Genomic DNA, 365,852 nt, shown 5'->3' with positions numbered 1-365,852 from the left:
CTTGGGAAGCGGAACGGAACCCTCAACGGAACCACATGTCAGCAACGCCAGGACAGGATGAAGTGCCATGCCCGAGACAATGAACGCGGTAGTCGTTTCCGCACACGGAGGCCCGGAAAACCTTGAATTCAGGCAGGTGGCACGCCCGGAACCCCAGGCGGGCCAGGTCCTGGTGAAGCTGTCCGTGGCGGGGGTGAACTACCTCGATGTCGCCCAGCGCTCCGGGGCCACGCCGCTTCGGGCCCCGTTCCGCGCGGGCGTCGAGGGCGTCGGAACCATTGCCTCCCTCGGGCCCGGCGTGGCACACCTGGCCACGGGGCAGCGCGTGGGCTGGCTCGCCGGTGGCCAGGGCAGCTTCTCCGAATTCGCGGTCATCGAGGCGGACAAAGCGGTGGAGATCCCCGAGAGCATCGACGATTCCACCGCCGTGGCGGCCCTGATGCAGGGTTTCACCGCCCACTACTTGTCCCACGACACCTATGCCCTGGGTCCGGGGGACACCGTGCTCATCCACGCGGCCGCCGGGGGAGTGGGGCAGTGGCTTACGCAGCTGGCCAAGCTGAGGGGCGCCTGGGTCGTCGGAACGGTTTCCTCCCCGGCCAAGGAAGACGCGGCACGGGCCAATGGCGCCGACCACGTCATCGGCTACGAGGGATTCGCCGAGAATGTCCGCGGGCTCACCGGAGGGGAAGGTGCCTCGGTCGTCTACGACGGGGTCGGCCAGGCGACCTTCGCCGAAAGCCTGCGCGCCCTGCGGGTGCGCGGCACGCTGGTGGCGATCGGCGCGGCCAGCGGCCCGATTCCGCCCCTCGACGTGAACTCGCTGGCCGGCCTGGGCTCCCTCGCCGTGACCCGGCCGACGGTACTCCACCATGTGCGCACGGCGGAGGAGATCTCCCGCCGCGCCTCCGAGATCTTCGGCTGGATCGCTTCGGGGGTCATCAGCGTCCCGCCCGTGACGCACTACGACATCACGCAGGCCGTCCAGGCCTTCACCGCGCTCGAGTCACGCCGGACCACCGGCAAGGTCGTGCTGGTGCATTCGCCACATTGAAGTGCCCCGACCAGTGGCAGGGGGATTTGCGGCGAGCGGCCCATGGCGCTCCGCGCGTCCTCGCGGGTTAGGGATGGGGACAACTCTGGGGATATTCAATCCACTGGCTAACGGCGGGTGGGTGGTGCCGCCTTTCGGCCGCACCACCCACCTGCCGTTTCCTTCTACCGCTTAGACACCTGCGGAGACGTGCTTGACGAATCGCTGGACGCGATCGCAGCCATCCGGTCCGAAAATGTGCTCCGGTGATCCGGCATCGACGACATTTCCCTCTTCCATGAAGACAACCCAGTCGGCTACGTCGCGGGCCAGTTTCATCTCGTGGGTGACAATGACCATGGTCATTCCATCATTTGCGAGTCCCGCGATGACGTCCAGGACCTCTGCCACCAACTCGGGATCAAGTGCGCTCGTTGGCTCGTCAAACAGCATGACCGATGGCTTCATCGCGAGCGCCCTGGCGATGGCCACACGCTGCTGCTGACCGCCCGAGAGCTGGTGCGGGTACTTGGAACCATGTTGCCCCATGCCGACGCGCTTCAAGAGGTCACGCCCGTAGTTGTCTGCTTCCTCCTGCGTCATCAGTTTGCCTTGGACGGGCGCCAAGGTCACATTTTGCAGCACGCTCAGATGCGGGAACAAATTGAATCGCTGGAAGACCATACCGATATTTGATCTTTGTTTTGCCATGGCGGTATCGCCCAACGGAAGCCTTCGGCCGTCGTTCTCCACCCGGTAGCCGATGGTTTCGCCGTTGACCACAATTTGGCCGCCATCGTGGGGTTCCAGATGGTTTAGCGTACGCACAAGCGTCGTCTTTCCCGAGCCGGACGGGCCAATGACCACCACCACTTCTCCACGGTGAACATCGAGATCCACTCCCTTGAGAACCTGATTCTCACCGAAGGTCTTCGTCACGGATTCGGCGCGAACCACCTTGTCTCCGGTATGGGGGTGACGATCGCGGATTCGCATCGTGTGCTCTTCGATCTCGGCCGGGCCACCTTCCAACTTGGTGTGGCGGCGGGTCACGTCCAGCTTGCGTTCAAGTGCGGCGCGCATCAGGTCGAAGACGGTCACGAGCAAGACGTAGTAAGCGGCGACTGCGGTCAGGGTCTCCAGCACCAGGAAGTTCTGGGTGAAGAGACGCTGTCCAACCAACAGGATCTCTGGAAGGGAAATGACACTCGCGAGTGACGTCAGCTTCAAGATGGAAATGAACTCGTTGCCCAAGGTGGGCAGTGCAATCCTGAATGCCTGCGGCAGCACGATCCGCCGCTGGAACTGTCCGTACTTAAGCCCCAAGGCCTTGGCTGCTTCGCGCTGGTCGAGTCCCACCGATAGCAATCCACCGCGGTGAATCTCTGCCATGTAGGCAGCCTCATGGAGGACCATGGCGATCAAGGCTGCATTGAAGGATGAACCCAAGATGACCTGCGAAGCCGGGAAGACCTGCGGAATGTTGTAGGCAAAGACAAGCAAGACAAGTAACGGCAGGCTTCGGAATAGCCAGATGTAGAGCCCCGCGACGACATTGAGAGCCTTCTTGCGGGATTCTCGCATGAGGGCTAACCCGATACCGGCGACATTTGCGATTACCCAGGACAATACTGCCAGGGCAACAACGACGCCGGCTCCCTTCCAGAGGTCGGGATCCAGAAACAATGAGAAGGTATATCCCCAATCAAATACCACTGTGATCGCCTACTTCCGGTTCAATGACTCTTTGAGGACCTCGGGGTCAACTGGCTCGAGGTTGTAGGAAGCAAGGAGCTTGTCGTAACTTCCATCGGCCTTCATGGCGTCGATGGCAGCGGACACGGCCTCTTGCATTTCTGCATTTCCCTTGCTTACCCCAATGCCCACCGCGATGGGATAGATCAGCTCCTGGCTGGTCAGTTCCAGGCGATTGCGGGATTTCTCGACTGCAATCTTGGCCACCGCGCCGTCTGTCATCTGGGCATCGACCTGATTGGCCAGGAGTGCTTGGGTTGCTTCGGGGTCGGTGGGGAACTCTTTGACGGTGATGGCGCCCTTGCCGTTTTCCTTACACTTTTCACTTTCTTCATTCGGCATGATGCTTGCGATGACAGTGGCTGTCACGACCCCAACGGTTTTTCCGCACAGATCCTGGGCAGTCAAGTATTTCTCTCCGTCAACGCGACTGATAATCGAGTTGCCCGTCTGGAAGTAGGGAACGAAGTCGACTTCCTTGGCACGTGCCGCAGAAATATAGAGCGTCGACGCGATCACGTCGTAACGGTTGGACTTGATGCCCGCAACGATCTGGGCGAAGCGGGTGTCCGTGTACTGCGCCTTGAGACCCAGATTTCCGGCAACAGCGTTCATGAATTCAACGTCAAATCCGGCCGGCTTGCCGTCCTTGAGCATGTCGTATGGCGGGTATGTCAGGTCTACACCTACATTGAGGACGCCCGCAGCATTGGTGGAGACCTTGGCTTCCGCGGCTTCTTCCGACGTGGAACTGGCGTTGCCGGTACCGCCGCATCCAGTCAACATGAGAGATGCGATGGCTGCGCACCCGACTAGGGTCTTGCGAATGTTCTTGCCCATGATGTTCTCCTAGATATGAGTTATGGCGCCGATTGGTGCTAGGCGCTCTGGTTGCACCAGTCGGCAACCGCCGCGGCGTAGATTTCGATGATTTCTTCGTATTTCGCCAGTTCTACCCATTCGTCTGCCCAGGAGTAGGGAGGCGTTCCAGGACCAATGTTCACGGATGGAATACCGGCTTGGTGGAGCGGAACCATGTCGGTCCAGAACGGAATGCCCTCGAAGACTGGCTTGGTCCCGATGCTCTGCATGGCACTGGCTACGGTCCGCGCGATGGGACTGTCCTTGTCGATTTCATATGGCAGTCGAGGCCCCGAGAGCCAATGCTCACTGAATTCGACCGTGGCATCAATTCGAGGATCGGTTTCGGCGAGCTTTAAGATCATGCTTTCAGCCTGATCGCGCACGTCATATGGATCCTGACTTGGAAGTAAGCGGATGTCGCAGGTCATTTCACACCTGTCCGGAACCTGATTATGCTTGGTTCCTCCTCTGACAGTGCCAATGTTGAGTTTGGGGCCGCCAGGGAGTTCGGGATGGGGCACATATGGCATTTCGGATTCAAACTGCCTCATGCCCGCAAGGACTGGTTCCATGGTTTCAATGGCGTTGAGTCCAAGTTCCTTGGCCGACGTATGGGCTTGCTTTCCATGCGTCGTGACCTTCAAGTAGGCGGCGCCCCTGTGAACCGTGCCGATGGTGTTGTCAGTCGGTTCGCCGCAGATTCCTGCGTCAGCCGTGAATCCGGCTTCAAGTAGGGATCGGGTACCCACCCCGCCCTCAAAGTGACAAGAAACGCCCTGGAAAACAACGTCGCCCTTGGGTCTCTGCCCGGATGCGGCGATTCGGCGCATGACCGCGAGCCCCGCAGTCGTTGCGGCCTTCATATCGGCGATGCCTGCTCCATAAATGCGGCCACCTTCGATGGTCCCCGCGAACGGGTCCTTGGTCCAGTCCGGTGACGCTTCGTAGGTGTCGATGTGTCCGTTGAGTAGGAGGGACTTGCCGCCGCCCGTTCCCCGGATTCGTCCGCCAACGGAGTAGCGTCCGGGCATCGACTCGACGAGTTCAACTTCATCGACGCCCCACTCCTGCATCTGCTGAGCCATGTACTCGGCCAGCGGCGTTTCATTGCCCCATGTTGAGTCGATGGAAAGTACATCCTGAAGCAGCTGAATGTCAGCGCTGAGCTCTGTCATTGGTTCTCCTTAGTGCTGGTCTCTCGGTGCCTCACCGATTGCAGACCCTGACGTTGAGAAAACTATGCAACACTTTCCATGTGCTGTATATCACATGAATTTGAAGGAAGGTATCGAAAAAAGCGATGGCAGATATAACACTGAAGCAGCTCGAGTACCTGTTGGCGGCGGCGGAGGCCGGCAGCGTTACGGGTGCCGCGGCAAAGCTCTATCTCAGCCAATCGGCCGTCTCGACCGCGCTTGCCGACCTTGAGCAATCGCTGGGTGCGCAGTTGTTTGTGCGCCACCCCCGCGGGATGAGTCTCACCGCGGTCGGGCAGGAAGTCGTGGCCGACAGTCGGCGGATCATCATGGGTGTTGAGGAGATGCATGAATCGGCGCGAACGAGCGTTGAATCGGTTGCCGGCAAGTTGCGCGTTGGATGTTATTCCTCCTTGGCGCCGGTACTTCTGCCAATGGTCATCGATGAGTTCCTTCGCCGTCACCCCAGGGTCGAGCTTTCCTTTCTGGAGGGAAACCAGCAGACGCTGGCGGATTCACTGGCCAGCGGGGCGTTGGACCTAATTATTGTTTATGACTACCAACTGCATGAACTTAGGCAATCCGGGGCTTTTGCCATGACCAGGGTCTACGCTTCCAAGCCGTATGTCATCTTGCCTGTCGATCACCCGCTGGCCGAGCGCCGGCGGGTTTCACTTCGCGAGTTGGCTCCCGAACCCATGATCCTCTTTGATCTTGCTCCGGGCGGGGAGTATTTTCTTTCTTTCTTTCAGCTTGAGGGGTTGGAGCCGACGGTGCGCTTTCAAACGACAAGCTTCGAAATGGTCCGCGCACTCGTTGCTCGTGGACTTGGGTATTCGATCTTGAGCCAGCGAACGGCTATTTCCATGAGCTATGAAGGGCTGCAGGTTGCCACGCGGGAAATCGCAGCCGACATTCCGCCCCTTGGCATCGCCACAGTCCATTTGGCCAGGGCGAAGCCGACGCTTCGGGTCCGTGCGTTTATGGAGCAGGTTGAAAACAGCCTTGCGCAGTTTGCCGCCATGCATAACCCGGGTTAAAGAGGTATCAATTTATTAGATGGATAGCTACTAAATAATCTGCTTGTTCAATTGCGACTTGGCTCACAGACTGATCTTGTGAACAATTCAGACCGACTCAACTTCGGTCGATCCAAGGAGGTTGAACCAATGTCTACGTCAGTCAAGCCATCTTTCACCGTTGGCCTCAAGAACGATCCGGAGGCACTGCGGAACGCGTTCATCGAGGCAATGGGTCGAGCCGCCACCGGTGTGACGATTGTTGGCACGGACGGCGCCAGCGGCAGGTTTGCTCAGACAGTCAGTGCCATGTGTTCGGTGACGGCCGATCCGACCACCCTTCTGGTGTGCGTCAATCGGAAGAGTCCGCTCAACGAAGCGATCGTCAAGCACGGGGTTTTCTCGGTGTCGTTGCTGGGCCGACAGCACGACCATGTTGCCGACACGTTCGCCGGTCGCCCCTGGCCCGGCAAGGAACGCTGGGACTTTACTTGCGGTGAGTGGACTCCATTGCCGTCTGGTAGCCCCACACTCGTGGATGCGTTGGCTTCATTTGATTGCACGCTTCGCCAAGTCGTCGAGTGCGGCACGCATTACGTCTACTTCGGAAACGTCACTGCAGTTGGCGGCCAACAGGGCGAACCGCTGACCTATCACGCCCGAACCTATGGCAAGCCGGAGCCGGTCGAACCCTCGGTTTTTCCTGACTACCCAGGATCCGGCCCCGCACGCTAGAGCGCTAGCAGTATCCAACTAATTTTCCTGCAAGAAAGGTGAGGCAGATGCTTCGTACTGGTGAAGAGTACCGCGATTCCATTCGGGACGGACGGAAGGTTTACGTCAACGGCGAGAAAGTCGAGGACGTGACCACGCATCCAATGTTCAAGCCGATCGTCGATCAGCGTGCCATGATTTTCGATCTCGCACATCAAGAATCAACCCAGCCGACCATGACGTATGTCGACGAGACGAGCGGCGAGCTCAACGCCATCGGCAACCGTCTTCCGCGGACACAGGAAGATTGGTGGGACAAGCGACGTGCTGTGGACCTAACCCAGCGCGAGGCAGGAGGCGTCGTTACGCGGGTTGGCGACGAGACCATCGGTGAAATGTGGTCGCTGTTCGACGGACAAGACGTGCTTAACGAAGTGGATCCACGTTTCTCGGACAATATCCGGCGGCACATCCAGCAGACCATCACGGCTGACACCTTCCACATCTCGGCGAACACAGATCCCAAGGGCGACCGCTCGAAAGCGCCTCAGGACCAAGACCCCGACATGTTGCTGCATGTGGTCCGCGAAACTGACAACGGCATCGTTGTTCGGGGCGCCAAGTATGAAACTGCCGCGGCGTATGCCAACCAAGCATTCACGAAGCCCACGATTGCCAACTGGGGCAACGACAAGTTGTCCAATTACGCCGTTGGGTTCGTCGCCAACCTTTCAAGCCCGGGACTGAAGTTCATTTCCCGCACCGGGTTTGCGGGTCGTGCGCCGGCAAGGGACTACCCGCTGTCCAACAGGGTGGACGAAGTGGAGTCGCTGGTCATCTTCGACGACGTGGAAATTCCCTGGGAAGACGTCCTCTTCTACAGGCACACGCGCGCCGCAGCCTTTATCCGGTCTACGCTCCACCGCTACAGCGCCTTCCCGTTCGTGCAGCGCACGCAGCACCTCGCTGATCTCATGATTGGCGCGGCCCTCTGGAACATTAAACAGACAGGGCTTGAAAAGCAGCCTGCTGTCCAGGAAAAGTTGGCCCAACTGGCCTGTTACCGGGAGAACATCAACGCACACCTGACTGCATCGATCGCCATGGCGGAAACGAGTCCAGGCGGGCTACTCATGCCGAACCAGTCGTTGCTCTACACCGGCCGGGTGACCGCCTTGTCGCAGCTTCCGGCGATGATGCACATTGCCCGCGAGCTATGCGGCGGCCAAATCTGTATCACTCCCGATGCCGCTTCGTTCGAGCACCCGGAAACCAAGGACTGGCTGGAAAAGTACTACAACGTTAACGAAAACTGGATTGCCGAGGACCGACGTAAGCTACTGGCCTTCGCTCGAGACCTGCTCAATAGCGACTACGCCGGGCACCGACTGACCTTCCAGCTATTTGCCCAGTCTCCACCCTTCGCCCAGCTCGGTGCCATTTACCGAAACTTCGACTTCGAGGGCCCACTGGATCTCGTTCGCAAGGCCGCAGATCTTTCAGACCGGATCACCGCGGATCAGGACGCCGCCAAGATCGCTAGCCGAGTGTGATTTGGCGAGACAGCAGAAAGGAACACTGAGATGACATTTTCATTGGTTGCCCGTGACCCCCTTACCGGAGCATTCGGGATGGTTGTCACCTCGTCCAGCCCGTCGGTGGCCGCCCGGTGCGTCCACCTGAGAGCAGGCGTGGGAGGCGTAGCGTCCCAGAACGTGACAGACCCGGGGCTCGGAGACCTGATCCTCAATGCCCTAGCCGCCGGCTCCAGTGCCCAGGAGGCACTCGATCGGGTGACGCTCGGCACGGAGCATATTGCCTATCGTCAGGTTGCAGTCGTGGGTTCCGATGGCAACACCGCTTCCTTTTCCGGTGAGGGAACGCTCGGCACCAATCGGGTGGTCGCGCGGGATGGAGCGGTAGCGGCTGGCAACCTGCTTTCCGACGAGGGAGTGCCGGCTGCCATCATGGCGGCCTATCAGAACTCGGCTGCCGAGGCATTCGAACGACGTTTACTTGATGGGCTGGTTGCCGGTGTCAACGCTGGTGGTGAGGAAGGCCCGGTGCATTCCGCGGGCCTTGTGGTTGTTGATGAACACACCTGGGCTTCTACGGATTTGCGCGTTGACTGGGACGACGAGGACCCGATCGGGGCGCTGGAGGAGCTCTGGGAACGCTGGGCACCCGAGAAGGAGGCATATCGATCTCGTGCGTTGAATCCATCGCTTGCCCCTTCCTACGGGGTTCCGGGCGACTTGTAGAAAACCAAGGTGGGTCCCGAGCCGGCGCTTGGGACCCGCCCCCCCATTTCCGGCACCGTCCGGGAATCCTGAGCAATGAGGAAGAAGGAAAAAAGTGCATGACCATGTGGTGCGCCGCGTTGGAGAGATACAGCGCGATCTGGTCAATCTCTCGGTAAAGATACATTCCAACCCGGAGCTAGGCTGGCACGAATTCAAGGCTGCCGAATGGACCGCGCTTTTCCTAGAACGACATGGGTTCACTGTGGAACGCGAGTATCTGGGGTTTCCCACCGCCTTGCGGGCAGTGTTTGGAACGGGGCGGCACCGCATCGGGCTCTGCGCTGAATATGACGCCTTGCCTGAACTAGGCCATGCCTGCGGACACAACCTGATTACGGCTATCTCGTGTGGGGCGGCCGTCGCGCTGGCGGATCTTGCCGATCGCCATGACTTGACGGTCGAAGTATATGGAACTCCTGCGGAGGAAGGGGGCGGCGGAAAAATTGAGTTGCTCAAGCGTGGAGCATTCCAAGGTCTGAGTCTGGCGATGATGGCGCATCCGGGGCCGGTGGATTCCGCTGAGGCCAAGCCCTTCGCCGTTGGCCATCACCATATTTCCTACCGAGGGAAGTCTGCTCATGCAGCTGCCTATCCCGAACAAGGCGTGAACGCGAACGACGCCTTCGTCATTGCCCAAGTGGCACTCGGACTATTGAGACAACAGCTCCCAGGGACAACGAAGGTCCATGGCATCCAAACGCGCGGTGGGCAGGCTCCGAACGCAATTCCGGAACACACTGAGGGACGTTGGTACGTTCGTGCCGAGACTCTTACCGAATTGATGGGCGCAGAGGACCGGGTGCGCCGTTGCTTCGAGGCTGGTGCACTGGCGACGGGGGCCGAACTGGAAATGACTCCGGAATCAGAACCGTACTCGGAGTTCCGCACGGACGATCGCGCGCTGGAACTTTATGTACGGCACGCGAAAAATCTTGGTCGGCGATTTGATGCCCCGCCCGAGCACGCAACGATGAGCCGGGCTTCAACGGACATGGGCAACGTGTCCCAGATCGTTCCCGCTATCCATCCCTACATAGGCCTACATTGCTACCCCGATTCCAATCACCAGCTGGAATTTGCCAAGCACTGTGTTGGCTCAGCGGCAGAACGCGCCATTCACGACGGGGCCGCAGCCTTGGCACTAACGGCCTTGGACTTCGTCGGCATTCAACTTCGGTCTGAGAGGAACCAATACGTTGGGAAATAACGAGCGAGTCCTGCCCGTCACGAGGCAGGAACACGATTCAATGGGTGACGTCGAGTTACCGGCCTGGGCCTACTACGGCATCAGTACCGAGCGTGCCCGGCAAAATTTTCCGATCAGTGGCCGTACCGTCGGCGACTTCCGTCATTTGGTATGGGCCTTTGGCGCCGTCAAGGCTGCCGCCGCCCGGGCCAACGAATCCACGGGATTGCTGACCCCCAGGCAGGCCGCTGCGATCCAGGCCGCAGCGGCCGAAGTCATGGACGGCGCATTTGATGACCAGTTTGTCGTCGACCGCATTCAAGGAGGTGCGGGAACGAGCACGAATATGAACGCCAACGAAGTCATCGCGAATAGGGCGCTGGAATTGCTCGGTCACGAGAAGGGTGAATACCAACACCTTGACCCGATTGATCACGTCAACCGCAGCCAAAGCACCAACGATGCCTATCCGACGGCCGTAAAGATTGCCATGCGGCGCGCGCTTGATGATCTGCTGGAGGAGCACAGCAAGCTTGTAACGGCTTTCGCCTCGAAATCGTCGCAATTTGCCGACATCCTAAAAATCGGCCGCACTCAATTGCAGGACGCAGTGCCGATGACCCTCGGCCAGGAATTTGGGGCATTTGCCGAAACCCTACGTGAAGACAATGACAGAATGTGCGAAATGCGCGTTCACCTGGCAGAGGTGAACCTGGGTGCCACCGCCATCGGAACGGGAATAACCGCATCGCTCGACTACAGGCAACGCGTCGTTCCGGAACTTGCAAAGATCACGGGGCTGCCCTTGGTTGCCGCGGCGAATCTCGTGGAAGCGACATCGGATACCGGTGTGTTCCTGCTCCTCTCGGGCATGGTCAAGCGTGCAGCAGTCAAGCTGTCAAAGATCTGCAACGACCTGCGCTTGCTGTCCTCCGGTCCCCAAGCGGGATTCGGCGAGATTCAGTTACCCGCCGTGCAGGCAGGGTCCTCCATCATGCCAGGCAAGGTGAACCCGGTGATCCCGGAAATGGTCAATCAGGTGGCCTTCCGCATCATCGGTTCCGATGTGACAGTGACCATGGCAGTGGAAGCTGGGCAGCTCCAACTCAATGCCTTTGAACCGGTCATGGCGGACGCGCTGCTGGAATCGATGCAGTGGTTGAGTCAGGCGTGCAAGACCTTGCGGGAACGCTGTGTCGTGGGTATCGAAGCGAATGAAGACTTTCTCAAGCAACGAGTGGCAGGATCCCTCGCCGTTATTACCGGCCTGACCCCGTTGCTGGGGTATGCAATGTCTGCCGACTTGGCGAAGGAAGCCTTGCACGGACAAAAAAGTCTCACCGAGCTGATCCTTGAACGTGGGCTGTTGGCCGAAAGCGAATTGACCGCTGCCATCTCACCGGCAAATCTATCGGGGGTAAGCGCGGGGCACGCGATTTAGCGGGGGCACCGCATATGTCCTCCGGACCAGACCCGAGGATGTAACCGGGATCTTAATGCGCGGTTCACCTCCTCGTGGCCGCAGCGTTGTCCGGGGAGGGCAGCGTGGTGGGTGTCCGTCCCCGACACCGAAGGAACCCCCACCATGAAGTTTCGCACCCTCACGCTTGGCACCCTGGCCGCCTGCATGCTCGCCGGTCTGGCAAGCCCCGCCGTTGCCGCCCCGGCCGCCGAGCAGGAAACCGCATCGCCCATCCTGATTGGCCACCGGGGTGCCGCTGGTGTCGCACCGGAGAACACCCTGGCCGCGGTCAAGGCCGGCAGCCAGTCGGGTGCCGACTTCGTCGAGATCGACATCCAGCTCTCCAGCGACGGCGTCCCGTTCATCTTCCACGACGAGACCGCGGCCCGCACGACCAACGTCGCCGACGTCTTCCCGGACCGCGTCAACGACCCGATCACGTCCTTCACCTGGAACGAGCTGCAGCAGCTCGACGCCGGCTCATACTTCTCGGCCGACTTCGCCGGCGAGAAGATCCCGCACTTCGATGCGGTGGCCGACGTGCTCACCGGGGAAACCGGCGTCTTCATCGAGATCAAGTCCCCGTCCAAGTCCCCGGGCGTCGAGCAGGTCGTCGCCGAGGCGCTGGCCACCGACCCCGAGTGGAGCGCACTGGAGAAGGCCGGCAAGATCGAGGTCCTGGGCTTCGACGCCACCTCCAACAAGACCTTCGCCGCCCTGGCCCCGGAGGTCCCGCTGCAGCAGCTGACCGGCACCGTCCCGAGCGCGGAAATCCTGGCCGACTACGCCACGTACGCCGATTCCTTCGGCACCAGCTACCGCACCCTCGACGCCGCCGGTGCCGCACGGGTCAAGGACGCCGGGCTGGGACTCGGCGTCTACACGGTGAACTCCACGCAGGCCGCGGATGCCGCCCTGGAACTGGGCGTCGAGCGCATCACCGGCGACTTCCCGCAGCAGGTCGACCGCCACCTGGACGGCAAGAAGGTGTTCCCTTCCAACAACGGCATCGTCGTCTCCGGTGCTGTCAACGACGTCCCGGGCAACGACCTGCAGCCGGAAACCGGCGAGCACGTCATCCTCGCCAACGAGGGCAACCGCACCATCGACGTCAGCGGCTACGTGCTGCGCGATGCCGCCAACAACATCCTGCGCGTCGGTACGGGCTTCAAGCTCACGCCGGGCGCCGAGCTGCGGGTGTTCTCGGGACCGGGAACCAACAGCGCCGAGGCGTTCTACCTGGGCGGCGATACCGCGGTCCTGAACAACGGCGGCGACTCGATCGGCCTCTGGGATTCCAAGGGCCGGTTGCTGGACACCTTCGCCAACTAGTACCGGCTTTCCCGCAAGCCGCCCCCTGGACGGCAGTGCCCACCCCAATCGCTCTACGGGTGGGCAATGCCTTGTGCGTTGCCTAGGGTTCGCGGATGTCACGCCGGATCGGGTGGTCCGTCGGGACCTGCACCAGCACGATCCTGGTGCCGTCGGGGTCGCGGATCCACCCCTCGATCAGTCCCCACGGCTCGGTCCGCGCCTCCCGGTCGATTCCGACGCCGAGGTCCGCCAGCCGCTCCAGTTCCGCGGCAACGTCGCGGACCTGCACCCACAGCACCAGGGTGGAGGCGGTGTCCGCCCCGCGGGTGCCCGAGACCTCGAGCAGGCCGTTGCCCAGGAAGAACACCACCCCACGGTGCCCGGCGGGCCCGAACTCGCGGGCCACCGCCAGGCCCAGCACCTCGCGGTAGAAGCCCTGGGTCGCGGGCAGGTCCACGGGCCGCAGCAGCACCCGGCTTGAGAGGATCTCCATGGACCCCAATCTACCTGCGGCCGGGGTCCCTAGCGCCAGGGAACCTCGTTGATGAGTGCCTGCCCCTCGGCCACGTAGCCGGCCATCTCGGCCGGCGGCACCATGGACCCGCCGGTCGACCAGACCACGTGCGTGGCGTTGGCCAGCGCCGCGTCGTCCAGGCCGAAGGCCTCCAGGTATGCGGGGTCCTGAAGCATCCGCCAGGGGCCGGCGAAGCCTGCCGCGGCGGAGGGCTCCACGGCGATGCCCTCGGTGTCGTGCAGCAGGCCGACGAACGCCTTCATGCGCTCGTCGGTCACCGTCACGTAGCCGTCGATCAGCTGCTGCAGGTGCTCGCCGACCAGGCGGGAGGGACGGCCCACGGCCAGTCCGTCCGCGGCGGTGAGCCCGTCCAGCCCGATGTCAGCCACGGAAATTCCATCGTGCAGCCCGGTGCGCACACCCAGGGACATGCAGGGGGCGTGGGTCGGTTCGGCAAACACGCAGTGCACCGCGTCGCCGAAGGCCGCCTTGAGCCCGAACGTCACGCCGCCCGGACCTCCTCCCACCCCGCAGGGCAGGTGAACGATCAACGGGTGCTGCGCATCGACGGTGACCTGCAGGGCGGCCAACTGCCCGGCCAGCCGGGCGCCGGCCACCGAGTAGCCGGCGAAGAGGCTCAGCGAGGCCTCGTCGTCCACGAACCACACGCTCGGCTCCTCTTCGGCGGTGCGGCGCCCCGCAGCCACGGCGTCGGAGAAGTTGCCCGCGTGCTCCACGACGGTGACCCCGCGGGCGCGCAGCAGCTCCTTTTTCCAGGTACGGGCATCCATGGACATGTGCACCGTGGTGTTGAACCCGAGCTCGGAGGCGACGATGCCGATGGACAGGCCCAGGTTGCCGGTGGAGCCCACGGCGATCCCGTGGGCGGAGAGCACCTCTCGCACCTCGGGGGCATCAAGCACCCGGGCGTCGTCGCTAGGGGACATCAGCCCCGCCTTGATGGCGATGCGCTCGGCGACCTCGAGCACTTCGTGGATGCCGCCGCGTGCCTTGATCGAGCCGCTGACCGGCAGGGAATCGTCGCGCTTGAGCCACAGCTTGCCCGGCAGCTCGCGGCCGAGGCGGCTGCCCAGTTCCGCCTGCATGGCGGGGATGCCGACCAGCGGGGATTCGAGGATGCCGTGCGTGGCGCGGGTGTCGGGGAAATGCTCGGCGAACCAGGGCGCGAAGCGGCCGAAGCGTGCCCGGGCGTCCTCGATGATCGCCGGGTCGATGCCCGAGGCCTCGATCCCCGCAACGGTGGCGGTCGGCGTGGCTGCGAACCAGGCGGTTTCCTCGGCCCGGGCCAGTGCCGCGACGACGGGGTCGGTGAGGAGTTGCTCGAGGTCGTGGTTCTGGCTCATCGGGGCGGTGTTCTCCATGGTTGCAGGGTGGTTAGATACCCAATGTAGGGCACCGCCCTCTTACCGGCGAGTTGGTGCCCTACATGGATTTAGTGCGATGCGGTCGGTTCGAAGGCCGGCCCCAGGGCACCAAGCCTCACGCCCCGGCGCAGGTTTCGCCAGGGCAAGGCAGCGGGATCTGCGGGGAACGGGCCGGGGGCAAGCGCAACGAGTATGCGACCTGCCATCTCCGTGTAGTCACCACGGAAATGCACGGAGCTCTTGACCACCAGGATGTTCTGCTCCTCGGGGTGGATGCCCGCTGCTCGGAATTGGTTGCGGTCCATGACCTGGGCCTTGTGGTTGTTGACCACGACGCTCACGTTTCCCTTGCGTAGCAGGGCAGACGGACCGACAGCCAGATCGTTTCCATTCATCATGGGGCCGTCGAAATGCACCTTGCCGTCGGTGATTTCTGAGACCTCGAAGGTTTCGGTGAGCGGCCCGTCCCCGGGCGATGCAGAACCGGGGAATGTCACCGTGACGCAATTCCCCCGTCCGGCCGCAATTGCTGCACGCACGATCTCCGGGTCCCACATGGCCGCCAATGCGCTGCCCGGTGCATCCCTGCTGAGCAATTCACGCAGCAGGCCCGTTGTCGTCGCGTCCCCACCTGCTCCCGGATTGTCCTGCGTATCGGCTATGACGACTGGACTTGCGCCTGCTGTGACCGACCACAGCGCTTCGTCCAGGGCCTGCTCGGTGGGGAATGCCTCGAGACTGAATTCGGGTTCAAGGTCGCGGAGAGTGGCGGTGATTTGTTCCACGGCGTGGCCCAGTTCCTCCTCGTCGACGCCATAGCCAAAGACGCATGGCTGGCATTCCTCGACGTCCGAAGCGGGGAATGCCATGGCGATCGACAGCACTGCGTCCGCACCTGCAACAGAATCGAGCATTTCATAGGCAGTGCGCGCGGGACCCGACATGGTGCTGCCGGAGATGGTCGGGATCAGGAAGTCGATGTGCCGCACGCTCATCGCCAGACTCTCGCCCGCGATGAGCCGCCGCAGCAGGGCCGCGGCGGACCTGCCGGTGTCAGCCATGTCGATGTGCGGGTAGGTTCTGTAAGCAACCATGGCATCCGCGGTGTGCAGCATCAAGTCGCTGACGTTGGCGTGCAGGTCCAGGCTCACAACGATGGGGACCTCGGCCCCGACCACCTCGCGCACCCGACGCAGGATCTCCCCGTCCCCGTCCGGATGGTTCTCGGAGACCATCGCGCCGTGGAGATCCAGGTACACAGCGTCGGGCTTCTGCATCGCGCAGGATTCAGTGATCATGGTCGTGACGCGTTCGAAAGCCGCGGAGTCAACGGGACCCGACGGAGAGGCCGCACACCAGATGACCGGAAGCAGCTCCCACGCGGGATCGGCCTCGAGAACGAAACCGCCAAGGGGAATATTGACCGAGGCGAGGTTCAATACCTCCGGACCGCGGTGCATCCGGGGAAACCCTTCCCCGTTCTCGAAATTCTCCCAACGCGCAGCTGACCGGGCAAAGGTGTTGGTTTCATGCAGGAACCCTGCGACGAGTACGCGGCTCACGGAGCGACCTCAATCTTGCGGTTGCGAAGGACTGTGGGCAGGAAAAGCAAGGCCGCGACGGACATGAACAGCAGGCCGACCATGGTCAGCAAGCCACCTTGGGTGCTGCCGGTTGCCTCGCGCACAAAGCCCATGATCGTCGGCGCGACGAAGCCGCCCAGAATGCCGATCGTGTTGATGAAGGCGATGCCGCCAACGGCGGCCGTGCCGCCGAAGTGGTGGGACGGGACCGCCCAGAAGACGGTGTACGCGCCCCACACTGCGCAGACGGCGATGCACAGCGCGACGAACGACAGGACGAAATTCGACGCGGTGAAAGCTGCGACCGTCAGCCCTGCAGCTGCAACCAGTGAAGGAACCACTGCATGCCATTTGCGTTCCTGGTGGCGGTCGGAGCTGCGTGACAGCAAGATCATTGCCGGAATCGTCAGGATGTAGGGGATGGCGGTGAGCATTCCGATGACGAAAGTGCTTTGGACCCCGTTGTCCTTGAGGATCGTCGGCAGCCAGAAGCTGACGGCGTAGATGCCGCACATAATGCCAAAGTATGCGGCGGCCATGACGTACACGCTGGGCTCGCGCAGCGCGTCGATGAACTTGTGTGTTGTCTGCCCTGCTGCAGTCTCATCGATGGCCTTGGCCACAACGGACTTTTCCTGGTCGGTAAGCCAGTGGGCGTCGGCAGGTCGATCAGCCATTGACTTCCAGAAGATATAGCCCAGTAGAACGCAGGGGAGACCCTGGATCACGAACATCCATTGCCAACCGGCGAGGCCGCCGAGATTGTCCGTGGCAGCAATAATGGCTGCGGAAACGCCCGAGCCAAGGATGGAGCCTATTGGTCCGGCGAGCATGTAGATGCCCATGACTGCTGCCATGCGTCGCGCCGGGTACCAGTACGTCAAATAGAGGATGATGCCTGGAGCGAAGCCGGCCTCGAAGATTCCGAGCAAGATGCGCAGGATGTAGAAGCTGGTTTCGTCGCGCACGAACATCATGGACGAGGACGTCAGGCCCCACAGGATCATGATCCTGGTGATCGTGCGGCGGGCTCCGACCTTGTGCATCAGCAGATTGCTCGGGATCTCCAAGCAGGCGTAGGCCAAGAAGAACAAGCCTGCACCGATGCCGAAGACCGCCTCGGTCAGGAGGGGAACGTCTTCCTGCATGTGCAATTTCGCGAAACCGATATTTACCCTGTCGAGGTAAGCGAAGGTGTAGCAGAGCAGCAGGATCGGCAAGAGGCGCCGGTTGACTTTTCGAAAGACGGATTGTTCGCTGACGGAGGCCAAGTGGCCGTTGTTGACGCGGTTTGACGTGGTCGACATGTTCCACCCCTTTCTGAGGTGATACCAAGCGTAGGATGTTGATCACATGAACGCTTAGATCGATGGAAACTAGTCAAGATTGCTCGATCGATGTTGAATTCAACATGATGTCAAGAATGGAATGACGGATGGATTCGTTGGAAGTGCACGCGACGGATCTTGAGATCGTTGATGCCTTGCAGATTTCCCCGCGGGCGACTTGGGCCTCCGTGGGACGCGCCATCGGCGTTTCCGAAGTCACGGTTGCCCGGCGTTGGAAGAGTCTTGAATCGCGGCGGCTCGCATGGATAGGTGTCGCCCTCCACCCGGCCGTGTCATATGGTTCCTTCATCGAGATCCGGTGTGAAGGCAAAAAGATGGATGCCATCGCCACTTCACTCGGGAGGCACCCCGACGTCATTACCGTCGGATACACGACCGGTGACTACAACCTGTATTGCCTCACCATTGCCACATCCTTGGACGGTGTCTTACGTTGCGTACACGGTGGGCTTCCGGAACTGTTTGATGCCAACCAGATTCGGATCAGCCTCTATCGTCAGATGACCGGCGGCGTTGATTGGCGTCAGGGCATCCTTTCGGCTTCCGACGAAAGACAGTTGCACGGCGACAGCAAATCAAGATCCCAGGAATCCCGGCCAGTCCTGACTGAGCGAGACCGTGACCTGTTTCTGTTGTTGGGCAGGGATGGACGAAGCTCGCCGACTGAGCTGGCTCGCGAACTCGGCGTTTCGCCCGGTGCGGTTGCTCGTCGGTTGGAACAGCTCCAAGCCGGCAACCAGATTGTTTTCAGGTGCGATGTTGCACGCCCCGATTTTGACCTGCCCCTGAACATGATCCTGTTGATGAAGGCACCGGCGTTGCATGCTGAACGGACATCGCTGTTGATAGGACATTGGCGGGAAACACGTTTCTGCGCTTCCGTCGTTGGAAGCGCGAACATTATCCTGATCGTTGGCCTCCACGATCTGGTGGATGCGGAAGGCATTCTCAGGCGGCTCTCCCTGGAACATCCGGATGTCGAGGTGGTCGACCAACGGGTGGCGACCCGCATGACCAAGGTCTACGGGCGGCTACTGGACGAAGTTGGGCGGTCCAAGGGCATCGTGCCGGTTGATCCATGGTTTCGTTCGCTTAAGGGTTAGCGAATAGGCCGAGACGGCAGCGTGTTCGGATGGCCCGCGGATCGTTCAAACACCACGCGGGCGAGCGCTATCGATCAGATCGCCCGGTTTTACCGAGTACGGCGCGCGCATGGCGCAGCAGCGGCTCGTCCACCATCTGCCCCTCGAAGGTGAAGACGCCGGGGGCCTGCTCTGCCGCCGCGAGGATGCGCGTGGCCCGTTCGAGCTCCTCGGCGGACGGCGCGAAGGCCTGGCGGATGACGGGCATCTGGCTCGGGTGGATCGAGGCCTTGGCCCCGAAGCCCGAGGCCGCAGCGTCAACCGATTCGCCGAGCAACCCAGCAAGATCGGGAATGTCGATGTAGACCGAGTCGACGGCCACCTTGCCGTAGGCTCCGGCGGCCAGCAGCACCTGGGACCGGGCATGGCGTGCCACGTCCCGGTAGGTGCCCGAGGCCTTGCGGGAGGAGGAACCGCCCAGGGAGGCGACGAGGTCCTCGGCGCCCCACATCAGGGCCACGACGTTGGGCGCGGCGGCAATCTGCGGGGCGTTGATGATGCCCAAGGCCGTTTCGCACAGGGCCACCACGGCATAATCAGCGAGCTTGGCGAGGTCAGCGGCACCTTCGGTCTTGGCCAGCATGATGGTGCGGTACGCGGTCTGCCCGATGGCTGCCATGTCCTCGGCGAAGTCCGGAGTATTGACTGGGTTAACCCGCACGATGGTGCGTTGCGGGTCCAGCGGGTTTCCGACGAGCGCGCGGCGTGCCTCGGCACGCCGGTCAGCCGCGACGGCATCCTCCAGGTCCAGGATCACCGCGTCGGCGCGTTCCAGGGCCTTGGCATAGCGGTCGGGCCGGTCCGCGGGGCAGAACAGGATGGATGGGCCCATGGTGAAGGTGCTCATGACTGGACTGCCTCCGTGTCGTAGGTAAGGGTTGCGACAACCTGGTTGGCCTTCACGAGGTCTCCCACGCGCAGGCGGCCGATGCTGACCGTGCCGGATCCGGGGGAGAGCATCGGATGCTCCATCTTCATGGCCTCGATGGTCACCAGGATTTCCCCGGCTTCCACCCACTGCCCGTCGCTGACACCCACGGCGATGACGGTGCCGGGCATGGGGGAGCGGACGTCCGGGGAGGCCTCGCCGGGCACATGTGTCCGATTGGCAAGTTCCCGGCGCAGCAGTTCCTGCCGGTCAAGGATCCGCAGCGAGGTTACCCAGCCGTCGTGGCTGAGCCAGAGTGTCGAGTCGTCGCCGAACGCTGTGGCCAGGGGCTGCCGCACGCCGTTGACGGCAACGGATCCTCCCGGAAGCCGGGTGACCCCGTAGTCCCGACCCTCGAGGGTGAAGGTGCGGCCGGTGTCCGTGGGAATGGAGGACAGCGTGAAGATCCTGCCATCCACCTCGAGGGTGGTGGCCAGCGCGGCCGGTGTCCCGAGGCGCCAGGAGTCCCCGGCCCGCCAGGTGCCGCCGCGGGCCGGGTGGCGCCCCACCTCGAGCGCCGCGGCCAGGACCAGCTCGGTTGCCCCGACGGAGCGGAAGGCCATGTCCGGCATCTTTCGCTCGATCAGCGTGGTGTCCAGGGTGCCGGTGCGAACGTCGGGATCGGCCAGCAGCAGGCGCAGGTATTCGATGTTGGTCAGCACGCCCAGGATGACGGTGTCGGCCAGGGCCCTGTCCAGGCGGGCCAAGGCGGTGTCCCGGTTGCTGCCCCAGGCGATGACCTTGGCCAGCATCGGATCGTAGTGCGGCGAGACCTCCAGGCCCTCGTCCAGCGAGGAATCAACGCGCACGTGGGCGCCTGCCGGTTCGAGGACCCGCAGCAGCCTGCCGGTGGAGGGCATGAAATCGTGGGCGGGGTCCTCCGCATAGACGCGGGCCTCGATGGCGTGGCCGTGCAGGGAGACCTGGTCCTGGGTGAAGCCCAACGGTTCACCGGCGGCGATGCGCACCTGCGCCTCGACCAGGTCGATGCGCTCGCCGTCAATGCGGACCACCTCCTCGGTGACCGGGTGCTCGACCTGCAGCCGGGTGTTCATTTCCATGAAGAAGAACTCGCCGGGCGCCTCGTCGGAGACCAGGAACTCCACGGTGCCTGCGCCCACGTAGTTCACCGACCTGGCGGCTGCCACGGCGGCGGCACCGATCTCGGCGCGGATGCGCTCGCCGTCATCGAGGTTCTCCAGCAGCGGGGCGGGTGCCTCCTCGATGACCTTCTGGTGCCGGCGCTGCAGGGAGCACTCGCGCTCGCCCAGGTGCACGGTGTTGCCCTGGGTGTCGGCCAGGATCTGCACCTCGATGTGCCGGGGCGCGCGCACCAGTCGCTCGAGGAAGAGCGTGTCGTCGCCGAAGGAACCCAGCGCGGTGCGCCTGGCACTGGCCAGGGCCGCGGGCAGCTTCTGGGCCGAGTCGACGGCGACCATGCCCTTGCCCCCGCCGCCAGCCGAGGGCTTGATCAGCACCGGGAAGCCGATCGACTCGGCCGCGTCGATGAGTTCCTCGTCGCTGAGCTCGGGCTCGGCAATGCCGGGGGTGACCGGGACGTCGTGGGCCGAGACGTGGTTCTTGGACCGGATCTTGTCGCCCATCAGCAGCAGCGCGTCAACGCCCGGTCCGATGAACGCGATTCCCGCATCCTTGCACGCCCGGGCGAACTCAACGTTCTCGGAGAGGAAGCCGTAGCCGGGATGCACGGCCTGGGCGCCGGAGACCCTGCAGGCCGCAATGATGGACGCGATGTCGAGGTAGCTTTCGGCGGCCGGGGCGGCCCCGACGCGGAGCGCGATATCGGCCTCGCGCACGTGCCGGGCGCCTGCGTCCGCATCCGAGTAGACGGCAACGGACCTGATGCCCAGGCGCTTGAGCGTGCGGATCACGCGCACGGCGATTTCCCCGCGGTTGGCCACCAGCACGGTGTCAAAGAGTTCGGTGGTCATGGTGCATCACATCCTGAAAAGGCCGAAGGAAGTCTCCGGAAGCGGTTGGGTGGCGCAGACATCCAGGGCCATCCCCAGCACCCGGCGGGTGTCGAGCGGGTCGATGACCCCGTCGTCCCAGAGCCGGGCCGTGGAGTAGTAGGGGTTGCCCTGGGATTCGTACTGCTCCTTGATCGGGGCCTTGAAGCTCTCCTCGTCCTCGGGGCTCCACGTGGAACCGGCGGCCTCGAGGGCGTCCCGCTTGACGGTGGCCAGCACGGAGGATGCCTGGTTCCCGCCCATCACCGAGATCCGCGCGGCCGGCCACATCCACAGGAAGCGCGGGGAGTAGGCCCGGCCGCACATGGAGTAGTTGCCCGCGCCGAATGACCCGCCGATGATCACCGTCAGCTTGGGGACCCTGGCGGTCGCCACGGCGGTGACCATCTTCGCCCCGTGCTTGGCGATGCCGCCGGCCTCGTAGTCCCGGCCCACCATGAACCCGGAGAGGTTCTGCAGGAACACCAGCGGCACGCCGCGTTGGTCGCAGAGCTCGATGAAGTGGGCGCCCTTGAGCGCGGATTCCGAGAAGAGCACGCCGTTGTTGGCGATGATCCCCACCTTGTGGCCGTGGATGCGGGCAAAGCCGGTGACCAGCGTGGTGCCGTAGTTGGCCTTGAACTCGTGGAACGCGCTGCCGTCGGCAACCCGTGAGATGACCTCGCGGACGTCGTAGGAGGCGTTCACGTCGGTGGGCACTGCCCCGTAGATCTCGGCGGGATCCTCGCAGGGGTCGGCAACGTCGCCGATGAGGTCCCAGACGGGATCGGGGGTCGGCGGCAGGGTGTCGATGATGTCGCGAACGATGGACAGGGCGTGGGCATCGTTTTCGGCCAGGTGGTCGACCACCCCGGAGGTCGAGGCGTGCAGGTCTCCGCCGCCGAGTTCCTCCGCGGTGACGATTTCGCCGATGGCCGCCTTCACCAGGGGAGGGCCGCCCAGGAAGATGGTTCCCTGGTTGCGGACAATGACCGTCTCGTCGCTCATGGCCGGGACGTAGGCACCTCCCGCCGTGCAGGATCCGAGCACTGCGGCAATCTGCGGGATCTTGGCCGCCGAGAGATTGGCCTGGTTGTAGAAGATGCGCCCGAAGTGGTCGCGGTCGGGGAAGACCTCGTCCTGCATGGGCAGGAACGCGCCGCCCGAATCGACCAGGTACACGCAGGGCAACCCGTTTTCCAGCGCGATTTCCTGGGCACGCAGGTGCTTCTTCACGGTCATGGGGAAGTAGGTGCCACCCTTCACGGTGGCGTCGTTGCACACCACCATCACGTACCGGCCGTGGACCATGCCGATGCCGGTGATCAGCCCGGCGCCGGGGCAGTCGCCGCCGTACATGTCCTCGGCGGCCAGCGGGGCAATCTCCAGGAAGGGCGAACCCTCGTCCAGCAGTGCATCCACCCGGTCGCGGGGCAGCAGCTTGCCGCGGTCCACGTGCCGCTGGCGCGTCTTCTCGGATCCGCCGCGGGCGGCCGTGGCGAGGCGCTCGCGCAGTTCGCCGACCAGCCGCGTCTGTTCGGCGGCATTCTCCAAGAAGGCGGGGCTGGCGGTGTCGATCGTGCTGGGCAGGGCTTCCATTGATCCTCTTTCGAAGCGGAAAACGTTGGGGGTGCTGTGTCAGCGGGCTGTGGCCAGGGGTGCGCCCGGAGGTTCGCTGGCCAGATGCATCGGAGGGCGGATGAAATCGATCCCCGAGAGCATCGCCGAGTCGGCTGAAAGGATCTTGCAGGCCATGGCCACGAAGTTGCGCTGGACCTCGGCAAGAGTCAGCCGTCCGTCGGGCCGGTACCAGTGGGCCACGCCGGTTCCCATTTCCATCAGGGCCAGGCGCGCCATGGTGGCGTCGTCCGCGGAGAAGTCGCCGACGCGGATTCCGCGCTCGACGACCTGGGCGAAAAGCGATTCGTAGTCGTCGCGGAGCTTCTGCATCGCGCTTCGGTTCTCGGGCGACAGTGCGCGCATCTCGTATTCGGCCACCCGGGCCGTCAGCGGATTGGTAGCGGTGAAGCCGACGTGTGCGGAGACCAGCGCCGCCAATTGGACGGTTGGCTCTGCGCTAATGCGAAGGGCCGCCGAGCCTGAGGCAATCATGGCGTCGAGGCATCCGCGCATGACCTGCACCAGCAGTTCTTCCTTGCTGCCGGTGTAGTGGTAGATCGTGGCGGAGTTGATGCCCGCGGCCGCTCCCAGCTCGCGGATGCCGGTGGCGGCGAAGCCCTGCCGGGCAAAGAGCATGACGGCGGACTGCTGGACCTTGCCGATGTTCACTATGGACTCCGTTGTCGAACGTGCGCCTTGGCCAATCAATTGATTGGTTCCACGATTCAAGCAAACCCTGTGATGACGCTCACTGTCAATCACTTGATTGATTCTGCAGTGAGTGAATGAGTGAAGTTATGACGAGAGTTCGAGCAGCGTAGTCACGCGCCTCATTGTCGGACATCTCCGCGTAAACCTCTGGAGTTATATAATCCTTGTGTTGTATCGTTGGGTATGGAGTGGGTCATTGACACTGAACTCATCGCAGACTGGCTCATGGGACTGGATGATTCTTCCTATGGCCAAGTCGTTGCTGCCCTTGAACTGCTGGGCGAGAGAGGGCCACATTTGGGTAGGCCTTTGGTTGACTCCATCGTCGGATCGGAACATGGCAACATGAAAGAGTTGCGACCGGGCTCGAAAGGACGGACGGAGCTGAGACTGCTCTTTGCATTTGATACCCGGCGTCGGGCTATCTTTTTAGTGGCTGGCGACAAGTCCGGGGATTGGGCTGGTTGGTACAAGAAGAATCTCCCCATTGCTGATGAACGATTATCGCGGCACCTTGAGCACGAAGACGGACGGTGAGGAAAATGGCGAAGAACCTAGAGGAACTGTTAAGAAAACGCCCCGTGGATCGGGCCGTTGTGGAGGCCCACAAGCATCGAATGTTGGAAGAAATCCGTGCTTTTAAGCTTCGGGAAATGCGCGAAGCTGCCGATTTAACCCAAAGCGAAGTTGCGACTCTTTTGCAGGTTAGCCAGAATCGGGTTTCTCGTATCGAACACGGCGACATTGAGCGAACGCAAGTGGATACATTGCGCAAATACGTCGAAGCAATCGGTGGACGCTTGCGCATTGAAGTTGAATTGGGTGACGAACGCCTGGAGATTGCATAGGCGGAAGGTTGTTCCGAGTCGCTGGCGCAGGTGTGAACCTCGACCCACACCAAGTGAACCGTGCGACGTCGCACGCTTGGTCAGAGCAATTGCCCGCCGCGCTTGCGCGCCTGCAGCACCATGGTGGTCTGCAGATCCGTCATCGACTTGCTCCAGGAAGAATCCGACAGGAAGTCGTAGAGCTGTGCGGGGGTCGCGACGGTGATGTCAGCGACCAGCTGGCAATCGCCTGCCACCGCGGCGGCGTAGCGGACTTCCGGGCGCTTGGCCAGGGCGGTGCCGAGTGCCTCGACCTGGTGCGGAGCGGTGTGTATCCACAGCAGCGCCTCGGTGTTCAAGCCCAGCGCCTCCGGCTCGACCAGGGTGCGGATCGCCAGGTGGGAGTTGCGGATCAGCCAGTCGATGCGCCGGGACACCGTGGACTCGGAGAGCCTGACCTGTCTCGCGATCGCCTCCACGCTGGCGCGGCCGTCGCGCTGCAGGGCCTGGATGATCAACTCGTCGTTCTCGGTGAGCCTGGCCGTTGCTTCGCGGACGACTTGCTGTCGGGTGTCGTCTCTGGTCAGCTCCGTGTGCAGCGCGAGTTCCTCCGCGGCGGTGAGCACCCCGATGCGCCACCCCCGGATGGTGCGGAAGTACTTCAGGACCGGATAGGTCGAGCAGGTGATCAGCCCAGGGGTCGAGGGCACCTGCAAGGTGAGCAGCTCATTCAAGGCGTTCGCCTCGCAGATGACCTCGGCGACCACGTCTCCGACCCCCGTCACCATGTAGCTGAAGGTGGTGTCGGGACGCTGGGCCAGCGATTCGCAGGCGAGCCTGGCCGTTCCCGGGGTGCAGGCCAGGCGCATGATGACCGCCGACTCGCGCGTGCGTAGGGCCGCAACGGAGATGACCTTGGAGGCGAGAAGCTCCGCGCCCTGCCGCGCCACGGTGCGCTCATGTTCGTCGAGCACCTGGGCGATCTTGCGCCAGGTGGCGCGGCCGTCCACCTGGAGTGCACCGATGATGCGTTGCTGCAGTGAGCTGAGCTCGCCTTGGGCCATGGGGTCCCCTTCGAGTGGAAGTTGGCCGGCCGCGGGTCGGCCAATGACTGGCACTTGGCAACGCGCCCTGGCAACAGCGTATCCAATGCACTGCCCGCGGCGGACACCCGTGCGGGGCCTGGCAGCCGGCATTGGGCGCCGTCACCGGATTTCTTGTCCCTTCAATCCTGCGGCAATCCACTCCGGCGCCCGCTCGGCGTAGCGCGTGCGCTGCTCGAAGTCCCGGGCGTAGGCCAACAGAGCCACGTCCTTGTAGTGGTTGGCAGTCATCTGCAGGCCCACGGGCAAACCGTCGGCGGTGAACCCGGCGGGCATGGAAAGCGCCGGCAACGAGGTGCCGGAGATGAGACACGCTGAGCGCATCCAGTCGAGGTAGGTGGTGGCGGGCGTGCCGGCGATGGTTTGCGGGTAGCGCCACGTCGCATCGAAGGGCAGGACCTGGGCGGCGGGACTGAGAAAGAGGTCGAAGCGGGCGAAGAATGCCTGGACGGCGATTTCCAGGCGGGTGCGCGCGGCCGTGGTGGCAATCAGGTCCTCGGCGTCCAGCGCCCAGCCCTTCTCGACATTCCAGATCACCTCGGGCTTGATCAGTTCACGTTTGCTGCGCACCAGGTCGCCGAGGTCAGTGGCAAAGTCGTAGGCGCGGGTGTTGCCGAAGACGAGATCGGCATCGCGAAGGTCGATGCTGACCTCCTCCACGTGGGCGCCTGCCTGTTCGAACACGGCGATCTGCGCATCCAAAACGGCCAGGACCTCCGGCTCGACGGGGACGCCCAGTCCGAAGTCCCTGCTGTAGCCGATGCGGATTCCGCGCAGTGCATTCGGCGGGAGATTCGCGAAGTCACGGCCGGTCAGCGTGTTTGGAGTCAACACCTTGTCGCTGTCACCGGCAGTGGCCTCCATGAACAGGGCAATGTCGTCGACGGTGCGGGCCATCGGGCCACTGCGTGCCAGCCATGCCCACGAATTGGTGGCAGACGGCATGGGGATCACGCCGTAGGAAGGGCGGAAACCCACCACGTTGCAAAAGGATGCGGGAATCCGCAGCGAGCCGCCCATGTCGGAGCCCTCGCCCAGCGGCTGGATGCGGGCGGCGATGGCAGCGGCAACGCCCCCCGAGGATCCGCCGGCGCTCAGCGCAGTGTCGTAGGGATTGGTGGTCGTTCCAAAGACCTCGTTGAAGGTGTGCGAGCCGGCCCCGAACTCGGGAACGTTGGTCTTGCCCGTGCGGATCGCGCCGGCCGCGGCCAGCCGTGCGATTTGCAGGTCGTCGGTCTGCGGGACGTTGTCCTTCAGGGCCGGCGATCCCTGGGTGGTGAGCAGGCCCGCGGTGTTGAACGTGTCCTTGTGCGTCATCGGCAGGCCGTGGAGCAGCCCGGTGGGCTTGCCCTGCGCGGTTGCCTCATCGGCCTTCGCGGCGAGTTCGCGGGCCCGCTCGAAATCGGTGGTGACAACGGCGTTGATGGGGCCGTTGACTCTCTGGATCTGGTCGATGTGGCTCTCGAGTGCTTCCCTGGCCGACAGGTCGCGGCGCTTGATTGCTTCGGTCATCTCCCGGGCGCCCATGTCTTGAATCGCGTTCACGTCATCCACGTCCTCTTGGTTGCTCGGCCCTGCGCCGAGATTGCTGATGACCACAGTCTGTCCGCGCCTCACGCCGCGTGAATAGTGTGGACGGGAAATTGGTCCATGATGCAGGAAAACGACAAATCCTTGACCAAATCCTTCATTGGTTGCCAGGAACCCGTTGACAGCGCAATCTGGAACAAAAGAGACGTGGCTCACAGTTTAGCCCGGAGTGTGGCTGGCAGCGGCGGCGTCGACGAGACCAAAGGAGAAATGCGATGCCGCATATCCGACCCCTCATGGCAAACCCGACATCCACGGATATCTGGGCCGTGGCGAACACCCCGATCCTGTGGATTTGCGCGCTGGGCGTCTTCGCCGTGATCTTCGTGCAGACCTTCCTCTACATCAAGGCCGCCCGCCGCGCGGCGCCGCACATTGGCATGCCGACCCGCGAGCTGAAGGAGTCCTTCAGGGCCGGGGCAGTGGCCTCGATCGGCCCCTCGCTGGCAGTGGTGCTGGTGGCCATCGCCCTTTTGGCGCTGTTCGGGACGCCGGCGGTGCTGGTCCGCATCGGGCTCATCGGTTCCGCCTCGACGGAAACCGCCTCCGCATCCCTGGCGGCGATTTCCATGGGCACCGTGCTCGGCGGGCCCGAATACACGCAGCAGGTCTTCGCCGTCGCGTTCATGGCCATGTCCCTGTCGGGAGGCATGTGGATGCTCTCCACCCTGGTGCTGACGCCCGTGCTCAAGCGCGGCGGCAAGAAACTGGCGAAGGCCAACCCGGCGGTCATGGCGCTGATTCCGGCCGCCGCATTGCTCGGCGCCTTTTCGATGCTGGCCATCGCCGAGCTGCCCAAGTCCAATGTCCACGCAGTCACATTGATGATTTCCGCGGCAACCATGTGCCTGTGCCTCTTCCTGGCCAAGCTACTCAACGCCCGGTGGCTGAAGGAATGGGCGCTGGGCTTCGCCATCATGGTTGCCATCGCCGCCGCCTACCTGATGCACACGGCCTAGACCCCCATTTCCTGCGAGCAAGAAAGTAGAAAAACCATGACCACCCCCGTCGCCACACACGCCGATGCCTCCATGGCCCGTTTCGAATCCGAGACCACGCGCTACGGATCCCTGACCATGATCGCCGGCCTGGTGTTCTCGCTGCTCGGACCCATCTACCTGGTCTTCTTCTCGGGCCTGGAAATCACCGGACCCATGGTCTGGATCGCCTTCGTCGCGGTCGCCGCCACCTTCGGGGTCTTCTGGTTCGTCGAGCCGCTGACCTACTTCCCGATCCTGGGATCGGCCGCGATGTACCAGGCCTTCATGATCGGGAACATCTCCAACAAACTGCTCCCCGCCGCCATCGTTGCCCAGTCCAGCATCAACGCCAGGCCCGGAACCCGGCGCGGCGACCTGGCCGCCGTGATGGCCATCGGCGGCGCCGCCACCGTCCACCTGACCAGCCTGCTCGTCTTTGTCGGGCTGCTCGGGACGTGGCTGGTCTCGATGGTCCCCGCCAGCATGATCGAGGTCGCCCGCGTCTACATCCTGCCCGCGCTCATGGGTGCCGTACTCGTGCAGGCGATCGTGAGCATGAAGCGCCTGCGGCCCACCGTCATCGCCGTAGCCCTGGCCCTGCTGTTCCAATTTGTCATCGTGCCCGCAGCACCCAAGACGGCACTCTTCGCCACCGCGCTCGTCGTGGTGCTCTCGATCATCCTGTCCTGGGTGCTGCGCGACCGAAAAGAAGTCCATGTCGCCACCGAGGTCGACTGACCCAACCCTCCGCCGGCCTCCGCCACCTGCGGCACCGGACACCGAACGAAAGGAAACACGCACATCATGACCGCACCCACCCTGGACCTCGCAGGCATCGCCACCGACTGGATGCACGAGCAGTACCTGCACCTGCACCGGCATCCCGAACTCTCCATGCAGGAGCACGAAACCGCCGCCTACATCGAGGCACGCCTCGCCGAACTCGGCATCGAGAACTTCCGCTGCGGCGGCACGGGCGTGGTAGGAATCCTGCGCAACGGCCCGGGCAAGACCGTGGCCTTCCGCGCCGACACCGACGGGCTGCCGATCAAGGAGGACACCGGGGCCGACTACGCCTCGACGGCGACCTCGCATTTGCCCGACGGCACCGAGGTCCCGGTCATGCACGGCTGCGGCCACGACACCCACATCGCGGTGCTGCTGGCCGCGGCGCGATTCCTTGCGGAAAACAAGCCGGCGTGGCACGGGACCCTCGTGCTGGTGTTCCAGCCCGGGGAGGAAACCGGTGCCGGGGCCCGGGCCATGGTCCAGGACGGACTCTGGGAGCGGGCGCCGCGGCCCGACGTCGTGCTCGGACAGCACGTCTTTCCCTACGCGGCCGGATCCGTGCACATTTCCTCCGGCACCGCGATGGCCCTGGCCGACGCCCTGAAGGTGACCCTGCGCGGGAAGCAGTCCCACGGCTCACAGCCGCAGGACTCCATCGACCCGATCCTGCTCGGCGCCCACATCATTGCCAGATTGCAGGGGATCGTTTCCCGGGAGCTGGCACCGACAACGCCGGCGGTGGTGACGGCCGGGACGTTCCACGCGGGCCTGAAGGAAAACATCATTCCCGACCGGGCGGAGTTCACGCTCAATGTCAGGACGCTGACTCCCGAGGTTCGCGCCACGGTGCTGGAGGCGATCACCCGGATTATCAACGCGGAAGCCCAGGCCTCCAACGCGCCCGCACCCCAGATCGAGCACATCTACGACTTCCCTCGCTGCTACAACGATCCCGCACAGACGCAGTCGGTCATAGCGTCGTTGCGCGCCGAGCTGGGGGAGGAGCAAGTGGTCTTGGCCCCGCCGGTCATGGGCAGCGAGGACGTGGGCTGGCTCGGGGACTCCATCGACGTGCCCACCGTCTACTGGTTCTTCGGGGGATTCCCCGCCGGGCAGGAACATCCGCCGGTGAACCACTCGCCGTACTTCCTGCCCGCGATGGAGCCGACCCTTTCGGCCGGGGTCCGTGCGGCGGTGGCAGCGATCTCGGGCTACCTGGCCTAGAAACCAGGCGCGTGTGGAAGGCGACGAGTCCGCCTGAACCATGGTCCAAACAAGAGCGCTCCCACACCTTGAGGAGATGTGGGAGCGCCCGTGCTCGTGTTCGGCCGAATGGGGCCCGGGGGAGTTGGCTTTACAGCGCCCGCAGGATCACTGCGCTGCCCTGTCCGCCGCCGCCGCAGATGCCGGTGGCGCCCACGGATCCGGCGCCGAGCTCGGCCAATTGGCGGGCCAGCGTGCCGACGATCCGGGTGCCCGAGGCGCCGATGGGGTGGCCCAGGGAAATGGCTCCGCCCTTGGTGTTCACGATGTTCCCGTCGATCCCGAGCTTTGCCACCGACTGGACGCCAACGGCGGCAAATGCCTCGTTGATCTCCACGGCCTTCAGGTCGGCGGCGGAGATCCCGGTGCCTTCAAGCGCGGCCAGGATGGCGTTGGCCGGCTGTTCGTGCAGCAGCACGTCAGGTCCTGCGACCAGCGCGTGGGAAACGACCTCGGCAATCGGCGTGATTCCCAGGCGCTCGGCGGCGGCCTTGCTGACCAATACGATCGCCGCTGCTCCGTCGGTGATCTGTGAGGCACTGCCCGCGGTGATGGTGCCGTCCTTGCTGAAGGAAGGACGGAGCTTGGATAACGACTCGGCCGTGGTGTCCGCGCGGATTCCGTCGTCGGCGGAGATGACAACATCGCCGCGGCGCGAGGAAATGGTGAAGGGCGCGATCTCTGCGGCGTGGAAGTCGGCTGCCGCGGCGGCCCGCTGGTGCGAACGGGCGGAGAACTCGTCTTGTGCTTCACGGCTGATGCCATGCTTGCTGTTGCCGTCTTCGGTAGAGGCGCCCATGGAACGTTGTTCGAAGGCGTCGGTGAGTCCGTCGTGTTCCATGGTGTCAAGGACTTCGAGGGCACCGTACTTCGTGCCGGCGCGTGCGCGCTGCGCGTGGGGTGCCAGCGACATGGATTCCTGGCCGATGGCAACCACCACGTCGGCCTCGCCGGCGTCGATCATGCGCGCCCCGGCCACGACGGCCTCGGTGCCCGAGAGGCAGACGGCGTTCAGTGTCATGGCCGGCACGCTGTAGCCGATGCCGGCTCCCACGGCCGACTGGCGTGCGGGGTTCTGTCCGGCGCCGCCCTGCAGGACCTGGCCGGCGAAGACCCGCTGGACCTCGGAGGGGTCGATGCCGGCGCGTTCCAGGGCTGCTGCAGCGGCGTGGGAGCCAAGGGCCGTGCCCGGAATTGCGGCCAGTGCCCCGTTGAATCGGGCGAACGGGGTGCGGGCGTACCCGGCGATCAATGCGCTCATGCTGCTTCTTCTTCCTCAAGGTCAATGGTGAATGGTGCGCCGGTGGACTCGCGCAGGGACTCGACGGTGATGCCCGGCGCCACGGCGCGCAGCACCAGGGCGGAATCGAGAACGTCGAACACCGCGCGGTCGGTGATGATCCTGTCCACCACGCCGACCCCGGTCAGCGGCAGGTCGCAGGTCTCGACGATCTTCGGGGTGCCGTCCTTGGCCACGTGGTCGGTGATCACGATGACGCGCGGGGTGCCGGCGACCAGGTCCATGGCCCCGCCCATGCCCTTGACGAGCTTGCCGGGGATGGTCCAGTTGGCCAGGTCGCCGTTGGCGGCCACCTGCAGGGCGCCGAGGATCGCGGTTGCCACGTGGCCGCCGCGGATCATCCCGAAGGAGGTGGCCGAGTCGAAGTAGCTGCCGCCGGGCAACAGGGTGACGGTCTGCTTGCCGGCGTTGATCAAGTCGGCGTCCTCTTCGCCCTCGTAGGGGAAGGGGCCCATGCCCAGCAGTCCGTTCTCGGACTGCAGGGTGACGTTCACGCCCTCGGGCAGGTTGTTGGCCACCAGGGTCGGGATGCCGATGCCCAGGTTCACGTACTGGCCGTCGGTCAGTTCGCTTGCGGCAATCGCCGCCATTTCATCGCGTGTCCACATGCCGTTTATGCCTCCTGGCGGACGCGCACGGTCCGCTGTTCGATGTCCTTGACGCCGTCGGTGGCGACGACGTGCTGCACGAAGATGCCCGGGGTGTCCACGAGGGACGGATCCAGGTAGTCCTCGTGGATGAGCTCCGCCTCGGCGAAGGTCACACGCCCGGCCGCGGCGACCAACGGGTTGAAGTTCCGTGCGGTCATGCGGTAACGCAGGTTGCCTTCCGGGTCGGCCTCGAAGGCGCGGACCAGGGAAATGTCCGCGACGATGCCGCGTTCCAGGATCGCGGCGCGGCCGTCGAATTCCATGGTTTCCTTGCCCTCGGCGACCGGGGTGCCCACGCCGGTGGGGGTGTAGAAGGCGGGGATGCCCGCGCCGCCGGCCCGCAGGCGCTCGGCCAGCGTGCCCTGCGGGACGAACTCGACCTCGAGCTCGCCGTCCAGGAATTGCTGGGCGAAGAGCTTGTTCTCGCCCACGTAGGAGGCCAGGACCTTGGCGACCTGCTTGTTTTCCAGCAGCAGGCCCAGTCCCTTGCCGTCCACGCCCATGTTGTTCGAGACGATGGTCAGCCCGGTGGCGCCCGAGTCGCGCAGGGCGGTGATGAGCCGGCTCGGGATTCCGCTGAGGCCGAATCCGCCGACCGCGATGGTCATTCCATCGCGCACGGTTGCGGCCAACGCCGCAGCGGCGTCGCCGATGACTTTCGTTGCCATGGTTCTCCTTGTGTCGTCCACGATGTGGAGTGCTTCAATGTCCTGCTCTGACCGTACTGATCGGGCGTTATCCCGGTCAATGGATCGGGCCAATGTGACCTGGATTGCTCGATGGGTGGTTAGTTGGGTGAATCTCGACCATAATATGGACATGAATTCCTCGTTCCCCGGTGCCCAGGTGGTGGGCCGCATGGCGGCAGTGCTGCGTGCCGTGAGCACCGCGATGCCCCGGGGCATCTCCACGGCGGAGGTCGCCCGAGGCACCGGACTGGCGCGCCCGACCGCGCACCGGCTGCTCGCGGCGCTTACGGCCGAGGGGTTTTGCGACCACGACAACCGGGAGGGGTTGTGGCTGCTGGGCCCGGAGATGTACCTGATGGGGACCGTTGCGGCCGAGCGCTACGACATCACCGAGATCGCCCGCGACCACGTTGCCGCCCTGGCCGATGCGACGGGTGAAAGCGCGTTTCTCTCGGTGCGGCGGGGTGATGAGACCGTCTGCCTGTTGCGGGCCGACGGGGCATTCCCGATCCGCTCCTTCGTGCTCTACGAGGGCAAGCGCTTCCCGCTCGGCGTGGCCTCGGCGGGGCTGGCGATCCTGTCGTTCCTGCCCGAAAAGGCGATCGAGCGCTATCTGGAAGGCCGGGACCTGGTTGCGGAACATGGAAGCGACCACGCCCCCGAGCCGTTGCGCCGACGCATTGCCGAGACGCGGGAGCGCGGTTGGGCGGAGAACCCGGCGCTGATCGTGGAGGGAAGCTGGGGGATGGGTGCCGCGGTCTTCGACGCCGCGGGCCAGCCCGCCTGGGCGCTGAGCCTGACCGGAGTCGAATCGCGGTTCTCGCCCGAGCGGCGCCCCGAGATGGGCCGGCTGCTGATGCACCACGCGCACGAGTTGACCAAGAAATTGCGTGGAGAGCAGGCGCTGCCAACTCGCTGAGTATGGAAGTCTAAAGCTGTCCGGCGGAAGCGAGAAGCTGACGGGCAATCTGCCCGCCGGCGGCGCGCATGCGCATCTCGTCGGTGGCCACCACGACCTGGGCGAAGGCGTCCCGCGGAGCATCCTCGGTGACAGAACCGACCACGGCGTAGACGGGAATGCTCGCGCATCGGGCCATGATGACCGAAATGATCTTGCCCTGAAGGGTCTGGGAGTCCAGGCGACCCTCGCCCACGATCACCGCATCTGCCTTCGCGACTTCGTGTTCGAAGCCGATCGCGTCGAGCACGAAGTCCGCGCCGGAGCGCAGCTCGGCACCGAAGTTCGCCCAGAGCCCGCCGCTGAATCCACCGGCCGCTCCTGTCGCCGGAACGCCGCGGGGGTCCCGCGGCAGCGTGGTCGCCAACTCGTGCAACCGCGCGGTCAAGACCGGGACTTCCTGTGGGGTGGCGCCCTTTTGCGGGCCGAAGACCACCGCGGCGTCCTCGAAGGGCGTGGTGACATCGCTGAGCACCACAACCCCCGCCCCGCGCAGCCCGCCGTGTTCGGTGATCGCCGCGCACGCACCCGCCCCGCCGTCGGTGGTCGCCGACCCGCCCGCTGCCACCACAAGGCGCCGGGCACCGCGCCTCACCGCATCAATCATGAGCAGGCCGGTGCCGTAGGTGTCGGCGGTGAGCGCATTGCGTCCACCCGGAGCCGGCAGGGTGATTCCGCTGGCCGCGGCCAGGTTGATGTAGGCGGTGCCATCGACGCCCAGGGAATAGGCGGCACGAACGGGATCCCGCCACGGCCCCACGGAGTCGGCGTGGATCTGCTCGGCACCGAGCGCGGCACCGAGGATTTCCTCGGTGCCTTCCCCGCCATCTGCCACCGGCAGCTCCAAGACCTCCGCGCCCGCGGACCTGGCTCCGCCGGCGATCGCCGCGGCGACCTGGGCGGCGGTATAGGTGCCCTTGAAGCTGTCGGGGGCAATCAGGATTTTCATGGTGTCTTTCCTAGAATCCGACGTTTTCGCGACCCTTGAGCGCCAGCATTTCGCGGGCCTCGTCGGGGGTGGCAACCTCGAAGTTCAGAGCCTCGAGGATGGTGCGGATGCGGGTGACCTGTTCGGCGTTGGAGGCGGCCAGCTGGCCGGGGCCGATCCACAGCGAGTCCTCCAGGCCCACGCGGACGTGGGAGCCCATGGCCGCCCCGATGGTGGCCAGCGGCATTTGGCTCTTGCCCGCGCCCAGGATCGACCACTCGTACGAGTCCCCGAAGAGCCGGTCGGCGGTGCGGCGCATGTGCATCAGGTCTTCGGGGTGCGCCCCGATGCCGCCGAGCAGCCCGAAGACCGACTGGACGAAGAGCGGGCCCCGGGCCAGCCCGCGTGCCTGGAAGTGCGCGAGATTGTTCAGGTGAGAGATGTCGTAGCACTCGAATTCAAAGCGGGTGTCGTTCGCGTTGCCGATCTCCAGGATCTTCTGGATGTCGGCGAAGGTGTTTTTGAAGACCAGGTCCCGGGATTTTTCCAGGCCCTCGCGCTCCCACTCCTGTCCGAATTCCTTGAAGCGCTCCAGCATCGGGTAGAGGCCGAAGTTCATCGAGCCCATGTTCAGCGAGGCGAGCTCCGGGGCGAACTCGATCACCGGGCGCATGCGTTCCTCCACGCTCATGTGCGGGGAGCCGCCGGTGGTGATGTTGATGATCGCGTCGGTGTTGGCCTTGAGCTTGGCCAGGATGGGTTCGAAGTGGGCGGGATCCTGTGACGGGCGCCCGTCCTTCGGGTCCCGGGCGTGCATGTGCACGATCGAGGCCCCGGCCTCGGCGGCACCGATCGCGGCATCGGCGATCTCATCGGCCGTGACGGGCAGGTGCGGGGACATGGTGGGGGTGTGGATCGCGCCGGTGACGGCGGAGGTGATGATGACCTTGCGTGTACTTGCCATGATGATGGGTCCAGATCCTTAGTAGAGCTTTTCGGTGTTGCCGTCAACGGCCATGGCCTGGCCGTTGACGCTGCGGGCCAGGGAGCTGGCCAGGAAGACTGCCATGTCGGCGATGTCGCCGGCCTCGACCAGTCGGTTCAGCGAGGACTGGCGGTGGTAGAGGTCGGAGACCTCCTGAAGCGGGCGGCCGAGCATCGCGGCCTTGGCCTCGATGACGGCTTCGATGCGCGGTCCGTTGACGGCGCCGGGGCAGATGGCGTTGACGCGGATGCGTTCGTCGCCCAGCTCGATGGCCAGGGTCTTGGTCAGCCCGATGACCGCCCACTTGGATGCCGAGTAGGCGCTGCGCCCGGCCATGCCCAGGCGCCCGGCGGCCGAGGAGAGGTTGACGATCGAGGCGTCGCTGCCCTCCCGCAGCAGCGGGAGCAGGTGCTTGATGCAGTAGAACTGTCCGTGCACGTTCACCTCGAAGGTGGACTTCCACGCCGCGGATTCCAGCGTTTCGATGGGTCCGGTGGGCCCGGCGATTCCGGCGTTGTTGACCAGCACGTCCAGCCCGCCCAATTCGGTGCGGACCACTGCGGCGAGCTCGATGACCTGGGATTCGTCGGACACGTCGCTTACCGCCGCGGCGAAGCCGGCCGCCCGGGCCGCCTCGACGGCCTCCGTGTTGATGTCGGTGACGAATACTGCAGCGCCGAGTTCCTTGAATGCGGTGGCGATGGCCAGGCCGATGCCGGCGGCTCCCGCGGTGACCAGCACCCTGCGGTCGGTGTAGTCGAATCTGTTGTTGTCCATGGTGGTGCTTTTCTTCCTGGTTGCGGAGGGAATCTAGTGGGCGGCGACGGAGGACTTGGCCGGGTCCTCGGTGCCGCGCTTGAGCTTGCGGGTCAGCAGTGCGCCGATGGCGCACATGGCGACGATGAACCAGAGGCCCGAGAGCTTGCTACCGGTGGCCTCCTCCATGAAGCCCATGACGTACGGGCCGAGGAACCCGCCGAAGAGGCCCACGGTGTTCACGAAGGCGATGCCGCCGGCCAGCGCGGCGCCGGAGAGGCGCGTTGCCGGGTAGGTGAAGAGGATCGGCTGCAGGGCGAAGAAGTTGAACGCGGCCAGGCAGAAGCCGAGCATGCCCAGGATCGGTCCGCCGATGGCGCCCAGGGTGAAGCCGGCGACAATGCCGACCATCGTGGAAGTGGCGATCAGCCGGGAGCGGGACGCGTTGGTGGCCAGGCGCGGCAGCAGCAGGGCGCCGGCGGCGGAGAAGATCCACGGGATGGAAGTCAGCAGGCCGATCTGGATGGTGTTCAGCGTGCCGTAGGTGCCGATGATCGAGGGAAGGAAGAAGCTCAGAGCGTAGACCGCGATCTGGTGCGTGAAGTAGATGGCCACGACCAGCAGGATCTGCTTGTCCTTCAGGACGTGGCGCAGCTTCGAGTTTCCGGAGGCCTTGGCGCCGGCAGTTTCTTCGGCCAAGATGCGGGCCTCGAGGTCCTCGGCTTCCTCGCGGGTGAGGAACTTGGATTCGGTGGGCTTGTTGGGCAGGGCCTTCCAGACGACGAAGGCCAGGAAGCAGGCGGGGATGCCCTCGATGATGAACATCCACTGCCAACCGTGCAGGCCGCCGAGTCCGTCAAGGGTCAGCAGCACGCCGCCCAGCGGGGCGCCGACGATGTTGGCGATGGAGACGCCGAGCAGGAACATGCCGTTTGCCTTGGCGCGGTCCTTGACCACGAACCACTGCGTGATGAAGTAGATGACGCCGGGGAACAGCCCGGCCTCGGCGATGCCCAGCAGCATGCGCAGGATGTAGAAGGACCATTCGCCCTGCACGAAGGCCATGCAGGCCGAGAGGATGCCCCAGGTGATCATGATGCGCATGATCCAGAAGCGGGCACCGACCTTGTGCATGATCAGGTTCGAGGGGATCTCGGAGAGCGCATAGGTCAGGAAGAACAGCCCGGCGCCGATGCCGTAGGCCGTGGCCGAGATGCCGAGGTCGATCTCCATCCGGTCCTTGGCCATGCCGATGTTCGTCCGGTCGATGAATGCCATGACGTACGCGGCAATCAGCAGCGGCATGATGCGCCGGAAAATGATCTTGTTGACGACTTCGGGTGACCGCATGGTGGTCGTCCTTGCTGTTGTAGGCATCTCAATGACTTTCTGGATCGGGCATGGCGGGGGAAGGCGGCGCGGGCGCGCCAGGGGGAGTGATGGAGTATTGGGAGAGGGGAAGGGTTACTTGGCGCCGGTGTCCGGAGGGCAGCCGCAGGTCCGGCCGATGTGCAGCCGGTGGGCGCACACCGAGTGCTTGTAGGTGCCGCGCGGGCGGGTGATCTGGTCAAGGAGAAGTTCGAAGGAACGCTCGGCCATTTCCTTGACCGGTTGGACGATCGTGGTCAGGCCGATGAGCAGGGAGCGGCTGCGCGGAAGCCCGTCGCTGCCGACCACCGCCACGTCCTCGGGGATGCGCAGCCCCAGGGAGAGCGCGTGTTCCATGACGCCGATGGCGATCTCGTCCGAACCGCACACGATGGCCCGTGGCGGGTTGGGTGAGCCGAGCAGCTTTTCGGCCGCGACCCTTCCGCCGTCGGAATTGAGCCTGGTGCTGATCTTCCGGTCCCCGGTGATCGCCACGCCCGCGGCGCTCGCCGTCCGCACGAAGGCTTGTTCCCGGGCCAGCGAGGCGGTGGAGAAGCGGGGGCCGATGACCGTGGCGATTTCCGTGTAGCCGTGGTCCAGGATGTGGCCCATGAGGTCGGACGCGGCGGCATCGTCGTCGATTCCCACGAAGTCGCCGGGTAGGTGGTCCGAGCGCCGGGAGAGGCACACGTACGGGATGCGCTTCTGGCGCAGGGTCCGCAGCGCCCGGGAGTCCTCGCGCAGCGCGGCGGCGATGATGACCCCGTCCACGTTTCGGGCCGCCAGGGTTCCGGCGACCTGGGCGAGCGATTCGGGATCGTCCTGGGTGGTGGCGACGAAGACCTCGAAGCCCTCGGCGGCGGTGGCGTTGATGATGTGCTGCGCCCACCCGGTGTACATCTGGTTGACGATATTCGGAAGGATCAGGCCGACCACCCGGGTCAGCAGCGGATCGCGGCCGGCCGAATTGCCGGAGGGACGGAACCCCATTTCGTTGGCGATCTTCACGACGTGCCGCCGGGTTTCCATCGAGGCCCCGGGCCGCCCGTTCATGATGTAGCTGACCGTGGCCGTGGAAACTCCTGATGCGCGGGCCACCGCTGCGGCGGAGACCCGGGTGGGTCGGTCCGTCGGGGTGTCGGTATTGCTCGGCATCTTTGCCTCCTTCGCGGTGTCGTTTCCACGGCCGGTAAATCGACGGCGTGTGATCACCATTACAGACCACGGTTAGTCGTTAAGCAACGTTAAGTGAAAGGGATCAACGGCAGGAAGCCTCCGTCGCAGAAAGCAGGCCGGATTCGAAGGGCGGTTGAGTAGGCCCGGGACCTGATGGGCACGAAACTTGCTGAATGTTGCTTACCGCTTCTCGCGCCCGTAGCCTTCAGCCGGGCGAACCGGGAGCCCGTGGCCTTCGCTGGGGTGCGCAGGGACTGCGTGGGAACGATCCATTCTGGCCGTCCGAAACCCTACCAAAGCATCGGTCCCCGGTTCTAGGCTTGGAGCATGTCGCAGGAAGATCAGTCCTCCGCGGACATCGAAACGACGGACAGGCAACAAACAGCCACCCCACCGGCGCCCACGGCATCGGGGCACCGCACGTTCATGCACGTGCTGGTCAATACCGCCCTGGCCAATGTGATCACCAGCTTCCTGTGGTTCGCACTGACCTTCTGGGTGTACCTGGAAACCCGGTCGGTGCTGGCCACCGGACTCATCGGCGGGGCCTACATGCTGCTGGTCGCGTTCTTTGGCCTGCTCTTCGGAGTGCTGGTGGACAGGTACCGCAAGCACGCGGTGATGGTTGGATCCACGCTATTCACCGTCGCCTGCTTCGGGCTGGCCGCCGCCATGTTCATGCTGGTGCCAGAAGCGGAGCTGCTCAGCCTGACCGGCATCTGGTTCTGGCTCTTCGCCCTCGTGGTGCTCATCGGCGCCGTGGTCGAACAGCTGCGCAACATCGCGCTGTCCACCACCGTGACCCTGCTGGTTCCGGCGGATCGCAGGGCGAATGCCAACGGCCTGGTGGGCACGGTGCAGGGCCTGGCGTTCATGATCACCAGTGTCTTCAGCGGCCTGTCCATCGGCATGCTGGGCATGGGCGGAACCATCATCATTGCGCTGGTGGCCTGCGGCGCGGTGCTGGCACACCTGCTGTTCCTGCGGATCCCGGAGCCCAAGATCGTTCGCGCGCAGGATCGCGAGAGCTTCTCCGAATTGCGTGCGGGGATCGCGGCGGTCCGCGCGACCCAGGGGCTTTTCGCACTGATCCTGTTCACCACCTTCAACAACCTGACCGGCGGGGTGTTCATGGCGCTCATGGACCCCTACGGCCTGACGATCTTCCCGGTGGAGATTTGGGGCGTGGTGCTCGGGGTGACCGCCACCGGCTTCCTGATCGGCGGCGGGCTGGTGGCCAAGTTCGGACTGGGCAAAAACCCGATCCGCACCATGCTGATCCTGGTCGCGTTCAGCGGCGTGCTCGGTGCCACCTTCACGATCCGCGAGTGGTGGTGGCTCTACGCCCTGGGCATCTGGGTCTACATGATGCTCATCCCGGCGGTCGAGGCAGCCGAGCAGACAGTGATCCAGAAGGTGGTGCCCTACAAGGTCCAGGGCCGGGTCTTCGGCTTCGCCATGACCTTCGAGTCGGCGGCCGCGCCGATCACCGCGTTCATGATCGCCCCGCTGGCCGAGTTCTGGATCATCCCCTACATGGCCTCGGAGCCGGGAAGGCAAGGCTGGGGCTGGTTGCTGGGGGAGGGGGACGCCCGCGGCATCGCATTGGTGTTCGTGGTGACAGGGGTCGCGTCGATCTTCCTGGGGCTCGCGGCACTGACCACGCGGTCGTACCGGCGGCTGTCGGTTGCCTACGCGACGGCGCCGGAGAGCGCACCGGTCGAGGACGGTGAGCCTGGAGCGGCGTCCGCCGCCGACGACGGGCGCTGAAATCCAGGACGCTACGTGGCCGCGTGCCCCGCGCCGAGGCTGCGCTCGATCCGGCGGTCCGGGACCAGCCAGAGCACGGCGACAGCCACGAAGAACGCGACGCCCAGGTAGCCCCAGACATTGTCGTGCTCGCCGCCCAGCAGGGCGGCAAAGATCCCGAGGGTGTAGAGCACCAGGGACGCCTTGCCCTTGCGGTCCCGTCCCATGGCGCGCTCGAGCGTCGAGTCGGCGCCTTGCCCGCGGATGATCACGCGCTGCAGGACGAGGTAGGCGGCGGCCGCCGCCAACAGGTTGATGCCGTAGGTGACGACGGGCGTCTTGGCCAGGGCACTTTCATCCATCCAGGCGGTGCTGAACGGCAGGAGGGAAAGCCAGAAGAGCAGGTGGAGGTTGGCCCAGAGGACCCCGCCGGTGATCTTCTCGGTGACCTGGAACATGTGATGGTGGTTATTCCAGTAGATGCCGATGTAGACGAAGCTCAGTAGGTAGGTCAGCAGGCTGGAGCCGATGACCGGGAGGAGCGAGGCAAGGTCGTGGCCCTCGGGGACCTTGAGTTCCAGGACCATGATCGTGATGATGATGGCCAAGACGCCATCGCTGAATGCTTCCAAGCGACTGGTGGGCATGCTCGGCCGCCTCCTTTCCCAAACACCTGCTCCTGCGTGAAATTGCTGGTCACGATACTTTCACACCGGTAGGGCCAATGCGTGGTTTTCACCTGCAACATTCCTCGAGGCGTCGGGCAGTGTGCGGCGACGGGAGCCGCTCAGCGGCGCAACCGCAGCGCGCCCGATGTCCGCCGTGCCCGGGCGTACTGTCGTGCCGCGGATCTGGCGATGTCTTCCTCCCGCTTGAGAATCTTCTCGCACGCGCGCCGGGTTACCTCCGGCAGGGCAGGGTCGGCGGCCAGGGATTCGAGGAAGGCGCGGGTCATCACGCTGTCCTGGTGGTTGCCCAGGATCTTCTGCAGCCGGCGGGACCGGCGGGCCAGGGCGGCGGCCCGTTTCGGGTGGATCCCGGCGGCGGATTCCGCGGCGTGCAGCAGCCGCTTGGTGTCCTTGCGCAGCCGGTGCAGCGCCACATCGCGGTCGTGTCCGGGTTCGGTGCGCAGCATGGCCCGATAGGCGCGGTCAACGATCCTGGCCTGGTCGTTGACCGATGCCGCGACCTCGGTGCCGGCGGGGCGGCGGGCCGGTTCGGCGGCCGGGGGATCGTCCCGGAAACGCCCGAGGCCCTCCAGCAGCCGGCGGTAGCGCCTGGACTTCAAGGCCTTGACCACCCGCCGGCGTCCGGCGTCGCTGGCATCGCCGAGCGCGCGTTCGAGGGATTCCGCGAGAACCTCGGTCCGCCATTTCGCGGGCAGTTCCGCGAGGCGGTCATCGAGTCGTTCGCGCACGACCTCGGCATCCCGGGAACGGCCCAGGGCCTTGGCCAGCCATTTCAGTTCGTGGCCCAGGCTCCGGCGTCGGCTTGCCTCGAAGAGATGCCCGTAGATGTCCAGGGCGGAACGCAGCCGCCGCGTCGCGGCACGCATGTCGTGGACGGCCCCGGGGCTCCCGGAACGGACCCCGGGTTCCTGGGTGCCCAGTTCGGCGATTTGCCCGTCCATGTAGGCGATGGCCACCGACAGCACCGTGGCCGTCTTGCCGGCCGCCGGGGAGCGCGAGGTGCCCGGGCGCCGAAGCAGGTTCCCGTGCCCGCGGATCTTGGCCATGGAGTGCCTCCTCTCCCGCATCGCCTCCATCGCGATTCTAGGTGCCGGAGGTGAACGTGGACAGGGACTGCCCCGGGACCGCGACGCCGCAGCGGGAGGCGAAGACTTGAGGAGCAGGTCGCCTGCCCGTGGACGGGAATTAACCCTCCGGCCACGTGGGTGGACTTGAATCAAGGGTGCCACTGGAATTCCCAGTTGGGGAAACACGACAACCACTTGAGGATTCAGCCTGCATGTCCCGTTCGATGGAAGCCGCCACCGCGGTGCCGAACCTGCGCCGGGTCCCCTCCGCCGGCGACGGTCGGCTGTTTCGGTCGGCTGCCCCCAGCGGACTGGAACGCGCGGGCATCCGGGAGCTGGATGCCCTCGGCGTGCGGACCGTCGTGGATTTGCGCGAGTCCTTCGAGGTCGCCGAGCGCCGGGGCTACGTCCCGGCGGGCGCCGTGCATGTTTCGGTGCCGCTGTACCTCGGCCCGCTGCCCGTGGCCACCGCCATCAAGGACGTCTACTGCCACCTGATCGCCGACCGCGGCACGGAAATCACCAAGGCGGTGGGAGCCATCGCCGCGGGTCTTCCGGAGGGGGTACTGGTGCACTGCGCCGCGGGCAAGGACCGCACCGGCCTGGTGGTGGCCCTGGTCTTGGAGGTTGCCGGCGTGCCGCGCCAGATCCTGCTTGACGACTATGCGCGCAGCGCCAGGGACCTGCCGGCAAGCTACCGCGAGCGGGTGAACCGGGAGCTGGCCTGCGCACTGGGGGACAGCGCGGAATTGCAGGCGGCGTTGCACCTGCACCTGGACAGCCCGGCCGCGGTCCTGGACGACGCGCTGGACATGGTCGAGGCGCGCTACGGTTCGGCCGCCTGCTATCTGCTGGCCCACGGGCTGGATCCGGCGGACCTGACGGTCATCCGCGAGGAATTGGCGGGCCCCGGTGCCGCGGAGGAAGCCGGGCCGGACGTTTGAGTGCCCGCGGCGCCACCCTGGTGCAACTGACAGACACCCACCTGCTGGCAGGTGGCGCCCTGCTGCGGGGGCGAATCGACACCTGGGCCCGGACCACCGCGGCCCTCGGTGCGGCGGCCCGGTTTTCCCCCGACGCGGTGCTGGTCACCGGGGATGTTTCGGACCGCGGCGCCCCGGTCTACGCGCGTGCGGCCGAGCTGTTTGGGCAGGCGGAAAGGGAACTGGGCTGCCCGGTCATCGTGGTGCCGGGCAACCACGATCCGGCGGGCGCGGTGGGCGCGGCGTTCAACCGCAGGCGCCTGGCCAGCGGCCCGAACCCGGCGGACACTGTGCACCTGGTGGCCGGCCTGCGCATCATCGGGCTGGAGACCCACGGTTTCCGCGAGGCCGCCGGCCGGCTCAGCGACCGGCAGCTGCTCTGGCTGCGGGCGGTGCTTCAGGCACCGGCACCGCGCGGGACGGTGCTGGCCATGCACCACCCGCCGATCGAGTCCCTGTTGCCGGAACTGGCCGGCCGCGGCCTGGCCCGCCCCGGGGAACTTGCGGCGGTGCTTGCCGGCAGCGATGTCCGCGGCATCCTCTGCGGCCACTACCACCTGCCGGGCACCGGAAGCCTGGGAACCATTCCGGTGTGGGTTTCCCCGGCGGTGTCCTACAACCACAACCTCTTCGCCCCCGAAGGCCCGAAGCCGGGCACGGACCCCAGCTGGTTCAGCGTCATCAAGGTCGGTGCCGGGCAATTCTCCGCCACCCCGGTGCAGGTGCCGGTGCCCGCCGCGGCCCCCGCCCGCGAGGTGCCGGTTCCCGCCCGCCAACCGGCGCTGCTCTGATGATCCGTTCCGTTCGACAACTACCACTCGCAAGCCGCACCACGGGTGTGCGGCACCCAAAGGAGAAGAAATGAAGAACCGCCTCACAGCACTCGCACCGTTGATGTTGATCCCGGTACTGGGACTGACAGCCTGCGCGGGTTCCGGAACCCCCGCCGATGCCGCTGCCACTAAGACCCTCACCGTCTACACCTCGGAGCCGCAGGCCAAGATCGACCAGGTCGTGGAGGCCTTCGAGAAGGCCAACGCGGGCGTCGAGGTCAAGGTGTTCCGGGCGGCCACCGGGGAACTGAAGACGCGCATCGCCACCGAGAAGCAGGCGGGAAAGATCACCGCTGACGTCATCCTGGCGGCCGACGTCCCGACCTTCGAGTCCTACGCCGCCGACGGCTCGCTGGCGAAGCTGGACATCGAGAACGGCGCGGACCTGGACAAGAAATTCGTCGACGCCGAAGGCCACTGGGTGGGCACCCGCATCATCCCCACCATCATTGCCTACAACACCGGCGCCGTCAGCGAGGCGCCGGCCAGCTGGGCCTCGCTGACCGAGGACAGCTACAAGGGCAAGATCGCGATGCCGAACCCGGACGTCTCGGGTGCCGCGGCCTTCAACACCGCGGTGTGGCTGCAGGAACCGAAACTGGGCAAGGGCTGGATGGAAAAGCTCGTGGCCAACGACCCCACGGTCCTGGAAAGCAACGGGCCGGTCGGCCAGGCCGTGGCCGAGGGCAGCTCGGAGGTCGGGATCGTGGTCGACTACGTGGCCCGCGAGCTCGCCGCCAAGGGCTCACCCATCGCCGTGGGCTACCCGAGTGACGGCGTCCCCTACGTCTCGCAGCCGGCAGGCGTCTTTGCCGATTCCGCCAACCAGGAAGTCGCCAACGACTTTGTTGACTTCCTGATTTCGAAGGAAGGCCAGGAATTGGCGGTCTCGCAGTCCTACCTGCCGGTCCGCGGGGATGCCGGCGTGCCTGCAGGTGCCCCGGCCCTTAGTGAGATCAACCTGCTGGATCCGGACCAGGTGAAGATCGCCGACGGCCAGAAGGCGGCGGTTGACTTCTTCAACTCGCTGCTGAAGTAAAGGACCCCATGGCGTTCCACACCATCGAAAAGACGGTCCCGGAGCAGGGACGGGAGCTCGCCCTCGGCGTGCCCGTTCCGGGTTCCGGCCGGCGCGACCGGAACTTGCCGTTCCGGAGACCAGGCCGCGCCGGGGGCGGCCTGGGCATGTTGCGCACGGTGGTGTGGGTCGCCATGGCCTTCCTGGTGGGGCTGCCACTGGCGGCCCTGGTGCTTCAAGGAATCCAACCCGAGGCCCGAGTGGTCTTCGGGGACCCCGCCGTGACGAGTGCCGCGCTGAACTCGGTGGCCAGCGCCACCGGCTCGGCGGTGCTGGCCACCGTTGTCGGCGCATTCCTGGCCGTGGTGCTCGAGCGCGGCAACGTCCCTTCCAAGGGCATGCTGCGCTGGCTGGTGTTGTTGCCCTTCTTGATCCCGCCGTTCATTGGAGCCATGGCGTGGATGGCGCTGCTCGGTGCCAACGGCCCGGTGAACAAGTCGCTGCAGTCACTGGGGATCGACGCCAAGGCCAGCATCTTCGGCGGCTGGGGAGTCGTCTTCCTGCTGGCGGTGCATTCCTACCCCGTGGCCTACCTGGTCATCGCCGCCGCCCTGCGGCGGATCCCGGGGAACCTGGAGGAAGCGGCGCGCATCTCCGGGGCGGGCACCGGCCGGGTGCTCGGCACCGTGACGCTTCCGCTGCTGAGCCCCGGGCTGCTCGCGGCATTCGTGCTCACCCTGGTGGCCAACCTTTCCGACTTCGGTATCCCGGCACTGATCGGGCTGCCGGAACGCTATACGACCCTGACCACCCTGGTGTATCGTTACCTGGCCTCCAGCACCACCAGCAACCCGCTGCCCGCGGTCTCGGCGATCGGCCTGGTGCTTTTGGCGCTCGCCGTGCTCACGGTGCTGGCCCAGCGCAGGCTGCCCACCGGCACGCAACTGGGCTCCGGTCCCGCCGGCATGGAGCTGGAATTGGGCCGCGCCCGTATTCCTGTTGCGGTGCTGTTGTGGCTGTGGACCGCCATCATTTGTTTGGTGCCGTTGCTGGCCTTGGCCAGCCAGGCACTGTTGCCGGCCCCGGGGGTCGCCTTGACGTGGGAGAACCTGACCCTGGACAACATCATTCGCGCATCGACTTCACCCGGTGCGGTCTCCGGGATCGGCAACTCGATCATGCTGGCCGGGGGAGCGGCGTTGTGCTGCACGGTCCTGGGATTGGGCATCGCGCTGTTGTTGACCCGCGACAAACACCGCAGCAATCCGGCGCTCGATGTGGCGGCAACCCTGCCCCAGGCATTGCCGGGGTTGGTGATTGCCGTGGGGTGGCTGCTCATTGCCCCCATGCTGGGAATCTTCAACACCTCGTGGGTGATCCTGGGCGCCTATGTCATGGCATTTCTCGCGCTCGTGGTCCAGGCCGTGCGCGCACCGATGGCCTCCGTGTCCTCCACGCTCGAGGAGGCGGCCCGCTCCGCCGGCGCGACTCCGTTGCGCGCCCTGCTCGATGTCACCGCCCGGCTGGCGGTCCCGGCCGCGGTGACCGGCGGGGTGGTGGTGCTGCTGACCGCGGTGCGGGAACTGACCATCTCCATCCTGCTGGTGGCACCGGGAAGCCAGACCCTGGGCGTGGCCATCTTCAACCTGCAGCAGTCGGGCGACTACGGCGGGGCTTCGGCCCTGGCCCTGCTGGTTGCCCTGGTGGGAATCCTCGGGCTCTCTGCCACCGCCGCGCTGGCCAATCGCCGTGCCGACAAATAGAAACTGTGTGAAAGGAGCTTCCCGTGGCAACCATTGAACTGACCAATCTGGGCCATGTCTACGGCAACGGGCACGTGGGCCTGGACGGAATCGAACTGGACGTGCGCGACGGCGAGTTCCTGGCCTTGCTCGGCCCCTCCGGTTCGGGCAAGACGACCCTCCTGCGCACCATTGCCGGTTTCCTGCGTCCCTCGGCGGGGAACCTCGCCATCGGCGGACGCAGCGTTGCAGGCGACGGAGTGTGGGTGCCACCCGAGAAGCGGGAGCTGGGCATGGTCTTCCAGGACCACGCCATCTGGCCGCACCTGAACGTCGCAGGCAACGTGGGTTATCCGCTGAAGCTGGAGGGTGTGCCGCGGATACAGATCGCCAGGCGCGTGGCCGCGGTGTTGGACCAGGTTGGCCTTTCCGAGTACGCCAAGCGGAAGCCTGCGGCGCTCTCCGGCGGCCAGCGCCAGCGCGTGGCGTTGGCTCGGGCGATCGTGGCCAAACCGCAGGCGCTGCTGCTTGACGAGGCGCTCTCCGCACTGGACGAACCCCTGCGGGCAAGGCTCCGGCTGGAGCTGCGGGCCCTGACCCGTGAGGAGGGGCTGACCGCGGTACACGTGACACACGACCGCGCCGAGGCCCTGGGCCTGGCCGACCGGGTGGCGGTGCTGAACCGCGGGAAGATCCAACAGGTCGGCACACCCCGGGAACTGCTGGAGAATCCCGTGAACTCCTTTGTCGCTTCCTTCGTCTCGGATGCGACGCTCTTCCCGGGCACCGTGGTCGACGGTCATTTTCATGCCGACCATCCCGGGCTGAGGTTCCGGATCGGAAGCGGCACGCACGGGAACCCTGCCATACGGGTGATCGGGGAACGGGCGTTGGCAGTCGCGCGCCCGCGGCGTGCGGTCGTGGCGGTGGCGCCCACGGGGGTGCGGCTGGAACCGGCGGCCCGGAAGGCGCCACTGGATATCCAGTTGGCGCGGGTCACCTCGGCGCTCTACGGCAGACATGGATATGAAACCAGCCTGGACTGGGCAGGCACCGGGTTGCGCGTGTTGGTGGATGGCTGGGTGCCCAAGGAGGGGGAGCTGGTCCGTCCGGTGGTCGAGACGGCACATGTGTTCTGCGGGGAGTCCGGTGGCGGCGAGGGGCGGGCGGCATGATCCGGTGCAACTGGGCCCTGGTGCGCCACGGTGAAACCGAATGGAACCGCACGGGCCGGTTGCAGGGGCGGTCCGACATCCCGCTGAACGACACCGGCCGGGCGCAGGCCCTGGCCGCGGCCGAGGAACTTGCGGCTCGGGGTCCCTGGGATCTGGTGGTCAGTTCGACCTTGGGCCGGGCACGTGAAACCGCGCGGATCATTGCCAAGCGGCTGGGTGCCGGTGCCGTGGTGGAGGTTCCGGCACTGGTGGAGCGCGATTACGGCCCGGCGGAGGGCGCAACCGTCGGGGGCATCGACGAGCAGGCGAAAAATGACCTGATGGCGGGCGGGGAAAGCACGGAATCGGTGGTGCTGCGAGGCACCGCGACCCTTGCATGGCTGGCGGCCTCCCACCGTGGGCGGCGTCTGGTCATCGTCAGCCACGGGACACTTATTCGGCTGGTGCTCTCTGCAATCCACGGACGTGATTTCCCGCGGGTGGAAAACGGTGAGGTCATCGAACTTCAGGGTGGCTTCGCGACTGCAACGGTGGGTTCGGATCGAGGGCAAGAGACCGAGGTGGGACCGGAACCACGACAGTCCCTGTCCCACCCCCATCGCTAACTCGTGTGTGCCACGACTTCGATTTCCAGCATCGACGCATCCCTGAAGCGGGTCACTTCCACCGACGTCCGCGGCGGAATCGGGTGACCGTCCAGAAACGCATAATAGATGGAGTTGAATTCCGGCAGGTTGTCGATATCGGACAGGTAGGCGTTGACCTTGACCAGCCTGCCGAGCCCCGAACCTGCCGACTCGAGGGTTGCGGAGATCTTCTCCAGCACCAGCTTCACCTGGTCCGAGAAGGCGGCCGGGACAGCGCCGTCGGGGAGCCGGGGCAGGTGGCCCCCGGTCCACACGACTTCACCCACGCGTGCGAACATGGGCGGAACCGGCGCGCCGGAACTCACTTGGCCTGCCATTCGCGGGCCTGCTTGATGACCGCCTTCGCGTCGAAGTCGTTGTACTTCTCGACAAGGTCGTAGTTGAACATCTTGTCCAAGGCGAAGTCGGAGGCCGAACCGGTGAGGATTCCGCCCTCAAGCCCGTCGTCGATCAGGCGCTGCATATCCTTCTCGGTCTGCTCACCGTAGCGTCCGGCGGATCCGACCTGTGCGGTGGTCTTCATGCGCAAGGCCAACTGGCCGGTGGCCATCTTCAGGTTTGCCGCCTCATCGCCCTGGGTCGGCTTGCTGGCGGGGAACTTTTCCCAGTGCATCTTCACCGCGGCCTCCGGGTTTTCCTGGGAGAAGACCAGGGCCTTGAAGAACGCGGTCCACAGTCCCGCCACCATGTCGGGCTTTTCGGAGACGTCCTTGGCTCGGCACACCAGCGAGGAGGTCCCGGTCATCGAGTCGGCCTCGGAGGCCACATCCACCACCGGCTCGCCGAGCAGCGACTCGATGACCATGTTGGGGCCGTCGAATCCCGAGTACGCCTGGATGTCGTTGTTCTTGAAGGCCTGAGCCGTCTGGGCGCCGTAGCCCACGGACAGGAACTGGTCCTTGCTGGGCTCCACACCGTCGTACCGCATGCCGATGCTGGCGATGTCGGTGGCAATCGAGGTCAGCGAGGAAACGCCGATGCTCTTGCCCGCCAGGTCGCCGGAGGTCTTGATGCCCAGCGATTCGGGGGCGATGACGCGGAAGATGTTGCCAGTGGTGGTTCCGACGATGACCAGGTTCGGGTCGTCCTCGATGGCGGAGAGCGCATTGTAGGTCGAGGCGTAGGTGCAGAAGGAGTTGCCGGAGGCCACCGACTGGATTGCCGCCAAGGCGGATTCGACCGGCTGCATCTCCACCTCGAGGCCCGCCTCCTTGAAGTAGCCCATGGATCCGGGGACCGTGGCGTAGCTGGCAGAGGTGGCGCTCAGCGACTGGTCCGCCACGGCGAAGGTGACACGGCTCAGTCCGTCGGCCTCCGAGGAGGAGCCCGCGCAACCGGTGAGTCCGATGGCCAGGGCGAGCGCGGCCGAGGACGCTGCGAGATTCTTGATTTTCATGAGTGGTCCTTTCCTACTGCTTGTAGTTCTTGAAAACGCGGTTGAGGATGGCCATGACAACCCAGATCATGGCGCCGAAGACACCGAGCACGATCAGCAACGCATAGGTCGTCGCGACGCTGCCGGTCTGGGTCGCCGACTGGATGGCAAAGCCCAGGCCCTGCCGGGCGGAGACGAACTCCGCGACGATGGTGCCGATCAGGGACAGCACCAGGGCCGTGTTCAGGGCCGGGAGGATGTAGCTGATGGCATTGGGGATCCGGAGCTTGAAGAGCACCTGCCAGGTGTTGGCCCGCATCGACTTGAACAGGTTGAGCTGGTCCACGTTGATGTTGGTGAGGCCGACCATGGCGTTGACCAATACCGGGAAGAAGGCCATGAGCGCCGCCAGCACGACCTTGGGCAGCAATCCATAACCGAAGGACGCAATGATCAACGGGGCGATGGCGACCTTGGGGAAGGTCTGGATGATGACCAGGAACGGGTAGATGGCCTTCTGCAGCGACTCGGAGAAGACGAAGATGAAGCTGACCAAGAGCGCGGCCGCCGTCGCCACGAAAAACCCGATGAGCGTGACGTAGGCGGTGGCACCCAGGTTCTTCCATACCGCCCCGGTGGCGAACATGTCCTTCAGCGCCTTGCCGACCTCGTCGGGCGGGGCGACAACCAGCGGGGACACCCATTCCTTGTCCGTGGCGACGTTCCATAGGATGAACCCGCCGACCAGCAAGACAATGGCGATGACGCCCGCGCGGAACGACGTTGATTTCAGGGTGAGCGCCAGCCTGCACGGCAACTCGTCGGGCGACGTCGTGGTGACGGCCCCGGGCCTGTCGATCTGCTGTGTCTTCTCGAGGATGCTCATGATGCCTTCCGTTTCTGTTCCACGTCGTGGCCGGACTTGGCCTCTTCGAGGCTGAGCCGCACCGTGCGGATGAGATCGTAGAACTCTTGGCTGTTGCGGATGTCCCGGTGGCGGGGCCGCGCAAGCGGCACATCGATCACCTCGTGGACCGCGCCGGGACGCGCCTTCATGACCACGATCTGGTCGGAGAGGAACACGGCCTCGGAGATGCTGTGCGTGACGAAGACCAGGGTCTTGGGTTCGCGGGCCCAGAGGGAGAGCAACTCGTCGTTGAGGTCCTCCCGGGTGAACTCGTCCAGCGCGCCGAAGGGCTCGTCCATCAACAGCAGGTTGGGCCGGGAGATCAGGGACCTGGCGATGGCGGCGCGTTGTTCCATGCCGCCGGAGAGCTCGCGGGGGTAGTGTCCGGAGAAGTCTTCCAGGCCCATGACCTTGAGTAGCTGCTGGGCGCGGTCCCTGACCCCGGAATCGATCCGCTTGCCGGAGATCTGGATCGGCAGCAGCAGGTTGTCCATGACGCTGCGCCAGGGCAGCAGGGTGGGCTTCTGGAAGGCGACGCTGACGCCGTCCTGCGGCCCGGCCAGGGTCTTGCCGTCGATCACCACCCGACCGGAGGTGGCGGTTTCCAGTCCCGCCATGATCTTGAGCAGCGTGGACTTCCCGCACCCGCTGGGGCCGATGAGCGAGATGAACTTCCCTGCCTCGAACTCCAGGGAGGTCTCCGCCAGCGCATGGATCGTCTTGCCCGCGCGGTGGTAGCGCTTGGTGACGGACTGGATGGAGATGCTGGTGGCCTGGGTGGCCGGCAATTCCGAGAGTGCAGCAGACATTACATGACCTCCTTGTAGTAGCGGTTCCAGTTTCCCCAGAGGATGTCGGCGGTTTCCCCTTCGCTGAATCCCACGCGCCGCAGGGCGGGACCGAACACGTGGAAATCACCGGGCCCCCGGTACCACTCGGTCTTGGTGGCGGTGGCGAGTCCCGGGCCGACGCTTGCGCCTTGTTGCGTGCGGAAACTCCAGCGCCCCTTGCGCATCCACGCCAGGTAAGCGGCGTCGCCGCCCTGGTTGTCGTCGGTACCGATGCCGATGTTCTCGGCACCGATCAACTCTGCGGTCCTGGCCACCATGGTTGCCCACTCGTCGGGGGATCCGTTGTAGCCGCGGGTGATGTTGTGATAGGTAGTCAGCCCGACCATGCCGCCGCGTGCCGCAAGTTCCTTCAGGATGTATGCGGGCTTGTTGCGGGGGTGGTCAACCAGGTCCGAGCAATTGGCGTGCGTCACCGCGACGGGCCTTGAGGAGGCCTGGATGGCCTCGAAGGAGGTGCGGTTTCCGACGTGCGAGAGGTCAACGACCATGCCGACGCGGTTCATTTCCCCCACGACCTCCTCGCCGAACCGGGTCAGTCCCGCGTCCTCGGGGTCGTAGCAGCTGCCGCCGATGTCGTTCTGGATGTTGTAGGTCAGTTGGGCCACGCGCACTCCCATCCTGTGGAACATCTCGACGTAGCCGAGGCGTCCCTGGAGGAATGCGCTGTTCTGGAATCCCAGGATGATGGCCACGCGGCCCTGGGCGGCGATGGCCTCGATTTCGGCCGGCGAGGTGCCGAGCCCGGCCAGGTCGGCGTTGTCGGCGATGAGCCGGTGCCAGGTGACCAGCGAATCCATGGATTCGGTGGCGTCCTCCCAGAAGCCGCAGGTCACCGTGGCACAGCGAACGCCGCCGTCGACCAGGTCCTGCAGGCCCGCCCGGTCCAGGCGCGAACAGATCAAGCTATCCAAGTACATGCCGTTTCCTTACTTGATCGCCAGGCGGCGAGCGGTGGGTGAAGGGGTGTTGCCGGTGTGGAACCGGGAGATCTCGGTGACGTGGCTCAGGGCCAGCGTCGAGGCGTTGTAGATGGGCCACCAGAGAGCAGGGGCGACGGTGATTCCCTCCACCAGGTCGCCGTGGCTGGAAGGCCGGGTTCCCTGGATGGCACCCCGGGCAAGAAAGGTCGCCGAGTTTTCGCCCTCGACGATCTGCACTTCAACGCCGCGGCGTGCCAGGCGGTGCACGACCCCGGCGAGGAAGCGGGGGCTGGCGACATTGACCACCGAGAGCGTCACGCTCCGGGAGTGGGCCAGCAGGGATTCGATGGCGTTGCCCACGATGGAGCCGATGACAAGTGAATGCTGGTGGCGGGCATCGATCCGGTGGCCTCCGTTGGAGGTGTCCACGCCGAGCCCGTCGGGGTGTACCGGGTGCGGGGAGGCGATGACCTCCATCAGTCCGGCCACGGCCTCGGCCTTGAGCAGCACCACGACGTCGAGAAAGTTGTTGCGGGCCGCTGCCCAGGCCCCGTTGGGCACTCCCCGGTGCTGGAACACCCGCTCGCTGATGAGCGTGAGCTCGCGGCGCTTGAGCAGCAGCGGTTCGTCGCCGATTTCCTCCAGGTCGACCATGTCGTGATGGTCCTGGGCCGGGTTCATGGGATTCACCACTGGCTCATTCCGTTCTGTTGGTTCAGGATTTGCTGATTGATGGATTCCGCCCGGTCGACAAGTGCCGCCTCGACGGCGTCCGCATCATTGCGTGTTGCGGGCATGATGACGCTGAGCGCACCGACGCAATGTCCGCGCAGGAACACCGGGCTGGCCACGGCGATGATCTCGTCCCCAAGCCAGCGCGAGTGGACCCGCGAGGCGCCGCGGGTCTTGACCCGGTGCACGATTTGCCGCAGCTCCTCCTCGTTGCTGTCGATCGCTGAGGATTCGATGAGTCCTGGCGCGTGGGCGAGGAACACCTGCCCGGAGGCCGAGGTGCGCAGCGAGAAGCGCGACTCGAGCCCGCTCCGTATCTGGATGGCGCGGTCGGGTTCGACGCGGTCGATGACGATCGGGCTTTCCTTGTCGAGGACCGCGTAGGACACCGCCGCATTCACGATCTGCACCAGGTCGTTCATTTCGGCCAGCAGCAGCGAGCGGATCCGGCCGTGCGGAGAGGCGTTCCTGGCCACCACGGCGGCGTGGAAACCCACCGAGTATTTTTGGTTCTCGCCCTGGACCAGCCAGTCCGCTGCCACCCCGGTGGTCAGGTATTGGTGGGTGACGTTGCGCGACCAGCCGAGCACCCGCGCCAGCTCGGAAACCCCCACGCCGTTCTTGTAGTCGGCCACTGCGTCGATGACCTGAAGCATCTTTACTCCGGTGCTCAGCAGGTTGGTGCCGCCGGTCGCTGTCTTTTCGATGGTCATTATTTATCGCTCCATTGGACTGCGTCGATGACGGGCAGGGCATAGGTGTCGTGGCGCGGTGCCCAGTACCAGTCCGCGGCTTCCGGGCCGCCCAGTTCGTCGCGGTAGGGGGCGCCGTCGAAGATGACTCCGCGCAGGATGCGCTCGAGCCTGTCCACCGTCTTGTCCAGTCCAAACGCGAAGCCGTTGAGGAGGTGGATGAGGTGGACGGGCACCAAATAGTCGTCCTTGATGTCCATGCGCGGGATGGCGTAGGGGAGATCGGCCAGGTTCTGCACGTGGGCGACGATCTGCTCGAGCGTCGGGTCGGCGACCAGCAGGGCGCCGACGGTCTCAAAACCGGCGTCCCTGTCGATCCGGCCCAGCAGGCGCTGGATCTCGCGTGGAATGTCGAACGCAAGGTCGACGGTGCCCTCGGGGACCTCGCTCGCCGGGCCGCACCGCGGTTCCTCCGAATCCCTGGACTTGTACCAAACCCGGTTGGCTTCGTGGTCTGCGGCGAGCTGGAGATCCAGCGCCCAATCGAAGTGCTTCTCGATGTCCAGTCGCAGGGCGTCGATGGCCTGCGCGCCGTTGGCCAGCAAGCTCTCGTCAACAGCGTCGGCGAACAGGAATCCGTCGGTTGCCGTCGGATCCAGTTCCAGCATGATGGCGTGGATGGTCTCGATGGTCTCGGGGAGGAATATCCCGTTCATCGATTCCTCAAGTACGCGCAGGGGACGTGGGGAGCCGCTGGTGCGCGCGGCATCGATGAGGCGCTTGGCCGATCGGAGATCCGAGGAGATCTGTGGCCCGTTGGGGAGGGTGACATACCGCCCCACGTCTTGCTGGCGGTAGAGGATGGATCGGTTGACCAGGGTGTCGAGGCGTTCCCAGGCCGGGTCGTCGGCTGTGAGCGGCAGATCCAGCGCATGGGCAAGGGCCTTTTCGTACTGGCCAATGAGGGTGCCGATCAACTGGGGACGGTTGAAGGCAAAGAGCACCAGGCCCAGGGCCGAGCCATTTCCGATCGCGATGCCGCGGCGGATGGCCGGTGACAGGGTGGCGGCTCCATGGTTGTCGAGCCTGGCCAGGTGCTGGACCAGGTCGATGGAGAGCTCGCGCATCAGGTACGCGGAGAGCATTTGGGCGTGATAAGGGGCGCCGAGCGGATGCCCGGGACCGAGCTCCCGGAAATCCCGGGTGCCGAAGGTGCCGTTGCCGTCAAGGCCGGTGTTGCGCAAGAGGTAGCCGACCTCGGCGACGAGTTCCGTCTCAGGTTGGCTTCCTGCTGCCAGGCGCTCGCGCACGTGTTCGAAGAGGCGCACGCTTTGGTTGGCGCGGAACCAGGTGAGGGTCCCCGCCGGTGCCCGGCCGGCGTACAGCTTGGGCAGCTCGCGCCGGTTCTGTTCGATCCGCGCCGAATCCGGTTCGCCGTCCATGAGGCTGCCGAGCATGTCCCAGCTCGATCCGATGATCCTAGAGGTCCGATTGACGGAACGTGGTTCGGACACGAATCCCACGAAGGACATGGTTCCCGAGGGGGTTTTGATTCGGTACACCATGGTGCCGTTTCCGGATGCGTCGACATCGGTGCTCAGCAGCTCAATGTCCCAGCTCTCACGCACCATCTTGGCCACGAAGCTGCGCGCAGCGCTGAGCCTGTTCGGTTGGAGGGCGCCGAGCCAGCGTGGGTGCATGATCTGCTGTGGTGGTCTCGGGGGTGATGCGACGGTACTCATGAACGTCCTTGTGTGTAGGTCCAATTGCGGTGGCTGTCCTGCATGTAAGGACTCGATCCTCTGGAAAGCGACAAGAATCTAGCATTGTGATTTGGATCGCACAAGGGTTTATTTTGAATCGCGTGTGTGTGACGCGAAATCGCTGGACCGGGAGGTCTTCGCCCCGCCGCCCGGTGACTTGCAGGATTGCGGGGGAGCCGTGGCTCCAATGCCCGGTCCATGAAATTGCCGGGGTTGTCGATGTGGGTACTGGGGGCCGTACCTGCCTGGGTCCTGGCCCCGGGCCGGAATACGGTTCCACCATGCCGGGAACGGTTTCACGTGGACGTGTCGGCCGCGCACGCTAGTCTTGCACCCATGACCAACCACCAGATCACGCTCGGAGCCATCAACTTAGAGGCCGCGAACCCAGTCGCCCTCGCGAAGTTCTGGGCGGCTGTCACCGGTGCAGAAACCTCTGCCGGCGGCGACAGCGTCTACCTGCCGCCAAACGGCCCCGGAGGATTCGGGATGTTCTTCCAGCCGGAAAGCGAGCCACGGGCCAAACGCCAGGTGGCCCACTGGGACCTCACTGTCCCGTGGGGTTCCCGGGCGGCGGAGGTCGAACGCCTGATCGGGTTCGGCGCCACGCACCAGTGGGATGTCCTGGAGGAATTCCCCCACGTCCAGTGGACAACTCTCGCCGATCCGGAAGGCAACCTGTTCTGCATCGCGGAGCACCCGCCCGTGGACCAGCAGCGCGTATAGCTCCCGCGAGCCTCGCCTCAAAGCCGCTCCCAATAGTTGCCTGGATTTGGTTTCCATTGGCACGAGTTGCAGCAGACATGAGCCGATTGAAAATGTCTCGGCGTTCCTTGCAGATCGGCCCGATTGTTCTGGTTCCCGGCCGTCCCATGCCAGGCGGCTTAGGATTTCTGCCGTCGACCAGCTCGTTTGGCAAAATCGTCGAGGGCTTCCAAAATTTCGTCGGTGCGCCAGAACGGTCCAAGCTTGTGCTCGGCCTTTGATATCAGGATTCCAGCATCAACCAGGGCTTTCAGCGGTGGATAGACGTTGGGTTGCTTCACTCCGAGTTCCGAGGCTGCCGTGGCCGAGTCGATCACCGGGCGCTGGGCAACAAGATCCAGGATCCGCCAAGCGTTGCTGTTCCTGCGCGCGGTGAGCCGGCCCTTCCACGACTCCTGGATGGCCTCGATCTGCTCGACAAGCTGACGTGTGTTGGACACGGCACTGAGTGCGGCGTTCGCGAACGCCCGGACGATCGGGGTGACATCTCCAGCTCGGTACGCAGTGAGCGCCTGGTGGTAGCCCTCGATGTCGGCCAGCAGTCCGGCTGACACGGGGATGGCCACATTTCTGGTTACGCCACGGAACCGGAGGATTGACTGGGCGAGGGCTCGTCCTGTGCGGCCATTGCCGTCGGTGAACGGGTGGATCGTCTCGAACTGTGCGTGGACGACCGCCACCGAGACGAGCGTGGGGACATCAAAACGGGAGGCGAAGGCGACAACATCGTCGACTAGGCCAGGCACTCTGGTGTGGTGCGGGGCGACGAAGTCGGCGCCGACGGGGGTGTCGCTTCGAGTACCGATCCACACCGGTTCATCGCGCCATTGTCCGGCAGGGTGGATGCCTTGGTTTTCCATGAGCACGCCGTGCATCTGAAGGATGGAATCTGGCGAGATTTTCTCTGCCAGTTGCAGTGCGGCCGTCATTGCCCTGGTGTTGGCGGCGATCAATTCGGCGTTGCGGCTCGTCTTGAGTCCGAGCTCGGCGCCAAATATGGCTAGGGCGCTGGCGGTCAAGTTCTCAATTTGGGAGGACGACGCCGATTCGGATCGCAGCAGTATAGGCGCGAATTTGGCTACTTTGTGTCCAAGCTCCGCGTCAAGCCTGGTTAGCTCGTTAGTGGCTTGTTCGGCCAGCTGGAGCGCCTCGACGTCGGGTGCCGGGGTTTGATCGGCAATCATGAGAGGTACTGCCGACTCGTAGGGGCTGAACCGGGATTGTTGGTATATGCCGTGGCCAGCCGTGGCCGGCATCCAGATTTGCGGTTCCATTGTGATGCTGGGCCAATGGCCCGCACCCCGGGACTGGGAGGTATCAGTACTCATAAAGTGGCCATCCTAATTTTATGACTTGAACCAGTTAGTCATAATAGTTGCGCATGATCTTCTGAGTAACCACTACAGGAGCCGGAAGTCCGGCCCCGCGCCGAGCGCCAGGTGGCGCACTGGGACCTCACCGTCCCGTGGGGTCCCCGGGCGGCGGAGGTCGAACGCCTGATCGCGCTCGGCGCCACGTACCGGTGGGATGTCCTGGAAGAAATTTCGCACGTCCAGTGGACCACCCTCGCCGATCCGGAAGGCAACCTGTTCTGCGTGGCCGAGCACCCGCCGGCAAATGGGCAACGCTCCTGATTTCCGCGTGACACCGGGCCGGGAATGGTCCTGAAACTCCTTTTCGGGGGCCGCGATCGGTTGAACCAGTGTCTGATTGGGGTAGCCGATCCTCGCTCTGGTAAACGGATCCCGGGTGGTGCCGGCACATACCGGGCGGAAGCCGGAAAAGGGTGTTCCGCCTCACCTGTGCGGGGTGGCAGGAATACCGTTGCCGCGGGGCAGGTTGCAACAGGCAACCCACCCCAACGTTTGGAGCACTGCCGCATGGACCTGTTTTCCCCGCTCACCCTCGGTGACCTCGAACTGCCCAACCGCCTCGTGATGGCGCCGCTGACCCGCTCCCGATCCCGCGTGGACGGCGTGCCGAACGATGACGTCGTCGAGTATTACCGCCAGCGCGCCTCGATGGGGCTGATTGTGTCCGAAGGCGTCTACCCCAGCGTGACCGGGCAGGGGTTCGTCCGCCAGCCGGGCCTTGCCACCGAGGAGCAAATCGCCGGGTGGAAGCGCGTCACCGACGCGGTGCACGCCGAGGGCGGGCTCATCGTCGCGCAGGTGATGCACGCCGGCCGGGTCACGCACACCGAGACCACCGGGCAGGAACAAATCGTGGCCCCGAGCGCCATCGCGGTGGACGGCGTTTCCCGGACCTACACCGGCAAGCACGCTTACCCCGTCCCGCACGCGTTGGAGACCGGCGAGCTGCCGGGCATCATTGAGGAGTTCGTGGCCGGATCCCGCAATGCAATCGCCGCGGGGTTCGACGGCGTGGAACTTCACGGTGCCAACGGCTACCTGCTGCACGAGTTCCTCGCGCCCAGCTCCAACACCCGCACCGATGCCTACGGCGGATCGCCGGAAAACCGGGCACGCTTCGTCATCGAGGTCGTCACCGCCGTGGCCAACGCCATCGGTGCGGGCCGGACGGGCCTGCGCATTTCCCCCGAGCACAACGTCCAGAGCGCGGTGGAGAGCGATCCGGCAGATGTCGCCGCCACCTATGCGGCCCTCATCGACGGGATTGCACCCCTGGGTCTTGCCGCGCTGAGCATCCTGCACGCAGATCCCGCCGGCGAACTGGTCCAGGACCTGCGCTCGCGGTTCGGCGGGCCTGTCCTGCTGAACACCGGCTTCCAGACCGTCACCACCTACGACGACGCGGCCGCGGTGGCCGCCAACGGCTGGGGCGACGCCGTGGTGGTCGGACGCCCGGCGATCGCCAACCCCGACCTGGTGCGCCGCTGGCAGGAGGGCCTGCCGCTGAACGAACCCGACGCCTCCACCTTCTACACCGAGGGCGCTGCCGGCTACACCGACTACCCGTTCTGGGAGAACTAACCGACATGTAGCGCCGGGCCCGCGGTGCACGGCCCCGGCGACTCCGAGTAGCCGGGGCTGCCTGTCCCGGGATTCGGGGAAACTGGCGAAGATGCGAAAAAACATGAGGGGTGAACGAAATAAAACTCGTCCACCCCTCATGACATTATCTGGACTTCTTTAGGCGACCTCGACCAGGGATTCGTCGTTGAGGTCCTTGCCTCTCGTTTCGGGCGAGGCGATTGCTGCGACGAGCACAAGGGCGCAAAGCACCATCAAGTAGATATCGAAGATTCGTGGAGTGCCTTGGGAATACAACCACGTCTGCAAATAAGGTGCTGTGCCGCCCGCCAGCGCTCCGGCGATGGAATAGGGAAGGCCCATGCCCACTGCCCGCACGTGCGTGGGGAATTGCTCCGGGAAGGTCGCCGGCATGATCGCCGTTGGCGCAGATATCAGCACCATGCCGATGCCCATGTAGAAGGCAAGTCGCCAAACTTCCGGCCCGCCGTTGAGAACCAGCGTCAGGGGAATGATGAGCACGATGGCGCCGACAGCGAAGAAGTACCAATTGAATTTGCGTCCGACTCGGTCCGAGAGCCAGCCCCAGAACACCAAGCAGGCCATGAAGAACACGTTTGCGCCCGTGCTGATCCACAACACGTGTGTCGGATCCATTTTCAGCGGGCCCATGGCAAAGGCGGGAGCCATGATCGACCAGACGTAGAACATCACGGTGCCACCGGCGGCCAAACCAACGATCCGCAGGCAGGCGCGACGATGGCGCCAGATCTCCCGACCCAAGCCGCGCGTACGGGGCGCAACCAGCCCAGCAGCCTTGGCCTTCGCTGCGGCCTCCACCTTGGCGCGGAACATCGGTGTTTCATCCAGCCTGCGGCGAAGATACAGGGCATATACACCCAGCAATCCACCGAGAATGAAGGGCACTCGCCAGGCCCACTCGCGCACGGCATCGGTGCCCAGCGTCGAGGAAAGGATCGCGCCGAGCAAAGTGGCCGCGATGACACCTAGGGTGACGAAGACGAACACCGAGGATGACCACAAGCCGCGCGATTGCCGCGGGGCCATTTCCGTGACGTAGGTGAAGGAAGAGACCACTTCACCGCCGTGTCCGAGTCCTTGAAGCATGCGACCTACGAGCAAGAAAACCGCCGCGGCGGCGCCGATCATTTGGTAGTTGGGCGAAATGCCTATGAGCAGGCTGCCGCCGGCTGTGATCAGCATTGACACGGACATGGCTTGGCGGCGCCCATATTTATCGGCGAACCATCCGAAGAACAACCCGCCCAGCGGCCTCATGAAGAAGCCCGCGCCAAAGATGGCGAGCGTGCCCAGCAGGGCGGTGACAGGGTCCTTGGCGTGAAAGAACTGTCCGGCGAAGTATGCGGCAAAAATGGAATATGCGGTCCAGTCGTACCACTCGAGGGCATTTCCCACACCCACGCCCAGGATGATCTTGCGTTTTTCCTTGCGGTCCATGGCGGAACCGGGCAAGACCGGTAGTGCTGTATCAATTGTTGATTCACTCATGATGGAAACCTTTGCGAGTAGGTGTCGAAGGCGAACTAGTGACTCCGTGGAAAGGCCACGACCTTTTACTTGCACCGCTTGAGCGGGGGCATGATTTACCCCGTGCCGCGCGCATCATCGGCCTTGCGACCGTCATGGAATATTGGCGATCGTCATGGGGATGCCAGAATGTCGGAGGGGTATGATCACGCGGCGAGTTGCCGGAAAGCGGAGTCGTGGAACACCAGAGGGCTGGTCTCCTTGTTGACATGCAGGGCGTGAATCTCCAGTAGCACCACGTCGTGGTCCCCGGCGGGATGTTCGTCGAAAATGCTGCATTCAAACCACAATGAGGCATTGGGCAACAGCAGCGCGCCGGACTCCAGGCGGTGCACCTCCACGTCGGTGAATCTGGCGTTCTTGTCGCGGTTGGCCAGCTGTCGGCAAAGTGCGCCTTGGTCCTGCCCCAAAATGGAAACACCCACGCGGGTTGCCGTTCGCAAGATTGGCCATGTCCCGGAGGACTTCTGAACGGCGAACATCACCAAGGCCGGCTCAAGTGAAACGCCGACGGTGAACGACGAGGCGACGAGCGCGTGGGCGACCCCGTCGACCTCGGCCGTCATCGCGGCAACCCCCGACGGGAAATGGGCAAAGGTCTCGCGAAGGACCTGCGAGTCCAGGGACTGGGGTGTCAAGATCATTTTCTGCTCCTTGGCTGGTTCTTCCATCGGCGCAGGGGCCCGGTGGAACTTCCTGTGAGCAGTAGCCTGCCAGATGAAATCGATCCTGTATAGCCCTTTTTGAACGCTCGTCTAGATTTCAGCAATATGACGGGCCTCACAAACCCTTGTTGCGTAATCGTGGCGACCGTAGTAGCTTCGGTCACATCGTTCGGTGCCAGTGCGCCACCCGCCATGAAGGAGCAGAAGATGACACAACTAACCCAGCAGCAGACCAGTCGCCTGAGCGTTGTCCGGCAGACCGAGCGCGAAAACCTGTGGTTCCTCGGCGACTTGATCCAGCCGATCATTACAAGCGAAATGACGGATGGGCGATTCATGATGGCGCTGACCCACTCAAAACTTGCCTCGGAACCGCCGCTCCACGAACACGTCGGCGAGGACGAGATCTTTTACATCCTTGAGGGAACAGTGACGTTTTGGGCCGCCGAGGCGGACGGGCTGACGCTGGGCCCTGGCGACTGCATCCTGATGCCCAAGGACGTCCCGCACACCTTTCAGGCGAGCCCCGATGTCGAAGCCAAGTGGTTGGTCATGTCGGCACCTGGCGGACTGGAGAAATTCTTCCGTGCCGTTGCCATCCCGGCGGATTACGCGGGTCCCCAGCGGGGCTGGGAAATGGATGAAGAAACCGAGCAGCGCCTCCAGAACGCTTGCGACGATTTCAATATCACTCTCCTGGCCGAGCCGGGCGCAGTGACGGGAACGAATATCTGATGGGGCACTCGTCCGGCCAGCAACTGACCGTGGTGCGGAAGTTCTGGGATGCCCAGGCAGTTGGAGACGAGCAGTCCGCGCGTTCGGTGCTAGCCGATGGCATCGAGTGGACTGTCGTGGGCCAGCACTCCGTTCTGGCACGAACGTATCGAGGGGTGGAGGAATTCTTCGATGAACTGATCGGAACGCTCGCGGCGACGTTCGTGCCGGGCAGTGCGGTCATGGACATCCGGGGCATGTACCTCGATGTAGAGCAATCTGTGGTGGTCACGCACCTTCGGGAAACCGCAGTTACCCGTGACGGGCTGTCCTTTGACAACGACATTGTCACCATCATGACCGTCGCCGACGGTCGGATTACCCAATGCCAGGAATTCATGGATCTCCATGAGGTCCGCCGAGCGTTCGATGAGGAAACCCGACGCGCGCCCATGTCAACATTCAACGTACAAGGTTAGGCAGAGCAATGATTGAAGTAGCGGAAAACTTTTCAAGCGAAACCGCCCGGCCGGTCGCGACTTGCGCGCCCCCATCGGAGATCACTGCGGACATGGTCAAACGTGTCCACGAGATCGGTCCGTTGCTGCGCAAGAATGCGGTGGTCGCCGATGCACAGCGAGTGATGTCCGACGAATCCATCGAGGCCTTGGATTCCATCGGGGCCATGCGGATCTCTGCAATGCAGCGCTACGGAGGGTATGAGGGCGGTGCCTCGATGCTTCTTGAGGTGGCGCGAACCATCGGCTTCTACGATCCCGCGGCCGCGTGGTGCACGGTGATCTCCAATGGCTCGGTCATGCTCGCCAACCGCTATTCCGACGAGGTTCTCGACGAAGTGTTCGCCGACGGTCCGGTGCGCATGGCCTCGATCTTCGCCAGCCCCCAAGGCACCGCGACTCCCGAATCCGGGGGCTGGCGGGTCAGCGGCGAATGGCCTTTCGCGTCGAACTCCTCGCACTCCGAATGGGCCATTGGAATTCTGTTCATCGAGGATGGCACCAGCGAGACTCCGCAGGTTGGTTTTGCGCTCATGCGTCGGGGCGAATACGAGGTCAGGGACACCTGGCGCACCATTGGCATGCGGGGCTCCGGGTCGAACACCATGCACACCAAGGACCTGTGGGTGCCGCACGGCAGGGTTATCACCTTCACCCAACTGATGGGCGATGCAACTGAAAAGGACGCCCAGGCAACATTTGCCCGACGACTCACCCCGCACCTGACCATGTCGACCACCATCCAAGCTGCCTCGCTGGGCGCTGCACAGGCTGCACTGGAACACGTGACCGAGAAAGCGCAAACCCGGGGCATCACTTACACCCACTACAAGCGCCAAATCGATTCGGGTGCCTTCGTCCAGAAATTGGGCCAGGCCAGCATGAAGATCGACTCGGCACTACTGCTGCTTCAGCGCTCAGCAGTCGACATCGATGCGGCTGCAGCGGGAACGACCCCCATCCCGTTGGCGAACCGCGCCAGGCACCGGGGCGGCATCGGGCACGCGGGCCACGAGCTGGTGGATGCTGTCAACGATCTCTGCTGGCTCCACGGCACCGCTGCCTTTGCCGAGAACAGTCTGCTGGGACGGATGTGGCGGGACATCAACACGGGCACCCGGCATGCCTCGATTACCGCGCACATGGGATATGAACTCCATGGCAACGGTCTGACCGAAACCGACTACATCTCCACCAAGCTCTAGGGCGCGGCAAGGATGGGAACCTCGACGTCGCCGACCCTCGATGGACTGCGTGCGAAGACCAATGAAGCGGGCATTCGTGCCGTGCTCGGAGTCCGCTACGCGCAGCTCTCCAACAACGAGCGGTTTGCCGCCCCGGTGGCAGCGAATGGACAACTGGAAGTTGAAAGACTTGCCGGGGTTCCCGTCTTTCCCCAGCTCCCTAGTCGCTTAGCCGCCGCGATGGGCTCGGGCAGGAGGAACCCGCAGGCCGAGGACGCCTTCTTCCTGAACGTCTGGGCACCCGAGAATGCCGTGGGATTGCCCGTTCTGGTCTTCGTCCATGGCGGGGCTTGGATGAGCGGCGGCGGATCCAATGAGTGGTACGACGGCTCATTGCTCGCGGCCGAGGGGATGGTGGTCGTGACGGTGAACTACCGCATCGGCCCCTTGGCTCACCTGGCGACACCCGGAACACCGGATCTTCCGATGCAGGATCTGTTGTTGGCCCTTGCATGGGTCAGGAAAAACATCAATTCATTCGGCGGGAACCCGGACGAAGTCACCTTGGCCGGGCAATCTGCCGGCGCTTGGTACGTGCATCTACTCAGCATGGATCCGACCGCGACGGGACTCGTGCGGCGTGTTGCCCTGCTGAGCATGGCGACCCGCGAGCCATGGAGCAGGAAAAGACTGGGTACCGTGAGGGGCACTGCGGCAAGGCGGCTGCATCCCCAGACCCTCGAGAGTGCCGAGGTGGAGGATTTGCTCAAGGCAGGCGCCGGCGCGCTGCGGGAAACCGCAGGGTCTCGTCCGCTGGGTCACGCGGCATCCGGCTATCTCCCCAGCAGATCCGAGAATATCCCGGAGGATTTCCTGCGAGCCCGGTGGTGCGCGCAGAACATCCACGTGAACGACGTCCTGCTAAGTTTCACGGCACAGGAAACGGGGATGTTCTTCTTTGAATCGCCGGAGGAAAGGTCCGTGACCCATGAAGCCGTCGACGCGTGGGCGGCAACACTGGATGAATCGGATTTTCCGCCTGGCACGGTCATCCGGGGCCGATCCCAGGAACCATACGAGCGGCTCGTGGAAGTCTCGTCGTGGATTCAGTTCCAGCGGTTCCCGACGGAGTTGGCATCAGGGTACAAAGAACGGGGGCTCAATTCCAAACTAGTGCGCCTCTCGATGAAGAGCCCTCAATCCGGTGTATTGAGCGGCCATTGCTTCGACCTGCCGTATTGGTTTGGGACCTTTGATGCGTGGGCGGATGCGCCGATGCTTCAAGGCGTTGACCCCAATCAATTCGCTATTGAGTCCGTGAGATTGCGCCGCCTTTTGGCGCGTTTTGTGCAGGGCCGCCAGAATGCGTAGTGCCGTGGATAATGCGCTGTGCGTGCCATCCGGCTAATGGGCTAAGTAGGGCTCGAAGGTCAAGGAAAAGGGAACGTGCCGCGCCGCCTTTCCACGTCTTGGGCAAGGCTTCAAGGGGAAGCCCTGGATCGAGGTAGGGCAAGGTCCGCCAGTCGGTCACCATCCGGATAAAGTCGCCGAATGCTTCCCGGGAGCCCTCCTCCGTTTGCTGGACAGGTTTGCCCCAGCGGTCGAGCAGCGGCGAATACTTGTCAATGAATTCCTGGTAGTGCGCCTCCAAGGTATCCAGATCCCACCATTGGGCAACCTTGGCACGAAGTTCCTCCGGGCCAACATGGTTGGCGTGGAAAAAGTCGACAAATTGCAACAGGTCGTTGTCCTGGAGGTATTCGAGGGCCTCATCATAGACGTGACCGGGCGCAACGCAGAGGCCCGCACTAACCATGCCAAATCCCATGCGGGAGAGTCCACTGCGAATCTTGTGTCGCTGGCCGCGCTGCGTCTCCGGAACCGAAAAAGAGACCAACAACCAAGGGTCGGAAGCTCGGGCAGGGTGAGGTGAAAAGATCCGCTCGTCTCCAACGCGCATGTGCTCTTCCAACATGGCGGAAAGCGCATAGCCGGCCTCTCCATTGATCCGTTCGCTGGTGAGCACTTCCCGTTTCTTAAGCCGGGAGATAGAAGAACGAACGCTGGCCGGCTCGGCGCCCAGATCCTGTAAAAGGTGCACTATTGCGGCCACCGCGATCGGTACACCTGCCGGGCGGGCATATAGGCCAAACACTGTCAGGATGTGGCGATGATGGGCAGCCTGACCACTTTCGCCGGTCAGACGACCTGCGATGATTTCCTCTATTGCACGCATGCATTGAGCGTATCAATCAGGGGGCCGCCACAAGACGCCCACTTGCGACATGAAGCCACCTGCACGGGACGGAAAGCGGGACGTTACGTTCGGGCGACCGCCCAGGGGAACCTACGTTCAGTCCCAGGAGTCCTTAAATCCCGGCGGCAGGCAGCTGGTGATTTCCGGGCCGTGCGAGTTCAGCAGCGCGACCAGATCGGAAATCCGCTCCTCGGTCATGTAGACGCTGGGTGCCGAGACGGAGATTGAGGCGATTGGTTCTCCGCTCAGGTCGGGGATCGGGATGGCCACGCAGATGATGCCGAGTTCGTTTTCCTGGTTGTCCAGGGAGTAGCCGCGCTCGCGGATCGCCGTTAATTCCTTGTCGAAGTCCTCCACGTTCTTGATGGAGTGCTCGGTGATCGTGGCGGAGGGGTCGAAGCGGGCCAGCGCCTCCTCGCGAGGGCGCAGGGCGAGCAGCATCTTGCCCATGGCAGTGTTCTGGGCGCGCAGCCGGCCGCCTGGCCGCGAGGCCATTTCGATGCCCCGACTGCCGCGGGCCTTGGCGAGGTAGAGGACGTCGTCCGCCTCGAGGATGCCCAGGTGAGTGGTGTCGCGGGTGGCCTCGGCGATCTCCGCCAGCCGGGATTGGATTTCCTCGGGAAGGTTCAGGCTGCGCTGGGTCTGGGCGCCGAGTTCCATGAGCTTGAGGCCGAGCCGGTAGCGGTTGTCCGCCCCCAGGGAGAGGTACCGCCCGGCAACCAGGGAGGTTAGCATTCGGTGGGTCGAGGAGCGGCTCAGGCCGGCCGCGGCGGCGATGTCATCGAGGCGATCGACGCCGGCCGCCACGTGGTCCAGCAGCTCGAGGCCGCGCTCGAGGGTCTTGGCTCCGGTCGGTTTTTCCATGCCATCAGTCTTGCATGACTTCGCCTGCCACCTGCGTCAACGCAGGAACGTGTGACGGGGGTTGCATTCGCGGGTGTGATGTGGCTTATAGTTGGATTATTGAAAGTGGGACGCCATCCCTATAATAGGTATGGCAAGAATCTTTGGATTGGTGACTATGAACGAGAACAACGGTGTTCCCGCCGGCGGAACAGTGACGGCCGGCGCGCAGCCCGCCGCCACGACGCCGCGGCATGACCAGAAGAACGTCCGACGCGCCGCCTGGGCGGGCCTGGTCGGCACGGCACTTGAACAGTACGACTTCGTGATCTACGGAACCGCGTCGGCGATCATCTTCAACACGATCTTCTTCCCCAACGTCAGCCCGGCTGTGGGCATCATCGCCTCCTTCGGCGCCTATGCCGTCGGCTTCGGCGCACGCCCGCTCGGCGGGTTGTTCTTCTCCCGCTACGGCGACCGCCTGGGACGCAAGTGGGTGCTGGTCTGCACGCTGATGCTCATGGGCGTCGCCACCTTCGCGATCGGCCTGCTGCCGACATACGCCCAGGCAGGTGTCTGGGCGCCGATCCTGCTGGTGGCCTGCCGCTTCCTGCAGGGCTTCGGCGCGGGTGCCGAACAGGCCGGCGGCGTGGTGCTGCTGACCGAGCTCGCCGCTAAGGGCAAGCGCGGCCGCTTCGCTTCGCTGGTCTTCGTCGGTGCCGCCGCGGGTACCGCCATGGGCGCCGTCGTCTGGATGCTGGTGCAGCTCATGCCGCGCGAGGCCCTGCTGTCCTATGGCTGGCGCCTGGTCTTCTTCTCCTCGATCTTCGTCACCATCGCCGCCTGGCTGATCCGCCGCAATCTCAAGGAATCCCCGGTCATGGCGGAGCTCAAGGCCGAGGTCGGCATGGCCGAACGCCAGAAGACCCCCGCCGCCGACGTATTCAAGAACGGCCGCCGCGGCCTGTTCAGCGTCTTCTTCATGAACGTGGGCGCCAACGCCCACTCCTACATCTTCCAGACCTTCATGGGTTCCTACCTGATCACCTACCTCGCGGTGGATTCCACCTTCATCCCGAAGGTGCTGTTCATCGGCGCCATGTTCGCCTGCGTCTCGGCCTGGGTCGCCGGCAACCTCTCGGACAAGTTCGGCCGCCGCCCGCTCTACCTGGGCATCACCGGGTTCCTGCTGCTCTTCCCGTTCCCCGCCTTTATGCTGCTGAACACCGGCAACCTCTTCTGGATCGGCGTGGTCATCGTGCTCGGCTTCATCTTCGCAGCGCAGGGCACCGTCGGTGTGCAGGCAGCCTACTTCCCGGAGCTCTTCGGCTCCCGCTACCGCTACGCCGGCGTGGCCCTGGGACGCGAGTTCTCATCGGTCTTCGGCGGCGGCATCGCCCCGCTGATCTGCTCCGCCCTGGTCACCTGGGCCTCGGGTTCCTGGATCCCCGTGGCCATCTACATGATGTTGATGATGGCCATCACCTTCATCGCCGCACTCAAGGCCCCCGAAACCCGGGACCGCGACCTACTCACGGAAGAAGACGCCCACAAATGAGCATCCGCATCTTGATCACCGACTGCAACCACGACTCGATCGCCGTCGAGCAGGAAGTCGCCGCCGCGGCTGGCGTGGAACTGGTCCTGGCCCAGTGCCACACCGAGGACGAGGTCATCGCCGCGGCCGCCGACTTCGATGGGCTCGTGGTGCAGTACGCACCGATCACCGCACGCGTCATGGACGCCCTGCCCAGGCTCAAGGCCATCGGCCGCTATGGCGTGGGAGTCGACACCCTGGACGTGGAGGTCGCCACAGCACGCGGGATCGTGGTCTCCAACGTCCCTGACTACGGCACCGAGGACGTCTCTGACCACGCAATCTGCCTGGCCGCCACCCTGGCCCGCGGGATCACCCGCCTGGACCGCGAGCTGCGCGCCGGCCCCTTCTCCCTGGAGTCGGTCAAGCCGCTGCGCCGCATCCGCGGCCGCGTCTTCGGCGTGATCGGGCTGGGCCTGATCGGCACCGCCACCGGGCGCAAGGCCAAGGGCCTGGGCTACAAGGTCATCGGCTCGGACCCTGCCCGCGAGGTCGGCACCACCACCGAAGAGGGCATCGAGGTGCTCACCATGGACCAGGTCCTCGAGCAGGCAGATGTCATCTCCCTGCACGTGCCGCTGAATCCGCACACCCATCACCTGGTCAACGACGACTTCCTGGCCCAGGCCAAGGACGGCGCGGTGCTCATCAACACCTGCCGCGGCGGGGTCGTCGAATCCGCCGCCGTGGTCCGCGCCCTGCGGTCCGGCAAGCTCTACGGTGCCGGCCTGGACGTCTTCGAGGAAGAACCGCTTCCGATGGATTCGGACCTGCTCACCGAGCCAAACGCGGTCCTCACCCCGCACGCGGCCTGGTACTCCGAGGAGTCCTACACCGAACTGAAGTCACGCGCCCTGGGCAACGTCATCGACGTGTGCCAGGGCAAGGAACCACGCAACATCTACAACCCGGCAGCACTCGCTGTTGCCCGCTAGGAGCTCTACCGTGTCCACCCACACGACCCAGACCGGGGGAGTCTTCGACATCTCCGGTCGCACCGCAGTGATCACGGGAGCCTCCCGCGGCATCGGACTGCACATCGCCTCAGGTCTCATGCGCCAGGGCGCCAACGTGATCACCCTGCAGCGCGGCGAGCTGGCACCCGAACTCGAGCAGCTGGCCAAGGAAACCGGGCGCAGCGCACACGCGATCGCCGTGGATTTGGGCGACGAGGCCTCGGTCGCCCAGGCCGCCACGCAGGCACTGGCCCTGGGCCAGGTGGACATCCTGGTGAACAACGCAGGAACCCAGATCCGCCACGACGCGGTCGAGTTCCCGCTGGCGGACTTCGACACCGTGATGAACGTGAACACCCGCGCGGTGTTCCAGCTCTGCCAGCTCTTTGGCGCGCCGATGCTGGAACGCGGGAACGGCAAGATCATCAATCTGGCCTCGATGCTCACTTTCCAGGGCGGCCTCCGGGTTCCTGCCTACGCGGCTTCCAAGGGTGCGGTGGCGCAGCTGACCAAGGCCCTGTGTAACGAATGGGCAGGACGCGGAGTGAACGTGAACGCGGTGGCCCCCGGCTACATCGCCACCGACATGAACGAGGCGCTGCTGGCTGATGAGGCACGCAACGAACAGATCCTGGTGCGCATCCCGGCAGGGCGCTGGGGCAACCCGGATGACCTGGCCGGAGCCGTACTCTTCCTGGCCAGCGGCGCGGCCGACTACATCCACGGCACGGTCCTTCCGGTGGACGGCGGGTGGCTGTCACGATGAGCACCGAAATCAATCGCCCGGCCCCCGGCGCGCTGCTGCGCGAAACCCCGATCGTGGCGGTCCTTAGGGCCAAGCATGCCAGCGAATACGCCCCGGTCATCGACGCGCTGGTGGCAGGAGGGATAACCAGCATCGAGCTGACGCTGAGCACCGCCGGCGTCTTTGAGGAACTGCCCGCGCTGCGCGCCCGCTACGGAACCGCGGCCGACGTCGGGGTCGGCACAATCACCACGGTTGAAGAGGCCGAGGCAGCCATTGCCGGAGGCGCCGGATTCATTGTCACGCCGATCACCGACACCAAGATCGTTGCCGCCGCAGTGGCAGCGGGCATCCCGGTCTACCCGGGCGGCATGACCCCCACCGAGCTGTTCGCCGGCTGGAAGGCCGGGGCCACCGCGGTAAAGATCTTCCCCGCCTCACAGGTGGGCCCCGGGTTCCTCAAAGACCTGCGCGGTCCCTTCCCGGATATCCAGGCGGTCCCCTCCGGAGGCGTCGGCGTTGCCGAGGCCATTGAATGGATCCGTGCCGGGGCGCTCGCTGTCAGCGTGGGCGGCCCGCTGCTCGGAGACGCGTTCAAGGGCGGGAACCTGGACGATCTCACGGCACGGGCCAAGGCTCTGGTCGCAGCCGTCACGACAGCCCGGGACGAGGCCAAAGCATGAGTCAGGACAAACACACCGACGTGGTGACCCTGGGGGAGACCATGGCGTTGATGCGCGGCACCAGTGCCGGCCCGCTGGCCCACGCCTCCACACTGGGCCTGGGCGTGGGCGGCTCCGAGTCGAACTTCGCCATCGCGCTGCGCCGCCTGGGAACCGCCGTTTCCTGGATCGGACGTCTAGGAGCGGACAGCCTGGGCGACCTGGTGCAGCGCGAAATCCGCGCCGAGGACGTGAACACCGTGGTGGTCCGCGACGAGTCGGCCCCCACGGGCCTGATGATCAAGGAACGCCGCACCGAAACCCACCAAAAGGTCTGGTACTACCGCGCAGGATCCGCAGGTTCGAAGTTATGCGCAGACGACCTTCCGGAATCGTTGATCTCGAACGCCAAGCTGCTACACCTGACCGGGATCACCCCGGCGCTTTCAGCCGAGGCCGCCGACGCGGTGGACGCTGCCATCGAGATCGCCCACGCCGCTGGCGTACTGGTCTCCTTCGACCTGAACTACCGGGCGGCACTTTGGAGTGAGGAAGAGGCCGGGGTGGCCTACCGAGCCATCCTGCCCAAGATCGACGTGGTCTTTGCCGGAGACGAGGAAGCAGCCATTGCCGTGGGTCCAAGCGACGATCCCATGGAGTTGGCCCGCCGGATCGCCGAGCTGGGCCCGCGCCAGGTCATCATCAAGCTGGGGGACGCGGGAGCCGTGGCGCTGATCGACGGCAACGAATTCCGTCGGGAGGCGATCAAGGTGCCGGTGGTTGACACCGTCGGCGCAGGGGATGCGTTCGTCGCCGGTTACATCGCAGAACTGCTGAATGGCCTGGATCCGCTCCAGCGGCTGGAAACCGCGGTGCGCACCGGGGCCTTTGCCTGCATGGTCCCCGGCGACTGGGAAGGCATGCCGCGCCGCGACGAGCTCGGGATGCTCGAGCAGAGCGAACCAGTGGCCCGCTAGAAATGGCCCGCGCCTTCGCGGGCTTGCACGACCAGAGAGAAAAGTATCCAAGGAGTTGTAGTGAAGGCAGTAGTGGTGCACGGACCCAAGGACCTGCGCGTCGATGAATTGCAGAAATCCCCGGTTGGCCCCGGGGAGGTGGCGGTGGATATCGCCTACGGCGGGATCTGCGGGTCCGACCTGCACTACTGGCAACACGGACGCAATGGTTCCTTCGAGGTGAAGGAGCCGCTGGTGCTGGGCCATGAGGTGGTGGGACGGGTGCGCGAGCTGGGGGAGGGCGTCACCGGTTGGAGCGTCGGGGATGCCGTGGCGATCCACCCGGCCAACCCCTGCCCGGAGCCCGGGGCCAAACCAGCGGGCATGCATCTGATCCAGGGCGGCACCTATCTGGGTAGCGCCAGCACCACGCCGCACACCCAGGGAGGGTTGGTCGAGGTGCTGCACGTCCAGTCGCAGCAGCTGCGCCGATTGCCCAAGGGGCTGGACCTGCGCACCGCCGCATTGGCCGAACCGCTGGCCATTGCTTTGCACGGGATCGATCGGGCTGTGGGCCGCATTGAGGGTGCGCGTTGTTTCGTCAGCGGTGCGGGGCCGATCGGCCTGCTGGCTGCGGCAGTGCTGAAGGTGCGCGGTGCAGCATCGGTAGCGATCTCGGACCTGCAGTCCCGCGCGCTGGATGTGGCCAGCTCCATGGGCGTTGACGAGACCTTCAATATCCGGGAGGGGGAAGGTCCGGAATCGCTCGGCTATGACGTGAGCGTGGAGGCGGCCGGAGCCGCAGCGAGCTTGCAGACGGTGCTGGATGCGACCCGTCGTGGCGGAACAGTTGTGCAGCTGGGGATCCTCCCCCGTGACGCAGTGTCGATCTCGCTCTCGGAACTCGGGCTGCGCGAGCTGACGGTGTTTGGCTCACAGCGTTTCGAGACCGAGCTGGACGAGGCAGTGGAATTGTTGGCCGAGCACCCGTTCCTGGCGCAGGTCATCAGCCACGACTATCTGATCAACGAGGCAGAGGAGGCCTTCGCCATGGCGCTGGACTCTGCCGCGTCCTCGAAGGTTTTGATCGAGGTGGGTGCGCTCGAGGCATGAAAGCGGCGGAGGCGCCTCGTTCGCACAGGTGCACCCGGCCGCCAATGATCCCTGTAACGACGGGGCTTTCTGAAACAGTGCGCCTAACGATGGAGATGCCATATCACCGACAACGATTCAGCGGATTCTGCAATAGGACAATTTCGAGATTCCATATGTGCGATTATCGGCGGTGGGAAGGGAACATTCCGTTCGCGTAGGCCCCGTTCCGCGCGAGATCGAACGTGAGTTTTCTACGAATTCTTCACGATGTCGATGCGGTGGTCCCCATATTGCCAGCCGTCCTTCGGATTCATGGCGAACCCCTCAACGTAGACAGCTCCGTCTCCGACCCGGCTGGCTTCGAAAGCGAATTGCACGGCTCGCGCCAGTGCTCGGGCATCAGTGACATTCTCGTCACTAAACTCAATGGCAATTTTTCTCTGCGGCATGGACCAAACCTATCCGAAGTGGAGATCAATGGCGTTTGTACTGAACTGTTGCGTAGCATCTCCTTCGACATACCTATGGCAACGTGTTGTGCTGGTGATCCCCCAATAGCAATGCCACCGAGGACCGCGGAGGTGCTTGACGCTTGGTCTACCCCGCCATGGAACCAGGAACCTTGAGAGGAACCGCCTTGCCGGACCTACCGAGCATGCGCACGTCCGATGGTCCGGAGTTCTCCCGAGACGAACGGTAGACTGACCGGAAAAGACCACATGGGACGGTTGATCCGTCCCAAAATCTTGGGGGAACACAAATTTGATATTCGCACCTTCACGCTGGGCAAAGACCGTACTTGTTGCTGTCTCCGCCATGGCCCTCGTCCTTGGCCTAAGCGCTCCCGCCGCTGCTGTTCCCATAGCGGTGGCGAAAGTTTCCGCTGAAGTGGGAACCAACGCGGACAGTCAGATGCAGTTCAACGGAAACCCGGATCCGGAGGGTTTTTTCTGCCCTGACCAGGAAGTGACAGCAGCCGAGCTCGGGGAGTACTGGCAGTGGACGCCGACGGCCGCGCCACAACTCGTCTACCAGTGGTACCGCGACGACACCCCGATCGACGGGGAAAGAAAAGAAGCGTATTGGATCAAGGGTGAGGATCTGGGGCACCGTTTATGGGTGGAGGTCATTGCGCAGCCGTTGTTCTCAAACACCGGGGCAGTGACGACCGCCGTTGCGGGTACCAAGAAAGAGGTCAAACCCTGCGCCGCCTACCCCGTCGCCCCCGGCCTTGCAAGCGTGGGGGGAAGCGCTGTCGTCGGAGGCACAGTGGGGTTGTACTACGACATTGCTCCGGACGTCCACGTCCGCTATTACTGGACCCGTGTGGCAGACGGGAAGCTCATCTCCACCGCACCCAGATTGCGTCTTGGCTTGGAACATTACGGCCAGAATCTCGTTCTGCGCACCGTTTTTAGCAAGGAAGGTGCGTGGACGGTCGAGAGAATCCACGACGCGTTCTTTGTCAGCCCCGGCGACCTGGTGGTCAAGTCCGAGCCCTCGATCATGGGATCCCTGCGCACTGGCGCGATGCTCACTGTAAAGGACGGCACATACAACGTTGGCGGGGTCCACCTGGACCATTTCCAGTGGCACCGGAATGGGCAACCGATCAAGGGCGCCACCGGCAGGTCATACACCTTGACCTCGGCTGATGCCGGCAAGCGGATGTACGTGACGATGGAGGCGTATGCGGAGGGCTACGGCGACGTCACGACTTGGGGTGGCGAGACAACGGAGGTTTCCGGCGGCACTTTGACGGCCAAGAGCAAGCCGACCATCACCGGGACCGCCAGCGCGGGGTCGACAGTCGCAGTGACGAAGGGGTCGTGGAACTTTGCCCCGACGTCGTACTCGTACCAGTGGTACCGCAACGGCAAGGCCATCAAGGGAGCCACGAAAACCACATACAAGCTGACCACCACGGACCTTGCCCGGAAGATCACGGCCAAGGTGACCGCCAAGCGGTATGGCTACAAAGCGGGGTCAGCCACCACCGCCGCGCGGACCGTGTCCAGTGCGGCGATCAAGCCAGTGGGAAAGCCGAAGATCAGCGGGACCATCCGCCGGGGCTCGACCGTCACGGCGACCAAGGGGTCGTGGAACATCACCCCCACGTCGTACTCCTACCAGTGGTACCGCAGCGGCAAGGCGATCAAGGGAGCGACGAAACCCAAGTATAAAATCTCCACCCCGGATGTCGGCCGGAAGATCACGGCGAAGGTGACCGCCAAGCGGCACGGTTTCAAGACCGGATCATCCACCACCGCCGCGCGGACTGCGGCCGGCACGGCCTTCAAATCAGTGGGCAAGCCGAAAATCAGCGGTACAAGGAAGGTCGGCCACACGCTCACCGCCAAGCCCGGAATCGCCTCGCCACAGGCCACGTCCTACTCATACCAGTGGTACCGCGACGGCAAGGCAATCAAGGGGGCCACCAAGAAGGCCTACAAGCTTCGGTCGGCCGACGAGGGGAGCGACATGACCGTGAAGGCAACCGCAAAACGTGCCCACTATTCGAGCACCCCACGCACCAGCCCAGCCGCTGTCGTGGCATGGCGACCTGCCCCCGATTCCGGCGGATCCGGTGGGCATTCCTCCGGCAAGGCCCCAAACCGCTGCTACTACCCTGGCGGACGGAGCTACTACTACTGCTAGCGTCGGCGAGGACGGACGTCGGCAGTAGCGTGCGACCGTTCTGGGCCAAAAAAGCTCCGTCGGTTGTGGCCCATGCTCTTGGGCCACAACCGACGGAAGGGGTTATCGTATGAAGCGCTTCATTTCCTCGGCGACGGCCGTGACGGCCGGGACGACGACGCTGTTGCCGAACTGGCGGTAGGCCTGGGTGTCGGAGACCGGGATTTCGTAGGTCTCGGGGAATCCCATGAGGCGTGCGCATTCCCGGGGGGTCAGTCGACGGGGGCGTTCGCCGATGCCGCGGGAGACCAGGATCTCCGAGCCGTCCTTGTGGTACCGGGCCGAGAGGGTGCGTGCCACGGATTCGGGCCCGACCAGCCCGTAGCCGAAGCCGTTTCCTGCCGCACGGTGCTTGGCGGCATAGTTCTTCAGGTAGACCCAGAGGTTCGGGGTCAGGATGTACTTCTCGCTGACCGTTGCCAGCTCACCTTCGGTGAAGGGTGCCTCGGCGATTTCCGATCCGTCTTCGGGGTGCAGGATTGAGACCATGGTCGGGTTGACGAGTTTTGGCGTGCCGTCGGCGTGGCGCTGCTTGGCGAGGTTGTCGAAGGAGAACCCATGCTTTCCTTCGAACACGGAGGGGTCCTTGAACCCGACGATGATGATGCGCTGGCGCCCTTGGGGAACGTAGGAGGCCCCGTTGACGATCTTGAACGCGATGCTGTATCCGAGCTCGTCCTCGAGGGTTTCCTTGATGACTTTGAAGGTGCGTCCCTTGTCGTGGGAGAGAAGGTTCTTCACGTTCTCGAGCATGAACGCCTGGGGCTGTTTTTCCTCGATGATGCGGGCGACGTCGAAGAACAGCGTGCCTTGGGTGGCGTCGGCGAATCCATGTTCGCGACCCAAGGAGTTCTTCTTGGAGACCCCGGCGATGGAGAACGGCTGGCAGGGGAATCCGGCCAGCAGCACGTCGTGGTCGGGGATGGTCTTGGCGTCGACCTTGGTGATGTCCCCGGCGAAGACGTGGCCGTTGTCTTCCGCGTGGAGTCCGTCCACGAAGCCTGGCAGATCGTGGCCGAAGTTCCGCGCGTAAGTCTGCTGCGCGAACTTGTTCCATTCGGAAGTGAAGACGCATTCGCCGCCGATGGATTCAAACGCCAAGCGGATCCCGCCGATGCCGGCGAACAGGTCCACGAAGCGGAAGGAGGGCTTGTCGGTCGGGGCCGGGACGGTGGCCTCGGACTGGTGCTTCTTGATGTCCTCGAGCGCGGCACGCAGGTAGGGCGGGCACTCGGACTCGCCGGCTTCCCAGCGGGCCACGGTCTTCGGCGAGACCTCCAGCAGGGAGGCGAGCTTTGCCTGGCTGTGGGTCTTGCGCAGGTCCTGCAGCAGGGTGCGGGGGGTGGTGGCCTGTTCGGCCGGTGCCAGCGTCACGAAACGCTCCGTTCATGGGGAAAAAGTATGGTCAAACTGTCTACAAATATTCCCCATGGTTGGCATGCGCGCAAATCGCCGCGCCGCACCCAAACTGGGTTGTGAATCACTAAGGTTTCTCCCTCCGCAATCTACTTCATGGTCGCGAACATCTGAAAGTATCAGTGGACTGGGGGACCATTTGTACATCAAAAGATATGGCAAGACTCCGACAGTTTGACAGGGCGGCGCACGTTATGTGGAATGTTCTTCCGTTGCACCAGTGCAATGTAGTGGTAGCGCTTCTGTAAGCAACGGATATCACCTCTGTGAAGTCCGTCTGGATGGTGCTGGATAGCATCTACGCCCCGGGTAGGTTCCCCTGCGCCGGCACCTCGCCAACCGCCATGCGATCTACCGCTGTCTGGATGGGCCAGCTAGGCGGCACCTCTTGCAGCTCATGGGGAAGGTGCAGCGGCCCCGCCGCCAGAGCAAGGGCGGTCCGGGCCTGTACACCGCCGTCCGGGCGGCTCTGAATCTGGGGCACACCAAATGCCGTCGAACGTTGCCTTGGTGGCCTGCAGTGCGCACGGGCAAGCAGTTTGGTCCGGCAGTGGCCTTGGGCGTCCGTTGTTGTGCCGCGCCCTCGCGGTTCGCGGGAGCAGGTGGCGCTCTCTGAGCCGCTGGGCGGCACGAGCTTTGGCGCCAACGTGGCGCGGGTCCGTGCGCCACGCCTCAGGCCGGCGGCCTGACTAGCGGTTGCTCGTGCCGGGCGCAGTCGCATGGCCCGCTCCCAGCCCTGGACCTTGCTCTTGGCCAATGCCCATTCAGGTGTTTTGCGTTGCCCACGTATAGGCTACGACTTTGTGACAGACGCGTTACCACAAGCCCCGTTTATCCACGCACATACCTGCACGGAGTGGAACGCCACATGCCATAGATTAATTTCCATTTAGGCCTCAGTAGGACGAACTTGCCAAACTAGGCTTGCATCTTTGATCTCGTGGCAATGCACTTTTGTCCGGCGTCATTCTTTCTTTTCTTCCTTGCGAGATGACTTCTGCTTGTCCCTAGAGGAGTGTGGACTGATTTAGGCCGGAGTTGTCTCGATTCGTTGTCATCTCGACAAAATCAGCCACATCCATAAGCCAATTTTTTTGGGCGGTATTATAGGGGCCGTGCAAGGCGCGCGGCACCACAAGCTGCACGCGATGGTCGCGCATCTCGTCGGTCTGTCCGGCGCTGATAGGGCTTTCCAATGTCAGCAGATGTTTGTCCTCAACCCGCTTGGCTTCGCTGAGAACTTGCCGCCAGCGGTCCTTACAAGTGGTCTTGACCCCGAGCACCGTTAGCTCCGGAGTCGGATAGTCTAGGTCACGGTATTCGTCGATGCCCGGAAACACAAAATCTGGGCGTGCCCTGTTTTCCGTGACGGGATTGAATGCGTACCGGACATCCAAGGCGTTGAAGAGCGCGATGAGCTGGTTCTCGAGCCCTTTGCCGGCACGGCTCTTTCGCCGGTTATGGAGGGACAAGGAAACCTCGATGAAACTGTCCACATCCACGCGCCCGTCCGTGTAGATGGCGTCTAACTTCTCTTGGGCCAGATGCCGCTCCAGAGTACGGAAGAGCATCTCTTCCTGTTCCACCCACGCCATTAGGACACCGTCGGGATCATCGGCAGGGAGGAGCCCAGGCAGGGTGGATCGGGTGAAGGCACCGAATTCGGCCGTGGTCGGAAACCGCGGCCCGAACTTGGCCAAGATTCGGTCCAGCCAAGCATCATTTCGGGGTTCCACAGCGATACCCAGCATGTCCAGCAGGTACATGGCCGGCAGCCCCAGTGCGTTCTGCACGCCCGACAGTTCTGGGCGAACGGAGAAACCCGGGTGTTCATGAACTGCGGTCCCGAAGAGCCAGTCCAATTGGGCAGCGATGCTCGATTCGGTCGGCACTACAATGAACAGGACCTCACCATTTTTCTGTCGGGCGATGAAGACCACGTCGCCGGGTTGCGCCATTTTCATGGCATTGATCGCGGCGGGGTAGTAGAGCCGGTACTCGGGGGCCCGAGGCTTGCCCTCCCGTGCGTTGTAGAACGTCAAGTGTCCGTCTTCGACCTCCGGTTCGTCCATTTCATCTGTCAGCCACAAAAACCGGGTGGTCAAACGTACCTTGCCGACGGGGACGCCGAACAAGTCGACCAAGGACCTGACTCCGTCGAGTTCGTGCTGGTTCGAACCACTGCCGACCGTCTCAACGGAGCTTAGGACTTTAGCTGCTACGCCGTCAAAATGATCCGCCAGATATCCCAGCTCCATGCCTACATCCTCAATTCGAACCATTCCCACAGCTTGCAATAAATGTACCTTTGACCACCCACGAAATTTTTAGGAAACGTCACTACGCGTTGCCCTTCCGTGGCAGTCGGTTCTGCCGCTCCGAAAAAACAACTGCCTTCTTTGGTCGACCCTAGACTGTTGCTAACAGTAGGTCATGGATCAATGCGACGTAAAAGCCGCCACAACAAACAGTGATAGATTACGCCGTATTATGCGCTAGCAACGTTGAGATCTTTCGTTTTTCGGGGGGGGGGGGGGTAGCCAATGTTCATCGCGACGACTCGAACGGGAGGGCAAACGAAAAGCTCCTGTCAGGGACGCCTCGTGCCAGCACAGCAAAGTCGCGGGTCTTTTACTGCGCCAGATTGCTGAGGATCTGAATGGTGGGCTCTAAGAATGCGCATGCCACGCGTTGCAGGGTCAAGTAATTCGCAGGGCGGAGCCGCAGATATGTCGTTTTGGGGACTTCTCGGTGGGCAACGGCACTCCTTTGCCCACCGCGACTCAGGCTTAGGGTTCGAAGTCGGAAAATCCATAGGAGTTGGCAGTAGCGACAAATTTCAAGAGTCTCGCCGCTTGGGGGTCAGAAGGGACCTTCCTACCTCCAGCCACCATCATCTTCAAGATACCGTGGTCGGCAGGAGCCCCCAGCTGCCTCTCGGTCGCGAACACTTCGAGCGCTTGCCAGCTCTCCTGCGCAATCTCATAGAGGCGGGTCAGAGCGCGCAGCTGGTCATTGAGCTTTTCAGTCTCGACTGCTGCCACCTTGCGCTCCTTGGCCCGGTAGGGGTCCACCATCCACGCCGACAGCTCTGGTGGAACCTCGAGGGGGAGGGCCTTGACCCGCACCCAGCAGGATTCCTTCTTTGCCCATTCGGTGACGTTCTGTACTTCCCGTGTGGGTGAGGTAAGGACCCCTTTCACCCCAACGGCTATTTGTAGGGCAAATTCCAGCACCACAGGATCAACTACTTGCCGGGTCCAGATGTCGGCAAAGTTCATCGTGCCCAACCGGTGGTTGGTCTGCACGATGTGAGCAAGCCGAGCCACGGTGTAGGTCACGATATTTGCAAGGTAGCCTGCTTCGTACCAATCGGCGGCCTGCACAGCTCTGCGAATCGCGTTGAAAAGAATGCTCCGGGCCACGATGTCCTTGAAGTATTCGACATTGATCGACTCCGGGCCGTCCTTTTTGTTCCAAGCGTCGGTAACTACGGACGCATAGGCACTGAAGTTCTTTTGTGCACCGGAACTGACCGTGGAGGGACGCTGCATCCACGACATTTCGTATTTTGCCAAGTCGGTCTTGGTGAGCACCTGGAGGCGAGGGAAGCTCTTCTCAAACCGCAGGGACTCGGATTTCGACAGTCGGTTCTTTTCGGTGAAGTACTGTCCCTTGGTTCGTTCGTAGAACCACTTAGTCTGGTACGTTTGCCCAGCGACTGCCGGGACAAGCGTCCTGCGGGCGAGTTCCTCAAGCCGCACATGAAACGGTGCGTTGGAGAAAAAGTCAGAGGTGCTGACAGCGTTCTGGCTATTTGCGTAGCGGGAGATATCGGGGACCAAGCGTGATGCGCTCTCGGCGTCAACGACGACAAGCTTCATGGGGACATTGACCAAATCCCAGTCCTTGAGTTTCGCCTTCTCCTTGGCCACGTAAAATAGGGACGCCGTGGTTTGTCCACCATTGACGATTTGCAGGTCCGTGATCGTTCGGATGCTCCGCCCATCGTGGGACAATTCGACGTTGGCCGCGGTCGCCGTGATGCCGTTATTGAATGCGAGGAAGCGGTCTGGCTCTCGATAAACCGTCTGTCGGATGCCTTTGTTGACCTTCCCTCTGTTCGACAAGTACGAGCGGACATTCGATTCCAAGAGACGGCTTCCATGGGCCTCGTAAAGGTCTGCAAGAAGTTGGCCGGGCAAGGCTGCAAGATAGATGGAGGAATCGGCGCTCCCCCGTACTTCTAGGGCCTCTACTCCCGTGGGTACCCATTTGGTGAGGTCTATGACGAGCTCTTCGCGCCCCATGGTCGATGCCGCGAGTGCCTCGAGTCGCCGAATGTCCCACACATGAAACTCCACTGGGACGCCGAGGAGCTCATCGGTATCCAGCGCCTTTGCCCGTCCGCCCAGGACACCGTTGGTGAAATAAAAGAGCTTGTACTTGGACGCATTGTTTCCTCGCAGTTCCAAGTCATAGGCCAGTTGGTAAGCCTGGCTGCTTTCCTCGCGACCTTGGCGGAACTGGCCCGACGTTGACTCCTTGAGGAAGTTGAACAGGGCGTTCAGAGCCCCCGTGATCTCCGCCTGCCGGACAGCTCGCGGCTCAGCAGTTTCAAAATAATCCGAGACAACCAGGGCGATGCTTTCGTCACTGTTCGACAGGTCATAACCGTCTACCCTGAGATTGCGATTTCGGCTCCCGGTGCCTTCGAAGTAGGCGACTTGCAGATCCTCCATGTCACCTGCCTCCGCCAGATGCTCGCCCACGACCGCGGTGAACGTCTCGACTTGGAAGTCTCCTTCCACCTCAGCCTTCGTGCCGACCTCTGACTGAAATTCCGAATAGAAATCCACACTCATGCCAGTTCCCCCACAGGCTGCAGCTGCGGCAGCTCACAGCGAAACTCATCAAGCTTCTGCAGATCAAGCGAATAGGTGACGCGCGAAATGGCATCGGGAAGTTGTTCCGAAACAATGCGGGGGAACGCGTCCGTGACGGAGTAGAAAACACTCTCGCCCGCCAAGAACCAGTAGCTGTCATACACGGGATCGCTGGGATCAAACCCCAGTTCCCCGAAAGCCAGGTCCAGAGCGTCATTTCCCACTGCAGAAAGCTTGGTCCGGGTTTCCGCGACCAGTTCCGGTAGCGTCCGATAGCCATGGTCTGCTCCAGCAGCCTCGGAAACGACCACCACGGCCAGGGTCAAGTTATCAGCCCCGAGCTGATCTTCGCTGCTGATCCTTATCGACTGGAAGCCGGCAGTTCGACTCTTGACCTCGAAGGCGGCTGTTTGGAAGTTGTAGTCTTGGCTCGCCTCAAAGGGACCTGTCCATGCCAATACGGCGGTATCCGCCGGAATCTGTGGGGAAAGAACCTCGAAACCAAAATGCAGTTCCCCGAAGAGACCGCGCATTTCGTTTCTGCTAAGTTGCTGTCGCCAGCCACGTCGAAGTAGCCGTGTCCAGTGTTCTATGGAGTCTTCCACGGCTTGAAGGCCCGACGGTTCAGTGGCCGTCGAACTGACTTCCCTATACATCAGTGAGCAGAAGAGCTGGAAGGGCTCGCTCAAGGATTTGTCCCTCAAGATGAAGGTCTGGGTCCATAGCCCGTCGGATCTCCGCCCCTCTCGCACGCCGATTGCGAGCGAGACCGATCGCTCCGGCGGCTGGATACTGCTCATATAGCCGAACGTCAGGTTCCCTGCTTCGTCTGCACCGTAGTACATCCGAATGCTCAAGCTGGCGTCGACTTCCCAGTTTCCCTGTCCGGACTTGGAGACACGCTCGCTCCACAATTGGGTGCTAAACATTGGTCTTCTCCTTCGAATCTTCGCCTTCGAGGGCCGCATATTGGGCCTTCCATGCCCGGGCAGCCACCGAGTTGTGAAGGTAGGTCGCCACCCCGTCCCGGCCAGCCTCGGTGTCAAGCTTCTTCGTCCTAGGCAGGGCGAGCTTCACTGCCACGACACTTGTCACGTCCTCGATCTTGTCTTCCCTCGTAGCTTTTTTTGGAGGTGATGGCAGCTTAATTGTTTGGACCGGCTGGAGGGCATAGATCATCAATGCAGGACGGTCCATGTACTGGTAGTAGAATTCTTCATTTGAAGGCAACTTGCCATCGGCAGATTTTATCTCGTCAAGCTTCTTTTCCGAGAGCACGTATCGAAGGTCTTGGCTACCTGCAAGGCGCGAGCTGTTTCCACTAACCGCAAAGTACCCGTCTCGGGGCTGCAAGGCTCGCTTGACCAACCGCGGCATTTCTAGGCCGGAGGGAAGCAACCATCTTTCGTTGCCTTTTTGGCCGGCGATGAAAACCACGTCCCAATGGGTGTAGGTGTCTGACGAACTTCCTCGAACCAGGGCTGCCAAAGCCTCGCTGTCAAAGAGACGCTCGGCAGCTGAGAACTTGTACTCGTCCAAGAAGCTGGCGATGTGCTTCTTGTCAACGCCCCGAATGACAGTTGTTGACTCAGAGATTGCGGCATCCGATAATTCATCCATCGCGGCCGCGAGCTGGGCAGTTGCCCGCTCATTTGCTTGCAGCGTTTCCACGTCCGTGGGCACCTTGGTTGTTTCCAACCTGTAGTTGGTGAGGTCGATCGTGCTGGGCGCACTGGTCGCGCTCCGGGACTTGTTTCGAGCGGTAATAAGGAGCGATTCCGGATGCTGCTGGACGGCAAGTCCGAAATCCAAGGGGGTGAGCCCTTGTTCGGACATCGTCTTGATTTGCCGTTTGAGCTGCCGGACTGCCTGTTCCACGAATCGATAGTCGCCTCTTTTTTCACTGGGTATCCAGAGCCTGACCAGGTCGAAGTAGCCATCTCGGTAGCCGAACCAGCGTGCCATCTGCATCAGGGTGTCCGCGGCCATGGGACTGCGGTAAAAATAGCTGGTAAGGAGATTATTGAGAGTCAACCCACGGCTGAGCAAATCGCCACCGATGGCAATCTGCCGGGAAGGAGCCCCAGCCTCAAACGCTTCGTCTTCTCCGAACCGATTTGGCTTGGAGTTATAGACCTTGACACGGATGGGCGATGCCGAATTAGGCAGGACGGCAAGGACCTCTTCCCAAGTCGAGCCGCATGCGGAAAATTCCTCCTCAAAGACGCTTTTCAGTTTTGCCAGTGATTGTCCATGCTGTCCGCTGACCTCGATGCCACCGAAGGCCTCCAAGGCATCTTGAATTCTGGCTAGATACTCCTGAACCAAATCCGCTAGACGATTCTGAACTTCAGTAAATTTCGAGACGTTGATAATCATCGAGCGGGCGTCTTTGGCCCGACCCCGCAGGTCGAATACCGCGTTTGCCAAGACATAAGTGTCGATCGCGTCTTCGAGTGATTCAGGGAGCTGCTCAATTTCCCGGTCCTTCGCATGCTTCAGCGGGATTGTGGACTCACAATCGCTGTTGTCATGCAGCCTGTCGACGACAGGCTCGTCATGAGTGCCAAACGTTCGCTTGAGTCCTACATAATTTTTTGGGGCCTTCAGTGCATGTATGTAGTCTTCGGGGAACAAGTCTTTGGTCTCCAAGGTTTCGGCTTCCGGCCCCACGGAGGTCTTGCCTTTCTTTGGCTTTTTTCCAACGTCCCCATAACCCTCATGGTTGATGAAAATGTTGGCAAAAGGAGTGGCTGTAACCGCCAGGTACGAGGAACGCCCGTAACGGGAGAGAATGCGCCGAATGGCTGAATTGATCTTGGTGGGATCACTGCCGTCCACCGAAGTGTCGACGGAGGCATAGTCCGATTCATCGTCAATGATCAGTGCTGCGGCATCGACAATGCCGGCTCCGTCTGCTTGGTTCTTTGACCACTGGTCGACGGCATCCAAGACAAAGCTGTTCTTCTTGACGACAAATATGTAGGGATGTTCCGAATCCTTGGTCACCAAGGCAAGATTGTGGCCTTCGTTCTTGAGCTGCAAGTAGTCATAGAACGGGGTTGTCATGCCATTGGCATGCAGTGTCTTGTCGAGAAGGCCGATCCCCATTCGGTTGGACGTCGAAGCACTAGAGTTGACCTTTTTGAGCAATTTCGAGCCATCGCGACCGATGAAGTCAGAGTCCACTCGTTCTTGGGTTTGTTTCCGCAGGTACTCGGTGTTGCCGGCTAGAACGATGATGACTTTGTAGCCCGCGTCGGCCGCTTTGTTTGCTACTGCCAAAAAGGTTTGGGTCTTGCCGGATTGGACGTCTCCAATGGTTAATCCCTTCCGGATCCAGGTGCTTTCCTCGCGGGGGTTGCCGGCCAGATCGAGAATCCGGTTGGTGGCGTCGTCAAGATCATTCACGATTTGGGGAGATCTTCCTTGGTGCCTCAGGAGCCTCTTATAGGCGCTCCAGCGGCGCCACTTCACGTTCCCCTCGCTGAGTGCCTTTTCCAGCCATTCCTCGTGCTCTGCCTCCACGGTGCCGCCATCATCCGGCTCGGAGGTGCCGAGATCGATGATGCCCCATTCTTCGCAGAGGGTCCTGACGACCACCTCAAATTGTGCTGCTGTTGCTGTCGGAGCAAAAGGCTTGAGGGTCTGCACGGATTGACGGATATCATCCTCCGTCAAGTCGGAGTGGTCGCCTTCGACATCCACGATGTTGTGCCGAGCGGTCACCATCCGCCGGATCACGTCGAGTTCATTTGCGACATTCGTCAGATCAAGCAATGGCATCGTAGGCACTCCTCAGTAGTTCTTCTGCCCTGTCAGCGCCCGAAAACGGCTCCGACAAGATGTATGTTTCGACAAATTGATCTCGCTGCAGCCCCAGTCGATGAGCGGCGCTGGCGAGACTCCTCGCGGTGACGAGCATGTCCTCTTCATTCGCCCGAGGTCCAGCAAACTTCTGGTCTTGGCCAAGCCGGCTATACACATCGTCAACCGGGAAACCGCGTTCAGCCGTTGCCAAGAGTTCTTCCAGTAATGATTTGGCATGCGGAAGATCCTGCAGCGCTTTTTTGAGGGACGCCACCATGGGATGGTGCCTATTGAGCTCGTAGTGGAATTCTCCGCGCTCATCAATGTGGTTCCACAGGCGGACTACTTCCGTCGGGCCAAGATTTCGTCCCTTGTAGGTAAAGACCCTCCGGCTGGGAGCAACGATGCGATCGGCGATACGCTTGAGCTGCTCCCGGACGGGCGGCGGGGGCATGGCTTGGGCCTTCTTGATATCGAGGGCCCATAAATGATCCAAGCTGTTGGGGATATCGACACGGACCCGCGCCAGTTTTCCCAGTTCTTGCTTGGGAACGATCCTGAACCAAGTCCCCCAGATGACCAAGCGCTTCTCGCGGTAGACGTAGAACCCTTGGCTGTCGCGAAAGGAGCCACCAATCTGCGCTGTAGCAATCTCTTTTTCAGTGAGCTTATTTCGGTGGGGGAGGGTGAAAGCTCGCACCGTCACTGTTTCACCGTCTATGGAGAGAGGCTGGACCGGGCTTGGCATGGTGGCTGTATTGGCTTCAAGCATGGGGTCAGCCCCGATGACCTCGCGGCCATTGACCGAGATGCCCAACGGTCGCCCGGTATCGCCCGAGATGAAACGGTGGAACACCAGTCCGATGTGTTCCTTGGCGCGCGCCAATTCCTCGGCGAGATCCAATTCAGAACGGCCTGTGTCAGGTAGAAGTCTGTCCAGTTTGCGCCAGAGGACCAGCGTGCCTGATTCTTGCGCGTTCAGGAGCCCAATACAAGGAAGGTTTTCGATTTCCGCGGGGGAGAGCTCGAGCAACGACCAAGATTGCGTCTCGGCCAAGACATCAAGGTCCCATTCATATGCCACCACCGATTCGCCCTGTTTTTTTGAGGCTACGGTCAGGGAGCGACATTGGGACAGCGATGCCGTCTTGAGACCGAGCCCAAACCGTCCTAGGTCGTTCCCCCCACGAGCAGTGGTAGGGGACGTCCCGGCCAGCCTCATTGCGTGGGTCGCCGTTTTTGCGCTCATGCCCAGCCCATCATCGAGGATGGCCACGAATGATTCCTCGCCTGGCGGTGCCACAATCTGGATCTGGCTGGCGTCTGCGGAGATGGAATTGTCGATAATATCGGCAAGTGCGGTAGGAAACGTATAACCCACAGCTCGAATGGATTCCATGAGCTGCGGATCGGGAGCCAATTCGATGGCAGTGCTCATGCCATCTCCGCCATGCGAACAGGAAATTCAAGCACGCGCTCGAAGCCGCCATATCGGCAACCAGATGCCTGCATTGGGTGCCGCACAGGCCCGTGACGTGTCACCATTCGTTGAAATATCCCCCCAGAGACAGAAGTTGAACTTGAAGGGACAACTTCCTGCTTTTATCCATACGATACCCGCGGGTTGAGACAATTTGAGTACTCAGGCCACTTCGTGACATTGTGTCTCCTGCCAAAGGGGCTCTCGGACTTTGAGCGTGGCGTCATCAAATAAGTAGGGCCCGTGGCCCTACGGAATTATGGGTGTTGACTAAGACATTCATAATTCCAAGGACCACGAGCCGTGTTAAATACTACGGGCGCAGGCGATGCTGCGTCGACCCTGTTCAATCTTGATGACTATGCGGTGCTGGGCGTTGAGGGATCCGGTGATTCCCGCTCGGTGCTGGTGGAGCCCCGGAATCCCGAGGCGCCGTGCCCTGCGTGCGGGGTGTTCTCCCGGCGGATCCAGGCCCGGCCCGTGCACCGGGTCAAGGACGTGGCCTGCGGCGGCAAGGGCCTGGAGGTGCTGGTCAGGAAACGGCGCCTGGTCTGCCAGGAGGCCGCCTGCCCGAAGCGGACGTTCGTGCAGGTCACCGATCAGGTTCCCTTGCGCTCCAGGCTGACCACGAGGTTGGTCGGGGAAATCGTCGAGGACGCCATCCACGAGCTGCGCGCGGTCAGCGGCATCGCCAAGACCCACGGCGTCTCCTGGCCCACGGTCATGCGCAAGTTGTTGGTGACCGAGCAGATCGTCCTGGACGTGGACCAGCGCCTGGTGCGCCGGCTTGGCGTGGACGAGCACCGCTTCCGCCGGGTCCGTTTTGTGCTGGGAACCACGGGAAAAATGATGCGGGTCGAGCCGTGGTCGATCGTGTTCACCGACCTGGACACCGGCACGATCCTTGACATCGTGGACGGGCGCCGTGGCAAGGCCGTGACCAGCTGGATGTCCCAGCGCCCCGAACAGTGGAAACGGAACATCGAGTACGTGGCCATGGACATGTCCGCGGAATTCCGCAAGGCCATCCGCGAATCCCTCCCAGCGGCCCGGATCTCGGTTGACCATTTCCACATCATCCAGCGTGCCAACCAGATGATCACCGCGGTGCGCAGGCGCCGCTCCCACGACGTCAACGGCCGCCGCGGAAAGATGACCGACCCGGCCTACAAATACCGCAAGTTGCTGACCTGCAACATCGAGAAGCTCTCCAACAAGCAGACGGAGCGGCTCAAGGAAGTCCTGGCATCGGATGTCGAACTCGGGGTCGTCTATGCCATCAAGGAACACGTCCGGGAACTGCTGAAAACACGTGACCGGGAATCATTCGCAGCCGCCTGGGCGAAGCTCGAAGCTTCCGTCAAGGCCACCTGCTGAATAGCCTCGGGAGGTAGTGCCGTTCCGGCTTGTTGGTAGATTCGTTCCGGATACATGGTAGTGCTCTAGGGCTTTTCGTGATCGTCTGTTTTGGTCTCCGCGCAACACGGCGCGGCGACCAGATCAGAGGAGAAAAACCTTGGTGGATTATCAAGCCATCATGTCCCTGGTATTCAAGGGCCGAACCTACATGGAGATCACCGCGTCGGTCGGGTGCTCGCATCGTGACGTCTCGGCCGTGAAGAGGGCCATCGCCACCGCCGGCATCACCGCCGACCGCTTTGCGTCGATGACCGCGACGGACATCGAGCAGCTCTTCCCGGACGGGCGCAAGGCCGTCTCCCAGGACTACGCGGACCCGCATTTCGCGCAGGTCGTCGAGGAGATGAAGCACAACCGGTTCTTCACGTTGCAGCAGGGCTGGGTCAAATACCTCGGCTCACCCAGCGAGAAGAAGAAGTACGGCTACTCGCAATACTGCGAACTGTTCAACCGGTTCGCCGCCGCCACCGACGTCGTGGCCACGCTGCAGCACGAACCGGGCAAGACCATGTTCGTGGACTGGGTCGGCCCGACCCTGCCGGTGGTGGACACCGTGACCGGGGATATCGGCAAGGCTTATTTTTTCGTCGCTTCGCTGCCGTACTCCGGGCTGGTGTTCTGCCAGGCGTTCGGCAACATGAAGCAGGAGGCCTGGAACCAGGCGCACGTGAACGCGCTGGCGTTCATCGGCGGGGTGCCGCAGCTGATCGTCCCGGACAACGCCCGCACCGCCACGCACAAGCGCACCCGGGCGGACAACGAGGTGGTGGTGACCAAGTCCTACCGCCAGCTCGCCGAGCATTACCAGACGGCAATCGTGCCGGCCAGATCGAATCGCCCGACCGACAAGGCGCACGTCGAGCGAATGGTGCAGGCCGTGGAAAGCCGCGTCATGGGCTATCTTGCCTCGGAGACCTGGACCTCGTTCGAGGAGCTCAACGACGCGGTGCGGGAGCGGCTGCTGGATCTCAACGAACGGTTGCGCCGGGTCAACGGGACCACCCGGCGGGAAGTCTTCGACGCGGAGGAGGCGGCATTGCTCCAGCCCCTGCCGGACCAGCCGTTTGAGTCGGTGGAATACAAGCAGTTGAAGGTCGGGCGGAACTATCACGTCACCAGCGACTACCAGCACTACTCGGTGCCGTACGCGTTGGCAGGGAAGATCCTGTCGGTCCGGATCACCGCAACCACCGTGAGCATCTTCGACGGGCAGGCCAAGGTTTGCGAGCACCCGCGCAAGCTCGGGCGCCGGGGCCAATACTCCACCGAGTTGTCCCATGCGCCCAAGCACCACCAGCAGGTCCAGGGATTGTGGTCCAGGGAGTGGTTCCTGAACCGCGCCCGGAATTACGGGCCGGCCACCGTGCAAGTCATCACCCAGATCCTGGACCGCAACCAGGTCGAGGCCCAGGCCTACCTGCCGTGCCGCAACATCCTCTCGGAGCTCGGCGGAAAGAAGGCCTCGCTGGAGGAAGCCTGCCAGGAACTGCTGAACATCAACGGGCATGCCACCTACACCTCGCTCAAGCGGGTGATGGCGACGCTGGCCGCCGCCAAGGACCAACCTGGCGCGGCCGTCCCGGCGGCGCAGAACGTGAAGAACCTGAAGGAAATCCAGAACCTTCCCGGAGTGTTCGTCCGCGATGCCGACCACTACAAGGGGCGGGGTGGCACCGATGCTTAACAGCGAGGATCACCAGAAGATCAAGGACCTGCGGCTCACCGTGTTTGCCGAGAAGTTCCTGGAACTGGCCGGCGACGAAGCCAACGACAAGCTGCTGCCGGAGGAGGTGTTCATGCAGGCGGTGAACCATTCCCTGGATGCCCGCCGGTCGAACAAGGTCGACCGGCTCATCAAGCAGGCACGCTTTCCCCTGCCCGGAGCGTCGATTGCCGAGCTGCACTACCTTCCGGGGCGGAAGATCGACGAGGCGCGGATGAAACGCTACGCCACGCACCAGTGGCGGGAGGATCCGACGAACCTGTTGATCATCTCCCCGTCCGGCGGGGGCAAGACCTACATTGCCTGCGCGATCGGCATTGCCGCCTGCCACAGCGAGCATTCGGTGTTTTACACGCGAATGGACGTGCTGGCCCGAAAGCTGCTCATCGCCCGGGCGGACAGCAAGGTCCACGATGCCCTGCTGGAAAAGCTGCGGGAAGCGGACCTGCTGATCATCGACGACTTCCTGACCGTCGGCATCGACCAGAACATCGCCAGCGACCTGTTCGGGGTGCTGGCCGACCGGGAACACCGGCTGCCCACCGTGATCGTCAGCCAGACCGATCCCACCTACTGGGTGCAGGTGTTGCCCGACCGCGTGGCCGGGGATTCGATCGTGAACCGGCTGGCGAACAACACCAGGTGGCTCGTGCTGGGAGACACCGACATGCGCAAGCTCAAGCATGAGAAGGCCCGGGACTCCGCCGGTTTCTGGGAATAGGTTGCAGTCCGTTCCTGAACAGCTGACTCCCGAGCCTTCACCCTAAATGGTATTGGCCAAGAGCCCCTCGACGGCTCTTGGCCAATACGACAAAAGCCGGACGCACTACCACTTCGCCGGAAATCCACTACCGCCTGCCCGGAGGGGACACTACCAGGTCGTCGGAACAGCACTACCAAGAGGCGCTATTTCGCAGCCACCGGCATGCACGAGGCCAAGTCCCTGTTCCGGACCTTCACCGCTTGGAAAACGGAACTGGAAACCTTCTGCCTCACCCGGCTCACCAATGCCCGCAGCGAGGCCGCCAACCTCACCGCCAAGAACATCAAGCGGATCGGCCGAGGATACGTCAACCACCACAACTACCGATGGCGGATATTGTTGTACACGGCACGCCTCCGGCCGTGCTGAACACCCAGTCACCACGCTTAAAGTCGGAGAGCCCACATAGGTCCGCTTCGGGCAGGCGGCCTCCTGGCAGACCAGGCGCCGTTTCCTGACCAGGACCTCCAGGCCCTTGCCGCCGCAGGCCACGTCCTTGACCCGGTGCACGGGCCGGGCCTGGATCCGCCGGGAGAACACCCCGCATGCAGGGCACGGCGCCTCGGGATTGCGGGGCTCCACCAGCACCGAGCGGGAATCACCGGATCCCTCAACGCCCAGCACCGCATAGTCATCAAGATTGAACAGGGTCGACGCAGCATCGCCTGCGCCCGTAGTATTTAACACGGCTCGTGGTCCTTGGAATTATGAATGTCTTAGTCAACACCCATAATTCCGTAGGGCTGCGGGCCCTACTTATTTGATGACGCCACGCTCAAAGTCCGAGAGCCCGGTAAGTGCGGGAAAACTCGGACATTGTTGAATCTTCGATGGAGCAGTCACTTGAAGCAGGAATATTCGATGTAGATATCTCTATCTTCCCAATTCCGAGTATACTTTCGTCCGGTATGTACCGGTCGGGTTGGAACCCTCATGAAAAGCTTGCGTAAGGCGCATCAAAAATTCCACAAATTTCTAGAGACAAGGGGAAAAATTCTAGTTGACCTATTGAAAATCGCACCGATGTCGAAGCTGCAGCTGGTCGTCTGAGATTCCCACAGCTCACCTCTCATCCCCATGCGACGGCTTGCTAAGCAATCTCGTTGGTATGCCCTTCCCGCGCGCGTTTTATATTTGTGAGATCAGGATAACCTTCAAGGACTACTAGACAATCAATTTCTCGCTATTCAATCCGTTCATACGCCTTTGATCTATCCATTCAGAACTTAGCCTATTCCAGGCATCAGCCCGCCTTCGATCAAAATCCAAGATATCTTCGATCTTCAATTCATCAGGCTTTGTACTCGCGACGTGAACCATCAGTCCGTCCTCAATGGCATGCCACTCTGCCAGAGCTTCTTCAGCGAGCACCCACCGAGACCGCCAATTGAAGAATCCTTCTAGACTGGAGCTCACAGCCACAAGTGAGGATGCAACAAGGCCGATATTCGAGACTAGGCTTCTTTCAGCTAATCCAAGCATTATTGTCGCAAGGACTGATAAGGCCAAGGTGGAGACTTGCAGCGTAACGGACCATTGACTCCATTGACGCCGAGAGGATCGTGCATAGTCTTTTGCTTCACGTATAGTCACCCTCACGTACATCGCCAGACTCAGTGGATCGATTCCTGCCAGCATCTCATGTGTAGGGTCGCTTGCTTTCGCTCGAATACTTGATTTTTTCTTAAGTAAGCACATTTAGCATCACACCAATCGTATGTTTTCGTTAACTACTCAAAAAATCGCGCAAAGCAGATTTAGTTTTCCATTGGATATTCGCGAGATCTGGGTACATGGATTCGTAGGATATCCCCTCGTTGGCCAAGAGCTCTCGAAGGGTTGCCTTCCATGCTGCGGGAATCCTTATGGTCCAGGCTATTGCTGGCCACCTCTCAATCGAGTGTTTTATTTTTCTCGATTCAAATTGGTTCAAATTTATTTTTGGAAAATTGATAAGAAACATGCTTATTTGTTGGCGTTCCGATGCGCGCAGTTGCTTGTCGTGCCACATGTTCAGCCCCATGTAGGTTCTGTGAAGCCCGCCGACTAGGAATCTCCCGCGTTGGGCAATCATTCTCGCATCGAGTGGTCGATCCTCGACCATTAGTAATGAGCGCGACCATTTGGCTGTTGCCGAAGATTCTCCTCTAACGTCGCCGCTCCATGGAAGGTCGTTGCGGTCTGAGAGCTTCACTTGTTCCTTGCTTCTCAACCAAATCAAGAATAATCGACCATCGATGGCGTCATTGTCTTCAACTGCAAAATAGAGTGCTTCTAGAGGCTTCACGGATACGTCCAAAAGGCGAGTCGGAGCCGCGTGATGCTGAAGGATCATCAAGATCTCGCCGGGAGATACCTCTTTCCTTAGTCCATGCTTCTGCGCCTCCTCTAAGATGGCTTTCTCCATTCGTCCAAGGGCGCTTTCCGTTAGAATCTTCGTTGATTCGGATTGGGCAAACCTATGTAGAGATGCTGATAGTCCGTGGCCATGATTCGATTGACCTCGAAAGACAAGGGGTTTCGGTGTCGTATGCGTGCGGAGTGAGCTTGCCGATTCCGCATCCAACTTTGCGAAGCTTTGCTCTTCCATCATGAGGTCCCAAAAGTCATGGACTGATTGCTCTTGGAGTTTTAAATTTGGATTGATCTCTCGATTGCTAAAATATTCCCCTGGGAGCTCGGCTCCGTAGCGATTTTCGAGATTATTGATTCCCATGGGTTCCTCAGCGTTCTCTTTTTTTAACGAACCGGATCTAGCGCCCGGACGCCTACTTTGTGGCGCAAATTATCCGATTAGCGTATCGGATGTTTTGATGGTGAGTTCGCGCGGGCCGCAACCCTATTGACCTTGGTGTGCTCTGGATCGACGGCGAAGTTGAGGATCGCGCTATATCTGTGCGGTACGAGGCTTGGCTGGCTGCCATTCCGGCTCGCGTGGAATAGGCCGAACCGTTACGATTTACTTGAAATGTCAAGTAAATCGTGTACTGTTGAATGATAGAAGAGCGTCACCGGCCGGTACTGTCGTCCGCTACGACGGTGCATTACGTCCCACGGTTCCGCTGGGCACCAAGGCCGGACTCCGGCTCCCGAATCACACAACCCAAGGAGTCAATCCTCGAATGACCACCACACTGCGCGACGTACGCTCCACCGGCTGGACCACCATCGAGGCGCCTGAGGCCGTCGTGCTCTTCCTGCACGGCTTCGGCTCCAACGAACAGGACCTCAGCGGACTGGCCCCGGCCCTCGGCCTCGACCTTCCCTGGGCCTCACTGCGTGCGCCGCTCGAACTGGGCAACGGCGGCGCGGCATGGTTTGAGATCACCACGCCCGGTGCCCCGGATGCGGCACCGGTCGAGGCGGCAACCGTCGCTATTTGGGCCTGGATCGATCAAAACGTCGACCCGGCCACCCGCATCATTCCCGTCGGGTTCTCCCAGGGCGGGCTCATGGCCAGCCAACTGCTGCGCACCCGCCCCGAGCGTGTGATCGCCCCGGTGATCCTCGGTGGATTCGTCCTCGGTGCGACCCAGCCTGGCGACGAGGACCTGCGCGAAAACCTTCCGGCCGTCTTCTGGGGCCGCGGCTCTGAGGATCGGGTCATTGCCCCGGTGGCGATCGCCCGCACCACCGAATTCCTTCCGGCCCACTCCGCTCTCGTTGAGAAGGTCTACCCGGGATTGGCACACGGCATCAACGCAGCCGAGCTCGACGACGTGCGCGACTTCATCACCGCCCACATCGGCGCCGAGGTTGTCTCCGGAGCATGAGTGCCGCCAGCCCGTTCGAGATCGGGATCTTCACCTTCGGCGAGCTCACCCGCGATGCGGCCGGCAAGCCGATCGACGCCGCCACGCGCATGCGCGACATTCTCGAATGGGCCCGGGTGGCCGACGAGGCCGGACTCGATGTCTTTGGCGTGGGGGAGCACCATCGCGAGGACTTCGCTGTCTCCTCCCCGCCGGTCGTGCTTGCGGCCGCCGCCGCGCAAACGAAGAACATCCGCCTGACCAGCACCGTCACGGTGCTCTCCAGTGCCGACCCGGTCCGTGTCTTCGAAGACTTCGCGACACTGGATTTGATCAGCTCCGGACGGGCCGAGCTCACTGCGGGGCGCGGTGCTTACCTGGAGTCGTTCCCGCTCTTCGGCCAGGACCTGCAGCGCTACGACGAGTACTTCGATGACCGGCTCGAGCTACTGCTCAAGATCCGCGACGAAAACCCCGTCACCTGGAATGGCAGCACCCGCCCGCCGCTGCGCGGTGCGGGCATCTGGCCGCGCCCGGTCCAGGGCTCCCTGCCGATCTGGGCCGCCGTCGGAGGGACACCCGCCTCAGCCGTGCGCGCGGGAAAGCTGGGAATGCCGCTGTACCTGGCCATCCTCGGCGACCCGCCGCGCTTCGCGCCGCTGGCCGAACTGTACTGCCGCTCCGCGACGGCCGCAGGCCGGGAACCCGGGCAGATCGGGGTGACCTCGCACTTCTACGTCGAGGAGACCTCGCAGGGAGCGAAAGACACGTTCTTCCCGCACTACAGCTCCTACATCGGGCAGAACATGCCGCGGGCCGGCCGCCTGGACCGGGCAGCCTTCGAGTCCTGGGCGTCGCCGCGCGGTGCCCTCTTCGCCGGCAGCCCGGCGGAGATCGTGGAGAAGATCCTGTGGGAGCACGAGATCCTGGGACACACCCGCTTCCTGGCCCAGGTCGGGCTCGGCGGCCTGTCCCAGGCACAGACGCTGCGCTCCATCGAGCTGCTGGCCACCGAAGTGCTGCCCGCCGTGCGGGCGGCCCTGAAAAACTAGCCTCCACGAAGAAGGCCGGCCCGCGATCGCGGGCCGGCCTTCTTGGTGTCTAGTCCACGCGCGAGGGATCCAGTTCGTCGGGGACGCTTTCGGGTTCCGCCTCAACGGCCTTCCGCGAGCCCGGCAGCAGGAACAGGCTGGCGGCGGCGAGGAAGCAGAGAACTGCGGCGGTGATCCAGGCGATCAGGTAGCTACCCGAGAGGTCGCGGCCGATCCCCGCGGTGAGCGCGCCCACGCCAGCGCCGACCATGTGGAAGGCAAAGACCCAGCCAAAGACCACAGCAGCCCGCACCGGGCCGAAGTATTGCCGGCACAGCACCACCGTGGGCGGCACGGTTGCCACCCAGTCCAGCCCGTAGAAGAGGATGAAGATCCACAGCACCGGTTCCACCGTGGGGCCGAGAAGCGAGTGGACTGTCAGCAGCGATGCCCCGCGCAGGCCGTAGTAGAAGACCAGCAACAGCCACGGGCGGACCCGGTCGGTCAGCCAGCCCGAGGCGATGGTGCCGATGATGTCGAAGACGCCGATCAATGCCAGGAGCCCGGAGGCGGTGGTCGCCGGCATGCCGTGGTCGTGGGATGCGGGAATGAAGTGGGTCTGGATCAGCCCGTTGGTCGACCAGCCGCAAATCCAGAACGTGAACGCCAGGATCCAGAATGCCCGGAACCTCATCGCATGGCGGAGCACCCCCAAGGTCTCGGCCATGGCGTTGCCGGCGGGGCGGGCCTTGGCCGTTGCCGTCGTGGCCTCCGCATCATCGGCGGCACCGTAGGGCGTGGTCTTCGCCTCGGCCGGGCTGTTGGCGAACGGCCAGAACAGCAGGGGAACGATGGCCAGCGCAAAGCCCGCCACCAGCAGTGAGGCGGTGCGCCAGCCGTGGAGTCCGGTGAGATGCACGATGGTGGGGAGGAAGATCAGCTGGCCGCAGGCGTTGGCCGCGGAGAAGATTCCCATCACCAGTCCGCGCCGCGCGGCGAACCAGCGGTTCGCCACCACCGCACCGAACACCAGGGCAATGGCACCTGTGCCGATTCCCACCAGTCCGCCCCACAGGAGCCAGAGCTGCCACACCTCGGAAACGAAGACCGCGAGCCCGGCGCCGGCCGAGACCAAGCCCAGGGCCAGGGCGGCAACGAAGCGCATCGAGAACCGTTCGAGCAGCGTCGCCGCGAACGGCGCCACCAGGCCGTAGACCACGAGGTTGATGGTCACCGCGGTGGAAAGCTGGGAGCGCGTCCAGCCGAATTCGGCTTCCAGCGGTTCAAAGAACGCCCCGGTGGTGGAGCGGAAGGCGGCGGCCGCAATCAGGGCAAGAACCGTCACCGCAGCCACGAGCCAGGCCCGGTGGATTCGAGGTGTTTTGCTCCGCGCCACGTCGGGAGAAGGGCCGGCGGGTGGCATAGGCAGTGTCAAGGGCTTAGCTCTCTCGGTGGGGTCATCGGTCAAACCACAATTTCATACTTTGGACGGGTGGCCGAAAAGTGTCACGAGGCCCTATGCGCCCGGAAGTCACCTGAACGACAGAGTGCTGGGATCGGGCGAACCCGATCCCAGCCCTTTTCGGTGGTGGCTGTTGCTATGGCGCCTCGACGGGGTCCAGGTCGCCAATGTGCCCTTCGGCATTGGCATCCAGTACGCGCTCGACAAACGCTGCGAATTCGCTCATGTAGTGGCCGAGGAATTCCGCAGTCCCACTGTCGGACACGTTGCCCTCGGCATCAAAGATTTCCGGCTTGAAGGCGATGTAACCCTCGGGGGAGTTCAGTTGCGGGGCGTCCAGGAAGCTGAGCACGCTGCGCATGTTCGACTGCATGACTGCTGTGCCGATGGCACCGACCGATGCGCCGATGATGCCGCTGGGCTTGCGGGCGAAGGAGTTGGCACCCCACGGGCGTGAACCCCAGTCGATGGCGTTCTTCAGTGCGCCGGGGATTGAACGGTTGTATTCGGGGGAGACGAACAGCAGGCCATCCGAGGACTCGACTGACTGCTTGAATGCGGTGCCCTCGGGAGGGTAGTTGGCATCGAAATCGTAGTTGTACAACGGGAGATCCTTGATGGAGATCTCGGTGAATTGAAGGTTGTCCGGGGCCAGCTTGATCAACGCCTTGGAAAGGGTGCGGTTGATGGAGTTGGTGGACAAGGAACCGACGAAATAACCAATGTTGTAGTTAGTCATGGGGACAGTCCAACACGGAGGCCGCAGAGCCGTCCATAGTTAGTTGGCAAATATCCGGTGAACGCGCATGCCTGCTGCATGTGTGCCTGGCCCGGGCGCTGGTGCCAGACAACTTGGCAGCATTCACCGATTCGCGGAATCGAATGGCCGCCGTCCGTCCGACCCTTGGATCAGATGCTCCGCGACCCGTTCGCGGAGCACAAGCAGGAATCTTTCACCGCGTCGCATGACGCCCGGCACCTAGCTTCCGGCGCCAGCGTCGCCGCACCCCTGTCGCAGCGCCGTTGAGTTCCAGGGTGCGCAGCGCCACGCCGACGGAATCACGCAGCCCGCCCTTTCTGGAGAAAATTCGCCCGGCGGCTCCAACCCGCACCTTCCTGTCGAATCGGGTGACGGCGCCGGGTTCGAGTTTGCAGGTGAACTCCAAGTCATCATGAACATCCAGGTTCCCCAAATCCAGTTGCTCGCTCACCGCCGGCCAGATTTCGCGGCGGAACGCCATGTTGGACCCCCAGAGCGGCACGCGGGCGACGGCTCCGCCGATACCCATGAAATATGCCGAAGCATAGAAGAACGAGGCCATCGCACCCATGAAGCCCGGCAGATCATAGAAACGCCCCGGACCTGTCAACGCATCCAGTTCGCCGCTACGCGTGAAATGCTCGTCGATCCGGCGCACCCAGTCGCTCGGCGGCCGCGTATCGGCGTCGCAACGGATGATGACCTCGCCCGTCGCCGCCTCGTAGCCCGCAGCGGCAGCCGCCAGGATTCCGGGCAGAGGTTGGTGGATCACCCTTGCGCCCGCGGCTTGGGCCCAGAACACGGAATCGTCGGTTGATCCGTTGTCGACGACGATGATTTCGTCCGGCGACTTTGATTGCCGGGCCAGCAGGTCAAGGAGTACTCGCAGGTGCTGAGCATCGTTTAGTACCGGGACCACCACGCTGAGCGTACTCATGATGGCCTGCTAAAACGGGTCGAGCGATGGAACCAGAATGCGGCCATCAGCGACCCCAGGGAACCAGCAACCAAATCCCCGAGCGTGTCTTCATAGCCGACTCCGACTTCCGGGTTGATGAAGGTGTGGCCCGCCCATTCGCCGATTTCCCAGAGCACGGCGAGCAGGACTCCCAATCCCGTCACGACCACCAAGAATCCTGTTGCCTGGCGCCGGTTTGAGGCATCCGGCAACATCGCATGGTGGACCAGCATGTTGGCGAGCGTCTTGGTCAAGGCCGCCAGCATCAGCAAGTGGACTACGAGATCCAGCCATTCGACTTCCCTGTAGGTGCCCAGCACGCTGAATGCCCCACCAAGAAGCAACACGATCTGGCCCGCGAGATCCTCACTCCGGGACGAGGAGTAGTAGCGCAATGCCCACGTCCCGCCGGACACCAGCAGCATCGTCAGTGCCGAGAGCGGACCCGAAACGATCCACGCCGCGGGAATGGCCAACAGGGCAACCAACCGCAAGGCATCACCGAGGTGTGGAACGAAGACTTGCTCGTACGCGCTCGCCGGTTCCTTGAGAAGCGGCAGGGAAACCCGCGGGTTAGTGGCTGCGGGCAACCTGCTCACAATGGTTCCTCCGGTGGACTGGCTTCGTGATGGCGTTGCCCGTGAGTTCGGCGATCTTCCTTCATTTGCGCCTCAAAGAGGTGACGACGACCCTCGACGAGCTGCTGGCGAATCTCTTCCTCCAGTGTCTTGAAATCTTTGTAGTACCCATCGTCGTATTCCTCCATGACCTGGAAGGTCCATCGTCCTTCCAAGACATTGCGCCCCACCATGGTGTCCTGCAATTTGCGGGCGATATCTTCGTACCCTGCATCCTTGAACATGTCCACGGCTTCGCCCAGGGCCAGGTCTGCCCTGCCTGTCAGACGATGAAACCGATACAGACTTCCACGGGCATCTTCCACGACTTCGAGCGCTTCGGAGAGTTTTCCCAATGCATCGATGGTTTCCTTCGACGTGTTCGGTGGCACCGTATGCCCGGAACTTGGATTTTCACGATCATGACTCATTGAAGGTCCCTTCTCCGATGGTTTCGCTACGTGGCGAGCGTAAACCACCACGTAGTAAAAGTCAGCCAATCGCACAGGGAGATGCCCGCCGGCCGTGGGTCACTTCCTGCGGCGTGCCGGGGGAGCTCCCTGCTTCAGGCAGACTTACCGCCTTGCTGCCGGTGACTTTACGCGAGCGGAAGCGATTTGAAGGGTGCCGCACTCTGGACGCGATCGAAGGTGTTGCTTGGTGGTCGTCCCTTCTTGAAAAGGTTGATGTTCTGCGCGATTTCAGTCGCGCGACGCACGAAGGTCTGGAGGGCGTGGCCGGAATGGTGAGGGGTGGAAATGACGTTCGGGAGGGCCGCGAAGCGGCCAACAGTCTCGGGTGCCTCCGTGCCGTTGGGTGCGTCCCACCAAACGTCCAAGGCCGCACCTCCGATGGTTCCCTCACGAAGCGCCGCGTACAGTGCCTCTTCGGCAATGATCGGTCCGCGAGAAACATTGATCAGCAGGGCGTCGCTGCGCATCCGTGCGAATTGCTCGGTTCCCATCAACCCGCGGGTTTCCTCGGTGAGCGGCAGACAAAGGACGACCACGTCACTCGCCGCCAGAAGTTCGGGGAGGTCCTCCATGGCCTTGACCCACTGGAGATTGGTTCCTGGTGCTTCCGCCGCTTCGGGATTCCGGCGCACGGCAACGGCTCTCATTCCCAGCCCGGTGCACATGCGCACGGCTTCGGTTCCGATCCCGCCGAGTCCCACGAAGCCAATCGTGAGTTCATCCAGGGTCCGGTGCAGGGGAGTGCCAGGTTCGGTGGCCACCGAGCGCCAGGATCCGGAACGCATTTGGTCGGTCACGGACAGCAACCGCCGCTGGTGTGCAAGCACCGCCATCAGGATGTGTTCGGCGATTGAGCGTTCATGGTGGGAGGTCCGGGCGATCACCGTCTCGATGGGGAGGTCGGCGACGGCGACGCGGTCTGCGCCGGCGCCGGTGATGTGCACGAATCCGGCGGTGCAGGCGGAAGCATCACGGGCACTGAGCTTGGCGCACACCAGCACCTCGGCACGGGCGATGGCCGCGGACTGTGCTTCGGAGGAAAGGTCGGCAACGAAGTCCCAGTCGTTCCCGGGGGCGGTTTCCTGCAGCAGGTCCGCGAATCTGGAGATGATGGGGTCGGTGACGACGATACGAATGGGCTTCACCAGCGCGGGGTGGTGAGCTGGAAATCCGGGTGGATGCTCTGCACGTAGGTGGTGTCGTCGCGTTTGGTGAGCCCGCAATCCAGATATTGCTGGTGCATCCGGGCCAGCGCTTCCTCGTCGAGTTCCACTCCGAGTCCAGGTCGGGTGGGAACTCGCACCGAGCCGCCTTCGATCTTCAAGGCTCCGGGAACAATGACATCATCGCTGGCCAACTTCCAGGGCCAATGGGTGTCGCAGGCGTAGTCGATGTTCCTGGTGGCGGCGGCCAGCTGGATCATCGCGGCAAAGCTGATGCCAAGGTGCGAGTTCGAGTGCATGGACAGGCCGAGCTTGAAGGTCTCGGCGATGCCGGCCAAGGCCTGCGAGCGCCTCAGGCCTCCCCAGAAGTGGTGGTCCGAGAGGACGACGTCCACGGCGCCGGCGGCGATGGCCGGGGGCACGTCGTTGAAGGACACCACGCACATGTTGGTCGCGATGGGTAGGTTCACTGCGGTGCGGACCGCCGCATTGTCAGCAATGGACAGGCATGGGTCCTCGAGATATTCCAACACCGGCTCGAGCCGCCGCCCAACCTTGATCGCGGTCTCAACGGTCCACACGCCGTTGGGGTCGATGCGCAGCGGCATCTCGGGGAACGCCTCACGCAAGGCCTCGATCGTGGCCGCCTCGATCTCCGGTTCGAAGACCCCGCCCTTGAGCTTCAGGGCGGTGAAGCCGTAGTCGCTGACCATCTTGCGGGCCTGGGCCACGATTCCCGCCGGGTCCAGCGCCTCGCCCCAGACATCGGGTGCATGGCCCGGGTGTCCGGCCCATTTGTAGAAGAGGTAGCCGCTGAATGCGACCTCGTCCCGCACCGCTCCGCCCAACAACATGCTGACCGGTACTCCAAGTGCCTTGCCCTGGATGTCGAGGCAGGCCACATCGAAGGCCGAGAGGACCCTGTCTTCCAGGGATGTGGTGGTGACCATGCCGCCGGTGCCATGCCCGCCGAGACCCGAGTCCTCGCGCAGGGATTCGGTGACCAGGGCCGAAACCTGGTTGATGTTGAAGGCGTCCGCGCCCACCAGCATGGAGGCTGCCCGGTTCAACCGTGCCACGTGGGCTTCGTCGCCGTAGGTTTCCCCCAGGCCGTAGAGACCCTCCTCGGTGCGGATGACCACGATGGCCCTCAACGCGAAGGGCTCGTGCACGCCCACGGAGTTCAGCAGCGGGGGATCGGAGAACGCCACGGGAGTCACGCTGATCTCGGTGATGATGGAACTGTTTGAGGCAGTGGCCTCGGGATTGAGTGTTGCGAGCGAGAAGTCTGGTCCAGATTCCGACATGTGGGGCTCCGTATCATTGGTGTGGCTAGACTCACCCTAGGTGCTTGCAAAGATGCGTGTCCAAGCCAAATAAGAGAACCAATCATTCAAGGAGTGAATCGATGTTTTCGCTGATCCAGCTCGAGTCATTCGTGGCGGTGGCCGAGGAATTGCACTTCGGTGCCGCGGCGGAGCGGCTGAACATGACCCAGCCTCCGCTGAGTCGACAGATCCAACTCCTTGAACGCGAGCTCCAGGCCCAGCTCTTCATTCGCAACTCCCGCCGGGTGGAGCTCACCGCAGCGGGCAGGGTGTTGTTGCCCAATGCCAGGCGAATCCTCGACTTGAGCTCGAAGACCAGCTTGGAGGTGTCCCGGGTGGCCACGGGTGACGCGGGGACCGTGGTCATCGGGTACACGGCCGTAGCCGGCCAGGCAGTGCTTCCTGACCTGTTGAGCCAGGCCTCCAAACACCTGCCGCATGTCACCCTGGTGCTGCGTGAGGCCGTCTCCGTTGAGCAGCTGGAGGCGCTGAGCAAGGGCTCGATCGATATCGGGCTCCTGCGTCCGATTGTCACCCGCCCCGGTGTGGTCACCCAGCTCGTCAAGAAGGATCGTTTGGTGGTGGCGCTGCCGGAGGGCCACGACCTGGCCACGGGGAAGGGAGTGTTCATCAAGGAACTCGTTGGCCTGCCACTCATGATGTATTCCACGGGGGAGGCCCGGTACTTCTATGACCTGGTGCTCCGGCTTTTCGACTCGGTCGGCGCCCGGCCGAACATTGCCCAGATTGCCAGCCAGATTCCGGCATTGTTGGCGTTGGTGGCTGCGGGTCTGGGCGTCACGCTGGTACCGGCAACCGCCATGGAGTTCGCCCCGCGCGGCGTGGTCTTTGAGGAAATCACCGGGGCCAACGGGCTGTCGAACCTCAACCATTCGGATATGTACCTGGCGTGGGACGAGTCGTCCACCAACCCGGCGGCGGACATGCTGCGCAAGATCTTCCTCGATTCGCTCACTCCGGAATCCGGGGAACCCGACGAATCGACGGGACCGAAGGAATCATCTTGAGCCCGCACTGGGAGCGACCGGCGTTCCTCGTCCGTCAGCGGTTTGCAAGATACGTGCGCACCACGCTGTAGCTGGTCCGCGCGATTAGCTCCACGGCATCTTCGCTCAGTTCCTTCAGGGTGGCCGGACCCGGGGCAATCGAATGGGCTGCCAGGATGCCGGCGTTGGCCAACTCCTCGGGACTGAGCTGAACGCTGCCGGCAATCACGATCACGTCCGTCTCCGGGCGGCTGGCCAGCCGCACCCCGTTGACCACCTTGCCGTGCAGAGACTGGGAATCCAGGCGACCTTCGCCGGTGAGCACCAGGTCGGAGCTTCCCAGGATCTCTCGGGCATTCAGGATCTGGGCCACGAGCTCCCAGCCCGGGACTAGTTCCACCTCGCAGAACCCCGCCAGCGAGGCGGCCAAACCCCCTGCCGCACCCATGCCCGGAACCTCGCCGAGCTCACGGCCGGTGGCCTCGCCAATGACAGTGGCCAGGCGCCGAAGACCGGCATCCAGGATTTCGATGTCCTGCGGGCTTGCACCCTTTTGGGGTCCGAACACCGCTGCCGCGCCGCGCTCGCCGACCAACGGGTTGGTGACGTCGCAGGCAATTTTCCAGGACACGGCGAGTGCACGCGGATCGATTCCGGAAGCGTCGATGGAGGCCAGGTCCAGCAGCGATCCGCCGCCCGGAGGCAGCTCGGTGCCCTCCGAATCCAGGAAGCGGGCGCCCAGGGCGTTGAGCAATCCGGTGCCGCCGTCGGTGGTGGCCGATCCGCCGATGCACAACACGATGTCCGTGGCGCCGGCGTCGAGGGCCTGGTTGACCAGTGCGCCGATGCCGAAGGTGGTGGCATCCAGCGGTCGTAGCGGGACGTCGCTGACGGCAGGCAGGCCGTTGGCCTCGGCCGCCTCGATGATGGCGGTGGCACCGTCGGGTGACAGGCCGTAGCGGGCGGTGACCGCGCGTCCGAGGGCGTCGGTGGTGGCGACGGTCCGGGCCTCGGTGGCCCATGCATCGAGGATGGCATCGAGGGTCCCTTCGCCGCCGTCAGCGAAGGGCAGCGTCCTGATCGAGACCGAGCGCCCGGAGGCCTGTGCCGCCGCCCGGGCGCCGCGGGCCATTGCCTGGGCGACGGGCCCGGCCGAGGCGCTGCCCTTAAAGGAATCGGGGACTATCGCGATAGACAGCGCTGGAAGGTGTTTCTTTTCGTCGTGAGTCATGGGGCGGGCCTTTGGTCTTGGGGGAGTGATCCAGTCATGGCGTCATGTCCGCGGCCGGAGGCGGGAGATGCGGCAGCCTTGCGGTTCGCGGGCGCAGGTGCCGAACGTGCCGATGCTACTGCCCGCCCAGTCCCGCGCGCTGCGGTGCGCCCAGCAAAAGCCGGTCCACCAGATACCTTTCGAGAACTTCCGCGTCGGGGGCGAATCCAAGGCCCGGTGTATCCGGAAGCTCCACGGTTGCCCGGGCGGCATGCAGTGGGTGCAGGTGCTCGTCCCAGATGAGCAGCGGGGCCTCCAGTTGGACCTCGCCGGTCATGGCGGCAATGAACTGGGCGGTGGCCACCTGTGCCGGTCCGTAGTAGAAGCAATGGGGAACCACCACGGCCGCGTCGGTGCGGGGCAACAGGTAACGCAGCATGGAGCTGAATCCGCCGATCTTGCCGATGCTCGGTTGGGCCACGGATAGGGCACCGGCGGCCAGTGCGGCATCAAGGGCCTCGGCTCCGGAGGCGTTTTCGCCACCGGCCAGCTCAATGCCCCGGGCGTTGAGGCGGCGATGGCCCTCGACGTCGTCCGGCGGCCACAGTGGTTCCTCCAGCCAGCGCAGATTCAACGGCAGGAACGAGTCGATGGCGTCCGCCGCGTCCGTTTCATTCCACCGGCAGTTGACGTCCACCATCAGCGGGGCGTCGGCTCCCGCCTGGGTGCGGGCCGCGGCAATGGCCGGGTAGCTGGATTCGTGCAGCTTGAAGGCCTCGAAGCCCAGCTGTTGTGCGCGGGAAATCTGCCGGGCCACCTCTGCCGGATCTTCCCCGTAATGCACCAGGCTCGCGTAGGCGCCGACGCTGTTCCGGGCCGCGGGGTTGAGCAATTTCCGCAACGGCTTTCCGGCGATCTGCGCCTTGATGTCCCACAGCGCGATGTCGAGCGCGGAAATGGCATAGAGGACCGGGCCGGTGCGGCCGAAGGCATGGAAGGCACGTTGCGCCTGGTCGTTGAGCGCTTCCGGATCCACGGGCTTGTTCAGGTAGAACGGGGCGACGAGCGATTCGAGGGCGGCCCAGGTGACGTCGTTGACCTTGTGCCCGAAGGCCTCTCCCCAGCCAATCAACCCTTCACTGGTGCTGACCCTGACCATGAGCGATTCCATGGACGTGAAGGTGTGCGACGAGGCATTGAATTCGTCAACGCTCTCGTCTCCGGGCTCCGCGCTGCGGGCCGCGTTGAAGGGCATGCGCACCCGGAGCAGCTCCACCGACTCAATGAATTGTTCCGGTCGTGGATCTGTCTCTGGCATGGGGAAGGCTCCAAGTGAAGGATGGGTTTTGCGGGGCAGATTGCCGGGCGGAGATGGGTGCATCCCACACCACCCGAATATAGGGTCGGGCCCCACTGCTGTCTAGGACCAAATGTGGATGGGTTGATGCCATAAAGGCATGGGCGACAATCCGGGCCCCGGATTGCTTTGTCCAGTAGGGGCAAAAGCGGGTTCGGGGCGGCCCCGCGGGCCGGAAAGGTGAATGTTCGCCCCGGGAATTCACCCTAGGGTGTTTGACGTCACATCGTGCTGCGTTTAGTGTTGATGCAACCCCGGAAACCGCTTTCCCAAATCAGGAGGCCGTGCATGTCGAACGTCCATCTTCCGCTCTGCAGGGCCGCTGTTCCTGCCCGCGGCACCAAAACAAAGGCAGGTTCATGAGTGCGCTCGGAGAACTCTCCCGGCTGAAGACGAGTCCCGGCCGGGGCAAGACCAAGATCAAGATCAAGCACAAGGACAACAAGGCCGCCTACTGGTTCCTGTTGCCCTGGTTGGTCGGGCTGGTGGCCATCACCATCGGACCCATGTTCATGTCGCTGTACCTCTCCTTCACCGACTACAACCTGCTGCAGGCCCCGGTGTGGAGCGGCTTCGAGAACATCGTGCGGATGATGGAGGACGCCCGGCTCCACAACTCGCTGAAGGTCACCTTCATCTACGTGCTGGTGGGCGTTCCGCTCCAGCTGGCGCTGGCCCTGGGCGTGGCAATGCTGCTGGACCGGGGGATGCGCGGCCTGGCCATCTACCGCTCGATCTTCTACCTGCCCTCGCTGCTCGGATCCTCCGTGGCCATCGCCGTGCTGTGGAAGCAGATCTTCGGCACCAGCGGCCTGGTCAACCAGTTCCTGGCCATGGTCGGGATCCAGGGACCGGGCTGGATCTCTGACCCCAACACCGCGTTGGGCACCCTGATCCTGCTCAACGTGTGGACCTTCGGCTCGCCCATGATCATCTTCCTGGCCGCCCTGCGCCAGGTGCCGGTGATGTACTACGAGGCCTCGTCGATCGACGGCGCGTCCAAGTTCCGCCAGTTCATCACGATCACGCTGCCGATGATCAGCCCGATCATCTTCTTCAACCTGGTCCTCCAGGTCATCGGGGCCTTCCAGTCCTTCACCCAGGCCTTCATCGTCTCCGGCGGCAAGGGCGGGCCCTCCGACTCCACCATGTTCTTCACGCTCTACCTCTACCAGCAGGGCTTCGGACGATTCGACATGGGCTACGCCTCGGCCATTGCCTGGCTGCTCGTGGTCATTGTCGGCGCGTTCACGGCCATCAACTTCCTAGCTTCAAAGTATTGGGTGTTCTACGATGACTGAGCAAATCAAATCCCCGGTCACCGATGACCGGAAGGCGGCCACCGGCACGGACGAGGAATTCGAACTGATCGCAGCCCAAGCCGCGCTGGATGAGGAACGGCTGCCGCGCGAACAGCGCAACCGGCTGCGCGCCCTGCGGCGCCGGGAGCGCAAGGCCAAGTGGTCGGTGGCCAGGTCGCTGCTCAAGCACCTGATGATCATCGCCGTTGCGGCGGTGATGATCTACCCGCTGCTGTGGATGGTGGTCAGCTCGCTGCGCCCCACCGACGTGATCTTCCGCGAACCCGGCCTGTTCCTGCAGACCTTCCAGTGGGAGAACTACGCCGAGGGCTGGACCGCGCTCTCGCACCCCTTCGGGCACTTCATGCTCAACTCCGCGATCGTGGTGCTCGGCTCCATCATCGGCAACCTGGTCTCCTGCTCCATGGCCGCCTACGCCTTTGCCCGGCTCGAATTCAGGTTCAAGGGCCTGTTCTTCGCGATCATGCTGATGACCATCATGCTGCCGATCCACGTGATCATCGTGCCGCAGTACATCATGTTCTCCCAGCTCGGCTGGGTGAACACCTTCCTGCCGCTGATCGTGCCCAAGCTCTTGGCCACCGACGCCTTCTTCATCTTCCTGATGGTGCAGTTCATCCGCGGCATCCCGCGGGACATCGACGAGGCGGCACGCATCGACGGCGCCGGCCACCCGCGGATCTTCCTGCAGGTCATCCTGCCGCTGATGGTCCCGGCGCTGGCCACCACCACCATCTTCACCTTCATCTGGACCTGGAGCGACTTCTTCTCTTCGCTGATCTACCTAACCGACCCCGACATGTTCACCGTCCCGGTGGCGTTGCGCGCCTTCGTCGACGCCACCAGCGAATCGAACTGGGGAGCGCTCTTCGCGATGTCGATCGTGACCTTGCTGCCGGTGTTCATCGCCTTCGTCCTGGGCCAGAAGTTCCTGGTCAAGGGCATCGCCACCACGGGCATGAAATAACCGCCCACACCCATGAACCACCGAGTGAACCACTGAGGAAAGGCCAGCACGTGCAATTCGAGGACACCAGCCAGGCACGATTCCGCTACGGAATCGTCGGCACCGGCAACCGGTGCGAGATGTACATCCACGCGATCCTGGGCGAGCACGCCGACGTGGCGGAACTCGTCGGCCTGTGCGACACCAACCCCGGGCGCCTGGAATACTTCGAGGACCTCATCGAGCAGAGCTACGGCGAAAAGGTCGAGGGCTTTGCCCCGGAGGACCTGACGGAGTTCATCCGGGAGAAGAACATCGACCGGCTGATCGTGACCAGCCCCGACTTCACCCACGCCCAGGTCATCTGCACCGCACTTGAGGCAGGCGCCGACGTCGTGGTGGAAAAACCGCTGACGATCAATGCCGAGGACGCCCGCCGCATCACCGACACCGTGCGGGAAACCGGGCGCAGCGTGATCGTGACGTTCAACTACCGCTATTCCCCGCGGAACACCGCGCTGAAGAAGGCGCTGTTGGAGGGACGGATCGGGACGGTCACCTCGGTGGACTTCACCTGGATGCTGGACACCGTCCACGGGGCCGACTACTTCCGGCGCTGGCACCGGCAGAAGGCGAACTCCGGCGGCCTGCTCATCCACAAGTCCAGCCACCACTTCGACCTGGTCAACTGGTGGCTGGACGATGCGCCCGAGCGCGTCTACGCAGCGGGCTCCCTGGCCTTCTACGGACCGGGGAACGCCGAGGCGCGCGGGCAGCACCGCGAGCACGGGCGGGGGACCTTCGACGGCTCGGAGGCCGACCCGTTCGCCCTTGACCTGCGCAGCGACCCGAGGCTGAAGGGCCTCTACCTGGACAACGAGCACCTCGACGGATACCGGCGCGACCAGGACGTGTTCAGCGGCGAGATCGACATCGAGGACAACCTGGCACTCACGGTGACCTATGGCCGCGGGGCGCTGCTGTCCTATTCGCTCAACGCCCACAGCCCCTGGGAGGGCTACCGGGTCTGCATCAACGGCACCGAGGGGCGGCTCGAGCTGGACGTGGTCGAGCGCGCCGCGGTGCTCCCGGCTGTAGGAGGATCCCCGGTTGACCCCTCGGTCTCGGTGGACGGCCAGGACTCGCTGGTGCGCCGCCGCGGGGAGCAGCTGGTGCTGCAGCGGCACTGGGAGGCAGCCCAGGAGCTGGAAATCGTCAACGGCGAGGGAGGCCACGGCGGCGGGGACAAGCTCCTGCTCGCCGACATCTTCCGCGGTGCCGTCCAGGACGAGTACGCCCGTCCCGCGGGCCTGGGCGACGGGGTCGCTGCCATTGCCGTGGGCATCGCCGGCAACGAGTCCCTGCGCCTCGGATTACCAATCCAGGTGGCGGACCTCGGGCTGGAGCTGGACATGGCGGACGTCGCGCACGCGGTTCCGGCCGGGCGGTAGGCTGACGGACATGGGAAATACCGAACACATTCTGGTCACCGGCGGCTCGGGACGACTCGGACGCAGCGTTGTCCAAGGGCTGCTTGCAGCCGGCCACGCCGTCACCTCCGTAGACCAACGCCTGCCCGAGGCCCCGGAGCCCGGGGCAAACTACCTCTCGGTCGACCTGATGGACACCGAGCAGACCCTCGAGGCCTTCGCCTCGGTCCGCCCGGATGCAGTGATCTCCCTGGCCGCGATCGCCGTGCCGTTCAGTGCCCCGGAGGCGGTGATCCTGAAGACCAACGCGACCATCGCCCACAACGTAGCATCCGCCGCGCTGGAGGCGGGGTGCACCAGGATCGTGCTGGCCTCCAGCCCCACCGTCATTGGCTACGGGGCGCCCGCCGGCTGGCTGCCCGAACGCTTCCCGCTGGACGAGGACACCCCGACCCTGCCGTGGAACGCCTACGGGCTCTCCAAGCTGGTGGCCGAACAGGTCGCCGCGATGTTTGCCGCGGCCCGCGGCAACGAGGCACGGTTCGCCTCCTTCCGTCCCTGCTACGTGATTGCCCCCGAGGAATGGGAGGGCGCTCCCACCCAGCAGGGCCACACCGTCACCGAACGGCTTCAGGACCCGGACCTCGCTGCACCCTCGCTGTTCAACTACGTCGATGCGCGGGATGTCACAGACTTCCTGTTGCTGCTGCTGGGGAAGATGGACAAGATCGAGAACGGCTCGACCTTCTTCGTCGGCGCCGCGGACGCGCTGGCCACGCGCCCGTTGAGCGAGCTGGTGCCGCGCTATGTTCGGGGCAGCGAGGAGAAGGCCGCGGTGTTGTCGGGAACCTCCCCGGCGTTCAGCATCGAGCGTGCCCGCACAGTCCTGGGCTGGGAGCCCAAGCGCAGCTGGCGCACCGAACTGGTCAACCAGCCCGAACCGGTGCACGGAGCCTGAGAACCGGGAACGACAGGTAGGCACGTGGCTGCCGCCCCCAGCGGGCGGTGGCCACGTGCCTTTCCTTTGTGCGGGACGGAGGTGCCGTCCTGCCGGTCTGCAAGGCAGAGGGGTCTACTGGTAGCGAAAAATCATGCCAAGCGGTTCAGCACTGACCGGAACGTTTGTCCAATGAACTGAACCAGTCCCGTATGGCGGAGCTCTGCGGGAGTGTCGACTCCGACTTGGTGGGCATCAAGACTGAGGTCCTCAGGATTCGGCAAGCAACCGGCCCTGCTGGGGGCGGTCTATCCGATTTAGTGCGTTGAGAACTGCTGAAACCGAGGGCATCCAAGTGTTCATGACCCGTGGCGGGTGGCTATTTGTAAACCTCGCGGCGGTGTGCCACGCGGACCACGGTGACGATGAGAATATCGTCAACAACGTCGTAGAGTACCCGGTAGTCTCCAACGCGAATCCGCCAGGCATTGGTTTCGCCGGCCAGTTTCTTGCATCCTGCAGGGCGGGGTTCCCGCTCAAGATCGGCAATGCCGGACAGGATGCGCCTTCGGATACCAGGGTCAAGCTTTCTGAGTTCCTTGGCTGCCGCGGTGGTAAATACAACGCGGTAAGAACTCACGCGTCCAGCTCAGCACGCAGTTCGTTCAAGCTGATGCGCCCGCCGTCGTCAGCCGACTTGGCTGCTCGGTATTCGGCGACGTCACGAAGCATTTCCAGGTGCTCCAGCAGCTCAAAATCCTCGGGTCCAATGAGCACAGCCGCCGGCTTGCCATTCTTGGTGATCTGCACACGTTCACGTCCATAGCTGGCACGGCCTACGGCATCGGCGAGTCCATCGCGAAGTTCTCGAATCGTGACGGATGAGGTGATCGAGTTCATGTAACCACAATAGCACTTGTGTACACATTCAACACAAAGTATCTTTCGTGCAAGGCAGCGCTCGTCCAGGGGTACTGGTATTTCGCAAGGCAGGCCGTCTGCGGGACGAAAAATGACAGGCTCTCGAAGGGGATCATGTTGACTGCCGAGGCAGAACCGTCCGCATTCCCATGGACTTTCTTCACCGCTGCTGCCGGTTAGCGGACCCGAGTTGTTGCGCCCCCGGGCAAGGGCGCAACAGCATTCAGCCGTGGTTCCTTGTTAATGCACCAGGACAGCAGGCCGCGGGCGTCCGGCAACGTTCACGGTCGGCCAGCGCTCGTCGATGCTGAGCACCTCGAGACCGTTTTCGACCAGCAGCATGGTGTCCTCGACCTTCACGCCAGGTGCCGAGGGATTCCAGGCAAAGGCCTGCCCGGCGACGATCACGTCCTCAATTCCCGGGACCAGGCGCGGGTCGCGTCCCGCGTATCCGGTGGGTCCTCCCTGGTGGTGGCGTGTCCATTCGTCAGCGGCGAAGCCGTGGCGCGGATATGCCTGTTGGATGACAGGCAGCAATGACTCCAGACTGATGCCGGGTCGGGTGGCGGCGAGGATGTCCGCCTCGACCGCAAGGATCGCCTCCTCGTCGCCACGCTGTCTGGCGGTGCTCGGGGTGAAGGAGACCCAGCGGGTCACGTTTGCTATCAATCCCGCGCGTCGGGCGCACAGCACCGCCATCATCCGATTGCCCACCGGGGAACCGGTCGGCAACGGATGCCTGAAGCCCAGGCGCTGCTCGCCGGCGACCAGGACCACCAGCGGGTCGCTGCCATCGCCCACGATCCGCGCGGCGAGGCGTGCCGCGATCTCGCGCTCGGAGTCGTGCGGGGTTGCGGTCAGGAGCACGTCGGTCAGGATGCGTGCGGTGTCCGCGGCCAGTCGCCGATAGCGTTCCTGTTCCACCTCCAGCAGGGCGGCGCGTGCGGCTCGCAGTTCCAGTGCGACAGCATCCTCGGCCAAGACCTGGACGAAGCCGCGTTCCCTCGCTGCGCGTGCGCCGTACTCGGAAAGCGACGCGTGCCAGGGCACGGACAGGATCTCCAGCCCCGGCGGGACCTCCTCGGCAACCAGGCGTTCGGCCTCGTTCTCGAACACGACCAGGGCCGCCCCGTGCCAGTGGACGAGCACTTGGACCACGGGGGCTCCGGCCAGCGAGACGTGGCTGCGCGTCCCGGCCAGGAACCAGCCCAGCGCGGCGGGGGAGTCCAGCACCAGGGCGTCGGCGCCGCGTGCCTCGAGGATGGCTAGCACCCGTTGGTGCTTCGCGCCGAGCTCGGGATCGGCGAATGCCGCAGTGCTCATGCGGGGATCCCTGCCTCGGCCAGCAGGCCAACGACCTGCTCGGCCCCGAGGCGGCCGTCGGCGACGATGACCCGCACCGAGCGGGACACGGGATTCTCCCGCGTGGTGGCCAGCGGCTGTTCCCAGGCCAGCGAGCGGCCGATGCCCGGGTAGCCGGCACAGCGCACGAACCACGGGTCCTCGTCGGTGGCGTGGAAGACCAGGGTGGCCTCGGATCCGCCGAAGTCGGCGGTGAACGCGAGCCACGGGGCAATGCTTCCGTGGACCGCCTCCTCGCCGCTCGCCTCGGCGGTGAAGATCTCCGCGTTCGCGACGGCGGGCAGGCGCCAGAAGAAGCCGCCGTAGCCACCCGCCACGCGGCCATTGGAGCCGGGGCTGCCCAGCTTCACCGCCGCGGCGCCGTGGGGCGTGAGGGTGAAGTCGTAGCCCAGCTCCCAGCTTCCGTTCGCACCCGCGGTGACGGTGATGGTGCGTTCCTCATCCAGGATGGTGCTTCCGTCCGGCCCGATCCACGCCAGGGTGTCCTTGCGCCGCGATTCGTCCCCGGTGGAGGAGAGCAGCTCGATGCGGCCGTGGTCCTTGCGCCACACGTAGCGGCCCGCCTCGCGGGTGTAGGTGCGGCCGCCCCAGAAGTTCACGCCGTCCACGTCCTGGATGGCCACGCCGACCCCGAGGTGCCAGGTGTGGTCGAGCGGCTGCTGGTCGGTGAGCACCGTGTTGGCCAGGGTGCGCACCGGGTGCAGGAAGGGGCGAGGGGAGTTGGTGGGGGACAGCTCGGTGCCCAGGCGCACGCCGGCCACTTCGCGGCCTGCCACGCGCAGCGGTTCCCCGGTCGGTGCCGGGGCGGCCCAGGGCGCACCGAGGGAGGAGAACGTGGCGGGGGACTTGATGGCCCGCTCGGCCAGCTCCTCGATGCCCGGAACCACCACGTGTTGCGCGGGGCCCTCGCCCACGAGGCGCAGGTGCTCGGCGGCGATCGGGGCGGGATCTTCCGCGGTGCGCACGGCCTCGAGCACCCGCATGAACGAACCGGTGCGCTCCAAGGGACTGAGCAACGCGGCGGCTTCGGTGCCGCGGGAATCGATCAGGTTCTTGAGCAGGTCGGTGCGGCCGAATGTCTGCACACTGGTCTCGCCGTCCTGCGGGGTGATGGCCAGTTCGTCGCGGGTGTAGTGGAAGATCGCCTGCCCGTTGGTCCCGGAGATCGTGATGAACGGATCGCGCTGCTCGGCGGCCGTGGTGGCCAACACGGCGGTGATCGGTGTCCCGCCCGCTGTCGTCACGCTGAGGGTCGAGGTGTCGTCGGCCTCGATGTCGTTGGCATGGAACAGCTCGGTGTGCAGCTCTGCAATGTCGCCGGTTTCCTGCGCCCCGGCGATGTGCAGGGCGGTCATGACGGCGTGGGCAAGGGGATTGGTGATGACCCCGTCGACCACCTGGACCCCGTCGAGCACCCGCTTGCCGGCCCAGGGGGAACGGGAATAGTAGGCGGCGTCGCGCTGCCACATGCCCGTCGCGCCCACGGCGCGCAGCTCACCGATGGTGCCGGAGTCCAGCAGCTCGGCGATGGCCGGGAGTGCATGGGAACCCAGGGACTGGAAGCCGACCTGGATGCGGGTCCCTGCATCCTTCGAGGCCTGCAGGAGCTCTTCGAATTGGGCCAGAGTGGCGGTCGGCGGCTTCTCCAGCAGCAGGTCCGCACCCATGGACACGGCGATCATTCCCTGCTCGAAGTGGGTGTCGATGGGGGTTGACAGCACCACGATGTCGACGGGCTCACCGGCCTCCGCGGCCTGGGCCAGCGAGCTGTACATGGCAACGCCGTCACCCAGCGGCTGCTCGCCCTCCCGGTGGCTCCGGTCCACCGCGCTGGAAAGCACCGCGTGGCCGCCGGCCTCCAGCGCGCGGATGTTCTCCAGGTGGCGCAGGCCGAAGCCGCGAATGCCGACCAGGCAGATTCGTGCGGGTGGGGTGCTCATGCTCGCTCCTTCAGTTCTGTCGCGGAGCCAGGCCGCGACGCTCGGCAATGCGGCGGGCACCGGCCGGTGGTGGCCGGTGCCCGCCAGGGGGGTGCTACACCAGCGAGCCGGCCCCTTGCAGGGACGGCAGGACCAGCTTCGCGTAGCGTTCCTTCATCGTTTGAAGGGTGATCGCGGCGTCCTGGTTGTTGATGTCCTCATTGAAGATCTCCACCTCGACCGGCCCGGTGTACCCGGCCTGGGCGACGGCGCGGGAAATGGAGGCAAAATCGACGTAGCCATCGCCCATCATGCCACGGGATTTCAGGGCATCGTTGGCAATGGGCAGGTTGAAGTCACACACCTGGTAGCCGGCCAGCCTGCCCTCGGTCCCGGCGCGGGCAATGGCCCGGGACAGGGACGGATCCCACCAGACGTGGAACGTGTCAACGACGACGCCCACAGCGGAGGTAGGGTGCGGGGCGGCCAGGTCAAGCGCCTGGTCCAGCGTGGAGAGCACGGCCCTGTCGGCGGCGTACATCGGGTGCAGGGCCTCGAGCACCAGGCGGACCCGGTGCTCGGCGGCGTAGGGAACCAGGTCGGCCAGCCGGTCAGCGACCCTGCCGCGGGCCGCGGCGACGTCCTTGTCGTCCCGGTCGCCGGTTCCGCCCAGGACGTGGGCGGCTGCCGGGAGCCCGCCGACGACCATGATCAATTCGCCGGTGCCCAGGGCCGCGGCCTCTTCGATGGCCCGGCGGTTTTCCGCCAGGGCCGCGGCCTGGCCGGCGGCGTCGGAGGCGGTGAGGAATCCGCCGCGGCACAGCGAGGAGACGCTGAGTCCCGCAGCGGAAACCGCCTTGGCTGCTGCCTCCGCGCCGTCCACCAGCAGGTGCCGCCAGAGCCCGATGTGGCTCAGACCGGCCTCGGCGGTGTGGCGGATTGCCTCATCGAGGGTCAGGTTCGGGGTGGTGCCGGTGTTCAGGGACAGTTCGAAGCTCAATTGAATCCTCCGGTGGTGAGCAGGGCGCCCATGCGGCGTGCGGCCAGGTCCGGGTCGCGCAGCAGCCCGGCCTCGTCCGCCAGGGCAAAGGTCTTGGCCAGGTGCGGGAGCGAGCGCCCGGAGTGCAGGCCGCCGACCAGCTGGAAGCCGGACTGGTGGCCGTTGAGCCAGGCCAGGAACGCGATGCCCGTCTTGTAGTAGAAGGTCGGGGCACTGAAGATGTGCCGGCCCAGGTCCTGGGTGGAGGCAAGGATCTGGTATCCGCGCTCCGGATCCCAGGCGTCGAAGGCCTGCAGCGCGGTGGAGGCCGCGGGGTAGATGGCGGCAAAGATCCCCAGCAGGGCATCGGAATGCCGCTGTCCGTCGCCGCGGATCAGCTCCGGGTAATTGAAGTCGTCGCCCGTGTAGAGGCGCACCCCGGCCGGCAGGGACGCGCGCAATTGGGTTTCGTGCCCGGCATCGAGCAGGGACACCTTGACCCCGTCGACCTTGCCCGGGTTGGAATTGATAAGTTCCAGGAAGGTCGCGGTGGCGACCGCGACGTCGGTGGAACCCCAGTAGCCTTCCAGCGCCGGATCGAACATGGTGCCCAGCCAGTGCAGGATGACCGGCCGGGAGGACTGCTCGAGCAGCTCGGTGTAGATACGCAGGTAGTCCTCGGCGTTGCGGGCCACCCGGGCCAGGGCGCGGGAGCACATGATAATGGTCTTGGCGCCGGCGGCCTCGACGACCTCGAGCTGTTCGAGGTAGGCGGCCTTCACGGCGTCCAGTCCCGCAGCGCCTGGCTGCAGGGAATCGGGCTGCAGTTGGTCGGTGCCCACGCCGCAGGAGATCAGGTCCCGCACGCTCTTGCCGCGCAAGGCGGCGGGTGCGGCGTGCACCACGGAGGCCGCTTCCGCGCTCGAGCGCGCGATCAGTTCCTGGGTGGCTGCCCAGTCCAGGCCCATGCCGCGCTGGGCGGTGTCCATGGCGTCGGCGACACCCAGTCCCCAGGACCAGAGCTCGTGGCGGTAGCCCAGGGTTGCCTCCCAGTCCAGCGCCGCCGGCGATCCCGGGGTGTTCTCGGCCGCCATCTGCGGGACCACGTGGGCCGCCGCGTAGACGTTGCGCGAGGTGATCGGGGCCGTCGGGTGGGTCCATGCCCCGGGTGCGTTCATGGTGTGTTCGCGCAGTGTGCCGTCGGTTCCCGGCAGCAGGAGGGTGGTGCTGGTTGTCAGGCTCACAGCACGACCTCCGGGATGTCGATGGTGCGGCGTTCGGCGGCCGACTGCAGGCCGAGTTCTGCCAGCTGGACGCCGCGTGCGGCCGAGAGCAGGCCGAAGCGGTGTTCGCGGCCGTTGACCACGTCGCCCAGGAATTCCTCCCACTGGCGCTTGAAGCCGTTGTCGAGTTCGTCGTTGGCCGGGACCTCGAGCCACTGGTCGCGGAAGGACTCGGTGACCGGAAGGTCGGGGTTCCACACGGGCTTGGGGGTGTGGGCGCGCTGCTGGGCCACGCACTTGTTCAGGCCCGCGACGGCGGAGCCGTGGGTGCCGTCGATCTGGAACTCGACGAGCTCGTCGCGGTACACGCGCACCGCCCAGGAGGAGTTGATCTGGGCAACGACCGGATCGCCGGCAGGGGTTTCGAGTTCGAAGATGCCGTAGGCGGCGTCGTCCGCGGTGGCGGTGTATTCCTCGTTGCGCTCGTCCCAGCGTGCCGGGATGTGGGTGGCGGTCTTCGAGGTGACCGACTTGACCTTGCCGATGATGCCCTCGAGCACGTAGTTCCAGTGGCAGTACATGTCGGTGGTCATCGAGCCGCCGTCGGCCAGGCGGTAGTTCCAGCTGGGGCGCTGGGCGGACTGGATGTCGCCCTCGAAGACCCAGTAGCCGAATTCCCCGCGCAGCGAGAGGATCCTTCCGAAGAATCCCTCCTCGACCAGGCGGCGCAGCTTGACCAGTCCCGGGAGGTAGAGCTTGTCGTGCACCACGCCCGCGGTGATGCCCTTGGCCTTGGCGATCCTGGCCAGCTCGATGGCCTCGTCGAGGGTCTCGGCGGTGGGCTTCTCGGTGAAGATGTGCTTGCCGGCGTTGATGGCCTTGGTCAGCGTTTCGGCGCGCAGGGAGGTCATGGATGCGTCGAACACGATGTCGACGGTGGGGTCGTTGATGACCTCGTCGAGGTCGGTGGTCCAGTGCTCGATCTTGTGGATGCGGGCAAGTTCCCGGATCTTGTCCTCGTTGCGGCCGACCAGGATGGGCTGGACGGTGACCCTGCGCCCGTCGGCCAGGGTGATGCCGCCCTGGTCGCGGATGGGAAGGATCGAGCGCAGGAGGTGCTGGCGGTATCCCATGCGACCGGTGATACCGTTCATGGCGATGCGAAGTACTTGTGTTTCCGGCATGGTCTTCTGACTCCTGGAATCGGGTCGGTAAATCTCGGGAAAGTAAGTGGGAATGCGCTTTCCAAGATATATTCGTTTGGATCGACGTGTCAACTGTCACAATGGCTTGAGGGTTTCGGCGTGGCGCCGGAATCGATGAAAGGTGGTTTTCCAGATGGTCGTACGGCTGGCAGATGTGGCCCGGGAGGCAGGGGTCTCTCCGGCGACCGCGTCCCGGGTGCTCAACGGCTCCTCGCGGAGTCCGGCTGAGGCAATCGCGGAGAAGGTCCGCGGCGCCGCCGAGCGACTGGGCTACTTCCCCAATGCCCAGGCGCAGGCGCTGGCCCGCTCCTCGGCGGGGCTGGTCGGGCTGATCGTGCACGACATCGCCGACCCGTATTTCTCCTCCATCGCCCACGGGGTCCAGCACGGGCTGAAGGGCTCGGGGCTGCGCGTCATGCTCTCGAGCACCGACAGGGACGGCGAGACCGAAATGGAGGCCGTGCGCGCCTTCATGTCCTACCGCACGGAGGGCATCGTGCTGGCCGGATCGCGCACCGTTGACGGCGACGAACACCTTGCCGCGGCGGTGGAGACGTACCGGAAGAACGGCGGCAGGGTGGTCATGATCGGCCAGCCGCTGCCCGGAACGCTGGGCCTGCGCGTGGACAACCGCGGGTCCGCCGCCGAGCTGGTGCGCCAGTTGGTGGCACTGGGCCACCGGCGCTTCGTCATCCTGTCCGGGGACATGAACCTGGTGACGGTGGGGGACCGGCATGCCGGCATCTTGGAGGGCCTGGCGGAGGCCGGGCTTGAGCCGCTCGCCGTGCTGCCGGGCATCTTCACGCGCGACGGCGGGCTGGAGGCCATGACCGAATACCTCGAGTCCGCGAAGGGCGAGGTGGCCCGGGGGCAGGTCTGCGTCCTGGCCGCCAACGACGTGATGGCCCTGGGTGCCCTGACCGCGGTGCGGCGCGCCGGCCTGCGCGTGCCGCAGGATGTGGCGGTGGCCGGGTTCGATGACATTGCCACGCTGGAGGACATGGTTCCCTCGGTCACCACCGTGCGCCTGCCGCTGGATGCGATGGGGGAGCAGGCGGCCAGGATGCTCCTGGGCGAGGAGGGCGAGGAGGCCACCCAGGTGGTTGAGGGGGTGCCGGTCCTGCGCGAAAGCACCGCATTTTGCCAGTGAGTTCGTTGATTGCCCTTTGGGTATCAATGGATGCGCAATTGACAAGATGAAGATCGCCGGACCACTTGACGGGTGATTCCAATCACACATACGGTGTTGGAAACCGCTTTCCCAATGGCGGATGACCGTGCTCCACACCCAAGACTGAGGATTCGATGATGAGATTCGCTCGACTGGCCAAATTTACGGCGGTGGCTTCCATTGCCGCGCTTGCGTTGACCGGATGCGGCGGCAGCGGAAGCGCCGCCGACGCCAACGGAGATGTGACCTTGCGCTTTTCCTGGTGGGGGTCGGAGTCGCGGTCCGCGGCCACCCAGAAGATCATCGAGGCATTCGAAGCCAAGAACCCTGGCATCAAGATCCAGGGCGAGTACGGCGACTGGGGCGGCTACTGGGACAAGCTGGCCACCCAGGTCGCCTCCAACGATGCACCCGATATCATCCAGATGGACGACAAGTACCTGCGCGAATACGCGGACCGCGGAGCGCTGCTGGACCTCTCCGACATCGACGTTTCCAAGTTCGACGAGGCGGCGATCGCCAACGGCACCACCGAGGACGGCGTCGTCGGCATCACCACCGGCATCAACGCGATGGCCATGATGGCCAACCCGACGCTCTTCAAGGAAGCCGGCGTCGAGCTGCCCGATGACAAGACCTGGACCTGGGACGACTACAGCGACATCTCGGCCAAGATCACCAAGGGGACCGAGGCGTTCGGAGCCACCGGCCCCAACGAGCCCGCGGGGTTCCAGTTCTGGCTGCGCCAGGACGGAAAGTCGCTGACCACCGCCGAGGGCACCCTCGGATTCGAGCCGGCGGATGCCGCCTCGTACTTCGAGATGCTCAAGGGGCTCATGGAGGCCGAGGCCATTCCGAGCGCCTCGGGCATCGCCGAGGACCAGAGCCCGGGCCCCGACAGGTCGCTGACCGGCACCAACGGGGCGGCCATGGGTATGTGGTGGACCAACCAGCTGGCAGCCCTTTCCGGTGCCTCCGGCGAGGACCTCGTGCCCCTGCGCATGCCGGGCCGCAGCGGGGAAGCCGGCGGATCGCAGACCTTCTTCAAATCATCGATGTTCATGTCCGCCACCAAGGGCACCAAGCACCCCGAAGAGGTCAAGAAGTTCATCGACTTCATGGTGAACTCCCCGGAGGCCGGCCTGCTCAACCTGGCCGACCGCGGACTGCCCTCCAACCTCGAGGTCCGCAAGGCAGTGGTGGACAAGCTGGAGGGCCCGGACGCCCTCTCGGCCGAGTTCATCGCCGACATCGAGGACGAGGTCACCGCGGCCGAGCCGATTCCGCCGCGCGGATTCAGCGGGCTGCAGGACATCCTGTACCGCTACGGCCTCGAGGTGTTCTTCGGGCGCCTGGGCACCGACGATGCGGCACAGAAGATGTTTGAGGAAATGAAGGTCGAAATCGGCTAGCCCGGCCGATCCGGGAAACACGTGGTGGGGTGCGGCCGTGGGCCGGACCCCACCACTCCTGTTTAACGCAGGTGTTTCGGGGGTGCGCGACTTCCGGTGGCTCGGCTAATCCTCGGCAAGATCAGGGCGTGGCCGGAGTAGGTGGGGGAGCAGGGAGCGTAGATGCCGTCGCGTCGTGGGCAGCGCCCGTGATCAGCCCAGCAGGAGGGTGATCACCAGCGTCACCGGCAGGGCCAACAGGGTGCTGCAGAGCACCACCTCGCGGACCACGGTGGTCTCCAGCCTGAACTGCTGCGAAAAGAGCAGCACGTTCTGCGCCGTGGGAAGCGCGGCCATGATCACCACCCCGAGCAGCGCGGTGCCCTGCAGCCCGAACACGAAGGCGCCGACGACCCACGCCACCAGCGGCATGAAGGCCATCTTGAAGAAGGTGGCCAGGAAAACCTCGCCGCGCAGCGACTTCTCCGCCAGCGGACGCTGCCCGTAGAGCGACATGCCAAAGGCCATCAGCAGCAGCGGAATGGAGGCCTGGCCCAGCATGTCCAGCGGGATGTGGATGACCTGGGGCAGGTGCAAATTGAAGGCGGCGAAGAGCGCTCCGATGAACGTGGCGATGGTGACCGGGTTGGCGATGGAGCGCAGGATGGTCTTGCCCAAGGGTGTCTGGTGCTGCCGGTTTCCGGCGGCGCGGGCGGCCAGGGCGAAGAAGCACAGGTAGACCGGGGCGATCAGCAGCAGCTGGGCGATGAGGACCGAGACCACCGGGTTGGTGCTTCCCACCGCGTAGAGCGCCAGCGGGACGCCGATGTTTCCGGCGTTGACGTAGCTGGTGGACATGGCGGCACCGGGAAGCCGGGTCGCCGGCACCTTGAGGAAAAGCCTGGCGCACAGCGCGTAGAGTCCGCCGGTCAGCGCTGCGGTGATGAGCGCTATCGGGGTGAACACCCCGATCACGGAGCGCAGGTCGGTGTCGGCCAGCAGGGTGAACATCAGCGCGGGGTTGGTGATGTAGTAGATCAGCGGGGTCAGCCCGGTGGCGATGGATTCGCGCTTGCGCGGCAGGAACCGCGCGGTGGCCAGCCCGATGAAGATCAGGATCAGCACGATCGTGAAGCCCTGGAGCACTCCCTGCACATGGCCTCCCGAAACTGCGTTGAAAAAGCTGGCGCGATCCACGCCCGCGCTTAAGCATGGCAGGGACGCGGGGAACGTTCCGGAGAACGTTTCCCGCGTCCCTGCCTTTTATGTGGAGTTTTGCAAGATCGGCGTCAGCGGACCAGCGCCGGGGACTTCGCGTTGAATTCCCATCCGGGAATCAGGTACTGCATGGATGCCGCGTCGTCGCGCGAGCCCAGCCCGTGCTGCAGGTAGAGCTCGTGCGCCTCGGCCAGCCGGGTGCGGTCCAGGGTGACGCCCAGGCCCGCACGCGCTGGGACCTTGATCTCGCCGTCGCGGATCAGCAGCGGCTCCTCGGTCAGTCCCTGCCCGTCCTGCCAGATCCAGTGGGTGTCCAGGGCCGTGATCGTACCCGGGGCGGCGGCACCGACCTGCGTGAACATGGCAAGCGAGATGTCGAAGTGGTTGTTCGAGTGCGAACCCCACGTCAGCCCGAACTCGTTGCAGAGCTGGGCCACGCGCACCGATCCCGCCATGGTCCAGAAGTGCGGGTCGGCCAGCGGGATGTCCACGGCGTTGGAGCGCACCGCGTGGGACATTTCGCGCCAGTCGGTGGCGATCATGTTGGTGGCCGTCTGCAGGCCGGTGGCCCGCCGGAACTCGGCCATCACCTCGCGCCCGGAGAACTTGCCCTCGGCGCCGCACGGGTCCTCGGCGTAGGCGACGACTCCGGCCATGCGCTTGCCCAGGCGGATGGCGTCCTTCAGCAGCCAGCCGCCGTTGGGATCCAGGGTGATGCGGGCCTCGGGGAAGCGCTGCTTCAGCGCGATGACCGCGTCGACCTCCGCGTCTCCTTCCTGCACCCCGCCCTTCAGCTTGAAGTCCTTGAACCCGTAGCGTTTTTGCGCGGCCTCGGCGAGACGGACGATGGCCGCAGGCGTCATGGCCTCTTCGCGGCGGACCCGCTCCCAGTCATCGGTGCCGTTGGGCTCGCGCAGGTAGGGCAGGTCGGTGTCATCCGGGTTGCCCACATAGAAGAGGTAGCCGAGCATTGGCACCGCATCGCGCTGCTGCCCGTCGCCCAGCAGCTCCGCGACCGGAACGCCGAGGAACTGGCCGTGAAGGTCCAGCAGCGCCGACTCGATGGCGGTGACGGCGTGCACCGTGGTGCGCAAATCGAAGGTCTGTGCCCCGCGGCCCCCGGCATCCCGGTCCGCGAATCGGGTGGCGACTTCGCGCAGCAGCGAGCGGTAGCGGGCCACCGGGGCGCCGATCAGCAGTTCGCCGGCCTCCTCGATGGTGCTGCGGATCGCCTCGCCGCCGGGCACCTCGCCCAGGCCGGTGCGGCCAGCGGAGTCGGTGATGATGGTGATGTTGCGGGTGAAGAACGGGCCGTGGGCGCCGGAGAGGTTCAGCAGCATCGAGTCGTGCCCGGCGACAGGGACGACCTCGATGGCTGCAATGGTGGGTTGCGTGGTGCTCATGCGTTGTCTCCCGCGGTCTTCAGGATGCCGTCGACGCGGCGGGTCAGCTTCCACGGGTTGCCCTGCCGCAGCGGGGCGGGAAGCAGCGAGTCGGGGATGTTCTGGTAGGCGACCGGGCGCAGGAAGCGCTCGATGGCCAGGGTGCCGACCGAGGTGGTGCGGGTATCGGAGGTTGCCGGGAACGGACCGCCGTGGACCATGGCATGCCCGACCTCGACCCCGGTGGGCCAGCCGTTGACCAGGATGCGTCCTGCCTTGCGTTCCAGGATGGGCAGCACCGCGGCGACCAGTTCGTGGTCGGCGTCGTTCAGTTGCAGGGTCGCGGTGAGCTGGCCCTCCAGCTTGGACAGGGCGCTGGCCAGGTCGACTGCGTTCTCGTAGCGGATGACCAGGGAGGCCGCGCCGAAGATCTCCTCGTGCAGCACCGGGTTCTCCAGCAGCTGCGCCACCCCGGTGGAGAAGATGGACGGGGCCGGGGCGTTTTCGCCTGTCCCCGGCTTGCCGCGGCCCAGGACCTCGACGCCGGGCTGGGCTCCCAGGTTGTGGACTCCCTGGACCCAGGAGTTGAAGATGCCTTCGGTGAGCATGGTCTGTCCGGCGGCGTTGGCCGTCTCGGTGCGCAGCGCCTCGGCGAACTTGTCGCCTTCTTCGCCTGCCGGGACAAAGACCAGTCCCGGTGCGGTGCAGAGCTGGCCGCTGGAACCGGTGACCGAACCCAGGTAGGCCCTGGCATGTCCTGCGGCATCCTCGGCCAGTGCCCCGGCGAAGAAGATGACCGGGTTGATGGAGCTCATCTCGGCGTAGACCGGGATCGGCTCCGGGCGTGCTGCGGCGGTGGCCATGAGCGCGGTGCCGCCGCCGCGGGAACCGGTGAAGCCCACGGCCTTGATGCGCGGGTCGGAGACCAGCGCCTGGCCGATGCTTGCACCCGGCCCGTAGACCAGGGAGAACACGCCCGGGTGCAGGTTCGCCTCCGTGATGGCCTGGGTGATGGCCCTGCCCACGATTTCGCTGGTGCCCGGGTGGGCGTTGTGGGCCTTGAAGACCACCGGGCAGCCGGCGGCCAGTGCCGAGGCGGTGTCCCCGCCGGCGGTGGAGAAGGCCAGAGGGAAGTTGGACGCACCGAACACCGCGACCGGACCCACCGGGATCTTGCGCTGGCGGATGTCCACCCGCGGCATCGGCGTGCGCTCCGGCAGGGCCGGGTCGATCCGCACCCCGTGGTGGTCGCCCGCCCGCACCACCTGGGCGAAGAGCCGCAGCTGGTTGCAGGTGCGACCGCGCTCGCCGACCAGCCGCGCCTCCGGAAGCCCGGTCTCCGCCATGGCGCGGGCCACCAGCTCCTCGCCCACGGCCTCGATGTTCGCGGCGATCGCCTCGAGGAAGGAGGCGTGGGTTTCCGGGTCAAGGGAACGGAAGGACTCGAAGGCGTCCTCGGCCGCGATTGTGGCCAGCGCCAGCTGGTCGGTGTCGATCAGCGAGTAGGCCGGGTCGAGGCCCTGGTTGGTGGCGGGGTTGAAGCCGCGCACCTCGCCGCCGTTTCCGTCGGTGTGGGCTCCGGCCAGGATGGACTGGCCGGTCAGTTGCTGGGTATCCGTGGACATTGCTGCTCCTGCGTCGGAAGTTGGGGTGTCGGTGAAGATGTCGGTGCGTCCTGCGGGGCCCGGCTAGACGGCCGCGGCGGCGGGCATCAGGCCCGCCTGCTTCAGCAGTGCGCCCAAATCGGCCAGGTCCGCCTCGGTGAGGTTCTGCAGCGGCGGGCGCACCGGGCCGGCGTCGCGGCCGATGGCCTTCAGGCCGCCCTTGACGATGGAGACGCCGTAGCCTGCCACGCGGTCGCGGATGTCCAGGTATGGCAGCACGAAGCGCTTGAGCTTTTCGGTCACGGCGGCGTGGTCCTGGTTGCGGACGTCCTGGTAGAAGTCCAGGGCGAACTCCGGAACGAAGTTGTACATGGCCGAGGAATAGGTGCTCATGCCCAGCTGCAGCAGCGGCAGGGCGAAGGTCTCGGCGGTGGGCAGGCCGCCGAGGTAGAAGAGGCGGTCGCCGTTCCTGGTGTAGACCCGGGTCAGGTGCTCGATGTCGCCGGTGGCGTCCTTGAACCCGATGAAGTTTTCGTGGGTGTCGGCCAGGCGTGCCACGGTGTCGGCCGAGTAGATGGCGTTGGCGCGGTTGTAGACGATGACGCCGGTGGAGGTGGCGGAGCAGACGGCCGAGGCGTGGTTGAACAGGCCCTCCTGGTCGCATTCGGTCAGGTACGGCGGCAGCAGCAGCACGCCCTGCGCGCCGGCGGCCTCGGAGTCCCGGGCGTTGAGGATGGCCTGCTTGGTGGAGCCTCCGGCCGAGCCGAGCACCGGAACGCGGTCGCCGGCTTCCTCGACGGCCATGCGCACCACGCGGGCCGATTCCTCGGGGGTGAGGGTGAAGCCCTCGCCGGTGCCGCCGGCGGCGAAGAGACCCGCCACGCCGAAGCTGGACTGCCAGTCGAGGTGGCTGCGGTAGCCGGCCTCGTCGATTTCCAGGTTCGCATCGAAGGCTGTCACCGGGAAGGAGAGCAGTCCGTCCTTGAGCTTGGCGGCAAGTTCGGCGGGGGTGTACGTGGCCATGGGGATACTCCTCAAGTCGGGGCGCCTCCACGATGGCGTGGATCAGTGGCGGGCGATGGTGTTGTTCGTTGACCCCAGCCTAGGGAGCACCATCGATGCATGTCCAAGCCCATATTTGTATTGTTTGATACCCGTCGGGTATCGCAGGATTCGTGGCCCCCGCCCGCCCCGCGAAAGCCATGGCCCTAGGCCTGCATCGAGCCGCGCACGATCTGTGCCAGTTTGGTCATCGCGGGATTCCGGGCATCGCGGTTCCAGATGGCATGCAGTTCCACCGCATCCTCCGCAATGTCCTCCAGCCGCAGGTAGCTCACGCCCTCGACGCCCAGCAGCTTGGCGCTTTCGGGCACAAAGGCGATGCCGCGCCCTGCCGCGACCAGCGTGATCATGGTCAGGACCTGGCTGACGGTGTGCACCACGTTCTGGTGCTCGATGTCGATCTGCCGCACCACCAGGTCATAGAAGTACCTGGCCTTCGTGGGGGAGTGCATGATTAAGGCCTCGCCCGCGAGGTCTTCGACAACGACCTCGCGCGGGAGCAGATCCAGCCGGTGCCCGGTGGGCACCGCAATGCAGAGCGACTCGGAGAAGAGCAGCTGAGATTCAAGCACCTTTTCGTCGAACGGCGGCCGGGCCAGGCCCAGGTCGATGTCCCCGTCGGCCAACCCGTTGACCTGTTCGCCCGTCACCATTTCGAAGAGCTCGAGGTGCACATTGGGCAGCTGCGTGGAGATCTCCGAAAGCAGGGGACCGAGCAGGCTGAAACCCGAGGCGGCGGTGAACCCGATGCGCAACTCGCCAAACTGCCCCGAGGCAATCCGCCGCGCGTTCAGCGGGGCGCGCTCGGCCGAAATCACCAGGCGCCGCGCGTCGACGAGGAACGCCTCCCCGGCCGCGGTGAGGCTGACCTTGCGGTTGTCGCGTTCGAGCAGCTCAACCCCGACGCTTCGTTCGAGTTTCTGGATTTGCCGGCTCAGCGGGGGTTGGGTCATATTCAGCCGTTCGGCGGCGCGCCCGAAATGCAGCTCCTCCGCGACGGCGACAAAACTTCGTGCTTGGTCCAAGGTGAACAATTGATACCTTTCGGGAATCACTCCATGCATAGATGGGGTTGGACAAGCATCATAACTATTTTCTAGGCTCAACCAGAAGTAGGCAACGTGTTGTGACTCACTCGCAGGTGGGGCCCGCCAGGCAACACGCATCGACAACCCAGGAGATCTCGCAATGAAGAAGCAATTCACACGACGTGCAATGCTGTCCCTGGCCGCGGCCACCGCGGCTCTTTCGCTGGCCGCCTGCGGCGGAAACGTCGGCGGCGGTGCCGCCGAGGGAGCGACCTTCCCCAGCGGCCCGGTGACCCTGACCGTCGGCCAGGCCCCGGGCGGTTCCACCGACCTGATCGCCCGAGCCGCCGCCGAAGGCATGGCGGAGAAGCTGGGCGTTGCCATGCCGGTCGTCAACAAGCCCGGCGCCAACGGCGCCCTGGCCACCGAGGAAGTGGCGGCCATGAAGGCCGACGGCCAAAACCTGATCCTGCTCAACGCCTCGTTGATCACCATCACCCCCTTGGCCGTCTCCGAGGCAGAGGCCGTTTCGCTGGAGGACCTGGACGTCATCGCCGGGCTGTCCCAGGACGACTACGTGATGGTTGCCAGCAAGGAATCGGGCGTCAAGTCGATCGAGGACCTGAAGAAGGGGGCTTCGAAGCTCTCCTTCGGCACCACCGGCGTGGGCACCGGTTCGCAGCTGGCCCAGGCGCTGCTGCTGGCGCAGGCCGAGATCGAGGGCACGACCGTTCCCTTCGACTCCGGCTCCCCGGCATTGACCGCGGTCATGGGCAACCAGGTCCAGGTCTCCACCATCCAGCTCGGCGAGGCCAAGCCGCAGATCGATGCCGGAACCGTGGTTCCGCTGGTGGTCTTCTCCTCCGAACGCAATGAATTCCTCCCGGACGTGCCGACCGCCATCGAGGCCGGCTACGACGTCCCGGTCTCGCAGTACCGCGCGATCGCCGCTCCCAAGGGCCTGAGCGCCGAGACCAAGACCGCACTCACCGACGCGGTCAAGGCAGCGGTCGCCAAGGACACCTACAAGTCCTTCAACGAATCCACCCTGCTGACCCCGAAGGAAATCACGGGCGAGGAAGTGGTGACCGAGTGGAACGAGCTGGCCGCCAAGTACAAGAAGCTGACCGAGGAGTACGACATCTCCCTGGCCTCGAAGTAGCCCCTCGCCCGTTCCGCATCCCGGCAGCCACCTGAGGTGGCGCCCGCCAGATCCAAAGGAAGCACGCCATGCGAGCAGACAAGCCGCCGCACCTCGAAGAAGCCCCGGCGCCGGACGAGGAAGAGATCCTGACGCCCGAGCAACTCGCGGAGGTCTGGGCAGCCGAGGCGCCCGAGCCCGCGGGGCCCGTGGCCAACCTGCTCTCCTCCCTGGTGGCGCTGGGCCTCGGCCTGGCGGGAATGCTGCTGTCGCTGAAGCTGGGATTGGGAACGCCGGCCGAACCGCGGCCGGGCATGTGGCCCTTCATCGTGAGCCTCGTCGTTGCCGTGCTGTCGGTGGTCCAGGTCGTCATCGGCCGCACCGGCGGCAAGGACGGGGAGAAGTTCTCCTCCTACTCCTGGTATGCGGCCATCGGCTTTGCCACGTTGATCGGCATGGTGCTGCTCATGCCGGTGGTGGGCTTCGAGATCCCCTCGCTGCTGCTCTGCTTCATCTGGATGAGGTGGCTCGGGGGCGAGCGCTGGCGCTCGGCAACCATGTACTCGATCCTGATTGTTGCCGCGTTCTACGCGATCTTCATTGCCGCACTCGGAACCACCATCCCCCGACTTTTCTAAGTCACAGACCTAAAGGTAAACGGCATGGATTTCTTCGGCCCGGTGTTGGACGGCTTTGGTGTTGTCCTGGACCCAACCAATCTTCTGTACTGCCTGCTCGGCGTCGCCATCGGCATGCTGATCGGCGTGCTGCCCGGCCTCGGCCCGGCGGCGACCATCGCCATCCTGCTTCCCCTGACCTACGGGGTGGAGCCGGTCACGGCGATCATCATGCTGGCGGGCATCTTCTACGGCGCCCAGTACGGCGGCACCATCACCTCGGTGCTGCTGCGCATTCCCGGCGAGGCAAGCTCCGTGGTCACAGTCTTTGACGGCTACGTGCTGGCCAAGCAGGGACGGGCGGGCACCGCCCTGGGCATCGCCGCCATCGGCTCCTTCGTCGGCGGCACCATCGGCATCATCGGGCTGACCTTCCTGGCTCCGCTGGTTGCAGGGTTCGCCCTGGACTTCGGTCCGCCCGAATACACCGCGCTGGCACTGCTGGGCATCCTGCTGGTGGCCACCATCTCCGGCGGCTCCAAGATCAAGGCCCTGATCGCCGCGGCCCTGGGCCTGTTCCTGGCCACGGTCGGCAGGGACATCTTCACCGGCGCCGAGCGCTTCACCTTCGGGAACCTGTCGCTGGCCGACGGCATCGACTTCGTGCCGATCGCCATGGGACTGTTCGGCGTGGGCGAGATCCTCTACAACCTGGAGGAGCGCCACCGCGCGGCGGCCGCCCCGGTCGCCGTGGCCAACGTCTGGCCCTCGCGCAAGGACCTGAAGCAGTCCTCGGGCGCCATCGGGCGCGGCTCGGTGCTGGGCTTCTTCCTGGGCATCCTGCCCGGCGGCGGGGCGACCATCGCCTCGCTGGCCGCCTATGCGGTGGAGAAGAAGCGCGCAAAGGATCCCTCGCGCTTCGGCAAGGGCGCCATCGAGGGCGTTGCCGGGCCGGAGTCTGCGAACAACGCGGCGGCCACCAGCTCCTTCATCCCGCTGCTCACCCTGGGCATCCCGGCCAACGCCACCATGGCAATCATCTTCGGGGCGCTGCTGATCCAGGGCGTGACCCCCGGCCCGCAGCTGATCACCGAGCAGCCCGAGCTGTTCTGGGGCGTGGTGAACTCCATGTACATCGGCAACATCCTGCTGCTGATCATGTCGATCCCGCTGGTGGGCCTGTTCGTGCGGATCCTGCGGATCCGCGCCGCGATCCTGGCGCCCATCACCGCGCTGATCACCATGCTGGGCGCCTACACGATCCGCAACTCGATGTTCGACGTCATGCTCGTGGTGCTCTTCGGGGCGGTCGGCTACCTGATGAAGAAGTTCGGCTTCGAACCCGGCCCGCTGGTGCTGGCATTCGTGCTCGGCAGCCTGCTCGAGTCCTCGCTGCGCCGCTCGTTGCTGGTGCTCGAGGGCGATCCGACCGGGTTCTTCAGCCGCCCGATCTCCGGCACCCTGCTGGTGATCTTCGTCTTCGTCGCGGTGTGGCCCATGGTCAAGACAGTGATCGAGAAGCGCAAGAAGGCAAACGCCCTCTTGTCCGAAACCAAGGTGAAGGAAAAGGTATGAGCATCCTAGTGGGATACGTTCCGACCAAGGTCGGCGAGGCGGCGGTGCGCGCCGCCATCCGCGAGGCAGGTCTTCGCAACGAGGAACTGCTGATCGTGAACTCCGTGCGCGAAGGCGCGCTGGTGGACAAGTCAGTGGCCAGCCCGGAGGATATCGAGCGCATCAGGCAGTCAACGGTGGATGCGGGCATCAAGGCCCGGATCCTGGAATCGGTGCACCGCGACGACCTGGCCGAGGAGATCCTTGACCTGGCCGAGAAGCACGACGTCTCGTTGATCGTGATCGGCCTGCGCCAGCGCTCCCAGGTCGGCAAGTTCATCATGGGCTCGCACGCCCAGCGCATCCTGCTCCAGGCCGAGCACCCGGTGCTCGCCGTGAAGGCCGACCAGGTCTAGAGATCCCTGCTTGGATCCGCGGGTCGGTCTCGTCATCCGTTTGGAGCCGTTGACCGGCCCGCTCTCTCGGCTTGATGCCGGATGGAGAGGCCGAGCTTGTCCTTCGTGGCGGTTGCCAGGCTGTGATCGTCACACCGGTCCCATGGTTCCACCTATGCTTCATCAGTGGTATCGAACCAGGCACGGCCGTGCAGGTAACGGACCGCATGCCCTCCTAGTCCTGCGGGTGCTAGATCGATCCGGTCCAGTACTCCGCCCAGAGGGCGCAGCGGTCGCTCCCACTCTGATTCATTTGTATGTGACTCGCGTTCTTCGACCAGGTCGTCCGCGCCGGGGTAGATTTCCGCCATGCCATTGGTGAAACGTGCAGGCAACCCAGTAAAGGCATTACCTGCATAGCCAATGAGCAATGTTCTGTCTGATTCCGCCTGCGTGGACATGGGCAACAGGGACTCTTCATCCCAGAGCCAGGTATTGGTGGCCTCGGAACGAAATTGTTCGACAGAAAGTGAATTGATCCGGTCGATCCCGTGAACCGGGCAGTAGGCGGATGCCAGAACACCGATGTCACCGTAAAGGTCCGCTTCATCGGGGTTTGCCCGTAATGATTCTTCGATACAAGAACACGAAGGCACCGAACTGGCACGGTTGAAGGGAACCGTCCCGGCGTCTTCGGAAAGCGAGGCCCACAGCCCTTGGACCGGACCGGCAACTATCGGAACATGCCACACCACGGTGCCTATGCGCCGTCTGGCTAGAAATCTCCAGCCGCAGCGATGCCATTGGACGAGTGCCAGAATACTCACGGTTGCAGCTGCCGTTCCCAGGCAATCGGGCAACGCCAGGTCTTCCAGTTCTTGATAGGTGCGTCCCACCGCAGCAGGCATAGCCATCATTGCGGCCAGCCAGCCGACGATGGCGAGCGCGCTCAAACCTGTTGCCCAAGACAGGCTGCGCCGCTTGAAGCGTCTCAAAGCCTCAATGGCACCTGACCCGAGCTCAATCGTCGTCCCCGTGTTTGATACCGACGCAAGAGTGCGGACTGCATGAATTTGCCGCAGAGTGAACCTCGCCTGGATAAGCCACCAAGTTGCCGCGGCTATCGTGCCTGCCCACCAAAAAGTGGCGCTTTCGCTTGTGTCGAGGGAATACGGTATGGCCGCATAGAGCAAAACGATGGGTGCCATCGCGACGGCCAAACGACCAAAAAGCCAGCCGGTGAATGAAACGATTAGGGCAACAAACGTCGCAGAAAGACCGTACATATCTAGGGCCTGGTAAGTGCCCTGCCAATATTCCGGTGGAAGATCTTCCCACCCCCGATCGGCGATGAAGGAGGCAACCGTAGTCACTAACACGATCAACCAAGCAACCACCGTTTGCCGCCGTGCGGGAGGGCACAACGGAAGGTCGGACCATTCCTTGGCATCGGGCTTGACCAACGAGTAGGTCTCGTTCATGTTGCAACCACGGCGATCATCCACTCATTCTCGCATTGGAACGCGGACAGGTCCTCCTCGTTTCGCCGGTCCCCACCGCACCCCGGCCTATGGTCAGCTGGCTGACATCGACGGATCTAAGTTGATTCTTTCAAGAGTGGTTGTGGAGTTAGACAGCTGATACCAACAGAATCGGTGAATCACCATTCCCTCGCCTCCCGGGTTCCAGAACGGCGGGCAAACGTGCCGCGGTCGACTCCGTGGTCCCGTCTCCGCGGATGAGAACGTTATGGTGCCTGATGCTGGGGGGAAGTCTGACGGTGCTGCCGCCTGCGCGTCTTGGCGGGTGCTGATCCTCTCAGAGGGTGGGTGGGGCAACCCCGGCCTCAATCTCGAGTCGATGCAGTGAGTTTGCCAAGTGCACGCGCATGGCCGCGGCGGCGGCCATGGCGTTGCCCGAGGCGATGGCGTTGCGGATGGTGAGGTGTTCCTCCGCGACTTGTTCCAGCCGTGGGACCAGCACCGAATCCGTGGAGTCCAGTCGCTGGCGCGGCATGGCGATCATGGCAGGGCCGAGGTGGCGCACCGCATCCAGGAAGTATGGGTTGCCGCTCCCGGCCGCCACGGCGGAGTGGAATTCGAAGTCGCAGCTCATGGAGCGCGAGGCGTTGGTACCGGCGTTCCGGAAGGCTTCCAATGCCGCGTCGAGGGCGGGCAGGGTCCCGGCGTTCGCCGTGACCGCGGCGGCGGCTGCCGCCTCTGATTCCAGGCCCATCCGGAACTCGAGCAAATGCCGGCGTTCGGCAAGGGTCCGCGGTACCCGGGCCTGCGCACCGGTTTCCGGTGGTGGCGGAGTCAGGGCAAAACTGCCGGCACCGCGGCGCGTGTGGACCAGTCCTTCGGCCTGCAGCCGGGTCAGCGCCTCGCGCACCACGGTGCGCGAGACGGCATGCTCGGCGATCAGGGCATTCTCGCTGGGGAGCTTGTCTCCCGGGGCGATTTCCCCGGAGCTGATCTGCCCGCGCAGGTGCTCAACCAGGCCGGTCGTCAGATTGGGTTTCATACTTCGAATGCTTTCACGAGCGCCGCGGCGGGGCGACTAGGCTCGGCCGAACTCGACGGTATCGGTCGTCCAGGCGCGGGCCTGGTCGCTGAAGGTGAAGCCGAGTCCCGGGCGGTTGGGGACCAGCATGCGCCCGTCCTTGGTCTCGAGGCGTTCGTTGAACAGCGGGTCCAGCCAGTCGAAGTGCTCCACCCAGGGCTCGCGCGGGTAAGCGGCGGCGAGGTGCAGGTGGATCTCCATGGCGAAGTGCGGTGCCAGGTCCAGGCCCGCCTGGTCCGCAAGCGTGGACAAGCGCAGGAACTGGGTGATGCCGCCGATGCGCGGGGCGTCGGGCTGGATGATGTCGCAGGCGCGGGTGGCAATGAGGCGTTCGTGCTCGGCCACGGAGGCCAGCATCTCGCCGGTGGCAATCGGGGTGTCCAGGGCTGCGGCGAGCGCCGCATGGCCCTCGGCGTCGTAGGCATCGAGGGGCTCCTCGATCCAGACCAGGTCGAACTCCTCGAGCTTGCGGCCCATGCGCAGCGCGGTGGCGCGATCCCACTGCTGGTTGGCGTCCACCATCATCGGCACGTTCGGGCCGATATGCTCGCGCACCGCGGCGACGCGGCGCAGGTCCTCGGAGGAATCCGGCAGGCCGACCTTGATCTTGATGCCGCCGATGCCCTCCTCGATGGACTGGCTGGCGCGGTCCTTGACCTCGGCGATGGAGGCGTTGAGGAAGCCCCCGGAGGTGTTGTAGGTGCGCACCGAGTCGCGGTGGGACCCGAGGAACTTGGCCAGCGGCAGGCCCGCGCGCTTGGACTTCAGGTCATAGAGGGCGATGTCGAGGGCGGCGAGCGCCTGGGTGGCGACGCCCGAGCGTCCCACCGAGGCGCCGGCCCACAGGAGCTTGGTGTAGAGCTTGGCAATGTCGTTGGGGTCCTCGCCGATCATGGTCTCGGCGACTTCCTTGGCGTGGGCGAACTGTGCCGGTCCGCCGGCGCGCTTCGAGTAGGAGAAGCCAAGGCCTTCGTGGCCCTGTTCGGTCTTGATCTCGGCGAAGAGGAAGACGACCTCGGTCATGGGCTTCTGGCGCCCGGTGAAGACCTTGGCGTCGGAGATCGGGGTGGCCAGGGGCAGCCGTGCGGTGGACAGCTTGACGTGGCGAATGGCATCGGGGGTGTAGCTCATGGCGGCTCTGTGCTCCTGGGGAGGGAATGGCGGGACTGTGCTGGTGAACACAACTTATCGTATAAGTTGAAAACTTATGGCACAAGTGGTTTCGGGGAAGTATTTCGGACCGCATTCACTCCGGATCCCCTCCACGCACGTAGGGAGAAAATGCCAGTGGCCCACCCGGAACACCGGGTGGGCCACACGTGGGAATGGGATGCCTATGAAACGGGAGTGACTAACTCTCCCGAGTGGATGTAGCTGCGCAGGTTGTCCAGTGTTAGCGCCGCCATGTCGGCGCGCGTCTCGTGCGTGCCGCTGCCCAGGTGGGGCAGCAGGACCACGTTGTCCAGGGCAAAGAGCTCCCCGGGAACGTGCGGCTCGTTGGCGAACACGTCCAGACCGGCGCCGGCGATGCCGCCGTTCTGCAGGGCCGAAACCAGGGCCCGCTCGTCCACGACGCTGCCGCGGGCAATGTTGATCAGGAAGCCATTCGTGCCAATCGCCTCCAGCACCGTCGCGTCGACGAGTCCGGCCGAGGCGGGGCCGCCGGCCGCCGCGACGATCAAGACGTCGGTGGCCTCGGCCAGGGCCGCGGCCGAGGGGTGGTACGTGTATGCGCTGCCGTTGACTTCCGAGCGGTTGTGATAGTGGATTTCGCAGCCGAAGGCTTCGAGCCGCTTGGCGATTGCCGCGCCGATGCGCCCCAGCCCCAGGATGCCCACGCGCTTGCCGCTGGCGCGGGTGGCAAGCGGGAAATTCGCGCCGCTGGCCCAGGTGCCGGCGCGCACGAAGCGCTCGGCGGCGCTCAGCGAGCGCAGGGTGTCAAGGTACAGGCCCAGGGCGGTGTCGGCGACGCAGTCGGTCAGGACGTCGGGGGTGTTGCTGATCGGGATGTTGCGTTCATTGGCCTGGGCGACATCGGTGGCGTCGTAGCCGACCCCGAAGTTCACTATGGCCTCGAGGCTTGGCAGGCGCTTCATGAGATCGGTGTCGACGCCGATTTTTCCAGAGCACACTGCGACGCGGATCGACTCGCCGTGTTCGGCGAGGAATTCCACTCGGCCGGCTCCGGGCTCGGGAAGCATCAGTGCGTCGTAGTCGTCAACGAGTGCCTTGGCGACCGTGGGGTTGACCGGGCCAACGCGCAAGATGGCGTTCCCGGTAATGGGGCTGGGGTCGCGCCGCGTGATGGCGCTGGTATCTGCTGACATACCTGAATCCTAGGGAGGCGCAAGCATGCGCGTCCAACACACAGAATGCATGGATCAATACCGTTGGGGCATTGGTTCCCCGTCAGCCGCGTGATGTAGCGGATGTCACAATGCGCATCGAATGCCGATCGGGACCAACCGTCCCGGAACCGCGAGTTCATGCGGAAGCAAGGCCTTGACGCGTCTCGGTTCCGCCGTCAAGGCTATGGGAACACGACCGGCAAATCCCGATGCATTGGTCGTTCGCACTCGTCCACTTCGCTCACCGCAGAGGAAACACCGATGTTTTTTTCCAGCAAGGCAACGACCCCCGTGACCCGCACCCGCCGACTTTCCATGGCCGTGGCCGCCGGAGCCCTTTTGGGCACCACGATCCTCTCCGGCTGCTCCGTGGCAAACTCCTCGGGGGCCGGCGGTTCCTCCTCAGCCGGTGCCCCTGCCGCCGGCGACACCCTGCGCGTGGTGCTGCAGCAGGAACCGCCCACGCTCGAGGCCTGCGAATCGAACCTCACCAGCACCGGCGTCGTAGTGCGCTCGACCATCACCGAGCCGCTGATTGAGCGCAATCCGACCTCCGGGGAGCTCGAGCCCAAGCTCGCCACCGAATGGACCAGCAAGGACGACACCACCTGGACGCTGAAGCTGCGCGAGGGAGTGAAGTTCCACGACGGATCGGAATTCACCGCCGAGGACGCCGCGGCAACCATTGACCGCGCCGTCAACGGCAAGCTCGGCTGCAACGTCGAGGGCTACGTCTTTGGCGACGACGACCTGAAGGTCAAGGTCGTTGACGACACGACCCTGACGGTCACCTCGCCGAAGGCCGACCCCATCCTGCCGCTGCGTCTCTCCTTCCTGGAGGTCGTGCCCGCCGAGACCTCCACCACCGAAAAGGTGCGCGAACCGATCGGCACCGGACCCTACAGGCTCGAGAAGTGGGAGGCCGGCCAGAGCATCAGCGCCTCGGCCTTCGCCGACTACTGGGGCGAGGCCCCCGCCTTCCCGAAGGCCAACTACCAGTGGAGGAGCGAGGGCAGCGTCCGCGCCGCCATGGTCACCTCCGGCGAGGCAGACATCGCCACCGGCCTGAGCCCGGAAGACAACATCGGGGACCTGGGCGTTGCCTACCCCAACAACGAAACCGTGGCCCTGCGCATGCACGCCGACAAGGCACCCTTCACCGACATCAAGGTCCGCCAGGCCGTAAACTACGCCATCGACAAGGAAGCCATCGTCGCTTCCCTCTACGGCGGACGCGACAAGGCGGCCGCCCAGCTGGTGCCCGAGGGCGTCGTGGGGCACAGCGAGTCCCTGCCGGTCTGGCCCTACGACCCGGAAAAGGCCAAGAGCCTGGTCGAAGAGGCCAAGGCAGCCGGCGTTGACACCTCCGCCCAGATCAGCCTGGTGGTGCGCTCGGCACAGTTCCCCAAGATCGAGGAGCTGGGCCAGGTCATCCAGGAGCAGCTGACCCAGGCCGGGCTGAACGTGAAGCTGAAGATGCTCGAGACCAGCCAGCACCTGACCTACCAGGTCCGCCCGTTCCCCACTGACGACGAGGGCGCCATCATGCTGATGACCCAGCACGGCAACCAGGCCGGCGACGCAGCCTTCACCGTCGACCAGTACATGACAACCAAGGGCGCCCAGTCGGCCTTCGGCACCCCGGAGCTCGACAAGCTCATTGCCACCGCCGATGCAGCCACGGGCGATGACCGCCAGGGCGCCTTCGAGAAGGTCTTCTCCTACCAGAACGACAACGTGGTGCAGTTCGCCCACATCGCCCACCAGACCGGCATGCTCGGTGTGGCCGCGACCGTGGACTACGAGCCGAACTCCTCCTCGGGCGACGAACTGCGCCTGGCCGAGGTCACCAAGGGCCAGTAGCCCGTCTCCCGGCCTTCGCAAGGCATTGGCAATAAAGAATTCGACGGAAAGCAACTTAGATCATGCTCACCTATTTGCGTAAACGGATTATCTCCTCCGCACTGCCGCTGGTGGTCGTGGTGGTGGGTGTCTTCGCCCTGGCCCGGATGACCGGAAACCCGGCAAGCCTCTACCTGCCACTGAACGCCACCGACGCCATGCGCGCGGACTTCATTGCCAAGAACGGCCTGGACCAGCCCGTACTGGTCCAAATGGCCGACTACTTCGGTGGTCTCTTGCGACTGGATTTCGGCACCTCGCTGCGTACAGGGGAGGATGCAGCGGCCATGGCGCTGCGCGCCTTCCCGGCAACGCTGCAACTTGCCGCGATGACCATGGTGATCGCCATCGTGTTGGCGATCATCGTGGGCTCCGCGGCGGCCCTGAAGCCCAACGGGGTGCTTGACCGCTTCGCCTCCTTCGTCTCCATGGCGGCGGCCTCGATTCCCGACTTCTGGCTGGCCATCGTGGGCATCTGGGTCTTCGCGATCTACCTGGGATGGCTGCCCACCTCCGGCGTCATGGGCGCCGCCGCCTGGGTGCTGCCCGTGGCAACACTGGTGATGCGGCCCTTCGGGGCGCTGGTCCAGGTCATCCGCGGCGCCATGGTCACCTCCCTCTCCGAGCCCTACATCAAGCTCGCCCGCTCCAAGGGCGCCACCGAATACCGCGTGGTCACCGGCCACGCCCTGCGCAACGCCGCGGCCCCGGCCCTGACGGTTGCGGGCGACCTCACCGTCGGGCTGATCAACGGAGCGGTGGTCGTCGAGACGATCTTCGGCTGGCCGGGGATCGGCAAGTTGATGATCGACTCGATCCTGCAGCGCGACTTCGCCGTCCTCCAGGCCTGCGTGCTGCTCACGGCCCTGGCGATCTTCGTGCTGAACATCGTGATCGATGTGGGCTACGCGCTGCTTGACCCGCGGGTCCGTCCCACCGCCGGGGCCAGGGCGCGGAGCAAGGCGCGGGCCATTGCCCCCGGACCCGACTCCACCACGCCCGGTGGGCCCGCCGTCCCTGCCGCCGCCGGCGCGAACGCCTAGGAAAGACCATGACACAGACATTGAACGCGCCCAAGCTGCGCGACCGCGGGCCCCGGCCCCAGAAGGCACGGCTCGGGGGTCCGAGCATGTTCCGGATGCTGCTGCGCGACAAGTTCGCCTCCGTGGGGGCCCTGGTCCTGGGCCTCGTGGTCCTGGTGGCCATCTTCGGCCCCGCGCTCATGGGCGAACTGGCCACCAAGCAAAACCTGATGTTCATGAACAAGGCGCCCTTTGACCCGGCCAACGGGTGGGCCTACGTGCTGGGCTCAGACTCCCTGGGCCGCTCGGTGCTCGCCCGCCTGGTCGTTGCCACCCGCACGACGCTCATGGTTGCGGTCCCCGCGGTCCTCGTCGCACTGCTCATCGGTTCCCTCTGGGGCGTCTGGGCCGGATACCACCGCGGGCGGCGCGAGAACATTTCGATGCGCATCGCCGACATCATCATGTCCTTCCCCTCGCTGCTGCTCGCGGTCGTGGTCCTTTACGTCTTCAGCCCCTCGGTGGCCAACATCGTGCTGATCCTGGCCGTGACCCGCATCCCGATCTACATGCGCACCGCGCGGGCCGAATCGGCCGAGCTGCAGTCGCGCACCTTCGTGGACGCCGCACGCACCTTCGGCACCAGGCCCAACTCCATCATCGCGACGCACGTGATCCCGGTGGTCACCCCGACGCTGCTGACCCTGGCCACGCTGGAATTCTGCTACGTCATGCTCGCCGAGTCCTCGCTGTCCTTCCTGGGCATCGGCATCCAGCCGCCGGACGTGAGCTGGGGGCTGATGGTGGCCCAGGGCCGCCAATACCTGCAGACCGCATGGTGGCTGTCGATCCTTCCGGGCCTGGCCATCGTCATCACCGCGATCGCCGCGAACCTGTTGGCGGCCTGGCTGCGCATCGCCACCGACCCGGCCCAGCGCTGGCGCCTGACCCTGGAACGTCCCGCCAAGAAGGCCCTGAAGACCGCAGCCAAGGAGGCAAAGTGATGATGGAAGTACTTGATCCCCAAACCAGCGAGGCGGCCACCGCCGAGGCCGTCCTGGCCGTCACCGGGCTCGACGTGGACATCCGCACCCCCACGGGCACCGTGCGCGTGGTGGGCAACGTTTCCTTCACCGCCTACCAGGGCCAGACCCTGGCGCTGCTGGGCGAATCCGGCTGCGGCAAGTCAATGACGGCCAAGGCCATCGCCGGCCTGCTTGACCCGGTGGCCTCCGTGGCCGGGGGAACCGTTCGGCTCGAGGGCAGGGACCTGAACGCGATGACCCCGCGCCAGCGCCGCGAGGTCGCCGGTCCCGGCCTGGGCATCGTCTTCCAGGACGCGCTGACCGCACTGAACCCCGTCTACACCGTGGGCGCGCAGCTCGGCGAGGCCTTTAGGATCCACCGCGGCATGAACAAGAAGCAGGCCCGCGCCCAGGCCATCGAGCTGATGCGCCGGGTCGGCATCCCGGAGCCCGAGGTGCGGGTTTCGGCCTACCCCCACCAGTTCTCCGGCGGCATGCGCCAGCGCATCCTCATCGCCATGGCCGTGGCGCTGGGCCCGCGGCTGCTGATCGCCGACGAGCCCACCACCGCACTGGATGTCACGGTGCAGGCGCAGATCATGGCGCTGCTGCGCCGGTTGCGCGAGGAGGAGGACATGGCGGTCGTGCTGATCACCCACGACCTGGCCGTGGTTGCCGAGGAGGCAGACGACGTGTGCATCATGTACGCGGGCAACGTTGTCGAAAGCGGGCCGGTGGCCACGGTGTTTTCCAGCCCCACCCACCCGTACACCAAGGGCCTGCTGGAGTCGGTGCCCACGCACGCGCGGCGCGGGGACGACCTGTCCTCGATCCCGGGCAGCCCGCCGGAGCTCAAGTCGATTCCCTCCGGATGTGTCTACCAGGACCGCTGCCCGATGGCGGCGGCGATCTGCCGCCAAGAGCGCCCCGAGCTGCGCCCCACCGGTGCGAACCAGTTCTCCGCCTGCCACTTCTCCGAATCCCTGCGCGCCGGTGCCACCGCGACTCCGGCCGCCGAATCCGTTGCCTCGCCGGAAACCGCGTCGACACTGCAGGAGGAAAACCGATGAGCACCAACGAGACCCAGGCACCCAGGCAAAACGTCCTCGAGGTCCAGGAGCTGAGCAAGTCCTTCACCGTCTCCGCCGGCGGCGGATCGCGCCAGCTCAAGGCGCTGGACGGGATCAGCCTGTCGGTGGGCAAGGGGGAGACCCTGGGCCTGGTGGGGGAGTCCGGCTGCGGCAAGTCCACGTTGGCCCGCACGCTGATGATGCTCGAGACGCCAGACTCCGGCACCGTGCGCTTTGACGGGCAGGACCCGTTCGCGCTCAAGGGCAAGGAGCTGCTGGCCTGGCGCCGGCGGGTGCAGATGGTCTTCCAGGACCCCTTCGCCTCGCTGAACGCGCGCATGAGCGCCGGGCAGATCATCTCCGAGCCCTTCGCCACCCACAAGGACCTGTACCGAGGTTCCGCCGCCCGCTCCAAGAGGCTCAACGAGCTGCTGGATTTGGTGGGGCTGCGCAGCACCGACGCGTACAAGACGCCGCAGGAGTTCTCCGGCGGCCAGCGCCAGCGCATCGGCATCGCCCGCGCCCTGGCCCTTGACCCGGATCTGCTCATCCTGGACGAGCCGGTCTCCGCACTGGACCTCTCGGTGCAGGCGCAGGTGCTGAACCTGCTCAACGAGCTGCAGCAGCAGCTGGGGGTCAGCTACATCTTCATCTCCCACGACCTCTCGGTGGTCCGCCACGTGACCGACCGGGTCGCGGTGATGTACCTGGGCAGGATCATCGAAACCGGAGTGACCGAGGACGTCTTTGACCGGCCGCTGCACCCGTACACCGCCGCATTGATGTCTGCATCGCCGAAGCTGGACCCGGCAATGCGCCCGGCCAAGCGGATCGTGCTGGCTGGCGAACTGCCCTCGCCGCTGGATCCGCCCAGCGGCTGCAGGTTCCGCACCCGCTGCTGGAAGGCCGAGGACATCTGCGCCTCGCGCCGGCCCGAGGCCGCGGGTCCGGCCGCGGACGGGTCGATCTCGCTGGGGATGCCCGCCATTGGACCGGCCGAGCGCGCCCACACGGCCGAATGCCACTTCCCGATCTCCAGCCCGGCCGAGGCGGGGCTGGTTCCCGCGGGCTGAGCCGCGCCGGCCGGCGCCGGTGCGGGACCGGGCCCTGCTTGTAGGCTGGGGGGAATCCTGCAAATGGCTTGACCCGGGACGGAAAAAACATGCCCACGTTTCATGAACTCCACCACGGCGATGCGCCGTTCTTGCTGCCCAACGCCTGGGATGTCGGCTCGGCACTGGCCTTTGCGGCGGCGGGCTATCCGGCCGTGGCAACCACCAGCTTCGGGATTGCCGCCAGCGCCGGAAATCCCGACGGCCACGGGGCCAGCAAGAGTGCAACCCTCGCGCTCGCGGCGCAGCTTGTCCGCTTGCCCCTCCACGTCACGACCGACATCGAGGACGGCTACTCCGACGAGCCGGCCGAGGTTGCCGAGTTCGTCGCCGAATTGGCGGCCCTGGGCGTGGCCGGCCTGAACATCGAGGACAGCCACGACGGACACCTCGTGGACCCGGAAACGGCCGCCGCGAAGATCTCTGCCATCAAGCGGCGCAGCCCCGGGATCTTCGTCAATGCCCGGGTCGACAACTTCTGGCTCGCCGAACAGGCCACGGTGGATGCCGCGCTGGAGCGGGCCCGGGCGTATGTCGCGGCCGGCGCCGACGGCATCTTCGTCCCCGGGCTGGGGGCCGAGGACGACATTCGCGGCATCACCGCCGGGATCCGCCTGCCGGTCAACGTGCTGGCACATCCCACGCTGGGCGTGGCCGAACTGGGGAAGCTGGGGGTGCGGCGCGTCAGCTCCGGATCCCTGCCGTATCGCGCGGCGGTGGACGCCGCCGTCGGGGCGGTCAATGCGCTGCGCGACGGCATGTCGGTCCCGGCCGCCACGCCGTATTGGGAATTGCAGGCACGCCTGGAGGCCTTCCGCCAGGACGCCGCCGGGTGAATCCCCGCGTGACCCCGCAGCATTTTTCGGTTGCCCCACGGTGACGCCGGCGGGTTTGCGGTCGGGCGCGTTTTAGCGGGCCGTCGTCCGCTCCGGGAGCGTGGCGTCGAGCAGGTCGCGGGTGCGCCGCGCGGCATCCGCGTCGCGGATGCCCAGCGTGGCCACCAGGTCGTCAAGGGCGTCGATTTGCCGCAGGTAGTCGGCGCCGAGTCGTTGGGACAGCGGGCGGGTGCCGAGCTCGTCGGCCATGCGCCAGGCCATGGCCAGGGCCCGCTCAAAGATGCGTTGGCCGGCCTCGGCGCCGTTGGCGGCCGAACCTGCACCGAGCACTGCCACGGTGTTGAGTCGCGAGTCATCCAGGCCCAGGGCCAGGGCTTCGAGCCGGCGCCGGATCCGCCGCACCCTGGAGGCGTTCCGGCCAAACTTGCCCAGGCGCATTGACACGCTGCCGGCATACATGAGCAGCTGCGCGAGTGTCACCAGCGCCAGGGCAAAGGCGGAGGCCAGCAACCAAAAGAGCAGGGTCTCGTTGACGTCCGGTTTCATGTAGCCGTTGCCCTGCAGTCCCCGGGACAGCCGCTCGATTTCGGTCGCCACGGTGCTGGCCCGGAACGAGGAGGCGTAGAAGCTGCCGTATTCCCACGTGCTGTCCCCGAGCCTGCTGATGTCACCGCTCCCGATGGCGCTGGTGATCGGCATGGGGCTGGTCGCGGTGTCATCGGCGAAGACCCACACGGGGATGATGGCCTTCCCGGGCAGCAGTTCGCCGGTGGCCGCGTCGACGAGCTCGGGCAGCTCGGACTTGACGCGCCACAGGGCGTCAACGAAGGCGACGGGGTCGAGGTCCTGGTCGGAGGGCCGGCCCTCGGGAACCCGGGTGTCGGCCATTTTCAGATACGCCCCGGCGTCGCGCACCGCGACGGTCACATCGAGTGCCTCGGTGAACTTGTCATCCAGATAGCGGCGGATGTCTGCCTCGGTCAGTCCCCGGGTGTCTCCGTCAAGGGTGAGGGACCGCAAGGTCTGGGTGCCCGTGAGGTTCCAGCGGGGGCGGTCCATGACGGACTCGGTCACCAGCGCCGCGGCAATGAGGGACACCAGCGCACTGACGATGCCCGCGGTGACACATACGGCCGGGCGGCCGGGTCGCCGGAGGCGCAATTTCCAGCGGTGGCGGGGTGCGGGCGGTTCCTGGCCGTCTGCCGTTCCGGGCAGCGGGTCGTGGAGCGCGCGGGCCGCGGCATTGGCGCTGTCCAGTATGTGGAGGATCCTCTGCGAGCCATGGGCCGGAAGCCCCAGTCCCACCCGCAGCGAGGAGTAGTCTTCCCCGGTGCGAGGGCGCGCCTTGACCCGGCCCCGGCGATGCCTGCGCAACGTCCGATTGACCGAGGTGGCGCTGCGTTCGAGTTCTTGTTCGGCCTTCTTCCACGCCTCCACGGCCGCCGTCGAACGATGGTTCTTGGCCCCCGTGCCCAGCAGGGCAGTGATGGCCTTTTCCAGGCGCCGGATGCGTTTGGACGCAACCGCGCCGGCCGGTGCCGCATCCAGCCGGGCCAGCAACTCGCGCGTGGCAAACGCCAGGGGCGCCGCCAGCTTGTCGAAGGTCCTTTCGCTTCCCTCCAAGCCGCCGAGCACCGAGCCGGCACCCATCAAGGCATCCGCGGAGGCCACCAGGCGCCGCGCCTTGGTTTCGAAGGCGGCCACCATCGCTGCGGTGCGCGGTTTCAGCGACGTCCTGGGGTTGTACACGGCATCGATCACCGCTTCCTCGCTTCGCGCCATGGCCAGCGACGATTCGCGGATCTGTCTCCACGTGGCGCCGAACGCGGGCGGCCTTTGGTCCGGATCGGTGCTCCGGTACGTCACCTCGAGGGCTTCGAGTTCCAGCACGACCCCGGCCAGTTGCAACTGTGCGGCCGCCAGCCGGCGATGGAGGGCTTCGCGGCGCCTGCGCCGGGGCAGCGAAAAACTGAAGGCGAGCACCGTCAGCAGCAGGCCGAGCGCGGTACCGGCGACCCAAAATTCGGGTGTGCGGATGCTGCCGCCATCCAGGACCTCGGCCGCCCGCTGCGCCGCGGCCGCAACCGCCGCCGGCCCATGCCCCAGGCCCACGTTGTTCATGTAGGCGTTGTGGATATCGAACCGGTTCGAGGTGTTCAGGTCGCGGTCCGCATCGGCGGGGTGGATGCCGGCCCCGTTGAAGCGTTCCCTGCGCTCGGAGTTCAGGGCGTCGTCGACGATGGCGGTGCTGATGATGACGTCGGCCCCCGGATCCACGCGTCCCTGCAGCTCGTCGTAGCTCAGCAGGCGGTGCGTGACCAGGATCTTGAGCGGTTTCCACGCAAGGATCGGCTCGGTGACGACGGCGTCGACGGTCTCCTGCGAGATGTTCAGCCGGTGTTCGCCCTGGACGACGATCTGGACCGGTGCCGTCGGACGGGCCGTGACGGCGTTGAATCCGGTTGCCGCGAAGACGAGGGTGCCGAGGCCCAGAAGGAGGGCAATCCAGGGGACGCCGAACGACGGCTTGCGTCGGGCTGTGATCAGTGGCTTGCTCATCGGCTCATTCGAAGGTCGAGGGGGCTTGGCCCCACGATTCTAACGTCTCTTGAATAACCATGGTGCCGTGGGTCGGCAGTGGGTAACATTGCGCGCTGGTCGTGCGGGGACGGCCAGCCGGGACACGGTGGGACCATAATGCAGTCATGAGCAAATCCTTCACGCTGGTACAGCTGCGCTACTTCGGGGCGGTGGCCCGGCTGGAGAACATGACAGCGGCGGCGACCGAGCTGAATGTCACCCAGTCCACGCTTTCCTCGGCCATCGCCCGGCTCGAAGAGGAGTTCGGCGCGTCCCTGTTCACCCGGCTCTCCAGCAAGGGGCTGCGGCTGACCCCGTCCGGGAAGCGCCTGTTGCTGGGATCCCAGGCCTTTCTGGAGGAGGCCGACCTGCTCTACCAAGCGGTCCTCGACGAGGGCGAAGCGCTCGCCGGGGAACTGGTGGTGGGCATGTACTCGCCATTGGCCCCGTTCAAGGCGCCCATAATCCTGCAGGAATTCGAGTCGGCGCACCCCAACGTGAAGGTCAGTTTCCACGAGGGGGACCAGGAGTCGCTGCGCCAGGCGCTGCTCGACGGGGTCTGCGAGTTGGCGCTGATGTACGACCAGGGGGTGGGCGCCGAGTTCGACCGGCGGGTCCTGGAGCGGATCCCGCCGCACGTTCTGGTCCCGGCCAACCACCCGCGGGCCGCCACCCCGAACACGCCTGTCAGCCTGCGGGACTTCGCCGACGAGCCGTTGATCCTGCTGGATGCCAAACACACCCGCGAGTACTACCTGGACATGTTCAGCCAGCTCGGAATCCGTCCATCCATCCGCCATGTGGTCTCCGGCTACGAGACGGTGCGCTCCTATGTGGCCCGCGGCCACGGATATTCGTTGCTGAACCAGCGGCTGACCAACGAACTCACCTATGCCGGCGGCTCCGTGGTTCCGCTGGACATCATCGAGGACCTGCCGCCGATCGAGATGTCGCTGGTCCGCCCCGTCGGAGCCAAACCGACCCGAAAATCGCTCGCGTTCGAGCAGGTCTGCATCGGGCTCTACGGGTCTGGCTCCGATCAGGCGGCCTCCGCCTGACCGAGTTCCAATCGATTCACTCGATGGACCTAACCGAAATAATCCGTTAGACCTATGTGATGGCGATCACCACAATGGTTCCAAGGGTAAACATCAAAAGCCGCCGCTTGAGCCAATGGGTCGAGCGGACCGCACACTCAGGAGCGTCGATGAAGACCGAGATCCATTCACAAGAGCCCCAGGCAGTGCTTCAACGAGAGCGCAAGGCCGCCAGCGGCATGCAAAAGCGGGTGCTCGCCGGCGGCAGCATCGGCCAGTTCATCGAGTTCTACGACTTCACCCTCTACGGTCTCTCCGCGGTGGTGCTCTCCCAGCTCTTCTTCCCCGGCACCAGTGCACTGGCCGGGCTCTTGGCCACCTTCGCAACCTTCGGCGTCGCCTTCCTGGTCCGCCCGCTGGGCGGACTTTTCTTCGGTGCCCTGGGAGACAAGATCGGGCGCCGCAAGGTCCTGTTCATTACGCTCCTGTCCATCGGCGCGGCCACCGCGATGATCGGCCTGCTGCCCACCCACGCGGCAATCGGCGCGGCGGCCCCCATCTTGCTCGTGCTCTGCCGCATGATCCAGGGGTTCTCCGCCGGCGGTGAATCGGTCGGGGCCCCGGCCTTCGTCTTCGAACACGCACCGATCAACAAGCGCGGCTTCTGGCTGAACATCACCCTGGCAGCCACCGCCCTGCCCTCGGTCTTCGGCGGCACGCTGATCCTGGTGCTCTCCAGCTCCATGTCCTCCGAATCATTCATGTCCTGGGGCTGGCGCATCCCGTTCCTCCTGGCCCTGCCCATGGCCTTCTTCGGCCTGTGGATCCGCGCCAAGACCGAGGAATCCGAGGCCTTCAAGGCCGTGCTGGCCAAGGAAAAATCCAAGGAATACAGCCCCATCCGCGAGGCCTTCGCCGAGAACAAGGTCCGCATGCTGCAGGTCATCTTCGTGATGGGACTGACCGCCATGGGCTTCTACTTCCTCTCCGGCTACTTCGTGTCCTACGTCCAGGTCACCGGAAACCTCAGCCGCGACCAGTCGCTGCTGGCCAACGCCACGGCCATGCTCTTCTACGCGCTGCTGCTGCCCGTCGGCGGAATCATCGGGGACCGCGTGGGCCGCAAGCCGATGTTGATTGCGGGCTCCGCGGCACTGGCACTGCTGTCCATCCCGTGCTTCATGCTCGTCACCTCGGGCTCGCTGCCGCTGGCCATTGCCGGCCAGCTGCTCTTCGTGGTCCCGATGTGCATCTACGGCGGAGGCTGCTACACGTTCTTCGTGGAAATCTTCACCACCCGCACGCGCTTCACCTCGGCCGCCATCAGCTACAACGTCGGCTACGCGATCTTCGGTGGATCCGCCCCCTTCGTCGGAACCTTCCTCGTTTCCCAGACCGGGCTGAGCGCCGCACCGGGCTACTACATGGCCGGTGCAGCGGTGATCGTGTTCCTGCTGTTGACCCTCACCAAGGTCCCGGAGACCCACCACCGCGTCGGCTGACCACTTCCCGACCCACCACGCGAACCACCGAACCACTGCAAGGAGCACCCACCCCCATGAGCGATGCAACATTCCTCACCGACTTCCACCACGTCGCCGCGATCGGTGCCACCGAGAACAACGGCGTCGAGCGCCAGGCCGCCACCGAGGCGGACAAATCCACCCGCGACTGGTTTGCCGGCTTCGCCCGGGAACGGAACTGGGAGGTGCGCGTCGACGGGATCGGGAACATGTTCGCCCTGATCGAGCTGGTCCCCGGGGCGCCGTACATCCTGCTCGGATCCCACCTGGATTCCCAGCCGCTGGGCGGACGCTTCGACGGGGCCTACGGGGTGCTGGCGGGCCTGCACGCCGCCGAACGCGTGGCCGAATCCCTGGCCGCGACGGGCACCACCCCGGTTTTCAACCTGGCCGTGGTCAACTGGTTCAACGAGGAGGGCGGGCGCTTTGCCCCCTCCATCATGGGTTCCTCGGTCTTCGCCGGGCTCATGGACCAGGAGAAGATGCTCGCGGTCAAGGACCTGGCCGGCACCACCGTCGCGCAGGCGCTGGAAGCCATCGGATACCTGGGCACCGACGAACGCCCGGACCTTGCCGGCTATGCGGAGATCCACATCGAGCAGGGCAGGATCCTCGAGCGCGAGGGCATCACCCTGGGAGCCGTCGACTACTCCTGGCACACCCAGAAACTCGACATCGAGGTGCTCGGCGAACAGTCGCACACCGGGGCCACGGCCATGGCCGACCGCCACGACGCACTGGTGGCCGCCTCCAAGGTGGTGCTGCTGGTCCACGACGTCACGCAGAAATTCGCCCCGGAGGCGCTGGTGTCCTCGGTCGGGCAGCTGACCCTGGAACCGAACTCCCCGATCGTGGTGGCCCGCCGGGTGCACCTGGTCGCCGACCTGCGTTCGGCAAGCCCGGAAATCGTCGCCGAGGCCAGGGCAAGCCTCTTGGCCGACATTGCGCAGATCGCCAAGGACCACGACATCCGCATCAACGTCAACGACTTCGACGTGCGCGGCATCCAGTACTACCCCGAGGACGGGCTGGAACTGACCGAGAAGGTCGCCGCGAACCTGGGGCTTTCGGTGCGCCGGATCCGCACCATGGCCGGGCACGATTCGGTGGCCATGAACCGCATCGTCCCCACCGTCATGATGTTCATTCCCTCGGTCGACGGGGTCAGCCACTGCGAACGCGAGTTCACCACCGACGCCGACATGGTGGCCGGGGTGAAGGCGCTGGAATCCGTGGCCTGGGAAATGGTCAACGGTGCGCTGGCGGCAAGGAACCCAACCGACCGCGAGCTCTCGAAGGCCGGTTCCTGATGACCTCCACGGCGGCAAATCCCAAGCCGGAGACCTCGCTGGCCCATCTTTCGGCCACCGACGCGCTGGCAGGATTCAGGTCGTTGGACCTCTCGCCCGTGGAGGTCCTCGAGGCCCAGATCCAGCGGATTGAGGAGCACAACGGGGACCGGGCGACCGGCATCAATGCCTTCACCGAGACGCTCTTCGACTCCGCCCGCGCGCAGGCACGCGTCGCGGCAGATGAATACGTGCGACTGGCGCGCGATGGCGGGGGAGCCCCCGCGCTGCTCGGGCTGAGCGTGGCCACCAAGGAAAAGCACGGGATCGCCGGGCTCAAGCTCGAACAGGGCCTGGCCGCCCACCGTGGACGCGTTGCCCCTGTCGACCACCCGGTGGTGGAACGGCTGAGAGCTGCGGGCGGGATCATCCACGCCCGCACCACGAGTCCCGAATTCAGCTGTGCCACCACCACGCATTCGCCCATGTGGGGGATCACCAGGAACCCGTGGAACAAACAGGCCACACCCGGGGGATCCTCCGGCGGCTCCGGGGCCGCGCTGGCCGCCGGGTTCACCACGCTTGCCACCGCCTCGGACATCGCCGGGTCCACCCGCATTCCGGCAGGGTTCACCGGAACCGTGGGCTACAAGGCACCCTATGGCCGGATCCCGGGGGCCGGCGCGCTGGCCGCCGACTGGTACCGCGGCGACGGGCCGATGGGCCGCACCGTTGCCGACACCGCGCTGCTGGCCGGCGTCATGTCCGGACGCCACCACACCGACCACGGCTCGTGGGGCGAAAACGGCATCAACCCGCTCGCCGCAGCTGACGTTGCGGGGTTGCGCATCGGGCTCTCGCTCACGCTGGGCAACTATCCCGTGGCCCCGGAGATCGTCGAAAACACTCTTAAGGTCGCCCGGGCACTGGAAGCCGCGGGAGCCGTTGTCGTGCCGGTTGACTTGCCTTGGACCACCGCGCGGATCACCGAAACGACCTTCGCCCACTTCGGGCACATCCTGGGCCCGGCCATGGCCACGGAAACCGCAGGGACGGAGTCGGAGCTGGCGGCCTACACGGCCCGGTTCATCAAGGACGCCGCGGCCGCCGCAAGCCGGCACACCCTGGTGGAATCCCTGGCCATGGACCAAGCGCTTCAGACGGAGCTGGCCGCGGCGATGGCAGGGCTGGATGCTCTGCTGTGCCCTACCTCGGCGGTGGCCTCGCTGGCCGCCGACGGGGACTACCTGGACGGGATCGAGACCGCAGAGGGGCACTTGGGCCACTATTGGGAGGCGCACCTGACCAGCCCGTTCAATGTCGCCAACCGCTGCCCGGTCGTTTCGGTTCCCAGCGGGCTGTCCCGCGAGTCGGTGCCCACCGGCGTGCAGGTCGTCGGCCACCCCTTCGACGAGGCCATGGCCTTCCGCATCGCCGCTGCCGTGGAGAACCTCGTCCCCGGACCCGGATTCCCGCTGCTGGGGTAGCCCCTACGCCTGCTCGGTTCCGAAGGCGTCGTCGGGATCGGGGTCTTCAATGGCCTTGATCCCGACCAGCCACCGGATGACAACTGCACGCATGGCCTCGTCCTTGAACCTGTACCAGGCTTCGCGTTCTTCCGGGAAGGTGCCCAGCACGTCCCTGAAATGTCGGAACGGCTTGCTGCGGATCAGTGTCTGCTCGAGTTTTGTGCGGGCCTCGCCCTCGGGCAGCGCGTAGGCGAAGTCCTCCATGTGGCGGAACGACTCGTAGGACTCGACGTGGTCGATCGAGGCAAAATTTCCCTCCTCGATGTCCGACTGGTCAAGGTCCTCCTCGAAGCCGGGCAGCACCACGTCCCCGGTATCCAGGTTCAGGTAGAACTCGGCGCCCATGGAACCGTCGTCCTGCATGGCCCAGGCGATCCGTTCCAGGGCGAGGTCCTCGAGCTTCAACATCATGCTTCCTTGCCGCGGTCGGTGCAGTGTCACCACCAGCCTTGCGCCAGCTGACCCATCGCGCAAGGCCATCCGGGCATGGGCGACGATTCCGCCGTTATGGTCCCCACTTCATCCTTGACCATCCCCGTGCCGCGGGGTTAGCTGAAAGCGGTGACCTTCGCGCCGTTGCGCCTTACGTGCGGATCACCACAGTTGTGCGGGATATGGAGCCCACGCTTCCACCGGGCACGTACCCTCCGTCATTCTCCAAGACCCGAAGGGAAAAACCATGAAGACGAGAGCAGCAGTGGCCATTGCCCCCGAATCCGACCTGGAAATTCGCGAAATCGACGTTGACGACCCGCGCGCCGACGAACTGCGGGTGAGGATGGTTGCCTCCGGGGTTTGCCATACCGATGCCATCATCCGCGACCAGTGGTACCCGGTTCCGCTGCCGGTGGTCCTGGGCCACGAGGGTGCCGGGATCGTCGAGGCCGTTGGCTCGGACGTGCAGGGATTCGCCGAGGGTGACAAGGTCGTCATCGGCCCGGCCTTCTGCGGTCGCTGCGAGCAATGCCTCGCCGGGCATCCAATGTATTGCGTGAACTTCTACGACCGGAACTTCGGAGTCCAGCGTCCGGATGGTTCGAAGTCCTTTTCCGACTCGCAGGGACCGATCGGATCGCACTTCTTCGGCCAGTCGTCCTTTGCCGAGCACACCAACGTGGTGGCCCACGGGGCGGTCAAGGTCCCCGATGGCGTGCCGCTGGAGATCCTTGGTCCCCTGGGCTGCGGCATCATGACCGGTTCCGGGGCCGTGCTCAATGTCCTGCAACCACAGCCCGGTTCCTCCATCGCGGTGTTCGGCACCGGAGCGGTGGGCATGGCCGGAATGCTGGCGGCCAAGGCCGCCGGCGCGACGACGATCATCATGGTGGACATCGTCCCCGAACGCCTGGACTTCGCCAAGGAGCTGGGAGCCACCCACACCGTGAACTCCAAGGAGACCGACCCGGTCGAGGCGATCAAGGAAATCACCGGTGGAGGCGCCAACTTCGCGCTGGACACCACCGGGGTGCCCCCGGTGTTCTCCCAGATGACCCAGGCCTTGGCCACCCGGGGCCACGGTGCCCTGGTCGGCGCCGCCAAGCTGGGGACCGAAGCGCCGTTCGCCATCGGCAACCTGCTGCTGACCGGGATCAAGGTTTCCATGGTCATCGAGGGCGACGCGGTGCCCAAGGAATTCATTCCCCGGCTGGTCAGCCTGCACGCCAGGGGCCTGTTCCCGTTCGACAAACTGATCAAGAAGTACCCGTTCGAGGACATCAACCGGGCCTTCGCCGATTCCGCGGACGGCTCGACGCTGAAGCCGGTCATCGTGTTCTAACGCCATCGGATCCGGAGTAATGGGTGGGCGGACATTTCGCGTGGCGCATGTCCGCCCACCGTTCCCGCGAGGCAACGGCTTCGGGCTCAGCCGCCCCAGGTGAAGCGCGGCCTTTCGCCTTCCAGGAACGCGCGCTGGCCGACGGCGAAGTCCTCGCTGGTCGGCAGCTTCGCCCATTCCTCGCGCCATAGCTCGTCCTCCGTATCGCTTCCGGAGACCATCGAATCGATCAGCGACTTCATGGTGTGGATCGAATATTGCGAGCGCGTGGCCATGCGGGAGACCAGTCCCTGGCTCAGGACCTCGAACTCGTCCTCCGGGACCACGTCCGTCAACAGCCCCCAGGCCGCCGCCTTGTCCGCCGGAATCAGGTCCGCGCTGAACAGCACGTATTTCGCCTTGTCCGCGCCCAGACGCTGAACCAGCCGTTCAATGCCGGAACGCGGATAGATGATGCCGAGCTTGGACGGGGTGACAGCAAGCCTGACGGAATCGGCAGCAATGCTCATGTCGCAGGCCGAGGCAATCTGCCAGCCGCCACCCATGCAGGTCCCGCGCACCAGCGCCACGGTCGGCTTGCGCGCCGCACCGATCGCGGCATCGGCGGCACTGAGGTGGTCGATTCTTTCCCCGTCCGGGCCCGCATCGAACAAGATGTGGTCAAGTTCGTTGATGGCGGCACCGGCCGAAAAGTCGTCTCCGCTGCCACGCAGCGTGATGACCTTGACCTGGGGGTCGGCATCGAGCCGGCGCACCTGTGCGGCAAGTTCGATGCACATGTCCCGGGTCAGGGCATTGCGCTGGTTCGGGTTCTCAATCACGATCTCGCCGATGTCGCCCTTGATTTCACTGGAGATGCGACCTGCCAGCGTTTGGGCCGCTGCCCCCGTGGTTGCGCTCATGCCGTCGCTCCGCTCGGGGCCAGGACGGCCGGCTCCCGCACGATGCCCTCTGCCATCAGTCGGTCGATTTGTTCGTTGTCGAGTCCCATGCCGGAGAGGATCTCGCGGCTGTGTTCGCCCAGGGCGGGCGGTGCCTGGCGCACCGGCGTGGGTGCCTGGTCGATGCTCACGGGTCCGCGCAGCACGCGCAACTCCGATCCGTCGGAGCGCCGGGTTTCGGCGATCAGTCCCAGCGCGCGGGCCTGGTCGCTGTTGACCGCCTGCAAATAGTCGAACACCGGACCGCTGGGGATCCCCACGCCGTTGAGCTCCTCGATCCATGCGGCGGCCGGGCGGGTCGACAGCTCCCGGGTGATCAGCTCGTTGAGCTCCTCGCGGTGCAACGCACGGTCCCGGCCGGTGGTGAATCGCGGCTCTTTGGGCAGGTCGGTTCGCCCGATGACCGAGCAGAACGCGGCCCACTGTGACTCGGTGGCAACAGCCACCACGATGTCGTCGCTGGCCGTGGCATAGGCACCGTATGGGGCAATGGTTGGATGGTTGTTTCCCTGGGGCTGCGGTGCTCGATCCAGCGTCAAGGCGGTCTGGCCCTGGAAGGCGGAGAGCCCCAGCGCGGTCTCGAAGAGCGAGGTGGAGACACTCTGTGCTGTCCCGCCCGTTGCCCGCGCATAGAGCGCGCTAACCAGCGCAAAGGCGGAAACCATGCCGGTGGTGATGTCGACGATCGGGATTCCCACGCGGTAGGTCTCCTCCGCGCTTCTGCCGGTGACCGAGGTCAGTCCGGAGGCGGCCTGGATGACCTGGTCCAGTCCGGCACGGTCCTTCCAGGGTCCGGCCGTGCCGTAGCCGGTAATGGAGGACACGATGAGCCGCGGATTGACGGCCCGCAGCCGTTCGGCCCCGAGTCCCATCTTTTCCATGGTTCCCGGCTTGAAATTCTCCACCAGTGCATCGGCGTCGGCCAGCAATCCGGTGAGCAGTTCCCGTCCGGCGTCGCTGTAGAGATCCAGCGAGATCGACTTCTTGTTTCGATTGGTGGAATCGAAATACAGGCTGTGGTCCCCGTCGAACGGCGGCCAGGCCCGCGAGGAGTCCCCGCCGGTGACGGTCTCGATCTTGATGACGTCCGCACCCAGGTCCGCGAGCAATGCGGTGCAGTAGGGGCCGGCCAGCGCGCGGCTGAGGTCGATGACGCGAATACCGCTCAAGGGAAGCAAGGTGTCCTCTTTCTGGGGAATTGAATCTGACATGGCTGCCTAGAACATGGTGGGAAGAACGAGGGTGCCCACCAGTCCCAGCGGGCCGATCACGACCATGGACATGCCCCACCTGGTCAAGAGCCTGTTGATGCGCGGGCGCTCGTCTTCCTCGACGGTGGCCACCAGCGTGGCCCCCACGGTGGAAAACGGGGAGACATCCACGATCGAGGAACAGACACCGAGCGCGGCGATCAGGGCCCAGCCTGCAATGTCGCCCGAGGCCACCAGCGGGATGGCCAGCGGCACCAGGGCCGCGAGCATTCCGGTGGTGGAGGCGAAGGCCGAGACCAGGCCGCCGATCAGGCAAATGACCAGGGCCGCGACAAGCGGGGCGCCGATTTGGCTGGCCGCCTCGCCCAGCAGCTCGACGGCTCCCATTTTCTGCAGCACGCCGACGAAGGTGATGATGCCGCCGACCATCAGGACGGTGGACCAGTCGATCTTGCCCACGGCGGTCTTGCCGGTCTTGGGGTCGACCAAGGTCATGACCGAAGCGAAGGCGAAACACAGGATGCCGATGTCCGGGTCCAGGCCGCACACGGCCAGGACGATGACGCTGGTGAGCAGTCCGAGCATGCACAGGACGGTGACCAGCTGGGTGCCGTTCATCCTGGGGCGCGCGGTCGGCGCGGCATCGGCCCGCTCGAGGGTCTGCAGGCCGCTGCGGGCCGCCTCGGCGCTGCGGCGCATCAGCCCCTCGCGCTCGAACGGGTGGGCCGGAAGCGGGCCGCGGCCCGCGAAACGCGGCGCGTCGGAGGGCTTGAGGGTCCCGGTTGCCCGCGACCTGAGCAGCGCGAAACCGCCGAACATGGCGTAGGCGGCGATCATCAACACGAGGTTGGCGCCGAGTGCGACGCCGAAGAGCAGCAGCGGGTTCAGCGGGATTCCGACCGAGTGGGCGGTCCCATAGGTCACGATGCCAAAGAGGCTGGTCGGGGCGAACCCGCCGGCGCTCAGGCCGCACCCGATGGCAAGTCCCATCAGCATCCGGTCGATCCCGTATTTCTTGGCGAGCGGCATGCCGATGGGTGTCAGGACGAGGCCCGCCAGCGGGGAGCCCATGGCCGAGATGCCGACGGACAGTGCAAAGAAGACGATGGGGAGAACAAAGGCGTTGTCGCCGACCTTCGCAATCGCGGATTCGATGATCTTGTCAACGGTCCCGTTCTCCTGGGCGATGGCGAAGAAATAGGTCACCCCCACGAGCAGCACCAGGATGGAGACGGGGAAGCCCCCGATCACCTGCTTCATTTCCAGGTCAGCCAGCCAAATGCCGACACCTGCGGCCGCGGCGAACATGATGACGCCGAGGTGGACCTTTCGAAGCGTGGCCACGGCAAAGATCCCCACGAAGATCAACAAGGCAATGATTTGAGAACTCACGCTCGTCCTTTCACTTGCACATCTTGCGGTTCACTGGTTGAACCGACGGTTCATTTTCGGAATTCGGATGTAAGCTATATCACAACAAGGCGTTGGTCAAGGGAAGGAACGGGTACATCCACGGTGAGTACGCAAAGCGTGAAGACGGCAATCCAGGTCATTGAGACAATCTCGCTGCACCAGCCCATCGGGCTTTCCGACATTGCCAAGCGGACCGGAGGGTCAAAGGCCACGGTCCTGCGCATGCTCGCGACACTCAAGGAGATGAATTGGGTGCAGCAAAGCGATACGCGGGACGCGGCCTGGTCGCTCTCGTTTCACGCGTATGCCGTGACCGCGCGTGCCGGTCTGGGCGTTGACCTGCGGGACATCGCCATCGGCCCGATGAACGGACTGCAACTGGACACCCGGGAAACGGTGCACCTGTGTGTCCCGGACGGAAAGTCGCTGGTTGTCATCGAGCGGCTGGACACCCCGCATGTGCTGCGCGCGTTCCTGGCGCTGGGAACCCCCATTCCCCTGCACGCGTCGGCAACGGGATTGGCCTTCCTGGGAGCCTCCACCGACGAGTTTGTCCGCGACGTCCTTGCAGGTCCGCTGGAGGGCGTCAGCGAGCAAACCGTCACCGACCCCGAGGGCGTGTGGAAACTGGTGCGGGAAACTCGGGAGCGCGGCTACGCCATCAACGAGGAGGGGTTGAGCAGCGGTATCACGTCGCTGGGGGCGCCCATCGTGAATTCCGCGGGAGTGCCGGTCGGCAGCGTATCGATTTCCGGGCCCTCGAGCCGCATCGAGCCCGCAAAGTATGAGGAGTACGGCACCGCCGTGGTGCGGACCGCTGGCGAAATCGGCGCGCTGTTGCGCGGTAGCCGCTAAGGACCCTGCACGCGCGCGATGCCGTCCAAAGTCCATATATATGCCTCCGGCCAGGCCTTCAGCAAGAAGACCTGGCCGGAGGATTGAAGGTCTACGCTACTTGCCGACCTTCGAGTACAGGGCGCGGACCGCTGCCTCGACGCCGGTGCTCAGCGTCGGTTCCATGACCGGGGCGAAGAAGGGCGAGTGGTTTGCCGGCGGGTGGCCGGCGGCCAGGGTCTTGGCGTCGTTGCCGCCGAAGAACCAGAACACCGAGGGCACGCCGATCGCCGCGGCGAGCGCACCGAAGTCCTCGCTGCCCATAACCGGCGAGCCCTGCAGGACGCGCTCCTCGCCGAACTCATCGCGGAATTCCTCGGCCAGCTTTTCGGTTTCGGCCGGGTCGTTGTAGAGCGGCGGGAAGTTGGAGATGTCCTCGATCAGTGGCTCGGATGCGCCGGAGGCCTCGGCCTCGGCGGCAATGATGCGCCGGATCGAGGTGAGGACGATGTCCCTGACCTCGGGCTCGAAGGTGCGCACGTTGATGGTGAACACGGCGCGGTCGGGGATGACGTTTTCCTTGAGCCCGGCGTGGAACGACCCGATGGTCAGCACGGCCGCGGACTGCGGGGCGACCTGGCGCGAGACAATGGTCTGCAGTCGCAGCACCATGGACGCGCCCAGCACGATCGGGTCAATGGAGTGCTCGGGCATCGAGCCGTGCGAGCCCTGGCCGAAGACGGTGACCTTGAAGGAGTCGGCGGTGGTCATAGCCGCTCCGCCCATCAGCGAGACGGTGCCGGTGAGCCCGTTCATCACGTGCTGGCCGAACATGATCTCCGGCTTCGGGGCCTTGTCCCAGAGCCCGTCCTCAACCATGGCGCGGGCGCCGGCGGCGGTTTCCTCGCCGGGCTGCAGCACGAAGACGATGGTCCCGGCCCAGGCGTCGGTGGCACCGGCGTAGAGCTCGGCAGTCTTCAGCGCGGTGGCCATGTGGGTGTCGTGGCCGCAGGCGTGCATGGTCGGAACCTCGGTGCCGTCATCCAGGAAACCAGTCGCGGTGCTGGCATAGTCGAGGCCGGTGTCCTCGAGCACCGGCAGCCCGTCGGTGTCGGCGCGCAGGCCGATGACCGGTCCCTCGCCGTTGCGCAGCACGCCGACCACGCCGGTGCCGCCGCAGCGGAACACCTCAAGCCCCAAATCATCGAGCCGCTTGGCCAGGTAGTCTGCGGTCTTGTGTTCCTGCATGGACAGCTCGGGGGTGGCATGCAAGTGCTTGTAGGTATCGCCCATTTCGGCCGCCGAAGCCGCGGACATTTTCAGGGACTGGGGAATCGTGGTGCTGGCCATGGGGCTGGGGGTTCCTTGCTTTGGGGTGGCGGCGGCACCGCAGGGTGCCGCCGCCGGTCAGTATTTTTACAGTGCGTGTTTCAGCGGGGTCGGTACGGTCGCCGGGGGTGCCGGTCAGTACACCGGACCCTCGGGGGTGGCGTCCACCGGGACGTCTTCCGGGGTGCCCAGGGTCTTGCGGTCGCGGAACACCCAGGCGAGGACGGCCGTGGCAATCACGGCAACGGCGGTGGAGAACAGTCCGAAGGGCTTGTAAAGCTGGGCGAAGAAGACCACGATGACCGAGACCACCAGCGCGATTACTGCCGAGCGCGGGGCCTTCTGGCTCACGATGGCCTGGACAACCACCGCGCCCATGACGGTCGGCAGGATGTAGAACTGAACTGTTTGGATGATGTCGACCGGGATCACGCTGACCAGCCACGTGCCCAGCAGGCCCACAAAGATGAACAGCGAGGCCAGGTGGACCGTGGCCGCGCCGCAAATGGCGGCGACCGAGGCCAGCTCGCCCTTGCGGGTGCCGGGCTTCACCCCGATGGTCGACTGGGCAATCATGGCCGCCGGCAGCAGCTTGTTGGAGATGTTGCCGATCATGAACGCCTGGTACATGGAGGAGGCGCCAAGGATCGGGAAGTAGGTCAACGGCTCGACAATCCAGATGACGCCGAAGACCGCGGCCAGGGCGGCGAAGGCCGTGATGATGCCGGAGAGTTCGATGTCGAGGCCGGCGAAGAAGACCAGGTAGGCAGGGGCGGCCAGGGAAAAGAACAGGCCAATGATCATGGTGATCCGGCCCCAGCGGGAAGTGGTCTTGTCAAAGGCGCCGAGCGCCTGGTGGATTTCTGTTGCATTGCTCATGATGTGCTCCTGGAAATCTTGGCGGCGGCTAGAGGCGGGTGGCGGCGTAGGTGATGGCCAAGGCCAGGATGATGGCAATGCCCAGCGCCCATTCCTTGATCCACGGCTTGTTGACCCGTTTGGCGACCACCATCAGGATGGTCATGATCGCGGCCGAGGAGACGAAGGCAACCACATGGAGCCACGACTTGGGCAGTTCGCCGATGCCCAGCACCATGAATGCGGCAACCATGGCAGCACCCGGGACGACCAGCATGATGGCCGGGTTGACCTTGCGCAACGCGGAATCGCCGCGCTTGAGCAACGGGGTGAGGATGAGGGTGGCGATCATCCACATGGCACCGCCGAGGCTCATGGCGGCCAAGGCCAGGCCGAAGACCGCCTGCGTGTATGTCGGGCCGCCGAGTTCCGCGCCCGCGGTTTTGGCGGCAATGGCGGCGGCGGCGGTTTCATAGGACACCGAACCGATCAGTCCGATGCGCACCAAGACAGCGGGGGTGCCGAAAATCGTCAGCAGTGCGACGGCGACAAGGACCACGGCAAGCGAGGGACCCAAAGCGGAAATGGCTCCGGCGCGGAAGCTTGTCTTCAGCTCGGCCTGGGACATCCCGATGTGAGGTGCGGCGACCCTGGCTGCCTTCATGTAGATGACGGACTGGACGATGATGACCAGGAATACACCGATGGCGCACGCCCAGAGGACCGGCGAATTGGCGAGGGCGAGGATGTCCGTGGAGTTGCTGTCCGCAACGGCGGGCAATATGGCAGGTATTTGCATGGGGGAGTTCTACCGTTCATCGAAGGGTTCAGTGCGGTGGGAGCGGGCCTCTGTTGTTGCCAGGTGCCACCGTGCCCGCTCTGTCCTGAACCTGAAAGTGAAACCGGTGCCCCATGGCACCGGCGTGCTTCGTCGGTGAACCACCTGTCCCGGCGGCTGCTCTCCAGAGTTTCCTCACGCGGCTGTTCTTGGTACCTGAGAGATTGCGGGTGCTTGCCCCTTCGGTGCCCGAGTGGTGTCCGGGACTCTCCAGCCGCGCGTGATCGGAAGACTATTCAGTTGTCGGCGGCTACTTGTCCGCTGGAAGCCAACAATACTTGACGTGGGTCACAGCGGCACTCTTTATTTCAGCCGACCGAACGGTCATGAATTTCTTTTTCCGATCCGGCAAGGAATGGCCTAGGGAGCGAGGGTGATTCCAGGTCGAAGTGAGGCTTTACAGCCACTTGGTTATTGTCTGTATTCCCATCCCTCCGTGCCAGTGGATAGCCTTGGGAAAACGGCAGGACTGCGCCCTTGGACCGAGCTGTTGGGCAGCGGGTGCCCGCTCCCGCTGCTGCCGCCCATCATCACGCCACACAGGAGTCCCGGAGGTTTCATCCATGTCAGCAAACAAGGACACCGTCAGGAAGTACATCGACGGATTCAACAAGTCGGACCACGCCCAGATCCTTTCCTGCCTTACCGAGGACATCGAATGGACGGTCTTCGGCCACTTTCGGCTCAGCGGCAAGGAAGCCTACAACGAGACGATCGAAAGCCCGGACTTCACTGGACCGCCGGTGCTGGACATCGTGCGCCTGGTCGAGGAAGACGACGTGGTGATGGCCGAACTGTCCGGCGAGGCACGCCGCGCCGACGGCGAGACCATGCGCATGAGCATGGCAGAGGTCTTCGTGATGCGCGATGCGTTGATCACCGAACGCCGTGCCTTCGTCATCGAGCTGACCGAGAACGACTACAAATAGGTGACGACGATTGACCTGCGCCTCGCGTAACGGGCCGCCGCTGCGCATCTGGGATAGGTTCTTAGGAGGGAAGCGGCACCCTTGATCGGGTTGCCCGGCGAGCAACGGGGACGGACAACTGGATGAGACTGCGTGAATACGTCGGTGCGGCACTGGACATCGTTTCGGGTGCACTGACTCCATTCATCGCCGACCACCTTGCCCGACAGAACCAAACCGCCGGCTGGACCGGTCTGCTGGACCGGCTCGAGAATGCACTGGGTGCCGAACAGCCCAGCATCCCCGCGGCATTGCCCGCGCAGTTGGGCAGGCTGATGACACCTCCCGGAGCAGCGGGGCACGTGATCACACTTTCGGCCGGGCAAGGGCAGCTGGCCGCCGGGCTGCGCGAAGTGGCCAACGACTGGGAATTGGGTGCCGGCTTTAATGCCGCTGCCGTCCAGCGGAGCCTGGCGACCTGTGCCCAATTCCTCCGGGCCCTGGACCTGGAACATCCGGCACGGCGCGTGGACGAGCTGGCCCTGGCCGCCGCGGATCACCTCGATGACCCGGAGGCCATGGAGGAACCCGCCTTCGATGCGGCGCCGGCGGGGAACGGTGGACGCGTCCGGATCGACATCGCGCACGGTCCTTCCATTAACTACGCCTCGGCCCACACCCATGCCCGCATCCTTGAACGCGTAGTACTCGAGAACCCCGGCCGGGAACCACGGTCGATACTGGTGACGGCCGTGGTGATGGCAGGCAACCTTCCGGTCTCCGCGGTGGCCGAGAGCCGCCTGGAATTGCCGCCCGGCGTCACGACCCTGCACGACCTGGATGTCGTGCTGGACCCGGCGGCCTTCGCCTCGATCGATACCCGCCGCCCGGGCAGGCTCATTGTCAGGGTGGCCGAGAACGGAAAACTTGTCGCCGAGGATTCGGGCGCGATCGAGCTGCTTCCGGCCGGTTACTGGCCGGGTGCGGGCACCCAGGCCAATGCCGAGCTTTTGGCCGCGTTCGTGCAGCCGCAGGATCCGCTGCTCACCGGAATTCTCGCCGAGGCCGGGGACCTGTTCCGTGCGCGCACCGGGGACGACTCGCTGGACGCCCGCCAGGGCGGCGCCCAGCGGGTCGACCAATCCGTCGAGTGCATCTTTGAGGTGATGTGCGCCCGTGGCATCCGGCTTGGCAATCCGCCCGCGGATTGGGACCTTGCCGATCTCGGGGGACAACACGTTCGCGCGGCCCAGGAGGTCCTCACCGGACGGCTCGGAACCGCCTTGGACACCACGCTGCTGTTCTCCGCGCTGCTCGAGCGCGTGGCCATCAACTCGGTCATCTGGCTGGTGCGCGGCCATGCGTTCCTGGCCTATTGGCGCATCCCGGACGGCGCGCTGCCCAGCAGCAGCCTCGATGCCGAGGGAGCCCGGTCGCTGGCGAACCTTGTCGACGCCGACCACCTGCGCATTGTGGAGACCACCGCGATCACCACCGACGGGCGCGCGCCCCTGGCTGAAGCCGCCGCCGAGACCAAGCTGGCCCACGCACAGCTTCCGTCGGCGGCCGCGTCGCTGCTCTACGCCATCGACATCCGGCAGGCGCGTCGCAGCGGCATCAGCCCGCTGCCGGCCCGCGGCATCTCGGAGTTCGGCAAGCCCGTCGTGGTCGAGTACCGGGCGGCAGCACCGGACACCCTCGAGCGTTTTTCCGGGAAAGGACCGAACGCCGCCAGGCTGCCCCGGCTCCCACCGGCCAGGCGGCGCCGCCGCGCATCGCCGCGTGGAAGAACGGGCTCCTGGATCTTTCCCTGCGCAACCGCCTGCTGAACTTCACCGAGCGTTCCCGGCTCCCGCTGGCGATCCCCGACTCCGTTCTCGCCGGGCTTGAGGACCTGGTCAACAACGGGCGGAGCATCGAGTTGCTGCCCGCCGACGAGATCGGCGCGCTCGAGAAGGAGAGATACACTTCGGGGCCTTTGCTTCCGGTCGAACGCCGGATCGAGCTGCTGCTGACCCGCGGCCGGGCCTACACGAAGCTCGATTCAGGACCCTACCTCACCCGGCTGCGCCGCCTGGCCAGCCAGGCCAAGCGGATCATAGACGAGAGCGGCGCCAACAACCTCTATTTGGCCCTGGGCTCACTGAACTGGTCGATGGACGGACGTGCCCTGCGCTCGCCGCTGTTCCTGGTGCCCGTCACCCTCCGCCCCGCGGGACGCGGCAAGCACTTCCGCCTGGAAATCGACGAGACCGGGGCCTCGGCCCCGAACTATTGCCTGAGCGAGAAGCTGCACGAGCAATTCAACCTGCGCATCCCCGGGTTCGAGGATCCGGTGCGCGTCGGCTCGGGAATCGACCTCGAATCCGCATTGGGCGCGCTGCGCGCCGCCCTGGCAGACGCCGACCTGCCCTTCCACGTGGAGGGAACGGTTGATTTGGCGATCCTGCAATTCGCCAAGTTCCGGATGTGGCGGGACCTGGACGAAAACTGGGAAACCTTCATGTCCGCGCCGCTGGTGCGTCACCTGGTGGACACCCCGACCAGCGAATTCACCGACCCCGCCGGGTCCGGCACCGGGCAGGACGTTGACCTGGACCAGCTCGCGGCCCGGCTCCCGGTCCCGGCGGATGCCTCCCAGCTGGAGGCGGTCGCCGCCGCGCACGCCGGGCACACCTTCGTCCTGGAGGGCCCGCCGGGCACCGGGAAGTCGCAAACCATCACCAACCTGCTGGCCCATGCCATGGCCAGGGGGCAGCGGGTGCTGTTCGTGGCCGAGAAGCGGGCGGCGCTCGAGGTGGTGAGCAAGCGGCTGAACGAGGTGGGCCTGGGCGAATTCGCCCTCGACCTGCATGACAAGGGATCCTCGCCAAACGCTGTGCGCGCCCAGATCAAGGCCTCCCTTGACCACCTGGTCTTCGCCGACACGGCGGGGATGGAACTGGCCTCCACCGACCTGTCCTCCTCCGTCCACCGATTGGCCGGGTATGCGCGGGACCTCCACGAGGAGAACCCCGCCGGCTACTCCGCCTATGCGGCGTACAACACCGCCCTGTCCATGGACCCGGCCATTGCCGCACTGCCCATCCCCGAACGCTTTGCCGCGCAGACAGACCCCGCCGCCGTTGACGAGGTACGCCAGGCGCTGGTGCGGCTTCCGGACACCGCGGGTCCGACCAGGCCGCGGGAAGAACATCCCTGGGGATTCATTGGCAGGCCGCTGGGTGGTGAACAGCAACAAGCCATACTCGATGCGGCGCAGGCCCTCGACCTGGCCCTGCACGGCGCCGGCACCCTGACGCGCGATCCGGGCGTGGCCGCCCTGGTGGATCGTGCCCCGGAACCCGAGGACCTGCGCTCCCTGGCCCGGCTGCTGGAAGCCGGGGTCCCGCTGCCGGTCCTCGAGGCCGCCGCGACGGAGGAGTGGCGCTCGCGCAGCGAGACGCTGCTGACCGAAGCCACCTCCCTGGTCCAGGACATGGCCTGGCTGCCGGAGGTCGTGGAGCCGTCGGTGCTTCAGATGGATCTTGCCCCGGTTCACGAGGCAGCCACCCTTGCCAACAGGTTCGGTTTCCTGGGGATCGGCCGGAAGAGGCGCCGCCTGCAGGTCATCGCCGAGCACTTCGGCCAGCGCTGGATCGGCGGCGAGGACACGGCGCAACATCTCGTGGCCAGCGTGGAGGGCATGATCGAGGCGCGGGCGCAGTGCGCCAAAATCGTCGCGGGCCTGGGCTCCCTGACCGGAATCACCCTGCCCGGGAACTGGAACCCCTTTGTCGACGGCGACATCGAATTGCTCGCGCAACAGCGGGAGAACCTGCTTCAGCTCTCTGACCTGTTCGCACATGCCGGAGGGGACCGGGAGTACGCGGCGTTGTTGCGCGAGGTCCTGGGACGAAACGCCCCCGCGGATCCGGTGCGTTCCGGGGAACTGGAACGGATCGCCGCAGCGTGGGACGCGCTGCGGAATTCAGTTCCGTCCGAATTGCGCGCCGGACACGCCTGGCCCGACACCGCCGGTTTCCTGGGCAGGTACCGGCGCACCGGCCAGGACCGGGGCACCGGGCGCACCGCCGAGCGCGGGCTCGAACGCTGGGTCACCTTTGTCGAGGCGCTTGAACCGCTGAAGTCCCACGGCCTCGGTGCGGCCTGGACGCAACTTGCCACCGGCTGGATCCCGGCCGAAGATGCGTTGCGCGGGTTCTTGCGCGGCACCGCCGAGTCGGCCCTGGCCGAACGGCTTGCCACCCACGGATTCGATGAATTCAGCACCGATGCCCAGGCGCGCGCCATCCAGCGATTCACCGACTCGTCGCGTCAGCTGCGCCGGCACGTGGCCAAGTCCCTGCCCGAGGCGATCACCCGCCAGCGTGCCCAGAAGCTGAAACAGGCCGAGAGCCGCGTTGGGGAGCTGGCCCGCCAGCTCGAACGCCGGCGCGGAGGGCTCAGCGTGCGCCAGCTCATGGACTCCTACGGCGACCTGGTCACCACCATCCTGCCCTGCGTGCTGGTCAGCCCCGACTCCGCCGCCCGGTTCTTCCCGCCGCGGGCCGGCGAGTTCGACATCGTGGTCTTCGACGAGGCCTCACAGATCCGCGTGGCCGACGCCATTGGCACCCTGGGCCGGGCCAGGTCCGCGGTCATCGTGGGGGATTCGAAGCAGATGCCGCCGAGCTCCTTCGCCGAGGTCTCGGTCGAGCCGGACGAGGATCCGGAATCGGGGCTGCCGGTGGCCGACGAGGAATCGATCCTGTCCGAGGCGGTCATGGCCCGGGTGGCCCGCCGCTGGCTGTCCTGGCACTACCGCAGCCAGGACGAATCGCTGATCGCCTTCAGCAACCGGCACTACTATGACGGCAAGCTCTCATCCTTCCCGTCCCCGCGCCACGGCGCCGCGCACGCGGGCCCCGACGGCTACGGCATTTCCCTGGTGCGGGTCGAGGGGACCTTCCACCGCACGGGGCCCGCCGAGGTGCTGCGCACCAACCCGGTGGAGGCCGGGCGCATCGTCGCGGAGATCAAGGAACGATTCGATGCCTCCCCGGTGTCCACGCCGTCCATCGGGGTGGTCACCTTCAACGCCCCGCAACGCGATTTGATCGAGGGCCTGCTGCGCGATGACCCGGACGAGCGCCTGGGTGCCGCGCTGGAAACGGACGACGAGGGATTGTTCGTGAAGAACCTGGAGAACGTGCAGGGAGACGAACGCGACGTGATCCTGTTTTCCACCGCCTTCAGCGCCAACGCACGCGGGCGGCTGCCGCTGAACTTCGGCCCGCTGAACAATGTCGGCGGCGAGCGCCGGCTGAACGTGGCCATCACCCGTGCCCGGCGCCAGGTCGTGGTGTTCTCCAGCTTCGACCCCGCTGACCTGCGGGCCGAGGACTCCTCGGCCCTGGGCATCAAGCACCTGCGCGCCTACCTTGACCTTGCCGCCGAGGGCACCCGCACGCTGGACAACGGGTCGGATTCGGCCGTGGCGCGGGACCGGCACCGCGAGCAGGTGGCGGCGGCGCTGGAGGAACGCGGCCACCTGGTGGCGACGAACGTGGGACTCTCGGACTTCAGGATCGATCTGACGGTTGCGGATCCCGCCCGACCGACCGAGCCGTTGCTGGCGATCCTGTTGGACAACGAGCCGTGGGCGCGGCGCCGGACCGTGGGGGACCGCGACGGCCTGCCGCAGGAAATCCTGCGCGGACTGCTGGGCTGGGAATCGGTCGCGCGAATCTGGCTTCCGGCCTGGCTGCAGGATGCCGGGGCTGTGCTGGACTCCCTTGATGCTGAGGTGGAAAAGGCGGGCAAGGCGCGTGCGGCGCGGGAAGCGGCTCCGGTCGCCACGCAATGCCCGGGCGAAGGCCCGGCATTGCGTGGCAGCCAGGACGGGGCGGCGGATGGGCGGCCGGAAGCCTATCCGGGCAAGGCCACCGCGTACAAGCCGTGGGACGTGCGCACGGTGGGGACACTCGGCGACCTTGACGAACTCAGGAGCGCGGCCGGCAAGAAGAAGGCAGCCGCGCTGCTGGGCGAGATCGCGGGGGCGGAATGGCCGATCCACGAAACACGGCTGGCGCGATTGGCCATCGGCGCCCACGAATCCGGCAGGGTGTCCGCGGCACGTGAAAAATCGATGTTGGCGGCTCTGCCGCGGAAGTCCTACACGGTTGATGCGGAGGGATTCATTTGGCCTTCCAGGCAGGAACCTGCCCGGTGGGTCGATTACCGCACGAATTTCGCGGCACATAATCTGGACATTGAGGACATCAGCCTCCGGGAAATCGCCAACGTGATGTGCGCCCGGGCGTCTCTGGCCGGGGAGTCCTGGGTCGACGAGCTCAAGCGCGAGGCCATGGGTGTCCTGGGATACGGACGCATGACGCAGAAGGTTTCATCGCGCCTGCAACAGGGGCTGGAACTGGCGGTCCGCGAACAGCGCCTGGAATCCGTTGCCGGCAGGATCCGCCTGGCTGGCTAAAACGCCGGTGAGGATGTGGCGGTACGGCACCGGGTGAGACGGCAAAGCACCCGGCGGCCATGGAGTTAGTGGCGGTTGCGAAACACCAGGGAATCCGCACACATCACAACGCATCCCGGTGGGGGCTTCAGCTCGAAGCCCCCACCGGGATGCGTTGTATATAGGTATTGGGAAGCAGCGAACCCTAGGCGTCGTGGTCCGTTTCCAGGATCGCGGCCAGGGTCTCGAGCACCGACTCGGCACCTTCGCCGTCGGCGCGCAGCACGACCTTGGTGCCGTGCTCGGCACCCAGGCCCATCAGCGAGAGGATGCTCGAGGCGTCCATCGCTTCATCGGCAGGCTCGCCCTCGCGGGCGATGGTGACCTCGAGGTCTTCGTTGCCGGCGGCCTCGGCGAAGATAGCTGCCGGACGGGCGTGCAGGCCGACGCGGCTGGCGATGGTTGCAATACGTTCTGCCATGGGGTTCTCCTTGGTGGTGTTTGGTTCAGTCGTTGATCCGGGACGGGCGGGGGTGTTTAGGCCGCGACGGGGGCTGCCTCTTCGACGGCAACCGCCTGCGGTGCGGCCTTGCGGACGAACTTCTTCAGCACGATCACCAGGATGGCCGAAACCAGCGTTCCAACGATCGTGGACACCAGGAACATCGGCCAGGTGTTGTTCATGGCGAAGAAGACGAAGATGCCGCCGTGCGGTGCCTGGGACAGGACGTGGAAGCCCATGATCATGGCGCCGGTGATGCCGCCGCCGACCATGGAGGCCGGGATGACGCGCAGCGGGTCCGAGGCGGCGAACGGAATCGCGCCCTCGGAGATGAAGGATGCGCCCAGCAGCCAGGCGGCCTTGCCGTTCTCGCGCTCGGCACCGGTGAAGAGCTTCGGCGAAATGACGGTGGCCAGGGCCATGGCCAGCGGAGGCACCATGCCGGCGGCCATGACGGCCGCCATGATCATCAGCGGGGCGGGGTTCTCGGCGATGGATGCGGCGCCCAGGCCGGCAACGGCGAAGGAGTAGGCGACCTTGTTCACCGGACCGCCCAGGTCCACGGCCATCATGAGTCCCAGGATCAGGCCCAGTGCCACGGCGGCGGTCCCGGTCATGCCCGAGAGCCAAGTGTTCAGTGCCTCGGTCAGCTTGGCGATGGGTCCGCCCAGCAGCAGGAACATCAGGCCGGAGGCGATGATCGAGCCCAGCAGCGGCACGATGACCACCGGCATCAGCCCGCGCAGCCAGCGCGGGACCTTCCACGAGGTGATCCAGCGGGCCGCCAGGCCGGCGAGCACGCCGCCGACGATGCCGCCGAGGAAGCCTGCGTCCATGAACACGGCAACGGCACCGGCGGTGAAGCCCGGGGCGATGCCCGGTCGGTCGGCGTAGGCGTAGGCGATGTAGCCCGCCAGCGCCGGGACCAGGAAGGCCATCGACAGGTTGCCGATCTTGAATGCCGCGGCGCCCAGGTAGGCCGCCAGGCCGGCATCGGGGAGGTTGAAGAGCGTGTTTTCGGCCAGGTAGGTGTCGGCGACCTCGGTGATCGCGTAGCCGCCGAGCAGGAAGCCGAGCGCCATGAGCAGGCCGCCGCCGGCGACGAACGGGATCATGTAGGACACGCCGGTGAGCAGGGCGCGCTTGAGCCCACGGCCGAAGGATTCCTTGGACGTGGACTCGCTCGTCTCCTCGGCGCCCGTGCCGGCCGGGACGCGGCGGGCCTTCGGGTCCTTCGAAGCGGCGATGGCATCGTTGATGAGTTTGGCCGGCTCGTCGATGCCGCGCTTGACCGGGACCTGGATCAGCGGCTTGCCGGCGAAGCGGGAGCGGTCGCGGACGTCCACGTCCACCGCGAAGATCACGGCGTCGGCGGCATCGATGACGGCCTTGGACAGCGGGGTGGAACCCGAGGAGCCCTGGGTTTCCACGGCGAACTCGACTCCGAGTTCCTCGGCGGTCTGGGCCAGGGAATCGGCTGCCATGTAGGTGTGGGCGATGCCGGTGGGGCAGGCGGTGACCGCGACGATGCGGGGCTTGCGTTCCGGGGCTGCTGCCTCGGCGGCCGGAGCCGCAGCTGGTGCCGCGGGTGCGCTCGAGGCAACGGCCGCAGCGGCGACCGCCGGATCATCGGAGAGCACTGCGGAAACCAGCTCCACGATTTCGTCTTCGCTGGTGGCGGCGCGCAAGGCAGCGGTGAAGGGCTTCTTCACCAGCGCGCGGGCCAGCTTGGAGAGCAGCTTCAGGTGCGTCTGGTCGGCGCCTTCCGGGGCGGCGATGAAGAAGACCAGGTCGGCCGGGCCGTCCTTGGCGCCGAAGTCCACTGCCGGGGCCAGCCGGGCCATGGCCAGGGTTGGCTCGAGCACCGCGGCGGAACGGCAATGCGGGATCGCGATTCCGCCGGGCACACCGGTGGCGGTCTTGGCCTCGCGGGTCTTGGCGTCGGCCGCCAGTGCGTAGGAGTCTGAGGTGCGGCCCTCGGCGGCGACCAGCGCGACCAGGTGCTCGATGACCTCGGTGGTGCTGGCGCCCAGATTGGCGTCGAGGCTGACAAGACCGCGATTAATGAGTTCGATCATGACATCGTCCTTGGGATCAGGGTCAGCTCTTCGACGCTCACGGCGTCGGGAGCCAGTTGGATGGGGGTGGGGATGGCGGAGCCCGGAAGGGATGCCGCGGCCGAGCCGTAGGCCACGGCGCAGGCCAGCCGCCCGGGGGCGGTTTCTCCTGCTTCATCTGCCAGCAGGTATCCGGCCAGGGCCGAATCTCCCGCGCCAACGGTGGAGCGCGGGGTGATCGGGGTGTGCGTGGCGTGCCAGGCGCCGTCGGCGTTGACCAGCACCGCGCCGTTGGCGCCAAGGGTGGCCAGCACGGTGCCGACCCCCCGGTCCAGCAGCGTCCGGGCCGCCGCGGCGGTGGCCGCGGGCGAATCCTCGAAGTCCTCGCCCGACCCCTGGCCGGCAAGCTCGGCCAGTTCCTCGGCATTGGGCTTGATGAGGTCCGGGAGCTGTTGCACATGCTCGGCGAACAACGCCCGAAGCGGTGCCTCGGAGGTGTCGACGGCGATCATCGGGGCCGCCTCGCCCAGGGCCTCGCGGACCGTGGCGACCAATTCCGCGTAGAAACCGGGTGCCGCGCCCGGCGGCAGCGAACCTGCCAGCACCAGCCACGAGGCGGAGCGGGAGGCGTCCACGACCACGCGCACGATCTCCGCGAGCACCGCGGTGTTCAGCACCGGGCCCTGTTCGTTGATCTTGGTGGTGGTGCCGTCCGGATCGGTGAGCGTGATGTTGGTGCGCAGCAGCGCCCCGATGTGCACCGAGCGGTGCTCCAGGTCATCTGCGACCAGCCGGCGCAGCAGCGGGTCGGTTTCCGCGCCGGGCAGCACCGCGAGGGTCTTGACGCCCGCGGATGCAACGGCGCGGGAGACGTTCACGCCCTTGCCGGCGGCCTGGGTGTGGCTGCCCAGGGAGCGCTGGACGCCGCCGTGGGCCAGCGGGGCACCGAGCTCGATGGTCGTGTCCAGCGCCGGATTCATGGTCAGGGTGACGATCATGCCAGCACCACCTCCACGTCGGCGGCCTCCAGGGCCGCGGCCAACTCTCCGGTCGGGGCGGCATCGGTGACCAGGGTGTCGATCGCATCGAGCTTTGCGAATTGCACGAGGGTGAGCCTTTCGAATTTGGAGGAGTCGGCGAGCACGATGACGCGTTGGGCGCTGGAGACCATGGCGGTCTTGACCGTGGCTTCCATGGGATCAGGGGTGCTCAGTCCGAAGTTCGAGTGCAGGGCGTTGGTGCCGATGAACGCAATGTCGGCGCTGAGACGGGAGAACTGGTCTACGGTTCCGGCCCCCGTGGCGGCGCTGGTCAGCCCGCGCACCCGGCCCCCGATGAGTTCCAGGGGGATCTGCGGGTTGGCCGCGATGCGGGCGGCGATCGGAAGCGCGTGGGTGATCACCAGGGCGGGGGTGTTGGCGGGGATCTGGGCGATCAGCCCGGCCAGGATCTCGGTGCTGGTTCCCGCGTCCAGCATGACCGAGACGCCGTCGCCTGGCAGCAGCAGGTGCGCCGCCCGGGCAATGCGGCCCTTGGCGTCGGCATGGATGGTGGTCCGCTCGCTGTGGCTTTCCTCCCGCGTGCTGGCGGCAAGCGTGGAAACCGCGCCGCCGTGGACCCGGCGCAGCGTGCCCTCGGACTCGAGCTGGGCCAAATCCCGTCGCACGGTCTCTCGGGTGATCTCGAAGCGTGCCGAAAGCTCGGCGACGGTGACCTTCCCGTTTCCGGCGATCATCTCGGTGATCAGGCGGTGCCGCTCTTCGGCAAACATTGCTTCCTCGCATCCAGTGACGTGCCACACATGAATCTGTGTTTGAATGACTTTATGCCCGTTTGTGTGGCAACGTCAAGTGGATTGCCGGGGAAGATTTGGTATTGCCTGTCTTTGTCTGCGCTTCGTAGCCAAGCGGGCGATCGGAGCGCGGGAGCGACCCCGGTGCCTAGGGGCGATAATCTCGTGCGGCAAGGTTGCCCTGAACGGTGCGAGATTCCACGTGCTAGGTATCAAATCCGTCTTCGCGGTGCGCTCCGCGCCGGGTCGCAACGACGGTGCCAAACGACATGCATGTCGTGGAGCAATCCCTCGACGATATTCGCGGGTATCGGGGCCACGCCGTTACATCCCCCTATCGATCAGCGGCCCTCCGGCCGATGATGGAGGGCCCAGGAAATTGATGAGGGCTTCAAGCGTGGACTTCGGGTCGCGCAGCTCGCACTCCCACAACACGATCGTCTCCCAACCCAGCGCTCGCAGGGCCGCAGTGTTTTGCTGGTCCCGTTCGTGGGTGCGGCTGCGCTTGTCCGCCCAGAACTGCGCGTTGGTCGCAGGCGCATGCTGCCCGGCGGGGCAATCGTGCAGGTGCCAGAAGCACCCATTGACAAACACGACCTGGCGACGAGCGGGAAAGACGATGTCCGGGGCGCCGGGGAGCCTGCCGCCGCGCAGCGGTGTCTCGGGATTCTCTCGCTTCAGCTTCTCGAGTGTTCCACGTGGAATGCGGCCGTGTAGCCGGTAACGGTATCCGGCGGCGTGGAGCAGCTTTCGCACGGATAGCTCGGGCTTCGTATCCTTTCCGCGGATCTTGCCCATGAGTTGCGAGCGCGCTTGTTCGGACATGCTGTCCATGTCTTGATTGTGCACCCGCTGCTCCTGAAAGGGCACGATCAGGCGTCAGCGGAAATTTTTTTCTTGCTGCCGCCGCCATCGTTGCCGCCGTTTTCCTTCACATTCCAAGGACGGTCTCCTTGGCCGTTGTGGATTCGCAACTTTGGCCAAACAGGAACCCGGACATGCCCTACATTCTGTTGCGCCAGCCCGAAGACGCATGGTTTTGGACAAAAGCTGTCAATTTCGACAGCTAACCTACTCGTGGGTATTCCTCGAATTTTGGGTTCGGTTTCCTTTCATAAATTTTTGGGGTCCAGAATATTCGGCCTCGAAAATGTTAGCCAAAAGTCTCTAGGCGCTGTTTGAAGCATGTGTTTGACTGTTCTCCTCCAGTGCCTCGGCACACACTTTTGAAGGTGGCAATGACGCCACCGGACAGGAAAAAACGTGCAAGTATCGTACGTAAGTCAGAATCCCAAGGGCCGATCCATGAGCAGGACGGTAGCCGCGCTTCTTCTCGCGGGCGCCCTGATCGGTGGAACAGCATCCACGGCAACCTCTGCCCCGCTGTCCGAAACCGATTCGGTCGACATGAAGAAGATCTCTTCGACTCAGGCCGAAGCGGCAATGAACTACTGGACACCCCAGCGAATGAAGGACGCCAAGCCCGCCGATAGCCTTACCCGCGGCAAATCGGCGTCGAACGCCCTGCTTGATATCGGTGAATCAACCAAGATCGCCGGGCGAAGCGCAAGCAAGGCAAAAACGACTGCAAGCAAACCGGTCAAGAACGTGGCCGAGACACCCGTGTCCCACATAGGAAAGGTGTTCTTCACCTTGGGTGGAGCGAACTACGTATGTTCCGGAAACGCCGTTGTCGCCGCAAACGAGGCGACCGTCTCGACCGCGGGCCACTGTGTCAACGAGGGGCCGGGCGCATTCGCAACGCGTTGGGTTTTTGTTCCTGCCTATGAAAACGGCAGCGCTCCCTATGGGTCTTTCGCGGCAACTGAGCTTGTCGCTCCGACGCAATGGACGCAAGGCGGGGACATCACCTACGACACGGCCTTCGCTGTGGTCTCGGACCAGAGCGGCGTGAGCCTGGCAGATCAGGTCGGTGCCTCCGGCGTCGCCTTCAACCAGGCCAGGGGACTGACCTACACCGCCTTTGGCTATCCGGCCGCACGGCCATTTGACGGGGAGACCCTGCAGTCATGCAGTGGAGCCGCGAGCGACGATCCGTACGGGCAGACGCAGTCGCAGGGAATTCCGTGCAACATGACCGGTGGTTCTTCCGGCGGGCCATGGTTCCTGGGTGGATCGGATGGGTTCCAGAACTCCGTGAACAGCTTCGGCTACGGAGGAATCCGCAATACGATGTTCGGCCCATACTGGGGCTCGGTCATTGAACAGGCATACCAGAGCGCACAAAACTAGTAGTCCAAACGGTGGGTGGAATGCCATGATGGCATTCCACCCACCGTCGTTTGAGGACGTGCAACATGGAACCCAGCGATAACACGAAAAACGAATCGCAGGGCATTGAACCTTCTGTCTCCAAGCTGAATGCGACGCCTGAAGAGCAATTGGCATATTTCACGGAGGAACGACGAAAAACTGCGGTGCCCCGGGAAATCGAATTGCCGGATCCGGAAAAATTGAACGACGAGGATTGACCTGGTTGGTGAATCCGCACGTGCAAATTCTCGAAATCCGTCGTTAAAGGTTTGAGCACCGGCCGGAAGATTCGGGGGACAAATCGTGTTTCCAACCGGTGCTCGCATCACTCGCACCTACATGAGGTAATACCGACTCTATGGTTCGAGCCTATGAATCTCTTGTGTCGGGCCATGGTGTTGGGTGTGAGAAGTCACCGCGAGCTGTTCACACGCCGGGTCAGTCCTCAACTCGCACGATGATTCGGCTGCCCCAGGGGTCGTTGGTGGCCAGAGACAGGTTGCCGAGCTCGTGCGGGATCTGGTTCGCGGTAAGGCGGGCGGCGATGGCGTCCAGTTCGGCATCATCGGCCACCTGGAGAGAGACGACGCGCAGGCCGAGGCTTTCCGGGCGTTTGCCCGCTCCGGATGAGGACCAGGTGTTGACGGCAAAGTGGTGGTGGTACCCATTGGCCGCCAGGAAAATGGCGCCTTCCGAACGGGCCGTCACGGCGAATCCGAGCCCGTCTTCGTAGAATTCCTCGGCCTGCCGCAGGTCGCCGCCGCGCAGGTGCACATGCCCCATCGACATAGTCGTGGCGCGGGCAGCGGGAGCACGGTTTCCAAGGTGCTCGGCGATGAAGGCATTCGGCTCCAGCGCCGCCGAACCCATCGTGACGAGTCCGTCGTTCCATTCCCAAGTGTCCTCGGGAGTATCAACATAGAGCTCGACGCCGTTTCCCTCGGGGTCGGCGAAGTAGAAGGCCTTGCTCACCTTGTGGTCGCTGGAACCTTGGAACGAGGCAGGCGCCTGTTTCGCGGTGCGCAGCACGGAAGCGGCCAGCTCGGCCTCGTCCGGGAAAAGGAATGCGGAGTGGTAGAGCCCGGCCTGAGTGTAGTCATCGGGCGCAGCATCGGGGGAATCGGCCGCGATCAGGCGGAAGAGCTCGGTGTCCTCGGTGCCCAGGACAACGTCATCCTCGTCGCTGCTGATGGTGGTGAGGCCCACTCTTTCGGTGTAGAAGCGGTGGAGCCCGTCGAGGTCGGACGTCACCAATTCGACGGGACCCATCCGCAGTCCGGGGCCCAGCGCGCTGGGCGAGGGGCCGTCTTCGGCCTCGGGGGTCGTGCCGCAGGCCGCGAGCACGAATGCAAGGGCCGCCAGGATCGCAGCGATCACCCACCGCGTGGGTCGAATGCGGTCGGCGCTGCGCGCTGCGGTGTTGCCCATGATGAAGTCCCCGTCGTTGTCGAAAAGAATTAAAGTTGACGATTCAACTAAATTCTAGCCCATGGGGTGAAGTCGTGGCTGGCCCGGCGTCCTGGACGATTAAGCGGCGACGCTATACGCCACGGGGCGGGGCTTCCGAAGCAGGAGTGCGAGCGCCACCAGTGAGAGGACTATGACCAATGCCGCATACCCGTTGACGAGGTTCTGCAGGCCGAGCGTGGGAATGAGCAGTCCCGCGACCAGCGTCGGCACACCGAACGCCATATAGGTGACCTGATAGAGCGACGCGAGTGTACCGCCGCGTTGAAGGGGCGGGAGCAATTCGAGCACCGAGAGAAGTCCACCCTGAAACCCCGCACCGAAGCCGATTCCGCCGATGGCGCTGGCGGCGAAGAAGAGCCACGCACTTTCCAGCGCCCCCGCTGCGGCAATTGCTGCAACCCCAAGGATGAGTGCAGATGCTCCGATGGCCATGACCTCGCTGTTGACCCTGAAGCTGAGCACCTGCATTTGGAGAGTAAGTGCAAGTCCACCGGAGGGAATTCGTTATGCGGCCGCGGAGAATCGGAGTCGACAGGGCGTTGTCCCAACGGCGAAGTCGCCGTTAAAGGTTTGAGCACCGGCCGGAAGATTCGGGGGAATGAATCGTTGATCCAGCCGGTGCTCGCATCACTCGCACCTTCATGAGGTAGTTATGACTCTATGGTCCGACCCTATGGATCCGATGTGCCTGGCCATGACGTTGGGTGTGAAGAACGTTGTCAGTCAATGCATTGTCGCCGGGTACATGAATTCTTGACACGCCCCGCGGCTTGCCGTCCTCAGCGGCGGTGAATCGACTTGTAGCTCAAATAGGCTGCCAGGCCCTCGGGACCGTATTCGGTGCCCAGCCCCGAGTCATTGCGGCCGCCGAAGGGCGCGGCATGGTTGGACGCGAAGAAGTTGATGCCGACGCTTCCGGTGTCCATGCGCTCTGCCGCGGCCTGCGCCGCCACGGTGTCGGCGCCAAAGACGATGCCGCCCAAGCCGAACTCGGTGTTGTTCGCCAGTGCAATGCCTTCATCGATTCCGTTGTAGCGCAGGATCGAGACCACGGGTCCGAAGATTTCCTCCCGGGAAATCCGCATCCCGGGCACCACGTCCGCAAACACGGTGGGGGCGACAAAATATCCGGCGTCCAGGTCCCCGCCCAGCCGGGCCTTGCTGCCGCCGGTGGTGGCGCGGGCTCCTTCGGCGCGACCCGACTCGATGTACTCGAGCACGGTCCGGTACTGGCTGGCGGTGGCTGACGGGCCAAACACCGTGGCCGGATCCAGCGGGTCCCCCTGGGGTGCGGCGGAAATGGTGGACGTGACCAGGTCCACGACCTCGTCGTAGCGTTGGGAAGGGGCCAGGATGCGCGTGGAAATGTAGCAGGTCTGCCCGGTGTTGCGCATGCAGGAACGAATGAGAGTGTCGCCCATGGCGCCCAGATCCGCATCCGGCAGCACCAACGCGCTGGACTTGCCTCCCAATTCGAGGGTGACCGGGCGCAGCAGCTCACCGCAGGCCGCGGCGATCTTGCGGCCCACCGGCGTGGAGCCGGTAAAGGCGACCTTGTTGATCTTGGGATGACGCACCAGCGCGTCTCCCAGGCGGCCGGACCCGGTGACCAGATTGGCCACGCCCGCCGGAACACCGGCGGCAGCCAACCCATCCATGATGATCCTGAAGGACAACGGCGTGGGGGAGGCCGGCTTCATCACCACGGTGCACCCGGCCAGCAGCGCGGGCGCCAGCTTGATGACCATCAGGTTGATCGGGAAGTTCCACGGGGCAATCAACCCGCAAACGCCCACAGGGTCCCGGCGCACCAGGGACTCGCCCAGGCCGTTGGGGAAGGGACGGACGTCCTCGGATTCCAGCAGCGAGGCCAGCGAGGCAAAGTATCGGAAGATGCTGGCGGCATTTGCCGCCGCGCCCTTGGTCTCGGAGACCGGCGAGCCATTTTCCAACGTGTTGGTCAGCGAAAGCTCGGTGGAGCGCGCCTCGATCTGATCGGCAACGCGCAGCAGCACGGCCGCCCGCTGGGAGGGCGACAGCCGCGGCCAGGGACCCGAGTCGAAGGCAGTTCGCGCCGCGTCCACCGCCTTCTCAAGGTCCTCGGTGGTGCCGTCGGCGACCGAACCCCACACCAACCCGGTGGCCGGGTCGGTGACGTCGTTTCGGGCGCTACCCGTTGAGGCAACCCACTGGCCGTCAATGAAATGGGTGTCAACGTAGCGGTAGGGCAGGGCCAGGGCCGCGCGCGCGGCAGCGGCGCCTGGCTGATGCTGGAGGTGTTGCTGTTGCGTGCTCATCGCAGCACCGCCGTCTGCAACAGGGCGCGGGAGCGGTCCAGGTCGGTGGTTGCCATGTCCACCGCGGCGTGGGTGATGAGCTCGGGGATGATCTCGGTCTCCAGCCGATCCGTGTACACGGCCGGGTTCTGCGAGAACCAGCCGGCGGCCAGCGCGATGCCGGCGTGGTCGAAGCGCCAGAGCCGGTCGGCGTCGCGCATCAGCGCGTCCTCCAGGGAGTGTGCCACCGGGCGGGTGTCGTGCCCGTCGATAATGGCGCAGACCGCCTCGATGAACCCGGGCTCGTAGCCCAGCGGGGGCAGCACGCGGCGGGCCACGTCGCAGCCCAGGCGTTCGTGCTCAAAGCGGATGCCGGCCTTGCGCCAGTCGCCGCGGAAGCCCTCGGAGATGATCTTGGTTTCATCCACGTGCGCCCACCCGGTGTCGTGCAACAGGGTGGCCACGAGCACCAGCTCGCGGTTCGCTTCCGGGTAGGCGTCGCACAGGCGGCGGGCGAAGGCCAGGGAAATTGGCAGGTGGATGTCGTTGCCGCGGGCACGGGACTCGGGAACCACCGCGGCCCAGAGCGGGAGCAGGTCCGCCTCGATCCCCGGGGTGAGGCAAATCGGGCTGGTGTCCACCTTCCCGGGGGCGGGAATGGGGCGTTGCGGATAGGCAGCGGCGAAGGCGGCGCCGGGATCGGTGTCGGTCAGGGTGTTCATGGCGCGTGCGGCTCCTTGCGTCAGGGCAGAGTAGGTGGGGGAGGGCGGCTAGGCGATGAGGGACTTGAGCATGGTGGCCGGATCGGCGGCCCGTTCCGGGTCGATGGACTTGCCGGCGGCCAGGGCCTGCTTGACGGCCATGAAATCCAGCGGGGCGTTGACGGCATCGGCGGCAATGATGCGCCCGCCGCGGTAGTAGAGGACGGTGAACTTCCCCTTGTCGGGGTCGCGGCGGATGACCGTGGATTCGAAGCCGGTGGACAGCCCGGCGATCTGCAGTTTCATGTCGGCCTGGTTGGACCAGAACCACGGGATGCCGGCGTATTCCTCGCTGCGTCCCATGAGCGAGTAGGCGGCGACCTTGGCGTGCTCAATGGCGTTGTTCACCGACTCGAGACGGATGCGCTCACCGGCCGGTGCGCCGGGAACGGGGTTGGGCATGTTGGCCACGTCGCCGACGACGATGGTGGTGCCGTCGGAGGCGAGCGCCCCGGCGTCCACGACGATGCCGTTGTTGATTTCCAGTCCCAGGGCCTCGCCGAGCTCGGTATTGGGGATGACCCCGATGCCGACCAGGACGATCTGGGCCGTGATCTCGGACCCGTCCTCGAGGCGCACCCCGCCCACGGCGCCGTTGCCGTCGTCGAGGATCTGCTCGATGCGCGCCCCGATGCGGATGTCCAGGCCGCGCTTGCGGTGTTCGGTGAGGAAGTACTCGCTGGTTTCGGTGCCCACAGCCCGGCCCACGAGGCGCTGCCCGTACTCCAGGACGGTGACGCGCTTGCCCATGGCGGCCAGTGAGCTGGCGGCCTCCAGGCCGATGAACCCGCCGCCGACCACGACCACGTCGGTGGTGGCGGGGGCAAGTTCCTTCAGCCGCAGCGCGTCGTCCGCATTGCGCAGGTAGACCACCCCGTCCAGCTCGGCGCCGGGGGCCTCGAGGTGCCGCGGTCGGGCGCCGACAGTCAAGGCCAGACGCTGATAGGGGTAGGTCGTGCCGGAGGTGCCGCGGGCGATTCCGCTGCCGTCGGTGTTTGAGTCCACGGACTCGATCCGCTCGCCCTTGATCAGGGTGATGTTGTGTTCGATCCAGTAGTCGTTGGTGCGGAAGATCAGGGATTCGGAACCGACCTTGTCCTGCAGGAATTCCTTGGACAGGGCCGGGCGCTGGTAGGGGCGGTGGTCCTCGTCGCCCAGCAGCGTGATGTGCTCGGTGTAGCCCAGGGCGCGCAGCGAGATGGCCAGCTGCACCCCGGACTGCGAAGCGCCGACGATCAGCAGGCCGGTGGCGGTTCCCGCCTCCGGTGCGTCGGCCCCGGCACGGGAGGGAACGGTGGCGGTGTCCATGTCCTAGACCTGCGTTTCGGGGGTGGTGACGTGGAGTTCCTGGTCCTCGCAGAGCCGTATCTGGCAGGAAAGCCGGGAGTTGTCCTCGCGGTCAACGGCGGTGCCGTAGAGCATCTCGTCCTCCATCTCGCCCATGGGTTCCAGGCTCGGCAGGTCGGTTTCGGCAACGAAGACGTGGCAGGTGGCGCAGGAGAGCGAACCGCCGCATTCGGCGACGATGGCGGTGACGCCGTTGCGCACCGCGGTCTCCATGACCGAGTCGCCGGTGTTGGCGTTGATGGTGGTGGTGGCACCGGCTGCATCGGTGAAGTGGACTGTAGGCATGAGGATCAATCGACCTTTCTAGATGAACTGGCGGCCACCGTCGACGACGAGCGTCTGACCGGTGATGAAGGAGGAATCGGGACCGGCGAGGAAGAGCGCGGCCCCCACGATGTCTTCGGGCTGGCTTGCCCGCTTGAGCGCACCGCGGTCGACCCCGTAGTTTTCGGCGTTGTCCATCAGCCCGTAACTGGCCTCCGTAAGGGTGAAGCCCGGGGCGATGGTGTTGACGGTGATTTCGCGCCGGCCCAGTTCCTTGGCCATGACCCGGCTCAGGGCGATGACCCCGCCCTTGGATGCCACGTAGTGGGCCCACTGCTCGGAACCGGAGTAGACGGTGGCCGAGGCCAGGTTGATGATGCGCGAGCCGGCTCCCAGGTGCGGGCTCAGCGCCCGGGCCATCATCCAGGGCCCCTTGAGGTTCACCGCCATGACCCGGTCCCATTCCTCGAAGTCGATGTCCTCGAAGGGCGAGCGGGTGACGGTGGCGTAGATGGCTGCATTGTTGATGAGCACCTGGACCTGGCCGCCGGCGAAGCCGGCAGCCTTTGCCGCGAGCGCGTCGGTGGAGGCGGGGCTGGTGACATCGACGGTGAAGGCCTCGGCCCGGCCGCCGGCGGCCCGGACCATTTCTGCTGTCTCCGCGGTTCCGGCAGGATCGATGTCCGCCGCGGCGACCGCATAGCCGCGCCGGGCGAATCCGAGGGCGAAGGCCCGGCCGAGGCCTCCGGCGGCGCCGGTGACCAACACCGTGCCCGGCGGGGTGTGTGCTTCGGTGCTCATTGTCTGTACCGGGGGCCTTTCACTGGGGCGAATGCTGTGGGGTGGGGAATCGGGGGTAGGTGGTGGGCGGGGCCTTGGGGTGCCCCGCCCACCTTTGGATGTCCGGAACCGCTATGGGGGGAAGCGGTCCTAGACGTGTGTGTGGGAGTGCGCCCCGGGGCCGGTGACCACGGGCGACTCCTCGAGGATTTCGACGGTGCCCTTGGTGCCGTCCACGCGCAGCATCTGGCCGGTGCGGATGGTGGTGGAGGCGCTGCCGGTTCCGGTGACGGCCGGCAGGCCGTACTCGCGGCAGACGATGGCAGCGTGGCTCATCATCCCGCCGATGTCGGTGACCGTGGCCTTGATCTTGCCGAAGATCGGGCCCCAGCTCGGGGCGGTGATCGGGGCGACCAGGATCTCGCCGGCCTGCACGTCCGAGAGGTCGTCCGCATGCATGACCACGCGGGCCACGCCCTCGACCAGGCCGGGGGAGGCGGCCATGCCCTTGAGTACGCCCGACTCGGAATCCTCGTCCCCGCCCAGCCACTGCTGGACCTGTTCGGTGGTGATGCCCCAGAGCATCCGGGTGAACGGTTCGGTGATGGCCGAGGGCGGGGTGTTCAGCGCCGGGGCCGGCCGGGCGGTCTTCAGTGCGTCGATGATGCCGCGGCGGCGTTCGATCTCCTGTGGCCACACCACGTTGCCGATCGGGTCGCCGGCGCCGATGCCCCAGGAAGTGACCAGGTCGAAGAGCACGTCGCGGACCTCGTTGCGGCCGAGGTAGAGCATGTCCTCGGGTTCGTTCCAGAGGCCCTGGGCATGCAGCATGCGGGACAGTTCGCGCACCTTGCGCCAGAACACGCCCATGGTCCAGTGCTCGATGTAGAAGTTGTGGTTTTCCACGTACGGGTAGGCGGTGGCGGCAAGGGTGCGCTTGGCGTCGAAGACCTCGCGGACCTCGGGATCAAGCAGGTCCCGGTACTCCTCGACGATGCGGTCCTTCTCGGCGATCAGCTTGTCGGTGGGGCGCAGGATGTTCGCCCCGCCCTGCAGGCGGTGGATGTAGTCGGCGATGAAGCCGAGCGGGATCTCCTGGTGTTCGATCCAGTACTTGTCGTGCCCGTAGAAGCCGTTGCCGATGGTGAAGTTGAACCACGGGTCCTTGGCCTCCTCCCAGCGAGCCAGCCAGCGCTCGCCGGAGGGGGAGTCCGCGATCGCTGCCAGCGTGGCTGCCGGGTCGTCGGTGTTGGAGAACGCGCCGGACAGGTCCAGTTCCACGGCCAGTGACGCGAGTTCCTTCAGTTCGTCGTCGGGCTTGAACAGTTCCATGTCCACGCCCTGGACCATGGTAGCGATCGACTGGTCGGGGATGTTGGGGAAGACCTCCTTGCAGAAGTTGAAGAAGTCCAGGTAGGCGATGTAGCCCAGGTTCAGGAACTCGAAGTGGTACTGCCAGTTCTGGTAGCAGAGCTGGATCAGCCGGTCGTAGTTCTCCAGCAGCACCTCCGAGCCGTCCTTGGCCTTGCCGGAAAGGATGTCCGCCATCGGAACCTGCTCGGGCAGGGCCTCGAAGCTGAGGGTTTCCATCTCGCTGATGGTGCCCTTGACCTTGACGTGCCAGGCCTTCAGCAGCTCTTCCCAATTGGCGAAGTAGTGGCCGATGCGGGCCTCGAAGTCAGGGACACGGGCGGCGATCTGCTCGCTGGGCACCGGAAGCGGGGACATGTAGAGGTAGCCGAGGTGGATGCGGAAGTCGATGCCGTTGGCGTTGGGGATCATCAGGTGTCGGGCGTTGTACTGGCCCAGGCACTTGACGGCGAATTCCCCGCCGATGGTCTCGAACGGCTTGAAGACGGTGGGCCAGTGCTGGGAATCGCAGAACCAGAACTTCTCGTCTTCCTCGGCCTTCAGTGCGTCCTGGAAGACCAAGTAGTACGGGTAGAGCTCCTCCCAGCCCTCGGCGCCCGGGGGAACCTGGAGATCGGAAGGCTTGGGAAAGGATTTCATGCTCATGGTGGTGGATGCCTTTCAAAAGATGCTGCTGCGGAGTTGGGGGAAAAGCGGCGAACGGTGGTGGGTGGAGCAACGCTAGGAAGCGGTGTTCATCAGCGCGGACGTGATCGAGGAGAAGTTGAAGCCCGAACCCAGCCCGAGGGCGGCGGCATAGCCGCCGCCGGTCGGCTTCACCGTGGACTTGGACGAGTGCACGGTCTCCGGGCGGGACTGGAGCAGGAGCAGGTTCTCGCCTTCGGGCAAATCGGCATCCAGCGCCCACTCGATGTCCTGCGGGCAGCCGTAGTGCTTCTCGGCGCGCTTGGCCAGCTGCGCCACCAGGGCCAGGTCCACATCCGAGAGGCAGCGCACCGCGCGGCGCTCGTCGCTGACCTCGACCTCCACCAGGGAGTTGGTGGCCGGGTCGGGAATGAGTTCGGCGTGCTTGGCCCCGATGTGCTCGGTGATGATGGCCAGGGTGACCTTGTCCAGCTGGATGTTGTCGGGTGTGACCGTGCCCGAGACGACCATTTCGCCGACCCCGTAAGAGGCGTCGATGGTGATCTTGGAGCGGTCCCCGTTGGTGGGGTCCAGGGTCATTGCCACGCCGGCTGCGGCGGAGTTGACCATCTTCTGCACGACGACCGCCATGGACAGTCCCTCGTCGGGGATGTTGTTCTTCAGCCGGTACAGGATGGCCCGAGAGGTGTAGAGCGAGGCCCAGCAGGCACGGATGTGCTCGGTGACCGCATCGTAGCCGTTGAGCCAGAGGTAGGTGTCCTGCTGCCCGGCGAAGGAGGCATCGGGCAGGTCCTCGGCGGTGGCCGAGGAACGCACCGCCAGCGGCACCTCCGCGGCGAAGTTCGCCTGCAAGGTGGCGTAGGCGTCCTGGGTGACTTGGCGCAGGGCGGTGGGCACCGGGCGCTGGGTGATCATGGAGCGGATCGTGGCGCTGGCGGCGTCCACCGCGCCCACGTCCTCCGGGTCGACGCCGGCCAGCAGGGCGTTGACTTCGGCGGTGATGCCGCCTTCCATGAAGGCGTCGAACGCCGCGGTGGTGACGACGAATCCGGGAGGCACCGGCATGCCTGCTGCCGTCATGGTGATGAGCGAGGCGCCCTTGCCGCCGAGGTTTTCCAGCTTCGGTTCGGCACCGCCGTCGAAGAATTCGATGAAGTCGTTGTTGCTCATGCCTGGGATTCCTTCCAGCTCACGTTGACGTATTCGGGGACGCGGAAGGACAGGTTCTTGCGGAACTCGATGCCCTCGCCGTCGATCAGCTCAAGGCCCGGGAGCCTGGCGGTCAGTTCCTCCAGGGCGATCTTGGCCTGCAGCTTGGCGAGCATGTTGCCCAGGCAATAGTGGATGCCGAAGCCGAAGGAGAGGTGTTCGCGGGCGTTGGTCCGGGTGATGTCGAAGGCTTCGGGGTCCGCGAAGCGGCCTTCGTCGCGGTTGGCCGCACCCATCAACAGCAACAGCTCGGCGCCTTCGGGGATCTTGACCCCGGCGACTTCGGTGTCCTTCAGGGCCTTGCGGCGCCAGCCGACGATGGATCCGGCGTAGCGCAGGACCTCGTCGATGGCAGCGGGGATGGCCTTGGGATTTTGGACCACTTGCTCCCAGGCCTCGCGGTGGGCCAGAAGCACGCGCACGCAATTGGAGATCAGCGTGGTGGTGGTTTCGTGGCCGGCGAAAAGCAGGGAGTAGAGCAGTGAGGCGATCTCGTGGTCGGTGATTTCCGCGCCCTCGGACTGGGCCTTGACCAGGTCGGCGGTGAGGTTGTCCCCGCCATGCTCGTGGGCGTGGGCCACGAGGCGCATGCACTCGGCCCAGTACTCCACGAGGTTGTGGGCGTGCGGGATTTGCTCCTCGTCGCTCAGGTCGCCCCAGGTCATGGCGGCCCGCGAATCGCTCCAGCGCTTGTAGGTGTCGACCTGGGAGACATCGGCGCCGATGAGGGTGAGGATGGTGATGGTCGGGATGGCGTAGGCCAGGTCCTTGACGATGTCGCCGGTGCCCGACTCGCGGGCAAGCATGGCCTCGATCGATTCGATGACGTTGGCGCGGATGGAGGGTTCCAGGGCCTTGAAGCGGCGCGGGGTGAAGGCTTTCTGGGCGATGGCCCGGATACGCGTGTGCTCCGGCGGGCGGCGGGCCGAGAGCCCGGAGTAGGTGGTGAAGCCGCCGTCGTTCATGATTTTGGTGGCCTGCGGGCCGCGCTTGCGCACCGGAGCCTGGGCGTTTTCCGAGGAGAAGGTTTCCCAGTCCTCAAAGACGGCCTTGACGTCGTCGTAGCGGGTGACCACATAGAGCCCGACACGTTCATCGAACATCACGGGTTGTTCGTTGCGGAGGTTCGTGTAGGAGGGAAACGGGTTTTCCATGGTGAACGGTTCAAAACCGTGGTGGTCGGCCGGTGCCGTGGCGCCGTGCCCCATAGGGCAAACCCCGGCTGCAACATTGCTGCTGGACATGGAACGGACTCCTTGAGGAAAGAAGATCGGGGTTGCGCTGACCGATTGTGGGCTGCGCAACATTCATTGCCTCAAGTGTTACCCATGACACACGCCAGGGGTGCTGAATGTTTCCCACTCAGTGGAAACTAGTTCAGGGCTGGGGTTCGGCGGGAGGCCGGGGGGCGCTTCCGGTGACGCTGCCCAGCAGGGTTTCCAGCGGAATATGTGCCGTGGCCGCCTCGATGCGCTGGGAAATGCCCCTGAGCACGGGCAGGTGCCGGGTCATGGTGCTGGCGTTGGCGGAGGGGACCACGAGTCCGATCGAGCAGCCCAGGCGGCCGGTGTGGAAGACCGGCACGGCAATGGAGCACGAGCCGATGATGACCTCCTCCTGGGTCGTGGCGTAGCCCTGCTCCCGAACCTGGGCGAGCTCGGCCCGCAGTCTGGTCGGGTTGACGTGGGTGTGGCCGGTGACGGTGGCCAGTGGGCGGTTGAGGTAAGCGTCGGCGACCCAGTCCTCGGAATACGCGAGGATCACCTTGCCCACCGCGGTGGCATGCAAGGGCAATCGGCCGCCGACACGTGAGGCGCGCGGAACCCGCTTGGAACCGTAGACCCGATCGATGTACAAGGCCATGTTGCCGTCCCGTACGGCAAGCTGGCTGGTTTCCCCGGTCAGGGAGAACATGTCCTGGACGAAGGGGCGGGCGGTGTCGCGCAATTGGCGCCCCGCATTCTGGGCGATGGCCCACAACCGCAAGCCAAGCTGGATCCCTCCGTTGGGTCCGCGGCTGAGCATGCCCCACTCGACCAGCTCGCCCACCAACCGGTGGGTGGTGCTCAGCGGCACGCCCGAGGCCTCGGCGATTTCGGTCAGGCTCAGAGCCCGGCGCGATGTTTCAAACACTTCCATGATGGCAAGGACCTTGGAAGTCACGGTGCTTCCGGGCACTCGGTTTCCACCTGCCATCTACGGTGTCCTTTCCATCTGCCGCGCCTATTTTGCTCGCACCTTTGAGTGTAGGCGAGGACCCTCGGAAGCGGCCGGCGGAGACGGAGACGGAGACATAGAGTCCTTAGTGCACCGCGTGAAGTTCCCGGCTCCGCGGCCAGAGGTTGGCCTGCTCCAGGGCGATGAGTCCGTTTGCCATGGTGATTGCCTCGGGAGTGAAAAGCTTGCCCAGCACCCGCGAGGCACACAGGCGCAGGGCCTGACCGCGGTGCAACCCGAACCAGTCCATGACGGTGTCCAGTCCGTGCGGGGACAGCCGCCACAACTTATCGGCGTCCTTGACGATTTCGTCGTCGGGGTTTAGCGCATGGGAGCGGGAGTCATGCCCATCGATGATTGCGGCGACCTGATTGATCACCACCGTATCCACGCGGAGGGAATCCAGGATCTCAGTTGCCAGTCGCGCGCCCTCCTTTTCGTGCTGCAACACCAGCTCCGGTCGTCCGCCGCCGGGGGCGATAGCGGCGAGGACGAGCCCGGGCTCCACCTGCGACCAGCCGATGTCGTGCAGCATCATCGCGGGCAACACCACGCCGGGATCGGCCTGAGGGCGCTGATGGAGGAGGGCGGCGGCCAGGGAAAGGGAATAGAGGGTATGTGCGTCGTTGTCGCGCACCGCCAGCAGATCCCGTGCCCGGCCCCAGATTTCGCCCAGCAACGGATGGGTCTCAAAGAGATCGGGCAGCGGCGGCGGAATGTACTCCGAGCTGTCGAGCCCAAAGTGGTTGGCCTGGGGGTGAATTTTAACCATGGGCACATGCTTGCACCAACGCACCGCAAACCCAAGGGGTGGTTTCCGGGCAGTGGAAACCTCCGGCAACAACCGGCCGGGATTGGGCCATGATGTGCTTTGCCCGCCGGCATTGCTGGATTAAATGGTTGAGCACCGGCCGGAAGATTATGGGGGATTCTTCCGACCGGTGCTCTCATCACTCGCACCTCCAAGAGGTAGATACGACTCTAGGGAATGATTCTGGACATTTCATGGACAACGGCATCGCGTTTCATGTGATTATCTGCGCGCGTGCCTACTGGGTATGGGAGAAATGCATGCTGCCGCGCCGGCCGACCAAGACCGCGGACAGGATGATGCCCAGGACCGCGAAGGCACAGGTCATCCACCAGGTGGAGGACCATCCGCCGGTGCCCATGGCCAGCCAGGCCACGATCATGGGGCCGGTGAAATTGCCGACGTTGTAGATCTGCTGCATCAATCCCATGGCAGCCGGGGCCGAACCTCCCTCGGGGGCCAGGTCCACCGCCATGCGCGTCATGGTTGCCGGGATCATGGCTCCGGAGAAGGAGAAGAACCCGACGCAGGCGACCTGCCAGGCCAGGCCGCCGGGAACCGGCGACCAGTCAATGGCGAAGGTCAGCAGGCTCGCTGCCGCCATCAACACGAAGGAAACGAACAACAAGGCGCGGGCCGGGGCGCCACGCTGGAGCAGTATGCCGGTGATGATGGCGCCGACCCCGTTGAGCCCGCCGACGATGGCCGACAAGACCCCTGCATGGGTGCCGCTCAGGCCGCTTTCCCCGTAGAGCGTGGGCAGGAAACCCACCACCGCCATCCACTGGACCGTGTAGCAACCGAAAACCACCCCTGCGAGCCACACCTTGGGCGATCGGGCGGTGATGCCGATGCGCCCGGCCGCGGCCTTGGCCCCTCCGGCGCCGGCGGGTTGGTCCCTCGGGACCAGGCGCAGCACCAGCGGGATCGGCACCAGGCTGACGGCCGCCATGACCCACCACCACATCTGCCAGGTGCCAACTTGCAGGAAGAAGGCGCTGGCGATCAATCCCACGAAGGTCGCGGTGCCCTGGTAGGCGCTCCAGCAGCCGACGGCCATGTTGACACGGCGAAACGGTGCATGGCGGCGGATCAGCCCGGGCCCCACCACGGTGGCCACAATGAACCCGACGCCCTCAATCGCCCGGGAGGCCAACAGGGTGTTCGCGCCGATCGACAAGGCGCCAAAGACCGAACCGGCGCTGAGGAAGAGCAACCCCAGGATCAGGGTCCGGCGCTCGCCGATGACCTCGGCCAGCAGCGACACCGCCAGGCCGCCGACCATGCCGGCCACCTGAACGACACCCAGCAACACCCCGGCGGCCAGCAGGGACAGACCCAGGTCCTCCTGGATCAGGGGAAGGGCCGCGGGAAGCTTCCAGATATGAAGCGCAGCGGTGATGCCCGCAACCACCACCACAATCCAGGCGGCATTGCCGCTGGCGGTGCGTCGGAGGCTGGGTTGGGTCATGGTCAATGGAAGAGGTCCTTCGTTGGGCAGTTGATCGGATTCTTCCATGGCGGTGATCCGGAACACGAAGATGTGTCGTCCGCGACCGGGTGCTGTACTGCCCGCGGCCCCCCGGATTCCGTCAAGACCTTGACCACCCGCCCGGCGTCCGATGGAATGGCAAGCAGGAATCCAGACCAGCGAAGGGTATTCGATCATGTCCCCGGAACCAGGCACCACGGCAGCAACCGGCAAACACACGACCAACGGGGTGCCGCACGGTTACACGGCACTGACTCCGTTCATCGTGGTTGACCCGGCACACGAGGCCATCGAGTTCTACCGCGACGTCTTCGGTGCCACGGTGCTCTCGGTGATGCCCGGCGCCCCGCGGGAGGATGGCAGCGCCACCATCGCCCATGCGGAACTCGATTTCGGCAATGGCTTCCTGCAGCTCTCGGACCCGCAGCCGGGCTACGGGCTGGTCGCGGCCGATGCACAGCACACCAACAATTCCATCGGCCTGTACGTCGAGGATGTCGATGCGGTCTTTGCCCGCGCCGTGGAGCGAGGCGCCACCGCGGTGGAACAGCTCGCGAATTTCGTCTCCGGCGACCGTTTTGCCACCCTGGCCGATCCATTCGGAAGGCGCTGGAACGTCATGACGAGGGTGGAGGACCTGTCCCGGGAGGAATCCGAACGCCGGGTCGCCACTTGGCTTGAATCGTTCAACGCCACGGGCACGGAATAGAGGTAATTCCCGCGTCAGCCGATGGAGCTGCCGGCCTGGACCTGCAGCATGTACGCGCCCGGGTTCATCCCGGTGACGGCCTTGAAATCCCGGGTGAAATGCGCCCGACTGGCATGGCCCGACGCAGGGGCCGGACGCACCCGTGCCCCGGTGCCTCCCGTTGCGGGAGTGGCCGGGGCACGGGTTCGTGGCGTGCGGGGCGCTACTGCACGTGGGCGCCGGAGGCGTTCTCCACCTTGTGTGCGGTGCGGCCCAAGAGGTGCGTGGGCACCTTGTAGGTTTCCTTGGCCGTCAGCGCGGAGACCGAGGCGATCAGCGCGATCACAACGGTGAAGAGGCTGATGACCACCCAGCCGCCGGGCTCCAGGCCGCCCAGGGCCGCGACGATGGACGGGGCGAAGCCAGCCATCAGGAAGCCGAGCTGGGTGCCGATGGCCAGGCCCGAGAAGCGGACCTGGGAGGAGAACATCTCCGCGTAGAAGGAAGGCCAGACGGCGTTGGTGGCCGCGTAGGCGCAGGAGAAGACCAGCAGCGAGAGCGCGAACTGCAACAGGGTGTTGCCGGTTTCCATCGAGCGCAGGTAGAAGGGCATGAATGCAGCCGAGCCCAGGGCACCGTAGATGAACACCGGCTTGCGTCCGATCTTGTCGGCGAGCTTGCCGAAGAGCGGCTGGGTGAACAGGGCACCGATGTTGCCGGCGACCACGAGCCACAGCGTGATTGATTCATCCATGTTGCCGATGGTCTTGCCGTAGGAGATGGCCAGCGTGCCATAGACGGTTGACACCGCGGCGATGAAGGCGCAGAAGACCACGCGCAGCACGTCGCGCCAGTGAAAACGGATCAGCACGCCCAGGGGCAGCTTGGCGATCTCGTTGTTCTTCTTGGCGTTCTCGAACTCCGGGGTCTCGTGCAGCGTGCGGCGGATGAAGAAGGTCACGAGCACGACCACCGCGGAGAGCCAGAACGGGATGCGCCAGCCAATGCCGTACTTGATCTCGTCGGGCATGGCCACCACGGGGATGAAGATCAGCGCGGCAAGGATCTGGCCGCCTTGGGTGCCGGTCAGCGTCCAGGAGGTGAAGAAGGAGCGGCGGTCATCGGGCGCGTGTTCCAGGGTCAGCGAGGATGCCCCGGCCTGCTCGCCCGCGGCGGAGAGTCCCTGCAGCAGGCGTGCGAACACCAGCAGGGCCGGGGCCCACCAGCCGATCTGGTCGAAGGTGGGCAGGCAGCCGATGGCGAAGGTTGCGGCGCCCATCAGCACCAGGGTGAACATCAGGACCTTTTGCCGCCCGATCCGGTCCCCGAAGTGGCCCAGGATGACCGCGCCGATGGGACGGGCGACATAGGCGAAGCCGAAGGTCGCCAGGGACATGACAGCGGCATTGGCGCCGGCGTCGGGGAAGAACACGTGCGGGAAGATCAGGGCTGCGGCGGCGCCGAAAATGAAGAAGTCGTAGTATTCGACGGCGCTGCCCATGAAGCTGGCCAGGGCGGCCTTGACCGGCGTCCTGCCCCCGGTGCCGGGCGCGTCCTGCGCCGGTGGTTGCGTCGTGTTTGGCATCGGGTACTCCTAGGTGTGACGGGAAAATTGAGGGGGAACTCAACGTGTCTGCGAGATCGTTGTGCGCATAGCGTACAGTTGTACGAATTGCGTACAACCATTAGAGTAGAGCTAAATCACACCCAAGACAATCTTCCCGCGAAAAATCTCAAGGACTGGAACACTCATGAGCACCACCACGCAGTCGTACCTTGTAGGCCTGATCGGGGACGGGGTCATGCCTTCGCTGACCCCGCCGATGCACGAGGCCGAGGCGGACGCCCACGGATTGCGCTACCTCTACCGGCCGATCGACCTGGCCGGGATCGGCAAGGACGCCAACGAGGTGGGCGACCTGTTGCGGGCAGGCGCCATGCTGGGATTCAACGCCTTCAACATCACCCACCCATGCAAGCAACTGGTGCTCGAACACCTGGATGAGATCAGCGACGAGGCCCGGGCCATCGGCGCGGTCAACACCGTCGTCATCCGCGACGGCAGGTTCCACGGCTACAACACCGACGCCTCGGGCTTCTCCTGGGCCCTGGCCAACGGCCTGCCCGGGGCGAGGCTGGACACCGTGCTGCAGCTGGGCGTTGGAGGAGCCGGCTCCGCGGTCGCCTACGCGCTGCTGGACTCCGGGACCAGGGAACTGCTGCTGGTGGATCCCGAGGCGGCCCGCGCCGCCGAGCGCGCGGCGACGCTTGCCATGCAGTTCCCGGACCGCACCATCCTGGCCTGCACCCCGGACCAGGTCCCGGCGCTGCTGGGGCGCGTGGACGGCGTGCTCAATGCCAGCCCCGTTGGCATGCACCACCACCCGGGGGTGCCCCTCGATGTCGACGGGCTCACGCCGGAGCACTGGGTGGCCGACGTGGTCTACCGCCCGGTGGACACCGAACTGATCCGCGCGGCCCGCGCCCTGGGCTGCCGCACCCTGGACGGCGGGCACATGGCCGTGGGCCAGGCCGTGGATGCCTTTTCCATCATCACCGGCACCACCCCCGACACCGCCCGGATGCGCAACCACCTGCTGGCGATGCTGGAGGCGGGACTCTAATGCGCACCTCCATCGCCACCGTCTGCATCTCCGGCACGCTCGAGCAGAAGATGCTCGCCTGCGCCAAGGCCGGCTTCGACGGCATCGAAATCTTCGAACAGGACCTCACCGTCTCGCCGATGTCCCCCGAGGAGGTCAGGGCCCTGGCCCGCCGCCTGGGCCTGACGCTGGATCTCTTCCAGCCCTTCCGCGACTTCGAGGGCGTGGACGCGCAGACGCTGGCCGCGAACCTCGCCCGGGCCGCGGCCAAGTTCCGGCTCATGAACCGCCTGGGCATCGACACCATGCTGCTGTGCTCCAACGTGGGCACCGCAACCATCGACGACGACGAACTCTTCGCCACGCAGATCCGCGCCCTGGCCGAACTCGCCGCCGAACACGGGGTGAAGATCGCCTACGAGGCGCTGGCCTGGGGCAAGTACGTGAACACCTACGCGCACTCCTGGCGCATCGTGGAAATGGTGGACCACCCCAACGTGGGGCTCTGCCTTGACTCCTTCCACATCCTCTCGCGCGGGGACGACCCGGCGGGCATCGCGGACATCCCGGCCCAGAAGATCTTCTTCGTGCAGCTGGCCGACGCCCCGGTGCTGTCCATGGACGTGCTGTCCTGGTCCCGCCACTACCGGGTGTTCCCCGGCGAGGGCGGCTTCGAGCTCGATGCCTTCATGGGCCACCTGGTGCGCTCGGGCTACGACGGGATCGTCTCGCTGGAGATCTTCAACGACGTCTTCCGCCAGTCCAACGTGGAGCGCACCGCGGTGGACGGGATGCGCTCGCTGATCTGGCTGCAGGACCGGACCGCGGCCCACCTGGGATCCGGTGCCGCCGGCTACCCGCTGGGCCTGGCCGCGCTGCCCGGGGCGCAGGAGCCCACCGGCTTCGACTACGCGGAGATCCGCACCGAGGACCCGGAGGTCGTCGCCGGGATGCTGGCCCAGCTGGGCTTCACCTTCCGCGGCCAGCACCGCCGCAAGCCGGTCACGCTCTGGAGCGCCGGGGACGCACGGATCATCATCAACACCCAGCGCAGCCGCGGCATCACCGCGGAGGTCTCCGGCTTCGGCATCCAGGTGCCCGACGCGGCCCTGGGCACCAAGCGCGCCACCGCGCTGAAGGCCCCGGCCGTCCCGCGCCACCACACCGTGGGCGAGCAGCCGCTGCACGGCTTCACCGCGCCCGACGCCACCGAGGTGTTCTTCGGGACCACCGCCGACGAGCCGGCCTGGGCCGCCGAGTTCGGCGACGGGACCAAGCCCGCAGATCCCGGGGGCATCACCGGGATCGACCACATCAACCTGGCCCAGCCCTGGCAGGCCTTCGACGAATCGGTCCTCTTCTACACCTCCACCCTCGACCTCACCGCCCGCCCGGGCACCGAGGTGCCCAGCCCCATGGGCCTGGTCCGTTCCCAGGTGCTGCGCACCGATGACGGCGCCGTGCGCCTGGCGCTGAACATCGTGCCGCACGGGTTGGAGGACACCCGCGAGAGCGCCCCGCGCTATCCCGAGCACATTGCGGTGCACACCGATGACATCATCTCCCTGGCCCGCCGCGCGGTGGCCGCCGGCATGGATTTTTTGGCCGTGCCGAACAACTATTATGAGGACCTGGCGGCACGCTTCGGCCTCGACGGGGAAACCCTGGCGCAATTGCAGGAATTGAACCTGCTCTACGACCGGGACGAGCGCGGCGAGTTCCTGCATTTCTACACCGAAACCGTGGGCTCGATGTTCCTGGAGGTCGTTGAGCGCCGCGGCGGCTACGACGGCTACGGGGCACCGAACGCACCGGTGCGCCTGGCCGCGCAATTCGAACGCAACCGCCTGATGGCGTACTAGGGAAGAACAAGGGGAAGTGGTGAGCCATGGCCGAGCAGCCTGACTACTATGTGAAGTCGGCGGAGAAGACGCTGGCGGTGTTGCTGGCGTTCGATGCCGCGCACCCGCTGCTGACGGTGACCCAGGTGGCCGAGGCCATTTCCGTCTCGCGTGCCGCGGCCCGCCGCTTCCTGCTCACCCTGGTGGACCTGGGGTACCTGGAGGCCGACGGGAACGCCTTCCGGCAGACCCCGCGGGTTCTGGACATCGGCGCCTCCTACCTTTCCGGGCTGACCCTGCCCCAGGTGGCCCGCCCGCACCTGCAGGCCCTGGCCGCCGAGCTCTCGGAGACCACGGCGCTGTGCGTGCTCGATGACCAGGACATCCTGTACGTGGAACGCGTCTCCGCGCCGCGCATGCATTCGATGAACGTGTCAATCGGCAACCGGCTCCCGGCCTGGGCCACCTCCATGGGCCGGGTGCTGGTCGCCGAGCTGCCGGCGGCGGCGCGCGAGGAGTTCCTCTCCAACGCCAGGCTCACCCACTACACCGCCAAGACCGTGGCGAGCATCGACGAGCTGCGCGCGGAGCTCGACACCGTGCGCGCCCAGGGCTGGTCGCTGGTCGCCCAGGAACTGGACGAGGGGCTGCGCGGGCTGGCGGTTCCCGTCTACCGGGGCGCGCAGCTGCTCGGTGCGCTGAACGTCTCGGTGCAGCCAGGACGCATCGGCTCCACCTCTATCACCGATGAGATGGTGCCGCTGATGCGCCGGGTCGCCCAGGACATCGCCGACGACTTCGGCGGGCGCACCGCGGCGGGAAACTGATTCCCCGGCCCTAGGGCGATTCCGTGAAGTCGATGCGCATAACCAGCCGGCGCGGGGTCGGGTGGCTGACCTCGCCGAATCCGGCCTCCTCGAAGATCGACCGGCTGCCCACGAACATCTCGCCCCACATGGGCTTCCTGCCCTCGGGCAGGAGCATCGGATAGCCCTCCACGGCGCGGGCCCCGCGCCCGCGGGCGAAGTCCACCGCCGCGGCGGCCATGGCCCGGCCGACGCCCAGGCGCCGGTACCCGGTGCGCGTGACGAAGCAGACCGCGGCCCAGATGTCGGGGTCCTCCTTGTCCTCCTCGCGCCCTGCCCAGGGGACCTTCGAGGCGAGCAGCCGCGGGTAGGCGGTGCGCGGCTCGATGGCGCACCAGCCGACCGGCTCCTCGTCGAGGTAGCCGACCAGCCCGCTCGTTTGGGCGGCCCGCGGTTTTCCGCATGCCGTCTGGGCGCGCAGCCGCTCGGCCCGTTCTTCGTCGGTGAGCGCGCCGAAGGCCTTGCCGGGATTCTGGAACCACTGGCAGCGGCAATGCCCGGGATCGCCGCGGGTGCCAAAGATCTTCTCCAGGTCCTCGCTGCTGGCCTGGTTTGCGGGCACCACGCGCAGGTCCGCGGTCTTCGTGGAGTCCTGGTGAGTTTCCATCTGCGCGCTCTCCCGCGATTGGTGGCATGGGCCTGCCGCGGTTCGGCCGGCTCCCTGCTTTCGAGACTGCCAGCGTCGCAATCCCGGGTCAAGGTCAGGGGCCGGACACGGAAAAGGGGATGGAAGGTCGTGCCCTTCCATCCCCTTGCCCAGGTCGTGCCCTCCGGGCTACTTGGCCTTCTTGGCCGCGCCCTTCTCGGTGCGGGCCTCAGCGTTGGACAACTCGCCCTCGCTGTTTTCCAGGTGCGAGCGCATGAACCACTGGAACTGCTCCAGTTCGCCGGTCTGGCCGATGAGGATGTCCTCGGTGATCGGGTCCAGCTTGCCGACCTCCTCGATGGTCTTGCGCATCGAGGTGATGACCCCGGTGTAGACCAGGTCAAGGGCGGCAAGGTGCTCGGTGGTGCTGGCCCGGCCGATCTCGTAGTCGTCCCAGCTGCGTGCCGCAACCAGGGCACCGGGCAAGCCGTTGGGGGCCACGCCCATGGTGGCCATGCGTTCGGCCAGGGCGTCGATCATGGCCCGGACCAACTCGATCTGCGGGTCAAGCATTTCGTGGACGCCGATGAAGTCGCGTCCCACCACATTCCAGTGCGCGTGCTTGAGGGTTAGCTGCAGGTCGTTGAATGCGTGGATCCGCATCTGCAGGGCGCCCGCGACCTTGTGGCCATTGGCCAGGCTCATTCCCGGAACCGTGAATCCTGCGTTGCTCGATGTCTTTGCTGCCATTGATGCCTCCTCGATAACTGACTGCTGGGCAGTCTTCCGTGGATATCCATGTGATGTAGCGGTACTTAGGAACGTATCACGCACCCGGAGCGAAACGCCCGGGGATTTCGCGAATAGAAAACAATGGTGGGTTAATTCCTGCGTCGCTGTCGTTCATTCCGCCGGGAGCTTCGAGCGCGGGGTGACGACCCGCGGCAGGACGAGCAACAGGAAGAGTGCGGCAGCCATCAGGATTCCGCCCACGAGCAGGCCCGCTTGCCAGCCGTGCAGGACCTGGACGACAAACCAGACGCACCCGGCCACCAGCACCCCCACGCCCACGACGACAAGCCTGGAAATGATGTGGCCTAGGTGGACGGTGGTGGCCTTCAGCTGCTGGCCGAAGAAATGGCGGTGCACGGCCACGGGGGTGACCAGCAGGAGGATCACCATGGCCGAGGCGACAAGCAACACCAAATAGAACCTCTCATCGGGCACCTCCAGGGTGTCGAAGCGGGATTGGAAGGGCAGGACCACCAGGAAGGCCGCGAGGATCTGCGCACCGGTCTGCATCACGCGCATCTCCTGAAGCAACTCATTCCATTTGCGGTGCAGCTCCTCGTCGCTGTCCTCGGACTTCTTGGCGGTGTCGGTGTGCTTGGCCATGGCGAACTCCTCTGCGGGGGGACGGTTTGTGAAAAACATTATGCGACGCATCGCGGCAGGGCATGGCAACACGACAGGTTCAGCCCCGAAACCGTGGCACGGCTGGAGATCGGGCGGGTGCCGGCCCTAGGGTGGGGAAGGTGAACAGCAATGGGCAGGACACCGAGTACACCCCGGCACCAAGCACGCACGACGGTTTCGTCCACGTGCGCGGCGCCAACGAGAACAACCTGCAGGACGTCGAGGTGCGCATCCCGCGCGACGCCATCGTGGCCTTCACCGGGGTGTCCGGCTCCGGGAAATCCTCGCTGGCCTTTGGCACGATCTTCGCCGAGGCACAGCGACGGTTCCTTGAATCCGTGGCACCCTATGCGCGCCGGCTCATCGCCCAGGGCCACACGCCGAGGGTCGAATTCATCTCCGGCCTGCCCCCGGCCGTGGCCCTGCAGCAGCGCCGCGGAACCGCCAGCTCCCGATCCACCGTGGGCACGCTGACCACGCTGTCGAACTCGGTGCGGATGCTGTACTCCCGGGCCGGGGACTACCCGGAGAATGCCCCGCGCCTGGACTCGGATTCCTTCTCGCCGAACACCGCGGTGGGAGCGTTCCCCGAATGCCACGGGCTGGGTGTTGCCCACAACGTCACCGCCGACTCCCTGGTTCCGGACCCGTCCCTGAGCATCCGCGAGGGCGCCATCGCCGCCTGGCCGGGTGCCTGGCAGGGCAAGAACCTGCGCGACATCACCACTCACCTGGGTTATGACGTGGATGTGCCCTTCAAGGACCTGCCCCGCACGGTGCGCGACTGGCTGTTGTTCACCGATGAACAGCCCGTGGTGGAGGTGGTGCCGCAGCGCGACAGGGTGGCAAAGCCCTACAAGGGCCGTTTCTGGAGCGCCCGGCGCTATGTGCTGCACACCGTGGCGGATTCCAAGTCCGAATCGATGCGCGCCAAGGCCCTGCAGTTCATGGAAACCGGTCCCTGCCCGGCCTGCTCGGGCACCGGCTTCCGCCCCGAGGCCCTGGCCGTGGGATTCGCCGGGCTGGATATCGCGGCCTTCAACGCGACCCCGCTCGATGCGCTGGCCGCGGTGCTGCGTCCGGTCGCCGGGAACCGGCCTGGTCCCGGCGGGGAGCCCGCCCTCGAGGTCGCGGCCTCGATCGCCGCTGACCTATTGGGGCGCATCGAGGTGCTGACCAGTCTGGGCCTGGGCTACCTGAGCCTGGACCGCGGGACCCCGACGCTGTCGCCCGGGGAAATGCAGCGCTTGCGCATCGCCACGCAGCTGCGCTCGGGCCTCTTCGGGGTCATCTACGTACTTGACGAGCCGTCCGCCGGCCTGCACCCGGCCGACGCCCGGCCGCTGCTGGAGGTGCTCGAGGCATTGAAGGCCGGCGGGAACTCCGTCTTCGTGGTGGAACACAACATGGAGGTGGTCTCCCGGGCCGACTGGATCGTTGACGTGGGTCCCGGCGCCGGTGCCGGGGGCGGCCGCGTGCTCTACAGCGGCCCGGTGGCCGGACTGTCGCAGGTGGAGGCATCGGTGACCCGGCGTTTCCTGGGGCCTGCCTCCGGAGCCGAGCCGGCGCGGACGCCGCGCACGGCCGGGCACTGGCTGGAACTGGACGGGATTTCCCTGCACAACCTGGCGGATCTTGATGCGCGCTTCCCGCTGGGCGTGCTCAGCGCCGTCACCGGGGTTTCCGGATCCGGCAAGTCCTCGCTGGTCAGCCAGGCATTGGCGCACGGGCTGGCGGATGTGCTGCGCGGCAGCGGCCCCCACGGAGCGGTCGGTGCCGCGGAGCCCGGGGACCTCGAGCCGGAAACCTCCGACTTCAGGGCAACGGTGCGCGAAGTGCGCGGAGCCGGGCGGATCGACAGGATCGTGGCGATGGACCAGAAACCCATCGGCCGCACTCCGCGCTCGAACCTTGCCACCTACACGGGCCTCTTCGACGCCGTGCGCAAGGCCTTTGCCGACACGCCGCTGGCCAGGCAGCGCGGCTACGGGGCCGGACGCTTTTCCTTCAACGTTGCCGGCGGGCGCTGCGAGAACTGCCTGGGCGAGGGCTACCTGGAAGTCGAGCTGCTTTTCCTGCCCGGCAGCTATGGGCCCTGCCCGGTGTGCCACGGTTCGCGCTACAACACCGAGACCCTCGAGGTTACCTACGAGGGCAGGAACATCGCCGAGGTCCTTGCCCTGGACGTGGATGCCGCCGCGGAATTCCTGGCCGGGATCCCCGCCGCCGCCCGGTCGCTGCAGACGCTGCGAGACGTGGGACTGGGTTACCTGTCCCTGGGCCAGCCTGCCCCCGAACTCTCCGGGGGCGAGGCCCAGCGCATCAAGCTGGCCACCGAGCTGCAGCGCGCCCGGCGCGGGCACACGCTCTACCTGCTGGACGAGCCCACGACCGGCCTGCACCCGGCGGACGTGCAATTGCTGCTGGGCCAGCTGCACCGGCTGGTCGAGGAGGAGAACACCGTGGTCGTGGTCGAACACCACATGGACGTGGTGGCAGCCGCCGACTGGGTCATTGACCTGGGCCCGGACGGCGGAAACGCCGGAGGGAAGATCGTCGCGACGGGGACCCCGGAACAGCTGGCGGTGCATCCGGGCTCCCGGACCGCGCCCTACCTGGCCAAGCGCCTGGGAATGGCGGCGTCGAACGCGCCGTAAGCGGCGAGCGCCGCACCGCGCGCTCGCCGGTTGGCCGCGGCGGCTCAGGCGGAGAAGCCCAGGTCTCGCCGGTGGTTCTGTCGCATCACGTGGCGGATGCGCCCCACGGTGCTGGGCGTGAGGACCTCATCGATGTGCTTCTGCAGTGCCCGCGCCTGCCGCCCGGGGTCGGCCGGGCAGCCACCCTTGCGCAGCTGCCGGGCCACGTGCGCCGCGAGCGCGTCCTGCGCGTAGGCGATGAAGGCCTGCGGGCGGGCGGCGCGGATCATGTCGAATGCCTCGATGGGGGAGTGGCCGCGGTCCAGCAGGATCGCGAACCCCATGGACGGGCCGCGGTTGATGCCCATGTGGCAGTGGGCCAGCACCTTTCCTCCGTTGCGCACCGCGAGGCGGGCGAAGCGGACCCCCTTGTCGAAGACCTCCGGTGCCACGACGTGGCCGGCGGCGTCGGTGGTGCCGACCGAGAGGTACGAGATTTGGGCGGCTTCCCAGATCTCGGTGTCGTCATCCTCGATGCGCAGGTCCACCACGTGGGTGATGCCGAGGTCGATGATCTCGAGCACCTGGGCGACCATGACGCTGTCGTTGCCATCCAGGTCCCCGCCCACGGCCAGGTCGTTGGTGACCCAGTTCAGGTTGGCGCGCATGTCACTGGCCCGTGTCCTTGCGCTGGCGCTCGGTGAAGACGGATTCGGCGAGGACCTCGTCCCAGTCCGCGCCGCGGCGGGTGGCCCCGCGGACCGCGGTGGTGAGCTGGCTATATGCCTCCATGGCCTCCGCGGCGGTTTCCCGGGTGTAGGTGATGGATCGCTCGCGGGCAATGCCCAGGCTCGCGCCGACCTCCACGGCGTCCTGGTCGCAACCCATGTAGGAGATCACCCACTTGTCGACCTTTTCCTGGGTCTGGATCAGCTCGCGGACGGCCCGGCGCGAGTACTTGCGCGAGGAGTTTTCCTCACCGTCGGTGGCGATGTTGAAGTGCACGACGCCCGGGCGCTTGTCCGACGGCATCGCGGCGATGCGCTGGCGGGTGTCGGAGATGGTCCGGGCAATGGCGTCGAACAATGCGGTGCCGCCGCGCGGTTCCAGCACGAAGGGAGGTACCTCGGCCAATGGCTTGTCGAGGTAGACGTCTTCATACTCGGTGTCGAACTGGTGCAGCGAGGCCGTGGCGCTGCCAGGTTCGGCCTTCTGCTCGGCAACGTAGGCGTTCAGGCCGCCCTCGATGTCGTGCTTGATGTCGTACATGGAGCCGGAGCGGTCAAGCAGGAAGACGAGCAGGGCGGTGTCTTTGTCGGACATGGCGAGTGCCTTTCGGGAAGTGGCGCGAGTTTTAGGTGGAGCGCCGGGGTTTGAAGGTCATGGGCCCGGTAGGCGCGGGGCGCCCGGTTTCCGAGTCGTAGCGGGCCCGCTCGATGGAGGAGCTTGACACCTTGCCGCCCGCGTCCGTGTAGCTGGAGAGCTGCGAGGTGCGGGCCAGCCGCGGGGGGACCGCGTTGGGAGAGAGCCCGGCGCGGACGGCCACCGAACGGATCGATGCGCCCTCGAGGGCGGCCTTGGCCATCTCCTCGTTCAACGCGGCATCGATCAGTTCGCGGACCTCTCCCAATCGTTCTACGGCCGCCAGCGGGTCGGAAGGGACATCCCCCAGGAGCTGGCGGGCTTCGTCGATCGGGGTGCGCTTCTTCTTGTTCATAAACTCATCATGCGCAGTTTATGAGCATGTGTCAATAGTGCAAACAAAACATTTTTGCCCATTCCCGAAATCGGCGGGGACCAAGGGCCTACAGGTGGGCAGCCGAAAAAATGGAAGAATCGTCGGTGTGGATATTGAACGTGGCCCCCAACGGCGCAGGGAGACGGCCGACCTGCAGTTCCGCGGCGAGAGCTGGGCGCTCTGGCTCGGCTTTGGCGGAACGGTCCTGGGCGTCCTCGTCGGGCTTGTCGCCTTCGCCGACTACCGTCCGGATCTGGCCGGCTACCGTTCGGTGGGCGTCCTCTCCTCGATCCTGGCGGCGCTGACCGCCTCGGCCGGAAGCATCATCGGCTACCTGAAGGTGCTGAGCAAGACCCAGGACTGGCTGCTGGACTTTCCCCTCTACCGGCAGGTCGTCAACGCCGGGGCCCTGGTGATCATCCACGCGGCAATCTCCGCCATGGCCGCGCTTGTCACCTTCCGGATCGTCCAGGACGCGTTCCTGGGGCTGACCGTTGACAGGTTTGCCGGCAGCCTCATGATCGGCATCACCGCCGGGATCGCCGGCTACGTCGCGCTGCTGTCCTCGGCGCGGGTCACGGCGCAAAGCCTCTCAACGCTGTTGGCCGCTTTCATGACCACCGGCGTGTTCATCAGCATGCTGGCCGCGGAAAATCCCTTCTGGTGGCGCTCCATGTTCTCCGCCCTGGGCACCCGCGACTCCGGGCTGATGTCCTTTTGGACGTTCAATCTCACCCTGGTCGTCTCCGGGCTGGTGCTCAGCACGCTGACGGCATTCATCGTGCGCGACGTGATCCGGATGGCGCGCATCCACGACAAGCTGGCCATCGCCCAGGGCAGGCCGCTGCCCCGGTTCATCCGTCCGCGCCCGGCCGTGGTGCGCACCTGCCTGCTGGGCCTGGGGGCGTGCGTGATCGGCATCGGGCTGATCCCGTTCAACGTCTCGGCGCCCGTGCACTCGGCCATCGTGCGCATCGCCGCCCTGTTCATCGTGGTGCTGCTGCTGGGCGCCGCGCTCTGGCTGCCGGGATTCCCCTGGGTCTTCCACCTGCTTTCCTTCGCCTGCTTCCTGGGGCTGGTGGGCGCCGCGCTGCTCTGGCAGCCGCTGGCCTACTACAACCTCACGGCCTTCGAGCTGGCGGTGGTGGGCATCGTCTTTGGCTGGTTGAGCGTGTTCATCCGCACCACCGACGCGGCGCTCGCCGTCAAGCGCAAGGAGCTGGCCGAGGTGCTCGCCGTCAACGGCCGGGCCTAGGAGTGTACCTGCTCGAAGTGGGCCACGAACATGTCCGGGCGCACCAACACCACCGACCCGTCGGGCAGGCGGCGCTTGGGGGCCGCGGCAAATTCATGCAGCGGCACCTCGTACTCGGCGGCCAGCTGCTCCCCGCGGTCCCGGCCCGCCGGGCCATAGATGTGCACCTGCCAGCAGGCGTCGTTGAGCACCTCGAAGTTGTCCGCGTGCTCGCCGGTGCGGTTGGGAACCCACGGCAGCCGGCGTCCCAGCACCTTCCCGCGGCGCCGGGTCCGGGCGAAGCCGGTTGCGAGGGTCGCGCGGTCCATCGCGCTGTCATCCATCCAGTAGTGGACGCGGATCTGCGAGAGGTACCCGAAGAAGCGGCGGCCGGCAGGGATCCTGCCCACCAAGCGCACCGCGGCGGGCCAGAGGACCGGCAGCACGCGCGTGCGCACCGTGCGGGCCAGCGGGGACCGGGAGGTGGCTAGTCCGAAGAGCCGGTCCGTGGTGGCCACCAGGCGCAGCGCCACCGGGCGGCGCTCGAGTTCGTAGCGCTGGAGATAGGTCTCGGGCATGCGCCCGGAAAAGACGTCGGCCAGCTTGCACACCAGGTTGTGCGCGTCCTGCAGCCCGGTGTTCATGCCCTGGGCGCCGACCGGGGAGTGGATGTGGGCGGCGTCCCCGGCCAGGAAGACCCGGCCGCGGGCGAAGTGCTGCGCAACCCGGTGGTGCACCCGGTAGGTGGTGAACCAGCTGGCCTCCTGGTACCTGACGCCGAATTCGCTGCGCAGGCTGGCCCGCGCGCGGCCCTCGTCGATTTCGGGTTTGTTCGAGGCGGGGTGCTGCGGCTCGTGCAGGATGCCCAGCAGCCGGCGGCGCTCGCCCCCGTTTTCGTCCTTGCCCATCGGGAAGCCGAGCATGAAGTTCTCATCCGAAAACCGGAGGTTGATTCCCGAGCCCATGCCGGTGACGCCCCGTGCGTCGAGCACGTAGAAGACCTCGTCGTCCGTTTTCCCCTCGAAGGCAATGCCCAGGGCCTCGCGGATGGGGGAGGAAGCGCCGTCCGCGGCGATCACGTAGCGCGCCGAGATGTGCACGGGCCCCTGCGGCCCGGTGCACTTCACGAGCGTCCGGTCCCCGGTGTCGGCGAAGGATTCGTAGCCGTGTTCCCACAGCACCGGGTTGCCCGCCTTGCGGAGGTATTCGGCCAGCAGCTCCTCGTTGGCGCTTTGCTCCAGCATGGTCAGCCCCGCGTAGTGCGTCTGGGCGTAGCCGAGCCGGTTGAGCTTGATGCTCTTGAAGCTGCGGGCGCCGATCCCCGGGCGCATCTCCCCGGTGGGCACCGCGCGTGCCTTGACCTCGTCGGCAAGCCCCAGCTGGCGGTAGATCTCCATGCTGCGCGCCTGCAGCGCCAAGGCGCGCGATTCGCGGGTCGGCCCGGATTTCAGGTCCACGACCTTCGAGTCGATTCCGAACTTCTCCAGCCATGCCCCGGCCATCAGGCCCGTGGGCCCGGCGCCGATGACCAAAACGTCTGTGTGCAATAGCGTCGCGTCCATGAAACCCACGCTACGCCCCAAGGCCGGGCAAAGCACTGGTGCCGGCGCCGTGGCGGGCAATCACCACATCGGGTCCGGGCGCATGCGTTCCTTCATGCGCGCGTGGGCGGCCAGCGCGTCGGCGCGCGAGGCCATGAGGTCCACAATCGGCCCGCCCGGGGACAGCGGGGCGAAGCCTGCAACGTAGGAGCCGCGCGGATCGAACTTCCGCGCCTGCAGCAGCGGGTTGAAGACCCTGAAGAACGGGGAGGCGTCGGCGCCGCACCCGGCGACCCACTGCCAATTGGCCGGGTTGGAGGCGGCGTCCGCGTCCACCAGCGTGTCCCAGAACCATTCCTCGCCCACCCGCCAGTGGATGCCCAGGTTCTTGACCAGGAAGCTCGCGGTGACCATGCGGACCCGGTTGTGCATCCACCCGGTCTCCCACAGCTGCCGCATGCCGGCGTCCACCAGGCCGAAGCCCGTCATCCCGGTGCGCCAGGCCTCGAGATGGCGCACGATCTCCGCGTCCTGCCCTCCGCTTGCCTCACCGGTGGGCGGCCAGGCCCACTCGAACGCGTCGAATTCCGCACGCAGGTTCGCCGTGGGCAGCTCCGGGTGGTGGTAGAGCAGGTTCCAGCAGAAGTCGCGCCACGCCAGTTGCCGCATCATGGCCCGCGCCCCCGCCGCCCGTTCGGGGTGTTCGGCCAGGGTGGAAGCCAGTGCCTCCCAGACCTCGACCGGACTCAGGTGTCCCCAGCGCAGGGCGGCCGACAGCCGCGAGGTGCCGTCGGTGTCGGGCCTGTCGCGGGTCTGTGCGTAGTCCCCGGCGATGTACTCCAGCACCGTGCCGAGGCGTTCGCGGGCAGCTGCCTCGCCGGGGACCCAGGTGGCCGCCAGCCCGTGCGACCAGTCCGGATGTACCGGCAGCAGGTCCCACGCGGCAAGCTCCTCCGCGGGCAGGGAGATCGCCGGGGCGTGTTGTGCGTCGGGCCGGGGCAGCGACCGGCGCAGCGGCAGGGCCTGCAGCGCGTTGTGGAACGGCGTGAACACCTTGAAGTTCGTGCCGCCTTGCGTTGCCACGGTCCATGGCTCGTGCAGCAGGGTGCCGGCATGGCTGTGGACATCGATTCCCGCGGCGGCCGCCAACGCCTTGGCTGCGGTGTCCACCGCGCGTTCGGGCCCGCCGTAGCGGCGGTTGAAGTGCAGCGCGTTGAAGGAACCGGTGGCCAGCAGCCCCGGGAGGATGTTCGTCGCGGCCCCGCGGTAGAGCAGCAGCGGCACTCCGAGACCCGCCAGGGAATCGCGCAGTTCGTTCAGCCCGTGGTGTAGCCACCACTTGGCCGCGCCGCCCAGCGGCCGGATCCCGGGGGACTGCTCGTCGAGGATGAACAGGGCAACGGCCGGCCCCGCGGCCATGGCCGCGGAGAGTGCCGGGTTGTCGGCGACGCGCAAGTCGTCGCGAAACCACATCAGGGAGGATGGTTCTTTCATGGTCCGGCCTTTCACGCTTTCGGGGTAGGAACAAGGGCCGGTCTAGCGGCCCAGGACATGCCAGATCAGCAGCATGGTGACGATGAAACCGGTGGCGTAGTTCAGCCAGAGGAAGCGCCGCCAGCCGGCGTTGGCCGCGGCGGAGTCCTCGTCCCGCAGCCGCGCGTACGGCAGCACGTTGGCCAGGTAGGGCAGCGCCAGCAACGCGGCCAGCGGACCGGGCCAGTCGGTGGTCAGCAGCAGAGCGCCGGCTCCGAGATAGGCGGCCGCGGCGCAGCGGACCGTCCTCCTGGCCCCCAGCACAGTGCCGATGGAGCCCAGGGATGCGGCGCGGTCGGGCACTATGTCCTGCACGGCGCCAAAGGCATGCGAGGCCATGCCCCAGAGGAAGAAGGCCACCAGGATCGCCACCAAGGCGTAGTCGAAGTGCGCCCCGGCCAGCACCAGGCCGTAGAGCGCGGGGGAGACGAAGTGCGTGCTGGAGGTCAAGGAATCAAGGAAGGGACGCTCCTTGAAGCGCAGTCCCGGGGCACTGTAGGCGAGGAGCGCCGCCATCGAGAGCAGCAGCACCAAGTTCGCCCGCCAGGAACCAACGATTCCCAGCACCGCCAGGAACGGCACGCAGGCCACCGCGCAGGCCACCAGGATTCCGCGGTGCCGGCTGCGGTCCACCACCGCACCCTCCGCCCCGCCCTTGCGCGGGTTCAGCAGGTCAGATTCGTGGTCGAAGACGTCGTTGATGCCGTACATGGCCAGGTTGTACGGGATGAGGAAGAAGAGCGTTCCCACCACCGCGATCCAGTCGATCCGCCCGGCGGCCAGCAGGTAGGCGGCGGCAAAGGGGTAGGCGGTGTTGACCCAGGAGACGGGCCTGGAGGTCACCGTCAGTTCGCGCAGCATCGCTAGCATTCCCTTCCGGTGCCGGGCAGCGTACCGGGCTCCGGCGTGCCGCCGGCGGGAGCGCCCCCGGCCAGCCACCACAGGGCCGGGACGACAAGCGCCGCGCAGAACGGGTAGCTGAAGTCCTCCAGCGGGGCCAGGCCCACGCGGATGCCCAGCAGGGCCTGGTTGTTGTAGTCGAAGAGGCCGGAGCCGATCATCACGTTGTCGAACACCGCGGTCAGCACCAGCAGCACCGCCAGGGTGAGCCCGGCCGCCGGGGCGATGTCGCGCAGCCTCACACGGCGCACGCGCAGTGCCACGGCGAAGAGCGCCAGGGAACCAAGCATGAAATACAGGGACAGGTGGGCGAAGCTCATGGTCGTTCCTCCAGGGTCGCCGCGGGCGTGGTGGGGCGGGCCGCCACGGCGCGCCGTGCCCGCAGGGCCAGGGCACCGGTGAACAGGACCATCGCGTTGTAGCAGAGGAAGAACAGGAAGAAGGCCTCTTCCAGCGGCAGTTGGGGACCGAGCATCACCCCTGTCATCAGGGCGGACTCGCGGTGCAGGAAGATTCCCAGGTCGATGGCGATCACGTCCCACAGCAGAAACATCGCGGTGCCGCCGGCCAGTGCCAGTGCGGCGGGCAGGGGCCGGGCGAAAACGAACAGCCGGTACCTGGCATCCAGGGCGGCCATGCAGGCGATCAGCGTCAGCAGGATCAGCAGGTAGGTCACTGGTGTGCCTCCCGGGCCGATGCGGTGCGCGGGGCCGGCCCAGCCCACGCCGGGTGGCCGGGGCCGATGGGTCCCTTGTCGGTGATCCCGTTGATTTTCTTGGCAATGATTTCGGCACTGATCAGACACATGGGGATGCCGATGCCCGGACGCACCGAGCTGCCCGCATAGTGCAGCCCGCTGACCTTCGAGCTGTGGTTCGAGGGGCGGAAAAAGGCCGACTGCCCCAGCGTGTGGGCCAGCCCCAGGGCTCCTCCCTGCCAGGCATTGACGTTCTGCGCGAAGTCGCCGGGGCCAAAGCTCTGGCGCACCACGACGCGCTCGCGCAGGTCCTCGATCCCGACCCAGGCGGCCAACTGGTCGAGCGCGGCATCCGCCACGGCTTCCACCTGATGCGATCCGGTGCCGTCCGGGCCGCCGGTGCCCCACGCGGGCAGGGCGGGGGCGGGAACCAAGATGAACAGGTTCTCGTGGTCCGCCGGCGCCACGGAGGGATCGGTCGCGCTGGGCATGCAGACATACAGGCTGGTTTCCTCCGCGAGGTCCTCCCCGCGGTGGATGCGCCCGAAGTTGTCGTCCCAATCGGAAGTGAACAGCAGATTATGGTGGCTGAGCTCCGGTAGCTTGCCGGCGATTCCCAGGCAAAGCAGCACGGCGCTGGGCCCCGGATCGCGCCGCCTCCAACTGGCTTCGGAGGAGGAGCGATGTTCCACCGGGAGCAGCTCGGTCTCCAGGTGGTGCAGGTCCGCGGCTCCCACCACGGTCTCCGCCTCCAGATGCCGTTCCGTGCCCTCCTGGATCCAGCGCACGCCCCGGGCACGGGCGTTCGCGCCGGTGCCGGAGACCTCGATTCCGGTGACCTCGGCCCCGGTGGTGATCTGCACCCCGGCATCGATGCAGAGCGAGGCCATGGCATCGACCAGCTGCGCGAAGCCGCCCATCGGGTACTTCACCCCCTGGGTCAGGTCCAGGTGGCTCATCAGGTGGTAGAGCGCCGGGGTGCGCTTGGGGCTCGAGCCCAGGAACACCGCGGGATAACCCAGGATCTGGCGCAGCCGCGGATCACTGAAGCGCTTGGCCACGAAGGAGTCCAAGGATCCGGCCAGCAGCGGCGCGAGCTTGGGCAGCAGCGGCAGCAGCCGGGGATCGAGCACGGACGAGGCGGAGGAGAGGTCGGCGTAGAGGAAGTGCTCCAGGGCCAGGTCGTGGCTCTCGGCGGCCTTTTCCAGGTAGCCGTCCAAGGCGGCGCCGGCACCGGGCTGCAGGGATTCAAAGGCTTCCCGGGCCCCGGACCCGGACGGCATGTCCAGTGGGGTGTAGTCGCCCTGGAACCAGGTGCGGTAGCCGGTCGGCAGGTCCACCAAGTCCAGCTCGCGGTCCGTGGAGGTTCCCATGAGCTCGAACCAATGTTCAATGACCTCGGGCATCAGGTACCAGGAAGGGCCGGTGTCGAAGCTGAATCCTCCGCGCCGAAACCGCCCGGCGCGGCCGCCGAGCTCGTGCTGCTTTTCCAGCAGGGTGACCCGGTGCCCGGAGGCGGCAAGCAGGCCGGCGGTGGCCAATCCGGAGAATCCTCCGCCGATGACAGCGACCCGGCGTTGGCCCGGCAGGGATGCATTTTTCATGGTTGTCCTTTGGTCGCCGGGGCGGTGGTGGCAATCGCGGGGCGCCCGCCCAGGACGGTGCGCAGCGCGATCAGGGTCTTGCGTCCGGGCGGCACCGAGATCCGCCGGGTCGTCAGCTCGGCGGCGGGGGTACGTTCGAGCCGGTGGTTCAGCTCGCTGAACAGCCCGTGGGCCATTGCCACGGCGCGGGCGGCGCGTGGGGCAAGGTGCGGGACGCCCAGCGCGGCTGCGTGAAGGTCCGCACGGATCTCCCGCACGAGGGCGTTTTTGTGTTCGTCGGAGAAAGCCAGTGGATCCAGCCCCGGGAAGTAGCTGCGGCCCAGCTCCGAGGTGTCGGCGGCCAGGTCGCGCAGGAAATTGACCTTCTGGAATGCCGCTCCCAGGTGCCGGGCGGCGGCCTCGGTTTCCGCCTCGTGCCCGGCCGGGGCGTCGGGCATGGAGCGGAACACGCGCAAGCACATGAGTCCCACGACTTCCGCCGATCCGTAGATGTAGCCCTTCAGGGTGGCCGCGTCGTGGCTGGCGACCTGCAGGTCGCTGCGCATTGAGGCGAAGAACGGGCGGGTCAGCTCGGTGTCGATGCCCTGGGACCGGGCGGTGCAGGCGAAGGCGTGCACGATCATGTTCGTGCTGTAGCCGCTGGCCAGCGCCGCCTCGGTTTCGGCCTCGAGTTGTTCCAGGGCCGCGGCGACCTCCCAGACCTCGAGGCCCGCCTCGCGGGCGACCCCGTCGACGACCTCGTCGGCCAGGCGTACCAGGGCGTAGATGTTGGAGATGTGTTCGCGGGCCGGGCTGCCCAGCAGGCGGCAGGCCAGCGAGAACGAGGTGGAATACCGGGTGATGACCACCCGGGCGCTGCTGCTGGCCGTGGCCGAATAGCGTTGCAGGGCGGTGGGCCCGCCGGTTCCGGTTATGGTGTGCGCGTTCATGTCCTAGGCACCCCGGTTCAGGATCAGGTCGGCGAAGCCCTCGAGCTCGGAGCTGACGCGGGCGGGCAGGTTGAGCGTGCGCGAGGCCGAGGTGGCGCCGGTGCACAGGTCCTGCGCCAGTTGCCGGGCGAAGCGCTCGGCACCGGTGGATTCCAGGGCCAAGCGCATGGCCGGAACGTCCGCGTCCCGGTCCCGGAAAAGCTGCAGGTCGTCAGTGAATCCGGGAGTGGCCGCGGCCATTGCCGTGAGGATGGTGCTTTTGCCTTCGCGCAGGTCCGATTCGATGGACTTCCCGGTCTGCTCAGGATCCCCGAAGGTCCCCAGGATGTCGTCGATGAGCTGGTAGGCGACGCCCAGCTGGCTGCCGATGTTGGCCAGGGCCGAGGCCCCGGCGGCATCGGCACCGGCCAGAAGCGCCCCGGTGTGCAGCGGCACCGAGAAGGAGTAGGCGGCGGTCTTGAGCTTCTCCATCCGCAGCACCTCGTGCACCTGGGCCGGAACAGGGTCCAGGGAGAAAAGCAGGTCCTCGAGCTCCCCGGCACCGGCATGGTGGATGGCCTGGTGGAAGGAATTTTCGATGGCCGCGGCCGCCGGCAGTGAATCCGCGGCGCGACGGGCGAGCCTGATCGCGGCCGCCAGCAGCAGGTCGCCGGCGATGATCGCCGCCGCGTGTCCGGCATGCTCGGCGTCCTGCGCGGACTTGCCCCGGTCCAGCGCATCGTCGCGGTACAGGGCCGAGAGGGTGGGGCGCCCGCGGCGGGTGAAATCGCGGTCAATGACATCGTCGTGCATCAGCAACGAGCAGTGGAGCAATTCGAAGGCGGAGCCCAACTGGATGACGCGTTCTAGGCCATCCCCGGACTCGGTTCCGTCCGCGGCGGGAGACGCGAAAGCCTGGTAGCCCAGCAAGACCAGCCGTGGTCGGGTGAGCTTGCCGCCCTCCAGCGCCAGCTCGATGCGGGACCAGAGCGTTTGGGTGGCCTTCGAATACTCGCCTGCAGCATCCCGGTGCTCCTGGATGACTGCGGCCAGGTGGCATCTGACCCGCTGCTGGAGCGCGTCGGATCCCATGGCAGCTCGTGGTCTGCAAGTCTGCGCGGGAATTTGGCTGGGCAGGCTCATGATCGTTCGTTCCGTTTCTTGGTGGCGGTGGGAGGAGTGAGGGCGTCGATCCGGGATTGCATGGCGGCGAGGATGTGTTCCAGATAGCGCACCACCGCGAGTTGTCCTTCGGGATCGAGCCCTAGGATGCCCAGTTCCGCATCGGCGAACAGTGGCCGCAGGGCCGTCATCGTTCGGGTCACGGCCTCGGGGCTGGGATGCAGCAGCAGGCTGCGCCGGTCGGTGGGGTGGGCCGAGCGGATCACGAACCCGCGCCCGCTCATCCGGTCGATCAGGGTGGTGGTGGCGGCGCTGGAGATGTTCAAATTCGCGGCCAGGTCACCGGGAGTCATCGGATGATCAAGCATCAGGTGCTGGAGGGCTTGGAAATCGGTCTCGTTGATTCCCAAGTGGCGGCACAGGGCATGTTCCAGGGCATCGTTTCTCCTGAGCACCGAGTGCAGCAGTGCGGAGGCCGCGTGTGGGCCCGACGTCTCGCCCGCGTGAACTTGGATCATAAATCCCTCGAATGGTTGATTACTAGCTTAGCTAGATACATCATGTGTTAACAAGATAGGGTTTGTCGAGTAGGGCTGATGAATTCCGTGCATATTTCCCCCACAGCAAAGGAGACCCATCCCATGCAATCGACACCACCGGCGTCCGCAACGAGCCGGATCATGTGCGCAGCGGCGGTATTTGCTGCCATCGCCGGCGCCTTCATCGGAAGCGGCGCGCTGGGAGGCACCCCGATTGCCGAGGCCGCCGACGGACGCCTCGGGGCCGATTCGACGCTGCTGGCCCCGGGCACCGGAGCGTTCTCGATCTGGAGCGTGGTCTACATCGGGTTGGTTATCTACGCTCTCTGGCAGCTGACACCCGGGGCGGCCCGCAGTGCCACGCAGCGACGCATCCGACCGTGGGCAGCCGGCTCCGCGATCCTCAACGCGCTGTGGATCGGCGTGGTGCAGCTCGGCTGGCTCGGCGCCAGCGTCGTGGTGATGCTGCTTCTGCTGGCGGTGTTGGCCAGGATCTTTGTGCTGATGAAGCCGCGGATCGAGAAGCGCACCGAGCGCTGGATCATGGCGTTGACCTTCGGCCCGTATCTGGGCTGGGTCAGTGTGGCAACAGTGGCCAACATCGCCGCCTGGCTCTCCGAGCTCGGCGTGGGTGCCGGGGCGACCTGGACCGTTGCGCTGGCCTGTGTCCTGGTGGGGGTCGCTGCCCTCATCGGAGCCCTGACGGTGGCGTATTCCGGGGGCCGCATCGCGGCCGCCCTGGCCATGGTGTGGGGCATTGCCTGGATCGGCGTGGGACGCAGCGACGGCGGACTGGAATCCGGCACCGTCGCGGCCGCCGCCTATTGCGCGGCCGGGGCCCTGCTGCTCTTCGCCCTCGTGTCCGCCGCAAGGCGACGGGTTCGCGGGGACGCACCGGCCGCGACGGGGGTGGCGAGATGAGCGTCATTGCCGTCACCGGGGCCACCGGCTACATCGGCGGGAGACTGGTTCCGCTGCTGCTGGAACAGGGCCACAGCGTGCGGGTGCTCACCCGCCGCAGCAACGCCCTGCGCGATGTTCCCTGGGGGTCGCGGGTACAGATCGTGGAGGGGGACCTGACCGATCCGCAGGCCGCTGCCCAATTGTGCGAGGGAGCCGCGGTCCTCTACTACCTGGTCCACTCGATGGGCGGCACCAGCAATTTTGCCCCCGTCGAGGAACGCTGTGCCAACACCATCGTGGAAGCGGCCAGGGCCGCAGGCCTCGGGCGTCTGGTCTATCTCTCGGGACTGCATCCCGAGGGCGAGCTGAGTCGCCACCTGGCCTCTCGGGTCAAGGTCGGGCGGATTCTGGAATCCAGCGGCATTCCCACCATTACGTTGCAGGCCGGGCTGATCATCGGCTCCGGGTCCGCAAGCTTCGAGATGGTCCGCCACCTCACCGACGTGCTTCCGGTGATGCCCGCCCCGCGATGGGTGCTGAACCGGGTCCAGCCCATCGCCGTGCGCGATGCCCTGCACTACCTGGGTGCATGCGCGGGCCTGCCGCCGGAGGTGTCCGGCACCTACGACATCGGCGGGCCGGAGGCGCACAGCTACGGGGATATGATGCGCCTGTACGCCGATGCCGCGGGCATCCGCCGCCCGGTCATCCTGGCGCTGCCGGTGCTGACCCCGTGGCTGGCGGCCCAATGGGTCAACCTTGTCACCCCGATCCCGCGCTCGCTGGCCATTCCGCTGGTCGAGTCCCTGCAGCACGACTGCGTGATGCGAAACCGCGACATCGATGCGGTCATCGACCGCCCCGCCGAGGGGCTGACCGGATACCGGCGCTCCGTCGAGCTGGCGCTGGCCAAGATGCGCGACGACACCGTGGAAACCACGTGGACGACCGCCCACGCCCTGGAAGCTCCCGCCGAGCCGCTGCCCTCGGATCCGCAATGGGCCGGGCACACCGTCTTCACCGATGTCCGGGAGCGGGAAACCAGCGCGAGTCCCGCTGCGTTGTTCCGGGTCATCGCGTCACTCGGCGGGGAAACCGGCTACTACTCGCTGCCCGGCGCGTGGGCGCTGCGCGGGATCCTGGACAAGCTCGCCGGGGGAGTGGGCCTGCGCCGCGGTCGGCGCAACCGCACCTCCCTCGCGTTGGGGGACGCGGTGGACTGGTGGCGCGTGGAAGAGCTGGTGCCGGATCGCCTGCTGCGCCTGCGCGCGGAAATGCGGGTCCCCGGGCGGGCATGGCTGGAGCTCTCGGTGGAACCGACCGAATCGGGGAGTCATTACAGGCAGCGTGCGGTGTTCTTCCCCGAGGGCTTGGCGGGCCGGCTGTACTGGCTGGCGATCCTGCCCTTCCACGGGGTGATTTTCTCCTCCATGGCCCGTCGCATCACCACTGCCGCCGAGGGGCTCGAGGCCAAGGACGAGGCCTAGTCTTCGGAGGGCTTGCGCTCGCCGACCGATCCGATGCTGTCCTCGAGGTCCATGGCCGTTTCGGCGAGGAACCGGATGACCACCTCGCGTTCGGCGGAGCTCAGCCGCGCGGCCGCGCCGAAGCGCGCGGCGTGGTGCCGACCGACCTGCTGGCGGGCGGCAAGATGCGTCTCGGGGGTCACGGTGATGCACAGGGATCGGCGGTCGGTGGGGTGTGCCGCGCGCACCACGTGGCCCGCCTTCTCCAGCCTGTCCACCATCTTGGTCACCGAAGCGGTGGTGATGCCCAGGTGCTTGGCCAGCATTCCCGGGGTCACCGCGGTGTCGGTGTTCTTGGCGGAGATCAGGAATCTGATAGCCCGCATGTCGGTCTCGTTCAGGTGCATGTAGCTTTGCGAGGCGCGGGAGATCTTGCGCTCAACGGCCCGCAGCCGACCCATTTCGGACATGATCCGATCGATCTGCAGCAGCGTTTCCTCGCTGAGCTGCGACCTGTCGATCAATTCGCTGCGGGGATCGCTCGAGGCAAGGTTGAAGATCGTGGGAAGTTCCTCGCGGTCCACTGGAATCCACTCCCTTTCCCTTGCGCAGGCTGATAAGTTCGACGTCCCCATGATACGACCCGGTCAGGCCACGGCCGGTATCGGCCGGGTTCTGCGACCGGGATGCTTTGCCTGGCCGTCTTAGTCGCCCCCTGTTAGCCCGGAGACCCGCGCGGCGGCCCCGGGGGGGTGCCCAATCTCACCGCCCACACTCTGGACATGCATGGGAGAATGGAATGGATGACTTCCCCCGAAAAAACCCCAGTGACCGTGCCTGCCACTACTGCGCCCGCCGCAGAGGACGCCGCGGCCCGCCGCGCCGCCCAGGCCGCGGCCCAGGGTGCCCAGCAAATGCGCATCTCCGAATCCCGTGCCAAGGCCGAGGGCCGTGCACAGGTGCGCCCCACCGCCGAGGGGTGGAAGCAGGCCATGGGCGAGGACGGCCGCCCGCAGCTCCAGTTCACCGCCAAGGCCCGCGTCAGCCAGCCCCCGGTGCACCTGGCCGACCTCACGCTGGCCGAGCGCGCCGCCAAGCTTAAGGAGATGGGCCTGCCCGGCTTCCGCGCCAAGCAGCTCTCGGTGCACTACTTCCAGCACTACACCACCGATCCCGAGCTGATGAGCGACCTGCCCAAGGACCGCCGCGCCGAGATCGCCGAGGTCATGTTCCCGAAGCTGCTCACCGAGGTGAAGCGACTGGCCACCGATGACGGCAAAACCATCAAGTTCCTCTGGCGTCTCTTCGACGGCTCGCTGGTCGAGTCGGTGCTGATGCGCTACAGCAACCGCATCACCCTGTGCATCTCCTCGCAGTGCGGCTGCGGCATGAACTGCCCGTTCTGCGCCACCGGCCAGGCCGGCCTGACCCGCAACATGTCCACCGCCGAGATCCTGGACCAGATCGTCCAGGCCAACCGCGTGATTGCCGAGGGCGGACTGGGCGGCCAGAAGCACCCGGAAGAGCGCGTGGGCAACATCGTCTTCATGGGCATGGGCGAACCGCTGGCCAACTACAAGCGCGTCATGAACGCCGTGCACCGCATGGTCGCCGAGGCCCCCGAGGGCCTGGGCATGAGCGCCCGCGGCATCACGGTCTCCACCGTGGGCCTGGTCCCTGCCATCAACAAGCTCTCCGAGGAGGGCGTGCCCGTCACCTTCGCGCTCTCGCTGCACGCGCCGGACGACGAGCTGCGCGACGAGATGATCCCGGTGAACTCGCGCTGGAAGGTCGACGAGGCACTGGATGCCGCGTTCAACTACTACGTGAAGACCGGTCGCCGCGTTTCCATTGAGTACGCGCTGATCAAGGACATGAACGACCACGGCTGGCGCGCGGACCTGTTGGCCCGCAAGCTCAACGCCCGTGGCCGCGGATGGGTGCACGTGAACCCGATCCCGCTGAACCCGACCCCGGGCTCGGTCTGGACCGCTTCCGAACCCGACGTCACCGCGGAGTTCATCGACCGCCTGGAGTCCGCCGGCGTGCCCACCACGCTGCGCGACACCCGCGGCAAGGAAATCGACGGCGCATGCGGCCAGCTCGCCGCGGCTGAGTAGGCTGTAACCACCACGTTGGGGCGCGATGCGCCATTGATGAGAAGAGTTCTTTGATGTCGTTGGCAGCACCGTTTTTCCTTGACAAGTCCGACACCGCCAGCTGGAAGGCCCTGAACGGCCTTTCGCTCAAGGTCAAGGAAGCAGCGGATGCCGCCGGACTGGGCACCCGGCTTATCGAACTGCTCAACGTGCGCATTTCCCAGATCAACGGCTGCTCGTTCTGCCTGGACATGCACTCGCGGATGGCGCTCGAGGCCGGCGAGACCGCCCAGCGACTGGCGGTGCTCTCCACCTGGCGGGAAACCTCGCTGTTCGACGACCTAGAGTCGGCCGCCCTGTCGGTAGCCGAGGCAGCCACCTCCCTGCCTGACTCGGAAACCCGGATTGCCGAGCTCGCGGCCTCCCGGCTGGTGCTTGATGACGCGCAGTTCTCCGCGGTCCAGTGGGCTGCCATCGCCATGAACGCCTTCAACCGCGTTTCCATCCTGTCCCAGCACCCGGTGCGCGCGAGCAAGAAGTAGCGGCGCCATGGCGAGGGGCACGAACACTTTCCGGGGCGCGAAGGCGCCCCCCGAGTCCGTGCTCTCCCGCTTCGCCCCCGAAGCCGTGTACCTGCTGGGCGGCGGGCGGGCGATCCTGATGCAGCTCGCGCTGCCCGGCGTTGGCCACGGCGTGGCCAGGCATTCGAATTTTGCATCCAACCCGTTGGGCCGGCTCAACGGCACCTTGACTTATATCTACGCCCTGAGCAACGGAACCGACGAACAGCGGGCCAAGGTTCGTGAAATCGTCCATGCAGCCCACGCACCGGTCAAGGCGGCCGCCACCAAGGACGGCTCGCACCCCGCGTACTCCGCGCGCGACCCGAAGCTGCAATTGTGGGTCGCGGCAACACTCTACGACTCCGCCATGCAGATCCAGCGCGCGGTGTTCCCGCCACTGGACGAGGTCACCGCCGAGGCGCTGTACCGGGACTACGCGCAGCTGGGTACCGAACTGGGCATGCCGGCGCACCTCTGGCCGGCCACCCGGGCGGAGTTCGCCGAATACTGGGCCCGGACCCTGGGACAAATGCGGGTCGATGCCCCGGTTCGCGCGGTGGCCCATGAGCTGCTGGCCGCCAAACATGCACCCTGGTGGATGCGCGCGGCCATGCCTCTGGTCCGGCTCATGTCCATCGGGCTGCTGCCCGAGCCGGTGCGCGCCCTGTTTGGCTTCGAATTCGGCGCGCGTCAACAACGGGGAGTGAATCTGGTGTTTCGCTGCGCTCGCATTTCGATGCGCATCCTGCCGCGGGCCATCCGGCACTTTCCCATGCGCTTCTACTTGCGCCGTTTGGGTAGCTGAACGGCCTGATTCGTTAGCCACCTGGCTGCCGGAATTGCCTTGTATTGGGGCTTGCGGCTATTCGTTAGGGGCATCCTTCCAATCTTGCCCGGCAATTGGCCATCCTTTCGCCAAACCCCCGCAACCGAACTGTATTGGCTCCCGGGCGCTGTTAGCTTGTGGAAGAGGAAGAGACTCCGCGTACGACTGTCCCACGCGCTTGATCCATCAGCGTTCCGGCAGCGACAAGGTATTTTTAGCAAGGGGGAGCTAATGGCTCAGAAGGACAAGAACCGCAAGATCCGGGCGATACTGGCCGGCGGATTGGTGCTGGGTGTCGGTGCAGCGGTAACACTTGCCGCATGGAACGACTCCGAGTTCGCGCAGGGCGTCTTCGGCGCCGGACACTTCAACATCCAGGGAAGCACCGACGGCACGACCTTCAGCGACCATGCCTCCGTCGGCGCGGCCGCTCCGCTTGGATTCTCGGCCGGCTTCGACAACCTCAGCCCCGCCGACACGGCCGCAGCACCCTTCGTGCTGCACGTGGACGCGGCCACCACAAACGACGCCACGGTCTCCGTTGACGCGGCCAGCGCCACGGGCACCGCAGCTGCCGAACTCACCTACGGGATCGTCCAGGTCGACTCGGTCGCGGCATGCACCCCCACAGCAACCGGCACGCAAACCATCGTCCCGTCCGGTACGGCCATGGACTCCGTCGCCGGCGCAAGCACGTTCACCCTGGCCAAGAGTACGGTTGACGGCGCCCCCGGCGCCGACGTGTTCCTGTGCGTGCAGGTAACCGCCGGCCCAACCATCGCCCAAGACACCACGGCCAACGGAACCTGGGCATTCCTCGGCAGCTCGACTTCCTAAAACCGCCGGATGCGAAACACCAAGACGACGGTTTCCAGGCGGCGTTTCACCCGTCTCAGAGCCGTCCTGGCCGGTGGCCTGGTGCTCGGAATCGGCACCACGGCGACGCTTGCCGCGTGGACCGATGAGGAACACGCCTCCGGATCCTTTCAGGCCGGCACCTTCTCGATCGTCGGCAGCACCAACGGCACCGAGTTCAGCGATCACCCGACCGCTCCGGGCGCCCCGCTTGTTTTCAGCGTGACACCGGACGCCATGGTGCCGGGCACGACGGTGTTCGCCCTGTACTCCGTGAAAACCGCGAATTCCAGCGTCGCCGGCTCCGTGCAATTGGCGGCGGACCCGGGAAACGGCACCGGGCTCGGGGAGTACCTGCGCTACGGCGTAAGCGGGGTCCCGGGAACGACCTGCAACGCCGCCACATTCGCGGCGGGCACCTCCGTCGTCTCCGCGGGTACCGTGCTGACCTCGGGGTCCGCCGCCAAGATCGCGCTGGGGGCCAAGGGGTCCTCCACCGTAAACTACTGCTTCGCCGTCACCCTGCCCACGACAGCACCCAACGCCGCCCAGGGAACGGTCCTCACCGGACGCTGGGCCTTCGCGGCGACGGCCGAGTAGCCGGGCCTGACATGGATAGGCGGATGCGGGGCGCGGGGAGGTTCCTGGGCGATGCCATGTTGAGCCTGGCGGCGTTCGGGGGATTTGTCTGTGTCTTGCTGGTCATTCTCGCCTTTGTATTCAATGTTTCCCTGATCATGTTCAAGACCGGTTCCATGGGCCCGACGATCCTTGCCGGGTCACTGGCAGTAGTGCGCGAGATACCCGCGACGGAGATCCGGGTCGGGGATGTCGTGACCGTTGAGCGCCTGGCGGCCCTCCCGATCACGCACCGCGTGACCTCCGTGGGCGACGGTCCGTCGGATGCAGAACGAGTCATCACGATGAAGGGGGACGCCAACGAGGCGGCGGACCCGGCCCCGTACACCGTCAGCGACGTCCGGATCGTCATGGGATCCGTGCCGAACCTGGCCTACGGCGTGGTGTGGCTGTCCAGTCCATGGGTGCTTGCCCTCCTGACCCTAGGCGCGTCGGCGTTGGTCACGTGGGCGTTCTGGCCGCGCGAAACCCGGGCAGAAGGTGATGCCGGTGAGGAAGATCAGATTCGCATTCCCGGACAACCCGGGACTGGCACGCATCCTGCGCTGGTCTTCCTCATCGCACCCCTGGCCCTTGGGTTTGCTGTGGCAGCCCCCTCCCAGGCCGCCACGGAGGAAATCGTAGCCAGTGGGCATCTGAGGTTGACCACGATCGGCGACCAAGCTGCAATGGCCCATCTGGTCCCCGGGGAACCCGTGCAATGGCAAGTCGGCGTTGCCGTCGAGGACTCGCCGCCGGGCGAAGTGCGCATCGAACTGCTTGGCAGCGGGAACGCGGGACTGGGACTGCACACGGCCATTCGCTCCTGTGACCGGCGATGGGTCGCGGGGACCTGCCCCGGGGACACCGACAAGCTGCAGGGCGCGACCCCGGTTGCCGTTGACGGGATCACGCGGCAGCTGACGACCATCTCCTCGGCGGAGCAGCGTTGGCTGCTGTTCGATCTCTGGCTGCCGGCGGGCGGCAGCCCGGATGCCGCGGGCGGGCCCGTCAACTTAGAGGTGCACGCCTCCGGATCCGACGATGGCCTCACGGCTTCACCCGGACCGGCCGGCCCGCTCGCCCCCACCGGAACCAACCCGCTGTTGGCCTTGTTAGCCGCCGTGGGCTCCGTTTGTCTCGGGCTTGCACTGGCCGGGGCGGCAAAAGTGTCAAGGACGTGGAAGCGATGAAAAATGCCGCGCCGCAAGACTTGAACACGCGAAGGCAACGCCGTAGCCGCAGGCGCCTTGGCGCTGCCGCGGCGATGTGTGCCGGGCTACTGGTTGCGTTGGTCCCGCCCGCTGCGACGACGGCCGCCTGGACGGATGCCGAACACTCCTCGGCAGGCTTCTCGGCGCTGGTGGTTCCGGCCCCGGTCATCGACAGTTGCACGGCGGAGAGTATTTTGGTCAATTTGAGTCTCAGACCCAGGGTCATTCTCACCTGGCACTATCCATCGGTCGGATACACCCGTGCCGGGGCGCAATACTGGTCTGGAACCAGTGTGGCCAACCTGGCCCAGGTGTCAGAAGGAAACGGGCTTTCGACGACAGGCGCGGATCCCGGCCCCTACACCAGCACGTTCCAGGGTGGCTTGCTGGCCGGGCTTCTCGGGGGAACGGCACACGTCGGAATATCTGCCGGGCACGCGTCCGGCTGGTCTTCGAAGATTTCGACCGCCCGTGCCACCTTCCCCCTGCTCGTGGGCTCGGGCTCCTGTGTGATCACCAACGCCTCATGAGGCTGGCCGATGAAGGAGATCTCGATGTAAACCGCGGGCCAGCCGCGGCATGGAATCACGGACGCAGCCGTGGGAAAATGAATCGCCCTGTGTCCAGGACGTCCGGCTTAGGCGCAGTTGCAGCGATCCGCCACGGCCACGTCGCCGAGTGCATCCTCGATGTGTTCACCGCAGCCCGCCCAGGTCGGCTTGGCACAGCTGTCGCAGGTGATCTTCTTGCACATGTGGTGGCTCCCTTGGAGAATTTTGAACGAACTCCCTAGGAATATTACCGTTGCCCGTGCGGTTGACCTATTTGCGGATCCGCTCGTGATCCGCGGCAATCAAACCTCCCGAAGGGATGAAGCACGCATGGCTTCCGTTGAACTCAACTCCGCAAATTTTGAATCCACCATTACCGAACCGGGCACCGTGTTCGTGGACTTCTGGGCCGCGTGGTGCGGCCCGTGCCGCAACTTCGCACCGGTGTTCGAGGCCGCCAGCGAGAAGTACCCGGACATCACCTTCGGCAAGATCGACACCGAGGCCGAGCAGCAGCTGGCCGCCGCCGCCAACATCACCTCCATCCCGACGTTGATGGCTTTCCGCGACGGAATCCTGGTCTTCTCCCAGCCCGGCGCACTGCCCGCCGAAGCGCTTGAAGATTTGATCGGCCAGGTCCAGGGACTGGACATGGAAGCAATCAAGAAGGATATCGCGGCAGGCTCCAAGGCGTAATTCCCCTGCACGCTAGCGGTTCGAAGGCCCCGCCGCCGGTGGGGCCTTCGCGCTTCCACGCTCCGGTTTGTGACAGGCTTGGTGAATCAGATCGGCACCAGTTACCGGAGGAAAAGTGCAGCCCAGATTGAAGGTCGCGGAGCGGGCGAAGGTTCCGGCGTTTGAGGTCATGAACATCCTCGACCGGGTCGCCCAGTTGCGGGCAGCGGGACGCAATGTCATTTCGCTGTGCGCCGGCGAACCCGGCGACGGGGCCCCGTCCGCGGTGTCCAAGCGGGCCGCCGAGATCCATGCGGCGGGAACGCCGCTGACCTACACGCCGGCACTGGGTATCCGGGAACTGCGGGAAGCCATCGCGGGACACTACAAGCGTTGGTACAACATCAGTGTCTCTGCGGACAACGTCGCCATCACCACCGGCAGCTCCGGTGCCTTCATGCTGACATTCCTTTCCGCGTTCAACACCGGAGACAAGGTGGCGTTGGCACGCCCCGGCTACCCCGCCTATGCCAATATCCTGCGCACGTTGGGCATCGATGTGATTGAACTGGATGCCGGGCAGGAATCGCGCTACCAACCCACCGTGCAATTGCTGGAAGCGGCATGGCGGGATCATGGACGGCTCGACGGCCTAATGCTGGCTTCGCCGGCGAACCCCACCGGCACCATGGTCTCCGGAAGCGAGCTCGCGGAGCTCGCCGGGTGGTGCAAGGAGCGCGGCGTCAGGTTGATCAGCGACGAAATCTACCATGGCATCGACTATCCGGAGCAGGGATCGGAAGCCCGACGCTCGGTCAGTGCCTGGGAATTGGACACCGACACCGTGGTGATCTCCAGCTTCTCCAAATACTGGGGCATGACCGGGTGGCGTTTGGGGTGGGCGCTGGTTCCCGATGACATGCTGCCCACCGTGGACGCATTGGCCGGCAATGTGGCGCTGTGCCCGCCGGCGCCCGCTCAGTATGCCGCGCTGGCCGCGTTTAGCGAGGATTCCTATGACGAAGCTGAGGCCAGGGTTGCCGAGTTTGCGAGAACCCGCGCCGCGGTGCTGGACTCGATGGGTCGGCTCGGCTGGGGCGAGAGCGCGCCGGCCGATGGTGCCTTCTATCTGTATGCAGACCTGGGCGACCAGCTCGGTTCCCATGAAAATGCCGCCGCGTATTGCGCCGCGTTGCTCGAAGCCGAGGGAGTGGCCATTGTTCCCGGCAACGACTTCGACCATGTCAATGGGCACAGTCACGTGCGTCTGAGCTTCGCGGCCGGATACGAGGCCGTCACAGCAGCCATTGAACGGATCGTGCACTTCCAGGTCAACGCCTGACATCCATGGGAAATCGCTTCTCCTCACAGCCTTTGGCTGCCGGGACGCTTTCGCGTATCCACAGGCTGGAGGCCCAAGGTCCCCTGGCCGGTATCCAGAACCCAAGCTGAAGACTCCATTCATACAAGGAGTCCACCATGGAGCAATACACCGTCTCGGAACTTGAGGACGCACTCAAGGTCGTCAAGCGGCTGCTGCCGCCACGCTACGAATGCCTGGCCTGCTACGTCAACCGCATGCTCGACCACGGGTGCAGCGGACTGAAATGGTGCACCACCTACCGGGACCTTCGTGCACCGCGGGCCACCTCGCTGGAGCGAAAATTTCCGGAGTTGGGAGGCTATTGCGATTGCGAGGTCATGGCCAACGTGTTCAGGATCAACGACGAGTTCTGGACACGGGGTGAAGACGGGAACGTCAACGAAAGCTACGTTCCTCCATGTCACAAAGTCCGCTTGGGCACCATCCGCCCCTGCGAATTGTGGCTGATGCGCAGCGGCGTCCAGTGGGGCGGGGGAGTCTTTCGTGCCGCAACCAAGGCATCGTAACCGGGTTTGAGCGGCGGACCCGGCGCTCCCGCCCGCTACGGCTTCAGATCGTCGGGCTGCTTGATCTTCAGGTGTTCGCCCGGGATGCGGTCGCGGTCGTAGGTGATCTCCGAGTAGCCGTGCGGGGCGGGGATGCCGTCCGGGCCCATGTTCACGAACACGATCTTCTCGATGGTCAGGATGGATTGGCGGGTGATCATGTTGCGGACTTCGGCACGCATGGTCAAGGAGGTGCGGCCAAAATGGGTGGCGGTCAGGCCCATTTCAATGAGGTCACCTTGCTGCGCCGAGGATACGAAGTTGATTTCGGACATGTACTTGGTGACAGCAAATCCGTTGCCCAACTGGACGATGGCGTAGATTGCCGCTTCCTCGTCGATCCAGCGCAACAGGCTTCCTCCGAAGAGTGTGCCATTGGCATTGAGGTCTTCGGGGCGGACCCATTTGCGGGTGTGGAATGTAATGTCGCCGGCGTTCATGGCACGAGTCTATGGTGTTTGCACGTGTCGGATCGCCGTTGGCGACCCAAACCATCGGGCTGTGTCGTTTCCGCTTGAAGGAGCCCAGCGGCCAGGGGACTAACCCAGGTGGTCCATGGCTTCGCAGGGGTTGGCTCCGGGCTGGGCGCGATGGATTGCCATGGAGAGCTTGGAAACCAAGCGTGCGAGTTGCGCGCTCTCGCTTGAATCGAGCTCGGTGAGCAGGGCTTGCTCGGCAGCCGCAACGCGGGCCTCGAGCCTTTTCAGCAGGGCTGCGCCCTGCTTCGTGGCAACGATCTTCCGGGCTCGCCGGTCAGTGGGGGCCGGCACGCGCTCAACCAGTCCGGCGGCCACGAGATCGTCGAGGAGATAGGTCAGCACCGTGCGGTCGATGCCGAGGTGCGCACCCAGGGCCTGTTGGTTCGCCGGGTCGTGGTGAACCACGGTGGAAAGCATTTGGTAGCCGCGTACTGAACAGGGCATCTCCTCCACTGCCTCGGCAAAGCGCGTTTGGTGTCCGCGCAGGATCATTCCCAGGTGCCAAGCGAGATCGCCGGGAATGAGCCCCGGCAGCGGCTTGTCCGGTGCGAGGGGTGAATGCTGTAGGGAGGCCATGGCACCCATCATACCCGAATCAACGGTGTTGCGCAGATGATCTGTTCGGAATATAGTCTGTAATACAACATAAGTTTTGGAAGGCGGGACGCATGGACATCGGCGAACAAGGGGAAGCGGCTTCCCGGGGGACCATTGGCATTCTGGGTGCCGGGCGTGTGGGCACGGCGATGGCCCGTCTGGCCATTGCCGCCGGATACCGGGTCAAGGTCGCCACCTCGAAGCCGGCGGCCGACAACGAGCTGATCATCGAGATCGTCACGCCGGGCGCGGTGGCCGTAGATGCGGGCGAGGCCGCGGCCTCGGACCTGGTGGTCGTCGCCATCCCGCTGCACAAGTACAGGTCCTTGGACGCTGGCGCCCTCGCCGGTCGTGTCGTCGTCGACGCCATGAACTATTGGGCCGCCACCGACGGCGACATTGCCGACTTCGAGAAGACCCACCTGTCCTCCAGCGAGGTCGTGTCCGCCTACCTCGTCGGATCGCGCGTCGTGAAGTCCTTCAACCACATCGGATACCACGAGATGGAACCGGATGCCGCCGAGCAGGGATCGCCGAACCGCCGGGCCCTGGCCGTTGCCGGCGATGACGAAGCCGCCAAGGCAATGGTGGCCGGGTTTATCGACACGCTGGGCTTCGACTCGGTGGACGCGGGCGACCTGGCCGCGGGAAAAGCGTTTGAACCCGGAACCGACATTTTCAACGGGCGCTTCAACGCGGCCGAACTGGCGCAGGCGCTGCAGCACAGCCTGGCCACGGCCTGACCACCGTCCGCCCACACAACGAACGAGGATTGACCACATGGAAATCGGTGCCTATAGCTTCGGCGACACCCAGCGCAATACCAACGGATCCCTGCAGCCAACCGGCGAGGCCATCCGCAACCTGTTCGAGGCAATCAAGCACGCGGATGCCGTCGGCCTGGACTACTTCGGCGTGGGGGAGCACCATACCACCAGCATGCCGGCGTCATCGCCCGGCGCCCTGATCGCCGCCGCGGCGGCAGCGACGAGCCGCATCAAGCTGGGCAGCGCCGCAAGCATCATCAGCACCGACGACCCGGTGCGGATCTTCCAGCAATTCGCCACGGCCGACGCGGTCTCCGGCTGCGGGCGGATCGAGATCACCGCCGGCCGCGGTTCCTCCGTGGAGACGTTCCCGCTCTTCGGCTATGACCTGGGCGAGTACGACGAGCTCTATGCGGAAAAGCTTGACTTGCTGATGGCCATCAACAATGCCGGCGGCAACCACGTCACCTGGTCGGGTACCAAGCGGCCGGCAATCGAGGACCTGGCCGTGGTGCCGCGTCCGCTCGGTGGCCACCTGCCGATCTGGGTCGCCACCGGCGGCAACGCAAGTTCTTCGGCCCGCGCCGGCCAGCTGGGACTGCCCGTGTCCTATGGCATCATCGGCGGGGAACCGCACCGCTTTGCCCCGCTGGCCGAGCTGTACCGGCGCGCCGGTGCCCAGGCCGGGCATCCGGCAGATTCGCTGAAGATCTCGGTGGCGGCATTGGGTCTGGTCGCCCCGACCAAGCAGGAAACGCTCGAGCGTTTCTATCCGGGCTGGTACAACCTCAACGTGGAAATGGGCCGGCTCAGGGGCTGGCCGGCACCGGACAAGCGCGCCTACGACGCGCAGGCGGAGGCCCCGGGCGCATACTATGTGGGTTCCCCCGACGAGGTGGCCGAGCGCATTGTCCACCTGCATGGCTACATGGGCCACATGCGGCACTTTCTCCAAACGGACATCGGCGGGCTTCCGCAGGAGCACCTGCTGGAGTCGATCACGCTGCTGGCCACCGAGGTCAAGCCGCGCGTCCAACGACTGCTCGCGCGGAAGTAGGGTCGCCACCCGCCGTTTCGACGAAGACCTTCGTTCGCTTGGGGCCTCGAGACTCGATGGGACCCAGGTGGGTGGACCCAGCCAGGTCAACCCACGTGAGGGTAGAACTTTGGAGCGTCTCTTTGCTTGGATTGGACCTGTGGTTCCAATCCCGTCGGGTAGGTCGACTTGGGAGTCATTGGGCGGGGGCTTGGGGGAGCCGAACCGGGACTGGGGAAGCGGTCCCGCCCGGTGCGTCAAGACGGTTGATTTCTCGCGGGGGTCTGGAGCACCTGCGTGTTGGCGTGGGGATCGGGGCACATCGAATACTTCGGCGCCAGCATGTTGTCGCCGAAGGCACAGGGGCTGACCCTGCGGAAGGACGTCGATGTGGTCCGTTGCCGAGGACGACCAATGGCGCGTTTGGGGCGGGGGCGCCGGGCTGCTTGGGGGTATCCGGCCCCCCGTTCCCCCCGTTCCCCTTGATGCGCGCGGGGTCGCCGGCCAACCGCAAGACTATTTGGTGCGCCGCTGTCCCATCGCGGCTTCCGCCGCCTGCTCGAGGGTGAGGCCGTCACCCGGATCCACCAATGACAGAAACAGTGACAACGCGGCGGTGCCCAACAGCGAAGTCCGTTTTTCGTGGTCAAGCAGTGATTCGTCCACGCCCGAAATCAATCGCAGGCCAAGGCCCTCGGCCATGGCCTGCAGGAGGATGTTGAAATCCTCCATGGTCACGCCCGGCCTGAAGGACAGGCCGAAATGGTCGAATACGCTGGTGTAGAGCGTCATCCACACCTGTGACAGATTGGTGTACATGCGTGCCAGCGCTTGTGCGGAGGCGGAATCCGCCTGGGCCGTGGCCACGGCCAGCAACTGAAAACGGAAGGCAGGCAGCTCCAGCACGAGTTTGAGGTCTTCGTAGGCGACGCGGTGAACCGCCTGCGGAAAATTGCCGTCCGTGGTCAACAAGTCCTTGGCGTGCTGCGAGAGCGCCACCTGGAGACTCCAGTGCTTGTCGGCCAGCGCGTAGGAAACGAAGTCGGCCAGAAAATCCCCGTGCGAAGTCCATCGGTGACGCATCATGTTTTCACTGAGGGGAAAGTCGTCGCCGCAATTCTTCCGGGCCTTGGCCAGTACCTTTCGGCGGGATAAATACGACATGACCGGACGGGCGTCTTCTTCGTCGGCATCCAGCAACTGTTCAGACAATGCCGGTGTGAAGAGCTCGGTCGTAAGGTCGAGTGCAGCGTCAAGAAAAGCGCGGGTTTCACGGCCGTTGGCCAGGCGCTTGCGCGTCATAGAGGTGCGTCCGGATATGTTCGTGACAATCTTGGCATCGTAGAGATCCAAGGTCTGGCCGGGATTCACCTCGTCGGGTCGGCGTAGTGGGTGTTTCTTTGGTGAGATCATAAGTTGCCTGACCGATGCAAGTTTAATGAAAGGGAATTTCCTAATTCCAACGTACCGCACGGATGGCTCTTCGACGACGCGGTTGTCGAAAAAATCGGAACCTGCTGCCGGTGCACCGGACAGGGACGCTTCGGGGGGGGCGCCCATCAGGGCCGGAAGTGGTGAATTGTTCCCCTGGCTGTTTTTCGGGCGCTGCACCTGGCGTACCCTCGAGGCGTGAGGGGCAACGGGGCGGTCGTTGAATACGGTAACAGTGCCCGGGCCGACCATGGTTGCCAGGGAGTGGTTCCGGGGAGGATTGCAGGCGATGCGCAAGCTCAATGTTTTGAACAACGTGACCCTGGATGGTGTCATGCAGGCGCCGGGGCGGCCCGATGAAGATACCCGCGGCGGATTCGCCCATGGCGGGTGGGCGGCGAAATACGGTGATCCCGTTCTGGGGGAATTCCTCGGCAGGGGCATGGCAACAGAAACCGAGCTCGTCTTGGGGCGGCGGACCTACGAAGACTTTGCCTCGTTCTGGCCTGGGCAGAAGGGGAACCCGTTTACCGAGAGATTGAACAACCTGACCAAACACGTTGCCTCCCGCACGCTCACCGAGCCGCTTGCCTGGGTCAATTCGCGGCTATTGGACCCCGATGCGGTGACGGCTGTCGCATCGCTGAAGGATGAGCCCGGACCCGACCTGTTGGTCATGGGCAGTGGAAGCCTGCTGCGGTCGTTGATCGCCGGCGGGCTGGTGGACGAGTACATCTTGTTGATCCACCCGCTGATCCTGGGTGCCGGTACCCGACTCTTTTCCGGTGACCTGCCCAGTGTCGGGCTGGAGCTGGTGGAGTCGCTCACCACAACGACGGGTGTCATCATTGCGGTGTATCGGTCGGGAGCACATGGTGCAGATCCGGCCTGAGGCATGGGCTTGTGCGGCGCTTCGGGAGGGTGATGACGTTAATGCCGCAGGGGCGCCATCCATGACCATGGATGGCGCCCCTGCGGTCGGTGAAGGTGCTTAGTTGCTCGACGCGAGCACGAAGGCGGAGTCGATGTTGATGGTGACCTTGTCGCCCACCAACACGCCGCCGGCCTCGAGGGCGGCGTTCCAGGTGATGCCGAATTCCTTGCGGGAGATCTGGGTGGTGGCGGAGAAGCCGGCGCGGGTGGCACCGAACGGGTCAACTGCCACGCCGCCGAACTCGACCTTGAAGGTCACCGGCTTGGTGGTGTCCTTGATGGTCAATTCACCCTGCAGCTCGAACTCTTCCGGGGAACCTGCAACGCCGGTGGACACGAAGGTCATTTCCGGGAACTGCTCAACGTTGAAGAAGTCGGCGCCCTTGACGTGGGCGTCGCGGTTGTTGTCGTTCGAGTCGAAGGACTCGGTCTTGACGACTGCTTCGACCTTGGACGAGGCGATCGAGTCGCCCACGGTCAGGGTTCCGGTGACGTCGGTGAATGCGCCGCGGACCTTGGAGATGCCTGCGTGGCGAACGGTGAAGCCAACTTCGCTGTGCGAGGTGTCGAGGGTCCAGGTGCCGGGAATGATTTCAATGCTCATGTGGAAAGCTCCTTGTGTTGGAAGCCGGCGCGTTCACCGGTTTGCATGCTTATGTATATAAATATGACACAGGGTGATTGACGTGTCAACTATTATTTTTGCTGTTGCAACACTTCTTAACCTGCCACGGGTTCCGCTCCGCGCGGCGGCGTTGCAATTAACGCCGGGTGAACATTCGCGCGGAACCATCCTCGCGGGCCCGCGGGGGAAGGTCCCGCGTGGGCGAGGTGGGTCGTTCCGGCCCGGGTCACCGCGGGCCGCGCCGGGGTTTGCGGGTTGCGTGGCGCCTTGGGTGCAGGGGGTGGCTCCTTGGATGGCTGGGCTGTCCCGTCGGGCGGACTTTTCGTGCTCCCGGGCGGCGCGGTCAAGGTCCGCGCGTGGTGGCCGATTCTGCTTGACTGCCAAGTCAAGGCTAGGCTGTCCATAGGATTGGGCGGGTGATCCGCATCACGATGACGTGCGAGCGGAAGTCAAGAGGCAGGCAGTATATGAACGACATTGTTTTAGAGGCATTGAATATTCTCGGTGACACCGACACCGATGACTCGGGCCCGGAGGCACGGGGACGCCGTGCCCATGCGCGCGTCCTGGCCATGATCGAGTTGGCACGCGAGAGCGGGCGAAGCCGCCGGGAACAGCGAATCGCCAACCTGCTTACGCTGGCCCAGCTAGACAAGAAGGACTCTTCCGATGCCCTGCGGGAGGCCCGGCGGCTGATGTCTCTCGGCGACGATGCGACAGACTGGGCGCTGAAAGCGGCCTAGTTGCCCGGGGTGGGCCGGTTCAGTCCACCTCGAGGTGCCGGACGGCCAGTGAACGTCGACGAATTCGTCTCCACTTCATTAGGGCGGCAACGGCTTCAAGTAACCGGTGCGCAACCTGCGCGGCATAGGCTGGCCCCGAGCCATATAGAGATTGCAACGAGAAAAGTGAGATCAAATGACCCAGATCGTTCCGGTTCGCCACCTCTTCGGCCCCGGCCCCTGCAACCCATACCCGGAGGCCACCGCGGCGCTCGGACTGCCGCTGCTGGGCCACCTGGATCCCTTGTTCATAGCCCGCATGGATCGCACCGCCGAGGGGCTGCGCACCCTGTGGGGGACTAAGAACACGCGAACGCTGCCTTTGAGCGCCACCGGCTCGGCCGGCATGGAGGCATCATTCGTCAATACCGTGAAGGCTGGCGACGTGGCCGTCATCGCCGTCAACGGACTCTTTGGTGAGCGCATGTGCGAGGTCGCTTCGCGGGCGGGTGCCGAGGTTGTTCGCGTTGACCACGACTACGGAACTCCGGTCGATGCCCAGCGCGTGGCCGATGCGCACCCGAACCCCACGGTTATTGCCGCAGTGCACGCCGAAACGAGCACCGGCGTCGTTTCAGACATTGCCGCACTCGGCGCCATCAAGAAGGATGCGCTGCTCATCGTCGACGCCGTCACTTCGATCGGCGGCATGCCTGTAATGGCCGACGAATGGGGAATCGACGTGGGTTACGCCGGAACGCAGAAGTGCATCGGGGTGGCCCCGGGCTTGGCGCCGTTCACGATTTCCGACCGCGCGTTCGAGCGACGCGTGCAGAAGCCGCAGTCCTGGTATCTGGATCTTGGATTGCTTGGCGGGTACGCCACCGGGTCGGCGGGCGGCGGACGCACCTATCACCACACCGCCCCGGTCGGGATGGTGGCTTCGCTTGAGGCCGGCATCGACAGGATCCTGGCCGAAGGGCTTGATGCGGTCACCATCCGCCACCAGGCCGCGGGCAAGGCCCTGCAGGACGGGCTCGAGGAGATGGGGCTGACCCTCTTCGCCGCCGAGGGCCACCGGCTGCCGCAGCTGACCACCGTGTACGTTCCGGAAGGCGTGGATTCGGCCAAGGTCCGGTCCTACCTGCTGGAGCGCTTCAACATCGAGATCGGCGGCGGCGTGGGCAAGTATGCCAGCACCGTGTGGCGCATCGGCCTGATGGGTCCGAATGCCAACCCGACCTCGGTTGCGCTGATCCTGACGGCGCTGAAGGAAGCCATTGCCAAGGCCTAATGCGCAAGCACCTGTCCGTCCGGCCGGGTGCGGAACGTAGGCCCGGTTCGGACGGTCCCATTTAGGTTCGCGGGCCCGCGGAAGTGCGGCGATTAGTCCAGGCCGAGCCGACGCACTGTATGCAGGATGTGGTTGGACATTTCGATACGTGCCATGGATGCGTCTCCGTGCGCCAGGGCTTGCACGATCCGTTCGTGGTCCGTGTGGCGCTCGGCCGTATGTGCGCTGAAGCTCCCCCCTTCGGGGAAGGTGTTCACAAGATAGTCGCTGAGGTCCCACATGCGCCTGGAGACGGAATCGATGACCCGGGAGGCCGCCATCTCCTGGATCCGCGTATGGAATCGCCGGTTCGCCAGCCGATAGAGGCGCCCCCGGATTTTCGGATCGGGCTCCTGGTCGAGGTCGGCGGTTTCCCGAAGCGCGGTGCGCAGCCCGGCGATCTGCTCCGGCGTGCAGCGAGTCGCCGCGGCCGCGGCCACGGCACCCTCGGACGCCGCGAAGACGCGGAAGAAATCGGCTACCTCCTCGATGCTGTAATCCATCGGCCGGCATCCGACCTGGGGCACGATTTCCACGATGCCGTCGGAGGCCAGAAGGCGGAAGGCTTCCATGACCGGCTGTTTTGAAACACCGTACTCTTGCCGCAGGGCCTCGATGCCGATGCGTTTCCCGGCCGGGAAGTCCCCTTCCACCAGGCGCGTCTTGAGCGCAGAGTAAACCCGCCCGGAGAGCCTGCCGGCCACTACCTCGTGCCCGGGCCCCTCGGTCATCAGCAAACCATTCATGCGTCCATCTTCCCACCCCTCGGGGCGTGCCGTCCCTCGGCACGCTTGTTGGTAACTGGCATGCTAGCCGCTTAGTCTGAATGTGATCCACCTAATACCTCATTGGGAGCTGCTTCACATGACAGAAAACTTCACGCACGGTGCCGGTGCGGCCGACAAACTCGACGCGGCCACCGGGACCGGGCACTTCGATACCGATGTCTTCATCGTCGGCACGGGCCCCATGGGAGCCACCACCGCCCTCGCCTTGGCGACGTATGGCGTGCGCACGATGATGGTTTCGCAGTGGTCCTGGCTGGCGAACACGCCACGGGCACACATCACCAACCAGCGGGCGGTGGAGATCCTGCGCGACCTGGAGCTCGAAAACGAGGTGACGAAGTATGCCGTGCCCTGGGACCAGATGGGCGACACGCTCTTCACCACCTCCCTGGTCGGACCCGAGATCGCCCGGCTTCAAACGTGGGGAAGCGGAGACCTCCGCTCCGGCGACTACCTGAAGAACAGCCCGTGCACCATGCTCGATGTTCCGCAGACCGTGATGGAGCCGCTACTGGTCAAGAATGCCGCCGAGCGCGGTGCCAAGGTTGCGTTTTCCACCCGGTACCTGGGGCACACCCAAGATGCCGACGGTGTCACCGTTCGCCTGCTTAACCGCATGTCGGACCAGGAGTACAGCATCCGCGCCCGCTACCTCGTCGGAGCCGACGGCGCCAAGAGCCAGGTTGCCGAGGAAACCGGCCTGGAATTGGTCGGGCACACGGCGCGTGCCGGCACCGCCTACGTGCGCTTCTCGGCCGATTTGTCGCGGCATGTGGCACACCGGCCCTCGATCCTGCACTGGATCATGAACCCGGCCGCCGATTTCGGTGAGATCGGCATGGGGCTGCTGCGCGCGGTCAGCCCCTGGGACGAGTGGATCGCCGGCTGGGGCTTCGACATCGCCGACGCCGAACCGGATCTCAGCGACGAACGCGTGGTGGCGCAGATCCGCACCCTGGTCGGCGATCCGGAACTGCAGATCGACCTGCGAGGATCCAGCACCTGGTACGTGAACCAGCAGTACGCGACCACCATGTCCAAGGGCCGCGTCTTCTGCGGCGGCGACGCCACCCACCGCCACCCGCCAAGCAGCGGGCTGGGATCGAATACCTGCATGCAGGACGCCTACAACCTTGCATGGAAGCTTGCCTTCGTGCTCAAGGGCCACGCCGGGGAGGGGCTGCTCGAATCCTACTCGGCGGAACGCGCACCGATTGGTGCCCAGATAGTGGCCCGCGCCAACCAGTCCCGGCTGGACTACGCGCCCTTCCGCGAGTGCTTTGACACCCGCGGCCCCAACGGGACCCGCGACATTCGCTACGGTTTGGAGCGGCTTAACGCTCCCACCGAGGAAGGCGAACGTCTTCGAGTGAAACTCCAAGCGGCACTCGAACTCAAGAATGACGAGTTCAATGCACTGGGGACCGAAACCAACCAGCGCTACACCAGCTCGGCGGTCGTGCCGGATCCGGCGGCGGGCGACGAGGTCCTTGGCGGGGATTCGGACCTGCACGCCCGTCCCACGACCCGGCCCGGAGCCAAGCTCCGCCATGCATGGCTTGTCGGCCGCGACGGGAAAAGGATTTCCACCTTGGACGTCGTCGGGCGCGGAAAATTCACGCTGCTCACCGGGATTTCCGGAACCGCATGGAAGCAGGCGGCGAGCGATCTTGAACTGCCGTGGCTCCGAACCGTGGTTGTCGGGGAACCCGGCGCGTCCGACCCGTACATGTATTGGGCCACCGTCCGCGAGGTCGCCGAGGCCGGCGCCATTCTGGTGCGCCCCGACGGAGTCGTTGCCTGGCGCCACATGGCACCCGTCCGTGACGCTGCCGAGGCCTTGATCTTGCTGCGCTCGGCATGTGAATCAGTCCTGTCCATCTCCTCATCGACCCTCCAGGAAGCATCATGAGCATCAGTCGCACCGCCCCCAAGCGCACGTCCCCCTTCAAGGTGGCGATGGCCAGCTTCATCGGAACCACCATCGAGTACTACGACTTCTTCATATACGGAACGGCCGCAGCCCTGGTCTTCCCCCAGTTGTTCTTCCCTGACGCCACCCCGCTGATGGGGACCCTGCTCTCCTTCGCAACCTTCGGAGTGGGATTCCTGGCCCGCCCGGTGGGCGGGATCATCTTCGGGCATTTCGGAGACCGGGTCGGTCGCAAGCAGATGCTGATCATTTCCCTGGTCGGCATGGGCTTGTGCACACTGCTCATGGGGATGCTTCCGGGATATGCGCAAATCGGCATCGCTGCACCGATCCTGCTCACCATCCTCCGCCTGGTCCAGGGCGTCATGGTCGGCGGCGAATGGGGCGGCGCCACACTCATGGCGGTCGAGCACGCGCCCAAGGGCAAGAAAGGTTTCTATGGAGCCTTCCCGCAGACCGGCGCCCCGGCCGGTACGGCCCTGGCCACGGTGGCCTTCCTCGCGGTGGCCCAAATGCCGGACGAAGCGTTCCTGTCTTGGGGATGGCGCCTGCCATTCCTGGCCAGTGCGGTGTTGGTCGTCGTCGGGCTTGTCATTCGGCTCAGTATTTCCGAGTCACCGGTATTCGCTGCGGCACGCGAGCAGCAGGAACTGGTCAAGGTGCCACTCGTCGAAGCCTTCAAGCGCCACCCGAAGGAAATCTTCCTCATCGCCGGTACCTACTTATCCCAAGGCGTGCTCGCCTACATCACCATGAGCTACCTGGTGAACTATGCCTCGAAAATTGTGGGGCTCGACCGAAGCATGGCCCTGCTGGGCGTGTTGATCGCCGCGTTGGTGGCCGTGGTTCTCTACCCGGTCTTCGGGGCACTCTCCGATACCTGGGGACGAAAGACCATGTACTTCATCGGGGCGGTGGCCATGTTGCTGTCCATCTGGCCGGCGTTCGCGATGATCAACACCGGCACGGTTGCCGGCTTCATCGCCGCAGTGGTCTTGATCTTCGGCATCGCAATGCCACCGGCGGCCGGAGTGACCGGTTCGCTATTCTCTATGGTGTTCAGTCGCGAGGTCCGCTACACCGGGGCCTCCGTCGGATACACGATTTCCCAGATAGCGGGCCCCGCATTTGCACCAACCATCGCCACTGCACTGTTCGCCGCCTATGGGACCTCGGATGCCATCGTGGTCTATCTGGTCATCGTTGCAGTGATTTCCTGCGTCTCCGTCGCCCTGCTCCCGGGAGGCTGGGGTCGCAAGGAAGCCGAACACAATAATCTGACCCAGGAGATCGTCGTCGAAACTAAGGTATAGACGGGCTGGATTTGGCGGCGGTCGGGGCCAGCGCGGTTCCGACCGCCGCATTTGGCCTCTGGAATGCGGGCGCCGGAGTCTCGCCTCTGTCGTGAATTTTTGGCGGTCTCGCCCTGATGCTCAGAGGGCACCGTCGACAAAGGTCCGGACGAAATTGAAAAAGATTCCAAGAGCCCTTGCCTCGTGTGCGAGGCCGCAGTAATCTACAACCAAATGGTTGTACATGTATTGAGTGAACTCGAGATCGATCGCATCTTCCAGGCCATGGCGGATGCAACCCGGCGCGACATCATCAAGCAGGCAATGCTCCGGGAGCAGTCGGTCTCCGATTTGGCGAAGCGCTATGACATGAGCTTCGCGGCCGTGCAGAAGCACGTGGCGGTGCTCGAGAGGGCATCGCTGATCACCAAGGAGCGACGCGGAAGGGAGCAAATCGTGCATGGGAACCCCGAATCCCTGCGCCGGGCTGCCCGGCTGCTGGAAGCCTACGAGGGCATCTGGCGGCAACGCGTCGGAAGGATCGGAGACATCCTCTCCGATGGACTCGAAGGAGCAAAACCATGAGCGTCATCAGCGTTCAAACCGACCCGGAAAACCTCACCCTGACGCTGGTTGCGGAGTTCGCGGCCAAGAAGGAACGCGTCTGGCAGGTGTGGGAGGATCCCCGCCAACTCGAGCGGTGGTGGGGTCCGCCGACCTGGCCCGCCACCTTCGTCCGCCACGAGTTCGTCGAGGGCGGTGACTGTAGGTACTACATGAGCGGACCCGACGGCGAGAAGGCCCGTGGCTGGTGGAAGATCCTGTCAGTCAACCAGCCCGACGGATTTGAGTTCCAGGACGGATTCGCAGGGGATGACGGGGAGCCGAGCGGTTTCCTGGGAACCACGACGTGCGTGGTGAAACTCGAGGAGCAGGACGGGAAGACCCGCATGACCTCGGTGTCCTCTTTCGAGAGTGCCGAGCAGCTCGAGGAAATGATCAAGATGGGCATGGAGGAGGGCATGCGCGAGGCCGCCGGGCAGATCGACGCGATCCTCGCGGAGACGTCGGTTAGATAGGTGTCGCAGCGACAGTGCATTGCATGAAACAGGGGACAGGGCCGATCGGGTCCTGTCCCCTGTTTCATGCCGGGCATGGGCGTCGCTCAGGTAGAAGGCTGGCCCACGCAGCTTGTCCGATCTATCGTTTAACGATATATTCAAATTGTTAATCGATATTAGGAGCCCTGATGGGAAAGCTTACCGTCCTCGCATTGCGCATCGTTCTCACCTTGGGTCTTGCCGGATCGCTGTTCGTCCAGGTAGTGATGGTCCCGCTGCTGGCCATCGACCTGAATGAGGCAGGCCCCGACGTCATTGCCGTTCGGACCCCGCTGATCGTGATCGTGCTGCTGGGCATTGTCACCGTCCAGGTCTCCATGGTCTGCGTGTGGCGGCTGCTGAGCATGGTGCGCAGGGGAACCGTCTTTTCCCACGGTGCCTTCCGCTATGTCGACATCGTGGTCGGTGCCGTCGGGGCGGCCGCATTGCTCACCTTCGCAATGGCCGTGGTCCTCGCGCCCGGGGAGCCCGTTGCCCCGGGGATTGTGCTGCTCCTCTGCGGCGGAGCACTGCTGGTCGGTGGCGTCGCCCTCATCGTCATTGTGTTGCGCATGCTGCTGGCCCAGGCACTGGACATGCGCGCCGAGCTGGATGAGGTCATTTGATGCCGATCATCGTGGACATCGACGTCATGCTGGCCAAGCGCAAGATGCCGGTCGGGATGCTCGCCGAAAAAATCGGCATCACCCCTGCCAACCTGGCGGTGCTCAAGAACGGACGGGCCAAGGCTGTGCGTTTTACGACGCTTGAAGCCTTGTGCGAGGTTCTCCAATGCCAGCCGGGGGACCTGCTGCGGTGGGAGCCGGAACCGTCCGCCACCGGTGGTTCCGCTTCGGGAGCCTGAGGGCACGGCGGTCCGCGCCGGGTGCGCCCGCCGGGCATCGCCAACGCTGCCGCACCGGCGTACGGTGGAGATACCGAGATGCTTGATGGGGATTGATGGCTGTGAAACCTGCTGTGCTCAAGAAATGGATACCCGCCGTGCTGGCACCGGCAGTCATTGCGGCCTTCGCCGTGGGTGCCTCGTTCTCCGCCAACGCACAGGTGGAGCTCGAGCCCAAGACGCCGCAGCAGGTCCTGCAGATGATAGCCGGATCCAGCGTCGTCGACTTCTCCGGCACCGCCCGGGCAACGCTGGACCTGGGGATCCCGCAGCTGCCGGATCCGGGAAGCTCCGGCATGATGCAGCAACCCGGGTCCCCGGGGTCCGAAGGCGACACCGACACCGACGGTGCCCCGGAAACGGCCGGCGCAAACCTGCTGGGAATGCTCTCGGCCCTGTCTGGAACCCACGAGGCCCGCGTCTACGTTGACGGACCGGAGAAGGCCCGGATCCAGGTCATGGATGGAATGGACGAACAGAACTTCATCCGCAACGGCTCCTCCCTGTGGCACTACGACTCGGCCGAGAACACCGCCGTCCACCTGGTCCTTCCCAAGGTGCCCCGGCATGCCGGGCCGCCACGGCACACGATGCAGCCGCCAACCCCCGGCGTGGTGGCGGACCGCCTCATCGAGGCGATGGGGCCGAACACCGAGATGAGCGTGCAGGACGACACCCGCGTGGCGGGCCGCGACGCCTACATCCTCGAATTGGTCCCGCGCAGCGACGGATCACTGATTGCCAAGGTGAGCATCGGGGTCGATGCCGCCACCGGCGCTCCACTGGAGGTCGTGGTGGACGCAGTGGGGCAAGAGGATCCGGCCATCGCCGTCGGATTCACGACCTTCACCCCCGAGACACCGGCTGCGGACCTCTTTGAATTCACTCCGCCGCCGGGGGCCGAGGTGACCGAGCACAAGATCGCGAAGAAGTTCCTCGACCACAAGCCCGACCACGGCCCGCGTGCCAAGGCCAAGGCCAACGGGCACAAGATCCCGAAGCCCTTCCTTGAGCACAAGACCGGAGCCAAGGACAAGAACGCAAAGCCCGGGCCCAAGAACCCGGCAGGTCATCCCGCGACGATCAACGGCACGGGCTGGGACACCGTGGTGGTGGTTCCCGCCAAGGAGGTCCCCAAGGACCTGGCCAACAACGAACTGCTGAACCAGCTGGCCACGCCTGTCGAGGGCGGGAAGCTGCTGCATACCTCACTGCTCAACATCCTGGTCACCGACGACGGACGCATGGTCATCGGCGCCGTGACTGTCGACAGGCTGCAGGCCGCGGCCAACAACCAATGACGGCCTTGCCGGAACCCGGAGACCTGGCCATCCACACGACGGGGCTGGGCAAGAGCTTCGGAAAGCGCCGCGCGGTCAACGACCTGGACCTGGCGGTGCCGCGCGGGTCGATCTTCGGATTCCTCGGACCCAACGGTTCGGGCAAGACCACCACTATCCGGATGCTGCTGGGCCTGGCGACCCCGGACAGCGGCAGCATCTCCCTGCTCTCCGAACCCATGCCCGCCGCGGCCTCCCGCGTGCTGCCAAGGGTGGGCTCGCTGATCGAGGGGCCGGCGTTCTACCCGTTCCTCTCCGGGCGCTCCAACCTGATCCGCCTTGACTCCGCCAACCACGAATCCGACGCGTCCACCCGCGGTCGCCGCGTGGACGCCGCCCTGGACAAAGTCGGGTTGGGCAAGGCGGCACGACTGGCGGTGCACGCCTACTCGCTGGGCATGAAGCAGCGGCTGGGGATCGCCAACGCGCTGGTCAATGAGCGCGAGTTGCTGGTCCTTGACGAGCCGACCAACGGGCTGGACCCGCAGGGAACCCGCGAGGTCAGGCACCTGATCCGGGTGCTGGCCACCGAAGGCACCACGGTCTTCGTCTCCAGCCACCTCCTCAGCGAGATCGAGCAGACCTGCAGCCATGTGGCGGTGATGAGCGTCGGAAACCTTGTCGCCCAGGGGACGCTTGAGGAATTGCGGGCCGATGGCCGACGCGTGGTTTCCCTGCGCACCCCCGACACCGGCGTGGCCCTGGCCGTGCTGGCCCGACTGGGCCTTGAGGCACGACAGGATCCGGTGCCCGGCGGGCAGGACGGGGTTCTTGACGCGGCGCTGGGCCCGGAGGCACCCGAGCCCGAGCGGCTGGTGGAGGAACTCGTTGCCGCCGGTGTGAGGGTGCGCGGCTTCACTGTCCAGGCGGCAAGCCTCGAAGAGCGGTTCGTGGCGCTGACGGGGGAGGGATTCGACCTTGTCCAGTAGCGGACTGCTGGCCAACGAAGTGGCGCTGCTTTTTCGGCGCCGCCGCACCTGGGCCATGCTCCTGGCACTGGGAGCCGTGCCGGTGCTCATCGCCGTCGCGGTGCGCCTGACCTCCGGCCCGCCCACCGGGCGAGGACCGGCGTTCCTGGACCGGGTGGCGGGAAACGGCTTGTTCGTGGCGATCACAGGGCTCCTGGTGTGCATCCCGCTCTTCCTGCCGCTGACCATCGCCGTGGTTTCCGGAGACACGATCGCCGGGGAGGCGGGGACCGGGACGCTGCGCTACCTCCTCACCGCGCCGGTCTCGCGCCCGCGCCTGCTGCTGGTCAAGTTCGCCGTGGCGGCGCTTTTCGCCCTGGCCGCCGCGGCCATGGTGGCCCTGTGCGGACTGGGCATCGGGGCGTTGCTCTTTCCCACGGGACCGGTGACCCTGCTGTCGGGAACAACCATCTCCGCGCCGGCCGCGGTGTTGCGCGTGGGGTTGGTGGCCCTCTATGTTGCGGTGTCGCTGCTGGGGCTGACCATGCTGGGCCTGTTCATCTCCACGCTGACCGACGTGCCCGTCGGCGCCATGGCAGCCACCGCGGTACTTGCGGTGACCGCGCAGATCCTGGGCCAGCTGCCGCAACTGGACTGGCTGCATCCGTGGCTGTTCACCCACCATTGGCTGGGCTTCGCCGACCTGTTGCGCGACCCGATCCGCTGGAGCGAATTCGGGCAGAATGCGCTGCTGCAGGGCGGGTACCTGCTGGTCTTCGGTGCCCTGGCCTACGGCCGGTTCGCCAGCAAGGACGTTCTCTCCTGACACTGGCGACCCGGCCTCGGGGACGCAACAATGGGGAAATGGACATTGTGGCCTGGTTGCTTGACTCCGATCCATCCATCCGCTGGCAGGTCCAGCGCGACCTGCTCGATGCCCCGGAGGCCGAGTCGGCAGCGGAACGGGACCGCGTTGCCCTCGAGGGCTTCGGCGCGCAGCTGCTGGCGCTCCAGGATGCGGGCGGGTACTGGGACAACGAGGAATACGGCGAGGACCAGAGCCGCAGGTCGGTCTTCTGGTCGCTGGCGCTGCTGCGCCGGCTGGGTGCCCGCCCCTCGGACCCGGATGTGCTCGCCGCGGTGGACAAGGTCCACGATTCGGTCACCTGGAAGTACTGGGACAATCTCCCCTATTTCCATGGCGAGGTCGAACCGTGCATCAACGGAGGGGTGCTAGCCCAGGCGGCGTACTTTGGGAAGCTCGGTGCGGGCAGCGAAAGGATTCTCGCACGCCTGCTGGGCGAGCAGTTGCCCGACGGCGGGTGGAACTGCGAGGCCCCCGAAAACTCCAAGGTTTCCTCCTTCGACACGACCCTCTGCGTGCTGGAGGGACTGCTCGAACATGAACGGGCTGTGGGGGAGGCTCCCGCCGCGCTCGCCGAGGCCCGGACACGCGGCGAGGAATACCTGCTCAAACGCTCGGGCTTCAAGCGGCTGGGCACCGGGGAGGTGGCCGAGGGCCGCTACCTGAACTTTTCCTTCCCGCCGTATTGGTTCTACGACGTGCTGCGTTCCCTGGACTATTTCCGGGACTCGGGAGGACCGGTCGACATGCGGCTGGAGCCGGCCGTTGAGGCGCTGCTGGCCAAGCGTGGCGAGGACGGACGCTGGGAATCCGGGGTCACCTGGCCCGGCCAGACGTATCTGGATGTCGATGTGCCGCAGGGCAAGCCGAGCCGCTGGAACACCCTGCGTGCGTTGCGGGTGCTGAGCTGGGCAGGCGTGGAGGCCGAAGACCTGATCCGGGACTAAGCTGCACGGGGCCGGAGAGGAGAAGTTCTCGAAGAGTTAATGCCCCGCCGGCCAAGTGTTGGTTTCGGTGCGGCAACGTGGGGAAAGTGCGGGTGTTGGGGTGCCCGGACCACGTCTGCCCCATCGCACCCAAGGACATCCACACCATGCCCAAAAAACCCTGGCTCGCCACCGCGGCCCTCTCACTTTCCCTCGTCCTGCTCGCCGGAGCCGGCATCCCCGGCGCGGCTCTGGCCGCCGGCGCCCCGGATCCGCAGGGCCCTCCCGTGCACGCGGCACCCGAGAAAGCCATCGACGGATACCCGCAAATCATCGAATCCGGCTCCTGGGACGCCGGGCACATCCAGGGCATCGCCATCGATGAAAAGGGCGGCTTTGTCTACCACTCGTTCACCAACATGCTGGTGAAGACCGACCTGTCCGGCCACGTCATTGGCACCGTCGAGGGCTTCACCGGGCACCTGGGTGACCTGGACTTCAACGCGCACGACGGCCGGGTCTACGGTTCGCTCGAGTACAAGGCGGCCGAGTCCTTCTACATTGCGATCTTCGACGTCGAGAAGATCACCGGGGTAGGCATGGATGCCGAGGACTCCGGCATCGTCACCGCCGTCCACCTGGAGGAAGTGGCCAAGGACTTCGCCGCCGACCTGGACGGGAACGGGGTCTTTGACGGCGACACCGCCAACACCGCCGACCACCGCTACGGTTCCAGCGGCATCGACGGCGTTTCCTTCGGCCCGGCCTTCGGTTCCGCCAACGGCAAGCAGCAACTGATGGTGGCCTATGGGGTCTACCGCAACCTCAATCGTGAGGACAACAACCACCAGGTCATCCTCCAATACGACGTATCCACGTGGGGTGAATTCGCCCGCCCGCTGACCCAGGACGATCCGCACGTCTCCGGCCCCGCCACCGTGGGTGCAAAGTACTTTATCCACACCGGCAACACCAACTTCGGGGTCCAGAACCTGGCCTACGACGAACACAGCAAGAACTGGTACCTCGGGGTCTACCGCGGCTCCAAGCCGGGATACCCGAACCGCACCCTCTACGTCGTGGATGGCACAGTGGCCCCTGCCAAGGGCGTTCTTGAGGGCCAGCCCGGAAACAAAACCGGGCTTCTGGTGCCGTTGCTTCAGGCCGGGATCCCGGACGAGGCCACCGGGATCTTCGGCTGGGAGTTCAAGTCCGATGTCGGCATCGAACCGGTCGGCCATGGCTACTTCTATGTTGCCCGCGACTTCGACGACTACTCCAGCGGGCACAAACAGGAAGCCGCGACGCTGGAGCTATATCGGTGGACCGGCTCCGGCAGCGCCGGATTCGAGCGGGTGGTCCGCTAACAAAGTCGGCCAAGACATCCGGAGGCGGGTCAGCGCAACTTGTGCTGTCCCGCCTCCGGCGCGTTAATGAACGGGGTTCACAATCGACGTGCCCCCGAGTGCATATATCTAGGTCAGTCGATGGTTGCGACGATTCAGGGCATCGTTCGCCAGGGTAAGAAATGACCAATTGGGAAATAGTGGCTATGGTTTGGCCTATTGGTTGGATTAGTTGAAGCTATGGGGAAATCATGACTTGGGGTAGAGAACCAGCGCCGTCAAACAGACGCACAAATAAGAGATGGATATGGTTGGGGATCGCCGTGCTGGCCCTCATCCTGCTGGCAACCTCCGGCGCTCTGCCGGGGCTGATGATTTTTGCAGGACTGATTGCCCTGGTCCTGGGCATCGTGGCGTTGATGGCCAACGGCATCAAATGGGCAAGGATCCCGAACCGGAAGATCGGCGCCGGCGTCGCCGGCGCGGCATTGATACTCACGTTTGCCGGAGGGGCGCTGAGCGGAACCGACGGAAACATGAGCCCGGAGGCTTTGGTCGAGGAGCCTGCGGTGGCCGAAACACTTCCGACCGATCTCGCGAGCCACGTCGGCAAGCCCTGTGAATTCGACTATCAGGTCATGACCCAGGGAGCCGCGAGCAATTACTGCGATGCGGATTCGGCAGGTGTCCTGGTCTGGGTCGACCAGGACACCCATGAGCGAGCCGAGGCCGATCTGGCACTGGCACGCGAAGCCGAAGCCAAGAAGGCCGCCGAAGCGAAAAAGCAGGCGGAAGAAGCCGCCGCTGCCAAGGCGAAGTCAGATGCCGACGCCAAGGAAGCGAAGGCGGTCGCCGCCGCGAAGGCGGAGAAGGCTGCCGAGGCCAAGGCCGCCAAGAAGGCTGCGGATGCCCAGACAGCAAAGGTCCGTGAACAGGAAGCCCGGGCCGCCCGGGTCGCCGAAGAAGCTCGCGAGGAGCAGCAGGCGGCCGAGACCAAGATGCAGACATTCACCGGCAGCACCTCTTACGCGAACTGCTCAGCGGTAAGGGCTGCGGGAGCGGCACCGATCTATAGGGGAGATCCGGGCTACAGCAAAAAACTTGACCGGGACGGCGATGGTGTCGCCTGTGAGTAGTAGCGCTAGATCGACACTCTTCGGTGCCGGGGCGAAGAAACCCCAGCTGCCCCGAAATGGGTTTGGATCTGCCGGCCCGCTGTCGGCCGTGCTGCTGGCACTGGGACTGGTCCTGACGTCCTGCGCGGGGACCGGCGCCGAAACGCCCGCCGTTGCCGCTCCCGTCATCTGGTCCGAGGCGCCCTCCGCCGAACCACTTGTGATTTGGTCGGAGGCGCCCGAGCCCACCCCAATCGTTGCCGAACCGGCGCCTGAACCTGCGTTGGAAGAAACACGTCCGACGGTCGAATCGTCGAAGTCTCCTTCGCCTGAATCCGCGGTCCCGACTGCACCTTCCGGGACGGGAAGTGGCGCGAAGGGCAAGCCGGGCACGACCCTGCACCAGCTCGCCGGCATTCCCGTCAAGGGGAGGGCGCCGAAGACGGGCTACGAGCGAAGCCTGTTCGGCAGCGGCTGGAAGGATCCGGACCGCAACGGCTGCGACGCCCGCAACGACATGCTGCGCCGGGACCTGGCCGGGATCGCCGTGAAACCGGGAACAAATGGCTGCGTTGTCACCAGCGGGGTCCTCTCCGACCCGTTCACCGGAAAGCGGATTGATTTTGTGCGTGGCCAGGGGACCAGCACCCAGGTCCAGATCGACCACGTGGTCGCCCTGTCCGATGCCTGGCAAAAAGGTGCGCAAAAGATGTCCGAGGAGCAGCGGGTGTCCTTTGCCAACGATCCACTGAACCTTCTGGCGGTCGACGGTCCGTCCAATGCCTCAAAAGGAGATTCGGATGCGGCAAGCTGGCTTCCGCCCAACAAGTCGTTCCGCTGCTCCTACGTTGCCCGTCAAACTGCTGTTAAAGCCAAGCACGGATTGTGGATGACCAAGGCCGAACATGAAGGCATCAAGCGGATCCTCACCACGCAGTGCCCGAACCAGACGGTCCCGGCCGGCTAAGGCACCGGGCGCCGGTCAGGGTCGGATTTCGCAGTCACCTGGCTTGAATTCCTCGGCCCGGGCTTAGTCGCATCCTCTGGCGGGAGACTGTTGCCAAGAGCCTGAACAGGTGCCACGGTTGGGGTATCCGAACCCTTTCCCGGGAGGCACGCCATGGGCAACAACCATCACGAGGACGAACGCTACAAGAAGTTCTACGACCGTCCGCCGCACGGCGAGGTGCCCAAGGACCCCCGGCTCAAGGAAGCCATGGAAGCCGGCACCGAGCCCGTCGAACACGGTGCGGCCGAGGGCACGGATTCAGATTCTTCCAAGCGTTGAGAAGAATGCTGATAACACCGTCGGTCCAGGAATCACCGGCCTGGCCATCGCCCATGACGAGAAGAACCGATGCTAAATGGCGGCATTCTGTCAGTCAGTGCGATACCCATCAACGGGCAGCAAAATGCTTGCTTGACCACTATTGAGGTCCCTGCGCCGGGTGTTTGACTGTCCGCCGGGGGATCGATTGGGCTGGCTGCAGGGGACGCCGGCAACACATTGGGCAAATGGAAGCCCCCGGCAATGTTCGGTTAACGCTTGGATGAGCCGGGGCTGACCGGCACAAACTCGACAATTTTGTTCCGGGCCACCGGCTTGCCCTTGTTGCGGTCAAAGCCCTTGGCATCCAGGGCGTTGGCCAGCCGGAACGCGGCGTTGGCGGCTTCACGCAGTTCATTCAGGCGCTGGCCCGTGAATTCTTCCTGTGTGCCGTCGGTAAAGATGACATTAACCCGTGCGCCCTTGGGGTAGATGGCACGCATGCGAACGTTGCCGTCTGCATCTTGCTTGAGAGTAATCATGTGGGACTCGCCTTCGTGAATGTGAAGGCCCATTCTTTCGCATTTCGGGCGTAAACGCATGCAACGCCGCGTTGGCGCGCGGATCCTCGGGGAAGCGATGCGGGCGGCGAAGGTGCTGGGCGGGTGCATGGCGATGTGGGATGAAAACCCGATGGCCTCGGTTCCACGTATTGACGCCGTCAGGTTGTCCCCGATACGGCGCCGCCGGTCCGGAAGGGAAACCTCGCCTCAGCAGCGGTAGCTGCTCCAGAAGCGGGATTCAGCCATGTCCCGGGCGGCCAGGCTGGCCCCGGTCAAGGGAGCGTCCTCGCCCAGGGAGCCGGACAACACCTCCAGGCCGGAATTGAGCAGCAGCGGTTGCAGGGCCACTTCGAGCAGCCGCATGAAGGCGGCGCTTTCGGCGATCGGGCCGCTGAGCACCACTGCCTGCGGATCGGTGATGGCGGCGATGTTGCTGATCTGCCGGGCAATGGCCTCGACAAAAAGTCGCGCGTTCTCCGGGGCGGGGGTGGAGGCAAGGAGGGTCAGGCACTCGGCGACGTCCAGCCGGTCCCTGCCCGGGGTCGCCACTCCGTATTCCAGCAACTGGCTGATCAAGGTTCGGCCTCCGGAGCGCAGGTAGCTCAGCTCGCCGGCAGCACCGTGTCGGCCGCGCTGCACGGTTCCGGACATCACCAAACCGGCGCCGATGCCAGGTCCCAGATAGACCAGGATGAGTTCGTCGATGCCGCGGGCGACGCCGATGCGCTGTTCTGCCAGGGTCGCCCAGTTGACGTCGTTGTCCATGCGGACGGGCCCGCCGCAGACTTCGCGCAACAGCGCGGCAACGTCGCCGCGCCCTTCCGGAAACGCCGAGGCCGGAAGCACCACGGCCCGCTGGGAAACAGGATCCACGGGATTTCCCTGCGAGGCGGTGGCGGCCAGGCACGGCGAGCCGGTGGCGGTGACCGCGGTGGTGACAAGTTCGCGCAGGGTTGCCTCGAATTCCGCCGGCGTCGTCGAATCGGGCAGGTCGCGGGCGGCGTCGTGGAGCAATTCGCCGCGCAGGTCGTGGGTTTGCACCCGGGTCCGCCCCGCAGCCGCAGCGAGCGAGAGCGTGTGTCCGTAGGCGGGATCCAGGTCATAGATCTCCGGTATCCGGCCCCGCTTTTTCGCCGGCGGCGTTTGGATTGTTCTCAGCAGGCCGGTTGCCGAGAGGCGCGTGGCCGCCTCCGACGCGGTGGGGCGCGAGAGCCCCGTGGACGAGGCGATGTCGGCGCGCGAGCTGGGGCCGTGGACCAGCAGGTGCTCCAGGAAACGTCGGTCGGTCGCGGCGGCCAGCGTCCGCGGCAGGGGCCCGGCGGCGGCTCCGGAGGGGGCTCCGGTGGTCATGGAATGGTCCTTTGGTTAGGCAGTCTTTCCAAATACTATCGCAGTGCCCTATGCTGGACATCACAATATTTAGGCTCCCTTACTAATTGAGTCTTACTAATGGATCCGAGGAGATTTCAACGTGGACCAATCTTATGGGCTGCCGCAGGCACAGCTGGACGCAACGGGCGGATTCGAGGGCACCGGTGCCTAAGGCGACGCGCGTAGCGGCCCCGGACCAGAACGACGGACGGGTGACTGCCAGGCTGGTGGGCATGGCATCGGCCGCCGCACTGGGTGGATTCCTCTTTGGCTACGACAGCGCGATCATCAACGGAACCGTTGACGCGGTGCGCGAGCAGTTCTCGCTGGGTTCGGGCCTGCTGGGCTTCACCGTTTCCTGCGCCCTGCTGGGTGCCGCACTGGGGGCCTGGTATGCCGGGGTGTGTTCGCAACGCTTCGGCCGGGTCCGCACGATGCTTGTCGCCAGTGCCCTGCTTTCGGTCAGCGCGGTCGGCTGCGGGTTCGCCTTCGGCGTGTGGGACCTGATCTGGTGGCGTTTTGTCGGCGGCATCGGCGTGGGCTTTGCCTCGGTGATTGCACCGGCATACATTGCCGAAATCGCACCCTCGAGGCAACGCGGCCGCCTGGCCACGTTGCAGCAACTCGCGCTGGTCAGCGGCATCTTCCTCGCGTTCCTGGCTTCAGCGATGATCGCCCGGCTGGCCGGTGGAGCGGCGCAAAGCGCGTGGCTGGGACTGGAAGCCTGGCGCTGGATGTTCCTGACCCTGCTGGTGCCATCGCTGGTCTACGGGATCCTGGCCTCGCGGCTGCCCGAGTCCCCGCGCTACCTCGTGGAGAAAAACGACGACGAGGGTGCCCGGCGGGTGCTCATCGGCGTGGTGGGAATGGAAGCGGGAGCGGCGACCGAAAGCAAGATCGCCGAGATCAAGTCGACGGTGAACCTCGAGAGGCGACAGCGCTTCACCGATCTCTTTGGCGGCAGGTTCGGATTCAAGACCCTGGTGTGGATCGGCATCCTGCTCTCGGTCTTCCAGCAGCTCGTGGGCATCAACGTGATCTTCTACTACTCCACCACGATGTGGAAGTCCGTCGGGTTCCAGGAATCCGACTCGTTCACGATCTCCGTGATCACCTCGGTCACCAACATCGTGGCAACCATTGTGGCGATCTCGCTCGTGGACAAGGTGGGCCGCAAGCTGCTGCTGCTGGTCGGCTCCGCCCTGATGACCCTGTCGCTGGGAACCATGGCGGTGGCCTTCGCCCAGGCAGTCACGCTCAACGGGGAGCTTAGCCTCCCGGGCTCCTGGGGCATGGTCGCGTTGGTGGCGGCGAACCTCTTCGTCGTCGGCTTCGGCGCCAGCTGGGGACCGGTGGTGTGGGTGCTGCTGGGGGAGATGTTCCCCAACAACATCCGGGCGCTGGCCCTGGGCATCGGAGCGGCGGCGCAGTGGCTGGCGAACTTCGCGGTCAGCACGACCTTCCCGACGCTCGCCGACCAGGGTCTGCAGGTTGCCTATGGCCTCTACGCGGGATTCGCGTTGCTCTCATTCATCTTCGTCTGGCGCCTGGTGCGCGAGACCAACGGTCGCCAGCTCGAGCACATGACGCTCTGATTCCCCGGAGCATCGCGGATCCTGGGGACCTCGCGGGAATCGCCCCATGCCCACTTGCCCGCCAGGGCAGGGGGCGTGGGGCGATGTCGTTGTCCCCGGGCACCGGCCGGCGGGGAAGTGCTACCCGTGCAGTTCGCGGTAGGCCGCGGCGGCGGCCGGGTGCAGCGGAACGTCGGCGGTGTTGATGAGGGAATTCGGGCTCAGGAACTGCACCCCGACGCTCGAGCGCGGAATCAGCTCGTCGGCGTGCCCCACCAGCAGGTCCACGGTGCGCCGCACCGTCTCGGCATCCAGGTCCATGCGGCACAGCAGCAGGTTGGCCACCCCGACCGTCCAGACCTCGTCGATCCCGGCATAGCTGTCGGCCGGTACCAACACCTTGTCGTAGAACGGGCCGTCGCGTTGGCGCAATCCCGGGAGCAGCGCCGAGAGATCCAGCAGCGCGAACCCGGAGGCCGCGTGGGCCTGGGCAATGGCGGCGGTGGGCACCCCGCCGGACCAGAAGAGCGCGTCCACCTCCCCGCCGGACAACGCGGCGACCCCGTCGTTGAGCCCCAGGGGCTTGACTGTCACGTGCCTGCCCCCGGCCGCGGGATTCGATTCCAGACCGGCGACCTCAAACAGCCGCGGGGTGATCAACGAGGTCCCGGAACCTGGCATGCCCACCGCCACGGTGCGCCCGGCGAGGTCATCCAGGGTCCTGATGCCGCCGTCGCGACGCACCACGGCGTGGACGTAGTTCTGGTAGACCTTGCCCAGCGCCGCGATCTGTCCGCGGTTCACCCCGGAGGTCCCGCCCTGGAGCGAAGCGGCGTCGGCCAGCGCGACGGCCAGGTCCGCCCGCCCGGAAACCAGTTGGGCGACGTTGTCCAGGCTGCCGCCGGTGGGGTTCACCGTGGCGGTGTCGGCCACTCGGTGCCGTTGCAGGGAGGCGGCCAGCAGGGTGGCGAACTCCAGGTAGAAACCGCCCGGTTCGCCGCCGGCAACGACGATGGAGGCGCGGCGGGAATCCGGGACGCAGGAGGCGAGCGCCGGGGCCAGCAGGGCAGCCGCGCCGGTGGCCAGGGCCGCGCGCAGCACCTGGCGCCGGGCCGGTAAAAGTGTGGGGGAAAAGTTGGTCATGCGGTGCCCTGCCCGGGGCCGGGTGCGGTGTCCACTGCGCCGAACTCGATGCGGGCGCGCAGCCCGTGGGGTTCGCGGGGCGAGAGCACCAGCCGCCCGCCGTTCGCGGTGGCAAGCTTGTCAACGATCGTCATGCCCATGCCGGTGCCGCGGATCGAGGAATGCTCGGGTGCACGCCAGAAGCGGGTGGTGGCAGCGGCCAGCTGCTCCGTGCCCAGGCCCGGGCCGGTGTCGGCGACCTCGAGGATCGTGCGCGACCCTTCGCGGCGCACCGAAGCGGTGATCTCCGCCCCCGGCGCGTACTTGACGGCGTTGTTCAGCAGCTCGCCGATCATTTGCGACAGTTCGATCCGGCTGCAGGAAAGTTCCGCTCCGGGGTCCTCGGCCGTGGCCAGGACCAGGCTTGACCCGGCAGCCAGGGCGGCGGGCCGCGCTCGGTCCACCTCTTCGGTGAGCACCACGAAGGCGTTGACCCTTCCGGATCCGGGGCCCTCGGGCACCTCGGCGGAAACACCGGCCGAGTCCTCGAGTGCCCGGTGTTCGGCCACGGCCAGCTTGAGCACCGAGTCCAGGATCTCCTCGACGCGCTCAAGTTCCGCGAGCACCCCGGCCCCGGCGGCCCGGGCCTTCTCCTCGCGCAATTCAAGGAGCAGCAGATCCACGCGCAGGCGCAGTGCCCCGATCGGGTTGCGCAGGTGGTGGGAGGTGTCTGCAATGAGCTGGCGCTGGGAGGCGATGAGTTCGCCCAGGGTGGTTGCCATGTCGGTGAAGGACCGGGAGAGTTCGCGCAGCTCCGGGGGGCCGGCCTCCGGCAGCGCGGGAGTGTGGCCCGTGTCCTTGAATTCCCGCACCGCCGCGCCGAGCCGCTGCACCGGGCGCAGCACCCAACCGGTGACCCGGCCCGCCAGCAGCAGCAATACCGCGGCCAGGGCGATGGCGGCGATGGCGGTGACCAGCCAGCGGTAGCGCAGCTTGTCGCGGGCGGCATCGAGATTGACCTCCATGACGGCCTCGCCGAGCACCTGGCTGGCGCTGCCGAAGGACCGGGAAATCACCTCGGTGCCCGTGCCGAAGGGCCTGACGGGATCCAGCGCGGTGTCGGAGAGGTTCAGCGAGGCCCGGGCCAGGGCATCGCGCACGTCGGCCCGTTCGGGGTCCAGGCCTCCGGAGACCAGGGTGTCCCGCTGCAGGCGCACCACCAGGCCCTCGTCGTAGAGGCCGGAGTAGGTGTCCATGTCCCGCTGCAGCACCGTGGTGTCCCCGTCGGTTGCCGCGTCGTAGGCCACCTGGGCGATCCGGTTCAGCGCGGCTACCCGGTTGATCTGCAGCTGCTGGGTCACCTCGCGGCCCGCGGACGTGAGGATCACGTTGGACACCAACAACACCACCAGCAGCACCAGCACGCTGAGCACGCCCAGGACGCGGAGCTTCACTGCGGGTCTGACTCGACGCGGTAGCCGACGCCGCGGACGTTGACGATGAAGCCGGGCAGCCCCAGCTTGGAGCGCAGCCCGGTCAGGTGCACGTCCAGCGAGCGGGAGGAGGCCAGGAAGGCGTCTCCCCACAGGGCATCGAGGATTTGCTCGCGGGTCACCACCGAGCCGGCGTTGCGGGCCAGCAGGGAGAGCAGGTCGAATTCGGTGGGGGTCAGGGCCAGCTCGGTCCCGGCGATCTCGGCCACGCGGCGGTCCAGGTCGATGGCCAACTCGCCGAGGCGGATGTGGGGGGTGCGGCGTCCGCCCGAAACCTTGGTCCGCCGGGTGACGGCCTCGATGCGGGCGAGCAGTTCCACGAGCTTGACCGGCTTGATCAGGTAGTCGTCGGCGCCCGAGCGCAGGCCCAGCACGACGGAGCGCTCGTCGTCGCGGGCGGTGAGGATCAGGATGGGCGAATCGGAGACCTGGCGCAGCTTGCGCAGCACCTCGAGTCCGTCCATGTCGGGCAATCCCAGATCCAGCAGGATCACGTCGAAGTCGCGGTGCCTGAGCAGGGCATCGGTGCCGCGGGCGACCCGGGTGGCGCCGTGTCCGGTGGACTTCACCGCGGCGGTGAGTGCCGCGGCCATGGAGTCGTCATCCTCTACGATGAGTACGTCCATGGCCCGGGTTCCTTGCTTCGTGGAGTGTGTCGTAAAAAAGTCGTGGTTTACGGGGGCAAATACGCGGTGCGCCCGTCTTGGAGAGTATCATTTCTTCGCGTTTCCCGCCCCCGCCCGCAGCCTTCCCGGGCGCCGCCGGGACGCGGGATGGACTCCTAAGGAAGTGTTAGGAATTCGCTTTCACGTTGGTTGTAACGTGTCTCACGATTACCTTGGTTGAGGCCCCGGTTGATTGTGGGAGCCACCAACGCAAGAGGAGGAACCCATGGGCCAAGCTGCCGTGGAGAACATGAAGAAGGCACCGCGATCCGGTGCCGGCACCAAAGATGCAAGCGAGGCGGCGGCAACCCGCAGGGCCGTCAGCAACATCCTCAAGGGCTCTGCCGGAAACCTCGTGGAGTGGTTTGACCTCTACGTTTACACGGTGTTTGCCGCGTACTTCCAGTCCCACTTCTTCAACTCGACCAACGAGCTGCAGGCGGGCCTCGAGGCCATGGCCGTCTTCGCCACCTCGTTCCTGATGCGTCCGGTGGGTGCCTGGTTCTTCGGCCGCTACGCCGACCGCCACGGCCGCAAGGCCGCGCTGACCCTCTCGGTCACCCTGATGAGCGGCGGTTCCTTCGCCATCGCGCTGTTGCCGACCCAGCAGGCCATTGGCATGTGGGCCATGGTCCTGCTGGTCTTCGTGCGCCTGCTGCAGGGCTTCTCGGTGGGTGGCGAGTACGGAACCAGCGCCACCTACATGTCCGAGGCCGCGACCTCCAGGCGCCGCGGGTTCTTCTCCTCCTTCCAGTACGTGACCCTGATCGGCGGCCAGATGATGGCCCTGCTGGTGCTGGTCATCCTGCAGAACACCATGAGCCACGAGACGCTCACCGCGTGGGGCTGGCGCATTCCGTTTGCCATTGGCGGCGTCGCGGCCCTCGTCGTGTTGTGGCTGCGCCGCACCATGGAGGAAACCGTCTCCGCCGAGCAGGTTGCCGCGGCCAACAAGCCAGGCGTTGCCGGCGAGGCCCAGCCGGGCACCATGAAGCTGCTCTTCACCCAGTACTGGAAGCCGCTGCTGGTCTGCATCGGCATCACCCTGGGCGGCACCGTTGCCTTCTACACCTACACAAACTTCATCCTGAAGTTCATGAACGACACCTCGGGCATCGAAAAGACCCAGACCTCGGTCATCAACTTCTGGGCGCTGTTCATCTTCATGCTGCTGCAGCCGGTCTACGGCATGATCTCCGACAAGGTCGGACGCAAGCCGCTGCTGCTCTGGTTCGGCATCACCGGCGTGCTGTTCACCTGGCCGCTGCTCTCGATGCTGTCCAAGACGCAGAACCCGGTCTTCGCCTTCCTGCTGATGATGGGCGGACTGGTCATCGTCGGCGGCTACACCTCGATCAACGCGCTGGTGAAGGCCGAGCTGTTCCCCGCCTCGATCCGCGCCCTGGGCGTGGGACTGGGCTACGCCATCGCGAACTCGCTCTTCGGCGGAACCGTCCCGCTGATCGGCGCTGCCCTGCAGAAGGCCGACCGCGTTGACCTGTTCTTCACCTACGTCACCGTGGCCATCGCGATCTCGCTGCTGGTCTACATCTTCGCGCTGAAGAACAAGAAGACCACGCACCTGGACAACGAGCAGGGCCACGCCTGGAACGGCAAGGCCGTCGAGGCCGACGGCCAGGGTGCCAAGGACCAGGACGGCGACAAGAAGGATCTCGTCGACGCCTAGTTCCACCGTTTCGCCGGGGTCGTCCCCGGAAAGGAAGCCACCCGTCATCACGCGTCCCAACGTGAAGGCGGGTGGCTTTCTGTGTGTGGCGCCGGGAGTGCCGGGGATTGGTTAGGCTGCTGACCCGGGGGAGGCCTGCGATGCCCGGATGGCACGGCGCAGGTCCTCCAGGTCCGGCTGGCCAGCGAAACCACTCGGGGTTCGGTAGACACGACATGACACCGCCGGTTCCGTCCCGGATTCAAAGAGGTCGGCGCCGTTGAGGCTGAAGCTCGGAGATCCGTGGAAATCGTGGAGGGCTGCCTCCTGATCCGTGCGGATTTCACGCACGAAGGCCGGAACCGCGATGCCCTCCAGTTCAAGCGCGGTGGCAAAGAGTTCCCGGGCGGATTCGGAATTCGGGCATCCGGGGATCACCTGCAAGATCGGTTCCACGTCTTGAGTATCGCGCGTTTGGGTCGCGGCCGTAAAGCGGGCAGGCGGCCCAAAGTCCGGTGGCCGTCCCTCGAGAACGGGGATGCGGCCACCGGGCGCCATGCGTTGGGTTCCTAGCCGTTGAAGGTGCCGGGGAACGGACCGGTGCGCCCGTCCCGTTCCAGCCCGTCGAGCGCTGCGACCTGGCCGGCGTCCAGATGGAACCCGAAAACGTCCAGGTTCGAGGCCATGCGCGAGGCGGTGACTGACTTCGGAATCACCACGTTGCCCTGCTGCAGGTGCCAGCGAAGGACGACCTGGGCCGGGGTGACCCCGTGGACCCGCGCGGCGGCCAACACGGAGGGGTCATCCAACACGGCCCCCTGGGCCAAGGGGCTCCAGGCCTCGGTCGCGATGCCGTGTGCGCGGTTCATGGCCGCGGTTTCCCGGTTTTGCAGGAAGGGATGCAGTTCCACCTGGTTAACGGCCGGAACCGTGCCGCCGAGCTCGAAGATGCGTTCGAGCTGTCCGGGGAGGAAATTAGAGACGCCAATGGACCGGGTCAGGCCCTCGGCGCGCAATTCCTCCATTGCCTGCCAGGACTCGAGGTAGGCATTGGTGTCGGTGCCCGGCCAGTGGATCAGGTAAAGGTCCACATGGTCCAGGCCGAGCCTCTCAAGGCTTGCGGACAAGGCGTCACGCGCAGACGCCCGGCCCAGGTCAGCCAGCCAGAGCTTGGTGGTCACGAAGAGTTCGTCGCGCTGGATGCCGGATTCGGCCAGTGCACGTCCCACTCCTGACTCATTGCCGTAAATGGCGGCGGTGTCGATGCTGCGGTATCCGGTTTCAAGGGCCGTGGCCACCGCCTCGGTGGTCTGGTCGTCCGGGACCTGGAAGACGCCGTATCCAAGTTGCGGCATGGTGGTGCCGTCGTTGAGGGTGACGGTCGGGATGGTGGTCGTTGAGCTGGTCATGGGAATACTCCTTGGATTGACGGGAAAGGTGTTGATGGTGGCGTGCCCGTCGTCCTAGACGGTGATCGGCACGGAAGCGGAAGTCCGCGACTTGGCGTATTCGCCGCCCCGGACGCGGGTGGCGATAAGCATGACCGCGAGTCCGGCAACGGTGATGGCGGCTCCGGCCCACAGAGGGGAGGTGTAGCCCAAGCCCGCGGCGATGGTCAGTCCGCCGGCCCATGCGCCCAGTGCGTTGCCCACGTTGAAGGCGGCGATGTTGGCCCCCGAGGCGAGGGTTGGTGCGTGGGCGGCATGGTTCATGATGCGCATTTGCAGGCCCGGGACGGTGGCGAAGCCGATTCCGCCCATGAGGACGAGCGCAATGATGGTGGCGACCTTGTTGTCGGCGGTGAGCGCGAAGGCCACCAGGACGACGGTGAGGATCGAAAGCACGGTGATCAGCGTTGCCGCCAGGTTGCGGTCGGCGGCCTTGCCACCGAGGATGTTGCCCGCGAAGAGGCCGAGGCCGAAGAGGACCAACAACCACGGGACCGAGCTGGCGGCAAAGCCGCTGACACCGGTGAGCGTGAAGGCGATGTAGGTGAAGGCGCCGAACATGCCGCCGTAGCCCAGGATGGTCACGATCATGGACAGCCAGACCTGGGGGCTGCGGAAAATGCCGAATTCGCCGAAGATTCCCTTGTTGCCCGACCGGGCAAGGTTTCCTGGAACCAGGAGCATGATGCCAACGAGGGCGACGACGCCGATGGCAGTAATGGCCCAGAAGGCGGAACGCCACCCGGTGGCCTGGCCCAGCAGGGTGCCGAAAGGCACGCCCAAGACGTTGGCGATGGTCAGGCCCGCAAACATGAATGAAATGGCGCCGGCCCGCTTGTTGTCTGCCACCAGGTCTGCGGCAACGACAGAGCCAATTCCGAAGAATGCTCCGTGGCAGAGGGCCGCAACGATCCTGCCGACCATGACGATTTCATAGGTGGGACCCGTGGCGCTGAGCAGGTTTCCGATAATGAACAGGAGCATCAGGAACAGCAATGACTTCTTGCGGTCCAGCCTGCTGAGCACCGCGGTGAAGATGATGGCGCCGATGGCCACGGCGAGTGCGTATCCGGAAATGAGGTAGCCGGCGACGGTTTCGGTAACGCCGAAATCTGCGGCAACCTCGGGCAGGAGGCCCATGATGACGAATTCCGTCAATCCGATTCCAAAGCCGCCGAGGGCGAGGGCGTAGAGAGCTACGGGCATGGTGAACCTTCGGTGTGTGAGGGTTGGAAGAAGATGCGAAGGGTGTCCCCGCATCAATCGTTGCGTATGCAACTAACTGCTAACGCAATGATTGCACACGCGTTATATCGGCGCAAGGTGATATGCTGAGGGGGACGAAAACACAAGGAGAATCACCCATGGGGATCAAGGACGACGCTGTACAGATCCGCGCGCAGGGATGGCGCACGCTCGCCGCACTGCACAACCTCATCGAGGGGGAGCTGGAGCGCGCGCTGCAGGCCAAGCACGGGCTGTCCGTTGTGGAATTCACCGTGCTTGACGCCCTGAGCCGGCAGGACGGTTGGCACATGCGCATGGCCCAGCTCGCCCGCGCCGCGGCCCTGTCCAGCAGTGCCACCACCCGGCTGGTGACCCGGCTCGAGGATCGCGCCCTGCTGACCCGCATCCTGTGCACGGATGACCGCCGCGGCATCTACACCGAACTGACAGCCGCGGGGGAGAAACTTCTGGCCGAGGCCCACCCGACGCACGACGCCGTGCTCCGCTCGGCACTGGAAAGTGCGGCGCGGGTGCCCGAACTCCAGGACCTGGTCACCGCGGTGGCTCCCGAGGGCGAAAACTAGCGATTCGTCCCACTATTCACGATGCCGCGACTCCACCGCGGGGCGCGTACGATGGGCGACCGGCCGTTCGCGGTGCCCCGGCCCCGCGCGGGATCAGTCAGTCGCCGGCGCCCAGGTAGCTGGGATCGTCCGCGTCCAGGGGGTCCGCATAGTTGACCTCAAGCCCGGCCGGCTCGGCGACGGCATAGGCAACCATTTTCTTGAGCACCGGAGGAATCCGATAGTGCGAATCGCGGAGCACCAGGCCCTCGTCGCACAACAAATCCAAAGTCATTTGCGCGATCATCAGGTCAAGTTGGTCGTCGCCGGCTGTTGCGTCAAGGGCGGTTTCCAGGTGCTCCACCGAGTACCCGTCCTCGGTCGCGGCGTCCAGGAGCATCGACGTCATGATGATGCCTTCAATGTCTTCGTTGGACAGATCTTCCGTGGTGCCCTGGTGGGCCTCGCGATCCCCATCGACGGCCGTGAACCGGAGATAAAGGCACAATGCGACATCGCGGATGATGTGCATCAGTAATTCTTCGCGATCGAGTCCGGTGGCTGCGGCCAACGGGCGGTGCATCGTTGCCCGGCGTGCGCCCAGCTCGATGATGCCTATTCGCACCAGCGCCTCCCAATACAGGTCCAGGCGTGGAACGTCCCGGGCCGTGGTCAACCGCAGTGGTTCGCCTTCACGGGCGGTGAACATCGTCGGATCCGTGTTCACGCCCACGGCCGCAACACCCAGGGCCGCGGCGGCACCTTGGATGTCCTTTCGCGTCAACACGCCCTTGGACGTAACGTCGCGTTTTTCGCCGAACCACTCCAGGAATGATTGGAGGCGACCTGACAAGGGCAGTGCGAGCAGGCTGTCTCGGGTTTGTTTGCGGGTCAGGGCGGGAACCTCAAGGACCCGGCCGTCGAAGGTCGCGTCGGACTGTTCGTCGATGATTTCCAGTATCGCTTCCTGGGCTGCCTCGAACTGGGCGTCGCTGCCACTCCAAAGGTCCGAGTCGTCCAGGAACAGCAGGTATCCCATGACCACGTGCAGGACGAAGTCGAGATCGTCGTCAGAGTCTTCGGTGAGATACCAGACCAAGGTCGCTACGGTGGGGGAGAGCTGCAAGGTAGTCGTGTCCGCGCCACCGCCAAGTCGCACGTAGTGCCCGAGGAATTCATGAAGAACCGGCAGCGGATCGCCAATGGCAGTCAGGGACGTGTTCGCGCGAACCCACTTCATGAAGCGTGCCGAGACGTCGTCCCCGGTGCTGCGGGCGCGGAACTCGTCAATGCTGACGATCTGTCCGGCGGCCGCGGACCGCGCGGGGTGTCCCTGCTTGGTCTTGTTGGATGTCGACGGCTTCTTCTTGGTCATGGGATCTCACAATCGATAAGGCGCAGTCGGACGACTCCCCATCACAGTACAACAGGCGCGCGCCCCGGGGCTTGGTGCATTGCCCGGATCGAGGCGACCGCTTGGGGCCACGTGTGAAGGGTGGCCGGGCCGACCGCGAATGGACTTCCCCCGGGCTCCGGCCCTCGCGCGGCCGGCAACAATGTCCGCTGAGCCCAAGCATGAACGGGGTCCCGAGGGTGACGATACGAGGATTTGATCGCCCGGACGTCGGAACCGCTGGCGGAGACGTAGCACGACGCGCGCTTCTGCGCCGAGGAGTTCGATTCCACTCCTTGCTCGGCCGCTTCTGCCGCAGGAGGGCACCCCTCGAGCGATATAGGTAAAACCGGTGAATTGGATCGATAAAAACAGTTTTACGTATGTGCCGTAAGGCTACATCCTTGTGTGAAGGACATCTCATTCTTCTCGCATAAGGAGCAGAACACGTGCAAGGCACTTCCCTGAAACCACACGTCGTCACGTTGGGGACGGCCGGCGGACCGCGCTGGTGGACCGGCGAAAACGCCGGCAAGCGCGCGGGCATCGCCACCGCCGTGGTCGTCGGCGACGCCGTGTACCTGGTGGACGCCGGGACCGGCGTCGGCAACCAGCTCATGAAGGCCGGGTTCAGCACCGCGAACCTGCGCGGCATCTTCCTGACCCACCTGCACTCCGACCACACCATCGACCTGGCGTCGCTGGCGATCTTCGGACTGTTCACCATCACCCCCGGCCAGGCACCGATCCACATCATCGGCCCCGGCGACCGCGGCGCCCTGCCGCCGGCCTCCCCGCGCGCCCAGGTCCCGCCGACCCCGCTGTACCCGGAAAATCCGACCCCGGGCACGGCGGACATGTTCAGCCACCTCATGCAGGCCTACGGCACCGACCTGAACGACCGTGTGATCGATGCCCTGCGTCCCTCCCCGCTGGACCACTTCATAGCTTCTGACATCGCGATCCCCGCGGGCACCGGATACCACCCGAATGGGAATCCGACGCCCGAGGACTTCGAGCCCTTCGAGATCTACCGGGACGAGCTGGTCACCGTGACAGCCACCCTGGTCAAGCACCCGCCGATCGCCCCGGCCTTCGCCTTCCGCTTCGACACCGCCGAAGGCTCCGTGACGATCTCCGGGGACACCGCGCCCTGCGACAACCTCGTGCGGCTCGCCCGCGACACCGACCTGCTGCTGCACGAGGCCATCGACTTCGACTGGGTACAGCGCAGCTACGGAAGCATCGGCACCGAGGCCGCCCAGGCCTCCATGGACCACCACCGGCTCTCGCACACCTCGGCCGCCCAGGCCATCGAGCTCGCCGAACGCGCCGGGGCCCGGACCCTGGCCCTGCACCACCTGGTGCCCGGGACCACGCCACTGTCCACGTGGCTCTCCCACTCCAAGGATTTCTCCGGAACCTTCCTGGTGCCCGAGGATCTCGATACCATTTCCTTTAGCCGCATTCGAACAGAAATGATGGTTGCACGATGAGCCACACCCAAACACCCGCCGGGAACTCCGCCGACATTGTCGTCCCGTCGCTGAACTCACCGCACATGCGCAGGATCCTGGCCTCCAGCTTCATCGGCAGCGCCATCGAGTTCTACGACTTCATTCTTTACGCAACCGCCGCCTCGCTGGTGTTCAACAAGGTCTTCTTCGTCAACCAGTCACCTGCCGTGGCCCTCTTCGCCTCCTTCGCCACGCTCGCGGTTGGCTACCTGGCCCGCCCGCTGGGCGGCATCATCTTCGGGCACTACGGGGACAAGCTCGGGCGCAAGGGCGTGCTGATCACGTCCATGGTGATGATGGGCGTCGCCTCGACCATCATCGGCCTGTTGCCGCCGACCGCGCAGGTCGGCATCATTGCCCCGATCGCACTGATCACCCTTCGCATCATCCAGGGACTGGCCGTGGGCGGGGAATGGGGCGGGGCCATGCTCATGGCCCTGGAACACGCGCCCAAGGAGCGCCGCGGTTTCGCGGCGAGCTTCGCGAACATGGGCGGCCCGGCCGGCGCGGTGCTGGCAACCCTGGCTGTCTCCGCGGTCTCCACGCTGCCCACCGAGCAATTCCTGGCCTGGGGCTGGCGCATCCCGTTCATCGCCAGCCTGGGTCTGGTCGCCATCGGCCTGGTCATCCGCCTGAAGGTCGCCGAGTCCCCGCTTTTCCTGGCCCTGGAGGGCAAGGCCGAGGAGCGCAAGATCCCGCTGCTGCAGGTGCTGACCAAGTACCCGAAGTCGGTGCTCATGGGCACGCTGGTGGGCATGAGCTCCTACACCGTGCAGGGCCTGATGACGGTCTGGGCCATCTCCTACGTCGTGGAGGAAGCCGGCATGGACCGCACCGCGGTGCTCAACATCAAGGCCGTGGGCGCCACCCTGACCATCGTCGCGGTGTGGTTTGCCGCCCGCTACTCGGACAAGCTGGGCCGCCGCCCGGTGATGATGTTCGGCATCCTGGCCGGCGCGGTGCTTGCCCTGCCGATCATGTGGATGCTGCAGCTCGGCGAGCTCTGGCTCTTCGCGATTGCGCTCTTCCTGGCCAACGGCGTCATCCAGGGCACCATCTTCGGCCCGTTCGGCGCCTTCACCGCGGAGCTGTTCCCCACCCGCATCCGCTACACCGGGGCCTCCCTGGTCTACCAGCTGTCCTCCACGCTGGGTGCCGGCTTCACCCCGATGATCGTCACCGGCCTGGTGCTGGCCGGCGGTGGCTCGCTCTGGCTCGCCGGGGCCGTGTGGGCAGCGGTCTTCATCATTGCCGCGCTGGCCATGCGCAGCATCAAGGAAGGCAAGGACGCGGACCTGGGCGCCGAGGAGATGTAGCACCAGCCGCCTCGCTCCGCCGTGCGGGGGCCGGAAGCGTCCGTTCAGGGCGCCTCCGGCCCCCGCTCGCGTTCGGCCCCGACCCGTTCGCAGAATTCGATGAAGGCGCGCAGCCGCAGGCTCGGACGCTCGGCGGCCGTGTAGGCGACGCAGATGTCGCTGTGCCCCACCTGCCCCTCGATCTCCAGCACTGCAAGCGGCAGCCCGTCGTAGCTCACATCCGCCGGCGGGCGCTGCACCAGCACCGTGTAGCCCAGCCCGCGGGCGACCATGCCGCGCACCGCCTCGAAGTTTGAGCTGCTCCAGGCGATCTTCGGGTCCAGGCCCGACATGCGCAGGTTGACCAGCTGGTTGTCGCGCACCGTGGGGATGTCCAGGGACACGAAGTCCTCGTCCGCCAGGTCGGCCAGCCGCACGGTCCCGTTCCCCGCGAGCCGGTGTCCGGCCGGAAGCAGCACGTAGGGGCGCCCGCTCATCACCGTGGTGTGCTGCACGTGGGGCAGCAGGTGGCGGGTGTGGGTGATCACCGCATCGAGGTAGCCCTCCAACAGGCGCTCCTGCAGCTCGGCGCCGTCGCCCTCGGTGATGCGCACCTCGAGCCCCGGATGCGGCTTGGTGAACTGCTCGCAGACCACCGGCAGCCAAAAGGCCGAAAGCCCCGAATACATCCCGATGTTCAGCGGCCCCACCAGGCCGCTCTGGCGCTCGCCGATCAGGCCCTGGACCTCTTCGGCGTGCCTGACCAGATCCTTGGCATCGCGCAGGAAGTGTGTTCCCACCGCGGTCAGCACGACGCCGCGGGCCCGGTGGCGCACCAGCAGCTGGGAGCCGACGATGCGCTCGAGTTCCCCGATGGACTGGGACATCGCTGCCTGCGAGATGTGGCAGGCCGCCGCGGCACCGGAGATCGTGCCGGCATCGGCCACGGCGATGAAGTACTGCAATTGCTTGAAGGTGTAGTTGACCACTTCTCCAGCGTAGGTGATGTGCGTGCGGTCACGAGGCGCCGGGCGTTGCGTTGCGGTCACCCGGCTGTGCCATGATTTCAGCATGGAGAACAAATCCTCGCCCGTCGAGTCGGTGGACCGCGCCCTGCTGTTGGTGCTTGCCATGCGCGATGACGGCCCGCTCTCGGTCAAGGCCGCGGCGCAGCTGTTGGACGTGGCACCCTCGACGGCTCACCGGCTGTTGACCGCTCTGGCTTTCCGCGGCTTCGCCGCCCAGGGCCACGACCGGACCTACCGGCAGGGGCCCGAGCTTTCCGGGAACGCCCCGCAGGCGATTTCCACCCAGAAGCTGCGCCAACACGCGCAGTCGGCACTGGTCCGGCTGCAGGGCACGGTGGGGGAGACGGTGCAGGTCATGGTCCTGAACGGAGGAAACATCCAGTTCGTCGAGGGCGTCGAGTCGGCGCGGACCCTGCGCGTGGCCAAGCGCGTCGGGGACATGATGCCGGCCTTCGTGTCCTCCGGCGGCAAGGCGATGCTGGCGCGGCTGACCAACGCCGAGCTGGAGGAGCTGTACCGTTCCGGGCTGCCGCCCTGGGCCACCGGCAAGACCACCACCGTGGCTTCGCTCAAGCGACTCATGACCAAGGTCCGCCGGGACGGCTACGGCACCAGTTTCGAGGAAACCGAGCAAGGCGTGGTGGGCCTGGGAGTCAGCATCAACGACGCCGACGGTCGCCCGGTTGCCGCGGTGACCACCGCAACTCCGAGCATCCGCTTCAATCGCTCCGCGATGCCGCAGCATATAGAGGCACTGCAGCTGGCCGCCACGGAGATCATGGAGAAACTGCGCGGAGGCTGAGGTCCCGCGTCGAACGGGGCTGGACACTCGGTGCCGCCGGCGCCTCCCCGCGGGGAGACGCCGGCGGCACCTGTCGATTAGGCGGCGGCCAGGATGCGGGAGACGGACTGCACCGTCTCGTCCAGGTCCTGCGGATTGACCAGCACGCCGGTGTCCAGCACGCCGCCGGATCCGCCCTGCACCAGGCGCTTGAGCGGGATTTCCATGCGCTTGCCGGTGCGCGTGCGCGGGATGCTGCGCACGAACAACACGTGGTCCGGGACGTGGCGCGGGGAGAGCTGGGTGCGCAGCGCGGTGCGGATCGAGCGCTCCAGTGCCACGGTGTCGGCGTCCTCCTCGGCCTCCACCAGCAGGACCAGCTGGCCCATCGCGCCACCCTGCTCAAAGTGCATCACCATGGCGTCGTTGACGCCGGGGTGGCCATCGAGCAGTGCATAGAACTCGGCGGTGCCCAGGCGCACGCCGCCGCGGTTCAGCGTGGCGTCCGAGCGGCCGGTGATGACCCAGGTGTCGCGTTCGGTGCGCACCAGCCAGTCGCCGTGGCGCCAGACGCCCTCAAAGACATCGAAGTAGCTGGCGTTGTAGCGCTCATTGTCCGGATCGTTCCAGAAGAACACCGGCATCGAGGGCATGGGCAGCGTGGCGACCAGCTCGCCGGGTTCCCCGTGCAACGAATTGCGGTCATGGTCCCAGGAATCCACGGCAACGCCCAGTGGGCGGCAGGCCATTTCCCCGGCATGGACGGCGGACAGCGGGCTGGCGCCCAGGAAGGCGGCGCAGATGTCGGTGCCGCCGGAGGTCGGCGCCATTACCAGATCGGGATTGATCGAGTCATACGCCCAGCCTGCAACGTCTGCGGCCAACGGGGAACCGGAGCACTGGATCTCGCGCAGCCGGCCCAGGTCCCACTTCTTTCCCGGTTCCACACCCGCGTGGGCGCAGGCGGCCAGGTAGGCCGATCCGGTGCCCATGTAGGTCGATTCGGTTTCGGCCATGACCGCCCACTGCGACCATTCGCCGTCAAGGGTCGGCCAGTTGGGGTCCCCGTCCTGCAGGACCACGGTGGCGCCCACCAGCAGCGAGGAGGCGCCCATGTTCCAGACCATCCACCCGGTGGTGGAGAACCAGTAGGCGGTGTCGGCCTCGGAGATGTCGAAGTGCAGGCCCATGGCCTTGTAGTGCTCCAGCAGCAGGCCGCCGTGGGAGTGCACGATGGCCTTGGGGGTGCCGGTGGTGCCGGAGGAAAAGAGCACCGTCATGGGGTGGTTGAAGGGCACCGGCTCAATGACGGCCGTGGCGCGTTCGGCGGTGAAGTCGGCCCAGGACAGGGCACCGGGTGCCGCGGTTTCGGTGTCCAGGTCTTCGTCGAGGTAGGGCAGCAGCACGGTGGGGATGCCCGGCAGCTCGGCGCGGACGGCTGCCAGGTCGTTGAGCTTGGAGATCGGCCTCTCGCCCCAGCGGTAGCCGTCGATGGAGATCAGCAGGCTTGGCTCGAGTTGGCCGATGCGGCCCAGGACGCCCTTGACCCCCATTTCCGGCGGGACGCAGCACCAGATGGCGCCCAGGCCGATGACGGCGAAGTAGGCGGCGAGGGTCTGCGGGATGTTGGGCAGGTATCCGGCGACCCGGTCCCCGGGCTTGATCCCCTGGCGAATCAGGCCCTGCTGGATGCGTTCGATTTCCTCGGTGAGCCGGGCGCCGGTCCAGTCGACGCTGCCGTTGGTCTGGCTGCGGGACTTGACCATGGTGTCCTCCGGGCGCCGTGCGAGGGAACGCAGGATGTGCTCGGTGAAGTTGATCCTGGCCCCGGCGAACCATTGCGCCCCGGGCATGGTGCGGTCGGTGAGCACCGAGGTGTAGGGGGCGTGGCTGATGACCTCGAAGTGGTCCCAGACCTCGCCCCAGAAGTCCTCGAGGTTCTGAACCGACCAGGCCCAGGCGTCCTCGTAGTCGGCGAAGTGCCTGCCGGTCTTGGCCTCGATCTTTTCCAGGAAGCGGCCCATTTGGCTGTTTGACCAGTCCTCGCGGGCGGGTGCGGGGCGCAGCAGGGTACCGGGTTCGGTGTTCTTCATGGTTCTTTCCTTTAATGGTGTTCGTATATCCGGGGTGCCCGACGACGGGACTGCGGTGCGTTAGGAGGCGATGGTGCCGGAATCGAGTCCGAGCAGCCTCACCGCGTTGTCCTTGGTGATCTTTTGCCGCGGTCCGTCGCGCAGCTCCAGCTTGGCGAAGTCGGCCATCCAGCGGTCAGGCGGCAACAGCGGGTAGTCGGACCCGAAGAGGACCTTGTCCTGGAGCATGGTGTTGGCATACTGCACCAAATTGGCCGGGAAGTACTTGGGGGACCAGCCGGAGAGGTCGATGTACACGTGGTTGTGGCGGACCGCCACGGCCAGGGCCTCGTCCTGCCAGGGGAAGGACGGGTGGGCCATGATGATGCGCAGTTCGGGGAAGTCCACCGCCACGTCGTCCAGGGCCAGCGGGTTGGAGTATTTCAACCGGATCCCGCCGGAGCCGGGCATGCCGGCTCCGATGCCGCTCTGGCCGGTGTGGAAGAGGGCGGGAACGCCCAGGGACTGGATTTCCTCGTACAGCGGGTAGACGGCGTGGTCGTTGGGGAAGAAGGACTGCAGGTTCGGGTGGAACTTGAATCCCTTGATCCCGTAGTCCTCGACCAGGATGCGGGCCTCGTTGATGGCCGCCTTCCCGCGGGCAGGATCGATGCTGGCGAAGGGGATCAGCACGTCTGCGTGCTTGGCGGCCTCCTCGGCGATGTAGCGGTTGGAGATCGGCGGGTGGCCTGTGGTGGCCTCGTGGTCCACGGTGAAGACGACTGCCGCCATGTTGCGTTCGCGGTAGTGCGCCGCGACGGCCTCGATCCCCAGGGGGTCGTGGGCAGCGCCGAAATGCGCCTGGGCCGCCTCGCGGAAATCGTCGGGCATGTCGGTGTGGCCGTGGTCATCGGATTCAATGTGGACGTGCATGTCGATGGCGACGAGGTCCGCGACGTTGATCTTGCTCATGGGTGGAGTCTTTTCCTTGCCGGTGGCGGACGGGTCCGCCACCGTTGGCGGGGCTGTGGTGGAGGAGTGGGTCGAATCAGGAGACGGTGGCGGCAACGGGTTGCGCCGTGCGGGCCTGGCGCTTGAGCGAGTGCCCCAGGGCCAGGATGCACAGGGCGGATGCGGCCAGTGGGGCGGCGAAGAGCACGAAGATGTTCTCCGGCTTCCAGCCTCCGGACAGTAGGTATCCGACCAGGATCGGGGCAACGATGGACACCAAGCGGCCCAGGCCAATCATCCAGCCGACACCGGTTGCCCGGGCACGGGCGCTGTAGATCTCGGGGGAGACCGTGTAGAAGCCGGCGATGCCCGCGGTGGTGAGCATTCCCAGGAAGAGGGCGAGCACCATGGCCAAGGTGATCTGGCTGAAGAGCATGGAGAAGACGATGTAGGCGGCGGCCGATCCGAGAAGCGCGATGACCAGCAGCGGGCGTGCGCGGTAGCGGACGGCCAGGGCGCTGAAGACGAAGCAGCCCAGGATGCCGCCGGCGTTGGCGATGGTTCCGGTGGTGACGCCTGCCGAGTTGTCGCCGGTGACGCCGGCAATGATCTTCGGGGTCCAGGTGTTGGCGAAGTAGTAGGCGGCCACAAGGCAGCCGTAGCCGGCCCAGAGCATGAAGGTGCGGAAGCGGATCGGGCCGGTGAGGATCTCGCGGATCGCCGACTGTTCCTTGCCGGTGGCCGTGGAGGCAGGCAGGGTGTCGAGCGCGGGGCGCCCGATCTTGGCAAGGATGTTGTTTGCGCGACCGAGTGCGCCTGCCGGGCGGCGGGTGAACAGGTAGTCGAGGGATTCGGGCAGCCAGACCCAGGAAACGACGAGCATGATGATGGTCAGGACCGCGCCCACGGCGAAAAGGGACTGCCAGCCGAGGCTGGGGATCAACGGTCCGGCCACGATGCCGCCGATGGTGGCGCCGATCGGGTAGCCGGCGGTGTAGATTCCCATGATCGAGCCGCGGCGCTTGTCCGAAGAGTATTCGGAGACCAGGACGTTGAGGTTGGCCATCATGCCGCCGACACCCAGGCCGGTGACGATCCGGAAGACCAGGAGCTGGGTGGCATCGGTGGCGAAGACCGAGGCAACCATGCCGATGCTGATGACCACCAGCGAGATCAACGTGAGGCGGCGGCGACCAATCTTGTCGGCGAGCGGAGTCAGGAAGATGGAACCGGCAGCCATGCCGAACAGGCTTGCGCTCAGCAGGAATCCGAGGGCGGCCGGTGCGATGCCCCACTCGCGGGAAAGTACCGGCGCGGCGTAGGCCATGGCGGCCACGTCGAACCCATCGATGAGAATCAAGGTCAAGGCGATGACGACGGCCATCACCTGGAACCGGCTCATGGCCGAACTGCGTATTTCCGCGAGAGTTTCCATGGGGGCTTCCTGGTTGGGTGAGAGGGAATCGGGGGGAACGCCGCCCGACAGTGTGAGCTTAGTCATGAAATCGAAGCTCATCCACATTTTGAACGCAGATTCCTTATTGCGGAATCGCGGGTCTAACAGGAATCGCCAAATTGCCGTAATTTTAGGCTTTTCAGGTGGATTCGGGCATTTGTTCGAGCGGAAAGTAGTTGACGAGTCGTTCCGTATGAAGGAATTCTTGACCGAGGATGAGGGGCGGGCGGGCTTGCGCCGGGGAGTGGCGAGGGTTGCGCCTCGGCCACTTCGGATGCAGGTGTGCCGGCCGGTGTCGTGGGATGCTTGAGCCATGACCAACTCCACGCCCGATGCGGCCGCGGGCGACGTCGAGTCCTGGACCGATGGCGTGGCCCACCCGCCCATCGAGTCCGTTGACCGCGCGCTGCAGCTGGCGCTCATGCTCCGCTTCGGCGGTGCCCTGACGGTCACCGAGGCCGCTGCGCGACTCGGGGTGGCGGTCTCCACGGCACACCGCCTGCTGGCGGCCCTTTCCTATCGGGGGTTTGCGAGTCAGGACCGGGAGCGGCGCTATGTTGCGGGACCTGTTCTTGCCGCCCAGGCGGTCGGGGCCATAGCCCGAAGTTCACTGCGCGACCTGGCTCGCCCTGCGCTTGAGCGGCTCCATGTCCGGCTCCATGAAAGTGTGGGCTTCATGGTGCTGGAAATGGGTTCAGTTCGTTTCCTGGACGGCATAGATGAAATGGAGCAAAACCTGCGGGTGGTGATTCGCATCGGCGACAAGCTGCCGGCATTTGAATCGGCCGGGGGCAAGGCCATGCTGGCGCAACTGCGAAATGACGACCTGGCCGCCGTTGCATCCGCTTCGGGGGCTCCGGTGCCGCTGGATGAGCGGGCCGGGGCGGAAGGCGGATCGCTCGCAACGTTGAAGCGGCATCTGGCCGTGGTTCGCCGCAACGGCTACGGGGTGAATCTGGAGGAAACGTCGCCGGGCATCTGCGGAGTGGGTGTTGCGATCCCCACGACAGGACAGCCACTCGGGGCCTTTACGACTGTTCTGCCCACTGCCCGCTTCCATCGGGACGAGCTCAAGGGCTACGTCGATGCCCTCGTCCAGGCGGCGGAAGAGACCGGTCGTCGCATCGCGGATCTGACGCGCGCGCTCTGAGGCCGGAGCGTCCCTGGCAGGGCATCGATCCGCGATCCGTGTGACCAAGGGAATGTTGTGTTCGGCTTTCCTCTGGACGGAAAAGTTGACGAGAATTCCCGACCAGAATCCCTGATTGCATGTATTTGCATATAATTTCTACGAGGGTGAGAACTCGACATTCCGGCAGTGGGAAAACCGTAATATCGGTGTGATCAGCGCCGTTGACGCTCGGTTCGGGCGAGCCTACTGTATGAAATGCATCAACACCGGAAGCGGAATTCCTTTCCGCACCGTGAGAAGCAAACAAGCACGGACCGTCACCCGCCGGACCACCTGGCCCGAGAGTCCCGGCCCTCACCGTACATAGGAATGCGAACCGAAGCCGTGGGAACCACGGCGTCGTGTAGAAGGAGTCGAAATCATGTCACAGCGTGTACTCATCACCGCCGGAGCCGGCGGAATCGGACTGGCCATCGCCAAGGCATTCGTTGCCAACGGTGCCCGCGTCCACATCGCCGACGTCAACGCCGAGGCCGTCGCGGCCATCGTCGCGGAAAACGAAAACATCACCGGATCGGTGGGCGACATCAGCAAGTCCGAGGATCTTGATGTGCTCTTCAAGGACGTTGAGGAACAGCTCGGCGGACTGGACGTGCTGATCAACAACGCCGGCATCGCCGGTGCCACCGCACCCGCCTCCGACTACCCCGTCGACACCTGGGCCGCGGTCGTGAACATCAACCTCACCGGCACCCTCATGGTCACCCAGCGCGCCATCCCGCTGCTGAAGGAATCGGACGCGGGATCCATCCTCGTGATGTCCTCGCTCGCTGGCCGCTTCGGCTACCCGAACCGCATCGCCTATTCCACCACCAAGTGGGGACTCGTCGGCTTCACCAAGACGCTCGCCCTGGAACTGGGTGAAGACGGCATCACCGCCAACACCATCCACCCCGGTGCCGTCGACGGCCCGCGCATGGGCAGCGTGCTGGCCGGTCGCGCCGAGGTCAACGGCACCACCATCGAGGAAGAAACCAACAAGGCGCTGGACAACCAGTCGATCCGCAAGTTCATCGACCCCAACGACATCGCCCAACTGGCCCTTTTCCTGGCCGGCCCACACGCCCGCACCATCTCGGGACAGATGTTCCCGATCGACGGCGACTCGAAGCACACCTAAAAAGCGAAACCCCTAGCTGAATCGAAGACCGGACATGTCCACCACGACTAACACCTCCGGCGGAAACCTGACACAGGCCGACGCGGGCAACCCCCGCGTCGGCCTCTGGAGGGGCCGCATCCTTATCATCGTTGGCCTGCTCCTCTTGGGCATCGGCCTGCGCTACGCGGTCACCGGGCTCTCGCCGCTGCTGACCACCGTCACCGGCGAACTGGGCATCGGCACCGCCGGCGCCACCTTCATCGGCATGCTTCCCACGCTGAGCTTCGGCATCGGCGGCTTCCTGGCCCCGGTGATCGTGCGCAGGATCGGGCTCGAGGCAACCGCCCTGGTTGCCGTGATCCTGGCCGCCGCCGGAACGCTGGTGCGTCCCTTCAGCGACAGCCCCGCGATCTTCATGGCGCTGACGTTCGTTGCGCTGCTGGGCATGGGCTTCGGCAACGTGGCGGGTGCCCCGTTGGTCAAGAAGCACTTCCCCGACCGCCAGGCCTCCATGGTCACCGTGTTTGCCCTGCTCATGCAGGCCGGGGCGACGCTGCCTGCCATGACGGCGCTGCCGCTGGCCAATGCCGGCGGCTGGCAGCTCTCGCTCGCCTCCTGGGGCGTGCTCTCGCTGGTGGCCGTCCTGCCCTGGACGCTGGTGCTGCTCAAGGAGCGCCGCAGCGGTGCTCCCGCCGCCCAGGCCGCCACGGCAGGCGCCGCGGCCGGATCGAACCTTTCACTGGGCCGGCTGGTCGCCAGCCCCGTCGCGGTCGGCACCGCGCTGTTCTACGCGATGGCGTCGCTGAACATCTACGCCATGCTGGCCTGGCTGCCCACGATCATGCAGCAAGGCTTCGGGCTGGACAAGGGAGCGGCAGCGACCGCGTTCTCCATCTACACGTTCATGACCCTGCCGATGGCCGTGATCACCCCGCTGATCGCCAACAAGATGCGCAACCCCGCGATCCTCGCGGTCGTCCTGGCCGCGGCCGGCCCGCTGGGCTACCTGCTCATGGTCCTGGGCATCGGCCCGCTCTGGCTCGCCGCACTGGTGGCAGGACTTGCAGCCGGCGCCTTCCCGCTGGCCATCGCGATGTTCAACCTGCGCAGCCGCACCACGGCGGGGTCCGCGGCCATGGCGGGCTTCGCCATGGGCGTCGGCTACCTCTTCGGCACCCTCGGCCCGTTGCTGGGTGGCTGGCTGTTTACCACCACCGGTGGCTGGACCGTCCCGCTGTGGGTGTACGTGGCAACGTTCATCCCGATGGCCCTGGGAGGAATGATGATGGCCCGCACCGGACGCTACGTCGAGGACACGGCAGGGACCGCCGCCGAGGCGTAATCCCCGCCGCTCGCGGCGGCACGACCCACCATCAAGGAATGTGAAAGGCCCGGTCAGCGACCGGGCCTTTCGCGCGCCATGCGGCGCAAGCCGTCCGGGCCACGGCAACCGTCATTCCGATGCATGACATTTTGCACTTCTGCCCCCGGCGCGCGCCGAGCAGACTTGGAACATGAAAACCTCGACCGCACGGCAATCGGCATCGGCGCGGGCAGCGCAGCCCCACGCCACGGCCCTGGAACTGCAGGGCGTGCGCAAGTCCTTCCATACCCACGAGGGCAGGCTCGAGGCCGTCGCGGGAATCGACCTGCGCGTGGGCACCGGTGAGATCGTGGCGTTCCTGGGCCCGAACGGCGCAGGCAAGACCACCACCATCGACATGATGCTCGGACTGACCGCGCCCACCTCGGGCACCATCTCCGTGTTCGGCAAGGCCCCGCGGGAGGCCATCGAGGCGGGGGAGATCTCGGCGGTCCTGCAGACCGGCGGGCTGCTGCGCGACCTCACGGTGCGCGAGACCGTCACCGCGATCGCCGCGCTGCACGGGGCAAGGGACCGCATCGACACCGTCATGGAGCGCACCGACATCCTCTCCCTGGCCAAGCGCAAGGTTTCCAAGTGCTCGGGCGGCGAGCAGCAGCGGCTCAAGTTCGCCCTGGCCCTGCTGCCGGATCCGCGCCTGCTGATCCTCGACGAGCCCACCGCGGGGATGGATGTCTCGGCGCGCCGCTCCTTCTGGGACACCATGCGCCAGGACGCGCTGGCCGGGCGCACCGTCCTGTTCGCCACCCACTACCTGGAAGAGGCCCAGGACTTCGCCGAACGCACCGTGCTCATCGGGGCCGGGCGGGTGCTGGCCGACGGTCCCACCGCGCAGCTGCGCGAGATGACCGGGGGACGCGTGGTCGGCGCAACGCTGCCGAGAGGTCGTCCCACGGAACCCGCGGTGGCTGCCCTGCAGGCCCTCGAGCGTGTCGTCGCGGTGCAGCTGAACGGGAACCGGGTCACGGTGACCGGCCCCGATTCCGACGCGGCGGCGCGAATGCTGCTGAACGAGCTGGGCGCCACCGACTTGGAAATCACCTCCCCGACCCTCGAGGCGGCCTTCATGGCACTGACCGGAGAAGACTCATGAACCCGACCTATGTGCGGATCGAACTTTTCCGACAATCCCGGGACGTCGGGAACCTGATGTTCACGGTGTTGATGCCCGTGGTCATGTACCTGCTCTTCGGGAACATGTTCGGCGGCGGCGGAGAACCCGCCGGCAACGGGAACGTGAAGTTCTACGTCATGGCCTCGATGGCGGCCTACGGAGCGGCGCTTGCCACCACCTCGATTGCCGGCACGGCCGCCACCGAGGCAATGCTGGGTTGGGGGCGCCAGATTGCGCTGACACGCATGAAGCCTTCCGGTTTCGTCGCCTCCAAGCTTGCCGTGGCGATGATCGTGGCCACCGGCTGCGCGGGGCTGGTCTTCGCCGTCGGGGCGGGCACCGGTGCGCGGGCCGATGCCCCCTGGGTCTGGACCGCCAGCTTCCTGCTGACCGTGCTCGGATCCGGGATCTTTGCCCTCTACGGGATGGGCATCGGCATGGCCTTCAAATCGGAGACTGCCCTGGGGGTGGCAAGCGGCGGCATGGTGTTCTTCGCCTTCTTCGGCAACGTCTTCATGCCGCTGAGCGGGACCATGCTGGAGATCGCCCGATTCACCCCCATGTACGGCTACGCGGGGCTGGTGCGCTACCCGTTGACGGAGGGCTTCGGCGCGGGCGATGGGGCGGGCACGGATTCGCTGGGCCTGCTTGTCGCTAACCTTGTGGCATGGACCCTTCTCTTCGCGCTGTTCGCCCTCTGGGCGGTTCGCCGGTCCCGGGCGCGGCGGTGAGCACGGACCCGGGGGAACCGGACACCTTCTGGTCCCGCTTCGGTTGGCTGCTGGCAGCGGTCTGGGTCGTCTTCCTCATCTTCCCGGTCCTTTCCATCGCCGAGTCCACGCTCCCGCTGCCGGCGCGCGTGGTTGGCTACGGGTTGGTGGCGGCCTTCGCCGCCGTTTACCTGTGGGGCTTTTTCACCTACAGCTCGGAGCTCGGGGTCAGCGTGAGCGGCCACGCCCGCGCCTGGATCCCCTGCGGTGCCCTGTTGGCGATCACCGCTGCCACCCTTCCGCTCCTCGGAGCCGATGCCATCAGCTTCGGCCCGTTCCTGATCAGCTTCGCCGCCTACCTGCTCTCTGTGCGCAGCATGTGGATCGTCAACGCCGCGGTGCTTGCCGCCGCCCTCTCGGTCGCCATTCCCGCCGGGCTGGGCGACTACGTCTTCCTGCTCGGTCTGCTGGTGGTGCTCATCGTCGTCAACGCGGTCAACACCACGCTGATCCGGCGCAGCATCGCGGACGACGACTTGCGCCTTGACTACGCCCTGTTGGCCGAACAGGAGCGGATGGCCCGGGACGTGCACGACGTGCTGGGCCACTCGCTCACCGCGATCGGGCTGAAGGCCGAGCTCGCCGAGCGGCTGCTGGATTCCGACATGGAGGCGGCCCGCGCCGAGCTGCGGCAGATCCGCGCGCTGAACACCGAGGCGCTGGAGTCCATCCGCGCCACTGTCGGCGGTCTGCGCCGCACCAGCCTGGCACAGGAACTCGCCTCCGTTCGTGCAGCCCTGGACGACGCGCGGATCAGGGCGGTGCTGACCGGCAACGCGCAGGACATCGACCCGGTTCGTTCCACCGCCCTGTCCTGGATCCTGCGCGAGGCAGCCACCAACGTGCTGCGCCACGCGCACGCCACCACCTGCTGGATCCACATCGCCCCGGGGGTGCTGGGCATCGAGGACGACGGGGATTCACTGGCGGGAAGCGCCGAGGGACACGGCATCCGCGGGATGCGGGAGCGGGCGCGGCTGGCCGGGGCGCACTGCGAGATCGGGGCATCGGCACACGGGGGAACCAGGGTCGCGGTGAGCTGGGCATGAGCGCTCCGGAACCGGCCGGAGCCGCCCCCATCCGGGTGTTGCTGGCGGATGACCAGGCACTGGTGCGCGGGGCGCTTGCCGCCCTGCTCAACCTCGAACCCGACATCGAGGTCGTGGCCCAGGCCGGGGACGGCGCGCAAGTGGTGGCGCTCGCCGAGGAACATCGGGTGGACGTTGCCCTGCTGGATATCCAGATGCCCGTGGTGGACGGGCTCGTGGCCGCCGGCCTGCTGCGGGCGCGGCTGCCGCGGTGCAAGGTGCTGATGGTGACGACCTTCGACCGTCCCGGATACCTGCGTGCCGCCCTCGAGGCCGGTGCAAGCGGCTTCCTGGTCAAGGACACCCCATCCGCCGAGCTCGCCGCGGCGGTGCGCCGCGTGCATTCCGGTCACCGGGTGGTTGACCCGTCGCTGGCGGCCCGGTCGCTGCTGCACGGGGCCAACCCGCTGACCGAGCGCGAGCGCGAGGTCCTGGCCCTGGCCCGGTCCGGAACGCCGGTGGCGCAGATCGCCGCGGCGCTTCACCTGGGTGCCGGCACCGTGCGCAACCACCTCTCCAGCGCCATCGGCAAGACCGGGGCCGCCAACCGCATCGAGGCCGCGCACCTGGCCAGCGAACAGGGCTGGATCTAGCCGATGTCACACCCGCGGGGGAAACCCCCGTGCGGGCGTCCTCTGTAGACTCGTAGACATGTCGGTTTCGGAACTTTCCATCAGCACGCAAAACTATCTGAAGGTCATCTGGGGTCTGTCCGAATGGTCGGACGACCCCGTCACCGCAACGGACATTGCCCAGAAATCCGGGCTCAGGGTTTCCTCGGTCTCCGACGCGGTGCGCAAGCTGACCGCGCAGGGGCTGGTCAGCCACGCGCGCTACGGCGCCGTCGAGCTGACAGCGCTGGGCCGCAAGTATGCCCTGGACATGGTGCGCCGGCACCGGCTGCTGGAAACCTTCCTGGTCCAGACCCTGTCCTATGACTGGGACCAGGTCCACGACGAGGCCGAAAACCTCGAGCACGCGATGAGCGACTTCATGGTCGAGCGCCTCGACGCCTTCCTGGGACACCCCGACCGGGACCCGCACGGGGACCCGATCCCGAGCGCCGAGGGCGTGCTGACGCTGCCCGACGCGGTGCTGCTGAGCACCGTGGAGCCCGGGGTGCCGGTGACCGTGGAGCGGATCAACGACGAGGACCCGGCACTGCTGCAGTACCTCAGTGCGCAGGGCGTCGTGCCGGGTGCGGGCCTGGTCATCACCGAGGCGGCCCCGTTCTCCGACGCGGTGCTGCTGTCCGTCACCGGGGTCCCCGGCACCATCAGCCTGGGCCGGCAGGCCACGGCGGCCCTGCACGTCTCCCTCGGCTAGCGCCGAAACGGGTCGGGCCAAGTCACCGGCCGGAGGCCGCCGGCCACCGGTCCGCGCGCCCAATGCGGGGGGCCGTGGCTGGCGCTTGCCCTGATTTCGGAGAACGGCGCGCACCGTCTACTATGGCTGAGGCGTGGGCTGCGCCACAACCAGCGTGCCCGTGCCCGATCGCACCGATCCCGTCGACCTGAGGACCCCCATGAAGCTGCTGAAATCGATACCCCTGCTTGGCTGGATTCTCCTGGCCATCGTCCTGGGCATCCTGACCGGCCCGGTGATGCCCGCGTGGCTCGGCGGGGCGTTCCTGACCTACAACTCGATCTTCTCGGGGTTCCTTGGCTTCATCGTGCCGCTGATCATCCTCGGCCTCGTCATGCCCGCCATCGCCGAGCTCGGCAAGGGTGCCGGAAAATGGCTCGGGATCACTGCCCTGATCGCGTACGGCTCCACGATCCTGGCGGGACTACTCGCCTACTTCGTGAGCCGGTGGCTGTTCACCCCGACGCTTTCAGGAGGAGGGCTTGAGGAGCTCGGCGAGGAAGGCGGCTCGGGCTTCACCCCGTACCTGACCGTGGTGGGAAGCGCAGGCGACTCGGCAACAGAGATCGTGCTGGAGCCGGTGATCGGCGTGATGAGCGCCCTCGTGCTCGCCTTCGTGATCGGGGTAGGCCTCACCGCCTTCCACTCCAGAGTGATCTTCCGCGGGGCCGTCGAGTTCCGCACGATCATCGAATCCGTGATCCGGCGCATCATCGTGCCGGCGCTGCCGCTGTTCATCTTCGGCATCTTCATGGACCTCGCCGCGAGTGGCGCGGCCGTCACGGTCGTGACCAAGTTCCTGCTGGTCGCCCTGGTGTCCTTCGCCCTGACGCTCGTCGTGCTGTTGGTGCAGTACTCGGTGGCCGGCTCGATGACCGGGCAAAATCCGCTCAAGGCATTGTGGCGGATGCGCGATGCCTACTTCACCGCGCTGGGCACCTCGTCCTCCGCCGCGACGATTCCCGTCACGCTCGCCTCGACCAAGAAGAACGGCGTCTCCGACTCGGTTGCGGGCTTCGTGGTGCCGCTGTGCGCGACGATCCATCTCTCCGGCTCCATGGTCAAGATCACCTGCTTCTCCATTGCGGTTCTGCTGCTCTCCGGCGGCGATGTATCGTTCGGGGCGTACTTCCCGTTCATCCTGATGCTCGGCGTCATGATGATCGCAGCCCCCGGCGTACCGGGCGGCGCGATCGCCGCCGCGGCCGGCCTGCTGGCGCAGATGCTCGGCTTCGGCGAGGTCGAGGTGGGCCTCATGTTCGCCGCCTACATCGCCCTTGACAGCTTCGGCACGGCCACCAACGTGACCGGCGACGGCGCCATCGCGCTGATCATGAACAAGCTCACCCGCGGCCACCTCGGCGCGCAGGCACAGGATCCTGCCGACGAGACTGTCGAGACCGCGGCCGGCGGCAAGGCCGAACCGCACGCCCTGGCGGAGTAGGGAACACCCCGCCGCACCAACGCCTGATGCCGATGTTTCGAAACGAAACATCGGCATCAGGCGTATCCGGGACCGGGGCGGGGATGCTTCCTAGCGCTCCCCGCCGGCCCGCCGGAGCACGGGGGCTCCGCGACCGGCACGCGCCCGGCGCACCGAGGCAGCGAGGCGGCGACCCAGCAAACCCTGGCCGGGGCTGAAGAGGTAGACCAGGGCGAACACCGCCCCCTGCGTCAGCACGACCATCCCGCCCGAGGCGGTGTCCAGGTAGTAGCTGACGTACAGCCCGATGACCGCGCAGGCCACCGAGATCGCCGGGGCGATGACCAGCATCCGCCCGAACCTGTCGGTGAGCAGGTGCGCGGTGGCGCCGGGGATGATCAGCATCGCCACCACCAGGATCACGCCCACCGCCTGCAGCGCCACCACGGAAGTCAGCGCCAGCAGGCCCAGCAGCGCCGCCCCGAGCAGCCGCGGGTTCAGCCCGATGGCGTGCGCGTGGGTGGAGTCGAAGGCAAAGAGTGTGAAGTCCTTGCGCTTGAGCAGCAGGGCGCCCAGGGCCAGCACGCCCAGGATGACGATCTGGATGAGCTCGGGCTTGGAGACCCCCAAGAGGTTCCCGAAGATGATGTGGCCCAGGTCGGTCTGCGACGGGGTGACCGAGATCAGCACCAGGCCCAGGGCAAAGAGCGTGGAGAAGACGATGCCGATGGCCGCGTCCTCCTTGATGCGGCTGGTGTCGCGCACCGCCCCGATCAGCGCCACGGCCAGGAAGCCGAAGAGCAGCGCGCCGATCGCAAAGGGCACCGAGAACACGTAGGCCAGCACGACTCCCGGGAGCACCGCGTGGGAGACCGCGTCCCCCATCAGCGACCAGCCGATGAGCACCAGCCAGCAGGAGAGCACTGCGCAGACGGCGGCCGCGGTCACCGCGGTGGCCAGCGCATTGATCATGAATCCATATCCCAGCGGCTCGAGGAGCAGGTCGATGGGGTTCATGCCGCATCCCCCCGGCCCAGGACGTCCAGGCCGAAGGCCAGGGCCAGGTTCTCGGGGCGCAGCACCGTCTCCGGGTCCCCGTGCATGAGCACCTTCTGCATCAGCAGCACCGCCTCGTCGGCCAGGTTCGGCAGGGCGTGCAGGTCGTGGGTCGAGACCAGGATCGCGGCCCCGGCGGCGGCCTGCTCGCGCAGCAACCGGGTGATGGTGGCCTCGGATCTCTTGTCGACGCCCGCGAACGGCTCGTCGAGCAGCAGGATCGTGGCGTCCTGGGCGATGCCGCGGGCCACGAAGGCCCGCTTCTTCTGGCCCCCGGAGAGCTGCCCGATCTGCCGGCGTGCGTAGTCGGTGAGTTCCACGCGTTCCAGCGCCTCGTCCACCGCCAGCTTGTCGGCCTTGGATGGGCGGCGGGTGAATCCCATGTGGCCGTAGCGGCCCATCATGACCACGTCGTGCACCGAGACGGGGAACGCCCAGTCGACGTCCTCGCTCTGCGGCACATAGCCGATGGCCGCGGACCTGCGGGCCTGGGCCGGGGTGCCGCCGTTGATGCGCACGGTCCCGGAATCGGGCTTGACCAGGCCCATGATGGCCTTGAAGAGCGTCGATTTCCCCGACCCGTTCATGCCCACCAGGCCGCAGATGCGCGAGTTGTTCAACTGGAGGGAAGCCGATTTCAGGGCCAGGACGTCCCCGTAGCTAACGGTGAGGTCGGTGACGGTGACCGCGGGGGTGCTCACGGCTTCTCCCCGGTCAGTGCCTCGAGGATCACGTCGGTGTCGTGCCGGATGAGGTCCAGGTAGGTGGGGACCGGGCCGTCGGCCTCGGAGAGGGAGTCGACGAACAGGGTGCCGCCGTAGCTGGTCCCGGAGCCCTGCACGACCTGCTGCATCGGGGCGTCGGAGACGGTGGATTCGCAGAACACCGCCGGCACCTCGTTCTCCTTGACGAACTCGATGGCCGAGGCGATCTGCCGCGGGGTGGCCTGCTGCTCGGCGTTCACTGCCCAGATGTACTTTTCGGTCAGGCCGGCGTCGCGGGCCAGGTAGGAGAAGGCGCCCTCGCAGGTCACCAGCGCCCGCTCGTTCTCCTTGAGCCCGGAGAGCCCGTCGATGAGGTTCTTCTCCAGCGTTTCCAGCTCGGCGGTGTAGGCGCGGGCGTTCTCGGTGTAGTACGCGCCGTTTTCCGGGTCGAGCTCGATGAAGGCGTCGCGGATGTTGGCCACGTAGCGCTGCACGTTGACCGGGCTCATCCAGGCATGCGGGTTCGGCAGCCCGGTGTAGGCGTCCTCGGAGATGTCGATGACCTCGATGCCCTCGCTGACCACCACGTGCGGCACGTCGAGCTCGGTGATGAACTGCTCGAACCAGGCCTCGAGGTTCAGCCCGTTGTCGAGGATGAGCTGGGCTCGCGAGGCCTTGGCGATGTCCTGGGGCGTGGGCTCGTAGCCGTGGATCTCGGCCCCGGCCTTGGTGATGGATTCGACGGCGATCTTGTCGCCCGCAACGTTTTGGGCAATGTCGGCCAGCACGGTGAAGGTGGTCAGAACGACCGGGCGGTCGGTGGGACCCTGGCCGGAGACGGCCCCGGGGGAATCGCACCCGGCAAGCGTGGCGGCAAGCGCGATGCAGGCCAGGGTGGCCGAGAGGCGGCGGCGCCAGGAGGTGGCGCGGGCGCGGGAAGGATTCGTCATTGAGGTCCTATGCGGTGCGGTGTGTCGATCGGTGAAGGAAGCGCGTAATTCATAGTACGGCATGACGTAGATCAATGTACGCCTTGGCGTAACTTTGCTGGATCCGGCCGCCTGGCACGCGGTGGCGGCGGCGGCCGCGGGACGTCGGGCAGCAGGGTGGGGACAAGGCGCGGGCTACTGCCGGGTATCGGGCCCCGACCCATTGATGTGCCGCGTCCACGGGCATAGACTCGCGCCTGAACCCACCTTCACACAATACGTTCGATAGCTGGAGATGCCATGCCCAAGCCAGACCTGACCGTTGGATCGCCCTGCTGGATCGACCTGCTGACCTCGGACCCCCAGCAATCCCAGGATTTCTACAACACGCTCTTTGGGTGGACCTACGAGGCAGGGGACCAGGAGAAATACGGCGGCTATGTCACCGCGTCGAAAGACGGGAAGATGGTTGCCGGGATCATGAACAACGACGGCACCTCCGGTTCCCCGGATGTGTGGACCACGTACCTTCGCGTGGATGACATTGACGCGGCGGCCAAGTCCGCGACCGAGCACGGAGGCCAGGTGTACATGCCGCCGATGGAGATACCGGAACAGGGCAAGATGGCGATGTTCGGTGACGCCGGTGGAGCTGCCGTGGGAATCTGGGAGTTTGGCGGTCACACCGGATACGAGGTGGCGGCCGAAGACGGCGCACCGGCCTGGCACGAACTCTTTACCCGGGACTTCGCCCCGACAGTGAAGTTTTACGAGGACGTCTTCGGCTGGGAGACCGCCGTGGTCGGGGACACCGACGAGTTCCGCTACACCACGCTGGGGGCCGGGGACGACTCCAAGGCCGGGATCATGGACGCCAGTTCGTTCCTGCCGGAGGGCGCACCGGCCAGCTGGCACGTCTACTTCTCGGTCGAGGACGCCGACGCGGTCATCGAAAAGACGCTGGCACTGGGCGGCGCTGTCGTCCAGCCCGCGGAGGACACGCCCTTTGGGCGCAATGCCGCGTTGAAGGATCCCACCGGCGCGGAGTTCTGGATCACCCAGGAAATCGCGCAGGGCTGAGAGTGCCGGAACCGGACATCCGGGTTTCCGGCGACTAGGGGGAAACATTGACGCCGGCGCCTTGTCGCTGGGGGTGCGAGGTGCCGGCGCCAATGTCCGCCGTGGGTTCTCCCTGGCGGTCGGGTTGCATGCCGCCACCCGGCGGAGCCCGGAAGTCGGTCGACACCGGCATCCACGCCTAGGCCGGGACCGAAACCCGAAGCATGGCCTCGATCGTCGCGCGGCACCCGCCGCAGCCGGTGCCGGCCCGGCAGGCGGCACCGATCTCGGCCACTGTGGTGCAACCCTCCTCCACGGCATGGGCCACCTGGCCATGGGTGGCACCGGTGCAGCGGCACAACTGGTCATCGGCGCCTGCCGCGACGAGGGACTCGGGCAGGCCCGGGTCATCGAGCCGCAGCAGCGTGGAACGGTCCCGGGGCAGCGTGCTGCCCCGCTCAAAGGCCAGCACCAACTCGGCGCCGGTGCGCGGCAACCCGATCGCCAGGAAGCCGGTCAGCACCTCCCGCTCGGTGACAAGCTTCAGGTACTGGCCCGCCGTCGGATCGGCAAACACGCTCACCCGCGCCCTGCCCTCGTCCCACGGGCCTGCCGTCACGTTTCCCGCCACGACCAGCTCCAGCCCCTGGCCCTTGAGCATCAACACGTTGGAGGTCTCGTGGCGCGGGGCGGCGCTCGGGGCATCCAGCGGCCCGCTCGCCGTGTCCGGGGCCGGGGCCCGGTGCGTGAGCAGGAAGTCGGCCAGCCATGCGGCCTGCGCCCAGCCCGGGGCCAAGAGCCCGGCCGGCGCCGTCCCTGCCACCTCGGCGCAATCTCCCAGCGCGAAGACCCGGTGCTCGGTGTCGGCCACCAGGTATTCATTGGTTTGGATGCCCCTGCCCACCTTCAGCCCGCACCCTGCGGCCAGTTCGGTGCGGGCCCGGACCCCGCAGGAGAGCAACAGGGCATCCCCGGTGATCTCCCCGTGGTCTTCGGTCGCCAGCGCGGTGAACCCGTGGGCGTCCCGCCGCACGGCGGTGGCCCTGACCCCGGAAACGACCTCGACGCCCGCGGCCCGCAGGGACCTTGCCAGCAGCATTCCGCCATCTGCGTCCACGGAACGACCCAGCGGGGCGGGACCGTGGTGCACCAGCACGGGTCGGTGCCCGGCCTCGGCCATGGCCAGCGCGGCCTCGATGCCCAGGATGCCGCCGCCGAGCACCAGCACCCGACCGCCGGATTCCAGTACCCGGTTCAGCGCCGCCGCATCCTCGAGGGTGCGCAGCGCCATGACTCCGGCAGGCAGGTTTGCCTCCGCATGCGGGGCGAAGTCCAGCCCGTTCAGCGTCGGGACCACCGGGCGGGCGCCGGTGGCGAACACCAACCTGTCATAGCCCAGCACGCGGCCCGACCCCAGGCGCACCTGGCGCCGCGAGCGGTCCACCCGCGTCACGGTTTCCCCCAGGTGCAGCCCGACGCCCGCCGCCACCAGGCGATGCGGATCGATCATGGCCAGATGCTCCGGGGAGGTCGCGCCGCTGGCCACCTCGGCCAGCAACACGCGGTTGTAGGCTGCGTGTTCCTCGGCGGAAACGACATCGAGGGTGAACAGCCCCGCGGCGAGGCCCGGAAGCAGGCCCTCCAGCAGCGAGGCGGCGACCGGGCCGAAGCCGATGACGAGGATGCGTTCGCGGATCGTCTCACTCATGATTCATCTCCCAAGGGGTGCAGGGACACCGGTGCGTTCTTGAATTCGGGCATGGAGCTGACCGGGTCCACCCGGGATCCGGTGAGCAGGTTGGCGTTCTGGGTCCCGGCAAAGTGGAAGGGCAGGAACACTGCGTCAAGGCGCACCGCGGTGGTGAGACTGGCTCGGGCCACGACTTCGCCGCGCCCGTTGCGCACCGCGACGCGTTGGCCCTCCGCGATGCCGTGGGCAAGCGCCGTTCCGGGGTGGATTTCCAGGCGTGCCTCGGGGGCGGCGCCGGCCAGCTCGGGGACCCGGCGGGTTTGCGTCCCGGATTGGTAGTGCTCCAGCAGGCGCCCGGTGAGAAGCGCCAGCTGCCCCTCGCCGTGCAGTGCCTCGCCGCCGGCATCCGGGTACACCGGGATGAGCCGCGCCCGCGCATCGGGGTGCGCGAAGCCGTCCAGGAAGAGCCGGGGCGTGCCCGAGCGCCGCCCCGGCACCCGCGACACCGGGTGTTCGGTGGAGCAGGGCCAGTACACGGCCGCCCCGGCGTCAAGGTCCTCCCAGTCGATGCCCGAGTAGTCGGCCAGCCCGCCGGCCGAGGCCAGGCGCAGCTCCTCGAACACCTCGCGGGCGTCGGCCGAGAACGTTCCGGGGGAGTCCAGCCGCTTGGCGAGTTCGGCCATGATCCACAATTCGCCGCGTGCCCCCTCCGGTGCCTCCAGGGCCTTGCGCCGGCGCAGCACCCTGCCCTCCAGATTGGTCATGGTGCCTTCCTCCTCGGCCCACTGCAAGACCGGAAGCACCAGGTCCGCCTCGGCGGCGGTCTCGGAGAGAAAGAAGTCGCAGACCACCAGGAAGTCCAGGCGGCGCAGCCCGGCCAGGACCTTGGAGGCATCCGGGGAGGAGATGACGGGGTTGGACCCGTGGACCATCAGCATGCGGGACCCGGATTCGGTGCCCAGGGTGTGCAAAAGCTCGGTGGCGGGGATGCCGGGGCCGGGAATCATTCCGGGGTCCACGCCCCACACCTTGGCTACGTGCGCCCGGTGGGCGGGATCGGTGATCTTGCGGTAGCCGGGCAGCTGGTCGGACTTCTGCCCGTGCTCGCGCCCGCCCTGGCCGTTGCCCTGCCCGGTGATGGTGCCGAAACCGCCGCCGGTGGTGCCGGGCAGCCCGAGCAGCAGGGCGAGGTTGATGGCGGCGGTGGTGGTGTCGGTGCCGTTGGCGTGCTGTTCGACCCCGCGCCCGGTCAGGATAAACACGCCTTCGCCGCCGGCCCTGGCGGCTGCTGCTGCGGCGGCCAGGGCCCGGGCGGTGCGCCGGATCTCGGCGGCCGGGACGCCGGTGGTTGAGGCAACGCGCTCGGGCCACCAGGCGCCGAGCGAGGCGCGCAGCCCGGCCAGCCCGTTGGTGCGCTTCGCGACGTAGTCGTCGTCTGCCAGGTTCTCGGCCAGCAGCACGTGCGCCAGGCCCAGTAGCAACTCCAGGTCCGTGCCGGGGGTGGGCTGCAGGTGCCAGCCGGAGCCATCGCTGCACAACCCGGCCGTGGGGGAGCGCCGGGGGTCCACCACGATCAGCCCGCCGCAGGTGCGGGCGTTTTCCAGGTGCCGCACAAACGGCGGCATGGTTTCCGCCACGTTGGATCCCAGCATCAGGATCATCGAGGCGGCATCAAGGTCCACCAGCGGGAAGGGCAGTCCCCGGTCCAGGCCGAAGGCCCGGTTGCCGGCGGCTGCGGCCGATGACATGCAGAAGCGCCCGTTGTAGTCGATGCGCGAGGTGCCCAGGGCCAGCCTGGCGAACTTGCCTAGCTGGTAGGCCTTCTCATTGGTCAGCCCGCCGGCGCCGAAGACTGCCACCGCATCGGCCCCGTGCTCCTTGCGGATCGATGCAGCGCGCCGCGCCAGCTCGTCCAGCGCCTCGTCCCAGCCCACCGGCTCGAAGCCGCCGTCCTCCCGGCGGCGCAGCGGGGTGCGCAGGCGTTCGGGATGGTTGAGCAGGTTTCCCGCGCTGTATCCCTTGCGGCACAAGGCGCCGCCGTTGGTCTCGAAGTCGCGTCCGGCCAGCAGCACCGGATCGCGCGCCTCGGCGCCCGGGCTCGGGTCCAGGCTGATGCCGCATTGCAGGGCGCAATAGGGGCAGTGCGTGGGCGTGGTCTTGGGGTCAACGGCGGTGGCTGTCATTTAGATGCTCCGCCCGGCCAAGGCCGTGCCGCGGCGGATGTAGCAGAACCAGACCAGGAACATCAGGGCCGCATAGAACGCCACGAAGAGGACGAAGGCAGCGCTGTAGGAGCCGCTCTTGGACAGCGAGAGCCCAAGGGCCTGCGGGATCAGGAATCCGCCGTAGGCACCGATGGCCGAGATCAGCCCGAGGGCCGCGGCTCCCTTGCGGGCAGCCGAGACGTTGCCGGTGCCGTTCGCTGCGCGCAGCGCGAAGACGACGGGGATCATCCGGTAGGTCGAGCCGTTGCCGATGCCGCTGGCGGCAAAGAGGATGAGGAACAGGGCCAGGAAGACCCAGAAGTTCGCGGCGGGAAGGATGAGGACCACGGCCATGGTCACCAGGCCCATGACGCCCAGTGCGCCCAGGGTGATGCGCGCGCCGCCGTGCCTGTCGGCGAGCCTGCCGCCGGCGGGCCGGGCGAGGGATCCGACCAGCGGGCCGAGGAAGGCCAGCGAGAGCGCCGCGGTTCCCAGGGTGAAGGAGGAATAGTCGGGGAAGGTGTCGCGGATCAGCTTGGGGAAGACCGCGGAGAACCCGATGAAGGATCCGAAGGTTCCGATGTACAGGGCGGCAATGATCCACAGGTGTGGTTCCCTCAGGCAGGCCAGGGCGCCGCGAACATCGGAGCGGGCGTTGCCGAGGTTGTGCATGTGGCGCTTGGCGCCCCAGGCGGCCAGCAGGATCAGCGGGATCCAGATCAGTCCGGCCAGCGGCAGCTGCAGGGAGCCTGCGGCGAAGACGGTGACGGCGATGGGCACCAGCAGCTGGGCCACCGCGGCGCCCAGGTTCCCGCCGGCGGCGTTCAGGCCCAGCGCCCAGCCCTTTTGCGAGGCGGGGAAGAAGTAGGTGATGTTGGCCATCGAGGAGGCGAAGTTGCCGCCGCCGAACCCGGCGAGCCCGGCCAGCGTCAGCAGCATCCAGAAGGGCGTTGCGGGGTTGGAGACGGCCACGGCCAGGCCGCCGGCGGGAATCAAGAGCAGCAGCGCCGAGACGATGGTCCAGTTGCGTCCGCCGAAGCGGGCGACCATGAAGGTGTAGGGGATCCGCAGCGTGGCTCCGACCAGGCTGGGCATCGAGATCAGCCAGAAGAGCTGGCCGTTGTCCAGGTCGAATCCGGCGGCCGGCAGGTAGACGGCGACGACGGCAAACAGTTGCCACACCACGAAGCCCAGGAATTCGGCGAAGATCGACCAGTAAAGGTTGGTGCGGGCGGTTTTCTTGCCGATGCCTTCCCAGAATGCAGGGTTTTCGGCGTCCCAGTTGTGTACCCAGCGTCCCGGCCCCATGTCGAGACGGACCTGCGTGGTCGGCGTTCCGGTGCGATGTTGTTCCTGCTCTAGCTGTGCGCTCAAGGCGTATCGTCCCCTCGTCCCTGGTGGTTGATGCCTTAAGCATTCCCGAGGGAGGTTTCGCCGGGCCGCACTTGATGTTGCGGGAAGCGAACATGTAGATCACCGCGGAGCCTGGGAGGGGAAGGAAACGGAAACCTGTCCGAAACATGGGCACCCATGCCGCCCGGCACCCGCCGGATCCCGCGTTAAAGGCCGGTGGCCTGCCCGGATCCATGCGGATCCCGGCAGGCCACCGGCCTTGGGGTGCCATGCGGCACCCCGCCAACACTTGTGCGGGCTACTTCTTGAGGTGGTCGACCAGCTTCGAGGCGATGCCGTTGTAGGACCCCGGGGTCAGCGCCAGCAGGCGTGCCTCGGCCTCGGCCGAGAGTCCCAGCGAGGAGACGAACTCCTGCATGCGGGCCGCGTCGACGCGCTGGCCGCGGGTCAGGTCCTTGAGGCGCTCGTACGGGTTTTCCATGCCCTCGACCCCGGCGATGGCTTCGGCGCGCATGACCATCTGGATGGCCTCGCCGAGCACCTCCCAGTTGTGCTCCAGGTCGTTGGCCAGCACGGCCTCGGCAACGTCAAGGCGGTCAAGGCCCTTGGCGACGTTGGAGATTGCCAGCAGCGAGTGGCCGAAGGCGGTGCCGATGTTGCGCTGCGAGGAGGAATCGGTGAGGTCGCGCTGCCAGCGGCTGGTCACCAGGGTGGAGCCCAGGGTGTCGAGCAGGCCGTTGGAGATCTCCAGGTTTGCCTCGGCGTTCTCGAAGCGGATCGGGTTGACCTTGTGCGGCATGGTCGAGGAGCCGGTGGCACCGGCAACCGGGATCTGCGCGAAGTAGCCGATGGAGATGTAGCTCCACACGTCGGTGCACAGGTTGTGCAGGATCCGGTTGAAGCGTGCCACGTCGGCATACAGCTCGGCCTGCCAGTCGTGCGACTCGATCTGGGTGGTCAGCGGGTTCCAGCTCAATCCCAGGCCCTCGACGAAGGAGCGCGAGACTTCCTGCCAGTCGGCGGAGGGGACCGAGGCGTAGTGGGCGGCGTAGGTGCCGGTGGCGCCGTTGATCTTGCCCAGGAACTCGGTCTTTTCGATGCGGTCAAGCTGGCGGGTCAGGCGCCAGGCCAGCACGGCAAGTTCCTTGCCCAGGGTGGTGGGGGTGGCGGGCTGTCCGTGGGTGCGCGAGAGCATCGGCACGTCGCGGGAATCCTCGGCCATCGTGGTGATCTGGGCGACCAGCGTGCGGGCCGCAGGCAGCCAGACGTTCAGGACGGCGTCCTTGATGCCCAGGGCGTAGGAGAGGTTGTTGATGTCCTCGGAGGTGCAGCCGAAGTGGACCAGCGCGGTGAGGTCCTCGATGCCGATGTTCCCCAGGCGGCGGCCGATGTAGTACTCCACGGCCTTCACGTCGTGCACCGTGACGGCCTCGATCTCGGCCAGTTCGGCAACGGAGGCGGCGTTGAAGTCGGTGACGATCTTGCGCAGTGCGGTGCGCTGGGCCTCGGTGAGCGGGGAGGTGCCCGGAAGCACGGAGTTGTCCGTCAGGTGGATCAGCCATTCGACCTCCACGTGGACGCGGTCGCGGTTCAGTGCCGCTTCGGAGAGGTGGTCGACCAGCGGGGCCACGGCGGCACGGTAACGACCGTCCAGGGCACCAAGGGCGAGGGGTTCGGATGCAAGTGAAATGCGCGCGGAATCAGCCATGGTGCCCATTCTTTCACGATTCATCCCGCACACGCCCAGAGCGTGACGCCGCCCACTTCATGCTTATCCACACGCAGTGGCCTCCCGCCGGCCGGAAGGGCAGGCCGCTGTCACTGTTGGTTTCAGGACGACGGCTCCGGGAAACCGGTGCGGACACGGGAAGGACGTGGTGGGAAAGACCATGTTGGAAGCAATTGCCGATGAAATGCTGATGCGGGTGGTTGCCGCCCAGGCCGCGGTGTACCGGGCCCGTGAACAACTTGGGCAGGTGCTGAACCTGGAATGGGAGTCACCTGCCGGCAGGGCGTTTCGCGACCGGGCGGCGGAGCTTGCCGGCAAGGTCGCGGACCTTGACACCAGATTGGAGGCGGCTCGCGGGGAAATCTGGGCCGCCCGCGCCGACCTGGCCGAGCTGGAGTCGGTGATCCTCTCCACGATGGGCCCGATGGGTACAGTCATTGCACCGTGGGGTCCTCCGCGAGGGCTGCTCGGGGCACTGTAGGTGAAAGGAGGCCGCCATGGGATACGAGGTCCGCGGGGGACCGGGATCGATTCGGTACTCCATCACGGAGCTTGAACGCACCGGGTCCATGCTGGGCAGCGCCAAGGAACACCTGATCGAGGCCGCCGGTCTCCTGGCACGGGCCCCGGATTTCCCCGCCGTGACGATGGCGCACGGCAACGCGGGACTGCGCCGGCAAACAACCGACGTGGAGAACGGCATCCGCGAGGCCACCTCGCTGTGCTACCTGCGTGCGGCCGAAAGCGGGATCCTTGCCCTGAAGGTCGTCACGGCGCGTGCCCGTTATGAGCAGGCCGAGGCGGAGGCGCAGCGCCTGGTGACAAGGTCACGCGCCGACCGGCTGCCGCTGACGCTGCTCTGGGACCTGTTGGGAAACAAGGGACGGCCGCGTACGCAGACCACCGAGGATCTGCTCAACGAGTTGCCGGGATTCATGGGGGTGCCGCTGGGATTCCTGCGGGGCAAGGAGCACGGCGGACTGTTCCAGACTCCCTATCCCGACCGGCTTTACCGGTGGCTCACCGACTTGTTGCGGGACCAAAACCTCGTTGACCTGTCGCCCATCGAAGTGCTCGGCCGCGGACGGGACCAGACCGTGGATATCGACGGATCCGTGGAGTCCCTCGTACGGTTGCAGAAACTGGCCGAAAAGGAGCCCCCGGGAAGCCTGCTGGTCACCCGGGTCGAGCGGCCGGAAGGCCCCGTGTACGTGCTGACGCTTCCCGGGACCCAGTCCGATCCATCCCTGGGCGCCGAGAGCAGGGTCTGCCGGCCCGATGGAACGGATTCCGGGCAGGAGTTGGGCAATCCCTGGGACGGCCTTGGCCTTGTTGAGGGGATGGGCAATGAATCGCGAAACCTGATCCCGCCCATCGAGGACGCGCTGAGGCAGTCCGGGGCACGCAACGGCGACCGCGTGGTGGTGAGTGGCTACAGCCAGGGCGGAATCCACGCGACCAACATCGTCAACGACGATCACCTCAACACTCTCTTCAGCTTCTCCCTGCTTTCAACCTTCGGGTCGCCGACGGGACGGATTCCGGTCCCGAAGGACACCCAGGCGTTGCATCTGGAAGACAGGAACGACCTGGTGCCGGGCACCGATGGCAGCCCGAATCCCGATGAGCGAAACCGGCTGACGGTGGTATTCGACGGTCCCGACGGAACAAAGGAGTTGGGAAACGATGGATTCGGGGAGGCGCACAAGCTCGAAAACTACGAGGCGCACGCCAAGGAGCTGCGCAGCGCCACGGATCCCGGGGTCGTGGAATCGATGGGACTGCTGGGCGCCCTTTTCGGCAGTTCGGGCCGGGGCCGGGTCCGGTCCTTCCAATTGGCCCGCCGGCCCAGGTCCGCGGTGAAATTGCCCGGCAGGGACCGAAAGCAGGATCGGCTGAAGGAGATCGCCCCGCCGCACTAGGGCCCGTCAAGGCGGCGCGATGCCGGGAAGCAGCGTGGCGCTAGCGCTGCTTCGGTGCGATCCAGCCCATGACGGCCGAAACGAGGGAAATGATGAGGGCACCGAGGATGGCATCCCAGAAGAACTTGTCAACGTGCAACCCGAAGGGCAGGTACTGGGTCAGCCAAGACGTCAGCATCAACATGGCCGCATTAATGACCAGGGTAAACAGGCCCAGGGTCAGGCACGTGATCGGCATCGACAACAGGCTCACGATCGGCCGGACCACGGCATTGACCAACCCGAAGACCAGGCCGACCACGAGGTAGGCCAGGACAATGCCCAGGGTCGCGTCGGAGGACTCAACGGCGGTGACGGTGATGCCGGGGAGGACCCACGCGGCGGCGGCAAGGGCCAGCGCGTTGATCACCACCCGGAGGATGAACGCAATCATGGACCCAATACTGGCATACCTTTCTGTGTCCCGGCGCAGTGGGTCCGCCGTTTTTAGTGGAGCTAAGTCAGTGAAACACATGGCGCCTGCCGGCACCGCAACGGCTAAGCTTTGGGGCATGACCACCGAAAACCCAGCGCCCCTCGATCCGGTCCAGCCCCGCACCGTCATCGGCCGGATGCCGAAGTACGTTGCCGGCAAGCCGCCTCGGGAGATCCCGGGCCTGAACGCCTACAAGCTGTCCTCGAACGAAACCCCGATGCCGCCGATCCCGGAGGTCATGGACGCGATTCGGGCCCAGCTCGATATCAATCGCTACCCCGATCCGCTGTCGACCAAGCTGCGCTCCGCGCTGGCGGAATTCCTTTCGGTCCCGGCCGAGGACATCGTTACCGGCGCCGGATCGCTCGGTGCCCTGACCCAGATCCTGGCCACCTTTGCGGGCCAGGACGACGACGGGGTCCAGGACGAAGTGATCTTCGCCTGGCGCTCCTTCGAGGCCTACCCGATCGTCGTTGAAACCTCCGGTGCACTGCCGGTGCAGATTCCGCTGCTCGAGAACGGGCGCCACGACCTGGACGCCATGGCCGCAGCGGTCAACGAACGCACCTCGGTGATCCTGCTCTGCACCCCGAACAATCCCACCGGTCCGGCACTGAGACGAGACGAAGTCGAAGCCTTCATCGCCAAGGTTCCCTCCAACGTATTGATCGTCATCGACGAGGCCTACCAGGAATTCGTGCGCGACCCCCAGGCTGTCGACGGGATCGACACCTACCGCAACCACCCCAACGTGATGGTGCTTCGAACCTTCTCCAAGGCGCACGGGCTGGCAAACCTTCGCGTGGGGTACTCGGTATCGCACCCGGAAGTCACCAACAACATCCGCGTTGCCGCCACGATGTTCGCCGTTTCGTCCGTTGCCGAGGATGCAGCCGTGGCCTCGCTGGCCCACTACGACAAGGTTGTGGAAAGGGTACAAAAGATTGTCGATGAGCGTACCCGCGTGGTGGCCGGGCTCGAGGAGCTCGGATGGAAGATTCCGGCGGCCGAGGGCAACTTCGTATGGCTTCCGTTGGGGGGCGATACCGCCGAATTCGTCGAGCTGGCTTCCGAACAAGCCTTGGCCGTGCGTGGGTTCGCCGGCGAGGGTGTCCGGGTGAGCATCGGCGAGGACGAGGCCAACACCCGCTTCCTCGAGCTTTGTCGGAACTATCCAAAAGGCTCGACGCTTTCCTAGGGGCGGATAAGTCGTGATTTGCGGCTTTCCACCGCTAGGCTAGAACAGACAAAACCGCTATATGCCCCATGCGGAATCTATTCCGTGCGGGGCATATTTCATGTACGTAAGGACGCCCTCGGTATGACGAACACCGTGCACGAGCCCTCGGAGCAGGCGCTGATCCAGCTACTTACCCCCGAGGGGGAACGTCGATCGCACGCCGAGTACGACAGTTACATCCAGGACATCGACGCGGAAATGTTGCGTGGGTTCTACCGCGACATGGCACTTACCCGCCGTTTTGACCAGGAAGCCACCGCGCTGCAGCGCCAGGGCCAGCTGGCTCTGTGGGTTCCGCTTCGCGGGCAGGAAGCGGCTCAGATCGGTTCGGGCCGGGCCACCCGACCCAACGACTACATCTTCCCGACCTACCGCGAACACGGCGTCGCGCTGACCCGCAACGTCGACTTTCCGCAGATGCTGCGGATCTTCCGCGGCATCTCCAATGGCGGGTGGGACCCGCGGGAAAACAACTTCCACATGTACACCATGGTGCTCGCGGCCCAGATGCCGCATGCCACCGGCTACGCCATGGGAGTGCAGCGCGACCAGGCAGGCTGGGATGCCGAGCGCCTGGAGAAGGACGGCACCGCCGTCGTCGCGTACTTCGGGGACGGCTCCTCCACCGAGGGCGAGGTCCACGAATCCATGGTCTTTGCCGCCAGCTTCAATTCGCCGGTGGTCTTCTTCTGCCAGAACAACCAGTGGGCCATCTCCGTCCCGTTCCACGTGCAGTCCAAGGTTCCGCTGGCCGAGCGCGCCGCCGGCTACGGGTTCCCCGGGATCCGCGTTGACGGCAATGACGTCCTGGCCGTCCTGGCCGTGACCCGTTGGGCCCTGGAACGTGCCCGCCGCGGCGAGGGCCCGGTCTTGATTGAGGCCGTTACCTACCGCATGAGCGCACACACCACGGCGGATGACCCGACCAAGTACCGGATGAGCGCCGACGAGGAAGCCTGGCTCGAACGCGACCCGCTGCTGCGCCTGGAAAAGCACCTGAAGGACAACCAGCTCGCCGACGAGGTGTTCTTCAAGCAGGTTGCCGTCGACGGCGATGAGATGGCCACCCGCGTCCGCGAGGAAGCCTTGGCGTTCCCCGATCCGTCACTCGCCCAGTCCTTTGCCAATGTCTACGCCGAGGCGCACCCCTTGATCCAGGAAGAGCTCAAGTGGCACCTGGAATACGAGGCAGGATTCGCCGACACCACCGAGGAAGGGGCCACCCGATGAGCACCACCACGATGACCCTGGCCAAGGCCATCACCGCCGGACTCGACGCAGTCCTGGCCAATGATCCCAAGTCCCTGCTCATCGGCGAGGACATCGGACGCCTGGGCGGGGTCTACCGCGTCACCGACGGGCTGATCGACACCTATGGAGCCGACCGCGTGATCGACTCCCCGCTGGGCGAGGCCGGAATCATCGGCACGTCCATCGGCATGGCGATCCGCGGCTACTCGCCGATCGCCGAGATCCAGTTCGACGGCTTCGTCTTTCCGGCCTTCAACCAGATCACCACGCAGCTGGCCAAGATGCGCGCCCGCTCCGAGGGCCGCTTCGGCGCCCCGGTGGTCATCCGCATCCCCTACGGCGGTGGCATCGGCTCCATCGAGCACCACTCCGAATCCCCGGAGGCGCTCTTCGCGCACACCGCGGGCCTGCGCATCATGGCCCCGTCCAACGCGCACGACGCCTACTGGATGATCCAGCAGGCCGCAGCCTGCCAGGACCCGGTGATCTTCTTCGAACCCAAGCGCCGCTACTGGCTCAAGGGCGAGGTCGACACCGAGAACCCTGCCGCCGACGCCTTCAAGGCCCAGGTCATCCGTCCCGGCGAGGACGCCACCATCGTCACCTACGGCCCGCTGGTGCCGGTCGCGCTTGCGGCCGCCGAGGCGGCGCGCGAGGACGGCCGCTCGGTCGAGGTCATCGACCTGCGCTCGGTCTCGCCGATCGACTTCGACACCATCACCGAATCGGTGGAAAAGACCGGCAGGCTCATCGTCACCCACGAGGCGCCGACCTTCGGCGGCATCGGCGGGGAAATCGCCGCCCGCGTGGCCGAACGCGCCTTCCTGTCGCTGGAGGCCCCGGTCATCCGCGTCGGCGGATTCCACATGCCCTACCCGGTGGCCAAGGTCGAGGAACAGTACTTGCCCGACATCGACAAGGTCCTCGAAGCACTCGATCGGTCCTTCGCCTACTAATTCAGTGGTGCGCACGCGCGCCACCGCACCGCTGCAGCATTGTTTCTTAAAGGAGTCAGACGATGAGCACCTTCAACCTTCCCGATGTCGGCGAAGGCCTCACCGAGGCCGAAATCGTCGGTTGGAAAGTCAAGCCCGGGGACACCGTGGTCGTCAACCAGGTCTTCGTGGAAATCGAGACCGCGAAGTCCCTGGTCGAACTGCCCAGCCCCTATGCCGGAGTGGTCAAGGAACTGCATGCGGCCGAGGGCGAGACCCTGGCCGTGGGCTCGCCGCTGTTCAGCGTTGACGAGGTCGGTTCCCGGCCCGCCCCGATGGCCAATGTGCCCGAGGTGGCAGACATCGCCGAGGCCGACACCCCCGTCGCCAGCGAGGAACCGGGCCCACTGGTCGGCTCGGGCCCCAAGGCCGATGCCGTCAAGCGCCGCGCCCGCACCAACCGCCCCGCACCGACCCGGCCCGCCAAGGCCCCCGGGGTTCAGGGAAGCGCCCCGGCGATCCCGGCGGCGCTTGCCGACACGATTTCCCGCCGCGCCGCGGAACTCGGCCACGCCTCGACGCGCCTGACGGCCGCGGCCAAGCCCGCGGTGGCGGCTTTCGTGGACCGCGTCCTGGCCAAGCCGCCGGTGCGCAAGGTCGCCAAGGAACTCGGCGTGGACCTGGCCCAGGTCACCGGAACCGGCGGCCAGGGCGAAATCACCCGCGACGACGTCTTCTCCTATAAGGCCCAGCGCGAGGCCGAACGCGACGCGGCCCCGATGTTCTGGTCGGCCAAGGGCCAGGAAGTTGACGGCCGGGTGGTCCGCACCCCGGTGCGCGGCATCCGCAAGGCCACCGCCAAGGCCATGGTCGAGTCGGCCTTCACCGCCCCGCACGTGTCGATCTTCGTCGACGTGGATGCCTCGCGCACCATGGAATACGTGGCCCGGTTGAAGAAGAGCCGCGACTTCGAGGGCATCAAGGTCTCCCCGCTGCTGGTGCTGGCCAAGGCAGTCATCTGGGCCGCCGCGCGCAACCCCTCCGTCAACGCCTCCTGGGTGGAGACCGAGAACGGCGCGGAGATCCAGGTCAAGCACTTCATGAACCTGGGCATCGCCGCGGCCACCCCGCGCGGCCTGCTGGTCCCGAACATCAAGGAAGCGCAGGACCTGTCCATGCGCGAGCTGGCCATTGCCCTGAACGACCTGGCCGAGACGGCCCGCGCGGGCAAGACCTCCCCGGCGGACATGACCGGCGGGACGCTGACGGTGACCAACATCGGCGTGCTGGGGATCGACACCGGCACCCCGATCATCAACCCCGGCGAGGTGGCGATCGTTGCCTTCGGCACCATTCGGCAGAAGCCGTGGGTTGTCGACGGCCAGGTGGTCCCGCGCTGGATCACCACCCTGGGTGGCTCCTTCGACCACCGCGTGGTCGACGGCGACCTGTCGGCGCGCTTCATGGCGGATGTCGCCTCGATCATGCAGGAGCCGGCGCTGCTGCTGGATTGATCGTTATCCTTTCGTGATGCCCGGAGGGTAACCGGGCATCACGGGGCGGACATAAGACGGGTACTGGTACCTTCCGGCAAACCGCCGGAGTCAGAGCCCAAGGAGCACACCGTGAGGAACGCACCGAAACCGTCCACCATCTCCGCCCACCCACCCTTTCGCCGACGGCGCCTTTTGTTGGCCGCCATGGCCTGCGCCCTGCTGATCGGCGGCCCGGGGACCACCCCCGCATTCACCGCGCCCGGCCTTGCCGCTGCCCCCGGGACGTCGGCACCCATTGACACGTCGGATTGGCAGACCTTCGACAAGTACGGGATCGCCTTCGACTATCCTGCCGACTGGGAAATCCTGCCCTACACCTGCGACGGCTGCGAGGTCGATGACCCGCCGCTGCCGGAGGACGAGTACACGCCGTGGAACATCGTGGACGAGAACGGGGTGCGGGTGGCCCACGTGTTCCCGAACTTCGTGGGTGACACTGACGGGGACACCGGTTTGTACAAACGCACCGACCTGGACACGGCCGCGGTGGAAGGGATCGGCTATGAGCCGACCAGTATGGTCTTCGAACACGTGCGGATCGATTATTCGCAGGCACCCGTGGCGGGAACCGACCGGAGGGCACAGCAGGCAAGGCTGATGATTTTCTCGGATGCGAACCTGGCAACGCGCGACAAGCACCCCTTCCTTCCCGTCTTCCAGCCGCGGTCCGGGGCAACTACCTGGATCCAAACCACGCCGGAGTTCATGGAAACCGGCGGCATGGACAAGAACCATGTCACCAAGGGCAAAGCCAGGCAGTTCATGGACAGCGAGAACTACCGGACGATGAGGCAGGTCATGCTCTCAGTCCGGGCCAGCACCTTCTGAGTCCCGTCCCGCGTGTGCCTTCCGTCCGGGATCGTTGGGATTCCGGACGGAATCCGCCTAGCGCCGTCCGGGTTCGGCCCGGGGTCCGGTCTGGTGGACATGTCGGCGCGGTTCGCGGCCGGTGCCGCCTCGATTAGGCAGGATCCGGCACTGCTGATTAACTGGCATGCGTGTTGGTACTTCCGGGAAAAGTGGCCGGTGCCGGTGCCGGTGCCGCCCGTGACGCAACCGCCGCACCGGGCCCCGCATGCCTTGGCAAGCGCGCGCGGGATGGGGCACAGTGGGGAAGGTATCGATGTCCAAATTGGCACTCGCGCCCAGGAGATCACCGATGAGCAGTTACCCTGACGCAACCACGAGCGGCAAGCCGACGGCAATGGCCAGGGCGTTGGGCGTTGCGGCGCTGTCGGCAGTGCTGCTGCTGTCAGGCTGCGCCGACATCGCGCCCTGGGCGGCGGAAGAATCCAGCACCATCGAAACGACTCCCTTCGGCCCCCCGCAGGACCCCTCGAAGCTGCCCGCCGCGGGGGACAACGGCCGGTCGCCCGCGACCCCGTCCCCCGAACCTGCCCGCGAGATCGACACGGCGGGATGGAAGACCTTCGCCACCCAGTGGCTGAGCTTCAAGTACCCTCCCGACTGGCATATCGAGGAAGACGACTGCACCAACTGCAATGCCACGGCCAGGCCGCTGGCCGACCCGTTCACCAAATGGGACATCGAGAACGCGGACGGCAACGAGATCGCCGAGTTCCGTGCCGACTCGGCCACCGACACCGACGTGGACACTAGCACCTACAAGCGCACCGTGCTGGAATCCACGCCCGTGGAAGGAGGCTTCCTCGCCCCTGCCAAGGTGGTCTTCGAACACTTCGTCCTGGACACCCCGGGAAAGGCCCGGGAGCAGAAGGTGATGCTGATGCTCAACGACGCGGCAGCCACCGGGGCGAGAGACAAAAATCCCGCGTCGAGCTTCTTCCGGCCGAAGAAGGGCTTCGAGGCCCAGATGACAAGTTCCGATGACTTGGCAGAGGAACTGGGATTCCATGACGACCACGTGAGCCTCGCGGATGCCCGGAAGATCATGCAGAGCCGCGACTACCGCCTGCTGCGTGCAGTGATGCTCAGCATGCGCGTTCAGAAGTAGCATGGAGGGAAACGCCACCAACGAGCCGATGCGGAAGAACCGAGTGAATCACGAGCTGTACGTAAAGATCTGTGGACTTCGCACACCGGAGACCGTCGCGGCGGCCGTTGCCGCGGGCGCCAACGCGGTGGGCTTCGTTTTTGCCCCCGGCAGTCCGCGAACCGTCGAACCGGAACTCGTGAAGACGCTCGTCGCGCAGGTGCCGGAGCATGTCGAAACCGTCGGGGTCTTCCGCAACCAGCGGGTCGAGGACGTCATCGACCTCGCCCGCCGGGCGGGTGTCGGCACGGTGCAGCTGCACGGCGATGAACCGTACGCGGATCTCGAGGCGCTGACCGCACAGGGGTTTGCGACGCTGCGGGCCTTCTCAATCGACGGCTATCGCGCGCTGGACGACGCCGAACGAAAGCGCTGGGAAACCGGGCGGATCCTGCTTGACGCGGTCGAGCCGGGAGCAGGCGTCACCTTCGACGCCTCGGAGCTCGTGGCAGCGCCGCCTCCAGGACCCTGGATATTGGCCGGGGGACTGAACCCGGGGAATGTCGCGCACCTGGTGGGCACGCTGCGCCCGGCCGGGGTGGACGTCTCCTCGGGCGTCGAATCCAGCCGCGGAACGAAGGATGTCGGACTGATCGAGGCATTTGTCGCGGCTGCCCGTTCCCCCGAGACACCGACCACCTAGGCACCGCACTCCGTGTCCCGCGCCCCATCCGGGGGCCTTCGCGTCGAGCACTGATACTTATTAGGTCTGAATCCAGCTAGAACATGTATTTCCCATAAGTAATCTTTGCGTCCTAATCTGGCTGTGGAGCACATCGGTGCCCCATGACCGGAGGTGGACGACGTGGAAGTACGTCAGATGCGTTACTTCATTGCCGTGGCCGAGGAAAGACACTTCGGTCGTGCGGCCCAACGCCTGCACATGGCCCAGCCTCCGCTGTCCCAACAGATCAAGGCGCTCGAGGAGCAGCTGGGCACGCAGCTGTTGGTGCGCACCACGCGCAAGGTCGACCTCACCGCCGCCGGGGAATTGCTCCTGACCCGGTCGCGGCTCCTGCTGGCCGAGATCGACAAACTCGAACAAGACGTCAAGCTCGTGGGGCAGGGAGCCAGCGGCGTGCTGCGGGTCGGCGTCTCCGGCACGGCCACCTACCGGCTAATGCCCATGATCGTTCAGGCCGCCCGGGTCCACATGCCCGGCCTGCGTCTGAGCGTGCAGGGCGAGATGCTCACCCCCGAAATGGAAATCGCCCTGGAAGAGCAGCGGGTGGATGTTGCAGTGCTGCGCCCGCCCGTCCGGTCGAACCAACTGAGCCTGAAGTTCCTGGAGAAGGACGAACTGGTTGTGGCACTGCCCGAGGACCATGAGCTGGCCTCGCGCGGGCTGCTTGACCTCTCGGACCTGGCCGAGGAACCCTTTATCGCCTACCCGCTTTCCTCGGCGGTGAATGCCATTTCCACCGAGGCCTGCCGCGAGGCAGGCTTCAGTCCGCACATCGTCCAGGAAACCCAGGAAACCTCGACCCTGCTCTCGTTCGTCGCCGCCGGGATGGGCGTGGCCCTGGTTCCCACCGCCCGGCGCATGTTCGCGTTGCAGGGCATCGTCTTCCGCCAGCTGCGCAATGCGCCTGCGGTCGACCTTGCCGTTGCCTGGAAGACCGATAACGACTCAGCCCTGCTTAAAAAGTTCTTGGACCTCTTTGAAAGTCCAGCCCCCACGGAAGGAAACCCGGCGTGAAGATCCTGCGCATCGAAGCGATCCCCTACTCGATTCCCTATACCCACCCGCTCAAGTTCGCCAGCGGTCAGGTCACCGACGCCGAGCACGTGCTGGTGCGCATCCACTCGGACGAGGGACTGTTCGGCGAGGCCGACGCCCCGCCGCGCCCCTACACCTACGGCGAGACCCAGGCATCGATCATCACCATCATCGAGAACGTCTTCGCCCCGCAACTGATCGGGCTCGATCCATTCGACCGCGGCAAGGTCCACGAGGTGATGGCCCGGACCATCCACAACCAGGTGGCCAAGGGCGCTGTCGACATCGCGCTGTGGGACCTGATGGGCAAGGCGCTGGGGACCCCGGTGCACAAGCTGCTGGGCGGCTACACCGATTCGATGCGCGTCTCGCACATGCTCGGGTTCCGCCCGGCGCAGGACCTGCTCGACGAGGCGCTGCGCTTTGGCGAGGAGTACGGGATCACCACCTTCAAGCTGAAGGTCGGACGCCGCCCGCTGGCCCTGGACATCGAGGCCTGCCACGTGTTGCGCGCCGGACTCGGCGACGACGTGGAGCTCTACCTGGACGCCAACCGCGGCTGGACCGCCAACGAGGCAATGGAAGTCCTGCGCCGCACCGAGGGCCTGGGGCTGACGGCGCTGGAAGAACCCTGCGATGCGAAGGAAGCCATGAGCCGCCGCAGGCTCGTGGAGAAGTCCCCGATTCCCATCGTGGGCGACGAATCGGTGCCCACCGCCGGAGACGTCTCCCGCGAACTGCTCTCCGGGGGTTCGAACGCGATCTGCATCAAGACCGCCCGCAGCGGATTCACCGAGGCCACCGAGATCCTGGGCCTGTGCACCGGACTGGGCGTCGATGTGACCATGGGCAACCAGATCGACACGCAGGTCGGTTCGTTGGCCACCGTGACCTTCGGCGCCGCCCACGAGGCCACTACGCGCCGCGCCGGCGAGCTGTCCAACTTCCTGGACATGGCCGATGACCTGCTTGCCGAACCCATCCGCATCAACGGCGGCCTCATCTCGGTGCGCAACGTCCCCGGCGTCGGCGCTGGAATCGACGAAGACAAGCTCGCCCGCTACCGCCAGAACTAGCACCCACCAACCACGCCAAATCCAGGAGAAGACATGATATTCCTCGCCCGCATGGACGTAACCTTCCCGGCCCACCTGACCGAAGCACAGATCGCCGATTTCCAGGTTCGTGAGAAGGAATACTCGGGCCAGCTGCAGAGCAGCGGCAAGATGGCAGGTATCTGGCGCATCGTCGGCGAATACGCCAACCACTCGCTGTTCGACGTCGAGTCCAATGACGAGCTGCACCAGATCCTCAGCGGTTTCCCGATGTACCCGTACATGAAGATCAAGGTCACTCCGCTGGCCAAGCACCCGAACTCGATCCGCTAGGCGGATCGGCGGCAAGTTCGCCGCAAGAGCACGGCAAAGGTGGGTCGCGTCTTTCGACGCGGCCCACCTTTGGCATCGGGGGACTTATTGGCCAGTTAGCGGTCGAGCCGGCGAATTTGCCCGCCCAACGGAAACGTGGGTCCCGAACAACCAGGTACTTATATGCAGAAGCTCTGAATTGAAGCAAAAGAAGTATTTCCCTCTTCTCAATAACCGGCATAGATTGAGTGCATAGAAAGTCGCTGTGACAACAGTCACCGCATCATGTGATGTCGGACCAGCGCATCAACACCCCCTCCAACTGGAGATAGAAGGAGCAACTCGTGAGCACCGAAACCACCGCCAGCGCAGCCGCCTCAGGCAACGCAGCCACCGACCGTTTCCGTCAGTCCGGCAAGACTTCCGCCATCCAGGCAGACGTCGAGCGCGTCAACCTGCTGGCCAGTAAGCTGATCAAGGCCGCCAACGACATCGTCCTCGAAGAGCGCGTGAGCTACGACGAGTTCAATGCCCTGAAGGCTTGGCTGATCAAGGTCGGCGAAGACGGCGAATGGCCGCTGTTCCTGGACGTGTGGCTCGAGCACTCGGTCGAGGAAGTCGCCACCGATCACCGCGAGGGCAACAAGGGCTCCATCGAGGGCCCGTACTACATCCCGGAAGCGCCGGAGCAGAAGACCCCGGCAACCATCTCCATGCGTGAAGACGAGCAGGGCACCCCGCTGCGCTTCCAGGGCCAGGTCCGTTCCACCGACGGCAGCGCGCTGTCCAACGCCAAGATCGAACTGTGGCACGCCGACGAAGAGGGCTTCTACTCGCAGTTCGCCCCCAACATCCCGGAATGGAACCTGCGCGGTACCTTCATCGCGGACGAGGAGGGCAACTTCCAGATCAACACCATGCAGCCGGCCCCCTACCAGATCCCGACCGACGGCGCCTGCGGCCAGCTGATCGCCGCCGCCGGCTGGCACGCCTGGCGTCCGGCCCACCTGCACCTGAAGGTTTCGGCCCCGGGCCACGAACTGCTCACCGCCCAGCTGTACTTCCCGGGCGACGCACACAACGACGACGACATCGCGACCGCGGTGAAGCCGGAGCTGCTGCTCGAGATCCAGCCGGCCGCCGAGGGTGCCGGAGTGCAGACCACCTACGACTTCGTGCTTGACCCCGAAGCCAAGTAGGTCCTCACAAACCTCGTCACGGCGGGGCTCCCGATAGGCATGCGGGGGACCCCGCCGTTGTCGTACCACCGTACTTTCCGGGATGCCGCTCGCGGCGTCGCCCCCGGGTACCAAGACAACACCAAGGCCGCGTTCGCATCCCGGCAATTCCATGTGAAAGAGAAGCAGCAATGACCCAGGAAACCATGTTGAACTCGGTGGATGCGAGCCAACTGCGCAGCGCATTTGGCCAATTCACCACCGGCGTCACTGTGGTCACCACACAGGGGACAGACGGCAATCCCTACGGCGCCATGGTGACGGCGTTCGCCGCGGTGTCGTTGGACCCTCCACTGGCCCAAATCACCCTGACTCGCAGCTCCAGGGCCGCCAAGCACCTGGACGGGTCGTCCTTCGCCATCAACATCCTCTCTTCAGACCAGAAGGAGGTCGCCAAGCACTTCGCCGGCGAACCGATGGACAGCGAACCGGAATGGGTCCTCAACGGAAACGTCCCGGTGCTGCTGGGCAACGCAGCCACTCTGGAATGCCGGGCGTGGAACAACTACGACGGCGGCGACCACATCATCGTGGTTGGCGAGGTCAGCTCGCTGACGGTGGGGGACGCGGACCCGCTGCTCTTCCACGAGGGTGCGTTCCACCACATCGGTGAGCGGCTCGAGGACGGGCAGGATGACAGCTGGTTCGCCGGCGCCATGTCCTTCCAGCCGTTTGTCCCGCAGCAACACTGAGCCTCGCCACCCACCGGCGCGGATCACCCACCCGTCAATCGATCAATCCATGCATTACTTGGCCACAAAGGAGCACACCATGTTTGTCCCAACACGGCGAAAGACCGCAGGAGAACGCCCGTCCGCGAACAGCTTGCGGGCCACCACCGACACCGTCCAGGAGCTGAACCACTGGGCCTGGACCGGCTGGATGCCCGAAGCCGAACACGCCCTGTTCCAGCCCGGCGTGCAGTCCACCGAACACCACATTTCACTGCTTGCCGCCTAGGCTTTCATCCCAAACAGCATCGCCACACCCGAGGGGCCCATGACAGCAACGACGCTGACATGGGCCCCTCGAGGTTTCTGTTGCCGGCTCCCGCCGCACGCTGGGGCAAGGCAGGCGGGCCGAACGGGCATGCGGCGGGAAAGCCGAACCGGAGCCCACCACATGCCGCACCGTCGCAGCTCAACCGAGGCCGTGCAGAAACTCCACTGTGTCCGCAGCCACCCTCTCAGGGCATTCCCACAGGACGAGATGACCCGCGTCCGGATAGACCTTCAGGACCGAACCCGCGATGCGTGCGGCCAGCTCTTCCTCGTCCGCCAGTGAAAGCAGGTGATCGCGCCCGCCCCAGAGGATCAGCGTGGGCGCATCAATGGTTCCCGATTCGGTGGGCGGCGTGGCCTCATACAGGCCGGCGAGGATGGCCCGCCATACGTGTGCGGGCATCCTGGTTCCGTCGTCCACGCGGTCGTCGATGAACCATGCCGGAACCTCGTGCAGCAGCGGAAACCAGGTGAGCGATTCCCTGACCCACGCCGCGCTGACCGGATCCACCAGGGCCTCGACCTCGTCCGCGAAGGCCGGCCGGCCGCGCAGGCTCAGCGGCGCCCCGACCAAGACCAGGGCCGCGACCCGCTCCGGGTGGTCCGCGGCCAGCGCCTGCGCCACATAGCCGCCGCTCGATGAACCCAGGACAAAAGCCCGGGGAACCTCGAGGGACTCGAGGACCGCGGCAACATCCGCGGACTGCTCCGCCAGCGTGTAGCCGTCCGCCGGCTTATCGGCATCGCCCTGGCCGCGCAGGTCGGGCGCATAGACCCTGAAGCCGGCAAGCAGGGGTGCCAGGCGGTCGAAGCATTCGAAGGATTCTCCCCACGCATGCAATAGCAGCAGCGGCCTGGCTTCCGCCGCGCCGTCGATGAAGCACGGCACCTCGATGCCCGTGGAGAGCCTGAGCTTCCTGACCTCGGATCCCATGGTTTCAGGTTACTCCCGGGACACAGGCCTGCCTATGCTCAGCGTTCGTTGTCCCGGTATCGTGCGGCGAGCTCGGTGCGGGACGTCACGCCGAGCTTCGCGTAGATCCGGGTCAGGTGGTACTGGACCGTCTTGGCCCCGATGAACAGCTCCTCGCCGGCCTTCTTGTTGCTGGCACCCGCGCAGACCAGGGAGGCCACCGCCTTTTCCTGGGAGGTGAGCGAGGACCAGTCGGCCGCGTCCCGGCGCGGGACACTGATGCCGGTGGCCTGCAGCTCGCGGTTGCACCGCTCGATGTAGATCGTTGCCCCCAGCTGGGTGTAGCCGGCCAGGGCACGGGTCAGGGGACCGGCGGATTCGCCGCGTTTCCCGGCGCGCCGCAGCGATTGCCCGTAGGCGTACTCGATGTTTGCCCGCAGCACCGGCAGCGTGAGTCCCTGCAACAGGGACAGTGCCTCCTCGAAGGCGTCTCGCGATCCCTCCAGGTCACCGTGCGAACCGAGCACCTGCCCGCGCACCACCAGGAAGCGTGCGATGGTCGAGCGGTGCTTCCGCCTGCGGGCAGCCGCCATGAGCGGATCCATGAATTCCAGGGCCTCGGCGAAGCGTTCCTTGCGCACCAAGGCATCGGCGTACATGTCGTGCCACGGCCAGAATCCCGGCTCGTCGATCCCTCGCGAGCGGTCCAGCCGCAACAGCGGCTCCAACGCCAGAAGGACCTCGTCGTAGTCGGAACGCGCCCGGGCCGCAGCCGCCCTGGCCATCCGATAGGGCACCTGCATCACCTCGTAGCTGCCGGTCCGGGCCCAGGCCTTGGCCAGATGGGCGTCGACATCTTCCTGTTCGCCGCGCATGGCGTGGATCTGCACCGCGGTGTAGTGCAGCAGCGGGCGAACCAGCTCGATGTCGGATCGTTCCTGAAGTGCGACGCCTGCCCGCACGGTTTCCAGTGCCTGGTCCCAGTCACCTGCCGAGTACTCTGCCCGTGCGAGCCAGGCCCTGGCCCACAGGGCGATCCGGTGGGAACCCTCGGTGTAGTCGGTGGAACTGGAAATCATGAGTTCGTGCCGGGCCAGCTCCACCTGGTCCCCGGCCACGTGCAGCCACCCCATGGCCATTTCGGCGCGTTGGCGCTGGGCACCGGTGGGCAGGGTGGCGAGCATCCGGGCCAGGATCTTCTCGCCCTCGGGGCCTCGACCGAGCATGCCAAGCCCCAGCCCCTGGATGGCCGAGGATTCCACGGCGACGGGGCTTCCCTCGTCCGCCAGCTCCAGGGTCCGTTCCGCCCATTCAACGAGCTTGAAGCCATCCAGCCGGCCCAGCGAATCAAGGACCCGGCGCTGGGAAACGGTGGCCATGATCTCGGTCTGCCGGGCCTCCTCGGCACCGGTCCACGCCCGGGTTAGCCAGCGGTCTGCGGTCAGCGCCTGTCCCTGGAGAATGGCAATGTATCCGGAGAGCAGGTCGCTTTCGGGGCTGGCGGCCAGGGAAGCCAATTCCTCGGAATAGGCCAGGGCGCGGGGAAGCTCGCCGGCCGCCACCGTCGCGTCGACGGCCTTGAGCAAGAGCGGCTCGCGGTCCGCCGCATTCGTGGCGAGGTGGGCCGCCCGGTGAAGGGCTGCCGCGGCGGAGGACCACTCTCCCTTGCCCGCCTGATTCTCGGCGAAGAGTTCCAGCTGGTGCGACAGCGCGGGGTCGGAAAGCAGCGTGGCATCGGCGCGGTGGGCCAGGGAATCCCCCGCACAGTCGCCCAGGGAGGCGGCGGCGGCGTGTAGCGCCAGGCGCCGCGACAAGGGGACCAGATGGTAGACGGCCATGTGCTTGATATGCCCGGTGAACTGCAGGGAGAGGTTTCCGCCGCTGCCGGCCACCTCCACCAGGCCGGAGGTCACGCACTCTTCCACCAGGGGAAGGGGTTCGTCGACCTCGGCCAGGGCGACGACCATGTCCAATCTTGGCCCGGGGCCCAGGATGGCGGCGGCCTCGAGGAGGGACCGGGCAGGGATCGACAGGGCGGCCAGCCGCTCGGCAACTTCTGCGGTCACGGCGCGGGGCGCCGGGAACCGGCTGTTGAAGTGGTTCCAGGATTCCTCGGGGTTTTCCCGGATCAGTTCCAAGGCAGTGTGGATGTTGCCCTCGGTGTAGGCGGCCAGCTGGTCAGCCGCGGCCGCGGAAAGTTCCACGCCAAGCCTGGAAACGGAAATTTCCTTCAAGGGCGCGGCGGTTGGCGGGTCCAGTTCGATCGTGGTGCTGTGTGGCGCCTCCAGGAGTTCGCGGGCCCCCGGCGGCAGGAAGGCGGCTTCCTCCCGGCGGAGGGTGAGAATGATCAGCAGCTTCTCGGTGCGCAGCCGGCGCCAGGCAAACAGGAGTGCGGCCAGTGACTGCGCGTCGGTCCACTGCAGGTTTTCCAGCAGAAGGATTCCGCTCTGCTTGCCGGCGTTGCGGATGAAGGCGAGCAGGCGTTCGGGCAGTGCCACTTCGCCTGCGGCATCGGCTGGACCGAGCAATTCCTGCAGGGCGGACCCGGCCAGGTCCTTTTCCCACCTCGCCCCGGCGGAGGTCCACGAGGCGAGGTGCTTGTTGTTGTCCATGAAGCGCCGAACCAGGGTGCTTTTTCCACAGCCGGCCGGGCCGCTGACAACCACCAGCTGGGCGCTGCCGGACTCGGCCTGATGCAGCAGCCGTCCCAGGAGTGCCAATGTTCGTTGTTGATGCATGGATCCGCCGCAGCCAACCTTTCCGTGTATAAAGCGGGGGCCGCGCGAACATCGTTGTCCACGCGGCCCCCAGTGACCGGTTATGCACCGGGCCTATGGTTATTTAGCGATCTTGACCGGGGCCGAGGAGCTGGCAAGCAGCTGGGTCTCGGAGTTGCGCAGTGGTACAAAGGCGGTTACCAATGCACCAACGATAGCAACTGCGGCGAAGACGTAGAAGGCGACCTGGTTCTCCACGCCCGCGGCCATGAGCAGCCCGCCGATCAAGGGGCCGAAGATTCCGCCCAGACGGCCGAACCCGGCACACCAGGCAACCCCGGCGCCGCGGGCGGCGCTGTTGTAATAGTTGGAAACGAACCCGTAGATCAGCACCTGGGTGCCGATGGTTCCCACGCCTGCCACCGCAACCAGTGCGAGCAGGATGCCGAAGGGCAGCTGCATGGTCAGCAGCACCATCGCCACCGCGGCGAGGAAGAACGTCGTGGAAACCACGCGCTTGGCGCCGATGCGGTCGGCACCGACGGAGGCGATCAACCCGCCGAAGACGGCTCCGGCATTGAGCACCAGCAGGAAGGCCAGCGAGTAGGACTTGCCGTAGCCGAACTGGGACATGATCTGCGGCAGCCAGGTGTTCAGGCCGTAGGTCAGCATCAGGCCGGCGAAGCTCATCAGGCCCAGCAACAAGGTGGGCAGCGCGTACTTCCTGGAGGCCAGGGCGCGGAAACCGATCTTGGTGTCAACTGGTTCGGAGACCAGCACGTGGGCGCCCTTGGGGGCCGGAGCGGAGATCGGGACGCCGGTGCGGATCGAGACGCGCTGGGCTTCCTCGGTGCGGCCGCGGGCCATCAGCCACTCGGGGGACTCGGGCAGCTTTGCCAGCGCCATGGGCAGCAGGAAGAGCATGGGGGTTGCGCCGATGAGGAAGAGTCCGCGCCAGCCCACGAGGTCCAACAGGACGATGGCCAGCAGGGACGCCAGGACGCCGCCGACGGGCACTCCGGAGTAGACGATGGCGTTGTAGTAGTTGCGCTTGCCCTTGGGGGCGAACTCGGCCACGACCGCACCGGCGGTGGCCACCAGTGCGCCGACGCCGAGCCCGGTGAAGAAGCGAAGGGCGCCGAAGGCGATGACGTTCGGGGCCAGGGCGGTCAGGCCCATGCCGATGGAGAACCAGAGGATGCCGGTGATCATGATCTTCCGGCGGCCGAGGTAGTCCCCGACGGCGCCGGTGACCAGTGCACCGACCATGACCCCGAACAGGGCCCAGCTGCCCAGCACGCCGGCGGTGGCCGGGCCGATTTCGCCGAGCTGGGTGGGATCGCCCAGCAGGGTGGAAACGATGGTTCCGTAGACGACCAGGTCGTATCCGTCGAAGATCAGGGCGATGGCGGCGATGGCCACCACCCAGCGGACGGTGCTTTTTTGTTTCTTGGTGGCGCTTGCTTCCGGTGATTTCACGATTTGCTCCATATGCTTATGGGCCCCGGGCGCACGTCGATGTGCGGGTATTCGGGGCACGGACTAGTACCGCTGCCTGTGGCTGCGGGGTGGAAGCCGTGACCCGAGGGGTACTCGGGCGGCGGGCCGTGGAGAGCACACAGGCGGCGGGGATACCGCCGCCTGCATGCAACTTGAAGGTACTTATCTAGCCGAGGTCCCCTCCGGCCACTGCCAGGGTGCTTCCGGTGATGTAGGACGCCTCATCGGAGGCCAGGAACACAATGGGTCCGGCCTGTTCGTCGAGGGTGCCGTAGCGTTTCATCAGGGTGGAATCGATGGTCTGGTCAACGATTTGCTGGTACCAGGCCTTCTCCTGCTCGCCCTCGGGGGCCGGGCCCCGCTTGACTTGGCGTTCAGGGGCCTCGGTTCCGCCGGGGGCGGTGGCCACCACGCGGATTCCGTGGGCAGCCCCCTCCATGGCGAGGGCCGAGGTGATGGCCTTGACCCCGCCCTTGGCTCCGGCGTACGGGACGCGGTTGAGTCCGCGGGTGGCGACCGAGGAGACGTTCACAATGGTTCCGGATCCGGCCTTGACCATTTCCGGGAACGCCGCGCGGCACATCCACAGGGTCGGGAAGAGCGAACGCTGGATTTCCTTCTGGATTTCCTCCGGTGCGTAGTGCTCGAACGGCTTGGCCCAGATGGTCCCGCCGACGTTGTTGATGAGCACATCGATCCGGCCGTATTCGGCGACCGCGGCGGTGACCGCCGACAGCGCGCCCTCGAAGGTTTCGAGGTCGGCGGTGACGCTCAGCGTCTTGACCCCCTGGGCCCGCAGGCCCCCGGCGACGTCGTGCACCAGCGGCGAGCGGTCGACCAGGACCAGTTCCGCGCCCTCGGCGGCGATGCGCCGCGCCACTGCCCAGCCAATGCCCTGGGCGGCCCCCGTGATCAGCACGACCTTGGAGGCGAAGCGGCCAGCGTGGAAGGACTCGGGCAGTGGTGCCGCGGCGGCCTCGTTCACCGCCTGGTTGTCGGCGCTCATTTGGACGCGGTGCGCGACGCGGCGGCCATGGTGGCCTTGGCGTGCTCGTTGTGGGCCATGATGGCCGTGCGGGCGGCCGCCAGGTCCTGGTTTTCGAAGGCGGCGACGATTGCCAGGTGGTCGGCGTCGACGGCGCCGTCGATCCAGTGTTCCTGGCGCAGTACCTTGGCCATGGTCGCGGGGACCTCCAGGCGGTTGTACGCCTGCAGCAGGTGTTCGTTGCCGACGCAGCTGAACAGGAACTGGTGGAAGGCCTCGTTGGTGATGGTGAATTCCGCGGCGTCCACGAACTTCTCTCCGGCCAGGGTCTTGCCGGCAAGCTCGGCCAGGACCTTGAATTCGGCCAGCTGCTCGGGGGTCAGCTTGCCCATGGTCAGTTCAACGATGGCCAGTTCCAGGGCCATGCGCGCGTCGAACTGCGCCTGAAAGGTTGCGTGCTCTTCGCCGATTTCGTACGCCGGCTGGGCAACCGGGGTCTGTGCGGCTTCCTGCGCAGGTGCTTCTGCAACCGGTTCCTCCGGCGCTGCTGCTGCATCGGGGGTGACGGCCAGTGCGAACTTCTCGAAGTAGAAGTTCTGCGGCTTGATGCCCTCGGCCTCCAGGTGGCGGCGGACGCCCTCGACCATCGGCGGGGGGCCGCAGAGGTAGATGTCGACGTCGCCCTCGACCAGGTGGTGCGGCTCGAAGTGGTTGGTGACGTAGCCCTTCTTTTCCGAGCTGCTGGCCGGGTCGCCGACGACGGTGTCGAAGGTGAAGCCCTCGATGCGCGACTTGTAGTCCTCGAGCACGTCGATTTCGACCAGGTCGGTGTCGGTGTTGACGCCGTAGATCAGGTGGACGGGGTGGGGGTTCTGCATGCCGGAAAGCTTTTCCAGGATGGCCAGCAGCGGCGCCAGGCCGGTGCCGCCGGCCAGCAGCAGCGAGGTGCGCTTGGGGTCGCGCAGGAAGAAGCTGCCCATCGGGCCGGTGAAGTTGAGCTGGTCCCCGACCTGCGCCACGTCGCGCATGTAGGTGGACATCAGTCCGCCATCGGTGATGCGGATCAGGAAGGAGAGGGTGGAGACCTCCGGGCCGGAGCTGAAGGAGTACGAACGCGTCTGGCCGCCGGAGCCGGGAACCTCGATGTTCACGTACTGGCCGGGCAGGAAGGAGAGGTCGTCGCGGTTCTCGATCTCGAGGCTGAAGGCGTAGGTGCTCTCGGAGATGCGGCGGATCTCGGTCAGCGTCGAGGAGTATGTGGTGGCCGCGGTCTTGGCGACATCCGAGGTCGTGGGGATCTGCAGCACGAGGTCGGATTCGGGGACCATCTGGCAGGGGAGGCAGAAGCCCTTTTCCGCCTCGTCGTCGGTCAGGGCCTCCTCGATGTAGTCGCCGCCGTCGAACTTGCCGGACTCACAGAACGCCTTGCAGGTGCCGCAGGCGCCGTCGCGGCAGTCCAGCGGGATATTGATCCGTGCCTTGTAGGAGGCATCGGCGACGGTTTCGCGGGGTCCAACTTTAATGAACCGGGTAATTCCGTCCTCGAAGGCGAGGGCAACCTGATAGGTCATGAGGGGACTCTTTTCAAAATAGTGCAGGGTGGTGCGGCAAGAGGTGCAAGGTGGTGGTGCGGGGGCGAGTCAACGCCCCCGCACGCCAGTCTCCGGGGCCGGGAGGGGGCCCGTGCGGGACTAGATGTGGTAGATGTCGACCACGTGGTGGATGTAGTCGTTCTTCAGGACTACCTTCTTTGCCATGATGACCGGCTGGGTGCCGGAGTAGTCGATGGTGTAGTACGAGGTGCCGAAGTAGGTGTCGACGTTCTGGTAGCGGTAGTAGAGCGTGAACCAGTTGAAGCGCACATCGACCTTGTCGCCATCGACGGACACGATCTCCACGTTGGTGATGTTGTGACCGGTGCGCGGTTCCGGCAGGCTGGTGGCGCTGGAGCGGTCGGTCTTGATGCGGAAGACGCGGTCTTCCAGGCCACCGCGGTTTCCGTAGAAGATCAGCGAGATCTCGCGCTGCGGATCCTCGGTGAGCTTGTCATCGTCGGCCCAGGCCGGCATCCAGAAGGTGGCCTCGGGGTGGTAGCAGTCGATCCAGCGATCGAAGTCGCGGTCATCGAGGAAACGGGCTTCGCGGTAGAGGAACTGCGCGATGTCCTCCAGCTTGACCTCACCGGCGCCGGTCTGGATCTTGGTAATGATGGCGTTAGTGGTTGCAGTCATGGTGGTTCCCCTGTTCGGTGGTGCCGGTGGTGGTGGAGGCGGCCTCGGCGGCGACGGCCTTGCGCATCGTGTCGAGCCAGTAGCCGTGCTGGATCGGGTAGAGGCCCTCGTCCTCGGTGCGGGCGCCGGAGGAAATCGGCTCCAGGCCGATCTTCTTGGCGTTCTCGTCGGCACCGGTGATCTGGTGCGCCTGGCCGCGGGAGAGGTCGTTCCACTTGGCTGCGGTGGCCAGGTAGGTCTTCTGGCAGGAGCGGAATTCCTCCAGGTCATCCGGGGTGGCCATGCCCGAGGCGTTGAAGAAGTCCTCGTACTGGCGGATGCGGTTGGCGCGGGCCTCGTCGGATTCGCCGACCGGGGCGATGCAGTAGATGGTGACCTCGGTCTTGTCCACGGCGACCGGGCGGAAGACACGGATCTGCGAGGAGAACTGGTCCATCAGGTACACGTTCGGGTACAGGCACAGGTTGCGCGAGACACCGATCATCCAGTCGGCCTTGGCCTCGCCGTGGGCGGCGACGAGTTCGTCGCGCTTCTCGGCCAGCGGGCGGTTGGCCGGGTCCAGCCACTCGGTCCACAGCAGCAGGTGGCCGTTCTCGAAGGAGTAGTAGCCGCCTTCCTGCTTGTCCCAGCCGCCGGCATCCATGGTCTTGGTGTCGTTGGTGGACTCGCCGGCGCTGCGGCGGGCCTGGGTGGCTGCGTAGTTCCAGTGGGTGGCCGAGACGTGGTAGCCGTCGGCGCCGTTTTCCGCCTGGAGCTTCCAGTTGCCGTCGTAGGTGTAGGTCGAGGAGCCGCGCAGGACCTCGAGGCCCTCGGGGGACTGGTCCACGATCATGTCGATGATCTTGGTGGATTCGCCGAGGTGCTCGGTCAGCGGCTTGACGTCCGCGTTCAGCGAGCCGAAGAGGAAGCCGCGGTAGGACTCGAAGCGGGCGACCTTGGTCAGGTCGTGCGAGCCGTCCTTGTTGAAGCCCTCCGGGTAGCCGGCGCCGCGGGAGTCCTTGACCTTGAGCAGCTTGCCGGAGTTGTTGAAGGTCCAGCCGTGGAACGGGCAGGTGAACGTGGTCCGGTTATCGGTCTTGCGGCGGCAGAGCATGGCGCCGCGGTGGCTGCACGCGTTGATGAGGGCGTTGAGCACGCCTTCCTTGTTGCGCGAGATCACGATCGGCTGGCGGCCGATGTTCGTGGTGAAGTAGTCGCCGATGTTCGGGATCTGGGATTCATGGGCTAGGTAGATCCAGTTGCCCTCCCAGATGTGCTTCATCTCGAGCTCGAAGGTCTCTTCGTCGGTGAAGATATTTCGGTTGGCGCGGAATTCGCCGGTCTCCGGGCTGTCGACGAGTGCATCATCAAGCAGGGCCGAGACGGTATCAAGTGTTTCTGTCATGGAGTGCTCCATCCTTCGTAGCGGGCGCTGGCGCCCTGGTCCACCCGGTGGGTGGCGAAACCATGAGATACACCATGTCAGTATGTGCGTGACCTCACACTGGGCATATGCCTAGGCTTGACCAAGGGTGGTGCTCATTGAGTGGATTGCGATATCAATCACAAAGATCTTGATATTTGTCTACGGCGCGCCCGCGCCGTAGCGTTGGGCCCCAAATGGTTCTCCCCGGTCCTGGACGTCTGCCGCCCGCGGAATCCGAGCCGTTACCCTCCATCCGAAAGGCGGCACCATCGTGCCCGTGAGCAATCAAGCCGGAGCGGGGGCCAGGGGTCCTCGCACCAGACTTCCGGGGGTCCTGGGCGATGTCTCGGTCAGCGCCGTGTGCGCCGGATTCATCGCCGTGGCGGTGTCCTACGCCGGTCCCATGCTGGTCATCCTCCAGGCCGCCGAAAGGGCGGGGCTTGACCCGGCCCGAACGGCCTCCTGGGTGTGGGCGGTGTCCGTCGGCAGCGGGATCGTGGGCCTGCTCCTGAGCCTGTTCACGCGCCAGCCCGTCGTGGTGGCCTGGTCGGTGCCCGGTGCGGCGCTGCTGCTCACGGTGCTGGGCGACTACGGGTTTTCCGAGGCCATCGGCGCGTACATCGTGGCCGGGCTGCTGGGCCTGGTGCTGAGCCTCAGCGGCCTCTTTGGCAAGCTGCTTGCGGCGGTCCCGCGCCCGATCCTGGCCGCCGTCCTGGCAGGGGTGTTGCTGCCCTTCGTCCTGAACGTCACCCAGGCCGTGCTGGTCTCGCCGGTCGTCGCAGGGGGACTGGTTGTGGCCTACTTCGTCGGCCGGCGCCTGTTCCCGAAGTACGCGGTGCCTGCCGCCCTGGTGGCCGGAGTCCTGCTGTCGGTGATTGCCGGCCAGGCCCAGAGCCCCGATCTCTCCCTCGCGCTGACCGTTCCGGTGTTCACCGTGCCCACCTTCTCGATCCAGGCCATCATGGGCATCTCCGTCCCGCTGCTGATCGTGACCATGGCCGGGCAGAACGGCCCGGGGCTGGTCATGATGCGCACCAGCGGCTACGAGCCCAACGACAGGTTGCTGCTCAGCGGCACGTGCGTCGCCAGCGTGCTCTTCGCCCCGTTCGGTTCGCACGCCATCAACCTCGCGGCCATCACCGCCGGCATCTGCTGCGGCCGCGAGGCCCACGAGGACCCGGCTAAGCGCTACATCGCGGGGGCCGCCGGCGGCGTGTTCTTCATTGGCTTCGGGCTGTTCAGCGCCACCATCCTTGACCTGTTTGCGGCGGTTCCCGGCGAGCTGATCACGGCCATGGCCGGGGTTGCACTGCTTGGTGCCCTGCAGGGCTCGTTGCTGGACATGCTCGATGCGGGCAGGCACGGCCCCTCGGCCATCGAGGCGGCGGTTGTCACCCTGATCGTCACTGCCTCGGGCATTGCGCCGCTGGGCATTGTGTCCCCGTTCTGGGGCGTGCTGGCCGGCGCCGCGGTGTACCTGCTGCTCACCGTGGCCCGGGGACGGCGGCGCGCGAGGCCCGCCGCCGGGCGCTCCCTGCCGGCGGACATTCCGGCCGGCGAGGCCAGGAAGCAGTAGCCCGCTCCTGCGGCTATTGCCGCGGGCGGGCACCCCGAAGCGCATCACCAGCGCCACCACGAGCACATCGTCGGCATAGCTGATCACCCGTATGAAATCCGGGGACCAGGTCGATCGGCGAGGCCGGGTACGCGCAAATCGTCGCCCCCGTCCGACCATGCCCGGGTTGCTGCATGCGCTGCCCTTGATGCCACCGCCACGCTGTGCAACTATGTGCGTATGAATGCAGATAGCAAGGGGTGCTCCCTGAACGCCGACAGCCAGTACGTCGAGCTCGCGGTGGAGGTCTTCTCCATGCTTGCCGATGCATCCCGCGTGCGGATCATCCTGGCCCTGCGGGACGGGGAGCTGGCCGTCGGTGCACTGGCCGAGCTGCTGGGCAAGAGCCCGGCCTCGGTTTCGCAGCACCTGGCCAAGATGCGCCTGGCCCGCATGGTGGCCACCCGGCAGGAGGGCACCAAGGTGCTGTACCGGCTCGAAAACGAGCACGCCCGCCAGCTGGTCGTCGACGCGATCCACCAGGCAGAGCATGCGCTGGGCGGCACCCCCGCGCACCACGCGCGCAGGCGGGAAGCCTCATGAGCGCCGGCGTGGAACCCGGGCAGCACGGACACGACCACGTCCACGAGGCGCGAGCGCACGACGACGGGCCTGAAGTCCACGACCACCCCCACCCCCACGGAGACGGCCATGGCCCCGGCGGGCACGGGGACGGGGACCACCAGCACCACTCCGGGTTCAGGGGATGGCTCCTTGAACTGTTCGTCCCGCACACCCACGATTCCGCCGATTCCATCGACGACGCCATGGAATCAAGCGTGCAGGGCATTCGCGCGCTGAAGATCAGCCTGTTCATCCTGCTCGGCACGACCATCGCGCAATTCGCCGTGGTGGCCATCAGCGGGTCGGTCGCCCTGCTCGCGGACACCATCCACAACTTCTCCGATGCGCTCACCGCCGTGCCGCTGTGGATCGCCTTCGTGCTCGGGCGCCGCGCCGCCAACCGCCGCTACACCTTCGGCTACGGGCGGGCCGAGGACCTGGCCGGGCTGTTCATCGTCATGGTCGTCGCGCTCTCGGCAGTCGTCGCAGCCTGGCAATCCATCGACCGGCTGATCCACCCCCAGCCGCTGGCGCACCTGGGCTGGGTGCTGGCCGCCGGGATCATTGGCTTCATCGGCAACGAGGCCGTGGCCATGTACCGCATCAGGATCGGGCGCAAGATCGGCTCGGCCGCCCTGGTGGCGGACGGGGTGCATGCCCGCACCGACGGGTTCACCTCGCTGGCCGTGGTCCTGGGCGCGATCGGCGCCATGCTCGGGTTCCCGCTGGCCGACCCCATCGTCGGCCTGCTGATCTCCGCCGCCATCATGGTGCTGCTCTTCGGCACGGTGCGCAGCATCGGGCGCCGGCTCATGGACGGCATCGAACCCGATCTGCTGGCCAGGGCGGAGGAGGCTTTCGCCTCCGTGCCCGGGATCCTGCAGACCCCGCGGATCCAGCTGCGCTGGGTGGGCCACCGCCTGCACTGCACGGCGACGGTCGTGGTGAACGACGCCGCGCTCACCGCGGTTCAGGACACCGTCCGGGAGGCGAAGCTGTGCGTGGCCCGCGCGCTGCCCAAGCTCGATGACATCCTCATCCAGGCAGTCGCGGGCCAGCCGGCCCCGGCCGCGGAATCCGCCGACCCCGTCCTGGCGCGCGAAACCGGGTCCTGAAGCCGCGCCTCCGGCTCAGCGCCCGGGCGTCGGCGCCGGGGAGGCGGCCAGCAGGGCGCGCGTGTAGGGGTGTTGCGGGGCGGTGAACACCGACTCGGTGTCACCGGACTCGACGACCTCCCCGGCGCGCATCACCAGCACCGCATCGCTCATGTGCCGGATGACCGACAGGTCGTGGGAGATGAAGAGATAGGCCAGCCCGAGGCGCCGCTGCAGCTCGTCGAGCAAATCCAGCACCTGCGCCTGGATGGAGACATCCAGGGCGGAGACCGGCTCGTCGCAAATCAGCACCCGCGGGTTCGGCGCCAGGGCCCGGGCAATGGCCAGGCGCTGGCGCTGCCCGCCCGAGAGCGTGGCGGGGTTCCGCGCCGCCACCTCCGGTGCCAGGCCCACCAGCGAGAGCAGCTCCGCGATCCTCCCGGCGTGTTTGCGCGGATTGCGGGTGGCCCCGAAACTCAGCGCGTCCGCCAGCACCTGCCCCGCCGAATGGCGCGGATCAAAGGAGGAAAGCGGGTCCTGGTAGATGGCGCCCAGGGATGGGCGGCGGGTGCGCCGTTGTGCCTCGGGCACCGCGCTCCAGGGCTCGCCGAACAGGTGGACGGAGCCGGCATCGGGTGCCAGCAGCCCCAGGGCCATGCGGGCCGTGGTGGTCTTGCCCGACCCGGATTCGCCCACCACCCCCAGCGTGCGGCCCGGCAGCAGCTCGAAGCCCACGTCCTTCACCGCCGGGAAGTCGGCTGCCCCGGGCACCTTGAAGGAGCGGGAGAGCGAGCGGGCGCTGAGCGCCGGCGGCTGCCCGGATTCGCCGGGCGCTGCCGACTGCGCCTCCGGGGCCGGGGCCGCAACCGCGGCGGGGGAGGCGGTCGCGGGGGAGAGCCGCGCAAAGCGCGGCTTGCCCGCCGGCACCGCCGCCAGCAGGGCCTTGGTGTAGGGATGCTGCGGGTCGCCCAGGATGGCCTCGGTGGAACCGGTTTCCACGATGCGCCCGGCCTGCATCACCGCGATGGTGTCCGCGACCTTGGCCACCGTGGACAGGTCGTGGCTGATCAGCAGCATGCCGGACCCTGCCGCCCGCAGCCCGGCCAGCAGGTCAAGCACCGCGGCGGCCACGGTGGCATCCAGCGCCGTGGTGGGCTCGTCGGCGATGACCAGGGCGGGATCCAGGGCGATGGCCGAGGCAATGAGGGCGCGCTGGCGCATGCCGCCGGAGAGCTCGCCCGAAAGCTGCGAGGCCCGGCGCACCGGATCGTCCAGGCCCACCGCTGCGAGCAGCTCGACGACGCGTGCGGCGCGCGCGGCCCCGGAGCCGGAGCCGTGCAGGCGCAGCGCATCGTCGATTTCCTTGCCGATCCGGCGCAGCGGATCCAGCGAGGTGAGCGCGTCCTGCAGGATGAGGCCGACCTTGTTGCCGCGGATCGAGCGCCAGGCACGCTGGGACAGGCCCCGGGCGTCGACGCCCGCCACCTCCAGTGCGTCGGCGCGCACGGTGGATCCTGGTCCGGCCAAACCGATCAGCGAGCGCGCCGTCACGGACTTTCCGGAGCCCGATTCGCCGACCAGCGCCAGGCATTCACCGGGGTCGACGGTGAGGGAAACGTCCAAGACAACTGGGGTTTCGCCGAAGGAGACGCCGAGGTTTTCGACGCGCAGGATCGGTGCCGGGGCGTTCATCGGGCACCCGCCGCCTTCAGCGCCCGGGACAGCACCGTGGAGGCAGCAGCCACCAACACGATGGCCAGGCCGGGGAAGAAGGTCATCCACCAGGCCAGGGCCAGGTAGGTGCGCCCGGCCGAGAGCATGGCGCCCCATTCGGGGGCCGGCGGCGGGGCGCCCAGGCCCAGGAAGCTCAGCGACGCCGCCCAGACCACCGCCTGGCCCAGACCCAGGGTGCCGAGCACCGCGATCGGGGCCAGCGCGTTGGGCAGGATGTGGGTGCCCAGGATCTTCGCGCGCGAGCGCCCCAGCACCGTGGCGGCCTCGACCATGGGCGAGGTGCGCAGGGCAATGACCTGGGCGCGGATCATCCGCGCGTAGCCGGGGGCGGTGGTCAGCCCCACTGCCACCACCGTGGTCCCGACGCCCGGTCCGGCCAGGGCAATGAAGACCAGGGCGAGCAGCAGGCCGGGCAGCGCAAAGAGCACCTCCAGGATCCGCCCGACCCCGAAGTCGAGCCAGCGGCCGCCGAATCCGGCAACGGTGCCCAACACCAACGCCAGGCCCAGGCCGATGGCGGTGGCCGCGGCCCCGATCAGCAGCGAGGGCCGGGCGCCGTGGATGATCCGGGAGTAGATGTCGCGGCCGGACTCGTCGGTGCCCAGCAGGTGCCCTGCCCCGGGCGCCGAGAACGCGTCGGCGGGGTTGATGGCCAGCGGGTCGTGGGGCGCCAAGAGGCCGGGCAGCAGCGCCGCGAGCACAAAGAACGCCAGCACGGCGGCGGCGAGCAGCAGCGGCAGGCGTGCCGCCAGTGCCCGCAGGCCGCCGGTGCCCGGTGCCGGGCGCCGGGCCGGGTGGGGGGTCAGCACCGGGTCGCTCGGGCTCAGATCCTGCTTGTCGATGCTCATGATCCACCCATCCGCGGGTCGGCAAGGCGTTCGGCGAGGTCGGAGAACGCCATGATCACCACGTAGGCGGCGGCCGAGAGCAGGGCCACGCCGGTGACCATGGGAATGTCGCGGGCGGTGACGGCCGAGAGCAGCGAGCGGCCCAGGCCCGGCCGGGCGAAAATGGATTCCACGACCACCGCTCCGGAGAGCAGCGAGCCGAAGGCCCAGCCGGAGAGGGCGATGCCCGGCAGGGCGGCGTGGCGCAGGGAGTGGCGCAGCAGCACGCCGGTCTCCGATTCACCGCGTGCCCTGGCCGAAAGCGCAAAGGGCGAGCGGTGTGCGGCGTCCAGGGTGTCGCGCATGACCTGGCCCAGGAACCCTGCCAGCGGCAGGGCCAGGGTGGCAACCGGCAGCACCAGCCCGCCCGGGGAGTTGGTGCTCACCGGCGGCAGCCAGCCCAGCGCGGTGGCGAAGAGCATGATCAGCACGCTGGCGAGCCAGAAGTGCGGGACGGCGGCTGAGACGATCTCCAGCCCCGAGGCCAGGGCAGTGCCCAGTCTTCCGCTGCGGGTGGAGAGCACCGCGACCACCAGGGCGAGTGCCCAGGCCACGGCCAGGGCAAGCACCGCCAGCACCAGGGTCGGCGGGACCAGCTCGCCGAGCACCTCGGCGACGGGCAGCTTCAACGAGTAGGAGGTGCCCAGGTCGCCGGTGGCCAGGCGCCACAGCTGGCCGAAGTACTGCACGTACAGCGGCTCATCCAGGCCGTAGTCGGCGCGTGCCTGGGCCAGCGCCTCGGCGGATGCCTGCGATCCCGGCCCGCCCATGATGGCCTCGGCCGGGTCGCCCGGGATCATCCGGATGCCGAAGAAAATGGCCGTCGCCACGGCCCACAGCACGAAGAGCCCGCCGCCGATCTTGCCCAGCACCCAGCGGGCGGCCGTCCCGGCGATCCGGGCCGACCGCCCGCCGGCAAGGGTGCGCGGGTGCATGGCAGGAGGGTGGTTCTTCGGTGTTCGGCTACTTGGCCAGCCAGGCGTCGAAGAACGTCGGGGTGGCCACGGCGGTGGTGGCGCCGACGTTCTGCAGCTTCCCCGCGTACAGGAAGTGGTTCTGCTGGTTGTACAGCGGCAGCAGATAGTGGCCCTCGAGCACCAGTTTCTGCGCCTGCGCGTAGAGCTCCTTGCGCTCGGCCTCGTCCTGGGTGGACCCCGCGGAGTCCAGCAGCTCGTCGAGCTTCGGGTCCTTGACCTGCGACAGGTTGGCGAAGTAGCCCGACGGTGCCGGGATGGTGGAATCCGAGTGGAAGAGCACGGCCAGCACGCTTGGGCCCACCTTGGTGTACGGGGCGGAGACCAGGTTGTAGTCGTTGGTGAACAACTCGCCGTACCAGCTGGAGAGATCCAGCAGGTTGATCTTGATCTCGAAGCCCGATTCCTTGGCCGTGGCCTGCATCTGCTCGAAGAGCGACTGCTCGGCGGGGATCGACTGGCTGGTGCTCACCGGGAAGGTCAGGGACAGGCGCTCGCCGTCCTTGGTCCGGTAGCCCTCGGAGTCGCGTTCGCTCCAGCCGGCGGCGTCGAGCAGTTCGCCCGCCTTGGCCGGGTCGTAGGCGAAGAGCGATTCGGCGGAGTAGGCCAGCGGCTCTGCGCTGGAGAGCGGGGAGTAGGAGCGCGGCGCGGTGCCGAAGAACAGGGAGTCGACGCTCGCGTTGACGTTCACCGCGTGGATGAAGGCCTCGCGCACGGCCGCGTCGTTGAAGGGGGCCTTGGAGGAATTGAGCTCGATGCGGTTGGAGGCACCGGGGCGCGGGGCATCGAGGTGCTTGATGGTCTGGAGCTTGGTTGCCGCGGCAATGGTGTCGGGCTGGGCGTTGTCGATGACGTGCACCTCGCCGGCCTGCAGCGCGGCGTACCGGGTGGCCGCCTCGGGGATGAAGCGCCAGGTGATGCCGTCCAGGTAGGCCGCCCCCTCGTGGCCGGGCGTGGCGACGGGCTGCACGTAGTCCTCGTTGCGGACCAGGTTCACTGCGTCCTGCTTCTTCCAGGAAGCGACCTTGAACGGGCCGGTGCCCACGGGCGCGGCGCAGTTCTCCGCCTGGCTGCGCTTGAGTGCGAGCGGGGACTGGATGGCCACCCAGGGCATCGCGAAGGATTCGAGCAGGGCGTTGTCCGGGGTCTTGAGCTTGAGTTCCAGCGTGGCGTCATCCAGCGCCTTCATCGACTTGATCTTGCCCAGGGCCAGGTACCCGGTGGAGGAGGCGGTCGCCGGATCGAGCAGGTGCTCGAAGTTCGCCTTGACGGCCTCGGCGTCCAGCGGTGTGCCGTCGGTGAAGGTGATGCCGGGCCGGATCTTCACGGTGCGGGTCAGCCCGTCCGCGGAGACCGTGGAGTCCTCGGCGAGCCAGGGGACCAGTGTGCCCGCGGCGTCCTTGGTGTACAGGGTCTCCAGGTACTGGGAGGCGACCAGGGCCTGGGGGTAGTTGCCGCCCACGTGCGGATCCAGGCAGCTTGGTTCGGCGTCGCCCGAGGCGTAGACCAGGGTGCCGCCGGCGACCGGGGGACCGGCGTCGTTGCCGGACTCGGGTGCCGTGGTGGCCGGGGCGCAGCCGGCGAGCACCAATGCCGCGGCCAGGGCCGCGGCGGCCGGGAATAGGCGGGTTGCCAAGGGGCGAACATGTCTCATGATGCTGCTTCCTGCGAAACGGTGAAGTGCGTGGGCGGGTGGGTACCGCCATCCACCTTAGTCCGCATGGTCTGCCCCGCGCAGGCGTGTGTGCCCGAGTTCATAGACGGGACGCACCGTGCCCAGCGGGACGGTTAATGGCGAACGGGTGTGGAGGAACCGGTATTGCCGGTCCCACCACACCCGTTGTGCATCCTACGACCGTCCTGCGCGACGCAGTGGGTGTGTGGCGCTCGATCACTGGCATCGCGGGAGGTTTTTGCGGTCCACGACCAGGAGAGATGCATCCCCAGGGCTGTTGTGGACACCGAACATGTGCCAGCATGAGGACCATGCAGACTCCTCTGCGGCCCGAAGACCTGCGCTCCTGTCTTTCCCATCCCCGGACCACGGTAGCCACCGCTGCGGGTCCCGTGGAATATGCCGACCGAGGCCATGGTGAGCCGCTTCTTGCGGTGCACGGCACCCTCGGGGGCTGTGACCAAGGACTGGTGGCCACGGAATTCTTCCGAGTCAATGGATTCCGCGTCGTCGCGCCCAGCCGACCGGGCTATTTGGGGACGCCGCTGGCAACGGGACGCACATCCGCGGAGCAGGCGGATGCCCTCGCGGCATTATTGGATGACATCGGCATCGACAGAATGGCGGTGCTTGGCGGCTCGGGAGGCGGCCCGGCCGCGTACTCCCTGGCCGCCAGACACCCGGACCGGGTCGCCAGTCTGGTCCAAATCGACTCGGTCTGTCTGCCGGTCCCGCCCTTCCCGTTCGCCAGGCTGGGCTCCAGGGATCCTGCCATCAAGCTGCAGCTGTTGTTTCTCAGCCATGCCGCCACCCCGATGCTGAAGATGCTGTTCCGGCGATTCGGCCAGGCATCCCCGGCCGAGGCAGCGGTCCGGGCGGCCGCCGTCGCCGCGGACCCGGTCCGCATGGCGCACCTCGAGGCCATCTTCATGGCTTCCGCCGGATGGGCTGGCCGCCGTGCTGGGTTTGACAATGACTCCGCGACGATCAAGACGCTGGCACCGCTGGACCTCGAGGCCATTACCTGTCCCACGCTGATCATGCATGCGGCCGGGGACGCGAGCGTGCCGCCGGAAAATGCCCTGCACGCCCACCAGCGTATCCGTGGCTCCGAGCTCTACTGGATGCAGGGCTCCCATGTTGCATTCTTCCTTGAGGAAGGCGACACCGCCCCCCTCTACGCGCTTGAGTGGCTACGGGGCAACAGTTCGGCGGGCCCGCCTCCCGAGTCATCGCCATGATCAAGGCGTCCTTGGGGCAGTGGTGTTAATGAAAACGCCAGGATCCCCATGACGCGGGGATCCTGGCGATCTGTCCAAGGGAACTTCGGGCAAGCTAGGCGCTGGCTACCGTGAAGCGGCGGTGCTGGTGCTTGGGATCCTCGAGCTCGTCCAGCGCCGCGACGGCGAAGTCGCCGGTGCTGACGTGGTCGCCTGCTGGGGAGTCGTTGCCCAGGACGATCGCGCCGGAGGCTTCGCCCGGTGCGATGACCGGTGCCGGTGCAAGCATCGTCCAGTCCAGGCCGGAGGCCGAGGTGTAGAAGTCCAGGACCTCGCCCATGGTCCGGGCCTCGGGCATGTATGCCTCGGGGAAGCCCGGGGTGTCGACCAGGCGCACGCCGTCAACCTCGGTTGCGCCGGCTCCGCCGACGATGAACACGCGGGACGGGACGAGGGTCTCGGAGATTTCCTCGTGGGCGTCGATGAAGGGCTGGTGGGATTCGCCGGTGCGCGACGGCGGAATCGAGAAGACGACCACGTCGTGCTCGGTGGCCAGGGCGCGGTATGAGGACATGTCGCCCAACTCGGCGGTGGCCACGTTGGCGGCTCCCTGGACTTCGCGTCCACTGCGCGACACGGCGGTGACGTCATGTCCACGCTTGGCGGCCTCGGCAACGATCTGGCTGCCGACCATTCCGGTGGCTCCGTAAACGGCAATCTTCATGGGCTGTTCCCTTCTCTCTGGTTGTGCGGGCCATGCCGGCCCGTACAGGGGCATGACGTCAATGGTATCCAATTGATATTGAGTACCTCAACGTAATATGGTTACCTAATGGATACTGAACGGCGTGCCTTCGATGTGATGAGCCCCGACTGCCCCTCGCGCTCGATCATGCAGCGCATGGGGGACAAATGGACGCCATTGGTCTTCCTGGCCCTGGAATCCGGGCCGCGGCGTTTCTCGCAGCTGCGGCAGGACATCGGCGGGGTCACACCCAAGGTTCTCACCCAAACCCTGCGCTCCCTAGAACGTGACGGGTTGTTGACCCGGACCATTTACCCCGAGGTGCCGCCGCGGGTGGAATACGAGCTCACCGAGCTCGGTGCAACCTTGCTGGGCCCGCTGGAAATCATCCGTGAATGGTCGCAGGACCACGCGGAGAAAATCCTCCGGGCGCGCAACGACTACGACGAGCTCAACGAGGTATAGTGTCCTCCTAAATTTTTCCGCGCCGGGGCAATCCGTCCGAGCCGGGGTTCCGAATACCTGGTGTCAGCAACGCAAACGCGTTGAAAATCGACAGGAACCCAAGGAGCCCATCATGGCCTCGACACACACCACCACCAGCCATTCCCTGGTGCAATACGCGGCACTGGCAGTTGGCGCTGTCTTCCTGCTGGTCGGCATCCTGGGGTTCATCCCCGGAATTACCAGCAACACTGAACACCTCGGAATGGCGGGACACCACTCCGAGTCCATGCTGCTGGGCATCTTCCAGGTCTCGGTCCTGCACAACGTGGTCCACCTGCTCTTCGGCGTCCTGGGACTCACGCTCTGGCGCAGTGCGGCCAAGGCGAAGGCCTTCTTGGTCGTAGGAGGGATCGTGTACCTGGTCCTGGGCTTCTATGGAGTCTTCATTGACCAGTCCAGCGCCGCCAACTTCGTGCCGGTCAACACGGCGGACAACATCCTGCACTTCGCACTGGGCGTTGGCATGGCCGGCCTCGGCCTGGCCCTGGGCCGGAACCTGGCCCCGGCCCGACGCACCGCCTAGGCACCGCCCCTTCCACAAACAGAAACAGATCCCGGGACCCGCCGTACGTTCACCTGGTGAAACGTGCGGCGGTTCTCGGCCGTCGCCGTCCCGGGCCAAGCCGCCGCAACCAAGTCGTTGTTCCGTCGCCGGAGAGGTATCGTCGATCGCAGCAGAACATGCCGCGTGAGCCTTCCGTGTGCGGCACCCCGAACAAAGGACCCGCCGCATGCTGGCACTGGCTGCCGCCTCCCCGATAATGGTGGCCATGGCCTTGTTCCTGGCCCGGACGAAGGCCACCACCATGGCCGTCTATTCATTGCTCACCGGTGTACTCGCGGCCATCTTTTTCTTCCCCACCCCCCTTGTCGAGCTCCTGCGGGCCGGGGCCATGTTCGGCCCCACCATCCTCGAGGTGCTGCTGATCCTCTTCGGCGGCGTGCTGCTCTCGCGCATCACCTCCGAAACCGGTGCCATGGACAGGATTTCCGGTTGGCTGCGCCAAAGCGCCTCCAACCAGCAGGCCGGAACCGTGCTGGTGATCTTCGGGCTGGTGCCCTTCGCCGAGTCGGTGACGGGATTCGGCATCGGCGTCACCGTGGGTGTTCCGCTGCTGCTGCAGCTGGGGCATTCGGTGAAGAACTCGGCGATCCTGAGCCTGCTCGGGCTCGTGGCGGTCCCGTGGGGAGCCCTGGGCCCGGGCACCCTGGTGGCCGCGGACCTGGCCGGCCTTACCCTCTTTGACGTGGGCGTCCGTTCGGCGCTCATGACCCTGCCGGTGGTGCTCGGCGCCGGAGTCACCGCGTGGCTCGTGCTGCGCGGCGAGTCGCCCCGGCCCGGGCGCCTGCTGGCGCACCTGCTGGGTGCCGCGGTGCTGCTCAACGCCGGCATCCTGGCCGCCAACCTGCTCATGGGCACCCCGCCGGCGGGCATCGTCGGCTCGCTGCTCGTGTTGGCGGCGCACCTGGTGGCCTTCAGGATCGGCGGTTCGCTGGTGCCCGCGGGGCGCGAGGTCTGGGTGGCCTTGCTGCCCTACGCCGTGCTCACCCTCGGATTGCTGGCTGCCCGCGCGCTTAGTTCGCCGATGGAGGCCTCCCTGCTCAAGCGGACCATCACCAGCGGCGGGGTTTGGCTCGTCGTGGCCTGCCTCGTCGCGCAATACGGTTCCGCTTCCCTCGGCGGCGGGACGGCCGGCCTGCGTGCCCGCGCCGCCCTTGCCTACCGCAGCTGGATACCCGTGGGAATCGCCACCGGGGGTTTCACCGTTCTGGGCGCTTTGCTTGCAGCCACCGGCATGGGCAGGGAACTGGGTGCCGCGCTCGCCGGAATCGGTGCCGGGTACCTGGTGCTGGGTCCGGTGCTCAACGGGCTGGCCGGGTTCATTTCCGGATCCAACACCGCGGCAAACTCGATGCTGGCGGCAACCCAGGCGCAGGCGGCGGCAAGCATGGGCTCATCCGTGCTGCAGATCGTCGCGGTTTCCAATGTCACCGCGTCCATGGCCACCATGCTGGCACCCTCGCGGATCCTGCTGGCCTACGAGATGGCGGTGGTTCCCGTCGCCGCGGTCCCCGGACCTGCCGCGCTGGCGGGGCCGCCGAGCGAGGCCGAGGTCACCGCATGGATCGCCCCGCGGCTCGGCATTCTCCTGGCCGTTGTCTGCACCCTGCTGGGCCTGGTCACCTGGGTGATCCGCTAGCGCCCGGCTGGCTACTCGTCCCCGGAAGATCCCAGGCGGCGCCGCGCGCTCAGCAGTTCCACCTCCGGGCGGGCGGCGACCAGGCGCTCGATGCCGTCCAGCACTTCGATGACATGCGCGGCATCGGCCGCGACGAGCCCCGCCGCCACCCCGGCGCGCCGATGCAGGTCTTGCCCGCCGGTCTCCGAGACCGAGACCTCGAACCGGCGCCTGATCTCGGCCAGGATCGGCCGCACGATGGCGCGCTTCTCTTTGAGCGAGCGGACATCACCCAGCAGGATGTCGAATTCGATCCATCCAAACCACATGGTTACATCATGCGCCGGCGATCGTCTGCGCGGGAGGGCCGACAAGGGAACCGTTCTGCGCCGAAGAGATCCTAGCGGACGCCGTTTGCGGCGATGGCCTCGGCGAGCACCGGGGCAAGGCGCTTGACGCCCTCGCGGATCTTCTCCTCGGGCACCGCGCTGAAGGCCAGACGCAGTCGGTGGCCGGCGCCTTCGAGGGGGCTGAAAGCGGCGCCGGGAATGAAGACCACCCCTGCCTCGATGCCCTTGGACAGCAGCCCGTAGGTATCGATTCCCTCGGGCAGCGTGACCCAGATGAAGAAGCCGCCTTCCGGCCGGGTGTAGTGCACGCCCTCGGGCATGTACTCATCCAGCGCCTGCAGCATCGCCTCACAGCGGGAAGCATAGAGCTCCCGGTAGGTCTGGATCTGCCCGCGCCAGTCATGTTCCGCGAGGTACTTGCTGATCAGCATCTGGTTGAAGGTCGCCGGGCAGAGCGTGACGGCCTCGGCGGCCAGATAGAAGCGGCGGAAGAGATGGGTCGGAACCACCGCCCAGCCGATGCGCAGGCCGGGGGCCAGGATCTTGGAAAACGAGCCCATGTAGATCACGTGATCGGGGTTTTCGGCGCGCAGCGGCTTGATCGCTTCCCCGGTGTAGCGCAGCATGCCGTAGGGGTTGTCTTCAAGGATGAGGATGTTCTCGGCGATGCAGATCTCGGCGATCTCGGCCCGGCGCTCGGCGGCCAGGGTGATGCCCGAGGGATTGTTGAAGTTGGGGATCGTGTAGAGGAACTTGATCCGTGCGCCGGCCTCGCGCAGTTCGGCGATCCGTTGGCGCAGGGCAGCGGGAACGAGGCCGTGCTCGTCCGTAGCGACAGGTTCGGCGCGCACCTGGTAGGCCTCGAAGGTGTTCAGCGCGCCCACGTAGGTGGGGTCCTCGCACAGCACGGTGTCCCCGGGGTTGCAGAAGACCTTGCAGGCAACGTCCTGTGCGGCCTGTGACCCGGTGGTGACCACAATGTTATTTGGATCGACCCCGGTGATCCCTTCCTCGGCCATGACCTCGCAGATCTGGTTGCGCAGCTCCTCGGTGCCCTGGCCGCTTCCGTACTGCAGCGCGGTCATTCCCTGGGTCGCGATGAGCTCGGAGGCCATGGCCCCGAGCTTTTCCAGAGGCAGCGACTGCAGATAGGGGTTGCCACCGGCCAGCGAGACCAGCGAGGGGTCGAGGGAGAGCTCAAAAACGTCACGGACCGCGGACTGCTTGATGTGCGATGCCCGCTCGGATAAGAGTGATTCATGCGCGGCGGCACGAATCATGGCTATTTCGGTTTCACTGCCCATGCCGGGTTCTGTTGTTGAGGTCACACCGGCACTTTATCAACACTTGTTGCCTATAAGTCAACATCTGGCTATTTCTGGCTCAGTTTGTCGCCAATGTCGATGCCGTCGATGAGGATCCTCGCTTCCCCGGCCCCGGCGGCAACCATGGCGGTGTAGGTGAGCTGGGCAATGATGCGCGGATCGTCGCAAATGCCTCCGGAGCTGAGGTCCCCGGTGAGTTCGACGGTCACGGTGTTACCCGACACCGAAGAAGATACGTATCTCAAATTCGACCCCGCGAGCGCATTCATGAGACCCGATTCGCCGTGCACGGTGTCCTTGTTCTCCAGCAGGTCACTCATTGCGGCCTCCACCTGGCTGGCGTAGATCACGGGACCGGTTTCGGTGGCGACGATGCTGTCGCCACAACCGATCATGGGACCGGCCTGGCCTTGGTCACCGAGCGCCACATAGAAAACCGTCAAGGAGGAGGTCGAGGTCGCCGGAAGCGTGTCGGAGGGCGGAGCGGAGGGTGGGGGAGCGGGAGCTGGAGTGGCAGTTGGCGACGGTGGGGCGCTGCTTGCTGCGGTGCTGGCCGCAGTGGCGGTGGCGGTGGGAGTCTCTGTCGCGGGGGTGGACGCCGACGGTACTGACGTTGGCGACGCCGGGGCGCTGCTCGCCCGGGTGGCAGCGTCGCTCGCCGATGCCGCGGCGGAGGGAGAATGATCCGGTGCAGGCGTACTTGACTGCACGGTGGTGGCCGAGGGGGCGACGGTTGGATGGGGCTCGGACGCTGTCGGTGCCTGTGCCGGCCCGCCGGCGCAGCCCGAGAGGGCCAAGACCAATCCGGCACCCGTCAGCCCGCCCAGCCCGAGTCGAATCAAATGATTGCGGAACATCTGTCCCTCACCTTCAAGCACCTACGCCGGCCACTGCGGCCACTTCCAACATACGAAGGTCTTGCCGTCCCAAACCAGCACGGTGGAGTTGCGTTTGGGCCTATTCCGGGGTGTCGGTCGGCGCCTCGGTGCGGTCATCGAGCCAAGCCTGGACGGAAGCCGGCCGGATCCTGCGGTGCGTGCCACGGTATTCGACAGGGATGATCCCGGAGTCGGTGAGCTTGCGCAGGTAACTGGCCGAGACACCCGCCATTTTCGCCGCCTGAGAGGTGTTCAGCAACGACTCGACGGTGCTCACGCTCACCTCGTCGCCACGCGCCATGCGCTGCAGGACGTCGATCAAGGCCGCGTGGGCGACATCCGGCAATTGCAGGGTGGTGCCGTTGACAAAGATGGTGGTGTCCGCGGACTCTTCGAGGGCTGCCGCGAGCCGTGCCGCGGCCTTCTTTTCGAGGGCGGGAAAGGCCGTGGCTTTGCTCAATGACGGTGTTGGGGAGGACATGATTCCATCATGCCCGATGCCGCACAAAAGTGCCGCCCAGCCGCGTCGATGACGCGTGCCTGCATATCGAAACCGGCAGTCCCCGGCCTTCGTCCAGTAGCGAATGTATCGACATGGTTGCGTCAAGTGGTGGCACAAGCGCGGTGAATTGCAGTAGTGTGAGGACCACGGTCTAAAGAAAGTACTGACCAGTGCGCATCGTCTGAGCCCCCACCCCGGGCCGGCAGACGCACAGCGAGGCTAAGCAGTAGGTGGTCATCACGTCGACGTGGGATCGGCTGAAACTTACGACATCTACGATCATCGAATCGATTCCTCGCTCCGACACATTTCAGAACTTTCAAGGAGTCCCCCCATGTCCATTGACACCTCTCTTAACGCCGCCGCCGCCATTACCGAAGCCGATATCTTCGACGCCCACATCGGCGGCAAGCTCACCGTCCAGTCCAAGATGCCGCTGGCAACCAAGCGGGACCTCTCCATTGCCTACACCCCGGGCGTCGCCCAGGTTTCGCGCGCCATTGCCGCGGACCCGGCCATGCACGCCACCCACACCTGGGCCTCGCGCCTGGTCGTGGTGGTCTCCGACGGAACCGCCGTGCTGGGCCTTGGCGACATCGGCGCCGCCGCCTCGCTGCCGGTCATGGAAGGCAAGAGCGCGCTCTTCAAGGAATTCGGCGGCCTGGATTCCATCCCGCTGGTGCTGAACACCACCAACGTCGACGAGATCATCGAGACCCTGGTCCGCCTGCGCCCGAGCTTCGGTGCCGTGAACCTCGAAGACATCTCCGCCCCGCGCTGCTTCGAACTCGAGGAGCGCCTCATCGAGGCCCTTGACTGCCCGGTCATGCACGATGACCAGCACGGCACCGCCGTGGTCGTCCTGGCATCGCTGCTCAACGCCGCAAAGGTTGCCGGCAAGGAACTGGGCCAGATGCGAGCAGTCATTTCCGGTGCGGGCGCCGCAGGCATTGCCATTGCCGAGATCCTCATCAACGTCGGCCTGGGCGACGTGGTGCTGGTTGATTCCAAGGGAATCATTCACCGCGACCGCGACGACCTGAACGCCATCAAGGCCAAGTACGCCGCCATCACCAACAAGGATGGCCTGATCGGCGGCATCCGCGAGGCCCTCGACGGGGCCGATGTCGTTGTTGGCGTGTCTTCGTCGAAGTTCGTGGAAGAGGATCTGGCGAAGATGAACGAGAACGCCATCATCTTCGCGCTGTCCAACCCGGACCCGGAGGTCATGCCTGATGTTGCCCGCAAGTACGCTGCGGTCGTGGCCACGGGCCGTTCGGACTTCCCGAACCAGATCAACAACGTGCTGGCCTTCCCGGGCATCTTCCGCGGCGCGCTGGATGCCGGCGCCCGCCGCATCACCGCCGAAATGAAGGTTGCGGCCGCGCACGCCATCGCCGAGCTCGCCCAGGACAAGCTCTCCGCCGAATACATCGTGCCCTCGCCGCTTGACCCGCGCGTCATGCCGGCCGTCTCCGCCGCCGTCGGAAAGGCAGCGCAGGGCCAGTAGCGCGCCAGCTTCCCGAACGGCTCCGGCCCGGATCTCCCCTGGGGGTCCGGGCCGGAGCCGTGTGCGGGCCAACGGCGATTTCCGCGTCGGTGGCGTGCACCCAAATGTCACCGAAATGCGGCCGTTCCGGCCTTGTTTGCGTTCGGGGCACGTTGTTACGGTGCTCCCATGAACGAAAACCCGGCGCCGTCCGACCGCGGCCGGAAAACCGCCATCGTCGTGCTTGTCTTGGCCCTTGTGGCGGCCGCCGTCTGGATCACGATCCTGCTGATGCAACAAACCGGCGGCCCCGGCCAAAACGGCCCGGGAACGACCCCTGCACCGGAAACCACCACCGCGCCCGGCCCCTCCGCCACGCCCGCGACCCCGTCGCCGACGCAGAGCGCCTCGGATTTGCCCGGCACCCCGTCGCTGCCCGCCGCCGAGGCGGCGACCGTCGTGTGGCCTGATCCCGGCGGCACCCTGCGCTACGCGAACCCGGAAGACGCCGCGCGCGGATTCGCCGAGGACTTCGCCGGGTTCACCGACCCGGTCTATGGCGAATTCATGCAGGGGGATGCCCGCTCCGGTGAGCTGGAGGTCCGCCCCGCCGCGGACGGGCCGGTGACCACCGTCCTGCTCCGGCAGCTTTCCGACGGCCGGTGGTACGCCATCGGGGCGACCAGCAGCGAGATCCAGCTCGAGGTCCCGGTGGCCGGTGAACGGATCGCCTCCCCGGTGGAGCTATCCGGATCGTCGCGCGCCTTCGAGGCAACAGTGAACGTCGAGGTCCGTTCCCACGGGAGTGCAGAGCCGCTTGGAAGCGGGATAGTCATGGGCGGATCCGGGCCCGATCTGGGGCCGTTCAGCGGAAACGTCCAGTGGGACAACCCCGGCACCGGCGGGGGTGCGCTGCTGTTGTTCGTTTCCAGCGCCAAGGACGGAAGCGTGTGGACTGCCGCCGCGGTGCCGGTGGGGTTCGCCGCGCAATCCTAGCCAACGCCGCCGGGGTGTTTCTTCGGCGGCTTCGGCGGGAGGCATGCCGGCAGCCATGGGGCTGGATTCCGGCTTGGGGCTGAGGAGGTACCTCAGGGTCGACGGATAAGGACAGACCCAACACCCTTGTCCACCCACCGGCGGTGCGCCGGGATCAGGAGTCCACGCCGATGCGCGGAGCATCGAGGCTGCGCTTGGCCTCGGCCTCTTCCCAGCTGGTCGGGCCCGCTGCGAAGGCGCCGCGGTAGCCGGACGCCGGGTGGCGGTCGTTGAGCAGGGGACCGCCGCCAAACAGCTTTTCACGCAGGGTCCCGGGCGAGTATTCGCTCTGGGCCAGGCCGCGTTCGCGCAGCACGGGCAGCACCTTGTCGGCGAATTCCTCGAAGGAGCCGGGGATCACCCAGTTGATGACGTTGATTCCGTCGACACCGGCGGCCTGCCATTCGGCGATCTTGTCGGCGATCTGCTCCGGAGTTCCCACCACGCGGGTTTTGCGGGCCTGCAGCCACGCTATGTCGGCAACGACCGGCTCGCGATCGGTGATGTGCTTGGACACCCATTCGGAGAAGCCCTTGCCGGTGTTGGTGTCCAGGTCGGCAATCGGTGTTTCAGGTGGGTAGACGCGCCCGGTCTTGTCCACGATGGCCGAATGGGCCAGGTAGCCGTCGACGCTGACGAACTGGTCGTAGTACGCCTCCTTTTCCCTGGCTTCCTCCTCGGTGTCGCCGATGATGAAGGACAGGCCCTGGAAGAACTTGATGTCCTCCGGGTTGCGTCCGTAGTCAGCGGCCAACCGGCGGGTGTCGCTGATCAGCTCCTTCGCGATGGCCGGGGACGGGGCAATGATGAAGGTGGCCTCGGCATTTCGTGCGGCGAAGGCACGCCCCGAGGTGGAAGAACCGGCCTGAAACAGCAGTGGCGTGCGCTGCGGGGAGGGGGATGGCAGGTGCGGACCCTCAACCCGGTAGCGCAGGCCCTCGTGGTAGATCTTGTGGATCTTGGACGGATCGGAGTAGACCCCGTTTTCCTTGTCCTTCCTCAAGGCACCGGAATCCCAGGAACCCTCCCAGAGCTTGTAGGCGACGTCAACGTATTCGTCGGCCCAGGCATATCGCTCTGCGTGGTCGGTCAGTTGGGGCAGGCCGTAGTTGCGTGAGGCATTGTCATTGATGCCGGTCACGATGTTCCAGGCGATGCGGCCACCGGAAATGTGATCGAGCGTGGAGATCTGCCGGGCAAAGTTGTAGGGATGGTTCTGCACGACGTTCGACGTGGTGGCCAGGCCAATGTGCTTGGTGCTCACAGCGAGGGCACCAAGGAGCACCGTTGGATCATTCGAAGGGATCTGCAGCCCTTCGTTCGCGTAGACGTCGAAGTCGGCGTCCGAATCCCCATAGAGCCCCGAGACATCGGCGAAGAACATCGCGTCGAACTTCGCTGCCTCAAGCGTTTGAGCGAGCTCGATCCACGTGTTGACGTCGTTGAACTCGGTCTGGCCGGCATCCGGCCGGCGCCATTGTCCGTGGTGGATGTGGCTGGTCGTATTCATGACGAATGCGTTGAAATGTAGCGGCTTGCTCACGATGCGTCTCCTGAATGTTTCAAGGTAGAAATCCCTGCCACCGAACCTGGATCTCCCGGTGGGGCTTGTTTTCCTCGATGCTGGCACTCGCGATCCGGGGGCCGGAAGATTACGAACCAACGGGTCGTCACATGACCTCTTGTGACGTTATGACGGGTTTGCGACCCGTCCTTGAGGTCGGGTAATGACGCCATGTTGCGTGCCGAGAACCCATGCAAAGCATCCGGCGCTCGGTATTGGCGCTAGCTGTCGGACCACGGATAGAACTGTCTCAGACATCGCGCCATTCCGCTCCCGTGCTCCGGGAGCGGGAGCTGCGCACCCCACGACAAGTCCAGGAGTACCACCGTAAAAAACCGCCAGCCGGCGTATCGGGATGAGACAGCAAGTCCCTCCCGCTCCGCAGACAGCCCACTCGCCACAAGCACAAGGAACCTCAAGAAGCGCGTGCCGTTTGCATTCGCCGCACTTGGCACCGTGCTGGCATTGTCCGCCTGCGGCGGTGCGGTCCACGCGGATTCGGCCAGTGGCCCCACCGGGGAACCGGTCTCCGGCGGCACCCTGGTGTACGCCACGGGCGACACCGAGCCGGCCTGCCTTGACCCGATCGTCTCGGGCAACGTCCCGCAGGCACTGGTCTCCACCCAATATCTGGAGCCGCTGTTCTTCCAGGACGAGAAGGGCGAAATCGGACCCTGGCTGGCGAAAGGCTGGAAATGGTCCAAGGACAGGCTGGCCCTGGACATCACGGTCCGCCAGGACGTCCACTTCACCGACGGCCAGCAGCTCAATGCCGAAACCATCGTCGAGAACGTCGCCTACATCAAGGATCCCCAGACGCTCTCGAGCACCGGAATCCTGGCCGTGGAGAAGGTGGCCTCCGTCGAGAAGATCGGCGAGTTCACCGCCCGGCTGCACCTCTCGGAACCCGACAACGCCCTGCTTGAGCACTTCGCCCAGGTCTGGGTGCCGATCCAGTCCCAGAAGGCGCTGGCCCGCGGGGCCGAGGCAAACTGCCTTTCTCCGGTGGGCACCGGGCCGTTCAAGGTCGAAAGCTGGTCCAAGCAGCAGGAAGTCGTGCTCACCCGCAACGACGAGTACCACACGCCCTCACCCACTGCCGGGCATGCGGGACCCGCCTACCTTGAAAAGATCGTCTGGCGCTTCCTGCCGGACCACGCGGCGCGCTTTGCCGCCCTGCAGTCCCGCGAGGTCGATGTCATCGATGTGCTGCAGCCGCAGAACGCCGTGGCGGCGGATGCCGACCCGGCGTTGGACACGCTAATCGGATCCAGGCCCGGGCACGTCGTGAACCTGACCTTCAATACCACCACCGGCCCGCTGACAGACGTGCGGGTGCGTGAGGCGTTTGTGCGTTCGGTGGACGTGAACGCGGCGCTCAAGAGCATCTTCATGAGCACCGTCCCGCGCTCGAATTCCGTGCTGAGCAGCATCACGAAATTCAACCGGCAAAACCCCGAGGCCTATTCCACCGATGTGGACAAGGCCAACCGGTTGCTGGATGAAGCAGGCTGGACGGAAAGGGATTCCGAGGGGTACCGGACCAAGGACGGGCAACGGCTTTCCACCACCGTCATCCAGAATGACAGCATCCTTGTTCCGGTTTCTGTACTTGAGCAGTTTCAGAACAGTGCCAAGGCCGTGGGATTCGAATTGATAATCAGCCAGGAGGAGCCGGCAAGCTTCAACACCCGGCGCTACGCCTGGGAATACGGACTCTCGCCGTTGTACTACACCAAGAACTCACCGTCGGTGTTGAACATCGTTTACGATTCCTCGCACATCCCCTCGGTCATCAAGGGTGGCTACCACGCCAATAACAATGGCCTGATCGGGTCGTCGGCCAATGACATCGACAAGGCCCTGCGCCTGGCCGCCACCACCGGGAACGAAAAGCAGCGTGGTCAGCAATATGCCAAGGCCCAGCAACTCGTCGACGCACAGTATCTCTCGCTGCCGATCTTCGACCAGCAGACGCGCCTTGGCTTCCGCTCGGATGTCGAAGGTGTCGCGCTTCTTTCCCCGCTGGGCATGCCCACCTTCTACGACACCTGGTTGGACCGATCATGAGCCTCGAAACCTTGAACCACACACCATCGACCTCGGCCGCAATTTCCGCGACCACAGATTCGACGGCAGGCCGTTCACGGCTGCGGTCGGTACTTCGGCTGAGCGGTCTCCGTATCCTCGGAGCCGCTGGCGTCCTGTGGGCGGTTGCCACGCTGGCCTTCTTCGCGATGCGCTTGGTGCCGGGGGATCCGGTGGATGCGCTGCTGGGCGGACCGGGCAACAACGCCACCGAAGAGGTACGTGAGCTGACGCGGGAACTGAACGGCTTGAATGAACCGATCCTTATCCAATACGGCGCATACCTCGGCAAGCTCGTGACCGGGGATCTCGGCAATTCCTACCAGCTGCGAGAACCTGTCGTGCAGGTCCTGGGCGACCAGCTTGGCAACACCCTGGTGCTCGCGGTTCTGGCGCTTGCCTCGGCCTGGGTGCTTGCCCTCGGGCTGGCGCTCTGGTCGGCACGCGGCGGCAGGGGCGCCACGTTCGTGGGAAACCTGCTGGAAGTCGTTTCGGCCGCGGTACCCCATTTCTGGCTGGGCAGCCTGCTCATCCTGGTCTTCAGCGTCAGCCTGCAGTGGCTTCCGGCCACCAGTGGTGCCCCGGGAATTGAAGGCCAGATCTTGCCCGTGCTCACCCTGGCGATCCCGCTGGCCGGGTTCCTTGGCCAGGTTATGCGCGAATCCATGCTCACGGCCATGAACTCGCCGTTCGCCATCTCCGCCCGCGCCCGCGGCGAATCCGAGGTCTCGCTGAGCCTGCGCCACGCGCTGCGCCATGCCGCGCTTCCCGGGATCGGGCTTTCGGGCTGGGCCATGGGCTCGCTGATCAGCGGGGCCGTGGTTGTCGAGACGGTCTTTGCGCGCCCCGGCATTGGCCGCACGCTGCTGCAGTCAGTGCTGGTCCGGGACGTTCCGGTGGTGCTCGGCGTGGTCGTGCTGGTTGCCGCCATCTACATCCTCGTCACCCTGCTCAGCGACCTGGCCGAACGCCTGGCCGACCCCCGGTTGCGTGCGGCATGAACACGCACGAGGACCTGCCCACGATCATCACCGACCTGGAGGAAGCCATGACCCAAGGCACCCAAACCGCCGTCATCGAATCACCGTCCGGCCAGGTCCCGCCGGCTCTCCCAGGGAATCGTCCGGGGACCATCGTCGCGGGTGGCATACGTCGGCTCGGACGCGGACTGGGACCCGGCATCATCGTTCCGCTGGTGTTCCTGCTGGGCCTGATCGCCGCGGCCGTCATCCCCTCGGTGCTCGCCCCCAGCGGACCGCTGGACATGAACCCGGCGGAGGCATTCACCGCACCCGGTGCCGCCCATTGGTTCGGCACCGACGAATCCGGGCGCGACGTCTTCTCCCGCGTCATCCACGGGGCACGCAGTTCACTGCTTATCGGCGTGCTCGCCACGGCCATCGGCCTCGGCCTGGCGGTGGTGCTCGGAGCGGTCGCAGGACTCGGCACCCGCGCGGTGGACTTCGGGGTTTCCCGCTTCCTGGAGGTCCTCTTCGCATTCCCCGGCCTGCTGCTCGCGCTGCTGGTCATCACCATTCTTGGTCCGGGGGTCGTGACTACCACCATTGCGGTGGGACTGTCGGCCGCACCCGGATATGCGCGCATGATCCGCTCGCAGGTGCGTTCGGTGCGCGGCTCCGGCTACGTGGAGGCGTCGATCGTGCAGGGGCGCTCCCGCGCCTTCATCATCCGCCACCACATCCTGCCCAACGTCGCCGCCCCGCTGTTCGTACTGGGAACCCTCGGGGTCGGGCAAGCCATCGTGTGGGCATCCTCGCTGAGCTTCCTGGGGCTGGGGGCCACCCCGCCGGATCCCGAATGGGGCTCAATGCTCTCCCTGGGACGTCTCTACATCGGCAACGCCTGGTGGTTGACGGTCTTTCCCGGCCTGTTCATCGTGCTCAGCGCCGCAACCACCACGCTGCTGGGACACGGCATCCAACGCAAGCTCAAGGACAAGTAATGTCGCAAACAATTACGAACCCGAACCCCGGTTCCGAACCCGTCATCAAGGTCCGGGACCTGAAGATTGCCTTCGGACCCAAGAACGGCGCAACACCCACCGTTCACGGTGTGGACTTCGAGATCCATGCCGGGGAATGCCTGGCCATCGTCGGTGAATCGGGTTCCGGCAAATCCGTCACCGCCCGCACGCTCATCGGCTTGACCGGCGCCAACGCGGTGATCCGGGCGCAGACCCTGCAACTGCAGGGCAAGGACCTGCGCCGCCACGGCGAACGCGCCTGGCGCAAGGTGCGCGGCGCGGACATCGGCTACGTCCTGCAGGACGCGCTGGTTTCCCTGGATCCGCTGCGTCCCATCGGCCGGGAGATCGCCGACTCGCTGCGCATCCACACCAACCTTTCCCCCGCGGCACGCACCGCCAAGGTGCTGGATCTGCTCGAGGCGGTCGGCATCCCGGAACCCGAGCAGCGCATCAACCAGCGCTCCGGGGAACTTTCCGGCGGGCTGCGCCAGCGTGCACTCATCGCCGCGGCCATCGCCCTGGACCCGGCGCTGCTGATCGCCGACGAGCCGACCACGGCCCTGGACGCCACCGTCCAGCAACAGATCCTTGACCTGCTGGCCGAACGCAAGGCGGCGGGGACCTCGCTGCTGCTGATCAGCCACGACCTGGCGGTGGTGGGCCACCTGGCCGACCGCATTGCAGTGATGCGCCGGGGAGAAATCGTCGAGACCGGGCCAACGGCCCAGGTGCTGGGGAACCCGCAGCACGAATACACGCGGCGGCTGCTGCGGGCGGTGCCCACCGACAAACCGCGCGGTACCAGGCTCGCGCCCGCCGGGGCCGGGATTTCGGTGCGCCAGCATGCGCTGATCGGCGCCGGCCGCGCGGCCGACACCACGAAGGACCGGACGGGTCCCGTTCTGGTGGCCGAATCCCTGCGCAAGACCTACCGCAACCCCGACGGAACCGAACGCGTTGCCGTCCACGATGTCTCCTTTGCCCTGAATCGCGGGCAGACCCTGGGGATCGTCGGGGAATCCGGATCGGGCAAGAGCACGGTGGCGCGCATGGCACTGGGTCTCGCGATTCCGGAAGCCGGGGAGGTGCGGCTGCTGGGCAACCCATGGAGCTCCCTGCCCGAGAAGCAGCGCCGACCGCAGCGCAAGCACATCACCTCCATCTACCAGGACCCGCTGGGCTCCTTCGACCCGCAATGGGACGTTGCCCGGATCCTCTCCGATGCCCTGCCCGATGCGAGTCGGCTTTCCCGCGCCGAACGCCGGGTTGAGGTCATCCGGCTGCTGGAAACCGTGGGCCTCGATGCGTCCGTGGAATCCCGGCTTCCGCTGCGCCTCTCCGGCGGGCAGCGCCAGCGCATCGCCATTGCCCGCGCCCTGGCCCCGGGGCCGGACGTGATCATCTGCGACGAACCGGTCTCGGCGCTCGATGTCTCCATCCAAGCCCAGGTGCTGGATCTGCTCGATGAACTGCAACGCGAATTCAAGCTCAGCTACCTGTTCATCTCCCACGACCTGGGCGTGGTGCAACACGTCAGCGACGAGATCGTCGTGATGGAGGCCGGACGGGTCGTGGAGGCCGGACGCACCACCGAGGTCTTCGCCAACCCCGCCAAGGAATACACCCGCAAGCTATTGGCCGCCGCCCCGCGCCTGGCCACGACCACCGGAGGAAGAGAATGACCATCAGCCTTGAACGCCAACCCGAAGCACGCCAGGATTCGGCGAGGACACCGGTGACCAACGACCTGCTGGAGCGTTTCGCCCCCGTTTTCGCAACGATCGCCGCCACCACCGTGGAAAGCGAAGCCACCCGCACCCTGGCCCACGACGCGGTGTCCCTGCTCAAGAGCTCCGGATTCACCGCGATCCGGGTCCCGCAGGAATTCGGCGGTTCGGGAGCCACGCTGGCGCAGTCGCTGCTGCTGCTGCGCGAACTCGGCGCCGCGGACTCGAACCTCGGCCAGGCCCTGCGCGCGCACTTCACCACCGTGGAAACCCTGGTCTCCGGCACCGACGCCGCGGCCAAGGAACGCTGGCTGCCGCGCGTGGTGGCAGGGGACGTGTTTGGCAACGCCACCACCGAGAAGGGCAATAAGCCGGGAACCAACTCCACGGTGCTGACCGAGGAAGCGGGCCGCACGGTGCTCAACGGTACCAAGTTCTACAGCACCGGCAGCCTCTACGCCGACTGGATCAAGGTCAGCGCCGACACCGCCACCGACGAATCGGTGCGCGTGAACGTGCACCGCACCGCTCCCGGCGTGGAATTGGTGGATGACTGGGACGGGTTCGGCCAACGGCTGACCGCCTCGGGCACCACCGTATTCACCAACGTCGAGGTTGAGGCCGAAAATATCGAAGCCTCCGGAGGCATCGAGGGCGTTGGCTTCGGTGCCGCCTATGTCCAGGGCATCTTGCTGGTGGCCCTGGGCGGGATCGCCCGCGCCGTGCGCCGCGACGCGGTTGACTATGTCCGCGGGCGCGAACGCGCGTTTTCCCATGGGGTCGGAGATTCCCCGCAGCGCGACCCGCTGGTGCAAGAAGTTGTCGGTCGGATCAGTTCCACGGTGTTCGCGATCGATGCTGTCCTCGACACCGTGGGCGCCCGCATCGAAGCCGCGGCAGTCTTATCGGCTGCCGGAAAGCTTGACGCCGAAGCCACTGCCGAGCTGGACACCAATCTCTCCGAGGCCCAGATCTTCGTGGTTGAGCAGACCCTGGATGTGGCGAATCGACTCTTTGAGGTTGGCGGCGCTTCCGCCGCCTCCGAGACCCGGAGGCTGGACCGGCACTGGCGCAATGCCCGGGTGCTGGGACAGCACAACCCCGTGATCTACCGGGCCCGCGCCGTGGGACAGCAACGGCTGACCGGGGACCAGCTCACCACCCCCATCTATGTCGGAACCAGCGCCTCGAACGGAGCCACCGCATGAGCAAGCCACTGCTGTTCAACGCCTTCCTGATGAACACCGCCAGCCACATCCACCACGGCCAGTGGCGCCACCCCGAGGCCCGGCAGCACGAATTCAACGACGTGAACCTATGGATCGAACTGGCCAAGACCCTGGAGGACGGTCTCTTTGACGCGATGTTCTTCGCGGATGTCACGGGGCTCTACGGCCCGGCCGACGGTCAATACGTGGACAACGTTCACGAGGGGCTGCAGATTCCGTCCAACGACCCCGCGGTGTTACTCGGCGCCCTGGCGGTGGCCACCAAGAACATCGGGCTGGCCTATACCTCCAACGTCATGCAGAACCATCCATTCAACTTCGCCCGCCAGGTTTCCACTCTTGACCACATTTCCAAGGGCCGCATCGCGTGGAACATCGTGACCAGCACGCAGGAAAACTCGGCGCGGAACTTCGGCTACGACGCCCTGGCCGAGCACGACGCCCGCTACGACTGGGCCGATGAATACCTGGATGTCGCCTACAAGCTCTGGGAGGGATCCTGGGACGAGGGCGCGCTGCTGGTGGACAAGGCGGGCGGGCGCTATTCGGACCCGTCCAAGATCCACAAGATCAACCACGTCGGCGCGCGCTACAAGGTCGAGGGACCGCATCTGCCGTCCCCTTCGCCGCAGCGCACCCCGCTGCTCTTCCAGGCAGGCGGTTCGCCGCGCGGCATTGAATTTGCCGCCAAGCATGCCGAGGCCGTGTTCATCGGACCGCCCAACCCGGCGGGGGCCAGGCTGCATACCGAAAGTGCCCGCGCCGCTGCGGTGCGTGCGGGCCGTGGTGAGGACGATATCAAGTTCTTCCAGGGAATCAGCTTCGTGGTCGGTTCCACGAACAAGGAGCTGGATGCGAAACGGGCCGAGCACGCACAATACTCATCGGTGGTGGGCTACCTGACCCACGCATCGCTGGGGATCCTGCCCGACGGCACACGCCTGCCCGTGGACACCGAGTTGCGCAGCATCCCCAACAATGGGGGACAAGGGTTCGTCGATTGGCTGCGCGCCGCCACCCCGGATCGCGAACCCACCCTGGCCGATCTGGCACATTCTCGCATCGAGCGCGGAATCGTTGCGGGTTCCCCCGAAGAAATCGCCGACCAGCTTGTCGCCTGGCAGGACGCGGGGATCGATGGCATCAACGTGATCAACTGGCGCCTGCCCGGCACCTACCTGGAATTCAACGAACGCATCCTGCCCACCCTGCAGGAACGTGGTCTGGCAAAGACCGCCTACGAGCCGGGCACCTTACGCCAGAAGATCTTCGGGCAGGATCGATTGCCCGATAACCACCCGGGTGCGGCCTACCGTGGAGCCTTCGGGCCCAACGGAAGTGCGCGCAAGGAGCAGACTGTCGCGGCCGGGGCCTAACCAGCCCCCGCAGGTTTCGGCGAGAGCGACATGCGGCGGATGGAAATACCCATGTTTCGGGTTTTCCCATCCGCCGCTTTCGTGTCCGCGGGAAGTTATCCACAATTTTCAATGAGGGCCCAAAATGCCCTTGGATCGGCGAACACTTGGTGATGTCAAGGAAACATCAAGGCTAACCAAGGAGCGGGAACCATGTGCGACATGTGCGACGGGATGAGCAAGACCGAGCAGCTCCGGCATGTCCAAGAAATCATTGATGAACACGGGGTCGCCGTGTGCTACGTCGAAGACAATGATCCACAGAAGTGTTTTGGGTACACCGTTGGGCTCACGCCCCACAATGCCCAAGAGTTCCTGGTTCGGGGGATGAACCACGAGGACACAAGCTTGATGCTCAATGGGTTTGCCGACAGCGTGTTGGAGCGCGGAGAGCACTTTGACCACGGCCACACCGCAAATTGGCGGGACGGCCGAATCCTGCATTTTAACCACATGAGGGGAGCCCGGGAATTCGCCTGCGATGCCTTCAACTTATATGGACCCCGGGCCCGCGTGCTGGAAATCCACTTCGCGCAGCCGGGCATGCCTGCCGGGGCCGGGTCGGTCGAATACCGGAACCTGGCCCTTGTCCTTGCGGACGCCCGGCTTCTCCCGCAACAACTTCACTGAAGATTCGAGGGGCCAGAGAGGAAGCGAAGATGTATTACCTGCCGTGCACGGATCCGGAAATCATCCAGATGCTGCAGCCCTATCGCCAGCAAATCGATATCAACGGATTCTGTCTGATCCACGACAGCGACCCGTGCAAACTGCAAGAGCTTTGCTACACGGCGGGCCTGACCGACAGGGGACTGCCCGAGCTGATCGCCCGGATGGAAGACTTCGCCGGTTTCCCGCAGGGCACCCCGATGTTGATGGCCCAGCTGGTGGTGAAGCTCAGGGACCTTGAAGGCGGCTATGCCGGCGATGAAGCCTACGAAGTCCAGGGAACCTGGGTACGGCTGACCGACCAGAGCCTACATATCCCGCTCTGCGGCATCACCTTGGCCATGTACGGCAGCGACTATCGCCTATTGCAGGTAAGGCCTTGCGTCGCAGAGCCCAGCACATGGAAACGGGGCCACCAGATCGGCCTTAACTGATGTGCCAGGCACTGACAAGGAACTCGGTCGTGGGCGGGGGTGCCGAACTTGGCGGCGGACAACTGCGGGTGGACCGTGCCGTCCTGCCCACCCGCGCTCGGTCCAAGCGGTCGGCGCCACGAACTGCTCGCGTTAAGCAACCGACGGCGGTTGGGTCCACCCGTGAATGGGGTGATCCCAACCGCCGCCTTGGCTTGGTCCGGTGGTGCTAGGCGCGCAGGCGTGCCCTGCGTGCGGCGTGTTCGGCGGCGACCTTGGCATCGTGCTCGGCGCGGATGGCCGCGTGCTCCGGGTTGCGGCGAACCATCAGGTAGCCGATGCCCAGGGCAACGAACCAGATCGGGGTGAAGACCAGGGCCATCAGCGTGTCCGGCTGGGTGGTCAGGGCCCAGATGATGAAGCCGAAGAAGGCAAGCACCACATAGGGCATGAACGATCCGCCGGGCATCTTGAACTTGCTGGCCTCATTTAGTTCCGGACGGCGGCGGCGGTAGACGATGTAGCTGATCAGGATGATCGACCAGACGAACATGAAGCACAGCGCCGAGATCGTGGTGACCAGGGTGAATGCCTCGGCGACCGAGCCCTCCGCGTAGAGCAGGGCCACGCCGGCGAGCAGGAACATGCAGGAGAAGATCAGTGCGTTCTTCGGGACCTTGCGGCTCGAGAGCTTTCCAAAGGCCTTGGGTGCATCGCCCTCGCGGGCCAGCCCGTAAACCATGCGCGAAGTGGAATATATGCCGGAGTTCGCGCTGGAAGTCGCCGAGGTGAGCACAACGAAGTTGATCACGCCCGCGGCACCGACCAGGCCGGCCAGGGCAAACATGCCAACGAACGGGGACTCGTCTGCGGAGTAGCTGGTCCATGGGCGGACGGCCATGAGAATGACCAGGGCTCCGACGTAGAAGAGCAGCACGCGGATCGGGATGGAGTTCACTGCGCGAGGCAGGTTCTTTTCCGGATCCTTGGTCTCGGCGGCGGCGGTGCCGACCAATTCGATGCCGACGAAGGCGAACACTGCGATCTGGAAGCCTGCAACAAAGCCCATGAAGCCGGTCGGGAACATCCCGCCGTGTTCCCACAGGTTCGTGAAGGAGGCGCGTGCGCCGTCGGTTTCGAAGCTCATGATGATCATGACCAGGCCGACGACGATCAGGGCCATGATGGCGATGATCTTGATCAGCGCGAACCAGAACTCGGTCTCGCCAAAGGCGCGGACCGTGGGAAGATTCAATGCCAGCAAGACCAGGATGCAGAGGATGGCCGGGATCCACAGTGCCAGGTCGGGCCACCAGAATGCGACATAGTGGGCAATGGCCACCACGTCGGCGATGCCCGTGACAATCCAGCAGAACCAGTAGGTCCACCCGGTGAAGAAGGAAGCCCACGGCCCCAGGAGGTCACCGGCGAAGTCGCCGAAGTTCTTGTACTGCAGGTTGCTCAGCAACAATTCGCCCATGGCGCGCATGACGAAGAAAAGCATGAAGCCGATGATCATGTAAACGAAAATGACCGACGGGCCCGCAACCGAGATGGTCTTGCCCGAACCCATGAACAGACCCGTGCCGATGGCACCGCCGATGGCCATGAGCTGGATGTGGCGGTTGGATAGTGCCCGTTCGAGTGGCGGATTGCCGTCGGCGGGCTCACCTCCCGATGCTTTTTTGAGCGTTTGTTCTGTCATGGTGCTGACTATCCTTGGGGAGTGGTGGTGCCTTGTTGTGACGGCCGATACAGAGCCTCAAAAACCATACTGCAATTTAGGTGGCGTGCGAAAATGTGCGTCGAGTTGGTCACACCGAAGGCGCATTTGTCGGGCATTCGCGGCTTTGTGTACCCGCCGCACCTTCCGCGTTGGTACCTTGGTGCGCGAAGTCGGTAGGCTGGAGGCATGGCATTCCGTAACCGTCGCGCAGCTAACCTTCCAGCAAAACTTTCCCGCTCTTGGCTGCTAGTCAACGCCTCGAAGCCCGAGGACTTCGCCCCGGCGCTCGCGTCCGAGGCCGACTCGGTCATCTTTGACATGGAAGCCGCAGTTCCGGATGACAAGAAGGATGCCGCACGCGCGGCCGTGGTCGAGGCACTGTCCACCGGAATGACCGCCTGGGTGCGCGTCAACGGAATCGACACCGACTTCTGGGCCAAGGACCTGGCCGACCTGTCCAAGGCCCCCGGCCTGCGCGGGGTCATGCTGGCCATGACCGAAAAGCCCGAGCAGGTCACCTACACGGCCATGCGACTGCAGGCAGGCACCCCGGTGCTCGCCTTGGTCGAATCCGCGCTCGGCATCGAGAACGCCACCGCCATTGCCTCCGCCCCCGGCACCTTCCGCCTGGCCTTCGGAGTGAACGACTTCCGCAAGGACACCGGCGTCTCCGGCGACCCGCTCGCCCTGGCCTACGCCCGCGGCAAGCTCGTGGTGGCATCGCGCGTGGGCAAGCTCCCGGGCGCCATCGACGGCCCGCCGGCTCCCGGCGCCGACGCCGCCGAGGTCCTGGCTGACTCCGCGATCACCGCCTCGATGGGCATGACCGGCAAGCTGGCGCTTTCGCGTACCCAGGTCGATGAGATCAACCTTGGTCTTTCACCGAGCACCGACGAGCTGTCCTGGGCCCACGACATGCTTGACGCCCACGCGGCAGGTGCCACGGTGGGCGACGGGTCCTACCTGCCGCGTCTGGCCCGTGCCCAGAAGATCGCGGACCTGGCCGATTCCTACGGATTGTGGAACGCCTAAGACCTCAGGTTGCTCCAGAGCGACCAGGGCCCGGCAGATGCGCGTCACGGCGCATCCGCCGGGCCCTTGCCTTTTGTGGCACGAGATGTGGCGGATCTCCGTTCGCTTGCTTGCACGGCGCAGGGGGCAGAGACTGTTGACATGGGCGAAAAAGGATCCAACCACTCCGCGGCCTGCGCCTGATGGCCGGCCTCTATGGGAAGTACGTGCTGCCGCGTCTCGTCGCGTTCGCCTGCGACAACCGGTCCCTGGACCCGTTGCGCGCCAAGGTGTGTGCGGGGCTTGGCGGGCGCGTGCTGGAACTGGGTTTCGGTTCGGGCAGCAACGTGGCCCACTACCCGGCCGCCACCGCCGAAGTGGTGGCCGTTGAACCCTCAGACACCGCCTGGCGGCTTTCGGACGGGGTTCGTGCTTCCTCGGGCACGCGGATCGTTCGCGGGTCGCCGGACGGCCAGGAGCTGGGGGAGCCCGACGGCTCCTTCGATGCCGCGCTGAGCACCTTTACGCTGTGCACCATCCCGGATGCCGCGGCGGCCCTGACCGAGGTCCGCCGGGTGCTCAAGCCCGGCGGGGCGCTGCACTTCCTGGAACACGGGCTGGCGCCCGATGAAAAGGTCCAACGCTTCCAGCGACGGGTCGAACCCATCCAGAAGGCGCTGGCCGGCGGCTGCCACCTCACCCGCTCCACCACGCAAATGATTCGCGATGCCGGGTTTGAGATCACCGAGCTGGACACGTTCTACTTTCCCGGTGCCCCGCGCTTCGAAAGCGCCTACAGCCTGGGGGTGGCAACCCGTTCCCGATGACGCCGGCTACTCCTTGCCGTACCGGGTGACCAGTTCGCGCTTGAGCACCTTGCCGCTGGGACCCAGCGGGAACTCGGCCACGATCTCCACCAGCCGCGGATACTTGTACGCTGCAAGCCGCTCCCTGGCGTAGTCGCCGATGGCCGTGGCATCCAGCAGGCTTCCGGCCACCAGGGTCACCGCCGCCACGATCTCCTGGCCGTGCTTTTCGTCGGGAACCCCGAAGACCGCCGCATTGGTGATCTCCGGATGGGCCACCAGCACTTCCTCGACCTCGCGCGGGTAGACGTTGTAGCCGTTGCGCAGGATCATGTCCTTTTTGCGGTCCACGATGGTGATGTAGCCGTCCGCGTCCTTGGTGCCCAGGTCCCCGGTGCGGAACCAGCCGTCAACCATGGCCTCCGCGGTGGCCTGTGGCCGGTTCAGGTACCCGGAAAAGAGGTTGTGCCCACGGATCACCAGCTCGCCCAATTCGCCGGAGCCCAGCAGCTCGATGGCGTCGGCGACCTCGGGACGGGCGATCTCGATCTCAACGCCCCAGACAGGCTGGCCCACGGTCCCTGGCCTCGGCTCGATCCCCACGTGGTTGAAGGATGCCACGGGGGAGGTTTCGGTCAGCCCGTAGCCCTCGTAAATGGCGGCGCCGAATTGCTCGCGGAAGCCCTCGAGGATGGCCAGCGGCAGGGCCGAGCCACCGGAGACCGCATAGCGCAGTGCGGGGGCGGGTTCGGGGCGCGCCTTGGCCGCGGCCAGCAACCCCACGTACATGGTGGGCACCCCAATGAAGACGTTCACGCCCTCATCCAGAACCATGGCCAGCGCTGCCTCCCCGGTGAACTTGGGCAGCAGTAGGATCTCCGCCCCGGCGCGCAAGCCGGCGTTCAGCGCCACGGTCTGCCCGAAGGTGTGGAAGAGCGGCAGTCCGCCGAAGAGCTTGTCGCCACGGCGCATGTCGAAGGTGTTCAGCAGCAGCACGTTGACCTGCTCGACCAGCGCGAAGTGGGTGCCCAAGGCCCCTTTGGGCTTGCCGGTGGTGCCCGAGGTGTAGAGGATCGTGGCGATATCCAGCGGCCCGCGCGGGACGTAGGTGCCGATGGGGGTTGCGGCCTGGGCCAGGTCCTCGAGCCGGGGGAATTCCCCTGGCACCGTGGACAGTACGGTCAGCACCTGCGCGCCGGCGGAGAGCGCGCCCGGTGCACCCTCGCCCAGCAGCGGGGCGGCGCACACCATCAGCTTCACCTCGGCGTCGGTGAGCACGTACTCGATTTCGTGGCGCTTGAGCAGGGCATGGACGGGCACCGCCACGGCGCCCAGCGACAGCACGGCGTAGTAGACGCGGGCGAAGTCCGTGACGTTGGGGATCAGGATCGCCACCTTGTCGCCGTCCTTCACCCCGGCCCCACGCAGCGCCCCGGCGTAGGCGCGGGTCTGGTCCCACAGGTCCCGGTAGTTGGTGCTTGAGCCGTTCAGCGTGATGGCGGGCAGGTCGCCGTGGCGCCTGGCGCCCTCGGCCAGGATCGCTGCGACGGACAGGGTGGCGTTTGGAACTGCTTCGTTCACGGCGATACTCCCAAGGCTGGTGTGGGTGGCGTATGCCCAATCCTGCGTGGGGCATTCGCACCTGTCAATGAAGCCTTCGCTTCGGATTACTGCCGGGTGCCCGCCACGACCTGGGGGAGCGGGGTGTCGCCGTCGCAGAAATTGATGGTGCGGCCGATGCTTGCCGGCTCGTCAAGTGCCGCCACGATGGCCAGCGCGGTGTTGGCCCGGGACGTCGAGGTGTCGGCTGCCGGGTCGGGGTTCGGGGTCAGCAAACCGGTGGGTTCGGCCAGCGTCAGCGCGCCGGGTCCCAGGATGGTGTAGTCAAGGGTGCTGGCGCGGAGGTGCTCGTCGGCGGCGATCTTGGCCGCCATGTATGGGTAGAACGGGTCATCCAGGGGCACCAGGTGCTCGGTGTCGGCGGTCAGGAACGAGACCATGACGTAGCGCCTGGCTCCGGCGATCTCCGCCGCGTTCATGGAACGGATGGCGGCGTCGCGGTCAACGGCATAGGTGCGGTCGGGATTTCCGCCGCCGGCACCGGCCGACCAGACAATCGCGTCGACCCCCGTGAAGGCCTCGGCCATTTCGGTGGCCGTCGCGTTTTCGACGTCCAGCACCAGGGCCGTGGCACCGGTGGCGGCGATATCCGCGATGTGGTCGGGGTTGCGGATGATCGAGGTGACCGAGTCGCCGCGCTTGGACAATTCGGCGGCTGCCAGCAGGGCGACCTTGCCGTGGCCGCCAATGATCGTGACTTTCATGATGCTCCTTGAGTCGTGTTCAACATGCGCCCGGCGCGTGGGTCCGGCGGGGTCCTTCCCGACAGTCTTTCAGTTTTCGCCCGGAGGTGCCGAACACACCGGGGCGGGCGGGGGCCTAGGAGGCCACCAGGATCCCGTCTTCGTCCGAATAGAGCATCGCACCTGGGACGAAGGTGACGCCGCCAAAGGCCACGACCAGGTCCACCGCGCCCACCGAGTCTTTGGCGCTCTTGCGCGGGTTCGATCCCAGGGCCTTGATCCCCAGCGGGGTGTCGGCCAACGCCACGCGGTCGCGGATCGCGCCGTTGACCACGACACCCGCCCATCCGTTTTCCACTGCGGCGGCGGCAATCATGTCGCCCATCAGTGCGGATTCCAGCGACCCGGCACCGTCGATGACCAACACCGCTCCCTCACCGGGGGAGTTGAGCAGGGACTTGACCAGGCCGTTGTCCCGGTAGCAGCGCACCGTGCGCACCAGACCGCTGAAACGGGGGTGGGCACCGAGGTTCTCAAATTGCAGGGAAACCGATTGCAGGGTTTCGTCGTTGTCGAAGAGGTCACAGGTGGTAAACGTCATGTGCCCCAGCCTACGAGTTGTGGCGGCAAGATCCATGCGCTGTTACGTCCGAACCGATTTTTGGCCCGGGCCCCTGGATTGGCGTGACTTGTTCGTGCCGTCACGGGGACGGGCCGAGAGGCAACGGCAGGTCTCTCCGGCTGGCACCGGGCCTCAGGAGGTGGCAGCCGGCTTGTCGAAGCGGGTGCGGTTGTCCTGGATCTCGTCGTGGTGGGTGCCGGCCCAGTCGATCAGCGTGGTGACGGCGACGAGCAGGGTAGTGCCCAGATCCGTCAGCGCATACTCCACCCGTGGGGGTACCTCTGGATGGGAAGTCCTGGTGATCAGGCCGTCACGCTGCAGTTGGCGGAGGGTGTGGGTGAGCATCCGCTGGGAGATCCCTTGGATGGAGTGCAGCAGGTCGGTGTAGCGAAGAGGCCCGCAATTCAGTGAACTAACGATGAGCACGGCCCACTTGTTGCCCGCCCGCTCGATGATCTGCCGGATGGTTTCGCCGTGTTCCGCCGGCCAACGGGAGCATGGCCCGGTCAGGGCCCCGACCGGTGCCGTGCGTGGGATGTGTTCCACAGCGCACCTGTCCTTCCTCTTGCGCACACGAATGTGCCTTTTGTAGCGATATCCATACTGTCCCAGTATGGAGGTACACACCACGCGTAAGTAGCCGAACCAGGGCACCGGGCCGCGACCATCGCCTCGGGCCGTCACCACTGGAGTTCTGCTTCGCCCGCCCCAACCCCTAAGGAATGCCATGTTCATGCGCGCCGCAACCGTTTCACGCTTCGGTGGACCCGAGGCAGTACAGATCACCGAGGTCCCTGTGCCAGTTCCCGGAGCCGGTCAGGTCAGGATCAAAGTCGGCGCGGCGGCGCTGAACCCGGTGGACGTTGCCATGCGTTCGGGGGTCTTCGGCGGAGCCGGCGAACGAATCGGCTTGGGCTGGGATGTTGCCGGCTCGATTGATGCCCTGGGCCCCGGGGTCGCCTGGGCTGTAGGAGACCGGGTCATCGGCCTGGCGGAGGGCCACCATGAACCGCTGGGCACACATGCTGATTATGTCGTCCTCGATGTGGAAGCGGTCGCCCCTGCCCCGGCCTCTCTCGACGATGTCCATGCCGCGGTGCTGCCACTGAACACGATGTCCGCGGCGCAGGCCCTGGGCCTGCTGGCGCTGCGACCGGGGCAACGCCTGCTCGTCACGGGCGCGGCCGGCGGGGTCGGGGGATACGCCGTGGAGCTGGCCCACTGGCAGGGCCTGGAGGTCACCGCGCTGGCCTCGGCCGTCGACGAGGCGTCCCTCCGATCTCGCGGAGCCAGCCATTTCCTGTCCCGGGGGACGACTCTTGAGTCTTCCGGCTTCGACGGCGTGCTCGACGCCGCGGCTCTGGGGTCGGCCGCGATCGCCGCCGTCCGGGACGGTGGATCCTACGTCGGCTTGTGGCCGGGACGGGAACCCGAGGCGGAGCGCGGCGTCCGGGTCGACGCGCTCGCGGTGCGGGCCGACGGCGCCCAGCTCGCCGAGCTCTCCCGACTCGCAGACCAAGGCAAGATCGGCACCCGCGTCGCACGGACCTACCCGCTGGGGGAGGCGGCGGCGGCCCACGCCCGGTTGGCCGCGGGCGGCCTGCGCGGGCGGCTCGTACTCATCCCCTGAGGCGGATGGACCAGCTCCGGGCCGGCGGCCATGGACGACCGCCGGCACCCGGGGCGTGGCGCGGGGAGGCGGATGCCTAGACGAAGGTGTTGCTGCTGGTGCCCAGGGACTCGATGGAGGTTTCCAGCACGTCGCCGGCCTTCAGCCAGGGGTGGCGTCCGGCCTCGTTTCGCCGTCCCAGCGCCACGCCAGCGGGGGTCCCGGTGAGGATCACGTCGCCCGGGCGCAGCTCGTTGAACACCGACAGGTAGGCCACCAGCGCGGCGGGGGAAAAGACCAAATCGGCGGTGGAGTCCTCCTGGACGACCTCGCCGTTCACGCGCGTGGTGATCCTCGCTCCCTTCGCGAAGGCCTCGGGGCTGACCAGCCAGGGACCCAGCGGGGAGGCGGCATCCCAGCACTTGCCTTGGGTCCACTCGGTGGTGCGGCCCTGGTAGCCGCGCATCGACACGTCGTTGGAGACCGCATAGCCGGCAATGTGCTTGTGGGCGTCGGACTCGGCAATGCGGCGCCCGGGTTCGCCGATGATGACTGCCAGCTCGCCCTCCCAGTCGATGCGGTGGTCCTCGGCCGGGATCTGGATCTCGTCGTTGGCACCGGCGAGCGAAGACGCGAACTTGGTGAAGACCGTCGGGAACTCGGGTTCTTCCTTGCCGACCTCGGCAATGTGGTTGCGGTAGTTCAAGCCGATGCAATAGACCTTGGCCGGGTTGGTGATCAGCGGGGCATAGTCCGCCTCGGCGAGGTCGGTGGCTGTGCCGGTCGCGGCGTTGCCCAGGGCCGCGGTGCGGGCCTCGGGGTCGGCGGCCAGGAAGGCACCCACGTCGGCGAAGCCCTCGAGCTCGGTGAAGTGCTTCTCGGTGATCAGGGCGGCGAAAGTGTTATCGGAGGCACCGGCTCGGCGCAGCGTGGCAAGTTTCATGCCCTTATCCCATCACATGCGCAACCCCGCCCGGGCACCGGTGACGGAGTTTGTCTTCCCCGGCCCGGAGGTCCCGCTAGTGCAGGGCCGCGGTGAATTCGGCGGCGAGCCTGGCAATGGCGTCGTGTTCCCCGGCGGCAACCAGCGCCGCCGGGACCACCGAGGAGTCGACGCAGACCGCCAGCGCCCCGGCCTCCAGGAACTCCTTGGCGTTGGAGAGGGTGACGCCGCCGGTGGGCAGCAGGCGCACGCCCGGGTAGGGTCCCTGCAGCTCGGTGAGGTATTGCGACCCCATGATGGCCGCGGGGAAGATCTTGACCATGGCACTGCCCAGGTCAAGGGCCATGGCCACCTCGGTGGGGCTCATGGCGCCCAGGCAGAAGGGCACCCCTGCCTGCGCTGCGACCTCGGCGACCTCCGGGCGGATCCCCGGGGCGATGATGAATTGCGCCCCGGCGTCGATGGCGGCACGCGCCTGGTCGGCGTGCAGCACGGTTCCGGCCCCGACCACCGCGCCGTGCGTCTGCGCGGTTTCGGCGGCGCGGGCCAGGTGGGTGAGCATCCCGGGGGTGGTGAACGTCAGTTCCACCGCGTTGATGCCTCCGGAGACCAGTGCGCCGCACAATTCCGCGGCGTCGGTGATCGCCTCGGTACGGACCACCGCCAGTGCCTTGTCCCGGTGGAGCATCTGAATCATTTCCGGCGTGTTCATGTGGATTGCGTTTTTCCTTCCGCGCTGCGACGCAGCGCCCGGCCGGCAAGGGCCGAAGTGGGTAGGTGCCCGGAAACGGCGGCAACGCCGTTGACGAACACATGCTTGATTCCTGCCGCCGGTTGCCGTGGATCGGCAAAGGTGGCCACATCAATAATGGCATCCGGGTCGAAGACCACCACATCGGCGGCGTTTCCCGTGGCAAGAATCCCGCGGCCGGCAAGCCGCAACCGGGCCGCGGGACGGCCGGTGAGTTGGTGGATCATGGCCGGCAGGTCCATCAACCCGGTCTCCCTGACGTAGCGGCCCAGCAGGCGGGGAAAGGCTCCCCACGTGCCGGGGTGGGCGGCGGCATCGGGGAACCCGACGCCGGCACCGGTGTGGCTGCGGTGCCCCATGATCGCCCGCAGGTTTTCCTCGGTGCCCGTGCGCCGCAGGATTTCGGTGGCCAGCGAATCCGCGGCCAGGATCCGCACGAAGGCGGTGAGGGCGTCGGTTGACTGGATCGCGGCAATGCGGGCGATGTCCTGGCCCACCAGCATCTCCAAGTGCCCGGAACCAACCGCGCAGACGCGCACAGTGTTCCAGTCAATGCCTACGTCGGCCTCAAGTTCGGCACGGATCCGGGCGAGCGCATCGGCATCGTTGAGCCGGTCCAGGACTTCGGCGGCCGGGCCGTCCCGGGCCCACTGCGGTAGCAGCGAGGACAGCAACCCGGGGCTCTCCAGATACGGGTGGGAATCGCAGCTCAGGTCGACCCCGGCATCCATTGCAGAGTCAAGCATGGCCAGTAATTCCGCGACCATTCCGGGTTCCTCCCCGGCACCGAGGCGAAGGTGGGCAAGGTGCAGGCAGACCCCGGTCTTGGCGGCCAGCCCGATGCTGCGGGCGACTGAGTCCAGCACCGTGTCGCCGCTTGGGTCGTGGACGCGAGACCAGTAGCCCCCGTGGGCGGCAACCGCGGCGCCCAGGGCCTCAAGCTCCGCCGGGGTGGCGTATGCCCCGGGTGCATGTTCGGGCCCGGGGCACAGCCCCACCGCGCCCTGCTTCATGGCGCCCGCCAGGGCCTTGGCCTGGGCAACAAGCCGTTCGGCCATCGGTGCACCCTCCACGCTCCCCGTGGCCCGTGGGTCGCCCTGCTGCAGCAGGATTCCGACATTGGTGCCGCGGCCCCGATCGAGCCGGTCGAGGCATTGGGCCACGGTCTCCCGGGAGTGCAGGTCCTGCCCCTGGACCTCCGTGGTCACGCCCTGGGTGAGCGCGGCCAGGCGTTCCGGATCCGCCGACAGGGCCGTGCCCGAACGCGCGTGAAGGTCGATGAACCCCGGGCAGGTCACCATGCCGGAACCGTCTATGACCAGGGTTGCCCCGTCATCGACGAAGCTACCTTCCGGAAGGATCGCGGCGATGAGGCCGCCGGCCAGCAGGACGTCGCCGGGGTAGGGTGCACCGCCGGTGCCGTCAACGACGAGGGTGCGGGTGATGGCCGTGCGCACCGGGACCGGGCGCACGGCATCGATCCGCATTAGAAGAAGGTGTGAACTAGGGAGACGACGCGTTGGTCCTCGGTGGCGTCCTCCAGGACCGGGATCAGCGTCCACTTGTCGAAGGCGGTGCACGGGTGGGACAGGCCCAGCCTGACCACGTCGCCGACCTTCACCGTGGTGGTGGCCGGATCGAAGCGCAGGAACGAATGCTGGTCGTATTGCGTCACGATGCTCGCACCGACTAGTTCGGCCATTTCACTGCCCAGGTCGGGCCCGATCATCTGGGGTTCGGGCAGGCCCTCGTCGAAGGGGAAGTCGCGCTTGCCGCCGTCAAGCAGGGCCAGCCCTTCCTCCGGCTGGGAAACCACGCGCGCCCAGCCGTGCATGGCGGCGCGGAACGGGGCGAGGCCCCGGCGGGCGAAGTGCGAGATGCCGCGGTGGAACCGGTCATCGTGCACCAGGTAGTCCCCGGAACGGATCAGCACATCGATTCGACGGCCCCCTGCATCGGAATCGATGGCAGTGGAGAGCATCGAGGCAACGTCTTCGAAGCTGGCCCGGCCGCCGGTGCTCAGGATCAGGTTAGACCCCTCGGAGTAGTGTCCCGAGGCCAGAATGAGCTTGTGTGCCTTGAGCATTTCCACCAGGTAATCGCGCACCGTTTGCAGGGCGGCTTCGTCGGCGCTGTGCGCCGGTGCCCCCTCATAGCCGCCGATGCCGACCAGGACGAGGTGGGTGGCCGCTGCCACGGCGCGGGAAATGTCCAGCACCGCGTCGATGGAACGGGCGCCGGTACGGCCGACGGCACCTCCCAGCTCCACCATCAAGCGCAGGGGCGTGGGCACGCTTCCCGTGGTTGCCGCCAGCTTCGTGAGCGTGGCTTCAAGCATCTCCACGCTCTGCAACGAGTCGACCCACGAAACGACCTCGAAGTCGTCCCCCGTCACCGAGGCCACCCAAGCGATGGCTGCCGGATCGGAAAGAGTGTTGGGGAGAAGCACCTTGGCGATGCCATGGGCGTGTGCCACACGCATTTGGGCGTAGTTGGCCAGCGTGATTCCCCAAGCGCCGCGTTCCAATTGCTCGGCCCACAGCTGCGGTGCCATGGTGGTCGTGCCATGCGGGGACAGCAGCACCCCGCGCGCACTGCCCCAGGCGGAGATCTGCTTGAGGTTGTGGGTCATGGCCATGAGGTCCAGGGTCAACAGCGGCGTCTGAAGCTGGGAAAGGTCAACGCCACGCGAGACAAATTCGGCGGCGCTTTGCCCATGGAAGGTGGCTGGGATCGATTTGTGTCGCCAGTCAAGGGTGACCTGGCCCAGGCTGGCCATCATGTCGACAGCGTAGGCGGGGGATGCCAGAGTCATACGTTCCGATTGTGCAAGATCATCCACGGCTAATTCCTTATTAATTCGGCCAGAGGCACTGTGCTGGATGGTCATGGGGAGTTACGGACACACAGACTCCATGTCTAACACGGTGAGGAAAAATTCGTCAATAATTTCCGGAATGGGGCAGGGTGCCCGTCTGCAGCCAATGCGGAATGCGGGAACGGCGCGTCAGGCCGGGGCTCAAAAAGGCGTTGCCAACTGAATGAACACAGGAGCAGCAGGTTGGCTGACCAATATGAGGATCCGTGGAACGCCGAGGGAGTTCACCTGCCCGAATCCGGAAGTACAGGGAACATTCAGATAAGGTTCATGAACTCTTTGGCTGGTTCCGTGGAAACATCCCGAATTTTGTCGAGCGACGGAATAGGAATACTTATTCAGGCCTCGAAAGAGGCGTAATCATTGTCCCATTCGGATAGCTGGAAAGCGCCGGCGATGCCCCGTGCGCCGAGCTTCGTGCCGCCACTACTCCGGCGAAATCGAAAACAACGCCCGAGACACGTCCCGCAGGCGTGAAAATGCCTGACGCGGGAAGAACGAATACTGACGCGAATCCGGTCCCTTGGTGTGAGGGTCAATACTTTTTTCAGCCACGACGAGGTCCGACGAAGCGTTCGCCAGGCGGCTCGACTGCGGACGTGCGCAGAAGGACATGGGCGTTCCCGCCAGCGTCGGCCGAATCGATTATCCGCCCTTTGAATACAAGGATTTTCCAGTGTTTGATGTTGCTATCCGCGGGCTCTGCAAATGGTGAGTTGAACGGATAATTTTTGGATAAATCCATCAATTACGAACCAATCACGATGCGATGTCTGGGGCGCTCTCAGGTAGATACGAGGCGTCTATTCACGTATGTTTACTCGGTATCCAAGGTCTTTCGGGCCGACGAGAGCAGGCTACGTAACCAAAGTGAAGCAGGTTTTGATGTGTTTGAATTTATTGGCGAAAGAATCCGCCAAATACTGTTTGCCTCATGGCAGCATTTCTCGCTAGTTGCGCAGTGTCTGATCCTCGCAACGGTCATCGCCGTGGTGATCGCTGCGCTGGTTTACCGCAATAAGTCCCTATCTTCCCTGGCCAACGGGGTCTCGGCCATCGGCTTGACCATCCCTTCGTTCGCCGCCATTGGCTTGCTCATCGCACCCTTCGGTTTCGGCGTCACCCCGGCAGTCATCGTGGTCTCGTTCTTTGCGGCACTGCCAATCATCCGCAACGCCATCGTCGGTCTGGCAGGCATTTCCCCGTCCGTCGTGGAGTCCGCACGCGGTATCGGCATGAGCCGGATGCGGACACTGGCCACCGTGGAGCTTCCCATGGCCTGGCCCGTCATTCTTTCCGGCATCCGCGTATCGGCCCAGATGGTCATGGGCGTTGCCGCAATTGCCGCCTACGCCCTGGGCCCCGGCCTCGGCGGATTCATTTTCTCCGGCCTTTCCCGCCTGGGTGGAGCCAAGGCCTTTGACTCCGTGCTTGTTGGCGTCATCGGCGTGGTCATCCTGGCCTTCATTCTTGATCTCATTCTGCTCGGCATCGGCCGACTTACCACCCCGCGAGGTATCCGTGTCTGAATCCTCTGACGCCATCACTGGCGCATCCATCTTGCTTGACGTAGTCACCAAGCAATACCCCGGCCAAATCAAGCCGGCCGTCGGCGGACTCACCCTCGAAATCCCCGCCGGAAGCATTGTCATGTTCGTCGGCCCCTCCGGCTGCGGCAAGACGACCACCCTGAAAATGATCAACCGCCTCATCGAACCCACCGGCGGAAAGATCGTCATCAACGGCGAAGACGTCACCAAGATGGACGGTGACACCCTGCGCCGCCGCATCGGCTACGTCATCCAGGCCGGCGGGCTCTTCCCGCACATGACAGTGGCAGCGAACATTGCCATCGTTCCCAAGATGCTGGGCTGGAAGAAAGACAAGATCGCCGCCCGCGTCGACGAACTGCTCGAGCTGGTCTCGCTGGATCCGGCCATCTATCGCGACAGGTACCCGAAGGAACTCTCCGGCGGGCAGCAGCAGCGCGTGGGCGTGGCCCGTGCGCTGGCGGCCGATCCGCCCGTGCTGCTCATGGACGAGCCCTTCGGCGCGGTGGACCCGATCACCCGCCAGCGTCTGCAGGACGAACTGCTGAACATCCAGTCCGAGGTGCAGAAGACCATCGTCATGGTCACCCACGACTTCGACGAGGCCGTGAAGCTCGGGGACTGGATCGCCGTCTTCGACGAGGGCGCCCAGCTCGTCCAATACGACTCGCCCGAACGCGTCCTGGCCAACCCGGCCAATGAGTTTGTGGAGAACTTCATCGGATCCGGTGCCGGCCTCAAACAGCTGACCCTCACCCGGGTGAACGAAGTCGATCTCATGGATACGATCACCGCACTGCCCGGCGAGCTGGCCAGCGACGTGCTCTCCCGGCTCCAGGGCGATGGCTCCTCGTATGCAGTGGTGCTGGACAAGCGCCGCCGCCCCATTCGCCGCCTTACCCGTCGCCAGCTCTCCCGCCTGCAGTTGATCGATGACACCGTCGATGAATCGATGCCCTTGGTCAGCGACCAGTCGACCCTCAACGACGCCTTGGACACCATGCTGGTTTCGAGCTCCGAAACCGCCGTGGTCACCGGACGGCGCGACGTCTTCCGGGGCCTGATCAACGTGCAGACCATCATGGAGGCCATTTCCCAGGCCAACGCCGCGTCCGCCGACGGATCCGATGCCCCCGTCGGATTGAACTCCGGTGCCATTCCTGCACTTTCCGTGGAGGATGCCGTGGCGGCGGAGCCACGCAGCGCGGAGGAACCACGATGAGCACACTTGCCGCCGGCTCCAACCTGGCCCAGATCACCGAGCCCAGCAGACCCGTCGAGCACCCGTGGCGGGTGCTGGGGCTGCAGCTGCTGGGAATCATTGTGGCACTGGCCGCCGTCGCGGTCTGGCTGGCCAACGCAGAGCTGACCGACACCGAACGCACCACGCTGGACCCGGCAACCCTCTGGGGATACACCGTCGAGCACCTGAACCTCACGGTGGTTGCCGCGCTGATTGTGCTGGTCATCGCCATCCCGCTGGGAATCGTGCTCACCCGGCCCTCGATGCGCCGGTTCACCAACCCGGTGATGGCAGTGGCCAACATCGGACAGGCCGCCCCGGCCATTGGCCTGGTCGTCATCCTGGCTTTCTGGATGGGCTTCGGATATTGGGCCGCCGTGGTCTCCCTGGTGCTGTATGCGATCCTGCCGGTGCTGACCAACACCATGGTGGGGCTCAAGCAGGTTGACGAACGCCTCGTCGAGGCCGGCCGCGGCATGGGCATGAGCTCCATGGCCGTGCTGTTCAAGGTCGAGTTGCCGCTGGCGGTCCCGGTGATGCTTTCGGGCATCCGCACCGCCCTGGTGCTGCTAGTCGGCACCGCGACCCTCGCCGCCTTCATCAATGGCGGCGGGTTGGGCATCCTGATCACCACCGGGGTGAACCTGAACCTTACGGTCGTCCTGATTGCGGGATCGCTGCTGGTGGCCTTGCTGGCGCTGCTCATCGACTGGCTTGGCCGTGTCGTGGAACAGCTCGCCCGGCCGAAAGGACTTTAGAGATGAATGCAGCAAAATGGATTAAATCAACCGCGCTCGTTGCGGCGGCCGGCGTGCTGCTGACCGGGTGTGGACTGTCCTCGGCCGGTTCGTACGTGCCGCCGGCCGGACCGGGCAGCATCAGCCCGTTGCCGGACCTGCCCGAGAACCCGACCATGACGGTGACCAGCAAGGCGTTCACCGAACAACTGATCCTGGGCAAGATCGCCGTGCTGGCCGGCCAGGCCGCCGGGTTCAAGGTCAAGGACCTGACCAATGTTCCCGGCAGCCAGCCTACCCGCGAACTGATTCATTCCGGCCAGGCCACCATGATGTGGGACTACACCGGCACGGCATGGATGACCTACCTGGGGCACGAGGAAGGCATTGCCGACCAGGCCAAGATGTGGCGGTCGGTGCATGACCAGGACCTGGGCAACGGGATCATCTGGGGCAGGCCGGCACCGATGAACAACACCTATGCGATGGCCGTGCGCAGCGAGGCGGTCGAGGACCTGGGCGGAATTTCCAAGCTTTCCGAGCTCAAGGACCTGGATCCCAAGGACCTGACGTTCTGCGTCGATGCCGAATTCAACTCCCGCTCCGACGGACTGAACCCGATGCTGGAGCTCTACGGGCTCGAGCGCGGCAATCCCAAGTCGGTGCCGGACTCGAACGTCGGGATCTATGACACCGGGGCGATCTACAGCGCCACCGACAGCGGCGACTGCAACTTCGGCGAGGTCTTCACCACCGATGGCCGCATCAAGGCCCTGGACCTGACGGTTCTGGAGGATGACCTGGGATACTTCCCCGCCTACAACGTGGCCCCGGTGCTCTTCGGGAAGTTTGCCGACAAGTACCCGGGCGTCGAGGAAGTCTTTGCCCAGATTTCCCCGAAGCTCACCGACGAGGCGCTGCAGGCCATGAACCTGGAGGTCGACGTCAACGGCCGGGAGCCCGCGGACGTGGCTTTCGAATGGATGGTCGCCGAAGGCTTCATTTCCAAGCCGTAGACGTCAAGCGAAAAGCACGGGCCCGCCAGGAACAGATTGTCAACGTTTCCGGCGGGCCTTGGCATATGCGGGACCCATAGGTATTCCACCCCCATTGGTCGGGCAAAGGGGCTGGACGCATGACCCGATGACTCGCCCCCAACGCGCGGTCCCGGGCAACCGGGCGCTGTTTGGTCCTACGATGGGCAGATGACCAACCCGAGCGAACGCCCTCCCGTGGTGGGGGTGCTGCTGGCCGCCGGTTCGGGATCGCGCCTGGGCCGTGGTCCCAAGGCCCTGCTGCGCAAGCCGGACGGACGGAGCCTGCTGGAATCCGCCCTTGCTGCACTGCTGGGCGGAGGCTGCACCCGCGTCGTGGTGGTTCTGGGGGCCGAGGCCGAGCGGGTAGCGGCCGAGCTGAAAGACAAGGGACGCACCACCGTGCTGGTGAACGAGCACTGGGCCAGCGGAATGGGCTCGTCCCTGGCGCTGGGCCTGGAGACAGTCCCCGACGGCGCAGGTGCCCTGGTGGCCTTGGTGGACCAACCCGGCCTGAACGCGAAACTGGTCCGCCGGATCCTGGCCGAACACCGTCCGGCACGGATCACCGCCGCCGCCTACGGCCCCGACATCGCCCACCTGCGGCGCGGACACCCGGTGCTCTTCGCCCCGGGACACGTCGCCCCGGCGGCGGCCGCCGCCACCGGCGATAAAGGCGCGCGGGCCTACCTGGCCGGGCGCCGGGAGCTGGTCGACCTCGTTGACTGCTCGGATCTGGACACCGGACAGGACATCGACACCGTCGCCGACCTACACCTGCTCGAACGGCACTAGCGGCGGGACCTTGCCGGCTGCCTCCAGGGCCAGGTAGACGTCGTCGCGGCGGAACGGGGTCCGCGTGAAGCGGATCCCCGTGGCATCGCGCAGGGCATTGGCGAGCGCCGGGGCCACCGGATTGACGGGGCTCTCGCTCATGGACTTGGCACCGCGCGGCCCCAGCGCATCGGCGGTCTTGGCGAAGTAGACCTCGCTGCGCGGGACATCGGCAAAGGTGGGAATGTGGTATCGGCGCAACACGTCGGTTTCCACCTTCCCCGTGCCGTCGATGAGCAGCTCCTCAAAGAGCGTTGCGCCCAGCGCCTGGGCGATGCCTCCCTCGATCTGCCCGCGGCACTGGCGCGGGTTCACCACGACGCCCGCGTCGGCGGCCTGCACGCTTTGCAGGATGCGGATCTCGCCGGTGCGGGGATCCACCGCCACCCGAAACCCGTGCACGTTGAAGGCCACGGACCGCGGCGTGCCGCCCCAGCTGCCCTCGGCCCGGTGCCGCCCGCTGGGCACCGCGGCCCGGCGCAGCTGCCGGTGGGTGAAAAACTGGCCGGCGCAGGAAACGCCCGCGGGATGCAGCACGCAGTCCTCCACCTGCCCGGCACCGAGTTCGGCGGCCACCTCGCACAGCTGCTGGGCCAGGGCCCGGGCGGCGGCCTCGGTGGCCTTGCCCGCCACCACCGTTCCGGAGGATCCGTAGGCGCCGGTGTCGTGTTCGGTTAGCGAGGTGTCCGACTGCAGCAACACCACCGACTGCGCACCCGTTCCCAGCGCATCGGCGGCCAGCTGCGTGTGGACGGTCGAGGTGCCGTTGCCGAATTCAGCCGTCCCCACCTTCAGCACGAAGGTGCCGTCGCCGGCGGACTCGATGATCGAATGCGCGTGGTGCCCGCGCGGGGGCACCGTGGCGATCATGGACAGGGCGGTGCCCTCGCCGATCAGCCAATGCCCGTCCAGCTCGTGCCCGTCGGCGCCCCGGGCCGCTCCGCGCTGCAGGGCGTTGCGTGTCAGCTCCACGCACTGGTCCAGTCCGTAGGATCCGATGAGCAGGTCCGGTTCGGGGTCGGGGTGAAGCGAAAGCATGGCGTCATTTTCGCGCAGCATGGCGTTGGCCCTGAACTCCAGCGGGTCGGCCCCGAGCTTCCGGGCCAGTTCATCGAGGGCCGATTCGATGGCGAAGATGATCTGGCTCAACCCGTAGCCGCGGAACCCGCCGGAGGGCACGGTGTTGGTGTACACGGCGACCGCGTCCACGCGCTTGTTGGCCGCGTTGTAGACGGCCATGGACTCGGAACAACCGTGGAACATCACGCCCGGGGCATGGTTGCCGTAGGCCCCGGTGTCGGTGACCACGTCGATGGCCAGGGCCGTGAGCGTGCCGCCGGTGGTGCCCCCGACGCTGACCTTGACGGCGAAGGGATGGCGCGTGGTGGTGTCGGCGAACACCTCGCTGCGGGTGAGCTCGAGCCGGACCGGGCGCCGGAAGCGCAGTGCGGCAAGCGCCAACACGTCCTCCACCAACACCTCCTGTTTCCCGCCAAAGCCGCCGCCGACGCGCCCGGCAACCACTCGCACCGAGCCGGCGGGCAGCGAAAAGACCCTTTCGAGTGTCCTCTTCACCAGGAAGGGGACCTGCGTGGAGGAACGCAGGTTCAGCACCCCCGCCTCGTCGAACCACGCCGTGGCGCCGTGGGTCTCCAGGGCCACGTGCTGCACCCGCTGCGTGTTGAAGGTTTCGGTGTAGGTGGCGTCGCTTGCCGCAAGCGCCGCCTCCACGTCGCCGATCTCGTGGTGCACCTCCGCCGCTATGTTGCGTTGCACATTGGCGATGCGCGAGGCGGCGCCCTTGTCCCCGTGGAGGTGCGGGGCGCCGGGACGCAGGGAGTCGGCGGGGCAATGGCTTGCCGGAAGCAGCTCGTAGTCGATGACCAGGGCCCGGGCACCGGCCTCGGCCTGGGCCACGGAATCGGCAACCACCGCCGCGACCCGCTGGCCCACGAAGCGGACCACCGAATCGAAGACGAGCGAGTCGGCCGGATCGTCCTCCAGGACCTCGTGCTGGGCCGTGGAATACAGCACCCCCGGATCGTCCTGGTGGGTCAGCACCCCGCGGACCCCGGGCAGGGCCAGGGCCGCGGCTGCATCGATGGACAGGATGCGGGCATGGGCGTGCGGGGAGCGGGCCAGCACCAGGTGCAGCAGGCCGGGGTATTCGGCCTCGGGGACATCCATGGCGAAGCGGGCGGTGCCGGTCACGACGGCACGTGCCCCGGGGTCCCCGACGTTGCTGCCCACCTCGCCGTCCCGGGCCGCCGCCGCTTCGTCCAGCGCGCAACTTTCCCCGGGCGGGTGCGAACAGCCCTCCCCGTCGCGTCCCAGCACCGCATCCTCGATGGACCTGTAGCCGGTGCAGCGGCACAGGTTTCCCTTCAGGTTCCGGGGCAGGTCTTGCAGTTGCCCGTCGTCGAAGGTGGATGCCGTCATGATCAGTCCGGCGGTGCAGAAGCCGCATTGGAATCCCTGGGCCCTGGCCAGCTGTTCCTGCATGGGTGCCAGCCCGCCGTCGCTGCCCTGCTCCGCGGCAAGTCCCTCGATGGTGGTGATGCTCCGGCCCTCGGCGCGGGCAGCGGGGTAGAGGCAGGAATGCACCGGGTTCCCGTCGACGTGCACGGTGCAGGCCCCGCAGTCGCCGGCGTCGCAGCCCTTCTTCACGCCCAGGGCCCCTTCGGCGCGCAGGAAGGTGCGCAGGCACTGGCCCGGTGCCGGGACGCCGGCTGCGGGGGATCCGTTGACCTGGATGGACATGGGCGCTACCTTTGGCTTCCGGGGCCGGGGGAGGACAGCAGTTCGCCGAGCACTTCCACACCGAGCCGCCGGGTCATGGCCTGGCGCCAGGGGCGGCGCCCGTGGATGTCGTCGTGGTAGTCGGCAGGTGCAATGGCATCATCGAGCCGGGCCAGCAGCCGGGATGGCGTGGGATGGTCGCCGGGGCCAAAGCGCAGCTGCATCGGCCGGGTCGTGGAACCGGAGACGGTCAGTACCAGGAGCCCGTCCTGGTCCAGGCGCCCGATGACCATGGCGCCGGTCCTGCCCAGGTTGGTCAGCGACAGCCGGCGGAATGCAGTCCTGGCGCGCAACGCGTGGTCCGGAACGAAGATCGAGCGAATCAATTCTCCCGGGCGCAGGGTATTGGCGGCATCGCCCACCACGAAGTCGGCCACCATTTCGCGGCGAGTGCTTCCGTCCGGCGCGTGGATTTCCAGGCTCCCGTCCAGCGCGGCGCACAGCGAGATGACGGGGCCGGCCGGCAGCGAGGTGGCGATGTTCCCTCCCATGGTGGAGAGGTTCCAGATCTTGAAGGATGCGACGAACGAGTCGCAGGCGGGGCGGATGAGGTCGATGGCCCTCCACTGAGGTGGCACCGCGGGGTCTTCCGGCACGGCGTAGAGCTCGGCGATGGTGCAGGTGGAGGCGAACTCGATGCCGTCGGTGCGCACGGTGACGGGCGTCCAGCCCGCACTGGTCAGATCCAGCAGCCGGGTGAGGTTTGGGGACACCTCGGAGAAGAGCACGGTTCCGCCGGCCAGCCAGGCATCGCCGGTGCGGAACTCGCGGGGATCGGCCGTGGGGACCATTGCCTCTATGGTGTTCAGGTCCATGACGGGACCTCCCGCTTCAGTTGGTGGCCGGATGCCGTTTCCGTGGAGCATTGGCCCGGGGGCTGCCCATGGATGGGGCCCGAAGTGGAGCTCAGGGAGGAACCCGTTGCGCGCGGGGACCTGGCGGCGATGATCTCCGCGGCGATGCCGATGGCGACCTCGCCGGGGGTGCCGGCCTGCAGGTCGAGGCCGATGGGGGAGTGCAGCGCGGCCAGGGCCTCCTCGGGGACGGACGCCGCCCGCAACGCGCGCAGGCGGGATTCGTGGCTGGTCCGCGACCCCATGGCGCCGACGTAGGCGACGGGTTGGCCCAGTGCCAGGGCCAGCAGCGGGATGTCGAATTTCGGGTCGTGGGTCAGCACGCACAGCACCGTGCGTTCATCGACGCGGCCGGCGGCGATTTCGGCGGCCAGGTAGTCGTGCGGCCAGCGCGTGGAAATCTCGTCAGCCATGGTGAAGCGTGGCTGCAGGGTGAATGCGGAGCGGGCATCGCAGAGCGTGGTGGCGTATCCGAGCAGCGGGGCCAGCTTGAGCAGTTCCCCGGCGAAGCTGTTGGCCCCGAAGACGATCATGCGCGGCGGGGCGAGCCGCGACTCGACAAGCAACTCCAGGAGCTCGGTGCCGGGGAACCCTGCCTCCCGGTCGAGGCGGATGGTTCCGGTGCGACCGGCGGCAACCAAGGGAAGGCAGAACCCGGCGGCGAGTGCACCGGCCGGTGCCCCCACCAGCGGGGCCAGCAATGTGGCCAGGGACGGCACCGTCTGGGTGGCGGGTGCCGAAACCAGGGTTGCGCCGCAGGATCCGGCATCGATCCGGCGCACCAGCGCCACCGGATCCGCGGCGGGAAGCATCGCGAAGTCGCTCAGCAGCCCGTGCATGGGCGAGTCCGCGCCAAAGGGCCCAATGTGGACGTCCACTTCCCCTCCACACGTCAGCCCGGCGGCGAAGGGATCGTCGGGCGAATATCCGAAGTGTTCCCGGCGGGATGTCCCTTGAGCCAGGGCTTCGAGGGCCGCGGCGTGCACTGCGGCATCGATGCAGCCGCCGGAAAGCGCACCGGTGATCCGGCCACCTTCATGGATGAGCATCGAGGTGCCGATGGGATGCGGGGCCGACCCCCGCGTGCCCACGATGGTGGCCACCGCGAAGGATTCTCCGGCAGCCACCGTCGTGGCGTTCAACAAGGAATGGAGATTGAGCATGGCGGGCATCCCTGACGATGCAGACGGGGGTGGGCGTTGGGCGGGCGCGCCTTGGCCGGCTCCCGGTTCGTGTGGGTCGTGGTCATCGGGCTCGCCGGGCCTAATACTCGATGCGGGTCTCGAGCGCCGCCCAGAGGGCGAATGGCTCGTGGCGGTCGAAACCGGCCTCGGGGACGCGTTCGACAGGCATCAGCGCCGAACGCTCCGCCTCACCGCCGTCAAAGTACTCGTAGAAGGCGGCGTCGTCGAATCCGGCAGCAGCAGCCTCGTACCTGTCCGAGGCATAGACCACCCGAGAGACCCGTGCCCACAGTGCGGAGGCCAGGCACATCGGGCAGGGCTCGCAGCTGGAGTACAACACCGCGCCGGTGAGATCGAAGGTGCCAAGCGCCGTACATGCGGCACGGATGGCGGTGACTTCGGCGTGGGCGGTGGGGTCGTTGTTGGCCGTGACCCGGTTGACTCCCTCGAAGCGGGATCCGTCGGCGGCCACGATCAAGGCTCCGAAGGGACCGCCCGCGTTGCGGACGTTGTCCGCGGCAATGGCAACGGCCGCCGCGAGGTTCTTTGCTGAAACGGTGGTGTCGGTCATGGTGGCGACTTCCTTACCCATCAGGCGAAACGCCGGAG

At 65.7% G+C, this 365,852-nt stretch carries 332 protein-coding genes, 3 pseudogenes and 1 riboswitch; of the genes and pseudogenes, 164 read left to right on the top strand and 171 right to left on the bottom strand.

All coding sequences use genetic code 11. From position 1 onward, the window contains the following. Positions 1 to 67 precede the first annotated feature (67 nt). Positions 68 to 1,054, top strand: a complete 987-nt coding sequence (locus tag AC6CHY_RS02690) for a quinone oxidoreductase family protein (protein WP_498225343.1) — start codon at positions 68 to 70, stop codon at positions 1,052 to 1,054. Between the two features lie 171 nt (positions 1,055 to 1,225). Here the strand turns inward: AC6CHY_RS02690 and AC6CHY_RS02685 are convergent, their stop codons facing one another. From AC6CHY_RS02685 to AC6CHY_RS02675, 3 genes are read right to left on the bottom strand one after another with little or no spacing between them, the layout of a single operon-like run. Then, positions 1,226 to 2,719 carry an amino acid ABC transporter permease/ATP-binding protein gene (locus tag AC6CHY_RS02685; RefSeq protein ID WP_498225342.1) on the bottom strand — a complete coding sequence of 498 codons (1,494 nt, stop codon included), beginning with the start codon at positions 2,717 to 2,719 and terminating at the stop codon, positions 1,226 to 1,228. Positions 2,720 to 2,758: 39 nt separating this feature from the next. Then, positions 2,759 to 3,628, bottom strand: a complete 870-nt coding sequence (locus tag AC6CHY_RS02680; RefSeq protein ID WP_498225341.1) for an ABC transporter substrate-binding protein — start codon at positions 3,626 to 3,628, stop codon at positions 2,759 to 2,761. Between the two features lie 38 nt (positions 3,629 to 3,666). After that, positions 3,667 to 4,827: a M20 family metallopeptidase gene (locus tag AC6CHY_RS02675; RefSeq protein WP_498225340.1), complete on the bottom strand. Its 1,161-nt coding sequence runs from the start codon at positions 4,825 to 4,827 to the stop codon at positions 3,667 to 3,669. Positions 4,828 to 4,952: 125 nt separating this feature from the next. Here AC6CHY_RS02675 and AC6CHY_RS02670 point away from each other — a divergent pair, with 125 nt between their 5' ends. The 7 genes from AC6CHY_RS02670 to AC6CHY_RS02640 all read left to right on the top strand — a co-directional run bounded on the left by AC6CHY_RS02670 (position 4,953) and on the right by AC6CHY_RS02640 (position 12,864). After that, positions 4,953 to 5,888, top strand: a complete 936-nt coding sequence (locus tag AC6CHY_RS02670) for a LysR family transcriptional regulator (RefSeq protein ID WP_498225339.1) — start codon at positions 4,953 to 4,955, stop codon at positions 5,886 to 5,888. Between the two features lie 129 nt (positions 5,889 to 6,017). Continuing rightward, complete coding sequence (locus AC6CHY_RS02665; protein ID WP_498225338.1) at positions 6,018 to 6,602, top strand: flavin reductase family protein; 585 nt, start codon at positions 6,018 to 6,020, stop codon at positions 6,600 to 6,602. Between the two features lie 47 nt (positions 6,603 to 6,649). Further along, a complete protein-coding gene (locus AC6CHY_RS02660) occupies positions 6,650 to 8,134 on the top strand; it encodes a 4-hydroxyphenylacetate 3-hydroxylase family protein (RefSeq protein WP_071216815.1) in 1,485 nt (494 codons plus the stop codon). A gap of 30 nt (positions 8,135 to 8,164) precedes the next feature. Beyond that, positions 8,165 to 8,842, top strand: coding sequence for a DUF1028 domain-containing protein (locus AC6CHY_RS02655; protein ID WP_498225337.1), 678 nt, complete (start codon positions 8,165 to 8,167; stop codon positions 8,840 to 8,842). Positions 8,843 to 8,936: 94 nt separating this feature from the next. Beyond that, on the top strand, positions 8,937 to 10,091 hold the full coding sequence (locus AC6CHY_RS02650) for a M20 family metallopeptidase (protein WP_498225336.1): 1,155 nt from the start codon (positions 8,937 to 8,939) through the stop codon (positions 10,089 to 10,091). After that, positions 10,081 to 11,511: an aspartate ammonia-lyase gene (locus tag AC6CHY_RS02645; RefSeq protein ID WP_498225335.1), complete on the top strand. Its 1,431-nt coding sequence runs from the start codon at positions 10,081 to 10,083 to the stop codon at positions 11,509 to 11,511. The genes AC6CHY_RS02650 and AC6CHY_RS02645 overlap by 11 nt, the downstream gene beginning before the upstream one ends. A gap of 144 nt (positions 11,512 to 11,655) precedes the next feature. Next, the gene (locus AC6CHY_RS02640; RefSeq protein WP_498225334.1) at positions 11,656 to 12,864 is read left to right on the top strand and encodes a glycerophosphodiester phosphodiesterase family protein; all 1,209 of its coding nucleotides are present in this window, start codon (positions 11,656 to 11,658) and stop codon (positions 12,862 to 12,864) included. 82 nt (positions 12,865 to 12,946) lie between these two features. Here AC6CHY_RS02640 and AC6CHY_RS02635 read toward each other — a convergent pair whose 3' ends face one another. The 4 genes from AC6CHY_RS02635 to AC6CHY_RS02620 all read right to left on the bottom strand — a co-directional run bounded on the left by AC6CHY_RS02635 (position 12,947) and on the right by AC6CHY_RS02620 (position 17,635). Beyond that, on the bottom strand, positions 12,947 to 13,339 hold the full coding sequence (locus AC6CHY_RS02635; RefSeq protein ID WP_498225333.1) for a VOC family protein: 393 nt from the start codon (positions 13,337 to 13,339) through the stop codon (positions 12,947 to 12,949). Positions 13,340 to 13,368: 29 nt separating this feature from the next. After that, positions 13,369 to 14,742: a D-serine ammonia-lyase gene (dsdA, locus tag AC6CHY_RS02630; RefSeq protein ID WP_498225332.1), complete on the bottom strand. Its 1,374-nt coding sequence runs from the start codon at positions 14,740 to 14,742 to the stop codon at positions 13,369 to 13,371. 71 nt (positions 14,743 to 14,813) lie between these two features. Beyond that, a complete protein-coding gene (locus AC6CHY_RS02625) occupies positions 14,814 to 16,307 on the bottom strand; it encodes a M81 family metallopeptidase (RefSeq protein ID WP_498225331.1) in 1,494 nt (497 codons plus the stop codon). Then, positions 16,304 to 17,635, bottom strand: coding sequence for an MFS transporter (locus AC6CHY_RS02620; RefSeq protein WP_217387103.1), 1,332 nt, complete (start codon positions 17,633 to 17,635; stop codon positions 16,304 to 16,306). The genes AC6CHY_RS02625 and AC6CHY_RS02620 overlap by 4 nt, the downstream gene beginning before the upstream one ends. A gap of 128 nt (positions 17,636 to 17,763) precedes the next feature. Between AC6CHY_RS02620 and AC6CHY_RS02615 the strand changes: the two genes are divergently transcribed. Continuing rightward, the gene (locus AC6CHY_RS02615; protein WP_498225330.1) at positions 17,764 to 18,780 is read left to right on the top strand and encodes an Lrp/AsnC family transcriptional regulator; all 1,017 of its coding nucleotides are present in this window, start codon (positions 17,764 to 17,766) and stop codon (positions 18,778 to 18,780) included. A 67-nt stretch (positions 18,781 to 18,847) separates the two neighbouring features. Here the strand turns inward: AC6CHY_RS02615 and AC6CHY_RS02610 are convergent, their stop codons facing one another. The 4 genes from AC6CHY_RS02610 to AC6CHY_RS02595 are packed head-to-tail and all read right to left on the bottom strand — an operon-like array spanning position 18,848 to position 24,006. After that, on the bottom strand, positions 18,848 to 19,666 hold the full coding sequence (locus tag AC6CHY_RS02610; protein WP_498225329.1) for an HpcH/HpaI aldolase/citrate lyase family protein: 819 nt from the start codon (positions 19,664 to 19,666) through the stop codon (positions 18,848 to 18,850). Then, a complete protein-coding gene (locus AC6CHY_RS02605) occupies positions 19,663 to 21,699 on the bottom strand; it encodes an acetyl/propionyl/methylcrotonyl-CoA carboxylase subunit alpha (RefSeq protein WP_217387106.1) in 2,037 nt (678 codons plus the stop codon). The genes AC6CHY_RS02610 and AC6CHY_RS02605 overlap by 4 nt, the downstream gene beginning before the upstream one ends. A 6-nt stretch (positions 21,700 to 21,705) precedes the next feature. Then, entirely contained in the window at positions 21,706 to 23,316 is a 1,611-nt protein-coding gene (locus AC6CHY_RS02600; protein WP_498225328.1) for a carboxyl transferase domain-containing protein, read from the bottom strand. Positions 23,317 to 23,355: 39 nt separating this feature from the next. After that, positions 23,356 to 24,006 carry a TetR/AcrR family transcriptional regulator gene (locus AC6CHY_RS02595; protein ID WP_217387108.1) on the bottom strand — a complete coding sequence of 217 codons (651 nt, stop codon included), beginning with the start codon at positions 24,004 to 24,006 and terminating at the stop codon, positions 23,356 to 23,358. A gap of 225 nt (positions 24,007 to 24,231) precedes the next feature. Here AC6CHY_RS02595 and AC6CHY_RS02590 point away from each other — a divergent pair, with 225 nt between their 5' ends. Together AC6CHY_RS02590 and AC6CHY_RS02585 are read left to right on the top strand one after the other, a co-directional pair. Beyond that, a complete protein-coding gene (locus AC6CHY_RS02590) occupies positions 24,232 to 24,585 on the top strand; it encodes a type II toxin-antitoxin system RelE/ParE family toxin (RefSeq protein WP_217387109.1) in 354 nt (117 codons plus the stop codon). A 5-nt stretch (positions 24,586 to 24,590) separates the two neighbouring features. After that, positions 24,591 to 24,896: an XRE family transcriptional regulator gene (locus AC6CHY_RS02585; protein WP_217387110.1), complete on the top strand. Its 306-nt coding sequence runs from the start codon at positions 24,591 to 24,593 to the stop codon at positions 24,894 to 24,896. Between the two features lie 80 nt (positions 24,897 to 24,976). On the opposite strand, the gene AC6CHY_RS02580 is transcribed toward AC6CHY_RS02585, so the two are convergent. Both AC6CHY_RS02580 and AC6CHY_RS02575 read right to left on the bottom strand, forming a co-directional pair. Then, on the bottom strand, positions 24,977 to 25,939 hold the full coding sequence (locus AC6CHY_RS02580; protein ID WP_217387111.1) for an Lrp/AsnC family transcriptional regulator: 963 nt from the start codon (positions 25,937 to 25,939) through the stop codon (positions 24,977 to 24,979). A gap of 141 nt (positions 25,940 to 26,080) precedes the next feature. Continuing rightward, complete coding sequence (locus AC6CHY_RS02575; protein WP_498225351.1) at positions 26,081 to 27,505, bottom strand: amidase; 1,425 nt, start codon at positions 27,503 to 27,505, stop codon at positions 26,081 to 26,083. Between the two features lie 299 nt (positions 27,506 to 27,804). Here AC6CHY_RS02575 and AC6CHY_RS02570 point away from each other — a divergent pair, with 299 nt between their 5' ends. From AC6CHY_RS02570 to AC6CHY_RS02560, 3 genes are all read left to right on the top strand, one after another. After that, positions 27,805 to 28,527 carry a DUF5058 family protein gene (locus AC6CHY_RS02570; RefSeq protein WP_254455716.1) on the top strand — a complete coding sequence of 241 codons (723 nt, stop codon included), beginning with the start codon at positions 27,805 to 27,807 and terminating at the stop codon, positions 28,525 to 28,527. A 36-nt stretch (positions 28,528 to 28,563) separates the two neighbouring features. Next, the gene (locus AC6CHY_RS02565; protein ID WP_498225327.1) at positions 28,564 to 29,286 is read left to right on the top strand and encodes a hypothetical protein; all 723 of its coding nucleotides are present in this window, start codon (positions 28,564 to 28,566) and stop codon (positions 29,284 to 29,286) included. Between the two features lie 66 nt (positions 29,287 to 29,352). Beyond that, entirely contained in the window at positions 29,353 to 30,561 is a 1,209-nt protein-coding gene (locus tag AC6CHY_RS02560) for an amidohydrolase (RefSeq protein WP_498225326.1), read from the top strand. 130 nt (positions 30,562 to 30,691) lie between these two features. On the opposite strand, the gene AC6CHY_RS02555 is transcribed toward AC6CHY_RS02560, so the two are convergent. Genes AC6CHY_RS02555 through AC6CHY_RS02545 form a run of 3 tightly spaced genes read right to left on the bottom strand, consistent with a single transcriptional unit; the run spans position 30,692 to position 33,218 of the window. Then, positions 30,692 to 31,861, bottom strand: a complete 1,170-nt coding sequence (locus tag AC6CHY_RS02555) for an acetyl-CoA C-acyltransferase (protein ID WP_498225325.1) — start codon at positions 31,859 to 31,861, stop codon at positions 30,692 to 30,694. Next, entirely contained in the window at positions 31,858 to 32,508 is a 651-nt protein-coding gene (locus tag AC6CHY_RS02550; protein WP_217387116.1) for a CoA transferase subunit B, read from the bottom strand. The genes AC6CHY_RS02555 and AC6CHY_RS02550 overlap by 4 nt, the downstream gene beginning before the upstream one ends. 5 nt (positions 32,509 to 32,513) lie before the next feature. Continuing rightward, positions 32,514 to 33,218, bottom strand: a complete 705-nt coding sequence (locus AC6CHY_RS02545) for a CoA transferase subunit A (protein ID WP_498225324.1) — start codon at positions 33,216 to 33,218, stop codon at positions 32,514 to 32,516. A gap of 151 nt (positions 33,219 to 33,369) precedes the next feature. Between AC6CHY_RS02545 and AC6CHY_RS02540 the strand changes: the two genes are divergently transcribed. Further along, positions 33,370 to 34,158, top strand: coding sequence for an IclR family transcriptional regulator (locus AC6CHY_RS02540; protein ID WP_498225323.1), 789 nt, complete (start codon positions 33,370 to 33,372; stop codon positions 34,156 to 34,158). A 10-nt stretch (positions 34,159 to 34,168) separates the two neighbouring features. Here the strand turns inward: AC6CHY_RS02540 and AC6CHY_RS02535 are convergent, their stop codons facing one another. From AC6CHY_RS02535 to AC6CHY_RS02515, 5 genes are all read right to left on the bottom strand, one after another. Continuing rightward, positions 34,169 to 35,146, bottom strand: coding sequence for a glycerate kinase (locus tag AC6CHY_RS02535; RefSeq protein WP_498225322.1), 978 nt, complete (start codon positions 35,144 to 35,146; stop codon positions 34,169 to 34,171). 10 nt (positions 35,147 to 35,156) lie between these two features. After that, positions 35,157 to 36,089 (bottom strand): 3,5-dioxohexanoate:acetyl-CoA acetone transferase, encoded by a 933-nt coding sequence (kce, locus tag AC6CHY_RS02530; protein ID WP_498225321.1) that lies wholly within the window; start codon positions 36,087 to 36,089, stop codon positions 35,157 to 35,159. 18 nt (positions 36,090 to 36,107) lie between these two features. Then, a complete protein-coding gene (locus tag AC6CHY_RS02525; protein ID WP_498225320.1) occupies positions 36,108 to 36,887 on the bottom strand; it encodes an SDR family oxidoreductase in 780 nt (259 codons plus the stop codon). Between the two features lie 33 nt (positions 36,888 to 36,920). Then, entirely contained in the window at positions 36,921 to 38,216 is a 1,296-nt protein-coding gene (locus tag AC6CHY_RS02520) for an MFS transporter (protein ID WP_498225319.1), read from the bottom strand. A gap of 114 nt (positions 38,217 to 38,330) precedes the next feature. Then, positions 38,331 to 39,389, bottom strand: coding sequence for a LacI family DNA-binding transcriptional regulator (locus tag AC6CHY_RS02515; protein WP_498225318.1), 1,059 nt, complete (start codon positions 39,387 to 39,389; stop codon positions 38,331 to 38,333). Positions 39,390 to 39,737: 348 nt separating this feature from the next. Between AC6CHY_RS02515 and AC6CHY_RS02510 the strand changes: the two genes are divergently transcribed. Beyond that, positions 39,738 to 41,180 (top strand): MFS transporter, encoded by a 1,443-nt coding sequence (locus tag AC6CHY_RS02510; protein ID WP_498225317.1) that lies wholly within the window; start codon positions 39,738 to 39,740, stop codon positions 41,178 to 41,180. Positions 41,181 to 41,191: 11 nt separating this feature from the next. Here the strand turns inward: AC6CHY_RS02510 and AC6CHY_RS02505 are convergent, their stop codons facing one another. Next, a complete protein-coding gene (locus tag AC6CHY_RS02505) occupies positions 41,192 to 41,806 on the bottom strand; it encodes a TMEM175 family protein (protein ID WP_498225316.1) in 615 nt (204 codons plus the stop codon). 140 nt (positions 41,807 to 41,946) lie between these two features. Then, positions 41,947 to 42,894, bottom strand: coding sequence for a CHAD domain-containing protein (locus AC6CHY_RS02500; RefSeq protein ID WP_498225315.1), 948 nt, complete (start codon positions 42,892 to 42,894; stop codon positions 41,947 to 41,949). Positions 42,895 to 43,127: 233 nt separating this feature from the next. Here AC6CHY_RS02500 and AC6CHY_RS02495 point away from each other — a divergent pair, with 233 nt between their 5' ends. The 6 genes from AC6CHY_RS02495 to AC6CHY_RS02470 all read left to right on the top strand — a co-directional run bounded on the left by AC6CHY_RS02495 (position 43,128) and on the right by AC6CHY_RS02470 (position 49,271). Next, positions 43,128 to 43,859, top strand: coding sequence for a tyrosine-protein phosphatase (locus tag AC6CHY_RS02495; RefSeq protein ID WP_498225314.1), 732 nt, complete (start codon positions 43,128 to 43,130; stop codon positions 43,857 to 43,859). After that, positions 43,856 to 44,689, top strand: a complete 834-nt coding sequence (locus AC6CHY_RS02490; RefSeq protein WP_498225313.1) for a metallophosphoesterase — start codon at positions 43,856 to 43,858, stop codon at positions 44,687 to 44,689. Before AC6CHY_RS02495 ends, AC6CHY_RS02490 begins: the two co-directional genes overlap by 4 nt. Before the next feature lie 70 nt (positions 44,690 to 44,759). Next, positions 44,760 to 45,770 carry an ABC transporter substrate-binding protein gene (locus AC6CHY_RS02485; protein ID WP_498225312.1) on the top strand — a complete coding sequence of 337 codons (1,011 nt, stop codon included), beginning with the start codon at positions 44,760 to 44,762 and terminating at the stop codon, positions 45,768 to 45,770. A gap of 8 nt (positions 45,771 to 45,778) precedes the next feature. Then, a complete protein-coding gene (locus AC6CHY_RS02480) occupies positions 45,779 to 47,512 on the top strand; it encodes an ABC transporter permease (RefSeq protein WP_498225311.1) in 1,734 nt (577 codons plus the stop codon). A 23-nt stretch (positions 47,513 to 47,535) separates the two neighbouring features. Further along, positions 47,536 to 48,666: an ABC transporter ATP-binding protein gene (locus tag AC6CHY_RS02475; RefSeq protein WP_498225310.1), complete on the top strand. Its 1,131-nt coding sequence runs from the start codon at positions 47,536 to 47,538 to the stop codon at positions 48,664 to 48,666. Beyond that, positions 48,663 to 49,271: a histidine phosphatase family protein gene (locus AC6CHY_RS02470; RefSeq protein WP_498225309.1), complete on the top strand. Its 609-nt coding sequence runs from the start codon at positions 48,663 to 48,665 to the stop codon at positions 49,269 to 49,271. The genes AC6CHY_RS02475 and AC6CHY_RS02470 overlap by 4 nt, the downstream gene beginning before the upstream one ends. Here AC6CHY_RS02470 and AC6CHY_RS02465 read toward each other — a convergent pair. The 8 genes from AC6CHY_RS02465 to AC6CHY_RS02430 are packed head-to-tail and all read right to left on the bottom strand — an operon-like array spanning position 49,268 to position 56,532. Continuing rightward, entirely contained in the window at positions 49,268 to 49,579 is a 312-nt protein-coding gene (locus tag AC6CHY_RS02465; RefSeq protein WP_217387133.1) for a RidA family protein, read from the bottom strand. The genes AC6CHY_RS02470 and AC6CHY_RS02465 overlap by 4 nt on opposite strands. Before the next feature lie 35 nt (positions 49,580 to 49,614). Further along, complete coding sequence (locus tag AC6CHY_RS02460) at positions 49,615 to 50,709, bottom strand: ABC transporter substrate-binding protein (protein ID WP_217387134.1); 1,095 nt, start codon at positions 50,707 to 50,709, stop codon at positions 49,615 to 49,617. 13 nt (positions 50,710 to 50,722) lie between these two features. After that, entirely contained in the window at positions 50,723 to 51,574 is an 852-nt protein-coding gene (locus tag AC6CHY_RS02455) for an ABC transporter permease (RefSeq protein ID WP_217387135.1), read from the bottom strand. Next, the gene (locus tag AC6CHY_RS02450; protein ID WP_217387136.1) at positions 51,571 to 52,404 is read right to left on the bottom strand and encodes an ABC transporter ATP-binding protein; all 834 of its coding nucleotides are present in this window, start codon (positions 52,402 to 52,404) and stop codon (positions 51,571 to 51,573) included. Before AC6CHY_RS02450 ends, AC6CHY_RS02455 begins: the two co-directional genes overlap by 4 nt. Further along, a complete protein-coding gene (locus AC6CHY_RS02445; protein WP_498225308.1) occupies positions 52,404 to 53,363 on the bottom strand; it encodes a dipeptidase in 960 nt (319 codons plus the stop codon). The genes AC6CHY_RS02450 and AC6CHY_RS02445 overlap by 1 nt, the downstream gene beginning before the upstream one ends. 9 nt (positions 53,364 to 53,372) lie before the next feature. Then, positions 53,373 to 54,056 carry a hypothetical protein gene (locus tag AC6CHY_RS02440; RefSeq protein WP_217387138.1) on the bottom strand — a complete coding sequence of 228 codons (684 nt, stop codon included), beginning with the start codon at positions 54,054 to 54,056 and terminating at the stop codon, positions 53,373 to 53,375. Next, positions 54,053 to 54,811: an IclR family transcriptional regulator gene (locus tag AC6CHY_RS02435; RefSeq protein ID WP_217387139.1), complete on the bottom strand. Its 759-nt coding sequence runs from the start codon at positions 54,809 to 54,811 to the stop codon at positions 54,053 to 54,055. The genes AC6CHY_RS02440 and AC6CHY_RS02435 overlap by 4 nt, the downstream gene beginning before the upstream one ends. Next, complete coding sequence (locus AC6CHY_RS02430; RefSeq protein ID WP_217387140.1) at positions 54,811 to 56,532, bottom strand: hypothetical protein; 1,722 nt, start codon at positions 56,530 to 56,532, stop codon at positions 54,811 to 54,813. Before AC6CHY_RS02430 ends, AC6CHY_RS02435 begins: the two co-directional genes overlap by 1 nt. A gap of 357 nt (positions 56,533 to 56,889) precedes the next feature. Here AC6CHY_RS02430 and AC6CHY_RS02425 point away from each other — a divergent pair, with 357 nt between their 5' ends. Beyond that, positions 56,890 to 57,279, top strand: coding sequence for a VOC family protein (locus AC6CHY_RS02425; protein WP_217387141.1), 390 nt, complete (start codon positions 56,890 to 56,892; stop codon positions 57,277 to 57,279). A gap of 158 nt (positions 57,280 to 57,437) precedes the next feature. Here the strand turns inward: AC6CHY_RS02425 and AC6CHY_RS02420 are convergent, their stop codons facing one another. Continuing rightward, positions 57,438 to 58,646 (bottom strand): Fic family protein, encoded by a 1,209-nt coding sequence (locus tag AC6CHY_RS02420; protein WP_498225307.1) that lies wholly within the window; start codon positions 58,644 to 58,646, stop codon positions 57,438 to 57,440. A gap of 111 nt (positions 58,647 to 58,757) precedes the next feature. On the opposite strand from AC6CHY_RS02420, the gene AC6CHY_RS02415 reads away from it, so the two are divergent. After that, a complete protein-coding gene (locus AC6CHY_RS02415) occupies positions 58,758 to 58,952 on the top strand; it encodes a VOC family protein (protein ID WP_498225306.1) in 195 nt (64 codons plus the stop codon). A gap of 246 nt (positions 58,953 to 59,198) precedes the next feature. Then, the gene (locus tag AC6CHY_RS02410; RefSeq protein ID WP_498225305.1) at positions 59,199 to 60,272 is read left to right on the top strand and encodes an alkene reductase; all 1,074 of its coding nucleotides are present in this window, start codon (positions 59,199 to 59,201) and stop codon (positions 60,270 to 60,272) included. A 159-nt stretch (positions 60,273 to 60,431) separates the two neighbouring features. Here the strand turns inward: AC6CHY_RS02410 and AC6CHY_RS02405 are convergent, their stop codons facing one another. Together AC6CHY_RS02405 and AC6CHY_RS02400 are read right to left on the bottom strand one after the other, a co-directional pair. After that, on the bottom strand, positions 60,432 to 61,802 hold the full coding sequence (locus tag AC6CHY_RS02405; protein ID WP_498225304.1) for an MFS transporter: 1,371 nt from the start codon (positions 61,800 to 61,802) through the stop codon (positions 60,432 to 60,434). A gap of 185 nt (positions 61,803 to 61,987) precedes the next feature. Further along, positions 61,988 to 62,485 (bottom strand): flavin reductase family protein, encoded by a 498-nt coding sequence (locus tag AC6CHY_RS02400; protein WP_498225303.1) that lies wholly within the window; start codon positions 62,483 to 62,485, stop codon positions 61,988 to 61,990. Between the two features lie 228 nt (positions 62,486 to 62,713). On the opposite strand from AC6CHY_RS02400, the gene AC6CHY_RS02395 reads away from it, so the two are divergent. From AC6CHY_RS02395 to AC6CHY_RS02380, 4 genes are all read left to right on the top strand, one after another. Further along, positions 62,714 to 63,241, top strand: coding sequence for a cupin domain-containing protein (locus AC6CHY_RS02395; RefSeq protein ID WP_498225302.1), 528 nt, complete (start codon positions 62,714 to 62,716; stop codon positions 63,239 to 63,241). Continuing rightward, entirely contained in the window at positions 63,241 to 63,699 is a 459-nt protein-coding gene (locus tag AC6CHY_RS02390) for a nuclear transport factor 2 family protein (protein WP_498225301.1), read from the top strand. Before AC6CHY_RS02395 ends, AC6CHY_RS02390 begins: the two co-directional genes overlap by 1 nt. Before the next feature lie 92 nt (positions 63,700 to 63,791). Continuing rightward, the gene (locus tag AC6CHY_RS02385) at positions 63,792 to 64,943 is read left to right on the top strand and encodes an acyl-CoA dehydrogenase family protein (protein WP_498225300.1); all 1,152 of its coding nucleotides are present in this window, start codon (positions 63,792 to 63,794) and stop codon (positions 64,941 to 64,943) included. A 12-nt stretch (positions 64,944 to 64,955) separates the two neighbouring features. Then, entirely contained in the window at positions 64,956 to 66,293 is a 1,338-nt protein-coding gene (locus AC6CHY_RS02380) for a carboxylesterase family protein (RefSeq protein ID WP_498225299.1), read from the top strand. Here the strand turns inward: AC6CHY_RS02380 and AC6CHY_RS02375 are convergent. Together AC6CHY_RS02375 and AC6CHY_RS02370 are read right to left on the bottom strand one after the other, a co-directional pair. Further along, complete coding sequence (locus tag AC6CHY_RS02375) at positions 66,229 to 67,158, bottom strand: PaaX family transcriptional regulator (RefSeq protein ID WP_498225298.1); 930 nt, start codon at positions 67,156 to 67,158, stop codon at positions 66,229 to 66,231. The genes AC6CHY_RS02380 and AC6CHY_RS02375 overlap by 65 nt on opposite strands. Before the next feature lie 117 nt (positions 67,159 to 67,275). After that, on the bottom strand, positions 67,276 to 68,043 hold the full coding sequence (locus AC6CHY_RS02370) for an IclR family transcriptional regulator (RefSeq protein ID WP_498225297.1): 768 nt from the start codon (positions 68,041 to 68,043) through the stop codon (positions 67,276 to 67,278). A 157-nt stretch (positions 68,044 to 68,200) separates the two neighbouring features. On the opposite strand from AC6CHY_RS02370, the gene AC6CHY_RS02365 reads away from it, so the two are divergent. The 6 genes from AC6CHY_RS02365 to AC6CHY_RS02340 are packed head-to-tail and all read left to right on the top strand — an operon-like array spanning position 68,201 to position 74,051. Further along, positions 68,201 to 69,580 carry an MFS transporter gene (locus tag AC6CHY_RS02365; RefSeq protein WP_498225296.1) on the top strand — a complete coding sequence of 460 codons (1,380 nt, stop codon included), beginning with the start codon at positions 68,201 to 68,203 and terminating at the stop codon, positions 69,578 to 69,580. Beyond that, positions 69,577 to 70,554, top strand: a complete 978-nt coding sequence (locus AC6CHY_RS02360; protein ID WP_498225295.1) for a C-terminal binding protein — start codon at positions 69,577 to 69,579, stop codon at positions 70,552 to 70,554. Before AC6CHY_RS02365 ends, AC6CHY_RS02360 begins: the two co-directional genes overlap by 4 nt. Positions 70,555 to 70,564: 10 nt before the next feature. Further along, entirely contained in the window at positions 70,565 to 71,341 is a 777-nt protein-coding gene (locus tag AC6CHY_RS02355) for a glucose 1-dehydrogenase (protein ID WP_498225294.1), read from the top strand. Beyond that, positions 71,338 to 72,003 carry a bifunctional 4-hydroxy-2-oxoglutarate aldolase/2-dehydro-3-deoxy-phosphogluconate aldolase gene (locus AC6CHY_RS02350; RefSeq protein ID WP_498225293.1) on the top strand — a complete coding sequence of 222 codons (666 nt, stop codon included), beginning with the start codon at positions 71,338 to 71,340 and terminating at the stop codon, positions 72,001 to 72,003. The genes AC6CHY_RS02355 and AC6CHY_RS02350 overlap by 4 nt, the downstream gene beginning before the upstream one ends. Continuing rightward, a complete protein-coding gene (locus tag AC6CHY_RS02345; RefSeq protein ID WP_498225292.1) occupies positions 72,000 to 72,959 on the top strand; it encodes a sugar kinase in 960 nt (319 codons plus the stop codon). The genes AC6CHY_RS02350 and AC6CHY_RS02345 overlap by 4 nt, the downstream gene beginning before the upstream one ends. Positions 72,960 to 73,019: 60 nt before the next feature. After that, a complete protein-coding gene (locus AC6CHY_RS02340) occupies positions 73,020 to 74,051 on the top strand; it encodes an L-idonate 5-dehydrogenase (protein WP_498225291.1) in 1,032 nt (343 codons plus the stop codon). Between the two features lie 233 nt (positions 74,052 to 74,284). Here AC6CHY_RS02340 and AC6CHY_RS02335 read toward each other — a convergent pair whose 3' ends face one another. Continuing rightward, a complete protein-coding gene (locus tag AC6CHY_RS02335; protein ID WP_498225290.1) occupies positions 74,285 to 74,482 on the bottom strand; it encodes a hypothetical protein in 198 nt (65 codons plus the stop codon). 367 nt (positions 74,483 to 74,849) lie between these two features. On the opposite strand from AC6CHY_RS02335, the gene AC6CHY_RS02330 reads away from it, so the two are divergent. After that, positions 74,850 to 76,691 carry a hypothetical protein gene (locus tag AC6CHY_RS02330; protein ID WP_498225289.1) on the top strand — a complete coding sequence of 614 codons (1,842 nt, stop codon included), beginning with the start codon at positions 74,850 to 74,852 and terminating at the stop codon, positions 76,689 to 76,691. A 102-nt stretch (positions 76,692 to 76,793) separates the two neighbouring features. Here AC6CHY_RS02330 and dcm read toward each other — a convergent pair whose 3' ends face one another. The 6 genes from dcm to AC6CHY_RS02300 form a co-directional block, all read right to left on the bottom strand. Further along, complete coding sequence (gene dcm, locus AC6CHY_RS02325; RefSeq protein ID WP_498225288.1) at positions 76,794 to 78,104, bottom strand: DNA (cytosine-5-)-methyltransferase; 1,311 nt, start codon at positions 78,102 to 78,104, stop codon at positions 76,794 to 76,796. Positions 78,105 to 79,153: 1,049 nt separating this feature from the next. Next, on the bottom strand, positions 79,154 to 80,404 hold the full coding sequence (locus AC6CHY_RS02320; protein ID WP_498225287.1) for a type II restriction endonuclease: 1,251 nt from the start codon (positions 80,402 to 80,404) through the stop codon (positions 79,154 to 79,156). A gap of 531 nt (positions 80,405 to 80,935) precedes the next feature. Next, positions 80,936 to 83,011 carry an AIPR family protein gene (locus AC6CHY_RS02315; RefSeq protein WP_498225286.1) on the bottom strand — a complete coding sequence of 692 codons (2,076 nt, stop codon included), beginning with the start codon at positions 83,009 to 83,011 and terminating at the stop codon, positions 80,936 to 80,938. After that, positions 83,008 to 83,961: a PD-(D/E)XK motif protein gene (locus AC6CHY_RS02310; protein WP_498225285.1), complete on the bottom strand. Its 954-nt coding sequence runs from the start codon at positions 83,959 to 83,961 to the stop codon at positions 83,008 to 83,010. The genes AC6CHY_RS02315 and AC6CHY_RS02310 overlap by 4 nt, the downstream gene beginning before the upstream one ends. Then, positions 83,954 to 86,818 carry a Z1 domain-containing protein gene (locus tag AC6CHY_RS02305; protein ID WP_498225284.1) on the bottom strand — a complete coding sequence of 955 codons (2,865 nt, stop codon included), beginning with the start codon at positions 86,816 to 86,818 and terminating at the stop codon, positions 83,954 to 83,956. Before AC6CHY_RS02305 ends, AC6CHY_RS02310 begins: the two co-directional genes overlap by 8 nt. Beyond that, positions 86,805 to 88,280, bottom strand: coding sequence for an ATP-binding protein (locus AC6CHY_RS02300; protein ID WP_498225283.1), 1,476 nt, complete (start codon positions 88,278 to 88,280; stop codon positions 86,805 to 86,807). The genes AC6CHY_RS02305 and AC6CHY_RS02300 overlap by 14 nt, the downstream gene beginning before the upstream one ends. Positions 88,281 to 88,625: 345 nt before the next feature. Between AC6CHY_RS02300 and AC6CHY_RS02295 the strand changes: the two are divergent. From AC6CHY_RS02295 to AC6CHY_RS02280, 4 genes and pseudogenes are all read left to right on the top strand, one after another. Then, a pseudogene (locus AC6CHY_RS02295) lies at positions 88,626 to 89,693 on the top strand (ISL3 family transposase); the annotation flags it as partial. Positions 89,694 to 89,859: 166 nt separating this feature from the next. Further along, positions 89,860 to 91,425, top strand: coding sequence for an IS21 family transposase (gene istA / locus AC6CHY_RS02290; protein ID WP_498225282.1), 1,566 nt, complete (start codon positions 89,860 to 89,862; stop codon positions 91,423 to 91,425). After that, positions 91,418 to 92,185 carry an ATP-binding protein gene (locus AC6CHY_RS02285; RefSeq protein WP_217390418.1) on the top strand — a complete coding sequence of 256 codons (768 nt, stop codon included), beginning with the start codon at positions 91,418 to 91,420 and terminating at the stop codon, positions 92,183 to 92,185. Before istA ends, AC6CHY_RS02285 begins: the two co-directional genes overlap by 8 nt. Positions 92,186 to 92,380: 195 nt before the next feature. Beyond that, positions 92,381 to 92,596: pseudogene (locus tag AC6CHY_RS02280) on the top strand (transposase); the annotation flags it as partial. 63 nt (positions 92,597 to 92,659) lie between these two features. On the opposite strand, the pseudogene AC6CHY_RS02275 reads toward AC6CHY_RS02280, so the two are convergent. The 3 genes and pseudogenes from AC6CHY_RS02275 to AC6CHY_RS02265 form a co-directional block, all read right to left on the bottom strand. Then, positions 92,660 to 92,809, bottom strand: a pseudogene (locus tag AC6CHY_RS02275) (transposase family protein); the annotation flags it as partial. Between the two features lie 582 nt (positions 92,810 to 93,391). Beyond that, entirely contained in the window at positions 93,392 to 93,832 is a 441-nt protein-coding gene (locus AC6CHY_RS02270; RefSeq protein WP_498225350.1) for an SLATT domain-containing protein, read from the bottom strand. Between the two features lie 121 nt (positions 93,833 to 93,953). After that, on the bottom strand, positions 93,954 to 94,943 hold the full coding sequence (locus tag AC6CHY_RS02265; RefSeq protein WP_498225281.1) for an FRG domain-containing protein: 990 nt from the start codon (positions 94,941 to 94,943) through the stop codon (positions 93,954 to 93,956). Positions 94,944 to 95,349: 406 nt separating this feature from the next. Between AC6CHY_RS02265 and AC6CHY_RS02260 the strand changes: the two genes are divergently transcribed. After that, a complete protein-coding gene (locus AC6CHY_RS02260; protein ID WP_498225280.1) occupies positions 95,350 to 96,000 on the top strand; it encodes an alpha/beta hydrolase in 651 nt (216 codons plus the stop codon). Next, a complete protein-coding gene (locus tag AC6CHY_RS02255) occupies positions 95,997 to 97,031 on the top strand; it encodes an LLM class flavin-dependent oxidoreductase (RefSeq protein WP_498225279.1) in 1,035 nt (344 codons plus the stop codon). The genes AC6CHY_RS02260 and AC6CHY_RS02255 overlap by 4 nt, the downstream gene beginning before the upstream one ends. 49 nt (positions 97,032 to 97,080) lie before the next feature. Here AC6CHY_RS02255 and AC6CHY_RS02250 read toward each other — a convergent pair whose 3' ends face one another. The 7 genes from AC6CHY_RS02250 to AC6CHY_RS02220 form a co-directional block, all read right to left on the bottom strand. After that, the gene (locus AC6CHY_RS02250; RefSeq protein WP_498225278.1) at positions 97,081 to 98,406 is read right to left on the bottom strand and encodes an MFS transporter; all 1,326 of its coding nucleotides are present in this window, start codon (positions 98,404 to 98,406) and stop codon (positions 97,081 to 97,083) included. A gap of 202 nt (positions 98,407 to 98,608) precedes the next feature. Next, complete coding sequence (locus AC6CHY_RS02245; RefSeq protein ID WP_498225277.1) at positions 98,609 to 99,211, bottom strand: NADPH-dependent FMN reductase; 603 nt, start codon at positions 99,209 to 99,211, stop codon at positions 98,609 to 98,611. Positions 99,212 to 99,425: 214 nt separating this feature from the next. Beyond that, a complete protein-coding gene (locus AC6CHY_RS02240; protein ID WP_498225276.1) occupies positions 99,426 to 100,169 on the bottom strand; it encodes a glycosyltransferase family 2 protein in 744 nt (247 codons plus the stop codon). Continuing rightward, positions 100,166 to 100,789, bottom strand: coding sequence for a DUF2238 domain-containing protein (locus AC6CHY_RS02235; protein WP_498225275.1), 624 nt, complete (start codon positions 100,787 to 100,789; stop codon positions 100,166 to 100,168). Before AC6CHY_RS02235 ends, AC6CHY_RS02240 begins: the two co-directional genes overlap by 4 nt. Continuing rightward, positions 100,786 to 101,238, bottom strand: a complete 453-nt coding sequence (locus AC6CHY_RS02230) for a hypothetical protein (RefSeq protein WP_498225274.1) — start codon at positions 101,236 to 101,238, stop codon at positions 100,786 to 100,788. Before AC6CHY_RS02230 ends, AC6CHY_RS02235 begins: the two co-directional genes overlap by 4 nt. 167 nt (positions 101,239 to 101,405) lie before the next feature. Then, the gene (locus AC6CHY_RS02225; protein ID WP_498225273.1) at positions 101,406 to 102,425 is read right to left on the bottom strand and encodes a 2-hydroxyacid dehydrogenase; all 1,020 of its coding nucleotides are present in this window, start codon (positions 102,423 to 102,425) and stop codon (positions 101,406 to 101,408) included. Further along, entirely contained in the window at positions 102,422 to 103,750 is a 1,329-nt protein-coding gene (locus AC6CHY_RS02220) for a glucarate dehydratase family protein (protein ID WP_498225272.1), read from the bottom strand. Before AC6CHY_RS02220 ends, AC6CHY_RS02225 begins: the two co-directional genes overlap by 4 nt. Before the next feature lie 101 nt (positions 103,751 to 103,851). On the opposite strand from AC6CHY_RS02220, the gene AC6CHY_RS02215 reads away from it, so the two are divergent. Beyond that, positions 103,852 to 104,799, top strand: a complete 948-nt coding sequence (locus tag AC6CHY_RS02215) for a LysR family transcriptional regulator (protein WP_498225271.1) — start codon at positions 103,852 to 103,854, stop codon at positions 104,797 to 104,799. Positions 104,800 to 104,833: 34 nt separating this feature from the next. Here AC6CHY_RS02215 and AC6CHY_RS02210 read toward each other — a convergent pair whose 3' ends face one another. After that, positions 104,834 to 106,009 (bottom strand): glycerate kinase, encoded by a 1,176-nt coding sequence (locus AC6CHY_RS02210; RefSeq protein ID WP_498225270.1) that lies wholly within the window; start codon positions 106,007 to 106,009, stop codon positions 104,834 to 104,836. A gap of 115 nt (positions 106,010 to 106,124) precedes the next feature. Beyond that, a complete protein-coding gene (locus AC6CHY_RS02205) occupies positions 106,125 to 107,306 on the bottom strand; it encodes a mandelate racemase/muconate lactonizing enzyme family protein (RefSeq protein ID WP_498225269.1) in 1,182 nt (393 codons plus the stop codon). A 398-nt stretch (positions 107,307 to 107,704) separates the two neighbouring features. On the opposite strand from AC6CHY_RS02205, the gene AC6CHY_RS02200 reads away from it, so the two are divergent. The 4 genes from AC6CHY_RS02200 to AC6CHY_RS02185 all read left to right on the top strand — a co-directional run bounded on the left by AC6CHY_RS02200 (position 107,705) and on the right by AC6CHY_RS02185 (position 112,001). Next, on the top strand, positions 107,705 to 108,646 hold the full coding sequence (locus AC6CHY_RS02200) for a carbohydrate ABC transporter permease (RefSeq protein ID WP_217387207.1): 942 nt from the start codon (positions 107,705 to 107,707) through the stop codon (positions 108,644 to 108,646). Between the two features lie 193 nt (positions 108,647 to 108,839). Next, positions 108,840 to 109,634 carry a carbohydrate ABC transporter permease gene (locus tag AC6CHY_RS02195; RefSeq protein ID WP_217387658.1) on the top strand — a complete coding sequence of 265 codons (795 nt, stop codon included), beginning with the start codon at positions 108,840 to 108,842 and terminating at the stop codon, positions 109,632 to 109,634. Between the two features lie 50 nt (positions 109,635 to 109,684). After that, entirely contained in the window at positions 109,685 to 111,064 is a 1,380-nt protein-coding gene (locus AC6CHY_RS02190) for a Gfo/Idh/MocA family protein (RefSeq protein ID WP_498225268.1), read from the top strand. 10 nt (positions 111,065 to 111,074) lie between these two features. Beyond that, positions 111,075 to 112,001: an NAD-dependent epimerase/dehydratase family protein gene (locus AC6CHY_RS02185; protein WP_217387208.1), complete on the top strand. Its 927-nt coding sequence runs from the start codon at positions 111,075 to 111,077 to the stop codon at positions 111,999 to 112,001. 358 nt (positions 112,002 to 112,359) lie between these two features. Here the strand turns inward: AC6CHY_RS02185 and AC6CHY_RS02180 are convergent, their stop codons facing one another. From AC6CHY_RS02180 to AC6CHY_RS02150, 7 genes are all read right to left on the bottom strand, one after another. Beyond that, positions 112,360 to 112,620 (bottom strand): type II toxin-antitoxin system RelE family toxin, encoded by a 261-nt coding sequence (locus AC6CHY_RS02180; RefSeq protein WP_217387209.1) that lies wholly within the window; start codon positions 112,618 to 112,620, stop codon positions 112,360 to 112,362. Beyond that, the gene (locus tag AC6CHY_RS02175) at positions 112,617 to 112,880 is read right to left on the bottom strand and encodes a type II toxin-antitoxin system Phd/YefM family antitoxin (RefSeq protein ID WP_498225267.1); all 264 of its coding nucleotides are present in this window, start codon (positions 112,878 to 112,880) and stop codon (positions 112,617 to 112,619) included. The genes AC6CHY_RS02180 and AC6CHY_RS02175 overlap by 4 nt, the downstream gene beginning before the upstream one ends. A gap of 261 nt (positions 112,881 to 113,141) precedes the next feature. Next, entirely contained in the window at positions 113,142 to 114,224 is a 1,083-nt protein-coding gene (locus AC6CHY_RS02170) for a M24 family metallopeptidase (RefSeq protein ID WP_498225266.1), read from the bottom strand. Continuing rightward, complete coding sequence (locus AC6CHY_RS02165) at positions 114,221 to 116,203, bottom strand: DUF6807 family protein (RefSeq protein ID WP_498225265.1); 1,983 nt, start codon at positions 116,201 to 116,203, stop codon at positions 114,221 to 114,223. Before AC6CHY_RS02165 ends, AC6CHY_RS02170 begins: the two co-directional genes overlap by 4 nt. A 94-nt stretch (positions 116,204 to 116,297) precedes the next feature. Then, entirely contained in the window at positions 116,298 to 117,188 is an 891-nt protein-coding gene (locus AC6CHY_RS02160) for a sugar phosphate isomerase/epimerase family protein (protein ID WP_498225349.1), read from the bottom strand. Beyond that, a complete protein-coding gene (locus AC6CHY_RS02155; protein ID WP_498225348.1) occupies positions 117,179 to 118,339 on the bottom strand; it encodes a dihydrodipicolinate synthase family protein in 1,161 nt (386 codons plus the stop codon). Before AC6CHY_RS02155 ends, AC6CHY_RS02160 begins: the two co-directional genes overlap by 10 nt. A 62-nt stretch (positions 118,340 to 118,401) precedes the next feature. After that, complete coding sequence (locus tag AC6CHY_RS02150; RefSeq protein ID WP_498225264.1) at positions 118,402 to 119,568, bottom strand: Gfo/Idh/MocA family protein; 1,167 nt, start codon at positions 119,566 to 119,568, stop codon at positions 118,402 to 118,404. Between the two features lie 154 nt (positions 119,569 to 119,722). Here AC6CHY_RS02150 and AC6CHY_RS02145 point away from each other — a divergent pair, with 154 nt between their 5' ends. Further along, positions 119,723 to 120,739, top strand: coding sequence for a LacI family DNA-binding transcriptional regulator (locus AC6CHY_RS02145; protein ID WP_498225263.1), 1,017 nt, complete (start codon positions 119,723 to 119,725; stop codon positions 120,737 to 120,739). A 158-nt stretch (positions 120,740 to 120,897) separates the two neighbouring features. Continuing rightward, positions 120,898 to 122,172 carry an ABC transporter substrate-binding protein gene (locus AC6CHY_RS02140; RefSeq protein WP_254455727.1) on the top strand — a complete coding sequence of 425 codons (1,275 nt, stop codon included), beginning with the start codon at positions 120,898 to 120,900 and terminating at the stop codon, positions 122,170 to 122,172. A gap of 192 nt (positions 122,173 to 122,364) precedes the next feature. On the opposite strand, the gene AC6CHY_RS02135 is transcribed toward AC6CHY_RS02140, so the two are convergent. From AC6CHY_RS02135 to AC6CHY_RS02115, 5 genes are all read right to left on the bottom strand, one after another. After that, on the bottom strand, positions 122,365 to 123,306 hold the full coding sequence (locus tag AC6CHY_RS02135; protein WP_498225262.1) for an AEC family transporter: 942 nt from the start codon (positions 123,304 to 123,306) through the stop codon (positions 122,365 to 122,367). Between the two features lie 134 nt (positions 123,307 to 123,440). Then, positions 123,441 to 124,772: an enolase C-terminal domain-like protein gene (locus tag AC6CHY_RS02130; protein ID WP_498225261.1), complete on the bottom strand. Its 1,332-nt coding sequence runs from the start codon at positions 124,770 to 124,772 to the stop codon at positions 123,441 to 123,443. Continuing rightward, a complete protein-coding gene (locus AC6CHY_RS02125) occupies positions 124,769 to 126,376 on the bottom strand; it encodes an aldehyde dehydrogenase (NADP(+)) (protein ID WP_498225260.1) in 1,608 nt (535 codons plus the stop codon). Before AC6CHY_RS02125 ends, AC6CHY_RS02130 begins: the two co-directional genes overlap by 4 nt. Positions 126,377 to 126,439: 63 nt before the next feature. Then, positions 126,440 to 127,378, bottom strand: a complete 939-nt coding sequence (gene kdgD / locus AC6CHY_RS02120) for a 5-dehydro-4-deoxyglucarate dehydratase (protein WP_217387219.1) — start codon at positions 127,376 to 127,378, stop codon at positions 126,440 to 126,442. A gap of 185 nt (positions 127,379 to 127,563) precedes the next feature. Next, complete coding sequence (locus tag AC6CHY_RS02115; protein WP_217387220.1) at positions 127,564 to 128,451, bottom strand: LysR family transcriptional regulator; 888 nt, start codon at positions 128,449 to 128,451, stop codon at positions 127,564 to 127,566. Between the two features lie 154 nt (positions 128,452 to 128,605). Here AC6CHY_RS02115 and AC6CHY_RS02110 point away from each other — a divergent pair, with 154 nt between their 5' ends. The 4 genes from AC6CHY_RS02110 (at position 128,606) to AC6CHY_RS02095 (ending at position 132,173) form a co-directional block, all read left to right on the top strand. Next, on the top strand, positions 128,606 to 129,607 hold the full coding sequence (locus AC6CHY_RS02110; protein ID WP_217387221.1) for a Bug family tripartite tricarboxylate transporter substrate binding protein: 1,002 nt from the start codon (positions 128,606 to 128,608) through the stop codon (positions 129,605 to 129,607). 68 nt (positions 129,608 to 129,675) lie between these two features. Then, complete coding sequence (locus AC6CHY_RS02105; RefSeq protein WP_217387222.1) at positions 129,676 to 130,224, top strand: tripartite tricarboxylate transporter TctB family protein; 549 nt, start codon at positions 129,676 to 129,678, stop codon at positions 130,222 to 130,224. Positions 130,225 to 130,248: 24 nt separating this feature from the next. Then, the gene (locus AC6CHY_RS02100; protein WP_498225259.1) at positions 130,249 to 131,778 is read left to right on the top strand and encodes a tripartite tricarboxylate transporter permease; all 1,530 of its coding nucleotides are present in this window, start codon (positions 130,249 to 130,251) and stop codon (positions 131,776 to 131,778) included. Further along, positions 131,775 to 132,173, top strand: coding sequence for a universal stress protein (locus AC6CHY_RS02095; protein ID WP_217387224.1), 399 nt, complete (start codon positions 131,775 to 131,777; stop codon positions 132,171 to 132,173). Before AC6CHY_RS02100 ends, AC6CHY_RS02095 begins: the two co-directional genes overlap by 4 nt. A 152-nt stretch (positions 132,174 to 132,325) precedes the next feature. On the opposite strand, the gene AC6CHY_RS02090 is transcribed toward AC6CHY_RS02095, so the two are convergent. From AC6CHY_RS02090 to AC6CHY_RS02075, 4 genes are all read right to left on the bottom strand, one after another. Beyond that, positions 132,326 to 133,633 carry a hypothetical protein gene (locus tag AC6CHY_RS02090; protein WP_217387225.1) on the bottom strand — a complete coding sequence of 436 codons (1,308 nt, stop codon included), beginning with the start codon at positions 133,631 to 133,633 and terminating at the stop codon, positions 132,326 to 132,328. A gap of 337 nt (positions 133,634 to 133,970) precedes the next feature. Beyond that, entirely contained in the window at positions 133,971 to 134,675 is a 705-nt protein-coding gene (locus AC6CHY_RS02085) for a FadR/GntR family transcriptional regulator (protein WP_217387226.1), read from the bottom strand. A gap of 36 nt (positions 134,676 to 134,711) precedes the next feature. Next, positions 134,712 to 135,845 carry an L-talarate/galactarate dehydratase gene (locus AC6CHY_RS02080; protein ID WP_217387227.1) on the bottom strand — a complete coding sequence of 378 codons (1,134 nt, stop codon included), beginning with the start codon at positions 135,843 to 135,845 and terminating at the stop codon, positions 134,712 to 134,714. A gap of 203 nt (positions 135,846 to 136,048) precedes the next feature. Then, positions 136,049 to 137,041 (bottom strand): 2-hydroxyacid dehydrogenase, encoded by a 993-nt coding sequence (locus tag AC6CHY_RS02075; RefSeq protein ID WP_498225258.1) that lies wholly within the window; start codon positions 137,039 to 137,041, stop codon positions 136,049 to 136,051. A 282-nt stretch (positions 137,042 to 137,323) separates the two neighbouring features. Between AC6CHY_RS02075 and AC6CHY_RS02070 the strand changes: the two genes are divergently transcribed. The 6 genes from AC6CHY_RS02070 to AC6CHY_RS02045 all read left to right on the top strand — a co-directional run bounded on the left by AC6CHY_RS02070 (position 137,324) and on the right by AC6CHY_RS02045 (position 144,029). Then, on the top strand, positions 137,324 to 138,925 hold the full coding sequence (locus AC6CHY_RS02070; protein WP_217387228.1) for an ABC transporter substrate-binding protein: 1,602 nt from the start codon (positions 137,324 to 137,326) through the stop codon (positions 138,923 to 138,925). Between the two features lie 74 nt (positions 138,926 to 138,999). Continuing rightward, the gene (locus tag AC6CHY_RS02065) at positions 139,000 to 140,007 is read left to right on the top strand and encodes an ABC transporter permease (protein WP_498225257.1); all 1,008 of its coding nucleotides are present in this window, start codon (positions 139,000 to 139,002) and stop codon (positions 140,005 to 140,007) included. A gap of 8 nt (positions 140,008 to 140,015) precedes the next feature. Further along, positions 140,016 to 140,990, top strand: coding sequence for an ABC transporter permease (locus AC6CHY_RS02060; protein WP_498225256.1), 975 nt, complete (start codon positions 140,016 to 140,018; stop codon positions 140,988 to 140,990). Beyond that, positions 140,990 to 142,081: an ABC transporter ATP-binding protein gene (locus AC6CHY_RS02055; protein ID WP_498225255.1), complete on the top strand. Its 1,092-nt coding sequence runs from the start codon at positions 140,990 to 140,992 to the stop codon at positions 142,079 to 142,081. The genes AC6CHY_RS02060 and AC6CHY_RS02055 overlap by 1 nt, the downstream gene beginning before the upstream one ends. Further along, on the top strand, positions 142,078 to 143,154 hold the full coding sequence (locus AC6CHY_RS02050; protein WP_498225254.1) for an ABC transporter ATP-binding protein: 1,077 nt from the start codon (positions 142,078 to 142,080) through the stop codon (positions 143,152 to 143,154). Before AC6CHY_RS02055 ends, AC6CHY_RS02050 begins: the two co-directional genes overlap by 4 nt. Before the next feature lie 89 nt (positions 143,155 to 143,243). Then, positions 143,244 to 144,029, top strand: a complete 786-nt coding sequence (locus AC6CHY_RS02045; protein WP_498225253.1) for an isocitrate lyase/PEP mutase family protein — start codon at positions 143,244 to 143,246, stop codon at positions 144,027 to 144,029. Positions 144,030 to 144,101: 72 nt separating this feature from the next. Here the strand turns inward: AC6CHY_RS02045 and AC6CHY_RS02040 are convergent, their stop codons facing one another. Further along, a complete protein-coding gene (locus AC6CHY_RS02040; protein WP_498225252.1) occupies positions 144,102 to 146,588 on the bottom strand; it encodes a hypothetical protein in 2,487 nt (828 codons plus the stop codon). 146 nt (positions 146,589 to 146,734) lie between these two features. On the opposite strand from AC6CHY_RS02040, the gene AC6CHY_RS02035 reads away from it, so the two are divergent. From AC6CHY_RS02035 to AC6CHY_RS02020, 4 genes are all read left to right on the top strand, one after another. After that, on the top strand, positions 146,735 to 147,667 hold the full coding sequence (locus AC6CHY_RS02035; protein ID WP_498225251.1) for a LysR family transcriptional regulator: 933 nt from the start codon (positions 146,735 to 146,737) through the stop codon (positions 147,665 to 147,667). 149 nt (positions 147,668 to 147,816) lie between these two features. Further along, positions 147,817 to 149,148, top strand: a complete 1,332-nt coding sequence (locus AC6CHY_RS02030) for an MFS transporter (RefSeq protein WP_498225250.1) — start codon at positions 147,817 to 147,819, stop codon at positions 149,146 to 149,148. Positions 149,149 to 149,204: 56 nt separating this feature from the next. Next, on the top strand, positions 149,205 to 150,479 hold the full coding sequence (locus tag AC6CHY_RS02025) for a M20 family metallo-hydrolase (RefSeq protein WP_498225249.1): 1,275 nt from the start codon (positions 149,205 to 149,207) through the stop codon (positions 150,477 to 150,479). Then, positions 150,479 to 151,945 carry an amidase gene (locus tag AC6CHY_RS02020; protein ID WP_217387236.1) on the top strand — a complete coding sequence of 489 codons (1,467 nt, stop codon included), beginning with the start codon at positions 150,479 to 150,481 and terminating at the stop codon, positions 151,943 to 151,945. The genes AC6CHY_RS02025 and AC6CHY_RS02020 overlap by 1 nt, the downstream gene beginning before the upstream one ends. Positions 151,946 to 151,948: 3 nt before the next feature. On the opposite strand, the gene AC6CHY_RS02015 is transcribed toward AC6CHY_RS02020, so the two are convergent. After that, positions 151,949 to 152,398, bottom strand: a complete 450-nt coding sequence (locus AC6CHY_RS02015; RefSeq protein ID WP_217387237.1) for a UPF0158 family protein — start codon at positions 152,396 to 152,398, stop codon at positions 151,949 to 151,951. A 268-nt stretch (positions 152,399 to 152,666) separates the two neighbouring features. On the opposite strand from AC6CHY_RS02015, the gene AC6CHY_RS02010 reads away from it, so the two are divergent. Next, a complete protein-coding gene (locus AC6CHY_RS02010; RefSeq protein ID WP_498225248.1) occupies positions 152,667 to 153,764 on the top strand; it encodes an NAD(P)-dependent alcohol dehydrogenase in 1,098 nt (365 codons plus the stop codon). Between the two features lie 86 nt (positions 153,765 to 153,850). Here AC6CHY_RS02010 and AC6CHY_RS02005 read toward each other — a convergent pair whose 3' ends face one another. From AC6CHY_RS02005 to AC6CHY_RS01995, 3 genes are read right to left on the bottom strand one after another with little or no spacing between them, the layout of a single operon-like run. Next, positions 153,851 to 154,666: an enoyl-CoA hydratase/isomerase family protein gene (locus AC6CHY_RS02005; protein WP_498225247.1), complete on the bottom strand. Its 816-nt coding sequence runs from the start codon at positions 154,664 to 154,666 to the stop codon at positions 153,851 to 153,853. Beyond that, complete coding sequence (locus tag AC6CHY_RS02000; RefSeq protein ID WP_254455731.1) at positions 154,663 to 155,874, bottom strand: CaiB/BaiF CoA transferase family protein; 1,212 nt, start codon at positions 155,872 to 155,874, stop codon at positions 154,663 to 154,665. The genes AC6CHY_RS02005 and AC6CHY_RS02000 overlap by 4 nt, the downstream gene beginning before the upstream one ends. A gap of 48 nt (positions 155,875 to 155,922) precedes the next feature. Next, complete coding sequence (locus tag AC6CHY_RS01995; RefSeq protein WP_498225246.1) at positions 155,923 to 157,308, bottom strand: SLC13 family permease; 1,386 nt, start codon at positions 157,306 to 157,308, stop codon at positions 155,923 to 155,925. Positions 157,309 to 157,431: 123 nt separating this feature from the next. On the opposite strand from AC6CHY_RS01995, the gene AC6CHY_RS01990 reads away from it, so the two are divergent. After that, a complete protein-coding gene (locus tag AC6CHY_RS01990) occupies positions 157,432 to 158,184 on the top strand; it encodes an IclR family transcriptional regulator (protein ID WP_217387242.1) in 753 nt (250 codons plus the stop codon). A gap of 96 nt (positions 158,185 to 158,280) precedes the next feature. Here AC6CHY_RS01990 and AC6CHY_RS01985 read toward each other — a convergent pair whose 3' ends face one another. The 3 genes from AC6CHY_RS01985 to AC6CHY_RS01975 all read right to left on the bottom strand — a co-directional run bounded on the left by AC6CHY_RS01985 (position 158,281) and on the right by AC6CHY_RS01975 (position 161,149). Beyond that, a complete protein-coding gene (locus tag AC6CHY_RS01985; protein WP_498225245.1) occupies positions 158,281 to 159,513 on the bottom strand; it encodes an amidohydrolase in 1,233 nt (410 codons plus the stop codon). Positions 159,514 to 159,627: 114 nt separating this feature from the next. Beyond that, a complete protein-coding gene (locus AC6CHY_RS01980; protein ID WP_217387244.1) occupies positions 159,628 to 160,371 on the bottom strand; it encodes a hypothetical protein in 744 nt (247 codons plus the stop codon). A 28-nt stretch (positions 160,372 to 160,399) separates the two neighbouring features. Next, complete coding sequence (locus AC6CHY_RS01975) at positions 160,400 to 161,149, bottom strand: DUF5058 family protein (RefSeq protein ID WP_217387245.1); 750 nt, start codon at positions 161,147 to 161,149, stop codon at positions 160,400 to 160,402. Between the two features lie 172 nt (positions 161,150 to 161,321). After that, positions 161,322 to 161,412, bottom strand: a riboswitch (glycine riboswitch). Between the two features lie 339 nt (positions 161,413 to 161,751). On the opposite strand from AC6CHY_RS01975, the gene AC6CHY_RS01970 reads away from it, so the two are divergent. The 3 genes from AC6CHY_RS01970 to AC6CHY_RS01960 all read left to right on the top strand — a co-directional run bounded on the left by AC6CHY_RS01970 (position 161,752) and on the right by AC6CHY_RS01960 (position 168,571). Then, complete coding sequence (locus AC6CHY_RS01970) at positions 161,752 to 162,117, top strand: nuclear transport factor 2 family protein (RefSeq protein ID WP_498225244.1); 366 nt, start codon at positions 161,752 to 161,754, stop codon at positions 162,115 to 162,117. A 122-nt stretch (positions 162,118 to 162,239) separates the two neighbouring features. Further along, a complete protein-coding gene (locus tag AC6CHY_RS01965; RefSeq protein ID WP_498225243.1) occupies positions 162,240 to 163,925 on the top strand; it encodes a hypothetical protein in 1,686 nt (561 codons plus the stop codon). Continuing rightward, the gene (locus tag AC6CHY_RS01960) at positions 163,871 to 168,571 is read left to right on the top strand and encodes a DUF4011 domain-containing protein (RefSeq protein WP_498225347.1); all 4,701 of its coding nucleotides are present in this window, start codon (positions 163,871 to 163,873) and stop codon (positions 168,569 to 168,571) included. The genes AC6CHY_RS01965 and AC6CHY_RS01960 overlap by 55 nt, the downstream gene beginning before the upstream one ends. Before the next feature lie 184 nt (positions 168,572 to 168,755). On the opposite strand, the gene AC6CHY_RS01955 is transcribed toward AC6CHY_RS01960, so the two are convergent. The 5 genes from AC6CHY_RS01955 to AC6CHY_RS01935 all read right to left on the bottom strand — a co-directional run bounded on the left by AC6CHY_RS01955 (position 168,756) and on the right by AC6CHY_RS01935 (position 173,735). Continuing rightward, positions 168,756 to 169,031, bottom strand: a complete 276-nt coding sequence (locus AC6CHY_RS01955) for an HPr family phosphocarrier protein (RefSeq protein ID WP_217387268.1) — start codon at positions 169,029 to 169,031, stop codon at positions 168,756 to 168,758. A 56-nt stretch (positions 169,032 to 169,087) separates the two neighbouring features. After that, positions 169,088 to 171,130 carry a PTS fructose transporter subunit IIABC gene (locus AC6CHY_RS01950; protein ID WP_498225242.1) on the bottom strand — a complete coding sequence of 681 codons (2,043 nt, stop codon included), beginning with the start codon at positions 171,128 to 171,130 and terminating at the stop codon, positions 169,088 to 169,090. Further along, on the bottom strand, positions 171,127 to 172,107 hold the full coding sequence (locus AC6CHY_RS01945) for a 1-phosphofructokinase family hexose kinase (RefSeq protein ID WP_498225241.1): 981 nt from the start codon (positions 172,105 to 172,107) through the stop codon (positions 171,127 to 171,129). Before AC6CHY_RS01945 ends, AC6CHY_RS01950 begins: the two co-directional genes overlap by 4 nt. Continuing rightward, entirely contained in the window at positions 172,104 to 172,880 is a 777-nt protein-coding gene (locus AC6CHY_RS01940; protein WP_498225240.1) for a DeoR/GlpR family DNA-binding transcription regulator, read from the bottom strand. The genes AC6CHY_RS01945 and AC6CHY_RS01940 overlap by 4 nt, the downstream gene beginning before the upstream one ends. Before the next feature lie 345 nt (positions 172,881 to 173,225). After that, positions 173,226 to 173,735 (bottom strand): very short patch repair endonuclease, encoded by a 510-nt coding sequence (locus tag AC6CHY_RS01935; protein ID WP_217387272.1) that lies wholly within the window; start codon positions 173,733 to 173,735, stop codon positions 173,226 to 173,228. A 471-nt stretch (positions 173,736 to 174,206) separates the two neighbouring features. Here AC6CHY_RS01935 and AC6CHY_RS01930 point away from each other — a divergent pair, with 471 nt between their 5' ends. Beyond that, entirely contained in the window at positions 174,207 to 175,154 is a 948-nt protein-coding gene (locus AC6CHY_RS01930) for a trypsin-like serine peptidase (protein WP_254455734.1), read from the top strand. 65 nt (positions 175,155 to 175,219) lie between these two features. Next, positions 175,220 to 175,393, top strand: coding sequence for a hypothetical protein (locus AC6CHY_RS01925; protein WP_498225239.1), 174 nt, complete (start codon positions 175,220 to 175,222; stop codon positions 175,391 to 175,393). A 220-nt stretch (positions 175,394 to 175,613) separates the two neighbouring features. On the opposite strand, the gene AC6CHY_RS01920 is transcribed toward AC6CHY_RS01925, so the two are convergent. From AC6CHY_RS01920 to AC6CHY_RS01860, 13 genes are all read right to left on the bottom strand, one after another. Continuing rightward, entirely contained in the window at positions 175,614 to 176,603 is a 990-nt protein-coding gene (locus AC6CHY_RS01920; RefSeq protein ID WP_498225238.1) for a VOC family protein, read from the bottom strand. 99 nt (positions 176,604 to 176,702) lie between these two features. Next, positions 176,703 to 177,113: a hypothetical protein gene (locus AC6CHY_RS01915; RefSeq protein ID WP_498225237.1), complete on the bottom strand. Its 411-nt coding sequence runs from the start codon at positions 177,111 to 177,113 to the stop codon at positions 176,703 to 176,705. A gap of 311 nt (positions 177,114 to 177,424) precedes the next feature. Beyond that, positions 177,425 to 178,942: an aldehyde dehydrogenase family protein gene (locus AC6CHY_RS01910; RefSeq protein ID WP_498225236.1), complete on the bottom strand. Its 1,518-nt coding sequence runs from the start codon at positions 178,940 to 178,942 to the stop codon at positions 177,425 to 177,427. Further along, positions 178,939 to 179,643 carry an HD domain-containing protein gene (locus AC6CHY_RS01905; RefSeq protein WP_217387278.1) on the bottom strand — a complete coding sequence of 235 codons (705 nt, stop codon included), beginning with the start codon at positions 179,641 to 179,643 and terminating at the stop codon, positions 178,939 to 178,941. Before AC6CHY_RS01905 ends, AC6CHY_RS01910 begins: the two co-directional genes overlap by 4 nt. A gap of 48 nt (positions 179,644 to 179,691) precedes the next feature. Continuing rightward, the gene (locus AC6CHY_RS01900; protein WP_498225235.1) at positions 179,692 to 180,990 is read right to left on the bottom strand and encodes an NAD(P)/FAD-dependent oxidoreductase; all 1,299 of its coding nucleotides are present in this window, start codon (positions 180,988 to 180,990) and stop codon (positions 179,692 to 179,694) included. A gap of 3 nt (positions 180,991 to 180,993) precedes the next feature. After that, positions 180,994 to 181,314: a 2Fe-2S iron-sulfur cluster-binding protein gene (locus AC6CHY_RS01895; RefSeq protein WP_217387280.1), complete on the bottom strand. Its 321-nt coding sequence runs from the start codon at positions 181,312 to 181,314 to the stop codon at positions 180,994 to 180,996. Between the two features lie 18 nt (positions 181,315 to 181,332). Next, complete coding sequence (locus tag AC6CHY_RS01890; protein WP_498225234.1) at positions 181,333 to 182,094, bottom strand: SDR family NAD(P)-dependent oxidoreductase; 762 nt, start codon at positions 182,092 to 182,094, stop codon at positions 181,333 to 181,335. A 129-nt stretch (positions 182,095 to 182,223) separates the two neighbouring features. Further along, a complete protein-coding gene (locus AC6CHY_RS01885; protein WP_498225233.1) occupies positions 182,224 to 184,089 on the bottom strand; it encodes a PEP-utilizing enzyme in 1,866 nt (621 codons plus the stop codon). 75 nt (positions 184,090 to 184,164) lie between these two features. Then, complete coding sequence (locus tag AC6CHY_RS01880) at positions 184,165 to 185,259, bottom strand: PEP/pyruvate-binding domain-containing protein (RefSeq protein WP_498225232.1); 1,095 nt, start codon at positions 185,257 to 185,259, stop codon at positions 184,165 to 184,167. Continuing rightward, positions 185,256 to 186,542: a cytochrome P450 gene (locus tag AC6CHY_RS01875; RefSeq protein ID WP_498225231.1), complete on the bottom strand. Its 1,287-nt coding sequence runs from the start codon at positions 186,540 to 186,542 to the stop codon at positions 185,256 to 185,258. The genes AC6CHY_RS01880 and AC6CHY_RS01875 overlap by 4 nt, the downstream gene beginning before the upstream one ends. 133 nt (positions 186,543 to 186,675) lie before the next feature. Then, positions 186,676 to 187,494, bottom strand: a complete 819-nt coding sequence (locus tag AC6CHY_RS01870) for an IclR family transcriptional regulator (RefSeq protein WP_498225230.1) — start codon at positions 187,492 to 187,494, stop codon at positions 186,676 to 186,678. Positions 187,495 to 187,600: 106 nt separating this feature from the next. After that, positions 187,601 to 188,287, bottom strand: a complete 687-nt coding sequence (locus AC6CHY_RS01865) for an HD domain-containing protein (protein ID WP_498225229.1) — start codon at positions 188,285 to 188,287, stop codon at positions 187,601 to 187,603. Positions 188,288 to 188,564: 277 nt separating this feature from the next. Next, a complete protein-coding gene (locus AC6CHY_RS01860) occupies positions 188,565 to 189,797 on the bottom strand; it encodes an MFS transporter (RefSeq protein WP_498225228.1) in 1,233 nt (410 codons plus the stop codon). Positions 189,798 to 189,993: 196 nt separating this feature from the next. On the opposite strand from AC6CHY_RS01860, the gene AC6CHY_RS01855 reads away from it, so the two are divergent. Beyond that, on the top strand, positions 189,994 to 190,527 hold the full coding sequence (locus AC6CHY_RS01855; RefSeq protein ID WP_498225227.1) for a VOC family protein: 534 nt from the start codon (positions 189,994 to 189,996) through the stop codon (positions 190,525 to 190,527). Positions 190,528 to 190,729: 202 nt separating this feature from the next. Here AC6CHY_RS01855 and AC6CHY_RS01850 read toward each other — a convergent pair whose 3' ends face one another. Beyond that, positions 190,730 to 192,091 carry an MFS transporter gene (locus tag AC6CHY_RS01850; RefSeq protein WP_498225226.1) on the bottom strand — a complete coding sequence of 454 codons (1,362 nt, stop codon included), beginning with the start codon at positions 192,089 to 192,091 and terminating at the stop codon, positions 190,730 to 190,732. 166 nt (positions 192,092 to 192,257) lie between these two features. Between AC6CHY_RS01850 and AC6CHY_RS01845 the strand changes: the two genes are divergently transcribed. From AC6CHY_RS01845 to AC6CHY_RS01835, 3 genes are read left to right on the top strand one after another with little or no spacing between them, the layout of a single operon-like run. Then, positions 192,258 to 193,130, top strand: a complete 873-nt coding sequence (locus AC6CHY_RS01845; RefSeq protein WP_498225225.1) for a shikimate dehydrogenase — start codon at positions 192,258 to 192,260, stop codon at positions 193,128 to 193,130. Beyond that, the gene (locus tag AC6CHY_RS01840) at positions 193,130 to 194,971 is read left to right on the top strand and encodes a bifunctional sugar phosphate isomerase/epimerase/4-hydroxyphenylpyruvate dioxygenase family protein (RefSeq protein ID WP_498225224.1); all 1,842 of its coding nucleotides are present in this window, start codon (positions 193,130 to 193,132) and stop codon (positions 194,969 to 194,971) included. Before AC6CHY_RS01845 ends, AC6CHY_RS01840 begins: the two co-directional genes overlap by 1 nt. 26 nt (positions 194,972 to 194,997) lie before the next feature. Beyond that, positions 194,998 to 195,777 carry an IclR family transcriptional regulator domain-containing protein gene (locus AC6CHY_RS01835; protein ID WP_217387292.1) on the top strand — a complete coding sequence of 260 codons (780 nt, stop codon included), beginning with the start codon at positions 194,998 to 195,000 and terminating at the stop codon, positions 195,775 to 195,777. Between the two features lie 10 nt (positions 195,778 to 195,787). Here AC6CHY_RS01835 and AC6CHY_RS01830 read toward each other — a convergent pair whose 3' ends face one another. The 3 genes from AC6CHY_RS01830 to AC6CHY_RS01820 form a co-directional block, all read right to left on the bottom strand. Next, complete coding sequence (locus tag AC6CHY_RS01830; protein WP_217387293.1) at positions 195,788 to 196,423, bottom strand: GNAT family N-acetyltransferase; 636 nt, start codon at positions 196,421 to 196,423, stop codon at positions 195,788 to 195,790. Positions 196,424 to 196,591: 168 nt separating this feature from the next. Then, complete coding sequence (locus AC6CHY_RS01825) at positions 196,592 to 197,152, bottom strand: Dps family protein (RefSeq protein ID WP_217387294.1); 561 nt, start codon at positions 197,150 to 197,152, stop codon at positions 196,592 to 196,594. Between the two features lie 153 nt (positions 197,153 to 197,305). Continuing rightward, the gene (locus tag AC6CHY_RS01820; protein WP_498225223.1) at positions 197,306 to 197,797 is read right to left on the bottom strand and encodes a DUF6328 family protein; all 492 of its coding nucleotides are present in this window, start codon (positions 197,795 to 197,797) and stop codon (positions 197,306 to 197,308) included. A gap of 140 nt (positions 197,798 to 197,937) precedes the next feature. Between AC6CHY_RS01820 and AC6CHY_RS01815 the strand changes: the two genes are divergently transcribed. Beyond that, positions 197,938 to 200,475: an excinuclease ABC subunit UvrA gene (locus AC6CHY_RS01815; protein WP_498225222.1), complete on the top strand. Its 2,538-nt coding sequence runs from the start codon at positions 197,938 to 197,940 to the stop codon at positions 200,473 to 200,475. 44 nt (positions 200,476 to 200,519) lie between these two features. Here AC6CHY_RS01815 and AC6CHY_RS01810 read toward each other — a convergent pair whose 3' ends face one another. From AC6CHY_RS01810 to AC6CHY_RS01800, 3 genes are read right to left on the bottom strand one after another with little or no spacing between them, the layout of a single operon-like run. Further along, positions 200,520 to 201,122: a protein-tyrosine phosphatase family protein gene (locus tag AC6CHY_RS01810; RefSeq protein WP_498225221.1), complete on the bottom strand. Its 603-nt coding sequence runs from the start codon at positions 201,120 to 201,122 to the stop codon at positions 200,520 to 200,522. Between the two features lies 1 nt (position 201,123). Beyond that, a complete protein-coding gene (locus AC6CHY_RS01805) occupies positions 201,124 to 201,777 on the bottom strand; it encodes a VWA domain-containing protein (protein ID WP_498225220.1) in 654 nt (217 codons plus the stop codon). Positions 201,778 to 201,808: 31 nt separating this feature from the next. After that, positions 201,809 to 202,171 (bottom strand): hypothetical protein, encoded by a 363-nt coding sequence (locus tag AC6CHY_RS01800; protein ID WP_498225219.1) that lies wholly within the window; start codon positions 202,169 to 202,171, stop codon positions 201,809 to 201,811. Positions 202,172 to 202,298: 127 nt separating this feature from the next. On the opposite strand from AC6CHY_RS01800, the gene AC6CHY_RS01795 reads away from it, so the two are divergent. Beyond that, positions 202,299 to 203,447, top strand: coding sequence for a hypothetical protein (locus AC6CHY_RS01795; protein WP_498225218.1), 1,149 nt, complete (start codon positions 202,299 to 202,301; stop codon positions 203,445 to 203,447). Here AC6CHY_RS01795 and AC6CHY_RS01790 read toward each other — a convergent pair. Genes AC6CHY_RS01790 through AC6CHY_RS01750 form a run of 9 tightly spaced genes read right to left on the bottom strand, consistent with a single transcriptional unit; the run spans position 203,444 to position 212,141 of the window. Further along, positions 203,444 to 204,988, bottom strand: a complete 1,545-nt coding sequence (locus AC6CHY_RS01790; RefSeq protein ID WP_498225217.1) for an FAD-dependent monooxygenase — start codon at positions 204,986 to 204,988, stop codon at positions 203,444 to 203,446. The genes AC6CHY_RS01795 and AC6CHY_RS01790 overlap by 4 nt on opposite strands. 60 nt (positions 204,989 to 205,048) lie before the next feature. Further along, entirely contained in the window at positions 205,049 to 206,461 is a 1,413-nt protein-coding gene (locus tag AC6CHY_RS01785) for a cryptochrome/photolyase family protein (protein ID WP_498225216.1), read from the bottom strand. Between the two features lie 42 nt (positions 206,462 to 206,503). Then, a complete protein-coding gene (locus tag AC6CHY_RS01780; RefSeq protein ID WP_498225215.1) occupies positions 206,504 to 207,361 on the bottom strand; it encodes a prenyltransferase in 858 nt (285 codons plus the stop codon). Positions 207,362 to 207,363: 2 nt separating this feature from the next. Beyond that, positions 207,364 to 207,720 (bottom strand): lycopene cyclase domain-containing protein, encoded by a 357-nt coding sequence (locus AC6CHY_RS01775; RefSeq protein ID WP_217387304.1) that lies wholly within the window; start codon positions 207,718 to 207,720, stop codon positions 207,364 to 207,366. Beyond that, on the bottom strand, positions 207,717 to 208,076 hold the full coding sequence (locus AC6CHY_RS01770) for a lycopene cyclase domain-containing protein (RefSeq protein ID WP_336245009.1): 360 nt from the start codon (positions 208,074 to 208,076) through the stop codon (positions 207,717 to 207,719). Before AC6CHY_RS01770 ends, AC6CHY_RS01775 begins: the two co-directional genes overlap by 4 nt. Next, a complete protein-coding gene (gene crtI, locus AC6CHY_RS01765) occupies positions 208,073 to 209,701 on the bottom strand; it encodes a phytoene desaturase family protein (RefSeq protein WP_498225214.1) in 1,629 nt (542 codons plus the stop codon). The genes AC6CHY_RS01770 and crtI overlap by 4 nt, the downstream gene beginning before the upstream one ends. Beyond that, the gene (locus AC6CHY_RS01760; protein ID WP_498225213.1) at positions 209,698 to 210,630 is read right to left on the bottom strand and encodes a phytoene/squalene synthase family protein; all 933 of its coding nucleotides are present in this window, start codon (positions 210,628 to 210,630) and stop codon (positions 209,698 to 209,700) included. The genes crtI and AC6CHY_RS01760 overlap by 4 nt, the downstream gene beginning before the upstream one ends. Positions 210,631 to 210,633: 3 nt before the next feature. Then, positions 210,634 to 211,701, bottom strand: coding sequence for a polyprenyl synthetase family protein (locus tag AC6CHY_RS01755; RefSeq protein WP_498225212.1), 1,068 nt, complete (start codon positions 211,699 to 211,701; stop codon positions 210,634 to 210,636). 47 nt (positions 211,702 to 211,748) lie between these two features. Then, positions 211,749 to 212,141, bottom strand: coding sequence for a MarR family winged helix-turn-helix transcriptional regulator (locus AC6CHY_RS01750; protein WP_498225211.1), 393 nt, complete (start codon positions 212,139 to 212,141; stop codon positions 211,749 to 211,751). Between the two features lie 231 nt (positions 212,142 to 212,372). On the opposite strand from AC6CHY_RS01750, the gene AC6CHY_RS01745 reads away from it, so the two are divergent. Both AC6CHY_RS01745 and AC6CHY_RS01740 read left to right on the top strand, forming a co-directional pair. Further along, complete coding sequence (locus AC6CHY_RS01745; protein ID WP_254455738.1) at positions 212,373 to 213,191, top strand: TspO-related membrane protein; 819 nt, start codon at positions 212,373 to 212,375, stop codon at positions 213,189 to 213,191. Next, positions 213,188 to 214,660, top strand: coding sequence for an SDR family oxidoreductase (locus AC6CHY_RS01740; protein WP_217387309.1), 1,473 nt, complete (start codon positions 213,188 to 213,190; stop codon positions 214,658 to 214,660). The genes AC6CHY_RS01745 and AC6CHY_RS01740 overlap by 4 nt, the downstream gene beginning before the upstream one ends. On the opposite strand, the gene AC6CHY_RS01735 is transcribed toward AC6CHY_RS01740, so the two are convergent. Then, entirely contained in the window at positions 214,657 to 215,223 is a 567-nt protein-coding gene (locus tag AC6CHY_RS01735; RefSeq protein WP_336245010.1) for a MarR family winged helix-turn-helix transcriptional regulator, read from the bottom strand. The genes AC6CHY_RS01740 and AC6CHY_RS01735 overlap by 4 nt on opposite strands. A gap of 330 nt (positions 215,224 to 215,553) precedes the next feature. On the opposite strand from AC6CHY_RS01735, the gene rlmN reads away from it, so the two are divergent. The 7 genes from rlmN (at position 215,554) to AC6CHY_RS01700 (ending at position 221,344) form a co-directional block, all read left to right on the top strand. Continuing rightward, positions 215,554 to 216,759, top strand: coding sequence for a dual-specificity RNA methyltransferase RlmN (gene rlmN, locus AC6CHY_RS01730; RefSeq protein WP_498225346.1), 1,206 nt, complete (start codon positions 215,554 to 215,556; stop codon positions 216,757 to 216,759). Between the two features lie 53 nt (positions 216,760 to 216,812). After that, positions 216,813 to 217,280 (top strand): carboxymuconolactone decarboxylase family protein, encoded by a 468-nt coding sequence (locus tag AC6CHY_RS01725; protein WP_498225210.1) that lies wholly within the window; start codon positions 216,813 to 216,815, stop codon positions 217,278 to 217,280. A gap of 7 nt (positions 217,281 to 217,287) precedes the next feature. Beyond that, positions 217,288 to 218,106, top strand: coding sequence for an oxygenase MpaB family protein (locus AC6CHY_RS01720; protein WP_498225209.1), 819 nt, complete (start codon positions 217,288 to 217,290; stop codon positions 218,104 to 218,106). Between the two features lie 252 nt (positions 218,107 to 218,358). Beyond that, positions 218,359 to 218,964 carry a SipW-dependent-type signal peptide-containing protein gene (locus AC6CHY_RS01715; protein WP_498225208.1) on the top strand — a complete coding sequence of 202 codons (606 nt, stop codon included), beginning with the start codon at positions 218,359 to 218,361 and terminating at the stop codon, positions 218,962 to 218,964. 9 nt (positions 218,965 to 218,973) lie between these two features. Continuing rightward, positions 218,974 to 219,582, top strand: a complete 609-nt coding sequence (locus AC6CHY_RS01710) for a SipW-dependent-type signal peptide-containing protein (protein ID WP_498225207.1) — start codon at positions 218,974 to 218,976, stop codon at positions 219,580 to 219,582. Positions 219,583 to 219,593: 11 nt separating this feature from the next. Further along, entirely contained in the window at positions 219,594 to 220,793 is a 1,200-nt protein-coding gene (locus AC6CHY_RS01705; RefSeq protein WP_498225206.1) for a signal peptidase I, read from the top strand. After that, positions 220,781 to 221,344 carry a hypothetical protein gene (locus AC6CHY_RS01700; RefSeq protein ID WP_498225205.1) on the top strand — a complete coding sequence of 188 codons (564 nt, stop codon included), beginning with the start codon at positions 220,781 to 220,783 and terminating at the stop codon, positions 221,342 to 221,344. Before AC6CHY_RS01705 ends, AC6CHY_RS01700 begins: the two co-directional genes overlap by 13 nt. A gap of 107 nt (positions 221,345 to 221,451) precedes the next feature. Here AC6CHY_RS01700 and AC6CHY_RS01695 read toward each other — a convergent pair whose 3' ends face one another. Next, positions 221,452 to 221,568 (bottom strand): DUF8730 family Cys-rich protein, encoded by a 117-nt coding sequence (locus tag AC6CHY_RS01695; RefSeq protein WP_498225204.1) that lies wholly within the window; start codon positions 221,566 to 221,568, stop codon positions 221,452 to 221,454. A gap of 127 nt (positions 221,569 to 221,695) precedes the next feature. Here AC6CHY_RS01695 and trxA point away from each other — a divergent pair, with 127 nt between their 5' ends. From trxA to AC6CHY_RS01680, 3 genes are all read left to right on the top strand, one after another. Beyond that, positions 221,696 to 222,061, top strand: a complete 366-nt coding sequence (gene trxA / locus AC6CHY_RS01690) for a thioredoxin (RefSeq protein WP_498225203.1) — start codon at positions 221,696 to 221,698, stop codon at positions 222,059 to 222,061. 115 nt (positions 222,062 to 222,176) lie between these two features. After that, positions 222,177 to 223,382: a pyridoxal phosphate-dependent aminotransferase gene (locus AC6CHY_RS01685; protein ID WP_498225202.1), complete on the top strand. Its 1,206-nt coding sequence runs from the start codon at positions 222,177 to 222,179 to the stop codon at positions 223,380 to 223,382. A gap of 137 nt (positions 223,383 to 223,519) precedes the next feature. Continuing rightward, on the top strand, positions 223,520 to 223,930 hold the full coding sequence (locus tag AC6CHY_RS01680) for a DUF2695 domain-containing protein (protein WP_498225201.1): 411 nt from the start codon (positions 223,520 to 223,522) through the stop codon (positions 223,928 to 223,930). Positions 223,931 to 223,965: 35 nt separating this feature from the next. On the opposite strand, the gene AC6CHY_RS01675 is transcribed toward AC6CHY_RS01680, so the two are convergent. Further along, positions 223,966 to 224,409 carry an acyl-CoA thioesterase gene (locus AC6CHY_RS01675; protein WP_217387320.1) on the bottom strand — a complete coding sequence of 148 codons (444 nt, stop codon included), beginning with the start codon at positions 224,407 to 224,409 and terminating at the stop codon, positions 223,966 to 223,968. A gap of 99 nt (positions 224,410 to 224,508) precedes the next feature. Beyond that, positions 224,509 to 225,024, bottom strand: a complete 516-nt coding sequence (locus tag AC6CHY_RS01670; RefSeq protein WP_498225200.1) for a MarR family winged helix-turn-helix transcriptional regulator — start codon at positions 225,022 to 225,024, stop codon at positions 224,509 to 224,511. Positions 225,025 to 225,116: 92 nt separating this feature from the next. On the opposite strand from AC6CHY_RS01670, the gene AC6CHY_RS01665 reads away from it, so the two are divergent. After that, positions 225,117 to 225,788, top strand: coding sequence for an NADPH-dependent F420 reductase (locus tag AC6CHY_RS01665; protein ID WP_217387322.1), 672 nt, complete (start codon positions 225,117 to 225,119; stop codon positions 225,786 to 225,788). Positions 225,789 to 225,825: 37 nt separating this feature from the next. Further along, positions 225,826 to 226,869: an LLM class flavin-dependent oxidoreductase gene (locus AC6CHY_RS01660; RefSeq protein WP_498225199.1), complete on the top strand. Its 1,044-nt coding sequence runs from the start codon at positions 225,826 to 225,828 to the stop codon at positions 226,867 to 226,869. Between the two features lie 495 nt (positions 226,870 to 227,364). On the opposite strand, the gene AC6CHY_RS01655 is transcribed toward AC6CHY_RS01660, so the two are convergent. Then, the gene (locus AC6CHY_RS01655; protein WP_498225198.1) at positions 227,365 to 228,459 is read right to left on the bottom strand and encodes a hypothetical protein; all 1,095 of its coding nucleotides are present in this window, start codon (positions 228,457 to 228,459) and stop codon (positions 227,365 to 227,367) included. Positions 228,460 to 228,568: 109 nt separating this feature from the next. On the opposite strand from AC6CHY_RS01655, the gene AC6CHY_RS01650 reads away from it, so the two are divergent. Continuing rightward, complete coding sequence (locus tag AC6CHY_RS01650) at positions 228,569 to 229,171, top strand: dihydrofolate reductase family protein (protein ID WP_498225197.1); 603 nt, start codon at positions 228,569 to 228,571, stop codon at positions 229,169 to 229,171. A gap of 99 nt (positions 229,172 to 229,270) precedes the next feature. Here AC6CHY_RS01650 and AC6CHY_RS01645 read toward each other — a convergent pair whose 3' ends face one another. Continuing rightward, positions 229,271 to 229,816 (bottom strand): YceI family protein, encoded by a 546-nt coding sequence (locus AC6CHY_RS01645; RefSeq protein ID WP_217387324.1) that lies wholly within the window; start codon positions 229,814 to 229,816, stop codon positions 229,271 to 229,273. Between the two features lie 488 nt (positions 229,817 to 230,304). Here AC6CHY_RS01645 and AC6CHY_RS01640 point away from each other — a divergent pair, with 488 nt between their 5' ends. Both AC6CHY_RS01640 and AC6CHY_RS01635 read left to right on the top strand, forming a co-directional pair. After that, the gene (locus AC6CHY_RS01640) at positions 230,305 to 230,580 is read left to right on the top strand and encodes a hypothetical protein (protein ID WP_217387325.1); all 276 of its coding nucleotides are present in this window, start codon (positions 230,305 to 230,307) and stop codon (positions 230,578 to 230,580) included. 175 nt (positions 230,581 to 230,755) lie between these two features. After that, positions 230,756 to 231,853 carry a pyridoxal-phosphate-dependent aminotransferase family protein gene (locus AC6CHY_RS01635; RefSeq protein WP_217387326.1) on the top strand — a complete coding sequence of 366 codons (1,098 nt, stop codon included), beginning with the start codon at positions 230,756 to 230,758 and terminating at the stop codon, positions 231,851 to 231,853. A gap of 92 nt (positions 231,854 to 231,945) precedes the next feature. Here the strand turns inward: AC6CHY_RS01635 and AC6CHY_RS01630 are convergent, their stop codons facing one another. After that, positions 231,946 to 232,638 (bottom strand): GntR family transcriptional regulator, encoded by a 693-nt coding sequence (locus tag AC6CHY_RS01630; protein ID WP_217387327.1) that lies wholly within the window; start codon positions 232,636 to 232,638, stop codon positions 231,946 to 231,948. Positions 232,639 to 232,756: 118 nt separating this feature from the next. Here AC6CHY_RS01630 and AC6CHY_RS01625 point away from each other — a divergent pair, with 118 nt between their 5' ends. The 14 genes from AC6CHY_RS01625 to AC6CHY_RS01560 all read left to right on the top strand — a co-directional run bounded on the left by AC6CHY_RS01625 (position 232,757) and on the right by AC6CHY_RS01560 (position 245,697). Continuing rightward, positions 232,757 to 234,592, top strand: coding sequence for an FAD-dependent monooxygenase (locus AC6CHY_RS01625; protein WP_498225196.1), 1,836 nt, complete (start codon positions 232,757 to 232,759; stop codon positions 234,590 to 234,592). Next, complete coding sequence (locus AC6CHY_RS01620; RefSeq protein ID WP_498225195.1) at positions 234,589 to 235,926, top strand: MFS transporter; 1,338 nt, start codon at positions 234,589 to 234,591, stop codon at positions 235,924 to 235,926. The genes AC6CHY_RS01625 and AC6CHY_RS01620 overlap by 4 nt, the downstream gene beginning before the upstream one ends. A 213-nt stretch (positions 235,927 to 236,139) precedes the next feature. Then, positions 236,140 to 236,490 (top strand): ArsR/SmtB family transcription factor, encoded by a 351-nt coding sequence (locus AC6CHY_RS01615; protein ID WP_217387330.1) that lies wholly within the window; start codon positions 236,140 to 236,142, stop codon positions 236,488 to 236,490. Further along, complete coding sequence (locus tag AC6CHY_RS01610; protein WP_217387331.1) at positions 236,487 to 236,984, top strand: SRPBCC family protein; 498 nt, start codon at positions 236,487 to 236,489, stop codon at positions 236,982 to 236,984. The genes AC6CHY_RS01615 and AC6CHY_RS01610 overlap by 4 nt, the downstream gene beginning before the upstream one ends. A gap of 170 nt (positions 236,985 to 237,154) precedes the next feature. Beyond that, complete coding sequence (locus AC6CHY_RS01605) at positions 237,155 to 237,631, top strand: DUF2975 domain-containing protein (protein ID WP_217387332.1); 477 nt, start codon at positions 237,155 to 237,157, stop codon at positions 237,629 to 237,631. Continuing rightward, positions 237,631 to 237,870 (top strand): helix-turn-helix domain-containing protein, encoded by a 240-nt coding sequence (locus AC6CHY_RS01600; protein WP_217387333.1) that lies wholly within the window; start codon positions 237,631 to 237,633, stop codon positions 237,868 to 237,870. Before AC6CHY_RS01605 ends, AC6CHY_RS01600 begins: the two co-directional genes overlap by 1 nt. A 137-nt stretch (positions 237,871 to 238,007) precedes the next feature. Beyond that, complete coding sequence (locus AC6CHY_RS01595; RefSeq protein WP_498225194.1) at positions 238,008 to 239,210, top strand: LolA family protein; 1,203 nt, start codon at positions 238,008 to 238,010, stop codon at positions 239,208 to 239,210. Further along, the gene (locus tag AC6CHY_RS01590) at positions 239,207 to 240,178 is read left to right on the top strand and encodes an ABC transporter ATP-binding protein (RefSeq protein ID WP_498225193.1); all 972 of its coding nucleotides are present in this window, start codon (positions 239,207 to 239,209) and stop codon (positions 240,176 to 240,178) included. Before AC6CHY_RS01595 ends, AC6CHY_RS01590 begins: the two co-directional genes overlap by 4 nt. After that, positions 240,168 to 240,983, top strand: a complete 816-nt coding sequence (locus AC6CHY_RS01585) for an ABC transporter permease (protein WP_498225192.1) — start codon at positions 240,168 to 240,170, stop codon at positions 240,981 to 240,983. Before AC6CHY_RS01590 ends, AC6CHY_RS01585 begins: the two co-directional genes overlap by 11 nt. Before the next feature lie 38 nt (positions 240,984 to 241,021). Further along, positions 241,022 to 241,969 (top strand): hypothetical protein, encoded by a 948-nt coding sequence (locus AC6CHY_RS01580; protein ID WP_498225191.1) that lies wholly within the window; start codon positions 241,022 to 241,024, stop codon positions 241,967 to 241,969. 146 nt (positions 241,970 to 242,115) lie between these two features. Continuing rightward, the gene (locus tag AC6CHY_RS01575; protein WP_498225190.1) at positions 242,116 to 243,315 is read left to right on the top strand and encodes a hypothetical protein; all 1,200 of its coding nucleotides are present in this window, start codon (positions 242,116 to 242,118) and stop codon (positions 243,313 to 243,315) included. A gap of 302 nt (positions 243,316 to 243,617) precedes the next feature. After that, a complete protein-coding gene (locus AC6CHY_RS01570; RefSeq protein ID WP_498225189.1) occupies positions 243,618 to 244,430 on the top strand; it encodes an excalibur calcium-binding domain-containing protein in 813 nt (270 codons plus the stop codon). Further along, positions 244,423 to 245,376 (top strand): HNH endonuclease family protein, encoded by a 954-nt coding sequence (locus tag AC6CHY_RS01565; RefSeq protein WP_498225188.1) that lies wholly within the window; start codon positions 244,423 to 244,425, stop codon positions 245,374 to 245,376. Before AC6CHY_RS01570 ends, AC6CHY_RS01565 begins: the two co-directional genes overlap by 8 nt. Positions 245,377 to 245,529: 153 nt before the next feature. Continuing rightward, on the top strand, positions 245,530 to 245,697 hold the full coding sequence (locus AC6CHY_RS01560; protein ID WP_217387339.1) for a hypothetical protein: 168 nt from the start codon (positions 245,530 to 245,532) through the stop codon (positions 245,695 to 245,697). A gap of 251 nt (positions 245,698 to 245,948) precedes the next feature. On the opposite strand, the gene AC6CHY_RS01555 is transcribed toward AC6CHY_RS01560, so the two are convergent. Continuing rightward, positions 245,949 to 246,218: a peptidase associated/transthyretin-like domain-containing protein gene (locus AC6CHY_RS01555; protein WP_217387340.1), complete on the bottom strand. Its 270-nt coding sequence runs from the start codon at positions 246,216 to 246,218 to the stop codon at positions 245,949 to 245,951. 228 nt (positions 246,219 to 246,446) lie between these two features. Continuing rightward, positions 246,447 to 247,589: an ROK family transcriptional regulator gene (locus tag AC6CHY_RS01550; protein WP_498225187.1), complete on the bottom strand. Its 1,143-nt coding sequence runs from the start codon at positions 247,587 to 247,589 to the stop codon at positions 246,447 to 246,449. Positions 247,590 to 247,843: 254 nt separating this feature from the next. On the opposite strand from AC6CHY_RS01550, the gene AC6CHY_RS01545 reads away from it, so the two are divergent. Beyond that, positions 247,844 to 249,205, top strand: coding sequence for a sugar porter family MFS transporter (locus AC6CHY_RS01545; protein WP_498225186.1), 1,362 nt, complete (start codon positions 247,844 to 247,846; stop codon positions 249,203 to 249,205). A 120-nt stretch (positions 249,206 to 249,325) separates the two neighbouring features. Here the strand turns inward: AC6CHY_RS01545 and AC6CHY_RS01540 are convergent, their stop codons facing one another. From AC6CHY_RS01540 to AC6CHY_RS01530, 3 genes are read right to left on the bottom strand one after another with little or no spacing between them, the layout of a single operon-like run. Next, positions 249,326 to 250,327: a TAXI family TRAP transporter solute-binding subunit gene (locus AC6CHY_RS01540; protein WP_498225185.1), complete on the bottom strand. Its 1,002-nt coding sequence runs from the start codon at positions 250,325 to 250,327 to the stop codon at positions 249,326 to 249,328. Continuing rightward, positions 250,324 to 251,760, bottom strand: a complete 1,437-nt coding sequence (locus tag AC6CHY_RS01535; RefSeq protein ID WP_498225184.1) for a sensor histidine kinase — start codon at positions 251,758 to 251,760, stop codon at positions 250,324 to 250,326. The genes AC6CHY_RS01540 and AC6CHY_RS01535 overlap by 4 nt, the downstream gene beginning before the upstream one ends. Beyond that, positions 251,757 to 252,425 carry a response regulator transcription factor gene (locus AC6CHY_RS01530; protein WP_498225183.1) on the bottom strand — a complete coding sequence of 223 codons (669 nt, stop codon included), beginning with the start codon at positions 252,423 to 252,425 and terminating at the stop codon, positions 251,757 to 251,759. The genes AC6CHY_RS01535 and AC6CHY_RS01530 overlap by 4 nt, the downstream gene beginning before the upstream one ends. Before the next feature lie 289 nt (positions 252,426 to 252,714). Here AC6CHY_RS01530 and AC6CHY_RS01525 point away from each other — a divergent pair, with 289 nt between their 5' ends. Continuing rightward, on the top strand, positions 252,715 to 254,151 hold the full coding sequence (locus tag AC6CHY_RS01525) for an MFS transporter (RefSeq protein WP_217387673.1): 1,437 nt from the start codon (positions 252,715 to 252,717) through the stop codon (positions 254,149 to 254,151). A 111-nt stretch (positions 254,152 to 254,262) separates the two neighbouring features. Here AC6CHY_RS01525 and AC6CHY_RS01520 read toward each other — a convergent pair whose 3' ends face one another. The 3 genes from AC6CHY_RS01520 to AC6CHY_RS01510 all read right to left on the bottom strand — a co-directional run bounded on the left by AC6CHY_RS01520 (position 254,263) and on the right by AC6CHY_RS01510 (position 256,784). Beyond that, positions 254,263 to 254,586 carry a hypothetical protein gene (locus AC6CHY_RS01520; protein ID WP_217387346.1) on the bottom strand — a complete coding sequence of 108 codons (324 nt, stop codon included), beginning with the start codon at positions 254,584 to 254,586 and terminating at the stop codon, positions 254,263 to 254,265. Between the two features lie 113 nt (positions 254,587 to 254,699). Continuing rightward, on the bottom strand, positions 254,700 to 255,539 hold the full coding sequence (locus AC6CHY_RS01515; RefSeq protein WP_217387347.1) for an aldo/keto reductase: 840 nt from the start codon (positions 255,537 to 255,539) through the stop codon (positions 254,700 to 254,702). 54 nt (positions 255,540 to 255,593) lie between these two features. Further along, a complete protein-coding gene (locus AC6CHY_RS01510; RefSeq protein ID WP_217387348.1) occupies positions 255,594 to 256,784 on the bottom strand; it encodes an MFS transporter in 1,191 nt (396 codons plus the stop codon). Positions 256,785 to 256,942: 158 nt separating this feature from the next. Between AC6CHY_RS01510 and AC6CHY_RS01505 the strand changes: the two genes are divergently transcribed. Further along, positions 256,943 to 257,389: a MarR family winged helix-turn-helix transcriptional regulator gene (locus tag AC6CHY_RS01505; protein WP_217387349.1), complete on the top strand. Its 447-nt coding sequence runs from the start codon at positions 256,943 to 256,945 to the stop codon at positions 257,387 to 257,389. A gap of 97 nt (positions 257,390 to 257,486) precedes the next feature. Here AC6CHY_RS01505 and AC6CHY_RS01500 read toward each other — a convergent pair whose 3' ends face one another. Beyond that, a complete protein-coding gene (locus tag AC6CHY_RS01500; protein WP_498225182.1) occupies positions 257,487 to 258,743 on the bottom strand; it encodes a hypothetical protein in 1,257 nt (418 codons plus the stop codon). A 467-nt stretch (positions 258,744 to 259,210) separates the two neighbouring features. On the opposite strand from AC6CHY_RS01500, the gene AC6CHY_RS01495 reads away from it, so the two are divergent. Continuing rightward, positions 259,211 to 260,257, top strand: coding sequence for an MBL fold metallo-hydrolase (locus tag AC6CHY_RS01495; RefSeq protein WP_217387351.1), 1,047 nt, complete (start codon positions 259,211 to 259,213; stop codon positions 260,255 to 260,257). Next, on the top strand, positions 260,254 to 261,594 hold the full coding sequence (locus AC6CHY_RS01490) for an MFS transporter (RefSeq protein ID WP_217387352.1): 1,341 nt from the start codon (positions 260,254 to 260,256) through the stop codon (positions 261,592 to 261,594). Before AC6CHY_RS01495 ends, AC6CHY_RS01490 begins: the two co-directional genes overlap by 4 nt. 44 nt (positions 261,595 to 261,638) lie before the next feature. Here the strand turns inward: AC6CHY_RS01490 and AC6CHY_RS01485 are convergent, their stop codons facing one another. Then, on the bottom strand, positions 261,639 to 262,646 hold the full coding sequence (locus tag AC6CHY_RS01485; protein ID WP_254455740.1) for a LysR family transcriptional regulator: 1,008 nt from the start codon (positions 262,644 to 262,646) through the stop codon (positions 261,639 to 261,641). On the opposite strand from AC6CHY_RS01485, the gene AC6CHY_RS01480 reads away from it, so the two are divergent. After that, complete coding sequence (locus tag AC6CHY_RS01480) at positions 262,645 to 263,403, top strand: IclR family transcriptional regulator (protein WP_217387353.1); 759 nt, start codon at positions 262,645 to 262,647, stop codon at positions 263,401 to 263,403. The two genes, AC6CHY_RS01485 and AC6CHY_RS01480, sit on opposite strands and share 2 nt — an antisense overlap. Before the next feature lie 77 nt (positions 263,404 to 263,480). Here AC6CHY_RS01480 and AC6CHY_RS01475 read toward each other — a convergent pair whose 3' ends face one another. The 3 genes from AC6CHY_RS01475 to AC6CHY_RS01465 all read right to left on the bottom strand — a co-directional run bounded on the left by AC6CHY_RS01475 (position 263,481) and on the right by AC6CHY_RS01465 (position 267,906). Beyond that, complete coding sequence (locus AC6CHY_RS01475; RefSeq protein ID WP_498225181.1) at positions 263,481 to 265,475, bottom strand: acetoacetate--CoA ligase; 1,995 nt, start codon at positions 265,473 to 265,475, stop codon at positions 263,481 to 263,483. 60 nt (positions 265,476 to 265,535) lie between these two features. Next, on the bottom strand, positions 265,536 to 266,426 hold the full coding sequence (locus AC6CHY_RS01470; protein ID WP_498225180.1) for an amidohydrolase family protein: 891 nt from the start codon (positions 266,424 to 266,426) through the stop codon (positions 265,536 to 265,538). A gap of 76 nt (positions 266,427 to 266,502) precedes the next feature. Beyond that, positions 266,503 to 267,906 carry an MFS transporter gene (locus AC6CHY_RS01465; protein WP_498225179.1) on the bottom strand — a complete coding sequence of 468 codons (1,404 nt, stop codon included), beginning with the start codon at positions 267,904 to 267,906 and terminating at the stop codon, positions 266,503 to 266,505. Positions 267,907 to 268,174: 268 nt separating this feature from the next. Here AC6CHY_RS01465 and AC6CHY_RS01460 point away from each other — a divergent pair, with 268 nt between their 5' ends. From AC6CHY_RS01460 to AC6CHY_RS01420, 9 genes are all read left to right on the top strand, one after another. Then, positions 268,175 to 269,011, top strand: a complete 837-nt coding sequence (locus AC6CHY_RS01460) for an IclR family transcriptional regulator (protein ID WP_217387356.1) — start codon at positions 268,175 to 268,177, stop codon at positions 269,009 to 269,011. 403 nt (positions 269,012 to 269,414) lie between these two features. Further along, on the top strand, positions 269,415 to 270,173 hold the full coding sequence (locus AC6CHY_RS01455) for an SDR family oxidoreductase (RefSeq protein WP_217387357.1): 759 nt from the start codon (positions 269,415 to 269,417) through the stop codon (positions 270,171 to 270,173). A 34-nt stretch (positions 270,174 to 270,207) separates the two neighbouring features. Beyond that, entirely contained in the window at positions 270,208 to 271,497 is a 1,290-nt protein-coding gene (locus AC6CHY_RS01450; protein ID WP_498225178.1) for an MFS transporter, read from the top strand. 172 nt (positions 271,498 to 271,669) lie between these two features. Beyond that, a complete protein-coding gene (locus AC6CHY_RS01445) occupies positions 271,670 to 272,632 on the top strand; it encodes an ABC transporter ATP-binding protein (RefSeq protein WP_498225177.1) in 963 nt (320 codons plus the stop codon). Continuing rightward, a complete protein-coding gene (locus tag AC6CHY_RS01440) occupies positions 272,629 to 273,384 on the top strand; it encodes an ABC transporter permease (RefSeq protein WP_498225176.1) in 756 nt (251 codons plus the stop codon). Before AC6CHY_RS01445 ends, AC6CHY_RS01440 begins: the two co-directional genes overlap by 4 nt. Beyond that, positions 273,381 to 274,472, top strand: coding sequence for a sensor histidine kinase (locus tag AC6CHY_RS01435; RefSeq protein WP_498225175.1), 1,092 nt, complete (start codon positions 273,381 to 273,383; stop codon positions 274,470 to 274,472). Before AC6CHY_RS01440 ends, AC6CHY_RS01435 begins: the two co-directional genes overlap by 4 nt. Continuing rightward, entirely contained in the window at positions 274,469 to 275,104 is a 636-nt protein-coding gene (locus AC6CHY_RS01430) for a response regulator transcription factor (protein WP_217387362.1), read from the top strand. Before AC6CHY_RS01435 ends, AC6CHY_RS01430 begins: the two co-directional genes overlap by 4 nt. A 58-nt stretch (positions 275,105 to 275,162) precedes the next feature. Then, entirely contained in the window at positions 275,163 to 275,837 is a 675-nt protein-coding gene (locus AC6CHY_RS01425) for a metal-dependent transcriptional regulator (protein WP_217387363.1), read from the top strand. Positions 275,838 to 276,036: 199 nt separating this feature from the next. Further along, positions 276,037 to 277,320, top strand: a complete 1,284-nt coding sequence (locus AC6CHY_RS01420) for a dicarboxylate/amino acid:cation symporter (protein ID WP_217387364.1) — start codon at positions 276,037 to 276,039, stop codon at positions 277,318 to 277,320. Positions 277,321 to 277,410: 90 nt separating this feature from the next. Here the strand turns inward: AC6CHY_RS01420 and AC6CHY_RS01415 are convergent, their stop codons facing one another. From AC6CHY_RS01415 to AC6CHY_RS01405, 3 genes are read right to left on the bottom strand one after another with little or no spacing between them, the layout of a single operon-like run. Next, complete coding sequence (locus AC6CHY_RS01415; RefSeq protein ID WP_217387365.1) at positions 277,411 to 278,316, bottom strand: metal ABC transporter permease; 906 nt, start codon at positions 278,314 to 278,316, stop codon at positions 277,411 to 277,413. Next, on the bottom strand, positions 278,313 to 279,056 hold the full coding sequence (locus AC6CHY_RS01410) for a metal ABC transporter ATP-binding protein (protein WP_498225174.1): 744 nt from the start codon (positions 279,054 to 279,056) through the stop codon (positions 278,313 to 278,315). The genes AC6CHY_RS01415 and AC6CHY_RS01410 overlap by 4 nt, the downstream gene beginning before the upstream one ends. Continuing rightward, a complete protein-coding gene (locus AC6CHY_RS01405; RefSeq protein WP_498225173.1) occupies positions 279,053 to 280,009 on the bottom strand; it encodes a metal ABC transporter substrate-binding protein in 957 nt (318 codons plus the stop codon). Before AC6CHY_RS01405 ends, AC6CHY_RS01410 begins: the two co-directional genes overlap by 4 nt. A gap of 279 nt (positions 280,010 to 280,288) precedes the next feature. Between AC6CHY_RS01405 and AC6CHY_RS01400 the strand changes: the two genes are divergently transcribed. Continuing rightward, the gene (locus AC6CHY_RS01400) at positions 280,289 to 281,068 is read left to right on the top strand and encodes a VOC family protein (protein WP_498225172.1); all 780 of its coding nucleotides are present in this window, start codon (positions 280,289 to 280,291) and stop codon (positions 281,066 to 281,068) included. A 178-nt stretch (positions 281,069 to 281,246) separates the two neighbouring features. Here the strand turns inward: AC6CHY_RS01400 and AC6CHY_RS01395 are convergent, their stop codons facing one another. The 4 genes from AC6CHY_RS01395 to purB form a co-directional block, all read right to left on the bottom strand. Then, a complete protein-coding gene (locus tag AC6CHY_RS01395; RefSeq protein WP_498225171.1) occupies positions 281,247 to 282,755 on the bottom strand; it encodes an FAD-dependent oxidoreductase in 1,509 nt (502 codons plus the stop codon). Next, positions 282,752 to 284,920 carry a molybdopterin oxidoreductase family protein gene (locus tag AC6CHY_RS01390; RefSeq protein ID WP_498225170.1) on the bottom strand — a complete coding sequence of 723 codons (2,169 nt, stop codon included), beginning with the start codon at positions 284,918 to 284,920 and terminating at the stop codon, positions 282,752 to 282,754. The genes AC6CHY_RS01395 and AC6CHY_RS01390 overlap by 4 nt, the downstream gene beginning before the upstream one ends. Then, positions 284,921 to 286,315: an MFS transporter gene (locus AC6CHY_RS01385; RefSeq protein ID WP_498225169.1), complete on the bottom strand. Its 1,395-nt coding sequence runs from the start codon at positions 286,313 to 286,315 to the stop codon at positions 284,921 to 284,923. It abuts the gene before it with no gap. Positions 286,316 to 286,592: 277 nt separating this feature from the next. Then, complete coding sequence (gene purB, locus AC6CHY_RS01380; protein WP_498225168.1) at positions 286,593 to 288,002, bottom strand: adenylosuccinate lyase; 1,410 nt, start codon at positions 288,000 to 288,002, stop codon at positions 286,593 to 286,595. Positions 288,003 to 288,183: 181 nt separating this feature from the next. Here purB and AC6CHY_RS01375 point away from each other — a divergent pair, with 181 nt between their 5' ends. Both AC6CHY_RS01375 and AC6CHY_RS01370 read left to right on the top strand, forming a co-directional pair. Further along, positions 288,184 to 288,504: a hypothetical protein gene (locus AC6CHY_RS01375; protein WP_498225167.1), complete on the top strand. Its 321-nt coding sequence runs from the start codon at positions 288,184 to 288,186 to the stop codon at positions 288,502 to 288,504. Between the two features lie 16 nt (positions 288,505 to 288,520). Next, the gene (locus AC6CHY_RS01370) at positions 288,521 to 289,945 is read left to right on the top strand and encodes a hypothetical protein (RefSeq protein ID WP_498225166.1); all 1,425 of its coding nucleotides are present in this window, start codon (positions 288,521 to 288,523) and stop codon (positions 289,943 to 289,945) included. Positions 289,946 to 289,985: 40 nt separating this feature from the next. Here AC6CHY_RS01370 and AC6CHY_RS01365 read toward each other — a convergent pair whose 3' ends face one another. Then, positions 289,986 to 290,378: a phage holin family protein gene (locus tag AC6CHY_RS01365; RefSeq protein ID WP_217387373.1), complete on the bottom strand. Its 393-nt coding sequence runs from the start codon at positions 290,376 to 290,378 to the stop codon at positions 289,986 to 289,988. A gap of 118 nt (positions 290,379 to 290,496) precedes the next feature. Here AC6CHY_RS01365 and AC6CHY_RS01360 point away from each other — a divergent pair, with 118 nt between their 5' ends. From AC6CHY_RS01360 to AC6CHY_RS01300, 13 genes are all read left to right on the top strand, one after another. Next, positions 290,497 to 291,618: a histidinol-phosphate transaminase gene (locus AC6CHY_RS01360; protein WP_498225165.1), complete on the top strand. Its 1,122-nt coding sequence runs from the start codon at positions 290,497 to 290,499 to the stop codon at positions 291,616 to 291,618. 123 nt (positions 291,619 to 291,741) lie between these two features. Next, positions 291,742 to 292,890, top strand: coding sequence for a pyruvate dehydrogenase (acetyl-transferring) E1 component subunit alpha (gene pdhA / locus AC6CHY_RS01355; protein ID WP_217387375.1), 1,149 nt, complete (start codon positions 291,742 to 291,744; stop codon positions 292,888 to 292,890). After that, a complete protein-coding gene (locus tag AC6CHY_RS01350) occupies positions 292,887 to 293,867 on the top strand; it encodes an alpha-ketoacid dehydrogenase subunit beta (RefSeq protein ID WP_217387376.1) in 981 nt (326 codons plus the stop codon). Before pdhA ends, AC6CHY_RS01350 begins: the two co-directional genes overlap by 4 nt. 62 nt (positions 293,868 to 293,929) lie before the next feature. Beyond that, positions 293,930 to 295,360: a dihydrolipoamide acetyltransferase family protein gene (locus tag AC6CHY_RS01345; RefSeq protein WP_217387377.1), complete on the top strand. Its 1,431-nt coding sequence runs from the start codon at positions 293,930 to 293,932 to the stop codon at positions 295,358 to 295,360. A 111-nt stretch (positions 295,361 to 295,471) separates the two neighbouring features. After that, the gene (locus AC6CHY_RS01340; RefSeq protein WP_498225164.1) at positions 295,472 to 296,230 is read left to right on the top strand and encodes a hypothetical protein; all 759 of its coding nucleotides are present in this window, start codon (positions 295,472 to 295,474) and stop codon (positions 296,228 to 296,230) included. Positions 296,231 to 296,561: 331 nt separating this feature from the next. After that, positions 296,562 to 297,377: a hypothetical protein gene (locus AC6CHY_RS01335; protein ID WP_217387379.1), complete on the top strand. Its 816-nt coding sequence runs from the start codon at positions 296,562 to 296,564 to the stop codon at positions 297,375 to 297,377. A gap of 1 nt (position 297,378) precedes the next feature. Next, complete coding sequence (locus AC6CHY_RS01330) at positions 297,379 to 298,059, top strand: phosphoribosylanthranilate isomerase (protein WP_498225163.1); 681 nt, start codon at positions 297,379 to 297,381, stop codon at positions 298,057 to 298,059. Positions 298,060 to 298,221: 162 nt separating this feature from the next. Next, a complete protein-coding gene (locus AC6CHY_RS01325; RefSeq protein ID WP_336245014.1) occupies positions 298,222 to 299,115 on the top strand; it encodes a LysR substrate-binding domain-containing protein in 894 nt (297 codons plus the stop codon). Beyond that, complete coding sequence (locus AC6CHY_RS01320; protein WP_498225162.1) at positions 299,112 to 300,212, top strand: enolase C-terminal domain-like protein; 1,101 nt, start codon at positions 299,112 to 299,114, stop codon at positions 300,210 to 300,212. The genes AC6CHY_RS01325 and AC6CHY_RS01320 overlap by 4 nt, the downstream gene beginning before the upstream one ends. Positions 300,213 to 300,245: 33 nt before the next feature. Beyond that, complete coding sequence (gene catC, locus AC6CHY_RS01315; protein WP_217387381.1) at positions 300,246 to 300,524, top strand: muconolactone Delta-isomerase; 279 nt, start codon at positions 300,246 to 300,248, stop codon at positions 300,522 to 300,524. A 323-nt stretch (positions 300,525 to 300,847) separates the two neighbouring features. Further along, positions 300,848 to 301,702 carry a catechol 1,2-dioxygenase gene (gene catA / locus AC6CHY_RS01310; RefSeq protein ID WP_498225161.1) on the top strand — a complete coding sequence of 285 codons (855 nt, stop codon included), beginning with the start codon at positions 300,848 to 300,850 and terminating at the stop codon, positions 301,700 to 301,702. A gap of 170 nt (positions 301,703 to 301,872) precedes the next feature. Then, complete coding sequence (locus AC6CHY_RS01305; RefSeq protein ID WP_498225160.1) at positions 301,873 to 302,433, top strand: flavin reductase family protein; 561 nt, start codon at positions 301,873 to 301,875, stop codon at positions 302,431 to 302,433. 79 nt (positions 302,434 to 302,512) lie between these two features. Beyond that, a complete protein-coding gene (locus AC6CHY_RS01300) occupies positions 302,513 to 302,701 on the top strand; it encodes a hypothetical protein (RefSeq protein WP_498225159.1) in 189 nt (62 codons plus the stop codon). Positions 302,702 to 302,881: 180 nt separating this feature from the next. Here the strand turns inward: AC6CHY_RS01300 and AC6CHY_RS01295 are convergent, their stop codons facing one another. The 7 genes from AC6CHY_RS01295 to benA all read right to left on the bottom strand — a co-directional run bounded on the left by AC6CHY_RS01295 (position 302,882) and on the right by benA (position 312,472). Continuing rightward, entirely contained in the window at positions 302,882 to 303,676 is a 795-nt protein-coding gene (locus tag AC6CHY_RS01295; protein ID WP_498225158.1) for an alpha/beta fold hydrolase, read from the bottom strand. A gap of 38 nt (positions 303,677 to 303,714) precedes the next feature. Further along, positions 303,715 to 306,393 carry a helix-turn-helix transcriptional regulator gene (locus tag AC6CHY_RS01290; protein WP_498225157.1) on the bottom strand — a complete coding sequence of 893 codons (2,679 nt, stop codon included), beginning with the start codon at positions 306,391 to 306,393 and terminating at the stop codon, positions 303,715 to 303,717. Positions 306,394 to 306,492: 99 nt separating this feature from the next. Beyond that, positions 306,493 to 307,851: an MFS transporter gene (locus AC6CHY_RS01285; RefSeq protein ID WP_498225156.1), complete on the bottom strand. Its 1,359-nt coding sequence runs from the start codon at positions 307,849 to 307,851 to the stop codon at positions 306,493 to 306,495. A gap of 187 nt (positions 307,852 to 308,038) precedes the next feature. After that, positions 308,039 to 308,878: a 1,6-dihydroxycyclohexa-2,4-diene-1-carboxylate dehydrogenase gene (locus AC6CHY_RS01280; RefSeq protein ID WP_217387388.1), complete on the bottom strand. Its 840-nt coding sequence runs from the start codon at positions 308,876 to 308,878 to the stop codon at positions 308,039 to 308,041. Further along, positions 308,875 to 310,428 carry a benzoate 1,2-dioxygenase electron transfer component BenC gene (gene benC, locus AC6CHY_RS01275; protein WP_498225155.1) on the bottom strand — a complete coding sequence of 518 codons (1,554 nt, stop codon included), beginning with the start codon at positions 310,426 to 310,428 and terminating at the stop codon, positions 308,875 to 308,877. Before benC ends, AC6CHY_RS01280 begins: the two co-directional genes overlap by 4 nt. A gap of 120 nt (positions 310,429 to 310,548) precedes the next feature. Further along, positions 310,549 to 311,088: a benzoate 1,2-dioxygenase small subunit gene (gene benB / locus AC6CHY_RS01270; protein ID WP_217387390.1), complete on the bottom strand. Its 540-nt coding sequence runs from the start codon at positions 311,086 to 311,088 to the stop codon at positions 310,549 to 310,551. Beyond that, on the bottom strand, positions 311,072 to 312,472 hold the full coding sequence (benA, locus tag AC6CHY_RS01265; protein ID WP_498225154.1) for a benzoate 1,2-dioxygenase large subunit: 1,401 nt from the start codon (positions 312,470 to 312,472) through the stop codon (positions 311,072 to 311,074). Before benA ends, benB begins: the two co-directional genes overlap by 17 nt. A gap of 298 nt (positions 312,473 to 312,770) precedes the next feature. Here benA and AC6CHY_RS01260 point away from each other — a divergent pair, with 298 nt between their 5' ends. The 3 genes from AC6CHY_RS01260 (at position 312,771) to AC6CHY_RS01250 (ending at position 315,787) form a co-directional block, all read left to right on the top strand. Next, positions 312,771 to 314,069, top strand: a complete 1,299-nt coding sequence (locus AC6CHY_RS01260; protein ID WP_498225153.1) for a benzoate/H(+) symporter BenE family transporter — start codon at positions 312,771 to 312,773, stop codon at positions 314,067 to 314,069. Positions 314,070 to 314,288: 219 nt separating this feature from the next. Continuing rightward, a complete protein-coding gene (locus tag AC6CHY_RS01255) occupies positions 314,289 to 314,651 on the top strand; it encodes an ArsR/SmtB family transcription factor (RefSeq protein ID WP_217387393.1) in 363 nt (120 codons plus the stop codon). Continuing rightward, positions 314,648 to 315,787, top strand: coding sequence for a cation diffusion facilitator family transporter (locus tag AC6CHY_RS01250; RefSeq protein ID WP_498225152.1), 1,140 nt, complete (start codon positions 314,648 to 314,650; stop codon positions 315,785 to 315,787). The genes AC6CHY_RS01255 and AC6CHY_RS01250 overlap by 4 nt, the downstream gene beginning before the upstream one ends. A gap of 15 nt (positions 315,788 to 315,802) precedes the next feature. Here the strand turns inward: AC6CHY_RS01250 and AC6CHY_RS01245 are convergent, their stop codons facing one another. From AC6CHY_RS01245 to AC6CHY_RS01230, 4 genes are read right to left on the bottom strand one after another with little or no spacing between them, the layout of a single operon-like run. Beyond that, a complete protein-coding gene (locus AC6CHY_RS01245; protein WP_498225151.1) occupies positions 315,803 to 317,458 on the bottom strand; it encodes a dipeptide ABC transporter ATP-binding protein in 1,656 nt (551 codons plus the stop codon). Beyond that, positions 317,455 to 318,348, bottom strand: a complete 894-nt coding sequence (locus tag AC6CHY_RS01240; RefSeq protein WP_498225150.1) for an ABC transporter permease — start codon at positions 318,346 to 318,348, stop codon at positions 317,455 to 317,457. Before AC6CHY_RS01240 ends, AC6CHY_RS01245 begins: the two co-directional genes overlap by 4 nt. Then, positions 318,345 to 319,322 carry an ABC transporter permease gene (locus tag AC6CHY_RS01235; protein ID WP_498225149.1) on the bottom strand — a complete coding sequence of 326 codons (978 nt, stop codon included), beginning with the start codon at positions 319,320 to 319,322 and terminating at the stop codon, positions 318,345 to 318,347. The genes AC6CHY_RS01240 and AC6CHY_RS01235 overlap by 4 nt, the downstream gene beginning before the upstream one ends. Before the next feature lie 28 nt (positions 319,323 to 319,350). Further along, positions 319,351 to 321,015 carry an ABC transporter substrate-binding protein gene (locus AC6CHY_RS01230; protein ID WP_217387398.1) on the bottom strand — a complete coding sequence of 555 codons (1,665 nt, stop codon included), beginning with the start codon at positions 321,013 to 321,015 and terminating at the stop codon, positions 319,351 to 319,353. 332 nt (positions 321,016 to 321,347) lie between these two features. On the opposite strand from AC6CHY_RS01230, the gene AC6CHY_RS01225 reads away from it, so the two are divergent. Beyond that, a complete protein-coding gene (locus AC6CHY_RS01225) occupies positions 321,348 to 322,277 on the top strand; it encodes an alpha/beta fold hydrolase (RefSeq protein ID WP_498225148.1) in 930 nt (309 codons plus the stop codon). A gap of 94 nt (positions 322,278 to 322,371) precedes the next feature. Here AC6CHY_RS01225 and AC6CHY_RS01220 read toward each other — a convergent pair whose 3' ends face one another. After that, positions 322,372 to 322,980, bottom strand: coding sequence for an NAD(P)-dependent oxidoreductase (locus AC6CHY_RS01220; protein WP_217387400.1), 609 nt, complete (start codon positions 322,978 to 322,980; stop codon positions 322,372 to 322,374). A 108-nt stretch (positions 322,981 to 323,088) separates the two neighbouring features. Between AC6CHY_RS01220 and AC6CHY_RS01215 the strand changes: the two genes are divergently transcribed. The 3 genes from AC6CHY_RS01215 (at position 323,089) to AC6CHY_RS01205 (ending at position 325,709) form a co-directional block, all read left to right on the top strand. Beyond that, on the top strand, positions 323,089 to 323,466 hold the full coding sequence (locus AC6CHY_RS01215; protein ID WP_217387401.1) for a winged helix-turn-helix transcriptional regulator: 378 nt from the start codon (positions 323,089 to 323,091) through the stop codon (positions 323,464 to 323,466). A gap of 112 nt (positions 323,467 to 323,578) precedes the next feature. Then, entirely contained in the window at positions 323,579 to 324,031 is a 453-nt protein-coding gene (locus tag AC6CHY_RS01210; protein ID WP_217387402.1) for a DUF4383 domain-containing protein, read from the top strand. A gap of 208 nt (positions 324,032 to 324,239) precedes the next feature. Beyond that, positions 324,240 to 325,709, top strand: coding sequence for an L-lactate permease (locus AC6CHY_RS01205; protein ID WP_217387403.1), 1,470 nt, complete (start codon positions 324,240 to 324,242; stop codon positions 325,707 to 325,709). Between the two features lie 11 nt (positions 325,710 to 325,720). Here AC6CHY_RS01205 and AC6CHY_RS01200 read toward each other — a convergent pair whose 3' ends face one another. From AC6CHY_RS01200 to AC6CHY_RS01190, 3 genes are all read right to left on the bottom strand, one after another. Continuing rightward, the gene (locus tag AC6CHY_RS01200) at positions 325,721 to 326,017 is read right to left on the bottom strand and encodes a DUF503 domain-containing protein (RefSeq protein WP_217387404.1); all 297 of its coding nucleotides are present in this window, start codon (positions 326,015 to 326,017) and stop codon (positions 325,721 to 325,723) included. 71 nt (positions 326,018 to 326,088) lie between these two features. Beyond that, the gene (locus AC6CHY_RS01195) at positions 326,089 to 327,342 is read right to left on the bottom strand and encodes an aminotransferase-like domain-containing protein (protein ID WP_217387680.1); all 1,254 of its coding nucleotides are present in this window, start codon (positions 327,340 to 327,342) and stop codon (positions 326,089 to 326,091) included. Between the two features lie 68 nt (positions 327,343 to 327,410). Further along, positions 327,411 to 327,806 (bottom strand): GerMN domain-containing protein, encoded by a 396-nt coding sequence (locus tag AC6CHY_RS01190; RefSeq protein WP_254455745.1) that lies wholly within the window; start codon positions 327,804 to 327,806, stop codon positions 327,411 to 327,413. 67 nt (positions 327,807 to 327,873) lie between these two features. Here AC6CHY_RS01190 and AC6CHY_RS01185 point away from each other — a divergent pair, with 67 nt between their 5' ends. Next, positions 327,874 to 328,047, top strand: a complete 174-nt coding sequence (locus tag AC6CHY_RS01185) for a hypothetical protein (protein ID WP_498225147.1) — start codon at positions 327,874 to 327,876, stop codon at positions 328,045 to 328,047. Positions 328,048 to 328,320: 273 nt separating this feature from the next. Here AC6CHY_RS01185 and AC6CHY_RS01180 read toward each other — a convergent pair whose 3' ends face one another. Then, positions 328,321 to 328,722, bottom strand: coding sequence for a helix-turn-helix domain-containing protein (locus AC6CHY_RS01180; RefSeq protein WP_217387406.1), 402 nt, complete (start codon positions 328,720 to 328,722; stop codon positions 328,321 to 328,323). 355 nt (positions 328,723 to 329,077) lie between these two features. Between AC6CHY_RS01180 and AC6CHY_RS01175 the strand changes: the two genes are divergently transcribed. Continuing rightward, positions 329,078 to 330,253 (top strand): NAD(P)-dependent malic enzyme, encoded by a 1,176-nt coding sequence (locus AC6CHY_RS01175; RefSeq protein WP_217387407.1) that lies wholly within the window; start codon positions 329,078 to 329,080, stop codon positions 330,251 to 330,253. Between the two features lie 168 nt (positions 330,254 to 330,421). Then, positions 330,422 to 331,228: a Gmad2 immunoglobulin-like domain-containing protein gene (locus AC6CHY_RS01170; protein ID WP_217387408.1), complete on the top strand. Its 807-nt coding sequence runs from the start codon at positions 330,422 to 330,424 to the stop codon at positions 331,226 to 331,228. A 154-nt stretch (positions 331,229 to 331,382) separates the two neighbouring features. On the opposite strand, the gene AC6CHY_RS01165 is transcribed toward AC6CHY_RS01170, so the two are convergent. Then, positions 331,383 to 332,810, bottom strand: coding sequence for an LLM class flavin-dependent oxidoreductase (locus AC6CHY_RS01165; protein ID WP_498225146.1), 1,428 nt, complete (start codon positions 332,808 to 332,810; stop codon positions 331,383 to 331,385). A gap of 447 nt (positions 332,811 to 333,257) precedes the next feature. Here AC6CHY_RS01165 and AC6CHY_RS01160 point away from each other — a divergent pair, with 447 nt between their 5' ends. The 8 genes from AC6CHY_RS01160 to AC6CHY_RS01125 all read left to right on the top strand — a co-directional run bounded on the left by AC6CHY_RS01160 (position 333,258) and on the right by AC6CHY_RS01125 (position 342,380). Beyond that, positions 333,258 to 334,901 carry an ABC transporter substrate-binding protein gene (locus AC6CHY_RS01160; RefSeq protein WP_498225145.1) on the top strand — a complete coding sequence of 548 codons (1,644 nt, stop codon included), beginning with the start codon at positions 333,258 to 333,260 and terminating at the stop codon, positions 334,899 to 334,901. Then, a complete protein-coding gene (locus AC6CHY_RS01155) occupies positions 334,898 to 335,920 on the top strand; it encodes an ABC transporter permease (RefSeq protein WP_498225144.1) in 1,023 nt (340 codons plus the stop codon). Before AC6CHY_RS01160 ends, AC6CHY_RS01155 begins: the two co-directional genes overlap by 4 nt. Continuing rightward, positions 335,917 to 336,882 carry an ABC transporter permease gene (locus AC6CHY_RS01150; RefSeq protein ID WP_254455747.1) on the top strand — a complete coding sequence of 322 codons (966 nt, stop codon included), beginning with the start codon at positions 335,917 to 335,919 and terminating at the stop codon, positions 336,880 to 336,882. The genes AC6CHY_RS01155 and AC6CHY_RS01150 overlap by 4 nt, the downstream gene beginning before the upstream one ends. Beyond that, positions 336,882 to 338,588, top strand: coding sequence for a dipeptide ABC transporter ATP-binding protein (locus tag AC6CHY_RS01145; RefSeq protein ID WP_217387411.1), 1,707 nt, complete (start codon positions 336,882 to 336,884; stop codon positions 338,586 to 338,588). Before AC6CHY_RS01150 ends, AC6CHY_RS01145 begins: the two co-directional genes overlap by 1 nt. Continuing rightward, on the top strand, positions 338,585 to 339,841 hold the full coding sequence (locus AC6CHY_RS01140; RefSeq protein ID WP_498225143.1) for an acyl-CoA dehydrogenase family protein: 1,257 nt from the start codon (positions 338,585 to 338,587) through the stop codon (positions 339,839 to 339,841). Before AC6CHY_RS01145 ends, AC6CHY_RS01140 begins: the two co-directional genes overlap by 4 nt. Further along, a complete protein-coding gene (locus tag AC6CHY_RS01135) occupies positions 339,838 to 341,238 on the top strand; it encodes an NtaA/DmoA family FMN-dependent monooxygenase (protein ID WP_217387413.1) in 1,401 nt (466 codons plus the stop codon). Before AC6CHY_RS01140 ends, AC6CHY_RS01135 begins: the two co-directional genes overlap by 4 nt. Before the next feature lie 192 nt (positions 341,239 to 341,430). After that, positions 341,431 to 341,907 (top strand): DUF4262 domain-containing protein, encoded by a 477-nt coding sequence (locus AC6CHY_RS01130; RefSeq protein ID WP_217387414.1) that lies wholly within the window; start codon positions 341,431 to 341,433, stop codon positions 341,905 to 341,907. Positions 341,908 to 341,936: 29 nt separating this feature from the next. Beyond that, positions 341,937 to 342,380, top strand: a complete 444-nt coding sequence (locus tag AC6CHY_RS01125; protein ID WP_498225142.1) for a hypothetical protein — start codon at positions 341,937 to 341,939, stop codon at positions 342,378 to 342,380. Positions 342,381 to 342,588: 208 nt separating this feature from the next. Here AC6CHY_RS01125 and cycA read toward each other — a convergent pair whose 3' ends face one another. Then, a complete protein-coding gene (cycA, locus tag AC6CHY_RS01120; protein WP_498225141.1) occupies positions 342,589 to 344,064 on the bottom strand; it encodes a D-serine/D-alanine/glycine transporter in 1,476 nt (491 codons plus the stop codon). Between the two features lie 207 nt (positions 344,065 to 344,271). Between cycA and AC6CHY_RS01115 the strand changes: the two genes are divergently transcribed. Continuing rightward, positions 344,272 to 345,117, top strand: a complete 846-nt coding sequence (locus tag AC6CHY_RS01115; protein WP_217387417.1) for an HpcH/HpaI aldolase/citrate lyase family protein — start codon at positions 344,272 to 344,274, stop codon at positions 345,115 to 345,117. A 182-nt stretch (positions 345,118 to 345,299) separates the two neighbouring features. Next, positions 345,300 to 345,923 carry a class I SAM-dependent methyltransferase gene (locus AC6CHY_RS01110; RefSeq protein WP_217387418.1) on the top strand — a complete coding sequence of 208 codons (624 nt, stop codon included), beginning with the start codon at positions 345,300 to 345,302 and terminating at the stop codon, positions 345,921 to 345,923. A gap of 6 nt (positions 345,924 to 345,929) precedes the next feature. On the opposite strand, the gene AC6CHY_RS01105 is transcribed toward AC6CHY_RS01110, so the two are convergent. The 4 genes from AC6CHY_RS01105 to AC6CHY_RS01090 all read right to left on the bottom strand — a co-directional run bounded on the left by AC6CHY_RS01105 (position 345,930) and on the right by AC6CHY_RS01090 (position 349,373). After that, positions 345,930 to 347,483 (bottom strand): long-chain-fatty-acid--CoA ligase, encoded by a 1,554-nt coding sequence (locus AC6CHY_RS01105; protein ID WP_217387419.1) that lies wholly within the window; start codon positions 347,481 to 347,483, stop codon positions 345,930 to 345,932. 86 nt (positions 347,484 to 347,569) lie between these two features. Continuing rightward, the gene (locus AC6CHY_RS01100) at positions 347,570 to 348,226 is read right to left on the bottom strand and encodes an SDR family oxidoreductase (RefSeq protein WP_254455748.1); all 657 of its coding nucleotides are present in this window, start codon (positions 348,224 to 348,226) and stop codon (positions 347,570 to 347,572) included. A 115-nt stretch (positions 348,227 to 348,341) separates the two neighbouring features. Further along, the gene (gene rraA / locus AC6CHY_RS01095) at positions 348,342 to 348,806 is read right to left on the bottom strand and encodes a ribonuclease E activity regulator RraA (RefSeq protein WP_217387420.1); all 465 of its coding nucleotides are present in this window, start codon (positions 348,804 to 348,806) and stop codon (positions 348,342 to 348,344) included. A gap of 153 nt (positions 348,807 to 348,959) precedes the next feature. Further along, positions 348,960 to 349,373, bottom strand: coding sequence for a winged helix-turn-helix transcriptional regulator (locus AC6CHY_RS01090; protein WP_336245018.1), 414 nt, complete (start codon positions 349,371 to 349,373; stop codon positions 348,960 to 348,962). Between the two features lie 187 nt (positions 349,374 to 349,560). Between AC6CHY_RS01090 and AC6CHY_RS01085 the strand changes: the two genes are divergently transcribed. Further along, entirely contained in the window at positions 349,561 to 350,457 is an 897-nt protein-coding gene (locus tag AC6CHY_RS01085; RefSeq protein WP_217387421.1) for an NADP-dependent oxidoreductase, read from the top strand. Between the two features lie 76 nt (positions 350,458 to 350,533). Here AC6CHY_RS01085 and AC6CHY_RS01080 read toward each other — a convergent pair whose 3' ends face one another. The 4 genes from AC6CHY_RS01080 to AC6CHY_RS01065 all read right to left on the bottom strand — a co-directional run bounded on the left by AC6CHY_RS01080 (position 350,534) and on the right by AC6CHY_RS01065 (position 354,945). Further along, a complete protein-coding gene (locus tag AC6CHY_RS01080; protein ID WP_498225140.1) occupies positions 350,534 to 351,379 on the bottom strand; it encodes a fumarylacetoacetate hydrolase family protein in 846 nt (281 codons plus the stop codon). A gap of 76 nt (positions 351,380 to 351,455) precedes the next feature. Next, entirely contained in the window at positions 351,456 to 352,091 is a 636-nt protein-coding gene (locus tag AC6CHY_RS01075; protein ID WP_217387423.1) for a bifunctional 4-hydroxy-2-oxoglutarate aldolase/2-dehydro-3-deoxy-phosphogluconate aldolase, read from the bottom strand. Then, positions 352,088 to 353,617 (bottom strand): N-acyl-D-amino-acid deacylase family protein, encoded by a 1,530-nt coding sequence (locus AC6CHY_RS01070; RefSeq protein ID WP_498225139.1) that lies wholly within the window; start codon positions 353,615 to 353,617, stop codon positions 352,088 to 352,090. The genes AC6CHY_RS01075 and AC6CHY_RS01070 overlap by 4 nt, the downstream gene beginning before the upstream one ends. Further along, complete coding sequence (locus AC6CHY_RS01065) at positions 353,617 to 354,945, bottom strand: type III PLP-dependent enzyme domain-containing protein (RefSeq protein ID WP_217387426.1); 1,329 nt, start codon at positions 354,943 to 354,945, stop codon at positions 353,617 to 353,619. The genes AC6CHY_RS01070 and AC6CHY_RS01065 overlap by 1 nt, the downstream gene beginning before the upstream one ends. A 950-nt stretch (positions 354,946 to 355,895) precedes the next feature. On the opposite strand from AC6CHY_RS01065, the gene AC6CHY_RS01060 reads away from it, so the two are divergent. From AC6CHY_RS01060 to AC6CHY_RS01040, 5 genes are all read left to right on the top strand, one after another. Next, positions 355,896 to 356,537 (top strand): ABC transporter permease, encoded by a 642-nt coding sequence (locus tag AC6CHY_RS01060; protein WP_217387685.1) that lies wholly within the window; start codon positions 355,896 to 355,898, stop codon positions 356,535 to 356,537. Continuing rightward, complete coding sequence (locus tag AC6CHY_RS01055; RefSeq protein ID WP_498225138.1) at positions 356,530 to 357,780, top strand: ABC transporter ATP-binding protein; 1,251 nt, start codon at positions 356,530 to 356,532, stop codon at positions 357,778 to 357,780. Before AC6CHY_RS01060 ends, AC6CHY_RS01055 begins: the two co-directional genes overlap by 8 nt. Next, positions 357,777 to 358,559 (top strand): ABC transporter permease, encoded by a 783-nt coding sequence (locus tag AC6CHY_RS01050; RefSeq protein ID WP_498225137.1) that lies wholly within the window; start codon positions 357,777 to 357,779, stop codon positions 358,557 to 358,559. The genes AC6CHY_RS01055 and AC6CHY_RS01050 overlap by 4 nt, the downstream gene beginning before the upstream one ends. 2 nt (positions 358,560 to 358,561) lie before the next feature. After that, positions 358,562 to 359,554: a glycine betaine ABC transporter substrate-binding protein gene (locus tag AC6CHY_RS01045; protein WP_498225136.1), complete on the top strand. Its 993-nt coding sequence runs from the start codon at positions 358,562 to 358,564 to the stop codon at positions 359,552 to 359,554. A gap of 189 nt (positions 359,555 to 359,743) precedes the next feature. After that, complete coding sequence (locus AC6CHY_RS01040; RefSeq protein WP_498225135.1) at positions 359,744 to 360,367, top strand: nucleotidyltransferase family protein; 624 nt, start codon at positions 359,744 to 359,746, stop codon at positions 360,365 to 360,367. Here the strand turns inward: AC6CHY_RS01040 and AC6CHY_RS01035 are convergent. From AC6CHY_RS01035 to AC6CHY_RS01020, 4 genes are all read right to left on the bottom strand, one after another. Further along, positions 360,344 to 363,166, bottom strand: coding sequence for a molybdopterin-dependent oxidoreductase (locus tag AC6CHY_RS01035; RefSeq protein WP_498225134.1), 2,823 nt, complete (start codon positions 363,164 to 363,166; stop codon positions 360,344 to 360,346). The genes AC6CHY_RS01040 and AC6CHY_RS01035 overlap by 24 nt on opposite strands. Positions 363,167 to 363,171: 5 nt before the next feature. Continuing rightward, positions 363,172 to 364,020, bottom strand: coding sequence for an FAD binding domain-containing protein (locus AC6CHY_RS01030; RefSeq protein WP_498225133.1), 849 nt, complete (start codon positions 364,018 to 364,020; stop codon positions 363,172 to 363,174). After that, entirely contained in the window at positions 364,011 to 365,222 is a 1,212-nt protein-coding gene (locus tag AC6CHY_RS01025; RefSeq protein ID WP_498225132.1) for an XdhC family protein, read from the bottom strand. The genes AC6CHY_RS01030 and AC6CHY_RS01025 overlap by 10 nt, the downstream gene beginning before the upstream one ends. Positions 365,223 to 365,322: 100 nt before the next feature. Then, positions 365,323 to 365,814, bottom strand: a complete 492-nt coding sequence (locus AC6CHY_RS01020; RefSeq protein ID WP_217387434.1) for a nucleoside deaminase — start codon at positions 365,812 to 365,814, stop codon at positions 365,323 to 365,325. Positions 365,815 to 365,852 lie beyond the last annotated feature (38 nt).

The organism is Paeniglutamicibacter sp. GQ140, from assembly GCF_059759235.1.
This window is presented reverse-complemented; position numbering and strand designations above follow the sequence as displayed.

Coding starts and splice junctions, on each gene's coding strand:
- AC6CHY_RS01255 (WP_217387393.1), top strand. CDS start 314,289: ATGAATGCAGATAGCAAGGGGTGCTCCCTGAACGCCGACAGCCAGTAC.
- AC6CHY_RS02365 (WP_498225296.1), top strand. CDS start 68,201: ATGAACGAGAACAACGGTGTTCCCGCCGGCGGAACAGTGACGGCCGGC.
- AC6CHY_RS01405 (WP_498225173.1), bottom strand. CDS start 280,009: ATGACGAATCCTTCCCGCGCCCGCGCCACCTCCTGGCGCCGCCGCCTC.
- AC6CHY_RS02195 (WP_217387658.1), top strand. CDS start 108,840: ATGATCATCGCCGTTGCGGCGGTGATGATCTACCCGCTGCTGTGGATG.
- AC6CHY_RS02310 (WP_498225285.1), bottom strand. CDS start 83,961: ATGTTTAGCACCCAATTGTGGAGCGAGCGTGTCTCCAAGTCCGGACAG.
- AC6CHY_RS02385 (WP_498225300.1), top strand. CDS start 63,792: ATGGTCAAACGTGTCCACGAGATCGGTCCGTTGCTGCGCAAGAATGCG.
- AC6CHY_RS01985 (WP_498225245.1), bottom strand. CDS start 159,513: ATGGCCAGCACCACGATTCCCCAGTCCCTGAAAATGTCCGCGGCTTCG.
- AC6CHY_RS01785 (WP_498225216.1), bottom strand. CDS start 206,461: ATGAAAGAACCATCCTCCCTGATGTGGTTTCGCGACGACTTGCGCGTC.
- AC6CHY_RS02390 (WP_498225301.1), top strand. CDS start 63,241: ATGGGGCACTCGTCCGGCCAGCAACTGACCGTGGTGCGGAAGTTCTGG.
- AC6CHY_RS01180 (WP_217387406.1), bottom strand. CDS start 328,722: ATGTCCTCCCCAACACCGTCATTGAGCAAAGCCACGGCCTTTCCCGCC.
- AC6CHY_RS01640 (WP_217387325.1), top strand. CDS start 230,305: ATGAACGACATTGTTTTAGAGGCATTGAATATTCTCGGTGACACCGAC.
- AC6CHY_RS01870 (WP_498225230.1), bottom strand. CDS start 187,494: ATGGCAGGTGGAAACCGAGTGCCCGGAAGCACCGTGACTTCCAAGGTC.
- kdgD (WP_217387219.1), bottom strand. CDS start 127,378: ATGGCCACGTACACCCCCGCCGAACTTGCCGCCAAGCTCAAGGACGGA.
- rlmN (WP_498225346.1), top strand. CDS start 215,554: ATGCGCATCTCCGAATCCCGTGCCAAGGCCGAGGGCCGTGCACAGGTG.
- AC6CHY_RS01720 (WP_498225209.1), top strand. CDS start 217,288: ATGGCGAGGGGCACGAACACTTTCCGGGGCGCGAAGGCGCCCCCCGAG.
- AC6CHY_RS02580 (WP_217387111.1), bottom strand. CDS start 25,939: ATGGCCCAAGGCGAGCTCAGCTCACTGCAGCAACGCATCATCGGTGCA.
- AC6CHY_RS02570 (WP_254455716.1), top strand. CDS start 27,805: ATGGCAAACCCGACATCCACGGATATCTGGGCCGTGGCGAACACCCCG.
- AC6CHY_RS01925 (WP_498225239.1), top strand. CDS start 175,220: ATGGAACCCAGCGATAACACGAAAAACGAATCGCAGGGCATTGAACCT.
- AC6CHY_RS02495 (WP_498225314.1), top strand. CDS start 43,128: ATGTCCCGTTCGATGGAAGCCGCCACCGCGGTGCCGAACCTGCGCCGG.
- AC6CHY_RS01530 (WP_498225183.1), bottom strand. CDS start 252,425: ATGGACGTACTCATCGTAGAGGATGACGACTCCATGGCCGCGGCACTC.
- AC6CHY_RS02320 (WP_498225287.1), bottom strand. CDS start 80,404: ATGGAGCTGGGATATCTGGCGGATCATTTTGACGGCGTAGCAGCTAAA.
- AC6CHY_RS02605 (WP_217387106.1), bottom strand. CDS start 21,699: ATGACCACCGAACTCTTTGACACCGTGCTGGTGGCCAACCGCGGGGAA.
- AC6CHY_RS02690 (WP_498225343.1), top strand. CDS start 68: ATGCCCGAGACAATGAACGCGGTAGTCGTTTCCGCACACGGAGGCCCG.
- AC6CHY_RS01075 (WP_217387423.1), bottom strand. CDS start 352,091: ATGAACACGCCGGAAATGATTCAGATGCTCCACCGGGACAAGGCACTG.
- AC6CHY_RS01515 (WP_217387347.1), bottom strand. CDS start 255,539: ATGACCAGCTCAACGACCACCATCCCGACCGTCACCCTCAACGACGGC.
- AC6CHY_RS01170 (WP_217387408.1), top strand. CDS start 330,422: ATGAACGAAAACCCGGCGCCGTCCGACCGCGGCCGGAAAACCGCCATC.
- AC6CHY_RS01610 (WP_217387331.1), top strand. CDS start 236,487: ATGAGCGTCATCAGCGTTCAAACCGACCCGGAAAACCTCACCCTGACG.
- AC6CHY_RS01950 (WP_498225242.1), bottom strand. CDS start 171,130: ATGATCGAACTCATTAATCGCGGTCTTGTCAGCCTCGACGCCAATCTG.
- trxA (WP_498225203.1), top strand. CDS start 221,696: ATGGCTTCCGTTGAACTCAACTCCGCAAATTTTGAATCCACCATTACC.
- AC6CHY_RS01430 (WP_217387362.1), top strand. CDS start 274,469: ATGAGCGCTCCGGAACCGGCCGGAGCCGCCCCCATCCGGGTGTTGCTG.
- AC6CHY_RS02575 (WP_498225351.1), bottom strand. CDS start 27,505: ATGGGCGCCCGGGAGATGACCGAAGCAATCAAGCGCCGCGACCTGTCG.
- AC6CHY_RS01830 (WP_217387293.1), bottom strand. CDS start 196,423: ATGGAAACTCACCAGGACTCCACGAAGACCGCGGACCTGCGCGTGGTG.
- AC6CHY_RS01885 (WP_498225233.1), bottom strand. CDS start 184,089: ATGAGCATGAAATCCTTTCCCAAGCCTTCCGATCTCCAGGTTCCCCCG.
- AC6CHY_RS02170 (WP_498225266.1), bottom strand. CDS start 114,224: ATGAGCACTGCGGCATTCGCCGATCCCGAGCTCGGCGCGAAGCACCAA.
- AC6CHY_RS02330 (WP_498225289.1), top strand. CDS start 74,850: ATGGCCCTCGTCCTTGGCCTAAGCGCTCCCGCCGCTGCTGTTCCCATA.
- AC6CHY_RS01705 (WP_498225206.1), top strand. CDS start 219,594: ATGGATAGGCGGATGCGGGGCGCGGGGAGGTTCCTGGGCGATGCCATG.
- AC6CHY_RS01745 (WP_254455738.1), top strand. CDS start 212,373: ATGCAATCGACACCACCGGCGTCCGCAACGAGCCGGATCATGTGCGCA.
- cycA (WP_498225141.1), bottom strand. CDS start 344,064: ATGACAGAACAAACGCTCAAAAAAGCATCGGGAGGTGAGCCCGCCGAC.
- AC6CHY_RS02075 (WP_498225258.1), bottom strand. CDS start 137,041: ATGTCAGCAGATACCAGCGCCATCACGCGGCGCGACCCCAGCCCCATT.
- AC6CHY_RS01945 (WP_498225241.1), bottom strand. CDS start 172,107: ATGATCGTCACCCTGACCATGAATCCGGCGCTGGACACGACCATCGAG.
- AC6CHY_RS01740 (WP_217387309.1), top strand. CDS start 213,188: ATGAGCGTCATTGCCGTCACCGGGGCCACCGGCTACATCGGCGGGAGA.
- AC6CHY_RS01860 (WP_498225228.1), bottom strand. CDS start 189,797: ATGACCCAACCCAGCCTCCGACGCACCGCCAGCGGCAATGCCGCCTGG.
- AC6CHY_RS02200 (WP_217387207.1), top strand. CDS start 107,705: ATGAGTGCGCTCGGAGAACTCTCCCGGCTGAAGACGAGTCCCGGCCGG.
- AC6CHY_RS02045 (WP_498225253.1), top strand. CDS start 143,244: ATGCCCACGTTTCATGAACTCCACCACGGCGATGCGCCGTTCTTGCTG.
- AC6CHY_RS02035 (WP_498225251.1), top strand. CDS start 146,735: ATGAGCAAATCCTTCACGCTGGTACAGCTGCGCTACTTCGGGGCGGTG.
- AC6CHY_RS01670 (WP_498225200.1), bottom strand. CDS start 225,024: ATGGCCTCCCTACAGCATTCACCCCTCGCACCGGACAAGCCGCTGCCG.
- AC6CHY_RS01030 (WP_498225133.1), bottom strand. CDS start 364,020: ATGGACCTGAACACCATAGAGGCAATGGTCCCCACGGCCGATCCCCGC.
- AC6CHY_RS02435 (WP_217387139.1), bottom strand. CDS start 54,811: ATGACCATCGAAAAGACAGCGACCGGCGGCACCAACCTGCTGAGCACC.
- AC6CHY_RS01425 (WP_217387363.1), top strand. CDS start 275,163: ATGTCGGTTTCGGAACTTTCCATCAGCACGCAAAACTATCTGAAGGTC.
- AC6CHY_RS02215 (WP_498225271.1), top strand. CDS start 103,852: ATGTTTTCGCTGATCCAGCTCGAGTCATTCGTGGCGGTGGCCGAGGAA.
- AC6CHY_RS01865 (WP_498225229.1), bottom strand. CDS start 188,287: ATGGTTAAAATTCACCCCCAGGCCAACCACTTTGGGCTCGACAGCTCG.
- AC6CHY_RS02010 (WP_498225248.1), top strand. CDS start 152,667: ATGAAGACGAGAGCAGCAGTGGCCATTGCCCCCGAATCCGACCTGGAA.
- AC6CHY_RS01500 (WP_498225182.1), bottom strand. CDS start 258,743: ATGACCAAGAAGAAGCCGTCGACATCCAACAAGACCAAGCAGGGACAC.
- AC6CHY_RS01365 (WP_217387373.1), bottom strand. CDS start 290,378: ATGATTGCGTTCATCCTCCGGGTGGTGATCAACGCGCTGGCCCTTGCC.
- AC6CHY_RS01220 (WP_217387400.1), bottom strand. CDS start 322,980: ATGAAGATTGCCGTTTACGGAGCCACCGGAATGGTCGGCAGCCAGATC.
- AC6CHY_RS01345 (WP_217387377.1), top strand. CDS start 293,930: ATGAGCACCTTCAACCTTCCCGATGTCGGCGAAGGCCTCACCGAGGCC.
- AC6CHY_RS02005 (WP_498225247.1), bottom strand. CDS start 154,666: ATGAGCGCAACCACGGGGGCAGCGGCCCAAACGCTGGCAGGTCGCATC.
- AC6CHY_RS02395 (WP_498225302.1), top strand. CDS start 62,714: ATGACACAACTAACCCAGCAGCAGACCAGTCGCCTGAGCGTTGTCCGG.
- AC6CHY_RS02405 (WP_498225304.1), bottom strand. CDS start 61,802: ATGAGTGAATCAACAATTGATACAGCACTACCGGTCTTGCCCGGTTCC.
- AC6CHY_RS02655 (WP_498225337.1), top strand. CDS start 8,165: ATGACATTTTCATTGGTTGCCCGTGACCCCCTTACCGGAGCATTCGGG.
- AC6CHY_RS01790 (WP_498225217.1), bottom strand. CDS start 204,988: ATGGACGCGACGCTATTGCACACAGACGTTTTGGTCATCGGCGCCGGG.
- AC6CHY_RS01485 (WP_254455740.1), bottom strand. CDS start 262,646: ATGCTGAAATCATGGCACAGCCGGGTGACCGCAACGCAACGCCCGGCG.
- benA (WP_498225154.1), bottom strand. CDS start 312,472: ATGACAGAAACACTTGATACCGTCTCGGCCCTGCTTGATGATGCACTC.
- AC6CHY_RS01350 (WP_217387376.1), top strand. CDS start 292,887: ATGAGCACCACCACGATGACCCTGGCCAAGGCCATCACCGCCGGACTC.
- AC6CHY_RS02485 (WP_498225312.1), top strand. CDS start 44,760: ATGAAGAACCGCCTCACAGCACTCGCACCGTTGATGTTGATCCCGGTA.
- AC6CHY_RS02055 (WP_498225255.1), top strand. CDS start 140,990: ATGATGGAAGTACTTGATCCCCAAACCAGCGAGGCGGCCACCGCCGAG.
- AC6CHY_RS02345 (WP_498225292.1), top strand. CDS start 72,000: ATGAGTCAGGACAAACACACCGACGTGGTGACCCTGGGGGAGACCATG.
- AC6CHY_RS01755 (WP_498225212.1), bottom strand. CDS start 211,701: ATGGGATCCGACGCGCTCCAGCAGCGGGTCAGATGCCACCTGGCCGCA.
- AC6CHY_RS02140 (WP_254455727.1), top strand. CDS start 120,898: ATGAGATTCGCTCGACTGGCCAAATTTACGGCGGTGGCTTCCATTGCC.
- catC (WP_217387381.1), top strand. CDS start 300,246: ATGATATTCCTCGCCCGCATGGACGTAACCTTCCCGGCCCACCTGACC.
- AC6CHY_RS01240 (WP_498225150.1), bottom strand. CDS start 318,348: ATGAGCATCGACAAGCAGGATCTGAGCCCGAGCGACCCGGTGCTGACC.
- AC6CHY_RS02360 (WP_498225295.1), top strand. CDS start 69,577: ATGAGCATCCGCATCTTGATCACCGACTGCAACCACGACTCGATCGCC.
- AC6CHY_RS02430 (WP_217387140.1), bottom strand. CDS start 56,532: ATGAGTACCGTCGCATCACCCCCGAGACCACCACAGCAGATCATGCAC.
- AC6CHY_RS01150 (WP_254455747.1), top strand. CDS start 335,917: ATGAACACGCACGAGGACCTGCCCACGATCATCACCGACCTGGAGGAA.
- AC6CHY_RS01080 (WP_498225140.1), bottom strand. CDS start 351,379: ATGAAACTTGCCACGCTGCGCCGAGCCGGTGCCTCCGATAACACTTTC.
- AC6CHY_RS01910 (WP_498225236.1), bottom strand. CDS start 178,942: ATGAGCACGCAACAGCAACACCTCCAGCATCAGCCAGGCGCCGCTGCC.
- AC6CHY_RS01480 (WP_217387353.1), top strand. CDS start 262,645: ATGGAGAACAAATCCTCGCCCGTCGAGTCGGTGGACCGCGCCCTGCTG.
- AC6CHY_RS02110 (WP_217387221.1), top strand. CDS start 128,606: ATGAAGAAGCAATTCACACGACGTGCAATGCTGTCCCTGGCCGCGGCC.
- AC6CHY_RS02445 (WP_498225308.1), bottom strand. CDS start 53,363: ATGTACTTGGATAGCTTGATCTGTTCGCGCCTGGACCGGGCGGGCCTG.
- AC6CHY_RS01695 (WP_498225204.1), bottom strand. CDS start 221,568: ATGTGCAAGAAGATCACCTGCGACAGCTGTGCCAAGCCGACCTGGGCG.
- AC6CHY_RS02450 (WP_217387136.1), bottom strand. CDS start 52,404: ATGTCTGCTGCACTCTCGGAATTGCCGGCCACCCAGGCCACCAGCATC.
- AC6CHY_RS02525 (WP_498225320.1), bottom strand. CDS start 36,887: ATGGACAACAACAGATTCGACTACACCGACCGCAGGGTGCTGGTCACC.
- AC6CHY_RS02040 (WP_498225252.1), bottom strand. CDS start 146,588: ATGAGCAAGCCACTGATCACAGCCCGACGCAAGCCGTCGTTCGGCGTC.
- AC6CHY_RS02300 (WP_498225283.1), bottom strand. CDS start 88,280: ATGAGCACTGCCATCGAATTGGCTCCCGATCCGCAGCTCATGGAATCC.
- AC6CHY_RS01415 (WP_217387365.1), bottom strand. CDS start 278,316: ATGAACCCCATCGACCTGCTCCTCGAGCCGCTGGGATATGGATTCATG.
- AC6CHY_RS01970 (WP_498225244.1), top strand. CDS start 161,752: ATGTCAGCAAACAAGGACACCGTCAGGAAGTACATCGACGGATTCAAC.
- AC6CHY_RS01840 (WP_498225224.1), top strand. CDS start 193,130: ATGCGCACCTCCATCGCCACCGTCTGCATCTCCGGCACGCTCGAGCAG.
- AC6CHY_RS01205 (WP_217387403.1), top strand. CDS start 324,240: ATGCTGGCACTGGCTGCCGCCTCCCCGATAATGGTGGCCATGGCCTTG.
- AC6CHY_RS02540 (WP_498225323.1), top strand. CDS start 33,370: ATGAATTCCTCGTTCCCCGGTGCCCAGGTGGTGGGCCGCATGGCGGCA.
- AC6CHY_RS01295 (WP_498225158.1), bottom strand. CDS start 303,676: ATGGGATCCGAGGTCAGGAAGCTCAGGCTCTCCACGGGCATCGAGGTG.
- AC6CHY_RS01475 (WP_498225181.1), bottom strand. CDS start 265,475: ATGAAGAACACCGAACCCGGTACCCTGCTGCGCCCCGCACCCGCCCGC.
- AC6CHY_RS02560 (WP_498225326.1), top strand. CDS start 29,353: ATGACCGCACCCACCCTGGACCTCGCAGGCATCGCCACCGACTGGATG.
- AC6CHY_RS02015 (WP_217387237.1), bottom strand. CDS start 152,398: ATGATGTTGAAGCTCGAGGACCTCGCCCTGGAACGGATCGCCTGGGCC.
- AC6CHY_RS01490 (WP_217387352.1), top strand. CDS start 260,254: ATGAGCCACACCCAAACACCCGCCGGGAACTCCGCCGACATTGTCGTC.
- AC6CHY_RS02165 (WP_498225265.1), bottom strand. CDS start 116,203: ATGAGCACCCCACCCGCACGAATCTGCCTGGTCGGCATTCGCGGCTTC.
- AC6CHY_RS01645 (WP_217387324.1), bottom strand. CDS start 229,816: ATGAGCATTGAAATCATTCCCGGCACCTGGACCCTCGACACCTCGCAC.
- AC6CHY_RS01715 (WP_498225208.1), top strand. CDS start 218,359: ATGGCTCAGAAGGACAAGAACCGCAAGATCCGGGCGATACTGGCCGGC.
- AC6CHY_RS02090 (WP_217387225.1), bottom strand. CDS start 133,633: ATGAACGAGACCTACTCGTTGGTCAAGCCCGATGCCAAGGAATGGTCC.
- AC6CHY_RS01390 (WP_498225170.1), bottom strand. CDS start 284,920: ATGACAGCCACCGCCGTTGACCCCAAGACCACGCCCACGCACTGCCCC.
- AC6CHY_RS01540 (WP_498225185.1), bottom strand. CDS start 250,327: ATGACCAACTTTTCCCCCACACTTTTACCGGCCCGGCGCCAGGTGCTG.
- AC6CHY_RS01780 (WP_498225215.1), bottom strand. CDS start 207,361: ATGCTGCGCGAACTGACGGTGACCTCCAGGCCCGTCTCCTGGGTCAAC.
- AC6CHY_RS02545 (WP_498225324.1), bottom strand. CDS start 33,218: ATGGCAACGAAAGTCATCGGCGACGCCGCTGCGGCGTTGGCCGCAACC.
- AC6CHY_RS02615 (WP_498225330.1), top strand. CDS start 17,764: ATGGATTCGTTGGAAGTGCACGCGACGGATCTTGAGATCGTTGATGCC.
- AC6CHY_RS02070 (WP_217387228.1), top strand. CDS start 137,324: ATGTTTTTTTCCAGCAAGGCAACGACCCCCGTGACCCGCACCCGCCGA.
- AC6CHY_RS01050 (WP_498225137.1), top strand. CDS start 357,777: ATGAGCACACTTGCCGCCGGCTCCAACCTGGCCCAGATCACCGAGCCC.
- AC6CHY_RS01040 (WP_498225135.1), top strand. CDS start 359,744: ATGACCAACCCGAGCGAACGCCCTCCCGTGGTGGGGGTGCTGCTGGCC.
- AC6CHY_RS01800 (WP_498225219.1), bottom strand. CDS start 202,171: ATGAACAAGAAGAAGCGCACCCCGATCGACGAAGCCCGCCAGCTCCTG.
- AC6CHY_RS02220 (WP_498225272.1), bottom strand. CDS start 103,750: ATGTCGGAATCTGGACCAGACTTCTCGCTCGCAACACTCAATCCCGAG.
- AC6CHY_RS02600 (WP_498225328.1), bottom strand. CDS start 23,316: ATGGAAGCCCTGCCCAGCACGATCGACACCGCCAGCCCCGCCTTCTTG.
- rraA (WP_217387420.1), bottom strand. CDS start 348,806: ATGACGTTTACCACCTGTGACCTCTTCGACAACGACGAAACCCTGCAA.
- AC6CHY_RS01880 (WP_498225232.1), bottom strand. CDS start 185,259: ATGAGCAACAACGACTTCATCGAATTCTTCGACGGCGGTGCCGAACCG.
- AC6CHY_RS01975 (WP_217387245.1), bottom strand. CDS start 161,149: ATGCAAATACCTGCCATATTGCCCGCCGTTGCGGACAGCAACTCCACG.
- AC6CHY_RS01125 (WP_498225142.1), top strand. CDS start 341,937: ATGTATTACCTGCCGTGCACGGATCCGGAAATCATCCAGATGCTGCAG.
- AC6CHY_RS01370 (WP_498225166.1), top strand. CDS start 288,521: ATGGGATACGAGGTCCGCGGGGGACCGGGATCGATTCGGTACTCCATC.
- AC6CHY_RS02095 (WP_217387224.1), top strand. CDS start 131,775: ATGAGCATCCTAGTGGGATACGTTCCGACCAAGGTCGGCGAGGCGGCG.
- AC6CHY_RS01675 (WP_217387320.1), bottom strand. CDS start 224,409: ATGAACGCCGGCGACATTACATTCCACACCCGCAAATGGGTCCGCCCC.
- AC6CHY_RS02610 (WP_498225329.1), bottom strand. CDS start 19,666: ATGAGCACCTTCACCATGGGCCCATCCATCCTGTTCTGCCCCGCGGAC.
- AC6CHY_RS01805 (WP_498225220.1), bottom strand. CDS start 201,777: ATGTCCGACAAAGACACCGCCCTGCTCGTCTTCCTGCTTGACCGCTCC.
- AC6CHY_RS01130 (WP_217387414.1), top strand. CDS start 341,431: ATGTGCGACATGTGCGACGGGATGAGCAAGACCGAGCAGCTCCGGCAT.
- crtI (WP_498225214.1), bottom strand. CDS start 209,701: ATGAAAAATGCATCCCTGCCGGGCCAACGCCGGGTCGCTGTCATCGGC.
- AC6CHY_RS01600 (WP_217387333.1), top strand. CDS start 237,631: ATGCCGATCATCGTGGACATCGACGTCATGCTGGCCAAGCGCAAGATG.
- AC6CHY_RS01935 (WP_217387272.1), bottom strand. CDS start 173,735: ATGGACAGCATGTCCGAACAAGCGCGCTCGCAACTCATGGGCAAGATC.
- AC6CHY_RS02565 (WP_498225327.1), top strand. CDS start 28,564: ATGACCACCCCCGTCGCCACACACGCCGATGCCTCCATGGCCCGTTTC.
- AC6CHY_RS01650 (WP_498225197.1), top strand. CDS start 228,569: ATGCGCAAGCTCAATGTTTTGAACAACGTGACCCTGGATGGTGTCATG.
- benB (WP_217387390.1), bottom strand. CDS start 311,088: ATGACTGCAACCACTAACGCCATCATTACCAAGATCCAGACCGGCGCC.
- AC6CHY_RS01145 (WP_217387411.1), top strand. CDS start 336,882: ATGTCGCAAACAATTACGAACCCGAACCCCGGTTCCGAACCCGTCATC.
- AC6CHY_RS01115 (WP_217387417.1), top strand. CDS start 344,272: ATGGCATTCCGTAACCGTCGCGCAGCTAACCTTCCAGCAAAACTTTCC.
- AC6CHY_RS01855 (WP_498225227.1), top strand. CDS start 189,994: ATGTCCCCGGAACCAGGCACCACGGCAGCAACCGGCAAACACACGACC.
- AC6CHY_RS01225 (WP_498225148.1), top strand. CDS start 321,348: ATGCAGACTCCTCTGCGGCCCGAAGACCTGCGCTCCTGTCTTTCCCAT.
- AC6CHY_RS01290 (WP_498225157.1), bottom strand. CDS start 306,393: ATGCATCAACAACGAACATTGGCACTCCTGGGACGGCTGCTGCATCAG.
- AC6CHY_RS01300 (WP_498225159.1), top strand. CDS start 302,513: ATGTTTGTCCCAACACGGCGAAAGACCGCAGGAGAACGCCCGTCCGCG.
- AC6CHY_RS02410 (WP_498225305.1), top strand. CDS start 59,199: ATGGACCTGTTTTCCCCGCTCACCCTCGGTGACCTCGAACTGCCCAAC.
- AC6CHY_RS01635 (WP_217387326.1), top strand. CDS start 230,756: ATGACCCAGATCGTTCCGGTTCGCCACCTCTTCGGCCCCGGCCCCTGC.
- AC6CHY_RS02635 (WP_498225333.1), bottom strand. CDS start 13,339: ATGGAGATCCTCTCAAGCCGGGTGCTGCTGCGGCCCGTGGACCTGCCC.
- AC6CHY_RS02660 (WP_071216815.1), top strand. CDS start 6,650: ATGCTTCGTACTGGTGAAGAGTACCGCGATTCCATTCGGGACGGACGG.
- benC (WP_498225155.1), bottom strand. CDS start 310,428: ATGACCTATCAGGTTGCCCTCGCCTTCGAGGACGGAATTACCCGGTTC.
- AC6CHY_RS02510 (WP_498225317.1), top strand. CDS start 39,738: ATGTCGCAGGAAGATCAGTCCTCCGCGGACATCGAAACGACGGACAGG.
- AC6CHY_RS01025 (WP_498225132.1), bottom strand. CDS start 365,222: ATGCTCAATCTCCATTCCTTGTTGAACGCCACGACGGTGGCTGCCGGA.
- AC6CHY_RS01035 (WP_498225134.1), bottom strand. CDS start 363,166: ATGTCCATCCAGGTCAACGGATCCCCCGCAGCCGGCGTCCCGGCACCG.
- AC6CHY_RS02620 (WP_217387103.1), bottom strand. CDS start 17,635: ATGTCGACCACGTCAAACCGCGTCAACAACGGCCACTTGGCCTCCGTC.
- AC6CHY_RS01020 (WP_217387434.1), bottom strand. CDS start 365,814: ATGACCGACACCACCGTTTCAGCAAAGAACCTCGCGGCGGCCGTTGCC.
- kce (WP_498225321.1), bottom strand. CDS start 36,089: ATGGCAAGTACACGCAAGGTCATCATCACCTCCGCCGTCACCGGCGCG.
- AC6CHY_RS01620 (WP_498225195.1), top strand. CDS start 234,589: ATGAGCATCAGTCGCACCGCCCCCAAGCGCACGTCCCCCTTCAAGGTG.
- AC6CHY_RS01245 (WP_498225151.1), bottom strand. CDS start 317,458: ATGAACGCCCCGGCACCGATCCTGCGCGTCGAAAACCTCGGCGTCTCC.
- AC6CHY_RS02670 (WP_498225339.1), top strand. CDS start 4,953: ATGGCAGATATAACACTGAAGCAGCTCGAGTACCTGTTGGCGGCGGCG.
- AC6CHY_RS02640 (WP_498225334.1), top strand. CDS start 11,656: ATGAAGTTTCGCACCCTCACGCTTGGCACCCTGGCCGCCTGCATGCTC.
- AC6CHY_RS02260 (WP_498225280.1), top strand. CDS start 95,350: ATGACCACCACACTGCGCGACGTACGCTCCACCGGCTGGACCACCATC.
- AC6CHY_RS01470 (WP_498225180.1), bottom strand. CDS start 266,426: ATGAGCAAGATCAACGTCGCGGACCTCGTCGCCATCGACATGCACGTC.
- AC6CHY_RS01305 (WP_498225160.1), top strand. CDS start 301,873: ATGACCCAGGAAACCATGTTGAACTCGGTGGATGCGAGCCAACTGCGC.
- AC6CHY_RS02025 (WP_498225249.1), top strand. CDS start 149,205: ATGAGCGATGCAACATTCCTCACCGACTTCCACCACGTCGCCGCGATC.
- AC6CHY_RS02420 (WP_498225307.1), bottom strand. CDS start 58,646: ATGAGTACTGATACCTCCCAGTCCCGGGGTGCGGGCCATTGGCCCAGC.
- AC6CHY_RS02370 (WP_498225297.1), bottom strand. CDS start 68,043: ATGGAAAAACCGACCGGAGCCAAGACCCTCGAGCGCGGCCTCGAGCTG.
- istA (WP_498225282.1), top strand. CDS start 89,860: ATGTCCCTGGTATTCAAGGGCCGAACCTACATGGAGATCACCGCGTCG.
- AC6CHY_RS01665 (WP_217387322.1), top strand. CDS start 225,117: ATGGACATCGGCGAACAAGGGGAAGCGGCTTCCCGGGGGACCATTGGC.
- AC6CHY_RS01905 (WP_217387278.1), bottom strand. CDS start 179,643: ATGAACACCCTGACCGACACCGATCCCGGCGCCGCCTTCGCCGCTGCC.
- AC6CHY_RS01575 (WP_498225190.1), top strand. CDS start 242,116: ATGCCCAAAAAACCCTGGCTCGCCACCGCGGCCCTCTCACTTTCCCTC.
- AC6CHY_RS01445 (WP_498225177.1), top strand. CDS start 271,670: ATGAAAACCTCGACCGCACGGCAATCGGCATCGGCGCGGGCAGCGCAG.
- AC6CHY_RS01140 (WP_498225143.1), top strand. CDS start 338,585: ATGACCATCAGCCTTGAACGCCAACCCGAAGCACGCCAGGATTCGGCG.
- AC6CHY_RS01710 (WP_498225207.1), top strand. CDS start 218,974: ATGCGAAACACCAAGACGACGGTTTCCAGGCGGCGTTTCACCCGTCTC.
- AC6CHY_RS01250 (WP_498225152.1), top strand. CDS start 314,648: ATGAGCGCCGGCGTGGAACCCGGGCAGCACGGACACGACCACGTCCAC.
- AC6CHY_RS01195 (WP_217387680.1), bottom strand. CDS start 327,342: ATGGGCAGTGAAACCGAAATAGCCATGATTCGTGCCGCCGCGCATGAA.
- AC6CHY_RS02315 (WP_498225286.1), bottom strand. CDS start 83,011: ATGAGTGTGGATTTCTATTCGGAATTTCAGTCAGAGGTCGGCACGAAG.
- AC6CHY_RS01455 (WP_217387357.1), top strand. CDS start 269,415: ATGTCACAGCGTGTACTCATCACCGCCGGAGCCGGCGGAATCGGACTG.
- AC6CHY_RS02020 (WP_217387236.1), top strand. CDS start 150,479: ATGACCTCCACGGCGGCAAATCCCAAGCCGGAGACCTCGCTGGCCCAT.
- AC6CHY_RS02590 (WP_217387109.1), top strand. CDS start 24,232: ATGGAGTGGGTCATTGACACTGAACTCATCGCAGACTGGCTCATGGGA.
- pdhA (WP_217387375.1), top strand. CDS start 291,742: ATGACGAACACCGTGCACGAGCCCTCGGAGCAGGCGCTGATCCAGCTA.
- AC6CHY_RS01155 (WP_498225144.1), top strand. CDS start 334,898: ATGAGCCTCGAAACCTTGAACCACACACCATCGACCTCGGCCGCAATT.
- AC6CHY_RS02285 (WP_217390418.1), top strand. CDS start 91,418: ATGCTTAACAGCGAGGATCACCAGAAGATCAAGGACCTGCGGCTCACC.
- AC6CHY_RS01045 (WP_498225136.1), top strand. CDS start 358,562: ATGAATGCAGCAAAATGGATTAAATCAACCGCGCTCGTTGCGGCGGCC.
- AC6CHY_RS01280 (WP_217387388.1), bottom strand. CDS start 308,878: ATGAGCGCCGACAACCAGGCGGTGAACGAGGCCGCCGCGGCACCACTG.
- AC6CHY_RS01450 (WP_498225178.1), top strand. CDS start 270,208: ATGTCCACCACGACTAACACCTCCGGCGGAAACCTGACACAGGCCGAC.
- AC6CHY_RS01070 (WP_498225139.1), bottom strand. CDS start 353,617: ATGCGGATCGATGCCGTGCGCCCGGTCCCGGTGCGCACGGCCATCACC.
- AC6CHY_RS01135 (WP_217387413.1), top strand. CDS start 339,838: ATGAGCAAGCCACTGCTGTTCAACGCCTTCCTGATGAACACCGCCAGC.
- AC6CHY_RS01845 (WP_498225225.1), top strand. CDS start 192,258: ATGAGCACCACCACGCAGTCGTACCTTGTAGGCCTGATCGGGGACGGG.
- AC6CHY_RS02665 (WP_498225338.1), top strand. CDS start 6,018: ATGTCTACGTCAGTCAAGCCATCTTTCACCGTTGGCCTCAAGAACGAT.
- AC6CHY_RS01980 (WP_217387244.1), bottom strand. CDS start 160,371: ATGAGCAATGCAACAGAAATCCACCAGGCGCTCGGCGCCTTTGACAAG.
- AC6CHY_RS01110 (WP_217387418.1), top strand. CDS start 345,300: ATGGCCGGCCTCTATGGGAAGTACGTGCTGCCGCGTCTCGTCGCGTTC.
- AC6CHY_RS01065 (WP_217387426.1), bottom strand. CDS start 354,945: ATGACTCTGGCATCCCCCGCCTACGCTGTCGACATGATGGCCAGCCTG.
- AC6CHY_RS01440 (WP_498225176.1), top strand. CDS start 272,629: ATGAACCCGACCTATGTGCGGATCGAACTTTTCCGACAATCCCGGGAC.
- AC6CHY_RS01875 (WP_498225231.1), bottom strand. CDS start 186,542: ATGTCCAGCAGCAATGTTGCAGCCGGGGTTTGCCCTATGGGGCACGGC.
- AC6CHY_RS01955 (WP_217387268.1), bottom strand. CDS start 169,031: ATGGCAGAACGTATTGCAACCATCGCCAGCCGCGTCGGCCTGCACGCC.
- AC6CHY_RS02380 (WP_498225299.1), top strand. CDS start 64,956: ATGGGAACCTCGACGTCGCCGACCCTCGATGGACTGCGTGCGAAGACC.
- AC6CHY_RS01615 (WP_217387330.1), top strand. CDS start 236,140: ATGGTTGTACATGTATTGAGTGAACTCGAGATCGATCGCATCTTCCAG.
- AC6CHY_RS01930 (WP_254455734.1), top strand. CDS start 174,207: ATGAGCAGGACGGTAGCCGCGCTTCTTCTCGCGGGCGCCCTGATCGGT.
- AC6CHY_RS02675 (WP_498225340.1), bottom strand. CDS start 4,827: ATGACAGAGCTCAGCGCTGACATTCAGCTGCTTCAGGATGTACTTTCC.
- AC6CHY_RS01890 (WP_498225234.1), bottom strand. CDS start 182,094: ATGAGCACCGAAGCACACACCCCGCCGGGCACGGTGTTGGTCACCGGC.
- AC6CHY_RS01660 (WP_498225199.1), top strand. CDS start 225,826: ATGGAAATCGGTGCCTATAGCTTCGGCGACACCCAGCGCAATACCAAC.
- AC6CHY_RS02535 (WP_498225322.1), bottom strand. CDS start 35,146: ATGAAAATCCTGATTGCCCCCGACAGCTTCAAGGGCACCTATACCGCC.
- AC6CHY_RS02500 (WP_498225315.1), bottom strand. CDS start 42,894: ATGGCCAAGATCCGCGGGCACGGGAACCTGCTTCGGCGCCCGGGCACC.
- AC6CHY_RS01235 (WP_498225149.1), bottom strand. CDS start 319,322: ATGCACCCGCGCACCCTTGCCGGCGGGCGGTCGGCCCGGATCGCCGGG.
- AC6CHY_RS01680 (WP_498225201.1), top strand. CDS start 223,520: ATGGAGCAATACACCGTCTCGGAACTTGAGGACGCACTCAAGGTCGTC.
- AC6CHY_RS01605 (WP_217387332.1), top strand. CDS start 237,155: ATGGGAAAGCTTACCGTCCTCGCATTGCGCATCGTTCTCACCTTGGGT.
- AC6CHY_RS02080 (WP_217387227.1), bottom strand. CDS start 135,845: ATGAGCTACACCCCCGATGCCATTCGCCACGTCAAGCTGTCCACCGCA.
- AC6CHY_RS01375 (WP_498225167.1), top strand. CDS start 288,184: ATGTTGGAAGCAATTGCCGATGAAATGCTGATGCGGGTGGTTGCCGCC.
- AC6CHY_RS02210 (WP_498225270.1), bottom strand. CDS start 106,009: ATGACTCACGACGAAAAGAAACACCTTCCAGCGCTGTCTATCGCGATA.
- AC6CHY_RS01835 (WP_217387292.1), top strand. CDS start 194,998: ATGGCCGAGCAGCCTGACTACTATGTGAAGTCGGCGGAGAAGACGCTG.
- AC6CHY_RS02145 (WP_498225263.1), top strand. CDS start 119,723: ATGGTCGTACGGCTGGCAGATGTGGCCCGGGAGGCAGGGGTCTCTCCG.
- AC6CHY_RS02100 (WP_498225259.1), top strand. CDS start 130,249: ATGGATTTCTTCGGCCCGGTGTTGGACGGCTTTGGTGTTGTCCTGGAC.
- AC6CHY_RS01175 (WP_217387407.1), top strand. CDS start 329,078: ATGTCCATTGACACCTCTCTTAACGCCGCCGCCGCCATTACCGAAGCC.
- AC6CHY_RS01850 (WP_498225226.1), bottom strand. CDS start 192,091: ATGCCAAACACGACGCAACCACCGGCGCAGGACGCGCCCGGCACCGGG.
- AC6CHY_RS02205 (WP_498225269.1), bottom strand. CDS start 107,306: ATGCCAGAGACAGATCCACGACCGGAACAATTCATTGAGTCGGTGGAG.
- AC6CHY_RS01550 (WP_498225187.1), bottom strand. CDS start 247,589: ATGACCACCGGAGCCCCCTCCGGAGCCGCCGCCGGGCCCCTGCCGCGG.
- AC6CHY_RS02050 (WP_498225254.1), top strand. CDS start 142,078: ATGAGCACCAACGAGACCCAGGCACCCAGGCAAAACGTCCTCGAGGTC.
- AC6CHY_RS01630 (WP_217387327.1), bottom strand. CDS start 232,638: ATGAATGGTTTGCTGATGACCGAGGGGCCCGGGCACGAGGTAGTGGCC.
- AC6CHY_RS01920 (WP_498225238.1), bottom strand. CDS start 176,603: ATGGGCAACACCGCAGCGCGCAGCGCCGACCGCATTCGACCCACGCGG.
- AC6CHY_RS02175 (WP_498225267.1), bottom strand. CDS start 112,880: ATGAACTCGATCACCTCATCCGTCACGATTCGAGAACTTCGCGATGGA.
- AC6CHY_RS01580 (WP_498225191.1), top strand. CDS start 241,022: ATGGACATTGTGGCCTGGTTGCTTGACTCCGATCCATCCATCCGCTGG.
- dsdA (WP_498225332.1), bottom strand. CDS start 14,742: ATGGAGAACACCGCCCCGATGAGCCAGAACCACGACCTCGAGCAACTC.
- AC6CHY_RS01200 (WP_217387404.1), bottom strand. CDS start 326,017: ATGTGGTTTGGATGGATCGAATTCGACATCCTGCTGGGTGATGTCCGC.
- AC6CHY_RS02255 (WP_498225279.1), top strand. CDS start 95,997: ATGAGTGCCGCCAGCCCGTTCGAGATCGGGATCTTCACCTTCGGCGAG.
- AC6CHY_RS01555 (WP_217387340.1), bottom strand. CDS start 246,218: ATGATTACTCTCAAGCAAGATGCAGACGGCAACGTTCGCATGCGTGCC.
- AC6CHY_RS02520 (WP_498225319.1), bottom strand. CDS start 38,216: ATGCGGTCACCCGAAGTCGTCAACAAGATCATTTTCCGGCGCATCATG.
- AC6CHY_RS01465 (WP_498225179.1), bottom strand. CDS start 267,906: ATGACTAAGCTCACACTGTCGGGCGGCGTTCCCCCCGATTCCCTCTCA.
- AC6CHY_RS02130 (WP_498225261.1), bottom strand. CDS start 124,772: ATGAGCACCACGCAACCCACCATTGCAGCCATCGAGGTCGTCCCTGTC.
- AC6CHY_RS01210 (WP_217387402.1), top strand. CDS start 323,579: ATGGCCTCGACACACACCACCACCAGCCATTCCCTGGTGCAATACGCG.
- AC6CHY_RS01460 (WP_217387356.1), top strand. CDS start 268,175: ATGACCAACTCCACGCCCGATGCGGCCGCGGGCGACGTCGAGTCCTGG.
- AC6CHY_RS01775 (WP_217387304.1), bottom strand. CDS start 207,720: ATGAGCTTCGCCCACCTGTCCCTGTATTTCATGCTTGGTTCCCTGGCG.
- AC6CHY_RS01420 (WP_217387364.1), top strand. CDS start 276,037: ATGAAGCTGCTGAAATCGATACCCCTGCTTGGCTGGATTCTCCTGGCC.
- AC6CHY_RS01505 (WP_217387349.1), top strand. CDS start 256,943: ATGGGGATCAAGGACGACGCTGTACAGATCCGCGCGCAGGGATGGCGC.
- AC6CHY_RS02305 (WP_498225284.1), bottom strand. CDS start 86,818: ATGCCATTGCTTGATCTGACGAATGTCGCAAATGAACTCGACGTGATC.
- AC6CHY_RS02680 (WP_498225341.1), bottom strand. CDS start 3,628: ATGGGCAAGAACATTCGCAAGACCCTAGTCGGGTGCGCAGCCATCGCA.
- AC6CHY_RS02515 (WP_498225318.1), bottom strand. CDS start 39,389: ATGCCGAGCAATACCGACACCCCGACGGACCGACCCACCCGGGTCTCC.
- AC6CHY_RS01560 (WP_217387339.1), top strand. CDS start 245,530: ATGGGCAACAACCATCACGAGGACGAACGCTACAAGAAGTTCTACGAC.
- AC6CHY_RS02105 (WP_217387222.1), top strand. CDS start 129,676: ATGCGAGCAGACAAGCCGCCGCACCTCGAAGAAGCCCCGGCGCCGGAC.
- AC6CHY_RS02245 (WP_498225277.1), bottom strand. CDS start 99,211: ATGACTAACTACAACATTGGTTATTTCGTCGGTTCCTTGTCCACCAAC.
- AC6CHY_RS02185 (WP_217387208.1), top strand. CDS start 111,075: ATGGGAAATACCGAACACATTCTGGTCACCGGCGGCTCGGGACGACTC.
- AC6CHY_RS02150 (WP_498225264.1), bottom strand. CDS start 119,568: ATGCCGGAAACACAAGTACTTCGCATCGCCATGAACGGTATCACCGGT.
- AC6CHY_RS01510 (WP_217387348.1), bottom strand. CDS start 256,784: ATGCCCGTAGCTCTCTACGCCCTCGCCCTCGGCGGCTTTGGAATCGGA.
- AC6CHY_RS02085 (WP_217387226.1), bottom strand. CDS start 134,675: ATGAAACCCAATCTGACGACCGGCCTGGTTGAGCACCTGCGCGGGCAG.
- AC6CHY_RS02550 (WP_217387116.1), bottom strand. CDS start 32,508: ATGTGGACACGCGATGAAATGGCGGCGATTGCCGCAAGCGAACTGACC.
- AC6CHY_RS02030 (WP_498225250.1), top strand. CDS start 147,817: ATGAAGACCGAGATCCATTCACAAGAGCCCCAGGCAGTGCTTCAACGA.
- AC6CHY_RS02125 (WP_498225260.1), bottom strand. CDS start 126,376: ATGTCCACGGATACCCAGCAACTGACCGGCCAGTCCATCCTGGCCGGA.
- AC6CHY_RS01965 (WP_498225243.1), top strand. CDS start 162,240: ATGAGACTGCGTGAATACGTCGGTGCGGCACTGGACATCGTTTCGGGT.
- AC6CHY_RS01900 (WP_498225235.1), bottom strand. CDS start 180,990: ATGGACACCGCCACCGTTCCCTCCCGTGCCGGGGCCGACGCACCGGAG.
- AC6CHY_RS01400 (WP_498225172.1), top strand. CDS start 280,289: ATGCCCAAGCCAGACCTGACCGTTGGATCGCCCTGCTGGATCGACCTG.
- AC6CHY_RS01895 (WP_217387280.1), bottom strand. CDS start 181,314: ATGCCTACAGTCCACTTCACCGATGCAGCCGGTGCCACCACCACCATC.
- AC6CHY_RS01360 (WP_498225165.1), top strand. CDS start 290,497: ATGACCACCGAAAACCCAGCGCCCCTCGATCCGGTCCAGCCCCGCACC.
- AC6CHY_RS02240 (WP_498225276.1), bottom strand. CDS start 100,169: ATGAGTACGCTCAGCGTGGTGGTCCCGGTACTAAACGATGCTCAGCAC.
- AC6CHY_RS02265 (WP_498225281.1), bottom strand. CDS start 94,943: ATGGGAATCAATAATCTCGAAAATCGCTACGGAGCCGAGCTCCCAGGG.
- AC6CHY_RS02060 (WP_498225256.1), top strand. CDS start 140,016: ATGACACAGACATTGAACGCGCCCAAGCTGCGCGACCGCGGGCCCCGG.
- AC6CHY_RS01085 (WP_217387421.1), top strand. CDS start 349,561: ATGCGCGCCGCAACCGTTTCACGCTTCGGTGGACCCGAGGCAGTACAG.
- AC6CHY_RS02480 (WP_498225311.1), top strand. CDS start 45,779: ATGGCGTTCCACACCATCGAAAAGACGGTCCCGGAGCAGGGACGGGAG.
- purB (WP_498225168.1), bottom strand. CDS start 288,002: ATGGCTGATTCCGCGCGCATTTCACTTGCATCCGAACCCCTCGCCCTT.
- AC6CHY_RS01215 (WP_217387401.1), top strand. CDS start 323,089: ATGGATACTGAACGGCGTGCCTTCGATGTGATGAGCCCCGACTGCCCC.
- AC6CHY_RS01810 (WP_498225221.1), bottom strand. CDS start 201,122: ATGCGCGCCAACCTGAACTGGGTCACCAACGACCTGGCCGTGGGCGGG.
- AC6CHY_RS02155 (WP_498225348.1), bottom strand. CDS start 118,339: ATGAACGCACCCGGGGCATGGACCCACCCGACGGCCCCGATCACCTCG.
- AC6CHY_RS01545 (WP_498225186.1), top strand. CDS start 247,844: ATGGCATCGGCCGCCGCACTGGGTGGATTCCTCTTTGGCTACGACAGC.
- AC6CHY_RS02585 (WP_217387110.1), top strand. CDS start 24,591: ATGGCGAAGAACCTAGAGGAACTGTTAAGAAAACGCCCCGTGGATCGG.
- AC6CHY_RS01825 (WP_217387294.1), bottom strand. CDS start 197,152: ATGGCAGCAAAGACATCGAGCAACGCAGGATTCACGGTTCCGGGAATG.
- AC6CHY_RS02555 (WP_498225325.1), bottom strand. CDS start 31,861: ATGAGCGCATTGATCGCCGGGTACGCCCGCACCCCGTTCGCCCGATTC.
- AC6CHY_RS01590 (WP_498225193.1), top strand. CDS start 239,207: ATGACGGCCTTGCCGGAACCCGGAGACCTGGCCATCCACACGACGGGG.
- AC6CHY_RS01230 (WP_217387398.1), bottom strand. CDS start 321,015: ATGAGACATGTTCGCCCCTTGGCAACCCGCCTATTCCCGGCCGCCGCG.
- AC6CHY_RS01725 (WP_498225210.1), top strand. CDS start 216,813: ATGTCGTTGGCAGCACCGTTTTTCCTTGACAAGTCCGACACCGCCAGC.
- AC6CHY_RS02270 (WP_498225350.1), bottom strand. CDS start 93,832: ATGTACGTGAGGGTGACTATACGTGAAGCAAAAGACTATGCACGATCC.
- AC6CHY_RS02470 (WP_498225309.1), top strand. CDS start 48,663: ATGATCCGGTGCAACTGGGCCCTGGTGCGCCACGGTGAAACCGAATGG.
- AC6CHY_RS02375 (WP_498225298.1), bottom strand. CDS start 67,158: ATGCGTGCAATAGAGGAAATCATCGCAGGTCGTCTGACCGGCGAAAGT.
- AC6CHY_RS02230 (WP_498225274.1), bottom strand. CDS start 101,238: ATGAGTCATGATCGTGAAAATCCAAGTTCCGGGCATACGGTGCCACCG.
- AC6CHY_RS01100 (WP_254455748.1), bottom strand. CDS start 348,226: ATGAAAGTCACGATCATTGGCGGCCACGGCAAGGTCGCCCTGCTGGCA.
- AC6CHY_RS02425 (WP_217387141.1), top strand. CDS start 56,890: ATGACCAACCACCAGATCACGCTCGGAGCCATCAACTTAGAGGCCGCG.
- AC6CHY_RS01760 (WP_498225213.1), bottom strand. CDS start 210,630: ATGAACGCGCACACCATAACCGGAACCGGCGGGCCCACCGCCCTGCAA.
- AC6CHY_RS01940 (WP_498225240.1), bottom strand. CDS start 172,880: ATGTTTGCCGAAGAGCGGCACCGCCTGATCACCGAGATGATCGCCGGA.
- AC6CHY_RS02350 (WP_498225293.1), top strand. CDS start 71,338: ATGAGCACCGAAATCAATCGCCCGGCCCCCGGCGCGCTGCTGCGCGAA.
- AC6CHY_RS02460 (WP_217387134.1), bottom strand. CDS start 50,709: ATGAAAATCAAGAATCTCGCAGCGTCCTCGGCCGCGCTCGCCCTGGCC.
- AC6CHY_RS01915 (WP_498225237.1), bottom strand. CDS start 177,113: ATGCAGGTGCTCAGCTTCAGGGTCAACAGCGAGGTCATGGCCATCGGA.
- AC6CHY_RS02505 (WP_498225316.1), bottom strand. CDS start 41,806: ATGCCCACCAGTCGCTTGGAAGCATTCAGCGATGGCGTCTTGGCCATC.
- AC6CHY_RS02455 (WP_217387135.1), bottom strand. CDS start 51,574: ATGAGCATCCTCGAGAAGACACAGCAGATCGACAGGCCCGGGGCCGTC.
- AC6CHY_RS01625 (WP_498225196.1), top strand. CDS start 232,757: ATGACAGAAAACTTCACGCACGGTGCCGGTGCGGCCGACAAACTCGAC.
- AC6CHY_RS01395 (WP_498225171.1), bottom strand. CDS start 282,755: ATGAGTGAGACGATCCGCGAACGCATCCTCGTCATCGGCTTCGGCCCG.
- AC6CHY_RS02400 (WP_498225303.1), bottom strand. CDS start 62,485: ATGATCTTGACACCCCAGTCCCTGGACTCGCAGGTCCTTCGCGAGACC.
- AC6CHY_RS02335 (WP_498225290.1), bottom strand. CDS start 74,482: ATGCCGCAGAGAAAAATTGCCATTGAGTTTAGTGACGAGAATGTCACT.
- AC6CHY_RS01820 (WP_498225223.1), bottom strand. CDS start 197,797: ATGGCCAAGCACACCGACACCGCCAAGAAGTCCGAGGACAGCGACGAG.
- AC6CHY_RS01330 (WP_498225163.1), top strand. CDS start 297,379: ATGGAGGGAAACGCCACCAACGAGCCGATGCGGAAGAACCGAGTGAAT.
- AC6CHY_RS01525 (WP_217387673.1), top strand. CDS start 252,715: ATGAAGAAGGCACCGCGATCCGGTGCCGGCACCAAAGATGCAAGCGAG.
- AC6CHY_RS01335 (WP_217387379.1), top strand. CDS start 296,562: ATGAGCAGTTACCCTGACGCAACCACGAGCGGCAAGCCGACGGCAATG.